Origin of the sequence: Nocardia sp. NBC_01503, assembly GCF_036327755.1 — a bacterium.
Taxonomy (GTDB): domain Bacteria; phylum Actinomycetota; class Actinomycetes; order Mycobacteriales; family Mycobacteriaceae; genus Nocardia.
Genome location: NZ_CP109596.1, coordinates 2,171,731 through 2,633,103, shown reverse-complemented (window position 1 = coordinate 2,633,103; position 461,373 = coordinate 2,171,731). Strand labels below are relative to the sequence as shown.

The window sequence follows — 461,373 nt, the reverse complement described above, 5'->3', positions numbered from 1 at the left end:
GATGACCGGCGGCAGCTCCCGGGTGAGGAAGGTGGCCCATTTGTTCCGGCCGTTGTTGCCGAGGAATTTGCCGAGGCCGGGGTCGTCCTGCTGCCAGTCGGTGTAGTAGCTGAACGCGCCCTCCATCGGGACGACGATATTCACGTGTTTGTCCGCGAAGAAACCGTTCAGATCGGTCTGCGCGACCCAACTCGCGGCGTCCTCACCACCACCCGCGCCATTGAGCAGGTACAGCGTTGGCGCCGGAGTCGAGGTGTCCTCGGGCCGCAGCACCTGTAGTGGGATCTCACGATCCATGGCCGGGGAGTAGACGTTGATCTGGATCAGCCGCCCCGCACCGGGCGCCTGCGAGATCAACCGGGCCGGAGTGGCCTGCGCCGGCGCCGCGGCGGGCGCGCACAGGGGCCACAGCAGGGCCGCGGTCAACAGCAGAGTCAACTGGAAGGTTCTCATGAAATCGCCTGTGCCCCTGCACCATCACCAAGGGGGCGCACCGCTGCGGCACGCCCCCGTAATCGATTGTCGAACTACTCGTCTACTGTTTACTTGCCCGCGGCGGGGGTGCCGCCGCTCAGCGTGATCAGCGCGTTCACGATGGTGGTGCCGACACTGCCGAGGCTGCCGCTGCCCTTACCGAGGACATCCCAGAGAGATCCCATGGTCTTGCTCCTTGCGTGCTTGTGGTGCTCGAGATGCAGGTGAATTGTCGAAATGGCTTGTTACTGGCCGCGGAATTTGGCCAGCGAGCCGAGGAAGGTGTCCAGCAGGCCGTCGCCCGCGACCGCGGAACCGAGAGCCGGGATAATGGAGCCGAGCAGATCACTCAACGAACCCATGGTGAATCTCCTTGTGCGCGTTAATCGTTGCCCCGTGCGAACGGCGCCTGCCCGCAAAGAGAAACGGCCACATTCACCAATGAACGTGACGCAGGCAACATAGCAAGCGACCACTTTATGATCAAGGCATATCGCCCAAATTTCTTCGACAAGCTCACGATCGATGAAGCAAACCTTCAGCAATTTCAATGGGTTCGGCTGAGCAGGACATGGGGGAATGACACCCCCGAAACCATTGGCTTCCGCTACCGTGCCCACCGTGCTAGCGGGGGCCGCGAATCACTTCCGTTCAGCAGCAATAATCGGCGTGTTGAACGGCGTGTCGCATGCGCTACCCGGCGCGATGCCGCCCGAACCGCCGGGGTGGACGAGCCCCATGGAAACGCGCGCCGCGCGGGGTCGGAGCGACCTGTTCGATATAGGCCGATTCGAAGACCGCGGCGAGCGCCTCGGATGGACCGGTGGGAATCGCGGCCACGCCGTAACCGCCTTCGCGGCGGGACAATTCGTGCAGCAGGGTGGTGACCATGCGCAGGCCCGCCGCACCGCCCGGATCGCCGAGAGCAATGGCAGCGCCGTGCACATTCAACCGCTCGGCGGCGTCGAATTCCCAGCCCTCGCGCTCCCAGAGCCGCGTCAGCGCGAGCACCTCCACGGCACTGGATTCGTCGATCTCCAGCAGATCCACCTCGTCCAGTCCGAAACCGCTGCGCGCCAGGGATTTACCGACCGCGATTCCGGTCGCGGGTACGGCGCTCTCCAATTCGCCGGTGGCCGCGGCCCAGCCGACCAGATAGCCCATCGGCTCCAAGCCCAGATCGACCAGGCGGTCCTGCGCCACCACCAGGCAGCCCGAGGCCGCCAGGGTTCGGGTGCTGCTGTTGCCGACGGTGGTCACACCGCCGGGCAGAAACGGTTCCAGCACCGCGAAGGCGCGCGGCGAGACATCATCACGCAGGCCCTCGTCCCGGTCGACCAGCTGCACCACACCGGAATTCGCGTCCTCGGGCACCGCGTTCACCACCACCGGCGCGGTCTCGGCGCCGAAGATGCCCTGCCGCCGCGCCCGCGCCGCCCGGCGGTGACTGGCGGCGGCGTAGTGGTCGGCCTCCGTCCGGGAGATGCCGTAGTGCTGGGCGAGCAGGTCGGCGTACTTGGATTCCCGTGGAGTGCGCAGGGATTCGGCCGCGGCCCAGACCGCGAGCTGTTCACCGGTGTCGACACCCATGAGATCACCGCGCGGCGGCAGGACACGCTGTGCGCCGTTGGGTCCGCCCGCCGGAGCGAACCCGCGCGGACCGGCGGGCAGCGGACCCGCGCCGAGCGGGCCCCGGCCGCGCGCCGGAGTCGAGGGTGCGGGACTTCCCAGCGCACCGGAGTGCGCTGGGGCGCTGGGGAATTCGGCGCCGAGCGCGAGCACGACGTCGGCGGAGCCGGTCTGCACCATCATGGCGGCGGTGATCAGGGCGCGCAGTCCCCCACCGGGTCCGGCGCCGATGGGGAATTCCCCTATGGTGGGCGGCAGCCCGGAGAGGGGGACCGCGGCCCGCACGGCGCGCTGATCCGGGACGGCGCTGACGAGTTGTTCGATGCGATACGGGTCGATTCCCGACCTGCCCACCACCGCGCTCAGCACCGTCGAGATCAACCGTTGCGGCGCAACTGCTGCCAGGGCTCCCCCCGGCAGGCCGACAGGTGTGCGCATCGGCATCACAATCGCGGCTCTCCTCATCAACCGGCTCCCTTCAAGCTCTGCACCGGCTCCCCTACTGGGGTCTAGCTCAGGGCAAGGTCACCACAGTGTTGTTGCTGCCGTGTGACGCTGCGCGAACGGAAAATGGAGGGTCGCGCGCCGCTTGTTCGGGAATGTCCGAATCACCCTGTGATCGAACGTTCTTGGTGAGATAGCCGTTTGTTCACCAATCAAACGACCGGCCGTGAAACCACGCGATTGTGGCGCAAATCACGCGATCACGAATTCGCTGTACCGAGCGCGGGTGATAGCTGCCCTGTCGTAGGGTGCTCACCATCACATTCGATGCCGGAGGTAACGATGACGTTCCACGGGGTAGAGCAGCGAGGCATCCAGCAGTGAGCGCCGCACCAGTCAAGGGTCCTGAATCGAGCACGACCGGGGTATTCAGCAAGGGTCGCGCGGCCATCTCCGCGCGCACCCTCCGGACCGACAGCTGGTGGGTTCCACCGCTGGTCACGGTGCTGGGCCTGGGCACCTTCGTCATCTACGCCACCGTGAGATCGTTTGCGCGCGCGGCCTATTGGGTGAACGACTACCACTACCTGACGCCGTTCTACTCACCGTGCCTGAGCGCGTCGTGCGTCGAGGGCTCCAGTCACCTCGGCACGCCGATCGGCCACCTGCCCATGTGGATCCCACTGGGCTTTCTGGTGTTGCCGTTCCTGTTGCTGTTCCGGCTCACCTGCTACTACTACCGCAAGGCCTATTACCGCGCGGTGTGGTTCTCCCCGCCGGCCTGCGCGGTCGCCGAACCGCATCAGAAGTACACCGGCGAGACCAAGCTGCCGCTGATCATCCAGAACGCGCACCGCTACTTCTTCTTCGTGGCGGCGATCATCGCGGTGATCAACACCTATGACGCGGCAATCTCGTTCCACGGCAAGGACGGCGGCTTCGGCATCGGCCTGGGCACCATCATCATCACCGGCAATGCGCTGCTGCTGTGGGCGTACACGCTCTCCTGCCACTCCTGCCGGCATATCGCGGGTGGACGGCTCAAGCACTTCTCCGCGCATCCGGTGCGCTACTGGTTCTGGACCAAGGTCTCCGCGCTGAACACCCGGCACATGCTGCTGGCCTGGACCACCCTCGGCACGCTCATCCTCACCGACTTCTACGTCATGTTGGTCGCGAGCGGCACCATCAGCGATCCGCGCCTCATCGGCTGATCACGCTGATCCCAATTCCCAAGTCTGTCAGGAGTATTCGGTTCCATGCCTGAAGTCGAACGGCACAAGTACGACGTCGTGGTGATCGGTGCGGGCGGCGCCGGACTGCGTGCGGTCATCGAAGCCCGCGAACACGGCCTGTCGGTGGCGGTGGTGTGCAAATCGCTGTTCGGCAAGGCGCACACCGTCATGGCCGAGGGCGGCTGCGCGGCCGCCATGGGAAATGCCAATGAGAAGGACAATTGGCAGACCCATTTCAAGGACACCATGCGCGGTGGCAAATTCCTCAACAACTGGCGGATGGCCGAACTGCACGCGCAGGAGGCCCCCGACCGGGTGTGGGAACTGGAAACCTATGGGGCGCTGTTCGATCGGACCAAGGACGGCCGAATCAGCCAGCGCAACTTCGGCGGACACACCTATCCGCGGCTCGCGCACGTCGGCGACCGCACCGGGCTCGAGCTCATCCGCACCATGCAGCAGAAGATCGTCTCGCTGCAGCAGGAGGACTTCGCGGCCACCGGTGATTACGAGGCGCGCATCAAGGTCTTCGCCGAGTTGACCATCACCGAACTGCTCAAGGACGGCGACAAGATCTCCGGCGCGTTCGGCTACTGGCGGGAGTCGGGCCGGTTCGTCCTGTTCGAGACGCCCGCGGTGGTGCTGGCCACCGGCGGAATCGGCAAATCCTACAAGGTGACCTCCAATTCCTGGGAGTACACCGGCGACGGGCACGCGCTCGCACTGCGCGCGGGCGCGACGCTCATCAATATGGAGTTCCTGCAGTTCCATCCGACCGGCATGGTCTGGCCGCCCAGCGTGAAGGGCATTCTCGTCACCGAGGGTGTGCGCGGCGACGGTGGCGTACTGAAGAACTCCGACGGCAAGCGCTTCATGTTCGACTACATCCCCGGAGTCTTCAAGGGGCAGTACGCCGAATCCGAGGAGGAGGCCGATCAGTGGTTGAAGGACAACGACTCCGCGCGCCGCACCCCTGATCTACTCCCCCGCGATGAGGTCGCCCGCGCCATCAACGAAGAGGTCAAGGCGGGGCGCGGAACCGAGCACGGCGGTGTGTACCTGGACATTTCGTCCCGGCTGCCCGCCGCGGAGATCAAGAAGCGGCTGCCCTCGATGCATCACCAGTTCCTGGAGCTGGCGGATGTGGATATCACCAAAGAGGCCATGGAGGTCGGGCCGACCTGCCACTACGTCATGGGTGGTATCGAGGTCGATCCCGATACCGGTGCGGCCACCGTGCCCGGATTGTTCGCCGCCGGTGAGTGTTCCGGCGGTATGCACGGCTCCAACCGGCTCGGCGGCAACTCGCTCTCGGATCTGCTCGTCTTCGGCCGGCGTGCCGGACTGGGCGCGGCCACCTATGTGGAGCAGCTGCCCGGACGCCCCAAGATCTCCGACACCGATATCGCCGCCGCCGCGAAAGCCGCTGTGGCACCGTTCGATCCGCCCAGCGACGGGCCGGGCGAGAACCCGTACAGCATGCACCTGGATCTGCAGCAGACCATGAACGATCTGGTCGGCATCATCCGCAAGGAGGGTGAGCTGCAGCAGGCCATCGAGAAGCTGTCCGAACTGCGCGACCGCTACGACGGCGTCACCGTCGAGGGGCATCGGCAGTTCAATCCGGGCTGGCATCTGGCCCTGGATCTGCGGAACATGCTGCTCATCAGCGAATGCGTGGCGCAGGCCGCGTTGCAGCGCACCGAATCTCGCGGCGGGCACACCCGCGACGACCATCCGGGGATGGATCCGGCGTGGCGCAACAAACTGCTGGTCTGCCGAATCGATTCGGACGAAATCGGTTTCACGGTGCCGTCGGTACTCGTCACACCGGAGGATCAGGTGCCCATGCGCACCGATCTGCTCCAGTTGTTCGACCTCCACGAACTCGAAAAGTATTACAGCACTGCCGACCTCGCCCCCGTGCGGGACGGCGCCGGAGAGGCGGAATAGCCATGGGTTACGACGCGAAGTTCAAGGTCTGGCGCGGCGATATCGAGGGCGGCGAACTGCAGGACTTCACCGTCCAGGTGAACGAGGGCGAGGTGGTGCTCGATGTCATCCATCGCCTGCAGCAGACCCAGACCCCCGATCTGGCGGTGCGCTGGAACTGCAAGGCGGGCAAGTGCGGATCGTGTTCGGCGGAGGTGAACGGGCGGCCGCGACTGCTGTGCATGACCCGCATGTCCACCTTCACGCCCGAGGACGTCATCACGGTGACGCCGCTGCGCACCTTCCCGGTGATCCGGGACCTGGTCACCGATGTGTCGTTCAATTATCAGAAGGCGCGCGAAATTCCGTCCTTCACCCCGCCGGTGGATCTGAAGCCGGGTGAGTACCGCATGCAGCAGCAGGATGTGGAGCGCTCACAGGAATTCCGCAAGTGCATCGAATGCTTTCTGTGTCAGAACACCTGCCACGTCGTTCGTGATCATGAGGAGAACAAGGAGTCCTTCGCCGGACCGCGCTATCTCATGCGTATCGCGGAGCTCGAAATGCATCCGCTCGATGTCGCGGATCGGCGTGAGCTCGCACAGGAAGAAGCGGGGCTCGGCTTCTGCAATATCACCAAATGCTGTACCGAGGTCTGCCCCGAGCACATCAAGATCACCGACAATGCGCTGATCCCACTCAAGGAGCGGGTGGCGGACCGGAAGTACGATCCGCTGGTCTGGTTGGGCAATAAGCTCTTCCGCCGCTGAAACCCGTCATCCCGGCGTGTCCTTGGCCGGGATCCACCGTTGCAGTGTGGATCCCGGCCAAAAGCGCGCCGGGATGACGAAGGGTTACAGCATGGCGACGACCGCCAGCGCCACGGCGCCTACCAGCAGTCCCACGGCCACCGCCGAAATCAATGCTCCGGTGAGTACGTAAATGCCCATCGCCGATACCGCGAAGAGCATCCCTACGATCAACCGTTCCATCCAGTCATCGGGACCTAATCTGCGGTACCGGGGTCGCGAATTCTTCAGCCCTCGGTCCACGCATTATTGGTTACCCATGCTTAGCCCTGGCAAACATGTTTTCGATGCCGAACGGCCGCTGTTTCGTGATCTTCCTCCGGGGCGGTCGATGAACAGTAGGTTCACCGACCGCTCCGGTGACGAATCAATCGCGCACGATCAATTCCCGGAACGAATCCCATTCCCGCGCCCCGAACACCAGGGCCGGCCCCTCCGGATTCTTACTGTCCCGCACCCCCACCCGCCCATCGGTCAGGAACGCCACCTCGACGCACTCCTTACCGGCGCCGCTGCGACTGCTCTTGAACCAGTGCGCTCCGGCCAACCCGGCCGGCTCCGCCATCCTCATGCTCTGTCCCTTCTTCGCCTGCGCGGAGCCCTCCGTGGTTACGCTCCGCTGCCTCCTACGGGCCTGACCGCCCAGGCGGCGTACTCCTTCGCCACCTGCCGCAGCAGGTCTCTGCTGTCCTGGACCTCCAGCGCGCAGCGTTCCAGGCATTCCTGCGCCCGGCGATAGCGCTGAACATCGCCCTGTCTTTCGAGATACAGATCGCCGGTGAACCCCTCCACATAGACCACCGGGGGTTCGACCGGTTGCCCCTTGCTATCGGTCCCGAACTCGAGAATCACGAACGGACCGGTCGAAAGTCCCAGCGGGACACCGGCTTCAAAGGGCAGGATGCGCAGTGCGACATTGGGTCTGGTGCTCAAATCCGCCAGGTGCCGCACCTGCGCCGCCATCACCTTTGCACCTCCCACGGACCGGCGCAATACCGATTCGTGCAACACCATGGCGACCGTCGCCGGGTGCATACGACGGCTGATCAGCGCTTGCCGCTGCAGGCGCAGCTGAACCCGCCGATTCACCTCCGCCGCAGTGTCTTCCGGATAGCCGAGAGTGTTCAGGGCCCTTGCGTAATCGGCGGTCTGCAGCAGCCCCGGCACCAATTCCGATTGGTAGCAGGACAACCGCTGTGCGGATGCTTCCAGGCCGACATAGACGTCGAAGTTCTCCGGAATGAGATCGCCGTAGGAGTGCCACCAGCTCTTGACCGCGGCCTGCTGCGCCAAACCCTTGAGCCCGTCGGTGATTTCGGCCGGAATGCCGTAGATACGGCACAGCTCATGGATGTCGATGGTGCGAATGCGGTCGGCATTGCCCTTCTCCAGCCGCTGTAGCGTGCTGGCGCCCCACTCCATGAGTTTGGCGGCCTCGGCGATGGTCAATCCCGCCTGTATGCGCCAGTCCCGCAGATAGCGGCCGAGCTGACGGCGGGGCAGGGTCGATGACGCAGGGCTCTCTGACACAGCGCGCTCCGTTCTCGGTCGCGGGCACGAGCGGGCGGTGGCACGACAATGCCGGGCCCCGGCGACGCTCGGTGACCGGGTGATGCCGTGCGATAGTCTTGCGGTACACCGGCTCCCGCCCGGACACACATCTCATCGGCTGGGGGCTTCGTCCACTATGGAGAATCCTCCTCCCCCAAGTGGATTCACTGCTGGGAATTCGCGCAATTTTGCGTTCTCATCTTCGAAAAACGCCCGCCGGACGGCTGCCCATGGTGTGCTGGATATGTGCCCGGGGCGGTGTTGTGAGTCCCCTTTCGTTTCCTGAATGCTCCGGGCACTTCAGGAATTCCATGCGGAACGAGGAGTCATGGCCGAAGTCGTCACCCCCTACCACCGATCTCTTCCGGAGGTCGGATCATGCAACTGACCACCCTCAATATGCCCATTGCCGGATTGCTGGTATGTCGCAGGGATCCAGGCGTCATGAGCGTCGAACAAGCCCATGCCGCAATGCAATTGCACCTGGACTGCACCGTGCAGAGCTGTAAGGTCCGGCGCCGCGCCCGCGCGACGCTGGTGGAGGAGGGACGGTGCGTGCTCGACGAGCGCGCCCTGCCATGACAACAGGCGCCGACCGGTACGAACGCGCGGTGCATCGCGCACTGTGGTGGATGCTCGATCTCCGCCGCACGTTCAGACCCCGACGCAAAAGCAGCTGCCGCACCGCCTTTCGATAGCCGTCGCACCCTCCTACCTCCGGGTGCGACGGCGAACCCCCCGCCGCGTTGCGTCAGCGCGGTTCGGCCCGCCCGTCCGGCAGACGGCGAGCGGGCCGAACCGCATCCCAAACTCCATACCGGACGCCTACCCTGGAATTCATCGCACTGCTGCGGTGAAGGGGGAGGGCGTTTGTTGGCCTTCGGACAGCAGGCACCGGTCTTCCGGGCGGCTCGCCTGGCAGATCTCGATGCCGTTCAGGCTCTGGAAGCGGCCGAGTTCGCACACCTGGCCTATCCGTATTTCATTCTGCGCCAACTGTTCGAGCTGCACGGCCCACACTGGTTGGTCGCCGAGCACGAAGGGCGAGTCTGCGGCTACGTACTCACCGCGCTCGGGCGGGAGAGTGCCGCCTGGTTCATGGGATTCGCGGTCGCCGGATACTGCCGGGGCCGCGGCTACGGGCGCAGCCTGCTGGAAACCGCGCTCGATCAATGCCGGGCACAGCGGGTCGATCAGGTCTTCGTGACGGTGCGGCCGGGTAATCAAGCCGCCTATCACCTGTACAAAGAGGTCGGATTCGTCTGGGCCGAGCACGAGATCGAATATTTCGGTCCGGATGAGCCCCGAGATGTCCTGGTGCACAGGCTTTACCATTGATCATGCTCGAAAAGAGCTCGCCCTCGTCACCGTTCGTCGCCGCCATGAGTACGCGCATCGAACGACATGCCGCCACCTATGCCGAGGATCTCGCGACGTTTCTGGAGCAACCACACTCGTTGCGCCGGCGCGCTACCGAGCAACCGCTGCTGGACAGCTTCACCCGGCATGTGGAGGCGGTGGTCGCGACCTATGATCCGCCCGGTATCCGGCGGGTCGGCGACAGCCTGGTCTTCGCGCACATCTACACCGACGCCCTGCACCAATCCCCCGACGGCACAGTGACATCCGTCCCGGTCACCGTGCTGCTCACCGCCCTGCTCGCGGCCGAGGTCGAGTACCGCGGGCCGCTGCGCCTGAGCCGGACCCAGAAGCGGCAACTCGGCGAGAATTACGAGCGGATCGGACAGCGACTGCTACCCGCCGGACTGCCCGCACACGCCGCACACGCCTTCCGGCGCGCGAGCAGTCTGTTCCATCAGGACGAGGACACCGATGCCGAGGACCGCTGCGGTTTGGCGCTGGCCCGGGCGCGGCGACTGGCGCAGCCGGTGATGTGGCGGCGCATCGGCGGACTGTTCCCGGATCTGGTGTGCGGCTACGGATATCGCCCGTTCCGCATGCTCGGGTGGATCGCGGTGCAACTGGTGGTATTCGTCGCGGCCATTTCGCTGGTATCGGACAACCCGCTGACGGTCACCGTCTACAAGGTGCTCGTCAACTATCTGAATCCCTTGGGCCCGGGCGATTCCGACGGCCTGCGCGCGGGCGGGCGCGCGCTTCTGGTGATCGAGTGCTATCTGGGGACGGTCACCACATCGGTGTTCTTCGCACTGCTGGTGCGGCGCTGGTTCCGGCTCTGAATCCTGTTGCCGCAGCGCCACATACCCACCTCGGGAGTACGGGTCACCACTCCGCGGTGCTGATCTTGGCAGCGCGTAGCGCCTCCAGGGTCGCCACCGCCAGTCGATCGCGCAACTGCCCGATCTGCGCGGTCCACTGCCTGGTGAAACCCGGATCCGATTCCAGTCGAGTCCACAACTCGCGCAACCGCTGCGGGGTATGCGCACCCGGCATCCACAGGTGCACAAGCTGTTCCAGCAGCGGGGTCAGCAGCTCCACCGCATCCTGGTGCGGGCCGAAGCGGCCGGCATCGCCCAGCGCCGCGTCGAGGGTGGTGAGCAGCCAGTCGTGCACGGCCACGTCCTCGCAAAAGCGTTGCACCCCGGCCAGATCCCGGACGGTCGGGACCATGATCCGTACCGAACGGGTCGACTCGTCCTCCAGCCGGAAGGCGAACAGGGTCCGGCCCCGCACCGCGCCGTCCAACCGCGGCGCGACCCGGGCGGCCCAGCGCAATCGAGTCGCGGTGGTGCGCAGGCGCGGTCGTCGATCCAGGCGGGCGTCGGTGCGCACCTGGGTGAGCAGGCGCTCGCTGATGGAGCCCAGATCCAGGGTCGTCGCGCTGGATGCCTCCAGGAAGCCCTCGGTGAGATCCACCGCGGCGGCGGTATCGTCACCGAGCCGGTGGATCAGCTCCACGGTGCCGACCTGGGTGAGATAGTGCGACCACGGCCGCCGATTCGAATCGGCGGCGCGCACCACCCGCACACTCGACGAACTCTGCGCGACCCGGCCACCGACGAGCGTGGCATGCGAGGCGACGGTACCGACCGCCCTGCTGTCCGATCGCGAGACGGTCGCCAACTGACAGTCGACGCCGACCGCCGCACTCGGCGAAATCGCGAGGGCGAGTGGACGTTCGCGCATCAGCACGCGCTGGCCGGGTAGCAGCGCCAGCAGTTCGGCGGCCTCCTGCGGCGGTAGCGCGACCGAAGCGGGCAGCAGGCCGGTGCGCACCTCGCCCAGCAGCACCAGGGGATCGCTCATGGCATATCCGTCGCGAACATCAGGCGTCACCGATGAAGACATGATTGACCCGGTGTGTCACCCGTGCCGGTACGGATACCGGAATCCGTTCCGCCGCACCACGTTCGGCGAGCTTGTCGTAGACCTCCGAGTCGAGTTGCAGATGATCAAGGATCACCCGCACCGCATGCTCGATACCGAGATAGCTGTGCGGCAGCACCGACAGCGTGCGATAGGCCGCGAACGGCGCTGCGGCCGGATTCAGCTGCACCACCGCGGGCATCTTCCACCAGTCCGTGGGCCACTCCATGGTCGGCGACTCCGCGCCCGGCCGCGGATCCTCACTCGGCCGCCGCACATCGATCTCCGGCACTGGTGCGGCTACCACCGCGCCCTCGTGCCGAATCATGCCCAGGCGCAACAACTGCCAGATCGACGCGAGGAACGGGCAGGACCAGCGGGTGCGCTCGATCTGCTCACCACCGACCGACTCGGTCCAACGGTTCCACAACTGCACGTCCAGGAAGATCGAATGATTACGCGCCGCGAACTCCACCGGCGGACGATACGGGGCCACCCGCATGGCCTGTGCCGCATCGTATTCCGAGGAGCGACGGCCATTGCACAGCCAACCGGATTCCGCGGTCGCCGGGCGGCGGCCGGTGGACTGCTGATCCTCTGGCTCGGGAACGATACGCGCGGCCATCATCTCGGCGAGGCGAATCGGATCGCCGATCGACTCGCCGTCTATGAACACCGGCACCTCAGCGCACCCCGCCTCGCGCGCCAGATAGTCGATGCGCACACCGCATTCGTCGGCGGCGTCGAGCAGCTTCCTCAGAATCTCCGCCGGGCTGGTGTCGTGCCGGAAATAGTCGTCGATCAGAAAGCAGGTGCTGACTCGCGCGCCGGGCCCGAACTCGGCCCGGGCCGCCTGCCGGTGCGCCTCCACCAGCGGTGCGACCCGGTGGAACTGCGCCTTGATCCGGTCGATGCCATTGACCAGATCATCCATGTAGAAGTGACCGGCCTCGATCGAGACATGCGAAATCGGCTGTCCGGCAACACGATTGCGTTCGGCGGCTTCACTGTAGTCGATAGAGCTCATTGGCCCTCGAGCCTTTCCCAGACGGCCTGGTTACTGAGCCGGGCGGCGAGATCACGGAAGGCGGAGACGGTCTTCTCATTCGCGATCCGGTCGGCCACATCGACATCCAGGATCACCTGTTCACGCCATTGCAGCATAGGTTCCACCGGCGTGGCGCCCAGCATCCGGGTGGTGCCCAACTCGTAGCGGATCGCGGCGCGGCTCAGCGTAGCGTTCTGCTCCTGCAACCACGCGGCCTGCGCGGGCCGCAAACCGATAGCCTCGTTCAACTCCGGAACCGCGGTGCGCACATAGCGCACCGAATCGATCAGCCGCTCTTCCGAATGTCCGCACGCCACGCCGGTCTTCAACAGTCCGTGCGGACCGTGCACCAGTCCATAGGCCGCCACCAGATGCTGACGGGTCCAGCGATGGAAGACCAACCAGCGCACCGTGGATCGGTCCAGCTGGGGCATGGCGGTGGCATACAACACCAGGGTCAGCGCGATGGAGCGGCCCGCGCTCAAATCGACCAGGGTGACATCGAATTCCTGTTCACAGGTGGCCAGCAGTTCGGTGCAGCGCCGCACCATGGCCGCGTCCACGGAGGCGAATTCCGCGCCACCGGCGTCACCGGGGAACAGCACCAGGCGGCCCGACGGGTGCCGGGAATGCCGCAGCTCCGGGCGGTCGGTCTCCGAGCGCACACTCAAGCGCGCGGCGGAGCCATTGTTGCCGAGCAGATACGAGTGCATGCCGGTGTCGCCCGGAATACCGCGATCGATCCGGCTGATCTCGAAGATCGCGCCGACCGTCGGAGAACCGAAATCGAAATCCAGGTAGGCGACCTTCAAACCGTCCATGCTCAACTGGTACGCCATATTGCAGCTGGTCACCGAGCGGCCGGTGCCGCCCTTATCGGATGCCGAGAATACGAGCACGTCACTGGCTCCTGGTGGCGTCGTGGCGGGCGTAGGCGAGCTCATCCAGTTCCAGCAACGCCTGTGAGGCCAAACTCAGTGCGGTGCCCGGCTGTTCGTCGATGAGCCTGCGGGCGCGTTCCACGCGACGCTGGGCCAAGGCCAGTGCGGTGCGTTTGGCGGAGGTGTCCTGACCGCCCAGGGTCAGCAATTGGCCGTTGAGCAGATGCTCCGCCTCGGTGAGCAGTTCCATCGCGCGCACCACCAGGGCGGGGGAGCGCAGTGGCGGATCGGCGAACATGAGAGCGGCGGCGACCATACATTCGACTACCCGCTCGGTGAGATACCAAGAGGGCTCATGTATTTCGGGACCACCGAAGATGCGGGCCGGATCATCCCATAGGCCGGTGACCCGGCCCTCGCGGAAGGCGCGGCGGTCCAGATGCTCCATGGCCTCCTGCGCCAGTTCGAGCAGTTTATCCCGGGTCTCCATGGTGGCCGAGAGTCGAGCAGCCTGCAGAATGCGCTTCAAAAGCACTGTGGCGTAATCGGATACCGTCCAAAGCAGTAGGGGACCGCCGTCGATATCCTCGCTACCGGTCAGGCGCAGGCGCACGCCCGGGGTATGCATGGCGCGCGCCGGATCATTCTCGGTGAGGCGGCTGACGATCCGACCGCGGCGGGCCAGCTCATCGAAGATCGGTGCGGCCCTGGTGAGGTCGTCGTCATCGGCCTCCCGGTTCAGCAGATCCTGCATGAGTACCGCGGAGACGGTGAGGCTGAAGTAATCCGACTCCTCACCGTCGGAGGTGCGCCACGGAATGTCTTCCAGAGGCCAGCGCCCCGAGCCGAAGCGTGCCACCGCCGACCAGTAGCGCTGCGCCAGATCCCAGCGCAGTTGCAGCGCCTCGGCCAGGCGGCGCTGTTCACCGTCCAGCAGGTCCAATTCGCGGGTGCGGGCCGAGGTGAGGTCATTGATACCGTCCAGGGCCACCACCGTGAAGTGCAGATAGGGGCGGGCAATGGCGTACCCGGATTCGGCGGCGATCGGCAGGTCGACGAATTCGATCGGCGCGGCGTCGCGCACCAGACTCCAGCTCCAGCCGCATTCGAAGAGCAATTCCTCGTCGTACAGGTCGACACCCGGGGTCTGACTCAGCGTGAGGTCGTTGCGCAGTCGGATGCGCACCCGCTCCAGGCGGCGGGCGACCGCTTTGACCACCGTCTCATCCGATGCTCCGGTCTGATTCAGCATGGAAAGCATGGCCTGGCCCTCGCTGGACTCCTTGGTCACCGTATTGACCACGAAGCTGCGCACCAAGCCGACCATGCAGGCGGTCAGGCGGGTATTGACGCGGGCATCCAGAACATCGATGCTGGCGGCGAGTTCCCTTGCGTCCCTACGTGTCTGGGTGAGCAGGAAGCCCTGGAAGCCGCGTAGGAATTTGAGTGCGGCCAGACACAGGGTCAGGGACATGGAGTACGAGTCGACGACATCGAGTCGGCTCTGCTCGGCGGTCGGCTGACCGACATCGGCAGCCAGGTAGCTGCCCGCGTCGAAGACCGGCAGATCCTTCTTCGTGCCGGACTCCTCGACGACGGTGGTGTAACGATCGATGTAGTCCTCGAGCACCCGCACCAGGGTCGTGCCGATGCGCGCGCTATTGCCCATGGGGGAGAGCACGGCTCGGACGTCATCGGCAATATCGTCCGGTTTGTCCAGGCCGAAGCCGTCGATCTCCGTCGCCGGATACAACAGGCACAGCAGCTGTTCGGCATCGCTGATCGAGTTGGAGCCGTCCCGGCCACCCCACTCCCAGACGCCGTCGCGGTAGCAGGCGGTCAACAGCGACCGCCACACACCGAGAATCTGCTGTCGTGGCTGAATTCTCATCGACGCCGTCCCCTGCCGTATCGTGGCCGCCTCGCCGGTCGCAAAAACTATCATGCGCCAGGCCGGGGCACCGGGTGAAACGTCGGCCGAAAAAGCGGTAGCGTCGGCGATCATGGACCGGACGGTTCGGCGTATTGCCACCAGTTATGCCCTGCTGTTGCCGAGTCTGATCGGGGTCGGCTGTTTCCTGCTACTGCCGATCGCGGTGGTGTTGTGGTTGAGCCTGCACAGTTGGAATCTGCTGGGGCCCATGAAGTTCACGGGGCTCGATAATTGGCGGGCTGTGTTGGGGGACCGGCAATTCGGGCATTCGCTGGTGGTCACGGTGGTGTTGACCGCGATGGTGGTGCCGGTGCAGACGGCGCTCGGGTTCGGGGTGGCGGCGCTGTTGGCGGGGCGGGGGCGCGGGGGAACAGTGCTGCGGGTGGTTTACGCGCTGCCGTGGATGTGTGCGCCGGTGGCGGTGGGGGTGGTGTGGCAGTGGATCTTCGCGCCTACCGGAGGGGCTCTGAGTGCGCTCTTGGGGCGGCGGATCGAATGGTTGAGTTCGCCGGTATTGGCGCTGCCCGGTGTCGCGGCGGTGCTCATCTGGATGAATGTCGGCTATGTGGCTTTGTTCTTTGTTGCCGGGATACGGGCTATTCCAGGGGAAGTACTCGATGCCGGGGCCTTGGACGGGGCCACGGGATGGCGGCGTACCCGCTGGCTGCTGCTGCCGCTGCTGCGGCCGACGATGTTCTTCGTACTCGCCACCGGGGTGTTGACCGCGTTCCAGACCTTCGACACGGTGTACGCGCTCACCCGCGGCGGACCCGACCATCACACGGATGTGGTTGCCATGCGGCTGTATTCGGAGGCGTTCGATGCCGCGCGGCCGGGGCGGGCGGCGGTCATGGCGGTGGTGGTGTTCGCGGTGATGTTCGTGATCACGTTCGCGCAGCATCGGTACTTCCGGGATCGGACCAGCTATGAGTACTGAACTGCGCGGGGGCGCGGTGCGTTCGGGGATCGCGTATCTGGTGTTGATCGCGGGGGCGCTGCTCACCGTCGCACCGCTGGTATCGAGTGCGGCGACGGCGGTCAAGACCCCGGGGCAGTTCGCGAACGAATCCGCGCTGACACCACCGCATCCGGTGACGCTCGGCAATTTCCGGACCGTGCTCGATCAGGGGCTCGGGCGGGCCGTCGCCGTCACCGCGCTGATGACGGTGTGTATTACCTGTGGACAACTGCTGATCTCGATACTCGCGGCATATGCGTTCGCGCGCACCAGCTTTCCCGGGCGCGAGACGCTGTTCTGGGTGTATCTGGGGACCATGATGGTGCCCAGCGCCGTCACCCTCATTCCGCTGTATCTGATGTTCGCGAAGCTCGGCTGGCTGAATACCTTCTGGGCGCTGGCGCTGCCCTTCCTCTTCGGGTCGCCATACGCCATATTCCTGCTGCGACAGTACTTTCGAGCCATACCGGGTGAGCTCATCGACGCGGCACGGATGGACGGGGCGAATACGCTCGACATCCTGGTGCATGTGGTGGTGCCGATGAGCCGCCCGATCCTGGCCACGCTGACCGTCATCACCGTCGTATCGCAATGGAACAGCTTCATGTGGCCACTCGTCGCGGCCAGCGGAGCCAAGTGGCAGGTGCTCACCGTGGCCACCGCGAATATGCAGACGCGATACAACTCGCAGTGGCCGCTCATCATGGCCACGACCACGCTCGCCATCGCACCGCTGGTGGTGTTGTTCGTGGTGTCACAGCGGCAGGTGCTGCGGTCCATCGCCTGGACAGGGCTCAAATGAGGGTGAAGGATTCGACCCGGGTGGTGCTCGGGATCGCACTCGCGGTTGTGCTGCTCATCGGCGCGGCGCTGTGGCTGGGGCGGGACGGGGTCGGGTCCGGGCGCACGATGGTGCGATTGCGGATCTGGGATCAGAGTTTCGTATCGGCCTATCGGGCTTCGCTCGACGAGTTCGAGCGGGCCAATCCGGATATCGAGGTGCGAATAACGCTGGTGCCGTGGGCCTCCTACGCGCGCAAGCTACGGCTGGACGTGGCGGGCGGGATTGCCGACGATCTGTTCTGGACCAGCCTGTACGAGGATTACGCCGATAGCGGGAAGCTGGTCGATATCGGGCAGGCGCTGGGGCCGGAGGCGGCCGCCGGATGGGATCCGTTCGCGGTCGCGCAGTTCACTCGCGGGGGAACGCTTTGGGCGGTACCGCAATTCGTGGATGGCGGCAGTGCGATCTTCTACAACCGGGACCTGCTCGAACGCGCCGGAGTCGACCCGGGCGAGCTGACGGGCGCGCGCTGGAGCGCTGACCCCGCCGCCGATACCTTCCGGCCGATCCTGCGCCGACTGCATGCCACAGCGCCTTGGCCGTACAACGCGGCCAAGGACTTCCAGTCCATCCAACTGCCCTATCTGGGATCGGCGGGAGCCGTCCTCCAGCGCGATGAGCGCTTCGCGTTCGCGAATCCGCAGGGGGACATCGCCTTCGAATACCTGGTGCGATTGATCGCCGACGGATTGTCGCCATCGGCGGCGGATACCAACAACAGCGGCGACTTCGCCGAAAATGCCTTCCTGCAGGGGAAAATGGCGCTGTTCCAGTCCGGGAGCTTCAATCTCGCGACCGTCGCGCAGAACGCCGGATTCCGGTGGGGCCTCGCGCTCATACCGCAGGGGCCGAAAGGCCGTATCAGCGCGAATAATTCGATCGCGGTGGCGGGCAATGCGGCATCCCCGCATCCGGAGGCGACCCGACGGGTACTGGCCTGGCTGGGCAGTGCGGCGGGCAATCGCTACCTCGGTGTCGACGGAGCCACCATTCCCGCCGTCGTCGCGGAACAGCAGGTGTACCGGGACTATTGGGCCCGGCACGGCGTGGATGTGACGCCATTCTTCGAGGTGCTGCGGGACGGCTGGATCTCCGGCGGCGGCGGACCCGGATTCCCGGCGGCGCTCGAGGCGATGGATCCGATACTCGCCGAAATGTTCCTGGGCCGACTGCCCGTCGCCAGTGCGCTGCAGCGAGCACAGGACGCGGGTGATCGCGCTCTCGACCGGTAGATCAGATACGGCTGTGATCGGTGTACGGCGTGCGCGGTCCGAACTTCGGCTTATACGCGAACCCGGCCAGGCCGAGCAGCCGCACCGCCCGATATCGGTGCGGGCGAAGGGGTTCCAGATACTCGACCATCTCGGCATCGTCGATGGGCCTGCCCAGCAGCGTCCAGCCGACCGTGGCGGCGAGGTGAAAATCACCGACCGACAGGGCATCCGGATCACCGAAGGCGCGCTGGGCGATCTCCGCCGCCGTCCACACCCCGATTCCGGGCACGGTGCGCAGTCGATGCGCGGCCTCGGCATGGGACAGCGTCGCCGCCTCCTCCAGCTTCGAAGCGATACGCGCGGCCAGCACAATGGTTTTCGACCGCTGCGGACCCACATTCGCGCGGTGATACACCCACGATGGAATATGCCGCCACGTCTCCGCGTCCGGCATCACCCGCAAACCCTCCGGCGCGGGACCCGGTGCGGGAGTTCCGTACCGCCACACCAGCTTCCGCCACGAATCTTGCGCGGTCCTGGTGTGCACCTGCTGCTCCAGCACCACCGGCACCAGCGCCTCGAATACCAACCCGGTGCGCAACATCCGCAATCCGGGATTGAGCCGATGCGCCTCGACCACCTTCGGGTGCTCCGGAGCGAAGTCGCTCAGATCCTCATCCAGGCACAGCATCGCCGGAAGCTCCTCGAGGAATTCCTCCGAGCCCGGCCCCCAAGCCTGAGCGTCGACCGCACACCGGTCGGCCTGCCGCAGCCGGAAGGTCACCACGCCCGAACTCATCCGCGAGGCGTGCCAATGCGCACCGTCCGGCGTGGTCCGATGACAGGGATCGCCGCCGCCGTGCCGCAGCGGCGATACGGTCGCGGCGAGATCAATGGGACGCTCCGACCGCACCGTACGCGCGAGCGCACTGACGGTCGGAGAAGAGGTCACCGGAACATTCTGCGCGACACCCGGGAAACACCGCGGCCAACCCCCGCCGACAGTGACCGGTGGCACCCTGCGAACGATAGCCACGACCCGATCCGCGCCTCAACATCGCCACACTGCCCACCCTGTCATCCCGGCGCCCGCTCACCCCGTCATCCCGGCAGGATCTCGGCCGGGATCCACCCCCGTACCGAAGCCCGCGGTTCGAGCAGGAATTGCGACAAATGCATTGCCGACCGGCCAGCCAGCTGGTCGGCCTGCGTGCGGCAGGAGAAGCCGTCCGCGAGCAGGACCGCGTCCGGCGGAGCAGCTCGTAGCGCGGGCAAGAGACCGTTCTCGGCCACTGCCACCGAGACGTCGTAGTGCCCGCGTTGCATTCCGAAGTTTCCGGCGAGACCGCAGCACCCGGCGATCTCGCGGACGGTCGCGCCGGTGCGCTCCAGAATTCGACGATCCGCCGCGAAGCCCGATACCGCGTGCTCGTGGCAGTGCGGCTGGACCACGACCACTTGCCCGGCGCGATCCGGTGGCATCCAGTCCGGCAATGACTCGAGGAACTCCGCCAGGGTGCGCACGGCCGCCGCGACCGCGTGCGCACGCGGGTCATCCGGCAGCAGGCGGGGTAGGTCCTCGCGCAGTGCGGCGGAGCAGGATGGCTCCAGGCCGACCACCACACCGCCCGCGCGAACGTGCGCATCCAGCACATCCACCGTGGCGCGCAGCCGCTTTCGCGCCCCATCCAGCTGGCCCGTGCTGATCCAGGTCAATCCACAGCACACGCGCCGCTCGGGCACTGTCACGTCGTATCCGAGCGATTCGAGTAATCTCACTGTGGCCCAGGCGATCTCCGGGTCGAAGGCATCGGTGAAAGTGTCGATCCACAGCAGTACACTCGGGTTCGCATCACGGCCGGTACCCGCTCGATTCACTTCGCCCCCCGCAGTGGGAGCTCCTGCGACCACCCCGGTATCGCCCGGCACAGCGGCCGCATCGCGTGTCCGAGCGGCCGAATCGCCTACCTCGGCGGGTGCATCACGTGCCTCGACGAGAGCATCGCGCGTGGTGGCTATCGACTCTCCGTGGGCAATGCGAGTATCCCACCGGGTGCGGCGAAAACTCGCCGTCGCCAGTGCCGGAATCGGGCGGCGAGGGTCGATTCCCGCCGCGCGCAGCGCGATTCGACGCAGCGGCGCGATATTCGCCAGGGCATTCGCCGTGCGGGGGAACTTGGTTGCGACGGCCAGCCAGCGGGGGAGACGGCCGAGTGCGTAGTGGTCCAGAGGACGGAGGCGGCCTCGGTAGCGACGGTGCAGGGTTTCGGATTTGTAGGTGGCCATATCCACTCCGGCAGGGCAGTCGGAGTGACATGCCTTGCAGGACAGGCAGAGATCGAGGGATTCGGCCACCGCGTCGGAGCGCCAGTCGAGGGCGCCGCAGACCACCTCCTGCAGGACCCGGGCGCGGGCGCGAGTGCTGTCCTTCTCATCGGAGGTGGCCAGGTAGGACGGGCACATGAAACCACCCGCGGCGCGGGTGTCGGCCCGGCATTTGCCCACGCCTACACAGCGGTGGACGGCCGTCGCCAAATCGCCGTCAGCGGGGAAGGCGAAACCGCCCGCAGCGGGGGTCGGACTCAGGCCGACCAGGCGCAGGTCCGTGTCAATGGCGTTGGGGCGCACCAGGACACCGGGGTTGAGGATGTCATCCGGATCGAAGAGGGATTTGAATCCGGCGAAGGCCGCCAGGGCGGCGGGGGAGTACATGTGGCGCAGCAGCTCCGAGCGCGCACGGCCGTCGCCGTGCTCACCGGAGAGGGAACCGCCGAAGGTCACCACCTGGCGGGCGGCGTCCTCCAGGAAGGCCCGGAAGCGCTGTGGTGCATCGGCTATCGGTAGATCGAGGCGGACGTGGATACAGCCGTCGCCGATATGGCCGTAGAGCAGGCCGTCGACGCGATGCTCGCGCATGAGCGCTTCGAATTCGCGCAGGTAGTCGCCGAGGCGCTCGGGTGGGACCGCCGCGTCCTCCCACCCCGGCCACGCCGGATTGCCGTCCGGTGTGCGGCCCGATAGGCCCGCACCGTCGGCGCGAATTGCCCATAGCGCCTTGGCTTCCCGCGAATCCAGCACCAGCCGCGAATCCACCGCGTGCGCGGTGCGGCACAGCAGTTCGGCGGTCTCGCGCGCCTGCTCGACCGTCTCGCCCTCGATCTCGACGAACAGCCAGGCACCGCCGCGCGGCAGGGTCGGCACCGCGCCGCCGCGATGCCTGCGCACCACATCGACCAGCCGGGCATCCATACCTTCGACGGCGACCGGGCGCACCGTCATGACAGCCGCGACATCGTCCGCGGCTGTCGGCATATCGGGGTATCCGAGCACCACCAGTACCGTCGCCGCTGGAATGGACACCAGATCGACCGTCGCCTCGAGCAGTAGTCCACAGGTGCCCTCGGTACCGACGAACGCCTTGGCCACCGATGAACCGCGTTCCGGCAGTAGGTGTTCCAGCGCGTATCCCGATGCCTGCCGCTCGAATCGACCCGATTCGGTACGGAGTACAGCCAGATTCGCACGGGTGAATTCGGTCAACCCCGGCACCGCCGACAGTTCGGTGCCGAGCCGCCGCTCCACCCCTGACCCATCCAAAATTCGCAGTTCACGAACGGTATCCGAGGTACGACCCCATGCCACCGCATGCGGCCCGCACGCGTTGTTCCCGATCATCCCGCCGAGCGTGCACCGATTCTGTGTCGAAGGGTCCGGCCCGAATCGCAGCCCGTGCGCCGCGACCGCCCCCTGCAAGGTCCCCAGCACCACTCCGGGCTGCAGCCGCGCCCGGCGCTGCTCGGTATCCACCTCGAGAATCGCGTTCATATGGCGGCTGAAGTCCAATACGATGCCCGTGCCGATGGCATTGCCCGCCACCGAAGTCCCAGCGCCCCGGGCGGTCACCCCGATCCCCTCCGCCCGCGCGAAGCCGAGCACCTCGCGCACATCCCCGTCGGTGCGCGGAAACACCACGGCCGTCGGCAGCACCCGATAGTTGGAGGCATCGGAGGAGTATTCGGCCCGCCGCCGCTCGGACGCATCGATCTCCCCGTCGATCCGCCCGCGCAACCCTCGCACCACCATCTCGCTCACCCCGCCAGCCTAGGAGGCGCCCACCCGACACAACGCGAACGTGGGGAGTCGCGGTTCGCCAGGAGCGAACTCGGGGCGGGTATGGCTTGTCCTGAACCTTTGTTGAGGTCTTAGTGTCGGTGGTCTGGGGTTCGATGTACTCCAGAGCGGTGAGGAGCCCGGGATGAGTATGGAATCGGTGGCGTGGAATCAGCTGTATCGACAGATGAACGCGCCCACGGAGCAGCGTCCGCTGCGGCTGGCGACGGCGCGGCGGATTCTGGCGTTCGCGCATGCGCATCATCGGCGGCTGATCGCCTTCCTGGTGTTCAGCATCGTGTCGGCGCTGCTGGCGGTGGCGACACCGGTGCTCGCCGGGCGGGTCGTGGACGCGATCGTCAGTGGGTCCGCGCCGCGCACGGTGGTGGTACTGGCGGCGATCATCGCGGTGGTAGCCATTCTGGACGCGGGGCTGGGGCTGGTGATCCGCCTGCTCTCCGCGCGCATCGGCGAGGGTTTGATCTTCGATCTGCGCACCGCGGTCTTCGATCATGTGCAGAAGATGCCGATCGCCTTCTTCACGCGCACCCGGACCGGCGCACTGGTGAGCCGGTTGAACAATGACGTCATCGGGGCGCAGCGGGCCTTCAGTTCGACGCTGTCGGGAGTCGTCACCAATGTGGTGACCCTGGCCCTCACCCTCGCGGTCATGATGCGGCTGTCCTGGCAGATCACCCTGCTCGCGCTGGTGCTGCTCCCGGTCTTCGTCCTGCCCGCACGGCGGATGGGGGAGAAGCTGGCCAAGATTCAGCGCGAGGCCGCCGGGCTGAACGCCTCCATGAGTACGCAGATGACCGAGCGGTTCTCCGCACCGGGCGCGACGCTGGTGAAGCTGTTCGGGCGACCGCAGCAGGAGTCCTCGGAGTTCGGCGTGCGGGCCGGGCGGGTGCGCGATATCGGCGTGCGCACCGCCATGCTGCAGACCGTCTTCGTCACCGCGCTCACCCTGGTCTCGGCGCTCGCGCTGGCGCTGGTCTACGGGCTCGGCGGGTACTTCGCACTGCAGGGCAAGCTGGAACCCGGTGCGGTGGTGGCGCTTTCGCTGCTGCTCACCCGGCTCTACGCACCGCTCACCGCACTGGCCAGTGCCCGCGTGGACATCATGTCCGCACTGGTCAGCTTCGAGCGGGTCTTCGAGATCCTGGATCTGAAGCCGCTCATCGAGGACGCGCCCGATGCCCGCGCGGTGCCGGAGGGCCCCATCGCCGTCGAGTTGGAGAGCGTCAACTTCGGCTACCCGTCCGCCGACAAGGTCTCGCTCGCCTCGCTCGAGGATGTGGCGACCCTGGACACCCGCGGCGGCGAGGAGGTACTGCACGAGGTGAGCCTGCGCGCCGAACCCGGGCAGATGGTGGCCCTGGTCGGCTCCTCCGGCGCGGGCAAATCCACTATCGCGCAATTGGTTTCGCGACTGTACGACGTGGACTCCGGATCGGTGCGGCTCGGCGGCGCCGATGTGCGCGAGCTGACCAGCCGATCCATTCAGGACACCGTCGGCCTGGTCACCCAGGACGGGCATCTGTTCCACGACACCATTCGCGGGAATCTGCTGCTGGCCCGGCCCGAGGCCACCGAGGAGGAGCTGTGGAATGCCCTGGAACGGGCGCGACTGGGTGAGCTCATCACCGCACTACCCGATGGTCTGGATACCGTGGTCGGTGAACGCGGCTACCGGCTCTCCGGTGGTGAGCGCCAGCGCCTCACCATTGCCCGACTGCTGCTCAAGCAGCCGCGCGTGGTGATCCTGGACGAGGCCACCGCCGCACTGGACTCCACCTCCGAGGCGGCGGTGCAGGAGGCCCTGGCCGAGGCGCTCGACGGGCGTACCGCGCTCGTCATCGCGCATCGACTCTCCACCATTCGCAATGCCGATCAGATCCTGGTGCTCGAACACGGGCGCATTGTCGAGCGCGGCAGCCATAACGAACTGCTGGCGCAGGGCGGTCGCTACACCGAGCTCTATCGCACCCAATTCGCCGACTCCAGCGAGCCCGCCGCCGCCTGAGATCCCGGCCCAACTCTTTGCCGAACCGGCAAATAAAGTTGGCAATCGGGGAAATCTCGATAGGTTCATAGGAATGGGAGCACACACGCACGGGCACTCGCATTCGCACGGAACCACCGCACACCAGGGTGATCACGCACCGGGAAATGGGCACGGACGCGGCCACTCCCACGGACATGATCACACCCATGACGGGATCGACTGGGCGACCCAGATCGACCACCTGCGCCGGGAAGACGCCCTGGCCACAGCGGCCCAGACCCAGATCGCCCGGCGACTGATCGGACTGCTCGCCAACTCCGGCGAGCGGCCGGTGGTCGTGGATATCGGCGCGGGAGCCGGCGGGCAGAGCGCGGCCTTCGCGGTCGAGCTCGCGGCGCGCGGCGGCGGCCGGTTGATCATCGCCGACGCGGTGACCGAACTGCTGGACGCGGCCCGTGCCACCACCGAGGCCGCACTCGCCGGTGACGATCGGGTGAGTATCGAGACCGTGCTGGTGGATGCCGCCGCGGACAGTGTGCTCGACACCGTCGCACAGGCCGATCTGGTGTGGGCCTCGCGCATGGTGCATCACCTGCCCGATCAGCAGGCCGGTACCGATCGACTCGCCAAACTGGTGCGCACCGGCGGCTGGCTGGCATTGGCCGAAGGCGGGCTGCCACTGCGTTGTCTGCCTTGGGATCTCGGTGTCGGCACCCCCGGACTGCAGGATCGACTGCTCGCGGTGCGCGACGAATTCTTCGGCCGGATGCGCGCCGAGATCACCGGCACCGTGCCCATGCCGTACGGCTGGAATATCGCGCTCACCCGGGCCGGGCTGGCCGAGGTCGCCTCGTTCAGCGTCCTCACCGATCAGCCCACCGCCACACCCGAGGTGCGCGAGAGCGTCACCAGCTGGCTCGACGGATTGCGAAACCGTATGAGCGACAATGTCACCGACGATGACCGTAAGGCCCTGGACCTGCTGCTGGATCCCAGCGCCGACACCTACATCGGCGCGCGTGAGGATATTTTCCTGTTGGGCGCCACCACCATTCATCTCGGCCGCCGCTGATCCATAGCGAATCGGTGCTACGACATTTGCAAGATCAAGTGAGAATGCAGTGTCGATGGTATCTGCGCGACATCCTCCTGTGACCGTTCCGTTAGAGTACGGCCGGTCTCAAATGCCCTGCTATACGGAATAATTCGGATTCCCTGGCACAGCAGTCGGACGCTTGTTTCACATGCCGGGGGAGGAGTTTCGGTGAGCCGTACCACGGAGCAGCGGCGGGTGCCCGCCTTCGGTTTCGACGATTTGCAGCGCTTCGCTGCCGCGCGCAAAAATGCCGCGCGGCAGCGAACGCCCAGCCCCGCGGCACCGCCGCTGGAGCTGCGCGTAACCAGTGAATCCAGACGCACCGACGAACAGTGGACGGTGCCGGAAAAGCTGGTGGCCGAATGCACTTCGGGCAAGGTGGTCATCGACTTCACCCAGGCCTACTGCTCCCGGCGCGCCATCGATATGCGGATCAACGCGGGCTCCGGCACGATTGTGGTGATCGTGCCGCGCGGCTGGCGCGTCGATCTCGATGCCGTCGAATTCGGGCCCGGCGGACATATCTCCAATCGTGTCACCCTGCCGCGTTTTCCGGGCGCACCGCTGATCCATATCGAGGGTCGGGTGGAGTCCGGGGCGCTCAAAGCCCGCTACGCATTCCGTTCCCCGGTGGCCTGGCTGCGCCGTTCCCGCTGAAAACAGTGCGCATGGGGTAAGAACTACAGGGGTGACGCGCTGGCTGCTGCACGTCGACCTCGACCAATTCCAGGCCGCGGTCGAATTCCGGCGGCATCCCGAACTGCGGGGGCTGCCGGTCATCGTGGGCGGGAATGGGGATCCCACGGAGCCGCGAAAGGTGGTCTCCTGCGCCTCCTATCCCGCGCGAGCATATGGCGTGCGGGCCGGAATGCCACTGCGGTCGGCATTGAAAGCCTGTCCGGACGGGGTGTTCCTGGCACAGGATCCGCACACCTACGCGCAGGCGTCCGAGGAGATCATGGCGCTGCTGCGCACCTTTTCGGGACGGGTGGAGGTGCTCGGGTTCGATGAGGCGTTTCTTGCCGTCGATACCGATGATCCGGAGCACATCGCGCGCGATATCCGTTCTGCCATAGTGGAATTGGACCTCACCTGCGCGGTAGGTATCGGAGACAACAAACTTCGCGCCAAACTCGCCACCGGATTCGCCAAAGCCATTGGTAAGAGCGGTGATTCGGAGGTCATACCGGAGGGCGGAGCCGGCGTATTCCGGCTCACCGCGGCGAATTGGACCGAGCTCATGGCGCATCGGCCCACGACGGCGCTGTGGGGAATCGGGGCGCGTATCGCGAAACGTATGAGCGCCATGGGAATCGAGACCGTGGCTGATCTCGCCGCCGCGGATCGCGAACTGCTCGCCGCGGAGTTCGGCCCGAATACCGGGCCGTATCTCTGGGTGCTCGGGCACGGCGCCGGGGATACCGATATCGCCGAACCGCGCGAACCGGTCGGGCACTCCCGCTCGGAGACCTTCCCTGCCGACCTCACCGAACTCGCGGAGTTCGACGCCGCGATAACCAGACTCGCCACCCAGGTCGCCGAGGAGACCTTCGCCGATGGGCGCAGCATCGGCCGCGTCGGGGTCACCGTACGCACCAAAACCTTCTTCACCCGCACCAAACAGCGCAAACTGCCCCGATCCAGCACCGATGTGGACGAGGTCGTCGAGACCGCGCTGCGGGTACTGCACGCGTTCGAATTGGACCGCCCCATTCGCCTGCTCGGCGTACGCGTCGAATTCGGAGCGTGACCGCACGCCGACCGGGCACACAGCGTTTGTCATGCTGGGAACAGGCATACCGACGGAAGGCAGCACCGGACAATGACCAACTACCAGAACATCAGCTTCGTCACGGACGGACCCATCGCCCGCATCACGCTGAACCGGCCCGGCGCCGCCAACGGTCTCGATCAGGCGCTCGCCGAGGAACTGGTAGCGGCCGCCACGTACTGCTCCGAGGATCCGGCCATCAAGGTGGTGGTGCTCACCGGAGCCGGGAAATTCTTCTCCGCCGGCGGCGATCTGCGCGCCATGGCCGAGAGCGCGGACACCGGCGAATTCATCGCCAAGCTGGCCGACACGCTGCACCAGGCGGTTTCGACGCTGGCGCGGATGGACGCGCTGCTGATCACCGCGGTCAACGGGACCGCCGCCGGGGCGGGTATGAGCCTGGCGGTCGCCGGTGATCTGGTTATCGCGGGCGAATCCGCCTCCTTCACCATGGCGTACACCAAGGTCGGGCTCAGCCCCGATGGTGGCGCGTCCTACTACCTGCCGCGGCTGATCGGCGTGCGCCGCGCCCAGGATCTGATGCTCACGAATCGGGTGCTGAAGGCCGCCGAAGCCCTCGACTGGGGGCTGCTGCACCGGGTGGTGCCGGATGCCGAACTCGCCGAGACCGTCGAACAGCTGGCGCAGCAGTTCGCGCAGGGGCCCAAGGGCTCCAACGCGAATGTGAAGAAGCTGCTGCTGGTCTCGTCCCAGCACACCCTCGAGGAGCAGCTGGCCACCGAGGCCGCGTTCATCACGCACTGCGCGGAATCCGCGGACGGGGCCGAGGGGATCACCGCGTTCCTCGGCAAGCGCGCACCCAAGTTCGCCTGAGGCGCGCCGCCGGGGAACGCGGGAGCCGGTCAGCTCTTCAGGAACTCCAGGATTTCCGTGTTCACCTCGGCGGCATGGGTGATGTACAGCCCGTGCCCGGCATCCCAGTACTCCTTCAATACCGCGTGCGGCGCGAGCCGCACGGCCTGACGGCTGCTGATCTCGATCGGAATCGACTGATCGACCAGGCCGTGCAGCAGCAGGAACGGGACGGTTACCGCGGCCACGTCCGGACGGTGGTCGGAGTGGAACAGGTCCCGCTGCACCGCGATCGTCGCGTACGGCGACGCCGACAGGCAGCGCTGAATCTCCGTATCGATGACCGCCTGCGAGATGCCCCGGCGCAGATGTGTCGCGAAGTAGCCCTGGGCGCGCTCGGCGAACCACTGCGGACGATCCGACTTCAACTGCGCCGCAGAGGCTTCGAAGGCTTCCTTGGGCGCGCCGATCGGATTGTCCTCGGTCCGCAACATGAACGGAATGGCCGGGGCCAGCAGTGCGATCCGATTCACTCGCTCCTGACCGTGCCGGGCCAGATAGCGCACCACCTCCGCACCGCCCGCCGAATGCGCCACCATGGTGAAGTCGTTCAGATCCAGGTGCTCGATCAGGGCGGCGATATCGTCGGCGCGGGTGTTCACGTCGTACCCGATGGCCGGGCGATCCGAACGACCGTGGCCGCGCCGATCCAGCAGAATGCAGCGGTAGCCACGCTCCACGAAGTAGTGCAGCTGGTATTCCCACATATCCGCGTGCAGCGACCAGCCCGCGATGAACACCAGCGGGGCGCCGGTTCCGTACTCTTCGTAGGCGAGGGTGGTGCCGTCGGCGGTCTGGAAGTAAGGCATATCGGCTGCGCTCCTTTGTCTTTCGCTGTGCTGAGGACAACGATGCCGTGCCGCGGGAACGAAAGCGATTACGCGCGAGGTAAAGTCACCGATTCCATCGGGAACCTGCCCTGACCAGCGTCGGAGTCCTATGCTCAGGGCATGGAGTTCCAGGCGATGGTGGCACGCAAGACGGACAGCGGGATCGCACTCCGGCGCGAGACGGTCGGTGACGACTTCCTCGGCGCGGGCGATGTGACGATCAAGGTGCACTTCACGAGCGCCAACTACAAGGACGGACTCGCCATCACTCCGGGTGGCGGTGTGGTGCGCGACTATCCGATCATCCCGGGTATCGATATCACCGGCGAGGTATTCGCCTCGGAGAGTGCGGATTTCGCGCCCGGCGAGCTCGTCGTCGCGCACGGCTACGATATCGGCGTCGCCCACAATGGCGGCTTCGCCGAGTACGCCCGGGTCCCCGCCGACTGGGTCGTGAAACTCGACGGCCTCACCCCGCGCGAGGCGGCCGCCCTGGGCACCGCCGGATTCACCGCCGCCATGAGCGTGCAGGCCCTGCTGGACAATCGCATCACCCCCGACTCCGGTCCGGTGTTGGTCTCCGGCGCTACCGGCGGCGTCGGCAGTGTCGCCGTCGATATCCTGGCCGGCTTGGGTTTCGAGGTGATCGCCTCCACCGGAAAGCTCGGCGCCACCGAACTTCTCACCGCGCTCGGCGCGTCGAGCGTCATCGGCCGACTGCCCGGCGAGGGCGAGAAACTCCGCCCTCTCGGCAAGGCGCAATGGGCCGCGGCGGTCGACAGTGTCGGCGGCGCCTCCCTGGCCCACATCCTGTCCACCATCAAATACGGTGGCGCCGTGGCGGTTTCCGGCCTCACCGGCGGCACCGACCTACCCACCACCGTCATGCCGTTCATCCTGCGCGGCGTCTCCCTGCTCGGCATCGACTCCGCGCACTTCCCCATCGAGGCCCGCCGCGAACTGTGGGCACGCCTCGCCAAAGACCTGAAACCCCGGCACCTGTCCCTGCTGGAGAACTACGCCCCGATCACCGAGGCCGAAGCGGTACTGCACTCCATCCTGGAGGGCACCCACTCCGGCCGCACCGTGCTCGCCGTGGCCGGGGAGTTCTAGCCGATCGTCGCGCGCACGAGGTTGTGGTCGGACACCCCGGCCACATCCTCGACCGCTGTGTCTCGTGCGGTGATTCCGCGCGTCACAACATGGTCGATGAACTGGGACTTCTCCGCGTCGGAGCCGCGCGGGCGAGTCGCGATGGCATCCACCGGCAATTCGGCGACGGTGTAGTGCGTGCCCAGTGCCGCGACGACTTCGGCGGCGGGCGCGTTGAAGTCGCCGAGCAGCACCACCGGTCCGCCCGCAGTGAGTTCCGCCAGCCGGGCGAACTGCCCGCCGCGCCGATCGTCGCCGGTCACGTGCGTGGCGACTATGAGCACACCGTCCACCAGCACGGCGAGATAGCCCTTCCCGGGATCGCTCGCGAACGCCCCGGCGGCGAAATTCCGCCCGGCCCCAGCCACGATCAGAACGAGATGTTCGGTCCGGTCCTGGAGCATCGAGGCGACCCGTCGCGGCCGTGGCACCCGCGGATACCGCAGCACATGAAACTCCCTACCGGGCAACGCTTCCCGTAGGCTCGCCAATTGATCACCGCTGACCTCCTGCAATGCGATGACCTGCTCGGATCTCCCTGCCACCACCGAGGTGACCCCTTCGATCCGCACCTTGTCCTCCGGCCAGCGCCCAGCGAACGAGCTGTCCCAGTTGTCGGCATGCACCCGATGCAGGACATTCCAAGTGGCAACAGTGATCACGCGGCACACGTTACGAGACAGGAACGAACCGCGCGGGTTTCAGAGGTTTCATGTGAAACACGCGCATCTGGGTAGTTGACACGAAGGAGCCGTGCGTGTGGGACGCACGCACGGCTCCTCATGGGGAGCGCCTGCTGGCTAGGCGGTGGCGCTCAGGGGGCGGCCGTCGAGGGCCGGTTCGATGACCGGTTCGATGGCGTAGGCGAGGATCTCCGCCACGTCGGCGACGGGGCGGACATCCAGGGCGGCGAGGACTTCGGCGGGGACTTCGTCGAGGTCCGGTTCATTGCGGGCGGGGATGAAGACGGTCTTCAGGCCCGCGCGCTGGGCGGCCAGCAGCTTCTGCTTGACGCCGCCGATGGGCAGGACTCGGCCGTTGAGGGTGACCTCGCCGGTCATACCGACATCCGCTCGGACCTGACGGTCCAGGGCCAGGGACACCAGGGCGGTGACCATGGTGACGCCCGCCGACGGGCCGTCCTTGGGGACCGCGCCTGCCGGGAAGTGGATGTGGATATTGCGGTCGAGGACCTTCGGTTCGATACCGATCTCCTCCAGGTGTGAGCGCACGTAGGTGAGGGCGATCTGCGCCGACTCCTTCATGACGTCACCCAGCTGACCGGTGAGGGTCAGGGAGCGGTCGCCCTCGGCGGCGTTGGCCTCGATGTAGAGGACATCGCCACCGGCGCCGGTCACCGCCAAACCCGTTGCCACACCGGGGACCGCGGTGCGTTCCACCCCGTCGGGGGTGAAGCGCGGACGGCCCAGGTAGTCCTTCAGATCACCCAGTCCGATTACCAGACGCTCCGGGCCGGACGCCTTTTCGTAGCCCAACTCGGGCTCGTAGCCCAGCTCCGCCGGGCTGTCCGGCACGAACTCGCCCGAGGTGATGATGCTTTCGGCGTCGCTCACGTCCGTCGACTCCGAGAGTTTGGTCGCCGCCTTGCGCAGCGCCTTGGCGATCAGGCGCTCCATCTGGCGGACACCGGCCTCCCGGGTGTAGTTGGCGGCGATCTCGCGCAGCGCCTCGGCACTGACCTGCACCTCGTCGGCGGTGAGCGCGTTGCGCTCGAGCTGACGCGGGATCAGGAAGTCACGGGCGATGGCGACCTTGTCATCCTCGGTGTAACCGTCCACGGTGATCAGTTCCATGCGGTCCAGCAGCGGGCCGGGAATGGTGTCCATGACATTCGCGGTCGCGATGAACAGCACATCGGACAGGTCCAGATCCAGATCCAGGTAGTGATCGCGGAAGGTGTGGTTCTGCGCGGGGTCCAGGACCTCGAGCAGCGCCGCCGCCGGATCACCGCGGAAGTCGGAGCCGACCTTGTCGATCTCGTCCAGCAGGACAACGGGATTCATCGACCCCGCCTCCTTCATGGCGCGCACGATGCGACCGGGCAGTGCGCCCACATAGGTGCGCCGGTGACCACGGATCTCGGCCTCGTCACGCACGCCGCCCAGGGCGACGCGAACGAACTTGCGGCCCAGCGCCCGTGCCACGGACTCGCCCAGGGAGGTCTTACCCACGCCGGGCGGACCCACCAGCACCAGCACCGCGCCCGAACCACGACCGCCGACGACCTCCAGACCGCGCGCGGCCCGGCGGGCACGCACCGCCAGGTACTCGACCATGCGGTCCTTCACCTCGTCCAGCCCGTGGTGATCGGCGTCCAGTACCGCGCGGGCGGCCGAGACATCGGTGCTGTCAGCGGTTTTCACGCTGAACGGCAGCTCCAGGACGGTGTCCAGCCAGGTGCGGATCCAACCGGATTCCGGACTCTGATCGCTGGAACGCTCCAGGCGATCGACCTCGCGCAGCGCGGCCTCACGAATGTTCTCCGGCAGATCGGCGGTCTCGACCCGGGTGCGGTAGTCGTCCGCACCGTCGGGCTCGCCCTCGCCGAGCTCCTTGCGAATCGCGTTGAGCTGCTGGCGCAGCAGGAATTCGCGCTGCGACTTCTCGACGCCCTCGCGCACCTCCTCGCTGATCTTCTCGTTGACCTCGGTCTCGGCGATGTGCTGCTTGGTCCACTCGATCAACTTGGTCAATCGGGTGGTGGCGTCCAGGGTTTCGAGCAGTTCGCGCTTCTGGTCGTGGCTCAGGTAGGGAGCCCAACCGGCGACGTCCGCGATGGCGGAGGGATCGTTCAGCTGATTGACGGCGTCGATGACCTGCCACGCCTCACGGCGCTGCAGTACGGCCACGACGAGCTTCTTGTATTCGGCGGCAAGGTCTTTGGTGCGGCCGTCGGATTCGGGGACCTCGACCGGCTCGGCTTCGACCCAGAGCGCCGCGCCGGGACCGGTCACACCGTGTCCGATCTTGGCGCGGCCCTCGGCCTTGAGCACCGCAGCCGGGGCGCCACCGCGCATCCGGCCGACCTGTTCGATGGTGGCGACCACGCCGTAGCTGGCGTAGCCCTCATCCAGGCGAGGCGCGACCAACACCTGGTTGACCTTGCCCGCCCGGGCGGCATCGATTGCGGCCTGTGCGGACTCGTCCAGCTCGATCGGCACGATCATGCCGGGGAGCACGATCGGATCGGTCAGGAATAGGACCGGCAGGTTCTGTGGGTTGGTCACGACATCTACCTCATCTTTCAGATAAGCACTGTCAAGATTGAGCGTCTCCTACTCAACTCAGGTTGAGCGCTACCCAGTCAACTATCGACCCCGGCGACTAATTCCGCATGTGTTGTTCGCCCCCGGCGAACGGGCCTACTCGGCGGTATCCGTCCAGGTCACGGGCAGCGCGTGGACGCCGTAGATATTCATGTCGGTCCGCAGCGGAACCTCCGAAGCGGGGACCGCGAGCGCGAGCGTCGGGAAGCGGCGCAGCAGTCCGGCGAACCCGGCCCGCATCTCCAGGCGACCCAGTTGCTGCCCCAGGCACAGGTGCACGGCGTGACCGAAGGCCAGGTGACCGCGGGCCTGCCGCATGACATCGAGGGTGTCCGGATTCTCGAAACGCTCCGGATCGCGATTGGCGGCCAGCAGCGAGACCACGACCGTCGCGCCCTTGGGGATGATCTCCCCGCCGAGCTCGATGTCCTCGGTGGCGAAGCGATAGAAGATATCGGCGACCGACAGATACCGCAGCAGCTCATCGACGGCATCGTGGTACAGCTCCGGATCGGCGCGCAGCGCGGCCGCCTGGTCCGGATGCTCCAGCAGCGCGAAGGTGCCCAGCGACAACATGTTCGCGGTGGTCTCATGCCCCGCGAGCAGCAGCAGGAAGGCGATTCCGGTGAGCTCCTCGATGCTCAGATCCTCATCGCGGGCCAGATCGGAGAGGATGTCCTCATCGGGGGCGGCGCGCTTGTTCGTGACCAGCTCGCCCAGGTAGGTGTTGAGCGCGATGTACGCGCCCATCTTCTCCTCCAGCGACTGCTCCTTGACCATGAACTTGGCCGAGTTCGCCTGGAAGCTGTCGCGATCGGAGTACGGGACGCCGAGCAGTTCACAGATCACCAGCGACGGCACCGGCAGCGCGAACTCCTTGACCAGATCGACCGGCGGGGTCAGCGCCGCCATCGCGTCCAGCTGGCGCTCGACCACATCGGTGATGTGATCCTGCAGCTCCTTCATGCGCCGCAGGGTGAAGGCGCCGGTCAGCTTGCGCCGCAGCCGGGTATGGTCCGGCGGATCCATGGCGATGAACATGCCCGGAATCTGCGGGGAGGGTTCGGTGGCGATCGGCATACCCGGAATCTCGAAGGGCACATGAATGACCTCGACATCCAGGCGCGAGCTGAATCGGGTGTCGGCCAGCAGCTTTCGGGCCGCGTCATAACCGGTGACGAGCCAGCCCTGGTGACCGTCGGGGAAGAGCATCGGACTGACCGGACGGGCCGCGCGCAGCGCGGTGATCTCGCGCGGCGGATCGAAGGGACCCGCATTGCGCTCCATCGGCAGGCCGTTCGGAATGGGAGCCGTTTCAGTGTTCATGTAGAGCACTGTCGCCGTCTCGGCTGATATCGACCTGACACCGACCTGACACGCCGATCGGCCCACGGCACAATGGGCCGGGTGCAGATCGGGATGCTTGGACCACTCGAAATCCGTGACGGCAACGGCGGATCGATCGAGATACCCGGCGCCCGGCTGCGGGCGCTGCTGGTCGCCCTCGCCCTCGAACCCGGCCGCGTGGTCCCGAAAACGACACTGGTCGACTGGATCTGGGGGGAACAACTCCCCGCCGACGCGGCGAACTCGCTGCAGGCACTGGTATCGCGACTGCGCAGACTGCTGCCGGACGGCTCGCTGGAGGCCCAGGCGGGTGGCTACCGGCTGGCGGTGGAGCCGCGCGCCGTTGATGCGGTTCGCTTCGAACAACTCCTGGACCAGGCCCGGGGCGGGGACGACGCCGAGCAGGCCCCGCTGCTGCGCGAAGCCCTCGAGCTGTGGCGCGGTACGCCCATGCAGGACATCGGAGTTCAGGACAGCGAGAGCTTCGACGCCGTGATCACCCGGCTCGACGGCTTGCGCCTGGCCGCGATGGAGGATCGCTACGAGGCGGAGATCCGGCTCGGCCACGGCACCGAACTGATCACCGAACTGACCGAGTCGGTCACCCGTAATCCGCTGCGGGAGCGGCTCGTCGCGGCGCTGATGCGGGCGCTCGGCGGCGCGGGCCGCAGCAATGAGGCCCTGACCGTATACCAGCAGGCTCGCGAGGCGCTCGCCGACGAACTGGGCGCGGACCCCTCACCCGAGCTGTCCGCCGTGCACGTGGCCCTGCTGCGCGGCGAATTCGGGGTACAGGTGCAGGACCGCAAGACCAATCTGCGCGCCGAATTGACCAGCTACGTGGGCAAATACGGTGATATCGCGGTGGTGCGCGAACTCATCGCCGAGCATCGGCTCACCACCCTGACCGGTCCGGGCGGCTCCGGTAAGACCCGGCTCGCGGTGGAGACCGCGCGGACCCTCCTCGAGGATCTGCCCGAGGGCGCCTGGCTGGTCGAGCTGGCCTCGATCGGCGCGGGCGGCGATATCGCCCAATCGGCGCTCGCAGCACTCGGACTGCGCGATGCGCTGCACGGTGGCGCGCCGGACGCGGAGCCCATGGACCGGCTCATCGCGGCGGTCCGCGAACGCGAAACCCTGCTGATCCTGGACAATTGCGAACACATCATCGAGGCGGCCGCGACCTTCGCGCACCGCCTGCTCGGCGAATGCCGCAGGGTGCGCATCCTGGCCACCAGTCGCGAACCGCTCGGCATCACCGGTGAGGCGCTCTGGCAGGTCGTCCCGCTGACCCTGCCCGCCGCGGACGCGGCCCCCGACCGGATCGAATCCTCCCCGGCCGTACAACTGTTGCGCGATCGGGCCGGTGCGGTGCGCAAGGAGCTCGCGACCGACGCGAGTCTGCTGCCGACCATGGCGCGCGTCTGCCGGGCGCTGGACGGAATTCCGCTCGCCATCGAATTGGCCGCGGCCAGATTGCGCACCATGTCCCTGGAGCAGCTCGCCGATCGCCTCGACGATCGCTTCCGACTGCTGACCGGGGGCAGCCGCACCGCGATACCGCAGCATCGCACCCTGCGCGCGGTGGTCGACTGGAGCTGGGAGCTGCTCACCGACGCCGAGCGAACGGTGCTGCGCCGCCTGGCGGTCTTCTCCGGTGGCGCGAGTCTCGAAGCGGCCGAACAGGTTTGCGTCGGCGATACGGTCGAACAGTGGGAGGTGCTGGAACTGCTGACCGCGCTCACCGAGAAGTCGCTGTTGCTCACCACCGGTGACAGCGGGCCGCGCTATCGCATGCTCACCACCATCGAGCAGTACGCCCGGGAGCGGCTCGACGAAGCGGGAGAAGCGGATTCGGCCCGGCGCGCGCACCTGGCGTACTTCACCGAACTCGCCGATACCGCCGAACCGCAGCTGCGCCGCGCCGACCAATTGAAGTGGCTCACGCTGCTCGAGGCCGAACATGACAATATCGCCGCCGCCATGCGGAGCGCGCTCGCCGCCGGCGATACGGCCGGAGCCATGCGGCTCGCCGCCCCCGCGGGCTGGTACTGGTGGCTCGGCGGGCATAAGGCCGAGGGCACGGAGTTCGTCCTCGCGGCCGCCGACTCTGCGGCGGAGGTGGACGACGAGACCCGCGCCATGGTGTACGCGATGGTCGTACATTTCCTCTCCTCCGGGCGCAATGACGCTGTCCAACTGCAGGATTGGATCCACAAGGCGGCCCAATTCAGCCGGACCAGCGGCGCCCGCTACCCGCTGCTGCGATTCATCGGCGCGCTCGAACGCCTACTGGAGGGTCCGGACGCGATACTGACCGCGTTCGAACCGCTGCTCACCGATGACGATCCCTGGGTGCGGGCGCTGTCCCGGCTACAGCTGGGCAAGATGCGAATCACCATCGGCCAGCCGGGCACCGAAGCCGACGGGTACCTCGAGACGGCGCTGGACGAGTTCCGGGCGATCGGCGAACGCTGGGGAGTGTCGTTCGCGCTGACCGAATTGGCGGACAGAATCGCCATGCGCGGCGAATTCGCCCGTGCGGTCACGTATTTCGACGAGGCGATCGCGGTGGTCACCGAGGTCGGCGCGATCGAGGATCTGGTTCGCCTGCGCGCACGGCAGGCCCAATTGTATTGGCTGCTGGATGATTCGGCGGCGAGCACGACCGCCATGGCCGAAGCGCAGCGGTATGCGGAGCAGGCGGCCTGGCCGAGCGCGCTGACCGAACTGGCCCTCGCGAAGGCCACCCTGGCGCGCTGGAACGGCGATGCCGAACAGGCGCACAGCCAGATCGCGTCCGCGACAAAGGCTTTGGGCAGCGAAACGGATCAGTCGCAGATCGATGCCATCGTGCACGATCTGCTCGGCTATCTCGCGGACGATCTCGACACGGCCCGCACCGAACACGCGGCGGCCTTCGAGGCGGCGGCCACAGCGGGGTACGCACCACTCATCGCCCAAATCCTGGTCGGCATAGCGGATCTGGCACTGCGCGCAGATCAGTATGAGCAGGCCGCGCGACTGCTGGCGGCGAGCACCGGAGTGCGCGGGCTGCGCGATCTCTCCCAACCGGATGTGCGCAGGATCGAGCAGGCGGCACGAGATCGCCTCGGTGAAGCGGGCTTCACCGAGGCGATAGGAGATGGGGCACAGGCGGACTGGCATGAACTGGTCGCGGTCACGCTCGCGCGCTGACCGCCTCGGCATTGTGCACATTGATATTGCCGAGCGCGCTGTGCGCGTAGACCCGCACGATGTTCTCCTGCGCACCGGCGACCGCCGGTAGCCGGTTCCGCACGGAGCCCTGCTTGGTGTTGGTCTCCAGTTGCACCGCGCTGCCCGGGTGGATACCGACCTCGAGCTCACCGACGGAGGTCTCGAGGCTCAGCACCCCGCGCACGGCTTCGGCGATACGGATATCGCCCTTCGAGGTCTTGGCGGTCACCGAGTCGGCGGCGAGGTCGACCAGGATGTCGCCGAGCGCGATCTCCAGATCGCTCTGGCCGAGTGCGCCGAAGGTGCGCAGTCGGCCCACCCCGGAGGTGGCCTTCAGTTGGGAGCCGGCGGGCGCCTCGATGGTCACCTGGATCGAGGGGTTGCCGCCGAAGGCGGCGTAGGTGCGCCAGTTCTTCGGCGTCCACACGGTCAAGACACCGGCCGCGAACTCGACCTTGGTGTGTTCGGCGGCGCGGACGTCACCCTTCTTGGCCGCATCGGCGGGCTGGACGGTGACGACGGTGTCGGAGCGGTCCGAGGCGATGACGGTGACCTCGGCGCTGAGCACGTCGACGGTGATGGCGATGGGGGCGGGGGTCTGGAATGCGTTGTTCATGAGCAGTACTTTCACCGCCGCCGCTGATACCGGCCTGATGCCGACCTGACATGCCACTGATTGGGGGTTGACGGGATTGGCTAAAGCGATTAGCTTTATGGCTATCGCAGTTAGCTTTCAAGGGAGTGAATGACATGACCGAATACATGGACATCGACGGTGGCCGGATCGCCTACGACTCGATCGGCGAAGGGCCGCTCGTGGTGCTCTCGCACGGCATCGGCGACCGCCGCCAGTCCTACCGCTTCCTGGCCCCGATGATCGCCGCCGCCGGATACCGGGTGGTCAGCACCGATCTGCGCGGGCACGGCGACTCCAGCATGAACTGGGTCTCCGAGACCGGTAAGGAGGCCATCAGCCGCACCGATGTGGCCGATGATCTGCTCGCCGTCATCACGAAGCTGAATGCCGGACCGGCGATCATCGTGGGGCACTCCATCTCCGGTGGCGCGGCCACCATCGCCGCCGCGAAATCACCCGACCTGGTGCGCGGCATTGTGGAGATCAACCCCTTCACACTGACCCAAAAAGCTTCGGTGAGTGCGCTGTTCACCGTATCCCGCTACCGCCGTGGCATGTTCCCGCTGATGGGAACCATGATGTTCAAGAGCCTCAGCCTGTGGGAGAAGTACCTGAACGTGGCCTACCCGACCAAGCCCGCCGACTACGCCGAGTACATGGCCGCCGGTATCGCCAAGCTGAGCGAACCCGGCCGCATGGGCGAATTCATGAAGACCGGCAAGTCGACCCCGGCCGACGCGCAGGCGCAACTGCCGAACGTCACCCAGCCCGCGCTGATCATCATGGGCACCGCCGATCCGGATTTCCCGAACCCGGAAGCCGAGGGCAAGGCCGTCATCGCCGCGCTCCCCGCCGGTCTGGGCAGCCTGGGCCTGGTCGACAACGGCGGCCACTACCCTCATGCACAGTCACCCGAGCAGACCGCCGCCCTGATTCTGCCGTTCTTGAAGGAGCACGCACATGCCTAGAGCCGGGCTCAGTAGGACCGAGGTTGTCGCGGCGGGCGCACAGCTCGCCGACGACCTCGGTTACACGAACCTGGCGCTCAGCCCCCTGGCCGCGCGGCTCGGTGTGCGAACACCCTCGCTGTACAAGCACATCGACAGCTTGGCCGACCTACAGCACGGCATCGCCACCCTCGCTATGAGCGAACTGGACCAGACCCTGCGCGATGCCATGCACGGACGTTCCGGCAGCGCGGCCCTGGCCGCGTTCGCGAAAGCCTTCCGCCACTATGTGACCGAGTATCCGGGCAGATACGCCGCCACCGTCGGCGCGAGCACCACCGGGCCCGAAGACCCACTACTGCACTCGAGTACACGAGTATTGGAATCCCTGCAGGTGGTGTTGCGCGGGTACGGCATCCCCGAACGCGACATGGTGCACGCCATCCGCACGCTGCGCTGCACCTTCCACGGCTTCGCCGCCCTGCAGGCGTCGGACGGCTTCCAGATGCGCGAAGACGTCGAGGACAGCTTCGACTGGATGATCGGGTTCCTGGACCGCGGACTCAGCGAGATCGCGCACGCCTGAACACGCACCGGCGAATCCGGAAAACAGCTTCAGCCCCCGGCCTTTCCGGAGGACCATGGGAAGACCACCGGCAACGAAGCCACCTGGAGCGCAATGGAAAACTTCGCGTACGACGGCACCCGCCTGAGCTATCTACAGCGGGGAGACAGCGGTCCGCCGGTGGTGATGCTGCACAATGCGGGCTCATCGCATGTGATCTGGACGCCCCAGATCACCGCGCTCGCAAGGAAATACCGGGTATACGCGCTGGACCTGCCCGGTTACGGGTCCGCCGATCAGCCCGAAAGTGGTTACACCCTCGATCGATACGCCGAACTGGTGCGGCAGTTCCTGCTCGACCGGCAGTTGTCCAGGGTCGCCATGGTCGGCAATTGCCTCGGCTCGGCCATCAGCCTGACCCTCGCGCGCCGGTATCCCGAACTCTTTCGCGCGGTGGTGGCGATCAATCCGCTCACCGAATCCACCGCCATGCACGGTGATCTGCGCGTACCCGCCCGCATCACCCGCGGTCTGCCCGATCCCGCCGCCCGCGCCCTCTTCGACTGGCATACGCCGAAGTGGTTCGCGCGCGGCACCATTCGATCCTGGTTCTCCAGTGGGCGCGCCTACCGCGAATGCCCGTATGTGCAGCCGCTTTCGGCGGGGTTCCCGGCGCGCGCCCTGGTCGGCCTGGTCCGCGACCTGTCTTGCTTTGCCGCCCTGGATGATTGGCCGGACCGCGAACAACTGCCGCCGGTCTGCACCATCTGGGGCACTGAGAATCGCGTGCTGTCCGCCGCCGCGGGCCGCACCCTGAACGCACAACTGCGCCCGGAACGCGCCGAATGGCTCGACCGGTGCGGGCATGTGCCCATGCTGGAGCGCGCGCCCGAGGTCACCGCCATCATCACCGAGTTCCTGGCAACGACGGATGCGACGGATAGTCACCGACACAGTGAGATCCCGGCCGAAAGCACGCCGGGATGACGAGAAGGCGCACGCGGGGATGACGGAGCCGATCGTCCGCATCGCAGGCGAAGTGGCTCGCCCGCAACGCATGTCGAGCCTCATCGCCAGCAGAGCCACACGGCTATTGGGGACCTCATCGCCAGCGGGGCCACACCGCGATGGGGACCTAATCGCAGTTGGGACCTCATCGCGAATGGGCCTTCACGTAGGTGGAGGTGCCCGCACCCCACCTTGACCCGCTGGTAGCGGGCGAATCGGGCATGGGGTGTGCGTGGGCGACCTAGCATGGCGGGCGGAGACGATGCCGGACCAATGCCATAGGAGTCGATGAACATGCTGGCCGCACGACTACACCTGGGACCGAATCGCAGGCTGGAACTCGACGAGGTGCCGGTGCCCGAGCCCGGACCGGATCATGTGCTGGTGAAGGTGGAGGCGGCGGGGGTGTGCCTGTCGGATGTGCATCTCATCGACGGGACGCTGACGCCGCTGTTCCTGAAGGGCGATGTCGTCACGCTCGGGCACGAGGTGGCCGGAACCGTGCACCAGCTCGGCCCGGGGGTCACCGCCGCCGAGGTCGGGGATCGGGTGTTGTTGCAGGCCGGGGAAGTTCGCGGTGCGGCCACCTTCACCCGCGGTGTGGATTACGACGGCGGCTGGGCCGAGTACACGCTCGCCCGCGTCGACACCCTGGTGCCGATTCCGGATGAACTGCCGTTCGAGCAGGCGTGCTTCATTCCGGACGCGGTCTCCACCCCGTGGGCCGCCGTCACCGCCACCGGTGAGGTGAAAGCCGGTGAGGCGGTGGGTGTCTGGGGTGTGGGCGGACTCGGCGCACACGGTGTGCAATTGCTGCGCCTGGTCGGCGCGGCACCGATCATCGCCGTCGATCCGCTGCCCGCCGCCCGCGAGCGCGCCCTGGAATTCGGCGCGGACTTCGCCTTCGATCCGGCCGATCCGGACCTGCGGCAGAAGATCTTCCAGGCCACCGGCACCGGACTCGCGGCCGCCTTCGACTTCGCGGGCGTGGCGGCGGTGCGCGAGCAGGCCGCCGTCTGCCTGGCTCCGAAGGGCCGTCTGGTGCTGGTCGGTCTGACCAACAAACCCATAACCATTACCGGCGGAACGGCTTTCAGCTTCTTCCAGCAGCAGCTGCGCGGACATTACGGCTCCGAGCCGGATCATGTCACCCAGCTGGTGAAGTTGCAGGGTTTGAACCGGGTCGACTTCTCGCGGTCGGTCAGCGCGGTGGTGCCGCTGGCCGATGCCGCCAAGGCGGTGCACGCCCTGGATGCCAAGGAAGGCAACCCGATTCGGATCGTGCTGAAGCCTTGAGTGTGGATCCCGGCCGAAAACATGCCGGGATGACGGTAGCGCCCTAGACCAGGCGGCGCTGGAAAGCGTTGGTGGACTGACCGTTCGAGGGATCGACGGTGTGAACGGTCAGGTCCGCCGAGGACGCGGTCAACTCCAGCACCATGAACCCGAGGTCGGTGAAGTTCTCGAACAGCGCCGGGGTGACCTTGCGGCTGTCCGTGGCATGCGCACCGGAGTTGGTCTTGGCGGCCGCCCCCGAGACGAGCTGCCGGGTGCCCTTGCACGCCGCGGTCGGTTCCAGCACCTGCAGGCAGTGATCATGCCCGGAGAGCAGGAACTGGGCGCGGCCCAGCACATGGGCCTCGAAGAACTCCTTCACATGAATGCCGTTGATGGGCGCGATATTCAAACCCTCGTATGCACCGGCATTTCCGTGACTGCCATTGCTCAGATACGGGTGATGCGTGCAGACGATCTTCCACTTGGCGGTCGACGCCGCGAGCGCGCCATCCAGCCAGGCCGCCTGTTCGGTCATGAATTGACCGTCGGCCGCCCAGTACGGTTCGAACAGCGGCGGCAGATAGGCCGCGATGGGATTCAGATCCAATACGAAGAATTCGACCAGCGAGCCGATCGGCACCGAGTAGTAGCGCGACGGCATCCACCAGCGTTCGGAGCGCGAATGATAGGCGACCTCATGGTCACCGCGCAGCAGCCAGCCGCCGTCGCCGGGCAGGATCGAACTGTTGTCGTGATTGCCCTGCACCATGATCCAGGGGAAGTCGAGGCCGCGATTGGGGTCCTCGAATTTGGCGTTGAACTGGGCGTCGTCATCGGCCCACGGACCCTGTTCGTACACATTGTCGCCTAGGCCGAGGGCGAGGGAGAACGGCTCGCGCGCGTGCAGGGCACGGGCGGCGTCGGCGACGGCCCATTGCGGGCGGGCGCCGGTTCCGGCATCGCCGGTCACCAGGATGCGCAGCGAATCACCTTCCGGGAAAGGCAGTTTCGCGACCGTGGTGGCGGGCGCGGGCTGGGCTCCGGCGGTACCGGCGCTCGTCAGGCTCGCGGCGGTGGCCAGTCCGGCGGCGGTGGCCGCGCCGGTCAGAAAGCCACGGCGGTCCACATTCATCGATCGCTCCCTTTTCGCGTTGTCATCCCACCCATTGTTCTGGTCGACTGACCAGTATTCCCTGTCTCCGGAAAGCACGCACAATATGACACGTTCTCCGAGGCCATCGACCTTTTGACAGCACCCTTCACCGGTGAGAGTGTTGTGTGTCCGTTTTCTCACCATCGGCTCGGCCAACAGGGGGACGCAGCAATGACGACATTGGCCTCGGGTGCTTTCATCGACTGGGAGCAGCTGACCGGCCAGCCCAAACTCGTCGTCGATCTGATCAGTTTCCCGATCTTCAGCGCCATCGCCGGTTGGCTGACCAACTGGACCGGCGTACTGATGTTGTTCTGGCCGCTCTACTTTCGCGGTATTCGCATTCCGGGGCTGGACATCCTCTACCCGTATCTGCCGCGTCGCGTCCAGGTGCTGCCCACCTTCTCCGGTGACGGGAAACAGCTCGGTTTCCAGGGCTTCATTCCCGCGCGCGCCGAGAAGATGGCGAGTATCTGCGTGGATGTCGCGATCATGCGCATCGGCAGTCCGCGCGATTTCATCCACGAACTCGACCTGGACGGTATCGCCGACTACATCGCCGATGTCGGCCGCAAACAGGTGCCGTCCATGGTGAACGAGATCATGAAGCGGGAGAACCCGGACCTGTGGGGCGCGGTACCGCGCGCCGCCCGCAATGTGCTCTACCAGCGGGTGGAGCGCGAACTGCCGACGCTGGCCCGGCGCGCCTTCGAACAGCTCGGCGACAATGTCGACCAGCTCATCGATATCAAGACCTTCGTCATCCGGTACCTGCAGGAGAATCCGCACATCCTGAAGGACCTCACCACCACCATCGCCGCGCCCGAACTGAAATTCATGGTGCGCATCGGTCTGCTAGGCGCACCGTTCGGCGTGCTGCTGGCGCTGTATATGCATGTGCACCAGAGCATTCCGATTATCGGCTGGATACCGAACTGGGCCGTCATCCTGACCGCGGCGGCCGCCATCGGCGTACTGGTCAATGTGATCGCGGTGAAGATGGTGTTCGAACCGGGCGATCCGCAGCCGCGCTACAAATACCTGTGGAAGCAGGCGCTGCTGGCCAAACGCCAGCCCGAGGCCGCCGCCGACCTCGCGCATATCCTCGCCTACCAGGTGCTGACCCTGCCCAATCTGGCCAAGGAACTGCTGGACGGCACCAACGGCGACAAGACTCGGCAGCTACTGGAGCGCCTCATCGCCGCGGAGATCCACCGGCAGCTCGGCCCGACGCACACCTTCGTGCGCACCGTCTTCGGCGCGCGGCAATTCGACAATCTGAAGGTGGGCGCGGCGGTCGCGGCGGCCGGACTCACCCCGAGTCTGGTGGAAGACGAGGAGTTCGCGGCGGCGCAGGCCAAGAAGATCGACGAATTCGCCGCACGGAAACTGCAGCAGCTCACCCCCGGCGAGTTCATGGAGATGTTCTACGCCTCGGTGGAGCAGGACGCCTGGCTGCTCTACCTGCACGGCGCGGCGCTCGGCCTGGTTGTCGGCCTGGTTCACCTGATCCTTTTCGGCTGGTAGAGGACTTTTTCGGGACAAATACAAGCACGCGTGCTTGCATTTTTCGCCCCGCGCTGCGATGCTGGCCGACGGAAGGCACGCACAACGAGGTGCGTGCCGACCCTGTGACCATCTCGGCACAGCAGGGTTGAGCGACAAGGACTTTCGATGGCCGATCTCGAGGCGCTGCTCGCCGACTTCACCGCCGAGTGCGACGATCTGGACCGGCTCATCGCCGATCTCGACCCTGCCGAATGGCAGCGCGACACACCCGCGGCCGGCTGGACCATTGCCCATCAGATCGGGCATCTGACCTGGACCGATCGCGTCGCCGTACTGGCCGCGACCGATGCGCCGGCCTTCGATGCCGTGGTCCAGGCCGCCCTGCCCAAGGCGCTCACCTTCGTGGACGAGGCCGCCGAGGAAGAAGCCAAGACTCCCGCGCCCGAACTGCTCGCCGCCTGGCGGCGCGATCGGCTCGCCCTGGTCGAGGCGCTGCGCACGGTGCCCGCCGGAACCAAACTGCCGTGGTTCGGACCGCCCATGAGCGCGGCGTCCATGGTGACCGCGCGACTCATGGAGACCTGGGCGCACGGACAGGATGTGGCGGACGCGCTCGGCGTCACCCGCGAACCGACCGACCGGTTGAAGAATGTCGCGCACTTGGGCGTGCGAACTCGCAACTTCGCGTATATGACGCATGGGCGCGCCGCGCCCGCCGAAGAGTTCCGAATCGAACTGACCGCGCCCGGCGGCGACATCTGGAGCTGGGGACCGATCGACGCGCCGCAGCGAATCACCGGCCCCGCCATGGACTTCTGCCTCGCCGTCACCCAGCGCCGCCACCTCGACGACCTCGCCCTGCGAGTGACGGGTGCGGATGCGATCGAATGGCTGGGTCTGGCACAGGCTTTCGCCGGTCCGCCCGGAGCGGGCCGGACGGCGGGTCAGTTCGACTGACCCGCCTCCGATCCCGGCCTCCGGCCAGATTCCCCAATTCCCAGGGAGTAGAGCGAGCGAGCGCCACCGATGGGTGCGCCGTGCCTGGTGCCGACCGGACGACATTGGCCGGAGGTCCTCGATGGCAGTCGAGTTGGCGCTCGCCGCTCTCAGGTATTTACCCACCCTTCCGACAGCGGAAACCTGCGGATGCGCAAACCATGCGAAGTTCGCATTCTGGACGTTGCAGTCTCATCTGCCGGTACAGTCGCTGTGATCCTGGTCTCGTAGGACGGGGGTGCCACCGTGCGCCGCCGTAACCTGGACGGGCGTACGACTTTCAATGGTGCGGGTCGTGGGCGTCGAAAGACGCAGGGGGACCAGGGGAGAGGGAAAGGACCGCACCAGTCATGTCGCATCAACTCGCGACGCAGGCCGCAGGATCATCGCGGCGTGCGGCACAGGTGCTCCGCTACAGCGCCATCGTCACCGCCGGAATGGCGAGCATCGGACTCACCGTCGCCGCCGGCTCCTATATCGCCAATCAGATGGCCGGAACCGAGAAATCCGGGGCCGTCATCGCGGCGCCCACCGCACCGCACACACCCGCGGCACTGTCCGGGGATACCGATCCGCAGACCGGCAGCATCACCCCGCTCGCCGACACCATCGGGCTGGCAGCGTATTTCACACCGCACCCGATGGAAACCACCATGCCGCAAGATATTCCGGGCACGCTCTCACAATCCCGGACCGAAGCGTCCCCCGCGACCGAACGAAATCCGATTGCCGGACAGTTGCGACTGGGCACCGCCTACCTCGACGCGGCGGTGGTTCCGGTCCAACGCAATTCGATCTCCGTCACGGTGGACACCAATGTCTTCGCCACCATGGCGGATCTGGTGCTGCACACCCCGCTCGGGGAGACCCTCGGCATCGGCTCGGATCCGTCCGCCAATACCCAACTGCGCACCGATGTGGACACCCGCAGCGGTGCGGTCACACTGACACTCTCCGATCCGACACTCGGCCGCTATGACGTGCGGCTGGATCGGCACAACACACCGGGCTCCACCGCTGTGTGAAACTTCCTGGTGTGTACGACTACTGCGTGATCGGCGGCGGCATCGTCGGGGTGGCCACCGCGCACCGCATTCTCGACCGGCATCCGGGTGCGAGCCTGCTGCTGGTCGAGAAGGCGCAGGCGCTGGCGGTGCATCAGACCGGGCACAACAGCGGAGTCATCCACTCCGGCATCTACTACGAACCCGGCAGTCTCAAAGCCCGGCTGTGCCGCGCCGGGGCGGAACAGACCAAGGACTTCGCCGCCGCACACGACATTCCGTTCCGGGTGTGCGGAAAGCTGCTGGTGGCCACCGACTCCGCCGAACACGCGCGCATGCTGGCGCTGTACGAGCGGTCGGTGACCAACGGCGTCGAGGTGGAGCTGCTCGACGCCGCCGAGCTCACCCGACGCGAACCACGGGTCACCGGAGTCGGCGCGCTGTTCGTGCCGAGCACCGGGATCATCGACTACACGCGGGTCACCACCGCGCTCGCCGACGCGGTGCGCGCGGCCGGGGGTGAGATCGTGCTCGGCGCGGAGATCACCGCCATCGACGAGAACTCGGACGGGGTAACGGTTTCCGGCCCCGCCGGGAGTTGGCGGGCGGCACGGCTGGTGGTGTGCGGTGGCCTACAGGCCGATCGGCTGGCCCGGCTCGCCGGCGTAGGGTCCGACCTGCGCATCGTCCCGTTCCGCGGCGAGTACTACCAATTACCGCCGGAGCGCGGGGATCTGGTGCGGACGCTCATATACCCCATTCCGGATCCCGAATTGCCGTTCCTGGGTGTGCATTTGAGCCCCACCATCGACGGCGAACTGACCGTCGGCCCCAATGCGGTGCTCGGGCTGGCGCGCGAGGGGTATCGCAAGGGGAGCGTGAATCTGCGGGACGCGCGGGAGATCCTGGGGTTCCGGGGATTTCACCGGGTGGCGGCCGCCAATGTGCGGACCGGGCTGCGCGAGATGCGCAATTCGATTTTCCGGCGCGGATATCTGGCGGAGTGCCGTCGGTACTGCCCGGAGCTGACGGTAGCGGATCTGTTGCCACGCGAGGCCGGGATTCGCGCGCAGGCGGTGCGAGCCGATGGGACGCTGGTGCACGATTTCCTGATCGAGCGGACGCCGCGCTCGGTGCATGTGCTGAATGCGCCGTCACCGGCGGCGACCTCGGCGCTGCCGATCGCGGCGCATATCGCCGCACAATTGGACGATTGACCGAATTAGCGTCCGGACGGCAAATCCGGGTATCCATTCAATAAATAGGATTTCTGTAGTACTTTTGTGGCAGCCGTGGGACAGGGAGCAGCCTATGGGCCACATGAAATACGCGAGTGACGTCGGGGCACCGGTGGAGGTCGCGTTCACGTACACGGACAACCATCAGTTCGTACCCGACTGGGCCTTCGCGGTCGCCGCCTTCGAACCGCTCGGAGACAGCGATCATGGCTCCGGAGCCATCTTCGGAGCAACCCTGCGGATCGGTTTCTGGCATCCGGTCATCGAATGCGAGATCACCGACTACCGCCGCAACGCGGTCATCGAGTACACCCTGCGCAGGCGCGGGACGGGGAAGTCAGCGCCCGCGCAGGGTCACGACGGCAACTCGCCGTGCAGCGCGCCACTGTGCGTCATCACCCTGCGCTTCGATCCGCTCGGCTACGGTCGAGCGGTGCTGACCTCGGAAACCGAGTACTGGGCCCCGCAAGGGCTCACCGGCCGCCTGCTCTCCCGAATGCTGGCTGCCGCCGTACAATCGGCCGTGCGACGCACCGAATCGCAATTGCGAAGGGAGATAGAGGAATTCCACGGAACGGATCTTGTCGGCCGGATTGCGTAGGGTTGCGAGCATGATCATCGTGAGCACCGACGGATCTTGCCTGCGTAACCCGGGCGGAGCCATCGGCTGGGCGTGGGTCAATCACGCGGGTGGATCGGCCAGCGGCGGTGCGCCATCGGGCACCAATCAGATCGCGGAGCTACGCGCGCTATTGGAGGCCATACGCGCGCATCCCGACTCGGAGCCGCTGCTCATCGAATCCGATTCGCTCTACGCCATCAAATGCGCCTCCGAATGGATCAACGGGTGGCGGCGGAACGGGTGGAAGACCTCCACCGGGGGACCGGTGAAGAACCTCGAACTCATCCAGCAGATCGACCAGGCCATCAGCACCCGGCCCGGGCCGGTGCGCTTCCGATGGGTCCGCGGACACGTCGGCAACTACTTCAACGAGCAGGCCGACACGCTCTGCGGGCAGGCGGCGCGCGCCATCGCCGCCGGGGCATTGGAGCCTTCGCCCGAGCCCACACCCGATGAGCCTGTCACCGAGCCCATCCCGCTCGAACCCGCCACCGAGGAGATCCCGGTGATCAGCCCGGTGGAGAGTGTCGCCGCTGCCACCGAAAAGGTGGTGGCGCAGGCGCATACCGTGCCCGCGACTCCGCGTCGGCGGGCAGCGGCGAAAGCGCCTGCGCCGGACGCGCTCACACTGTTCTGAGAACAAAGTGTTGGGGAGAAACTGACGTTAGGTCTTGGGGGCTTCGCCCCCAAACCCCCGTAAAACGGGCGTGCTGACCTAGGTCGTGCGGCTTCGCACCACCCCGCGCAACACTGACCTGGGTCGTGGGGCTTCGCACCACCTCGCGCAACCACTGACCTGGGTCTCGGCGCTTCGCACCACCCCACGCAACCACTGACCTGGGTCTCGGCGCTTCGCACCACCCCACGCAACCACTGACCTGGGTCTCGGCGCTTCGCACCACCCCACGCAACCACTGACCTGGGTCTCGGCGCTTCGCACCACCCCACGCAACCACTGACCTGGGTCTCGGCGCTTCGCACCACCCCGGCAAACAGGGCGCTGACGCCGGTGTTGGGTCGTTACCTCAACCCCGGATAGCAGAAAAGCCCGCCCACTAAGGGCGGGCTTTTGTGTTGGTCCGGTTAGTTGCCCGGGGCCGGGGCGGGAGCGGGGGCTCCCGGGGTGGTGGGGGCGGGCTGGGTGGAGGGGTTGGGGGTGCCGCCGCCGGGGAAGAGACCGTTATTGCCGTTGTCGGCGATGGGCTCGAACTTGGAGACCAGCCACTTGCCGTCCTTCTTCTCGAGTTCGGCGAAGGTGGGCAGGGTCAGCACCAGGGGCTGGGCGCGCATGGTGTTGCTGGAGGTCTGGGTGAGACTGACCAGGACGGTGGCCTTGGAGTCGTCACCGGATTCCCAGCCGCAGCGCACCGTATTCAGCTTGGACGAGGCGTGCACGCTGGTGAGCACGTCCTTGAGATCGCCGGACATGGTGTCGAACATCTGACGGAACTCACCGGTGGTGGACGCCTGCACGCGCTGGACATAGTCGCCCAGGCTCTTCTCGTCGTAGACCGAGACGGTCTTGACGAAATCGCAGGCGGCCTTGGTGGCGTCGTCGCGGTCGGCGAGCTCGTTCTCGCGCTTATCGGACTGCAGCCAGAAGAACACCACCGCGCCGATGGCGGCGACCAGCAGGACGCCCGCCGCGAAGGCGGCGATCAGCGGTAGCGACGCGGACTTCAGCGTGGACGACTTGCCCTCGGCGGCACCTGACGCGGCGGCCGCGGGCTTCGCCTCGGCGGCAGCGGGAGCGGGCGCGTCGGTTCCCTTTGTCAGGTCCGGCTTCTCGACGGCGGCGGCCGGTTCGGCAGCCGCCGCGTCGACCGGCTCCGCCTCCGGGGTGGCCGGTGGCGTTATGTCGGCGCTGCCCTGTACATCGGCCTCGGCGATCGAGTCGTCTTCGGTTTTCTTGTCCTGGGCAGCGTCATCCGACATGTATCGATCACTTTCCCGGTGCGCTGCGGGCGCACCGTGCTGGGGTCTTCGTCAGCGAGTATGCCTGGCTCACTTCACCGGCGGCAGAGTCCGCTCGTTCATATCGGCGTCCGCGGGCGGGTACGCGCCGTTGTTCGGAACATCCGGCCGGGGTGCGTTGGCCGAACCGCGAATCTGCTGATCCGCCTGTCCGTTGGTGCAGTAGCTGCCCCACTTGGAGAGTGTGCCCTCGGTGGCGGCTTCGGGACGGATCTTCTTCGTCACGTAGTCGCAGAAGGGCCGCGGCCAGATATCGACGATGGTGTAGAACTCGTTGTCGTGCGCGGGCACACCCATGGCGGAGGTACCGACCACCAGTGCCGGGAACAGGGCGCGCAGTGCCGGTGCGCGCAGCTGCGCGGCCTTGGTGATGGCCGCGAAGTTGCTGGCCAGGCTGGTCATCGGATCGGCGGTCTTGTCGAGCACCGCGCCGAGTGCCTGCAATTGTGCGGGCGCCTGCTCCAGGATCTTCTGGAGTTCGGCATTGGCATCGTTGAACTGCTGGAACAACACACTCGAATTACGCGTCAGGGTAGCCAGATCCGGCTGCGCCAACGAGGTGGTGGCATTGATCGTCTGCAGGTTCTTGATCAGATTCGTGGTCTGCGGCAGCAGATTGTCCAGGCCGGTGGTTGCCAGGCTGATGCCGTTGATGAGCGATCGTAGCTGATCCGGTCCACCGGACAACGCGGTGTCGAGTTCGGTGAGGATGGCGGAGAACTTGTCCGGATCGATCTGCGAGATCAATTCACTGGAGTTGTCCAGCACCGACCACACGGGGGTCGGCGTCTTCACCCGGTCCTTGTCGAACTGCACGATCGAACCGTTGCCGAGGAACGGGGCCTGGTCGGTATTGGGCCGGAAGTCCAGGAACTGTTCACCCGCGCCGGAGAGCGCGCCCACCGAAACCACTGTGTCGCTGGGGATGTGGTACTTCTTGTCGATCTCGACGGTGGCCGCGATGGCGGTACCGCCGCTGGCGAGCGCGATATCGGTGACCTTGCCGATGCGGTAGCCGCGCAGGGTCACGTCATTACCGGCCTGCAAACCGCCGGATCGATCCAGATCGACTGTCACCTTGTAGGTTTCGCGCAGCGGATTGACCCGCATGACGCTGATCGCCAGATACGCCGCGCCGACGACCAGAATCAGCACCAGCGCCGAATTCGATACCAGGTTCTTGTGGTTCTTCACCCAACTCATCGCTGGCCCCCCGTGACCCGGCCGTAGATGATCTGCAGCACCTGGATGATGCTGCCGCCGAAGTCGTTGAGGTCACGCAGATCCGGGAACTTGCTGTTGGCCGGATCGGTGAGCAGTCCGATATCGAGCATGCTGAGGGTGGCGGCGACGGCGAGGGTATTGCCCTTGAACGAGGCGTCCACCGACGGCCGGATGTCGTGCATGGCATCGAGCATGGGACCGAAGTCCGGCTCGGTACGAGCCAGCGCGTCCATCAACTGATGCACATTGTCGAGCAGGCTGGCCAGATCCGCCGAGGTGGTGTTGGCGTAATCACCCAGGGCGGCACTGGTTGTGGAGATCTTGGTGAGCAGATCGCCCAGCGCCTGGTTGTTCTCGGCGATGGCGCCGATCATGCCGGGCAGACTGTCCGCGACCTGGCCGAGCTGATCGTGATTGTTCTGGATGGTGTCGGCCAGCGCGCTGAATCCGGCGAGCACGCCGTCCACCCGCTGGCTGTTGTTGTTGAGACTGCCTACGACACCGGTCATCTCGGTGATCAGGTGCGAGAGGGTCTGGCCCTTGCCGCCGACGATGGAGTCCATCTCGGAGGTGAGCTTGGAGAGCGCGGCGATGCCGCCGCCGTTGAACAGCATGGAGATCGACAGCAGCAGCTCCTCGACGGTGGCGCCCGCCGAGGTGTTCTTCAGCGTGTCACCGTTCTTCAGCAGCTGCGCGCCCTGATCGGTCTTGGGCTTGGAGACCGCGACGAAGACGTCACCGAGCGGGGTGGCCTGCCGCAGTTCGGCCGTACTGTCCGCGGGCAGTTCGATATCGGTGCGGATGGCCAGGTCGACATTGGCCTTGAAATTCTTGGTCGAGATCTTGGTGACGACGCCGACGTCGGAGCCGCCGATCTTGACCTTGGCCTGGTCTGGCAGGTTCAGCGCATTGTCGAAGACGGCGTGGATCGTATAGGTCTTGTCGCCCGCACCGGGTTTGGGCAGCGGCAGGCTCTCGACGGTCAGGCCGCAGCCGGAGACCGCGAGGGTGGCTGCCGCCACCGCCACCGCGACGGCGCTGCGCCGGGTTCGCTTGGTCATTTCGTCATTCCCAACATTGCCGCCATCAGTCCGAGGTCGGGGCCGAGGTCCTCCACCTTGCCGGTGCGACAACCGTCCGCCTTCATCTGGATGCGTTCGCAGAACAGGCTGATGATCTCGCCGGACAGTACGGTGCCGAGCACGGCGTGCAGGCGGATGAACTGACCCTGGCGGTTGACCGAGCGGTCCAGGTTCTGCATGAGCAGCGGTGCGGTGTCGACGATTTCGACGACGCCGGCGGAGTTGGCGCGCAGCTGGTTGGTCACATTGGTGAGACCGGTGAGCGTGCCGTTGAGCTGATCGGAGTACTGCGAGAACGCGCCACTGGTGTTGGCCAGGAAGGAGTTCAGCTGATCGAGGGTGGCCTGCAGGCCCGGAGCCTGCTCGGCGAGCAGCCCGGACATCTGGGTCATCCGATTGCTGAAGTCCCGTACCGACTGGTCGTTGTCGGCCAGCATGGTGGTCAATTCGTTCAGCTTGATGATGATGGTGGAGACGGCGTCCTTATTGTCCACACCGACCTTCAGCGCACCCGAGAGCGAGTTGAGCACATCGCGCATCTTCTCGCCGTTGCCGTTCATCATCGGATACAGCACTCGGCCCGAGAGCGGTCCGAGACCGTCCGCCCCGTCCTGCGGTTTGAGCGCCGCGGCGAAGGTGTCGATGGTCTTGATCATGGTGTCCAGCTCGACCGGGGTCTTGGTCTGCTGGGTGGTCAGGTGCGCACCGTCCTTCAGCTTGTCCCCGCCGGTGTAGCGCGGGGTCAGCTCGATATGCCGGTCGGTCACGATGGACGGCGAGATCAGCGCCGCCTGCACGTTCTTCGGAATGTCCACGCCGGCGTCCACCGTCATGTGCACCTCGACGTACTGCCCCTTGGGCACGATCTTGTCGACCTTGCCGACATCGAGCCCGAGCACGGTGATCGGGTTGCCCTCGAACATGCCCGCGATATTGAGGAAGTCGGCGGTGAAGTGCTGGGTCTGCCCGACCGCGTCCTTCACCCCGAGCGGCACCAGCGAACAACTGCCGACCGCGAGCGCGACCGCACCGATCAACGCCGCCTTGGCGATTCGCGTGTACTTGGCCGGGTTCATTGGTGGCACCCCTCGATCACTTGGGCGAAGCACAACCAGTTGTCCGGGAACAGCCACGGCAGTCCGACCTCGCCGTAGTTGCCATTGCCGAAGGCGTTGTTGAACGTACGCACCGATACCGGCATGATCGACAGCAGCCGATCCAGGTTGTCCTTGTTCTTCTGCAGGCCGTCGGCCATGGTGTTGAGCTGGATCAGCGTGGGCCCGAACTGGTTGTCGTTCTGCGCGCCGATCTGCTGCAACTGGCTGCTCAGGGTGGCGATATTGTCCAGCAGCGAACGCAGCAGGGTCTGGCGTTCCATCACTCGATTGGCGATGGCCTCGCCCTGGGTGATGACCAGCAGCACGCTGTTGCGGTTGTCGCCGAGGATGCGGGTGACCCGGTCCAGATCCTTGAGCAGCTGGTCGACCTCGTCCTTGCGGTCGTTCATGGTCTTGGCCAGCGCGCCGACCGAATCCAGTGCCTGCACGGTGAGCTGCGGGGTGTCACCCATCTGTTGATTGATCAGATTGAGTGAATCCGCGAGCTTCTTGGTGTCGAGTTCCTCGAACTTCGGCGTGCCCTCCTGCACCACATCGGCCAGGTTGTAGGGAACCGAGGTGTTGGACTTGGGAATTCGATTGTTCTTCAGGCCCGAACCGTCACCCGGAATCAGGTCGACGAAGCGAGCGCCGAGCAGGGTCGCCATCTTGATCGACGCCTTGGCGTCCGGGCCGAGCTTCACATCGTCGCTCACCGAGAGCGAGACCATCACATGGTCGCCCTCGAGTTCGGCGCCGGAGACCCGGCCGACCGAGACACCGGAGACCGCGACCTTGTCACCGGTCTTGATGCCCGCGGTCTGCACGAATTCGGCCTTGATGGTCTTCTCGCCGATACCGATCTGCCGGTACAGCGTGGACCCGGCCAGCAGGCCGACGATGAGCAGCACGCCGAGCAGACCGAGCCACAGATTGCGGTTGGAATCGAAGCGGGACTTGAGTTTCGCCATCATGGTCGGCACACCGCCGAGTGGGAGTTGCCGCCGATCTGCGAGAACAGACCGCGCGGGAAGAGGATTCCGTACAGCGAGACATCCAGGCTGCAGACGTACGCGTTGGCGTAGGTGCCGTTCTGGGTGAACTTGCCGATATCGGTGAGGATGCTGGGCAGATCCACCGCCGCCTGGTCGAGCTTGTCGCCGTTGGCCAGCAGCAGCGCGAGCGCGTCATGGGTGGAGTTCTGTGCCATGACCAGCTTCGGCTGAATCTGGCCGATCATATTCACCAGCGCCGAGGTGGCGTCGGCGATCTGTACGGTCGAGGACTGCAGCGACTGGCCCTGCGCGTACAGGCCGCCGATCAGCGAACGGGTCTGGGTCACCAGGGTTTCCAGTTCGTCACCGCGCTTGGCCAGCCCGGACATGACACCGGAGAGATTGGTGATCACATCCGAGAGGATGGCGTCGCGGCGCTGGAAGTCCGATGCCAGCTGCGCGGCCTGAGTGATGAAGGCGCTCAACGAGACTCCGTCACCCTGCAATGCCTGGATGAAGGTATTGGAGAGGTTGTTGACCTGCTCCGGCTGCAGCACCTGGAACAGCGGCTGGAAGCCGTTGAGCAGCGCGGAGACGTCGAAGGACGGCTCGGTGCGCTCGACCGGGATACCCCCGTTGTTCTTCAGCACGGTGTGAACACCCGAGACCGGTTTGCCCGGAACCGGTTCCGCCAGTGCGATATAGCGCTGGCCGATCAGGTTCTGATAGCGCACCAGCGCCTTGGTGTCGCCGTACAGCGTTTGATCGCGCTGCACGATGAAGGTCACCAGGGCCTTGTTGCCCTTGTCCAGTTCGATGTCCTCGACCTTGCCGACGCGCACACCGGCCATCCGGACGTCATCGCCCTTGCGCAGGCCGAGTACATCGGTGAAGGTCGCGGTGTAGCGGTTGGTGGAACCGTCCACGGTGCGCGCCAGCGTGTTCCAGATGACCGCGGTCACCAGGACGGACACGATCGCGAATATGCCGAAGCCGATCAGCGGTTTGCGAATGCTCATCGACCGGCCTCGCTGTCGGTCACTTGCAAGGTTCCATCCCTCAGAATCGGGCTCAGCAGCAGGTATTCGGCTGCGGACGGGCGGCGGCCCAGGAGCGCGGTAATGGCGGAGTCACCGGGGTAGGAGATCGTCCCACCCGAGGGAATCGTCTGCTGTGCGGCCGGAGCGGCGGGCGGATTACCCTGCGGTGCGGGCTGATCGCCCGGGACCGTCGGCGCGAGATTCGGGAACAGCCCCTGCAGTGGGGTGCCCGCGAAGGGATTGGCGGGGGTGGTGCTGTCCGAAGGGGTCGGCTCCACGACGGTCAAACCCGGAATCATCGGGAAGCCCGCCGGCGGCGGCAGTTTCGGCAGTCCGGCGGCGGCGTCGAGGGCCTTGGGCCGCATGGACTCCGGCAGTGCGCCGGGATCGGAGACGAGCGGGGCGGTACCGCAGCTCGGGGCGGCCAGTTCGCCGTAGCGCGGGCAGTCGTCCCGGGTGTACGGCTTATAGGGCGTGAAGGTCAGCCCCATATTCCAGATCATCTGCTTCTGCGGGCCCCAGTGGAAGGTGGTCGCGAGCCTGCGCACCGAGGTGTTCAGATTGGCGATGGCCTGCGGAATGGCATCTGGATTGTCCGACAGTGCGCCGAAGAGCGAACTGGTGCCGGTGGTGACGTCCTTGCCCACGTTGGGGTTTCGCGCGAACAGGGCATTGACCTTGTCCACGGTGACCGCGGTTCCGGAGATCAGCGAGGTGAGCTCGGTCCGGCGATCGGCGATGGTCTGCGCCGTCTTCACCGATTCGCTGAGCACACCCATCAACTCCGGTGCGGACTGGTTGAGCGCGCGGAAGGAGTTGGAGAAGTCGGTCAGCATGACCCCGAGATCCGGAATCGAATCATCTACGGATTGCAGCCAGCGGTCCACCCGCTCGATGCTGGATCCGGGCATCCGGCCGGAGCCGTCGAGCGCGTAGGACAGCGTGCCCAGCACCCGGCCGAACTGGATCGGATCGATCTTGCCGAGGATATTGCGAACCGTGGTGAGCGTGTCCTGCAGTGCGATGGTGCCTTTGGAGCGGTCCTCGGAGATCTGCGAGCCCTCTTTGAGGTGCTGGCTGTCGGTCCCGTTGTAGACCAGCTCCACCGAGGTGACGGCGAACAGGTTCGAGGGCACCACGCGGGCGGTCACATTCGCGGGGATGCCGTCGGTGTACTCCGGCTTCATCTCGATGTGTACCTGCTGCAGTTCACCCTTGGCGGCGACCGAGACATTCTTGACCGCGCCGACCAGCACACCGCGGAATTTCACATCCGCGTTATCGGGCAGGCCGTCACCGGTGGTGGTGAGATTCGCGGTGACATTGACCTTTTCGATGAAGAAGCCCTTGTACCGCGCCATCAGGAAGCCCAGGATGAGCGCGAAGACGATGAGCCCGGCGACACCCGCGATGAGCAGTTGGCGCATGGTCGGGCCACGCCCGCTCGGATCGATGATCATGCTGTGCGCCCCCTATCCCGAGATCCGGATGCCGGGGTTGACGCCCCAGATGGCCAAGGTGATGAACAGGTCCGCGAAGACCACCGCGATGATGCAGTACTTGATCGCCCGGCCCGCCGCGACACCCACGCCCTCCGGGCCGCCGGAGGCGAAAAACCCGTAGTAGCACTGGATGAACGTGGTGATCGCGACGAAGATGATCGCCTTCAGCAGCGAGTACAGCACATCGTGCGGTATCAGAAACTGATAGAAGTAGTGCTGGAATGTCCCGGACGCGGTACCGCCGATCAACTGCACGGTGAGCGAGCAGGAGATGTACGCGAACGGCAGTGCCAGGCAGTACAGCGGCACGATGGCGACCATGGCGGCGATCATCCGGGTGCTCACCAGATAGGGAAGTGGCCGGATGGCAACCGATTCCAGCGCGTCGATCTCCTCGGAGATGCGCATGGCGCCGAGTTGCGCGGTGAATCGACAGCCCGCCTGCGCGGCGAATGCGAGCGTGGCGAGCATCGGTCCGAGCTCACGTGTGGTGGCGAAGGCGGAGATCGCACCCGTCAACGGGCTCAGCCCGAGCAGGTTCAGCGAGGTGTAGCCCTGAATGGCGACGGTCATACCGCCGAACGCCGACAGAATGAGCACCACGCCGATGGTCCCGCCGCCGACGATGAGATTGCCGTTGCCCCAGGTGACATCGGACAGCAGCCGCCACACCTCTTTGGGGTACTGCTTGAACGCCAAAGGCATCGAGCTGATCGAGCGCAGGAAGAAGAAGACCTGGTGGCCGATGCGCGCGATGAAGTCACGCGGTGAGGAGGCCACACCCTTGATCCGTTGGAGCGGCCGCAGCAGCGGCGGAACATACGTTGCTGACACGACTCAGACCATCTGTGGTGGGAACAGGGAGTTGTAGACCTGAGTGAGAATCAGGTTCACACCGAAGAGCATCACCGCGGACATGACGACCGCGGTGTTGACCGAGTTGGCCACACCGCCCGGACCGCCGCGGGTGTTCAGCCCGGCATCGCAGGCGATGATCGCCGCGAGCAGGCCGAAGATGAGTGACTTCAGCAGCGCCACAAACAGATCAGTGGTGATGGCGAACGAAGCGAAGGTGCCGACGTAGGAACCGGGGGTACCGCCCTGCGCGAAGATATTGAAGACATAGCCGGTCAGGAAGCCGACGAAAACCACGAAACCGCAGAGCAATACCGAGACCAGCATGGCCGCGCCGAGTCGCGGGGCGACCAGGCGGCGCATGGGGTCCACGCCCATCACCTTCATGGCGTCGATCTCCTCGCGGATGGTGCGCGAGCCGAGATCGGCGGTGATGGCGGAGCCGACCGCACCCGCGATCATGAGCGAGGTGACCAGTGGCGCGCCCTGCTGAATGATGCCGAGGCCGTTGGCCGCGCCGATGAACGAGGTCGCGCCGACCTGTCCGGCGACCGAGCCGACCTGGATGGAGACGATGACGCCGATGGGGATGGCGACCAGAAGTGTCGGCGCGGCAGCCACATTCGCCATGAAGGCGCACTGCCGGACGAACTCGGCGAAGGGGAATCGTTTGCGGAAGATGGCGATGAACAACTCGGCGACCGCGGACACGCCCATGGCCATCATTCGGCCGCCGGTCTCGAGCGACCGTTTGGGATGGTCCTGCCAGTAACCCTTGGCCCGGTCGACGGCCGCATTCATCCGTGACTCCGTGGGACTCCCCGGCCCACTCAGACTCTTGGTCAACTGCACTGACTACCCCTCTCGACGCCGGGATACCCAACCTCCGGCGACTGTTTGCTTGACGCACCTTACTACGGAGTTAGGAAAAACACACCAGTCGTTGTGGTTCCGGTCATAGAGGCAGATCACTTTCTCTGAATCGACGTGAACAGGCAGATCACAGCCGGTTTACGACCCAAAGAACCAGGCAGACATCTAGAACTTGTTCTAATTTCCGACTTCGGTCCGAGCGATTTCAAGAGAAGTGAAGCTCTAACAGGTAAGAATTAATGGGAGAGAATTTATCGGAAATCGCGACGAGTTATGCATTAAATCCATAACTCGTATCCAACTCGGTATAGCGCCGGAAGACGAGCAGGACACGGCTCGGCAACATGTGGCAGTACAAGCAGCCTCCGGGCGCGAATACTGACAGGATGAGTTCCGCAGCTTGACTCGAGCGGCTTCCGACGTCTGGAGGGACATGTTCAGGAAACTCGCCGGTGTGGCCGGCGCCTTCGCTGTAGCCCTGAGTACCGCGCTGCTCGGCGCCGGGGCAGCGAATGCCGACCCCGCACCGGCAGTCATCGGTGGTGGCTCCGGCATCATCATCGACGACATGTTCGAGTGCACCGTCACCACGATCGGCCACGACAGCGCCGGGCGGTTGGTCGGCCTCACCGCGGGACACTGCGGTGACCCGGGTGCGAAGGTCTGGGCCGAAAAGGACCGGGGCGCAGGACAGATCGGCAAATTCGTCTACTCGAACCATGACCTGGACTACGCGGTCATCGAGTTCTTCGGGGACCGTGTCATTCCGGTCAACCACATCGGCAATGTCACCATCACCGGACTCGGCGGGCCGCCGAACTTCCCGATGATCGTCTGCAAGGAAGGCCGCACCACCGGCAATACCTGCGGACTCTCCTGGGGTGACGTCTTCGCCAGCAATGTCGAGACCTGGAGCCAGATGTGCGTGGTGGAGGGCGATTCCGGTGCGCCGGTCGTCGTCGGCACCACCCTCGTCGGCATGGTCAACGCGTATCTGGCCCTGGCCTGCTTCGGGCCCGAGGTCGGGACCAATATGTCCTCGATCATGGCGGACCTGAACGCGCACGGCGGCGCCGGTGCGGGGTACTACCCGATCTGAGTACCGAAACTATCGAACGGGGCGGTGATCCGATGGATCACCGCCCCGTTCTGTATTACCGGGTGCTACCGCGTCACCGCGGGCTACAACGTATTGACGCAGATGACGATCTTGCGCTCGTCATAGACGAAACCCGAGTCACCATCGGAGCATTCGTCGACGCTGGTGCTGTTCTTCATGATCGCCAGCACCTTCACCCCATTGGCCGCGCCCGGGGTGGAGCAGTCGATGCGCTTGGGATCGCTGCCGCTGCCCTTGACCCCCAGATCCAGGCAGTCGTTGATCACCCAGTCGATATCGAGGCAGATGGCGCCGGTCTCGATACCCGCCATGGTCTCGTAGTAGGCCTGATCCACATCGGTCGGGCACTGGGAGTTGGTGGGCGCCTTGGCCACCACCTTGTAGTTGGAGTCCTTGCTCCCGCAGGTGGCCTTGTGGATGGTGGCGTTCTCGGTGGTGCCGCCGAGCTTCACGCAGTCGCCGATGCTGGCCTGGAAGTCGGTATCGCCACCCTTGTCGGCGGGGGTGGTGGTCGTGGTCGGCCGACCCGGACTCGGCTTCCCCGAGGGCTTGGCGCTCGTGGTGGTGACCGCCGAATCGAGTCCGGGCGGGGCCGCGACGGGTGTACCGGTGATGGTGGAGCCGCAGCCCGCGAGCAGCAGGGCGGCGGCGGAGACGGCCGGGGCGGCAATCCGGGCGGAGATCTGCTGACGCAACACGAATCTGTCCTAAATTTAGAAACATCAAGCTTTGACTTCAATGCCCATGCATACACGACGTATACGACAGTCGTCGACTCAAAGGCCACTCGTCAACCCGCCTCGAACCGGAGCCGGTAGTGAAAACGTATAGAACAGTATGAGTACCGCCGCGGGATCGGCCACTCCGCGAACGCGGCTGCGCGAGCCGCGGCCGATGCTGCTGCACGCGCTCGCCGCCGGAGTCGATCTGGAGCGCTACTTCGGCTGGCGGCGCGGACGGGACGGCGACCCCTTCCTCATGCGCTTCCCCGATTTCGGCTCCGCGGTCTTCACCGGCACCCCGGCCGGCGCCCGCGAAATCTTCCGGGCCCCGGTGCGATTGCTGGAACCTCCGCTGCCCAATCCCATCGAGCCCATGGTCGGGCCGGCCTCGCTCATCCTGGCGCGCGGGGAGCGGCATAGGAAGGAGCGGGCGGTGCTGGCGCCGGCATTCCACCGGAATCGGATCAGCGCCTACGGCAATATCATTCGCGATGCCACGCGCGCCGAGTTGAACGGCGACCGCATCGGGCTGCCCTGGCGGCCGGGAACCACGATCGACGCGCGGGCGGCCGCGCGGGCCATGACACTACGGGTGATCCTGGCAGCGGTATTCGGTATCGAGGAACCGCACCGGCTGGCCGAGTACACCGCGGCCACCACCGAATTCCTCACCTCCTTCGGCGGGCCGCTGTTTCTGGTTCCGGCCTTGCGGCGCAATATGTTCGGACTATCGGGCTGGGAACGATTCACCGCGGCGCGCGCTCGACTGGACGCGCTCATCGATGCCGAGATCGACCGGCGACGAACACCCGGGCACGCCGGAACGGACATGCTCGGGCTGCTGATGGAGACCAGATATACGGACGGCAGCGCCATGAGCGCTGTCGATCTGCGCGAACAACTGCGGACGCTGCTGGTCGCGGGGCATGAGACCACCGCGACGGTACTGGTCTGGGCGCTGTACCGGCTACATAGGGAACCGGGCGCATTGGCCCGGCTGCGCGCCGAACTCGACTCCGCCGGAGGCGATCTCGATCCGGTCGAACTTGCCGAACTGCCCTATCTGGACGCGGTCTGCCAGGAGACGCTGCGGCTGCATACACCGGTGCCGATCGTATTGCGCAGGCTCACCGGTGATTTCGAGCTGCGCGGGGTGCCCTTGGTGGCGGGGGACACCATGGGGCTCTCGGTCCAGCTGTTGCACTCCGACCCCGAAGTGTGGACCGAGCCACAGTCGTTCCGGCCCGAACGGTTTCTCGAACGGCGCTACAGCCCATTCGAATTCGCGCCCTTCGGCGGGGGGCATCGGCGCTGCGTGGGCGCGGCGCTGGCCGATTACGAATTGCGAATCGTGCTCGCCACACTGCTCACCGCGGTGCGCCTGCGGTTGTCGCCGCGCTTCGCACGCGGGCGGGCTCCGTGGACGGTGCCGCACAATATCGCGATCGGTCCACATGCCGCCATCACCTTCGATGTGCTCGAAGCGTGATGTGACGCCAGTGATTTCGATCACAACCAGGTTTGGGAACACCCTCCGCGTGGTTAAGACGGAGCACCCGGTCTGTTTCGAGAATCGCCGACGCGAACGGCGATAACACCCCGGCGATTCGGCCTCGCATTCCGCTGTGATACGAGCCACATTCACCTCGGTCTATGCATAACTCCCACAAGCCAATTGGCATGCCCGCGATCGCAAGGTAGGAATGAATCGGGGTTGGGACCTAACGCGGGTGAGCTCTGCCCGCGATCTGCGTATGAACAAGGATCGGAAGGACACCTAGCTGTGCGCATCACCCGGTATGGACTGATTTCCCTCGCCGCCATCGCGGCGACCGGAGCCGTGGTGGCCGCGCCCGCCTCAGCCGCCCCGCTATGGCCGGGCGGCCCGGAAGTTCCGGGTGTGCCCTCCGCCGTCATGCCGCAGCCCGTCCCAGGCGATCTGCCGACCGCGCCCGGCGCGAGCTCGCCGCTGCCGCCCTCGAACTTCACCGCCCCGAACATCACGCCCGGCGACGGTGACGTGGTCGGTGTGGCCCAGCCGGTCATCATCAACTTCAAGGAGCCGGTGAGCGATCACGCCGCCGCCGAGAAATCCATTCGCATCACCTCCACCAACAAGGTGGACGGCCACTTCTACTGGCGCGGTGACAGCCAGGTGCGCTGGCGGCCCGAGGAGTTCTGGCCGTCCGGCTCCAAGGTCACCGTCGAGGCGGGTGGCACCAAGGTCGCCTACGAGATCGGCGACGAGTTCATCGCCACCGCCGACGACACCACCCACGAAATCGTGGTCACCCGCAATGGCGAGGTGGTCCGGACCATGCCCACCTCCATGGGCAAGACCGGGCACGAGACCCCGAACGGCACCTATATCGTCAGCGAGCGCAATCGCAAGATGATCATGGATTCCTCCACCTACGGGGTGCCCACCACCGCACCCGAGGGCTACAAGCTCGAGGTCGAGTACGCCACCCGCATGTCCAACAGCGGTATCTTCGTGCACGCCGCGCCGTGGAGCGTTGCGCAGCAGGGTAAGTCGAACTCCTCGCACGGCTGCCTGAACGTCTCGACCGAGGACGCCAAGTGGTTCATGGACAATGTGAAGAAGGGTGACCCGGTGGTTGTGAAGAACACCGCGGGCGGCACCCTGAGCACCAGCGACGGCTGGGGTGACTGGAACTGATAGTTCCGGCCCAGGCCGACAAGAGCTTTCGAACGCCTCGCCCGTATCGGGCGGGGCGTTCGTGCGTCAGGTGTACAGAATTGGAAATTGGAAATTCTGTTTTCGGTCTTGAAAGAGACTGGGCAGCCTTACGATTCGCCTCATGTCCGCGCCACCCGCGGGTGCGCCCGGTGAACAGTCGGTGGCATCCGCGCGCCGACTATTCAACCGGGCGGCATCCAGTCGTTACCGGCTAGTCGCAAGCAACCGCCACGCTGCGCGGGTGAGATCGAGGCCCGAACGAGTACTACCGCAACCCCCGGGGCGCGGCTGGCGAAGCAGACCGTGGCAGGACTACGCGCTCTTCTTTGTGCTCGTCGCGCCAAACCTGGTGTTGCTTTCGGTATTCGTATACCGGCCGCTGATCGACAATATCCGGCTGTCGTTCTTCGACTGGAATATCTCCGACACCACGTCGACCTTTGTCGGCCTCTCCAACTACCAGGAGTGGTGGGGCCGCGACGACTCATGGCAAATTGTAAGCAACACAGTCGTATTCACGCTCGCGGCAGTTGTGGGCAGTATGGTGCTGGGTTTGGCACTGGCCCTGCTGCTCGACCGGAAGCTGTTCGGGCGCAATGTGGTCCGCTCCGCGGTCTTCGCCCCGTTCGTCATCTCCGGCGCGGCCATCGGTGTGGCCTTCCAATTCATCTTCGATCCCGGCTTCGGCCTGGTGCAGGATGTACTGCACAAACTCGGCGTGGAGAAGGCCCCGGACTTCTACCAGGATCCGCACTGGGCGCTGTTCATGGTGACCGTCACCTACCTGTGGAAGAACATCGGCTACACCTTCGTCATCTATCTGGCCGCGCTGCAGGGCATTCGGACCGATCTGATGGAGGCCGCCGAGATCGACGGCGCGAGCCGCTGGACCACCTTCACCCGGGTGCTACTGCCACAGCTGCGGCCCACCACCTTCTTCCTCTCCATCACGGTGCTGCTGAATTCGCTGCAGGTCTTCGACATCATCTACTCGATGACCCGCGGCGGGCCGCTCGGCACCGGCACCACCACCATGGTGGTCCAGGTCTATCGCGAATCCTTCGTCAACTTCCGGGCCGGTTACGGCGCGACCGTCGCCACCATCATGTTCGTGGTGCTGCTGATCGTCACGCTGCTCCAGGTCCGGATCATGGATCGGGGCGAACAGTGACCGACCGGCTCAATCGGCTCGACAATGCCTTCTGGGCAAAGTTTTTCGGCTACGCGGCCATGGTGTGCGTGCTGATCGTCATCGGGGTGCCGCTGTTCTGGCTGCTCATCACCTCGTTCAAGACCCGCGGCGATATCTACGTGCAGCCGGCGGTGTACTGGCCGCGCACCTGGCATGCGGAGAACTACAGCGAGGCCACCACCACCCTGCCGTTCTGGACGTTCCTGCGGAATTCGGTGATCGTCACCCTGACGGTGGCATCGGTGAAATTCGTTCTCGGCGTGCTCAGCGCGTACGGTCTGGTCTTCCTGCGGTTCCCCGGCAAGAACGTGGTGTTCCTGGTGATCATCGCGGCGCTCATGGTGCCCAATCAGATCACCGTCATCTCCAACTACGCACTGGTCGCGCAGCTCGGCTGGCGAAATACTCTGCAGGGCATCATCATCCCGCTGTGCGGGGTCGCCTTCGGCACCTTCCTGATGCGCAACCATTTCCTGTCCCTGCCCGCCGAAGTCATCGAAGCGGCACGCATGGACGGCGCGCGCTGGTGGCGGCTGCTGACCCGCGTGGTGCTGCCCATGTCCGGGCCGACCATGGTGGCCTTCGCGGTGATCACACTGGTCAACGAGTGGAACGAATACCTGTGGCCGTTCCTCATGGCAGACGGCCCGAATGTCGCCACGCTGCCCGTCGGCCTCACCCTGCTGCAGAACACCGAGAACCCGAGCGTCACCAACTGGGGTCCGGTCATGGCCGGAACCCTGCTCACCATGCTCCCCATCCTCATCGTCTTCCTCGCACTACAGCGTCACATGATCAAGGGCCTCACCTCCGGTGCGGTCAAGGGTTAAGTCCCAGAAGGAGATTCCAGTGTCCGACTCCCGATTTCCCGCGCTGTCTCGACGCGGGTTCCTCGGCCTCGCCGGTGCCACCGCGGCCGGGCTGACGCTGACCGCCTGCGCCGGATCCGGCGGCGGCAGCAAGCAGGGTGGTGACTCGAACACCATCACCTTCTGGTCCAACCACCCGGGCACCTCCAAGGAGCTGGAGACCGAGCTCATCAACCGGTTCCAGGCCAAGTACCCGGATCTGAAGGTCAACCTGGTCGACGCGGGCAAGAACTACGAGGAGGTGTCGCAGAAGTTCAACGCGGCGCTCTCCGGCGGTGAACTCCCCGATGTCGTTGTGCTGTCCGATGTCTGGTGGTTCAACTACGCGCTGAACGGAACCATCGAACCGCTGGACTCGCACTTCGGTTCCGCCGGTGTGAAACTCGACGACTACGTCGACTCGCTGGCCAATGACTACAAGTTCAACAACAAGCACTACGCATTGCCGTACGCGCGCTCGACCCAGGTCTTCTACTACAACAAGGATGTCTGGTCCAAGGCCGGACTGCCGGACCGCGGCCCGAACACCTGGCAGGAATTCGACGAGTGGGGCCCGAAGATCCAGGGCGTCATGGGCGGCGACAAGTGGGCGCACGGCTGGGGTGACGCCAAGAACTACCTGGCCTGGACCTTCCAGGGCCCGATGTGGACCTTCGGCGGCGGCTACTCCGACGACTGGAAGCTGAAGTTCGGCGACCCCAAGTCGATCGAGGCCGGCAAGTTCTTCAGCGACATGATCAATGTGAAGAAGTACGCGAGCATCCGCCCGCAGATCGCCACCGAATTCGGCACCGGCATTCTCGGCTCCACCATCGCCTCCACCGGTGATCTCAAGGGCATCATGAAGAACGCCGAGGGCAAGCTGACCGTCGGCACCGCCTTCCTGCCGCATCCGAACGGCGCGGGGGCCACCACCGGTGGTGCGGGCCTGGCGATTCCGTCGCGAATCTCGGACTCGCGCAAGGAGAACGCGCTCAAGTTCATCGAGTTCATCACCAATGCGGCCAATACCGCGTACTTCTCGCAGGGCACCGGATACATGCCGGTCCGCAAGTCGGCGCTGCAGGATCCGAGCGAGCTGGACTTCCTGGCCAAGAACCCGAACTCCAAGACGGCCATCGATCAGCTCGCGGTGACCAAGTCCCAGGACTTCGCGCGCGTCTTCGTGCCCGGCGGTGACCAGATCATCGGCACCGGTATGGAGCAGATCGGCCTGCAGAACCGCGATGTCACTTCGGCTTTCGCGGATATCAGCAGCCAGCTGCAGACCATTATCGACCGGCAGATCACCCCCAAGCTGCCCAAGTAGTACCTAGTTAGGAGACCCGCCGCATGGCGACTGTGCAGTTCGAGGGTGTTTCCCTCAGTTATCCGGGTGCGCCGCGTCCCGCGGTCGAAGACCTGAGCTTGGAGATCGCCGACGGCGAATTCCTGGTGCTGGTCGGACCGTCGGGCTGCGGTAAATCCACCAGTCTGCGCATGCTGGCGGGTCTGGAGGCGGTGTCCGCCGGGCGGATTCGCATCGGCGGCCTCGATGTCACGGGGCTGCCGCCGCGGTCCCGCGATGTGGCCATGGTCTTCCAGAGCTACGCGCTCTACCCGAATATGACGGTGGCCGAGAATATGGGATTCGCGCTCCGCAATGCGGGAATGAGCAAGGCGGACACCCTGATTCAGGTCAAGGAAGCCGCCGCCATGCTCGAGCTGGAAGACCTCCTCGACCGCAAACCCGCCAAACTCTCCGGCGGCCAGCGCCAACGCGTGGCCATGGGTCGCGCCATCGTGCGCCGCCCGCAGGTCTTCTGCATGGACGAGCCGCTCTCGAATCTCGATGCGAAACTGCGGGTTTCGACCCGCTCGCAGATCGCGGCCCTGCAGAAGCGCCTGGGCACCACCACCGTCTACGTTACCCACGACCAGGTCGAAGCCATGACCATGGGCCATCGGGTGGCGGTCATGAAAGACGGCCAACTCCAGCAGATCGCCGCGCCGCGCGAGCTCTACGACAACCCGGTGAACACCTTCGTCGCCGGTTTCATCGGTTCCCCCGGCATGAACCTGCTCACCGCCCCCATCCGCGAGGGTGCCGCCGTGCTCAACGACCTGCATATCCCGTTGCCGCACAAGGTCTCCGGAGACAAAGTGGTCGTCGGCATTCGGCCCGAGTCGTGGGAGGTCACCACCGATCCGGAGAACTCCCTGGCGGTAGAGGTGGAGCTGCTCGAAGAGCTGGGCGCCGAATCCTTCCTCTACTCCCACGGCATCACCGACGAATGGTCCAGCCGCTCCGGCCGAGTGGTCGCCCGCGTGGACCGCCGCTTCCAGGTGGCGCTGGGAGACAAGCTCCACCTCACCCCGAAGCAGGACGAACTCTTTCTCTTCGACGCTGAAACCGAACTGCGGATTTCGTAGCGGGGCACACCGGGATGTACCCGGGGCCTTCGTAGCCGAATACCGTACGGGACATTACGTTCCAGCCGGGTTCGGAAGAATGCCACGATTCTTCAGCGTGGGAACCTCGCCTGCCGTACCCGACTTTCGCTCCCCCCTCAGGCGCGAATACTCACGACCCAGCCTGGCCGGGTAGCCGTGGTCCCGATCTCGAGCAAAGACACAAACCCCAAAGACCAAAACCCCCAAAAACCCCACCCCCCAAGCCATCACACCCCCTGTCTAACCCGCACACCCCTTGTACGGGGTGTGATCCCAGTACACGGGGTGTGATGGCCCTGTGTCAGTGGTGCGGTCACCTCGGAAGCGGGGTACGGGCACCCCGAGACGCCTCACCTTGCCCGGATTGTCTACTTCGAGTGGGTGATTCTTCTCGTCCTGGCGTCTTGTGTCTTGTTGTTCTTGTCTTTCGTCGTTGTGGTTCTGAAGGTTCCCACAGCCAGCCGGCCAGGCTGGGAGGTGAGAGTGCGGCTCCCCATGGGGGAGCCGAAGCGGGGTACGGCAGACGAGGTAACCACTCCGAAAATTCGTGGCCTTCTGCCGAACCCCGCTGGAACCGAAGGTGATCCACCTGACCGTGCTACGAAGGCCCCGGGGCCATCACCAGATCTTCACGCGCTCCGCCGGATCCAGGTAGAGCTCATCACCCGGCTTCACGTCGAACGCTTCGTGGAAGCTGTCCAGGTTGCGGACCACCCCGTTGCAGCGGAACTCCGGCGGGGAGTGCGGGTCCACGGCGAGGCGGCGGATGGCCTCCTCCTGGCGGGCTTTGGTGCGCCAGACCTGCGCCCAGCCGAAGAAGACGCGCTGCAGACCGGTCAATCCGTCCAGGACCGGAATCTCCTTGCCTTCCATGGCGATTTCGTACGCGGCCAGCGCGATGGTGAGGCCGCCCAGATCGCCGATATTCTCACCGATGGTGAATTCGCCATTGACCGTATGGTCATCGGAGAGGTCCTTGGGGGAGAAGGCGTTGTACTGGTCGATCAAAGCCTTGGTGCGCTTACCGAATTCGGTGCGATCGGACTCGGTCCACCAGTCGATCATATTGCCGTCACCGTCGTACTTCGAACCCTGATCGTCGAAGCCGTGGCCGATCTCATGACCGATGACCGCGCCGATACCACCGTAATTGGCGGCGTCGTCGGCGTTCATATCGAAGAACGGCGGCTGCAGAATCGCGGCCGGGAAGACGATCTCGTTCATGCCCGGGTTGTAGTACGCGTTCACGGTCTGCGGGGTCATGAACCATTCGCCGCGATCCACCGCGCCGCCCAGCTTCGCCAGATCCCGATCGTGTTCTGCCGCATAGCCACTGCGGTAGTTGCCGACCACATCGGCGGGATCGACGGTGATCGCCGAGTAGTCCCGCCACTCGTCCGGGTAACCGATCTTCGGGGTGAACTTCTCCAACTTGGCCAGGGCCGCCTGCCGGGTGTCCGGACCCATCCACTCCAGATCGGCGATATTGCGGCGGTACGCCTCCTGCAGATTCTCCACCAGCTCGACCATGCGGGCCTTGGCGGCGGGCGGGAAGTGCCGGGCCACATACAGTTTGCCGACGGCCTCGCCCAGCAGATCCTGCACCAGCGAGACACCGCGCTTCCAGCGCTCGCGATTCTCCGGTGCACCGGTCAGCGTGCGACCGTAGAAGTCGAAGCTCTCCTGCACCAGGTCATCGGTGAGGTAGGCGGCGCGGGCCTTCACCACACGCCAGGCCGCCCACGCCTGCCAATCCGCCTGCGCCTCCGAGGCCCACAGCCGTGCGAAGGTGCGCACATAATCCGGCTGCCGCACCACGACCTCGGCGAAAAGGTCCGGACCGGAGCGGTCCAGGCCCTCGGCGAGCGCGGAAGTCCAGGCATTCCAGTCGAATTCGGGGTTATCGGCGGCCAGGGCGTCGAAAGTGGTGAGGTTGTAGCTCTTCTCGGCGTCGCGGCGGCGGACCACATCCCAATGACCCTGCGCCAGCTTCTTTTCCAGCTCGAATACCCGGCGCGCGTCGTAATCCAGACCGGCCAATGCGAACATGCGGCCGATATGCGCGACGTACTTCTCGCGGATCTCGGCGTACTCGTCCTTGTGGTAGTACGACTCGTCGGGCAGGCCGATACCGGACTGCGAGGTGTGCACCAGATAGCGCTCGGAGTTCTTGTCGTCGGTATCGACGTAGAACGCCATCGCACCACCCACACCGGTGCGCTGGTGCCGTCCGATGAGCGCGGCGAATTCGCTCGGATCGCTCACCCGGGCAATGGCGGCGAGTTCACCGGCGATGGGGGTGAGCCCCGCGGCCGTAATGGCGGCGGTGTCCATGAAGCTGTTGTACAGGTCGCCGATCTTGCGCTCTTCGCTGCCGGCGGCGGCATCGGAGGCGGCAGCCTCCTGGATTATCTGCTGCACATCGCGCTCGGCCTGGTCGTAGAGCGTGCGGAAGGCGCCGTCCACCGCCCGATCCGACGGTATGTCGTATTTATCCAGCCATTCGCCGTTGACGTGCGCGAACAGGTCGTCCTGCACCCGCACGCCCTCGTTGCGGAAGGACAGATCGATACCGGAGGGAGGCGTCAGCTGCGAAGTCACGCCCTCCAGTATGCCGATCGCGGCGCGGCTGCGGCGGGATCACGCGGAGAGCGAAAACAAGATCAGGCGGCGAGTGGAATTCGATCGAACTCGCCATCGCGGACCCCGGCCAGGAAGGCCTCCCATTCGCCAGGGGTGTAGACGAGACCGATCTCCCCGGACCGGAGTGTGGTGAATCCGTCCGCGGCGGTGTGCGCGGTGAGGGTGGTTACGCCGCCGGGGTTATCCCGCAGGATTGTCAGGAAGGACATCCATTCGACTGCGCTGACGGTGATGACGGGCTCGTCGAGTGCGCTGTTGGCCGGATTTCGCCGGTACTTGCTGTCACGGACGAACACCGCCGCACCATCGAATCGGACCTCTACACACTGATTTCCGTTATTCGTGCGGGTCGACGTGAACCAGCCGGTGGATTCCGGTTGATACTTCGCGGTTTCTAGCATGGGCAGCATATTACCGTCTCGCATGTGTCTCCTACCCTTGCGAATAACTCATGATCAATTCCAAAGATTCTGCACGACTGAGAGATTGGTCGAGTGCACGCACAAATGCGAAATCAAGATCGCGAATCAACTCCGGATCATCCACTGCCCCACCGAAAACCGCGCTCTCCACCCAGCCGAAGGTATGCAGCGCCGTCGAAGAGAAATCCAGTAGATGGAAACTGGAGCCGCCGAGAATCGCACCGCGGGTGGCGGCGAACGGAATCACCCGCACCGTCACCGAATCCAGTTCGTCCAAGAGTGTTGCCAGGTGTTCCAGTTGTCCCCGAAGGACTTTCGGGCCGCCGATCTGCTGCATGAGCGTGGCCTCGCCGATGACGGCGGTCAGCTCCGGCCGATCGGCGTCGCGTAATCGTTGCTGTCTGCGCATCCGAATCGCCACCAACTGCTCCACCTGCACCGGGCGGATCATGACATCGGCACTGATGAGCGCCCGGCTGTACTCCTCGGTCTGCAGCAACCCGGGAATGACCAGCGAGTCGTAGCTGCGGATGCTCTCCGCACCGAACTCCATACCGTAGTAGCGCTGTAGCTCCGAACCGATCAGCGCCGAGGATTTGGCCCACCAGCCGCGTTCCTTACTGGCGGTGAGCAATTCGAGGAGTTCGTCCCGCTCCTCACCATCGACCTCCAACAGCTCCAGTACCGGGCCGATGGTGGTGGCGGTCAGAACTCTGCGGCCCTTCTCCACATGGGACCAGTTGGCCGGGGTGAAGCCGACCCGCTTGGCGAAGGTCGCCGAATCGAAGCCGCGCTGCTCGCGCAGCTCCCGTAATCGCAGTACCAGTTCCCACCGGGCCACGGTGGGTGATACGGGTGCCATGACTGCTGATGCTACGCCCCCAACTCACCGGCGTGTGACTATTGTCATACCGATTGCGGGAGAATAGGGTCGGTAGCAGGAGGTTCGCCAATGAGCGCGCTGGACCCGTCCTCGTACACCGCCACCCAGGAGGCGCTGGCCCGCTGCCGGCGCTACCGCAAGGAGCATGGCCTATACGGGATAGTCGACTTCGCGCTGGGCCGAATCATGTTGGAGGTCGGCTCCGTCGGAGCCGTCACCATGCCCGCCGACCTGGGCCGCCGGGTCCGCGACCACCTGCTGGCGCGCCAGCGCTGCGGACCGGTCATCAGTCATCCGCGGTCCGGGCGCTGGACCTTCCTGACCGGCCCCACCGACGACTCCTACCTCGACAGCGCGCTCTTCTCGGACCTGTTCCGGGATTGCGCGGCGGTGGCGCTGCCCGGTAGCCACATCGTGCTGCCCTCCCCGGCCGATGAGCACAGCGGCTACCGCGCGTGGATCTGCCCGCCCGCCAGCGACTTTCGGCCCGAGCTCGCAGAAGTCGTCAGCGCCACCCGGGAATGCCGTCCGGTACAGCACTGACCGGGCGCGTCAGGGGGTCGGCGCGGGCGTCAGCGTAATGCTCAACTTGTTCTCCAGGTTGTCCCTGAACTGGTCCTGGCACTGCTGCACCTTGGTCTGATCACCACCGGCCTTGCTGATGCAGTCCACCAGATCGTCACCGCCGTTGTCCTTGAACACGATCCACACGAAAATGCCGATCACGATGCCGCCGATCAGGCTCAATACGCCCAGGATCAGACCGGCCACCGCCATACCGAAGCCACCCGCCGTACCGCGACGCGCCTTCAGCATCGCGATCAGGCCGAAGATCGCCGCGAGCAGACCGAAGAAGACACCGACGATGGTGAGAATGATGGTGAAATCCAGCAGCACCGCGAGGATGCCGAGCACCAGCGCGGTCACCGCCAGGCCCTTGCCCTTGGGCGACTCCTGCCAATACTGCTGCGGCGGCTGACCACCGGGCGGCGGATAACCGCCAGGCGGGGGCGCGGGGTACTCGCCGTAATTACCGGGGGGCGGGTACTGCGACATGGGCGTCGTCCTTCCGTCGGGTGCTGCTCCCGGTATCGCCAACGCTGTGAGCAGGCGTTAACGCATGCTATTGCCCGCCGAGGCGCGCATGCATCTCCCACACCAGGATCTCCGACGGCAGGTTCGCGGTCACCCGTTGACCGCCACTGCGCGCCATCCGCACGGCATCACCCTCGTAGAGCGTGCCGACCCCCTCCAACTCCACCTCACCGCGCGCGACGAACAGGTGCAGATAGGGCGACTCCGGTAGTCGAACCTCCGGCGACTCCGCCGCACCCGGCATCCGGGCCACGTGCAGGGCCGAATGACTGCTGCCGATGGCGATGGCCGTGCGATCGCGGTATCTGGGCAGGCCCGACGCGACCGTCACCAGTGCGCCGCGCGCCAACTCGTCGTCGACCTCGAGCTGCTGATAACCCGGATTCAGACCGGGTTCATCCGGCACCACCCACATCTGGACGAAATGCACCGGTTCCTCGTGTGCGGGCGCGGTACTGATCCGCCACGAATCGTTCTTCTCCGAATGCAGAATCCCCGAACCCGCGCTCATCCGCTGCGCCAGGCCCGGATAGATCACGCCGTTATGACCCAGCGAATCCTGATGTACCAGGCTGCCGCTGAGCACCCAGGTGACGATTTCCATATCGCGGTGGGGATGAGTCTCGAACCCCTCACCCGGCAACACGATGTCCTCGTTGTTCACCAGCAAAAGCCCATGATGGGTGTTCTCGGGATCGTAATGTTCCCCGAACGAGAACGAATGCTTCGAATCCAGCCACGCCACACGAGTTTTCATGCGGTCGCCGCCACGATGGACATCGATGTGTGGTGTCGTGAGCGTGGACACCGCCCTACTCCTCTCACCGGCGTGCACCGATCAGAATCCAGGGTAGGGGCACATTCGGCGCCCCGGGCTGAACTCCGGGTTAAATGTTAACTTGCGTGCCGCGCCATCCGTACGCCGCCTACCAGGCAGGACAGCAGGGCGCTATTGTTCACACCCTGCCGACGGGGTGCGGTCGGCGACCGTATCATGATGTGCCGCAAGTGAAACCGGAGGGAGAGCAAGGGATGCGACCCGACGTACTCGCGGGCATCGAACGCGAACTCCGGCAGCAGGCCAACAGCGAGGGGATCACCCACTTCGTCGTGGGTGTGGCCGTTTTCCGTGGGGGAAAACTCCTGGTCGTACGGCGTGTTGCCGATGATTGTCACGGGGGGATGTATGAACTTCCGGGCGGCGGAGTGGAATCGGGGGAGAGCTTCGCGCAATGCGTGGAGCGCGAACTCTTCGAGGAGACCGGACTGCGCGTACTGCGCATCACCGATGTACTCGGCGGATTCGACTACGCCACCCGCACCAAATCACGAGTACGCAAATACAGCTTCGTAGTCGAAGCCGAAGCGGGAGAGGTCATGCTGGCGCCCGGCGAACACGATCAATTCCAGTGGATCGACGCCGATAGTCTGGACAACCTACCCATGGCGGACGATATGCGAGCGGCCGTATTCGCACTCGTCACCACCCACCCCGCCAGGTGAGCGAACCCGGGATCGAACCGATTGCCACAGCGGGGAACACACCGGAGCGCGGACGGCACAAGCTGGATGGCATGCGGTATGGGCTGAACGGGTTGCGCACCGCGGTACGCGAGAGTCCGGGCGCGCTGCGACTCGCCACCGTGCGATTGGCCGGACAGTTCGGCGACGGCATGTTCCAGGCCGCGCTCTCCGGGGCGATCCTGTTCAATCCGGAGCGCGAAACCGATCCGCTGGCCATCGCCGGCGGCTTCGCCGCACTGCTGCTGCCGTACTCGATCATCGGACCGTACGCGGGCGCGCTGCTGGACCGCTGGGACCGGCGCACGGTCCTGCTCATCGCGAACATGCTGCGCGGTTTGCTGATCGGCGTGACAGCGGCGAGCCTGCTCGCCGGGGTGCGCGAGACGACACTCCTGTTGCTCGCGCTCTCCGTGGTGGGCGTGTCGCGGTTCGTCGGCGCTGGTGTGTCGGCGTCATTGCCACGGGTGCTCGCCCAGCAGCGGCTGGTAGCCACCAATTCGATCCTGGCGACCGTGGCCTCGGGCTGCGCGATCCTCGGCGCGGGCATTTCCTTCGGCATCATCGCCGTCCTCGGCGCGGGCGACACCGCCTCGGCGGTGGCGGTCGCGCTCAGCGCCGCCGGATCGGTCGTGGGCGCGCTGTCAGCGGCCGGATTCCGCAGGCACACACTCGGACCCGATCCGGACGAGCCCGCACCCGACCCCGGCGGACCCGCGGCGCGCAGCGTCGGGACACAGCCCCAAAGCTCGCTGCGGGCCATAGCGGCGGGATTGCGATCCGGTGCCACGGCCGCATGGCATTCGCGCGAGGTCACCACCGCCATGATCGGCATCGCCGCGCATCGGGCCGTCTTCGGCGCCGACACACTGCTCATGGTGCTGGTGCTGCGGCGCGGCTCCGCGACGAGCGGGACCGGCGGGGGCGGGCATCACATCGCAAAATTCAGCGCCGCCATCACCGCCACCGGGGCAGGGATGCTCGCGGCCGCGGTGATCGCGCCCATTCTCATTCCGCGCCTGGGCCGCTCACGCACCGTCGTGGCCGGACTGCTCACCGCCATCGTGGTGCAGTTGACGCTCGTCACGCCCATCACCATCGCGAACGGCACCGGGGAGCGACGCGCCGAACTCTGCCTGCTGGCGGCGGCATTCCTGCTCGGACTGGCCGGGCAGATCATCAAGCTCACCGGCGACGCGGCCATGCAGATCGATATCGACGATCTGCACCGCGGCCAGGTATTCGCCCTGCAGGACACCGTCTTCAACATCACCTACGTGGGCGCGCTGGCCGGGACCGCACTGTGGATTCCGGCCGACGGACGCTCACCGGCGGTGGTGATCGCGGCCGCCGGTGTGTACTGCGCTGGCATTGCCGCCATCGCGCTAATATCGGCTCGATCGAAACCGGGAGACATATGGGATTCCGCACCACCGACGGCCTGATCCTGTCCGGCGTCCTCGCCATCGGCGCGATCATGTTGCCCGCCGCGCCCGCCTCCGCTGTCCCGGCCTGGCAACCGCCGCCGGTGAACAGCTGCGGCGAAACAGGTTTCGATCCGTTGCAGCGGCAGTCCAATCCCGATGGTGGTGCACCGCAACCCGATCCGACGATTCGCATCCAGGTGCCGGTACCGCGGATCACCACCGTCGAGGTACCCGGCCCGAAGCCGGACACCACCCGGATCGATCCCGTCACGCTGCCCGAGGATCCGTGCGCGGCGCCCTGCCCGGACGTGCGGGACAATCCCAAGCCCACGCTGGAAGCCCCGCCGCCGGAGGGCAACCCGACCGGCGCGCCCGCCACCACCACCGCCGCACCGAGCAGCACCAGCTCCGGGGACGGCGCACTGTCGCTGCCCAAGATCGAATTGCTGCCCGAGACCGAACCCATTCCGATCCCGGTCCCCGGCGGTGAACCGCCCGAACCGCAACCGCTGCCCGCCGCCGATGTGCAGCCACCCGCCGCCGCGCCCACCGTGCCGCCGATCGCGCTGCCCAAGGTGGAATCGGTCGATTTGGTCAACCAGGTCACCGGGCACGGCTCGGTCAATCGCACCGATATGCGCTGGGGCGTCGACGGCACCGACCTCGGCCTGATGTGGGAGAACCAGCCCGGCCAGGTCGCCGTCGTCTTCGGCGACACCTTCGGCAAGGGCTGGGAACCCATCGGCGCGGGCACCGGCGAACAGGACTGGCGCAGCAACACCATCGCCTACAGCAGCAATCGCGACCTGTCGCAGGGCCTGCTGCTGGACAACTTCGTCCAGGACACCCGCTGCCACGCCACCGAGATCCTGAACAGCCGCAAGATCCGGAACTACGAGGTCACCACCATCCCCACCTCCGGCTTCGCGGTCGGCGACCGGCAGTACCTGAGCTATATGTCGGTCAACCGGTGGAGCAAGATTCCGGGCATGTGGTGGACCAACCACGGCGGTATCGCCTGGTCCGACGATAACGGGCGCACCTGGACCAAATCCCAATGGGCGCGCTGGGACAACCTGTTCGGGCTCGGCCGCTTCCAGGTCGCGACCATGGTGCCGCAGGGCGATTACGTCTACATGTTCGGCACACCCAATGGGCGCGTGGGCGTCATCGGACTCGGCCGGGTGCCCAAAGACCAGGTATTGAACAAGACCGCCTACCAGTACTGGATCAACGGCACCTGGACCGCCGCCGACGGAGCCAACGAATTACTCGCCACCCCACTGGTTTCCGGCACCGCCAGCGAACTCTCCATCCATTACGACCAGGACAGCCGGCGGTGGCAGATGGTGTACCTGGATCTGCAACGCCACGCGATCGTGCTGCGCACCGCCGCCGAACCGCAGGGCAGCTGGACCGAACCGGTCGCACTGGTGGACACCGACGACTACCCGACGGCGTACGGCGGGTTCATTCATCCGTGGTCGACCGCGAAGGACCTGTACTTCACCGTCTCGGCGTGGAACAGCTACAACGTGTACCTCATGCACGCGAAGATCGATCAGGAGAACTGACAACGGGTTTCGGTTCAGCGGGGGCGGAAGCGGATCGCCTGGCCCGGTCGTGCCTGCGCCACCAGATCCACCTCCGCATCGACCACGACTCCGATCACCGGATAGCCGCCGGTAATCGGATGATCGGCCAGGAACACCACCGGCCGGCCGCTCGGCGGGACCTGAATCGAGCCGAGAACCATTCCCTCCGTGGGCAATTCATCGGATACGCGGCGGTCCAGGCTCGGTCCATGCCGACGATCCAAGCGCGCACCGATCCGATCGGTCTCCGAGGACACCGTCCACTCACCCTCGAAAAGCGCTGTGGCACGGTGGAACCAGTCGTCGCGCGGACCGGGTACCACGTGCACGGTGAGCCGACCGGCATACGGCGGTGGCACCGGAGCCACATCGACGATCGGATATTCGCGCGGCGGCGGGCCGACCGGCAGTAGATCGCCGGCGCGCACCGGGTCCGGGCCGATCCCCGACAGCGTGTCGCGACTACGGGAGCCGAGCACCGCGGGCACCGCGATACCACCGCGCACCGCGACATAACTCCGCAAACCGGTCGAAGCGATGCCCAGCCGAAGCCGTTGTCCCTCTTCGACCTCCAGCACGCTCGCCGAACCCATCGAACGACCGTCGACCGAGATGGGAACGGCGGCACCGGTCACGGCGACGGTGAGATGCCGCTCGGCCAGCAGTTCCAGCCCGCCCAGCAGCACCTCGATCGCGGCCGCCCGCTCGGAATTCCCGACCAGGCGATTGGCCAGACGCAACGAAGCGCGATCGGCCGCGCCCGCGATGCCGACGCCGGAATCGAACCAACCGGGCCGACCCAGATCCTGAATCGTCGCCAGCGGACCCACTCGCTCGACGCGGATCATCGGCGACCAGCCCTTCGACCGTCGACTACGCGGTGGATACCGATGGGCTTCATGCGTGACCCGCCTCCACATCGATGAATTGGACCCGGGTCGCGGCACGGATAAGGGCGGGCGGATCGCGATCCACATCCCAGAGCGGTGCGTCGGTGGTGCCGATCAACCGCCAGCCACCCGGGCTGCGGCGCGGATAGACGGCGGAGTAGCCACCCGCCAGCGCCACCGCTCCGGGTGGAATCGCGGCACGGGATTCCCGGCGGCGCGGGACGGTGAGGCGGCCGTCCGAAGATTCCAGATAACCGAAGCCGGGCGCGAAACCCACGAAGGCGCAACGCCATACAGCGGCGGTGTGCTGCGCGATCACCTCGGCCGGCGTCAGGCCGAGCAGCCGCGCCACCTCGGCGAGGTCCGCGCCGTCGTAGCGGACCGGGATGCGCACCGGCTCATCGTGAAAACCATTGCCGCCCAGCGACTGTTCCGAACGATCGGTCCTGTTCGGCTGCCACCCCGGCAGCGCGCGGCCGCCAACCGCCACCCGGGCCTCCGATTCCAGTTGCGCCAGCAGCATATTCAGCTGCTTCCGCACGGATTCGACGGCGCCCGGTGCGGACAGGGTGACCAGTACCGTCTCCGCGGCGGGCAGCACATCCACCACCCCTTCGGGACGCGATCGCAGCGCCGCCACCAGTTCGACCACCATGGTGCGCACGGGCGGAATCACCAGCAGCGCACGGTCTCCCGCCGCGCGGATTTCACCACCCATGGCAAATCACCCGTCCATGGCGCGGCAGCGTTCGGTGCCACACCAAATCGTTCGCACCACTCACATCGCACCCGCCCGCGCGCCGGGCCGCAGTTCGCGGGGTATGCGACCGTCGCTCGGCGAAGCTCGCACCCCCTCGGGCATACCCGATCCACGACGGGGATGTAGGCGGGACCGCGTTATCTCGGAGGAAGCGGGCTGCGAAGCTCATGACACAGCCATCAGACGAAGGGGCGCACGGGAATCGCGGCCTCGTCGAGCGCCGCACGGATACGACGCGCCATCTCCACAGCGGCGGGAGAGTCGCCGTGCACACAGATGCTGGCGGCCGAGACAGTCACCGTGCCGTCCGCCACGGTGACCGCCTTCCCATCGCGGGCGATCGAAAGCGCCTGGGCCACCGCCTCATCCGGGGCCAGCACCGCGCCGGGCAGACCGCGCGGGGCGAGCAGGCCCTCCGGCGTGTAGGCGCGATCGGCGAAACCCTCACCCAGGAAGGGGGTTCCGGCCGCGTGGGCGGCCATCTCCATTTCGGTGCCCGCCGGACCGAGGAGGGCAAGGGCCGAATCGAATTCGCGCATGGCGGCGACAATGGCGTTCGCGAGCTCCGGATCCGCCGCGGCGGCGTGGTACAGCGCACCGTGCGGCTTCACATAGCGAATGCGATCACCGGCCGCGCGGGCGAAGGCTTCCAGACTGCCGAGTTGGTAGAGCGTCTCATCCCGGAGTTCCTCCGGGGCGACCGCCATGGCGCGACGGCCGAAACCGGGCAGATCGCGGTAGCTGATGTGCGCGCCGATGCGTACCCCCTTCTCGACGGCCAGTGCGCAGGTGCGGCGCATGATCGACGGGTCCCCGGCGTGGAACCCGCAGGCGATGTTCGCGCTGGTGACCACGTCCAGCATGGCGGCGTCATCACCCATGTCATAGGCGCCGAAGCCCTCACCCAGGTCGCTGTTCAGGTCGACGGTCATGCCCCGATTGTGGTCGCGCTCGCGCTCGCTCACAACAATCCGACCGGATTGCTCGTGACCCGGGTCACCTCCGACACGCTGGTCATGTCGGCACCGGCCAGTAGGCTCGAAACAATCATGGCCACGTATTTCGATCCGAAGTCCTGGTCACCGCTGCGCGCCGTGGACTTGGGGATGGATCTCGGGAAACGCCTGTTCGACCAGGGCTGGGTCGACCAGTGGACCAGCTTCACCACCGCATGGCTGGATCCCGTAGCCGATTTCGGGGCCGGGGCGGTCACCGCGCTCATGCCCGATGTGCTCATGACACTGCTCTCGGAGGGGATACTCAGCCGGTTCGGCGGGCAGGAGATCCATGCCGCCCTGCTCGGACATGATGTGACCGCCACGCTGCACACCCTCAAAGTGCGCCGCCGGGGGGCGCATTTTCAGACCAAAACCGTTGTCACCGGCGTGCATTGGGATAGGCATCGGGTCGAGGAGCTGACCGTGATCGCGCACGGGGTGCGGCTGGTGCCCGGGGTGCCGACCCGGGTGCGGGCGGCACAACTCGATGTCACCGGGGTGATATCGCGGGCCGCGCTACTGGGGTGGGTCAATACCTGGCAGCCGGACTGGGAGCTCGAACCCGCCGCGGACGGACTGGTTCTGGCGCGGCACAAACGAAGACGGGTGCGGGCGCTCGTCGATGCCGAGATCACCGACAATCTGCTCACCATCACCGTGCACAGTGCGCACTGGAGAGGGGTCCGGGCGCCGCGGCGATTGACCACGTTGCAGCCGATTCCCCTGTCCGGCTTACCGAATCACGCGCGGATCAGCAGTACCCACCGCGTGGGGGACTATGTCTGCTTCGCCGCCGACCTGCCCGGGCTGACCGGGTCCTTCGATCTGGCGCAGATCCGTTCGGCGATCGTAGCGGGCACGACGCTGATCGTCTTCTGAGAGACGACATTCCATGGGAGCGCCGCCCCGAACCCCCCGAGCGCGAAAAGGGCGGTGACGCCAGGTCTCGGGGGCTCCGCCCACCCCCCAGGGGGAGGCGGCCACCCGCCGTCGACCACGAACGGCCACCCGCCTCCAACTACTTTGCGCCCTGCCACCATTCGAGCAACGCCGCCTCTGCTTCCGCACGGGGGAGGGGGCCGCGGTCGAGGCGAAGTTCCTTCAGGAACTTCCAGGCTTTACCCACGTCCGGGCCGGGCTTGATGTCGAGCAGTTCCATGATGGCGTTGCCGTCCAGGTCCGGGCGCACCCGCGCGAGATCCTCCTGCTCCGCGAGCTTTTCGATGCGGACCTCGAGATCGTCGTAGGTGGAGCGCAGGAGCGCGGCGCGGCGCTTGTTGCGGGTGGTGCAGTCCGCGCGGACCAGTTTGTGCAGGCGGGGCAGAAGCTCCGCGCCGTCGGTGACGTACCGGCGCACCGCGGAGTCGGTCCACTGGCCCTTGCCGTAGCCGTGGAAGCGCAGGTGCAGGTAGACCAGGCGCGCCACATCCTCGGTGAACTGCTTGGGATACTTCAAGGCGCGCATACGCTTTCGCACCATCTTCGCGCCCACCACCTCGTGATGATGGAAGCTGACCCCGCCGCCCGGTTCGTTCTTCTTGGTGGGCGGTTTGCCGATATCGTGCAGCAGCGCCGCCCAGCGCAGCACCAGATCCGGATCGCCTTCTTCCTGGTCGATGGCCTGGCGCAGCACGGTCAGCGAATGCTCGTAGACATCCTTGTGCTGGTGATGCTCGTCGATCTCCAGCTTCATGGCGGGCACCTCGGGCAGCACCCGCTCGGCCAGTCCGGTCTCCACCATCACATCGATGCCCTCGGTGGGGTGTTCACCGCCGATGAGCTTGTCGAGTTCGGCGTGCACCCGCTCCGCGGTGATGCGGTCGATCTCCGGGGCCATCGCCACAATCGCCTCGCGCACCCGCGGCGCGAGCCGGAAACCCAGCTGCGAGACGAAACGCGCACCGCGCAGCATTCGCAGCGGATCGTCATGGAACGAATCCTGCGGCAGCGCAGGGGTATCCAGCACACCCTCGAGCAGATCCGCCATACCGTCCAGGGGATCCACGAACTCGAGTTCGCCGAGTGCGCCGATCCGCACCGCCATGGCGTTCACCCGGAAATCGCGGCGCACCAGATCGGCCTCCAGGGTGTCGCCGAAGGTGACCTCGGGATTGCGCGACACGCGGTCGTAGGAGTCGGCGCGGAAGGTGGTGATCTCCAACTGCTGTCCGGCCTTGGCCGCGCTCACCGTGCCGAAGGCCAGGCCGCCGGTATCCCACAGATGGTCGGCCCAGCCGCGCAGCAACTCCTGCACCGCCTCGGGCCGGGCATCGGTGGTGAAATCCAGATCGGTGCCCAGCCGGCCGAGCACGGCATCGCGCACCGTGCCACCCACCAGATAGAGCTCATGACCGTGCCCGGCGAACAATTCGCCCAGCGGGGTCAGAACATCGGAGAGCCGTCCCACCGTGATCGCCGCCGAGGCCAGCAATCGGGTACGGCGATCCACGCTTGCTTCCTCGGACTGCTGCGAAACCACGAATACGCAGCTTAATGGAGTGGGTAAATCGCCTGCCACAGCATTACCCGTCGCCTCGGTTCCGCGCGATTCCCGCGGCACCCCTGCGGTGCGCCGGTCTGAGCCACGCACCCCTATACACTGGCGCAGTGTCTCCGGCCGATCGCGCGAACAGTCGACGCCGCCAGCCCCGGCGCCGTGGTTCGGCCGGTAATGCGGCGAAACCTCGCATGCGCACGGTCCGGGAAACCTCCGCGGGCGGACTCGTCGTGGACGGCCTGGACGGCCCGCGCGAGAAGCGCTGCGCCGCACTGATCGGTCGCACCGACCGCCGCGGCAGACTGCTGTGGTCACTGCCCAAAGGTCATATCGAAGAGGGCGAGACCGCCGAGCAGACCGCCATCCGCGAGGTCGCCGAGGAGACCGGTATCAATGGCAGTGTGGTCGCCGAACTCGGCAGCATCGACTACTGGTTCGTCACCGAGGGGCGGCGGGTACACAAGACCGTGCACCACTATCTGATGCGCTTCCTCGACGGTGAACTCTCCGATGCCGACGTCGAAGTCACCAAGGTGGCCTGGGTTCCCTTGAGCGAACTCGATTCCCGGCTCGCCTACGCTGACGAACGCAGGCTGGCCGAGGTCGCGAACCGGCTGATCGACCGGATGGAGAACGGCAGACAATGACGCGTGCGGGGTCTGGGCGTCCTGGGCAAGACACCGCGGGGGCGCTGCACCGCTGGATCCTGTCGCTCGTCGCGGTGATGCTGGCTGTGCTCACCGCGGGGGCGCCATTGGCGACCGCCGAGCCGACCGGCAGCGGCAGCGGCGAATCCACCGGGCCGAAATTCCTGAAACTGTCGCTGGATTCGGTGACGCCCACCGCCATCACCAGCACCAGTGACCCGTACTTCGTGGTCTCGGGGACGGTCACCAATATCGGCGACCGGCAGGTGGACGACGTCAGCGTGCGCATTCAGCGCGCGGGCGCGGTCACCTCGCCCAGCGGGCTGCGCTCGGCGCTGCGACTGGATCAGATCAACTACGACGTCACCGGCGAATTCCAGGATGTCGCAGATCGATTGACGCCCGGTCAGCGAAAGCAGTTCAGCCTCACCGTCGCCCTGCACTCGGCGACCGAACTGCCCAGTGGCATATCGGCTCTCGACATCACCGCGCCCGGTATCTATCCGCTGCTGCTGAATGTGAACGGCGAACCCGCCTACGGCGGCCAGGCCCGGCTCGACGACGCCCGCTTCCTGCTGCCGGTACTCGGCATCCCGCTGACCACCGCCGATCCACGGAAACATGAGGCGCCACCACCGGTTCCGGCGGTCCCCGACGCGCCACCGGTCGCCACCACCATGCTGTGGCCGCTCGCCGACCGGCCCCGCCTGGTCGCGGGCAAACCCGGCACCGTCGAGGGCGAGGCCCTGCTCACCGACGACGATCTGGCCGCCTCGCTCACCCAGGGCGGGCGACTCGACCAGCTGCTGTCCGCACTCGAGACCGCGCTCAAGCCCGACGGCGGCGGCGACGAGAACCTGAACGCCTCGCTGTGCCTGGCCGTCGACCCGGACCTGCTGCTCACCGTCTCCGATATGACGGACGGCTACCGGGTGCTGGCCAGCCCGTCGGATCCGGACGGCAGCACCCGCGCGGGCACAGGCGAACACGCCGCCAAGGCCTGGCTGGACCGGTTGAAATCTCTCGCGCCCACCATGTGCGTGGTCGCCCTGCCGTTCGCGCAGGTCGATCCGGAGGCGCTGGCCGCCACCGGCGACCTCACCCTGTCGGATCGGGCGCTCAACGCACCGGCCGATCTGATCGATCAGCTGCTGTCGGTGAAATCCGTCCGCGGCGTGGCCCTGCCCGATGCGGGCAGTATCGACAACGAGGGCGCCGAGCTGCTCGCCCACCACGGGTACAGCGCCGCGGTACTGGCCGACAATGCCGTCACCCCCTCCGACGGCCGCACCAATATCTCCAGCGCCAAGAATCCGGGCACCCCGATCGATTCGGTCAGCCCGGACCTGGTGCGACTGGGCGGACTCACCCTGCCCGTACCCGGCGGTGGCGAACCCGCGCCCGGCGCACCCGAATTGCACGCCGCCACCTTCGACATCTGGTCCGCGACCGCGCTCGCCGCCGTCGGCTCACACCCGCCGACCCCGCCGTTCACCCCGGACAAGGTGCGCTACGACCTCACCAACGACTCCCGCGCCGCCCGGTTGCAGGACGCGCTCGGGGCCGTCGCCTGGACCGCGCTCAATCCACAGCCCGACCGCCCGCGTTCGGCGCTGCTCATGCCGCCGCAGCAGTGGGGCCCCAATCGCGATGAGGCCACCGCGCTGCTCGGCCAACTCGACCAGATGTACCGCGCCAACCTCGCCGCGCCCCGCTCGCTCACCGAACTGCTTGCGCAGCAGGCGGATCCACAGCCCTACGACCTCGACTACCTGCCCACCGCGGCCGCCGAGGCCGTCCCGGACCACTTCGTCGAACCGGTCCGGGAGCAGGCGCACGACATCACCGAACTGATGAGCGCCCTGGTCGAACAGCCCCAGCAGGAGCTCGGTCCGCGCACCTTCCTGACCCCGCTGCGCGACGATCTGATTCGCGCGCTCACCATGTCCGACCGGCGCGCCGGATCCGCACTGGCCGACACCAACGCGCAGCGCCGCGTCGAACAGACCACCCGCACGGTCGACGACCTGTTCCATTCGGTGACCGTGCTGCCACCCGGCGGCGTCTACACCCTCGCCTCGGAGCAGAGTCCGCTGCTGCTGGTCGCCCGCAACGACCTGCCCGTCGCCGTCCGCATCAAATTCCGGATCGACGCGCCCGCCGAGACCAATATCACCGATATCGGCGAACAGGTGCTGCCCGCCAAGGGAACCCGCTCCTTCCAGATTCCGACCGAGGTCTCCGATAGTCGAAACCTGGTGATACCCATCGCCCTTACCACACCCGATGGGGTGCCTCTCGGCAATGCCGTATCGGTTTCGGTGCGCTCCAACGCCTACGGTCGAGTGTTGGCGATAATTACCGCGAGTGTCGGTGCGCTGTTGCTCCTGCTCGTCGCCCGCCGACTCTGGCACCGCTTCCGCGGTCAGTCCGATCCGGCGGATGAGGAATTCGACTCCGAGACCCGGCGCCGAGTGAACAGGTTCCGGCGGGCGCGCAAGCGTGAACTGCGAGACAAGGAGGCACGGTGAGCGAGTACGGCGGACCACGCTCGACCGGCCGAGGCGAAGGACAGGACGGGCCGCCACCGCGCACGCCCGGCCGCGGTGACGGTCCGGACGCTCCCGCACCCCGGCGCGCACCCTCCGCACCCTGGGAACGGGGCGTACCGCAGCAGCGCGGCTCCCGTCCGGGACCGCCGAGCCCCGGACCACGGGTGGGAAATCCTTCCTCACAGGGCATTCCGACCGTCATGCCCGGTCGGCCACAAGGTCAACCGTCCGGTCCACCACCCGTGCGCGGACCACGCACCGGCGAATCCGGGCCCATCATGGCCCGCCCACCGGGCCAGCCCCCGCGTCCACCGGCCCAACCGCCCCGCCGGCCGCAATCCAACCCGCAGCCGCCCCGCCCCGCCGGACCACCACCCGGCGGCGCGCACATCGCACCGGAGGACCGCTACCACTGGGGACACCGCCAGGGCGATCCGAACCAACCGCTCGGACCGGTCATGCGCAATACGCCCCCAGGCGGCCAGCGCTACCCGACCCCGCAATCCAATCCGCTACCGCGCCAAGCACCGCCGCGCCCCGGCGGACCCAGCACCCGCGAACAACGCGTCGCCACCGCCCCGAAGGCCGAGAGCTCCAACGCCAAACTGGTCCGGGACTCCGGCTCCATCGCCATCGCGACCCTGGCCAGCCGCATCACCGGCTTCGGAAAACAGCTGCTGCTGCTGACCGTGCTCGGCCCGGCCATCGCCTCGGCCTTCACCGTCGCCAGCACCATCCCGACCATGATCTCCGAGCTGCTGCTCGGCGCGGTGCTCACCGCCATCGTGGTGCCGACCCTGGTCCGCGCCGAGAAAGAGGATCCGGACGGCGGCAGCGCCTTCGTCCGGCGCCTCTTCACCGCCGCGTTGACCGTGCTCGGCACCGGCACCGTCATAGTCCTGGTCCTGGCGCCGGTACTGACCACGCACGTCTTCCTCTCCAATGACGGCAAGGTCAGCACCGCACTGACCACCGCACTCGCCTTCCTGCTGCTACCCGCGGTGATGTTCTACGGCACCTCGGCGCTGCTGATGGCCATCCTCAATACCCACGGGGTGTTCAAACCCGGCGCCTGGGCGCCGGTGCTGAACAATCTCGTGGTCCTCACCGTGCTCATCGCCTACCGGATGACACCGGGTGAGATCAGCCTCGACCCGGTCCGCATGGGCGAACCGAAACTGCTCATCCTCGGCGTCGGCGTCACACTCGGCGTGGTGGTGCAGATGGTCAGCCTGCTGCCCGCCATCCGCCGCGAGGGCATCGATCTGCGCCCGCTCTGGGGAGTGGACGAGCGGCTCAAGCAGTTCGCGGGCATGGGCGCGGCCATCATCCTGTACGTCGGCATCAGCCAGATCGGCTGGACCTTCGCCACCCGGATCTCCTCACACTGGGACAAGGCCGGCCCCGCCATCTACCAAAACGCCTGGCTGCTACTGCAATTGCCATACGGCGTACTCGGCGTGACCCTGCTGACCGCGATCATGCCGCGACTGAGCCGCAATGCCGCCGCCGACGACACACCGGCCGTGGTGGACGATCTCGGCACCGCCACCCGCCTCACCATGATCGCGCTCGTCCCCGTCGTCACCTTCATGACCTTCGCCGGACCGCAGATCGGTGAAGCCCTCTTCGGCTACGGCCATTTCGGCACCGGCCAGGCCATGCGACTCGGCGAGGCCGTCTCCTGGTCCGCGTTCACCCTGATCCCTTACGCGCTGGTGCTGATCCACCTGCGGGTGTTCTACGCGCGCGAACAGGCTTGGACGCCAACCTGGATCATCCTCGGCATCACCGGCGTGAAGGTCGTGCTCTCCGCACTGGCCCCGGTCTTCTTCGCGGAGGATCACGTCGTCATCGCGCTGAGCGTCGCCAACGGCCTCGGCTTCGTCGCGGGCGCGATCATCGGCGGCTGGCTGCTGCACCGCAGCCTCGGCGATCTGCGCATGACCAATGTCGGGCGCACCGTCACCCGGGTGGTGCTGGCCTCGCTGGCCGGTGGCGCGGTCATGCTGATCGCCGACAAAGTCATCGGCCTGCACCGGCTTTCGGACTCCTTCGGCGGACTCGGTTCGCTGGTGCGCGTCGGCCTGACCGCGATCATCATGTTCGGTGTCGCCTTCGGCCTGATGCGCCTGGCCGGCATTCCCGAGATCGTCGCCATCACCGTGGCCATCTCGCGGCGGCTCGGTATCACCGCGCCCGCACCGGATCTCGAACTCGACGGCGGCACGCTCGGCGATATGGGCGACACCACGCTGCTGCCCAAGCCGGATCTGCGCGCCGCGCCGTACTACTACCGGTTCGACCCGTACCTCGACGCGCAGACCATGGTGCTGCCCGTCATCCGACCCGATGCGGTTGACAACACCGGCAAGGGCGAGTTCCCGTACCCTGTTCGGCAGGCAAGCGCAAGCGCCGAAGGCGCTCGCGCGGCCTTGGACGATGGTGCCCGCAGGACACCGGGTCCGGCCCAACAGCATCGGTCTCCGACATACCAGGGCGAAGGAGGAACGAGGGTGAGCGACGACGCGGCGAGCGGCGTCCCGGCCGCCGAATCCGCAGCGGCCGCGGGCGGTGGGCTCTCCACGGATGCGCCCCCGACTCCGGATCGCACGGACGGAAAAAAGGGCGGCAAGGACGACACCGCGCACCGGGACACCGGGCGCGACCGGCACGACTCCGGGGAGCTACCGGAGCAGGAGGATCACGCGGGCCCCGAAACCGGTGTCTACGAGGCGATTTCGCCGCAGATGCCGCCCATGCGGGTGGAGGCCGCCAAGCGCGTCCAGCGCGGGCCCAAACTGCTGCCCGGCGCCTCCGTCGCGGGCGGGCGCTACCGGCTGCTGGCCGGTCACGGCGGCGCGCGCGGACTCAAGTTCTGGCAGGCCCTGGATGTGAAGCTGGACCGCGAGGTCGCGCTCACCTTCGTCGACGCCGACCAGCAGGCCGCCGATAACTCCGGACACGATGGGCCACAGGCGATCCTGTCCCGCACGCTGCGCCTGGGCCGGATCAACTCGCCCGGCCTGGCCCGCGTACTCGACGTGGTGCGCGGCTCCTCCGGCGGCATCGTGGTCGCCGAATGGACACCGGGCCGCTCGCTCAAGGAGATGGCCGATACCGTGCCGTCCCCGATCGGCGCGGCCCGCGCGATCCGGGCACTGGCGGCCGCGGCCGAACTCGCGCACCGCGGCGGCGGCTCACTCTCCATCGACCATCCGGACCGGGTGCGCATCAGCGCCTCCGGTGATGCCGTACTGGCCTTCCCGGGCACGCTCGGCGATTCGGACGCGCAGTCCGATGTCCGCGGCCTCGGGGCCATGCTCTACGCGCTCATCACCGCGCACTGGCCGATTCGCGTCGGCGGGGTCACCGGTTCGGCCGCGACCGTCGGCGGACTGCCGCTGGCCGATTTCGGTCCGGACGGAACCCCGGTGGAGCCCAGGACGATTCGGCCCGAGGTGCCCTTCGAGATCTCCGCGGTCGCGGTGCGCTCGCTGGAGTCCAACAAGGGTGTGCGCACCGCCGCCACCGTCCAGCATGTGCTGGAACAGGCGTCGGTGGTGGATCAGAAGACCGATCTGATTCCGGTGCTGCGACTGGGCCAGCGCCCGCCGTCCGCACCGGACGAGACCCTCGCCGATCCGGAACTGCTCGCCGCCGAGAAGGAACGCTCGCAGCGGATGATGTGGATCCTGGTCGGGCTCGGCGTACTCGCCGCGCTGGTGGTCGGCGTCATCATCTGGTGGCTGCTGAGCGTCTTCGCACCCGGCAGCTCCGAGGCGCCGTTGAACGAACAGCGCAATATCGGGCTCACCACCTCCAGTGTCGCGCCACCGGCCCCGGGCGCGCCCGAGTCCACTCCGGCGGGTGCCGCGGTGGCGGGGGTGCCGGTGCCGGTCACCGGGGCCATGGTGTTCTCGCCCGAGGGCACCCCGGACGGTGTCGGCAGCATCGGCGCGGTACTGGACAACAATCCGACCACGGTGTGGCGCACCGACGCGTACTTCCAGCAGTTCCCCGCCCTCAAGAAGGGGGTGGGGGTGCTGGCCACGCTGGGCAGCCCCAGCAAGCTCACCAAGGTGATCATCGATTCGCCGACCGCGGGCGCGCAGGTGGAGATCCGTACCTCGCCGACCGCCTCGCCGACCCTGGATCAGACCCAGCTGATCGGGGCGGCGACGCTCGGCAACGGGACCACCGAGATCGCGGTGCAGGCCGATCAGCCGGCCCGCTATGTCCTGGTGTGGATTACCGCGCTGTCCCAGAACGGTGGGCAGTACCAGACCTCCATCGCCGAGGTCCGGTTCGAGGCCGCGCCATAGTTTCGTGATATTCGGGATGGTCCGGTTATCGACGATGCTGTCCGGTTCGCCCGAAAACGCCCGCTAGCTGCGCTTTTATCGCGCAATCCGTTGCTACCGAATCGTTATCTTCGATATGATCTTGCGTACTCTCTGCTGGTTTCAGGAGTTGCATTGTCGTCTGCGAAGAATTTCGGAGTAGCGACCGAGCCACGAACTCGGCCCACAGCGACGGCTGTCCGGACCCGCCCCAGGGTCGGCGAGGCCACCGATCGCGATCTACTCGCCGCACACGCCCAGGGCGAGCGGCACGCCTTCGCCGAGCTATTGCGCCGCCACCGCGACCATCTCTGGCAGACCGCGCTACGCGCCTCCTATACGCCCGAGGACGCCGCCGACTCACTCCAGGACGCCCTGCTCTCAGCCCATCGCGCAGCGGGCGGATTCCGCGGTGATTCCGAGGTACGCAGTTGGCTGCACCGCATCGTGGTGAACGCCTGCCTGGATCGGATCCGTCGCAACAAACTGCGCCGCACGGTACCTTTGTCCGACGAGTCCGTACTCGAACCCCTTTATCCCCGCGACGATTTCGCGCGTCTGGACGCCGCCCTCGTGGTCGATGCCGCACTGTTCACGCTGCCAGCCGAACAGCGCACCGCCCTGGTCGCCGTGGAGCTGGAAGGGTATTCGATCGCGGAAGCCGCTGTGCTGCTGGGCGTTCCGGCCGGGACCATCAAAAGCCGGTGCGCCCGCGGGCGACGGCGACTCGAAGAACACCTGCACACGATGAACACCTGAATCCGGCGCGCCCGGCGCAGGATATTCGGGAACCGAAGTTACCTTCGGTGCGTCAAAAACTAAGACAGGTCTGCGAATTCCCATGAGGGTCCGATCTGGAGGGGCGATGAACGAGGACGACGCAGTAACAGGAGGCGCCATGGTGGCCGGGACCATCCCGCGACCACCGTGGACCACCGAACTGCTCGCCGATCTGCACGCCGGGAATGTCCCGGCGGACCTGTCCGCACAACTGTGGACACAGGTGCGCCGCGATCCCGGGGCCATGCGCTATCTGCGCTCCCTCGACCAGGTGAACCTGCGCCTGCGCGACCTCGGCCGCGACGAGAACATCGCACACCCCATGCCCGTCGAGGTCACCTCCCGGCTGGAGCGGATGATCGACGATCTCGCCACCGCCGAACTCACCGATCCGGGACTGCTCGCCACCGTGCACCGGCTGCCCGTACATCGCCAATCCACCCATCCCGCACCACCTTCCACCGCACCCATGCCGGTCTTGAACGGCTCGGCCATCTTCGACACCGGCCAACTCGACCCGCGCGAACTCGGCGACCTGACACCCGAGGAGTTGGAACAGGACGAGTACGAACAGATCGGCGATCCGGTCCACGGTGCGGAACGCTTCTCCCGTCGCCAGCGCTGGCTCACCGCCGCCGCGGCCGCCGCCGCCGTTCTCGCCGGGGGAGTGGTCGCCGTCGACGCCGTGCACAATCGCAACGCCGCCCCCGCGACGACCCAACCCGCCGACAACACCCTGGCCACCACATTCGCCCCCACCGATGTGCTGACGGCCATGGGCCGTCATGACATCAGCGGTCCACTCGCCAAGGGCAACGCGCTATCGGCCTGCCTGACCGCCGCACAGCTGAACCGCCAGGTACTCGGCTCGCGCACCGTCACCTACACCGGTCGGCCCGCCGTGCTGGTGCTGCTCGCCGGACCGCACGCCCCGCAGATCACCGCCGCGGTCCTGGGCAACGGCTGCACCGCGGACAACCCGCAGGTGCTCACGAGCGTCGATATCGGCTGAAGGCCAACACCACTGGTAGGAAGGGGTTCGGGGCGCGGTTCCCGAACCTTTTTTCCGGGAGTGTGCGGGCTCACCCCCGCGCCCAGCCCCCGGAACTTCGGGAACAACACCGTTTACCCTGTTGTTGACCGACCTGCCTGTTAAACATCTGCCTTCGGAGGCCCTCTTGACTACCGCTGTTCGCGACCTGATCATCGTCGGTTCCGGACCGGCCGGATACACGGCAGCCGTGTACGCCGCGCGAGCGGAGTTGCAGCCCTTGCTCTTCGAGGGCGCCCAGTTCGGCGGCGCCCTCATGACAACCACCGAGGTGGAGAACTTCCCGGGCTTCCGCGAGGGCATCATGGGCCCCGATCTCATGGAGGAGATGCGCGAGCAGGCCAAGCGCTTCGGCGCGGATATCCGCACCGAGGACGTGGACGCCCTCGACCTGTCCGGGACCATCAAGAAGGTCACCGTCGGCGGCGAGACCTTCGAGGCGTACGCCGTCATCCTGGCCATGGGCTCGGCCGCGCGCTACCTGAACATCCCGGGTGAGCAGGATCTCCTGGGCCGCGGCGTCAGCGCCTGCGCCACCTGCGACGGCTTCTTCTTCAAGGGCCAGGACATCGTGGTGGTCGGCGGCGGCGACTCCGCCATGGAGGAGGCCACCTTCCTCACCAAGTTCGCCTCCAGCGTGACCATCGTCCACCGCCGCGAGGAGTTCCGCGCCTCGCGCATCATGCTCGAGCGCGCCAAGTCGAACGAGAAGATCCGCTTCCTGCTGAACACCGAAGTCACTGCGGTACACGGTGATTCGGCCGTCACCAGCCTCACCGTGCGCGACACCCGCACCGGCGAGACCAGCGAACTGCCCGCCACCGGCCTGTTCGTCGCCATCGGCCACGATCCGCGCAGCGAACTCGTCAACGGTCAGGTCGAATTGGACGACGAGGGTTACGTCAAGGTGCGGGGCCAGTCCACCTACACCTCGCTCCCCGGCGTCTTCGCCGCGGGCGATCTGGTCGACCACACCTACCGGCAGGCCATCACGGCCGCCGGAACCGGCTGCCGCTCGGCCATCGACGCCGAACGCTGGCTCGCCGAGCAGGGTGACATCACCAGCAATACCCTCGATCACGCCGGTCGCCCGGTGGAAGTTAACAACTAAGGAGATCGACCCATGTCCGACGCCAAGACCACCGCCACCATCACGGTGAGCGATAAGACGTTCGCACAGGATGTGCTGGCCAGCGAGAAGCCGGTCCTGGTCGACTTCTGGGCGGCCTGGTGCGGCCCCTGCAAGATGGTCGCCCCGGTGCTCGAGGAGATCGCCGCCAGCCATACCGATACCCTGACCATCGCAAAGGTCGACGCGGACGCCAATCCGGAGACCTCGAAGGACTACGGCATCCTGTCGTTGCCTACCATGGTGCTGTTCCAAGGGGGCCAGGAAGTCAAGCGGATCGTCGGCGCAAAGGGCAAAGCGGCCCTTCTGCGCGAACTCGAGGGTGTTATCTGACGACGCGCCGTACGATGCCTGCACTCGACAGTTGCCGAAATCTGGTCCGGGTCTGAGACAATCGACCGACGCTCCGGTCGTGCACGGGTGTGTAGACCTGTGCACGAGTGGGTACCCGGGTTGGCGGAAGGAAAGGGCTCTTACGCATGCACCGACTTCGTCACGGCGATACTGGACCAGCCGTAGCTGAGGTTCGGGGCACCCTCGCAAGTCTCGGATTCCTGAACTCACACCCCACCGCCGAAACCAACGGCAATGGCAGTGGCGAGTACTGGAAGGACATCGAAGCCACCTTCGACCACGACCTCGACTCCGCGGTGCGCGCGTTCCAGCAGCACCGCGGCCTGCTCGTCGACGGGGTGGTGGGCCCGGCCACCTACCGAGCCCTCAAGGAAGCCTCCTACCGCCTCGGCGCACGCACCCTGATCTATCAGCTCTCCGCACCGCTGTACGGCGACGATGTCGCCACCCTGCAGCGCCGGTTGCAGGATCTGGGCTTCTACGTGGGCCGGGTGGACGGCTACTTCGGACCGCACACCCACGAGGGCCTCACCTCCTTCCAGCGTGAGATCGGCCTCGCCGGGGACGGCATCTGCGGGCCGGACACGCTCCGCTCACTGGAGCTGCTGGGCGCACGCGTCACCGGCGGCAATCCGCATCGCATCGCCGAGGAAGAGGTCGTGCACCGCGCCGGCCCACAGCTGACCGGGAAGCGCATCGTCATCGATCCGGGCCTGGGCGGACCGGACAAGGGCTCGGCCGTACCCAGCGAATTCGGCGACGTCTACGAATCGGAGATCCTCTGGGATCTGGCCAGCCGCCTCGAAGGACGTATGGCCGCAACGGGTATGGAGACCTTCCTGTCCCGGCCCTGGGGAGCCAATCCCTCCGATGCCGAACGCGCCGAAACCTCCAATACCTTCGACGCCGATCTGATGATCTCGCTGCGCTGCGCCGGTAACCCCAGCACCTCCGCCAGCGGGGTGGCGAGCTTCCACTTCGGCAATTCACACGGCTCCACCTCGATGATCGGCCAGGTGCTGGCCGGATTCATCCAGCGCGAGATCGTGGCGCGCACCTCCCTGCAGGACTGCCGCACGCACGCACGCACCTGGGATCTGCTGCGACTCACCAAGATGCCGACCGTCCAGGTCGATATCGGCTATCTGACAAGCGATTACGACTCGTCGGTACTCACCAATCCGCGTATGCGGGATGTGATCGCGGAGGCGATCCTGATCTCGGTGAAGCGGCTGTACCTGCTCGGGCAGGACGATCAGCCCACCGGTACCTACACCTTCGCCGAACTGCTCGCCGAGGAATTGGCCGCCGCCGAGCGTATCTGAGTAGTCTCCGACAGACGAAGAACCCCGCCCACCCAGATTTCCTCGGGGGAGCGGGGTTTTACTCTGCCTCGAACGATCTAGAGGGTGATCAGGCGGTTCGGCATACTCAGCGCCGCTGTCGCCAGCAGCTGATCGAGCGCACGCTCCACGTCTTCCTTCCACAGGTGGTCGCTGTCCAGCTCCAACCGCAGCCGCGGGAAACGGTGGTGTGCGGCAACCACTTTGAATCCGACCTCCTCCAGGAAGTCGGCGTCGATCATGCAGGTCTCCGGCGCGCACCCGGCCGAGGCGGACGGGGTCTTGGCCGCCCGTGTGGGGGTGGGGGCGATGCGCTCCATGAACATCATCGAACCCAGATCCGCCATTTGGGTGGTCGGCGGATCCCACCGAATACCGAACGCCTCGATGGCCCGCACACCGCGACGCACCAGATCGCTCACCACGGCCTGAATCAGCTGCTGGGCTACATCGCCACTGTGATACGGGAATTCGGCCCGCAGCGTGGTCAGCAGGACGGCATCCGGGCTCACCGGGGACGTGGGGAACAGTCCGGCGCGCGGCACCACGCTCGGTGGCGAGTACAACGCGACCCCGGCCGGTTGACCATCGATCAAGGCGACCTGCCCGCACGACCCCCACTCCAGGAGTACGGTCGAGAGCCAGGCCTCCTTCTCGAAGACCGGGTCGCTGAATTCTCGGGAGTCCGCTGCCACCGCCGGATCCATCTCCCAGAACACACACCGTCGGGCATGTGCCGGAAGTTTGTCGAGTCCGCCGAGGGTCAATGCGGTAACGCTGGTCGACACCGCTCTGCTCAGCCTCCAGCTGTCCGATTCATCCACACTCACGCCGCATCGATATCTACTCGCCAGCAAGAATAAGCGATCAAAGCAACACGCCTCTCGGGGGATAAAAACATCTGCGTCACAGTGACGTTTCCGTCTCGACCCCAGAGTAGGGCCGATTTCAGAGTTTCGATTGCTCCATCAGGCTGACAATTCGCTCGAGATCATCGATCGAACCGAACTCGACCGTGATCTTGCCCTTACGCTTACCCAGTGCCACCGTCACGCGCGTGTCGAAGGATTCCGACAGGCGCTCGGCGACATCCTGCAAACCCGGCATCTGAATCGGCTTGCGCTTCGGCGCCGGGGGAGTGACCGCCGCATCCGGATTCCGATTCGCCAACTTCACGGCTTCCTCGGTGGAACGGACCGACATACCCTCGGCGACAATCCGAATCGCGAGCGCCTCCTGCGCGGCGGCTCCCGCCTCCAAAGCCAGCACCGCGCGGGCATGCCCGGCGGAGAGCACACCGGCCGCTACCCGGCGCTGCACCGGAATCGGAAGTTTCAGCAGGCGAATCATATTCGTCACGACGGGTCGGGAACGGCCGATTCGCGAAGCCAATTCCTCATGGGTGACACCGAATTCCTCGAGCAGCTGTTCATAGGCCGCCGCTTCTTCGAGCGGATTCAACTGCACGCGATGGATGTTCTCCAGCAACGCATCCCGCAGCAGCGCATCATCCGCGGTCTCACGCACGATCGCCGGGATGGCCTCCAGGCCCGCGGCCTGGCTGGCCCGCCAGCGCCGCTCACCCATGATGAGCTGATACTGCGGTGTCGGCAGGCTCTCCACCTGACGCACCACGATCGGCTGCATGAGACCGAACTCCTTGATGGAGTGCACGAGTTCGGCGAGCGCCTCGTCATCGAAGACCTGGCGCGGCTGCTTGGGATTCGGGACGATCTGCTCGGGTGGGATCTCCCGATAGGTCGCGCCCGCGTCGATCTCCTCCGCCACCGACTCATCGGTCGGATCCGGAACCCGGTGCAGGAAGGCCGAAGCCGGCTGCGGTCCGGTCGGATCGAGACCGATGACGACATTGGCGGCAGCGCTACCCAACCCGCCCGGTGTGGCCGCGGGGCCGGTTGGGATCAGCGCGGCGAGACCACGTCCAAGTCCACCCTTCTTCGCCTGACTCATCGGTCTACTGACCCCTTTCGTTGTTCGCTGTCGCCGCCTTGGACGCCATCTCGCGACCCGCGTCGAGGTAGCTCATCGCACCCCGGGAGCCCGGATCGTAATCGAGCACCGTCATGCCGTAGCCCGGTGCCTCGGAGACCTTCACACTGCGCGGGATGACCGAGCGCAGCACCGCGTCACCGAAGTGGCCACGCACCTCCTCGGCCACCTGATCGGCGAGCTTGGTGCGACCGTCGTACATGGTGAGAACGACGGTGGAGACATGTAGTTCGGGGTTCAGATGCGCCTGCACCAGACCGATATTGCGAAGCAACTGACCCACACCTTCCAGCGCGTAGTACTCGCACTGGATCGGAATCAGCACCTCCTTGGCGGCGACGAGCGCGTTCACGGTGAGCAGTCCGAGCGAGGGCGGGCAGTCGATCATGACGTAGTCGATGTCGTATCCGGCGAGGTTCGCCTCCTGGATGGCGGCCTTCAACCGGCCCTCGCGGGCGACCATGGAGACGAGTTCGATCTCCGCGCCCGCCAGATCGATGGTGGCCGGAATGCAGAGCAGTCGCTCATTGTGCGGGCTCTGCTGGATGGCGTCGCGAACGGTGCACTCGCCGATGAGCAGTTCATAGCTGGACGGGATGCCGGAGTGATGCGGAATGCCGAGCGCGGTGCTGGCATTGCCCTGCGGATCGAGATCGACCACGAGCACCCGCATCCCCTGTACCGCGAGGGCGGCGGCCAGATTCACCGCGGTGGTCGTCTTACCCACGCCGCCCTTCTGATTGGCAATGGTGATGACCCGTTGTTCGCGGGGACGCGGGACCGCATTGTTGCCGCCGGGGTGCAGCACCTGACTGGCGCGCTGCGCCTCCGCGGCAATCGGAGTCTCGCTGGGGGAGATGTTCCCGAACGGAGTGCGGCTGAACTCTTCTGCGTCGAAGGTTCCGGTATCGAGCATGCCGTGCACCCGGGACGTTGTTTCCCGTGAAACATTCGCCGGACCGTTGGACATACAGGCTCCTAACCCCGAGAAACTCAAAGACACGTGGCCGAGTGGATGCGCGTAGGGAGAGCCGCCGGGCACCGCCACTGTGGGGCACTCACGCTCGACGTTCATAGCTTGCCAGTACGGGACACAATACGGAAGTTGAACGACAATCCCGCACCCGCGACACGCATAATCGCTCACCCCGAACGGAATTGGGACGATGTTTCACGGGAAACCAAGCCGGACAGACACTCTGCCGCCCGACCGGGAACACAGAACGGGCGCGACGGCGGGGCTTGCCGTCGCGCCCGTTCGGGTCGCGGTGGGGGAGTGGACTACTCGCCCACGGGAACCATCGGACTACTTGGCGGAGAGCGAGCTCAACAGTCCGGCGAGCGGGTTGCTGCCGGAGGAGCCGGTGCCCCCGCCCGGAGTAGTCGGCTGAGTCGTCACAGTGACGGTGGTGGACTTACTGCTGATGATCTCCTGGGTCGCCTTCAGCTCATGCGAACCGGTGGTGCTGGGCGTCCACTGGACGGACGCCTTGCTATTGCTCGGGTATGCCTTGCCGATCTCCGTGCCGTTATCGGTGAAGGTCACCTGGAACAGTCCGGAGGTGAAGGTGACGTCCGCCGTGACCGTGTAGGTCTGCCCGGCATAGAGGGTGGTGTCCGAAACGCTGATCCCATTGACGAGGGCATTGGCCTGGGGCGCGGCCACCAGCGCGGTCGTGGCCAATGCGCCCAGCAGTGCGACGCCGAATCCGGCACGCCGTGTGGTCTTCATGAAAACTCCTGTGCTCCTACCCACCTCTGCGTGGGGGTGACCCGGACAGTACCCAGGCGGGGCGGGGCGCACAGCGATTTTGAAAGAACTGCGTTTCAGCTACTTCTTCGGACGCGCTTTACGACGATCGGCCCGCGGCAGCTTCTCCGCACTGATCACCATGGTGGGCGTCTCCAGCACGCCCACACCGCATTCGAGCACCTCGGTATGGCCCGCACCCGCCTTGGCGAGTTCGTCCCGATCGCGCTCCAACTCCTCGATCGCACTGATTCCCTTGAGCGCCAACATGCGACCGTGATCGCGCACCAGCGGCATGGACCAACCCGCCAGCTTCGCCAGGGGAGCGACCGCACGGGAGGTGACGACATCCGCACCGCCCGCCTCCTTCTTCACACCCGGCTGCTCCGCGCGCCCGCGCACCACGGTCACCTCGAGTCCGGCCGCCTCGATGAACTCGGCAAGGAAGACGGTCCGGCGCAACAGCGGCTCCACCAAGGTGATTCGCAGATCCGGTCGCGCGATGGCGAGCGGGATGCCCGGGAGTCCCGCGCCGGAGCCGATATCGACAACGGTCGCGCCCTGGGGGATGAGCTCACCGATCACCGCGCAGTTGAGGATGTGGCGATCCCAGAGCCGTGGTACCTCGCGGGGTCCGATCAATCCGCGCTCCACACCCGCGCCCGCGAGCACCGTGTAGTACCGCTGGGCCAACTCCAGTCGATCGCCGAAAACCACAGCGGCGGCGGCAGGCGGTTCGAGACCCAGATCGGTCATCTCCGTGCCAGGTTCCACGTGAAACATCCTTCCGATTAACCCAACTCTCGGGACTCTCAGGGGCGTCGCCCCCGAACCCTCGGGGCGCACGAGACTTCCCGGAGGGCTTCGAACTCTGGACAAGCGTAGGGCCCCCGGTCTGTCCGACGCGGGGGCCCTGACTTCAGTGCGGTGCGCGTGTCACGCGGGGAGGACGACGACCCGTCGGCTCGGCTCCACGCCTTCACTCTCACTCACGACACCATCGACGGCGGCGACCGCGTCGTGCACGATCTTGCGCTCGAACGGAGTCATGGGGGTGAGCGCCTCACGCTCGCCCGACTCCAGCACCCGCTTGGCGGTCTCGGTGCCGAGCGCGCTCAGCTCACTGCGACGGTTCGCGCGCCACCCCGCGACATCGAGCATGAGCCGACTGCGGACACCGGTCGCCTGCTGCACGGCCAACCGGGTGAGCTCCTGCAGCGCGTCCAGGACCTCACCGCGACGACCGACCAGCTTCGCCAGATCCTTACCGCCGTCGATGCTCACCACGGCCCGGTCGCCCTCGACATCGAGGTCGATATCGCCGTCGAAGTCGAGCACGTCCAGTAGCTGCTCCAGGTAGTCACCGGCGATCTCACCCTCTTCGATGAGTGCTTCCTCGGCATCGACCACGGGCGCGGCCGCGGCCGCGCTCTCGGTCTCCGGTGCCGCCGTCGCAGCCGTCACTGTGGGGTCCCCTCCGTCGGTTTCAACAGTCATGGTTGTTTCCTTCATCTGGAGTTGTCGGCGCCCCTGCCGGTTGTCGCAGGGAACGCCTCGAGAAGATCAGCGGCGCCGCTTCTGGTTGGCACGCCCACGATTGCCGGACCGCTTCTTGGCCTGATTCTGCTTGGCCTGACCCGACTTGGCGGAGCCGTTCTGATTCGACTGCGGCGCATCGTGCTTGGCCATATCCACACCATTGGTGTCGGCCTGCGACGGCGCATCGACAACGGGCTTCTTCCGCGTATCGACCGGCTTCGCGCCCGGCTTCGGAGCATTCTGGGCGCGACGCTCCAGCGCGGCGTCCTTCTTCTCGTTCTCTTCCTTCTCCATGCGGCCGAAGACGAGATGCTGCTGCGCGTAGGTCCAGATGTTGTTGGAGACCCAGTAGATGAGGATGGCGATCGGCAGGAACGGACCACCGACGAGCACGCCGAGCGGGAAGACGTACAGCGCCAGCTTGTTCATCATGGCGGCCTGCGGGTTGGCGGCGGCCGCCTCGCTCTGCCGCTCCACCGAGGCGCGCGCGTTGAAGTGCGTCGCCAGGCCCGCGATGATCATCAGCGGTACCGACACCGCGATGATGGCGACCTTGCTCGGCATACCGCCGTACTCGGCGAAGGACTCCAGCACCGCGGTCTTCTCGGTGATGAAACCGGACAGCGGGGCGCCGAAGAGGCGGGCGGTCAGGAAGGACTGGACATCGCCCGCGCTGAAGAAGTAGTTGGCGGTATGCGCGTTGTCATACGGCGTCATACCGAGCTGACCGATACCGGTACCGGTCCGGTTGAACGAGCGCAGCACGTGGAACAGACCCAGGAACACCGGAACCTGAAGCAGCACAGGCAGACAGCCCATGAGCGGATTGAAGCCGTGTTCCTTCTGCAGCTTCTGCATCTCGACCGTCATCTGCTGACGATCGTTCTTGTACTTCTTCTGCAGTTCCTTGATCTGCGGCTGCAGCTCTTGCATCTGCTTGGTGGTACGGACCTGCTTCACGAACGGCTTGTACAGCACCAACCGCAATGTGAACACCAGGAACACCACGGCCAGCGCCCAGGCGAAACCACTGTCGTCGCCCAGCGCCCACCCGAAGACGCGATGCCAGAACCAGAGGATCCCGGACACCGGGTAGTAGATGAAATCGAGCACGGCGTTATGTACTCCCGTCGTTCGTATCGCCGGTCACCGCGGACGGTGACCCTTCATTGGCTGCTGCCGCGTGCCGGTGACGCGAACGTTCCGGTACGGGGTCCCACCCACCAGGGTGCCAGGGCGCGCATTTCGCTATGCGCACGGCTGCCAGTCCGAGTCCGACGAACAGACCGCGCGTACGGAGCGCCGTCACCGCGTACTCACTACAGGTGGGAGTGAAGCGGCAGACGGGCATGCGGGTGGGGGAGACATAGGTCCGATACAGCTCGATGAGGAATATCAGAGCTTTGGCCGGTAGACGGGCAGCGGCGCGCAGGACGTTCATGAGTCGCTGCCAGCTGTTCCCGATTCGCCACCGGCCGTGCCGGATTCGCTGAGGGTGCCGAGTTTGCGCAGCCCGCTCCGGATCTGTTTCTCGAGATCGACGGAGGGGGCTGTCGCCGCGCCCGGCAGAGCGCGCAGAACCACATCCGTGCCGTCGGGCAGATCCGCCGCGACGCTCGCACAGATATGACGCAGGCGGCGGGCCACCCGGTGGCGTACCACCGCGTTACCCACCGCCTTGCTGACAATCAAGCCGAAACGCGGACCGCCCACCCTGATGGATGGTTCCGGTCCGCTCGACTGATCGTCGTGTAGCAGTACGTGCACAACGAGATCCCGTCTCCCGATCCGCCGGCCTTGGCGCACCGTCCGGGAAAAGTCGGTACGTCGATGCAGCCGATACGGCTCAGGCAGCACCGACGATCTCGAATCAGGCCGTCAGAGACTTGCGGCCCTTGCCACGGCGCGCCGAAACGATGGCGCGACCCGCACGGGTACGCATCCGGAGACGGAAGCCGTGGACGCGCGCCCGACGACGGTTGTTCGGCTGGAACGTCCGCTTGCCCTTGGCCACGGTCAACACTCCTCTAGGTGGTGGGCGTCGGTTGACGCCCGAAGCTTTGTCGGTGAAACGGTCTGCGATCCGGCGAATCTGGGATCCATCGGCGCAAATACCCTTATCGGCACGGGCAGCACACAGCCGCCACCGCACCATAGGGTGACTGTAGAAGGGTACTGATCTGCTGGACGAGGGTCAAACTCGGGGTAAAGCCCGGGCTTTCGGCGGTGTCCAGGCGGTTCGCGTCGATGGTCCGGTTCCTGTACGGTCCATCGAGGCGTTGGAGCGACCTAGCGTGTAGTTGCCAGCTGATAGCTGAAGAACCGCAGGTCGACGCCCGAATAGGGGGATTCGACGGGATGCGACGCGCATCCCCAGGTTGTCCACATCTGTGGATAATTGTGTGGAAACACCCTTGGAGTGGCATATTCGTAGGGCTGACGGAGCTCGTCGACGCCCGGTTACCTGGGGGAATCGAGCAGTCGCCGCCCGTCTGCTCCAATCGACCTTGCTCCGGGGAGGACTACGTTCGTGGACGACGAGCAGAATGTGCTGACAGCTGTCTGGCCCGAGGTGATCGCCGAACTCGCGAGCGGCTCCGCGGACGGGGAGATCCAGCCGGTCAGCAAGGCGCACAAAGCCTGGCTCGGCATCATCGAACCGATCACCTTCGCGCAGGGATTCGCCCTGCTCTCGGTGCCCGGAACCATGGCCCAGGAGGTCGTGGAACGCGATCTGCGCGAACCCATCCTGCGCTCGCTGGCCCGGCGCGGACTTCAGGTCGAGGGCCTCGGTGTGCGGATAAGGGCACAGCAGAACTCACCTGTGGATCGCTCGCCCAACGCGCCCCGGCACGCCCGGATGACCTCGCGCCCGGAGCGCCCGCGTGAGCCCGATCACGCCCAGATGAGCTACCAGCCGGCACCCCCGCCACCTGCCCCCGTGGAGCGTCAACAGCCCCACTACCAGGCACAGCCGGAGTATCCACAGCCCCGCTACGCCCCTGCACAGGACTATCCCGCCGAATACGGCGAGCGCGAATCTTATCCACCGGTGGAATTCGGTCAGCCGCAGATGGCCGAAGAGTTGCCGGTCCCCGCACCGGAGCCGCAGCAACAACCCCGTCGCCGGGAGAACCACCGGCCACCGGCCATGCCGCCGGGGCAGGAGTCGCTGTTCTCGCCCGAACCGCCCGCGCAGTTCCCCGAACCCGAACCCGCGCCCGTACCGGTACAGCAGACCCGCCGGCCGGTGGACGAGGACCATCACCAGGACGAGCCGGTGGTGAACGCGCGCAATTCGTGGCCGACCTACTTCAACAAGTCGCCCGAGCGCGAGACCCCGCAACCGTCCTCGGCGAACAGCCTGAACGCCAAGTACACCTTCGAAACCTTCGTCATCGGCGCCTCCAACCGCTTCGCGCACGCCGCGGCGGTGGCCATCGCGGAGGCGCCCGCGCGCGCCTACAATCCGCTATTCGTTTGGGGCGCTTCGGGTTTGGGCAAGACGCACCTGCTGCACGCGGCCGGGCACTACGCCCAGCGGCTCTTCCCGGGCATGCGGGTGAAGTACGTCTCCACCGAGGAGTTCACCAACGACTTCATCAACTCGCTGCGCGACGACCGCAAGGTGGCCTTCAAGCGCCGCTACCGCGAGACCGACATCCTGCTGGTGGACGACATCCAGTTCATCGAGGGTAAGGAAGGCATCCAGGAGGAGTTCTTCCACACCTTCAACACCTTGCACAACGCCAATAAGCAGATCGTGGTCTCCTCGGACCGGCCGCCCAAGCAGCTGGCCACGCTGGAGGAGCGGTTGCGCACCCGCTTCGAATGGGGCCTCATCACCGATGTGCAGCCGCCGGAGCTGGAGACGCGCATCGCCATCCTGCGCAAGAAGGCTCGGATGGATCGCCTCGATGTACCGCACGACGTGCTGGAACTGATCGCCAGCCGGGTGGAGCGCAATATCCGCGAACTGGAGGGCGCGCTCATCCGGGTGACCGCGTTCGCCTCGCTCAACGGGCAGCCGCTGGACCTGTCGCTGGCCGAGGTGGTGTTGCGTGACCTCATGCCCGATGCCGCGACCATGGAGATCACCGCGTCCACGATCATGGCCGTGACCGCGGAGTACTTCAACACCACCCTGGAGGAGCTGACCGGTCCCGGTAAGGCCCGCCCGCTGGCGCAGGCCCGGCAGATCGCCATGTACCTGTGCCGCGAGCTGACCGACCTGTCCCTGCCCAAGATCGGTCAGGCGTTCGGCCGCGACCACACCACGGTCATGTACGCGGACAAGAAGGTGCGCAAGGAGATGACCGAGCGGCGCCGGGTCTACGACCAGGTTCAAGAACTCACAGCCCGTATCAAACAGCGTTCCCGCTGATCCACAGCTAACAGGCCCCCACGTCGATTGACGTGGGGGTCTTGTGTTTTCGGGGTTGTGGATTCCTCGAGGAATCCTCGAGGAAACTGTGTGGAATCCTCGAGTTGTGCACCGGTTTGCGCACAGGGCTCTACCAACAGGTGTGCACAGGAGGTAGTGCACAGTTCCCACAGGTGGAACAATCCTCGAGGTCTGACCTGGGGTGATGGGAGTTATGCCCTGTGGATTCCTCGAGGAGTCCCATGGGAGTCCTCGAGGAAACTCGGAGTTGTCCACCGATTCGCCCCCATGTGGGCAGGTGGGCCGGAAACCGGGGAGCAACTCGAGGATGACTCGAGGATGAATGTGGAAACTGGCGGTGGTTCCACAGCCACGCGCCGTTCATCCTCGAGACACCCTCGAGACATCCACACGCCGCCGCACCCTCGGACCTGCGGAAAGACCGGAAGTCCACAGATTCCACACCGCCTACTACTACTTCATTTCTCTCTAATTGAAATCTTCTTTTAAAACAGGTGTGTGGAAAGTGGGCCTGGGAGCAAACGGTTCGCTGGCAGCGGTTCCCGGCTCGTGCACAAGGACGCCTGGACAAGAACGGACACCCCGGACTCCGATGGACCCTCCGACCCGGCGCGCGCGGATCGCGGGTACGGTTTGATGTCGGCCCCCTGTGCGAGACTGCATGGGTTCCAGGGGGAAGTAGCCCCTGACGAATTCACTGATCACAACTGATCGAGACTTGGGAGAGGAACAGACCGGGCGATGGAGCTTGCAAGCATGAAGTTTCGGGTCGCTCGCGAGGACTTCGCCGAATCCGTAGCCTGGGTGGCCCGCAGCCTGCCGTCGCGGCCCCCGGTGCCTGTGCTCGGCGGTGTGCTCCTCGTGGCCGATGAAGATGGTCTCACCGTGTCCGGCTTCGACTACGAGGTCTCCGCGCAGATGCGCGTGGCCGCCGAGGTCGCCGGTCCCGGGCAGGTGCTGGTCTCCGGCCGCCTGCTGGCCGATATCACCAAGGCGCTCTCCAACAAGCCGATCGACGTATCGGTGGACGGCACCCGCGTACTGATCGCGTGCGGCAGCGCCAAGTTCTCGCTGCCGACCATGCCGGTCGAGGATTATCCCCAGCTTCCCGAACTTCCTCCCCAGACCGGCGAACTCGCGGTGGATCTGTTCTCCGAGGCGGTCGGCCAGGTCGCCGTCGCCGCGGGCCGCGATGACACGCTTCCCATGCTCACCGGCATCCGGGTGGAGATCGAGGGCCCCAAGGTCGTGCTCGCCGCCACCGACCGCTTCCGCCTCGCCGTGCGCGAGCTGGAGTGGAATCCGGGTCGCGCGGATGTGGAGACCGCGGTGCTGGTCCCCGCTCGCACGCTCTCCGAGGCCGGTAAGACGCTCGGCTCCTCCGACAAGCCGGTGCAGCTGGCCTTCGGTACGGGGTCGGACGGCCTGCTCGGCATTGTGAACGGCGGTCGCCGCACCACCACGCGCCTGCTCGACGCCGAATTCCCCAAGTTCCGCCAGTTGCTCCCCAAGGAGCACACCTCCATCGCCACGCTCTCGGTGAGCGCGCTGGTCGAGGCCATCAAGCGTGTGGCCCTGGTGGCCGAGCGCGGCGCTCAGGTGCGGATGGAGTTCTCCGAGGAGGGCCTGCTGCTCTCCGCCGGTGGTGACGACGCCGGTCGCGCCGAGGAGTGGCTGGAGGCCGACTTCCGCGGTGAGCCGCTGACCATCGCCTTCAATCCGGGCTACCTGGTCGACGGCCTGGGTGCGCTGCGCACCGATAAGGTGACCTTCGGCTTCACCACCCCCAGCCGCCCGGCCGTCTTCGTGCCCGCACCGGAAGAGGATCCGGCACAGCTGGATTCGGGTGCGTTCGCGGCGCTGGCCAGCAGCTACATCTACCTGCTGATGCCGGTGCGGCTGCCGGGCTGAGTCACCGGAAGCCGGCAGAACACTGTGCACAGTGTTGACAAACCTGTGAAAAACTCGGCGTGTGTAGGGGTTTCGGCTCCTCCCGCCGGGTTTTTCCATTTCACCAGCGCGAAGGGTCGGGTGGGTTAGCCGGATGTACGTGCGCACTCTGTCGCTGCGCGATTTCCGGTCCTGGGAGGCCGCCGAGCTCGAATTGACGCCCGGCCGAACGGTTTTCCTGGGTTCCAATGGCAACGGCAAGACCAATCTCATCGAGGCCGTCGGATATCTGTCCACCCTCGGCTCACATCGGGTCTCCGCCGATGCCCCACTGATCCGGATGGGCGCGCAGAAGGCGCGGATCGGGGCGACGGTGGTGAACACCGGACGCGAGCTGCGGGTGGATATGGAGCTCAATCAGGGCGTGGCCAATCGCGCCCAGATCAACCGTTCGCCGGTGCGGCGGCCGCGCGAGATCCTGGGCATCCTGCAGACGGTGTTGTTCGCACCGGAGGATCTGTCGCTGGTGCGCGGGGATCCGGGGGAGCGCAGGCGCTTCCTCGACGAGCTCGCCACCGCGCGCCTGCCGCGCCTGGCGGGGGTGCGCGCGGATTACGACAAGGTGCTGCGGCAGCGCTCGGCCCTGTTGAAAACCGCTGGGCGACTTGCCCGTTCCGGCGGTCACGGTGCGGAGCTGAGCACCCTCGACGTGTGGGACGGACATCTCGCCGCGCACGGTGCGGTGCTTTTGGCGCAGCGGCTGCGACTGGTCCACGAACTTTATCCACATCTCGCACAGGCCTATGGATCGATCGCGCCGGAGTCGCGCCCGGCTTCCATCGCGTACCGAAGTGGTTATCTCCCACCGGAACTGCTCGATCCGGCGCGTACGCCACAGCTCGACGACGACTCCGATCTGGAGGCGATCCTGTTGCGCGAGTTGGCCAATGCCCGGCAGAAGGAACTCGAGCGTGGCGTCTGCCTGGTGGGCCCGCATCGCGACGATCTGGAGTTGATGCTCGGCTCCGCCCCCGCGAAGAGTTTCGCCAGTCACGGTGAATCCTGGTCCTTCGCACTGGCTTTGCGCCTGGGCGCGTTCGAACTGCTGCGTACGGCGGGCACCGATCCGGTGTTGATTCTCGATGACGTCTTCGCCGAACTGGATCGCCGCCGCCGCACCGCACTGGCGTCGGTGGCGGCCGAGGCCGAGCAGGTGTTCATCACCGCCGCGGTGCCCGAGGATGTCCCGGCCGAACTGGAGGCGGCTCCGCTACGGGTCGAGACCACCGGCGAAGCCGACAGCCGAACCTCCCGGATCGCGGAGTAGCCCCCGCACCTTCGAATCGCGCAGTGCACTCCCGCGTCATCCCGGCATGCTTTTGGCCGGGATCTACTCCGGTCTGTGGATCCCGGCCAAAAACGCGCCGGGATGACGGGACCGGGTTGAGCCGGGATGACGAGGGACGGCGCGGGGTGGCGGCCGTCGCGGGGTGACTGACGAGGAGTTATCCCCAATTCCCCAGGTTTCTCCCCAAGCGCGCTTCACCCCCTGCCGATGGCGCGAGTGCGACATCGCCGCTGGCCATGGCGTGGTTGTCGGCGGCATGCGGCAGAATCCTCGGGAATGATCACACGTGGATGAAGGGACTTGTGAATGGCTGAGCAGCCGGAAGCACGCGATCCCGAACGTCCCGCCGCGGCGGGGGAGTCCGGTGGTGGGGGGCCCGAATCCGAGCTTCGCGGTGTGGATCTGGCCCGGCGCGCGCTCGAGGAGGCACGGGCGGCTGCGCGCGCTGCCGGTAAATCCGTCGGTCAGGGCCGGGCGTCACCGCGCACGGGTGGGGTGCGCGCACTGCGCGGGCGTCGCCGCGGCTGGTCCGGTTCCGGCCCCGATGACCGTGATCCCCAATTGCTCGGCGCGCTGACCGGCAAGCTGGCCAAGGGCCGCGGCTGGTCCGGCAAGGTGGCCGAGGGCATGGTGTTCGGTCAGTGGGCCAAGGTGGTGGGGGAGGACATCGCCTCGCACGCGCAGCCGGTTTCACTGGAGAACGGTGTGCTCAGCGTGCAGGCGGAGTCGACCGCGTGGGCGACGCAGCTGCGCATGTTCCAGTCGCAGATGCTGGCCAAGATCGCGGCCGCGGTGGGCCACGGGGTGGTCAAACAGTTGCGCATCAATGGCCCGACGGCCCCCAGTTGGCGTAAGGGCGAGCGGCATATCAAGGGTCGCGGTCCGCGCGACACCTACGGATAGACACTCGAAAACGCCTGTGTGCGAGGCTGCTCCGCTGGTCAGGTGACCGTTTCACGTGGAACGTGCGCTTGGATCGGTGTGGCGAACAGGGCCACTGATTTCGTGAGTTGGGGGTAACTCCCCAGCCACCTCGAAATGGTTGATCCTCCCCGACCGCACTACGCGTTCCCAGCGGTTAACGGCTCTCAGCCGGGCGCTGAAGTTTCGGAGAGGCGGAACTGCCGCTGAAGGTCTCTGAACCGCCGTCACCCATGACCGGACATATTGCTGGTCGATTTCACGCACGTATGAGGCACTCAGGGGTGTCATAGGTGCATTCTGTGTCGGTCGTACCAGTAGGATGGTGGAGTAACTAGCGGCGATACCTCCCGGCGCGTTCGGCGACAGCTCGCGCGTGGACCCGTAACCCTCGAGCAGACATGCCCTGGGGCCCCACGTGTGCTCCCCGTCCTGCGCCCGGAGGATCAGCAAGTAAGGAGAGCTACCGACCAGTGGCTGCCATGGACTCCAACGCAGACGGCTCGACCCAGCCCAAGTCAGGCAACCCCAGCTACGGTGCCGACTCCATCACCGTCCTCGAGGGCCTCGAAGCGGTTCGTAAACGTCCCGGTATGTACATCGGCTCCACCGGCGAGCGCGGTCTGCATCACCTCATCTGGGAGGTTGTGGACAACTCGGTCGACGAGGCGATGGCCGGCTACGCCAGTCGCGTCGATGTGACCCTGCTGGCCGACGGCGGCGTCGAGGTCGTCGACGACGGCCGCGGTATCCCCGTCGGAATGCACGCGCAGGGTGTGCCCACCATCGAGGTGGTCATGACCCAGCTGCACGCGGGCGGCAAGTTCGACTCCGACGCGTACGCCGTCTCGGGCGGTCTGCACGGTGTCGGTATCTCGGTGGTGAACGCGCTGTCCACCCGCCTCGAGGCCGAGGTGGACACCGACGGTTACCACTGGACCCAGGAGTACAAGGATTCCAAGCCGGGCAAGCTGGTACAGGGTGAGGCGACCAAGCGCACCGGTACCACCATCCGGTTCTGGTCGGATCCCAATATCTTCGAGACCACCGTCTACAACTTCGAGACGGTCGCGCGCCGCCTGCAGGAGATGGCGTTCCTGAACAAGGGCCTCACCATCACCCTGACCGATCAGCGGGTCTCCGACAGCGATGTCATCGACGAGGTGGTCGGCGATACCGCCGAGGCGCCCAAGCATCTCGACGAGAACGCCCCGGCCGCCACGCCGAAGGTGAAGACCAGGACCTATCACTACCCCGGTGGTCTCGAGGACTTCGTCAAGCACATCAACCGCACCAAGCAGCCGATCCACAATTCGGTGGTGGGCTTCACCGGTAAGGGCACCGGCCACGAGCTCGAGGTCGCGATGCAGTGGAACTCGGGTTACTCCGAGTCCGTGCACACCTTCGCCAACACCATCAACACCCATGAGGGCGGCACGCACGAAGAGGGCTTCCGCGCGGCGCTCACCACGGTGGTGAACAAGTACGCGAAGGATAAGAAGCTCCTCAAGGAGAAGGAAGGCAACCTGACGGGTGACGACATCCGTGAGGGCCTGGCCGCGATCGTCTCGGTGAAGATCTCGGACCCGCAGTTCGAGGGGCAGACCAAGACCAAGCTGGGCAATACCGAGGTGAAGTCGTTCGTGCAGCGCACCTGCAACGAGCACCTCGCGCACTGGTTCGAGGCGAATCCGGCCGATGCGAAGACCATTGTCACCAAGGCGGTTTCGTCGGCGCAGGCGCGGGTGGCCGCGCGTAAGGCGCGCGAGCTGGTGCGCCGCAAGTCCGCCACCGATCTCGGCGGTCTGCCGGGCAAGCTGGCGGACTGCCGCTCCAAGGATCCGGTGAAGTCCGAGATCTACATCGTGGAGGGCGACTCCGCCGGTGGTTCGGCCAAGTCCGGCCGCGACTCGATGTACCAGGCGATCCTGCCGCTGCGCGGCAAGATCATCAATGTCGAGAAGTCGCGTATCGACAAGGTGCTCAAGAACAACGAGGTGCAGGCGATCATCACCGCCTTCGGTACCGGTATCCACGACGAGTTCGATATCGCCAAGCTGCGCTATCACAAGATCGTGCTGATGGCCGACGCCGACGTGGACGGCCAGCACATCTCGACCCTGCTGCTCACCCTGCTGTTCCGCTTCATGCGGCCGCTGGTCGAGCAGGGGCACGTGTATCTCGCGCAGCCGCCGCTGTACAAGCTCAAGTGGCAGCGCACCGAGCCGGAGTTCGCCTACTCCGACCGCGAGCGCGACGGTCTGCTGGAGCGCGGCCTGGCCTCGGGCAAGAAGATCAACAAGGACGACGGCATCCAGCGCTACAAGGGTCTCGGCGAGATGAACCCGAAGGAGCTGTGGGAGACGACGATGGACCCGTCGGTCCGGGTCCTGCGCCTGGTCACCCTCGACGACGCCGCCGCTGCCGATGAGCTGTTCTCGATCCTCATGGGTGAGGACGTCGAGGCTCGGCGCAGCTTCATCACTCGCAATGCCAAGGACGTTCGGTTCCTCGACGTGTAAGGGAATTCTCGGGCGGTCGAGGGCTGGTGCTCTCGACCCCGAGGTGAGTTCTTGTGGGGGTTAGGCCCCCACACCCCCTTGCCAAAAGACTTCCTACGGAGACCAATTCATGACTGAGACCTCGCTTCCGCCGTCGGGCGGCGACCGTATCGAACCGGTCGACATCCAGCAGGAGATGCAGAACTCCTACATCGACTACGCCATGAGCGTCATCGTCGGGCGCGCGCTGCCCGAGGTGCGCGACGGTATGAAGCCGGTGCACCGCCGGATCCTGTACGCGATGTACGACAACGGGTATCGCCCCGACCGCAGCTATGTGAAGTCCGCGCGCCCGGTCGCCGACACCATGGGTAACTACCACCCGCACGGTGACACCGCCATCTACGACACCCTCGTACGTATGGCGCAGCCGTGGTCGCTGCGGTATCCGCTGGTCGACGGCCAGGGCAACTTCGGTTCGCGCGGTAATGACGGCGCGGCCGCCATGCGCTACACCGAATGCCGCCTGACCCCGCTCGCCATGGAGATGCTGCGCGAGATCGACCATGAGACGGTCGATTTCACGCCGAACTACGACGGTAAGACGCAGGAGCCGACGGTGCTCCCGGCACGCGTCCCGGCGCTGTTGATGAACGGCTCCAACGGTATCGCCGTCGGTATGGCCACCAATATCCCGCCGCATAACCTGACCGAGCTGGCCGAGGCCATCTTCTGGGCGCTGGACAATCACCTCGCCGATGAGGAAGCCACCCTCGAGGCGTGCATCGAGCGGGTGAAGGGTCCGGACTTCCCGACCTCGGGTCTGATCGTCGGCACCCAGGGCATCAATGACGCGTACCGGACCGGTCGCGGTTCCATCCGCATGCGCGGTGTGGTGGAGATCGAGGAGGACGCCCGCGGGCGCACCACCATCGTCATCACCGAACTGCCGTTCCAGGTCAATACCGACAATTTCGTGAATGCCATTGCCGAGCAGGTGAAGGACGGCAAGATCGCGGGTGTCGCCGATATCCACGACGAGTCCTCGGACCGTGTCGGTATGCGCATCGTGGTCACGGTCAAGCGTGACGCGATCGCCAAGGTGGTGCTGAACAACCTCTACAAGCACACCCAGCTGCAGACCTCGTTCGGCGCGAACATGCTCTCGATCGTCGACGGGGTGCCGCGCACGCTGCGCCTGGATCAGATGATCCGGCTGTATGTGAACCACCAGTTGGACGTGATCGTCCGGCGCACCAAGTACCTGTTGCGCAAGGCCGAGGAGCGGGCCCACATCCTGCGCGGTTTGGTGAAGGCGCTCGATCAGCTGGACGCGGTGATCGCCCTGATCCGTCGTTCGGCCGATACCGACACCGCCCGCACCGGCCTGATGCAGCTGCTCGAGATCGACGAGGTCCAGGCGACCGCGATCCTCGATATGCAGCTGCGCCGGCTGTCGGCTCTCGAGCGGCAGAAGCTGATCGACGAATTGGCGAAGATCGAACTCGAGATCGCCGATCTGAAGGACATTCTGGAGAAGCCGGAGCGCCAGCGCGCCATTGTGCGCGATGAGCTCACCGAGATCGTCGACAAGTACGGCGACGACCGCCGCACCAAGATCATCGCGGCCGACGGTGACGTGCAGGACGAGGACCTGATCGCCCGCGAGGACGTGGTCGTCACCATCACCGAGACCGGTTACGCCAAGCGCACCAAGACCGACCTCTACCGCTCGCAGAAGCGCGGCGGTAAGGGCGTGCAGGGCGCGGGTCTCAAGCAGGACGATATCGTCCGGCACTTCTTCATCAGCTCCACGCACGACTGGCTGCTGTTCTTCACCAACAAGGGCCGGGTGTACCGGGCCAAGGCGTACGAGCTGCCCGAGGCCATGCGCACCGCGCGCGGTCAGCATGTGGCGAACCTGCTGGCCTTCCAGCCGGACGAGAAGATCGCCCAGGTCATCCAGCTCAAGACCTACGAGGATGCCCCGTACCTGGTGCTGGCCACCCGCAACGGTCTGGTGAAGAAGTCCCGTCTGACCGATTTCGACTCCAACCGCACCGGCGGCATCGTCGCGGTCAACCTGCGCGATACGGATGAATTGGTCGGTGCCGCACTGTGTTCCGCCGAGGACGACCTGTTGCTGGTCTCCGCGCACGGGCAGTCCATCCGCTTCGCCGCCAATGACGAGGTGCTGCGCCCGATGGGCCGCGCCACCTCCGGTGTGCAGGGCATGCGCTTCAACACCACCGATGAGCTGTTGTCGCTCAACGTGGTTCGCGAAGGCGATGTCGGCTACCTGCTTGTCGCGACCGCCGGCGGGTACTCCAAGCGCACGGCGCTGGAGGAGTACACCGCGCAGGGCCGTGGCGGAAAGGGCGTATTGACGATTCAATACGACGTGAAACGTGGCAGTCTGGTGGGTGCGCTCATTGTCAATGACGATGACGAGCTGTACGCCATCACTTCGGGCGGCGGCGTTATCCGCACTGCTTCCAATCAGGTTCGCAAAGCCGGACGCCAGACCAAGGGTGTGCGATTGATGAACCTCGGCGAAGGCGATACGTTGCTCGCGATCGCGCGTAACGCGGACGAGCCCGACCAGGTTGCCGAAGATGACACCAGCGGTTCGGCGAAGCAGTAGTTTCACCCCCAGCAGCGGCGGCACAACGGATCGAAGGATTCACCATTGACCAATCAGCCGAATGACCAGCGCGGTCATGCCAATGGCGTGACCGAGAGAATCGCACCGTCTCCGATTCCGCCGCGGCCCATTCCGCGACCGGGCTCGGGAAACGAAGGTGGTGCCCCGCAGGTGTCCCCAAATGAAACTCCTGACAATTCAGGCGATTTCGCTTCGGACGTCACCGGGCGAATGAGCGATCCGACGGAGGTGACCGCCCCCGAAGCCGTGGAGGGTCAGTCCGCCGGTTCTCCCTACCAGGACGGCGGGTGGTCGCAGCTGCCGCAGCGGGAACCGCAGTCCAACCTGTACCGGCCGGGTCAGGCCCCCACCACCGGTCGCCCCGGTGGCGTGGGCCTGAACGCCGGTGTCTCCAACGCGCGCACCACCGCCGACCTGGCGGCCAAGGCGGCGCGCAAGGAGGCCGCCATGGTCAAGTCCGTCGGTATCGACGGGCCGACCCGCAGCATCGCGCGTCCGGAGTTGGTGAAGGATCTGCCGGATCTTTCGGAGATGCGGCATCCGCTGCCGCCGCCGGAGCCGATTCCGCCGGCCGGTCCGGTCTCACCGTCCGCCCCCGCGGCGGTGGCCGCCGCCGCTGCCACCGGTGAGCCGCTGCGCGCCACCGTGCAGGTGCGCCATATCGATCCGTGGTCGACGCTGAAGGTGTCGCTGGTCATCAGCGTCGCCCTGTTCTTCGTCTGGATGCTGGCGGTCGGTCTGCTCTACCTGGTGCTCGAGGGTATGGGCGTGTGGGAGCGGTTGAACTCCACCTTCACCGATATGGTCTCGGACTCCTCGTCCGCCGGGCTGATCGACGCGGGCACGGTCTTCGGGTACGCCGGTGTCATCGGGTTGATCAATGTGGTGTTGCTGACGGCACTCTCGACCGTCGGCGTCTTCGTCTACAACCAGTGCACCGACCTGGTCGGCGGCATCCAGTTGACGCTCGCCGATCCGGACTAGAAACAGCTCTCGCGAACGGTCGGTCAAGCCTCTCGAACAGGGCTTTGACCGGCCGTTTTGCTTATTCGCACAACCTTCGGGTAATCTTCAGCCTCGGTTCGAGTGACACACTCGGAACCGGATGAGGGCCTATAGCTCAGGCGGTTAGAGCGCTTCGCTGATAACGAAGAGGTCGGAGGTTCAAGTCCTCCTAGGCCCACTCTCGAACATCACAGTAGGGTGGGATTCATGAAATTTCTCCTCACGATCGGCGTCATCGCCGCGGTGGTCTTCGGAATCAGCAAGCTGCGTCAGCGAAATGACGCGGACCTCTGGCATGAGGTCACCACTCGCTGATCCGGCTCGGGGCCTTAGCTCAATTGGCAGAGCACTGCCTTTGCAAGGCAGGGGTTAGGGGTTCGATTCCCCTAGGCTCCACAACTTTTTCCGCTGTGCGTCGTGACACATGACAGCGCCACAATTCCGAATGCCTTCGCCCCGTAAGGTGACGGCATGGCTTCCCCGGAGATCTCCAAACTGGTCCAATCGGTGGTGGAGCCGTACCTGCTGAACGGGCCGCGTAAATACAATCGCCGCGAGGTCGCCAAGCGCACGGGAGTGCCGTCGTCGCTGACCCGCCGACTGTGGGTTTCCCTCGGTTTTCCGGCCGATCCCGATGACGATGCCGTCGAATACACCGATGCCGATGTCGAGGCCGCCAAGGCGTTCAGTCGTTTGAATGTGCTGGCGTCGGCCGATACTCACCGGCAGACCACCGCGGCGCGGACGCTGGGCCGTTCCATGGCGCGATTGGCCGAGTGGCAGGTGGATCTGGTCACCGAGGAGATTCTGGCCCGGATCGCCGCGCGCACCGACGAGGATCCCGCCGCCGATCGCGAGCAGGTGGCGCGGGCCGTCACCGCCGAGGTGGTCGAGGAGTTCGAAGCCTTGCAGCGCTACGCATTCCGCAGGCACCTCGATGCCGCGATCTCACGCTCGCTCGACAATGGCGCGGTCGCCGGGGACACCATGCGGGTGCTGTCGGTCGGCTTCGCCGATATGGTCGGCTACACCCGCCTGACCCGCCACCTCGATCCCGAGGAGCTCTCCGCACTGCTGGAGGCCTTCGAAACCGCCACCAGCAACGCGATTACCGCGCACGGCGGCTGGGTGATCAAGAATGTCGGCGACGAAGTCATGTTCGCCGCCGATACCGCCGACCAAGGCGCACGCATCGCCCTGGCCATCCAGGAGGCCGCCACGGCCTCGCACGGCGTCACCCAGGAGCTCCGGGTGGGTCTGGCCTACGGCGACGTCCTACAGCGCTTCGGCGACCTCTACGGCTCGGTGGTGAACGTGGCCGCCCGCCTCACCGGCGTCGCCCGCCCGGGCACCGTCCTGATCGACGACGGCGCGGCCCAAGCCATAAGGGGCAACCCGCAATTCGATCTTCGCGACCTGCGCACGGTCCGCGTCCGAGGCATCAACCGCCTGCACGGACACGTCCTGCGCCGCAATGAAATCCGCCCCTTGGTCTGAATCTTCACCCGTCGACCCAACGCGACAACCGATCTGGTTCCGTTCGGGGTAATCCCGGGGTGCGGGCTGACTGAGCCACTTCGAAACCGCAGGCGGCCAACGCAACTGCTCGAGCACCCCGGTTTTGCTGAAGGTCGCGGGGAGGCGGGACCGGGTGCGGACATAGGGGCGGGCCTCGGCGAAGGGGGGGAGTTAGCCGAGGCCCGCGTAGGTCGGCCCGGGGGGGAGGGGCCGACGGGAACGATCCTACGCGACACCGGCTGTTTGCGTGTAAATCGGGGCACCGCGTTCAAAGATTTTTTCACGCGGAACCTGTCGTACCCCCGTGCGAACATACGTTCGTGCCCGGGATCACCGTGTCGGCGAATTGGATTCGAGTAGCGCACTACTCGCGTTCCGCACCCGCGTGCGGGCGGATTATCGAGGTGGCCGCATCCCGTCCCGGCAATCCGAGCACCGCCGGACCCCCACGGGATGCGGCCTTCGCCGTTCCCGGCCCGACCGGGCCACCGTGGAAATGCGTGGATACAAATGCCCCGCCGGGGCATACTCAGACCCGTATGTCCGATTTGTTCAGCAGCATCTGTGCAGTTCAGAGCCCCTGCGGCTGCCGCATCGCGAGACATCAGGAGAATCATGCCCGACGCAATAGTCGCCGAGGGTCTGGTCAAGAAGTACGGCAAACTGGTCGCTCTTGACGGACTCGATCTCTCGGTGCCCGAGGGCACCGTCACCGCCCTGCTCGGCCCGAACGGCGCGGGCAAGACCACCACCGTCCGAGTCTTCACCACCCTGCTCATCCCGGATTCGGGTCGCGCCACCGTCGCGGGGGTGGATGTACTGAAGGATCCGCAGCTGCTGCGCGCCCGCATCGGCGCCTCCGGTCAGTACGCCGCCGTCGACGAATACCTCACGGGTTTCGAGAATCTCGAGATGGTGGGCCGCCTCTATCACATGGGCACCCAGCGCAGTAAGGACCGCGCGCGCGAGCTACTGGAGCGTTTCCGCCTCGCCGATGCCGCCGATCGTCCGGTCAAGGGCTACTCCGGCGGTATGCGCCGCCGACTCGATCTGGCGGGCGCGCTGGTCGCGAATCCGCCGGTGCTGTTCCTGGACGAACCCACCACCGGCCTGGATCCCCGTGCGCGCCAGGATCTCTGGGATGTCATCGAGGAGTTGGTCGCGGGCGGCACCACGCTGCTGCTGACCACCCAGTACATGGAGGAGGCGGACCGGCTGGCCGACTCCATCGCCGTCATCGATCACGGCAATGTGATCGCCGAGGGCACCGCGGATCAGCTGAAAGCCCTTGTGGGCGGCGACCGTATCGAATTGGTCGTGGACCATGTGGACAGTCTGGCGGTGGCGCAGCGCGCACTGGAAGGCTTGGCGCGGGGGGAGATTCGGCTCGAACCGAGTCTGCGCCGCATCATCGTGCCGGTGAGCGACGGTTCGCAGGCGCTGGTGGATGCCATCGGGCAGCTCGCCAAACATGAAGTGGTGATTCACGATGTCGGTCTGCGGCGGCCCTCGCTCGACGATGTCTTCCTGTCGCTGACCGGTCACGAGGCCGACGAATTGATCAACGGCGCGAAGTCCGCCGAGCCGTCCACGGGAGGCAACCGATGACCGCCGCACTACTCACCGCCGAAAAGCCTTCGCTCACAGCGCGTCTGGCCATGGTGTTCACCGACAGCGTCACCATTACCAAGCGCAATGTCATCAAGATTCGGCGCGTGCCCGATGTGCTGATCTTCTCGACGCTGTCGCCGATCATGTTCGTCCTGCTGTTCGCCTATGTCTTCGGTTCGGCGATTCAGTTGCAGGGCACCTCATATCGCGAATTCCTGATCGCGGGCATCTTCGCGCAGACCGTGGTGTTCGGTGCGACCTTCACCGGTTTGAGCCTGGCCGAGGATATGCAGAAGGGGATCATCGACCGGTTCCGGTCACTACCCATGGCGCCGTCGGCGGTGCTCATCGGCCGCACGCTCGCCGATGTGTGCATCAATGTGGTGAGCCTGGTGGTGATGTCGCTGACCGGTCTGGCGGTGGGCTGGCGGATTCGCGGATCATTCCTGGACGCGGTCTTCGCCTATGTGCTGTTGCTGCTCTTCGCATACGCCGTCTCGTGGATCATGGCGGTGGTCGGGCTGCTGGTGCGGGCGCCGGAGGTCTACAACAACGCCAGCTTCATGGTGATCTTCCCGCTCACCTTCATCGCCAATACCTTCGTGCCGACTGCGACGCTGCCCACGGTGCTGCGGGTGATCGCGGAGTGGAATCCGGTATCGGCGGTGACGCAGGCCAGTCGCAATCTGTTCGGCAATACCAGTCCGATGGGGCCGAGCGCCGATGTATGGCCGATGCGGCATCCCGAGGTGACCACATTGCTGTGGGTCGTGGTGATTCTGGCGATTTTCGTGCCGTTGGCGCTGGCGCAGTACAAGCGGTCGGTGAGCCGCTAGCCCTAGCCCGAAATGCGCGAATTACCCACTCAGTGGGTGGATTCCGCGATCGCGGTGGGGGTGGAGCCGTTGCGCGAATAACCCAGGCGCGGCGGCTCCGCGGCCGGGGCCGGGGGTTGGGGTCGTCGGCTCACGAAGAATGCGACGGCACCGCCCGCGATCGCGAGCACTGCCGCAACGATGATCCGATTCCGAAAACGCCCCATGCCCATCCGACCACTTTGGCACAGCAAAGCGTTTCGCGCACCAAAAGGTGCGCGGGGTAGCGGTCGGATGGACGGCGAAAGCTACTCGACGGTAACGCTCTTTGCGAGGTTTCTCGGCTTATCCACATCCCGATCCAGGGCAATGGCCATGTGGTAGGCCAGCAGTTGCAGCGGAATGGTGAGGATGATCGGGTCGAGTTCGGTCGCGACGGCCGGGACCCGGATCACCGCATCGGCCAGGCCGTCCGGCAGATCGGTATTGGTGATGGCGATGACCGGACCGCCACGGGCCTTGATCTGCTCGATGGTGCTGATGTTCTTGGCGAGCAGTTCATCGCCCGGGATCAGGACCACACTGGGCATCTCGGGGTCGATCAGGGCCAGCGGGCCATGCTTGAGTTCGGAGCCCTGGTACGCCTCGGCGTGGATGTAGGAGATCTCCTTGAGCTTCTGCGCGCCCTCGCGCGCCACCGGCCAGCCCCGTACCCGGCCGACGAAGAACATGCTGCGCGCCTTGGCGAAGCGTTCGGCGATCTCGGCGATCTCCTTGTCCTGTTCCAGCACCGCCTCGATGGCATCGGGGAGTGCGCGCAGACCGGAGACGATGCGTTCGCCGCCCGCCGCGGAGAGGTCGCGGACCCGGCCGAGCAGCAGGGCCAGCATGGCGAAGGAGACGGTCATATTGGTGAGCGCCTTGGTGGAGGCGACCGATACCTCGGGTCCGGCGTGCAGGAATATGCCCGCACCGCATTCGCGGGCGATGGCGCTGCCGACCGCGTTCACCGCGCCGATGACCCGGCCGCCCTTGCGCTGCAATTCCTGAACGGCCGCAAGAGTATCCAGGGTTTCGCCGGATTGGCTGATGGCGATGTACAGCGCGTCCGGATCGACCACGGGATTGCGGTAGCGGAACTCCGAGGCGGGTTCGGCGGTGGCGGGGATGCGGGCGAGCTCCTCCACCAGTTGGGCACCGAGCTGGCCCGCGTAATAGGCGGAGCCGCAACCCAGGAACACCACCTTGCGAATACCGCGCAGTTCGCGCGCGTCCATATTCAGACCGCCGAGAATGGCGGTGGCGAAGCGTTCGTCGAGCCGGCCACGCAGTGCGCGACGGACCGCGTCGGGCTGCTCGGCCATCTCCTTGCGCATGAAGTCCGGGTAGCCGCCGAGTGCGTAGTCCTCGGCCGCCATATCGATGGTGGTGGGCGTCTTATCGGTGCGGCTGGCATCCAATCCGAGTGTGCTGGTGCGGAATTCGTCCGCGCGCACGGTGGCCAGTTCGCCGTCGTCGAGGAAGACCACGCGCTGGGTGTGGTGCACCAGCGCGGCCACATCGGAGGCGACGAACATCTCACCGTCGCCGACACCGAGCACGATGGGGCTGCCATTGCGGGCGACCACCAGTTCGTCGGGGCGGCGCGCGTCCAGGACCAGCAGACCGAAAGTGCCTTCGACGTGGCGCAGGGCCGAGCGCACGGCGTCTTCCAGGGTTTCGGCGCCGTCCAGGGCGGCGGCGATGAGGTGCGCGATGGCCTCGGTATCGGTGTCGGAGAGGAATTCGACGCCGTCGGCGGTGAGCGCGGCGCGCAGTTGTTCGGCGTTCTCGACGATTCCGTTGTGCACCACGGCGATTCGCCCGGATCCATCGGTGTGCGGATGCGCGTTGGCATCACTGGGTTCACCGTGGGTGGCCCAGCGGGTGTGCGCGATGCCGACGGTGCCGCGCAGTCGGGTGCCCTCGGCGTCCACGCGATTGCGCAGATCCTGTACGCGCCCCTGGGTTTTGGTGATGCGCAGTCGACCGCGATGCGGTACGGCGAGTCCGGCGGAGTCGTAGCCCCGGTATTCGAGCCGGTGCAGCCCCTCCAGCAGGACCGGTACCGATTCGCGGTGCCCGATGTATCCGACGATTCCACACATTGCGCGAAGGTCTCCTCTACGTAAGGCGGTGCCTCTAGCCGTACACGATGCGGCGCAGTTGCCGTTCGGTGAATGCGGGGGCGGCCACGCGGCGCTCGGCCAGTTCGGTCGCGATGCGCTGCCAGATCTCGGCATTGCGCACCTGCCGCCGCTGTAGTTCGGCGTGCCTGCGGCGCACGAACTCCTCGGCGGACTCGTCGAAGTAGCCGACCACATCGGCGACCACCCGGGCCGCGATGGCGGTGGGCAGACCGGTGGAAGCCGCCACATGGCGCACCAGATCGGCCGGAACCCCGTCAGTCACGGACCGAGCCTGCCCTATCGAGACGCTTTCGCCAACATTTGTGCCCGAATTCGGGCAGGCTGTCCGCCTCTCTGAGACTTTAAGCCTGACTTGGGTGCCACGACCGTCGCGTCGGCCGCCGGATCCGAAGTGGCCGAGTTGGCCCGTACCCGGCGAGTTACCCCTGGCGGTACGAGATCAGTTGTCGCCTCCGCGACGACTATCTCCTGCCGCTGCGGAGTCGCTGCGGCGGTACCACTTAGGCTGAAGCCCGTGACCTCACCGAATCAGACTGCTGTTGCGACGCTGCACACCAATCATGGCGACATCAAGGTCGCGCTCTTCGGTAACCACGCCCCCGCGACGGTGCGGAACTTCCTCGGCCTGGCCGACGGCACCGCGCCGTACAAGACCAAGAACGCCTCCGGCACCAGCGAAGGCCCGTTCTACGACGGCTCGGTCTTCCACCGGATCATCGACGGTTTCATGATCCAGGGCGGCGATCCGACCGGGACCGGCCGCGGCGGGCCGGGCTACGAGTTCAAGGACGAGTTCCATCCGGAGCTGCGCTTCGACCGCGGCTACCTGCTGGCCATGGCGAATGCCGGTCCGGCGACCAATGGTTCGCAGTTCTTCATCACCGTTGGCCCGCAGTCGCATCTGAACCGCAAGCACACCATCTTCGGTGAAGTGGTGGACCCGGAGTCGCGCAAGGTGGTCGACCTGATCGCCGATGTCGCGACCGACCGCAATGACCGTCCCAAGGACGATGTCGTGATCGAGAAGATCACCATCGCCTGACTCAGGCCGACCCCGAAGAGAATTCGCCATGAACCCGCAGCAACCCGCTCAGAGTTGTTACCGCCACCCCGATCGGCCCACCGGTCTCGGGTGCAGTCGCTGCGGGCGCCCGGCCTGCCCGGAGTGCCTGACCCCGGCCGCGGTCGGCCAGCACTGTGTGGAGTGTGTGCAACAGGGCCGCGCCGATGTGCGGCCGGTGCGCAATCAGGCGGGCGCGGTGGCGGGCAAGCGCCCGGAGCCGTATGTCACCTGGACGCTCATCGCCGCGAATGTGATCGTCTTCGCGATCACCGCCATCCAGGCGCACAGCCTGATGGACAACAAGTTCTCCCGGTTGTTCCTGGACTGGATGCTGGTGCCCGCACTGGTCGGGCACGGCGAGTGGATCCGGGTGCTGGGCTCCGGGTTCCTGCATATCGGCCCGATTCACCTGCTGGCCAATATGTTCGCGCTGTATGTGCTCGGCCCCTACTGTGAGCTGGCGCTGGGGCGGGCGCGGTTCATCAGCGTGTACCTGGTGTCGCTGCTGGGCGGTTCGGCCGCGGTGACCGTGTTCTCCGATCCGGGGACTGCCTCGGCGGGCGCGTCCGGCGCGATCTTCGGCATCTTCGGCGCGGTGGCGGTGGTGATGCTGCGGACGCGGCAGAACCTGACACAGATTCTGGTGCTGCTGGTGATCAACCTGATCATCACCTTCGCGGTGCCGGGTATCTCGATCTGGGCGCATCTGGGCGGCCTGCTGACCGGTACGGCGGCCACCGCCGGAATCCTGTACCTGCCGCGCTGGCTGCGGGCCAGCACACCCGCGATGGCCATGCGGATCGGCTGGATCGCGGTGGCGGCGGTCGGCGTGATCGCGATCCTGGTGACCGCGCTGGGTGCGCCGAGCCTGACTTGAGTCGCTCGAGCCTACTGATTGACGAGGTAGGCGCGCAGCGTGTCCAGGACGTTCTCCGGGCGGGTGCCCAGATCCCAGCGTCCGAAGATGATGAGCCGTTCCTCACCGTCGTGCCGCACATCCATCTCCAGCATGGGCATGCGCCGGCCGAGGCGGCGGTAGTTCACGATGCGGGCGCGCAGCACCTGCTCCGGCGTGTAGTAGTGCGGTCCGGCGATACCGCGCACCACGATCTTGGGCTCCGGTCCGGGCTCCACGGCCAGGCGCGGGCGCTGCCGCACTCCCATGAAGGCCAGGAACAGCAGGCCGGCCGCGGCCAGGCCGATCAGCAGGCGGCCCGGGGCATCATCGGTGACGAAGGCGGCGACGGTCATGACGACCCCGCCGATACCGCAGACGGCCAGTGCGGCCGGGGGTGTGGACCAGGAGAGTTGGGGCTCAGCGGTCACTTTCCCCACTCTCTCCTCGAGTTGTCCACAAGCTCATCCACAGGTGTGTATGAATAACAATCGTGTAAGGCGGTCATCGCCAGCGCATGGTCATGATCAGGCCGACGACCATGAGGCCGAACCCGATCAGGAAGTTCCATGCGCCCAGATCGCTCATCCACGTGATGTGATCGGCTGCCAGGTAATACACGAGCAGCCACACCAGACCGGCGAGCATGAAGCCCAGCATGATGGAGACGTACCAGACCGGTGACGGACCGGCCGACTTCACCTTCACAGGCGTGCGGCTGGCCGGGTTGATCGTGTAGTCGGTCTTCTTCCGGACCTTCGACTTGGGCATGACGTCCTCAGTTTCGGCGTGCAGTCTTGATGTAGGTTATCCCAGCTCAATTGTGGCGCTGGAACGTGACGACTGATTTCGCGACTTGGGGGTAACTCGCCGGGTACGTCCAAATCGGTTCGGCACCTTGCCGCCAGTACGCGTGCGCGAGTGTCAACGGCACTTTGCCGTGCGCCAAAGGTTCGGGGAGGCGGAACGGCGGTATTGCATGCGACGTGAGCGGGCGCGCCCACTACGCTCAGATCATGCGTGTTCTGGTGGTCGACAACTACGACAGCTTCGTGTTCAACCTGGTCCAGTATCTCGGACAGCTCGGTGTGGACGCGACCGTCTGGCGTAACGACGACCCGCAACTGGCGGATGTGGACGCCGTCGTACAGGACTTCGACGGAATTCTGATCAGCCCCGGCCCGGGCACGCCGGAGCGCGCGGGCGTCAGCATCGAGTTGGTGAAGGCCGCCGCCCGGCACGAGAAGCCGCTCCTGGGAGTGTGCCTGGGGCATCAGGCCATCGGCGTCGCCTTCGGCGCCACCGTGACCCGTGCCCCCGAGCTACTGCACGGCAAGACCAGCGAGGTCTTCCATATCGGCGCGGGCGTACTGGCCGGACTCCCGGATCCGTTCACCGCCACCCGCTATCACTCGCTGACCGTGCTCGAGGAGACCATGCCGCCCGAGCTGGAGGTGCTGGGCCGCACCGAATCCGGCATCGTCATGGCGCTGCGGCATCGCACCCTGCCGATCCACGGTGTGCAGTTCCACCCCGAATCCGTCCTCACTCAGGGCGGACATCGGATGCTCGCGAATTGGCTGGGCGTGGTCGGGCAGCGCCCGCCGGAGGGCCTGGTCGAGACGCTCGAGGCGGAGGTCGCGGCCCTGGTATGACAGTTGGTCGGGGTCGGCCGCATGTGCTGCTGTCGGTGGCGGTGAGCATCGACGGCTATATCGACGATGCGGGACCCGATCGGCTGCTGCTGTCCAATGCCGCCGATTTCGATCGGGTGGACGCGTTGCGCGCGGAGTCCGATGCGATTCTGATCGGCGCGGGAACACTGCGCACGGACAATCCGCGACTGCTGGTCAACAGCGCCGACCGGCGGGTGCGGCGGGTGGCGGACGGGAAACCGGAGTATCCGCTGCGGGTAATCGTCACGGCCACCGGCGATCTCGATCCCGAACAGCGGCTGTGGCACTGCGGTGGCGAAAGAGTCGTCTACACAACCGATTCCGGAGCCGAACGGATCGGACGCCGATTGGACTGCCGCGCCGAGGTGGTATCCCTCGGTGTCACAGTCGATTTCGCCGCGCTGCTGGACGATCTCGGGCGGCGCGGCGTCGAACGGCTCATGGTGGAGGGCGGTGGCGCCGTCCACACCGCGTTCCTGGCCGCCGATCTGGCCGACGAGATCAGCATGGCCGTCGCACCCCTGATGGTCGGTGATCCGGCCGCCCCGCGTTTTCTGGGCCCCGCCGATTTCCCGGGCGGCCCGAATCACCGCATGCGGCTGGCCGAGGTCGGCCGTATCGGTGATATCGCGCTACTGCGCTATCTGCCGAAGGAGGATTCGAGTGTCGGATGAAGCACGGTCGGATCGCGGCTGGATGCGGCACGCCATCGGACTGGCCCGGCTGTGCCCGCCCAGCGAGACCGCCTTCTCGGTGGGCGCGGTCATCGTCGGCGCGGACGGTGTGGAGATCATCCACGGCTGGTCCCGCGAGACCGATGCGAAGGTGCACGCGGAGGAGTCCGCGCTGAACAAACTCGAGCCCGATGACGATCGACTCGCCGCGGCCACCATCTACAGCACCCTGGAGCCGTGCGCCCAGCGCGCCAGCCAGGATCGCGCGCCCTGTACCGATCGCATTCTGGCGGCGGGCATTCGGCGCGTGGTCATCGCCTGGCGCGAGCCGGGGACGTTTGTGGATAACTGCCAGGGTGTGGAGAAACTCCGTGAACACGGCGTCGAGGTGGTCGAACTCGCCGATCTGGCGGAAGAGGCCATGTCCATGAACCGGCATCTACACCTGTAGCCCGGCCCAGCCCCCGCCCTGAAGCCGTGGCCCGCTTCCGGACTGAGCGGAGCGGGGGCACAAGTGGGTTACGAGGGCGCGACCCGCCGACGTGAAGCGGAGGCAGATCGTACGTCGTCTCGCGGACCCCTTCCCCACCTCGGCCCTGAAGTCGCGGCCCGCCCCGCTTCTGGACTGAGTGGAGCGGAGGGAGCGAAGCGGAGGAGCGGAGGGAGGGAAGAAGCGGGGTCACCAGGGCCGCGACCCGCCGGAGCGAAGCGGAGGCCAAAAATACAGCAGATATTACGGCGGGCCGAGTGAGAGCACTCCGGTCGTGATGGTCACCGTCTGATTCTTGGCGATCGAGGATCCGGCGGTCGGCTGCTGGGCGATGACCCGTCCGACGCTGCTGGCATCCAGGGTGCTCTGCTGGTTCTGGGTGATCTGCCCGTTCCAGCCGCGCTGGCGCAGGATATCCACGGCCTGTGCGGGGGTGAGCCCGATCAGGCTCGGCATCTGGATATTGTCGCCGGTGGAGACCTGCACGATGACCGTGGAGCCCTTGTCCGCCATGGTGCCCGCGGCCGGATTGGTGCCGATCACGGTGCCCTTGGGCAGGTTGTTGGGCACCTCCTGGACGCTCACCTTGAAGCCGGCGCTGTCGGCCAGATTGGGTTGCGCCACCTCGATTTGCTGACCGATCACATCGGGCACGCGGACCTTCTCCGGTCCGGAGCCGAGGGTGACGGTGACCTGTCCGCCGGCGTCGATCTTCTGAGCCTCGCCGGGGCTCTGGCTGGTGACCTTGTCCTTCTCGTCAATGCTCGACGCTTCCCGGCGTACATCCGGATTCATTTGCAGCCCTACGGAATTCAGCTGCTGTTCGGCCTGCGACTGGGTCAGCCCGGCCAGGCGCGGCACCGAGACCTGTGAGGGTCCGGTGGAGACCTGCAGGGTGACGGTGCTGCCCTTGTCGATACGGGAGCCGCCGAGCGGCTGGGTGGCGATCACATTGCCCTGGGCGATCTTGCTGTCCGGTTTCTCCTGGACGGCGACGCTGAAGCCGAGCCTCTCCAGATCCCGCTGCGCGAGTTGGGAATTGTGATTCGACAGCTCGGGTACGGCGATCTGATCGGCATGGCTGCCCGGGCCGAGCAGCAGCCAGAACATGATGCCGCCGACCGCGATGATCGCCGCCACGACGGCGGCGACGAGTGCGCCCCGGCGGCCACCGCCGCCTGCGGGTTCGACGAGCTCCTGTTCGGTGGTGTCGTCGCGGCGCTCCACCGTGCGGTATGAGCGCGGCGGCGGCAGCTCGTCGTCGAGGAAGCTGTTGCGGTCCTCGTCGTTCATGACCATGGGGGCGGTGGGCTTCTGCCCGCCCAGCACCCGGATCAGGTCGGCGCGCATCTCGGCGGCGGTCTGATACCGGTTGGCCGGGTTCTTGCTCATGGCCTTGAGGACGACGGAGTCGAGTTCGCGCGGTACGCCCGGATGCACATGCGAGGGCAGCCGGGGATCCTCGCGCACATGCTGATAGGCGACCGCGACCGGCGAGTCACCGGTGAAAGGTGGTTCGCCGGTGAGGATCTCGTAGAGCACACAGCCGACCGAGTACACATCCGAGCGCGCGTCGACCTGTTCGCCGCGGGCCTGCTCGGGGGAGAGGTACTGGGCGGTGCCGATGACCGCCGCGGTCTGCGTCATGGGGTTGGAGCTGTCGGCCAGCGCGCGTGCGATGCCGAAGTCCATCACCTTCACCGCGCCCGCGCGGTTGATCATGATGTTGGCGGGCTTCATATCCCGGTGCACGATGCCGTTGCGGTGCGAGAAGTCCAGCGCCGCACAGACATCCGCGATGATCTCCATGGCGCGGCGCGGGGCCATCGGGCCCTTGCCGCGCACGATATCGCGCAGGGTGTCGCCGTCGACGTACTCCATCACGATGTACGGCAGTGGGCCGCCGTCGATCTCGGCCTCACCGGTGTCGTAGACCGCGACGATGGCGGGATGGTTCAGTGCCGCCGCGTTCTGCGCCTCGCGCTTGAAGCGCAGATAGAACGTGGGGTCGCGGGCGAGATCCGCACGCAGCACCTTGATCGCCACATCGCGCCCGAGTCGAAGATCGCGTGCCTTGTGCACCTCCGACATACCGCCGAAGCCGATGATCTCACCCAGCTCATAGCGGGAGGAGAGATTCTTCGGGGTCGTCATGAGGGTCCTTGGGGGAGGGCTGGATCACTGCTGTTCGGCGAGCCGTAGTAGCCCCGGGCGCCACCGGGAACCGCTGGCCATGATGGTAGGTCCCAGGGCGGCCGGGCGTCGCGACTGGTGGTGGTCGGCGCGGCCGTGGTCTTGGGGACCGTGGTCTTGGACGGTGTGGTGGTCGCGGGCGGTGTGGTGGTGGGCGGCACGGTGGTGGTGACCGGCGGGGTGGTGGTGACCGGCGCCTCGGTGGTCGGATCGTAGGTCGGCGGCGGCGGAACCGGCTTCTCCCGAGTGGTGGTCGGCGGCACCGTGGTGGTGGTGGTCTGCGGCGGTGGCGGCGCGATCACGGCACTGGTTCTGGTGGTCGGCGTCGACTCCGGTGAGGAGCTGTTGAGCAGGATGAAAGCGGCGGCGGCACCGAGGATCAGCGCGCCGACACCGAGTCCGGCCATGGCCTTCTGGCTGTTGGTGAAGCGGCCGCCGCCGTCTTCACCGTGCACGCCGACCTGGGTGGGTCCGACGGTGTGCGGTCCGGCCTGGGTGTGCGAACCCGACATCATGACCGTGGCGCCGGTCATCGGAGGTTGCTGGGGCTGCCGCATCGATTGCGGCGGAGTCGGATAGCGGGTGGTCGCCTGATCGCCGCGCGCGCCCGGAATCATCATGGTCGGGCCGGGCGGCAGCACTCTGGTCGCGCCGCCGGGGATGGCGGGATTACCGCCGCCGGGGGTGTGGGCTCTGCGCCCGGAGCGCACCGCGGCCACCGCATCGGCGAATTCGCCGCCGGTGGCGAAGCGCTGGGTCGGATCCTTGGCCATGGTGATCTCGATGAGTTCACGCACATTCGGCGGCAGGTCCGCGGGCAGTGGCGGCGGCGCCTCGCGCACATGCTTCATGGCGACGGTCAACGCGCCGTCACCGGTGAAGGGGCGTTCGCCCGCGAGCGCCTCGTAGCCGACCACGCCGAGCGCGTAGACGTCCGAGGCGGAGGTGGCGTCCTCACCGGTGGCCTGTTCGGGCGCGATGTACTGGGCGGTGCCCATCACCATGCCGGTCTTGGTGACCGGGGAGGCGTCCACCGCCTTGGCGATTCCGAAGTCGGTGATCTTCACCTGACCGGTCGGGGTGACGAGGATATTGCCGGGCTTCACATCCCGGTGCACCACGCCCGCCGCGTGCGCCACCTGAAGCGCTCGACCGGTCTGCTCCAGCATGTCCAGACCCTGGTGCACCGAGAGCCGTCCGAGCCGGTTCAGCACCGCGTTCAACGGTTCGCCCTGCACGAGTTCCATGACCAGATAGGCGGTTTCGCCGCCGGAGGGGTCCATGGTCTCGCCGTAGTCGTAGATTCCGGCGATGCCCGGATGATTGAGCTGCGCGGTGGTGCGGGCCTCGGTGCGGAAGCGGTGCCGGAAGGTGGGGTCGGCGGAGAACTCCGCCTTGAGCACCTTCACCGCGACCCGGCGATCGAGCCGGGTGTCGAGAGCTTCCCAGACCTGGCCCATGCCACCGGTGGCGATCAGCCGATGCAGCCGGTAGCGGTCCGCGATCATCGCACCGTTGTTCAGCATTTCCGACCCTGTCTACCTTGCCCTGTCATGTCGTTCAGCCCCCCAGCCCGGCATCGAGCACCGCGCGCGCGACCGGCGCTGCCACCGAACCGCCGGTGGCGGCCAGGGCGCGATCGCCACCGTTCTCGACGATCACCGCGATGGCGATCTTCGGATTCTGCGCGGGCGCGAAGGCGATGTACCAGGCATGCGGAGGCGTGTTCCGCGGATCGTTGCCGTGTTCGGCGGTGCCCGTCTTGGACGCGATCTGGTAGCCCCGCTGCTGAGTGCCTCCCTGGGTGTTCTTCTCCGACTCGATCATCAGATTGGTCAGCTGGGTGGCCACCGGTGCGCTGATCGCCTGCCCGACCGACATCGGTTTGACGGTCTCCAGGGTGCTCAGATCCGGCGCCTGCAACTGATCCACCAGATGCGGTTGCATGCGGACGCCGCCATTGGCGACGGTGGCCGCGATGACCGCGTTGTCGAGCGGAGTCAGCGCCACATCGCGCTGTCCGATGCTGCTCTGGCCGAGTGCGGGAGCGTCGGGGATGGTGCCGACGGTGCTGTCCGCCCACGGAATCGGAATATTGGGATGGGTGCCGATACCGAACGCGGCCGCCTCGTCCTTGAGCTTCGCGGCCCCCACCTTGATACCGAGGTCAACGAAAGCGGTGTTACAGGAGAACCGGAACGCGTCGGTCAGCGATGCGGTGGGCGCGTCACCCGGACCGCAGTGGCTGCCGTTGTAGTTCTCCAAGGTGGTGCTGGTGTCCGGCAAGGTGATTCGCGGCTGCGCGGTCAGTTGATCCTCCGGCTTGGCGATGCCGTTGGAGAGCGCCGCGGCGGTCACGATCACCTTGAAGGTGGAGCCCGGCGGATACGTCTGCGACACAGCGCGATTCAGCATGGGCTGACGCGGATCGCCCTGAAGTGTCTGCCACGCCTGCGAGGCGGCCGCACCGTCATGTCCGGAGAGCAGATTCGGATCGTAGGACGGTGTGGACACCATGGTGAGGATGCGCCCGGTGCTCGGCTCGATCGCCACCACCGAACCGGTGTACCCCTTGGCGGTCAGCTGCTCATACGCGACCTTCTGCATAGCCGGGTTGATCGTGGTGATCACATTGCCGCCGCGCGGATCCCGGCCCGAAACCATATCGATGAAGCGCCGCCCGAACAGCTGATTGTCCGAACCGTTCAGCACCGAGTCCTCGGCGTGCTCGAGCCCGGTGCTGCCGTACTGCATGGAGTAGAAACCGGTCGTCGGCGCGTACGCCAGCGGATCGGTCGGATAGGTGCGCAGGTATTTGTAGCGGTCGTCGGTGGAGACCGAACTCGCGAGCACGGTGCCCTGTGCGGAGATCTGGCCGCGCTGGCGGGCGTACTCGTCCAGCAGCACCCGGCCGTTGCGCGGATCGTTGCGCAGACTGTCCGCCTTGCCGATGGGACCGAACTGCACCTGGATGTAGGTGGCGTTGATCAGCAGCGCGACGATCATCAGCATGACCGCCATCGCCACCCGGCGCAGGGGTGTGTTCACGCGGTACCACCCTTCGGTCGCCGTACCAGTTCGGTGGGCGCGTCCGCGATCGGCTCCGGGGCCCGCTTGCGGACCGGGGCCGGGGCGCGCGCCGCATCGGACACCTTGATCAAGAGTGCCAGCAGTGCGTAGTTGGCGAGCAGGGAGGAGCCGCCGTAGGAGACGAACGGCGTGGTCAGACCGGTCAGCGGAATCAGTTTGGTGACACCGCCGACCACCACGAACAGCTGGATGGCGATGGTGAACGCCAGACCGGCGGCCAGCAGCTTGCCGAAGCTGTCCCGCACCGCGATGGCGGTGCGCAGTCCGCGGATCACGAAGACGCAGAACAGCATCAGTACCGCGGCCAGGCCGATCAGGCCCAGTTCCTCGCCGATGGCGGAGATGATGAAGTCGGTCTTGGCGAACGGCACCTGCGACGGGCGTCCGCTGCCCAGTCCGGTCCCGGCCAGGCCGCCGGTGGCGAGCCCGAACAGCGACTGCGAGATCTGATAGCCGGTGTTGTTGTAATCCGCGAACGGGTGCAGCCAGGTCTCCACGCGCACCCGCACATGCCCGAAGGCGTTGTAGGCGAAGACGAATCCGATGGCCAGCAGCACCGTGCCGACCGCCACCCAGCCGACCCGCTCGGTGGCGATGTAGAGCATGCACAGCACCGTGCAGAAGATGAGCAGCGAGGTGCCGAGATCCTTCTCGAGCACCAGCACGCCGACGCAGACGATCCAGACCACGAGCATCGGACCCATATCGCGGGCACGCGGCAGCTCCATGCCGAAGACATGCTTTCCGGCGGCGGTGAACAGGTCACGCTTGGCGACCAGTACACCCGCGAAGAAGATGATCAGCAGGATCTTGGCGAACTCACCGGGCTGAACGCTGAAGCCCGGCAGCCGAATCCAGATCTTGGCGCCGTTCACCTGTGAGAACCGGTCCGGCAGGATCGCCGGAATGGCGAGCAGCACCAGGCCGATCAGTCCGAGCGTGTAGGCGTAGCGGGCCAGCGTGCGGTAGTCGCGCAGCAGGATCAGAAGCCCCGTGAAAACCACCATCCCCAACCCCGTCCACAGCACCTGCTGGTTCGCGTCGGGGGAGGGGATGGGCTGTGAGGCGAAGAGTGCGTCCTGCTTCTCGGCCAGGTCGAGTCGATGGATCAGCACCAGCCCGAGCCCGTTCAGCAGGGCCACGATCGGTAGTAGGAGGGGGTCCGCGAAGGCCGCGAACCGGCGTACCGCCAGGTGCGCGACACCGAACAGTGCCAGATACGCGGCACCGAGCTTGGCGATCTCCCAGGTGATCGCCTGTTCCTGACTGGCCTCCACCAGCACCAGCGACACCGTTGTGACCACCGCCGCGAGCCCGAGCAGCAGCAGTTCCACATTCCGCCGGGTGGATGGCGGAGGCGCGGGAGCGAATCCGCCCGGTGGACTGGGAAAGGCCCCAGCGGACGGTGGTGCCGGTGCGGACATCAGTCCGCCACCCTGCAGTTCTGCCCCGGCGTCTGCGGCGCGGTCGTGGTGGTGGGCGCCGCGGGCGTGCTCGGCGCGGTGGTGACGGGTGCGGCGGGCGTGGTGGTGGTGCCCGGTGCGTTCGGATCGACCGGCGGAGCGCTCGACGGCGGGGTGGCCGGCGGCGTCGACGGCGGCTGCGGCTTCTCGCACGGCGGCAGCAGATCATTGCGGGTCAGGCTCTGCAGCTGCTTGACCGCGTCATCGCTGGAGCCCGGCGGCAGGCCCTTGTCGACCGAATCGCGCCCGGTCGGCTTGAGGTCCACCAGTCGCAGCTCGCGGCATCCGGACGGGAAATCCGAACCGGGGGCGGCCAATTGCAGATCACCGCCGCGGGTGACGCAGGCGATCTGATCGACATCGCGAATCGAGTAACCCAGCACCGAACCCGGCAGACCACGCAGTACGACCACCCGGTCGTGCTCCGCGCCCACGTAGTAGTTGCTGCGAATCATGTTGTAGCCCACGGTGAGCCCCGCGCCGATGGCGACCAGCAGCGCGAGCGACAGTGCGATCCAGCGCAACTTGTGACTCTTGCGCGGCGGCTCCGGCTCGGGCTGCTGGACGGCTCTGCGCGGTGCGGCGCGCGGGGGACGCATGGCGGCGGCCCGTCCGGCGGCGGTATTCGGCGGGGGCGTGTCCTCGTCCTCGCCGGAGGCCGCACCGGCCACGATGGGATGGCTCTGTCCGTAGTCGAGGTCGATGACATCGGCGACCACGACGGTCACATTGTCGGGACCGCCACTGCGCAGCGCCAATTCGATGAGCCGGTCCGCGGCTTCGTCCGTCGAACCCTCACGCATGGTGTTGGCGATGGTCTCATCGCTCACCACATCGGAGAGGCCGTCGGAGCAGAGCAGGTACCGATCCCCGGCCCGAGCCTCACGCACCACCAGGGTGGGATCGATCTCGTTACCGGTCAGCGCCCGCATGATGAGCGAGCGCTGCGGATGGGTGTGTGCCTGCTCCGGCGTGATCCGGCCCTCGTCCACCAGCGACTGCACGAAGGTGTCGTCGCGGGTGATCTGGGTGAGCTCGCCATTGCGGAGCATGTAGGCGCGGGAGTCGCCGATATGGGCGAGGCCGAGTTTGCGGCCCGCGAACAGGATGGCGGTGAGCGTGGTGCCCATGCCGTCGAGTTCGGGTTCCTCCTCGACCTGATCGGCGATGGCGGCATTGCCCTCGTGCACCGCGCGATCGAGTTTGCCGAGCAGATCATCGCCCGGTTCGTCGTCGTCGAGATGCGCGAGTGCGGCGATCATCAATTGGGAGGCGACTTCACCGGCGGCGTGGCCGCCCATGCCGTCCGCGAGCGCGAGTAGACGCGCGCCCGCGTAGACGGAGTCCTCGTTGTTGGCTCGTACGAGACCGCGGTCGCTACGGGCGGCGTAGCGGAGAACAAGAGTCACGATCGCAGCTCGATCACTGTCTTACCGACACGGACGGGGGTGCCGAGTGGAACTCGCACCGGGGTGGTGACCTTCGACCGGTCGAGGTAGGTCCCATTGGTGGAACCGAGATCCTCGACGTACCAGTCCTCCCCGCGCGGCGACAGGCGCGCATGCCGGGTGGAGGCGTAGTCGTCGGTGAGGACCAGCGTGGAGTCGTCCGCGCGCCCGATCAGCACCGGCTGTGAGCCGAGTGAGATGCGGGTGCCGGCGAGTGAACCCTGAGTCACCACGAGATATTTGGCGCCCTTCTGGCCTCGGCGCAAGGAGGGGAGCACCGCGGAGCCGCCTTGGGCCCGCGGCGGCACCCGGATGCCGGAGGCCGCGTAGATATCGCTGCGCAGGGTCCGGAGCACCGCCCACACGAACAGCCACAACAGCAGCAGGAACCCCGCACGGGTCAGTTGCAGGATCAATCCCTGCACGGTGCTCCACCTCCTGTTCGACCGTGTCGTAGGTACGGGCTGTCAGTACGGAGAAAGCTCCGCGACCCCCAACCGGTGCGCCTGGTCGGCGCGGCCCGTCGAGCCGCGAGTATTGGCAGCATCATAGGGCCGTTGACCGGTTGCGATCACGATACGACCGAGGAAAATTCAGCCATATCGTGATCTGCACCGCGAGCTTACGGGATCAGACGATCCGGATCAGGATCTCGGAATGCCCGGCGCGGATGACATCACCGTCGGCGAGCTGCCAGTCCTGTACGGGCGAGCCGTTGACCAGCGTGCCATTGGTGGAACCGAGGTCCGAGAGCATGGCCGTCTGACCATCCCAGCGAACTTCGATGTGCCGCCGGGAAACCCCGGTGTCGGGAAGCCGGAAGTGCGCGTCCTGGCCGCGGCCGATGATGTTGGAACCCTCGCGCAACTGGTAGGTGCGACCGGAGCCGTCGTCCAGCTGCAGCGTGGCCGAGTAGCCGGAGCCGCTGCGCGCGGGCGCGGCATAACCGGCCCCGGCGGGCTGCTGGCCGTACCCGGCCTGCTGGCCGTACTGGTCGTCGCCGTACCCGGCGGCGGGCTCGGCATAACCCGGCTCGGCGTATCCGGCCTGGCCGTACCCGGCCTGCTGGCCGTAGCCCTGGTCCGCGTAGCCCGGATCGGCGTAACCCGGCTGCTGGCCGTACGCCTGATCGGCATAGCCCGGCTGCTGGCCGTAGCCGCCCTGCTCGTACCCCTGCTGGCCGTAGCCCTGCTGGCCGCCCTGATCGGCATAGCCGCCACCCTGCTGGCCGTAACCGGGATCGGCGTAACCTCCGCCGCCCTGCTGGCCGTAGCCGGGATCGGCGTAACCGGGCTGCTGGCCGTACGCCTGATCGGCATAGCCCGGCTGCTGGCCGTAGCCCTGCTCGCCGTAACCCGGCTGCTGGCCGTAGCCCTGGCCACCGGGCTGGTTGTAGTCGTAGCCGTTCTGGTACTCGCCGTACCCCTGCTGATCGGGGGCAGCGCCGTAGCCCTGCTGCTGATCGGGGTACTGCGGGGCACCGCCGCGGCCGTATTCGCCGTAGCCCTGCGGAGCGGGTCGGCTCGCGGGCGGGGGCGCGTACCCGCGGTTACGTGGATCGGACTCCGCGGGCTCACGGCTTGGGTCGTAGCCTGAGTTCTGCGTCATGGGGCCAGCTCCTGGTTGCGGGTTGGGTCGTGGTGTGCGTTCAGGTCCCACCGCCGGACCCGCCCGGCGGTCGACGCTACCGCCGACGGCGTCCGGGTCCACTCGACCGCGTGTCCTGAACTGTCCGGTGTGCAGCGTAGGGGATGCCTCGAATTCCACGTGCACTTCGCCGTACGTCTGCCAGCCTTGCTCACGGATGTAGTCCTGTAAGTGTTTGGCGAAAGCCCGCACTGCGAGGTCGTGGTCGGCCTGTCCCTCGCCCTGGACGAGCTGCCCCAGGTCCGACTCGTTGATGGTGATGACGTAGCTGTTCGGCGCCAGTAGATGGCCCCCACCGAGGTCCTGGACATGGTCCGCGGCCTCGCGCTGCAGGGCCGTCTCGACCTCCTGCGGGACCACGCTGCCGCCGAAGACACGGGCGAAGACATCGCCGACCGCACCCTGGAGGCGACGTTCGAATCGCGAAACAATCCCCATCGCCCCTCCTCTCGGGTCAGGACGCTCCCTCGAGTGAAGCGCGCTTCGTGTCTGGTCTCCTGTGGTGTCAAGCGACACGCGGACATGGCGTGTCGCCGCGGGGACACGGTCTTTGCATGATATCCACGATCGTCCACACCTGTAACTCCTGGAAACGGGTCCGGGTTCCCGTCCCGCCATCGGCCGCCCCCAGCGCCGATAACCAGGCGATTTCTTTTTGGCGCATACCCCGTGATACGTTCTTCCAGTCGCTCGGGCGAGTGGCGGAATGGCAGACGCGCTGGCTTCAGGTGCCAGTGTCCGTAAGGACGTGGGGGTTCAAGTCCCCCTTCGCCCACAGAACGAAGAGCCCCATCCGAATCCGGATGGGGCTCTTCGCTTTTCGCTCGGTGTCGGTGTCGGCGTTTTCGTGTCCGCGGGTAGGCGACCGTCACCTCGGTTCGAATCGGGTGTGACGAAGATCGCAGACACGCTGGTGAACTCCTCGGCCGGGGCGTTGCCGGATGACCTCCGACGCTATGCGGAGGGGTGAAAATCGATTGCCGGAAGGTGTCGGTTCGAGTATGCGCCCGATTTTCTCCAGCCATTGCCTGATGTGCGTTTAGCCAAAACTGAGTTAAACAAACTTGGGGTTTGTTTACTCTCCGGCGACTGCTGGGCAATGGTGCCGAGCTGGCCTGAAACACCAGCTTAACGCGGGTTGAACCGCCGATGTTGGGTAATGGCGGTAGTAATCGGCAAACCGGACGTCCGGGGTGTTCGCGAAGTCCGTGCGAAGGGTCGAAACTCGGTCGCCGAACGGTACCGTGCGGGTGGTTTCATAACCCTCCGCAGACCGCTCGCAAAGTGTGAGCCAGCAATTAGCGAACACGGCGGGTTGCCTTCGCGCCAAGGGCATTTCGCCTGGTCGCCGCGTACGTCCACCCAGCAGGTCGGAGGTTGCGTACCCATAACGATTGTGTAGAGTCATCGGCAACGCTGGCCGCAGCTGAGCCGGACTCGCTGCGGCCAGTGGAAATCAATTCCGGGCCGTTGCCGCCAGTGTCGAATCGAACACTCCCGCAACCGCTTCGGGTTCACCGCCCGGCAAGTTGCCCGACATGTGCTCCCGCGTGACGGCGGTCTCCTCCTCCAGCACCGCGCGGCGGCCGAAACCGAACACATATGCCAGGAAACCGAGTTCGGCGAGCGCGCCGATACCGATCCGAACGGCCGTCGGCAGTCCGCTGGGGGTGACGAATCCCTCCAGGAATCCGGAGACCAACAGGACTCCGACCAGCCCCAATGCGATAACGGCGGTGGCGCGGCCCTGTCGCGCCAGCGCCTGCGGACGGCTCTCGCCACCCGGGTCCACCAGTGTCCAGCCCAGTTTCAATCCCGCGCCGCCGGCCACGAAAATGGCGGTCAGCTCCAGCATTCCGTGCGGCAGGATGTACCCGAAGAAGGCGTCCAGTCGGCCCGCGTCGGCCATCAGACCGGCGCTCACCCCCACATTGAGCGCGTTCATGGCCAGCGCGTAGACCGCGGGCAGGATGAGTACCCCCATGAACAGGGCGACGGCCGCGACCGCGGCGTTGTTGGTCCACACCTTGGCGGCGAAGGCATCGTGCGGGTGCTCGTAGTAGTAGGTCTCGAACTCACCGCCCTTGCGGGTCAACCGGTCGGTATCGGTATCCAGGCCCAGATGTCGCCGGGCCGACTCCGAACGCGCCACCCAGGTGCCCAGGACGGTCGAGGCGAGCAGGAACAGCGTCGCCACCGAAACCCACCAGGGCCAGGCGCGGTACACCGCCGCGGGGAAGCGATGGGTGAAGAAGCGGCCGATCTCGCGCGCGGTATCGGTGCGTGCGCCCAGTACCCGCCCGCGCGCCCGGGTCAGCACGGCGGAGAGTCCGGCCACCAATTCGGCGTCGGCGGAGCGGGATTGCAGACGGGCCAGCTGCTGTGAGGTGAGCCGGTACAGCCGGACCAGTTCGTCGGTCTCCGCGCCGGTGAGTCGCTTACGGCGGGTCGCCAGATGATCCAGCCGGTCCCAGGAAGGTCTGTGCAGGAACGTATACGCGTCCAGGTCCATCGGTTGCCTTCCTGTGCCTCGGCTCGGAAGAATGCTAGTCGCCCCCCAGCAGGAGTGACATGGCCCTTTTCACCACCGGCGAGGCAGTCGCCGTAGAACTGCCCATCGCGCGCATCCCCACGCGGGCCGCGGCGTTCCTGCTCGACCTGATGATCCAACTGGTCTTCGGGGCGATGCTGTTCTTCCTCGGCCTGTACCTGCTGCTCCGCTGGGACGCGGATTCGGCGTGGATCGAGACCATGCTGGTGGTGGTCATCGCGTTCACCTTGATCGGCTATCCGGTGCTGAGCGAAACCCTCACGCGCGGAAGGTCGCTCGGCAAGATGGCGCTGGGTCTGCGGGTGGTGTGCGCGGACGGCGGGCCGACCGACTTCCGGCACGCGGTCACCCGCGGACTGGCGGGGATCGTGGATTTCTGGATTCTGGGCACCGGGTTGATCGCGGTGGTGGTGTCGCTGTGTTCGCCGAATGCCCGCCGCATCGGTGACGCGCTCGCGGGCACGGTGGTGGTGCACGATCGCAGTCGGCTGCCCTTCGCGGCGCTGGTGATTCCGGTGCCGCGGTTACAGGGCTGGGCGCGCCAACTCGATATGACCGGCCTGCCGGACGAACTCGCGATTGCCATGCGCCAGTACCTGACTCGCGTCCGCACCCTCACCCCCGAGGCACAGGACCGGCTGGGCCGCACCCTGGTGATCACGGTCTGCGACCGCCTGCGCACCCCGCCGTTGAACGGCTATCCGCCCGTCCAGATCCTGGGAGCGGTGCTGGCCGAACGGCAGCGGCGCGCCTTCCCACCCCCGCCGAAGCCGGACAACGCGGTGTACCAGCGCGCCGTCGCCTGATACGGAATCACCAGCCGTCGCCTGATACGGATTCACCGCCGCGGCATGGATCGTCCCCGTCATCCCGGCATGCTTTTGGCAGGGATCCACCAAACCGGTTGCAGCCCTGCGAGTGCGGACCCCGGCCAAAAAGCGCCGGGATGACGCGTTGCGTCGCGCCGGGATGACGAGTTGCGTCGCGCCGGGGTGACGCGTTGCTTTCGAATGGCGAATTCTCCTGCGCCGCTTTGTTACATCGCGCCCGTTTGCTTGAGCTCCAGGTATTCGTCGGCGAGTGCGCCGGGGAGGCGGTCGGGGGCTCCGGTGATGACGCGGACTCCCATGCGGCGCAGGGTTTCCCGGGCGACGGCGTGTTCGGCCAGGACGTTCTCGGCGGCGGCCGCGGCGTAGAGGTCGTCGCGGGCCGAGCGCCGGGTGGCGGCGGCCGCGACATCCGGATCGGTGACCGCGACGATCAGGACGCGATGGCGTTCGGCCAGGACCGGGAGCACCGGGAGCAGACCCTCCTGGACGGTGGCGGCATCGAGGTGGGTGAACCAGACGACCAGGCTGCGGCGGCGCGCACGTCGCAGGGTGGAGCGCAGCAGACCCTGATAGTCGGTGTCCACCAGTTGCGGTGTCACGCTCGCGAGCGCGTGCATCAGCTTGTACTGCAGGCGTTTTCCGCCGAGACCGCGGACCTCCGCGCGCAGCGCGTTGTCATAGGCGAGCAGGTCCACCGAATCCCCGCCGGCGGCCGCGAGCCCGCCGAGCAGCAGCGCCGCCTCGATGGTGGCGTCCAGGCGGGTGCCGTCGCCGACGCGCCCGGCGCTGACCCGTCCGGTGTCCAGCAGCATGACCACGTGTCGATTGCGTTCGGGCCGCCAGGTGCGGACCAGTACGTCGGTGGCGCGTGCGGTGGCCCGCCAGTCGATGGTGCGCACATCGTCGCCCGCGACGTATTCGCGGAAGGAGTCGAATTCGGTGCCCTGGCCGCGCCGGTTGACGGTGTTGCGGCCCTCGAGCTGTTGCAGCTGTTTGACTTTGGAGGCGAGCAGCTTCTCACTGCGGAACGGCGGCAGCGCGCGCAGCCGGGCCGGAACCTGTCGGCGCACCTGTCGCCCGGCCATGCCGAGCGGTCCGAGCAGGCGCACGGTGACCGGTCCCGCGATCCGTTCGCCCCGATACGCCGGGGTGAGTTCGGTATGCAGTCGAATCCTGGTGTTGGGCGGCAGTTTCAGCGTGTGCGCGTGTTCGCGGGCGCCGGCGCTGGCGGGCCAGTCGTCCCACAGCCGCCCGCGCAGGGTGCGGTCACCGGTGTTCAGCGCGGTGAGCTCGACCTCGATACTTCGCCCGGTGCGCACCGTGGTCAGCGGATCCCGCGAAAGCTCCAGCGCGGCAGGCGAACCCAGTAGCAGTGCATCGACCAGTATGAGTGCCACGAGCACCGCCGTCGCGGCGAGCAGCCCGATCCACGACGGCATGACGAAGGTGACGAAGAGTGCGGCCAGGCCCGCCGCGATGGCCGTCCGGCCGGTGACGACCACGGTCTACACCGGTACGGGGACGGACATCAGCAGCGATGCCATCACCCCTTCGGCGGTGACGCCCTCCACCTCGTGTTCGGGCCGCAGCTGCAGGCGGTGCCGAAGTACCGTGGTGGCAACGGCTTTCACATCGTCGGGGGTGACGAAGCCGCGACCGTTCAGCCAGGCGAAGGCGCGGGCCGCCGCCATCAGCGCGGTCGCGCCGCGGGTGGAGGCGCCGTGCGCGACGGCGGGGGAGGTGCGTGTGGCGCGGCACAGGTCGACCGTGTACGCCAGCACCTCCGGGCTCAGCGTCACCTGGGCGACGGCGTCGCGGGCGGCGGCGATATGCGCGGCCCCGGCCACCGGCCGCAGTCCGGCGGCGTTCAGGTCGCGCGGATCGAATCCGGCGGCGTGCCGTTGCAGAATCCGGAATTCGTCTTCGCGCCCGGGCAATTGGACCTCGACCTTGAACAGGAACCGGTCCAGCTGCGCCTCCGGCAGCGGATAGGTGCCCTCCTGTTCGATGGGGTTCTGGGTGGCGATCACCACGAACGGATCGGGCAGCGGTTGCGGGACGCCGTCCACCGAAACCTGGCGCTCCTCCATGGATTCCAGCAGCGCGGACTGGGTTTTCGGTGGGGTGCGGTTGATTTCGTCGGCGAGCAGCAGATTGGTGAAGACGGGTCCGCGCCGGAAGGTGAACTCGGCCGAGTGCGGATCGTAGATCTGTGAACCGGTGACATCGCCGGGCATGAGGTCCGGGGTGAACTGGATGCGGGTGTGCTCCAGGTCGAGTGCGGTGGCCAGGGCGCGCACCAGCAGCGTCTTGGCCACGCCCGGAACGCCTTCCAGCAGCACGTGACCCCGGCACAGCAGGGCCAGCACCAGGTACATGACCGCCTGGTCGTTGCCGACCACCGCCTTCCCGATCTCGGCGCGCAGGGCCAACAGTGCCTGCTGGGCCTGTTCGGGTGTCGGCGTGTGGTTGGTATCCACGACGACGGTGTGCTCTGATCGGGTCACAAGACCTCCGCTTCGATCCATTCGAGTTGTGCGGCCACGAGTTCGAGGGTGCCCCGGTCCGGGACCGGGTCGTACAGTGCGGCCCGCAGGGCGGCCGGGTCGGCGCGCAGGCGGGCGGCCAGGCCCGCGATCACCAGTTCGGGTGCGGTTTCGGCGGTGACGCCGAGCGCGGGTCGCAGTCGTCGCAGGGTGGCCGCTCGCAGTTTCGCCGCCACATGGTCGTGATCGCGGGATTTGCGGTACAGCCCGGCCTGTCCGGCGAGCACCTCATTGGCGGGGGCCTCCACCGGGAGGGGTTCGCGTACCACGGCGCCGCGGCGGCGACCGCGCCACCACAGCACCGTGCCCCAGGCGATGAGCAGCTGCGCGCCGCCGAAAGCCGCCCAGGCGGGCATGGTTTCGAAGATGGAGTCGTCACCCTCGCCGAAATTGGGTGCGTGCCGGGTGGTGGGCGGCGGCTTGGTGGTCGGCGTTGTGTAGGGGTGGTCGTGCGGTTTCGGCGGCGACGGTGGCGGTGCGCCGATATGGCTCACCAGGTAGACCAGCAGCACGATGGCCAGGAGTGCCCCGACCCCGGCCCAGAACCGCCAATCCCGCAGTAGCGCGGGCAGTTCCAGGGGTTCGCGCACCTTCTTGGCGCGCGGGCCGCGCTTCTTCCCGCCTTTGCGGCGTTCCTCGGTGATCTCGGCCGGTGCGTGCTTGGGCGGCGGGGCGATCGAGAATTGATCGGCCTGCTCCAGCCTGCGGTATTCGGCCTCCGCGCCGGGGCGTCCGCCGTACACGATCTCGTCGAAACTGTGTGCGGCCGAGGGCAGTTCGTTCGCCTCGGGCAGTACCGTGGTGGCCGCGTGCGCGGTTTCGCGGGCGGTGCGGGCGCGCTGTTCCTCGAGAATGCCGCGCTGTTCCAGGCCGCGGGTGACGGCGCGGTAGCGCTCGCGCAGCGCGGTGCCGAAGTCGGCGCGGCGGGCGGCGTCCTCGGCGGCGGCCAGGTGGGCGGCGGCCGGACCGAGAGCGGGTTCGGGTGGTACACCCGGGTCTTCGCGTGCCGGACCGTACGGTGGCGGGGGAGTGCTCATGCCCGCCCCTGCGTGGGGATCTCGATATCCCAGCCTTCGCGGCGGCAGCGGCGGTCCACGTACGCGACGACCTGGGCCGCGGACTCCACCAGTTCGGCGAGGGCGATGAAGAGCAGTCCGGCGGTGATGAGCAGTACGGTGACCGCCCAGCGCCGGGTGCCGGTGATCCCCGCGGCGAACTGCGGCAGCGTCAGCAGCGGAACGATCAATACGATGAGCAGTCCGCGCAGATAGAGCAGCAGTCCGACGAGTTGCCACTGGGTGCCGAAGGTCAGCAGTTTCGAGCGCAGCGTACCGATCCGATAGGTCACCGATTCATCGAAAATGGCCGGGACCGTGGCGAATCGGCGCGCTCGCAGCCACAGCAGCCAGATCACCGCGAATGGCACGGTGAACATGAGCGGTGCGCCGATGGCGAGGACGCCGATGCCGATGAGCGTGTACATGGCCTGGTAGCCGAGCAGTGGTCCGGCCTGGGCGGTCATCCGGGTCAGCGCCTGCCGCCAGGTCATCGACCGCCGATGCACCACGGCAAGACCGATCGGCACGGTCACCCCGCGCACGAACAATCGCAGCACCCAGGCGGCGATCAAGGTGGTGAGCAGTGCGCCCCAGAAGGTTCCGCTGTCCGAGTCGCCGGTGGCGATCGAGACGAAGACGGTCACCCCGACCGAGATGGTGGCGGCCACCGCTACCGCGATACCCAGCATGGCGGCGAGAGTCGTGATCCGCGCCTGGATCAGCGCGAACGGCAGATCCAGCAGTTCACGGAACTGCATGGGGCGGACAGGCACCGGCGCCGGATCGGTGTGCGGTTCCCCCACCGAGCCGGCCGACGGACCGACTGGATCGGCGGCAGGCAACACGCGCCGAACACTACCGCCTCTCCGCGCCTTTAGCGCGCGACCTGGGAGCCGTTGCTCATTGGGAACGCGTGGTGCGGACGGGTGCCGTTACCCATTTGGGGGTGCCCCGGGAGTTACCCCGATCGTGCGAAATCAGTTGTCGCGTTCCCGAGGCAGTTGGGCGTCGCCGAGGAGCCGTACGACGATCCTGCGGTACAACTCCGGCTCGACGGGTGGGAGGCCGAGCAGGGCGCGCAGGTAGACGCCGTCGCCGACCAGGCGCACGATCTCGGCTTCGACCGGATCGTGGATCTCGTTGTCCAGGGCGGCTTTCCAGCCGTTCATCATTTCGTCGAGGGCGCGGTCGGTCTCGTCGACGGTGGCGTCCTGTGGCCCGTCGACGGTGCGCATGGCGGCCAGCATGGAGCGGTACATGGCGAGTTCGATGGCATCGGAATCGTTGTCCGGATGCGGGGTTTGCAGATACCACTCGGCGACGGATTCGCCTTGGGCGAGGGCTTTTTCCAGTTGCTGGTCGGCGCGTTCGCCGACGCGGCGGACCAATCCGGCGAGCAGGGCGTCCTTGCTCTTGAAGTGGTAGAGCAGGCCGCCTTTGGAGACCCCTGCCGCCGCGGCGACGCTTTCCAGCGTCACCTGGGACATGCCCTTGTCGAGCAGCAGGGTTTCGAGCGCGTCGAGGATCCGATTGCGGGTGCCCGCCGGATCACGAGGGGTTGTCACGAGCACTCACTGTACGGCTCGCGGGTCATGGTCACAGCGCATAACTGTACCGTCTGGACGGTAAGTCTGTTACTGTACCGTCCAGACGGTTCAACTCTGGAAAAGAAAGAATCATGGCCACCCACACCCCCGCCCGGTCCGGACCCGGATCCGAGGCGGACCACACCCCGGCGACCTCCCCGCGCGGAGCATCGGCGAGCCCCCTCGGCCCGCCGGGCAACCGCGCGACCGTGCGCGACTGGGCCGGGCTCGGCGTGCTCGCCCTCGCACTGCTACTGGTCTCGGTCGACGCGACCGTGCTCGACCTCGCGGTGCCCGCCATCTCCGGCGATCTCACCCCCACCACCCCGCAGCTGCTGTGGATCATCGACGTCTACTCGTTCGTGCTGGCCGGTCTGCTCATCACCATGGGCACGCTCGGCGACCGCATCGGCCGCCGCCGCCTGCTGTTGATCGGCGCGGCCGGATTCGGTCTCGCCTCGGCCATCGCGGCCTGGTCGGTGAGCCCCGAAATGCTCATTGCCGCACGCGTACTGCAGGGTGTCGCCGGCGCCACGCTCATGCCCGCCACCCTCGGCCTGATCCGCTCCATGTTCACCGACGCGCGCCAGCGCACCCTCGCCATCTCGGTGTGGGGTGCGATGGCGGGCTCCGGTGCGGCCATGGGGCCGCTGCTCGGCGGCTGGCTGCTGGAGCACTTCTGGTGGGGTTCGGTGTTCCTGGTGAACCTGCCGGTGATGGTGCTGCTCATCGCGCTCGGCCCGCTGCTGGTGCCGGAGTCCAAGGATCCGAATCCGGGCCGCTTCGACCTGCTCAGTGCCGCACTGTCGATGCTGGCGCTGATCCCGATCGTGTACGCGGTCAAGGAATTCGCCGCGCACGGCCCGTGCCTGAATCAGCTCGTCGCCGGTCTCGTCGGCGTGGTCGCGGGCGTGGTGTTCATTCGCCGCCAGCGCCTACTGGCCGCACCCCTGATCGACCTGGAGCTGTTCAAGTCGCCGCCGTTCCGGGCGGCCGTGCTCACCAATCTGCTGTCGATCTTCGCGCTGGCCGGTGTGCTGTTCTTCGGTTCGCAGTATCTCCAGCTGGTGCTGGGGCGCGCGCCGTTGCAGGCCGGATTGCTGCTCATCCCGGGCACCGTCGGCAGTATGGCCGGTTCGCTGCTCGCGGCCTGGCTGGTCGGGCGCTGGCGTCCGGTGAGCGTGCTGTGCGGTGCGCTGATCACCGCCGCGGCCGGTGCCGCCCTGTTCTGGCTGCTCGAGGCCGATCCGTCGGCGTCGGTGCTGCCGTTCATCATCGGCTTCCTGCTGATCGGCCTGGGTGTGGGTGTGGCGCTGACGGTTTCGGCCGACATGATCATCACCACCGCTCCGGCCGAGCGCGCGGGTAATGCCGCCGCCATCTCCGAGACCGCACTCGAGGCCGGTGTGGCGCTGGGTGTGGCGGTGCTGGGCAGCGGTGTGATGGCGGCCTTCCGGCACGGCCTGGATCTGTCGGCGGTTCCGGCCGCGCACACCGGGGCGGCGCGGGAATCCCTCGGCGGCGCGGTGGAGACCGCGCGCACCCTGGATGAACCGGCGGCCACGGCACTGCTGAGTGCCGCGCATAACGCGTTCGTGGACGGTATCCATCTCGCGGCGACCGGTACGACGCTGATCCTGCTGGTCACGGCCGTTCTCACCTATCGTGCCGCGACCGCCGAGCGCAGGGCGAAGTAGGAGAAGTAGGAATTGAAAAAGGCTGTGGCCCGGCGGTTTCCGTGTTCTACGTGAAACATGCCGGGCCACAGCCCTATTGAGGGTCCTTCGCTACCGATCCTTACCCGGCGGGAGTTCGCGCGGACCGCGGTACTCCAGTTCGGGATTGTGGCGGCCCGCGATCTCACCCTGCCGGGATCCGGCGGGCAGCGGGTAACCCGGCTCGACGACCTGACCGTGCGGCAGCGCACCGTAATTCGGGTACTGCTGATGCGGCTGATCCACCACGTTCGAGGCCACCTGCTGGGCGTACGGCTGCTGCTGCGCGCCCGGCGGCAGCTGATATCCGTGCTGCGGCTGATACATCTGTTGCGGCTGCGCCGAATCCGAGGAATCCACCGTCACCTTGCGGGTGCGCTTGAGCGTGAAGGTGATCTCCTCCGCCTCCTCGAACGCCTGCCGTACGGTGCGCAGCGGATGGGTCGCGGTATCGATGGCATTGGCGACGAAGCTCGGCACCAGCGGTCGAATCCACCGTGCGGCGGTATCGGTGAACGGCACCGTCCCGATGATCGGAAGCTCCAGTCCGCCACCCTTGTTCGCGGGTGCGGGCTGCGGCGCGGGTGCGGGCACGAGTGCGCCGCCATGGCCCATCGGCGCGACCGTTCCCGGACTGAGCTGGGCGGGCAGGTTCGGTGTCACTATCCCCTCCTGGGACAAAGAGCTGTCCTTTCGATTCCCGGCCGGTAGTTCATGCTGTGCGGCCCGGTCGAATTCGTCGATGGCGCGCTGTTGCGCCGGTTCGGTGATGCCGATCTGGAGATTGCCGATGGCCGCGATGACGCGGGTGCGCTGGCGTTCCCGGTCGATGGCGGTATCGGCGTGCAGCGCCAGTTTCGCCGCGGTGAGCTGCTGTTCGGCGCGCAGCGTCTCGGCCTGCACGCGTACTTCGGCTTGCTTCTCCGCGATGGCGGTGGCGGCGGCCTGTTCGGCGCGGTCGGTGGCGGCGCGGGTGGCGAGCTCGCGATCGAAAGCCGTTTCGCCGCGCCAGAATCGGAGCAGCAGCGGCAGTAGTGCGAGCACGATGAGCAGCAGTGCCACGGCCAGGCGCAGCGCCATGGGTCCGGCGTGATCGGTGGTGTAGTCGTTCATGGCGACCCAGCGCGCGCCGAGTCCGCGATCACCGTCGGTATAGGCGGCGGCGCGGGCGGCGCCGACGGCCTTGTCCTTATCGGTGATCTTGCCGTCCAGGCCGTCGATCTTGGCTCGCGCGGCGGTGAGCTGGGCTCGCGCGTCGTCGAGCATCTGATTGGCGGTGCGTGCCTCCGGTCCGTACCCGGGTACCCGGGTGATGCGGGTGGCGGGGCACTGCGGGTCCGGATTGGTTTCGCAACGGGCGATCACCAGTGCGGTGTCGACATCGTTCTGCGCCTTGGTGATCTGCTGGTCCAGGTCCTTGCGATCGGTGCGGGCCTGGTCGAGTTCGGTGCGCGCGGTGACCACGGCGGGCGCGGATTCGACTCCGCGCCGGGCGGTTTCGTCGAGCACCCGGTCGACGCTGCCGCCGAACAGTACGGTGCAGGCCATTTCGGCGAGGACGATGCCGACTACGGCGGCGACGCCGATGCGCGCGCCGAATTCGGCTCGTACGCGGCGGGTTTCACTGTGTGCCGGGGTCGCGGCGGTCGCCAGGGTGCGCGATACCGCCCCCACCAGCAGGGTTGCGATCAATGCCACCGTGATGACTGCGGCCGATGGCCATTTCGCCGCGCCGGTGGCCAGCGCGGTGATTACCCCTGCGGTCAGCGCGAACAACGCCACCACGGCTCCGGTCACCGAATATCCGGTGCGTTCATGCCGATCGGTGACCCCCGCGTGCGCGCCGCCGAGCCAGGTGAGCAGAACGGTCATGGGAGCTCACATCCTCTAAGTCCCAGGCTGATTCGGCTTCTCGAAACCGTCGCTTAATCGTTGTAAGGACACGATCCGGTCTCAGCGTGACAGGCGGGAGGCGGTTCCACCGAGCGTGGCGGCTGGGATGTGGCCAGGCTCACATCGGGCGTGTTTCCAGCGTGTGACGTGGTGTTGATCACGTCGGGACCGGCCCGTATCCGGCCGGAAATTGTGACTCAAAGGCTGCTCACTGTTTGCTGGGCATGTGCGGAACCCCACAATTCGTAAAGATTCCGTACGGTCGGAACGTTGCAATGGCTTGTCGCCCGGACCGCCGACTCGCCCGCCGGATCGCGCCGGAAAGTTAGCCGCCGATCGCCCGGTTTGCCGGAAGCCCCCGTGGGGAAATCAGTTTCATTGCAGGTGAGGGGCCGTTCGGAAGCTGCGCTGACATGAATCGCCCGCGCATACGTGCGCGCGAAATCAAGTGGGCAAGTCAACTGAAACAGCTCTGCGTACCTGCTTTACACTGGACAACGCGCAGGTAGTGGAGGATCAATGAAAATGCCCAGCTAGGCACTGTTATTAGTGCGACCTAAGTTGGTTGGGCAAGAGTCCTGACTTATCGTTTGCTCTTACGCCGAACGCGACAAGTTCGGCATATCGCCTCATATCGCCAGAGACCCGATCGGTGCTCAGCGTAATGGGCGAGAACGGCGCGGTTGGTAGCGAACACGTAAGCGTTCGGTTACCGCCGAGCACCCGAACGAGTACTCGAAGCGGGTGAACAACTGGAGAGTTGACTGCACGGGATGACCATCAGCGCCGCTGGTCTCTGACACGTCCGGGCGCAGTCCGACGGAGGCGTTCGACGAAGGCCGCAATTCTTCGAAGGCCTGTTTTTTGTGAAGGCAGAGGCATGACGCAACTTCCTGGCCACAGGTCCCCTACCGGCGGTGCCGGCTATGGACACGGACCCCGCGGGCTCTATGACCCGGCGAATGAACACGACGCCTGCGGCGTCGCATTCGTCGTCGACATGCACGGCCGTCGTAGCCGCGACATCGTCGACAAGGCTATTACCGCCCTGCTGAACCTGGAGCACCGTGGAGCGGCCGGCGCCGAACCCAACTCGGGTGACGGCGCGGGCATTCTGATCCAGCTCCCGGACAAGTTCTTCCGCGCGATCGTCGACTTCGACCTTCCCGCCGAGGGCTCGTACGCCACGGGTATCGCCTTCCTCCCGCAGGCTCGCCGTGAGGCCGCCCGCGCCGGATACGGCGTGGAGAAGATCGTCCGCGAAGAGGGTCTCGAGGTCCTCGGGTGGCGCGAGGTTCCCATCGACGAATCGTCGCTGGGCGCACTCTCACGCGACGCGATGCCGACCTTCCGGCAGATCTTCATCGCCTCCCCGAAGGACTCGGCCGAGCAGCTCACGGGCATGGACCTGGAGCGTCGCGCCTACGTCATCCGCAAGCGCATCGAGCACGAGCTCGGCAAGGCGGGCGCGGGCGAGGGCAGCGTCGGCAAGGAATCGGTCTACTTCCCGAGCCTTTCCGGTCAGACCTTCGTCTACAAGGGCATGTTCACCACGCCGCAGCTGCGCGCGTTCTACATCGACCTGCAGGACGATCGCGTCGAATCCGCGCTCGGCATCGTGCACTCGCGCTTCTCCACCAACACCTTCCCGTCGTGGCCGCTGGCGCACCCGTTCCGGCGCGTCGCCCACAACGGCGAGATCAACACCGTCTCCGGTAACGAGAACTGGATGCGGGCGCGTGAGGCGCTGCTGAAGTCCGATGCCTTCGGCATCGACACCGAGGGCAACAACCGCCTGGAGAAGATCTTCCCGGTCTGCACCCCCGGCGCCTCGGACACCGCTCGCTTCGACGAGGTGCTCGAACTGCTGCACCTGGGCGGCCGCAGCCTCCCGCACGCCGTGCTCATGATGATTCCCGAGGCCTGGGAACGCCACGAGTCCATGGACCCGGCCCAGCGCGCCTTCTACCGCTACCACTCGTTCCTGATGGAGCCGTGGGACGGTCCGGCTTCGGTGTGCTTCACCGACGGCACGGTCGTCGGCGCGGTGCTGGACCGAAACGGTCTGCGCCCCGGCCGCATCTGGGTCACCGAGGACGGCCTGGTCGTCATGGCCTCCGAGGTCGGCGTGCTGGATATCGATCCGGCCACCGTGGTCCAGAAGACCCGTCTCAAGCCCGGTCGCATGTTCCTGGTCGACACCGCACAGGGCCGCATCATCAGCGATGACGAGGTCAAGTCGGAGCTGGCGAGCGAGTACCCGTACCAGGAGTGGCTGGAGAACGGCCACACCAAGCTCTCGGATCTGCCGGACCGCCCGCACGTGCACATGTCGCACGATCGCGTGCTCATCCGTCAGCAGATCTTCGGATACTCCACCGAAGAGCTGAACATCCTGATGTCGCCGATGGCGCAGACCGGTGGTGAGGCGCTCGGCTCCATGGGCACCGACACCCCGATCGCGGTGCTGTCTTCGCGTCCGCGACTGCTGTTCGACTACTTCTCGCAGCTGTTCGCGCAGGTCACCAACCCGCCGTTGGACGCCATCCGCGAAGAGGTCGTCACCTCGCTGCGCAGCATGGTCGGCCCCGAGGGCGATCTGCTGAATCCGGGACCGGACTCCGCGGGTCAGATCACCCTGACCCAGCCGATTCTGGACAATGACGAGCTCGCCAAGCTGGTGCACATCAACGACGACGGCTCGCATCCCGAGCTGCGTTCGGTGGTCGTACACGGCCTGTACCCGGTACAGCAGGGCGGCGCCGGTCTGCGCAAGGCCATCGCGGCTGTGCAGCAGCAGGTTTCGACCGCCATCGACGGTGGCGCGCGGATCATCATCCTGTCCGATCGCGAATCCAACGAGAAGCTGGCGCCGATTCCGTCGCTGCTGCTCACCGCGGCCGTTCATCACCACCTGGTCCGCGAGCGCACTCGCACCAAGGTCGGCCTGGTCGTGGAGGCCGGTGACGCCCGCGAGGTGCATCACATGGCGCTGCTGATCGGTTTCGGCGCGGCGGCGATCAACCCGTACATGGCCTTCGAATCGCTCGAGGACATGCTCGAGCGCGGTCAGCTGAAGATGCCGGGCAGCACCGGCGATCACGCGGCCGATTTCAAGAAGGCCGTCGCCAACTACAACAAGGCCGCCGGCAAGGGCGTGCTCAAGGTGATGTCCAAGATGGGCATCTCCACCGTCGCCTCCTACCGGGGCGCGCAGCTGTTCCAGGTCGTCGGCCTGTCGCAGGAGTTGGTGGACGAGTACTTCACCGGCCTGAACTCGCCGCTGGACGGTATCGGCCTCGATGACATCGCGGGCGAGGTCGCCACCCGGCACAAGGTCGCGTTCCTGGAGAACCGCAATGAGCGCGCGCACCGCGAGCTCGAGGTCGGCGGCGAATACCAGTGGCGTCGTGAGGGCGAATACCACCTGTTCAACCCGGACACGGTGTTCAAGCTGCAGCATGCGACCCGCTCGGGCCAGTACAAGGTCTTCAAGGAGTACACCAAGCTCGTCGACGATCAGTCGGAGCGCTTGGCCTCGCTGCGCGGCCTGTTCAAGTTCAAGTCCGGTCGCAACCCGATCTCCATCGACGAGGTCGAGCCCGCGAGCGCGATCGTCAAGCGTTTCTCGACCGGTGCGATGAGCTACGGCTCCATCTCGGCCGAGGCGCACGAGACCCTCGCGGTCGCCATGAACCGCCTCGGCGGTCGCTCCAACTCCGGTGAGGGCGGCGAGCATCCGGCCCGCTTCGAGCCGGAGGAGAACGGCGACTGGCGTCGGTCCGCGATCAAGCAGGTGGCCTCGGGTCGCTTCGGTGTGACCGCGCACTACCTGACCAACTGCACCGATATCCAGATCAAGATGGCGCAGGGCGCGAAGCCCGGCGAGGGCGGTCAGCTGCCCGCGCACAAGGTGTACCCGTGGGTCGCCGAGGTCCGGCACTCCACGCCCGGCGTGGGTCTGATCTCGCCGCCGCCGCACCACGACATCTACTCGATCGAGGATCTCGCCCAGCTGATCCACGACCTGAAGAACGCGAACCCGCAGGCGCGGATTCACGTGAAACTTGTCGCGGAGCCCGGCGTCGGCACCGTCGCCGCGGGTGTGTCCAAGGCGCACGCGGATGTCGTGCTGATCTCCGGCCATGACGGTGGCACCGGCGCTTCGCCGCTGACCTCGCTCAAGCACGCGGGCGGTCCCTGGGAGCTCGGCCTGGCCGAGACCCAGCAGACGCTGCTGCTCAACGGTCTGCGCGACCGCATCGTGGTGCAGGTCGACGGTCAGATGAAGACCGGCCGCGATGTCATGATCGCCGCGCTGCTTGGCGCCGAGGAGTACGGTTTCGCGACCGCTCCGCTGGTGGTCTCGGGCTGCATCATGATGCGGGTGTGTCACCTCGACACCTGTCCGGTCGGCGTCGCGACCCAGAACCCTGTTCTCCGTGAGCGTTTCACCGGTAAGCCGGAGTTCGTCGAGAACTTCATGCTGTACATCGCCGAGGAAGTGCGCGAACTGCTCGCGTCGCTGGGCCTGCGGACCCTGGACGAGGCCATCGGCCGGGTCGACCTGCTCGACACCGCCGCGGCCAAGAAGCACTGGAAGGCCGCCAAGCTGGATCTGTCGCCCATCCTCGACGATGTCGAGACGGCGTTCATGATGCAGGATCGGCGCGCCACCAAGACCCAGGACCACGGCCTGGACAGGGCGCTGGACAACCAGCTCATCGCCGATGCCGCGGACGCGCTCGAGCGCGGTAAGCCGGTCAAGCTGGACGTCAAGATCACCAACGTGAACCGGACCGTGGGCACCATGCTCGGCCACGAGGTGACCAAGCTGTACGGCGGCGTCGGCCTGCCGGACAACACCATCGACATCACGTTCACCGGCTCGGCCGGTAACTCGTTCGGTGCGTTCGTCCCGGCCGGTATCACCCTGCGGGTGAACGGCGACACCAACGACTATGTGGGCAAGGGTCTTTCGGGTGGTCGCATCATCGTGCGCCCGTCCCTGGACGTTCCCGCGGAGTTCGTCGCGGAGCAGAACATCATCGCGGGCAACGTGATCCTGTTCGGCGCCACCAGCGGTCAGGCGTTCATTCGCGGTGTGGCCGGTGAGCGCTTCAGCGTGCGCAACTCGGGTGCCACCGCGGTGGTCGAGGGTGTGGGCGACCATGCCTGCGAGTACATGACCGGTGGCCGCGTGGTGATCCTCGGTGAGACCGGCCGTAACTTCGGCGCCGGCATGTCGGGCGGTATCGCGTTCGTCTACAACCCGAACGGCACCTTCGAGAAGAACCTCAACACCGAGCTGGTGGATCTCGAGCAGCTCTCCGCCGAGGAGACCGCATGGCTGCGCGAGACCGTCGCCCAGCATCGCGACGAGACCGGTTCGGCTGTGGCCGAACGCATCCTGAGCGACTGGTCGCAGCAGGTGAACCACTTCGTGAAGGTGATGCCGCGGGACTACAAGAAGGTCCTGCTGGCCATCTCGGAGGCCGAGAAGGCCGGCCGCGATGTCGACGCCGCGATCATGGAGGCCGCACGTGGCTGACATGACCCGCACCGCTGTTGTTGAGTGCGCCGAGCTCGGCGCGAAGTACGGAGTCGTAAATGGGTGACGCACAGGGCTTCCTGAAGCACACGAGTCGGGAACTGCCGAAGCGCCGTCCGGTCGAGCTGCGCCTGATGGACTGGAAAGAGGTCTACGAGGAGAAGTTCTCCCACGAGACCCTCCAGAAGCAGGCCAGCCGCTGTATGGACTGCGGTATCCCCTTCTGCCACAACGGTTGTCCGCTCGGGAATCTGATTCCCGAATGGAATGACCTGGTCTACAAGGGTTCCTGGAAGGAATCGTTCGATCGGCTGCACGCCACGAACAACTTCCCGGAGTTCACCGGCCGCCTCTGCCCCGCGCCCTGTGAGGCGTCCTGTGTCCTGGGCATCAACCAGGATCCGGTGACGATCAAGCAGGTCGAGGTCGAGATCATCGAGAACGGTTTCGACGAGGGCTGGGTCACCCCGGTGTACCCCACCCGTCTGACCGGTAAGAAGGTCGCGGTCGTCGGTTCGGGCCCGGCCGGTCTGGCCGCCGCCCAGCAGCTGACCCGCGCCGGCCACACCGTGACCGTGTACGAGCGCGACGACCGCATCGGCGGCCTGATGCGCTACGGCATCCCGGAATTCAAGATGGAGAAGCGCTTCATCGATCGCCGGATCGCGCAGATGGAGGCCGAGGGCACCATCTTCAAGACCGGTGTGAACGTGGGCGTCGACATCACCGCCGATCAGCTGCGCGAGCGTTTCGACGCCGTGGTGCTCTCCGGTGGTGCGACCATCGCGCGTGATCTGCCCATCCCGGGTCGCGATCTGGACGGCATCCACCAGGCCATGGAGTTCCTGCCGCTGGCCAACCGGGTGCAGCTGGGCGATGCCATCACCGATGAGGACGGCCTGCCGCGTATCAACGCGAAGGGTAAGAAGGTCATCATCATCGGCGGCGGCGACACCGGCGCGGACTGCCTGGGCACCTCGCACCGTCAGGGTGCGGAGTCGGTGCACCAGTTCGAGATCATGCCGCGCCCGCCGGAGGAGCGTGCCTCCTCCACCCCGTGGCCGACCTACCCGCTCATGTACCGGGTCGCCTCGGCGCACGAGGAGGGCGGCGAGCGCCTGTTCTCCGTCAATACCGAGCGTTTCATCGGTACCGACGGCAAGGTCACCGGCCTGCAGGCGCATGAGGTCAGCATGGTGAACGGTCGCTTCGAGAAGGTCGAGGGCACCGACTTCACCCTGGAGGCCGATCTGGTGCTGCTGTCCATGGGCTTCGTCGGACCGCAGAAGCACGGTCTGCTCGAGGGTCTGGGCGTGGGCTACGACCAGCGCGGCAACGTCAAGCGCGATAGCGACTGGGCCACCACGGTTCCGGGCGTCTTCGTCGCGGGCGATATGGGCCGCGGTCAGTCGCTCATCGTGTGGGCCATTGCCGAGGGTCGCGCCTGCGCGTCGGCCGTCGACAAGTTCCTCGAGGGTGAGACGGCGCTGCCGTCCCCGATCCGCCCGACCGATGTCGCACAGCGGTGATGAACCAGCTCTGAGCTGAACAACGAAGCGCCCGTGGATTTTCGATCCACGGGCGCTTTTGGCTATCCGGACCGTCTGTTCTCAGGCGGAGGTGCCCGTAGCTGGATCGGGCGGGGCGATATACCGTGCCGCCTTTCGGTCGCCTTCACGGACGACCGTTCCCTCCTTGGTCATTCGGCGAAGCAACGTGCTGGCTTGCTGCGGCGTGATCATGCAGAGTTCGGCGGCCGCACCACGGGTGATGGCTCCGAACGACTCGATGTACTGAAGGACCATCTGCTCCTGCTGAATCGGGTCGGTCCCACGCACTCTGACATAGGCGGGTGGCTGATTCAGTGCTCGATACACCGCAGCCGACAGATGGTAGGCCCGGCCGCGCCCGGTTCCCCGCTGTTCGACCAAACCTTCTTCGACCATTCGGCTCAATGCGGTACGGGTCTCGCCCGGTGTTCGGTACAGATCGTTCGCGATCTCCGCGGCAGTGAGCTTCGTGTGTTGCCGAAGCTCGTGCAGCACTTGCATATCGAACAATCGCATGGGTCGCTGAGACTTGTTCTCATGCTCGAGGATGAAGCGCGCGAAGGCGATATCGGCATGGCCGAGCGGGATGACGGCGCGGACCATTCGCTCGGTGGATCCGCTGTAGTCGGGAGCATCACGTCCGAGTCGCAGGAGTGAATCGAACATCAGGCTGATGCCGCGACCACTGCGCTCGACAATTCCGGCGCGACGGAAGGCGTCCGCGAGAACGGGGCTGCGCGGCTGGGTCACCGACAGCAGATTTTCGAGCCTTACACCAGGCGGGAAACCGCCTGGGCTGGTCACCTCGAAGGTGTCCTCGTTGATGGCGATCCGGACCGGACCCATTGCCGTGTAGTCGCGGTGTACCAGCGCATTGGCAATGGCTTCGCGCACCGCGACCGGCGGCACGTTCGGGATCGACACCCGCAGCAGGCCGAACTGCAGTTCCTCCTCCCGATTCCATGCCGTCACCCGCTCGAACAGTTCTTCCGCGAGTTTGAACAGCGGCGCTCGATAGAAGGCATTCACCTCCAATCGAAGCCCGCTGAAGAGCTGAAAAGCGGCTTCGTGATTCGGGACATGCCGGTGGAGCGCCTGCTCGGTGCCGAACAGCAGCACCGCCCCCAGCGTCAGCCGTCCGACGTCGCCGGGTCCGAGAACCCCCAGCGCACGGCAGATTTCGATATCTGCCAGGTCCGCGATGACCGGGTCCGCGCCGGAAATTCGCGCGAGCCTTCGGAACCGGTCGAATTCAGCTGGATCCAGATCCGCCATCGATGTGTCACGAGCCGGCAAGGTGGCGAAATCAACCGCGCCCCTGTCGATTTCATGGGCGAGCATCTCGTAGGCAGGGAAAGGCACGCACTCCGGAGTGCCATCGACCTTGAGGGCTCGGCGCACGTAGAGGCCGGTCGTCGTGCCGACGATGCGCGCGGCCCGTGGTACCTCCACGACGATGACATCATGGCCGTCGATGGGGATCACCGACGTACGGGTCTGCACGATGGGTACCGTGCGATTGGCGATGAGTGCGTCGATGCGGCGGCCGTCGGTGTGGTCACCGTGGCGCGGTGCGGCACCGGTGATGTGGCCATTGTCCTCGACTCCGATCAGCAACACGCCACCCTCGCCGTTGGCGAGGCACACCACGGTCTCGATCAGGTCCGAGTCGTTGAATTTGCCGGAGGCGCCACGTTTGAACTCAGTGGTGAGCTGCTCGCCCTCGGCGATATGGGTGCGGACGGTAGCTTCATCCATGGCCATATCTTATGCATAATTTATAAATGAAAGCTCGTGGTTTGGTAGTAAGAGGGCTATTTATGTATAAAATCGACATCTTGAACCTGGCCTGGCGAGTCTGAGGGCTTACGGTCGGTGTCTGCATTGCGGTGCCCGACCGATGTCGCCCAGCGGTGATGAACCAGCTCTGAGCTGAACAACGAAGCGCCCGTGGATTTTCGATCCACGGGCGCTTTCGTTTGCCGGTAATCCGGTCAGCCGCAGGTGATCACGATGCGGTAGTCGCCGGATGCGGTGGTGGCGGCGGTGATTCGCCAGCCGCCGGGCACCTGCTGCCGTCCGGTCTGGGTGATATTGCTTCCGGTGACCGCCGGGTTCGCACAGCGCTGTGACACCCACAGGTCCGCCGTGCTACCGCTCTTGTCCGCGGTTCCGGTGAGAGTCATTGCGCCGGAGCCGATATCGGAGGTCAGGGCGGTGAGTTGGCCCGGTGCGGCGCGCGGGTACGAGCGGGCGATGACGGCGGCGGTGGCGGGATCATGATCCAGGCCGCTGTCCGGTGCGGTGCAGGTCGGCCGGGTGCCACGGGTCTGGATATTGTGCGGATCACCGCACGCCTGCCGCCACTGCCAGTAGGCGCCGCCGACCAGGTACTTGTCCTCGAGTGCGGCGTAGCGCCGGGTCTTGTCGGCGATGACGGCGGGATCGCTGTCCCAGAATCCCCATTCGCCGTTGAAGAAGGTGGTGCCGTAACCGGCCGCGGCGGTCGCCGTATCCGCGAAACCCGATGCGAGAGAACCGGGTAGCGGGCTGATGGATTCGTTGTACTGGTGCGGGGCGTACACCAGGTTCTCATCGCCCGCCGATCCCGAGGCCGATCCGGACGCGGATCCGGTGGCGGACCCCAGGCCCGATCCGGTGCCGGAACCCGAGGCCGAGCCCGACGCACTGGTGAACAGCGGCAGCGGCCCGGGGAAGGCCAATCCGCCTGTGATCACCGAGGGTTCGAAGAACATGATGTGCCGGAATCCGCCCGCCGCCTGCTCGGCCGAGCGGATGGCGGCCATGGCGCGGCGGTAGTAATTGCCGAGCAGGACGTAGTCGTCGAAGCCGACCAGCAGTCCCGGATTGGGTTCATTGAGCAGGTCGTAGCCGACGACGGCCGGATCGTGCGCGAAGCGGGCCGCGACCGCGGCCCAGGTGTTCACCAGTTCGGTCTGGACGCCGTTGACGTCGAGATAGAAGTTCTGGAAAGAGGTTTGGACCGCTACCGAGAGTTCGCGTTCGCTCACCCGGCAGGTCGCGGAGCTGCCGACCAGGGCGGTGGCCCAGGCCGGTGCGCCGTCCCAGCCGACGCCGGGCTGGGTGAGCGGCGGGCACCAGACGCCGTCGGGGGTGTTCACGGCGGTGCCCCAGGCGTCCTGGTGCATATCGAGTTGGACGTAGATGTCGTGTGCGCGAGCCCAGTCGATCGCCTGGGCGATGCGGTCGAGGTATCCGTGGTCGATGACGCCGCGCGCGGGTTCGAGCGCGGACCAGGAAATGATGAGACGCACCACATTCGAGCCCAGTGCGGCGATGCGTTCGAAGTCGTCTTCGGTCAGTGTCGTGGTGGCCGGGAGGTCGGGCCACTCCTGGTAGTACTGCCCGAGTCCGTTCACATTGACCCCGCGCAGCAGGACCGTGCGACCGGTGTCGTCGACTATCCGGGCGCCCTGTCCCATGGTGGCGTGCAGGGGGTGTCCGACCTGGTGGGTCGGGGTTTCGAGGGTGGGGGAGGAGTGTGCCGCGGCGGGGCTCGCGGTGAGCGGAAGGGTAAGGGCGGCAAGGAGTGTGAGGGCTTTACGGCGGAATGTGAAATGCGTTCTGGTCATTTGACCAGCAGACGTTAGCAAAGGCTGACCGGCCGTGCCAGAAGTCGGTCGGAATCGGACAACTTGTGAAGGTCACGTGGCGCGCGGCCAAGGTCACCTTTATTGTTATCGGCGTTGTGTCGCTGATCTCTGTCATGCGGTCCGGTTCGCGCATCTCATACAGGCTGGTTACTTCGGTTAACCCCTGGTGCACCTGATCGTCATCCGGCGACGCCACCATGATCGGGAATCGGGATGGAGAAGTTGTCCCGGGCAGGCGTGAACTGGAGCAGTAGTGCGGTTGAAAAGAATTGTCGCGGCTGCGGGGGCAGCGGCGAGCGTGCTCATCACTGGAGTCGCACTGGGCAGCGGCACCGTTACAGCGGATCCCGGATGCCCGGTCATGTACACCGTGGCCATCCCCGGCACCTGGGAAACCGGCCACGACAAGGCGCCCGGCCCGGGCATGCTGTCGCAGGTTACCAACGGGCTACCCGGCGAGGTGGACTACGTGACCTACGCGGCCACCGCCTTCCCCTGGGAGGGTGACGTCTACGGCGCCTCCAAGAAGGAAGCCACCGACAATGCGCGCGGCCTGGTACAGGCCATGGGGGCGCGCTGCCCGGGAACCAAGATCAATATCACCGGCTACAGCCAGGGTGCCGACGCGGCAGGCGATCTCGCCTCCGAGATCGGCTCCGGACTCGGTGTGGTGCCGCCGGATCGCATCGCGGCCGTGGCACTCATCTCCGATCCGCGCCGCTCGGTGACGGACGTCCAGGTCGGCCCGATCGCGCCCGGTGCGGGTGCGGGCGGGGCGCGCGTGGGCGGCTTCGGCTGGATCGCGGACAAGGTGCGCACCGTCTGCGCCGTCGGCGATCTGTACTGCTCCACCGAGGACACCGATTTCGTCAGCCGTTTCGCCGGATTCCTGGCGCAGACGTCCGATCCGAACCCGGCGAACCTGTGGCGCTACCAGCTCGAGGTCGGCGCGATCATCAATGATCTGATGGCGCAGGGTGGTATCCCCACCCTGCAGTCGCAGCTCAGCGAGGGTGCGAACGAACAGCGCGCCAAGCAGTTCGAGCAGTTCTTCCGCACCGGACGGCACACCAGCTACGGCAGCTACTCGGTCGGCGGCGGTCAGACCGCGCTGTCCTGGATGCACAACTGGCTCGCCAACGCCGCTTAACTCTTGATCCCGAGAATCGCTCCCTGACGGGAGCGATTCTCGGCGGGGAGAGGGAAGGTGACGCGGCGTCCGAGATGAGTGGCGACGCGTAGAGCGTCGCAAACCCACGTCATCCCGGCGCGCTTCTTGGCCGGGATCCACAGCAGCAGTGTGGATCCCGGCCAAAAGCATGCCGGGATGACGGAAGTGGCTATCCCGCACCGGGATTGACGCCGGGATTATCCGAAGGAGCCGGTGCTCGGCGGCGTCCAGACGGGCTGCTGCTGGTTGTTCCGATCCCGGTCGTGATCGCCGCGGTCGCCGCGATGATCGCCGTCGTGGTGATCGCGGTCCTGCCCGTCCCAGCCGGGCTGGTCGACCTGCTGGGCGACGGCGATGGTGTTGTCGGGGGTGGCGGCCGAAGCGGTTGCGGGCAGGGTGATCAGGGCCAGCGGGACGGCGGCCAGGATGCCCGCGGCGGCGATGCGCAGGCCCATGCGGCGACGGGATTTGGCGGGAGTCGAGTTCGTGGTGGCGGGCATGTGGAGATCCTTTCGCGGAATCGAGCCGCGGTGGCGGGCTCGTGTTCCCCATCGAAGGTTCCGGCGCTGGGAGCCCGATGCGACGACTCTGGGAATCGACTGCGAGGCCCGATTCGACCCGCAGCCGACTCTCAGCCGCGGTGCGCGCTATTGCGTGGCAACAGATCCCAGACGTGCCCGTTCTCGTTCACGGTGGCGACGGTGCGGCGGCCGGTGCGGGAGTACAGGATTCGGGTGATCGAGCAGTAGTCGATCGGGAAGGTGAGCGGTCGCTCCAGCCCGAGGACGTCCTGCAGCAGCACATTGATCACCCCGCCGTGCGCGAAGGCGACCACGGTATCGGTGGGTGCGCTGTCGGCGGCGATGCGGGCCGCGCTGTCGAGCACCCGGCTCACGAAGGCTTCGCCGTCGATCTGTTCGGGCAGGTATCCGGCTTTGATGCGGTCGTAGACGGCGCGGAACTCCTGCTGCGCGTCCTCGATCGGGATGTACGCGGGCAGGTCGCGATCGTATTCGGCCAGGCCGTCGAGGATATCGAGGTCCAGGCCGAGCTTTTCGGCGGTGGGCCGGGCGGTTTCGCGGGCGCGCAGTTGCGGGCTGCTCACCACGCGGGCGATGCGATGGTTGGCGAGGGCGGCGGGGACCCGGGCCGCCTGCTCGACCCCGATCTCGGTGAGATCGGGGTCCGCCGGACCGGAGTGCCCCTGGACGCGTCGCGGTTGGGCATGGCGGACCAGGATCAACTGCATATCCCCACTCTGCCGCACGCGGTCCGAGCGTCGCGCCAGGGGTGGAGCCCTACTGTCCCTGATTCTTCTTGCGGTTGGTCATCAGGTAGACGATGCCCAGCACCAGCGCGATGATGCCGATGCAGCAGACGGCGGCGAAGATCCAGAAGCTGCCGCCCTTCTTGGAGGACTTCTTCTTGGCGGCGTACTCCATGGTGGAGGTCCAGGTGTCCGGATTGGTCCACACGTGGTGGTCCAGCAGGTTGGCCTGGGTCATCAGGTCTAGGTAGTGCATTGAAACCCCATCTCGTCTGTCGGTCTGCCCCCTCCCCGGGGCCGTACTCGAGGTTAACTGGCCGCCCCGGTTCTGGGAGTCCACTGTGAATCGGCTGGGAACGCCGAAACGTTCACAAGATCGACAGATTTCTCGGATCCGGTTATCCGGTACGGGGTTTCACGAGCGGGAAGGGCAGGGTTTCGCGAATGCTGCGGCCGGTGATCAGCATGATCACGCGGTCCACGCCCACGCCGAGACCACCGGTGGGCGGCATGGCGTGTTCGAGGGCCTGCAGGAAGTCCTCGTCGAGCTCCATGGCCTCGGGATCGCCGCCCGCGGCCAGCATGGACTGTTCGGTGAGGCGTTTGCGCTGCTCCACCGGATCGGTCAATTCGCTGTAGGCGGTACCCAATTCGACGCCCCACGCCACCAGGTCCCAGCGTTCGGTGACCCCGGCGATATGCCGGTGCGCCCGCGTGAGCGGGGAGACCGAGGTGGGGAAGTCGATGTAGAAGGTGGGCTCCTCGGTGCTGGACTCCACCAGGTGCTCGTACATCTCGAGGACGAGTTGTCCGGCGTCCCAGCCCAATTGCCACGGCACCCCGGCCTTATCGCAGAGCAGGCGCAGGCGTTCGATATCGGTCTCGGGGCTGATGGTCTCGCCGAGTTTGTCCGAGACCGCACCGTGCACGGTCTTCACCGGCCATTCGCCGGAGATGTCGACCTCGGTGAGGGTGCCGTCCGGTCCGGGCCGCATGGCCACCATTTTCCCGTTGGCCGCGAGCGCGGCCTCCTGGATGAGCTGGCGGCAGGCGTGCATCATGCGCTCGTAATCACTGTGCGCCTCATAGGCTTCCAGGATGGTGAACTCGGGATTGTGACTGTAGTCCACGCCTTCGTTGCGGAAGACGCGACCGAGTTCGAAGACCTTCTCCATCCCGCCGACGCAGAGTCGCTTGAGGTACAGCTCGGGTGCGATGCGCAGGTACAGGTCGAGGTCGTAGGCGTTGATATGCGTGGTGAACGGGGTGGCGTTCGCGCCGCCGTGCACCTGCTGCAGCACCGGTGTCTCGACTTCGAGGAATCCCCAGCCGTGCAAGGTGTCTCGCAGTGAGCGCACCACGGCGCTGCGCTTGGCCATCACCTCGCGGATATCGGTGTTGATGGCCATGTCGACGTAGCGTTGCCGCACCCGCGCCTCTGGATCGGCCAAGCCCTTCCACTTGTCGGGTAGGGGGTGCAGGCATTTTCCGATCATGCGCCAGTCGGCGGCGAGCAGGGATAGCTCACCGCTGCGGCTGCGCCCGATCTGTCCGCTGACCTCGATGAGGTCGCCGAGATCGAAGAATTCGTCGAAGTCGGCGCTGCGTTCCGCGCCGACCCGGCCGCGGTCGATGACCAGCTGGATCTCCCCGGACCAGTCGCGCAGCAGGGCGAAGCTGACACCGCCGTAATCGCGAATCCGCAACAGCCGTCCGCAGACTCGCACCGTGGTGCCCTGTGGTGATCGGCGTGCGGCGGCGACGGTATGGGTCGGCGGGTACGCGACCGGATAGGCGTCCACGCCGGATTCGGTGAGTTTGCGCAGTTTGTCCATGCGCACCCGCACCTGTTCGGGGCGGCGCGGTCCGGTTTCGTCGAGCTCCTCCGGTGGCAGGTCGGGCATACTGCCGTCGGCGTGCAGTCCGGTCATGGTGTCCGGCACCGAGGAGCGCAGACCGGTGTGCGCGGTCGCGTTCTGCTCCTTGCCGATTCGCGGCAGGAAGCCCTCGGCGAGCGCGCTCGCGATGGCCACGCGCGGCAGCTGCCGGCGCTCCTCGAAGAGCGAGAAGCGCGGCACCCAATCCGGCTGGTACTTCACATTCGAGCGGTACAGCGCCTCGAGCTGATACCAGCGCGAGAAGAACATGAGCACCGAACGCCACAGGCGCAGTACGGGTCCCGCGCCGATCCGGCTGCCCTCCTCGAAGACCGCGCGGAAGACCGCGAAGTTCAACGAGATTCGGGTGATGCCGTACTGGTCGGAGGTGAGCGCCAGTTTGGAGATCATCAACTCCATGACGCCGTTGGGGCTGCGGCGATCGCGGCGCATCAGATCCAGGGAGACGCCGGTGCGGCCCCACGGCACCAGCGACAGCATGCCCAGGACGCGCTCGTTCGAGTCGATGGCCTCGACCAGCAGGCAGTCGCCGTCGAGTGGATCGCCGAGCCGGTCCAGGGCCATGGAGAAGCCGCGTTCGGTCTCGGTATCGCGCCAGGCTTCGGCGCGCTCGGTGACCTCGGCCATCTCCTCGGCGGCGATCTCCTTATGCCGTCGCACGCGAACGGTGATGCCCTGCTTGGCAAGTCGGTTGACGGCCTGGCGGACCTGTTTCATCTCCGCGCCCGCGAGGGAGAAGGTGCGGGTCTCCAGAATGGCCTCGTCGCCCAGGCGCAGCGCGGAGAGTCCGGCACGGCGATAGGCGGTCGCGCCGAGCTCGCTCGCACCCATGACCGCGGGCGCCCAACCGTATTGGTCGGCCAGCCGCAGCCAGGCGTCGATGGCGTGCGGCCAGGCTTCCTTCTTGCCGATGGGATCACCGGAGGCCAGGCAGACGCCGAGCTCCACGCGATAGGTGACCGCGGCCTTACCGCTGGGCGCGAAGACCACGGCCTTGTCGCGGCGGGTCGCGAAGTAGCCGAGCGAATCCTCCACATCGGAGCGTTCGATGAGCCCGCGGATGGCGGATTCGTCCAGTCCGGTGAGTGCGTTGGAGGCCCGTTGCGACCGGAACAGCACCATCACCGCGGCGAGCAGCGCGATCGCGCCGAACAGGCCGAGCAGCAGGTTCACCAGATGCGGCGGATGCCCGTCGAAGTCCTCATTGCTGACCAGGATGGCGGCGGTCACCCGGTAGACGGCCCACAGCGGCCGCTGCTCGTCCGGGGGCAGGCTGCCGGGGAACAACTCCACCAGACCCCAGCCGACCACACAGCCGAGCGCCAGACCGCCGAACAGCACACCGAGCGAGCGCAGAATGGTGCCGCTGCGAACCCGGGTGTAGAACTCGGACCAGGAGGCGATCAGCACGGTCATGACGCCGAGGTGGATGACCAGGGCGACGAGCGCGTTGAGATCGCTCTCGGCGGCGAAGTCCAGGGCATTGGCCAGCGCGTACGCCGCCATATAGCCGAACAGTAGCCACCAGGCGATGCGCTTGCGGCTGGCGGTCGCGCCCGCGAGCAGGCCGACCACCAGCGCCCACACCAGCGAGGTGTCGGGCGCGTCGAAGTAATAGGTGTCGACGTAGTGCCGCAGGCCCGAGGTCAGATACCGCAGGCCGGGCGAAATACTCCACATGGCGCACAGGACCGCGAAGACACCCAGGACCAGCCCCGCGACGTGCGGGACTTCCCGGAGTCGCCCGTGGCCGCGGTGCGGCACCTCGGGCGTTGGCGCGTCGGGTCTGTGTTCGAGTTCCCGGTGCTGCCGGTCCTGCGTCGAAGTCACCGCACCAGTGTGTATGTTGCGCTCGCCCATGTGCACTCGGAACCCGGTTCGTGTCTCGTTGCGGGCCCCTTACCGGTTGGTTGCGGGGGCGGTATTTGGTCTCGGAGAACCGGCGGGTGAGGATGTATCCATGTCGGATCCAGTCGATGTGCCGATCGAAGACGATGTCATTCGGCTCGGCCAATTCCTGAAGCTGGCGAACCTCATCGATTCCGGTTCGGAAGCCAAACAAGTCATCGCCGAGGGCCTCGTGCGGGTGAATGACGAGGTGGAGCTACGCCGCGGGCGGCAGCTCAGCGCCGGGGACGTCATTACGCTCGCCGGTCACAAGGTCCGCGTCGCCAACGGCTGAGTAGGGTCAGCGGCCGCCCGAACCATGGTGCGGCGACCAGGGGCACCGATCCGGAAAACCCTCGCTGAGAGTCTTCGCGGAATGTCTCGCGAGGCGCGCGATGCCCCGTCATGCCGGCGCGTTTTCGGCCGGGATCCACCGAACTCGGCTGGAGCACAATCGGGGTGGATCCCGGCCAAAAGCATGCCGGGATGACGGGAGCGGTACCTCGGTACTAATCCTCGGCGCGGACGACGACCCCGTCGTGGTCGCTGTAGACCATGTCGCCGGGGACGAACTTCACGCCACCGAACTCGACCGGCACATCCTTCTCACCGGATCCGGTCTGGGTGCTCTTGCGCGGGTTGGTGCCCAGCGCCTTGACGCCGATATCGAGGGTGCGCAGGATCGCCGAATCCCGCACCGCCCCATTGACGATCACGCCGGACCAGCCGTTGTCCACACCGCGGCCCGCGATGATGTCGCCGACCAGCGCGGTGTGAATGCTCGCCCCGCCGTCCACGACCAGGACCCGGCCCTCGCCGGGTTCGCCGAGGGTCTGCTTCACCAGCAGGTTGTCCTGGAAGCAGCGAATGGTCACGATGCGGCCCGCGAAGGCTTCCCGGCCGCCGAATTGAATGAACTGGGTATCGCAGCTGCGGATCTCGGGGCCGATCTCATCGGCCAGGTCGGCAGTCGCGACGAAGTTTGCTGATTCGGTCACTCGCCTATCTTGTCAGGGCGAAAATACGCAAATCGCGCGCGGTGCGATTGCGGTAGGCGGTGTACGCCTCGGTGGTCTCCTCGAATCGAGCGAAGATCTCCGCCTTGCGCGCCTCGTCCCGGACCAGGTCGGCCCGCACCGGAATCCGCTGCCCGGCGATGGTGACCTCACCGGTCGGGTCGGCCAGCAGGTTCCCGGTCCAGGCCGGATGCTTGTCCTGCCCGAAGTTACTGCCGATGACATACAGCGTGTCGCCGTCGTGCACGTACAGCAGTGGCGTGGTGCGCGGCTGCCCGGATTTGCGGCCGGTGGTGGTGAGCAGGATGACCGGCGCGCCGATCGGGCCGAGCACGGTGTATTTGCCGCCGGTGCGCTCGAGCACCCGCCGATCCAGCGGTGTGAGTTTGCGGATCACCAGTGACCCGAGTTTAGTCGCGGCGAACGGACTGGCAACGCGGGAAAGGAGATTGGTGCGCGAACCCCAGATACGGTCCGGAAACTGCTCGGTCATGTCCCGGAACTGTAGTGCCCGTGACCGCGCGCTGTCCGCCCCCGCGGGACTCCGATCACCTCGGCGGCGGTGTCTGCACACCTCGAATTCGGTACGCCCGTGCCGACTTGCGAGCGCATACTGAATTCAAGTGGCATCCACCTGGGAGGACCGGTTGTCATGGTTCGTGCGGAGGGCATGAGGTTGGAGTCTGCGATCGAGTCTGACGCTGTCGGCGAGACCCGCTCGCTGCTGACAGCGGTCGCGGCGCGCTTCGCGGCCGCGTGGGAGGCGGCGGGCAGTCCACCGGAACTCCCGGATTTCCTGCCGGCCGACGCGCAATTCCGGCGCCTATGCCTGATCGAGCTGATCAAGGTGGATCTGGAGTACCGCTGGATCCGCTACGACTTCCCCAAACGACTGGCCGAATACCGCCTGGAATTCGACGAACTACGCTCCGGCCCGCTCCCGCCCGACCTGGCCTATGAGGAGTTCCACGCGCTGCGCCGCTCCGGCCGCGGTATCGACGAGAGCGGTTTTCCGACCGAGGCCGCGCCCACCGAGGCCGTCTGGGGTGAACGCGACTATCGCAGCACGCTGATAGCCCGCCCGCGCGCCCGCGAAGCCCTGGACGGTATCGAGGTCGGGGACCGGGTGGACGATTTCGATCTGCTCGTCGAATTGGGCGCGGGCGCCTTCGCCCGGGTCTTCCTGGCCCGGCAGCGTTCCATGCAGCGCCTGGTCGCGGTGAAGGTGTCGCAGAATCACGGCACCGAATCCGAGACGCTCGCGCAGTTGGATCACGAGAACATCGTGCGCGTCTTCGATCAGCGGTTGATGGATGAGCGCGAACTCAAGCTCATGTACATGCAGTACCTGCCCGGCGGCACCCTCTCCAAAGTGCTGAGCCTGGTGCGGCAGCGCCCCGTGCCGGAGCGTGACGGCGGTCTGCTGCTCGAAGCCGTCGACTCCGCCATGCGGGACAAGGGCGGTCTGGTGCCGAGCGAATCCGCCACTCGCACCGCCATTGCCGCGCAGACCTGGCCGGAGACGGTCGCCTGGCTGGGCAGCCGCCTGGCCCGCGCCCTCGACTATTCGGCGGAGAACGGTGTGCTGCACCGCGATATCAAGCCCGCCAATGTGCTGCTCACCGCGGACGGCATCCCCAAGCTGGCCGATTTCAATATCAGTTTCAGCCTGCATGTGGCGGGTACCAGTCCGCTGGCGTACTTCGGCGGTTCGCTGGCGTACATGTCACCGGAGCAGTTGGCCGCGTGCCATCCGCGATTACCGGATACCGCTGAGGAATTGGACGGGCGCAGCGATATCTTCGCGCTCGGTGTCGTGCTGTGGGAGCTGCTCACCGGCCAGCGGCCCTTCGACGACGAGACCCGCGCGGGCGATTCGGAATCCTCCCTCGAACGCATGCTGCGTATCCGCCAGCGCGAGATCGACCCGCGCTATCTGGAGCAACTGCCACCGGACTGTCCACCCACGCTGCGCCGCGTCCTGCTGAAATGTCTTGCCCCGCAACGCGACGACCGCTGGGCCGATGGTGCCGCGCTGGCACAGCAGTTGGATCTGTGCCTGGATCATCGCGCCCGCGATCTGGTGGATCCGCCGCGAAACAGCCTGCGCGCCAGGGTCGGACCGTGGTCGCTGCTGCTGTTGGTGACGGCAGCGAGTTTCCTGGGCGACTTTCTCGGCATGCTGTACGCGAATCTGCACAATGGCCCGCTCTGGGATATCTGGTTCACCGAGACCGAGCGCCGGCATCTGCAGTCGGTGGGCGCCGGACTGGCGCTGTTCACCACGCCCGCGGCGATCATCGTCACGAATTATCTGTGCCGCCGGGCCTTCATCGTGTGGCGCGGGTTGCGCAGGGGGCGCGGCTACGACTCCGAGACGCTGGGGCGGGCGCGCCGCGATACGCTCATCGCCGGTGATCGGGTGGCCCTGCTGGCCTTCCTGTGGTGGGTGGTGTCGGCGATCGTTGCGGCGATATCCCTGCTCGTCTACACCGACCTGTCGATGGGCCGACTGGTGAATCTGACCGCGACACTGCTGGTTTCGGGTGCGGTGGCGGTCGCGTACCCCTTCTTCCTGGTGACCTTCTTCGTGGTGCGCGGCTTCTATCCACGGCTGCTCACGCACGGTGAGACCGCCGGTGACGAGGCGGCGCTGCGCGCGCTGGGCCGCCGCTGCACCCGCTATCTGGCGGTGGCCGTGGCGATTCCGCTGATCGGCGTGGTCACCAGTCTGCTGTTCCTGACCCCGCACGAGGTGTCCCTGGCCATCGGTCCGATCAAATGGTTGTGCCTGGCCGGTGTGCTCGGATTCCTCGGCGACTATTGGCTTTTCCGGCAATTGGAGGCGGATCTGCGCGCGTTCGAACGCGCCATCTCCATTCGCTCCGATTTCAGGTGAGCCACAACGACGCGAACAGCAGCAGCCATACTCCGCCCGCCGCGACCCCGGCGATGGCGAAGGCCTTGTCCTCGCGTTTGGGATCGATGGCGATGGCGGCCGCACCGAGCGCGACGGCCGGAATCGCGGTGATCCCGCAGATGAATCCGAAGACGCCGAGTATGAATGCGGTGAGCCCCATGCCATTCCACTGTTGCTGCCGATGCTGTCGGTAGAACATCGGCGTATTCGCGGGCAGCACCGGCATTCCGGGCACCGGCGGCATGGGCCGCACCACGGGCAGCCCCCGCAGGACGACGTCGAGGTCGGCGAAGGTGCGGGCGTTGAAGGTCAGCCCTATTCGCTCGGAGAGTTCGTCGGCATTGATGCGGCCGTCGCGGAAACACTGATTGAGGCCCTCGATCACGCGTTCCCGGTCGGCATCGCTCGCTCGCAGATGTGCGGGATTCCATTGCGGTTGCATGCGGTTCTCCATCGAACCCGAAGCGGTATAGGTCTTCTCGTCGAGCGTATGCCGATGTCAGCCGAGCGGACCGCAATCGAGACCGGAACCACAGCGAATGCTCAGGCTCTGCCGTGCCGCTGTTCGTAGGCGTGCCGATCGGCGGCTTCGCGTGCGCGCTTATCGGTTTCGGCGAGCGCCGGATCGAATCCGTGCTTGATGAGTTTGTTGCGCCGGAACACATAGGTGAGCGCGACGGTGAAGTAGATGAGCGGCAGATACAGCAGCGCCATCATGGCCAATCCCATCCAGAGCGGACCGGGAATGAGCAGGAACAGACAGAGCACCGGAATGATCGGTAGGAGAATGCGGAGCAGATAGCGGCGGGTGGCTCCGGGACCGATGAGGTCATTGCGCACCCACTCCGACATGGCGGGCGGCAGGGTGCGGCCGCAGATATAGCCGATGCGCTGCGCGAGGGTCGGTGTGGTGCGTTCGGGCATGTGCCCAGCATCCCCCGTGCGGATCCGTCGGGACAAAGTCGGGGGGGGTCGGCGGCTCTGACGACCCCGGCGGTCTCAGGCGCTGGTGCGTTCGGTGTGGAATGCGGCGACCTGGGTCACCAGGTTGTGCGTGGAGCTCTTCACGGCGAGCTTCACGAACGGTTCGATGGTCTTGCCGAGCAGTTTTCCGGCGATGCCGCCGGGCACCCGGTAGTCGACAATGGCGTCGATGGTGCAGGATTCCTCGCCCTTGTCGTGGAAGAGGAAGGTGGATTCGATCTCGAAGCCCTTGATGGACTGCACCGCGATGGCATAGCCGGGTTCATGCCGCACGATCTTGATGGTGGAGTGCAGTTTCACCGGGCCGAGTCCGATGGTGCCGTCGAAGGTGGCGTCGACGCCCTCGGTCTGCTCGGTGAGCGGTTCGAAATCGGTGATCTCATTGATGAATTTCGGCAGATGCCGGTAATCGTTGACGTAGGCGAAGGCCGATTCGGCCGAGGCGGCGCAATCCGCGACGATCTTGACTTCGGTCATGCGCACGACAGTAACGGGTTCCAATTCCACGCGCAGATCATGAGGTGAGCGCCACAATCGGGTGCTCTGGGCCGATTCCTACGCGGTGACCGCGAGCGTGCCCGCCACGCCGAATACCACCGACATCAGCAGGACTTCGAAAATCGCACGGCGCAAAGAGGATTCCGCGTCCATTCGATGATCGGTGGCCAGCGGCACCCAACTGCGCCGCCACCACCAGCCCAATGCCAGCAGAGCGATGAGGATCACGGTCTTCGCGAGCAGAATTCGGCCGTATCCGGTGGTGGCGAATTCGGTCAGACCACCGACCCGGACCAGACCGTTCACCACACCGGTGACCGTCACGATCGCGGCCAGCGGCAGCGCCCAGCCCGAGTAGCGGGGGAGCAACACCGCCCATTCGCCCCGGGTGCGGACGGTCAGCGCCAATGCCAGCAGCACTCCGAACCAGGCCGAGGCGGCCAGGGCGTGCACCGCGCCCAGCACCGACCCGAACATCTGCTGTGACATATGCCCGGTGATCGGGCGCAGTGCGAGGGTGACCGCGGTGAACACCAGCACCAGATCCGCCGTCACCCGATCCGGATTGCGAAATCCGAAGGCGCTGTAGATCGCGACCGCGCCACTGCCGATGAGCAGTGCGATACCGATCTGACCACCGCTCACCGTGGTGAGGTAGTCGCCGAATTGTCCGGCTCCCAGCTTCGCGAGCGAAATCCCCTGTACTTCGGAGGCTTCCAGGGCGAGCATGGCGAACTCCATGACCGCCCAGATCCCGGCGACAATGGTGAGCAGCTGCCACGGTGGGGCCAGGCGTTCGGAAAGCCTTGGCAGCGCGGCGGATCCGAGTACGGTCGCGCCCGCCAGGTCCGCGAGCACCCGGACCCACGCCTCGGCCTGGACGGGATCGCTCGCGGCGAGTGCCCAGGCCAGTCCCGCACCGGTCAAGCCGAGCGGAACGACCAGCAGCAGCAGCCATCTGAGTGCGCCGCTGCCGCCGGCCGGGCCACGCTCACGGCGACGATCGGTGCGGTCGGACCGGTTCACTGACGCTGCTTGCCCCGCCCGCCCAGCAGTGCGAAGGCGAGCCCGCCGCCGAACAGCACCACCGCGCCCGCGATGAACACCCAGAGCGGGACGCCGCCGTCGCCGGAGCCGCCCGACTTGGCGGAGGAGTCGGCCTTCGGGCCGGGGGTTCCGGTGCCCGCCTTGGTGAGGGTGAAGGTGCGGGTGCCGCTGACCGGATGGCCGTCCGCGGAGGTGACCCGGTACGCGATCTTGTAATCGCCGACCGGGCCCAGCTCGCCGACCTCGATGCTGACGGTCGGACCCTCCACCTTGGGCTGACCCTTGGACCAGAGGTTGCCGTCCGGGCCGGTGACCGTCATGGACGGGTAGCTCGCCTGCAGATCCTCGTTGAAGGTGACGCTCGCCCGCGCGGGGGAGAGCTCGATCTGCGCGCCGTTCTCCGGGCTGGAGCCGATGGCCGCCGAATGCGCATTGGCCACACCGCCGCCCAGCAGGGCGAAACCGGTGATCAGCAGGCCGGTCAGGACACCGGCGAAGAGCTTGCGGCTCATGACTTCCGGCTCCGGAGGACGCTGCCCAGACCCAGGGCCGCACCGAGTGCGCCGAGGATCAGGCCGATACCGCCGAGCCAGCGGGCGGTGTTGTCGGTGTCCTTGCTTGCCTCGGCCTCGGTGGTGGTCGCGGCGTGATCGTCATCGCCGCCACCGGCCGCCAGGGTCAGGGCCGGGGCCGGATGCTCCGGCTCGCTGCCGTCCGCGTTGTCCTGCTGATCCCAGACCACGACCTTGCCGTCGCTGTAGGTCTGGGTGGCGGGGAAGGTGACCTTCTCCTGCTTGGGCAGGGCGACCGAGAGGACGAAGCGCTGGAACTGGCCCGGTGCGACACCCGCATTGCCCGGATCGGCGGTCCAGGTGACGGTGACGGCCTCACCCTTGTCGTTCTTGTCGACCTTGGACGACCAGCCCGGCAGGGGTTCGGTGCGGGCGCTCTTCAAATTCGGCAGCGCGACACTGACTTTGGTGGTGGAGGCGGTATCGGATTCGGTGGGCACCTTGAAGGTGGCGACCGCGTATCCGCCCTGGGACGCGCCCGGCGCGTCGACGCTGACATGCGCGGACGCGACGCCCGCGCCGAGCAGCGTCAGGGTGGTGGCCGCAGCGGCCGTGCCGAACGCGCGGGAGACAGATTTGTGCATGGGTGAATGGCCTCTTCTGGCAAAGGGTTACGGATGAATGCGATTCAGGCCGCAACCGGTGGTGCCCGAGACCCATTGCCGCCCGCTGCCATTCGACCCGGCGCGCCGACCATGCCGGTCGCCCAGCGGCTGGTTCCACGTGGAACCAGCAGTGCCGCGGGCCGGGTGAGCGCCGCCCGAACCGCCTGCGACACCAGCCGATACAGCCGTTCGGCTACCAGAATCAGTACCGCGAACAAGATGGCCGCCACGGCGTGTGCCGCCGCCATCAGCCCGTCGCCCACGAAATCCCTTGCCCCCGACGCATGCCCGGCGTGCGCCAGCCCGCTCAACGCCACATGGCATACGGGCTGGCCCAGCGCCATGAGGGCGGGCAGGGCGAAACGGGAGTGCGACACCGCGGCGATCGCTCCGATCGCCGCCGTCGCGACCAGCAGCAGGGTCAGCCCCGCGGAGTCCGGATATGCGCCACTCGCGATCCCGTGTGCGGCGACCGCGAGCGCGGCCATGGCGACGGCTGCGAGCGTGCCGCGCAACGGTTTCGAATCCGCTCGTCGGGCGTTGCAACCAGCATTCATTGCACGACCGTGCACATCCGCGTGCGGCCGCCCGCGTCATCCCGGCATGCTTCCGGCCGGGATCCACACCCGCTGTACTCCAGCGAGTTTCGATGGATCCCGGCCGAAGGCGCGCCGGGATGACGGGGCGGCCTCGTCATTTCGAGCTCGGCATGAGATGTCGCTCAGTTCACGCCGAGGCGTGCGAGCACATCGGCTTCGATACCGGAGAGCTCATTGGAGATGGAGGCGTGCACGGCGCGCCGACGCTGCACCGGCATCTGCGAGGCGGTGCGAATGGCGGTCGACAGCGATTCGAGCCGGTCGCGGGTCGCGGCGGCGAACTTGGCGGTGTCGCCGTCCTTGGGATCCCGGCGCTCCAGATCGGCGAGGGTGGTCTCCACATTCGCCAGCCGCGCCTGCAATTTCGCACCCGGCCCGGCGAATTCACCGAGCTGGTTCACCCCGACACCCAACTGCTGGGCCCGTCGGGTATCCAGCTGCGCCCGCACCATGGTCGCGCCCCGGTAGGCGAGCGGCGCGAGCACCGGCACCAGAATCCGCGCCACACCCAGGTATTTGCGCACCGACGCCACACTGAACGGGTCCCGCTCCGCCTTGGCTGCCAACTTCAGCGCGGCCTTCTCCTCGGCCTGCAACTTGGAGATCTCGGCCTGCGCCACCTTCTTCTGGGTACGCGCCTCACCGCGATGCTTCTTACGCTCATTCTTGGCGCCCAGCTTGGCCTCCATAGCGGCCTTATGCTTCAACGCCTTGGCCTCGGCCCGCCGACTGACCTTCTTCTTGCGTTTGGTGAACAACCCCATAGATGGCCTCCGTCATGCTGGTTCGCCATGGCAGCACAGGGCCGGGGGAATTGCCTGTCCGCCCCATGAAACACAGTTTGCGCTCACCATATCGGTTGCCGATCCAACCTCGCACCCGCCGTGCCACTTCCCCCGAAATTCGCGATCCGGACAGCGCTCCTCGCGCACAACCTTCCCCGCCCCGGAGGATCGGCATCGAGCCCCGGGCAATTCGGCACGGTCCTCGCGGTGTGGGCCGCGCCACGATGCGAAGGCTCCGCCGTGCGACGACGCGCGGCTGAGTCACGGTGCGGGTGGGGTGTGCGGCGATGCACGGCTGCGGCGATTGAGGGAGCGCGCCATGGTCCGAAGGAGCTGGCTGTGTCACGGTTCCAATGGCCGTCGGCTTCGCCGGGTCTGGGGTGTCCGCTTCGCGGTCCGGGCGAAGCCCGACCGCCCGCGCGGCGGAGCCTTCCGCCGCCTCGGGGCTTTGGGGGCGCAGGTTTCCTCGGGCGACGCGCCCAACTGATTTCGTGAGGTGGGGGTAACTCCCCAACCACCTCGGACCTGGCCAACTTCGTCATCGCCGGTCCGGAACGGCGGTCTCCCCGTGCCGGGCGACCGGCAGAAGTCCCGGGGCGGCGGAGCCTTCCGCCGCCTCGGGGCTTTGGGGGCGCAGGTTTCCTCGGGCGACGCGCCCAACTGATTTCGTGAGGTGGGGGTAACTCCCCAACCACCTCGGACCTGGCCAACTTCGTCACCGCCGGTCCGGAACGGCGGTCTCCCCGTGCCGGGCGACCGGCAGAAGTCCCGGGGAGGCGGAACAGCGTGTCGGGGGATAGCGCCATACTGCTAGGCGTGTATTCGGGCATCGGTGACCATGGCGAGCGGGCCGCGTTCCTAGACGCGCGGGCTTTGATCGGCTGCCGACACCGGCTGCTTTTGGACTCCACGCACCCCCAGGTGCTGACCGGAGTCGCCGAGGACGCCGGTGTGCAGCAGCGACGCGAGGCAGCCGCCGCGCATCGAATCAATGTGCGGGACACCCTGGTAGGAGGTGATCCGGCCCGGTGGACCGTGATCGACCCCGACCAGTCGGCGGGCCGCCGCGCCGAGGCGACCATGGCCGCCATGGAGGCGGCCGCGGACCGTATCTGGGGCGGCCTGCTGCCGCAGGAATCCGATACCGGCCGCCGCGGCGGCTGCGAAATCCTATGGCGCGACGCCGATCGCGGCGGATACATCCCGATCGTGGTGGTCAATCACAAGGTGACCGATCCGCGTCAACCGGATCCGGCGGACTTCCATCCGATGACCAGCGGCCTGTACGCCTGGACCCCGAAGCCGGACCGCTACGTCCGCACCCGGCCGCAGCCGCGCGATCAGCAGCGCCTCGCGCACCTGTACCGCATGCTGCAGCGGCACGGTTACGCCAGCCCCGCGCTCGTGGGTGGTGCGATCGGATATGCCTTCGACCGCATCCTGATTCACGATCTGGGCCCGATCCTGGACGATTACGACCGGCGCTACGCCGACCGCATCGCGGTGGTCCGCGGTGAGCTGCCCACGGTCCCGTCGAAGGTTCCCGAATGCCGTCAGTGCCCGTGGTGGTCGCGCGCCCCCGAGGAGGGCGGCCTCAGTTGTGAGAAGTGGCTGTCCGAGCATCGCGATGTGAGCCTGGTGGCCCCCGGCGCCCGCGCCGAGGTACTGCGCCGCCACGGTGTGGACACCATCGACGATCTGGCCGCCTGGACCGGTGACGAACCGGACGACTGGCATTTCGAGCTGTTCACCGAAACCGTTGTGACAGCGCGCGCTTGGGCCACCGGTGCCCCCCTGGTCCGCCGTGTCGAGCAGGTGCGGGTGACCCGCGCCGATGTCGAGGTGGATGTGGACCTGGAGAGCTATCAGGAGCACGGCGCGTACCTGTGGGGCACCCTGCTGGACGGCGTCTACCGCCCCTTCGTCACCTGGGATCCACTGCCGACCGAGGACGAGGGCCGCTCCTTCGCCGAATTCTGGGCCTGGCTCATGCGAGTCCGCGCGGATGCCGCGGACGAGGGCAAAACCTTTGCCGCCTACTGCTATTCGCGCACCGCCGAGGACAAGTGGCTGTACGAGTCGGCGCGCCGTTTCGCGGGTATGCCCGGCATCCCCACCGAGCGGGACATCCAGCGTTTCGTGGACAGCCCGCAGTGGGTGGATATGTTCCAGGCCGTCTCGGAGCAGTTCATCTGCCCGAATGGCAAGGGCCTCAAGAAGATCGCCCCGGTGGCCGGTTTCTCCTGGCGGGATCCCGAAGCCGGTGGTGAGGCGTCCATGAGCTGGTATCGCCTGGCCGTCGCCTATGAGGGTGGCGAGCCCGATATGTCGCAGCGCACTCGCATCCTGGAGTACAACGAGGACGACGTGCAGGCGACGAAGGTGCTGCGCGACTGGATGACCGATCGCGCCGATACCGAGGTTCCGGGCATCGCCGAATTCGCGGGACGTAATATCGCTTCGTGACCGATCACGTCGAACACCTGGAGTTTCAGGCCGAAACCCATCAGCTGCTCGAGCTGATGATCCATTCGGTCTATTCGAACAAAGACACGTTCCTGCGGGAGCTGATCTCGAATGCCTCGGACGCGCTGGACAAGCTGCGCCTGGAGTCGTTCCGCGACAAGGATTTGCAGGCCGACACCTCGGACCTGCATATCGAGCTGGCGGTGGACCGCGATCAACGCGTGCTCACCGTCACCGACAATGGCATCGGGATGTCCCGGGCCGAGGTCGTGGATCTGATCGGCACGCTCGCCAAGTCCGGTACCGCCACCCTGCGCAAACAGTTGCTGGAGACGAAAAGCGGAGCCGCCGCTGCGCCGATCAACACAGAGGAGCTGATCGGCCAGTTCGGTATCGGCTTCTACTCGACCTTCATGGTCGCGGACAAGGTCACCCTGACCACCCGCAAGGCGGGCGAAAGCACCAGCACCCGTTGGGAATCCGCCGCGGGCAGCTCTACGTACACCATCGAGGAGCTGGACGACGCCCCGCAGGGCACCGCGGTATCGCTGCATCTGAAGCCCGCGGATGACGAGGACCACCTCTTCGACTACACGATGGAGTGGAAGCTCCGCGAAATCGTGAAGAAGTACTCGGATTTCATCGCCTGGCCCATCCGGATGGATGTCGAGCGCACCGTCACCGAGGGTGAGGGCGAGGACAAGACCGAGAAGACCCTCACCGAAACCCAGACCCTGAACTCCCAGAAGGCGCTGTGGACCCGCCCGCGCGGCGAGGTCTCCGACGAGGAGTACAAGGAGTTCTACAAGCACGTCTCGCACGCCTGGGACGATCCGCTGGAGATCATTCCGATGAAGGCGGAGGGCACCTTCGAGTATCAGGCGCTGCTGTTCCTGCCCTCGACCGCGCCGTTCGACCTGTTCACCCGTGAGCACAAGCGCGGCGTACAGCTGTATGTGCGCCGAGTGTTCATCATGGACAACTGCGAAGAGCTGATGCCGGAGTATCTGCGCTTCGTCAAGGGCGTGGTGGACGCGCAGGACCTGTCGCTCAATGTCTCGCGCGAGATCCTGCAGCAGGACCGGCAGATCCGGATGATTCAGAAGCGCCTGGTCAAGAAGGTGCTGTCCACGGTCAAGGATCTGCAGAAGGCCGAGGATCAGACCAAGTACCAGACTTTCTGGCGCGAGTTCGGCCGAGTTCTCAAGGAGGGCATGCTCTCCGATTCGGATAACCGCGAAACCATCCTGGGTGTCTCGTCTTTCGCGTCCACGCACTCGAACGAAGAGCTCACCACCCTCGCCCAGTATGTGGAGCGCATGCCGGAGACCCAGCAGGCGATCTACTACATGACGGGCGAGTCCCGTGAACAGATCGAGAACTCCCCGCATATCGAGGCGTTCAAGGCCAAGGGTCTCGAGGTGCTGATCCTGACCGATCCGGTCGATGAGATGTGGGTCGGTTCGGTCCCCGAATTCGCCGGGCAGCCACTGCAATCCATCGCCAAGGGTGAGGTGGATCTGGAGTCCGAGGATGAGAAGAAGGAGTCCGAGGCCCTGCGCGAACAGCAGGACAAGGACTTCGCCGGTCTGCTCACCTGGTTGCAGAGCACCCTGGACGAGAATGTGAAGGAGGTCCGCCTGACCTCCCGTCTGACCACCTCGCCCGCCTGCATCGTGGGTGATGTGTTCGATTTCACACCGCTGCTGGAGCGCATGTACCGCGCCTCGGGTCAGCTGCTCCCGGACAGCAAGCGCATTCTCGAACTGAACCCGACGCACCCGTTGGTGATCGGTATGCGGGACGCGTTCGCGAAGGTCGAGGGCGACGCGGACAAGCCCGCCGATCTCACCGAGACCGCCGAACTGCTCTACGGCACAGCGGTTCTCGCCGAGGGCGGCGAACTCAAGGATCCGGCCCGGTTCGCCCGGGTGCTCGCGGATCGCCTCACCAAATCACTCTGACCTGCTGACCTTTCGTGCCCCCTGTGGATGCCACAGGGGGCACGATTGTCCCTGTAGCGGCATTCGGTCATATCTGAAATGCGTTGAATGTGATGCTGGCAATGATCCGACGACTTCGGGAACTCCCTCCCGGCGCGTACGTTGTACGTCTTGGTCGTAAGTTTTTCGTGTTCGTGTCTTACATGCTCGCGCTGAACATCGTGCGGGCGCTTCTCTTGCCAGCCAAGTTGCAAGCCGCCTTCTGATTCGACCCGGTCGCCGTGACCGCGGCGGCCGATGCAACATCCAGCAGGAGAAAGTTATGGTTCAGGGCACCGTCAAGTGGTTCAACGCGGAGAAGGGCTACGGCTTCATCGCCCGCGAGGACGGCCCCGATGTGTTCGTTCACTACTCTGAAATCGAAGGCAACGGCTACCGCCAGCTCGAAGAGGGCCAGGCCGTGAGCTTCGAAATCACCGAGGGCAAGAAGGGTCCGCAAGCAGCGGCCGTCCGCCCGCAGTAGCCGCCTCCCCGGAACTTTGGCGCACGGCTGGGTGCCGTAGCCAGTTGCGTACGCGTAGAAGCGGTTAGGCGCGCACCCGATTTTGGGGGTACCCCGGGAGTTACCCCGATCCTCGCGAAATCAGTTGTCGCGACTTACAGCAAATAGCAAGGCCCGCACCGGAATCCGGTGCGGGCCTTGTGTCGTTTCCGCGGCTAGCGCGGAGCCATGCGCAGGGCGCCGTCCATGCGGATGGTCTCGCCGTTTAGGTAGTCGTGCTCGGTGATGTACTGCGCCAGCTGCGCGTACTCGTCCGGGCGACCCAGGCGGGACGGGAACGGGACGCCCGCCTCGAGGCCCTTGCGGTATTCCTCGGTGACACCGGCGAGCATCGGGGTGTCGATGATGCCGGGGGCGATGGTGTTGACGCGAATGCCGAACTGCGCCAGGTCACGCGCGGCCGGAATGGTCATACCGGCGACGCCGCCCTTGGAGGCGGAGTAGGCGATCTGCCCGATCTGGCCCTCGAACGCCGCCACCGAGGCGGTGTTGATGATGACGCCGCGCTGGCCGTACTCGTCGACCGGTTCGGTCTTGGCGATGGCGTCTGCGGCCAGGCGCATCACATTGAACGAGCCGAGCAGGTTCACGGTGATGACGGTGCGGAACAGCTCCAGATCGTGCGGGCCGTTCTTGGACAGGATGCGTCCCGCCCAGCCCACACCGGCGCAGTTGACGACGATGCGCAGCGGCACACCGGATTCCACGACCTTGGCGACCGCGGCGGCCACCTCGTCACCGCTGGTGACGTCGGTCGGGATCAGGGTGACGCCGGCCGGGACGCTGTCGCCCGCGCGCTCGATCGACTGGGCCAGATCCAGGCCGAACACGGTGGCGCCGGCATCGGCGAGGCGCTTGGCGGTGGCCGCACCGAGGCCGGAGGCGCCTCCGGTGACAATGGCGGCGGAACCGGAAATCTCCACGGTAAGTCCCTTCGAACGTGGGAGCGCCCTCTCACTGGCCCTCCGTCAACAAGCACTGTATATATCTGCCCTCCGCTTCGCTCCGGGCGGGTTCGCGGCCCTGAAGTCCCGGTTCTTCCCTCCCTCCGGCTCCTCCGCTTCGCTCCCCCGCCTCCACTCAGTCCAGAACCGGGACGGCCGCGAACCATCTGGCCGGTCCGCTCTATGGACCTGCCGTTTAGGTATGGACCCAGTGGTTTGCGAACAGGGGTGTTCGTTGAGTGCTAGGGTCGCTGTCATGAACGCCCACGCGGCCCGACGTTCGCGCCGTGGTCTTTTCCACTCCGCCCGGCAAGTGAGCGGGCAACGCATTCTGGTCACCGGTGCCGCGCGCGGTATCGGGGCGGCTCTCGCCCGGCAGTTGCATGCCCGGGGCGCCCGGGTGGCGCTGCTCGGTATCGAAGAGGGACTGCTGGCCGAGGTGGCCGCCGACTGCGGGGAGGCCCCGTGGCGGTACTGCGATGTGGGTGATCCGGCGCAGGTGCAGCGGGTGGTCAATTCACTCACCATGGAGTTGGGCGGTTTGGACGCGGTGGTGGTGAATGCCGGTATCGCACGCCAGCTTCCGCTGCTGGACGGCGATCCGACGGTGCTGGAGGAGACGCTCACCGTCAATGTGCTGGGTGCGTACTACACGATCCGCGCGGCGGGCCCGCATATCGCGCATCCGGGCGGATACGTGCTGATGGTGTCCTCCCTGGCCGCCGCCATCCATCTACCCCTGGCCGGTGCGTACAGCGCGTCGAAGGCGGCGCTGGAGGCACTCGGCGACACTCTGCGCATCGAGCTACGCCATACCGGCGCGAAGGTCGGCATGGCCTACTTCGCCGAACTCGATACCGAAATGACCAGTCGCGGTTTCGGAACCGATGCCGCGCGCAGCATTCTGGGCCGCAGCACCGTCTCCGGCATCGCACCGTTGGGCCCGGCCATCGATGCCATGGAACGTGCGCTGGCCCGGCGCTCGCGCCGGGTCTTCTCCCCGTACTGGGTGGGTGTGGTGCTGAGCTTCCGAGGGGTGGGGCAGCGGGTTGTCGACTACGCTCTGCGGCACGGTGTCGCACCGGGATTGGCCGTGGCGACGACCGAGCCGGTGGCTTTCACCACCGAGCAGCCTGCCCGCCCGCCCAGAATGAGGAAGCTCGCCTGATGGCCGATTCGGCAGTCACCGCCCGCCAGCTGCCCCGCGGCCGTCACGGTCTGCCGCGTGAGACGGTGGTCGCCGCACAGCGCGATCGCATCCTGCTGGCCATGGCCGAGGCGATGGCCGAAAACGGTTATGTCGGAACGCCGGTCGCCGCGGTCATCAAACGCGCCGGTGTTTCACGCGAAACCTTCTATGAGCAATTCCGTTCCAAGGAAGACTGTTTCGAGGCCGCCTACGAACGCGCGGTGGAGTTGATGCTCACCGGTATCTTCGCGGTCACGGGTGCGGAGTTCGACGGTGAGACCCAGTCCGAACGCATCGAACGCGTCCTGGGCGCGTACCTCGATGCCCTGGCCGCCGAACCCGCCTACGCCAGACTGTTTCTCGTCGAGGTGTACGCGGTCAGCCCGGAGGCCATCATCCGCCGCACCCATCTGCAGGAAACCTTCGTCGCCATGGTCGCCGATATTCTTCGCGCCGATACCGACGATCAACTCTTCGCCTGCCAGACCCTGGTGGCCGCGTTGTCCGCGATGGTCACCAATCGCATTGCCGTGGGCGATATCGACGGTCTGCGCGCGCTCCGCGATCCCCTGGTCGCCCTGGTGCGCCGCAGTGGTGCGCTCTTCGGCGAGACCTCCGATACCGAGGCGCTCAGGGAAGTTTGAGCTCGGGCTGTTCCGCCGCGGCCGATCGCTCCGGCGCCCGCTCGAATGCCCTGCGGCGCAACACGAGTAGCACCGCACCGGCGACGGCGGGCAGTATCGCGCCGATGGCGATCGCGCCGATCGTCCCCGCACCGGGCGCGAGGGTGCCGAGCAGGGTGATCGCGCCGAAGTACAGGAACAGCAGACCCGACGCGGCCGCGATGGTGCGCTCGGGAATGTGTTTGCCCACGGTCACACCGATGAGAATGGCCAGCGCGCCCGCCGCGACCATGCCCGCGACCGAGCCGATCCACACCGCGATCCACCCGTTCTTGGTGGCGAGGGCCATGGTGGCGAACATGGTGCGGTCGCCGAGTTCGGCGAGCAGGAAGGCCGAGAGCACGACCAGGAAGGCCGAACGGGATTTGGTCTGCGGCGGCGCGGCTTCGGTATCGTCCACGATCGCCGGTCCGGGCAGTACCTCGCGCAAGGTCCACAGGCCGACCGCGATCAGGGTGGCGGCGGCGAAGAGTGAGATGAGGTCGGTGGGCAGGGCCGCACCGATGAAGTGGCCGACGCCGACGGCGATGAGGTTCACCAGAACGCTGGCGACGGTGATGGCGGAGAGCACGATCCACCAGCGGTAGCGCAGTGCGAAGGTCAAGGCCATCAGCTGCGATTTATCGCCCAGTTCGGCGAGGAAGAGCGCGCCGAAGCTCAGCAATATCGTGGTGATCATGTTTTTCGGCTCCCAGGTTTCTCCGGCCTGCCGACTGAATTCGCGGGGGCTTCAGCCGACATCCGCACCGTGATCGGTTTGGTTGTCATGGCCGAAGGTCTCGCCCACCGGGTGATTCCGGTTCACGCAGCCGGATCCGGGAGGGATCAGTATGTCGACTACATGATTGGGGGCTACTCCCCTTCGCTCCCGGCGATACTACTCCGGCAAACCCGACATCCGCAAACGCGCATGGCCGAAATCGCAATGCGCACAATAAGTTTGGGCGCGCTGCCGAGAAGTTTCGGGAACCCTTACGCGGCCAGCAGCATAGCCAGAACCGCGGTATCGGGATCGCTGATCGGATCGACCCCGACCCGGGAGACCATCGAGGTCACGGCCCCGTCGACATCGGTTTCGACCCAGGCGGCGCGATGCTCCAACCCCAGATGCGGTAGTCCCGGCAGTAGCAGGGTGCCGGAGGCCGCGCCCGCGCATTCGGGCAGCGAAGGGCGCGTCTCACGCGGCGGATGGAGCATGATCAAGGCCGGTGGCACATGTTCGGCAAACTTCCCCGGCAGCAGTGCGGCATCGCCGAGTACGGTGCCCTCCGCGATGACCAGGCCAACCATTCCGGGTTGCGGATCATCGGGTAGCTCTTCGCGGGCCCCGAATACGGTGGTGGTCGGCAGGATTCCGGGCAGGCTGGCCACTCGCACGGCGAGTACCAGGACTTGCGCCCATTCCTTGGTGGAGTCGGGCCAGCGCCCGGAGATCACGAACCCGCGCAGGGAACCGCGCGCCTGTTCCGCTGATGAGAGAAACGGCAACACACCGATCTGCTCGCTCATCGTGTGCCTCCCGAAGTGATGAATCGGGGCGGCTATGCCCGTTTTAGTAGTACCCGAGTTTGTACCTGGTTATGTCTGGCACACAAGTACCAAAGAGTGCCAGCACTCGGACACCCCGTCCGACACCGGTTTCCGGATATGCAGAAGGCCCGCGAACCAACCGGCTCGCGGGCCTCGAAGTGCGAATGGGCGCGGGGGCTGCGTCCCCGGTGCCCGCTCGGGGGCGTGGGGGTGATCAGCCCCCACGGCATCCCGGCTTGTCAGCCGAAGATCAGGCCCTTGCCCTGCGCGGTGGCGCGGGTGAAGCGGTCCTGCACCTCGGCCCAGTTGACCACGTTCCAGAACGCCTTGACGTAGTCCGCCTTGACGTTCTTGTACTGCAGGTAGAAGGCGTGCTCCCACATGTCCAGGCCCAGCAGCGGGATGATGCCCAGCGGCACATTGCCCTGCTGATCGGTGAGCTGGAAGGTGAGCAGCTTGTTGCCCAGGGTGTCGTAGCCCAGCCACGCCCAGCCCGAGCCCTGCAGGCCGTTGGCGGCCGCGGAAAACTGCGCGACGAACTTGTCGAACGACCCGAACTGGTCGGAAATGGCCGCGGCCAGGTCGCCGACCGGCTTGTCGCCGCCGTCCTTGGACAGGCTCTTCCACCAGATGGAGTGGTTGACGTGGCCGCCCAGGTGGAAGGCCAGGTTCTTCTCGTTCAGGAAGATGGCGGCGTGGTCGCCGGCCTCGCGGGCGGCTTCCAGCTTCTCGATCGCGGCATTGGCGCCCGCGACGTAAGCGGCGTGGTGCTTGGTGTGGTGGATCTCGTTGATCTGCCCGGAGATGAACGGCTCCAGAGCGCTGTAGTCGTAGTCCAGATCTGGCAGCGTGTATTCAGCCACGATGTCCCTTCCTCAGTGTCGGGGCTGTGCGCCCTCGGCAATTGTGCCCAGGGGCACCCAACCATCATTCGTACACCCGCTTCGATGCAACCGGGGTGTGTGCCCCCTCATTCCGATGCGGGGGCGGTGTCCCACCCTGTGGACTGCCCGGCCGCGGGCATCCCACACATGGACAGGGCCGCCCCGCGGTCTGCGGTGCGGCCCTTCGGCTCGATTCGGGGGCTGGCCGGAAAGTTACAGCGGCGGGACGATATTCGGCTTCATGGTGCGCGGATCTGCCGCGTCGTGCGCCTGCCACCAGCGCACACCACCGGCGACGAACTCGTTCAGCGCGATGTTGCAGCCCTGTTTGTCGGCGACGGTGACGCCGTCGAACCACACTCGAATATCGAGTTCGCGCGGGTCGATGCCCTCCTCCTGGGAGATCTCCAACATGTGCGCGGCGGGGCGGTCGGCCAGGACCGTGTCGAAGCTGAGCAGTTTGCGCCACTGCGTCCAGGCTTTGTCGCTGAGGTCGAAGAATTCCCAGCCGTGCAGTGCGCCGCCGCCGAAGCTGCTGACCGCATCGTGCAGGCCCTCGAGTTCGAGGGGGAGTACGACCGGGTCGAGATCGTCCCAGCGCTGCCGGCGCAGGGAGGCGGCGACGCGGCTGACCCCGGTCAGGGTCAGGCAGATGTCACAGTCTTCCGGCGGTGGTCCGCCGACGGGCAGTGTGAGTACGTCGAGTTCCAGCCGTAGCGTTCCGGCCGCCGCGTCGACGTCGATCCCCAGGCATGTCGCCTCGGAGAGTGCGGTGTTGAGTCCGGTGATATCCAGTCCGTCGAGTAGCCCCCTGCTCATGGTCATAGCGCCAGGCTACCGATCTTGCCTGCGTGGGCTGAGGATTTCGGATTTTCTGTAGTGTTGTCGTTTTTTTTCGAACGCGAACGGAACCGATTCGGAACCGCCGCCGTCCAACCAGATATCGGGTCGGTCGCTCCGAGACGTGGAGGGGACATTTCGGAGCGGTCGACCGGATGTTTCAGACCGATCGACCAGACATTCCGGACAGTTCTCAACCTGTGGATCAGGTTGTGGATTCTGTGGATAACTCCGACTCCGATACCAGCCGCGGGACGCTTCGCCGGGACAGAACTCCACGGCCCCCGCACGCCCGTGGCAGGATCGATGCCGTGACCAGTCCCCATATCCCCTCGATCCCGATCGAGGAGGTGCCTGCGGAGTTCGACACCGCCGCGCCCCGGGCGGCCACCGACTGCGCGGCCGCCCTACTGCTCGACGTGCGCGAGGAGGATGAGTGGCGGCTCGGGCACGCGCCCGGAGCCCTGCACATCCCCTTGGTCGACGTGCCCGCGCGCCTCGACGAATTGAACTACGACGCCGAGATCTACGTGATTTGCAGGCAGGGCGGTCGCTCGGTGACCGCAGTGCAATTCCTGGAGTCGGTCGGTATCGAGGCCGTCATGGTCGACGGCGGCATGGTGGCCTGGCAGCGCGCCGGGCGACCGCTCACCGGTGACAATCCGGACGAGGCGAAGGTCTACTGATGAACGGGGGGAACGTGGCAGATCAGCGATCCACGGTCGTACAGCCGTGCGCCCGCTGCGGGGCCCGCTGGGCCGTGCAGGGCAAACCGCTGCACTGGTGCCCGCGCTGCCACGGCGTACTGCTCTCACCCGCCCCGGTGGACGCACCGCCGGCCCGGCGTAACTACCGCTGGGTGGCGCGCCCGCCCGGCCGCAAATCGCATCCCGCGCAGGCGGTTCGGCCGCAGTCGTCGCTCGAGACGCCGCGCTACAACCAGATTCCGCGCTGGGGGTTGCGGGATCGCGTCCCGGATACCGTCGCCACCCCGGTCGGCCGGCTCGAGGCGCTCACCGCGCGCCTGCCCCGGCTGCTGATCGCCACGGCCGTCATCTTCGGCGTCTCGGCCCTGGCCGAGCTCGGCCGCTACGGCATTCTGCTGCGCAACCGCACCCGTTTGATCCAGCCGTGGTTGCTGTGGATCTCCGATGGGGCGGTGACGGTCTCGTCGATTCTGGCCGCGCTGCTGGCGCTGCTCACCGCGGTCGCCCTGGTCGGCTGGCTGGTACAGGCCCGCCGTACCGCGTATGCCGGTGTGCGCCGGGTGGATCCGCGACCGCGCGTCGAACTCTTCCTCGGCTGCCTGATTCCGGGTGCGAATCTGGTGTGGCCGGGTGTCTTCCTCACCGAGGCCGTCAAGACCGGCGAACTCGATTCGCGGCTGCTGCGCGCGGTCCGGATCTGGTGGGCGGCTTGGATTCTCAATGGTGTGCTGGTGGTGGCGGTGCTGCTGTACCGGTTCGCCGGAACGCTGCAGGTGCGCGCGGATGGTGTCCTGGTGACCATGTGGACCGATCTGGTGGCGGCCGGGGTCGCGGTGCTGACGCTGTGGCTGGTACGTGCCTTCGCCGGAGTCGATCTGCGCGGTAAACCGCTCACCCCGCGGCGCTGGCTGCCCGCGACCGCGCCCGCCGTACCGGTGATCGCGCCGGTGCGGCCCGCCGCCGAGCGGAAATCGGATTCCGCCGGGCGCGCGCCCGCGGAGCCCGTCGGCAATGATGAAGCGACCGCATCGAATCCGGCGGAAGCAGAGCACGAGGAGGTATTGGCGAAGTGAGCCGGGCCAGTCGCGCACCATTCGTGGTGGCGCACCGGGGGGCGTCGGCGGCGCGACCCGAACACACCCTCGCCGCATACGATCTCGCGCTGCAGGAGGGCGCGGACGGTGTCGAATGCGATATCCGGCTGACCAAGGACGGACACCTGGTCTGCGTGCACGACCGCACCGTGGAGCGCACCTCCAATGGCATCGGCGCGGTATCGGAGCTGACCCTCGAGGAGTTGCGCGCCTTGAACTTCGGCACCGAGGCGGAGCCGTCGCCGGTGCTGACCCTGGCCGAGCTCATCGAGTTGGTGCTGGATTGGAAGAGCCGCCCCACCAAACTCTTCATCGAGACCAAACATCCGGTGCGCTTCGGCGCCCTCGTCGAGACCACCCTGCTGAACGAATTGCAGCGCTACGGAATTGCCGCCCCGGCCTCGGCCGACCACTCCCGCGCCGTGGTGATCTCCTTCGCCGCCACCGCGGTCTGGCGCATCCGCCGCGCCGCGCCGCTGCTCCCGACCGTCCTGCTCGGCGAGTCCTCCCTCTACCTCTCCGGCGGCGCGGCCACCACCGTGGGCGCCACCGCCATCGGCCCCTCGGTCCGCACCCTGCGCGAACACCCGGACCTGGTCGACAAGGCCGCCGCCGCGGGCCGCGCCACCTACGTCTGGACCGTCGACGATCCCGAGGATGTCCGCCTCTGCTCGGACCTGGGCGTCAGCTGGATCGCGACCAACCTCCCGGGCCGTACCAAGGGCCTGCTCCCGGTCACGTAAACCCTTCTGCGCCAGCACCTCCAACTACATGGCTCAAAGTTCGTGGCCCGGCCCGTTTCTGGACTGTGGCGGGTCGAGTCGCGGCGAATCACCCCGGCCGTACCAAGGCCCTGCTCCCGGTGGCGTAACTCTGCGGTGCTGGCACGGCGGACCGCAAGAGTTCAAAGTTCGTGGCCCGGCCCGTTTCTGGACTGTGGCGGGTCGAGTCGCGGCGAATCACCCCGGCCGTACCAAGGCCCTGCTCCCGGTGGCGTAACTCTGCGGTGCTGGCACGCCGGACCGCAAGAGTTCAAAGTTCGTGGCCCGGCCCGTTTCTGGACTGTGGCGGGTCGAGTCGCGGCGAATCACCCCGGCCGTACCAAGGCCCTGCTCCCGGTGGCGTAACTCTGCGGTGCTGGCACGCCGGACCGCAAGAGTTCAAAGTTCGTGGCCCGGCCCGTTTCTGGACTGAGTGGAGCGGAGGAGCGCAGCGGGGGAGCGGAGGGAGGGAAGAAACGGGCTCACAGGGCCACGAACCCGCCGGAGCGAAGCGGAGGCAAAAGGCACTGCACCCGCCGGAGCGAAGCGGAGGCAAAAGGCACTCCACCCGCCGGAGCGAAGCGGAGGCAAATGGATACAGTAACTTTGCCAACCATGGGTAAGAGCAAGCGCAACAGTCCGAAGCCGGACAGCAACCGCGCCGAGAAGCTGGCCGCGCGCCGCGCCGAGCAGGAGCAGGCCGCGCAGACGATTACGCGCCCGTTCGAGGGTTTGGCCGCCGAGTGTGATCTGGTCGCGCTCCGCGAGTTCGTGCCGTCCGCCACCGCGACGCTGAAGCTGGCGCCGAGTGTGGCCGCCGAGCGCGCGGTGACCCTGGCGACGGTGCTGCCGGGTGCGGTGGCCGCGCTGGTGCGGGCCGGTGATGAGCCGGTCGGTTTCGTCGGCACCCAGGTGCAGTTCCAGTCGGGTAATCCGGCCGCCGATCTCGCCACCGCCATTCTGTGGACCCAGTCCGCCGAACCGGGCGATTCGCTGGCCGCGGCCAGTGTCGAAGGCGCGCCGAGCCTTTCGGATGTGCTGGACAATGCCGGCCTGGATGTGACCGTGCATCAGGATTTCAATTGGTGGGTGCCCGCGGGCGTCACCCCGGACCCGCAGGTGGCCGCCACCATCGAGCAGGCGAATCAGGCGATCATGCCCTCGGCCCGCCTGAACCTGGGCGCGGATGCCATCGGCGCGGCCTGGTGGGTGGACGCCGGGGAGAAGGCGCATCTGCGCTGGGTGCGCCCGGAGGATGAGGACGCGCTCATGCTGGCGCTCGCGCGGTTGCACGCGGCGGGTGAGCTGCACTTGGGTGAGGGTTCGCGTTTCGCGGGTTCGTTCCGTACGCACGGTCTGCTGGTGCCGGTGTTCGATCTGGATCCGGAGCGGCACGCCACCGAATGGGAGCCCGCCGCAAAGGAATTCGGCGCCCGTCTGGCGGCCGCGCTGAAGAACGAGGAACCGCTGAGCACCGAGGAGCGGCGTTCGCGCGACGGTCTGCGCTCGCGTCAGGTCACGCTGCGCTGATGCGGTGAGGTAGCTCGAACAGCGAAAGGCCCGGCCCCCCAGGGGAGGACCGGGCCTTTCGCAGCTGAAACCCGAGAGCGCCGAATTACAGCGCGCCGCCCGCGGTGTGCGGGGAGCCGGAAGCATCCTTCGGAGAACTCATTTCGCGCGAAACGAAATTCTCCAGGTCGAACATATTCGCGCTGGCCCGCTCGGCGACGGTGAGCAGGGTCTTCATGGTCGCGACCTCCTCGACCTGCTCCTTCAGGAACCACTGCATGAACTGCTCGCCCTGGTAGTCGCCCTCTTCGCGGGCGGTCTTGGCGAGGGCGACGATCTGTTCGGTGACCGTCTGCTCCTGCGCCAGGGCCAGGGCGATGGGCTCCTTGGCATTCTCGAATTGCGATTTGGCGGCGGAGCTGTCGGCCACCTCGACGATGAAATCCTGATCGAGCAGATACTGCGCGATCATGAGCGCGTGATTGCGCTCCTCGACGGCCTGCTTGTAGAAGTACTTCGCCAGGACCGGCAGATCGGCGTGATCGAACCACAATGCGATGGCGACGTACTGACGCTCTGCATTGAATTCATTACGGATCTGATCCTGCAGCAGGGCGTGGAACTTGCTGCTCTTGGTTTGGGTTCGGCTGGACATGGGACAAGACATTAGCCCTGGTCAGAACGCGTGTCATCCAAGTACAGCCTTATTGAGTACAGCCTTATTGAGGCAAGTATTGCCTAATTTCTTTAATTTCCGACGGTGGTGATCAGGTCTGTTGGGATGGGTTTGTCCGCGGCCAGTGCGTCGAAGAACTGACTGGCGCGTGTCTTGTCCCACAGCAGCACATTGCCACTGCCGTCCACATCCTCGAACCCACCGACCGGCACGGTTGTCGCTATCGGATTGCCCGCCAGCGCCTTGCCGAGTGAGGCCAGATTCCACACATGCGTGCCTTCGTCCACCTTGAGTGCTTTCGTCAAGCCCTGCAGCAGTGGCCAGGCCCGGAAGGGATTGATCAGCGTGCTCACGCTGGTCGCCTTCTTCAGCAGCGCGCTCAGGAATTTGCGCTGGTTGAGCATGCGATCCAGATCGGCGAGTCCGGTCGCGCGGGAGCGAACGAAACCGAGCGCCTCCGCACCGTTGAGTTTCTGACAACCGGCCTGCAGATTGATTCCGGCGAGTGGATCGTCGATCGGTTTGTCCAGGCACATATCGATGCCGCCGACCGAATCGACGATATCGGCGAAGCCGCCGAATCCGATCTGCGCGTAATGGTCGATCCGCAGTCCGGTCGCGAGCTCCACCGTCTGCGCCAGCAGCGGTGCGCCACCGAAGGCGAATGAAGCGTTGAGCTTGTCTTTTCCGTGTCCGGGAATGCTCACGTAGGAGTCGCGGGGAAGGCTGACCAGGGTCGGCTGCCCGGATTTGGGCTGGTGCACCAGGATGATGGTGTCGGTCCGCTCGGATCCGACCTCACCACCGGTGGCGAGCTCCTGCTCCTGCTCCGAGGTGAGCCCGGTCCGGCTGTCGGAGCCGACCAGAAGCCAATTCGTCCCGGGCGTGTCGCCGATCCGGCCGGAGTAGCCGGGCAGCGCGTCGATCCGGGTCAGATTCCGGTCCACGTAGACCGCGGCGGCGATCGGCAACAGCAGCAGGATCAGCAGCAGCGACAGCATCCAGCGGAACCAGTGCCGTTTGCGTTTGCGCTTGGGCCCCTTGGGTGGTCGATCCTCGCCGCGGCCGCGTTTGGTGGGCAGGGCGGGCGGCGGTGGCGGGGGACTCTCGCGGAACGGCTCCGGAGTCTGTGTCGGCGCGTGTGTCGCCGGTGCGCCGTCGCGGTAGCGATCCCGCTGCGGTGCGCCCGGTCCGCGCGGGTCGCGCTGCGGGGGAAGCTGATTGCGTTGCGGGGGTACCTGATTGCGCTGCGGTGGCTGATTGCGCGGTGGCGGCGGCGGACCCTGGTGTGGATTCCGCATGGTGGGCGGCGCTTCCGACCAGGCCAGGGCGGGTGCGGGCGGATCGCGACGCAGTTTGTGGGTGGGCCCGTGCGGGTCCTCCGGATCCGGTTGCCGGGGGCTCGGATTCGGGCGCGGTCGGGGAGCCGGGGGCTGACCCGCACGGTTCGGCGGTGGCTCCCGGCGCATCGGTGCAAACTGCTGGGGGTCGTCGCCGTTCATCATCGGAACTCTACTGATCGGACCCGCTCCGGGGTTCATTCCAATCGCATTACGGCAGCCAGGACACGTGTCCGCGCAGTATGGAGTAGCCGAGGTAGGCGATGGTGTCGATGAGCGCGTGCGCCAGCAAAAGTGGCCACAACCGGTTGGTCCGCTGCCAGTAGCGCCCGAAGACCAGGCCCATCACCAGGTTTCCGAGCCCGCCACCGAGCCCCTGATAAAGGTGATAACTGCCACGCAGCAGCGCCGACGCCAGCAGTGCACGATTCTCGGTCCAGCCCAGTTGGCGTAGCCGGGTGATCAGCCAGGCGACCACGAGTACCTCCTCGGCCGCCGAATTCGCCCATGCGGACAGCACCAGCATGGGCAGCCGCCACCAGTGATCCAGTGAGCCGGGCACAATGGTGACGCTCACCCCCAAAGCGTGTGCGACCAGGTACAACCCGAGTCCGGGAATACCGATCAGCGCGGCCAGCGCGAGCCCGGGCAGCACATCCGAGCGCCATCGCGGCCGGGCCAATCCGATCATCCGTGGCCCGATCCCGCTGCGCCACAACAGATAGATCCCCAGCGCCGCCCATCCCAGCAGTCGCGCGACGCTCAACAGCTGGAACAGCAGATCGATGGCCGACTGCGCCGCCCGCGACGGATTCAGCGCGACGGTCTGCCCACCCACCCCGCCGGGTGAGAGCGCACTCTCCAGCAGCGACAGTGCCGCATTGGCCCCACTCAGCCCGAACGTGACAACCAGCACGACCGCGATCTCGAGCCGAATACCCCGTCGCTCCCGCTCTTTCGCAGCGGGCACGGGCCAAATAGCTGAAGTCTCGGCTGCCGAATCCATGTCGCCAATGTATGCGCGGCCCCGCCCCACCTCGGTAATGAGTTGCCGAGGGAGTCCTTGATCAGACGTTCAGATTCGGTGCAATCCATGTTCGAAGGGATTGGCCGCCAACGCTTGTACGGCCCGGGACAGCGATTCGACATCGTGCGCCGGGCTCGCGAACGGAATGCGGATGTCGTGATCGGCTTCGACCGCCTCGACACGCAGGGTGACCCCGTAGCGGTCGATGGCGAGCGGGTGCACCAGCGCGCCCCGCCGGAGGGCGGGTGGTAGATGCCGGGCGAGTCGGTCGATGACATCGGCGTGGTCGGCGTGCAGATGCTGCAGCCACGCGCCCTCCATGGCGCAGAACGGATCCGGTTGCGCCTGTCGAAGTTGTTCGCGGGAGACCGAATCCGCCCCGGAGGTGTCGGCGACCACGGCGGAGTCCACGACCAGGCGTAGCAGGGTGGCGGTGTGGCCGACGTCGAGCAGGTTCGGATGCGGGTGGTCCTCGGCCATGGCGGCGGCGAGCGCGCGCTGGGTATTGCCGGGTACGGCGTGCGCCCAGCCGCGCAGCCAGACCAGGGCGCGCACGGGTTCGCGCAGCGGCAGCGGGGCCTGATCGGTGAGTTCGAGTACGGCGGGTGTCCCGGTGTTGCCGCAGGTCATAACCAGTACGGCCGCAACCGAATTGGCGGGTACGGCGAGGACGATGTCGCCGCACCGGCGCAGCAGATGCACCGAGGTGGGCACCGGGTCCAGGCCGGGCACGGCCAGCATCGCGCTCTCGGCGTGGGCGCAGGCGCTGTGCACGCGCTCGGCGGTGTGCGGCGCGACGACCGGGGCCGTGTGGGTCATTGCCTACCTCCAGGGTGAATTAGGTAAACCTAAGCTAAGTCAGAGTGTGATCTCGCGCAACCCATCCACTCGCTACGGTTGACCGGTGCCGCATGATTCCCACCCCGCCCCCGAACCGGTCATCCTGCAACTGAGCGTCCCGAGCAAGCCGGGCGTACAGGGCATCACCGATGGCCTGGTCCACCGCGTCCGCGCGGACCCAGGTACGGCCGAGATCCTGGACCTGACCCTCGATGACACGGCCGTCGCCGAATTCTTGGTCCGAATCGCACACGGCGACACCGGATTCGTAGCGCGGACCGACTCCGGCGAACGCGCGGTCGCCGTGATCGCCGCGACTGTCGCGGCCCTCATGGGCGAGGACATCCACACCGCACTCGCCACACCGGACATCCCCTTTCTGACGGGCCTGAAACCGCCCGCCGTCGAGGCCCTCCGCACCGTCCTGCTCGCCATCGAGACCGACGACCCGGACGCTGTCACCGCCGCACTCCGGGCGCTCGCGCCTTAGGGCCCGGTAAGGGAGTCATCCAAAATAGGGGGCTGCTCGGCGTGCGCAAGTAAGGTCGTAGCCGTGCCGCGCATTGCCTATTTCGGGCCGTCGGGAACCTTCACGGAGATGGCCCTCGCGAAACTCGAGTCCACCGGAGCCTTCGGTGGGCCGGTCGAGCGTGTCCCCGCCCCGAGCCAGGGCGCGACCATCGAACTGCTGCGGGCCGGGCAGGTCGAGGGCGCGGTGGTGCCGATCGAGAGCTCGGTGGACGGTTCGATCGCGCCGACCCTGGACGCGCTGGCGCTGGGGCCCCGGTTGCAGATCATCGCCGAGACCGAATTGGATGTGGCCTTCACGATCCTGGGCCGCCCGGGTATCGAGCTATCCGAGGTGCGCCATATCGCCGCGTATCCGATCGCGGCGGCGCAGGTGCGGATCTGGCTGTCGCGCACGCTGCCCGAGGCGCAGATGTACACCTCGGCCTCCAATGCCGCCGCCGCCGAGGACGTGGTGGCCGGACATGCCGATGCCGCGGTCTCGACCGCACTGGCGGGTGAGCGCCTCGGCCTGAGTGTGCTCGCCGCCGATGTCGCCGATGTCGATTCGGCGGTAACCAGATTCGTACTGGTCGCGCCCCCGCAGCCCGCGCCGCCGCGCACGGGCACGGATCGCACCTCGATCGTGCTGGAGTTGGCCAACGAGCCCGGTTCGCTCATGCGCGCGTTCGCCGAATTCGCCACCCGCGGTATCGATCTCACTCGAATCGAATCCCGGCCCACCCGCACCGGTATGGGCACCTACCGCTTCTACCTGGACTGCGTCGGGCATATCGACGACGCCGCGGTCGCCGAGGCGCTCAAGGCGCTGCACCGCACCGCCGCCCGGATCCGCTTCCTCGGCTCCTGGCCCGCGACTTCCGCGACCGGAACCCCGCCGCCCGCCGACGAACCCGCGGCGGCCTGGCTGGCCGATTTGAAGAAAGGGGTGGCCGACCTGTGACCGGCAAGCTGATCCTGGTGCGACACGGTGAGACCGAAGGCAATGTCGCCAAGATCCTGGACACCCGGCTCCCGGGCCTGCCGCTCACCGAACGCGGTGTGGCGCAGGCGAAGACCTTCGGTGCGAACCTGAGTGTGCCGCCGCGCCAGCTCTTCTCCTCGGAGGCATTGCGTGCCCGGCAGACCGGCGGATACATCGCCGATGCCACCGGCGTGAAGCTCGAACCACTGGAGGGTTTGCAGGAGGTGCAGCTCGGTGACCTGGAGGGTCTGAACACCCAGGACGCGCACGAGACCTTCCAGGATGTCTACCACGCCTGGCACTTCGGTGACCTGAGTGTTCGAGTGCCCGGCGGCGAGACCGGTATGGAAGTCCTGGACCGCTACGTCCCGACCTTGGAGCGTTTGCGCGATACATACCTGACCGATGCCGAATCCGGTGATGTGATCCTGGTCAGCCACGGTGCCGCCATGCGCCTGGTCGCCCGGGAATTGGCCGGTATCCCAAGGCTTTTCGCCGCCAATAACCATCTCGACAACACCGAGACGATCGAACTCCTACCCGGAGCCAACGGCGAATGGGAGTGCACCCGCTGGGGGCGCTACCTCCCACCTTTTGCCGAGGCGGCCTGGCCCACCGGCGACGACCCGATGGGCTGACTCGCCCGTCATCCCGGCGCGTTTCTGGCCGGGATCCACACCCCGAAGGCCATACCTGCCGCAGTGGATCCCGGCCGAAAGCCCGCCGGGATGACAGGGGTATGCCGATCAGACCTGCCGGTGCGTTGGAAACTCTTGCCGCAGTGGGAGAGTGCCGATCAAATCCTGGAGCGCGGTGCGCAGCCGCGCGGGCGTACCCGTGGCGAGTGAGGTCCATTTGGTGCCGTCGTCGGCGGTGCTCGCGGTGGCGAGGAACCGGCCGTGCCGAGTGTTGAACACCGCGATGTGATTATCCGCGGTATCGCGGGTGCCGTCGCCGTAGATCACTCCCGCGATCTCGGCGTGCGAGTCGACCTGAACCAGTGCCGAGGCAAGGGTTTTCGCGTCGCGCGACGGTTTGCCTACCTTCGCGAGCCGGTTCGCGGTGGTCGTCACATCGCCCGCATCGTCGAAGATTGGGGCCAATTCCGCTGTGGGAGCGTTCATTCCGTCGAGATCCAGCGGTTCGGCCGGACCGAGTGCGGCCATAACGGTTCCGGCCAGGTCATGCCCCGCCGCATCGATCACATAGGAGTGCGGCCCGCGCAGCGCGACCACCTCGAAATCGTCGCCCTTGGCCAGGCAGAATCGATTGACCTGTCCGTTCACATACCAGCGCAGTGCGAGCACCCAGTGCGGTCGATAGAGCACCCGCAATCGTTCGGCCAGCTCCGGATGCACCTCGTCGCCGTCGAGTAGTTCGCGTTCGGCGAGGGTCGTCGCGGCGGCGTTCATGGCCGCGTCATGATCGGTGGCATTGTCGTAGCGCCCCATGGCATCGAGCACAACGGGCAGCTCGTCGAACTCCAAAGCCTCTTGTAGATACTGCATTTCGTCGAGGGACAGCGTGACCGATCGCAGTACCGACGGTCCGCGTCCCGCGCCGAGGACGGTCACCGATGCTCCGCCGGATCGCCGCCGATGACAGCGGGCGCGATGGCCCGGCCGTCGGCGAAGTGCTCCACCGAGCGCCCGTAGTCGTGACCGCCGCGTGTCTCGTCCTCATCGTCGCGCACCTGATTGCCCAGCAGCGGACTGGAATTGCCGGGTCGCACGGGTGCGGCGGCCTGCGCGGCGGGCGCGACGCTCACCGGTTCGGTGACCGGAACCGCCGCCGGGGCGCCGCCGGGCATCGCGCTGCCCGCGCCCCAGCCGTCGGGGAGTTTCAGTGTGCCGCCGCCATTTCCGATGCTCACGCTCGATCCGCCGCCGAACGACACCGCACTGGTGCTCAATCCCGCTCCGCCCGCACCGGCGGCGGCGACACTCGCCTCGCCGATACCGGGCATCACGGTGCCGAGGTGTCCGGGCGTGAGCCCATTGGCCACGGCCGAAATCGCGGTGCTCGCGACATTGCCCACCGTGCTCACCCCGGAGGTGGCCACGGTCCCGGCCACCTGCGCGGCTTGACCCATGGCGCTCAGCACCGCCGGGTTATTGGCGAGTCCGGCCGCCGCGGCGAGCGCGGTCTGCACCGGATCACCGGCTCCGTCGCCGAAACCGCTTGCGCCATTGGCTGATCCGGCCCCCATGGCAATGGCGGGCGGCAGGAAGAATTCGCCGGGTGTGGTGACCAGCGCGGTGGTGGCGGCCTCATAGGTCTCCATGACCAGCGCGGCCCGGATATCGAGTGCGAGTTTGGCGGCCTCGGCGGCCTCGGCGGTGCCATTGAGCGCACCGCCGGTGGAGTGCGCGGCCACCCGCGCGGCCTCGACCGCGGCGATCTCGGGCAGGCTCGGCATGACGATGGAGGCCACGGTGTAGGCGGTCACGTTGGCGGCGGCTTTGGCGGCCATGGCGGCGGCCAGCACGCTCTGCTGTTCGGACCAGAGGGTGAATCCGGTGAGGCGGCCCAGCACGTTCAGGCCGTTGATGCCCTGTAGACCGACCCCGACCTCGGCCATGACGCGCGCGACCGTGGTGGTGGCATCCACCCAGGCGGCGGTGAGGCCGCCCCAGGCGGTGCCGGCCGCGGCGATCGGAATGGCGTGCGCACCCGCGTTCAGGGTGACGGAGTTGAGTTCGGCCATGCGGGGGAGCCAGAAGACTCCGGTGATGCCCAATGTCATTCGAGTGTTCCCCTCTACACCTGGATGGCGGCGATACCGGCGGCGCGCACCGCGTCCTGCACCAGATACTGGGCGAGCTGACTGCGCAGGGTGGCGGCGGCGTGATGCAGTTCGAGTACCGCCTGGGCGGTTGCCCGATCGTGGCTGAAGGCCGCCTGATTGAAGTGCGCCGCGGCCAGGAACGAGACTTCCTCGGTGCCGGAGGGTAGTACGTGGGTGGCGGGCGCGGTGACCGCTGACGCCGCCGCGAGTCGTTCGGCGAGCAGGTCGAGCTCGAGAGCAGCGGCGAGAATGACCTCGGGCTGCACGGAGACGAGACCAACCATGAAGCGACTCCCTTTCAGGCGTGTGGAACAGGCAGCTGTACCGGCTATGAATCCTTGGACGCACCGGTTAGCTGAATGGTTCCCCGTAGCCCCGGTTCAGCCCCATCCCAGCTGATGGAGGCGGTCGTCGTCAATCCCGAAGTAGTGCGCGATCTCGTGAATCACTGTGATTGCCACCTCCTGCACCACCTCTTCCTCGCTGTGGCACATGCCCAGAATGGCCTCGCGATAGATGGTGATGGTGTCGGGTAATGCGCCCCCGTAGTGGCTGAAGTCCCGTTCGGTGAGTGCGATCCCGTGGTACAGCCCGAGCAGGTGCGGATCCTCGTCACTGCGCGGTTCGATGAGAACCACCACATTGTCGATGGCCTTGGCCAACTCGCCCGGAATCAGATCCAGTGCATCGCCGACCAACTCCTCGAAGCGGTCGTCGGACATGGAGACCGCCATACCTATCGGGTCCCCCGCACGCCGGTGCCGATCACCGCGGCTGCGGAATGACCGGCGGGGCGGCGCCCGGTAGCGGCGGCGGGGTGTAGCGGCCGTTGTTCGGCGGCGGTACCGGGGCCTGACCGTCGATCTGCAGATCGCCACGTGCGGAACCGGTGATGGTGGCGAAGCCTTCCTGGTCCGCGCCCTTGCCGATCAGGCAGTTCAGGCTCTGACTACCCGCGAGCCAGCTGCGGGTGTCCAGGAAATCCCAGAACAGGGTGAGCGTCTTGTTGCGCAGGGCGTCGGGGGAGCCGAGATAGTCGGTGGAATCCTTGGCGCACTGGTCCTCCATGACCTTGTCCTGATCCTCCTTGGTGGGCGGGCCACCCGGGAAGCGGGCGGCGAGGTCCACCGTGGAGACGATCTCGAAGGCGTGCGGCTGGGCGCAGTCGACCGGATCGGTGGGCAGGTTGCGGGCGATGCCGACGCAGGTGCCCACCTCGAAGACCTTGGACTGGTTGGTGCTGCGCACACTGCCCGTGATGGGGTGGGTGGCGGTGCCCGCGCTACCGGTGACCTGCAGCCCGCAGCGCAGCGTGCGCTCGCCCGCCTTCCAGCCCGCCTCGCCCGGATTGATCAGACCGACCACGAACTTGCCGCGCGGATCGAATTTGCCGCCGAGGTAGGTCTGCGCGGCGCTCACACAGTGCTCGTCCCGCAGTTCGGAGAAGCGCAGCGAATCGGGAAAGCGTGAGCCGGGCCCGAATTCGCGGCCCGGGTATTTGCTCAGGTCGATATCGGCGGTGACCTCGAACAGGTGCTTGCTGCCGCAGTCCACCTTCACCAGATCGCTGGCATTGCCCTTGGACCAGCTCAGGCAGTCGCCCTGTTTGGCGGTGCCGAAGGCCGCGCCGGCGACCGCGCCGGTGGGCTGCGCGCCGCCCGGATTGTGCGCCTCCACCCGACCGGAATCGAAGCCGGACAGGAACATGGTGATGAGTGCGGCGACGATCGCGCCGACCGCGACCGCGAGCAGTCCCCAGCGCAGGGTCGGCGCGGAGAGCGGTCCATCGGTATCCAGCTTGGACCGCAGCGCGGTGAACGGACCCGACCGGCCGGACGCTCGCCGGGAGCCCCCCTTGCGGGGACCGGCGGTCGGCCACTCGGGCTGTTCTGGCGGAGGGAACTGTTCGCTGGACATCGCGCTCCATCATGTCAGCGCGTCAACGCGCTCGCCATGTCCTGTTCGACTTCGCACCCCGGCGCGCCGATTCCCGAGGGTGGGAATCGGCGCGGCACAGCGATTCACCCCGCAATGATGTCCGCGGCCTTCTCACCGATCAGCACCGCGGGCGCGTGGGTATGCCCGCGGGTGATGATCGGCATGACCGAGGTGTCGGCGATGCGCAGCCCCTCGACGCCGCGCACGCGCAGCTCCGGATCGACCACGCCGGTGCTGTCCGAGCTCATTCGGCAGGTGCCGACGGGGTGGTACAGCGTGTGCGAATGGTCGTCGAGGCAGCGCTTGAGCACCTCGTCCATGGGGGTGCTGGCGGGCAGCGCGGGTTGCATGAGTTCCCCGATGTGCTCCTTGAGCGCGGGCTGCGAGGCGATTTCGACACAGGTGCGCAGTCCGGCCATCAGGGCGATGCGATCGTTGATCTCGGCGACGTAGTTCGGTGCGATGCGTGGTGCGGCGAACGGGTCGGCGGAGGTCAGGGTGATCTCGCCGATCGATTCGGGTTTGAGCAGCACCGCGGCGAAAGTGAGCGCGTGCCCGTCCGGTTCGCCGAGGCCCTCGCCGATGTACGGCGCCGGGGCGAAGATCAATTCGAGGTCGGGCAGTTCCAGATCCGGGCGGGAGCGCACGAATCCGTACGCCTCACCGACATTGGAGGTGAGCTGTCCGCGCCGCCGCACCAGATAGTTGGCGAGTTCGAGCAGGTTCTTGTCCGCCCCGTACAGACTGCCCGCCTTGGTCCGGTAGACGATGGGCGCGGCCAGGTGATCGCGCAGATTGCGCCCGACCTCCGGATTGTGGTGGCGCACCGGGATTCCCAATCCCTGCAGCTGTTCGATGGGTCCGATCCCGGAGAGCATGAGCAGCTGCGGGGTGTTGATCGCCCCGCCGGAAAGGATGACCTCGCGCTTGGCGTGCAGCTGTTTGGTCTCGCCGCCGACCCGGTATTCGACGCCGACCGCGCGATTGCCCTCGAACAGCACCTGGGTGACATGCGCGTCGGTGATGAGGGTCAGATCCCGATGCCGCTGCAGCGCGGGCCGCAGGTAGGCGTCGGCGGTGCTCCAGCGCGCGCCGCGCTTCTGACTCACCATGGTCTGGGTGAAGCCTTGCGGCGCATCGCCGTTCGCGGTTTCGAGGGTGAATCCGGCCTGGGTGGCGGCCTGCAGGTACTCCGCGGTGATCGGTCGCGGGCTGCGCTGCGGTGCGATGTGCAACGGGCCCTCTCCGGTATTGCCCTCGGGCCCTTCGACGGTCTCCATGCGCTGGAAATAGGGCAGCACCTGTTCGAACGACCACGCGGGTCCGGCGTGTTGAGCCCATTCGTCGTAGTCGGCGGCGAAGCCGCGCACCCACATCATGGCGTTCATGGAGGAGGAGCCGCCGAGCATTTTGCCGCGCGGCCAGTACACCTGGCGGTCGTGCAGTTCGGTCTGCGGTTCGGTGCGATAGTTCCAGTCGTTCTCCCCTTGGAACAGCTTGGAGAATCCGGCCGGAATATGAACGAATTTGTCGCGGTCGGCGCTGCCCGCCTCTACGACGGCGACGCTGACGCCGGGCCGGTCACTCAGCCGCGCGGCCACGGCCGCCCCGGCGGATCCGGCGCCGACGACGATGAAATCGACTGTGCTCGGCGTGTATTGGGGCATGGAGACTCCTCGGGAGGGCTGGCGAGGGGTACGGACGCGGGCCTAGCCGCGCTTCCTGCCGTACCCATGGCCCAACTCTGGTCGATGCGCCGACCCTCGGCCACCCAAACGACCCAATCCGCTGAAAGATGATTCGCTCTGAGGTTCGCGGCCGTCCCGGTTCTGGACTGAGCTGAAAGATGATTCGCTCTGAGGTTCGCGGCCGTCCCGGTTCTGGACTGAGCTGAAAGATGATTCGCTCTGAGGTTCGCGGCCGTCCCGGTTCTGGACTGAGCTGAAAGATGATTTGCTCTGAGGTTCGCGGCCGTCCCGGTTCTGGACTGAGTGGAGGCGGGGGAGCGCAGCGGAGGAGCCGGAGGGAGGGAAGAACCGGGACTTCAGGGCCGCGAACCCGCCCGCAGCGAAGCGGAGGGCAGAAGATACAGCACCCGCCCGCAGCGAAGCGGAGGGCAGAAAATACAGTCCGATAGGCTGGAGGCCATGATCGACCTTCGATTCCTGCGGGAGAACCCCGACGTCGTTCGCGCGTCGCAGCGCGCTCGCGGCGAGGATCCGGCCCTGGTGGACGCCCTGCTCGAGGCGGATACCGCTCGGCGTGCGGCGGTGGCCAATGCCGATGGTCTGCGTGCCGAGCACAAGGCCCTGGGTAAGAAGGTCGGCAAGGCTTCCCCGGAGGAGCGACCGGCGCTGCTGGCGCGGGGGACCGAGCTCTCGGCGCTGGTGAAGGAGGCCGAGGTGGCCGAGAATGCCGCCGACGCTGTTCTCGATGCCGCGCAGCGCGCGCTCTCGAATGTGGTGCAGGAGGGTGCGCCCGCCGGCGGCGAGGACGATTACATCGTGCTCGAGCACATCGGCACCCCGCGTGAATTCGATTTCGAGCCCAAGGATCACCTGGAACTGGGTGAATCGCTGGGCATCATCGATATGGAACGCGGCGCGAAGGTTTCGGGTGCGCGCTTCTATTTCCTCACCGGTTACGGCGCTCTCCTGCAGTTGGGTCTGTTGCAGTTGGCCGCGCAGCGGGCCACCGCGAATGGTTTCACCATGATGATTCCGCCGGTGCTGGTGCGCCCGGAGATCATGGCGGGTACCGGTTTCCTGGGTCAGCACGCCGCGGAGATCTATCACCTGGAGGAGGACGATCTGTACCTGGTCGGCACCTCGGAGGTGCCGCTGGCCGGTTATCACTCGGGCGAGATCCTGGATCTGAACGACGGCGCGAAGCGCTATGCGGGCTGGTCGTCGTGTTTCCGCCGGGAGGCGGGCAGCTACGGCAAGGACACTCGCGGCATCATCCGCGTGCATCAGTTCGACAAGGTGGAGATGTTCGTCTACACCCGGCCGGAGGACGCCGATGCCGAGCATCAGCGGCTGCTGGCCTGGGAGCAGGAGATGCTCGCCGCCATCGAGGTGCCGTACCGGGTGATCGATGTGGCCGCCGGTGATCTGGGCAGCTCGGCCGCGCGCAAATTCGATTGTGAGGCTTGGGTTCCCACCCAGCGGACCTATCGCGAGCTCACCTCGACCTCGAATTGCACCACCTTCCAGGCGCGTCGCCTGAATGTGCGCTACCGGGACGAGAACAACAAGCCGCAGACCGCCGCCACTCTGAACGGCACCCTGGCCACCACCCGCTGGATCGTCGCACTGCTGGAGAATCACCAGCAGGCGGATGGTTCGGTGCGGGTCCCGGCGGCGTTGGTGCCCTTCGTCGGCAAGGAAATCCTGACGCCGATTCGCTGAATTCATCCGCATCAGGGTTCGTGGCTCGTCCCGCTTCTGGACTGTGCGCAGCGGAGGAGCGGAGGGAGGGAAGAAGCGGGACTCCCAGAGCCGCGAACCAGCCGGAGCGAAGCGGAGGCAAAAATCAACAGAGCGTTTAGGCTAGGCGCTGTGCGAGGAATCGGGCATCGCGGCGATACCCGAACGCGGGTGCGTGCGGCATCGGCGCTGGCGACGGCAATGGTTATGGCTCGGACCACCGGGGCGTTCTACGTCATGGGTGGTGTGCTGGGTCTGGTGATCACGGCGGTCGCCCCGGGTGATGAGGGCAATAGGCCGCTGGTAGGTGGCGCGGCCGGTGTCGCGCTGCTGCTCGGCCTCAGCCTGCTCATCTGGGGTCCGCGTATGCATCATTCGGTGCATCACGCCTATGTCGCCATGGCCACGGTGCTGGTAACCGTTGCGGTGCACTGGTTTCCCAATACCGTCGGTGCGATCAGCCTGGCCGCGTTCTATGTTTTCGTAGCCTGCGACGCGGCGATCTTCTTCGCCTGGAAATGGCTCGGCGCGCATCTGGCGTTCGCGATCGTGTGCTGTCTGTGGGTGGTGCCCTCGCGTGGGCTGCCGTGGTGGTCGGGTTTGATTCCGGCGGGTATCACCTTCGGAATCGGCATTGTGGTCGGCATTCTCACGCGTATGGCGTCGGACGCCGATATCGATATGTTGACCGGTCTGTTGAATCGGCGCGGTTTCGATCGGGCGCTGGCGAATGCGATCGGGCATGCCACCCGCACCGGGCAGGCGCTGTCGCTGGTGCTGGTGGACCTGGACCGTTTCCAGAAGATCAATGATCATCTCGGGCATCGCGCGGGTGACGCGGTGCTGCAGCGGGTCGGTGACACCTGGTCGAAGCTGTTGACGCCGGAGCAGCGGCTGGCGCGCTACGGCGGTGACGCCTTCGCACTGCTGCTGCCGAATTCGACGGAGCAGGCGGCGATTCTGCTGACCGAGCAGTTGCGGGCGGCGGTGACCACCGGTTGTTCGGCGGGTGTCACCTCATGGCAGCCGGGTGAGTCGGGTTCGCTGCTGGTGAGCCGCGCGGATGTGGGTCTGTACCGGGCCAAGCAGGCGGGGCGCAATCGCACGGTGCTGGAGTCGTCGCGGCAGTTGCCGCTGGCGGTGGAGCTGCGCGAGGCGATCGATCGCGGCACTCTGGATGTGCAGTATCAGCCGATCGTGAGCCTGTCGGACGGTGCGACCCGCGCGGTCGGCGTGGAGGCGCTGCTGCGCTGGTCCTCGCACGCGCAGCCGGATGTGACCACCGAGGGGCTGATTCGGGTCGCCGAGGAGTACGACCTCATCTCCGATCTGGACGAGCTGGTCTTGCGCCGGGCCTGTGCCGACGCGACCCGTCTGCAGGAGACCTTCGCTCAGCTGGATCTGACGCTGAATGTGAATGTGAGCGGCCTGGAGCTGGCCGAAGCCGCCTATGCCGATCGGGTCTCCGGAATTCTCGCCGATACCGGCTGGCCCGCCGATCAGCTGGTGCTGGAGGTCACCGAGAGCGAGATCGCGGCCGAATCCGAGACCGCCATCGCCAATCTGCACAAGCTGCGCGAGACCGGCGTCCGTATCGCCATCGATGATTTCGGTACCGGCTATTCGTCTTTGAGTCGCCTGGCCACCCTGCCCAGCGACATTCTGAAGGTCGATCAGTCCTTCGTGGCCGCCATCCGCTCCGATTCCCCGGCCCCGCCGCTGCTGGGAGTCATTGCGGCGCTGAGCAAAACCCTGGATCTGCAGGTGATCGCGGAGGGTGTGGAGACCGAATACCAGGCCGCGGTGCTCACCGAGTTGGGTTTCGCGCTGGCGCAGGGCTATCACTACAGCGATTCGCATCCGGTCTCCGAGCTCATCAATGATCTGAATGATCGGCACGGTCTGGTGGGTGCCGGGTTGAAGGATCACGAGGTGAATACCAACGGCTGGATTCCGGTCGAGAATCCGTTTGACGGCGGTGGGCTCGAAGCGCAGAGTTGAGCGCATGCGCATGCTCGTCTACGCCTGTTGATTCCGGCTCGCACTTCCAGGTAATCGCCGCGCCGATCCGGTGCGCGCACTCACGCTGCGCGCGGTGCTGTTCGCGCTCACGGCGGATCTGATTCCGTATTACGCGCTGTACGCGCTGCTCTTCGCCGATCACGGCCTGAGTACCGCGCAGATCTCCGCATTGCTGGCGATCTGGTCGGTGACCTCCTTCCTGTTGGAGGTGCCCTCGGGTGCCTGGGCGGATACGGTCTCGCGCCGAGGGCTGCTGATGCTCTCCGGTGTGCTGCTCACGGCGGGTTTCCTGGTCTGGACGCTGCTGCCGTCCTATGCCGGTTTCGCGGCGGGTTTCATCCTGTGGGGTGCCGCCGGTGCGCTGCGTTCGGGCACCTTCGAGGCGTTGATCTACGACGATCTCGCCGCGCGCGCGTCGACCGCCGCCTATCCGCGCCTGCTGGGCTACACCCGTGCCGCGGCTGAATCCGCTGCTCTCACAGGTATTCTCGCCGCCGCTCCGCTGTACGCGTGGGGTGGTTATGCCCTGGTCGGCTGGTCGAGTGTGCTGTTGGCGGGTGTGCATGTGCTGTCCGCGATCGCGCTGCCGGGTGCCCCGAAGGTCGTATCCGCTTCGGCGGTGGAGGATCTGGAGGATGAACCCGATACCGCGTCGCCACCGGTCGGGCTCACCTCCACACCGGCGGGTGTGTCCCGCTATGTGCATATGCTGCGCTCGGGTCTGCGAGAGTCCCTGCACGTCAGGGTTGTTCGCCGCGGTGTCATCCTGGTGGCGCTGTTGAACGGTATTACCGCTTTCGACGAGTACTTCTCCCTGCTCGCCGATCACACCGGCGTCTCGCCGTCGATCTCCGCGGTGCTGGTCGGTGTGACGGTCGCGGGTGCGCTGACCGGTGCGGCGCTCGCCGGTCATACCGAAAACGTCTCCGCGCGAGCGTTTTCCATCGCCCTGGGTATCGCCGGTGTGCTGTTCATCGGTGGTGCGCTGCTGTGCGGTGCGGCGACCTCGCACCCCACCCTCGTGTATTCCCTTACGGCAGCGGGCTTCACGGGCATCGCCATCGCCTACGGCATCGACTACAACGCGGATGTGCTGGCCTCGGCCCGCCTCCAGGACGCCATCGCAGGTCCGGCCCGTGCGACGGTTACCTCGGTGTCCGGCTTGGTCACCGAGGTGATCGCATTGATCGTCTTCATTTTCGTAGGTGTGGCCGCCGCCTGGCTCCCCATCCCCGCTCTGGTCGCCGCCCTGGGTACCCCGCTGCTGTTGATCGCGGTCCTACTCCCGACCTGGCTCCCGAAGGCGGCGGAGGAGGAATCGCTCAAACAACCGACGGCCGAGTGAGGCCGGACCAGAGTATCCCGCCCTGTGCGGCGAACCGCCGCGCCAATTCGTGCCGAGCCTCGCCGTCTCCCATCGAATTGTTCACGCAGAACCGCCCTTCCGCGACGGTCAGCAGCTTCACATTCACCAGTCGAATGGGCGCCAGCGGCCCCGGTACCGTCGCGGGCAGCTCATCGTCCACGAGTCCGAGCATGACCACCAGTGACCCGTTCTCGTCGAGGTATGTCGCCGTGGCCTCGTCGGGCAGGCGGGCGTCGTCGAGCTGAATGGTGAAGATCTCGTACCGGTCCAGCATCTCGGAAACCCCGAACCCGTAGTGCGCCACCAGATTCGACACGGTCATAACGGTCTGCCCCAACCAGGAGGTGGCCACCGAAATGGTGTCGCTGTCGACGGCCAGGTCGCCCGAGATTCCGAACACCTCGAGCTCGTACCCGTTGGTGGGTTCGGCATCATCCCACTCGGTCGGGTCCGCCAGCCCGCTACTGGCCACCAGCAGTCCGTCATCCCGCCGCGCGATGGCGTGCGCCTGCCGCAGTGCGGGCCACTGCGGTCCACCCATGAACGCCGGATTGATCAGGTGCGCAATAACATCGGTATCAAGCCGCCCCCAGGAATTCCAAGCGGCATCGAGCACCCGATAGGTTTCGGCGTCATACGTATCGCCGATGGTCGATTCGGTCACGCACCGACCGTAACCGACACTCGGGCGCCCGACCATTCTCAGGTTTTGTTCCAGCACAACGACTCTCGTCGCCTCGAGCGAGCGGAGGGCGACGCCGTCGATGCCCTGCGAATGATCATGAGGGCGAGATGCGCGGATCGGGGCGCGTGGTGCGCGAGGATCGGGTGGTGATGATGCGACGGCAGGTCGGCCTCTTGTCGGGCGGTTGTATCGGCGCGGGGGTGGCCGTGCAGGCGCGGATCAACGGTGCGCTGGGGGAGCGACTGCACGACGGGGTCGCCGCGGCGGTGGTGAGTTTCGGGACGGGCTTGGTGCTGGTCGGACTGGTGTGCGTGGGGAGTGCGCGGGGTCGGGCGGGAATCGGGCGGGTGTGGACGGCGCTGCGGGCGGGCGAGTTGCGCCGGTGGCAGCTGCTGGGTGGCTTGTGCGGGGCGTTCTTCGTCGCGACGCAGGGGCTTACGGTGGCGGTCATCGGGGTTACGGCGTTCACGGTGGCGGTGGTCGCGGGGCAGATGGTGAGCAGTCTGGCGGTGGATCGGCTGGGGATGGGGCCGCGGGGCCGAACGGCAGTGACGTGGCTGCGGGCCGGGGGCGCGGCGCTGGCGCTGGCGGCGGTGGCCCTGTCGGTGCTGGGCCGCACCGGAACCGGTGGTGCGGGATTGGCGGTGCCGGCGGCCCTGCGGGGTGGGCCGCAGGCGCTGTTGATCGTATTGCCGCTGCTGGCCGGGGTGGGGGTGGCTTGGCAGCAGGCGGTGAACGGGCGGGTGGGCGCGGTCGGTGGTCCGTCCTCGGCGACGCTGGCGAATTTCGCGACCGGGACGATCGGGCTGGTGTCGGTCGAAGCGCTGATGGTGCTGCGATCGGGTTGGCCCACCGGGTTTCCGGCCGCACCGTGGCTGTATCTGGGCGGCGTGATCGGGGTGGTTTTCATCGCGCTGGCGGTGCTGGTGGTGCGCTGGATCGGGGTGCTGCTGCTCGGGTTGACCTCCGTGGCGGGGCAGTTGTCGATGTCGCTGCTGCTGGATGTGTTCGCGCCGACCGGTGCGCGGGTCTCGGCTCTGGCGGTGGTGGGTTGCGCGTTGACCTTCGTGGCGGTTGCGATAGCGGCGCGCGACTGACCGGAGTTCCGGTGCCGAACGGTCGGTCCTTTACGCCCTTCTCGAACTGAAAACTGTTCGTGCCATTACCATTTGGCGGCCCGCCGCGCTGTGTCATGGTGCGAATATGACTATCGAATACGGCGTGTGGGGACTGCGGTTGGCGCTCGTAGTGGTGTTCGGGCTGTCGGCGGCGGGGAAATCGACCGATGCGGCGGGGACCCGGAAGGCGGTGGGGGAGTTCGGGGTTCCGATACGTCTCGTCCCGGCGGTGGCGATCGGTCTGCCGGTGCTGGAGGGGGTGGTGGCCCTGGGTCTGCTGTGGTGGTGGACCGCGGCCGCGGCGGCCGTGCTCGCGGTGGCGCTGCTGGTGGTGTTCTCGGTCGCGGTGGCGTGGTTGCTGCGGCAGGGCAGGCATCCGGCGTGTTCGTGTTTCGGCGCCGCGAGTACCGCGCCGATCGGCGTGCCGACGCTGCTGCGCAATGGCGCGCTGTTGATGCTGTCGCTGCTCGCGGTGGTCGGCGCGGTGCGCTATCCACGAGTGCCCGGTGCGCTGCCCGTCGATCACGCCATCGGAATGGCGGTATCGGCGCTGTTCGCGGGGTCGCTGCTGTGGCTGTGGGGTGAATTGCGTTCACTGCGCGGCAGATTGGATGAGCAGGCGCTGTCGACCCTGGGGGCGGAGGGGCTGCCGCCGGGCGCGGTGGCGCCGGAGTTCGAATTGCTCGATGCCTCGGGTGCGGGCCGCGTGAATCTGGAGTCGCTGCTGGAGCAGGGTCATGCGGTGCTGTTGGTGTTCGTACATCCGGGTTGTGAGATGTGTGCCGCACTGGCGCGGGAGTTGCCGCGCTGGCAGCGGCGGGCGGCCGCAGCGCTGGCTATCGCGGTGGTGGGCAATGGTGAGCTGGAACAGCATGCCGACTGGGCGCGCGAGCAAGGTTTGGGTGAGATTCCGATGCTGGTGCAGCAGGGTAATGAGGCGGCGCTGCGGTATCGGGTGCGGGGTACGCCCTCGGGGGTGCTGATCGGCGCGGACGGCCGGGTGCTCGCGCCGGTGGCGCGGGGTGCGATGGCGATACGTGACTTGATTGTGCTCGCGAAAAAGTCTGGTGCACAGCAGGTTTCCGGTCGAAACGGTCAGTCGGTCCAGAATGTCGGCTAGCTGATCTTTGGGTGTCCGTTTCACCGGTGAAAAACGGCCCGGTATGGTAATTCCTTTGTCTCACAATCGAATTCGATCTATTCGAGACCGCGCCCAACCTACCATCGAAGGGCAGGGTTGTTTCCATCCGATCGCTCAGTCGAGAGGGAATGTCATGGCCTACTTCGCATTCACCGATTACTCCGGCAAGGAATTCGTCTTCAAGCTGACCAATGATCAGCGCATTGCCGAGGCTCGCCGCATCCTGTCCGGCGAGGAGACGATGTCGACCCATGTGATGGGCAAGATCCGCAAGCGGCCCGAGCCCTACAATCCGGGCTGGTCCTTCGCCCTCGACCCGGACACCATCAGTTTCTTCACCATGGCAATCGAGGTGTGCGACTCCAGCATTCAGTACACCGAGGATTATCTCGACGAGGCGTGCGGTGCGTTCCTGCCGGGCTGTTTCTGGTGTCCGTGGTCGTCGCGACTCACCCGGGAACTCCAGGATTCCGAGGTACAGGGCTGATCAGCCGACTCCGAAGCGTCCGGCCGGTGCCGTGACGACACCGGCCGGCTGCGGCGGCTAATTGCCGGGTGCGTCCAGCTTTCGCGAGCGCAGCTCATGCCCCTTGGAGGTCTTGCAGCGCCCCGATTCCAGATCCCACTGCCACCCGTGCAGATTGCAGGTGAGGGTATTGCCCTCCACCACACCGAATTTCGACAGATCCGCCTTCAAATGCGGGCAGCGCCGCTGCACTTCCCAGCCGTCGAGTTCGGTAGAGGCCGAATCGTCGTGCGCCTCGGAGAACCAGCCGTCGGCATAGGCGATGCGCTCATCGGTGAGGCATTTGAAGAAGGTGTAGAGGAATTCGTTGTATCCGCCGATGCGCCAGGTGGTGAAGCGCGTGGACAGGAAGATGGTGTTCACCCAGTCGGGTTCGTTATCGCGCAGCACGGTGCGGACCAGGATGGGGTCGATGCGGAATCCGTAGCGCTGCTTGCCTTCTCCCTCGACCGGTTCGCGCACGATCCGCTTGGGGAAGTCGAGCACCACGGTCTCCTCGCCCATGACGAGGGCGACGGAGTAGCCGATGCCGTCGCAGATGAGATCGCTCTGCGCCATGATCGGTTCGAAGAGTTCCTTCAACCGGGGCAGTAGCGGCCCGTCGTCTTCGTTTGCCCAGGAAGCCTTTTCGGCGGCGATGACCGGCGCGAACCGCTGTGCCATGGCCTCGATGTAGGCGGCCTTGTCACCGTAGATGCTGTCGGGCGCGACCGGATGCGAGAGTTCGGCGAGATCCTTGCCGTGCAGTTCCACGGTGGAGCCCGGAATCATCAGGATGCCACCGTTATTGCCGTGGGCCTCCATCTGATCCAGGAAGACGACCTGGTCGGGGAAGATATTGCCCTCATCGCCGCGGTCGTCGTTGAGGTAGCGCAGCTCGTCGTCCAGGAAGACCGGCGGTCCGGCGGACGGCACCACCCAGGTGGCCCCGACCTGTTCGATATAGGAGCGGGCCCGGTCCATACCGCGCTGGCGCTTCTGCTTGCCGAAGTTGGCCTTGGTCTTGGCGGGGATGTCGTAGACCATCGGGTACCAGATCGCCCCGGAGTACTGCAGCAGGTGGATGTCGACGTGCCCGAAGGCGTCGTGCAGCACATCCATATCGACGGGTCGCGCGTCATTCATGTTGAAGCACACGGTTTCACCGTCGGAGACGACGATGCCGGAGTCGCCGATGGGTCCGTCGGCGGGTGCGCGCAGCGCGATGATCATGATGTCGAGCTGGTTGCCGCCGGCGCCGGTGATGGTGTGCTTGACCGAGTCCTCGGTTTCGAAGAACTTGGTGAAGCCCAGCTGCTCGAGTTCGCGGCGCAGGTCCGGCACCGGATAGTCGGGGAGCAGCACCGTCGCGTCTTTATTGATCTTGTCGGCGAGGTGTTTCGCGTCGAAGTGATCACGGTGCAGATGCGAGACGTAGAGGAAATCGCAGTTGCCGAGTGTGTCCCAATCCAGCTGGGTGTTATCGGGGAAGGGAACCCATGATGCGAAATATGCCGGGTTCACCCACGGATCGCACAGGATCGTCCCCGCTGCGGTGGAGATGTGGAACCCGGCGTGTCCGACGCTGGTGATCTGCACGAGCTTCTTCCTCCTCGACCGTTACCAGCCACCCAGACTACTGGCTACCCGGAAACGTCGCCTATGCAGTAACCCTCGTCGCCGGACTTCAGGGTGTATGTCTGTTTTTTCGAGATTCCGGCGGTGGTGACCACCGGCACGGTGACGGTGATGTAGGACTCGCGCGGCCATTCGGAATTGATCGATTCATCCACAAAGGACTTCACCGCACCGGATTTGCCGGGATTCACCGCGAGCGGCGGCGTGCCCGGCGCGCCGGTCCCATCCGGATCCCAACCCGGCTGCAGCGTGCAGACCAGCGGATACGCACTCTCGCGATCGGCCGGATCGACGGGATCGCCGATGGCCCGGGACAGATATCGCCGCACGGTATGCCGGGCATCGGCATCGTTGAACGCCTCGCCGCCGGTGGGCACCACTCGCGGACAGGCATATCCGCTCGCCGCGTCCCGATCCGTCACGACGACGGTGATCGCACCGCTCTTCCACACCGTATTCGTCCCGCTGTGCACACCGGGCCGCGCGAGCGCGTCCAGAATCGGCTGCGGTTCGGCGTACCTGGCCCGCATATTGCGCGGAGCCATGCTCCAGCACCGGGTTTCGAGTGCGGCTTCACCGTGTTCGCGCAGGTCGGCGGCCCAGGCGTCGACTGCGATCTGGGCCGGCGTGCCGCTTCTCGGCGCGGGCGCACTGCTGGTGACGCTGCTGGAGGAGACCACGCGGTCGCCCGCATCATCCTCGTCACCGGGTATGCCGACCACCGAATCGCATCCCGTGAGCGTGAGACAGGCGGCGGCGACGCCGACCGTGAGTGCGCGCAGTCCGCGGGGAGTCACGAGCTCAGGCGATGCGTTCTCCACTGGTGCGAACCTCTTTCGTCACTGCACGCGGCCCTCGCGCTCTCGGCCGCCGAATACTGTTGCCTGGATCACTGGTCGCCGCGCGGGCAGCGACTACGCTAGCGCAACTGTGGAACCCGTCTACTTCCCGATCATCGGGCTGGCTCGTACCGTCTTCGCGGCACAGGGCCTGAAGTTCACTGTCACTGGCGACGAAAACATCCCGGCGAAGGGTGGCGCTGTCATCGCCATCAATCACACGGGTTACATGGACTTCACGTATGCGGGCCTGCCTGCGCGTACGACGAAGCGCTATGTGCGTTTTATGGCGAAGAAGGAGGTTTTCGACAATTCGATCAGCGGGCCGATCATGCGGGCGCTCAAGCATATTCCGGTAGATCGCGCCGCGGGGGCGGACTCGTATCACGAGGCTGTGAATCGACTGCGTGGCGGCGAACTGGTCGGTGTGTATCCCGAGGCGACCATCAGCCGCAGTTTCGAATTGAAGGAATTCAAGTCCGGTGCGGCGCGCATGGCCATCGAGGCGAACGTGCCGATCATCCCCATGGTGATCTGGGGCGCGCAGCGCGTCTGGACCAAGGGCTATCCCAAGCGCCTGGGCCGCACCAACACCCCCATCTCCATCGAGGTGGGCGCGCCGATTCAGCCGTACGAACCGGCCGCCGAGCTGACCGAGCAACTGCACAAGACCATGGAAGCCATGCTCCTGAACGTGCAGCAGGATTACGTACATGAGCCGGGCGCGTACTGGGTGCCCGCCCGGCTGGGCGGCGGCGCACCGACTTTGGAAGAAGCGAACGAACTCGATCGCGCCGAGGCAGAGGAAAAGGCCGCCAAACGCGCGCGGAACCGCCCTTCCCAGACTGATTGACCTCCGTCGCCTCGGCGCGCCTCTGGCGGGTATCCACATAGAACTGTTGGCGCACAATGTGTGTGGATCCCGGCCGAGATGCGCGCCGGTGCTGGCCTCCGTCGCAACGTCAGCTGGGATCGGACCCCCGGATCGCCGAAAGCCACACCGCGGTAGCCGCCCCCACCAGGGTCGCCGCGGTGAAAGCCATCGGCCCACCTCCTGCCACATACACCCATAGCAAGCCCACGAATGGCCCGACCACCGCCGACTGCGCATCCAACAGCAATCGCCGCCCATACCGCGCGACCCGCACCGCGGTCAGTGCCGCCCCGTCATCCGGCCGAGCCGGATTGTCGATCAACCGCCCCACCGGCTCCGCACTCCGCAATCGCCCCGACGGATAAGCCCGCACCCCATCCACTGTGATTGTGCGCCCGGCCAATTCGGCATTCCCCTGCGTAAGCGTCACCAGCGTCGGATCGAAATACACCGGCAGCCACCGCGTCCGCCCACCCGTGGTGAACTCCAACCACGACCGACTCACCAGCCGATGCTGCTGCCGCACCCGCCGCACGCCCACATCCCGGCAGCCCGCCCGCCGCGGCAGCCCCACCGGCAAATACCCGAACGCGCTCGCGAACTGAAAAGCGCTGTACCCCAAAATAATCAACGCCACCGTACCGAGCATGGCAACCTGCTCCGAACCGCCGAACGGCGCCCAAGCGAGGCAAATCGCGAGAGCGCCGATCGTCACAACGGCCGGATAGGTCAATGGATGACCTGTCCGGAAAGTCACTTGAGGAAGCCGATTTTCGTGTAGTCGGGGGAGGCCATACCGAACGCGCCCCAGTTGGCCAGGTTGACGCGGGTCGCATGGGTGCCCGCAGCCTGGTTGAGCGGGAGGGAATGCACCTCGGCCCAGATCATCTGATCGGCCTTGTTGGCCATCTCCCGCGCCTTCGCCGGATCCAATTCCTGGAGGATCTGGTCGATGAGGGTATTGAGTTCGGGCGAGCCGATACGGGACTTGTTGCCCTGCCAGTTGGCCGGATCGTAGTAGTAGATCTGACGCAGCGCGCCCAGTGGGAGCGTGCCACCCACCAGGCTGTACTGGGCGAGATCGAAGTTACCCGGATCGATCACATTCGTGAACAGGCCGTTGCCCGGCACGGTCTGGATGGTGAGCTTCACGCCGATCTTGGCCAGGTTGTTCTGGATGATCTTGGCGGTGTCCACCCAGGCGTCCTGCTGGTACATGACATCGCGGATCTCCAGCTTGCGGCCGTCCTTCTCCCGGGTATCACCCTTCAGCACCCAGCCGAGGGCGTCGAGATCCTTGGCGGCAGCGTCCAGATTGAAGGCCACGACCTCCGAATTATCCTGGTAGCCAGTCTGTCCCGCCATGTAGATGTGATTGTCGAGCTTCTTCGGGTCGTCGACGTAGCCATGCTGGAAGTTCTCCACAATGGTCTGCCGGTCGACCGCCTTGGCGATGGCCTGGCGCAGCTTCACATCCTCGAGGATGGAGCCGGGCGCCCCATTGAAGGCGACCAGCGAGAAGGTGGCTTCGGGTGCTCGCCGGACCTCCACGTTCGGTGTATTACGCGCGCCTACAACCATTTCCAGACCGGATACCGTGGCCTCGTCGAGCTCATTGTTCTGAATGGCGGGTAGCACCGCGGTGTGGTCGAGCACACTGAAGGTGATGTTGTCCAAAACCGGTTTGTCGCCCCACCAACTGGGGTTGCGGCTGAGGGTGATTCGGTTCTGGGTGCGATCCAGATTGCTGATCATGAAGGGTCCCGCGCTGACGGGCAGGCTGTTACGCGCCCAGTCGTTGAAGGCTTGCGGGGATTCGGTATCGGCCTTGGGGTACAGCACGCCGAAGAGTCCCTGCCACTCGCCGTAAGGTTTGCTGAATGTGACGACGGCCTGCCGGTCGTCGGCGCCCCGTTCAACCTTGCCGACCTGGTCGTAGCCTTGAGTACCGGCGACCTGATAGTTGTTGTCGGTGGCGTTCAGCGCCTTCCACTGCGACTGCATGTCCTCCCAGGTGATGGGAGTGCCATCGGTCCAGACCGCTTTGGGGTTGATCGTGTAGGTGATCGTCTGCGGGTTGGTGGAGGTCATCTGGATGTCGGTGAAGTAATTGTGATCGACGGTCAAGACACCGGCGGCGTCGCTGACGAACGCCTGCGGCAGTGTCGGAGCGATGACATCGGTGGTGTCGGTGGTATTGCCGTCGACGTGCAGCCCGTTGAACGACTCCGGGAAGGCGGACAGTGCCAGTCGTAGATTGCCGCCCTCCGCCAGGTCCGCTACCGGATGCGGGTTGACGGCATTGGTGCTGCCGATCTCGGCTTTGCCGCTGCCGCCGCTGTCATTGGCGCTGCAACCGGTCACCACCAGACCCAATGCGACCATGGGAATCGCGAATCGTATGACTGTCGAACGTATCCGCATGGATCGCTCCTTCCGCCGGGGGACGGCTCGTCGGTACTTGTAGGGCTGCCGAAAGTTACTTCAAGAACCCGATCGTGGTGTAGTCGTAGGAAGCCAATCCGGGGGCACCATAATTGGCCAGGTCGGATCGGACGCCGAAGTTACCTTCGTTCTGAACGAGCGGCAGCGAATGACCTTCCTCGAAGACCTTGCGATCCACTTGGTTGGCGAGTTCGATGGCCTTCTCCGGATCCAGTTCCGATAGCGTCTTGTCGATCAGCTCATTGAGTTCGGGTGAGCCGATGCGTCCGAAATTGGCCTGGAGATTGTCCGGGTGATACCCGTAGATCTGCGGTATTCCGTTGAACGGGAACGCATCACCCTGAAATACGAATTGACATACATCGAAATCACCGGGCTGGATGACATCGGTGAAATAGCGGCTGCCGGGTCGGGTGTCGATGGTGAGTTCGACCCCGACCTTACCCAGATCCTGCTGAATGAGCTTGGCGATCTGGACCCAGGTGTCGTCGTTGTACATGACGTCCCGAATCACCAGGCGCTTACCGTCTTTGACTCGACCGTCGCCGTCGCGTACCCAGCCGAGCGCGTCGAGTTCCGCTGCGGCGGCCCCGGGATCGAAGCCGAGGCTGTTGTCCTGATACCCGTGCTGGCCGCGCAGGAAGATGTGGTTGTTCAGCGGGGCGGGTTTGGTGGTCAGGCCGTTCTGCATGGTGTCGGCGATCCGTTGCCGATCGATGGCCTTCGAAATGGCCACGCGCAGTTGCTGATCGGCGAGGATGGAGCCGGGGGCGCCGTTGAATGTGAAGTGGCGCCAGCGGTTCAGCGGTGCCTGTCGAATAGTGAGGCCGGGGACGGCGCGCACATTCTGCAGATCGTTGATGGTGCGCAGCAGGGCCGCGTCGATCTCCTTGTTCTGCAAGGCCTGTGTCCAGGCATTGCTGTCCAGCACCCGGTAGACGATGGTGTCGAGTTTGGGGGCGCTACCCCACCATTTCGGGTTGTGGGCCAATGTGATCAGGCCGGAGGTGCGGTCGGCGGAGCGCACCACGAACGGCCCGCCGGTGAGTCCGATCGCGTCGATCTCGGACCTGTTGAATGACTCCGGGTCGGCCGTCACCTGTTTGGGATACAGCATGGAGTTGCCCGCGAACTGGCCGCGCCAGTCGGCATAGGGCTTCTCGAAGGTGATGATCGCCTGCCGGTCGTCCGTCCCGCGCTCTACCTTGGCGACCCGGTCGAAGCCATTGGATATGGCTATCAGATAGCGAGTGTCCTTGCCACTCAGCGCGTGTGCCTGCGCTGCGATGTCCTGCCAGGTGATCGGAGAGCCGTCCGACCACACCGCCTCAGGGTTGATGGTGTAGCTGACGACCTGCGGATTCGTGCTGGTCATCCGCACGTCGGTGAAGTAGTCGTGGTCGACCGTGAGGTTGCCGGAGGGGTCGGTCAGGAATGAGCGGGGCATGAGTGGTTTGACCAACTCCGCGATTTCGCCCTCATTGCCATCGATCTGGAGGGTGTTCCAGTTGGCGGGGAACGAGGTCATGGCGAGCCGGAGATCGCCGCCGTCCCGGATGTCCTCGCGCACATGTGGATTGATATCGGCCGTGATACCGAGTTCGCCAGTGCCCGTGGCGGTGGTATCACCGCCACCGCAGGCCACCAGCGCCAATCCGGCAGCCAAAACGACTGCGGCGCAACCTCGTCCGCTACGCATCCGACACCCTCCTACCGGGTCGCTACCGGAACGGGCACCGCGTCGATCAGGGCGCGGGTGTATTCATGCTCCGGAGCAGAGAAAACGCGTTCCGCCGGACCGTATTCGACTATCTGTCCTCGATACATGACCGCGATGTCGTGCGCTAGATTTCGCACCACGGACAGGTCATGTGAGACGAACAGATATGACAGACCACGCTCTGTTTGCAGGTCACGCAGCAGATTGAGCACACCCGCTTGGATCGAGACATCCAGTGACGAGACGGGTTCGTCGAGAACGAGCAGCTCGGGATCCAGCGCCAACGCCCGAGCCACATTGATGCGCTGCTTCTGGCCGCCGGAGAAGTCCGCCGGATACCGATCGGCATGTTCGGGGCGCAGTCCGACCTGCTCCAGCAGCTCCGGCACCCGCCTGTTGATCTCATCGCGCGAGCGACCGTTGATGCGCAGCGGTTCGGCGATGGCGTCGGAGATGGGTAGGCGCGGATCGAGTGAGGACGACGGATCCTGGAAGACGATCTGCATCTTGCGGCGGATCTCGCGACGCTGCGGCTTGGTCAGCGTGGTGACATCGTGGCCGAGGATCTCGATACTGCCGCCCTCCGGCTTCAGCAGATCCATGATCTGCGTGAGTGTGGTCGACTTGCCGGACCCCGATTCGCCCACCAGCGCAAGGGTTCTGCCCGCACGCACCTCGAAACTGATGCCGTCCACAGCCTTCACCTCACCGGTGGTGCGGCGGAACACCACACCCTTGGTGATCGGGAAGGTCTTGCGCAGCTCGGTCACCTTCAGCACCACCTGGGCGGTATCGATCTCGGCGACCTCCTCCGGTGTCTCGATCTCCTTGCGGTAGGCCGTGAACAGCTCCTGGGTGCCGATCTCCGCGGTGCGAATGCAGGCCGCGCGGTGCCCCGGACTCGTGTCTTCCAGCGGTGGTTCGGCGGCCATACAGTCATCGATGGCGATTGGGCAGCGTGGCGCGAAGGAGCAGCCGGGCGGCAGATTGTGCATGGCGGGTGGTGAGCCGACGATCGGGATGAGTGCGGCGCGCGCCGGACCGTCCATGCGTGGGATGGAGCCGAGCAAGCCCACCGTATACGGCATCCGCGGGGTCCTGAAAAGCTCTGCTGCCGGTGCGGTTTCGACGATTCGCCCCGCGTACATGACGGCCACGCGATCGGCGAGGGTGGCGGCGATACCCATATCGTGGGTGATGAAGATGACCCCCGCGCCGGTGATATCGCGCGCCTTGCGCAGCAGGTTCAGAATCTGCGCCTGCACGGTCACATCGAGGGCCGTGGTCGGCTCATCGCAGATGATGAGTTCGGGATCGTTCGCAATGGCCATCGCGATTACCACGCGCTGACGCATGCCACCGGAGAACTCGTGCGGAAAAGCCTTGGCACGCACCTCGGGATCGGGGATGCCCACCAAATCAAGCAAGTCGATCGCCTTTGTGGCGGCTTCGTGCTTGCTCATTTTGCGGTGTGCCAGCAGCGCTTCCGCGATCTGATCGCCGATCCGATAGACCGGGGTGAGCGCGGACAGCGGGTCCTGGAAGACCATGGACACGCTACTGCCGCGCAGTGTGGACATCTGCTTGTCATCCAAGCCCAGCAGCTCCCGGCCGCGCAGTCGAATCGACCCCTGCACGCGCGCCTGTTCCGGGAGCAGACCCATGATTGCCATCGAAGACACCGATTTGCCGGAGCCGGACTCGCCCACGATCGCCAGCACTTCACCGTCGTTGACAGCGAAGTTGACTCCGCGCACCGCATCAACGCGGCCTTCCTCACCAGGGAAGGACACCCGCAGGTCGCCGATCTCCAGCAGCGGCGCGGTGGTGCGCCGCTTCTCGGCCGCTGTGTCTTCGCTCATTTCTCAGCCTTCTTCCGCGACTGCTTGGCCCGCGCTTTCTTCGCGCTCGGGTCGAAGGCGTCGCGCAGTCCGTCGCCCATGAGGTTGGCGCACAACACGATGGTGATCAGAAAGCCGCCGGCGAACATGAACGTCCACGGGTACGTCAGCGCGGACTTGCTGTAGGTGCCGATAAGCGAGCCCAGTGACACATCAGGCGGCTGCACGCCGAATCCCAAGAAGCTCAAACCGGTTTCGGCCATGACCGCGCCGCCGACCGCGAGGGTGGTGTCGATGATCAGGATGGACGCGATATTCGGTACCACGTGCGTGGTGATGACCGTCCAGGTCGATGCGCCCATATACCTTGCGGCGCGCACGAATTCACGTTCACGCAGGCTCATGGAGAGGCCGCGGATGATGCGGGCGCTGATCATCCAGCCGAATCCGGCGATCAGGAAGGTCAGCAGGAAGACCGAGCCATTGCCCTTGGTCTTTGGAGCGAACAGCGCGATCATGATGAAGCTCGGGACCACCAGCAGCAGGTCGACCAGCCACATGATGGCCCTATCGGTCCAGCCGCCGAGTAGACCCGCCACCGATCCGGCGACGGTGGCGATGACGGCCCCGATGATCGCCGCGCCGAAGCCGATGACCAGTGATTTCTGCAAACCTCGCAGCGTCTGCGCGAGAACGTCCTCACCGAGCGAGGTGGTGCCGAACCAGTGTTTCGGGCCGGGTGGCTGCAACTTCGAGGTCGGGTCGATATCGGTGTAGCTGTACTGGATGAAATGTGGCAGCGCGAAGGCCACCACGAACAGGAGTATCAGCACGATTGCGGCGGTGACCGCGATCTTGTTGCGCAGGAAGCGCCGCCACACCAGTTTGCGTCGCCCCGTCGCCTGCGGCGCACCCTGGACGATGATCTCCACATCTGTCATCCGACACGCACCCGGGGGTCGAGGAACGCGTACACGACGTCCGAGAGCAGGCCTGAGAGCAGCACCACCAGACCCGCGAACACGGTCACCGTCAGCACGATATTTATGTCCTGCGCGTTGATCGCGTCCACCAGCCACTCACCCACGCCATGCCAGCCGAAGATCTTCTCGGTGAAGGTCGCGCCGGTGATGAGACCGCCGAAGCTGTAGGCGAACAGCGTCGCCATGGGTATCAGCGCGGTGCGCAGTCCGTGTTTGTAGAGGGCGCGGCTACGGGTGAGGCCCTTGGCGCGCGCGGTGCGAATGAAATCGCTGCCCAGCACATCGAGCATCGCATTGCGTTGGTAGCGGCTGTATCCGGCCATGGCTCCGAGTGCGAGGCCCAGGGTGGGGATCACCAGGTGCTGTGCGCGGTCCACGATCTGATTCCACAGGCCGTGCACCTGCGTCGCCGAGGTTTCACCTGTGTAGAGGAAGATTTGCTTCCCGGTGGACAGGTTGATCTCCAGCGCACCGTATTTCAACAGGGTCGCGAGCAGGAATACCGGTGTGGACAGCAGTAGCAGCGAGATGACGGTGCTCAGATAGTCACTGAATTTGTACTGGCGGATGGCATTCGCCGCACCGATGAGCACACCCAGCACCGTGCCGACCAGCGAACCGATGATCAACAGTCGCAGGCTCACCCCGATCCGGCGCGGCAGCTCCTGACTGACCGGCTGTCCAGCGAGCGTCTTGCCGAAGTCGCCGTGTACGACGTCCCCCGCCCACGCCAGATACCGCTGCGGGATCGGATCATCCAGGTGCAGCTCGGCACGTTTGGCATCGATGACCGATTGCGGCGGTCTCGGATTGCGCTGTTCCAGGTAGTCCAGTGGCGTGAACGTGAGGGACGCCACGGTGAATACCAGGAACGACGCCAGCACGAGCAGCACGACATAGTTCAGCGCGCGTCGCAGGAGAAAGCCGGCCATCAGTCCCTCTCGGGTCGAGTTCTAAGCCCAGATCATAGGGACACCTGTGGATAACCGTGCGTTACGGACAGCAGTGGCGGGTAACGAGCCTGCAGCCAATGGCGGGCAATTCGCGCAGCGTTCGCATTTCGGGCCCGGATTTCAGGCAGGATGGACTAGGTGACTCTCTTCCACCTGCCCAAACCCAAGATGGTCGCGACCGATGTCGACGGAACCCTCATCGACAACGGTGAGCAGGTGAGCGCGCGCACGAAAGCCGCGATCGACGCCCTCATCGCGGACGGTGTGCCGTTCGTGCTCGCCACCGGTCGGCCCCCGCGTTGGATCGATCCGGTCGTCGACGGACTCGGGTACGCACCGCTGTGCGTATGCGGGAACGGCGCGGTCATCTACGACAGTGCCTCGGATCGGATTCTGTCCACGCGCACGCTCGATGTGGAGACTCTCGCCTGGGCCGCGGATCTGGCCGAAACCCTGCTGCCCGGTTGTGGACTCGCGGCCGAGCGGGTCGGGGCGACCGCGCACGATGCGGCGACCCCGCAATTCGTGAGCTCCCCCGAGTACGAGCACGCCTGGCTGAATCCGGATGACACCGAGGTCTCACGCGCCGAGGTGATCGCCGCGCCCGCCATCAAGATGCTGATCCGGTTGCCCAGCGCCACCAGTGGTGCGATGCGCGCGATTCTGGAACCGCATCTGACGGGCCGCGCCGATCTCACCTATTCGACGGACAACGGGCTGATCGAGCTATCCGCCCCCGGCGTGACCAAAGCGACCGGTCTGGCCAGCGTTGCCCAGCGCCTCGGCGTCCAGCACACCGCCCTGATTGCCTTCGGCGACATGCCGAATGACGTCCCCATGCTCAAAATGGCGGGCCACGGCGTAGCCATGGGCAACGCCCACCCCGAGGCGATTGCCGCCGCCGACGAGGTCGCCGCCGCCAACCACGAGGACGGCGTGGCGCAAGTCCTCGAGCGCTGGTGGGTCTAACCGCCGCGGTCGAACACGGGTGCCCCCATGGCCTCGATGAGCATGCGCCCCGCGTCGCCCCGGCATGCGCCCCTGTCGTCGCGGCTTGCGCCCCTCGTCATCCCGGCATGTTTTTGGCCGGGATCCACATCCATCAGTGGATTCCCGGCCAATTCGTCGAGCGCTGAAACCTAGGGCCCCGCAGCGGGTTCCGGAACCGCCGCCGGAATCGGCTGCGCCTGCTGGGCATCGCCGAGCACGGCCGGAATCGGCGCGGGCCCCTGATTCTGCCCTCCGCCGAGGTTCTGCAATACCGTCGTCACGATCCCGGTCAGCTGGCTGAAGATCAGTGACCCGTTCTGAAAATCGGTCCGCACCCCGTCCTGGACCGGGTACTCCCCACTGGTCGGCAGTCCGAGCATCCCGGTGCCCGCCCCCAATTGCAGGAAGCGCTCGAGAATCTTCCCGACCACCGGGAACACCTGCCCGTCCGGCCCGGAGTACAGGTACCCGTTCACGAACTGCGCGTACTGCCCGCCGTTCCCGGTCGGCTGCGGCTCCGAAGTCGCCTGTCCCATCGGACCATTCGGCCCGCCGGAGGCCTGGTAGTACTTGGCCACCGGGCTGGTGTCGAGCATGCCGAGCAGCTTGGTGGTCAGATCCGCGAGCGTCGCCAGATCCGCCTCGCTGTTCGGATTGCTTTGCGGCTGTTGATTATTCGCATTGCGCTGCGGACGAGTCTGCGTCGGCCGCTGCGGTTGCACCGTGCTCGGTGTAATCGGTTTACCCGCCACACTTTCGGCGATGGAACGGATCCGGTCCATCAGGTCGTACGCCAGATCGCCTGGGCACGTGGTGTTTCCGACATCCCGGTGCGCGAAGATGTTCGGCAGCTGCACGGCCTGTCCCAGGGCGTAGCGCGTGTAGTCGCTGCCCTCGGAGTACATGGTGGTCTTGCCCTCGGGATCGATTCCGGCCACCTTGGAACGCCAGCCGATGAAGTTGCCCATCGCCTGAATGGCTTCCTCGGTCGGCGGCTCCTCCTCGTGATTGCCCATGAAGGCGACGCCGGCGGTGTTGATATTGAATCCGCCCGCGTGCGCGCCCTCGACGGGGCGATCCAAGCCGCCGAAGCGGCCTTCGAAGATCTGCCCGTACTTGTCGACGAGCGCGTTGTAGCCGATATCGCACCAGCCCAAAGTCTTCGCGTGATAGGTGTAGATGGCGCGCACGATGCCCGCGGATTCGGCCGGGGTGTAGTCATTGCGCCCCGCGGTGTGGTGCACGGTAATGCCATTCACGCCGTCGTCGTAGGTGGGTTCCTCGCAGCGCAGGGATTCGTCCGCGCCCCACTGCGCGCGGCTGATCACCTTGGGGCCACCACCGGGCAGCGGCGCGGCGACGCGATTGAGGTTCTCGTCGAGCGCGCCGCGGCCCGGATCGATGAGGATCGCGGCGAGTTTCTCCAGGTTGATCTGCGCCGGGTCACCGGAGTGATCGGTGAACGGGGCCGCTTCGGGACGCCCGGGAACGGCCTGGGTATCCGGATTCGCGGGCGCGAGCGGCGCGGCGGCATCGGGATTCGCGGCGGGGGCGGGTGCGGGCGCATCGGAGTTCACGGGTGCGACCGGTGCCTGCGCGTCCGGATTCCCGGGTGCGTCGGGCGCGGGCGGCACGGCCTGGGCGTCCGCGGGCGCGTTCACCGGCCGCACGGCGTTCTTGCGCGTCACCAGGATCTGCACGGCTTTGGTTACGCCGACATAGATCGGTTCGGTGCCGCTGCGTCCGGGCTTCTTGCTGGGCGTATCAACCGCTTCGGTGGGATACCAGGGCCCCCAACCGCCGTCGGCGCGTTTGGCGCGAATGAGTGCGGTGGTGCCGATCAGCTCCGGCGCGGTGAGCGCGACCATGCTGAAGGGGGTGTCTCGACTGAGCTCTTTGACCTGCGCGCCGACCTTGTCGACCAGCTCGTCCGGGACGGCATTGGGGGTCAGGGCGGGAGTGGTGGGATCACCGATGATCTTCGGGACGTTCTCGTATTGCGTTGCAGCGGAGGGATTTCCGGCCCCGGGTTGATTCGGCCCGGGTGCGGCGATGAAGCCCGGCGAGCCGCCGGGCTTACCTAGTCGCGGTAACGGAATCTCGCTTGGCAGCCCGAACCCCGGCACCAACCCGGGCGGGACCTTGATCGAGGCGGGCAGTGGCAACATGCGCAGATCCGACAGGTGTAGATCGGGCAGATTCAGCCCGGTGAGTTCGTGCAGCGGCAGCACCAGATCGGGGGCGGTGGCGAGCGCCACCTCGGCCATTTCCGCTGGTATTGCTGCCAATTTGCTTTCGTCGGTGGGCCGGATGTCGGGGGAGTCACTCAGCGCCAGGATGCCGAGGGGCGCGGTGATCGCCAGGGCGGTGACAACCGGGAGAACATATGAGTGTTTCGTTCTGCGGTACGGCACGAGCAGCTCCCATTCGACGTAAAACCGTTGCGGATCGCCGGGATGCCGAGGTTGCGTCTCGACGAACCAACGATCACACTAGTCCCAACTGTCACAATCCCTGAACGTGTGGTTGAGGATTAGCTTCGGTAACTCGAATGTAGCTTCGGCTATGAACAGAATGGGTATGACATGCCGAACGGGTACTTACGCCAACGCCGGAGACGGCTACGACTACTGGCCATATCGCTGGCCGCGGGCACCGTTGGCGGCACCACCGCCGGTGTGCTCTGGGCCTGGCCGGACAGCGAATACGACTTCGTCAGCAGCCCCGGTCACGGCCGCGGCCTCAGCCAGAACGGCGCGTTCGACCGCGCGGTCGGCGGCAATACCGCCGAGACGATCCTGGCCCACTACTACCCGGGCGCGGCGCTGGATACCGTCGCCGCCACACCGGTCCGTGTCCGGCTGATGGGCTTGGACGGCAAAACCCTCGACGTGGAGTCCGAGACCGGGCTCTATGTCGCCGGCCGCCGTGTGGTCCCGGGCCAGGCCGCCCACCTCACCCCGACCGCTACCGGCGCGGATGTCACCATCACCAGCGGCTGCGACGGCGAGGTGCTCTGGGAGGGTTCGACGGACGACCCGTACGCCTATCCGCTGGAGAACGGCGCGAATCGGCCTCTCGCCGAACAGCTCGAGCTCTGCGAGGGCTCGAATTATCGCGGTGTACTGGGCGTGGCATTGGACGGCAACGAATCCCGTGTCATCAATGAGGTGGATATCGAGGACTATCTCCGCGGTGTTGTCCCCGCTGAAATGGTCCCCAACTGGGCCGATGAAGGCGGCGCGGAAGCCCTTCGCGCGCAAGCGATCGCGGCCCGCTCCTACGTCCTGGCCGAACAGCGCTACCCCTATGCGCAGACCTGCGACACCACCGACTGCCAGGCGTATCCGGGCACCGATCGTGAGGATGCCCGCACCACCGCCGCCGTCGAGTCCACCGCCGGGCAGGTCCTGGTGTATGACAACCACATTCTGCGCGCGGAGTACTCCGCGGCCCCAGATGCCGGAACCCCCAGCATCGACAATCTCGAGGTCGGGCCCGCGCTGAGCGAATTCCAATCCGCCCCAACCCTTGTCGATCCGACGGCCCCGACCTACACCGACCCGTCTGCGACCGATCCGTCGTACACCGATCCGTCTGCGACCGATCCGACCTACACGGACCCGTCTGCGACCGATCCGTCGTACACGGATCCGACCTCGGCCGATCCGGCAGCCCCGAGGGGTTCGACCGCGCCCACGCCCCGGGATCTCGCCGAGGCGGTCACCCCGCCGCTGCTCAAGGCCCTCGAAATGCTCTCCAACGCACAGTATTCGGTCAATCCGAGGCCAGTACTGAACCCTGGAATCCCCGGCAATACGGCCGCCCCGAGTACCGCCTCCACCCCGACGCCGCCCACCACCACCGTTCCGCTGTTCTCCGGCCCGGCCTGAGGTCCGAGCCCGATCCGCAGGTGGAGTTCGAACCGCCCGCGCTACTCGCCGTCCGCCGTTGCGGCAGCGGCCAATTCCGCCGCGACGGGATCCGCCCCCAGCGGCACCAGCCAGCCCAATCCGGCACCCGGCTCGAATTCCGCCATACGCGCGGCCAATTCGCCCTTCTGCTCCTCGGTGAGCGAATCCGCCTGCCCGCGCAGCCGCTCCACCGCCTCGCGGTACATCACCAGATACTTCCGCTGTGCGGCAAGCAATCCGGCATCCCCGGCGGGCCCATGCCCCGGGTACAGCGTCAACCCGGCGAGCTCCGTGCCGAGCCGCTCCAGCGCCGCCAGCCATTCGGTCGAATGCCCGTCCGTCATATAGGAGTGCACCCCGCCGAAGGCGAGATCCCCGATGAACGCGACCCGCTGCTCCCCACCACGTACGAGAATCCAACTGTCAGCATGACTCTCACCTGGACCGACCTCGTGTACGGTCACCCGCACGCCACCGATCTCCACGGCCGAACCGCTCTCGACGAGGGTCTCCGGTACGCGGTACCGATCCGGCCACTCCGCGCCGTAGGTCGGACCCCACTGCGCCCGCTTGGCATCGGCGCTGTCCGCGATCACCTTGGCCACGGCGGCGGTCGAGTACACCGGCGTCTCCTCGGAGACCACGTACGGCAGCCCGTTGAAGTGATCCGGATGCGGATGCGTCACGAACGCTCCCACCACCGGCTTGCCGAGTTGCGCGATCTTCTCCTTCAGGGCCCGCGCGTCCGAGACCAGCAGCGTGGAGTCGATCAGTACGACCGCCTCCGCCGTCTCCACCAGGTATCCGTTCACGAAAATCCCGTTCTCCCCGGCCGTGAATGTGTGCACCTGAAACTCCTGCGACATGGTCTTCTTCCCTTCTCCGTTGCGGTGAAGACGAAGTTAGAACCGCCATCTCCCCACCGCCAGAAGGCACTTCGAAGTACCCATACCCGCGGCCGCCCCGAGCTCTCGCGCCATAGACACCGCGGCCTTCCCCAACCCTTTTCGGCGTTTTCAGGTCAGGGAGATATCGCCGAGGGATACCGACAGGGTGCTCAGGAGGGCTCGGAGCTGGGTGCGGTCGGTGGGGGAGAGGGCTGCCAGGAGGCGCTGTTCGTTGGCCATGTGGAGGGGGAGGAGTTTGTCGACGAGGTCGAGGCCCTCCGGGGTGAGGGCTACTCGGATGGCTCGGCGGTCGACGGGGTCGGGGACGCGGGTGACCAAACCCTTTGCGGTGAGGCGGTCTATGCGGTTGGTGATGGCTCCGGAGGTGCGCATGGCCGCCTTGTTGAGGGCGCCGGCGGTGAGGCCGGTATCGCCGCCGGAGCGGCGGAGGGTGGCCAGGACGTCGAACTCCCAGAACTCGACGCCGTAGCCGCGGAAGAAGTCGGCCAGGTCGCGCTCCAGGAGCTGGGCGAGGCGGTTGATTCGGGCGACGATCTCCATGGGGGAAACGTCGACGTCAGGGCGTACTTCTCGCCAGGCTGCGGTGATCTGGTCGACTGCGTCGGGCACCGGGATCCTCTCAACGGAAATAATCTCAGCGTTAAGATACTTGACGCTGAGGTATCTCGATGGTTTTATTTCAACGTTGAGATTATCAATGAGGAGCTGACGATGACCATCACGACCCGCACCAGCGTCACCGGCTACGCCGGGACCCTCGCGCTCACCGGGCTCGCACCGCTGGTGTGGGGATCCACCTACGCGATCACCACCGAATTCCTGCCGCCGGACCGCCCGATGTTCACCGCGCTCATGCGCGCCCTGCCCGCCGGACTGCTGCTGCTCGCCATCACCCGCAAGCTCCCGCACGGCGAATGGGTATGGAAGGCAGGGGTTCTCGGCGCACTGAACATCGGCGCGTTCATGCCGCTGCTGTTCCTGGCGGCCTACCGGCTGCCCGGCGGCGTCGCCGCGGTCCTCGGCGCGGCCGCACCGCTGATCGCCCTCGGCTTCGCGGCCCTGGCCCTCAACGAGCGGCTCACCACTCGGAAAATCCTTGCGGCCGTTATCGGAATCGCCGGAGTCGGACTGGTGGTACTGCGCGCTTCGGCCGCCCTCGACACTCTCGGCGTGATCGCCGGACTCGGCGGCGCGGCATCGATGGCCGCGGGCACCGTCATGACCAAGCGCTGGGGACGCCCCGAAGGCGTCAAGCCACTCGCCATGACCGGCTGGCAGCTCACCGCGGGCGGGCTCATGCTGATTCCGATCGCCTTCTTCGTCGAAGGTATGCCGCCCGCCCTGGATGCCCGCAATATCGCCGGCTACCTGTACCTCGGACTCATCGGAACCGCGCTGGCATATGCCATTTGGTTCCGCGGCCTGGCTCGCGCCAATGCCACCTCGGTCGCCTTCCTCGGCCTGCTGAGCCCGCTCTCGGCCGCCGTCATCGGCTGGATCGCCCTCGGCCAGTCACTCGCGCCGCTGCAGGTGCTGGGTATGGCCATCGCCCTCGGCGGCACCCTGCTCGGCCAGACCGCCACCGCGCCCAAGCCCGCGATCGAGCCGGTGGCCAAGGACACCGCCCGCGTCGCCGCCTGATCCAGACACTCAACCAACTCATCGAAGGAGTTCAGAAGCCATGCGTATCACCGTTTTCGGAGCCACCGGCGGAGTCGGCAGCCGGGTCGTCACCGAGGCCCTGAGCCGGGGACATCAGGTCCGGGCGGTCTCCCGCGATCCCGGTAAGGTGCGCGGCCTGCCCGCGGAGGTCATGGTGCTGGCGGGTGATGCCACCGATGCCGAGCAGATTCGCTACGCTGTCGCGGGCAGTGATCTGGTGATCAGCGCCACCCGCCCCGGCAGCGGCAATGAGCACGAACTGTCCAAGGTCGCCGCCGCACTGCTGGAAGCCTTGGCGGACAGTGATATTCGCCTCCTGGTGGTTGGCGGGGCGGGCAGCCTCACCGTCCCCGGCACCGGCGCGATCCTCACCGATCAGCCCGGCTTCCCCGCCGAACTCATGCCGATCGCCAGCGCCTGCAACGACCAGCTCGCGGTCTTCGAGAACTCCGGTACCGCCGTCGACTGGGCCTACCTCAGCCCCTCGGCCGTGCTCGAGCCCGGCGAGCGCACCGGCTCATATCGACTCGGCGCACATGAACTCATCTCCGATGACCAAGGCGATTCGGCGATTTCGATGGAGGACCTCGCGGTGGTCCTCCTCGACGAGGCCGAACGACCCAAGCATCACCGCACGCGATTCACCGCCGGATACTGAACAACGAAAAGGCGCGGGCCCCGAAACATTCGGGGCCCGCGCCATTTTCGTATCGGAGGTGGATCAGAAGGGGCGGAACCCCGCACCCGCGCCGCCGTGCCGATCGATATCGGCCAGCACCATCGAGATGGTGGTGGACAGCTCCGGCTCGTGGATCAGATCGCCCGCACCCTTGCACGCCGGTAGTTCGATCGAGACCGGCCCGGCATCGAAATCGGTTCCGGCGACGACCATTCCGACCAGGCGATCACCCAGCAGCACCGGTGCGCCGGAGTCGCCGTGATTGGCGCAGACCTGACTGCGGAACCAGTTCGGCGTGGTCTCCCAGACCGGACCGCAGGTGTAGCCGGTGGTGCGACCGTTCTTGCAGGCGATGTCCCCGATCGCCGGCGGGGCGCCGACGCTGTTGATCACCGACTGCGCGACCTGCTTGGTCGGATTCACCCGGGCGGGATCGAAAACGATGACGGCCCAGTCATTTCCGGCACTCTTCTCGGAGATCACGCCGATGCCGCCGCTGCGGGTGTACTCGGCGGCGATGCGCGCGCCGACCTCACCGCAGTGTCCGGCGGTAATCCCGACCAGCTTGCCGTCCCGGTCGTAACCGATCGAGGTGAGGGTGCAGTCGGCGGTGCTGTTCGGATCGTCGAGCTGCTCGACATAGATGCCCGAGCCCCCGCCGAGCGTCACCGGCGGCGCGGCGTCGGCCGTCCCGGAGAACAGCACGGTGGTGCTCAGCGCGGTGACGGCAATGGCCGCCCAGGACAGCATGCGGGCGCGGCCCGTTACGAACATTGGTTCCTCATCCCCCGGAAAAGAATCGAGCGGCGCGACGAATACCGGTCTCCGCCAACGCGCGGGGCGATCGTGTCACGCGCCGGATCACTGAAGCAAGTCTGTTCCTGAACTAACCTTGACTTTGACGCTACGTCAACTTGCATGCTGAATTCATCGAGGTGAACAAGGGAGTGGACGTGCAGGGAACCGAATGGTCGATCCAGGATTTGGCCAAGGCCGCCGGGACCACCAGCCGCACCCTGCGGCACTACGGTGACCTCGGATTGCTGACGCCCAGCCGGATCGGATCCAACGGATATCGCTATTACGGCCAGCAATCCCTCATCCGGCTGCAACGGATCCTGCTGCTGCGTGAACTCGGGCTCGGCCTACCGGCCATTGCCGAGGTACTCGCGGGAGAAAAGGACACCGCCGCGGCCCTGCGCACCCATCTGGAATTGCTGAGACAGGAGCAGAGCCGGATCGAACGCCAAATCGCCTCGGTACACACCACATTGCGGAAAACGGAAGCGGGTGAGCCACTCATGGCCGACGAAGTGTTCGACGGATTCGACAACAGCGAATACAAGGACGAGGTGATCGAAAGGTGGGGCAGGGACGCCTGGGAGAGCGGAGATCGCTGGTGGCGGTCCATGACCGAGGACGAGCAGAAAGCCCATGTCCAGGCACATCTGGATATCGCCGCCGACTACGGGCGGGCGCATGCCGCCGGACTCGCGGTCGACAGCGATGAGGTGCGGGCCATCGTCCAGCGCCACTACGACTGGGTGACCATCGGCTGGCAGGGTAAGCGCCCGAATGCCGAGTACTTCACCAATCTCGGTGAAATGTACGTGGCGGACCCGCGATTCGCGGCCAACTACGACAGGTACGGTGCGGGCACCACCGAGTTCGTGCGCGACGCCATGCTGGCCTATGCCAGCGCGCGGCTCTGATTCGGATAAGCGGCAACCCCTTTCGGCCATAGCATCGGAAGGGGTTGCCGCCGTGCTGGTCACAGGAGCCGAATATGGCATCGCCGGTGTCGGTGCCGCGCGGTAAAGTTCGCGCCAATCACAGCCGGGGGAGGGCGCCATGAGGTATCCGTACGGTCAGCCGGAGTATCCGGGGCAGGGGCAGCCCGGGTATTCCCAACAGGGTTATCCCCAACCGGGTTTCGGATATCCACAGCCGAGCTATCCCGGTTACTCAGGTAGTTATCCGACCCCGCCCGTCAGCGGATCAACCGCTATCGGCGCGGCCGTTATCGCGCTCGTCGTCGGTGCGCTCGCCGGATTCGGCGGCCTGTTGAAGACCGCCTTCGGCAGCATCCTCGTATCGAGTAACTCGACGGATGGCTACTACAGCTCATCGCTCGCGGAATCGTCCAAAACCGCGATCATCGTGGGCGTCTTCCTCATGGTGCTGGGCGTGCTGTGGCTCGTCAGCGCGCTACTGCTGATCGCCCGCAAGACGGCCGGGCGTGTGCTGCTGATCTTTTCCACCACGATGGGCATGGTGGGCACCGCGGTTGGAATGGTCACCGATCCGGACCTTTCCGATCTGGTCGGATTCGCGATCGAAGGGCTGATCCTCGTTCTCGCCGCGGTGCCGCCAACGGGTCGATGGCTCGCGGCGGATAAGAACCCGCCGCCCGCCGTGCCCGGATATATGCCCTACCCCTACGCCTGAATCAGGCTGCGCACATGGACTGCATGACGCCGCGCAGGATCGGCATGCCGTAGGTGGTGGGTGCGAAGGCCAGGGTCTGCGCGATCCCCAGCGGGGTGGTGATGGTGGAGGCCACACCGGTGAAACCGGCGATGGTGCTGCCCACGGTGATGAGCAGGCTGGTGGTGTCCAGGGTGAGCGTGATCAGGTCGAAAGCGTTCTCCACCTTCACATCCGCGAGCGGGACCGTATTGAGCGCCTTGCCCTCGTAGATATCGAAGCCGAGGTTGGCCAGGAAGGTCAGCGGCCCGTAGTCCATGGCGTTCACCAGCGGACCGAGCTGTTCGATCCGGCGCATGGTGACCACGTCCGCGACCCGGTTGTCCCGCAGGAACCCTTGCAGCGCATCGGCATTGGCCTGCACCGCGGCGGGATCCACCGGAAGACCGGCGGTTTGGGTGAGGAAGGCACGCGACCGCTCGACCAGATCGGAGGTCGTGAGTTCGGCCAGCGGCGTGCACGTTCCATCGGCCTTGACCAGCTGATCGGCCAGATCGATCAGCGGCTGCGGTACCGCCACATGCTCGTCCGGCAGCTCCAGCCGCAACTTCTCGTAGGCATTGGGCGCGTTGCAGTTCCGGGTCAGCTCCGCCTGCACCGCACGGGCCAGGGACTTCACGCCATTGAACAGCGCGCCGACGATCGGCTTGAGAATGAAGCCCGCGGTCGGCACCAGGCTCGCGGCCAGCTGCGCCGGAATCTTCACGATGCGGGTGCCGAGGATGAACACCTCGACCACATCGGCGACGGTGATCTGGGACAGCGACACGGTCTTGTCGATACCGCCCGTACGAATCGCGTCCAGGCTGTTCACCAGGTACGACACGATCGGATCGTCCAGGAATTCGAGGCGGTCGCCCGTCCCGACCGGGCTGGTGGGCAGGCCGCGGCGGTGTACGTGCACCGCGGCGACGCTCTGCCGGAAGTCGTTCACCTGCTGATCGAAGGCGGCCAGCTGACCTGCCGGAACAGCGGTCCGAATGGCGCTGGCCGAATTGGTGACAATATCGTCGAAGCTTGCCGCGCCGTTGCCACAGAGACCGACCGATTCGGCCACCGGCATCGAGGCCAGCGTCTCGCTATCGGCTCGGGCCGGGGCAGCAGCCGGAATCAGGGCGGCCGTACTCAGTAGCGCCGAGAGGGTGAGTGCGCCCACGAGTGGGGCGAGACGGGGGAACCGCATGGTCATCAAGGTCTTCCGGTCGAGCGAGGGGGCACGGCCGCGTACTGGTGGCACGGCTACAAACTGGACGGACGTTCAGTCCGGTGCGTATGTAATACAGCTCTCATGAATCGCCTGTCACCGCTTTGGTGAATATTCGGCAAATACCTCGACAAGACATCCCACTCAGCGGGATGACGACCGGGCATACCCGTCGTATCCTCGCGCCCCGCGAACCCCGCATACCGGAGCCCACGCGCGGCAATACCTTCTTCCACTACGCTGGGCTCCCGTGACCGTCGCATCCCCCTTCGATCTCATCGTCGTCGGCTCCGGCTTCTTCGGGCTGACCATCGCCGAACGCACCGCCAACCTGCTGGGTAAGCGGGTGCTGGTGGTCGACCGCCGCTACCACCTGGGTGGTAACGCATATTCGGAGGCGGAGCCTGAGACCGGCATCGAAATCCACAAGTACGGTGCCCACCTTTTCCACACCTCGAACAAGCGGGTGTGGGACTACGTGAATCAGTTCACCGAGTTCACCAACTACCAGCACCGGGTCTTCGCGCTGCACAAGGGCCAGGCTTACCAATTCCCCATGGGTCTGGGCCTGATCTCCCAGTTCTACGGTCGCTACTTCAGCCCACAGGAAGCCCGCGCGCTGATCGCCGAGCAGGCCGCCGAAATCGACACCAAAGACGCCGCCAACCTCGAGGAGAAGGCGATCTCCCTGATCGGCCGCCCCCTCTACGAGGCGTTCATTCGCGATTACACCGCCAAGCAGTGGCAGACCGACCCCAAGAATCTGCCCGCCGGCAATATCACCCGACTGCCCGTCCGCTACACCTTCGACAACCGATACTTCAACGACGCGTACGAGGGTTTGCCCAAGGATGGTTACACCGCCTGGCTGACCAAGATGGCCGAGAGCGACCTCATCGAGGTCCGCGTGGACACCGACTGGTTCGACGTCCGCGACGATATCCGCGCGCAGAACCCGGACGCCCCGGTCGTCTACACCGGACCGCTGGACGCCTACTTCGACTATGCCGAAGGTGAACTCGGCTGGCGCACCATCGATTTCGAGACCGAGGTCTTGGAAACCGGTGACTTCCAAGGCACTTCGGTCATGAACTACAACGATGGCGACGTGTCCTACACCCGCATCATCGAGCCGCGCCACTTCCACCCCGAGCGGGACTACCCCACGGACAAGACGGTCATCATGCGCGAATACTCGCGCTTCGCCCAGACCGGCGATGAACCGTACTACCCCATCAACACCCCCGAGGACCGCGCCAAGGTGCTTGCCTACCGCGAGCGCGCCAAGGCCGAAACCGCCTCGGCCAAGGTGCTTTTCGGTGGCCGCCTGGGCACCTACCAGTACCTGGACATGCATATGGCCATCGGCGCCGCGCTCAGCATGTTCGACAATGTGCTGCGCCCGCACCTGGAGTCCGGTGCGCCGCTGGTAGATACCGCCGAATGACCGCACAAGCGACGCTGGAAGAGATGACCACCGAGACCCGCGCCAAGTCGCTGCTGCAGCGCATCATCCTGCCGCGGCCGGGTGAACCCCTCGATGTGCGCAAGCTGTACCTCGAGGAGTCCGACACCAATGCCAAGCGGGCGCACGCGCCCACGCGCACCTCGCTGTCCATCGGCGCGGAGTCCGAGGTGTCGTTCTGCACCTACTTCAATGCCGTCCCGGCCAGCTACTGGCGGCGCTGGAGCATCCTGCGGTCCGTGGTGTTGCGGTTGGAACTCTCCGGCCACGGTCGCGTGGACGTGTACCGCTCCAAGGCGGACGGTTCGCGAATCCATGTGCAGGGCAGTGAGTTCAGCACACCCGGCGGCGCGCACGACACCCTCGTCGAGTTCGAGGTGGATCTGGGCCCGTTCGAGGACGGTGGCTGGATCTGGTTCGACATCACCACCGACAGCGCGGTCGAGGTGCGCAGCGGTGGCTGGTACGCGCCGATCGAAGCGCCGGGTGAGGGCAGCATCGCCGTCGGCATGCCCACCTTCAACCGGCCCACCGATGCGGTGAAAACCATTGCAGCCCTTGGCAATGATCCGCTGGTGCTGGAGAAGATCAAGGCCGTCATCATTCCGGATCAGGGCAATCGCAAGGTTGTCGACGAGCCGGGATTCGCCGAAGCCGCACTGCCCCTTGGTGATCGGCTCGCCATCCATAACCAGCCGAACCTCGGCGGGTCCGGTGGCTACAGCCGCGTCATGTACGAGGCGCTCAAGACCACCGATGCCGAGTACATCGTCTATATGGACGATGACATCGAGATCGAGCCCGACAGCATTCTGCGCGCGCTGGCTTTCTCGCGATTCGCCAAGTCGCCCATCCTGACCGGCGGCCAGATGCTCAACCTGCAGGAGCGTTCACACCTGCACGTCATGGGCGAGATCGTGGACCGCTCCATCTTCATGTGGACCGCGCCCGCGAATGTGGACTACGACCACGACTTCTCGAAGAATCCGCTCAGCGACCGCGACAACTCGAAGCTGTTGCACCGTCGCATCGATGTGGACTTCAACGGCTGGTGGACCTGCGTCATCCCGCGCCAGGTGGCCGAGGAGATCGGGCAGCCGCTGCCGTTGTTCCTCAAGTGGGATGATGTCGAATACGGTTTGCGCGCAAGGGATCACGGCTATCCGACCGTCACCCTGCCGGGTGCCGCGGTATGGCACATGGCCTGGAGCGACAAGGACGACGCCATCGATTGGCAGGCGTACTTCCACCTGCGCAACCGTCTCGTGGTCGCCTCGCTGCATCTGCCGAACGACGGTCGTCCGATGGTGGTCAACACCATCAAGGCGACGCTGAAACACCTGCTGTGCCTTGAATATTCGACTGTCGCCATTCAGAACGAGGCCATCCGCGATTACCTCGCGGGCCCGGACAAGCTGTTCGAATTGCTGCCCTCCGCGCTCGGCAAGGTGCACGCCATGCGCAAGGAGTTCCCGGACGCGGTGGTCGTACCGTCCTCGACCGAACTGCCGATGGCCAGCCGCGCCGAGGTCGGCGCGGTCGGCGAACCGGGCAACCCGCTCGCCAAGGTCGTGCGGCTCGGCAGGGGCGTCGTGCACAACTTCCGCAAGGCCAACCCCGCGCATCACGAGACGCCGCAGTTGAACGTCCCGACCCTCGATGCCCGCTGGTTCCTGCTGTCGCAGGTGGACGGTGTCACCGTCACCACCGCCGACGGCCGCGGTGTGGTCTACCGCAAGCGCGATCCGCGTCAGGCCGCCGCGCTCTTCAAGGAGGCCATGCGCCTGCGCAAGGAACTGGCCGAGCGCTTCCCCGAAGTGCGCGAGCAGTATCGTGCGGCGCATTCGCATCTCACCAGTAAGTCCGCGTGGGAGAACACCTTCGGTATCGACTCAGGGAACGAGACCAAATGACAGCGAGCCAGGCCGCCGAGCCGGACCGCGGGTTGCACGTGGTTCCGGAGGCCCCGGCCCCGGCCGCGCCGCCCGAGGTCAAGGTCCTGAACCTGGTGCAGGGCACCATCGGACAGCGCCCGGCGGTCGTCAAGGCCGCGCGCGGAATGTCGCACTTCGGTGAGCATTCGCTCGGTTGGATCGGTATCGCGGCGGTCGGCGCGCTCGCCGACAAACCGCGCCGCCGCCAGTGGGCCGGGGTCGCGGTCGGCGCGTTCGGTGCGCACGCCGCCTCGGTGGTGATCAAGCGGATCGTTCGCCGTCCGCGCCCGAACGATCCATCGGTGCAGGTCAACGTGTCGACGCCGAGCAAGCTGAGCTTCCCGTCCTCGCACGCGACCTCGACCACGGCAGCGGCTGTGTTGCTCGGCAGGCTCACCGGGTTACCCTTGCCCGCGGTGCTCGTCCCGCCGATGCTGCTGTCCCGGGTCGTCCTCGGGGTGCATTACCCATCCGACGTGCTCGCCGGTTCCGCGCTGGGCGCCGCATCAGCCGCTGTTGTGCTTGCCGCCGAAAAGAGACTCGCGAAGTGACCGCGCAGGAAGAAAGAGCCCTTGTTGACATGAGCGAAGAGCCGACCAGCACCGAGCTGGACGAGGCAGTTGTCAAGGGCCCGCCCAAGACCCTGGCCGGGGGTCTGGTCAAGGCCATGCGCCCGCGGCAGTGGGTCAAGAACGTGCTGGTGCTCGCCGCGCCACTGGCCGCGGGTAAGACCGACGCCGGTGACCTGGTGCTCACCGACGCGGCCGTGCTCGGCCATGTCGCCATCGCGTTCGTGGTCTTCTGCATGGCGGCCTCGGGCATCTACCTGGTCAACGACGCACTGGACGTGGAGGCCGACCGGGCCCACCCGACCAAGCGCTACCGGCCCATCGCCGCCGGTGTGGTGCCGGTGAACCTGGCCTACGGGCTCTCGGCCGTGCTGCTGGTCGGCGCCATCGCGGGATCGTTCCTCGCGTCCTGGCATCTGGCGGTCGTGATGGCCGTGTACATCGGCATCCAGCTCGCCTACTGCTTCGGCCTCAAGCACCAGGCCGTCCTCGATATCTGCATCGTCTCCTCCGGCTTCCTGCTGCGCGCGATCGCCGGTGGTGCCGCCGCGGATATCAAGCTCTCCCAGTGGTTCCTGCTCATCATGGCCTTCGGTTCGCTGTTCATGGCGGCCGGAAAGCGCTACGCGGAGTTGAAGATCGCGCTCGACACCGGCGCCAAGATTCGCAAGTCGTTGCAGTACTACACCGCCACCTACCTGCGCTTCGTCTGGACCGTCTCGGCCACCGCGGTGGTCGTGTTCTACGGGCTGTGGGCGTTCGAACAGGGCCGGGTCAAGGACACCGATTGGTTCGCGATCTCCATGATCCCGTTCGTCATCGCGGTCCTGCGCTACGCGGTGGATGTCGACGGCGGCGAAGCCGGTGAACCTGAAGAGATCGCCCTGGGGGACCGGGTCCTCCAGTTCCTCGCAATCGCCTGGATCGGAGCGGTAGGTGTCGCTGTCTATCTCACCTGACGTGGTAGAGGGAGAAGAGCGAGAGGGAGGCGCGCCGACGGCACAATTGCCGCTCGGGCGCGGCCATCGGCGTGCGGATTCGTCCGGACGCCGTTTCTCGCGACTATCCCGCACTGTCTTCGTCGGTGGGATCGTGCTGACCGCGACCCTCTTCGCGGCCGGTGGCTGGCAGCGGCGCTGGATCGCCGACGACGGTCTGATCGTGCTGCGCACGGTGCGAAACCTGATGGCGGGCAACGGCCCGGTCTTCAATGCGGGTGAACGCGTCGAAACCAATACCAGTACCGCCTGGACCTACCTGGTCTGGTTCTTCAGCTGGCTGACCGAGCTGCGGCTGGAGTACGTGGTGCTCGGCATCGCGCTCACGCTGTCGGTGCTCGCGATCGTCTTCGCCATGCTCGGCTCGGCCCGGCTGTGGGGCGGCACCAAGGCCGCCTTCCTGGTTCCGGCGGGCGCGCTGGTCTATATCGCGGTGCCCCCGGCCCGCGACTACGCCACCTCCGGCCTGGAGTCCAGCCTGGTGATCGCCTGGCTGGCGGTGCTGTGGTGGTTGCTGATTCGCTGGAGCCAGGCCGAACGGGTCCGGCTGACAAGCTTTTTCGGCCTGGTGTTCTTCGCCGGGCTGGCGCCGCTCATCCGACCCGAGATGACCCTGGTCGGCGCGCTGGCACTGCTCATGATCTTCTGCGCGCCGCTGCCCGAGACCCGGCTGCGGCCGATCGTCTTCCGCGCGGTCATCGTCGCGGTGGCGGGTCTGGTGCCGGTCGCGTACCAGGTCTGGCGGATGGGCTATTACGGTCTGCCCTATCCGAATACGGCCGTGTCCAAGGATGCGGGCGGTGCGAAGTGGAAGCAGGGCTTCGTTTACCTGTGGAATTTCGTGGGCCCGTACTGGCTGCTGATCCCGCTGGTGCTGCTGGCCGTCGCCGCGGTCATCGCGTGGTGGACGACCCCCTCGTCATCCGGGCGTGTTTTCGGCCGGTATCTCACCTCCGCGAATCAGTCCGCCGAGGGCGATGAGCCCGCCGCGGCACCGGACAAGAGCTGGCGCAATCGGATTCACCGCGTCAGCGTGTGGCTGCACACGCCCGCCGCGGTGGTCGCGCTCATGGTCGGCAGTGGTCTGCTGCTGACCGTCTACGAGATCCGCGTCGGCGGCGACTTCATGCACGGCCGCATGCTGCTGCCGCAGCTGTTCTGCCTCATCCTGCCGGTGGCGGTGCTGCCGATCCGGGTGCCGCAGACGCTGTTCGGCGGTGCGGACGGGGTGCGCAAACGCGGTATGCGCGCCTCGGATTGGGCCTTCGCGGTGGTGCTGGCCGGTTTCCTCGGTACGGCGGGCTGGGCGCTGTTCGCGGCGAACACCACCGCCATCACCACCGGAACCAAGATCAGCTCCACCGGCATCGTGGACGAGCGGATCTACTACGTCCTCAATACCGGTCACGATCATCCGATCCGCGCCGAGGATTATCTGGACTATCCGCGCATGCGCGCCATGGTCCGAGATATCCGCGACACCCCCAATGGTGGACTGCTGTTGAATTCGCCGTCCTTCATGTTCTGGTACGTCGCACCGCCGCCGCAGCCCATCCCGGCCGAGGGCGCCGGACATACCGTGTTCTTCCTGAATCTCGGTATGACCAGCATGAACGTACCGCTGGATGTGCGCGTCATCGATCAGATGGGGCTGGCGTATCCGCTTGCGGCGCATACCGAACGGCTCACCGATGGTCGCATCGGACATGACAAGAACCTCTACCCGGACTGGGTCGTGGTGGACGCGGGCATGGTGGATCAGAAGCCGTGGCTGCCCTGGTTCATGGATGACAAGTGGGTGGCGCAGGCGCGAGTCGCGCTGAGCTGTCCGGCCACCCAGGACTTGCTGGCCTCCTCGCGGTCGCCGCTGACCTTCGACCGGTGGCGGCACAATTTGGTGCAGGCGCTGGGCTTCTCGAAGTACCGCATCGATCGGGTGCCGAAGTACGAGATCGAGCGGTGCGGATTGGTCGATCCGTTCCCGTCGTACCCGAAGTAGTCCGAGGCCCGGGTGGTACCCGGGCAAAATTCACACTGCGTATATTCACTGAGCCCCACGGCGGCGGCCCTTTAGCACAGGGCCGCCGCCGTTGTGTCCGTTTCGAGACGTCAAACCGATATCGCATCTCGGTTTGGTAACACCCGGTGGGTCTTTCCGCGATAGCATCCACGGGTACGCCCGTAGCGAACCATCTTCGTATGTGTCGCAACGGTTGTCGCAATACTGATGGAGGCCGCACAAGATGCGAGGCTTGACTGTGAGTGGGGCACAGGAGAATCCGGCAGGGGACGGAGAATCCGCAGGGCGCGTATGGACCAGGCGGTCCGCTCTGGGTCTGGCCGCGGCCGCTCTGCTACCGCTCGGGATATCGGTAGCGGGACCGGGGAGCACGCCCATCGCGCGCGCCGCGTTCGATCCGACCGGTATGGATTTCTGGGTCGATTCGAGTATGGGGCCCATCAAGTCCCGGGTGTTCCGGGCCGCCGATGGAAATACCAACCGGGTCGTCTATGCCCTGGACGGTATGCGCGCCCGCGACGATCTGAACGGCTGGGAGATCGAGACCAATGCCGCGCACACGCTGACCGCGGCCAATATCAATGTGGTCATGCCGGTCGGCGGTATGTCCTCCTTCTACGCCGACTGGACCTCGCCGAGCACCTTCCTCGGTATTCCGGCGGGCACCCTGTCCGGTACGGGATCCGGTGCGGCACAGGCGCTCGCGGGCGGGCCGGGTAAGACCTCCACCTACAAGTGGGAGACCTTCCTGTCCCAGAACCTGCCCGCCGCACTGCGAGATCGCCTGGGCTTCAGCTCGACTCGCAACGGTGTGGTCGGCCTCTCCATGAGCGGCAGCTCCGCGCTGGTGCTGGCCGCCTACTATCCGAGCCAATTCTGCTATGCCGCTTCGCTGTCCGGCGCGCTTAACCTGTCCATGTCCGGTATGCGCGATGCCGTGCGCGTCGCCATGCTCGACGCGGGCGGCTACAACGTCGACGCGCTGGCCAAGGCCAAGGACGCCAAATGGCAGCACCTCGATCCGTACACCTTCGCGCCGAAGTTGAAGGCCAACAACACCAGGCTCTTCATCTCCGCGGGCAGCGGCCTGCCCTCCTCGGCCGATGCCATCAACGCCTCGACCATTCAGGGCATGGGTATCGAGGCCATCGCGCTGGTGGGCACCAAGTCTTTTCAGGCTCGCTTCAACAGCCTGGGCGGTAAGAACGTGGTGTACGACTTCCCGGCGGTCGGCGTACACAACTGGAAGAACTGGGAGAGTGAGATGAACCGTCTCGTACCGGATTTGTCCGCGAACATCGGCTGATTCGGTTGCCGGATCCACATTCACAGCAACCCCGCAGTCTTCGCACAGCGGGGGATTTGTGCCCCAGGTTGTAGCAACATGCTGGTACAGACCATAAAAAGCCGCTTTAGTGGCCCGGGTCACATATGTCTCATTCCGATAACGCCCAGTTAGCCATAGGACGATAGGCTCCCCGAGACGCCCGCCGTGCCCCGCGATCGCACGGTGGAGACGAACGACATGAAAGGCCTGATGATGCGAGGCGCGCAGGAGAGACGTCGGAGAACGAGCGGCGGTTGGATCAAGAGGTCGGCGGTTGGCGTGGCCTTGGCGCTACTGGTGCCGTTCGGGGTGTCGGCGGCAGGCGCGGCAGGAACAGCCAACGCGGCCTTCGATCCCTCCGCCTTCGACTTCTGGGTCGACTCGTCCACCGGAATGGGTCCGATCAAGACCCGTATCTTCCGCGCGGCCGACGGCAATACCGATCGCGTCGTCTACGCGCTCGACGGTATGCGCGCCACCGAGATTCTGAACGGCTGGGAGAACGACACCGATGTCGCCCGCGCGCTGACCGCCGCGAACATCAATGTCGTCATGCCCGTCGGCGGCCAGTCCAGCTTCTACGCGGACTGGGCCTCGCCCAGCACCTTCCTCGGTGTCCCCGGTGGCACCGGCTCCGGTTCGCTCTCCTCCTCCGGTTCGGCCTCGGGCTCCTCGTCGGGCTCCGGCGCCTTCCAGCTCATGTCCGGTGGTCCGGGCAAGAGCTACCGCTACACCTGGGAGACGTTCCTGACCCAGGACCTGCGCAACGCACTGCGCGATCGACTCGGCTTCCGTTCCACCCGCAATGGCGTGTTCGGTCTGTCCATGGGCGGTTCGGCCGCGCTGACCCTCGCGGCCTACCACCCGGATCAGTTCAGCTACGCGGGCTCGTTCTCGGGTTACCTGAACATCTCCGCCCCCGGCATGCGTGAGGCCATGCGCCTGGCCATGGTCGACGCCGGGGGCTACAACGTCGACTCCATGGCGCTGCCGTGGAGCCCGGCCTGGCTGCGCATGGATCCGTTCGTGTTCGCGCCGATGTTGAAGAACAACAACACCCGCCTGTGGATCTCCGCCGCGAGCGCCATCCCGGCTGCGGGTGATGTCACCTCGGTCATGTCGGTCATTCAGGGGATGCCCCTGGAAGCGCTCGCACTGGTCAACACCCGTGCCTTCCAGGCGCGCATGATGGCCATCGGCGCGGGCAATGTCACATACGACTTCCCGGGTACCGGTGTGCACAACTGGAACAACTGGGCCGCCGAGGTCTACCGCATGATCCCGGACCTGTCGAACAACATCGGTTGATCCGCTCGTGCGCTCAGGGGCTCTGCCCCTGAAACCCAACCGCATAGGAAAGGCACCCGTCCGAACAGGGCGGGGGCCTTCTCTTGCGTAACACGCCGAGTTGATGAGCCGCTCGAGCCGCTGTATCGCAGATGATCAGTTCGCAAGCTCGGTTCTGCTCCAACGAGAGGGCTAGGTCGATGCGCGGTTCGGGTTTGAAACGATTGATTCTCGGCGTCACCGCGACGCTGCTGGTTCCACTGGGCATTACGGTGCTCGGATCTCCACCCGCTTCGGCGGCGTTCAATCCGGCCGCCTTCGACTTCTGGGTCGACTCTCCGGTGATGGGTCCGATCAAGACGCGCATTCTGCGTGCGGCCGATGGCAATACCGACCGCGTCGTCTACGCGCTCGACGGTATGCGCGCCACCGAACTCCTGAACGGCTGGGAGAACGACACCAACGTCGCCGAGGTGCTGGCCGGCTGGAATATCAATGTGGTCATGCCGGTGGGCGGTGAGTCCAGTTTCTACGCCGACTGGAACTCGCCGAGTTCCTTCTTCGGCGTCCCGGCCGGTGCGGGTTCCTCCGCGGCCAATACCGGTTCGGGTGCCACCGAGGCGATGGGCGCGGGGCCGGGTAAGAGCTACCGGTACGACTGGGAGACCTTCCTGACCAATCAGCTGCGCTGGGCGCTGCGAGATCGGCTGGGGTTCAACCCGAATCGCAACGGTGTGTTCGGCCTGTCCATGGGTGGTTCGGCCGCGCTGACACTGGCCGCCTACCACCCGGATCAGTTCAGCTACGCCGGTTCGTATTCGGGCTATCTGAATATCTCCGCGCCGTCGATGCGCGAGTTGATCCGCGCCGCCATGATCGACGCGGGCGGCTACAACGTCGACTCGATGGCTCCGCCGTGGGGTGATCAGTGGCTGCGGATGGATCCGTTCGTCTTCGCACCGACGCTGATCGCCAACAACACTCGGCTCTGGATCGCGGCGGGCAGTGGTTCGCCGATGCCGCAGGATCTGGATATCCCGCTGGGGGCCGCGGCCGATCGGCTGGTGCGTGGTTCGCCGCTGGAGGCATTGGCGCTGGCGAACACCCGCGCTTTCCAGGTTCGGATGGATACGCTCGGTGCGCGAAATGTCGTGTATTCCTTCCCGCCGACCGGTCTGCACGCCTGGACCAACTGGCAGGAAGAGGCATATCGGATGATTCCGGACATGTCGGCGAATATCGGGTAACCACAGAGCAATCCGCGCCGAACGAGCTCCCCGCCCAATTGTGGGCGGGGAGCTTTTCGCTTCAGGTGATTCTTCGGATCTCGTCACAATTTGGTCTCCGGGGCGTTTTTCGGTCGATCGGCTCCGAATATCGGCCTATAGAGAAGCGAGCGCTTCTCCATTCGGTGTGATCAACGACGATCGCGGTGAAAGGCGAATCGATGACGAAGCTGCGCCGCTCGGTCGTGGGCTTGGCAATGGCACTGGCCATGCCCTGGGCGGTCGCGGTGGGTCCGGGTGCGGCTCCGGCCGCCGCGGCATTCGATCCGGCCGGATCCGACTTCTGGGTCGACTCGAGTATGGGTCCGATCAAGTCGCGGATCTTCCGCGCCGCGGATGGCAATACCCAGCGCGTGGTCTATGCCCTGGACGGTCTGCGCGCGCGAAATGACCTGTCCGGTTGGGAGATCGACACCGACGTGGAGCGCGTACTGACCGCGTGGAACATCAATGTGGTGATGCCCATCGGCGGTCAGTCCAGCTTCTACTCGGACTGGATGGCCCCGAGCAATACCAACGGCCAAACCACCGCATACGCCTGGGAAACATTTCTGACCCGCGATCTGCGTAATGCGCTGGCGGCTCGGCTGGGCTTCAATCCGAACGGCAACGGCGTCTTCGGATTGTCCATGGGCGGTAGTGCGGCGCTGGTCATGGCCGCCTATCATCCGGATCAGTTCCGTTATGCCGCATCATATTCCGGTTATTTGAATATCTCCGCGCCGGGAATGCGGGAGGCGCTGCGGCTGGCGCTGCTGGACGCGGGCGGCTTCAACATCGACTCCATGTGGGGGCCGCCGTGGAGCGAATTATGGCTGCGCAACGATCCTTTCGTGTTCGCACCGCTGCTGCGGGCCAACAACACCCGACTGTGGATAGCCACCGGTAACGGTCAACCCGGTGACCGGGATACGGTGAACTCGCCACTGGACGCGTTCAACCTGACGAATGCGGCTGGACTCGAGACGGTCGCACTGGCGAATACCCGTGCGTTCCAGGCCCGTATGGACTCACTCGGTCCGAGCAATGTCGTCTTCGACTACACCCCGAACGGTGTGCACTCCTGGAAGTACTGGCAGGATCAGGTCTTCAAGATGTTGCCCGATCTCAGCGCGAACATCGGCTGACCGTAGGGATTTTCCTGTTGCCGCGACATCACTGATGATTCGCGATAAGGTCACCGCACGATTACGGTCCGGATTTAGCATCACCTTGCCAACCGCCCGGAAGGTCGAATACCCTCCAGCGAGCGCATGTGACCAGACCGTGGTAGCGCATCACTCACTTCGAAGGTCGGGATTCGTCGTGAGTGTCGATCGCTTACGCCTGCAACGGCATTGCCGTGTGCGCGAACGCGAATACAACTGAACTACAGCAGTAGAGAAGGAGCAGTATCCATGCGTTTCGGCAGGTCCGCCATGCCGGGTGGAGTCCAGTCCAGACGTGGTGCTCAGCGTGGGTGGGGCACACGACTTCTGGCTGCGAGCGCCGCGGCACTGGCCATCCCGACCGCCGCGGCAGTCGCGGCCCCGACGATCGCCATGGCCGCTCCGATCGCCAGCCCGGTGCACCGCACCCCCGCGGGCGGCTACGAAGAGTTGATGGTCCCGTCCAGTATGGGCCCGGTCAAGGTGCAGGTGCAGTGGGCCAAGAACGGTGGCAGCAAAGCGCTGTACCTGCTCGACGGTCTGCGCGCCCGCGATGACAAGAACGCCTGGTCGTTCGAGACGAACGCCATGCAGCAGTTCGAGAACGACGATGTCACCCTGGTGATGCCGGTGGGTGGTCAGTCCAGCTGGTATGCGGACTGGACCTCGGCGAGCAATACCAATGGTCAGAAGTACACCTACAAGTGGGAGACGTTCCTCACCAAGGAGCTCCCCGATTTCCTTGCCGGATACGGTGTTTCGCGTACGCAGAACGCCATTGTGGGTCTGTCGATGAGTGGTCCGGCCGCGCTGCGCATGGCCGCCTACCACCGCGATATGTTCAAGCACGCCTCTTCTTTCTCGGGTCCGCTGAACTGGAACGCGCCGGGTATGCGTGAGGCCATTCGCGTCATGATGCTCGACGCCGGTCGCTTCAATGTGGACTCGATGGCCGCGCCGTGGAGCCCGGCCTGGCTGCGTATGGACCCCTCGGTGTTCGCCCCGCAGCTCAAGGGTCTGCCGATGTACATCTCGGCCGCGAGTGGTCTGCCCAGTGGTGCGGACGCGGCGTCCGGTGCCTTCAATACCGCGAATGCCATGGGTATCGAAGCGATTTCGATGGTCACCACCCGTTTGTTCCAGGGCCGGATGAATCAGTTGGGTATCGGTCAGAATGTGACCTACGACTACCCGGCGATCGGCGTGCACAACTGGAAGAACTGGGAAGCGGAGCTGTGGAAGGCTCGCCCGCAGATTCTGCAGGCGCTGAACTCCTGATTCCCGCGTAGCAGCGATTCAGACGAAAAGGACCGGCCATCCCGAATGGGGTGGCCGGTCCTTTGCGTATGCCGAGGTTCGGAAGCCGCAGTGGCGGAGGCGAACTACTGTGGCAACTGTGGCAAGAGGTAGACGACGGAGGCCCAGATGGGGTGGGCTCGTGGCGCTTACGGCGGCTACGACCGTTCTGATAGGGGGAGGAACCGCGATCGCGGATCCCGGTGCGGCGCAGGTCTCATCGGCACCGGCTATTCGAAATGTGGTGTGGCTGAGCGATAGACGGGTCGCCCTGTGGATCGATTCACCGGCCATGGGCACCCGGATTCAAGTGCAGCTGCTGCTGGCTCGCGAATGGAACAGTAAGCCGGACACCAAGTTTCCGGCCCTGTTCATGCTCGACGGGCTGCGCGCCACCGATCAGGAGAACGGCTGGACCAAGGAGACCGGGGCGCAGGCTTTCTACGCCGACAAGAACGTCACCGTGGTACTCCCGGTCGGCGGCGAGTCCAGCTTCTACACCGACTGGCGCAAGCCGAACAATGGCAAGACCTACAGGTGGGAAACGTTCCTCACCAAGGAATTACCGCCGCTACTGGAGAAGGATTGGCGCACCACCAATGTGCGCGGCCTGGCGGGCCTGTCCATGGGCGGTACCGCGGCCATGACCCTCGCCGGTCGCAATCCTGGCTTCGCGCGTTACGCCGCCTCCTACTCCGGATGGCTGACCACCACCACTCTAGGTATGCCGCAGGCGATTCAGTACTCCATGCGCGATGCCGGCGGCTTCGAATCCGATGCCATGTGGGGGCCGCTGAACGATGCCGAATGGGGGACGCACGATCCCTACGCGCTGGCCGAGCACCTCAAGGGCGTGAGCCTGTATGTCTCCAGCGGTAGCGGCCTGGCGGGACCCAATGACATTCCCTCCGGTATCCCCGGGGTGAGCACGAACTGGGCGGGTATGGCGCTCGAGGTGCTGTCCCGGGTCTCCTCGCTCCAGTTCGTCGCCAAGTTGAACAAGCTGAGCATTCCGGTGCAGGTGAATTACCGTCCCTCCGGCACGCATTCGTGGCCCTACTGGGATTTCGAGATGCGTCAGTCCTGGCCGCAGGCCGCCGCCGCGCTGGGGGTGGAGGCCGCCAAGCCGGAGTGCGCCTCGGCGGGTGCGATTCTGCCTGTGGCACTGGCGAAATCATGGCTGGGGGAGTGCCTGACCCCGGAGTTCGCGGTGGCCGGTGGTGCGGCGCAGGATTTCAAGGGCGGCCGGGTGTTCTGGTCGCAGGCGGGTGGGGCGCATCCGGTGGGTGGAATGATCGGCGGCGCATATGAAGGAGCGGGGGGACCGACCAGTGCGCTCGGATTTCCGATTAGCGACGAAAGTCCTATTTCCGGTGGCGCACAGCAGAATTTCCAGCGCGGCTCCATTGTCTTTCACGACGGAAAAGCCGAAATACACGCCAGCTGACCGAGATACCCGCCAGTTAACCGGTTCGCACCGGTAATGTGCTCCGAGTCCGTGACGCCGGTCATCGTTGGTGTCGTTCCCCCTTTGCGGTTCAGGAGCACATTCAGATGGCAGTACAGGGTGAGTCATGCCCAGATTCGGTTCGCAATTCCATTTCGGCACAGCGTGGTTCGCTGATACAGCAGGGTTCGACGACCCGGGTCGGTTCGACGGCCCGGCGCGGGCACGGCTGGCGGCGCCGGGTGCTGGCGGCCGCCGTCGCGGCGACGGCGTTGCCGGGTGTGGCCGTATTGCCCGGGGTGTCGGGTCTGCCGGGAATGGCGGGTACCGCGCAGGCCCTGCCGCTGCGTCAATCCCCGGACGGCACAGTCGAACCCGTCGGTGAGACCGATGCCACCCCCGGCCCCGTCGCCGAGCCCGCACCGCCGCCCGCGCCCGCCGCCGAGCCCGCACCCGAACCCCCGCCGCGCCCGCGCTTCGAGGAGTTCATGGTGCCCTCCAGTATGGGGCCGGTGAAGGTGCAGGTGCAGTGGGCCAAGAATGGCGGCGATGCCGCGCTCTACCTGCTCGACGGTCTGCGCGCGCGAGATGACTTCAACGCCTGGACATTCGAGACCAATGCCCTGCAGCTCTTCGCCGATGACAATGTCACCCTGGTGATGCCGGTCGGCGGCCAATCCAGCTTCTACACCGACTGGCGCGCGCCCTCCAGCACCAACGGCCAGAAGTTCACCTATCGCTGGGAGACCTTCCTGACCCAGGAGCTGCCCGCCTTCCTGGAGCCGATGGGGGTGTCCCGCACCCGGAACGCCATCGCCGGACTCTCCATGGGCGGCTCCGCGGCGCTGGCGCTGGCCGCCTATCACCGCGATATGTTCATGCACGCCTCCTCGTTCTCCGGCTACCTGAACATCTCCGCGCCCGGTATGCGCGAGGCCATTCGCGTCGCCATGCTCGATGCCGGTCGCTTCAATGTGGATTCGATGGCGTGGCCGTGGAGCCCGCAGTGGCTGCGCATGGATCCGTTCGTCTTCGCGCCGCAGCTGCGCGGTCTGCCCATGTACATCTCGGCGTCCTGGGGTGTGCTCGGCGCGCACGATGATCCGGCCTCGGCGCGGGGTGCGTTCAACACCATGAACGCGGTGGCCCTGGAGGCGCTGTCGATGCTCAATACCGTCTCGTTCATGTCCCGGATGAATGAGCTCGGGATCGGCGCGCACTACAGCCTGCCGACCAAGGGCACGCACTCGTGGGGTTACTGGCAAGACCAGTTGACCGCGGCGCGGCCGGACATTCTGTCGGCCCTGGGCGTGTAGCCGTGAAGTCGTGCCGGACGACTCGAAAAAGAAACCGGTCGTTTGCTGATGTGCCTCCGATTCCCGCGCGTCCTACCGGCCCGCGCACCCGATCGGGGGTACAACACTTGTGTGGTTGGAGTTGTTGGTGGGACTGAGCGGGCGCGCCGCCGTTGGGCGGCATGCGCCGCTGCTGCCATGTTTCCGCTGGCAGTAGGCATTTTCGGTGGTACGGGTGCGATAGCGGGACCCGGCATGGCCTTCGCTGAACCCGAGGTGCCCGCCGGGACGCCCGCGACCGTGCAGAAATCGGTGTGGCTGGGTGATCGCCGGGTGGCCCTGTGGGTCAACTCGCCCGCGACCGGTGCGCCCGTCGAGGTGCAGTTGCTGATGCCGCGGGATTGGCGCGCCAAACCCGATGCCAAATTCCCGGTCATGTTCATGCTCGACGGTCTGCGCGCGACCGATGACGAGAACGGCTGGACCAAGGACGCCGGCGCCGCCGGATTCTTCGCCGACAAGAACGTCATGGTGGTGCTCCCGGTCGGCGGCCAATCCAGCTTCTACACCGATTGGCTCCAACCCGATCAGGGCCGCAACTACAAGTGGGAAACCTTCCTCACCAAGGAGCTCCCGCCGCTGCTGGAAAGCCAGTTCCGCGCCACCAATGTGCGTGCGGTATCCGGACTCTCGATGGGCGGCTCGGCCGCCATGATGCTCGCGGCCCGCAATCCCGGCTGGGTGCGGCACGCCGCCTCCTACTCCGGCTTCCTCACCCTGACCACGCTCGGCATGCCGCAGATGGTCAATTTCGCCATGAAGGACGCGGGCGGATTCGACTCCAACGCCATGTTCGGGCCGCCGTCCAGCCCGGAGTGGAAGTCGCACGATCCGTTCGAACTCGCCGACAAGCTCAAGGGCATCGCCCTCTACGTCTCCAGCGGTAGCGGCACCGCGGGCGCGACCGATCCGCCCGGTGAGGTCCCCGGCCTGACCACCAACTACGCGGGTATGGGCCTCGAGGTGCTGTCCCGGCTGAGCACACAGAACTTCGTCGCCAAGCTGAACAAGCTGAATATCCCGGTGCAGGTGAGCTATCGCCCGTCCGGGACGCACACCTGGCCCTACTGGGATTTCGAGATGCGCCAGTCCTGGCCGCAGATCGCCGCCTCGCTCGGCGTGGACGGCACCCCCAGCGATTGCAAGCCCGGTGGTGCGATCGGCGGGCTGCTACAGCTGAACAATTGGCTCGGCGACTGCCTCACCGGTGAGTACCCCGTCGCCAATGGCGGTGTGGCACAGGACTTCCGCAACGGTGTGGTGTTCTACTCGCCCGCCACCGGCGCACAGCCGATCACCGGCGCCATCGCGGGCAGCTACTCGGGTCTCAATGGCGCGGCCAGTGGACTGGGCTTCCCGACCGGCGGGGAGCAGCCGCTGCCCGATGGTCGCGGGCGTTTCCAATCCTTCCAGAGCGGCTCCATGTACTGGACCCCGCAGACCGGTGCGCAGATGGTGCGCGGCGCGATTCTGGACCAGTGGGGCAAACAGGGTTTCGAGCGCGGTCCGGCGGGCTATCCGAACGGTCCGGAGGCGGCGACGCCGAACCGGGACGGTGTGGTGCAGGGCTTCGAGAACGGGCCCATCTACTTCAGTCCCAAGTCCGGTGCGCATCTGGTGCAGGGTCTGATCCTGGGCCGGTACGCCCAGATCGGTTTCGAGAACAGTCCTTTCGGCTTCCCGACCGGGGAGGAGCAGCCGCTGAAGGATCTGGGCCGCTTCCTGAGTTTCGAGGGCGGCAATATCTACTGGAGTCCGCTCTCGGGCGCCTGGGGTGTGCGCAAGGGTCCGATCATGGATGCCTGGGGCGCACAGGGTTTCGAGAACGGTGGCCTGGGCTTCCCGATCGGTGATGAGGGCACGAACCCGAACGGTTCTGTGCAGCAGGCCTTCCAGGGCGGTTCGGTCGTACAGCAGGACGGACGCGCCCAAGCGTTCGGACTCGATGGCAAGCCGATCGGCGCTCCCGTGGGCGGCCCGCCGCCGGCCGAGCCCAAGCCCGCGCCGCAACCCGCGGCCGCGGCGGCGGCACCGGTCGCGCCACCCGCGGAACCCGTACTGCCTGCGGAGAACTTCCCGCTGCCCATTCCGGCCCTCGGTCCGGAAGTACGTCCAAACTGACCGGTAGGGGTTTTCCGAGGCTGCCACCGGGTAACTGCCGGGGGAGTATCGGACGCTGAGAAGTGTATGAGGTTCACAGTCGAGGCAGGCGCGGCGAGTGAGGTTGCCGCTAGCCTGGGTGCGACCTTCGAGCCCCGCAGACAGATCAAGGAAACGAACACATGCATCGGACCCGTGGAAAGGTTCTCGGCGTGGTGATGGTCTTCGCCGCGACCGGACTGCTTGCCGCCTGCGGCAACAATGATTCGACCGCGACGAGTACGCCCACGTTGGCTCCGACCACGACCAAGACCACCACCGCGGCTCCCGCCACCACCGCGCCCGGCGGCGACGCACCGTCCGATCAGCCCGGGACCTCGGAAGCCGCCCCGACCACGGTGCCGGAAGCCGAACGCCCGCAGCCCGTTCCGAGCCAGTTCCTCACCACGCCCAGCGGTACGCCGCCGTTGACCGATCGCGACAAGACCTTCATCGAGGAACTCAAGAAGCAGGGCATCAATCCGGCCGCGCCGGATATCGCGCTCACCGCGGGCAGCCTGGTCTGCCAGGGCACAGCCGAGGGCGCCACCAAGGATCAGATCATCACCTACGTGACCGCGATCGCGGGCTCCGATCCGTCCTTCGACGAGGCGAAGATGTCGGTGGATCAGGCGGGCAAGATCTACTACGACGTCGCGATCAAGAGTTACTGCAACAAGTGACGACCTCGCGACGCCGCCCCGGACGCCGGTCCAAGCCGGCGGGTTGTCTGCTGCTCATCGCCGCGATCGTGATCGTCATCATCGTGGTGCTGTTGCTGTGGTACCTGCTGGCGGGCCGGCTGCGGGTGCCGGGTCCGAAACCGCCCGGGACGAAGGAGCCGACCTCGCAGTCGGCCGACTGCCCGGATGTGCTGTTCCTGTCGCTGCCCGGCACCTGGGAGTCGAGCAGCGGTGACGATCCGTACAACCCGTCCGCGAATCCGGCGTCGCTCATGCTCAATATCTCGAACCCGGTGCGGGAGAAGTTCCCCAACGACCGGCTCGAGGTCTACACCGTCCCGTACGTGGCGCAGTTCTCCAATCCGATCGCGCTGCCGCCGGATGGTCAGCAGTCCTACAACAACAGTCGCTCGGAGGGCACCAAGCGCGCCACCGACAAGCTCGCCGCGACCTACCAGGCGTGCCCGCTCACCAATTACGTGATCGTCGGCTTCTCACAGGGCGCGGTGATCGCCGGTGACGTGGCCGCGCAGATCGGTGCGGGCAAGGGTCCGGTCCCGGCGAACAAGGTGCTGGGCGTGATGGTCATCGCGGACGGGCGGCGCGATCCGGGGCCGGGACAGGCCACCGAGATCGGGCAGGCGCCGGCCGGCGTGGGCGCGGAGGTGGCGCTGCGCGGATTGAACGTTCCCGGCATCACCATGACCGGTCCGCGAGAAGGCTTCGGCGACTTGGCCGATCGTGCCTTCACCATCTGCGCCCCGGGTGATCTGATCTGCGATTCGCCCAAGCAGGCGTTGAACCCGGCGAATCTGCTCGGCAGCGTGGGCACGCTGGTGAAGGCCGCGGGCAATCCGGTGCACAGTCTCTACAACGGATTCGTGGTGGACGACAGCGGCACCACGGCCACCCAGTGGACCGTCAACTGGGCCGATGGGCTGATCGAGAACGCCCCGCACCCCGCGCACTCCTGAAGTTCCGACCGACCCCCCAGTTTCAGGGTCACGCTGTAAAGTGCTGCGAGTTGCGGCACCGGCTGGCCCGGTGGCGCGGGTACATCCGGACAGCCAGGAGCAGGTGTTGATGACAGCAGTGGGGTTCGGCACACCCGCGCCGTCCCTCGCCCGGGTGACCCGGGTGCGGCAACTCACATCCTCGTCCCGATGCGGGCGGGTTGCGCACCCAAACAGCCACATTCGCGCCGGTGATCCCGTGTGCGCGAGTCGAGTGAGCTGGGATATGTTTAGCCGCTCCGGAGCATGGCAGGGTGGCTCCTCTGTAACATGACCCTGGTTTGAGTACATCTAGCCAATAGACGGTCACCGCGCAGACCGCAACAGAATTCTGCAGGTCGGCTCTCGAGAGAGCTCCCCGCGGGCGAAAAGTCGGGGCCCCACAAGGCAACAGCGGCATCGTCGCCGTCATTGTCGCGTGTGCCTCGGAGGAGAAGAAGGAATGGACGAGACTTTCGACGATTACCTCGACGAAACGGGGAACATCACGATTCCCGAGGGGCGCACCCTCGTCGACTACGTCGAGAAGCACACACACGGGAATGACGCCGATGATCTGGCCTACCGGTACATCGACTACTCACGTGAGCGCGACGGTGTTTATCAGGACCTGACATGGAGTCAGTTCGGCGTTCGGCTGCGCGCGGTGGCTGCACGTCTTCAGCAGGTGACCAAGCGTGGTGACCGAGTCGCGATCCTGGCCCCCCAGGGCCTGGATTACGTCATCTCCTTCTTCGCTGCCATCTACGCGGGCACCATCTCGGTACCCCTGTTCGATCCGGACGAGCCGGGCCACACCGATCGCCTGCACGCGGTGCTCGGTGACTGCACGCCCTCGGCGATTCTGACGGCCAGCTCCTCCGCCGCCGGGGTCCGCCAGTTCTTCCGCGGACTGCCCGCGGCCCAGCGGCCCCGCATCATCGCCGTCGACGCCATCCCCGACAGCGTCGGCGAGTCGTGGATCCGGCCCGATATCGCGGTTGACGATATCGCGTACCTGCAGTACACCTCGGGTTCGACACGCGTGCCCGCCGGTGTCGAGATCACCCATCGCGGTGTCGGCACCAATGTGCTGCAGATGGTGAACGCGCTGGACCTGAACTGGAATTCGCGCGGCGTCACCTGGCTCCCGCTGTACCATGACATGGGTCTGCTGACGGTGATCCTGCCCGCCGTGGGCGGTAAGTACATCACCATCATGTCGCCGTCCGCCTTCGTGCGCCGGCCCTCGCGCTGGATCCAGGAGCTGGCCGCGGTCTCCGACGGCGCCGGAACCTTCGCCGCCGCACCGAACTTCGCGTTCGAGCACGCCGCCGCGCGTGCCGTGCCGAAGGCCGGTGAATCGCTGGACCTTTCGAATGTGATCGGCCTGATCAACGGCTCCGAGCCGGTGACCACCGCCTCGATGAAGAAGTTCAACGAGGCGTTCGCGCCGTACGGCCTGCCCAAGACCGCCATCAAGCCCTGCTACGGCATGGCCGAGGCGACGCTGTTCGTCTCCGCCACCCGGCACGAGGACGAGGCCAAGGTCATCTACGTCGATCGCACCGAGCTCAATGCGGGGCAGATCGTCAAGGTCGAACAGGGCACGCCGAACTCCATCGCCCAGGTCTCCTGCGGTTATGTGGCGCTCTCGCAGTGGGGTGCCATCGTGGACCCCGAATCGGTCGATGCCCCCGAGGGCGCGACCGAACTGCCCGAGGGCCGGGTCGGCGAGATCTGGTTGCACGGCAACAATGTCGGCATCGGCTACTGGGGACGTGCCGAGGAGACCCAGAAGACCTTCCGGAATCGGATCGTCAACCGGGTCGCCGAGGGTTCGCACGCCGAGGGTGTTCCGGCCGACGGCAATTGGCTGCGCACCGGTGACTACGGCGTCTACGTGGACGGCGAGCTGTACATCACCGGCCGCGTCAAGGATCTGGTCATCGTGGACGGCCGCAATCACTACCCGCAGGATCTGGAGTTCTCCGCACAGGAGGCCTCCAAGGCGCTGCGGGCCGGCTTCATCGCCGCGTTCTCGGTGCCGGCCAATCAGCTGCCGCCGGAAGTCTTTGCCCAGGACAGCCATTCGGGCCTGAGTTTTGACGCGGACGACGGCTCCGAACAGCTGGTCATCGTGGCCGAGCGTGGTCCCGGTGCGGGCAAGGCCGATCCGGGCCCGATCGCGGATGTGGTGCGCGGGGCGATCTCCACCCGCCACGGCGTCACCGCCCGCGATGTGCTGCTGGTGCCCGCGGGTTCGATCCCGCGTACCTCCAGTGGCAAGATCGCCCGCGCCGCCTGCCGGGCCGCGTATATCGAAGGCACGCTGCGTGGTGGTTACACGCAGCAGGCTTTCCCCGATGCTCCTGACGAGGAGTGAGGCGGAGCATCTAACGTGGAGTGGCGCGGGCCTGACGGTCCGCGCCATTCATGCATGAAGCTGTGCCGCTTCGAACGTCCGAATCACTGCCGCGCATCGAACGCAGACAGGTAGCTTGAGGAACTGATGGCTGAGAACGAGGGCACGTCCCCCACCCAGACGACCGACAATGCTCCGACGGTGTCCGACGGCGCCGCGAAACCGGAAGCCACCGGCGCGAATATGACCGTGACGGAGCTGCGCGAATGGCTGCGGCGCTGGGTCGCCGACGCCACCGGGCAGCCGTACGAGCAGATCACCGTAGACCGGCCGTTGGAGGAGTTCGGTCTGTCCTCGCGAGATGGGCTCGCGCTCGGCGGTGATATCGAGGATCTGACGGGGGTCATCCTCAACCCGACCATCGTGTTCCAGCACCCGACGATCGCGTCGCTCTCGGAGCGAATCATCAACGGGGAACCCGATCTTCCGGCCGAATCGGCTGACGACTCGTTCTACACCGCGAGTTATACTCCGGACGAGGCGCACGATATCGCGATCGTCGGGCTGTCCACGCGTTTGCCGGGCGCGGGTGAGACACCCGAATCCACTTGGGAATTCCTGATCAACCGCGGTGACGGCATCCGCGATCTGCCCGAGGGCCGCTGGTCCGAGTTCATGAGCGATCCGCGCGCGGCCGAGGCCATCGCGAACGCGAACACCAAGGGCGGCTATCTCGATCAGGAGGTAGTCAAGGGCTTCGATGCGGAATTCTTCGCGACCTCGCCGGTCGAGGTCGAGCGGATGGATCCGCAGCAGCGGCTCGTCATGGAGCTCACCTGGGAAGCGTTGGAGCACGCCAGGATTCCGGCGAACACGCTCAAGGGTGAACAGGTCGGCGTTTTCGTCGGCTCGGCGGGCAATGAATTCATGCTGATCGCGGCGATGGCTGTTGGTAGCAGCCAAGAGGATACGACGACTCCGGTGTCGGCTGAGGCCTACGGCATCATGGGCAGCGTTTCGTCCATCATCGCGAATCGCACCTCCTACTTCTTCGACTTCCGTGGTCCGTCGGTGGCGATCGATTCCGCGTGCTCGTCTTCGCTGGTAGCGGTGCACGATGCGGTGCGCGCGCTGCGCAGCGGCGATGCCGATCTGGCGCTCGCCGGTGGCGTGAGCATGATGGTGGCGCCGATGCCCACCGTGGGCTTCGATACCAATGGCACTATCGCCAAAGACGGTCATCTCAAAGCGTTCTCGTCGGATGCGGACGGTTTCGTTCGTGGTGAGGGCGGCGCGCTCGTGCTGCTGAAGCGCCTGGCCGACGCCGAACGTGACGGTGACAAGATCTACGCCGTCATCAAAGGTTCTGCCGTTAATAACGACGGCCGCTCCAACGGCATGCTCGCACCGAACCCGGATGCGCAGGCCGAGGTGCTACGCCGCGCGTATCGGGACGCCGGAATCGCGCCGTCGACTGTTGATTACGTCGAGGCGCACGGCACCGGCACCCTGCTGGGCGACCCGATCGAGGCGGATGCCCTGGGGCGTGTGATCGGTCGCGGTCGTGAGGCTGATAAGCCTGCCCTGCTGGGTTCGGCCAAGACGAACTTCGGTCACCTCGAGGGCGGCGCCGGTGCGGCCAGCCTGGCCAAGGTGATTATGGCGTTGCAGCACAATGTCATTCCGCCGAGCATCAACTACGCGGGTCCCAACCCGTATATCCCGTGGGATACGGCGCACCTGCAGGTCGTCGCCGAGCCGACCGAATTCCCGCGCTACAGCGGTACCGCCACCATCGGTGTTTCCGGTTTCGGTTTCGGTGGCACCAATGCGCACGTGGTCATTCAGGAGTACGTGCCAACGGTAGCGACTCCTGCCGCTGACACCGTCGACGGCGATCTCGATGACGAGTCGACCGATGTGCTCGCCGAGGCTGAAAGCATCGTCGAAGCCGCTGCGCCGGAACAGGAGTGGATCCGCGAGGAGCCGCTCCCGCTGATCCTCCCGGTCTCCGCGTACCTGCCCTCGCGCCGCAAGCGCGCCGCCAAGGATCTGGCCGACTGGCTGGAATCCGAAGCGGGGCAGGCGACTCCGCTCGCCGATGTGGCACGCTCGCTGGCCAAGCGCAATCACGGCCGCTCACGCGGTGTGGTCATCGCCAAGAATCACGAAGAGGCGATCGCGGGCCTGCGCGCCATTGCCGAGGGCAAGCCGGGCACCGGCGTCTTCACCGCCGATTCCCCGGCCGCACGCGGCGCGCTGTGGGTGATGGCCGGATTCGGTGCGCAACACCGCAAGATGGGCAAACAGCTCTACAACGAGAACACGATCTTCCGCAAGACCGTCGACGAGGTCGACGAGTACGTGCGGGACGAGGCCGGTTACTCGGTCGTCGAGATGATCCTCGATGACGAGCAGGATTGGGATATCGGTACCGGCCAGGTCGGCACCTTCACCATCCAGCTCGGCCTGGCCGCTGTGCTGCGCGCGCACGGCGCACAGCCGGAGGGCGTGGTCGGCCACTCACAGGGTGAGGTTGCGGGAGCGTACATTTCGGGCGGTCTGCCGCTCGAGGACGCGGTTCGCGTCATCTGCGCGCGTTCGCGGCTGATGGCCGAGGGCGAGGCCATGCTCACCGATGATCAGGTGCGCAATATGGCGCTGGTCGAGTATTCGGCCGAGGCCATCGAAGAGGTGCTGGTCGACTACCCGGATCTCGAGGTCGCGGTGTACGCCGCGCCCACCAATACCGTCATCGGCGGCCCGCCGGATCAGGTGCACGCGATCGTGGCGCGCGCCGAGGCCGAGGGCAAGTTCGCGCGCGTGCTGCAGACCCGCGGCGCGGGCCACACCTCGCAGATGGACATGCTGCTCGGTGAATTGGCCGCGGAGCTGGCCGGTTTGGAGCCGACCTCGGTCAAGCACGATCTGTACTCGACCGTGCACAAGGACACCGTGTACCGCGCGGGCAACGCCCCCGTGCACGACGTGGACTACTGGGTCACGAATATGCGCGGCTCGGTGTACTTCACCAATGCCATCAGCCAGGCCGTGAACACCGGTATCACCACCTATCTGGAGCTCGCGCCGAATTCGGTCGCGCTCATGCAGGTGCTGGGCACCACCTTCGCGGCGGGCGTGCACAATGCCGCGCTGATTCCGACGCTCAAGCGCAAGGAAGACGAATCCGCCGCTGTCATCTCGGCTTTGGCGCAGCTGTACGTACAGGGCCACGCGGTGGACCTGTCCTCACTGCTGACCGCCGGTGACTACGCCGATGTGCCGCGCACCGCGTTCGTGCGAAAGCAGTACTGGCCCAAGGTTTCGCTGGCCGCGGACTCCGGCAGTGGCCGGATTCCGGGCTCGCATGTGGCGCTGCCGGACGGCCGGCACGTGTGGGAGGTGCAGGCCGCGGCCGTCATCGATCTCGCCGCGCTGGTGAAGTCGGCTGCGGCACAGGTGCTTTCGGATGTCACCGTGGGCGCTTCGGTGGCGCACGGCACGATTCCGGCCGCCGGATCCCTGACCACCACGCTCACCCCGCATCCGGGTGGCGCGTCGGTCTCGGTGCACGCCAAGGAGGGCAACGCCTTCCGCTCGCTCTTCGATGCCGTCGTCACCTCCGGCGCACCGCTGCCGGAATCGGTTGTGGCACAGCCGGTGGCGGCCGTCGCCGCCCCGGCCGCCGAGGTCGCCGTGGTCGAGGAGACCGGTGAGCGCTGGAACCCGAATGGTTCGCAGACCATCGAGCAGCGCCTGGCGATCATCGTCGCCGAATCCATGGGTTATGCCGTCGAGGATCTGCCCATGGAGATCCCGCTCATGGAGCTGGGCCTGGACTCGCTGATGGCCATGCGCATCAAGAACCGCGTCGAGTACGAATTCGACATCCCGCAGCTGCAGTTGCAGGCGGTGCGCGATGCCAGCCTGCTCGAGGTCGGCAAGGTGCTGCGCTACGCCATCGAGCACCGCGAGGAGCTGGCCGATATCGCCGCACGCCAGGCCGCCGGTGAGGAGATCACCGTCGACGGTGACCTGGTCGCCGCCGCCCGCGCGGCGCTCGCGGCGGGGACCGACCCGGCTGCCGTGCTGCCGGGTGTGGCCGATCGGCTGGACAACGAGACCACCGATGTGGTCGCCGAGGCCGAGGCGATCACATCGGAAGCCCCCGCGGTGGAGTCGAATTCGCTGACTTCCGCCGATGTCGAGGGTGCTCCGGCGAGCGCCGCGACAGCCGCCGGTATGACCGCGGACGCGCCCGAGGTCGATTCGAATTCGCTGACCTCGGCCGATATCGAGGCCGCTCCGCCGGTCGCGGAGACCGATAAGGACAATGTCCCGCCGCGCAACGCGCCGGAGCGCTTGGCCTTCGGCACCTGGGCGCTGGCCACCGGCAAGTCCGCGGGCGGCATCTTCAACCAGCTGCCCGAACTCGACGACGCCACCATGGACAAGCTCATCGCGCGTCTGTCGGAGCGCGTGAAGACTCAGGTCGACGCCGATCAGGTGCGGTCAGCGCGGACCATCGAGAAGTTGGCCGAGTTGGTGGCCACCTATCAGGAGCACGGCGACGATGTCGAGGGGTTCGTGCGCACCCTGCGCGCGCCGGCTCCCGGTTCGAATGCGGTGCCGGTCTTCGTCTTCCACGCCTCGGGCGGTAATACCCTGGTCTACGAGCCGCTGCTCAAGCGTCTCCCGGCGGGTACCCCGATGTACGGTTTCGAGCGCGTCGAGGGTTCCATCGAAGAGCGTGCGCGCCAGTACATTCCGGAGATCCGCAAGCGGCAGCCGGAGGGCCCGTACTTCCTGTACGGCTGGTCGCTCGGCGGTGTGTTCGCACTCAAGGTCGCCGAGCTCATGCGGGCCGAGGGCGCGGATGTGCGCGAGGTCGGTCTGATCGATGTGGCGTTGCCGTCGCAGCCGCACCTCGATACTCCCGAGGAGCGGGTGAACCGGGTTCGGCGCTTCCAGGCGTTCGCCAAGAAGACCTATGGCTTCGAGGGTGAACTCGACGATGAGCAGCTGGAGGAGTTGGCCGCCGCATCCGATGCGGAGCAGATCGATATCGTCCTGGAGCTGGTGAAGTTCGCGGGCGTCGATATCCCCGGTGGTGTGCTCGAGCATCAGCGGAGTTCGTACATCGACGGTGGTGAGCTCTACCGCTTGTCGCCGCAGCGTTACGACGGTCACGTGGTTCTCTACCTGGCGGACCGGTACCACGATGGAATCATCGAGCTGGAACCGCGTTTCGGGGAGCGGCTGCCGAACGGTGGCTGGGAAGAGCACATTCCGGATCTGGAGATCATCCACATCCCGGGTGACCACATCGATATCGTTGACGAACCGCGTATCGGCGTGATCGGTGCCGACCTGACCAAGAAACTTGGGGCAGTCGACACGACCGCGAAATAGCTTCACCGCGAAAGAGGTTCTGCGAAAGTAGGTTTCTGCCGAAGGGAGCCCCCGTTGACCACGACCGCCGAGAAACTCGCCGACCTGCGACACAAGTTGGCAGTCGCGAGAGAACCGGCGGGGGAGGCGGGGATAGCGAAGCGGGCGCGCAAGGGTATCCCTTCCGCCCGCGACCGGATCAATATGCTGCTGGATCCGGGCACCTTCGTGGAAATCGGTGCGCTGGTTAAGAATCCGGGCGATAAGTCCGCTTTGTACAGCGATGGAGTGGTCACCGGACACGGTCTGGTGGAGGGCCGTCCGGTGGCGGTCTTCTCCCACGACCAGACCGTGTACGGCGGTTCGGTCGGGGAGATGTTCGGCCGCAAGGTCGCCGGGATCATGGAGTTCGCGGCCAAGGTCGGCTGCCCGGTGGTGGGTATCAACGACTCCGGTGGCGCGCGCGTCCAGGAGGCTGTCACCTCACTGGCCTGGTACGCCGAACTGGGTCGCCGCCAGGAACCGCTTTCCGGTCTGGTGCCGCAGATTTCGATGATCCTGGGCAGCTGCGCGGGGGGTGCGGTGTACGCGCCCATCAATACCGATGTCGTGGTCGCCACCGAAGCGGCGTACATGTTCGTCACCGGCCCCAAGGTGATTCGTGAGGTCACCGGTGAGGACGTCAGCCTCGAGGAGCTCGGCGGCGCGCGCAATCAGGCCGAGTACGGCAATATCCATCATGTCGCGAAAGATGAAGCGGCGGCGTTCGAATGGGTCCGCCACTACCTCGGCTTCCTGCCGTCGAGCTGCCAGGAGCTGGCGCCGATCGTGAATCCGGGTTTGGAGCCGGAGATCACCGATTCGGATCTGGAACTGCGCGCTATCGTCCCCGATGCCGATAACGCCGGATACGACATGCACGAGGTGCTGCTGCGCATCTTCGACGACGGCGACTTCCACGAGTTCGGAGAATCGGCCGGGCGCAATGTGATCTGCGGTTTCGCTCGCGTGGACGGCCGCCCCGTGGGTGTGGTCGCCAATCAGCCGATGGTCTACGCCGGAGCCCTGGACGCCCGCGCCTCGGATAAGGCCGCGCATTTCGTCCGGCTCTGCGATGCCTTCGAACTGCCGCTGATCTTCGTGGTGGATACCCCGGGCTTCCTACCCGGTGTGGAGCAGGAGAAGATCGGCGTCATCAAGCGCGGTGGCCGCTTCATCTTCTCCTTCGTGGAGGCCACCGTCCCCAAAGTGACCGTGGTGATCCGCAAGTCCTACGGTGGCGGGTACGCGGTGATGGGCTCCAAACAGCTCGGCGCGGATGTGAATCTGGCCTGGCCGACCGCCCGGATCGCGGTGATGGGTGCGGAGTCCGCGGTAACCCTCATCGGCGCAAGATCTTTGGAGGCCGCGCCGGAGGAGCAGCGGGCCGCCATGCGCCAGCAGATGATCGATTTCTACAACGCCACCATGGCCACGCCCTGGGTGGCGGCCGAGCGCGGCTATATCGACGGTGTCATCGACCCGGCCACCACGCGCCTGGAGATCCGCCGCGCCCTGCACCTGCTCCGGGACAAGACACTGCCGCGCAACCCCCGCAAACACCACCTGCTGCCGCTATAGCCTCGCGGCTCGCCGATTGTGCTGAATCGGTCGGCCGGGTGGGGTGGATGTGAGAGCCTTCAGCTATGAGTAGCTCACCTAAGGCATTGCTCGAAGGCGGACCTGACGGGCTGGAACAGCGGATTGTGCCGATCACTCCGCCGGGGATCGAGTTGAGGGTGGCGCACGGGGGCGGGTACGAGCGGTTCAAGGTGACGCCGCGCTGGGAGGACACCCCGGAGGGCAGTTTGCCGGTGTACGAATGGGTCGCGCACACCGAGCACTGACGGGGTCGGCGGAGCACCGAAAACTAGGACTGGGCGGCGCGGCGGCGAATGGGTTGCCGCGTCGGGATCGGGTCCTTGCCGAGGAAGTCGGCGATGAGGGCATAGACCTCGTTCGGCTTCTCCATGACCAGCAGGTGTGAGGCGCCGGGGATGACGGCCAACTGCGAGTCGGGGATGGCTCGATAGAGGGCAATGGTGTGCTCCAGCGTGACGGCGTCATCGTCACCGGAGACCACCAGGGTGGGGGTGGTGAGTGCCCGCAGGTCCGCGGGGGTGAGATCGGGCTGGGATTCCCACATTTCGGCGAGTTTGCGGGCCACGATCGGGAAGTGGTCCTCACCGTCGGGGGAGACCTCGCCATAGTTGCCCGCCAGGTATCGCTGTACCGATTCCTCCTCGAAATCGTCCAGGATGCCGGGGACTATTCCCTCGTAATTGAAATTGCCGCTGATCATGACCAATTTGCGCACCAGGTCCGGGCGGCGCAGCGCGACCAGCAGCCCCACATTCGCGCCATCGCTGTGGCCGACCAGGTGGGCGGGTTCGCCGACGACCTTCTCCAGGAACGCGATCAGGTCCGTGGCCATGGCGTCGTAGGAGATCGGGCCGTCCACATCGGGGGTGTGGCCGTGGCCGCGGCGGTCGGTCTTGTAGACGCGGAAGCGGCCGACCAGCGAAGGCATGGCGGGGGCGAACATTCGCGAATCGACGAAGCCGCCGTGCAGTAGGACCACGGATTCACCGTCGCCGTGCACGTCGTACCAGGCCGCCACATCGCCGAGTTGAATGTTCACCATGGGTCCATCCTCCCGGGTGGTCCGCACCGGTCTCACAACGGGTGCCCGCTCACGGTGAGCGTCGAGTGGGGTAGGCGGGAAAACGGAAGCGGCCGCCCGCGATTCGCGGGCGGCCGCTGCAGCCGTTCATTCGGGTATCAGGCCCGGAGTTTGCCCGGTGACCAGAGCCCGGACCGGGTTGCGGTGCCGGTCTGGATCTCGGCCGCGGTGGCCGGGTAGTACGGGGTGTACTTCTCCAGCGAACCCCAGTCCCGCGCCCAGTTGTCCTTCAGATAGGTGGGCACGGTCTGCGAGGACCCGAGCATCTCCGCCCAGCCCAGCGGTCCGCCGAACTCCTCGGCCTGCCAGGTATTGGTGGAGCTGATGGCGAGCGGCCGATCCGGCAAGATGCGGAAGTTCGGCACCTCGGCCACACCGTAGCGGTGGTCGAACGGTCGCTGGCACGGGAATTGCAGGCCGACGGCCCAGTCCTCCAGGATCGGCTGCTGCGAGCCCAGGTAGCTGTTGAGCGTCTGCAGCTTGGGCATCCGCGGCGGGGTGAACGCCAGCCACTGATCGCCGATGAGGATGGGATCGATGGCGTGAATGCGGATGACGTTGGCGTCACCGGGCAGCGCGTCGACCGGTACCCGCAGGTTGCGCCAGGAGGGCGCCGGGCCGATGTCCTGCGGCCGGTAGTTGCCGGGCAGTTCGGTGACGGACCCGTCCGGGTTCTGATGTCCGTACTCGACCAGCAGCTGCTGTCCGTAGGTCATATTGCCGGTGTCGTCGAAGGACAGGATGCGTCCGGCCGCCGAGATGACGATGAGCGGTGAGACGGCCGACCGCGCCGGCAACTGGTACCAGCTGGAGGTCAGGTTGGCGGGCTGCTGCACGCCGTCCTGCCAGCTGCCCATGACCGGTGTGGTGGCCGGATCCAGGCCGAACGGCAGCGCCACGGTGGACCCGTTGACACCCTCCGCGCCCTTACCGCCGCCGGTACCGGCGTTCTGCCCCTTCTCGAAGGCGGGGCCGACGGTCTGGTTGGAGGTATTGCCGGTGCCCGGCTTCACCTCGACGCTGTCGGCGTCGAGCTTGTCGGGAACTCCGTTGGGGGAGAACCCGACCGGGGCGGCGCCCGCGAGCGGATCGCCGTTGAGCGGCGGGTGCTCCGGATCGATGACCGGAGTCAGGTTGCCGCCGTTGACATTCGGCTCGACCAGCACGTCATTGGCGAGCCCGCAGCTCTTACCGGAGAGCGCGTCGAGGTTGGAGCGGGCCAGCGAGTACGCCGGGTACTGCGTGGCCGCGCCCTTGACCAGGGACAACACCTCGAATGCCACCATGAGCGCCGCGACGACGGTCAGCGGGATGGCGGCGAATTTGCGAACCCGCCTGCCGCGCTGGGTCTTTCCATTCGCCATCGGCTTGGCGTACCCCTCGCGCAGCGACTGCCAGGCGACGACCGCCAGCGCGAGCCCGAACAGCATGAGCATCAGGGTGTTGGACTGGAAGCCGTGCAGGGAGACGCGCTTGTCGAACCACGGCACGCCGTAGCTGGAGACGTACCAGTAGCCGTTGATGCCGGAGAAGGCGAGCGCGAGCGTGAACAGCAGTCCGGCCAGGAAGACCGACCGATTCTTGCGCGACCGCAGCGCCGTGGCCGAGACCGCGACCGCGGTGACCGCGGCCAGTGCGCCCGCGATGCCCGCGTACGAACCGAAGTGGTGGGTCCACTTGGTCGGGTTGAACATCATGAAGAAGATGGTTCCGAAGACCACGCCGAGCAGTCGCCAGGTGGGCCCGGAGGCGATGCCCGGCACCTGGCGGCGGCGCAGCAGCACCAGCAGGGTGGTGATCAGGCACAGGATCATCACCAGGAAGGCGAAGCGTCGCGCCAGCGAGCCGTCGACGGTCTCGACGAACAGGTAGTAGTAGCGCAGATAATCCTCGTACCAGGCGAGATTCGGCCCGGTGGCCTGTCGCACCCGGTTCGCCTCCATGATTCCGGCGAAGGTCTGATCGCCGAAGACGACCACCAGCACCAGGAATCCGGCCGCCGCGATGGGCGCGAGCAGTGCCACATCACCGAACTGCTTGCGGCGCCGCACCACGATGCGCACCAGTGGCCGGATGCCGGCGAGCAGCGCTGCCACACACATCAATCCGGTCGGTGCCGCCGCGAGGGTGAAGGCCGCGACCAGGACCGCGACCGCGGCGGGCAGCAATCGTGAAGTGGCGATGGCTCGTTCGATCGAGACCCAGGTCAGCAGTGCGCCCAGTGCGACGATCGGCTCGGAGCGCAGGCCGTTGTCGTAGGGCAGCCAGAAGGCCAGGAAGACCAGACCGCCGGTCCACAGCGCCACCTTCGAGGAGGCGACCCCGCGCCCGAGCCGCGGTACCACCTCGCGGCTGATGACCAGCCAGCAGAGAATGCCGCAGAGCAGCGCCGGAATTCGCACCCACGGGCTGGCGGTGGAGATCTCCGAGAACGCCTGGATGACGTAGTAGTACCAGCCGAACGGGGCCTCGGGGACGCCGAACCAGCGGAAGTAGTTGGCCATATAGCCCGCATGCGGTGCGACGCGAACCATGGTGAGGATGTAGCCGTCGTCGGAGGTGTTCGCGCCCACGAAGTGCCACAGCACCAGGGTGCCGATAATGCCGCCGTCCGCCCAGGTGGGCTGCAACCAGTGCCGGGGGAAGATGCGCCGATGCCCGCGGCCGTCACTGGTGTCGAGTACCGCGAGCGCGCCCATGGCCAGCAGTGTCAGCAGTACGGCCGCGATGATCGCGATCAGCTTGAGGATCGTCGGCGAGGTGGAGAACCGCGAATCCACATTCATGTGGAAGGACAGGCCCTGCGGCACATCACCTTTCAGATCGGTGAAGACGCCGACCACCTGCGGTCGCAGATCACCGAGCAGCGAGCTCTCGACCGGCACGGTGACGAGTTCGCGTCCGCCGTCCGCGGTCGGCTTCTCGACGGTGCGGGTCAGGCCCTCGAACTTCGCGGTGGTCTTCTTTTCATCGGAGTTGATGACGATGGCGGTGCACTCGCTCATCTCGGACCGCTGCGCCGACGCCACGACGGCATTGCGGTCCAGGACGTCGACGCTGTCCCCGGAGACCCGGACGAACAGGCCCTCCAGGTCCGCGCCCTTGCCCTGCGGCGGCGCGGTTGCCAGCAGAATGCCGCCGCGCGGATCCAATTGCGCGATGGCCGAACAGGGAATGGTGGCGGTCAGATCGGTCGGCACCTGCGAGACCAGGGGTGCGTCGATACTGCCGAGCGTGCCGTGCTGCGGCCAGTTCACCACGGCGGTGGTCTGCTTGACCGGAAGGAACGGCGTCGCCAGCGCGAACAGCGCCCCGAGGACACCGGCGATGATCGCGATGGTCTTCGCGATCCGATAGTCGCGCGGTGTCGCCGTGGGTGTCGGCGTCGATGGCGGTTTGCTCAATACAGCGGAGGCGTCGGGCACGGTTGCTGATCGTACTGTCCGCGACCCCGAGTGGCGCTGTTCACTCCGGCGGTGCGACACGTATGCCGCATCGCACCTGTTCGGGCGTGTTGACGGGGGCACGAAGCGCGCTTCGTGCCCCCGCTGGAAACCGCTGTCTACCTGGCCCTTATGGGTGCGTCCTTACTGATGCCCGAACGGGTTTCGACGGTTACGTTCGGGTCGGCGGGGACGGCATCGGGGACATATGGGGTGAACTGCTCGAGGGAACCCCAGTCCCGGCCCCAGTCGTGGTCGAGATAGGAGGGGCGGGTCTGGGACTTCAGCAGTAGTCCGGTCCAGCCGAGCGGGCCGCCGCCGATATCGTCCTGCCAGGCGTTGGAGGCGTCCGAGCCGGTGCGGTCGGGCAGGATGCGCCACTGCGGGACCTCGGCGATGCCGTCGTGGTGGTCGAAGGGGCGCTGGCACGGGAAGGCGAGGCCGACGTGCCAGTCCTCCAGAACCGGGGCGGTATGGCCGACAAGGGTATTCAGGGTTTGCAGTTTGGGCAGGCGCGGCGGAGTGACGGCCAGCCACTGCTTGGGGGTGATATCCCGATCGTCGGCGACCAGGCGAATGCTGTTGGCTCCCACCGGGATATCGGAAATCGGTACGCGCAGATTGCGCCAGGACGGGGCGGGGCCGATATCGAGGGGGCGGATCTTGCCGGTATCGGTCACGGTGCCGTCGGCGGCGCGGGTGCCGTATTCGACGAACAGATCGCCGCCGTAGGTCTCCACACCGTCCTTGTTGACCGATCGAATGCGTCCGGCCGCGGTGACGATCAGGACCTGGTAGGCCGGATCGTCACGCACGCTGTCGGACAGGTCGGCCCGGTACCACTCGGTGGTGAGCTTGGCCGGGGCCTGATCGCCGTCGGTGTAGCTGCCCATGACGGGTGTGCGCGCCGGATCGAGTCCGAACGGCAGGGCGACGGTGGAGCCGTTGATTCCGGCCTGCGCGGTCTTACCGCCGCCGGTCCCGGCCCCGGTGGTGTTGGTGGTCTTGTTGTCGGAGTCCTTGCTGACCGAGTTGGCTCCGCCGCTGACGGTCTCCTCGGCATCGGCGGTGAGGTCGGTGGCCACGCCGTTCGGGCTGAATCCGGTGTTCTCCGAGGCCAATCCGTCGGCGGGCGCACCGGTCCACGGTTGCAGCAGCGAGTCGGCGGTATTCGTCTCCACCAGTACGTCATTGGCGAGGGCGCACGAATCACCCGTCAGCGCAGCGATATTCGACTTTGCGATGCTGTACGCCGGGTACTGGGTGACGGCCGCCTTGGCCAGCGACGCCACCTCGAACAGCACCAGCAGCGCGGCCGCGATGGTGAGCGGCATACTCGCGAATTTGTCGAAGGCGCGCACCGGTTTCGGCTGCCGGTACGGCTCCCGGTAGTGCTGGAAGGCGGCGATGAGCAGGCACAGGATCGCCAATCCGAGGAAGAGTGTGGAGAAGCCCTTGCCCGCGATCAGCGGTGCCTTGTCGAACCACGGCACACCGTAGCTGGAGACATACCACCAGCCATTGGGTCCGGTGAAGGTGATGGCCAGCAGGAACAGCACCGCCGCCGCGAAGAGAGTGCGATTGCGCGGGGATCGAATTCCGTTGACGCCCACCGCGACCGCCGCCAGCGCCGCCACCGATCCGGCGAGCCCGGCGTAGACGCCGAAGTGATGCGTCCACTTGGTGGGCGTGAACATCATCAGGAACAGCGCCATGAAGATGATGCCGAGAATCCGCGCGGACGGCCCGCGCGAGGTGCCGGGAATCCGGCCGTTCTTGCGCAGCATCACCATGACGCAGACGCCCAGGCACAGCAGCATGGCCAGGATGCCGAACCGGCGTGCGAGGGATCCGTCGGGCGAGAGCATGAGCAGTGAATCCCAGCGGGTGCGCTCGTCGAACCAGGCCACATTCGGCCCGATGAGGGTGCGCACCCGGGTCGCCTCCATGACCGAGGCGAGGGTCTGGTCACCGAAAACGACCACCAGCACCAGGGTTCCGGCGGCCATGCCCGGTGCGAGCAGTGCGGCATAGCGCAGCAGCGCCGATCCGGTCCCCTTGGCCTGTTTGATGATCACCTGCAATACCGGTCGTGAGCCGGCGATGAGCGCGGCGATACAGATGAGCCCGGTCGGTCCGGCGGCGAGGGAGAAGGCTGCGATCAGCACGCCGATCGCGGCGGGCAGCAGGCGCCCGGTGGCGATGGCGCGTTCGATGGAGCACCAGGTCAGCAGCGCACCGGCCGCGATGATCGGCTCCGGGCGCAATCCGTTGTCGTAGGGCATCCACGCGGCCAGGAACACCAGCCCCGCCGTCCATACCGCGACATTGTCCCGTCGCACCCGGGAGCCCAAGCGCGGCAGTACTTCCCGGCTGATCACCAGCCAGCAGACCAGCCCCGCGAGCAGGGACGGCAGCCGCATCCAGGGGCTGGAGTCGCTGATCCGGGTCATCCAGACCAGCACCTCGTACGGCCAGCCGAAGGGGGCCTCGGCCACGCCGAACCACCGGTAGTAGTTGGCCATGTACCCCGAAACCTTCGAGGCCCGAGCCATATTCAGGATGTAGCCGTCATCGGAGGTATTGGCCCCGATGAAATGCCACAGCACCAGTGTTCCGAGCACCACGCCGTCGGCGAGCCGGAAGCGCCACCAGTGCGCGGGCAGGAAACGGCGCGGCCGTCGCCCGTCCCGGGTGTCGAGCAGATGCAGTGCGTACAGCGCGATGAGCGTGAACAGCGTCGCGCCGATAATGGCGGCGCGCTTGAGCCAACTCGGGCTGGAGGTGAAGCGGGCGTCGATATCCGCGTGTGCGGCACCGTCTCCCAGCTGTGCCCGGGTCAGATCGGTGAACATGCCGACCACCTGCGGCCGGGTATCCCCGCCCACCCGGCCGATGAACGGCGTGCCGTCCTTGCGGGTGACTCCGGTGAGCTCGACGCGCGCCTCGGTGGCATCGGAGCGCAGCAGCACCGCCGCGCAGTTCTGAATCTCCGCGACCGGGGCCGACAACAGCGGAATGTTCCGCAGCAGGACCGAGAGCGTGCGCGTGCCCTCGGTGCCCTCGGCGCCCTCGGCCGTCGCGGTGCCCTCGGGAGCGGCGGTCTTGGGCGCGCTCTCCTCGATCTTGACGACCAGGCCCTTGTCCACCGCCTTCCCGGAGGCGACCGGCACGGTCGAGTACAGCGTCCCGGCGGGCAGCTCCCGCAGTGCCTGGCACGGCAGGTTCACGTCCAGGCTCAGCGGTACATAGGACACCAGTGGTGCGTCGATATTCACCGAGTCGCCCTGTGGCCAGTGCACGGTGGGCCGGTCCTGCCGTACGGGCAGGATCGGTGTCAGCACCGCCAGCAGGATTCCGAGAACTCCGGAAACCACGGCGAGCAGTCGGACTCGATGAAACGCTCGGGTGTCTTCGCGCACGATCCCCGATGCTAGCCACCCCGGCGGGTTTCACCCGTGACCGCACCCGCGCCGGACTGAAATACTCTGTCGCCCTTTACGATGGTTGTTATCCGAACTGGGCGAGGGGCCGGGCCGGAAGAATATCGAGGGAGCATGACCGAGCTGCGACCGGGCGAAGTGATCGCCGGGTATGTCATCGCGCGGCGAATCGGTGCTGGTGGATCGGGCGTCGTGTACGCGGCGCGACATCCACGGCTGCCCAGGCTGACGGCGTTGAAGATTTTGAAACGCGACGATGTCACCCGGGCCGACGAGGTGTGGAAGCGGTTCGAGCGCGAAGCCGATATCACCGCCCACTTCGATCATCCGAATATCGTGCAGGTGTACGACCGGGGCATCGAGGATGAGCGCCGCTGGATCTCCATGCAGTACATCGAGGGCACCGATGCCGCTGAACTGCACGGGATTTCACCGGATCGGGCACTGCGGATCGCGGAGGAGATCGGCGGTGCGCTGGACTACGCGCACGGCAAGGGCGTGCTGCATCGCGATGTGAAGCCGTCGAACATTCTGATCGCGGCACCGGACAGCGGCAGGCCGGAGCGGGCACTGCTCACCGATTTCGGAATCGCCCGCCTGCGGGACGAGACCACCAATCTCACGCATCCGGGAAATATCTCGGCGACCTTCGCTTTCGCCTCACCCGAACAGGTTTCGGGCAAACCGGTCGGTCCCGGATCGGATCAGTACTCGCTGGCCTGCACCCTGTTCGTCCTGCTCACCGATCAGCGCCCCTTCACCGCCGACAATCTGCTCGGCTGGGTGCACGCCCATACCCAGGGAAAACCACTGCGCGTCAGCGCCGTTCGGCCAGATCTGCCCGCCGCCCTGGACGCCGTCTTCGCCCGCGCCCTGGCCAAGGATCCGGACGACCGCTACCCCGGCTGCACCGAATTCGCCGAGGCCGCCACCGCCGCCTACTACTCGGATCCGGCGCTGGCGGTCACCGCGCCCGCGCGCATTACCGGCCGCGGTACCGCGGCTCCGGCGGCGAAGGCGGGAAAGCCACTGGCACAGTGGCTGTTCCGCAAGAAGGTCGTCCTTCCGGTGCTCGCCGCGGTCGTGGTCGCGGCCGGTGCCGGATTCATGCTGTCGCACACCGGTTCCGAACCGGCAGTGACCGGAATCGGCGCCGTACCAGACAAATTCGTCGGGACCTGGCTCGCGACCGAAGGCCAGACCAACTATCGACTGATCGTGCAGCAGGGCCGCACCGGTGATTCGATTCTGCAGAACCGCGTGGACGGTGTACTGCCCAATGGCGCACCCTTCCACTGTGAATTCGCCGCCCCGCTCGGTCAGGTCCCGTCCGGTGGCGACCGCCTGCTGATCGGGACCTCCGAGATCGTGACCGGTGAGCCCGCCAATGCCTGCCGTGCCAATGGACCCACCACGCTGACCCTGCTCTCGGATGGCCGGGTGAGCCGCAAAACCGATGTGAGCGGCCTGATCACGTACACCAATGCCGATCAGGTGGCGAGCTCCTGGGGAACCGAATACGCCGCCATCGCACGAGCTTTCCCGAGTCTGGTCGGGCAATTGGCGACCAATGGCAGTGCGGTGGGATGGCAGGGCGCGAACTGTCTCGAGCGTGATCCCGGCCCGGAGGACGCCGGGCCCACACGGGGCGCGCACCGGGTGATGTGCAATGCGCGGGACTCCACCGGACAGGTCCGCTTCGACTTCTTCGACTTCGGAACCCGCCCGGCGCAATCTGTGGGTGCGCTGTTCTTCAACGGCAATGCCCGGTCCATCCCGTTCAGCCATCGGGATGTGGCCGGGGAATTGACCGTGACCACCGATAAATCCGTGGATCCGGCCACGGCGACCGATACCGATGCCCGGCACATCTCGGCCGCGGTCACCTTCCCGGACGGCGATCCGCGATCGCGTTTCGTTTTACTGCTCCGCTGGCCGGGTCACACCGTCGATAATGAACTGAGCGACTGGCTTTCCCGAGCGCCGTTGAAGTAGGTGCGTCATGGCTGAACTGCGACCCGGCGAGGTGATCGCCGGATACGTCATTCAGCGCAAGATCGGATCTGGCGGCTCCGGCACCGTCTACGTGGCCCGCCATCCCCGTTTGCCCCGGCTCGCCGCCATCAAGGTGATGGGCAATGACGAGATGAACGCCGATGCGGAGGCATGGCGTCGATTCGAACGCGAGGCCGATATCACCGCCCGCTTCGACCATCCCAATATCGTGGCCGTCTACGACACCGGCGAAGACGGCGGGCGACTGTGGATCTCCATGCAGTACATCGACGGCAATGACGCCGACGCGCTGCACGGTGTGCGACCGGAACGGGCGCTGCGGATCGGCAGTGGGGTGGCATCCGCCCTGGATTACGCGCACGGCAAGGGCGTGCTGCATCGCGATGTGAAGCCGTCGAACATTCTGCTCTCCCCGGCCGAGGACGGGCGGGCGAAGCGAGCGCTGTTGACCGACTTCGGGATTGCCCGGCTGCGCGATGAATCCACCCATCTCACCCGGACCGGGGATGTGGCGGCGACCTTCGCGTACGCCTCGCCGGAGCAGGTCTCCGGTGCGCCGCTGGATCCGCGCACCGATCAATACTCGCTGGCCTGCACGCTTTTCGTACTGCTCACCGGGCATCGGCCGTATATGGCCAAGGATCTCGCCGGCTGGGTGCTCGCGCACACCCAGATTCCGCCGCTGCGGATCACCCAGGTCCGGCCGGACCTGCCGCGCGCGCTGGACTTCGTCTTCGATCGGGCCCTGGCCAAGAATCCGGAGTATCGCTTCGCCGGCTGCGCCGATTTCGTGGATGCCGCGTGGACCGCCCTGTCCGGACCGGCGACCGGTGACCCGCTGCCGTATGTGAGTGCGCCCCGGCCGATTCCGGCGGTCGACCCCTCACGCATGAAGACCACCATGCGGGCCTCGGGATTCACACCGAACTACGAGCCCGACCCGACCCCGCCACCCGCACCGGTTGCCGCTCCGGCCCGCGGTAGTTCACGCCTGCTGGCCGGAGTCCTCGGCGGTGCGATCGCGATCCTGCTCGCCGGTGGCGGTTTCCTGCTGGCGTACAAGCTGGAGAGCAGTGGAAACACCTCCGGCGCACCGCTTTCGGCGATTGTGCAACCCGCGGCGACCGGCCCGTCCGGGGTCTCCAGTGCGCCCGCGCAGCAGGCCACACCCTCGGCCACCACGGTGGCGGCCGCGCCCGCCGGGCAGATCCCGGCGGCCTTCCTCGGTGAATGGACCGGCAGCAGCGATCAGAACAATGACGACTACCGCCTCACCATCCGCCAGGGCGAGGTGAACCAGGTCGTGGAGACCTCCACGGTCTTCCGCAATGGAACCCTGGTGTGCGCCTTCGACTATCGACTGATGGCGGTCTCCGCGGGTGAGGTCACCGTCGGCGGTGGCGTCACCACCAGCGGCGGCTCCAACTGCCACCCGCAGGCCACCCAGGTGCTACGCCTGACCGGTGGGCAGATAGTCCGCGACCTCGATATCAGCGGCCACGTCACCTACGACCGCGTCAGCTGACCAGCCCGCGCACATCCCAAAGCCACACGCCGTCAACGCGTTGCGCCGGGAATCCGACCAGCTGATCCACCGTCAGCCGCAGCGCGTCGGCATTGTCGGTCGGCGGCAGCACCATCACATCGGCCTGCCAGTACCGCAGATCCGCCAGGGCCCGCGCCCGTGCGGCATCATCGATGACCGGAACCTTGTTGTCGTGCTGTGCCTTGATGAGCAGGCTCGCGGTGGGCCGATCGTCCGGACCGTAGCGGCCCTTCTTATCGGTTCCGGTGGGTCCGACGAAATACCCTCCGGCGAGCGGGAATTCGAAGTCTGCGGCGGTCTGCCACTGCAGGGCGCGGGCGTCCGGCGCGGTGGGCGGCGGTGTGATCACCACGGAGCCGTGCGAAACGTATTGCCGCACGGTGCCATCGGCGAAGAAGGCGGGGGTCGCCGGGCGTTGCACCACCGGCAGGATGGTCGGGGTGAGCGGCAGCAGGGCCAGGGCCATGGCCGCGAACCAGGCCAGCGGTCGCCAGTCGGTGGCGGAGACGCGCCAATACTCCAGTGCGCGTTGGGTTCCCATGGCCAGCACAATGGCGATGGCCGGAATGGCGGCCATGGTGAATCGCGATTCCAGCACCGAATTGAGCAGCGGAACCTTTTCGAACCAGTGCCACGGCATGGTGATTCCGGTGTCGCGCTTACCGATCAGCAGGGTGGAACCCAGTGACAGCACCGAACCCGCGACGATCACGGAGACCGCGGCCCGCACCACGCGCTCGCGCCACATGAATACGGCGGTCATGAGCACCAGCAGCAGGAGTGGCCAGCCGAAGTAGGAGTTCTCCTCGGTCGGATTGATGGCCACGTTCTGCCCGTGCTGGACCACCCCGCCGAGCGATTCGGAGGGGAATTGGAACAGCGCCTTGAGATCGTTCTGCATCGGCCCGTGGTCGATGGAGCGATAGGACTGCGGTCCGAAGAACTGCCACCACAGCGGAATCTCGGTGAGGGCCAGGGTGATGCCCGCGGCCAGCAGCACCGTCGGCAGCATGGTGCGCAGCGCGCGCAGCCCGGCGCGCGGGGTGTGCAGGTAGTACACGAACGCGAAGACGGCGAAGGCGAGCGCGAAGATCAGCAGCGGCTCCTCGCCCAGCGCGATCTGCAGGGCGACGAGCAGGCCGAGGATGAAGGCATCGCGCAGCCGCCGCGCCTTACGCGCCTCGATCGGCGCGTGCGCGTGCCGCGCGACCCGGATGAGCTGCAGCGCGATGAGCGGAAGCAGGGCCAGCACAACGAAGTTCGGGTGTGCGTTGGCATGCGAGATCATGGCGGGCGCGAAGCCGCAGAACAGACCACCCACGGCGGCAGCGAGCTTGGAGTCGACCAGCTCCCGGGAGAACAGCCAGTACCAGGCGAAGGCGGTGCCGAACAGGCCGAGGGTGAGCACCAGCACGAAGGTGACGGTCGGTCCGAACAGCAGGGTGACGGGTGTGAGCGGTACGCCGACACCGAACATGGCGGTATTGGCCATCATGTTCACGCCGTCGGGATAGTTCTGCAATCCGGTGCCGAGCGGATTCTCCAGGTGCGCGATCTTGTGCGCGGTGACCGCGAAGAACCACTCCCACATGGTCTGGTCCTGACCGCTCTTGATCAGGTAGCCGCGATCGGTGTGCAGCCATTGTCCGGACAGCACCAGGGCGGCGAGTGCGAGGTATCCGGTGGCGACGATCAGGTCGGCGCGCGCCGAGTGCAGCCGGTGCGCGACACGCTGTCCGCGAGTGCGCTCCGGGGCAACAGTTTTCGGTACTGTTCGGTCTATAACCGCTACCGTTGCTCGGTCCGCGGTAGTCCGGTCGGTATCCCGCCCCTGTGCCACGCGATAACTCCTCTTGCCCTTCACAACCAGCGGCCCACGCTACCGGGTACCGCTGAGATTGTGCTGGCAAGTAGGTGAGTTATCCACAGAAAAGGCCCTTCATCCACAGGATTCGGGGCGCTTCTGTGTATAAGTGATGCTTGTCTCGAGTCCGAATCGAGACATAGCCGTGGGCTGCATCACAATTCACGGCCCACGGCTATAACACTCAGGGGTGCACCACAACCAGGGTGAACGGCCCGATATCGGTGGCCCGGAAGTGACCGTCGTCCTCGAACAGCGACTTCGGGAACGTCACCGTATAGCGCTTCACATTCGGATCATTCGGATACACGTCCTCGGAGAGGCGCAGCGTGTACTCGTCACCGGAGCGCCGGAACAGGAACGCGTCCGGTGCCCGCCAGGGGGAGTGCGCCAACGCGTCCATGAGCTCCCGCGGTGTCTTCAATTGACTCCACCGCTTGATCTCCGCCGACCGCGCCGCGAAATCGGCGAGAGGGTTCGCGTAATGCGAAGTGAGCGCCTGGAATCCGTAGTACGGGTAGATCGCCAGGAAGGTGGTGTCCGCGGTCAGCACCACGCTCTGATCGCGCGGCCGCCCGGTCTGCTCCAGCAGCGCGGCATCGATCGCGCCGTAATGCGAGACCGCCGAGGGCTGCCGCTTATCCGCGCGCTCCCCATTGCCGTCGGTATCGGTGTACGCCGTGGTGATCTCGTTCGCCAGCACGTGCGGAATCTGCTGACTGAACGCGATCGCCCCGATCACCGCGATCACCCCCGCCGCCAATCGCATTCGCGACGGCTCGTTCAATACCTGGTAGACCGCCCGCGCCCCCTCCACGAACCCGAACGCACCGGCCGCCGCGAGCAGCGCGTACAGAATCGGCTCGAGGCGGAAGGACAGCAGCGTGGTTCCGGCGGCGGTCGCCGTCATCGAGAGCAGGCACCAGAGGTAGATGGCGACCACGCCGATGGCCAAAGCCTGTGCGCGCCGCGAACTTCCGACCCGCAGGACCAGCCACACCGTGCCGAGCAGGCAGAACACGCCCAACAGGCTGAAATCGAACATGGGCAGCGGCAACTGCGACCCGCCCTCGGGCAGATAGTGGAAGGCCGTGCCGGACTTGGGGATGGTGCCACCGAGCAGCTTCAGCAGGAACGGGAACCAGACGGTGAGTGCCAGCAGCCCCGCGACAACGCCCGCGACAATGAGTCGGAGCAGAATCGGCCACACCGTGCGCCAGCGTCCGGGCACCGCGATGTCGGTATTCGCCCGATGCCGTTGCGCCCGTTCCGCTTTACCGCGCTCACGCAGTGCCAGTCCGGCAGCGACCACGGCCATGAGGCACACCGCGAAGACCGCCACGCCGAAGTACAACGTGTAGAGCATCGCCGCCACACCGAGGAACAGTCCGGTCCCCAGCACCGCACCCCAGCCACCGGCGGTAGCCGCAGCAGGTTCTTCGGGCCGATACAGCGCACCCCAGGCCAGCAGCATCGTGGGTGCGAACAGCAGGACCAGCGGTGCGCTGTAGGCCTCGGGCGATCCGTAAGCCAGCGTGACAGCGGTGGTGGCGGCTGCCACGGCGACAGCCCAATCGGCGCGAATCAGCTTGGACCACAGCACAACCGCGATAACCGCCGTGACCGCGAGCCCGATGATGGCGAACGGCTTGAACGCTTCCCATCCGGCCATTCCGGTCAGATTCGCGAATCGTCCACCGACCCAGAACCATCCGCCGGGATAAAACGGTGGCAGGTCGACATAGTTCATATCGTGCAGCGCCGCGCTGTCGGTCAACCGCGTCAGATATTGCGTCCGGAACTCCTGGTCAACGGAGATCCCGAACAGATACAGCTTGGTAGCCGCCAGCGGCATCCCGAGGGTCACCGTCACGAACCCTGAAATCCCCGCCCAGGAAAGCAGTTTCGCCAGCCACGGCCACTTGTCCATCCGCATCAGCAGAATCGCCGCCACCAGCAAGGCCAGCGCGACCACCTGCCCCACGGTCGTCAATGCCCGAGTCACATTGGAGGAGTTGAACGCGGGCCACTGCACGGTCCCGAAGGCCACCAGCCCGACCCCGGCGACCGCCGCCGCGACCACCGCCGCCAGTGCGCCCTCGCTGAGCGCACCTCCGGCCCGCCGCATCAGCACTGCCCCCCGGCCGCCCGCTTCCTCGCTCATTCCCACTCCGCCTCCGGGTTCCGTGTCCTGACCGCTCGCCGCGCGACAGCCTAGTCGGGTCTCGGTTTGCCGCATTCGGAGCGCGCCGTCGGCATTGCGATATGACTTTCCTCAGGTAGTGCGCTTGGTAACCTGATACGTATGACCCAGCAGCTGTCAGTGAAGATTCCGGATGAGCTGGATGCCCAGTTGCGGTCTGCTGCGGGCGGAAACGTTTCGCAGTGGGTCATCGAGGCGATTCAGGATCGCCTCGAGCGCGAGATGTGGGAACGCTCCAAGGTGGTGGACGAAATGCTCGGCATCACGGAGGAGTGGATGTACGAGGAGATGCGGTTACGCGATGAGATCCGGTCCGAGGCGCTGCGGCCCGGAGGTGAGGTTTGAAGCAGGGGGAGATACGGCAACTGCTCGCATCGCGCGCGCCGGCACCGGCCTACGTGGTTGTGCTGTCCGGTCCACGGTTTCTGGCGGCCGGTAAGGGGCGGATTGTCGCGTGCAAAGTAGTTCCGGGAGTTGTTCCGGATGACTTCACTTCCGCTGTCCGCGTGTCATATCGGAACTCTGACGGGGTGGACACCGTCGGTATGGCGATACCTGATCTGATCGACTGGTACCCGAAATCCGCACTGGGCGAACGGGTGGGTGCGGTCGGCGACACCTCGGCCTTGATTCGCTTGGTGGAGTCGCTGTTTCACTGAGTGGAACGCAACGAGCGGTGACCGAATCGATCACCGCTCGTTGGTTGTCGCTGCCGCCTAGACGGGCAGTTTGCGGAAGATGGGGCGCGGGATGTGCCGCAGCACCATCATGATGTAGCGGAAAGTGCCTGGTGCCCAGACGATTTCCTTACCCTTTTCGGAGGCCGCTACCGCGAGCGCGGCCACGTCTTCCTTGTCGACGGTCAGGGGTGCTTCCTTGACATGAGCCGACATGCGGGTGCGGACCTGGCCGGGGCGGATGACCGTGACGCGCGGGCCGTGCGGGCGCAGCGCCTCGCCGAGGCCCAGGTAGAAGCCGTCCAGGCCGGCCTTGGTGGAGCCGTAGACGAAGTTGGAGCGGCGCACGCGCTCACCGGCGACCGAGCTCATGGCGATGATGCGGCCGTAACCCTGCGCCTTCATCTTCTCGCCGAGCAGGACGCCGACCGAGACGGCGGCGGTGTAGTTCAGCTCGCAGGCGATGACGGCCTTGCGCTGGTCCTGCCACAGCTCCTCGGCGTCGCCGAGCATGCCGAAGGCGACAATGGCGATATCCACATCACCGTGCGCCCAGGCGGCCTCGATGACCTTGGGGTGCGAGTCCATCTCCAGGGCGTCGAAGTCGATGACCTCGACCTCGGAGGCGCCGGCCGACTTCATCTGCGCCACAGCCTCTTCGCGCAGTGGATCGCCGGGCAGCGCCGCCAGAATGATCCGCGCGGGACCCTTCTTCAGGTACTCCGAGCAGATCGCGAGACCGATCTCGGAGGTGCCGCCAAGCAGCAGAATGGACTGCGGATTCCCTACCGCATTGATCACTGAAGCTCCAGCCTTCGCGCCATATCGGACATGAAAACGCCTGTGGGATCGACACTTCGGCGGATCTTGATCCACTCGTCGATCCGGGGGTACATCTTGTGGAAGGTCTCCGCGGTGGTTCGGGAGTCCTTCGCGGTGTAGAGCCGCCCGCCGAACTCGGTGACCCGGCGGTCCAGATCGGTGACGAGCTCATTGAGCCCGGCCCGAATCGGGAAGTCCACGCAGATGTTCCAGCCCGGCATGGGGAAGCTCAACGGCGCGGGGTTACCCGGGCCGAACAGCTTGAAAACATTGAGCGCCGAATAGTGCCCGGACGCCTGGATATCGATGATGATCTTCTTGAATTCATCGACGGCCTCGGTCGGCACCACGAACTGGTACTGAAGAAAACCGGCCGGACCGTATGCCCGATTCCACTCCGCGATCATGTCGAGCGGATGGTAGAACTGCGTCAGGTTCTGGATCTTGCCGGTGTAATTACCGCCCATGGCGTAGTACGCCTCGCCGACCGACCCGAGGGTCAGCTTGTTGGCGGTGAAGCTGGGGAAGATATTCGGCACCGTGAGTAGTTGCGGCGCATCGAACTTCAGCGGATTGCGCTGCTTCTTGGCGGGCAGCTCATCCAGTTTGGCCAGCCGGCCGCGAGTAATGGTGGCGCGCCCCAACTTCGGCAGCGGGTTCATCACATCGAACCAGGCGCTGGAGTAGGTGTAGTTCGCCTCGCTGCCATCGCTGTGCGCGGCGATGGTCTCGTCGAGGGTGCTGGTCTTGACGCCGTCATTGATGAAGTAGGCGGTCTCCGTCGGCACCATCTCGATGGTGGCGCGCAGGATGATGCCGGTCAGTCCGTTGCCGCCGACCGTGGCCCAGAACAGCTTCGCGTTCTTCTTCGGCCCGATGGTGGTGACCTTGCCATCGGCGGTGAGCAGGTCCAGAGACCGCACATGATTGCCGAAGGAACCCTCGGAGTGATGGTTCTTGCCATGAATATCGGAGGCGATGGCGCCGCCGATGGTCACCTGCCGGGTGCCCGGGAGCACCGGAACCCACAGGCCGAACGGCAATGCCGCCTTCATCAGCTGATCCAGGCTGACACCGCCGTCCACATCGACCAGGCGGGAGTCGCGGTCGATCCGGTGGATGCGGTTCAGCGCCGGCATATTGATGACGAGGCCGCCGGAGTTCTGCGCGTGATCGCCGTACGAGCGACCCAGGCCGCGCGCGATGACGCCGCGGCGTAGGTGCGCCGGCTTGGAGTCATTGTCCTCGGCGACCATGGCGACCGCCTTGACGATCAACTCCGGGTCGGACGTCGACAGAACTTCCGATGTGGTGGCTGCGGTGCGACCCCAACCGGTCAGGCGGCGGGTCTGCGTCGGCAGTTCATAGGAACCGTTCGATGCTGCGTCCGCACCTTCGCTCGCCGATTTCGTCTCGGCGGCGGCCGTGGTGGTGGTCTGAGCTTTCGTGGACATCGGGATAGAGGCTACAGGCATAACCGTCTCGAGGCTTGTGTCCTACATCCCGGGCGATACCCTCATGCCTTGTGACCGCGGAACCCCATCTGCCCCTGCCGCCCGAGCTGCCCCTCGTCGACGAGCCGGGCGGTACGGACGTCGATCTGAAGACCCAGATCATCCGCTTCGGGCTGACCGGCGGGCTGTCGGCGATCGTCGACTACGGCCTCTACACCCTGTTCTTCCAGGTCTTCGGCTTGCCGCTGCCGGTGTCCAAGTCATTGAGCTTCATCGCGGGCACCACCACCGCGTACCTGATCAATCGCCGCTGGACCTTCAAGGCCGAGCCGAGCCGCGCCCGCTTCATCGCGGTCGTGATCCTCTACGCGGTGACCTTCGCCATCCAGGTCGGCATCAACCAGATCTGCTACTACGCCCTCGCCGATGAGTGGTGGCGCATGCCGCTGGCCTTCTGCGTGGCCCAGGGCACCGCCACCGTGATCAACTTCATCGTGCAGCGAGCCGTGATCTTCAAGATCAAGTAGGTCAGTAGTCGACCAGGGCGCCGTCTTCGGCCTCGGCCTTGGTGCGGAAGTAGTCGCCGCCCTTGGCTCGGACATTGTCGGTGCCCCACTGGACGGTTTCGCGCTGGGCGGGGACCAGGTGCGGGATGTGCTTGCGGCAGTGGATGTATGCCTCCTCCACATCGACCACCACCCAGCGTTCGGGTTGACGGCCGCGCACATCGGGCGGGAGATCGGCGACGCAGCGGCGCATGAGGGTGTCGTCGACTATGCGGGCGGTGCCGTTGATGTGCAGGCCGATGAGGTCCTGGACGAAGTCGATGAGCAGGATGCCGATATGCGGATTCTCCAGCATATTCCCCAGGCTGGCGAGGACGCCGTTGCCGCGGTATTCGGGATAGGCCAGCGTGCGATCGTCGATCACATGCAGGAATCCGGGTTTGCCGGCGCGGAAGCTGTTGTCGCATTCGCCGTGTTTGTCGGCGGTGGCGATGAACGCCATATCCATTCGACCGATGAATTCGATCATCTGGCGGTTCAGTCGATTTCGGACTTGATCGGAGTAGAAGCGCTCTGCCCGGTCCTGAGTCCCGTAGCGTTCCTGCAATTCCCGCTCGCCGTCGCTGCCGTTTCTGATACCGGGCATCGTGCACCCCCAGTGGTAGCTGAATACCGGATGAAAGAGGCTTGGCCACGAAGCTCGGCCATCCGAAATCCTATACGGTTTAACTAGTTTGGTGTGGCGAATGCGTGAACCGGCATATCCGCGCTGGTGGGAGCGGATCGACTGATGCCGGGACAAACCTTCCTGTGCGAGGATCCTCCCGATCGGAAGTGATCGCAAGAGTCCCGTCCCTTTTAGCCACCCGGATGCTGTCAGCCCGCCTTGGCGCGGAGCGCCGAATCGGCTAAGCGCGTCGCCGCGGCAATCGCGCGCGATCCAGCACCAGTACCGAGCCCCGCCCCAGCCGCACCACGCCCCGATCCTCCAGCTCGCGCAGCACCTTATTGGCGGTGGCGCGGGTGGTTCCGGCCATGGACGCCAGGTCCTCCTGGGTCAGCTGGATGACCGCGGGCTTACCGTCCCCGTCCCCGTACACATCGGCCAGATGCGCGAGCCGCCGCAGCACCCGCGTCTCCACCGGCAGGTACAGCGCCTCCAGCACCGCCGCGGAGAGCCGGCGCACCTGTGCCGCAAGGGAAGTGGTGAGAAACCGCTCCACCTGTGGATGCTCCCGGCGCAGCCGCTCCAGCTGCGTCCGGTTCAGGGTGAGCGTCTCGCCGTCGGTGACCGCGACAATGGTCGCCGTGCGCCGCGCCTCCGGACTCAGAAGCGCTTGCTCGCCGAACATTTCGCCCGGACCGAGAATGGTGAGGGTGGCCGAATTTCCCAGCGGTGTGGTGATCCGCACGACGTAGCGCCCGGACAGGATCAGGTGCACGCAGTCACCGGGATCGCCCTCATGGCAGACGATATCGCGGCGCCGGAACCGTCTGGGCGTGCACGCCGCGATGAACTCCCGCTTCTCCACGGGTGAAAGCTCTTCCAGCAGTTCGAATTCCGCCATCACTACCTCACCGCAGTCCGATCAGCCGATATACGGTCACCGGCAGGCTTTTGCCCTTGATATCGAAGTCGCCGAGATTGCGCACCTGCGCCCGATCGCCCAGCCGCTCCCGGGTCAGCGGCCCGACCGCCACCGTGCCCGGTTCGGCCAAACCCTCCAGGCGCGCAGCGAGATTCGTGGTGTCACCGATGGCGGTGAAGTTCCGCATCTCCCGTGCACCCACATTGCCGACGATCGCCGGGCCGGTGTTCACCCCGACCCGGAACAACGGCCACTCCAGCGCACCTGGGCCCGCGACGCGCGGAATCCCGATGGTGTCGCCGCTACCGACCCGCCCGCGCAGCTCCGCCGGGAGCGGTCCCGGGATGCTCGCGCCGCCGATGCGCTCGCGCACCGCGGCCGTCGCCCGCTGGATGGCCAGGCCCGCCCGCGCCGCCCGCAGCGCGTGATCGGGTTGCCGCACCGGCGCATTGAAGATCGCCATCACCGCATCGCCGACGAACTGCACCACGGTGCCGCCCTCGGCCAGGATCTCCGGCACGATGACCCCGTAGTAGGTATTGAGCATGCGCATGACCTGTACCGGCCCGGCCTGTTCGGAGAACGGGGTGAACCCGCGCAGGTCCGCCATCAGCACGCTCACCTCGTGCACCTCACCACCCAGCCCGGCCTGCGACGGATCGGCCAGCAGGGTGGTCGCCACCTGCGGTGACATATAGGACCGGAACAATCCGTCCAATTGCTGGTAGAGCCGGGCGTTCTCGAGGGTCACCGAGGTCTGGCTGGCGAACGATCGCGCGATGGCGTGCTCGGCGGGTCCGAGCGGTCCGGCCGCGCCCGGTCGCAGCAGCTCCAGCACGCCGGATCGAATCCCCCTGACCGTCAACGGATATACGAAGGCCGCCGGATTCGGCGGGAGTCCGTCACCGAAGTGCAGCCGCCCGTTCCGCAGCACACCGATCCGCACCAGATCGCGATCGAAGGCGGAGCTGGCCAGCCGCTGAATCTCCGCGAGCAGCTCGGTCTCCCCGCGCATCACGTTGGCGCGCTCGCCGACCGCCGCCAGCGCGCCGAGTCGCCGCACCTGTTCGCGTTCGTCACCGAGCGCCCGCGCGCTCTGCCGCAGCACCGCCACCTGCCTTTCGGTGAGCCCGAAACGCCGCGAAAGCTGTTGTGCCACCGCGCCGAGCGGTTCATCCGACGGCACGCCGCCACTGGCCCGCTGATCCAGCGCCAGCACCATCTCCTCCAGTGCCCGCGCGTAATCGCGTTGAATGGCGGCGACGGTACTGCGCTGGGTGACGCTGTCGAAGAGTCCGCGCACCGAACCCTCGCGCCGGAAACTGCGGTGCGCGCTCACCGCGATCAGCGCGAATGCCGCGCCCAGCAGTACATGCCACTCCCACCAGGTGATCCGCCAGCTGCGCCCGAACCCGACCGCGAACATCGCCTCGGCCAGCAGTACGAATGCGGTGAGCACACTCAGCAGCACCGTCGCGCGATTACGCCGATACAGCCAGGCGTAGGCGACCGCCGCCACCAGATAGCAACCGCCGCCGAGGAAGGCCGCCGCCACCAGTGGCCCCTGCACCTCATCGGGATCGGGAATGGTGTCGAACGGCGGTATCCGGGTGAGCGAGGCCAGCGCCCACACCGCCATCGAAGTCAGAGGCAGGGCGGCGAGGAGATCGGTGCAGCGGTGCGCCCGCGCGGTGGGCCCGTACTCCACGATCGAGGCCAGCGCCGCCAGCCCGCCCAGCACCATACCGACCGGAACCGCTCCGGTGAAGCCCACATTCGGTGTGGAGAGGATGACACCGGGAGTGGCCAGCGCGTGCAGGCCCAGAAATCCCGAATTCAATTGGAACACCAGCGAAACCAGGATCAGTCGCATATCCCGGTGCGCGCGGGCGGCGCGCAGCAGCAGGATGGCCAGCGCCAGCGAGAGCACCGCCGCGCCGAGGATCAGCCAGAAGTGGATACCGCCGTGCATATACATGTGGTCCAGGCCGGGATGGGTGACCAGTAGCCACAATCCGGCCGCGGGCAGTGCGACGTGCACCGCCCACAGCGCGATCCGCACCGGCGGGATACCGCGTGCCGCGACAGCCGTCACCGGGTTCCCCGCCCCGTGCGCATCACCGATATGCCATGTCCGTCATCAGGTTTCACAATGTGCCCGCCTCATATCGGCGCTACCGCCCGCGCTCGGTCCTCAGGCGGGCGTGAGCGTCACCGGTACACCGTTGAACACGGCATTCCCGGAGGGTGCGTCCACCAGCGAATCATCGGTCAGCGCATTGGCATTCACGCCCGCGTGCGCCCGCGCCACCGTCTGCTCGGAGTCGCCGTGTCCCCAGCCGTGCGGCAGGCTCACCACGCCCGGCATGATGTCCTCGGTCGGCTCCAACTCCACGGTGAGCGCACCGGCGGCGGATTTCACCACCGCGTGCCCGTCCAGCCCCAGCCGGTTCACATCGTCCGGATGGATATGCAGCGTGCACCGGTTCGACCCGCCCACCAGCGGCGGAACATTGTGCAGCCAACTGTTGTTGGAGCGCAGCTGCCGCCGTCCGACCAGCACCATCGCGGGTGCGTCGTCACCCAGCCGCTCATGCATCCGGGCCACATCCGTCAGCAATGCCTCCGGCGCCAACTCCACCTGCTCGGACGCGGTCAGCAACAGTCCGGGTAGCCGCGGCCGCAATGGCCCGAGGTCGATGCCGTGCGGATTGTCCAGCAGCACTTGCAGATTCAGCCCGACGCGTGGCTCCTTGTCCGCAGCGCCGACCTCGGCGACAGCGTCCGCCCCGTCATCCCGGCGTGCTTGTGGCCGGGATCCACCCGCCGCGGCCCATTCCCCATAGGGGCCGAGTCGCAGCATCAGGTCGATGCGCTGCTCGGTGCTGTTCTCGCCCAGCAACTCTCCGCGCCGATCGGTCATCCCGGCCTTGTGCAGCGTTCCGGCGATGACGAATTCGTCCACGGCCGCGAGCGGATCCACCTCCGGCTGTGCCTGCTGCCCAGTGATGGCCAGGGCCAGGCGCGCCATGATCTCGGCCTCGGACAGCTCATCGGTGCCCAGCGGCAGCAGCGGCCGCGAGTAGCGGGCATAGTTGCGCACGGCGAAGTTCAACAGCGCGAAGTCGTAGTGCGGGGACTGCAGAATGCGCGGCGGCGGCAGGATCACATCGGCGTAGCGCGTGGTCTCGTTGAGGTAGCGGTCCACGCTCACCATGAACTCCAGGCTCGCGAAGGCATCGGCCAGGCGCGGCCCACTCGGCGCGGAGAGCACCGGATTGCCCGCGACCGTCACCATGGCGCGAATCCGCCCGTCACCGGGGGTGAGAATCTCATCCGCGAGCGTCGCCACCGGCAGCTCGCCCATGGCCTCGGGCAGTCCGCGCACCCGGCTGTTCCAGCGTCCCAGCCGGAAGGCCCGGGTCCGCACGATGCCGAGCGCGGCACCGTTGGCGAACATGGCGCCGCCGGGTGAGTCCAGATTTCCGGTGAGCACATTGATCACATCGACCAGCCACTGTGTCACCGTGCCGAATTCGGCCGTGCAGGTGCCGATGCGTGCGTAGACGGCGGCCGTGGGCGCACCCGCGAGCTCACGGGCCAGCCGCACCACCGTTCCGGCGGGCACCCCGGTGCGCTCGGCCACCACCTCGGGGGTGAAAGGCGCTGCGGCGGTGCGCACTTCGTCCAGTCCGCGCACCGGCACCCGAACCGTGTCCAATCCTTCGGCGAAGAGGGTGTGCACAATCCCGAACAGCAGATACGCGTCACTGCCCGGCCGGACGAACAGATGCTCATCCGCGAGCTTGGCGGTGCGGGTGCGCCGCGGATCCACCACCACGAATTTCCCGCTGCGCTGCTGCAGCGCCTTCAACCGGCCCGGAAAATCCGGTGCGGTGCACAGTGATCCATTGGACTCCAGCGGATTCGCGCCCAGCATGAGCAGATAGTCGGTGCGATCCAGATCCGGCACCGCCACGGTGAGCGGATCGCCGAACATGAGCCCCGAGGACACCTGCTTGGGCATCTGATCGGCGGTGCTGGCGGAGAACAGGTTTCGCGTGGCCAGCGCCCGAATCAATACCGGCGCATAGAGCGCCCCCGCCAGGGTGTGCGCATTGGGATTGCCCAGATACAACCCCGCGGCCTGATTTCCGTACGCGCCGGTGACCTGCGGCATCCGCTCCCGAATGACCCCGAACGCCTCCTGCCAGCTCGCGGCCCGCCAGGTATCGGTGGCGCGATCGCGAATCATGGGCGCGGTCAGCCGGTCCGGATCCTCGTCGAGATGCCCGAGCGTCGCACCCTTGGGGCAGAGGAAACCGCGACTGAACGGATCGGCCTTGTCACCGCGTACAGCCGTGACATGGTCCTGGGCGTCCAGGGTGATCTCCAGTCCGCAGACCGCTTCGCAGAGCGGGCAGGTGCGCGGCAGTGTCCGCGGGGCATTCGTGGCGGGGGTCATACCTCATCATCGCCCCGGGGCCGCACAACGGAAACAGCAAAGCATCAACTCGGCGTCAATGGCGAGTGTCGGATAAGCGACACACTGTCCGTATGGGCGCGGACAGACAACCGCCCACCACCGCGACCAGGCTTGCCACATGCGGTTTTTGGAGCGAACACAAGCACTCGAGGCCCTGCGCGCCGCCTGGGAGGAGCTGGCCGCGGGCGCCGGAGACGTGGTCGTGCTCAGCGTCGGCGGTGAATCCGGCCTCTTCATCCGCCTGCCCGACGCGCCCCCGCCCACCCCCGCGGCCACCCGCGTGGTCCCCGGCCTCACCGATCGCCAGCAGGACGTCCTCGATCTGCTCTGCGCGGGCCTGACCAATACGGAGATCGCCGAATACCTAGTCCTGTCCGTCCGCACCGTGGACCACCACGTCTCGGCCATCCTGCGCCGCCTCGGCGTCCACAACCGCCGCGCCGCCCGCGCCAAGGTCCTCGATGAGGGGGAGCCACTGCAATCGGGCCATCGCAGTCATCCCAGAGCGATACTCCCGCACCTCAACACACACCACCCCCACCCCGAACCCCACCCCGAACCCCACCCCCCAAGTTCGTGGCCCGCCCCCGGTTCTGGACTGACCGGAGCGGGGGAGCGAAGCGGAGGAGCGGAGGGAGGGAAGAACCGGGGTCACAGGGCCGCGAACCGCCGGAGCGCAGCGGAGGCAAATTAACACAGCGGAGGAGCGGAGGGAGGGAAGAACCGGGGTCACAGGGCCACGAACCGCCGGAGCGAAGCGAAGGCAATGAGCGACACCGTCGGTTACGCCCCCAAGTTCGTGGCCCGCCCCCGGTTCTGGACTGAGTGGAGCGGGGGAGCGAAGCGGAGGAGCGGAGGGAGGGAAGAAACGGGGGTCACAGGGCCACGAACCGCCGGAGCGAAGCGGAGGCAAATTAAACACAGCGGAGGCAAATTAAACACAGCGGAGGCAAATTAGACACAGCAAAACCGCGGATGCCGGGGTGCATCCGCGGTTTCTGGGGTTATAGCTATGTGCTACTGGAGGAGGTGCTTATTCGCCTGGGGCGCAGCACATTCTCCTCAGGAGGCGATACGGGCCACCTGCGGCTTCTTGGCGCCTTTGGCCGCGGCGCGGACCGCCGCGGCGATCGCGACGACCGGCGGGATCCAGCGAGCCTCATGCGGTGCCACACCCCAGCAGGCCGAGCCGTCGAACAGCTGGGTCGGCGGCAGCGGGATGCCCGCGCCGTCGGTGTGCACGATGACGCCCGCCGCGCGCAGCGCCTCGATGGCGTTGGCGGCCTTGCGCACGCCGGTCACCAGGTGGATCTCGCGGCGCTCGGCGCCCGGGATCTCGATGACCGGGCCGGTCAGGTCGTTGGCCCGCAGGAAGCGGCGGACGAAGGCGGCGGTCTCACCCGTCACCTCGATGCCCGACAGATTTTCATCGGTGACCAGGCTGATGCCGTTGGCCGTTTCGGCGACCGTCCATCCACGCTCGGTGTACTCCTGCGCAGAGGCGGCCAGTGCTGCCGCCATAACGGAAGACGAAAACGTCGTACGCACTGGTTTCTCCATTCCCCGGTAGATCTATGTCCTGCTCTGTGCGAGGTATCGGAACGAGTCGCCCGCTCCGTTACAGCTTCTTTTTCCTCCGTCATGGTTTTTCCCTCCAAAAGAGACGCCTTGTCGTTGTAACTGGCACACCAGTGCCTGTGTCACATCGGCGACAGAGTCGGGGGAGGGGCCTACTGCCTGCGAAGACAGCGTCAAGGGAGCTATCGGCGGCGCGACCCCGATTCGTACCGTCCGCGCACCGAAGTGTTCTAGAACACATTGTTTCGATCTGTCCCGGCGCGGGGATTGCGATGAGACTTCGCAGGGTCGAAAAGATCTGCGGGAGAGGAGATCGACGGCATGGCCGACCAATCGAACGGGAAGACGGCCGAACTCGACGAGCTGGAGGTCGAGGAGTTCGAGATCGGACGGTGGGCCGCCTTCAAGGACTCCGCGACCCGGCGGATGACCCGCAGGCTGGAGCAGGAGGCCGCCGCCGAGGAGGAGTCGGTCGAACCCTTCGCCAGCCCAAGCGCTTTCGGCTCCTGGAGTGTGGACGCGGCCAAGGCGCTGCTGGATGTGCAGTTCCACCGCGCCGCCACCCGCACCCTGCTGCCACTGGCGTATCTACTGGGCCTGGCAGGCGCTTTCGCGATTCCGATCGTGGGAACCGTAGGGCTGTGGCGGGTTTCGGCCTGGCTGGGTGTGGTGTTCGCGGTCGTCTTCGCCATCCCGCTGGCGCTCACCATCGCGGCGGTGGTGCGCCTGCTGCTCGAGTTCGTGCTCAATGCCTCGCGACTGGCAAGCCGGGTGGAGCACATCGCCGAGATGGGTGACGATTTGTTCCAGGCGCTCTCGGATGTGGCCGAACCGGTCAATCAATTGTCGGAAGACGTTCGCGCCGTGCAGTTCTGGCGCTTCGGGAGGCGGTCACAGCGCAGGTAATTGTGCAACAATGCGAGCGCAAGACTCGTAAGGGGGAGGGATGGCACTACCGCAGGGGATCACCGGATCCACCATGCCGCGGCGGCAACTCGGCCGTCACCTGCGCGACCTGCGCAATCGCGCCCGGATGACGACCCGGGTGGCAGCGCAGCGGCTGGAATGGTCCGAAGCCAAGATCTGGCGCATCGAAACCGGGCAGACCTCACTGCGCAGCCTCGATGTCGAGGCCATGTGCCGCATCTACGGGGCGCCCGAGGAGGCCATCGAACCGCTCACCGCCCTGGCCCGGGAGACCAAGGCGCGTGGCTGGTGGACCGAGTACGGCGATGTGATCGACGAGGGGTACGAGGTCTATATCGGGTTGGAGGAGGCCGCGGCGCGGCTCACCACCTACGAAAACGAGTTGGTGCCAGGGCTTTTGCAGACCGAGGCGTATATGCGCGCGGTGCTGGCGGGGGCGAACCCGGGTATCTCCGCCGAGCAGATGGACCGCCGCGTGCGGGTCCGCACCGCTCGGCAATCACTGCTGACCCGCGAGGAATCGCCGGTACGGCTCGATGTGATCATCTCCGAAGCGGTGCTCTGGCATCGCATCGGCGGCGATGAGGTGACCATCGGGCAGTTGGACAAGCTGCGCAAATTCGGTGAACTGTCGAATGTGCGCCTGCGCCTGCTGCCCGCGGACTGCGGATATCACCACGGTATGGATGCCGGGCGCTTCGTGCTGCTCGAATTCCCTTCCGCCGCAAACGAACAGACCGAACCGCCGGTTGTCTACGTGGAGGCGCTCACCGGCGCGTCCTATCTGGACAAGGAACACGATGTGGAGCGCTACCGCGAGGCCTTCGCGGCGGCGGCCGCCATCGCGGTGGATGCGCTCCCGATGATCGAGACCATTCGCGCCACGGTCTGACAACCTTCGACGCATAGGGCGGCGCGGCGGGAAAACCGCCGCGCCGCAATGCTATTGGCGTCGTGCGGCTATTGGCTGAGTGACTGCTCCAGCACCTCGCGGTGGGTGGGGGCGGCCTCGCGATGCAGTTCGCGCCCCTTGTCGGTGAGGCAGACGAAGATCGCGCGGCGATCCTGTTCGCAGAGGCTGCGGCTGACCAGTCCATCGCGTTCGAGTCGCGCGACCGCGCGCGAGAGCGCGCTCTGACTCAAATGGATGTCATGGGCCAGATCGGCCATTTTGTAGCTCTCGACACCGGCGTCCATGAGTCGGTCGAGGGTTTCGAATTCACTGAGCCCGAGGTGGTGGCGGCCTTGCAGTTCCTTCTCGAGGGCGCAGGAGGTCGTCGCGTGCCGGGCAAGCAGATCGCGCCACTGTGCCACCAGGGCATCAGGAACGACCTGTTCGACAGTCGTTGTCGGCTTCGGCATGGCCGCCATCTTAGTGCGCCCGCGCAACCCATGCAACCGCATTTAATGTGTAGACAACTTATGCGTGCGCATGTACTGTCCTCTCTCGTGACTTCCACAGACCTACGCCCCGCAGTGAGCACCGCGGCAGACTCCACGCAGTGGACGCTCCGGCTCTGGGGCATGCTCATCACCCTGTGCATCGTGCTGTTCCTCGACGGCCTGGACGTTTCGATGATCGGCGTCGCCCTCCCGTCCATCGGCACCGAACTCGACCTGGGCACCTCCACCCTGCAATGGCTGGTCAGCGGATACGTCCTCGGCTACGGCGGCCTGCTGCTGCTGGGCGGGCGCACCGCCGATCTGCTCGGCCGCCGCAAGGTCTTCCTGATCGCACTGGCCGTCTTCGCCCTGGCCTCCCTGGCGGGCGCACTGGTCAGCTCCGGGCCACTGCTGATCCTCACCCGATTCGTCAAGGGCCTGGCCGCCGCCTTCACCGCGCCGACCGGACTCTCCATCATCACAACGAATTTCGCCGAGGGCCCGGCCCGTAACAAGGCGCTATCCATCTACACCGTGTTCGGCGCGGGCGGCTACTCCATGGGCCTGCTCTTCGGCGGCCTCATGACCGGCCTGGGCTGGCGCTGGACCTTCCTGCTGCCCTTCCCGGTCGCCATCGCGGCCCTGATCGCGGCCTTCTACCTGGTGCCCAAGGACGGGCCCGCCGAAGAGGGCGGTCACGATCTGCTCGGCGCGCTGCTGTCCACCTCGGGCATGCTGCTGCTGGTCTACACCGTGGTCTCGGCCCCGGAGGCCGGTTGGGCCTCGGCCCGCACCATCATCTCGTTCGTCGTGGTCGCCGCGCTGTTCGCCGGTTTCGTCGCGGTCGAGAAGCGGGTGCGCTACCCCCTGGTGCGCCTCGGCATTCTGAAGAAGCCCACGCTGTGGCGGGCCAGCCTGGCCATCATCGCGGTCGCCGGTTCCTTCTTCAGCTGGCAGTTCATCACCACGCTGTACCTGCAGGACACCCTCGGCTGGTCGCCGTTGAAGCTGTCGCTGGCGCTGCTGCCGGTCGGTCTGCTGGTGGTCGCCTCCGCGTTCGTCTCGGACAAGCTGGTCGATCGCTTCGGCACCGGCCCGATCATCGCGGTCACCATGGTGGTCATGGCCATCGGCTACCTGATGTACCTGCGCATCGACACCGCCCCCGCCTACCTGACGGTGCTGCTGCCCGCCGTACTGCTGGTGGGTATCGGCTGGGTCGGCTTCCCCGCCATCAATATTCAGGCCACCAGCGGTATCGACGATGACGAACAGGGTCTCGCGGCCGGTGTGCTGCAGACCGCCATGCAGGTCGGTGCGGCCATCGTGCTCGCGGTGACCACCGCGATCATCTCCTCCGGATCGCACACCGACACCAGCCCCGCCGCCGTACTCGACAACTACCGTCCCGGACTGCAATTCGCCGCCGGTGTCGCCATTGTCGGTGCGCTGGTCGCCCTTACGGTCTACCTGCCCAAGCGCAAGGCCCGTAAGAACGCCGAACAGGAGCTGGAGGTCGCGCTGGTCGGCTGACAATCACGCCGGGCCGCGCCCGCCGCTCACACGGGCGACGGCCGAACTGAAGAAGAACGTTGGGGTGCACCGCGATTACGCAGTGCACCCCTTCGTCATCCCAAAAGCATGCCGGGATGACGAGGGAAGTCAGTGCGGCAGTTTGAGATCCGCCAGCCGCGGTGCCGCGGCGTCCTTCGGTGACCGCGTGAAGCTCAACGGCTTCCCGTAACGGTCCACCGCCGGCCATTCGATCCCCAGATCCGGATCGAAAGCGTCCAGGTCCCGGTCGAATTCGGGCGAGTACTCCAGCGAGCAGAGGTAGATGACCGTGGAATCGTCCTCGAGCGCGAGCAGCGCGTGACCAAGCCCCTCGGCGAGGAATACCGACTTGCGCTCCACATCGTCGATGACGACGCTGTCCCACTGTCCGAAGGTCGGCGATCCGGCGCGCAGATCCACCACCACATCCAGGAACGCCCCGCGCACACAGGTCACATACTTGGCCTGGCCCGGCGGATCCTCGGTGTAGTGGATGCCGCGCAGCACCCCGGCCGCCGAGGTCGAGGTATTGACCTGCAGCAGTTCGAAGGACCGCCCCACGATCTTCTCGAACTCCGAGGACTTGAAGGTCTCGGCGAAGACCCCGCGCTCATCACCGTGCAGAGCCGGGGTGAATTCCCAGGCGCCCGGAATGGCCATTTCCCGAATCCGCATGCTCAGTCCACTCGTCCCTGTTCCAGCAGGCGCAGCAGGTAGGCCCCGTATCCGGAGCGCACCAGCGGCCGGGCGGCCGCTGCCAATTGATCGTCGTCGATGAAACCCATACGCCAGGCCACCTCCTCGGGTACCCCGATTTTCAGGCCCTGCCGCTCCTCGATGGTACGGACGTAGTTGGCGGCATCGAGCAGTGAATCGAAGGTACCGGTGTCCAGCCAGGCGGTGCCGCGGCGCAGCACCTCCACATTCAATCGGCCCTGTTCGAGGTAGGCGCGATTGATATCGGTGATCTCGTACTCACCGCGATCGGACGGCTTCAGCTCGCGCGCGATCTCGATGACGTCGTTGTCGTAGAAGTACAGTCCCGGGATCGCGTAGTTGGAGCGCGGCGCCTTGGGCTTCTCCTCGATGGAAATGGCCTTGCCGTCGGCGAATTCGACCACGCCGTACGCGGTCGGATCCGAGACCCGGTAGGCGAAGACCGCACCGCCGTCCACCTGCGCGTACTGCCGCAGATTGGTGCCGAGGCCGGGGCCGTGGAAGATGTTGTCGCCCAGTACGAGTGCGGCGGGATCGTTCCCGATGTGGTTCGCGCCGAGGATGAAGGCGCGGGCCAGTCCGTCCGGCTCGGGCTGCACCACATAGCTGAGGTTGATCCCGAACTGGCTGCCGTCACCGAGCAGCCGGGTGAACGCCGCCACGTCCTCGGGGGTGGTGATGACCAGGATGTCCCGGATTCCCGCCAGCATGAGCGTCGAGAGCGGGTAGTACACCATCGGTTTGTCGTAGACGGGGACAAGCTGTTTGCTCACCCCGCGCGTGATCGGGTGCAAACGCGACCCGGTGCCGCCCGCCAGGATGATTCCACGCATGTCACGAGAGTCTGCCAGTTCCATCGCGAACGAGAGCGGGGAGGTTCCGACTGCACGGCGAATCGATCACAACCGTTTGCGGCCATACCGATACGGCGATATCTGTTGCGTAGGTCACGTTCCCATGGTGTTCTGAAACGACGCTATGTGAGATGTCAGCGCCGACTCTCCCGCGCCGGGTAACCGAGCCCTTCTTCGGTCACCGGACGAACGGCTCGGCGCGCCAACAACGAGGTAGGTGCGCAATGGCGAGTACCCGCAATGACCATGCCGATGCTCCGGTGATCAACCCCGACAGTGTGAGCGTCTACGCGCGCACCCTCGAAGTGGCCTGCCGCAGCACGATTCGGCCCGCCGGTGAGTACATGACCCTCAGCGAAGGGGCCATGCCGATCGTCAGCGGTGTCATCAACGCGCTCGCCAGACTGCGCCCCGCACCCCGCGGTGTGGAACGGGAGCAGGTGCGGCTCAACGGCTTCCGCATGGAAATCGTGCGACCCGCCGGGGCTCGCAGCTCGATGAGCGACGGCGTCGTCATGTACATGCACGGCGGCGGCTTCTTCCTCTGCGGACTCGACACCCACCGGCCCGTGGTGGCCGCCATCGCCCGCCGCACCGGAATGCCGGTGGTGAGTGTGGAGTACCGGCAACTGCCGCAGACCGATATCGCCGGTTCGGTCTCCGACTGCCTGACCGCGTACCGCTGGCTGCTCTCGCACGGCGTACCCGCCTCGCGCATCGTCTTCGCCGGCGACTCCGCGGGCGGCTATATGACCTTCGCGACCGCGCTGCGCGCCCGCGATATGGGACTCCCGGTGCCCGCCGGACTCGTCGGCCTGTGTCCCGCACTGGATCTGGACTGCGCGGAGAAGCGCGCGCACCCGAACTACCACCGCGATCCGCTCATCCCGCTGTCGGCGTTGGAGGCGGTGGTCAAGCTCGGCGCCGAGGTGAACGGTCACCTGGATCCGCAGCTGTCCCCGGTCAACAATCCGCTCGCCGGTATGCCGCCCGCACTGCTCATCGTCGCCGAGGACGAGGTGCTGCGCCGGGACAGTGAGATCATGGCGCACCGGCTCGCCCAGGCGGGCGTACCGGCCACCCTGGAGATCTGGCGGGGGCAGGTGCACGCCTTCATGGCCATCTTCCCGAGCATGCCCGAGAGCCGGGCCGCCCTCGCGCATGTGGCCCAATTCGTCCGTGCCCGAATCGAATCCGCGCGGATCGCGCAGACCGCATGAGGTGCTGCGGCCACCATGCGGGCATGAGCGCAGCCGGGGCCGTCTGATCACGGTCGGCGGTGGCGGCTGTACAAAAAGAAATCCCCGCCCGGGTGGTCCGGGCGGGGATTCTCTGGTGGGACCGGTCGATTACTTGGCCGGGGCCACGAACGGCTCGTTGTTGGTCATCGTGTACTGGATGACCGCGGCGATCGCGACCGGCACGGTGATCAGGATGGTGCCGGCGATGCCGATCAGGCTCGCGCCCGCCGCGGCGCCGAGGAGGCAGCCGACGATCGGACCGGAGCCGCCGCCCAGGGCGACCGGAAGGGTGATGGCCGCACCGGCCACGGAACCGATGGCGCAGCCCACGATGCCGCCGAGGACGGTGGTGATCAGACCCGACGCGGTGGCGGCCAGACCGATGGTGTCCTTCATCCGGTTGAAGGCGTCCTTCTCACGGTCGTAAGGGCTCTTCCAGTTGGCCTGATCCTGGTACGGCAGCGCGATCGGCTGGTAGACGGCGTGCTCGACGTCGATTTCCGGCTTCAGGGTCGCGACATCGCCGTTGATCTCCGCGGCGATCGGGAAGGCGAAGTCCTCGATCTGAGCGGAGAGCGGCACGCCACCCATCACGGTGCCGTCGGCGGCCTTGATCTCCAGCTTGCCGTCATTGATGTCCAGCGAGCCACCACCGGCGGCCGACAGCAGCAGGGTGCCGGCTTCCTGGTTGACGTAGTAGGAGACCGGGGTGCCCTGCTGGGCGGCCGGGGCGGGATCGGCGTGAACGGTGCCGGCGGCGATACCCATGGCAGCGATCACCAGCGCCGACGTGGCGGCGAATTTCCTCATCAGCATTTTTTTCAGAACCTCATCAGGGAAGAACTCGGGGGGACACGAGAATCGAAATCCAGGTCAGCTAACGCGCGGTGAATCGACTGTGACCGTCCGTTCAAGTTCCGTTCACTGATGTGATCGCGCGATCGGTCAGGTTCCGGAAATGCGCTGCGTACGTCGGGTTTTCGAGTGGGTCAGATATTGGTCAGTTGATAACTAACCAGCCCTGTTGTGGCGAAGGTCACACCCAATGCTGGGAAGGTTGGAATGGATGAGGTATGAAAAGCCCGGAGCCGTCTCGGAATTGCGACTTTCACCATCCGAACCGCGGCTCCGCGCCGATATTTCGTTTCCTTCTCGTGTCCAATTCCGCGCACCCGAAGCGAGCAATCGGTGTAAGGACCGCAACACTCCGGACCGATCGTCGGCGGACACCGAAGGCGACGTAGGGTTTTCGTTGTGCGATTGCTCGTAACCGGAGGCGCCGGATTCATCGGCGCGAACTTCGTTCATCAGACCGTGACCACCCGTCCCGGCGTTCAGGTGACCGTGCTCGACAAACTCACCTATGCCGGAAACCGGGCCTCCCTGGACCCGGTCGCCGACCGTATCGAGTTCGTGCACGGTGACATCGCCGATGCCGCACTGGTGGATCGCCTGGTCGGTGGCGTGGACGCGGTGGTGCATTTCGCCGCCGAATCACACAACGACAATTCCCTGGCCGATCCGTGGCCGTTCGTGCAGACCAATATCGTCGGCACCTATTCGCTGCTGCAGGCGGTGCGCAAGCATCAGGTGCGGTACCACCACATCTCCACCGACGAGGTCTACGGTGATCTCGAGCTCGACGATCCGAGCGCGTTCACCGAGGCCACGCCCTACAACCCGTCCAGTCCGTACTCCGCCAGCAAGGCGTCGAGCGATATGCTGGTGCGGGCCTGGGTGCGTTCCTTCGGCGTACAAGCCACAATCTCCAACTGCAGCAACAACTATGGCCCGTATCAGCATGTGGAGAAATTCATCCCACGCCAGATCACCAATCTCATCGACGGGGTGCGACCGCGCCTGTACGGCAGTGGACATCAGGTGCGCGACTGGATCCACGTGGACGACCACAACACCGCCGTCTGGGAAATTCTGGAACACGGTCGAATCGGGCAGACGTACCTGATCGGCGCGGACGGCGAACGCGACAACAAATCCGTCGTACAGCTGATTCTCGAGGCATTCGGCCGCGATGCGAACGACTTCGATCACGTCACTGATCGCCCCGGCCACGACCTGCGCTACGCCATCGATTCCACCCTGCTGCGCACCGAACTCGGCTGGACGCCCCAATACTCCGACTTCCGAACCGGATTGGCCGCCACCGTCCGCTGGTACCGCGACAACGAGAACTGGTGGCGCCCCCAGAAGACCGTCACCGAGAACGCCTACGCCGCCGCGGGCGAAAAGGTCCTCTGACCCATACCGGACTCCCCCCGCGGTGAGTCCGGACCAATCACGACGATATCTCGGCCGATCCTTCGGAAAGGGTCAGCCCCAGACGAGCGTGGAGTACTTGACCACGGCTGCCGTCAGGGCGACGGCGGCGGCAACGACAATGACGATCGCCGGGGCGCGGGTGGGCGTGCGGCCGTCGGTTCCGGTGAGGCGCAAGGGCATCCAGCGGAGGAAGACCGCGAGGGTCAGCAGTGCCAGGGGGACGAAGTAGCGGCCCTGGACGCCGTCGATGATGAAGTAGCCGACGGGGGTGAAGGACATGTACAGGGTCACGTAGATCATGGCGACGCTGGCCAGCATGGTGAGCAGGACCAGCCAGGTGCGCAGGCGGTCGCCGACCATGCGGTCCGCGATGCCGACGCTCACCGCGAAGGCCAGCAGGCTGGCGCAGATGGTCAGGGCCGGGACATCGATGTAGGCGAAGCCGAGTTCACCGAAGAACTGGGTGAACCAGCGCTCGTCGCGGCGCGCGATGCTGTCGCCGAAGACGCTCACGAAATGCCCGGGGTCACTGAGGATTTCCTTCAGCTGATCGCCGGGACGCACCGAACCCCACTGGTCCTTGCCGCGCATCAGGCTCATACCGTCGCCGGTCGGCGCGGCGATCTTCATCCACACCGCGAACGACACCCCGCCGAGGGCCGCCGCGGCCCACGGCAGCGCGCGCTGCCAGAGCGCCGGGCGTTCGGTGCCGCCGAAGCCCAGGCGCTGCGCCGGAATCAGCACGGTGAGCATGGCCAGCAGCACATAGGTGGGCTTGCAGATCGGCAGCAGGATCGTCGCGGCAAGCGCCACAACGGTTTCCGGCCGGGACAGCCGCTGTCCCAGGAACAGGCTCTTCACGATGAGCGCCGAAACCGCCAGTGCCAGTGCGTTGGTCACCGTATCGGCGGTGACGGTCCCGGCCTGGAAGACCGCGATCGGCAGCACCGCTACGGTCAGCGCCAGCCACTGCACCCGACGGCCGCGCAGCGCGCGCATGGCGAATCCGACGATCAGCAGATAGGCCAGCAGCCCGGCCCAGCGGGTCGCCAGCACCATCCCGCCGACATTCAGATCCAGGGCCTCGGCCAGCCGAATGCCCGCCGCGGCAGGCAGATACGGGACGGGGGAGTACGCGGCGGTATTGGTGAACCACACCTGCGAGGTCTGCTTCGACACCGGCAGCCCGCCCAGCACGTCATAGGCGTGCGGGTCCTCGATCATGGGGTCCGGCTCATCGCGCTTGCTGTTGTAGTCGTCGAAGGCGTACCCGGAGAGCGCGTTGATGGTGACCGGCACCTGCCCGCCCCAGGCGGGTCCGCGATCGTCATGGATCTTCTCCGGCGTGAATCCGCCGTGCGCCACCTGATAGGCCCGCCCGAACTGGGTGATCTCGTCATGACCCCAGAACGGGGGCGTCACCACCGACCACACCGCGCCGAACACACCGGCCAGCAACAGGAAGGCCAGAGTGGCCGCGCCGATGCGCTGTTCGATCCGCGCCGCAGCCCGCCGCCAGCCCTGCTGAGCGGCGGGCGGGGCCGGAACCGGCTGTGCGGCTCCGGTCTCCGGCATGGCCTCGAGGGCTGCCGATTCGTCGTGCGGGGTGTCGCTCGTTGCGGTTGCCACGATGTCCGATTCTGCTGGACGGTCGAGGGCAGTCATCGACGGGTACCGCCGGTGTGTTCCTCGGCCTCGTTGTTCGCGCTCACGGCGGAGTAGCGCAGGTACATCAGGCGTGCCGCCTCGTGCCGGGAACGGCGGATACCGTCCAGCACCAGACCCGCGGTCCAGGCCAGACTGCCCAGCAGCAGCAGCGTGAAGCCCAGGAACAGCGTCGGGAAGCGCGGGACCTCGTGGATCTCGTAGAACTGGATCACTATCGGCGTGATCAGAATGATCGAGATCAGCCAGGCCAGCGTGCCGAACAGCCCGTAGAACGCGACGGGCCGCTCATGCCGGGCCAGGCCGACGATGAGCCGCAGGATCTTGAAACCGTCGGTGTAGGTGCGCAGTTTGGATTCACTGCCCTCCGGCCGATCCTTGAATCCGACCGGCACCGCGGTCTGCGGAACCCGCAGATGCAGTGAGTGCACGGTCAATTCGGTCTCGATCTCGAATTCGCGCGACACCGCCGGGAAGCTCTTCACGAAACGCCGGGAGAACACCCGGTATCCGCTCAGCATGTCCTCGACATTCTCGCCGAACACCTGCGCGACAACGCCATTGAGCACCTTATTACCGGTCTCATGACCGGGCCGGTACGCGGATTCGCCCGCGATCTCGCGGCGCACGCCCAGCACATGGTCGTACGGTCCCGATAGCAGCGCCTCGATCATGCGCGGCGCGGCGGAGGCGTCATAGGTGTCATCGCCGTCGATCATCAAATAGACGTCGGCCTCGATATCGGCGAAGGCACGGCGCACCACATTGCCCTTGCCCTTGCGATATTCGTGACGCACGATCGCGCCCGCCTCGCGCGCCCGCTCCGCGGTCGCGTCGGTACTCCGGTTGTCGTAGACATATACGACGATTCCGGGCACGGCGGCCTTGAGGTCGGTGACGACCTGTGCGACCGAGGCCTCTTCGTTGTGGCACGGAACCACGGCGGCAATTCGGAGCTCGGTGGGGTCCACCCGGTCAATCCTCGATGTGATCGGAAGGCGAATACGAACACGGGGAGGGTACCCGAGAATGCTGCGGTACCGTCGCCGAGTGCCCAGCAGTGAGTCGGCGGCCCCCGGCGTCAGCCCCGCGGAATCCTCCGAGATCGTCCCGCAGTCCCTGATCGACAAGGTGCGCGCGGCGCTACGGCAGGGCGGTGCGTTCCTGGTCGTGGGCCTGCTCGGCTTCGCCGTCGACGCGGGCACCTACAACCTGCTGGTGTTCGCCGGCGGTGCGGGGCCGCTGTTCCATCAGCCGTTGCTCGCCAAGATCATCGCAATCGGTGTCGCCACGGTGGTCACCTATTTCGGCAACAAATGGTGGACCTTCGCGCACAAGAAGGGCGGTAGCCAGACGCGCGAATACTTGCTATATGCACTATTCAATGTCGTGGCCATCGGTCTGCAACTGGGTTGTCTCGGCTTCTCCCGCTATGTGCTGGATCTGTCGAGTCCGTTGGCGGACAACGTCTCCGGAACGCTGGTTGGCCAGATCGTTGCCGTAATGTTCCGATACTGGGCGTATGACAAATTCGTCTTCACCGGCGCACGCGAGGAATCGCGTTAACGCGGGTTCACGCTGACGCTATGCCCGTCGATTGATATTCTTCTGCCCGCCGAGCGGTGACAGTGGGTTGTGCGTCCACGTCGGGTGTTGCCGGTGTCTGTTGTTTTCGAGGGATGTCGAGGGAATTCATGGATACGTCGGCTGGACCAGCCGTGACCGAAACCAATGACCGGCTGACCGCCGCAGCCCCCGCGACGCTACGCGCGGACCATGCGGCTCCCGATCGGCTGGTGTTGGCGCGCGGCCTGTTCACCGGCCCGGCGCCGCGCATCAGCGATGACCTGTACGCGGTGGTGAAGGGCGGTAAGGCGCACCGCGAACGGTTCAGCCTGCGGCTGGACAAGGGCGCGACCGCGCACACCAATACTTACTTCGGGCGTTTCGCCGCCAGCTACTGGCAGCGCTGGACCTCCGTCACGGCCGTAGAGGTCGCCATGACCCTCGAGGTCGGCGGTAAGACCAAGGTGCGACTGGCCGCCTCCGATATCGCCGGGCATCGGCGTGTCGCCGCCACCGCGCAGACCAGCGAGAGCGGGCGGGTGGCGCTGAGCGCCGACCTCGACATGTTCATCGACGGCGGTGCGCTGTGGATCGAGGTCGACGCCATCGGCGGCGAGGTCACCATCTCCGATCTGGAGTGGACCGCGCCCGCGCCCGAATCCGTGCGCCCGGTGGCCATTGCCATCTGCACCTTCAATCGCGCACCCGACTGCGCCGCCACCATGGCCGCACTGGCCTCCGATCCGACCGTATTGAGCGCCATCGACGCGGTGTACGTGGTCGATCAGGGCACCGATCTGGTGCGGGATCAGCCGGTCTTCGCCCAGACCGCGCCCAAGCTCGGTGACAAGCTGCGCTACATCCGGCAGCCGAATCTCGGTGGCGCGGGCGGTTTCACGCGCGGTCTGTACGAGGTGTCCGGCGCGAACGAGCACGCCGACGTCATCCTGATGGACGACGACATCCTGTGCGAGCCGGAAACGGTGTTGCGGCTCAACGCCTTCGCGAATATGACCGTCGAACCCACCCTGGTGGGCGCGCAGATGCTGTTCCTGTTCAATCCGGACTACCTCAATGTCGGTGCGGAGGAGACGGATCTGGCCCGGCTGCGGCACGGGCAGAAGGTCTCCAAGGCGCTGCGCAACACCAGCATGCTCAAGAAGCATCAGGAGCGGCGCGTGGACGCGGGCTACCAGGCGTGGTGGACCTGTCTGATCCCGGCCGAGGTGGTCAAGAAGATCGGGCTGCCGGTGCCGATCTTCTTCCAGTGGGACGATGTCGAATACGGTTTGCGCGCACGGGAGAACGGTTTCGTCACCGTCACCCTGCCGAACGCCGCGGTCTGGCACGCCGACTTCTACTGGAAGGATTTCGACGACTGGGCGCGCTACTTCTCCTCGCGCAATTCGCTCATCGTCTCCTCGCTGCACACCGATCTGGATCCGAAAGCCGTTACCCGGCAGCTCTTCCGGGAGATCGGTGAGTACCTGGTCGGCATGCAGTACGGTCTGGCGCACACCACGCTCTCGGGTGTCGAGGATTATCTGCGCGGCCCGAAGGCCCTGCGGGACGGCGGGATCGAGGCGCTGAAGACCGCGCGCGGTTCCCGCTCGGACTATCCCGAGACCATCAAGCATCCGGCGGCGACCGCACCGGTCGTCAACGCCCACGTGCACGTGCGCCGCGCCGGCGGTGAACCCAGCCGTCCGCTGCTCATCCTGTTCAAGCGCGCCCTCACCCAGTGGACCGGCCGCACCATTCCGGGCGTCGTCGGCATCACCCGCGAGGACGCGCACTGGTGGCATATCGGTCTCTACGACCACGTGGTCGTGACCGACGCCTCGCAGTCCGGTGTGCGAATTCGCCGCCGCGACAAGGAGACCGCGCGCCGCCTGCTGCTGCGCGCCTACCGCGTGCTCAAGCAGCTGCGCAAGGAGCTGCCGAGCCTGCAGCAGCAGTGGCGCGCCGCCATGCCGGAGCTCACCAGCCGCGAGAACTGGGAACGCCTCTACGGCATCGACCCGAAGTAATCGAATAGCGAAGCGGCCGTGCCCGATCGGGTGCGGCCGCTTTCCTATGTCGCCAGCAGTGCGCGGGTCGCCGCCACCAGGTCGGCGTCGAGCCAGTCCGGGAACCCGTCGGTGTAGGCGTAACGGCGCAGCGCGCCGTAGGGCAGATCCACGACCGCGCGGCGGACGGCGTCCAGTTCGCGTTCCCCGTCGGAGCCGTAGACGCCCCGGGCGATTCGGCTCAGCGTCGCGAAGAGCGGTTCGTTCATGGCGGCCAGCCGGTCGTTGAATTCGGAGTCCGGCGCACCGTCCAGGAGGTCGCGCGGCCGCAGGTTCAGCAGGAGTTTCGCGTCCTCCAGGCGTTCGCGGCCGAAGGTGAGCGCGGCGGCGGTCATGGCCACCGCGGCCTCGATCGGATCGTCCTGTGCGGCGGCCGCGCCGAGTACGCCGGTCTGGAACCGGTCCAGCGCCCGTAGCCAGGCGGCCGTCAGTACGCCATTGCGATTGCCGAACCGGTGATACAGCGTGCCGACCGGTGCGCCGCTCGCCTCGGCGATGGCGGCCACGCTGGCCGCGCGCGGCCCCTCGCGCAGTACCAGGGTGCGTGCCGCGTCGAGGATCACATCGGTGTCGTGCTTCCGGGGAGGTGCCATGAACTAGTACAGTCCTTCTATATGGAGCGTTTGCCCTACATCGACCAGCATTCCACACTCGTTCCCGCCGATCGCGCCCGAACCTGGTCCGCCCTGCTGCGCACGACCTGCGAAGACCCGGACGATCTCAGCACACTTCCGCGCGGATTCACCCTCGACGAGGCCGATCCGCCCCATCGATTGGCCCTGACCGGCCGCCACCCCTTCTCCCGCTACGCCCTGGTCTTCCGCCTGGACGAGGAGACCCCCACCGGCACCCGCCTCACCGCCGAGAGCTGGGGCGAGTTCCCCGGCCCGCACGGCCGCCTCTACCGGGCCCTGGTCATCGGTACCGGCGGCCACCGCCTCGTGGTCCGCGCCATGCTCCGACGCATAGCCGGGGCGGTGCGGGCATGAGAACGGCGGGCCGCGTCACCGCGACCCGCCGTCCGAAGGTCCGCGTCAGAGGAACAGGTCGGTGGTGAGGGGGCCGTCGCCCGGGATCACCCGGTACTTGTCCAGATCTGTGATCCCGTGTGCGGCAAGGACTTCGTCATCGATGAAGAAATTGCCGGTGGTGTCCTTGGCCGGGGAGGTCAGGACCAGGTAGGCGGCGTCGGCGTAGATATCGGGGGTGCGGGAGGTGGAGACCATCTCCTCACCGCCGAGCAGATTGCGAACCGCCGCCGTGGCGATGGTGGTACGCGGCCACAGCGAGTTCACGCCGATACCGTATTTGCGCAGTTCCTCGGCCAAACCCAGTGTGGTGAGGGACATTCCGTACTTGGCAATGGTGTAACCGAGCGAGGAGCCCGCCCACTTCGGATCCAGGTTCAACGGCGGGGACAGCGTCAGGATGTGTGGGTTGCGACCCGCCTGCGCCGAATCCTTCAGTGCCGGAATGCAGGTCTTGGAGAGCAGGAAACTGCCGCGGCAATTGATGTCCTGCATGAGGTCGTACTTCTTCATGGGCAGAATCTCGGTGGGGGACAGGTCGATTGCCGACGCGTTGTTCACCACCATGTCGATACCGCCGAAGCGCTGCACGGTCTGCTGTACCGCCTCGGCGACCGCCCCGTCATCGCGCACATCGCCGACGTACTTGAGCACCGTGCCGCCCGCCTGCTCCAGCTCCGCCGCCGCGGTGTGAATGGTGCCCGGCAGTTTCGGATGCGGTGTATCGGTCTTGGCGATCAGGGTGATATTCGCCCCGTCCGCCGCCGCCCGCTTGGCGATCTCCAGCCCGATACCGCGGCTACCGCCCGACATGATCATGGTCCGGCCCGCCAGCGGTTTCCGTGCTTGCGTCATGGTCAGCTCCCTCTCCCTTGCCATCGCCCCGGTTCGATAATCCGCGCGTCCATGCGCGGCCGGGGGCGAAACCCTGCAATTCGGACAGTAGGCCACACCGGCTCTCTATGCAACGAGTTGCATATAGAGGGGTAGCGCCAGCGCTACCGTGAATCCGGGTGTCCACCGGATCGGCAGGTCAGGGCGCTTTTCCTAATCTCGTTCCCATGAGGAAACTTCGACGGCGGCACGGTGCGACTGCGCTGGCCGGACTCGGACTGGTGGTCGCGCTGACCGCGGCGGGCTGCGGCAGTCAGGACGCCGCACCCGAGCCGGATGGCGGCGACCGTGCCATCACCGACGCCATGAACGCGGCCGTACGGGCTGGAATCCCGGGCATCCAGGTGGTCATCAACGGTCCCGACGGGCAGCGCACCCGCACCGCGGGCGTCGGCGATACCGGTACCGGCGCACCAATCCCGGACCAGGCCCGGATCCGAATCGGCAGCAATACCAAGACATTCGTCGCCACGGTGCTGATGCAATTGGCCGCCGAGGGCGCAGTCGAGTTGGACGCCCCCATCGAGCGCTATCTGCCGGGCGTAGTGCGGGGCAATGGCAATGACGGCAACAGGATCAGCGTGCGCCAGCTGCTCCAGCACACCAGCGGTCTGCCCGACTATCTCGCCAGCGCCGACCCGGCGATGCGCGATGCCGTGAACGCCGCACAGGTCCAGGTGCTCCAGCCCGAAACCCGTTGGCGGCAATACCATTCGGCGGATCTGGTCCGGCTGGCCATGACCATGCCCCCGCAATTCGAGCCCGGCGCGCGCTCGGTCTACACCAACACCAACTACCTGCTGCTCGGCATGCTCATCGAGAAGGTCACCGGGCGAACGGCCGCCGCCGAAATCGGTACGCGCATCATCGACAAGCTCGGCCTGAAGGACACCTACTTCCCGGCCGAGGGCGAAACCGTCATTCGCGGAACGCATCCCAAGGGCTACCAGATGATCGACGGCAAGCAGGTGGACTACACCGACCTCAATCCCTCCTGGGGCGATACCGCCGGCGCCATGGTCTCCACCGGAGCGGACCTCAATCGCTTCTTCACCGCCGTGGCGAATGGCGATCTCGTGCCCGCCGCCCAGTTGGCGCAGATGAAGCAGACCGTCCCCTTCGACCGAATGCCCGGTGCCGGTTACGGATTGGGCCTGATCCTCGAACACACCCCCTGCGGTAAGGACGTTTGGGGCCACGGCGGCAGCATCCCGGGTTTCAGCACCCGCGGCGGCGTCACCGCCGACGGCCGCGCCGTGAACGTCACCGTGAATCAACTCCCCGCCGACGACGCGTCCGCGGAATTGGTCGGCAAGGTCGTGGACACCGCCTTCTGTGCGGAATGAACCCCGTTCAGCCGCAACTCGACTCGCCACCACAGCACGTTTGGAAGGAATGACTGTGCGCCACTCGAAGAGCGACCGCCCCGACGATTCCGGAGCGTCCCCGCATGATCTCCCCGACGGAGCGGCACCGGGCGATCTCCCCGGCGCGGAAACCCCGCGCGGCGACCGCCGGACCCGACGCCGACTGACCATCGGCGCGGGCATCCTGACCGGGATCGCCGCGGTGGTCGGCGCCGTGCTCGTCACCCCCATCGTCCCGTCCGCGGAGGCAGAACCCGCGCTGGACGGGTTCTACAATCAACAGCCGCAATGGAAGTCGTGCGACGAACCCCGCCTGGACAAGGCGGGCGCGCAGTGCGCCGATATCACCGTTCCATTGAATTACGCCGCACCGCGAGGCGAGACGATCACCGTCGCGATCTCCCGTATCGCCGCCACCGATACCGCGAACCGGCGCGGCATCATCCTGTCCAATCCGGGCGGCCCCGGCGGACCGGGTCTGGACTTCGGCGTCGACTTCGGCGCGGCCATGACCCCCGAGGTGAAGGCCCGTTACGACCTCATCGGCATGGATCCGCGCGGCATCGGCCGCTCCTCGGCCGTGCATTGCGGCTGGCCGCGCGGGTTCGGACTGCAATCGGCCGGTGTGGACGCCGTGGGTTATGCCGAATCCGTCGCCACGCAGACCGAACTCGCGGCGCGCTGTGCCACCACCAACGGAGAACGACTGCGGTACTTCACCACTCGCAATACCGCCCGCGATATGGATGTCATTCGCGGCGTCCTCGGCGAGCAGAAGACCAGCTACTACGGCACGTCCTACGGCACCTACCTGGGCGCGGTCTACACCGAGATGTTCCCCGAGCGCGCGGACCGCATCGTGCTGGACAGCGCGGTCGATCCGGCGCGCTACGGCGCGGTCGAGATGATGCGGGATATGGGCGTGCCGAATGAGGCCGCGCTGGACGACTGGGCGGACTCGGCCGCCGCGAAGAACGCCGAATACCACCTCGGCGGCACCCGCGAACAGGTGCGCGCGACCGTCATGGATCTCATTCGCCGTTCCGCCGAAAAACCCATCCGGGTGGGCGAATTCGATGTGGATGAGCACGCGCTGCCGATGATGCTGTTCACCGTGCTCGACGATCCGCGCCAGTACGACGTCGTCTCCGATATGGTCCGGCTCTTCGCCGACGCGGCCGACGGCAAACCGGTCAACCCGGATCCGGGGATCATCAAATCACTCGCCTACATGCTGAAGGCGGACCCGGCCGATGGTGGCGCGCAGATGGCCATCATGTGCGGCGATGTCGAGGTGCCTCGCGATCCGGCCTGGTACTGGCGCAATATCGAGGCGGCACGCGCCACCGAACCGGTGTTCGGCGCCTTCGCCAACAACATCACCCCGTGCGCCTTCTGGGCTCCACCCGTGGAAGCGCCCACGGTGGTGAACAATTCGGTGCCGGCCCTGATCGTGCAGTCGACCGGTGACACCCGCACCAGTTACGGCAATGCCCAGGGCATGCACCGGGCGCTGTCCGCCTCGCGCATGGTGACGCTGGAGAACGTGGCCATCCACTGGATCTTCGGCCGCTACCCGAACAGCTGTGTCTACGCGGCGGTCAACGACTACTTCCGGGACGGCACCCTGCCCGCGAATGACATGACCTGCCAGCGGGATTGAGCGTGATCAGGCATTGAGATAGGCGAGCACCGCCAATACCCGGCGGTGCCCGACCTCGTCCGCGAACAGCCCGAGCTTGGCGAAGATGCTCCGAATATGTTTGAGCACAGCACCTTCGGAGACCACGAGGCGCTCGGCGATGGTGCCGTTGTCGAGCCCCTCCGCCATGAGCGCCAGCACCTCCCGCTCGCGCGGGGTCAGCGCCGAGAGCGGATCATCCGCCTTGCGCCGCACCAGCAATTGCGAGATCACCTCCGGATCCATGGCGGTGCCGCCATCGGCCACCCGCCGCAGTGACTCCAGGAATCGATCCACCTTGCCGACCCGCTCCTTGAGCAGATATCCCACCCCGCCCGCACCGTCCCCGAGCAGTTCGGCCGCATAGCTGTCCTCCACCCAGGCCGACAGCACCAGCACCGGCAATCCGGGGTGGATCTGCCTGGCCCGCACCGCCGCCCGCAATCCGTCATCGGTGAAGGTGGGCGGCATTCGCACATCCACCACCAGCGCGTCCGGCCGATCCGCGGTCACCACGGTGAGCAGATCATCGGCATTGTCGACGGCCGCGACCACCTCGATCCCGGCGGATTTCAACAGCAATGCGAGCCCTTCGCGCAGCAGCGCGTCATCCTCCGCGATCACCACGCGCACGATGACTCCCCGCGTGGCTCGACGTTCCCGCTGATCATGATCCGCACGGTAGCTCCACGCGCACCACGGTAGGTCCACCGGCCGGGCTGCTCAGCAGCATGCGCCCGTCCAGCGCCTCCGCGCGCCGCCGAATCCCGGCCAGCCCGCCGCCCTCGATATCCCGGGCCTCGCCGACCCCGTCATCGCGTATCTCCACCGTCAGCAACTCGGTCGTCCCACCGAGGGAGACCGAAACATGCTGGGCACGAGAGTGTTTGGTGGCATTGGTGAGCGCCTCCGCGATCACGAAATAGGCGGCCGCTTCGACCGCCGCGGGTCGGCGCGGGAAGGCGTCGGCCGCATGCGGACCGGGCGCGGTGTCCTCGGAGCTCGGGGGCTGCGCGCCCCGGCCGAGATCCACGGTGCAGGGGATGGGACTGCGGGCCGCGAGCGCCGAAATCGCACTGGCCAGACCGCGATCCGACAGCACCGGCGGGTACACACTGCGCACCACCTCGCGGAGCTCCGACAGCGCCGCGGTGGCGGTGTCCTGCGCCTTGCGCACCAGCTCATCGGCGGCGGCCGGATCCCGTTGCCGGAGTTGATCGGCCACGCCGAGCTGCATGATCACCGCCGCGATCCGGGCCTGCGCCCCATCGTGCAGATCCCGCTCGATCCGCCGCAGCTCCGCTCCGTGCGCATCCAATGCCGCCGCCCGGGTGGCGGTCAGCGCCGCCACCCGATGCGCCAGCTCCAGCCCCTTGGCCGGGCCGAGCAACGCCGCCACGATCCTGGCCTGCCAGCGCGCGACCACCGGCGCCTGCAGCGCCAACCACAGCACGAACAGCCCGGTAGTCGAACTCACCGCGGCCATTCCCCAGGAGTCGACCACAATCTCCAGGTCGTCCACGCTCCCGCCCGGCAGCAGCCGCCACGACCAGGGCCCGACAATCTTCACCACTGCCGAGATCGGCAGCGCCACCGCCAGGACACCCAGTACCAGCCCGACCGCCGCGTTCCACGCCAGCCATCCCAGATCCCGCCGATTGGCCGGATCCCGGACCAGCGTCGCCCACTGCTCCCGCCATCCGCCTTCCAGCGGCTGATACGGGACCGGAATCTCCCGCCCGAGGTACTTCCCGGCCCGCCACCGATCCAGCCGAACCAGCGGCCGCACCACCTTCACCGCCTCCGGCATTACCGGAATCCCCACCCCGACCAGGCATGCGGCCCCGATGATCAGCAGCCCGACGACCGCGAATATCGATACCAGCGAGGTGATGGCACCCATGCCGAGATACCAGAGCGCCCCCGGCATCGCCCGCACCCGGGTCGCCACCCACCGCACGACGGTCATCGCCCCGTCACCAGCACCGTCGCAGCTCTTCGCACCCCTCCAACCTATCCGCCCGCCAATGCCCCGGCCCCGCCGGTGGAGCTGGGAAGTGCGCGGCGCTCCCGCCACAGGGGTGGCAGCAGCCGGGGCTCGGAGGCAGGGGATGGGGTGGGTGCGTAGCCCCAGCGCGCGCAGGTCTTCAGGATCTGGGCGGCCATGGGGTGCGGGGCGGCGCCCGGGGCTGAGTGTTCCGGGCGCGCGGTCGCGGTGTTCATCGGCCGAATTGGGAGCGTTGGCGGTACATGCGGCGCTGGTCCTTGTTGATCTGCCGCCAGGCGCGTTCGCGCTCGGCGCGCAGGCGGTTGTCGGAGCGGGCCGCCATCCACTCGTTCTCGCGGGAGAGTTTGCGGTAGCTGGTCAGGCGGCGCTCGGGCAGGGCACCCGATTCGATGGCCGCTCGGACGGCGCAGCCGGGTTCACGATCGTGCGAACAGTCGGTGAAACGGCATGCGGCGGCCAGGGATTCGATATCGCTGAAGGTGCGGCCGATACCCGCACCGGCATCCCAGAGTCCGACGGAGCGCAGGCCCGGGGTGTCGATGAGGGTGCCACCGCCGGGCAGGGGGCGGAGTTCGCGGTGCACGGTGGTGTGCCGGCCGCGCTTATCGCCCTCGCGAACCTCGTTGGTGGCGAACACTTCCGAGCCCAGCAGGGCATTGGCGAGGGTGGATTTACCCGCGCCGGAGGGGCCGAGCAGGGCTACCGTGCCGTCCAGGACAGCGGACAGCACCTCCATGCCGAGGCCGGTGGCCGCGCTCACCGCCAGCACCGTGGCGCCGGGTGCGGCGGCCCGTACCTGGTCCAGTGAAAGATCCACCGCCAGATCGGCTTTGGTGAGCACCACCACCGGTTGCGCACCGGATTCCCAGGCCAGGGCGAGCATGCGCTCGATGCGCCCGAGATCGACATCCCCATCGCCGGGCGAACAGATCAGCACGGTATCCACATTCGCGGCCAGTACCTGATCGGTGGCGCGAGCGCGGGAATCGGAGTGCCCGGAGACCGCGGCGCGCACGATCGCGGTCCTGCGCGGCAACAGCTTTCGCACCACCGCGGAATTCAGCATGCGGCGGGTGGTCGGCCGTTCACCGTATTCATTGCTCAATCCGACCCAGTCGCCGGTGCACAGGCCACTGACCTCGGAGTCCGAGCGGGGGCAGCGGGCCCGCACGATGACGGCCTCGGCCTGATCGGGCAGGCGGGTGCTGGCGATCGGCACCGCCACATCGCATTCGCTGCGATCCATGCGCAGCAGTCGCGCCGGGATCAGTGAATCACCCAGCAGCGGAAGGTATTCGGCGGCCACATCGGGGGTCCAGCCGTAGGGCGCGAGCAGGTCGAAATCGACCACAGACATGATAGGGGGTCCTTTGACGGGCTGAGCCCGTCCCAGGACTCAGCGCGGAGAATTCGAGGTGGATACGCACTGCGCGGTAAATGCACGCGCGCGCACGACAATCCGTGCTGCTGTAGTCACGTAATCCACCTCCTCTGCTTTCCCCGGGCGGTCACCGAGGTGACCGCGACGCCGATTTGAGAACGGCACAACCATGTCAGGTCGCCCGCATCGGCGCAATCGAATTTCTGACCAGGCTCTTTAGGTCTTGGCCTCGGGCTTGCGGAACTGTTCGCGCCGGCCGAGCCGCTGCAACCGCAGCCACTCCATGAAGCCCTGCGGATCCTTCTGCTGCATCAGGAAGAACCAGCCGAAGCGAGCCAGCTCCTGCGGCAACAGCTTTCGCATACCGGGCTGCGCCATCAGATATCCGCGATTGCGATAGGTGAAGTACCGCTTCACCGGATCATCCGGATACTGCGTGTGCATACGCCCGCCCAGAATCGGCTTGAACTCCTCCGACCCATTGGGGTGCAGGTACGCGGTCTGCAGACAGGTGCCGAACGGCAGTCCCGAGCGCACCAGTCGCCGATGCACCTCGACCTCGTCACCGCGCACGAACAGCCGCAGATCCGGTACGCCGATAATGTCGACGGCCTGCGCGGAGACCAGCGCGCCATTGAACAGCGAGGCGATCCCGGGTAGGAAATCCTCGTCGCCCAGTTCGGAGCGCAACCGCCGCCACACCACGCCGCGGCGCAGCGGGAAGGCGAGTCGATCCGGATCGTCGATATCGGCGACCACCGGCGACACCTCGACCAGCTGATGCCGCTTGGCGCAATCGAACAGGGTGGCAAGCACTTCCGGCCCGTCCGGCCGGCCGTCGTCATCGGCCAGCCACACCCAGTCCGCGCCCATGGTGAGCGCGTGCAGCATGCCGAGCGCGAAACCGCCCGCGCCGCCGAGATTGTGCGCCGAACCCAGATAGGTGGATTCGATGGGCTGATTGCGCACCAGTTCACCGACCTCGGCCTCATTGCCGTTGTCCACGACGATGAGGTGGTCGATCGCCCGCGTCTGGGTGGAGAGCACCTTCAGCGATTCGGCGAGCAGGTCCTTGCGTTTATGGGTCACCACGATGGCGACGATGCGGGCATCGTCGCCGAAATGCGGTGTGGTCTGGTCTACGGCGCCTACTGGTCGCTCGCTGCGCTCGCTCATGCGGGATTCCGTTCGGGTTCACGTGCCAAATCCCGCAGCACCTGCGCCACGTGATCGCCCGCCTCCGGGCCTTCGTACGCGCGCACGACCTCTTCGATGCCGCCGTGCATGCGTACCTGTCCATGATCTATCCACATCGCGGAATCGCACAGCTGGGCCAGGAATTCATTGGAGTGGCTGGCGAAGACCAGAATGCCGGAGCGGGAAACCAATTCCTGCAATCGGATTCGCGCCTTCTTCATGAATTCCGCGTCGACCGCGCCGATACCCTCGTCGAGTAGCAGGATCTCCGGATCGATGGAGGTGACTACGCCCATGGCCAGGCGCACGCGCATTCCGGTGGAGTAGGTGCGCAGCGGCATCGCCAAATATTCGCCCAATTCGGTGAAGTCGGCGATCTCATCGATCAGCGACAGCATCTTCTTACGGGTCTGCCCGAGGAACAGACCGCGAATAATGATGTTGTCGTAGCCCGACACCTCCGGATCCATACCGACGCCGAGATCGAAGACCGGTGCGACCCGGCCGCGAATCCGGGCGGTACCGCGGGTGGGCTCGTAGATGCCCGAAAGCAGCCGCAGCAGTGTCGATTTGCCCGCGCCATTGTGCCCGACCAGGCCGACGCGATCGCCTTCCTTCAGCGACATGGTGATATCGCGCAGCGCCTCGACCACCACCACATCGGACTGGTTGCGCCCGATGGCGCCACCGGCGGACCCCAGCACGGCCTTCTTCAGCGAGCGGGATTTGGCGTCGAAGATCGGAAACTCCACCCACGCGTTCTGGGCTTCGATACTCACATGGTCGGTCATTCGGCCTTCACACCCAGTAGGGGACGCGGGAACGGAACTTCTTCATAGCCAGTATCGCGACAATCCAGCCCACGACGGTGATGGCCAGTACCACGATCCAGCTGCGCAGGTGAATCGGATCTCCGAGCAGCGGGGCGCGCACGATTTCCAGGTAGTGGAAGGTCGGCACCAGTTCGGCCAGCTTGGCACGGTCGCTCGCGGTGCCCGAGAGCGCGGTCGGCTTCCACATGACCGGGGTGAGCACGAACAGCATCAGCGTGGTGCTGCCCAGGATCGGTGCGAGATCGCGGTACCGGGTGCTGAAGATGCCGAAGACGATGGTCACCCAGAGCGCGTTGAGGAAGATCAGCAGCAGTCCGGGCATCGCCAGCAGCGCGGACCAGTGCAGATGCCGCCAGATGCTGAACGCGGCCAGCATGATCACGTAGATGATCAGGTTGTGCGCGAAGAACAGGAACTGCCGCCACACCAGCCGATAGACGTGCACGCTCAATGCGGACGGAAGTTGTTTGATCAGGCCCTCATTGGCGATGAACACATCGGAGCCTTCGAGAATGCTGGCATTGATGACATTCCAGACAATCAGCCCGACCGTCACATATGGCAGATAAGAACTCAGTGACTGCCCGAACAGGGTGGCATACAACACACCCATGGCCGCCGCCTGCAAACCGGTGGCGATGGTGATCCAGAACGGCCCCAGCACCGAGCGCCGATAACGCTGCTTGATGTCCTGCCAGCCGAGCGCCAACCACAATTCACGCTGGGAGAATCCGTCGCGAAAGTCCTTGAAGGCGCGCGCGAAGGACTGGGAATCCGACACTAGAGGCACCGGGTTTTCGTCCGCGCGCACGTCGGTCGTCGCCGAGTCGGGGGGAGCAGCAGCAGGCACAAGACCCGACCCTATCTAATAGCTCGGGCTTTGCGACGAGAACCTGCCGCCGATCCGGCCGCTCAACGGCTAGAGGTATTGCCCGCCGCCGCTGGAGGCGCCGTGCCCACCGCGCGGATCGGCCCCGCTCACCCCCGGCGGCAGTGCGTGGCGCATCTGCTCGAGCTGGGCGCGGGCCGCCATCTGCTGGGCGAACAGGGCGGTCTGGATGCCGTGGAACAGGCCCTCGAGCCAGCCGACCAGCTGGGCCTGGGCGATGCGGAGTTCGGCGTCCGAGGGGATCACGTCATCGCTGAAGGGCAGGGCGAGGCGTTCGAGCTCCTCACGGAGTTCGGGGGCCAGGCCCTGTTCGAGTTCGCGAATGGAGGTGCGGTGGATATCGCGCAGGCGGGAACGGCTGGCATCGTCGAGCGGTGCGTGCCGAACCTCCTCGAGCAGTTGTTTGATCATGGTGCCGATGCGCATGACCTTCGCGGGCTGCTCCACCATGTCGGCGAGCTGCTCATCCTGATCGCCTGATTCGTCGGAATTGCCCTCGCCGACAACCCGTCCGGTCACCTCCACGGGTTCACCGCCGATCTGCGCGGCAGCCGGAATCATCAGCGGCTTACCCTCGGGGCCGATCACGACAATGGATTCCGGCACCCCATCCGATTGCGTCATGCCCCCCATCATGTCGCGTGAGCGCCGACAGCGCTAAGGGGCATCACCCAAACCGCACACACCGTTACGCCGACTTGCCCTCTGCCTTTAGAGTGACGAGCATGACTTACGACGTCGCAAGGGTGCGGGGCCTCATACCGTCCCTGGGCGACGGCTGGATCCACCTCGACCCGCAAGCGGGCATGTTGGTCCCCGATTCGGTATCCCGAGCCGTATCAACAGGTTTCCGGACCTCGGCCTTCTCGCACACCAATCGGCACGGCGCGGCCAAGCGCAGCGCCGCCATTCTGGAGGCCGCCCGCGAGGCGGTCGCGGATTTGGTCGGCGGCGACCCGGCGGGCGTGGTGCTCGGCCCGGATCGCGCGGTATTGCTGGCCTGGCTCGCCGAATCGCTGAGCTCCCGGCTGGGTCTGGGCACCGGGATCGTGCTGTCGCGCCTGGATGACGAGGCCAATGTCGCGCCGTGGCTGCGCATCGCGAATCGCTATGGCGCACATGTGCGCTGGGCCGAGGTGGAGATCGAGACCTGCGAGATGCCCGCGTGGCAGTTCGAGGAGCTCATCGGACCCACCGCCCGATTGGTCGCATTGACCGCCGCCTCACCGATCGTCGGCTCCGCACCCGCGGTGCGGGTGGCCGCGGATCGCGTGCACGAGGTCGGCGGTCTGCTCGTCGCCGACTGCTTCGGCGCGGCGCCCTACGCGCTCATCGATATCGACGAACTCAACGCCGATGTGATCGCCCTGAGCGCACCGGCATGGGGCGGCCCGCAGATCGGCGCGCTGGTCTTCCGCGATCCCGCGTTCCTGGACCGCATTCCGTCCATGTCGCTCAACCCCTATGCCAAGGGCGCGGAGCGGCTCGAGGTCGGCGGCCACCAGTACGCGCTACTGGCCGGACTCGCCACCTCCATCGACTATCTGGCCGGACTCGACGAGCGCGCCACCGGTACCCGCCGCGAACGCCTGGAGATGTCCATCACGTCGCTGCAGGACTACCACGATCAACTCTTCGACCATCTGATGTCGGTGCTCGACACGATTCCGAACCTGACCGTGATCGGCCGCGCCTCCACCCGCATTCCGACGGTGAGCTTCACCATCTCGGGTATGCAGGCCGAGAAGGTCTCCGCCAAACTCGCCGATGCCCGCATCGGCACACTGAGCGGATCACACGGTGGCAGCCGCCTGCTCGACGCGCTCGGGGTCAATGACGAGGGCGGGGCCGTCACCATCGGTCTGGCCCCGTATACGACCAAGTTCGAGATCGATCAGCTCGGCCGCGCCCTCATCGCGCTGGACACCTAGTCGATCCGCAGGAGCACCTTTCCGACGGTGTCCGGTCCGTCCAACAGTCGATGTGCCTGTGCCACATCGGTTATCGGCAGCTCGGCCGAGACCACCGGCACGATGGTCCCGTCGGAGATCAGCGGCCACACATGGCGGCGCAGTTCGGTGATGATCTCCGCCTTGGATCCCTTACCGTGCTCGGGGCGCCGCCGCAGATTGGTGGCGTGAATGGATCCGCGCTTGCCCAGCAGCGCGGCGATATTCAACTCGGCCCGCACACCGCCCTGCATACCGATGATCACCAGGTGCCCGTCCTCGGCGAGCGCCTGCACATTCCGCTCCAGGTAGGCGGCGCCCATATTGTCGAGAATGATGTCCGCACCGGGATATTCGCTGTGCAGAACGGTCACGAAATCGTGCTCGCGGTAATTGATCAGCACCGTCGCACCGAGTTCCCGGCAGCGCTCCAATTTCTCGGCCGAACCCGCTGTGACCGCCACCCGCGCACCCAGCGCCCGCGCCACCTGAATGGCATGCGTGCCGATACCGCTGCCACCGCCGTGAATCAAGAGCAAATGGCCGCTGTGCAGGCCCGCCGTCATCACCAGATTCGACCAGACGGTGGCGGCCACCTCCGGAAGCGCCGCTGCCGCAGCCACATCCAGATGTTGGGGAACGGGCAGCACCTGCGTTTCGGGAACCAGTACCCGCTCGGCATAACCGCCGCCGGAGAGCAGCGCGCACACCTTGTCACCGATATGCCAATCGCGCACGCCCGGCCCGATCGCCGCGATCACCCCGGAGCACTCCAGGCCCAGCGTCTCGCTCGCTCCGGGCGGCGGGGGATAGAACCCTTGGCGTTGCAGCAGATCCGCGCGGTTCACCCCCGCGGCCGCCACCTCGATCACCACTTCACCGGGTCCGGGCGCGGGCAGATCGGGTACCTGCGCCCATTTCATGACCTCTGGCTCACCGAAACCGTCGAGTGTCACCGCATACATGAAAGCGAGCCTACGGCGGGGGATCACCGATTACTGTCAGGCCAGGCTCGGGGTGGACACAGCATCCTGTCAGCTTCGGCGGTCATTGTTGTGTGACCACATCCGAAAGGGAGAATCCATGCTCGGCTTCGTAACCGCTCTCGGCGCACTCACGATCCTGACCGCAATGGCCATTTCCGGCTTCGTCGCCGCCGAATCCCCGCGTGCCCTGGTGCGCGTGCGTAGCCGCCGCTGATTCCAGCCGGAACGTTTCCGGAAGTTACGCTCCAGGAAAGAATTTCCGACACCCCCCGGACCACCGATGTTGGTACTAGCGTTTGGCGAATGAGCAGTTTCGTCGATTTCCAGAACGAGATCTATCTCTCCGGACTCGCCGGTATCGTCCCCGCCCTGCCCATGACGGCGGCCGGACTGGAGGAGCGAGCTCGGGAAGTACTGGAACCGGCGGCCTTCGCGTACGTGGCGGGCAGCGCCTCCGCCGAACGCACCGCGGCGAACAATCTGCACGCCTTCGAGAAGTACCGGCTCATGCCGCGCGTGCTGCGCGGCACCAGCGGCCCGGGCGCGCGCGATCTCTCGGTCGAGGTACTCGGAACCCATTTGGCCGCACCGATTCTCACCGCACCCATCGGGGTGCTCGGCCTGCTGCACGAGCGCGGCGAGACCGTGGTCGCGGAGGTCACCCGCGAACTCGGCATCGGCATGGTGCTCTCCACCGCCGCCTCCTCCACCATCGAGGAGGCGGGCGAGCTCGCCGGTGACTGGTGGTATCAGCTGTACTGGCCCAACGATCCCGAACTGGCCCGCTCCTTCGTCGAACGCGCCGAAAAGGCCGGAGCCCGAGCCATTGTCGTCACCGTGGACACCCCGGCCCTGGGCTGGCGGCCCCGCGATCTGACGCTCGGGCACCTGCCGTTCCTGGCGGGCCAGGGTATTGCCAACTACCTCTCCGATCCGGTCTTCCGCGCCAAACTCGCGGCGCCGCCGGAGGAGAGCGAGGAGGCCATGCGCGCGGCCATCCTCACCTGGCTCGGCCTGTTCGGCAATCACGGCCTGCGCCCTGCCGATATCGCCAAACTCCGGGACTGGACCACCCTGCCCATCGCGGTGAAGGGTGTGGTGCACCCCGACGATGCCCGCCAATGCGTGGACGCGGGCGCGGACGCGGTGATCGTCAGCAATCACGGCGGCCGCCAGGTGGACGGCTCCATCGCCGCCCTGGACGCCCTGCCCACGATCGTCGCCACCGTCGGCGATCGCGCCGATGTCCTGTTCGACTCCGGTATCCGCTCCGGTGCCGATGTGATGATCGCGCTCTCGCTCGGTGCGAAGGCCGTCCTCTACGGCCGCCCGTGGGCCTACGGTCTCGGTATCGCGGGCCGCGACGGCGTCCGCCACGCCCTGCGCACGCTGCTGGCGGATTTCGATGCGGCCATGGGCCTTTCGGGCTGCACCAGCCTGGAAGACCTGAGCCGCACCATGATCAGCTCGTTCCGCTGACTCCGGGAGCGGAGCGGCCCGCGGGCGGATAAACTCAGCGCGTGGCTCCCGAACCCGGCGGTCGCGGTATCGCGGCCGAACCGAGATGGCTCACTCCGGAACAGCAGCGCGCTTGGCGGGCCTATATGGATGGCGGCCAGCGGCTCGTAGCCGACCTCAATCGGCAATTGCAGCGCGACAGCCAACTCTCCTTCGCCGACTACCGCATTCTGGTCCTGCTCTCCGAGGCTCCCGGTCACGCACTACGCATGAGTGATCTGGCCGACGGCGTACTCTCCTCGCGCAGCCGCCTCACCCATCAGATCCGCCGCCTGGAGACCCAGCGCATGGTCCGCCGCATGCCCTCCGAGGACGACGGCCGCGGCGTCATCGCCAAGCTCACCGATGAGGGCCTGCGCCGCCTGCGCCTGGCCGCCCCCGGCCACGTCGCCGCCGTCCGCCGCTACTTCATCGACCTGCTCACCCCACAGCAACTCACCGCCCTGGCCGCCGCCATGGAGCTGATCAACCTGGCCGGGGATCACCGCGCCGACTGATTGCCAGCCCAGCATCACCGCAAAGGTTCGCGGCCGTCCCGGTTCTGGACTGAGTGGAGGCGGGGGAGCGCAGCGGAGGAGCGGAGGGAGGGAAGAACCGGGACTTCGGGGCCGCGGGCCCCGCCCGCAGCGAAGCGGAGGGCAGAAAATACAGCACCCGCCCGCAGCGGAGCGGAGGGCAGTCAAACGCCGAACACCCTCGCGCATCACCGCAAAGGTTCGCGGCCGTCCCGGTTCTGGACTGAGTGGAGCGGAGGAGCGAAGCGGGGGAGCGGAGGGAGGGAAGAATCGGGACTTCGGGGCCGCGGGCCCCGCCCGCAGCGAAGCGGAGGGCAGAAAATACAGCACCCGCCCGCAGCGGAGCGGAGGGCAGTCAAACGCCGAACACCCTCGCGCATCACCGCAAAGGTTCGCGGCCGTCCCGGTTCTGGACTGAGTGGAGCGGAGGAGCGAAGCGGGGGAGCGGAGGGAGGGAAGAACCGGGACTTCGGGGCCGCGAACCCGCCCGGAGCGAAGCGGAGGGCAATTAAACACCGACTGCTAACATCACGGGGCTGGAAGCGTGGCAGAGCGGCCGAATGCATCCGCCTTGAAAGCGGACGTCGTGAGAGCGACCGGGGGTTCAAATCCCTCCGCTTCCGCTGCAATCACGTGGGTGGGCATGGGCTTTCGAGCCCATGCCCACCTCGTGTCGACACGGCGTTCGATCGCGCTGTAGCGGTGAGGGTGTGGTTCGTGCGCGGTTGGATCGGAATGGCACTCACGGTCCTGGCGCTGCATGTGCTGGGCTGGGGCATCCTGCTGCTGTTCGTGGTACCCGGTCATCACATGGTGCAGGGCGCGGTCTTCGGCGTCGGACTCGGCGTCACCGCCTACACCCTCGGCATGCGGCACGCCTTCGACGCCGACCATATCGCCGCCATCGACAACACCACCCGCAAACTCGTCGCCGAGAACGGCCGCGCCAAGACGCACACCGTCGGATTCTGGTTCGCCCTCGGACATTCCAGCATCGTCTTCCTCATGGTGACCCTGCTGGCGCTGGGTGTGCGCGCGCTGGCCGGCCCGCTCGAGGACGAGGGCTCATCGCTGCACAGGTGGACGAGCCTGTGGGGCACCGGCATCTCCGGCACCTTCCTCATCGCCATCGGCCTGCTGAATCTGGCGTCGCTGTTCGGGATTTGGAGGGTGTACCGGCGCATGCGCGGCGGCGACCTCGACGAGGCCCGGCTCGAATATGAGCTCGAGCACCGCGGCGCACTCAACCGGGTACTCGGTCCGATGGTGCGGATGGTGCGCAAACCGTGGCAGATGTACCCGGTCGGCCTGCTGTTCGGACTCGGTTTCGATACTGTCACCGAGGTCGGGCTGCTGGTCATCGCGGGCGGCGCGGCCGCCACCGGACTGCCCTGGTACACGATTCTCGTTCTGCCCCTGCTGTTCTCGGCCGGGATGACGCTATTCGACTCGCTCGACGGGTCTTTCATGAGCTACGCCTACGACTGGGCGTTCGCGCGACCGGTGCGCAAGATCTACTACAACCTGGTGATCACCGGCCTGTCGGTGGCGGTCGCACTGCTGATCGGCGTTCAGGAGATCATCGCCATCTTCGTCGAACGACTGGACATCACAACGGGTTTCGTGGCCTGGATCGGCAATCTCGACCTCGGTGATCTCGGCTTCGTCATCGTCGGACTCTTCATACTCACCTGGGCGGTGGCCCTCGGTGTGTGGCGGCTCACCGATATGGAGACTCGCTGGGAGCGTGATCTCGCCGCGGAGTGATCTCTGGCAGGATTGTGTTGTGGATCGCCGCCGTTCACTGCGGTGTCGCCTCTTCGGCACCTTCGCCAGCGTCGCACTGCTCGCGGGTGCGGCGCTCCTGACTCCGCCGCCAGCACTCGCGGAGCCACCCGTCGATTCCGGCTCCAACGAGGAGTCCCCACCCGCCGTCGATCCGGTGCACCCCACCCATGCCGCCATCGCGCACATCGAGAATGTGAGCGACCGGCTGCTGCGGGTCTCGATCGCCTCACCCGCCATGGGGCGAACCGTCGACGTGCAGGTACTGCTGCCCGCCGTACACGACACACCCCGCCCCACGCTCTACATGCTCGACGGCCGCAGTGCCGCGGCCGATGCCAACAACTGGGCCGTCAAAGGCGGCGCGCTGCGCTTCTTCGCCGATAAGAACGTGAATGTGGTCTTCACCCTCGGCGGGCCCGCCAGCTACTACACCGACTGGCAGCACGCCGATCCGAAGCTCGGCACCAACCGCTGGGAAACCTTCCTCACCCGCGAACTGCCGCCACTGCTGGATGCCCGCTTCGGCGGAAACGGCGTCAACGGCCTCACCGGCGTATCAATGGGCGCCGAGGGTGCCATGATGCTGGCCGTCCGTCATCCGGAGCTCTATCGCGCCGTGGGAGCCCACAGCGGCTGTTACGCAATGAGTTCGGACTTCGGACAGGCGCAGGCGCGCGCGGTGGTCGGCACCTTCGGCGGCGATCCGGACAATATGTTCGGTCCGTCGGACGATCCGCAGTGGGCCGAACACGATGTGGTCAATCACGCGGAGGCCCTGCGCGGCAAGACCATCTACCTCTCCTCGGGCAGCGGTATCCCGGGCGAACACGACGGCCCGGGCAATCCCGATGCCCGCCAGTCGATCATGTTCGGCGGACCGCTCGAGGCGGGCGCGAATATGTGCACCACCCAGCTCTCGGACCGCCTCGCCCAGTTGGGCATCCCGGCCGTGGTCGACCTGCGCCTCACCGGCACCCACTCCTGGCCCTACTGGGCCGATGAGTTGCCGCGCTCGTGGCCCACGATCTCCGCGGGCCTCGGAATCGGCTGAGCCCCTTCGTCATCCCGGCTTTCTTTCGGCCGGGATCCACCCCTATCCGAGGAATCGCGCGACGGTGTTCGGATCGGTGGCGAAGCTCAGGAACAGATCGTTCTCGTGCGGATCGCCCGCGGTGATGCGCACACCGTCATCTCCGTAGGGCCGCACCAGAACTCCGGCCTCGGCACTGGCCACACCGTATTCGGCGCTGCGGTCCCCGAGCGGCAGCCACAGGAAGTTCGCCTGGCTGTCCGCGACCCGGTAGCCCGCCGCCACCAACGCGTCCCGCATCCGATCACGTTCCGCGATAACGGCATCGGTGCGCTCGAGCAGCTCGTGCCGAGCGTCCAGCGAGGCGATGGCCGCCGCCTGCGCCACCCGGTTCACGCTGAACGGGATATGCACCTTCATGAGTGCGGTGATGACGTCGGGATCGCCGACGGCGTAGCCGACGCGCAATCCGGCCAGCCCGTACGCCTTCGAGAAGGTGCGCAGCACAAGCACATTGGGCCGGGTGCGGCCGATCTCCACGCCATTGGGCTGATCTTCGAGCCGCATGTATTCGTAGTACGCCTCGTCGAGCACCACGAGCACATCCGCGGGCACCGAATCCACGAAGCGGATCAGCTCCGCCGCCCCATGTGCCGTACCGGTCGGATTGTTGGGGTTGCAGACGAACACCACCCGCGTATTCGGCGTGATGGCCGCCGCGAGGGCATCCAGATCGTGCGCGAAGTCATGATCGAGCGGCACCCGCACCGCTCGCGCCCCGGCCACCTGGGTGACGATCGGGTACGCCTCGAACGAGCGCCACGCGAACACCACCTCATCGGTGGGGGCGAGGCAGGTGATCTGCACCAGCTCCTGGCAGAGGGCGACACTGCCGCATCCGGCCGCCACATTCTCGACCGCGACCCCGTGGAATTCCGCGATGGCCGTACGCAATTCGACCGCCGCATTGTCCGGATACCGGTTCACCAGCTCCGCGGCCTCGGCGATCGCCTTGGCCACCGAGGGCAGGGGCGGAAAGGTGGTCTCATTGCTGGCCAGCTTCACCAGGTCGGGGTGGCTGCGGCCGGCGATGTAGGCCGGAATGGCATCGAGATCCGGACGAATGTGCGCGCTCACCCATCCAGCCTATGTCCCGGACTCGGCGGTGCCGCGCGCCGGTGTCATCCCGGATGCTCGAAGGTGGCGAATCCGGTACCGCGGCAGCTGTAAGGGCATTTGTACCGGAAAATGTACGGGCCGCTGGCCTCGGGAAAACATTAATCGCGAAGTTACCTTGCACAACTACTCTGGCTGCATGGCGGGCATTTTCCGAGATCTAGCGCCTGTGCATGAGACGACGAGGGTTCCTCTCACTGTGATCGAACCGGACGGTCATGCACGTGGCGGCATCGTGGTGTTGCACGAATCGCGCGAATTCACCGATCCATTGCTGGATCTCATGCGATCACTGGCCGATGACGGCTGGACGGTGGTCGCACCCGATCTCTTCCATCGGGCCAATGGTGTGGTCCCGGACCAGGTTTTCGGCGCGGACCTGGTGGAAGACTTCGACGCCTGCTTCGACTGGCTCACCGGTCACGGCGTCTTCCAGGACTGCATCGGCGTACTCGGCTTCGACTCGGCGGGCACCGCCGCGGCCCTGGTGGCCACCAACCGGCGTATCGGTGCGGCGGTCAGCGTCGCCGCCCCCGGTATCGACACCCCGCTCACCCCGGAGGCGATCGCGCTCGCCATCGCCGCCCCCGAACTGCTCTCGCCCTGGCTGGGTCTGTTCGGCGCCGACGATCCGCGCACCCCACCCGAGCAGGTCGACCGCCTGCGCGACGCCGCCGCCCGTGCCGATGTCGCCACCCTGGTGGTCAGCTATCCGGGCCTGCGCCACCGCCCCGATCACCCCGGCTTCGATCCGGGCGCATCCGATGATGCCGCCACCCTCGACGCCCAGACCCGCATCTTCGAATGGTTCGACAGTCACCTGCGCTGAACCACCACCGCCGATGGTCGTTGTCACGCCTCTGACCAGCCGTTTTGCCTATTGGTCACCCGCTGTGTAATCTTTCGTCCCGGCGGTTCGAAAGGACCGGCGCCCTCGTAAGAGAAGGCTCCAGGAGGCGTGCCAGAGCGGCCGAATGGGACTCACTGCTAATGAGTTGTCCCTTCACGGGGACCGGAGGTTCAAATCCTCTCGCCTCCGCCAAGCCCGGTTCGCCGGGCCTGTTATAACTGAATGCAAGACCATGCGCCCGTAGCTCAACGGATAGAGCATCTGACTACGGATCAGAAGGTTAGGGGTTCGAATCCCTTCGGGCGCACAACATGTCAGAGACCCTTTCGCTCATGCGAGAGGATCTCTTTCGTTCTAGCTGACGACATCGTTCGACGACAACCCAGGTCCACGGAACAGCTTGTCCATGCTGGCCACCGCCTCGCGCTGCACCGGGTCGATCACCTTCAGGTAGGTCCCCGTGGTCACCGAGATCGAGGAATGCCGCAGAATCCGTTGCACCGTCGCGGCTTCCACATGCTGAGCGAACAGCAGTGTGGCACAACTGTGTCGAAGATCATGCAGTCGAATCGGACGTACTCCAGCCCGGCGCACCAGAGCCTCGCTGCGCTCGCTCACGGGAGCGTTGGCGCGTCGCCACCCCCACACCGCCACGAATCCCATTGGGCGACTTCATGCAACGAACAGGATGAAGAGGTGGCGGACCTGGGAGCCGGACCCGACTGGTAGTCCTGAGCGCCGTCAGTGAATCGGCCAGTATCTCCTTCACCGCGGAGTCCGAAGCCTCCCGACTCATCCACCGGACTCCAGCCCATCGAGGTTGGGCCTGCTCACGTTAGGAGCTCCCCGCCTCCTCATCGGCCCGATTGTCTCGCTCCACTCAGCCGTGTCAAGGGAAAGAGCGCCCTTGACACGGCTGAGCTCCGCTGAGGATGGCCTGTATGAGGAAGCAGGGAGAAGAACAGTCGTTGGTGCGAGATGTGCATGACCTGGGCTTCTGAGATGTGGTCCGACAACTCCACGATAGTGCCTCAAGCATTTTGGTCGAAGGTGTTGCACAATGGGTGTGCTGGCAGTTGGGTTACATATGTAACCCATCAGGGGGCTAGGCGACCGCAGCCACGGTCACCCGCCCCCGTCAGGGTTCAACTCAGCTGAGCTGAGTCAACAACCACACAACGATTACGAAGACCTCGGGAGCTACGGTCAAGCAGACCCCCGGGGTCTTTGTGTCGCTGCGGCGATGCTTCTTTCGCTCTTTCGACATCGCGATCACCTCCTCTCCCAGGACGCGGCCTCAGGTCACCAGCGGTGCACTGAGCGGCCCCGTCCCCGAGGAGGGGATGAGTCCCCGACCCCATCTCTGAGCGGGGGATCGGTTCACAGATAAGACTAGCCGCGAAATCTCGGATACCGACTTCTGTGCGCGTCGCGAACCTGCATATATCGCACAGTTCCGGCAGAGCGCGGAAAACTCGGGATTTTCTTTGGTTAGCAAGGCCTTACATCGAAGGTTCGGTGGGCATCCGCGCTGCGTTTGGTACGGAAATTTGACGGTCCCTTCGGGGAGGCCTCGTCCACATGTGGCAATTGTTCAGACTTGGCCACTGAGATCCTGACGACACGGGTGACGACAACCCTGCCAACGTCAGCCACGAACACGACCTGATGTGGAGCTTCACCGGATGCGGATCTCCACCAACCTCAGCTTTGCGCCTCACTAGGGATCAGAAGGTTAGGGGTTCGAATCCTTTCGGGCGCACAACAAAATGTCCCGCACCGGTTGGTGCGGGACATTTTCGGTAGGGAGAGTCGAACTACTTCCAAGCGGCCAGATCCGGCAGCTCACCCGTGAGGCCGTCACCGGGGGAGCGGCCGATCAACCACGCGGCCAATGCCGCCGCCGGTCCGGTGATCTCCGTCTCAGGATCGCCGACCGCGCCGGTGTATCCGATGTCGGTGGCAGTCACCGTGAACCCGATCCCCTCCTTGGCGGAGAGGTCGGCCACGGCCTGCGGCAGCAGGCGCGCCACGAACGCCGCGGGCCAATCCCGGTACGTATAACCGACATTCAGGTCCACGTGGTGAATCTCGACCTCCAGCAGCCGCATCCACAGCACCCGGCTGGCGGGCAATTCACCGCCCTGACGGTTACGCACAATGGCCTGCCAGCTTTCGGCGGGCATCACCCGCGCCAAAGCCAGCCAGCGCTCGGAGGCGGCCGTGAGGTCCTCGAATTGTTCGCGCAGCGGCCGCGGCGCACCCGCCTCGATATCGGCATCGCGCAGGAAAGCGCTTGCGTACTGTGGGGTTTCGATGCCGGTGCGCGCCCACAGCAGCAGATTCACCAGACTGTCGGCATTGCGCGCGGTATGCGCCAGCACATGCCCGCGGGTCCAGCCGGGTAGCAGTGAGGGCTCCACCAGATCGGCGTCGGTGAGGGCGGACACGGTGTCGAGCAGACGGGTGGTCGCGGCGGCGACAGTATCGAGCTGGGTGGCTATCTCGGTGAGTTCCGGTGCGTCGCTGGTCACAATCCGACCCTACCCAGCGTTGCGGTCGGAATCCCGTTCAGCGACAACGATTTGCACCGCGAGCGCGATCAGCCACAGTGACATCGCGCCCACCTGGATGCGCTGTGCGATACCCAGACCGTAATTGCCGGGCAGATTGTCGGCGATCAGCATCCACGCCGTCACCGCCGAACCGACGATCAGAATCCACAGGCCGGTATGGCGCAGAATCGGCCAGCGCCGGTACTTGAACGCCGCCACGCTGAACGCGATCATCGCGATATAGATGGAGAACACCGCCAGCGAGCTCGTCAGCGCGTGAATCTGATGCAGCTGCGGGAAGAGTCCGGTCTCCGAGTACGTATGCGTCACAGCCGGATCGATGGGCCACTGGGCATCGGCGATGGTGGACAGGCCGAAGCAGGTCAGCGCGATCCAGCCGATGGTGGAGTAGCGGCGGCGCGAGTACAGCAGCAGTCCGCCGATACCGGCGACGGCGAGCATGGCGCCCGAGACGGTGTCACCGGTGGTGAAGACCCAGCGGAACGGCGCACCCTTCTCGGCCAGTTGGCTCAGGAAGGTATTGGTCGGATCGCTGGGGATGGGTAGCAGGAACTCGAGCACCCAGGAGGAGTAGCCGATTCCGGCGACCGCGATGAGTATCGCGATGCACCAGCGCAGTATCCGTTTCCAGCGTGGCGTCGCCGGGGCGATCGGTGCTGCCTCGGCCTGCTTCTGCTCGGTGGGCATCATCGCGGTACTCGCTTTCGCTGGCCTCGCTCGCTCTCACAGCCGTACTGGTCGGACGGTCGGGTGGTAGGTCCATTGTCGCCCATCGCCCGCGCCAACCCCTCACACCCCGCTGGTCAACGCCGACAACACCAGGTCGGCCGCCGATTCCGCGGCTTCGTGTTCCCACACCCGCACCACCGTCCAGCCCGCCGCCGCGAGCCGTGCATCGGTATCGCGATCCCGCGCCACATTCCTGGCCAGCTTCACGGTCCAGAATTCGGCGTTGTTCTTCGGCGAAGTCGCGTGCACCGGGCAGGAGTGCCAGAAACACCCGTCCACGAAGACCGCCACCTTCCGCCGCGGGAACACGATGTCGGCCCGCCGCCGCAGCTTCGGCAGCGGTGCCCTGTCCACGAAGAACCGCGCACCCCGCCTGTGCAATTCCCGCCGCAGCGCCATTTCCGGTGCGGTATCGGCTCGCCGCTGCTTGGCCATGCGCGCACTGGTGGCCGCATCGGTGGTCGGGCGCGGCACGCTCACCGGAGGTTCCGGCGGTGGCGGTGCGACATGCGTGGACTCCTGGCGTACGGGTCGGGGTCGCCCCGCTGCGCTCAGGCGGCCTCGCGCGGAAATCCTCCCATTCGGTCGAGGTGGTTCTCCACATCCTCGATGAATCCAGGGGGAAATCTCAGGGTGCCCATGGCGGTGCGGCGCAGGAATCCGGCCGTCGCGCGCGCGGAGAGCAGATTCACCTCGTCCAGGAACCAGCGCAGATCCTCGTACGGCGCGTGTACGGGCCAGGTGGAGACCGGAACCCGGTACACCTCGCCATCGCGGCCCCACGCGGCCTGCGGCCAGGCGCGGCGGGCGTGCGCCTCACCCTCGGGGAATTCGTCATCGGCGGGATCGGCGAGACGACCCGCGATCCAGGAGGCCATGCGCACGCTCACCGCATTGCCGACCAGCTTCCAGCGATGTCCGCGCCGCACCCCGGCGATATCGAGAGCCGGTGCGGTCCAATCCCGTTCGAACCCTTGAAGCCGTTCACAGTCGGTGATGCCCGGCGTGACCAGCTCACCCGAGGGCAGCCGCACCGCCGGCGGACTCGCGATCCCCAATCCGGAACCGCCCTTCAAGGTCGGTACCGCGTTCACCGCCCAGCCCAGCCCGCGGGTGCCCTCGGTCCAGTAGAACCCGCACGGATCGTGCGCCGGATCGCCGACCGTATGCGCCCCCGCGTCCGTGCCGAAGAGCACCGGCCGCGGATCCTCGGTGCGCGAGGCCAGCATCAGCACCCGCTGTCTGCGCTGCGGCAGTCCGAACGCGCGGGCGTCCACCACCCGGTAGGCCCAGGTGTAGCCGAGCTCGTCCAGCGCGCTCGTAATATGCCGCATGGCCGCCCCACCGCCGAGCTGCAGCATGAACGGCACATTCTCGATGAGCAGCCAGCGCGGCCCGCGTTTGCGCTTCACCAGGCGGAACACCTCGTCCACCAATCCCGAACGCGCACCGGTGATTCCCGCCGTCCGCCCGGCCTGCGACAGGTCCTGGCAGGGGAATCCGGCCGCCACCAGATCGACCCCGGCGGGCAGCGATCTGAGCCTGGTCACATCCGAATGCAGCTCCACCCCGGGAAATCGCGCCGCCAGCACGGCCTGCGCACCGATATCGATCTCACAGAGCAGTTCACTCTCCCAGCCGTGCGTCGCAAGACCGAGCTCCAGCCCGCCGATCCCGGCGAACAGCCCGACCATCCGCGCGCCAGCCACAGAATTCCCTTCCAGCCCCAAGTGCCCCAATGCCCGCGACTACGTTACTCGAGTCCCGACGACCCGCCATCAACCAACACAGGGCATACCGGGCGGTCTGCATCGCCGCCATCCCAGCCCCCCTCCGACACGCCGCAACACGCTCATAGGGGTAAACCCCAAGTTCGCGGCCGCCCCCGTTGTGCCCAGAGCCCCAAGTTCGTGGCCCGCCCCCGTTGTGCCCAGAGCCCCAAGTTCGTGGCCCGCCCCCGGTTCTGGACTGACCGGAGCGGGGGAGCGAAGCGGAGGAGCGGAGGGAGGGAAGAACCGGGGTCACAGGGCCACGAACCGCCGGAGCGCAGCGGAGGCAATTAGACCCAGCACCGCCGGAGCGCAGCGGAGGCAGATAGACCCAGCACGTACGGTTATAGGCGTGACGGAGAGCGGGAGCGAGGACTCGAAACCGGCGGTGGCGAAATGGCCGTCGATATTGACCTGGCGTGCGCACAACGCGTCGCGAATGGAATCGGTGCGGGTTGTGCTCAGCGGCAACCGGATTCGCGCCGCCGGCCGGATCATCGCGGGGGAGTGCGAGGACCATCCGGCCTTCAGCGCCTCCTATGACCTGGTCACCGATGAGAACGGGGTCACCCGGCGCCTCTCCCTGCGCAGCACCCTCGCCAGCGGCGAACGGCATGCCTCCATCGCCCGCGATGAGGAGAACTACTGGCTCATCGATGCCGGTGGCACCCATGTGCGCTCCACCTTCGGCGGTGCGCTCGATGTCGACGTGGTGCTGAGCCCGTTCTTCAACACCCTGCCGATCCGCCGCTACGGTCTGGCGCATGCGAGCGAGGACGTCCAGGTACCGGTCGTCTACGTCCGCCTCCCCGACCTGCTCGTCCAGGAAGCCAGCCTCACCTACAGCAGCGGAGCCGACGGTATCCACGTTCTGTCACCCGTCTCCAGCGCGACGGTCACAGTCGACGAAGACGGTTTCCTTCTGGACTACCCCGGCCTCGCCGAACGCATCTGACGGGTCATCCCGAACGCAGCCGACGCCCGTCGTCCCGGCAGTGCCTTCCCCGTCATCCCGGCATGCTTTCGGCCGGGATCCACACCCCAGCTCAGAGCGACTCGATAACCCCGCCACGCCTTCCCGCGTCGGCCAGCCGCGCAGCCCAATCCTGGTCTCCCGGCCGCACATCGGTGATCGCCCACCGCTCGTTGTCCTCGAAGTCCACCCGCCCGTCATGCCCAGCATCGGCGAGCAGTCCGATGGTCCCGCTGTCCCGCAGACTGTCCCGCGCCCCTTCCAGCACGCGCAGCGCATCCTCGAGCACCTCGAGCAGTGCCGTCGCATTGGGATCGCAGATGGCCCGCACCAGATCCGGTGCGGTCGCCGCGACCCGCGTGCCATCCCGGAAGGACCCGGCGGCCAGCCCCAAAGCCAGCGGCCCGCCATTGGTCCCCTGGATCGCGAGCGCCTCGGCGAGCATATGCGGCAGATGCGAAATCCGCGCCACCGCCCGATCGTGCTCCTCGCTGAGTACCGGCACCACCACGGATCCGCAGTCCAGTGCCAGCCGCGCCACCCGGTCGAAGGCCACCTCGTGCACCCCCGGATCCACGCTCACCGCCCAGGCGGCGCGCTGGAACAGATCGGGCGAGGATGCGGCCCAACCGGATTCACTGGTCCCGGCCATCGGATGCCCGCCCACATACCGCCCGGCCAGCTCATGCCTGCGCATGGCCGCGGCGACCGGGGCCTTCACACTGACCACATCGGTGAGCGCGCAGTCGGGCGCGAACGACTTCACATCCGAGAGAATCGTGTCGAGCGCGGGCATGGGCACACCGACAACGATCAGGGCGTCCTCGCGAGCGGCCCGCCGCAACACGGCCTCGATATCGCTGATCACATCGAAATCGTCTTCGCGGGCGGCCTTGGCCCCGGCCTCGGATCGGTTGAAACCCCACACGTCGTATCCGGCCGCGGCGGCCGCGCGCAGCACCGATCCGCCGATCAATCCGGTACCGAGGACACAGACTGCTGCTTTCGGATGGCCCGTCATACCACCAGATTCGCATACGACTTCAACATTTACCCCGAAGCGGACTACCGTTGCGCCCATGGCAGCACAGCGCTCGAGCACGAACAGGGCGGCGTCGGATGAGTACGACGACGTGGAAGGGTTCGCAGTGGCGGTTGTCCGCGAAGAAGCCGATTGGAAAGTTACGCCGCTGAGTGCGGCTGCGCTCTCCAGTCTGTCCGCGGCCGAGGCCGAATTGCGTGAGCTGCGAGCTTCCGGCGCGGTATTCGGCCTGCTCGATATCGACGATGAGTTCTTCATCATCCTCCGTCCCGGCCCGACCGGGAGCAGAATCCTGCTCTCGGACGCGACCGCGGCCATCGACTACGACATCGCCGCCGATGTGCTGGAGGAGTTGAATATCGAGATCCCGGATATCGATCCGGACGAACTCGACGATATCGAGCCCTGGGAGGAGGGTGACCTCGGTGTGCTCTCCGATCTCGGCCTGCCCGAACCGGTGCTGAGCGTCATCCTCGCCGAAACCGACCTCTACCCGGACGAACAGCTCGGTATGGTCGCCCAGCGCCTCGGCTTCGCCAATGAATTCTCGGCGGTCCTGGACAAGCTCCCGCGCTGACCGGTATGCCCTCCGACGAGGAAATGATCCGCGCGGCCATCGAAGCGGCGGCCGCCGCGGATCCTCGTGACGTACCCGTCGGCGCTGTCGTCTTCGACAGCGCGGGCCGGGAACTGGCGCGCGCGGCGAATGCCCGCGAGGCCCTCGGCGACCCGACCGCGCACGCGGAGGTCTTGGCGCTGCGCGCCGCCGCCAAGGTGAACGGCGACGGCTGGCGTCTCGAGGACGCGACCCTCGCGGTAACCCTCGAGCCCTGCACCATGTGCGCGGGCGCCCTGGTCCTGTCCCGCGTGGGCAAAGTGATCTTCGGCGCCTGGGAACCGAAAACCGGTGCCGTCGGCTCACTCTGGGACGTGGTCCGTGACCGACGTCTCAACCACCGTCCCCAAGTCCGAGGCGGCATCCTCGAATCCGAATGCGTCGCCCTCCTCGACGATTTCTTCAAAACCCAGCGCCACTGATCCCCTCCGCAGGCGATTTCAGTATTGGGCGCCCGGTCCGGTAAAGTCACCGGCGGTGGCGTGTCCGAGCGGCCTAAGGAGCACGCCTCGAAAGCGTGTGAGGGGTAACCCCCCTCCGAGGGTTCAAATCCCTCCGCCACCGCTGAGAAAGCCCCTCACCTGAAATTCCAGGTGAGGGGCTTTTCGTATCCGCAACAGTTCAGGTGTGTTCTGGCCTAGCTCTCGATCCGCAGGGCTTCGGCGATCTTCTCGACGTCCATCTCCGAATCGGTCGCCACCAGGTGCACCAGGTCGAACGCCTCATCCTCGGACAGCGCGGAAAAGTAGCGGCCGTTGATCCACAGCATGATTTCCATAGCGGACCACGCGGTGCGTCTGTTGCCGTCCACGAACCCGTGATTGCAGATCAAAGAGTGAAGCAGCGCAGCGGCTTTCAGCTGCAGTGTGGGGTAAGCATCGGTTCCGAACATCCCAGAGGAGGGACGACCCGCGGAGGAAGCCACCAGCCCCGCGTCGCGTACGGCCGCAGTGCCACCCAGGTGGCGGGCATTGAGGTTCACAATGTCCTCCGGGGTCAGGTAGATCATGCGTCGGCCAACCGCTTGAACAGGCCGGCGCGACGTGCGAACACCTCGTCAGCGGCCTCGGCGACCAAAGCTGCGCGAGTCTGCTGCGCGGCCCACTGCTCCACGGCCTGCACCACGGCAGCGTTGGCGGAGATATGCGAAGCCTCGGCGGCCTGCTCAAGGCGAGCCTTGGTCTCGTCGGGGAATCGAACACTCATCGTCTTAGTCATACCGAAATGATACCACGTGGGTGAACCATTTTGGTATCACTGGGACGGGTTGGAGCGCCTCGGCATTCTTGCTCAGGCTCCGGTGGTCTCCCAATCGAAGCCGTCCAGGTCGGTGCAGGGGGCGGCGTTGGTGTTGATGGCGAAGCGATGTGCGCCGGTGCCCTCGGGGTCGACGCCCGCGTCCTTGGCGGCGAACTTGCGGCTGTAGAGAGCCAGCTTGATCGAACCGGCCGGGGCCTCGAACTCGACGTACTTGCTGCCGAAGCTCTTGGCGACGGGCAGACCCTGATCGATGTAGAACTGCTTGGTGGCCTTCACATTCTCGACGCCGAGCAGGATGACGATGTCGTCGACCTCGCGGGTGAGCGGGCCGCTGTCCTTCTTGTTGGAGGTGGCGATCTTCCAGAGCACGCCGTCCGGCGCCTGGATGACACCGCCGTAGCCCCAGAAGCTCTTCTTGGCGGGCTTGATCACGGTCGCGCCCGCATCGAGGGCGGTGCCGATGAGGCTGTCGACCGTGCTCGGCTGGGAAACCACCAGCGAGAGGACGAAGCCGCGGAAGCCGGAGGTCGGGGCCTGCGAGGCGCGCACCCGGATCTTGTCACCGAGGCCGAACGCCGCGGCGTAGAACGCCTCGGTCGCGGCGGCGTCGGGGGCCTCCAGGGTGACGGCGGGGATGGCGGTCTGAGCTGCGGTGATGTTCATGAGAACTACGTTATGGGGCGGGGGTACCCCGGCGCTTCTCGATTCCTGATCGCTTCGCGGACTGGTTCTACCCGGCCTTGCCGGCGGTGAGTTCCAGGGCGGTCGGAATGGCCGCGAAGGCATTGTGCAGGCGGTCGATGAGCGCGGCGCGGCCGCCGTCGCCATCGGTGCCGACCCAGGCGCGCCCGGCGATACTCCAGGCCGTGGTGGTCAGCTCGGCCAGGATATGCGGGCGCAGATCATCCGGTGTGAGGCCGAGTTTGGTTGTGAGACAGTCGATTACCTGCTTCTCAACGCCCGAGCGGTAATAGTCGACATGGCCCATCAGGGTGGGTGCGGTCAGGACCAGGCGGCGGGTGGCGATATAGCGCTGATCCCAATCCGGTGGCAACGCTTCGGTCGCGGTGGTGAGTGTGTCCCGCAGTTCGCCGAGGATCGGCCCGGCGATCTCTCGATCCTCCAGTGCCGCAATGTAATTCGACCACAGTTCGGTCTCCGCTTCGGTGGCGGCGGCCTCTTTGGTGGGGAAGGTGCGGAAGAAGGTGCTGCGCGAGACCTCGGCCTCTTCGACCAACTGCTCCACCCGGGTGGCGTCGAAGCCCTGTTCGGTGAAGAGCCGCAATGCGACATCGGCCAGGGCGCGGCGGGTGCGCAGCCGTTTGCGTTCGCGCAGCGGCAGTGTGCGGTCGTCGACGGTCATGGCGCAAGCATAACCGAGAACGGAACTGAGTAGCTCTAGGGACTCAGTTCAAATTGGTACTTGCACACTTTTGGAACTGGGTGTCATGATTGCTGTACGCCGAACGGAACCCTTGAACGAGGAGCTCGAAATGACCACCACCGCCCCGACCCTGAACCCCGCGATCATCGGCCAGGCCGAGAAGCACCACACCGCGATCCTGGCCCGTGCCCTGACCGGGACCACCCTGGACGAGCGGCAGTGGATCACCCTGAATCAGGCCCTGGCCGCGGGCGTCGCGGTGCCGCGCGTCGCACATATCGCACGGGTCGCCGGAATGACCCGGTGGGAGCCAAACGAGGTCGAGCGGGCGGCCGCGGCCCTGATCGAAAAGGGCCTACTGGCAATGCTTCCCGGCGATGAAGTGCAAATCAACGCGGCCGGCCGCGAAATGGTCGCACGGGTGCGCGCCGCGTCGGGCAAGATCCTGGACCCGGCCTACGGCGTGGTCTCCCAAGAGGAACTGGAGATCGCGGCCCGCGTGCTGACGGCCATCACCGCGCGCATGTCCGAGGAGCTGGCCCGCGCGTGACCCGCTCGAAAAACGCTGCCGGACAGGTAAAGCACGGCCCCACACCTGAATCCAGATGCGGGGCAGGGCTTTTCGGCAAGTGGGACTAGACGCCCGCCGGTTCCTTGTCGAGTGCGACCGGAGCCGAGGACTCCTTGAGCGCCGCGAGCTTGGCGCCCTCCACGTCGATATCGGGCAGGACGCGATCGAGCCACTTCGGAATCCACCACGCCCACTTGCCCATCAGGACCAGCAGGGACGGGATGAGCACCATGCGGACCACGAAGGCATCGAGCAGGACGCCCGCCGCCATGGCGAAGCCCATGGACTTGGCCACCACATTCGGCTCCAGCATGAAGGCGCTGAAGACCGAGATCATGATGATGGCCGCGGAGGTCACCACCCGCGCACCGTGGTGGTAGCCGCTGATCATGGCGTCCTTGGCGGACTTGCCGTGCACGTACTCCTCACGCATACGGGTCACCAGGAACACCTGATAGTCCATGGCGAGGCCGAATACCAAGCCGATCAACATGATCGGCAGGAATGACACCAGCGGATGCGCCTCGACCAGGTTGAACTTGCCCTCCTGGAAGATGAGCACGGTCGCGCCGAAGGTGGCCGCCATGGACAGCAGGAAGCCGAGCGCCGCGGTGAGCGGTACCAGGATCGAGCGGAACACCAGGATCAGCAGCAGGAATGCCGCGCCCGCCACGATCGCCAGATAGGGCACGATCTTGCTCAGCAGACCCGCCGACACATCCGCGTAAATGGCTGTGGTGCCGGTGATTCCGTACTCCATGCCGTACCGGTCGTTGAACTCCGATTCGGCATCGCGGGCGTGTTTGACCAGGTCCTTGGTGACCTTGTCGTTCGGCCCGGCCTTGGGCACCGCCATGAAGAGCGCGCCTTCGCCGTCCTTGCTGGTCTGCGCGAAGGTCAGGTAGTCCAGCCCGCCTTCACCCTGGTAGGAGTCCAGCTTCGAGCGCAGTGCGTTGAGCGCCTCGGTGCGCTGATCCGACGGTGTCTTGCTCAGGTCGACGGCGACCATGAGGGTGCCGTTGGAGCCTTCACCGAATCCGGCGGTCTGCAGGTCGTACGCCTTGCGCAGCGTCGAATCCTTGGGCATGGAGTCGCCGCCGGGCAGACCGAGCTGCATATTGAGCGCGGGCGCGGCCAGCAGGCCGAGCAGCACCACCGAGATGGCGAGCGTCAGCGCCGGCGCCTTGCCGATGAGCCGGGCGAAGCGCTGACCGTTGGTGGTCGAGTTCTCGTCCTCGGGATCGTGCTTGGCGACCAGCGGCAGCTTCGGCTTGAACAGGAAGCGGCCGAACGCACCCATCAGCGCGGGCATCAGGGTGACCGCGACCAGTACCGCCATGAAGGCGGAGACCGCGCCGAAGATACCCATGTAGGTCAGGAAGCTGACGCCGACGAAGGCCAGGCCCGCCAGCGCGATGATGACCGTCAGACCGGCGAAGATGACCGCGGATCCGGCGGTGCCGACAGCGGTGCCCGCCGCCTCTTCCGGCGAATTCGATACGGCCAGTTCATGTTTGTACCTGGAGACGATGAACATGGCGTAGTCGATGGAGAGCGCCAGGCCGATCATGGACGCCAGAATCGGCGTGAAGGTCGGCACGGTCAGCCAGTGTGTGCCGAACATGATGATGGAGATGGCGGTGCCGACACCGACGAGCGCGGTGAGGATGGGCACGAAGGCCGCGACGACCGCGCCGAAGCCGACCATCATGACCACTAGTGCGACGGCGATGCCGATCATCTCGGAGGTGCCCTGTGATCCGCCCTGCTCCTGTGCGATGGAGCCGGTCAGTTCGACGGTGAGCCCGCTGGCGCGTGCGTCGTCGCCGATGTCGTACGCCTTGGTCTGGTCATCTTTGGTGATGTCCGAGAACTTGGCGATGGCGTACTTCGCCTTGACGGTGGCGACCGAGTCGGGGGTCTGTTTGTTGAGCACATTGAGCGGTGCGCTGGAGCAGATGCCCGAGAAGTCCGAGGAACCGCGATCGCCACTGCTGAGGCAGTCGATCTTGGCGGGTTCGCCGATCTTCTTGGTGACGTTGATGGGATTCACCGCCGGCACGGACTTGTCGACGATGTCGAGTCCGTTCAGCTTGTCCACGAAGGCCTGCAGCGCGGCGGCGTTCTTCGGGTCGGTGAGCTTCTCGCCCGCGGGTGCGCCGATCACGTAGGTGCCGGTGACCGCGTCGGGGTCGAAGTCGGCGGAGGCGCCGGGGAAGTGTTTGTCGAGGATCTCGGTTGCCCGCTCCGAGGGGAGGCCGGGCATATTGAAACTGTCCTGGAAGGGTTTGGCGAGGGAGCCGCCGACGCCGCCGATGACGATCAGCGCTAGCAGCCACACTCCGATGACGAGCCATTTTCGGCGGAAGGCGAACTTTCCCCACCGATAGAGGTAAACGGACACAGAGGTTCTCCTGGCAATGTGTTCGGGGCGATGATTTTCTGCCTACCGTGCGGTAGGTAGACTACCTATGAATTAACCGGAGGAACAACCTCAACTTTTCCGGCGGCACTCGCGCCACGGCGCCTGGTGAGAGGATGGGGCATATGGTGGGTCGAAGTATCGCGGGAACTGTTGTCGCAGGTAGAAGTACGAAAGACGCGATCCGCGACGCTGCGATCGAGTTATTTACCAGCAAAGGGTTCGAGCAGAGCAGTCTGCGCGAGGTGGCCGATGCGGTGGGAATCACAAAGGCATCGCTCTACTATCACTACGCCTCCAAAGTGGATTTGCTCATAGCGATAATCCAGCCGATGGTCGACGACCTACGTGAGTTGGTGGAGAGCCTCGACGAAATTCCGCATTCGCCGCAGACCGTGCGCGAGGTACTGGAATCACACCTGCGATCCATTCTCGGGCATCGTACCGCCGGCACTCTCTGCATGCGCGATACGGTCGCCATCCTCAATGCCCTCGGCGACCGCTATCCGGACATGATCGAACTCAGCCGCCGCATGTGCCGATGGCTCGCCGGACCCGGTGCGGATGACGAGACCACGCTGCGCGCCGCCGCGGCCATGCAGGTGCTCAGCGCCGCGCTCATGTCGCAGGAGAGCGTCCCCAATGCCTCCGAGGAGTTGATCGGCGGCGTGCTACTGGAAGCCGCGCTCGGTGTATTGAATTCGCCGCGATAAGGTTTCGTTCGCCGCCGACGAGATCAGGAGAGCGAAGTGCACATCACCGCGAAGGTCGATTACGCGGTGCGCACCCTCGTGGAAATCGCGAAGGCGCAATCGGATTCGGTGAAGGCCGATGCCATCTCCGCGGCACAGGACATTCCACCGAAGGTGCTGGAATCGGTTGTCGCGGATCTGCGGCGCGGCAAATTGGTGACCAGTCGGCGCGGCCCGGACGGCGGATATCGGCTCGCCCGATCCGCCGGTGAAATCAGCATCGCCGATGTCATTCGCGCGGTCGAGGGACCACTCGCCTCGGTGCGCGGACAGCGCCCGGAGGATGTCAGCTACGCCGGAGCGGCCGAACCGCTGCAGCGGGTGTGGATCGGCCTGCGGGTGAATATCCGCGCCGTACTCGAACGGGTGACCATCGCCGATATCGCGCACGACCTGCTCCCGTCCTTCCTGGACGAACTGCTGCACGATCCGGACGCGTGGACCCGCCGTAATCGCGCGGCCGAGGGATCGACCGCGACGCAGTGGCAGGATCTGGACCGGCCGAATATCTGAATCAGACGGTTGTGCCGGAAAACGTCGCGCCGGACGGCGCATTATGGCGGTAGCCTGCCACCATCATGTTGATTCGACTACTCCGCACCTTCTTGGCGCCCTACCGCAAGCAGTTGGCGGGGGTCGTGGTGCTTCAGCTGATCTCGGTCATCGCAATGCTCTATCTACCGAGCCTGAACGCCGACATCATCGACAACGGCGTCACCAAGGGCGATATCGGTTATATCTGGAGCACCGGCCTGATGATGCTCGCCGTCACCGGCGTGCAGATCATCGCGCAGGGCGTCTCTGTCTATCTGGGTGCACAGGCCGCCATGGGCGCGGGCCGCGATATGCGCGCGGCCCTGCTGCACCGGGTCGGCACCTTCTCCGCGCGGGAGGTCGGCGTCTTCGGGGCGCCCTCGCTCATCACCCGCAATACCAATGATGTGCAGCAGGTCCAGCTGCTCGTGCTGATGAGCGCGACCATCCTGGTGATGGCCCCGATCATGTGCGTGGGCGGTGTCTTCATGGCGCTGCGCGAAAGCCTCGGGCTGTCCTGGCTGCTGCTCATCGCGGTGCCCGCGCTCGGCTTGGCGATGTCCCTCATCATCGCCCGTATGGTGCCCGGCTTCCGGCGGATGCAGGATCGCATCGACAGCGTGAACCGCGTGCTGCGCGAACAGATCACGGGTATCCGCGTGGTGCGCGCCTTCGTGCGCGAGCGGCAGGAGACCTGGCGTTTCGGTGTCGCCAACAAGGAGCTGACCGAGCAGTCGCTGTATGTCGGCCGCTATATGGCGCTGATGTTCCCGTTGGTCATGCTGATCTCGAATGTGACCGCCGTGGGCGTGATCTGGTTCGGCGGCCACAATATCGACGACGGCACCATGCAGATCGGCTCGCTCACCGCGATGCTGTCGTACATCATGCAGATCCTGACCGCGGTCATGATGGCCTCGTTCCTGGCCATGATGGCACCGCGCGCGGCGGTCTCGGCCGAGCGGATCGGCGGGGTGCTGGACACCGACTCCTCGGTGCTGGAGCCGCCGCTGCCGCAGGCGTTCAAGGAGGATCCCGCGATCGTGGATCTGGCCTTCGCCGAATTCAAGTTCCCGGGCGCGGAAAAGCCTGTGCTGCGGGCGATTCGGTTCCGGGTGGCGCCCGGCACCACCACCGCCATCGTGGGCGCGACCGGTTCGGGTAAGACCACGCTGGTCAATCTGATTCCGCGGCTCATCGATGTCACCGACGGCGCGGTCTACGTGGGCGGCACCGATGTCCGGCATATCGAGCTGGAGACGCTGCGCAATCAGATCGGCCTGGTGCCGCAGAAGGCGTACCTGTTCTCCGGCACCGTCGCCTCGAATCTGCGCTACGGCAAGCCCGACGCCACCGAGGAAGAGCTGTGGCACGCGCTGGAGATCGCGCAGGCCGCCGACTTCGTGCGGGATATGCCGCAGGGGCTGGAAACCCCTGTCGCACAGGGCGGTACGACCGTCTCGGGTGGTCAGCGCCAGCGTTTGGCGATTGCCCGTGCGCTGGTGCGCAAACCCCGCATCTACCTGTTCGACGACTGCTTCTCCGCGCTCGATGTCGCCACCGATGTGCGAGTGCGGGACGCGTTGCAGCCGGAGACCTCCGAGTCTTCGGTGATCATTGTGGCGCAGCGTATTTCGACCATTCGTGAGGCCGATCAGATCGTGGTGCTGGAGGACGGCGCCATGGCGGGTATCGGTACGCATGACCAACTGCTGCGCGATTGCAAGGAGTACCGGGAGATCGTGGAGTCCCAGTTCAGCGTCGAGGAGGTGCGATGAAATATTATGGCGAAGCCTTTCATCGCACCGATCGGGTGCGGGTGTCCCGCATGACACAGGCGGAGGTCCGATGAGGCCCGGACAGCCGAATCCCGGCGCGCCCGATACCAAGGCCAAGTCCTTCGGTCCGTCGCTGAAGCGGTTGATGCGCCGTCTCGCGCCCGAACGTTTCTATCTCTCAATCGTTTTGGCGCTGGCCGTCGGTTCGGTGGTGCTCAATACGCTGGGCCCGCAGATTCTCGGTAAGGCCACCAACCTCATCTTCGACGGTGTGGTCGGCAAACAGCTCGGGCAGGGTCTGCCGCCGGGCACCAGCAAGGATCAGGCCGTCGAGGCGCTGCGGCAGGGCGGGGACAACACCTTCGCCGACATGCTCGCCAGCATGGACGTGATTCCCGGCGTCGGCGTCGACTTCACGGCCGTCGGGCATGTGCTGGCCCTGGTGCTGGCGCTGTATGTCGGCTCCTCGGTCTTCGGCTGGTTGCAGGCGTTCCTGCTCAATGTGGTGATCAACCGGACGGTGAAGCGACTACGCGGGGAGATCGAGGAGAAGATCCACCGCCTGCCGCTGAGCTACTTCGACTCCATGCCGCGCGGCGATGTGCTCTCCCGCGTCACCAATGACGTCGACAATGTGGCGCAGACGCTGAATCAGACCATGAGCCAGCTGCTCATCTCGGTGCTTTCGGTGATCGGCATTCTGGGCATGATGTTCTGGATCTCCTGGCTGCTCGCCTTGATCGCGCTGTTGACCGTGCCGCTCGCGGTGATCGTCACCGCGCAGATCGCCAAGCGTTCCAAGCCGCACTTCGTCGATCAGTGGAAACTGACCGGCGCGGCCAATGCCCAGGTCGAGGAGGCCTTCACCGGGCACGAGGTGGTGAGCGCCTTCGGTCGCGTGCGTGAGGTCGGCGAACGCTTCGACGAGACCAACGGCAAGCTCTACGACGCCTCGTTCCAATCGCAGTTCATCTCCGGGCTGATCATGCCCGCCATCATGTTCCTCGGGAACCTGAACTACGTGCTCATCGCGGTCGTCGGTGGCCTGCGGGTGGCATCGGGTCAGCTGTCCCTGGGTGAGGTGCAGGCGTTCATCCAGTACTCGCGTGGCTTCACCCAGCCGCTCACCCAGATCGGCTCGATGATCAACATGTTGCAGTCGGGCGTGGCCTCGGCGGAGCGCATCTTCGAGATCCTGGACTCGCAGGAGCAGGTGCCCGATCCCGAGGTCGAGGATTCGCGCCCGGTGGATCGCGGCCGCGTCGCGTTCGAGAAGGTGTCCTTCCGGTACGAGCCGGAGACGCCGATCATCGAGGAGCTGTCGCTGGTCGCCGAGCCCGGACATGTGGTGGCCATCGTCGGGCCGACCGGTGCGGGCAAGACCACGCTGGTGAATCTGCTCATGCGGTTCTACGAGGTGGATTCGGGCGCCATCACCATCGACGATGTGGATATCACCCGAATCACCCGTGATCATCTGCGTTCTCGCATCGGCATGGTGTTGCAGGACACCTGGCTGTTCGGCGGCACCATTCACGAGAACATCGCGTACGGCAATCCGAACGCCTCCGAGGAGGAGATCCTCGCCGCCGCCCGGGCCGCGTATGTGGATCGTTTCGTGCACGCGCTGCCGCACGGCTACGACACCATGATCGATGAGGAGGGCTCCGGCGTCAGCGCCGGTGAGAAGCAGCTCATCACCATCGCGCGCGCGTTCCTGGCCAAGCCGTCCATTCTGATTCTGGACGAGGCCACCAGTTCGGTGGATACCCGCACCGAACTGCTGGTGCAGCACGCCATGGCGGCGCTGCGCCGGGATCGCACCAGTTTCGTTATCGCACACCGCCTTTCGACCATCCGCGATGCCGACCTGATCGTCGTCATGGAGAAGGGCAAGATCGTCGAGACCGGAACGCACGACGCCCTGCTCGCCGCCCGCGGCGCGTACTTCCGCCTGTACAAGGCCCAGTTCGCCGCCCCGATCGACGAGGACGAGGAGCCGGACGCCGCCGTCGAGTTCAGCAAGGCGAGCAGCTAGAACCGAAGGAAACGGTCCGCCCGCGCCATACGGTGCGGGCGGACCTTTCTTTTATGGGTGTGTGCCGGGTGACAGGGTCGGTGCTGCGAGAATGCCCGGGTGTCCGCTCCCGAATTCTCTTTCAAGGTTGGTACCCGGCTGGAAGGCCGTCATGGTCGATCGGGGCTGATCAGCACCCCGCACGGGGAGATCGCCACCCCGGCGTTCATCCCGGTGGGCACCAAAGCGACCGTCAAAGCGGTGCTGCCGGAGACCATGAAGGAGATCGGCGCGCAGGCGCTGCTGTCCAACGCCTATCACCTGTATCTACAGCCCGGTTCGGACATTGTGGATGAGGCCGGTGGACTGTCGAAGTTCATGAACTGGCCCGGTCCGACCTTCACCGACAGCGGCGGCTTCCAGGTCATGTCGCTGGGCGTCGGCTTCAAGAAGGTGCTGGCCATGGAGTCCGTCGGCGTGCAGAACGACGATGTGATCGCCAAGGGTAAGGAGCGCCTCGCCCATGTGGATGACGACGGCGTCACCTTCCGTTCGCATCTGGATGGTTCCAGGCATCGGTTCACCCCCGAGGTGTCCATGGGTATCCAGCATCAGCTGGGCGCGGATGTCATGTTCGCCTTCGATGAGCTCACCACATTGATGAATACCCGTGGCTATCAAGAGGATTCGCTGGAGCGCACCAGGTTGTGGGCGCAGCGCTGCCTGGACGAGCACGAGCGGCTCACGCGGGCGCGATCGCATCGCCCGTATCAGGCGCTGTTCGGTGTCATCCAGGGCGCGCAGTATGAAGACCTGCGCCGCAAGGCTTGTCGCGATCTCGAGGCGCTGCGCGGTGCCGCCGGAACGGGATTCGACGGTTACGGGATCGGTGGTGCGCTGGAGAAGCACAATCTCGGCACCATTGTCGGTTGGTGCTGTGCCGAGCTTCCCGAGAGCAAGCCCCGGCATATGCTCGGCATCAGCGAACCCGAGGATGTCTTCGTCGCGGTCGAGAACGGTGCGGACACTTTCGATTGCGTGAATCCGTCGCGGGTGGCCCGCAATGCCGCCATCTATGTGGACAGGGGCCGGTTCAATATCGATACCGCCCGCTTCCGCCGCGACTTCACCCCCATCGACGAGACCTGCGACTGCTACACCTGCGCCAACTACACCCGCGCCTACCTGCATCATCTGTTCAAGGCCAAGGAGATCCTGGCCTCGACGCTCTGCACGATCCATAACGAGCGCTTCACGATTCGCCTGGTGGACCGCATTCGCGAAAGTATCGAGGGCGGTTATTTCGACGCCTACAAGACCGAGTTCATGGGTCAGTGGCAGGGCCGCGTCAAGGCTCCGGAGGCGTAGCTTCGCGGGATCGGTGAGCCTGGCTAATCGATCCGGGGGTAACTCGTCATTGTTCGGGATGGTCCACCCGGCAACGATCGAGGGAACGCAGTTACCCAGTACGAGGAGGACCGCAGATGCCGGGATTGATCGAGGCCGATGGGTCGACCGCGGCGCGTGCTGTCCTGCGGGTGAGCGCGGTGTTCGGTTTCACGGCGGCATTGGCGCGGACCGGGGGAGCGGTCACCGACGGGCATCTCGAATTCGCCCGTGCCTGCGGACTATCCGATGACGAGATCATCGGTATGGCCAGGGATTACGCGCGCACGCGCGGTCGCCGCCCGCTGGGCGGCGACCGCGCCGTGACCGCCTACTCGTAGAGCGCCGAGCGCTCACGCGGGCGGTAGCTGGTCTCACGCTTCTTGAGGAAGGCGATGCAGCGATAGCTGATGGGCAGGATGAAGACCTCCACCAGGGTCTTCCAGATAAAGCCGACCAGTACGTAGTTGATGAAGTCGGGCCAGGTGTGGATACCGATGGCGGTGGCGGCGATGGAGCAGAACACCAGGGTGTCGCCGAACTCACCGGCGACGGTGGAGCCGATCAGCCGGGCCCATAGGTGCTTCTCCTTGGTGCGCTCCTTGATCAGCACCAGGGTGACCGAGTTCAGGAACTGGCCGACGAAGTATCCGGCGAGTCCGGCGAGCACCAATTGCGGTGTGGTGCCGAGAACATTGCGGAACGAGTCCTGGTTCTCGTAGAAGTCGGCGGCGGGCAGCCCGATGGCGATCCAGAAGGTGCCGACCATGAGCAACAGCATGCCGAAGCCGTAGTAGACGGCGCGGCGGGTGGCCTTGAAGCCGTAGACCTCGCTGAGGATATCGCCGATCACATAGGCGATCGGGAAGAGGAAGAACGCGCCGTCGGTATTGATCGGCAGCAGTTGGATCGGGCCGAGCGCGGCATGCTTGTCGGCGAAGAATTGCACGCCCTTGGTGGCGCAGATATTGGAGATCAGCAGGACCGCGGTGAAGACCACGACCACCTGCGTGTAGTAGCCCCCCGCGGCCGAGGCGAATGCTGCGTGCTCGGGCGCGGGGTGTCCAGATCGGTCTGATTCGACCGTTTTCGTATCGCTCACCCGAGCAGTATCCCCGGTGCGATCCATGGTTATGGGCTGGTGGGGTGCCTTAGGCTTGCACAATGACGCAACCCGGCGATTCCGACGAGTGGTGGAAGCAGTACGGGGGTGACAGCGCACCCAGCGAGGCCGCGCCGCCGACTCCACCACCGGCCGGATACTCTTCCGCGCCGAATCTCCAGAAGCCGCCGGGGACGCCCGGGCAGCAGCCGCTGCAATATCCTCCGGTGGATCCGGCCTCGCAGCCGCAGTATCCGACTTATCCTCCGCCGCAACAGCATTCGTCCGGTGGTTACGCGCAGCCCAACTCCGGTGGGTTCGCACAGCCGAATTCGGGTGGGTTCGCGCAGCCCAACTCCGGTGGGTTCCAGCAGCCCGGCGCGTACGGCCAGCCGCTACCCGCCTATCGGCCACCCGGGTATCAGCCCTACGGCTATCAGGCACAGGGGCTGGGTACCAACGGCCTGGCCATCGCCTCGCTGATCGTCTCGGTGCTGGGTCTGTCCACCCTGTTCTTCTGCTTCTTACCGATTGGTTCGCTGGTGGGCCTGGTGCTCGGTGTGGTGGCGCTGAATCAGGTGAAGCAGTCCGGACAGGACGGTCGCGGTCTCGCGCAGGGCGGTATCTGGGTGGGCGCGGCGGGGTTGGCGCTGGGCATTCTGTTGTGGCTGATCATCGGTGCCGCGTTCATCGGCGCGGGCGGCTCCTAGCTCGGGTACCGAAAACGAAAGCGGGGCGCATCCATTCGAATGGATGCGCCCCGCTTCGGGTTACTGTCGTCAGCCCTTGACGACCTGGGTGCCGCCGGCGAACTTGTCATGCCAGCCCTGCTTGTTCGGGTCCTGCTCGATGGTGACCGCGATGTAGATCTGCGCACCGATGCTGACCAGCCAGCCCAGGCACGGGATCAGCTGGACCAGCACGAACAGGTTGCGCTTGGCCGAGGTGGCCGGGTCCACATTGCCGCCGCCGGGGGCGAGCACCTTCAGGCCCAGAATCTTCTTGCCGAAGGTCGCGCCCTGCGAGCTCTCCAGCAGTACGAAGTAACCGAAGAGCAGAACCGGGACCAGCACCTCCCAGGCCCAGCCGAGCTTGCCCGGAAGAATGGCGTAGATGATTCCGGCCGGGATACCGACGATCAGGCTGTCGATAATGCGCGCGGCGAGGCGCAGCCACAGGTCACCCGGCTGGGCGCCGCCACCGAAACCCGGTGCGTTGTAACCCGGCTGGCCGCCGTACGGCTGGTACGGCTGCTGTCCGTAGCCCGGCTGCTGACCGAACTGCGGCTGCTGGTTGTAGGGGTCGGACGGCGGCTGCTGGCCGAAGCCGGGCTGCTGGCCGTAGGCCGGCGGCTGCTGCTGACCGTACGGATCCGACGGCGGCTGCTGCCCGTAGGGCTGCTGCGGCTGCTGACCGTAGGGATCGGACTGACCATAAGGCTGCTGGGGCTGCTGTCCGTAGGGCTGCTGCTGTCCGCCGTAAGGCTGGTCCTGCGGGTACGGCTGCTGCCCGTACGGCTGGCCGCCCTGCGGATACTGGTTGGGGTCGTACCCACCGCTCGTCATTGTGTTCGCCGTCCTCGTCGAATTCGTTCGGATCTGGGTCGAGTGCGTACGTTACGGACCTGACCAGGGTTGCAACAAGCCGTCGGGGTCGAGTCTCCATGGTTCTTTCGGCAAGGTGTCCGGCCGGAATCTGGTCAGTAACTGGGAGGTTGTGGTTGCGTCGGGGTAGCCCAGTGAGGCTGCGAGAGCGTGGAAAACCTGCGTCGGGGTCTCGCCGCGGGCGATCCGATCGTGCAGGGTGACCGCGCCGTCGCGTTTGGCCAGGCGGGCTCCGGAGGTGTTGAGCACCAGGGGGACATGCGCGTAATGGGGTACGGGCAGCCCGAGCAGGGTGGCCAGGTACACCTGACGTGGGGTGGAGGGCAGCAGGTCGTCACCGCGCACCACCTGGTCGATGCCCTGGGCCGCGTCGTCGACCACCACCGCGAGGTTGTAGGCCGGGCTGCCGTCGCCGCGGCGCAGCACCAGATCGTCGACCGCGCCGCGATAGCTGCCGAGCAGCTCATCGGTGATCTCCAGCTCGGTGATATCGGCGCGCAGGCGTAAGGCCGCTGGTCTGCCCTGCGCACGCCGTTGTGCGCGTTCGTTTTCGGTGAGATCGCGACAGGTGCCCGGATACGCGCCCATGGGTTCGTGCGGCGCGGTGACGGCCTGCTGGATTTCCTTTCGCGTGCAGAAGCATTCATAGGTGCGCCCGGCGGCGGTGAGGCGCGCGATGGCGTCCTCGTAGCGCGGCAGGCGTTCGGATTGCCGGACGACGGGTTCTTGCCAGTCGAGGCCGATGGCGGCGAGGTCGGCCAGTTGGCGTTCGGCCGCACCGGCTTTCACCCGATCCAGGTCTTCCAGCCGAATCAGGAATCCGCGCCCGGTCGAGCGGGCGAAGAGCCAGGCGAGCAGTGCGGTGCGCAGATTCCCCAGGTGCAGATCACCTGAGGGACTGGGGGCGAATCGTCCGAATCCGGGCACGATCGCCAATGCTAGGCGGGTTGCCCGGGAGTGGACGCGAGGGCCCGGCTTCGCAGTCTTCGCCGACGGGCCGGTCCTTCGCAGCCTTGCGGGCGCATACGCGGAATGCGAAGTGGCAGTGCGATTGCGGTCTCAGTGAATCCGCAGCTGCGGGCTGAGATCGGTCTCCGACAGCGGTTTCTGCTGGTCGAGCGCGGCGAGCAGGGTCTGGGCGCGGGTGATGAGTCCGGCGCTGTCGATACCGTACGGAGGAGGTCCGAAGGCTGTGAGGCGCTGCGCCGCGCGTTCGAGCAGCGTGCGAGCGCCCTTCGAATTTCCGCGTTGAATGTGGGTCAGGCCAACGGCGTACTGTGCGAGTCCCTGCCACAGCATCCGTTCGGCGAACGGACCGTTCTTCCAGGCGGCCTCGAGTACCTCGTGCGCGTTGAATGCCAGGCCCTCGTCGAGTAGGCGCTGTGCGTAGTCGAGGGTCTCCTCGGAGGTGAGCTGGAGATCATCGGGTATGCGCGGGACACCGGTGCTGCCGAAGGGCAGCGGTCGGCCGAATCTGTCACGCGGCCGGGCATTTCGAGCCCGCCCGTCGTCGTCGCGGTCGCGTCCGGTCTCATCCTGCGGCTGTTCGCCCATGCGCTCCATGATCCAGCACGCCGGTGTCGGCCGCCGGTGCGGGCGAGGATAGCCAGGAGATCCGCTAATCCATCGACAACCTAATTGCGGACTTCATTATTTATGCGCTCAATTTGTGGGCTATTTCCGGGCTAATAATTAGCTGGCTAACCTTGCCGCAAATTTGCTGATTGAAAACGAAAGAATGCGATCTCCTTATGACGAACCCTGCTAGTGTTTAGCGCGGGAAGAGCCATCGGGGGTGCATTCCCATCGTGAAGTGCAGAGAGCAGGTTGTACGGAGAGGTTGCGTGCAACTCGCGGCGTACGCAGGATCCACGAATCTCGTTGGATGCCAGCGTCACCAAGATCGATGCCAGCAAGATCTCGTGCATGACGCAGCAAAGGAGCTAGTACAGTGAATGTGGATTTCACAGGCGCCGTATGGCGCAAGAGCAAACATAGCGGCCCCAACGGCAACTGTGTAGAGGTCGCTTTTCTCGTAGACGGCAATGTCGGGGTGCGTGACAGTAAGCAGCACGGCGCAGGCCCTGTCTTGGCTTTCACCCCGGGCGAGTGGGATGCGTTCCTCTCGGGCGTATTCGACGGGGAGTTCAAGCGAGCCTGATCAGGCCGGCTGAACCGAGAAAACAGGGCCCCGAGTCGATTCGGACTCGGGGCTTTTCACTGCTTCGGTGCCGGAACCAGCTGCGCTACAGCGGGTTCAATGCCCATTCCCGTCGCTTTGCGCGCGTCGCAGCACCGCCAGCTGTTTATGCTCGGCCTCCCGCTCGACCTCGGCGTTCTGCTCGCGTTCGGCGGGTGAATCGGCGCGGAAGAAGCTGCCGGTTCCGGGTCTTCCGGCAATGCCCAGTTCGTTCATCTTGCGCGGCACCTTCGCGCCCTGATACTCGAGCGGTATCGGATGCCCGTGTTCATCCACGGGTCCGAGCGGTTGATGCAGTTCGATGTACTCGCCGTGTGGAAGTCGGCGCACCACACCGGTTTCGATGCCGTGCTCGAGCACCGCGCGGTCACCGCGCTGCAGGCCGAGGCAGAGTCGGTAGGCGGCGAGATAGGCCAGTGGCGGCAGGAACAGCAGTGCGATGCGGAAACCCCAGGTCGTCGCGTTCAGCGAGATATGGAATTGCAGCGCGATGATGTCGTTGACGCAGGCCAGGGTGAGCACCAGGTAGAACGTCAGCGACATGGCCCCGATTGCCGTGCGCACCGGCACATCTCGTGGTCGTTGCAGCAGATTGTGTCTGGCGGTGTCCCCGGTCAGCCGTTTCTCGATCCACGGATAGGTGATGAGCGCGGCGAAGATCAGCGGCATCGCCAGTGCGACCGAGAACGCGCCGGGCACCATATGGCCGAAGATATGCAGTTCCCAGGCGGGGAACAGGCGTAGGAAGCCGTCCGTCCACATCATGTAGAAGTCCGGTTGGGTGCCCGCGGAGACCTGGGATGGGTTGTAGGGCCCCAGGTTCCAGATCGGATTGATCTGGAGCACACCACCCATAATGGCCAGGACGCCGAGGGTGAAGGCGAAGAACGCGCCCTGGTCCAGTGAGAAGACGGGCACGATGCGGGTGCCGATCACATTGCGCTCGGTGCGGCCGGGGCCCGGGTATTGGGTGTGCTTCTGATACCAGACCAGGGCGATATGAGCGGCTATGAGCGCCAGCATGATTCCGGGAATGAGCAGTACATGTGCGATGTAGAGCCGCGGAATGATGATGTCGCCGGGGAAGTCGCCGCCGAACATGAGCCATTGCAGCCAGGTGCCGATAACGGGCGCGCTCATGCTGATGCCCGCGAAGGCGGCGCGCAATCCGGTGCCGGACAGCAGGTCGTCCGGGAGGGAGTAACCGAAGAAACCCTCGAACATGGCCAGGATCAGCAGGATCGCGCCGATCACCCAGTTGGCCTCGCGGGGCTTGCGGAACGCGCCGGTGAAGAAGACACGGCACAGGTGCACGATCATGGAGGCGGAGAACAGTAGTGCGGACCAGTGGTGTACCTGGCGCACGAAGAGTCCGCCGCGCACATCGAAGGAGATATCGAGTGCGGATTCGTAGGCGCGGGACATGGTTACACCGCGTAATGGTTGAAATGCCCCGTCGTAGACCACCTCCTGCATGGAGGGGTCGAAGAACAAGGTCAAATAGACGCCGGAGAGCAACAGAATTATGAAGCTGTAGAGCGCTATTTCACCGAGCAGGAACGACCAATGGGTCGGAAACACCTTGTTGATCGATCTTTTGACGAATGCCGCGGCCTGATACCGCTCATCCGCCGCATCGGCTTGTTCGGCCAGACGATTACGAGTTGCCATTGCGGTCACCCGCCCCCGAAGAGAATGGTAAGGCTTCTACTACACACGGTAGCACCCAGACCGGCTGGGCCGTATGGCCTTTCGATAGGCTCCTCCGGTGAATCGCGTGCCCGGTCCCGCTCCATCCCCGCGGCACGGCACCGCGCTGACGCCGCGGGACGCCACCATGTACTGGCTCTCCGCCCGCACCCCCAATGATCTGTTCCTGCTCTACGCCTTCGCCGATACCGGCCGGTCCACGGCGGAGCTCCGCGCCGCCCTCGCGAATCGGGTCGCCGATATTCCAGATTTGCTGGTGCGCGTGCTGGATACCCCTGCAAACATTGCGTATCCGATTTGGGCGACTTGCGAATTCATTGATGAGCAGTTCGCCGAACATGAACTACCCGTGGCCGACTGGTCCCACCTGACCGCCGCCCTGGGTACCCTGCTCGCCACCGGGCTGGACGCGGCCCACCGCCCCTGGCGCCTGCACGTCTTCCGCGACATCCAGGGCGCGCCCACCTTCGCCCCCGAAGAACCGGCCCTGATAGCGGTCCTGCAAATCTCCCACGCCTTGGCCGACGGTCGCCGCGCCGCCGCTCTCGCTCGGGCGCTCTTCACCCCTTCGCCCAGCCAACCGGTAACGGCCGAGAACAGCCGGTCCCTTCCGAATCTGCTCGACCGCATAGGCCCCACCGGCTGGCCGCACACTGCTCGCGCCATCACGGAATTCCCAATCGCGATGGCGCGCACCATAATCCGAGGCTTCTCCGCGTACCGTGCCGAACAACGCCTCGCCGAGCTGACGGCAGCCGGTGTGATCCCACCCCCACCTACGGGTGCATCGCCAAATCTTCTGAACGGCAACGGTTCCGCCCCGGAGACGCATACCGCCCGCATGATCGTCCGCCCCGCCCAGGAGCTGAGAATCCCCGGCCACACCGTCACCGTCGTAGCCGCCACCGCCATCTCCCTGGCCCTGCAGCGCTACCTCGCCACCCACGGTGATCCCGCCGAAACCCTCCTGGCCCAAATCCCCATGTCGGTTGCCGCCGACTCCGGTCCCCGCAACAGCTACCGAGACCTCTCGACAGACCTGTCCATCCGGGAGCCGAATCTCGTCCGCCGAGCCACCCTGATAGCCGCGGACCTGGCCGCCCGTCGCCAACGCGCCCTGCACCCGCTCCAGGAGGCCCGCTCCGGAGCAACCGAGGCCCTCCCCGCCCCCATCCTGCACCGAGACGTATCCACCTACCCGATAGACGTTCTCCCCGAACGGGTTTCGGGCCACACCGTAATCTCCAGCGTCCACCGCGGCCCCACCGACCTGACCTTCGCCGATGGCCGATCCCACTTCACCGCGGGCTTCCCCGCCACCGGCTCGGTAATGCGCCTGACCCACGGCCTGCACACCCTGGGCCCCAACCTCACCCTCTCCCTGCATGCCGACCCCGCAGCCATCCCCGACCTCGAAACCTATGCGGACCTGTTGGACGCGGCCCTGACCGAAGTGATCGAAGCCCTCGCCGAGTAGCGCGCGAGCGGGATTCGGGTCAGCATCGGTGCATGGAGCCGGTGGAGATCCTGCGGCGTTGGGAAGACTGCGGTGCGATCTGGCGTGTGCTCTCCCTCGGCCCTCCCGTCACCGTGGGGCTGTACCAATGCACCGGTGGCGAAGAAGTCGACCGCCTGATCTCCGCGGATCCCGACCTGTTGCGCTTCCTCGCCGGCCGAGGCGGTAACGAGGTGTGAAATGCGTTACTTCCCGACTCGTGGGAATGACGAAGGCCCCCACCGAAACTGGTTCGGTGGGGGCCTCGTGAGCGGAGGATAGGGGATTTGAACCCCTGAGGGCGTTAACCCAACCCGCGTTCCAGGCGAGCGCCATAGGCCACTAGGCGAATCCTCCGTGGAGCAATATACCGGGGGACCCCCTGCGGAAAGCAAATCGCGAGGATCGCGGGCGGCCCCGCTACTTCTTGCGGAGGCCGTCCAAAGCCTTCTGGACCTGGTCTTTGGCGATCTGAGCGATGTCATCCTTGGTAATGGTCTCGCCGCTGCCGCGGTCGACGCTGATCTTCACCTTGACCGACACATTGCTGTCCTGCGCGGCGACCGTGTAGTCGAGCACGGTGAAGGAGGAGTAGTCGCGGGTTTCGGCATGCCAGTACGCCTGTGAGCCCAGTCCGGTGACGTCACCGGAGGAGCGACCGCTGCCGGTGGTGCCGGTGTCGTAGGACTTCCAGGAGTCGTAGTCGGGCTTGCCGTACGCACTGTTGAAGTTCACGTCGAGGCTGATATCAGCCTCATTGGTGTGGTATTTGCTGGTGCTGGACTGGCTGGAGTACCCGGCGGTGCAGGACAGGCGGCCGCCGCTGTAATCGGTGGGCTTGGTCTCGGAGTGTTCGGGACTGCCCTTGGAGGTGGTGGACCACTTGGTCAGCACGGTCGGATCGATCAGGCTGCACGCGTTGCCGACCTTGTCCATGCCGTAGTTGCCGTCCATGGCCTTCTTCTTGTCATCACCGAGCGGGCTGATCGGCTTGTCCTTGCTGGTGAGCGCGATCACGCCGATCCCGATGCCGACGATCACCACCAGACCCACCACGAGGCCGATGATCCAGCCCGCCTTGCCCCCGCCACCCGACGGCGGCGGTGCGTAGTTGTAGCCACCGTTCATGGGTGGCTGCGGCGGAGCGAACTGCGGCTGCTGTTGCTGCGGCTGCGAATACCCGACCGGCGGCACGGGCTGCTGATACGCCGGCGCGGACTGATATCCCTGCGCGGGCGGAAACGCCTGTGCCGGTGGGGTGTACTGCGCCCCGGCGGTGCCGTAGTTGAGCATGGTGGGATCCGCGCCGACCACCGGCTGCCCCGCATCGGTACCCGTGGGCGGGGTGGCCCACCACTGCGCGGTCTCCTGGTGATTGGCGGGATCCTGCGGTCCGCCGGGTCCTGAGCTCGTCACTACTGGTTTCCCCTCCGGTACTGAGCGGGGCGACCCCGCGATGTCGAAAGGATCGTAACGACCATTCCTAGTTGGTGAGTGATAGTGGTGATCGCTCACCTGCGGCCCGAACGGTCTTGGCCGCCGGCGGATATTGCTTGCTGCCAGACCATTCCGGCCTCCCGTGGGGCTGGGGGTGAGGCAGGGCTGGTCATCCTCCACGCGTGCTCGGTGCGAAATTGCCGCCAGGGGCGAGGGCTGGCCCGGCACGCTCCGCTGTGCGTGACGGGGACCGCTCGAGTGACGCGACAATTTCATCCCGAGTCCGCGTCGACCGATCGCCACAGCCGCCCCGTGATGGGTGGTGACCGCAGGACCGGACTGTCCGCGTCCCATCGTTCCGCGGCCTGTGCTGCGGGCGTCACCGAAATTGAGGTCCTCGATCACGATCGTCGTGCACCCGCCGTATTCAGCCTGGTCCAGCAGGGCGCCGATCGCGGCTCGGAGGTGCCCGTCCCGCCGTGGTGCCGAAAATCCCTGACCTGCCATGGTGATTGTGGCGGGCTCGCCGACCGGGTTGCCCGTTATCGCCCCGGCCCATCGCGATGAGGTGTCGATGGTCAGGGCGCGTTTACGTTCGGCCCGATAGTCGGCCTGTTGCTTGCGGTCCAGCGCGCCCTGCTCGATACGTGCGGCGAGTTCGCGGCGATAGAGCCGGCCGTTGAAATCCCCTATCTCGCGCAGTGTTTCGGCTTCACCGGGGGTGAAATGCAGACGGGTACGAATTCGTACCCCCGCAGGTGTGGCAACGACGAACGGGGACCGGCGCCGGAACTTACCCACGTCGCTCATCATCGCAGTCCTGCGACCTGGGATAGGGGGTGGGATCCATCGCCTCAGTGCACTAACTCGAACGTACGTTCGTTAGAGATTCGGGAAAGAGCTGACCCCCGGCGGCGAAGGCAGCGGAGAGCCGCTACACTGGCCGACGGATCCAGCGCGGCGCGCATCCTGTGAACTCCCCCAGGGCCGGAAGGCAGCAAGGGTCAATGGGCTCTGCCGGGTGCGCTGGGTCCCCTTTAATTTCCGGGCCGAATTCTCCGAGTGTGCGAGGGCGATATATAGCTCCCCCTCGGCCCCGCCCACCAAGTAACGTGACCGGTTGGGTCGTCATGCGGCCCACGTACATTGCCCCTAGCCCCTGGAAAGGCTGCACTGATGCCTCGGCAGACGCAGATCGGTTTGATGAGCCATGCGGAACTCGTATCCGAACACGAGACGCAGACCGCGAACTACGCGAAGCTCAAGACCGAAAAGCTGACGCTGGACATTACCCGCGGTAAGCCCGCGCCCGAGCAGCTCGACCTGTCGCTGGACCTGCTGTCGCTGCCGGGCAATGCCGACTACCGCGACGGCAATGGCACCGATGTGCGCAATTACGGTGGCCTGCACGGTCTTCCGGAGCTGCGCGCCATCTTCGGCGAACTGCTCGGCATCCCGGTGTCGAACCTGCTGGCCGGGAACAATGCCAGCCTGGAGCTCATGCACGACGTGATCGTGTTCTCCATGCTGCACGGCAATGCCGACTCCACTCGCCGCTGGGCGGATGAGCCAGCGCTCAAGTTCCTGTGTCCCGCACCGGGTTACGACCGGCACTTCGCCATCACCGAATCGCTCGGCTTCGAGATGATCCCGATTCCGATGGATCATGACGGCCCGGATGTGCACGCCATCGCCGAGCTGGTCGCCACGGATTCGAGTATCAAGGGTCTGTGGGCGGTGCCGAACTACTCCAACCCGACCGGTGTCACCTTCTCCGAAGCCGTTACGCGGGAACTGGTTTCGATGCCGACCGCCGCCCCGGACTTCCGCCTGTTCTGGGACAACGCGTATGCGGTGCACCCGCTCACCGATACCGCCGATCCGGTGCTGGATGTGTTGGGTATGGCCGCCGCGGCCGGAAACCCGAACCGTCCCTACGTCTTCGCCTCCACCTCGAAGATCACCTTCGCCGGTTCCGGTGTGAGCTTCTTCGGCTCCTCGACCGCGAACCTGGACTGGTATCTCGGGCACGCCGGTAGGAAGAGCATCGGCCCGGACAAGGTGAATCAGCTGCGTCACCTGCGCTTCTTCGGCGATGCCGAGGGTGTGCGCACGCATATGCAGAAGCATCGCGCCATTCTGGAGCCGAAGTTCAAACTGGTGCTGCGCATCCTGGAAGACCGTCTCGGCGCCTCGAAGGTGGCGTCCTGGACCGAACCCAAGGGCGGCTATTTCATCAGCCTGGATGTGCTGGAGGGCACCGCGACCCGGGTGGTGGCGCTGGCCAAGGAGGCGGGTATCGCGCTGACTCCGGCGGGCTCGTCCTACCCGTACGGAAAAGACGTGGATGACAAGAACATTCGCATCGCCCCCAGCTTCCCGTCGCTGGGTGAGCTGGAGCAGGCCATGGACGGCCTGGCGACCTGCGTAGTGCTCGCCGCCACCGAGAAGCTGCTGGGTATCGCCGGCTGAACGCCGAACACGGCGAGCGGTTACGGGTCGTGACAACTGATTTCGTGAGTTGGGGGTAACTCGTCGGGGGCGGCGGAAGGTGCCCACGCGCCAACCGCCGGCACGCGTGCCGGCGGTTGGCGCACCTGAGTGCTGCGCTAAAGGTTCGGGGAGGCGGACTGCTTGTGGGCCAGCACCGCGAAGATGGTCACCGAGAGGTGAATGTCACCGCTGGCGGCGCCCGCCTCCAGATCGGCGATGAGCTGATCGCGCTGCGGCTCGGTGATCGATCCGCGCGCCACCGCCATATCCGCGATCCGCGCGACCAGCGCACCCGCGCCGATCCCGCTCTCCTGTACGAGCGCGTGCGAGCCGATATCGTCCACGACCAGTCCGGCCGCGGTGAGCTGTCCGGCGAGCCGCCGTCCGGCGTAGGGGTTGGTGGTTCCGGCGACCATGGTCTCGATGACCTGCCGCACCACATCGCGGTCGCCGGGGTGCACGATCGCGGTGCCCCAGTCGCTGTCCATGACCACCACGCGCCCGCCCGGCTTGAGTACCCGGGCGATCTCACCGGCCGCGCGGGCGGGCGAGGTCAGATGCTGGAAGACGCGCTCACACAGCGCCGCGTCGAAGGTCTCACTGCCGAACGGCAGGCCGTAGGCGTCCCCGGAGACGAATTTGGCGGTGGATTCGTGCTGCTTGGCGCGGCGTTCGGCGGCGTTGAGCAATTGCGGGTCGGGCTCGACGCCGAGCGCGGTCCCGGTGGGACCCACCCGGTCGGCGAAGGCGAAGACCTCGGAGCCGGTTCCGGAGCCGATATCGACGGCACTCTCACCGGGTTGCAGGGCCAGGGCGTCCTGCGCCCAGTTCCGCAGTCGCCGAATTCCGGGTAGGGCGGCCTGCAAATCCTGGACATCGACCAGTTGATCCTGGCCGTCGCGGTCGAAACGGTCCGGTCGTGAGCCGAACCCAGCGCCATCGTGCGGCATGGTTCCCACTCTAGAAATAGCCATGGTGTCGGGCATGCCGACGAGCGTAGTCGTGACCCGGGTCACCGCAACGTGGGATGGGTGGGAGAATCGCCGCATGGTGAGCCGCGCTGTGTGTATCGCTCAGGACCCCGCCGCCGACGCCTTGCTCTCGGCGGACGATTTCGCGCTTTTGGTGGGTATGACGCTGGATCAGCAGTTCCCCATGGAACACGCGTTCCGTGGCCCGCAGAAGGTCGCCGATCGGATGGGCGGGTTCGATATCGGCAAAATCGCCGCCGCCGATCCCGCCGAATTCGAGGAGTTGGCCGCGACCCCGCCCGCCATCCACCGCTACGGTCGCTCGATGGCCCGCCGCGTGCAGGAGCTGGCGCATTTCATCGTCGAGAATTACGACGGGGAAACCTCGGGCCTGTGGACGGTCGGCGATCCGGATGGCAAGGAAGTTCTGAAGCGGCTCAAGGCGCTTCCCGGTTTCGGTGATCAGAAGGCCCGAATCTTCCTGGCGCTCTTGGGCAAACAGAAAGGATTCACGGGCAAGGGCTGGCGCGAGGCCGCCGGTGCGTACGGCGAGGACAACTCCCGCCGTTCGGTCGCCGATGTCGTCGATGCCGAATCCCTTTCCCAGGTCCGGGAATTCAAGAAACAGGCCAAGGCCGCCGCCAAGGCGAAGTAGTACCTCGTGCGCGATCGATCGAATCAAGCTGTGTTTTCAGCTCCGGTAGTCGCGCGGTCTGCTCGATGCTCGCGGCCGAGATTTGACGGTGTGACCTCGGAGTCGTTGAACTAACGCGCGGTGCGAATGGCCCGGCGCATGGCCGACACCGGGTCGGCGTAGAACACGCTGAGCGAGGTGACCGCCGCCGCGAACTCCTGCACCCGCCCACCGAATCGGCTGATCCGCAGATCCGCCGTCGGCAGTGTGCTGCTCTCGGCGAAAGCCTGTGCCACCCGCTCCATTCCGGGCCGATACCCGGTGAAACCCTGACCGCCCAGCACCACCCGATCGGGATTGAACATATCCCGCACCAGAGCCGCTGTGCGCCCGAGGATTTCGGCCCGCTCCAGCAGTGCGTCGCGCGCGGCGGCCGTACCCGCGTCGGCTGCCCGGTACAGATCGGCGATCACCGGACGGCGCTGCGCCTCCGGCTTGGGCAGCAGACCGCGGCGCACCGCCCGCTCCAGGAAGAAGCGCTCACCGATGGTGGCCTCCAAGCAACCGCGCCGGCCGCAGGTGCAATCGGCATCCGAGCCGGTCGGCAGGTGCGCGATGGAGCCCGGACCATTCGCGGGCGTATGCACCCGATCATGCAGGGTCACAGCGATACCGGCGGTTTCCCGCGCGTAGATGTACAGACTCGAACCCGGTCGCGGCCCCGCACCGGGTTCGCGACCGGCCAGCAGCAGTTCCGAGGCGGCCATGGCCTCCACATGCGCGGAGACCGAGACCGGCAGATCCAGCACACCGCTGAAGACCGCCGCCACCGGCGCGGCCTGCCAGCCCAGGCGCGGATGATCCACCACACCGGCGGCCGGATCGACCCGGCCCGCCAGCGCCACACCCGTCCACAGCGGACGACGGCGCGGCAGTCGATCCAGGAAGGCCTTGGCGCTGCGCGCCACTATGGTCAGTGCCGCGTCCTGATCCGTTTGGGGCGTGGCGATTTCGAGTCCGCCCAGAATCCGGCCGGAGAGATCGGCGGCCACGATCCGGGTGAGCGTGGAGCCGATATGCACGCCCAGGGTCACGAACGAATCGGTATCGACCTCGAACGGAATTCGCGGACGGCCGACCGCGCCGGAGGCGGTCAGATCGGCGCGCTCACGCAGTAGACCGGCCGAAAGCAGCGCCGAGACTTGGCGATTCACCGTGGCGATGCTCAAACCTGTGCTCTGTGCGGCGATATCGCGGAAGATCGGGCCGCGCGTCGCCGCCCGCAGCACTGCCGCGGCCGGATTGTCGGTCATGCGAAGCTCCGGCGGCACCGCGGGGCGGGCCGGGGCCGGACGAGCGGTGGTGACAGCGCCGCGGGTGCGTTTTTCCAGGGTCGGACTGGTCATTATGTGAAGTCCTTGCTGCGGTCCCGACCTGGGCACAGGGGGACGAATGCCTACACGAAGAGATTTCAGCGGTGCAGCGAGGAGGCCCGGAACGGGTGCCGAATCAACGAGGATTCGAGGCGGAACGAGGTCAGAACTCGGCTGCGGGCAGGCAGGGGCAACACAGTTCCCGCTGGCGAGGCAGCCGCACACCCAGCGCCACGGTCACATAAGTGACCCGTGCGACATAAGTGTGGTTGGCAGACATGTGCACAAAGTTAACACTCCGCGCGAGGACGGCGGAACCGGTTCTCTCATATCTCGAGAAATGAGTGGCACCTCACGCCGAGTCAGATCGCGTCGGCGAACAGCTTCTCCAGCTCGGTGATGAAGTACGGGAAGTGCGCGGCGAACTGGTACAGGTCATGATCGGCCTCGAAACCGCCGAACCAGTACAGGCCGGGGGTGCCGTCATCGGTGGGATTCAGATTCCGGAAGGTCCGCACCCACTGGTCGGTGCGGCGTCCGGCCACCATGAACGGCAGCGCGCGGGAGAAGATCATCTCCTGATCGGGCGGCGGAAGTTGCTGTGGCACAACGGTATCGAGGCTGCGCAGCATAGCTTGCACCCGCTCGGCCAACTCTCGCCCGAGCGCGGTGCGGGACGGCAGGTAGCGGGGGAGCAGCAGTGCCGCCACCCCACCCAGGATCAATGCCACCCCGATCAGAGCGTGACCTGGACCGAGCGCCAGCGCGAGCGTGGTGATCGCACCGGCGACGACAAGCGTTGCCCCGAGCCAGAATTCGAAACCCTTGCGCGTGCGGTCGATGAAACTGCCCTGCGCGGTCGCCTCGTCGATCAGGGTGCGGCGCACCGTCCGCACATTCACCTTGTCCCGCAGATTCGACAGCAGTACCGCATCGGTGCCCTCGGGCAGGAACGCCTCGTACACGGCGCGTTCGGACGCGGTGAGCCGATCATCGATCGGATTCATCCGGCTGATCCGCCAATCGGATTCACCGATGACCGCGACCCAGAGATAACTGCGCACCGCCAGATCCACCACGGTGGCCGCCATATCCGGGGCATCCACATAACCGTCCACCAGCAGTCCGGCCGTACCGGGCAGAATGCCGTCGGGGGAGGTGAACTGCACCCGATTACCGTTGCGCTGCAGCGGATCCAGCACCTGCGTCCCCGCCGGCTGCTGCCTGCGCGCCCACACCACATATCCGCCCGCCGCCGCCAGCGCGGCCAACAGCACCCCGAACGCCGCGAACACCGGACCGGTCAGTGAGAACGGACCGGGCGCATCGTCATCCTGGATATCGGCATTGGCCTTGACCGTGCCCGGCGGCACCTGCAGGGTCACATCGATCAGATCGCCCTTGCGCAGATCGGTCTTCTCCAAATGCGCCACCCCATCGGGCTCGACGCGAATATCCGCGCAGTCCTCCGCCTTTCCGGGCGGGCCGATCGTGCACTTGGTGACACCCATCCGGAAATCCGGACTGGTCATGGTGACACTGATCGACGCCACATCGGTATTGAGCACCCCGCTCCACCGGAACGTCTGCGCACCACCGGAATCGGCGACCGTATTGTGCACCGTGTATTTGAACGTCACCTGCCCCGAACGCGCGGCAATGGTGAACCGGTCATCCGCGACGGTGGCCTCACCATCACCGGTGGCCTCGATATCGGACACCTGAAAGGTGCGCTGCACGGCCTCGGTGACCTGCACCCGCAACGGCAGCACCTGCCGGAACTCGCTGCCCTGCGGCACTTCCACGGTTTCCACCACCCGCAGCAGACCATCGTCGCCGAGATCCACGTCGGCGGTGATCTTGACCCCGTCGGGCTGCTGCGACTGGGCGGCCGGGGCTGCTACTCCCGCCAGCGCGAGCAGCAGCGCCACGAGGACGCCGCCCCGAAAAATCTGCATGGATGGTCACTCTAGCCAGCTTGCTATTCTTCCTCAGCGGCTGTCGGCTATCGGTTCAGAACGAGGGGGTGCGGGGGTATGACTCGCCCACCGTCCGGCTATGGGCCGAACACACCGGGTGGCTGGCCCGCGGAGCCGGATCCGCGCCGCGCCCAACAGCCGCCCGGACAACCGCCGCATGGCAATCCGTCCGGTTATCCACCGCAGCCCGGCGGGCGTCCGCATCAGCCGGGGCGTCCACAGCAGCCATCCCAACCCGGCGGTTATCCACCGGGGCCCGGGGGTTATCCCTCACAACCCGGTGGCTATCCGGTGCAGCCGTCCGGACCGTACGCCCCGCCCGGCGGTTTCCCGATGCAACCGCGCACCGGTTATCCACAGCGTTCGGGTTATCCACAGCGACAAGGGTTTCCGCCGCAGCAGGGGCACGGCCCGCCGCCCACCTTCGCCCAACCGCGGCAGCCCGCCTACCGCCCACCCATGCCGCCGCCCGCCGCGCACACCCAGACCGGTATGCCCGCGCAGCAGCGGCCCGCGCCGCCGCGCCGTCGCCGCTGGGGCACCCTGGTCGTCATTCTCATCCTGCTGGCCTCCACCGTCGTGTTGCGCACCGCCATCCGAACCGGCTTGAGCGCCTTGGGAACCGGCGACAAGGTACAGACCGGCTACAGCAACGATCCGGGCAGTGAGAACGCCGGTGTCGCCAAGACCTCGGACAATCCGCTGGTCACCGATGACAGCCTCACACTGATTCCGGAGAAGTGCGACTATTCGCCCTGGGGCACCGACGTCGAGGTCGCACGCACGTTCTTCGAAACGGCCGCAAGCTGTCTCGCGCAAGCCTGGAAACCGCTCTTCGACGACATCAACCTGCCGTTCCAGCCGCCCAAGCTGAATGTCTCGGCCACCACCAGCGGTATCACCACCCTGTGCACCGGCAACAGCAGCAACTTCGCCGCCTTCTACTGCTCGGCCGATATGACCATCTATCTGCCGATCAGCCAGTTGCAGACCGAGATCTACAAGAACAACTGGGTGGTCTACCTGTCGGTGTTCGCACACGAATACGGCCATCACGTCCAAGCCGAATCCGGCATCCTCGGCAAAGTGCACACCCAGCGCCGAGAGGCGGGCGCGCGCAGCGACACCGGCCTGGAACTGTCCCGCCGCACCGAACTTCAGGCCAACTGCTTCGACGGCATGTTCCTGTCGTCCTCGAACAGCGGCGGCTCCCTGAGCAACGCCCAGGTCGGCGTCGCCCGCAATGACATGTACCACCGCGGGGACGCCGCCGGGGATATGCGCGACCACGGCACCTCCCAGAACGGCGGCGCGTGGTTCGAGCTCGGCTACGACAAGAACCGCACGGTGCGGTGCAACACCTTCGCGGCCCCGACCAACAAGGTGAACTGACGAAAACGGCCGGGGCGGCGAGTAATTCGCCACCCCGGCCGTTCCGGTTCCTTCGACTCAGTGCCCGAACGGCCCCTCGCCGATCCGCTTGACCTGATGCCCGTGCCCGTTCACGCCCTCGGCGTACGCGGTCTCGGCATGCAGCGCGAAGTCGATACCGCCGATCTCCTCCTCGCGGCTCACCCGGAATCCGATGGTCTTGTCGATCACCTTGCCCAGTGCGAACGACACGGCGAAGGCGAAGGCCGCCACCGTGACAACGCCAACCAGCTGCTTACCCAGCTGACCGAGCCCGCCGCCGTACAGCAGCCCCTCCGCACCGCCCTGGCCCGTCATGGCGCGATTGGCCAGGAAACCGATGAGCAGCGTGCCCACAATGCCGCCGACGAAGTGCACGCCGACCACATCGAGCGAATCGTCGAAGCCGCCCTTGAACTTCCAGCCCACCGCGAACGAACACACCGTGCCCGCCACGACACCGACGATCAGCGCGCCCATGGTGTTCACCGAACCGCAGGACGGGGTGATGGCGACCAGACCGGCCACCGCACCCGATGCCGCACCGAAGGTGGTCGGGCGACCGTCACGCACCTGCTCGACAATGAGCCAGCCCAGCATGCCCAGACACCCCGCCACCAGCGTATTGAGGAAGACCGCCGCGGCGGTCGCATTGGCGGCCAGGGCCGAACCGGCATTGAAACCGAACCAGCCGAACCACAGCAGACCCGCACCCAGCAGCACGAACGGCAGATTGTGCGGGCGCATGGCGTCGACCTTGAAGCCGATACGCGGGCCGAGCACGATCGCCATCGCCAGTGCCGAAGCGCCCGAGGCGATCTCGACGACCAGGCCACCCGCGTAATCCAGGGTGCCGAGCGAGGCCAGCCAGCCGTCGGGCGTCCACACCCAGTGCGCGATGGGTGCGTACACGATGAGCGCCCACACCGGAACGAAGATCATCCACGCGGAGAATTTGGCGCGATCGGCAATCGCGCCGCTGACCAGTGCCACGGTGAGAATCGCGAAAGTCAGCTGGAAGGTCACGAAGAGCAGTTCCGGAATTCCGCTGCCCGCGTGCACAGTCGTGGGATCAATTCCGGAAAGTCCGAAATGACCGAGATTTCCGATGAGCCCGCCACCCGCGTCATCCCCGAACGCCAGGCTGTACCCCGCCACCAGCCACACCACGGTGACCAGCGGAATCGAGATGAAACTCATCATGAGCATGTTCAGCACGCCACTGGAGCGCACCATGCCGCCGTAGAAGATAGCCAGGCCGGGCGTCATGAGTAGCACCATGGCGGTGGCCGCGAGCAGCCAGGCCGTGGCGGCCGGATCGATGTTCATGGGTAACTCCTTCCGCGCGTTATCGCGTTGCAGGGAAGTTACCGAAAACTCACGTTTCCGCGCTGTTACGAAAATGAGAAGTTGGATACCTGTACGTAACAGGTTTCAGCCGCGCCGTTCTTTGTTTTTGCGCGACAATGCCCGCATTCCACGCGGTCCGGGGACGGGCAGATCCTCTTCCAGCGCCATCCACTCCGCCGTGGTCAGCCACTGCTGCTGAGCGCGCGCATCCGCTGTGTCGTTGAACACGCGGCGACCGCGATCATCACGCAGCTCATACGCCAGCACCGACCAGCGCGGCGGACGGCCGTGCTCGGCCACCTGATCGCGCAGATACGCCGCCACCAGCGTGCCGATCGCGTTCACCGGACGCAGTGACACCCGATTGCCGAACCGCGCGGCGTGGAAACGCCTTCCGGCACAAAGGGATCGGGGCGTCGCGTGATAGGCGATCCAGCCCGCGCGCTGCGCCCGCTCGATCAACCAGAGATGTTTGACCGCCGTCGGCGGGATATCGCCCACCCGATCCCGGATCAACTCCACGATCGGCTCCGACAGCAGAATGTCCCGGCGGGTGGGGCCGGTGCCGTGCGCGGTCCAGTACTCGTCGGTGAGTTTGGCCAGCACCCGGCCGAAATCGTCGACACTGCGCTGGGCGCGGCGGCCCAGGCGTTCGATGCGCTCGGCCTCGGCGCGCATATCGTTCTGCACGAGGTGGGTTTCGATCGCCGCCAGCGTCGGTACCTGACCGCGCTGTAGCAGCTCGAGAATGGCGCCCGCGGTGGCCGGATCGGCGGCGGCCGACACCGGTAGCGAATCCCGCTTGATGTCGTAGTTCTGCGGGCTGATGGCTCGACTGAGCAGTCCGACCGCGGCGAGATCACCGGCGAATTCGGTGCTGGAGAGCCAGGCTTCTGCGATGTCGTCGTGCGACGGCACTTGGGAGTTCCTCCAAAGAAATTTGGTTGTGCCCCGGTCGGGATGAGGGACCGGCCGGGGCCACCAACCTGATGAAGGTTTGGCTACCGAAGTTGCCGATGTCCACGGTAGCCAAACGATTGCGATCTTGCCGCATCGGTTAACTGGATCGTTATGTCCGGTCTGTGGAGTTGAAACCGAACACGCATCCGTAAATGGCGATCTTGGGCGGATGCAGTGTCCGGCTATCTCCCCTGGACACCCACGCCAAGAATTTGCTCATGGGCATCAGCAATATCGAGTTCAGCCCGGTCGGTATCGAACGGGCATCCAGAATGGATGTGACATACCCCACAGTTTGACGCCCCGGCGTGGTGGAGTCGGACGCACCGGGAGCCGCGCGGGCGGTGAATCGTTCGATGTCGGAGGTACTCGGTACCCTCGTGGCCGTGGCTCTGTACCGGAAGTACCGACCGGCAACGTTCGCTGAAGTGGTGGGGCAGGAGCACGTCACCGATCCCCTGAGCATCGCGCTCGACACCGGGCGGATCAGTCATGCCTACCTGTTCTCCGGCCCGCGCGGATGCGGCAAGACCTCCTCCGCGCGCATTCTCGCGCGCTCACTCAACTGTGCGCAGGGGCCGACCTCCACCCCGTGCGGGGTGTGCTCGTCCTGTGTGGCGCTGGGTCCCGGCGGCTCCGGCAATCTCGATGTCATCGAACTCGACGCCGCGAGCCACGGTGGCGTCGACGACACCCGCGAACTCCGCGACCGCGCCTTCTACGCGCCCGCCGAATCCCGCTACCGCGTCTTCATCGTCGACGAGGCGCATATGGTCACCACCGCGGGCTTCAACGCGCTGCTCAAGATCGTGGAAGAGCCGCCCGCCCACCTGATCTTCGTCTTCGCCACCACCGAGCCGGACAAGGTGCTCCCCACCATCCGCTCGCGCACCCACCACTACCCCTTCCGCCTGCTCCCGCCCGCCACCATGCGCGGCCTGCTCGGCAAGATCTGTGAGCAGGAGCATGTCGAGGTCGAAGAGTCGGTGTACCCGTTGGTGATTCGCGCGGGCGGCGGCTCCCCGCGTGACAGTCTCAGCGTGCTGGACCAGCTGCTCGCCGGTGCCGGCCCCGAGGGCGTCACCTATCCCCGCGCCGTCTCCCTGCTCGGCGTCACCGACGTGGCGCTCATCGACGACGCCGTCGACGCCCTCGCCAACTCCGACGGCGCGGCCCTGTTCGGCACCATCGACCGCGTCGTCGAGGCGGGCCACGACCCCCGCCGTTTCGCCACCGACCTGCTCGAACGCCTCCGCGACCTGATCCTGCTGCGCGCCGTCCCCGACGCCACCGAACGCAACCTGGTCACCGGCCCCGGCGATGTGATCGCCCGCATGCAGGACCAGGCCGCCCGCCTCGGGCCGGCCACCCTCGCCCGCCACGCCGAACTCCTGCACGATGGCCTCGGCGATATGCGCGGCGCGACGGCCCCCCGCCTCCTCCTCGAAGTCGTAGCGGCCCGCATGCTCCTGCCCGCCGCCTCCGACGCCGAAACCGCCACCCTGCAACGCCTCGAAACCCTCGAGCGCCGCATGTCCGGCGGAGCCATGCCCCCGGCCACCCACTCGACGGCCCCGGCCGCGCCCGCGTCGGCCCCCACGTCGTCGGCCCCCGCCGCACCCACGTCAGCGCCCCCCGCAGGTGGCGCTCCCCGCCGCCGCGGCGCGGAGGCCCTGGCAGCCCTGCGCGAAAATCGCGGCGGCGCAACCACTCCCACCACCCCGCAACAGCAGCAGGCCGCCACCCCGCCCGCACCAGCTCCCCCGCTGACACGCACGCCTCCGCCCGTTCAGCCCACCCCGCCCGCCTCCGCTCCCGTGGCCGCCACTCCGCCTGCGTCCGTCCCCGAAACGCCGGTGGCTCCGCAAGCGCCGGTGGCTCCGCCCATGCGGCAGCCACGATCCGCCCCGACCCCGACCACTCCGCAGCAGGCCCAGGCCCCGGTTCAGCCGGAACCCGATTCCGCTCGGCCGCCCGCACCCACCGTGCGGGCACAGGCTCCTGTTGCGGCCGCGCAAAATCAGAACTCGGCCGCCACGTCGCAGCCGGTCGCGTCGCCGATCGCAGTGGATACCACTGCGCCGCAGGGTGATTCGCCGGCTCGAACGCCCGTTGCCGCAGTTCGCCCGCCGGAGATGAATGCCGTCCGTGTTCCCGTTGTGGACCCCTCGGCCGGAGATTCGGTGTCGTCGGATGCGGAAGCGGCCACACCGACCGCGGAAACCGCTGTGCCGCAGGGTGATTCGTCCGATGCTGTTGTGTACGCCTCGAACGAAGAGTCTGAACCGACGCTGGATATACCTGTGCCGCAGATGGTTTCGAGTAGTCAACAGCCGCCTGCTCCCGCGCCCGCGGCGGCGGAGCCCGTCGCGGATCCCGATGTCGTCGAGATCGATCCCAATCAAATGGCGCTCGGTGTGGACGTCGACGAATCCGATGCCGCGGTGGCGGATGATCCGCTGCCCGCATTCGCGTTCGCGAGTGAATCCGGTGGTGCGGCAGCCGTTTCCGAGGTTGTCGCCCAGTTCGCGGCGGAGAGTGCGGCCGACGCGACCGTGGCCGACGGCACCACATCGGCGGGAGTTCCCACAGGTGGAGAACCCGCGTCGGTGGTCGATGCGCAGGTCGGCCCGGGCGCCGCGGACGCTCCGCTCGCCGAAATGGCCAGTGCTGCCGAACCCGCGCCGGAACCCCATGCGGTCGCGCCGGATCTTGCTGTCGTGCCCGAAGCTGTCGCGCCCGAATACGTCGCGGTATCCGAGCCTGCTGCCGTGCCCGAGCCCGCTGTCACCGCCGAAGTCCTTGCGCCGGAACATGTCGCCGAATCCGCGTCTGTCGTCGCGCCCGAACCCGCTGCCGCGCCCGAGCCTCTCGTTGCGGCGGAACCCGCTGTGGCGGAGTCGGCCGGTGATTCCGATGACGTGCTGCGGGAGATCGAGGCCGCGTGGGCCGATATTCGGGCCAAGGTGCGGGAGTTCGGTGCGGCGGTGCAGGCGTTGCTGTCCGGGGCTTCGGTGTCGCGACTCGAGGGGGCGACGATTGTCTTCGCCCATCAGCACGCACCGCTGGCCCAGCGGTTGTCGCAGCCGCAGAACCTGGACGCGGTCCGGTCGGCGGTCAAGGCCGTGCTCGGGCGTGATCATGACGTGAAGTGGGAAGTGGGGAGTGGGAGCGCGCCCGCGGCGCCGCAGGGGAATGCGGGCGGGGCGGGCAAGGGGCCCGCCGGAGGCGGCGCGGCTCCGAAGAAGGCCGCTGCCAAGTTCTCCCGGCCGAGCCAGGCCAAGGGCGCGACGAGTGCGGCCGCCACCACCGTGGCGGCACCGGTGGCCTGGGGGAGCCCCGCGCCGAGCGGTGGCGCTGCCGAGGCGGCGGGCGTCGCCTCGAACGGCGCGACGGCGCAGAGCGCGGGTATCGCATCGGCCAGTGGCTCGGGTACTGCGGTCGCGGAGCCCGCTCCGGCGGCGGTCGAATCGTATGTGCGGCCGAGCGCCGCGGCGGCGCGGAACGCACCCCCGGAAGACGATATTCCGCTGCCTGACGGGCCGGACTATCCGGACGACCCGGGGCCCTCGGACTACTCGCCAGTAGGTTATGACGGCGTCCCACCTGCTACTACGGACGAGGAGGAGCGGGAGATGCTGGCCGCCGCGGCCGTCCCGATCCCCGCCGAGGAGCGTCGCGACCCCGATGATGTGGCCTTGGAACTGTTGCGGTCCGAATTGGGGGCTACTCCGCTGGAGGGTTGACAGTTGCCCTGTGAGACGCATTAAGTTAACCGGAGTTCGCATCGGGCGGTACTATGATCGGGTGGCCGTGAGTATCGGTTCGGCGAAGTTCTAAGGTATGCCCAGGCGTACGGGTTGCCAAAGAGCGCGTCGGTCCGCCACTGGGGCTGTTTGTACAGCGTCAGATCGATCGGTCGAAGGACTGATCGGCGAGGTTATGGCTACGTGCTGACCGCACAACGCGGTGTCGGCGCACATTACGGAAGGAAAACTCCGATATGACCACAGAGGCCTACATTTACGAGGCCATCCGCACCCCGCGCGGCCGTAACAAGAAGGGGTCGCTGCATTCGGTCAAGCCGATCGATCTGACCACCGGTCTGGTCGCGGAGCTGCGGAACCGTTTCCCGAACCTCGATGAGGATCGGATCTCGGACATCATCCTGGGTGTTGTTTCCCCCGTCGGTGACCAGGGTGCGGATATCGCCCGCACCACCGTGCTGACCGCGGGCCTGCCCGACACCGTCGGCGGTATCCAGATCAACCGCTTCTGCGCCTCCGGCCTCGAGGCCGTCAACCTGGCCGCCCAGAAGGTCCGCTCCGGCTTCGATGACCTGGTCATCGCCGGTGGCGTCGAGTCCATGTCCCGCGTGCCGATGGGTTCCGACGGCGGCGCCATGTTCATGGACCCGAAGACCTCCTACGAGGCTTACATTGTCCCGCAGGGCATTTCGGCCGACCTGATCGCCACCATCGAGGGCTTCACCCGCGATGATGTCGACGCCTACGCCGTCCGCTCGCAGGACCGCGCCGCCGAAGCCTGGAAGAACGGCTACTTCAACGGCTCCGTCGTTCCGGTCAAGGACATCAACGGCCTGACCGTGCTGGACAACGACGAGCACATGCGTCCCGGCACCACCGCCGCCGACCTCGGCAAGCTGAACCCCGCCTTCGCCGGCATCGGCGAGATGGGCGGCTTCGACGCCGTGGCCATGCAGCGCTACACCTACGTCGAGGCCATCAACCACGTGCACCACGGTGGTAACTCCTCGGGCATCGTCGACGGCGCCGCGCTGGTGCTGGTCGGCAACGAGGATGCCGGTAAGGCCTCGGGCCTGACCCCGCGCGCCCGCGTCGTCGCGACCGCCACCTCGGGTGCGGACGCCACCATCATGCTGACCGGCCCGACCCCGGCCGCGTTCAAGGCTCTCGCCAAGGCGGGCCTGAGCGTCGATGACATCGACCTGTTCGAGATCAACGAGGCGTTCGCCTCCGTCGTGCTGAAGTTCCAGAAGGATCTGGCGATCCCGGACGAGAAGCTGAACGTCAACGGCGGCGCGATCGCGATGGGCCACCCGCTGGGCGCCACCGGCGCGATGATCACCGGCACCATGGTCGACGAGCTGCACCGTCGCAATGCCCGCTACGCGCTGGTCACCCTGTGCATCGGCGGCGGCATGGGCGTTGCCACCATCATCGAGCGCGTCTAACGCCCAGTCGGCGCGAGCGTGAGGGTCCGGAGGCGGCAGCCTGCGTAACCACGTAGGACCCCGCTCGCGCCGAAAATCGATTCAGACTTTTCTCGAGGAGAACCAAACACTATGACTGAGAACATGATCGGCTGGGAAAAGGACGCCGACGGCATCGTCGTGCTGACCATGGACGACCCCAACCAGGGCGCCAACACCATGAACCAGCTCTACAAGGATTCGATGAAGGCGACCGTCGATCGCCTGTACGCCGAGAAGGACGACATCACCGGTGTCGTCATCACCTCCGGCAAGAAGACCTTCTTCGCCGGCGGCGACCTCAAGAACATGATGAAGACCACCCCGGAGAACGCGGCGGACATCATGGAGGAGCTCGGCAATATCAAGGGTGACCTGCGTCGCCTGGAGCAGCTGGGCAAGCCGGTCGTCTCGGCGATCAACGGCGCCGCCCTCGGTGGCGGCCTCGAGATCACCCTCGCGACCCACTACCGCATCGCGGCCGACGTCAAGGGTGTGCAGCTGGGTCTGCCCGAGGTTTCCCTCGGCCTGCTCCCCGCCGGTGGCGGCGTCACCCGCATCACCCGCATGCTGGGCATCGCCAACGGTCTGATGGGTGTGCTGTTGCAGGGCAACAAGTTCAACCCGGCCAAGGCCAAGGCCACCGGTCTGATCAACGAGGTCGTCGGCTCGATCGAGGAGCTCGTCCCCGCCGCGAAGGCGTGGATCAAGGCCAACCCGGACAAGGGCGTGCAGCCCTGGGACGTCAAGGGCTACAAGATCCCCGGCGGCACCCCGTCCACCCCGGCGCTCGCCGCCAACCTCCCGGCGTTCCCGGCCAACCTGCGCAAGCAGCTCAAGGGCCAGAACATGCCGGCGCCGCAGGCCATCATGGCCGCCGCGGTCGAGGGCGCGCAGGTCGATTTCGACAACGCGTCGCTGATCGAGTCGCGTTACTTCGTCTCGTTGCTGACCGGTCCGGTCGCGAAGAACATGATCCAGGCGTTCTTCTTCGATCTGCAGTCGATCAACAACGGCGGTTCGCGTCCCAAGGACGTCCCCAAGCGTGAGATCAAGAAGATCGGCGTCGTCGGCGCGGGCATGATGGGCGCGGGCATCGCGTACGTCTCCGCCAAGGCCGGGTTCGAGGTCGTGCTGAAGGACGTCACCATCGAGGCGGCCGAGCGCGGCAAGAACTACTCGGAGAAGCTCGAGGAGAAGGCGCTCTCGCGTGGCAAGACCACCGAGGAGAAGTCCAAGGCGCTGCTCGCCAAGATCACCCCGACCGCCGATGCGGCCGATTTCGCGGGCGTCGACTTCGTGATCGAGGCCGTCTTCGAGAAGCCGGAGCTCAAGAACGCGGTCTTCCAGGAGATCGAGGACATCGTCGACGCCGACGCGCTGCTCGGCTCGAACACCTCGACCCTGCCGATCACCCTGCTGGCCAACGGTGTGAAGCGGGCCGAGGACTTCATCGGCATCCACTTCTTCTCCCCCGTGGACAAGATGCCGCTGGTCGAGATCATCCGCGGCGAGAAGACCTCCGACGAGGCCCTCGCCCGGGTGTACGACTACACCCTCGCGATCCGCAAGACCCCGATCGTGGTCAACGACAGCCGCGGCTTCTTCACCTCGCGCGTGATCGGCACCTTCATCAATGAAGCGATCATGATGCTCCAGGAGAACATCGATCCCGCGACCATCGAGCAGGCCGGTCTGCAGGCGGGCTACCCGGCCGCGCCGCTGAAGCTGAGCGATGAGCTCAACTTCGAGACCATGAACAAGATCTTCAAGGAGACCAAGGCCGCCGCCGAGGCCGAGGGCAAGGCCATCTCGGCCGCCTCGCTCGCGTCGGGCAACGTCATCGACACGATGATCGACAAGTTCGACCGCAAGGGCAAGCTGGGCGGCGCGGGCTTCTACAACTACGTCGACGGCAAGACCGCCGGCATCTGGGAGGGCCTGCGCGAGGCCTTCGGTTCCAAGCGTGAGCTGCCCGAGGGCGTCACCCTGCAGGACCTCAAGGACCGCATGCTGTTCATCGAGGCCATCGAGACCCAGAAGTGCTTCGACGAGGGTGTGCTGACCACCACCGCCGACGCCAATATCGGCTCGATCTTCGGCATCGGCTACCCGGCCTGGACCGGTGGCGTGCACCAGTTCATCGTCGGCTACCCCGGTGGCACCGCGGGCTTCGTCGCCCGTGCGGACGAGCTGGCCGCCAAGTTCGGCGAGCGTTTCGAGGTTCCGGCCTCGCTGCGTAAGTAGCAGGTAATACCGGAAGCGATTGCCGCACAGCGGATTCGCTGACAGATACGGCCCGGGTCGCGCACCGCGACCCGGGCCGTTTCGTATTCGGGTGGGTGTCACGATTGGCCGCGGCGCGAGGTGTTTCGGCGCGGAAGTACCGGATTTCCGGGAGTGGGTGACCGGTCGCGGGCTGGGAGCTGGGGCGAATCCCACCCACGTATCCTCGGGGCGCGCTACGTTTGGAATATGCGCGGGTAGAACATCGGAATCGCCCGTGGTTTCGGTGCGCGCTCGTCCAGTGCGAGGTGGGGTAGAGATGGAACCACAGCCGCGGCCGGGGGAATCCGGGAGCGACTCTACTCGGCCCGAAACCGCCACGCAGGCATACGTTCCCATGAGCCTTACCGATGAGCTCGAGGCCATGGGACTCTTCGATGCCGAGGAGGTCGGTCGTGGCGGCTTCGGGGTGGTGTACCGCTGTACGCAGCGGGTATTGGATCGAATCGTCGCGGTCAAGGTGCTTTCCACCGAGATAGACGAGGAGAGCCGGGAGCGCTTTCTGCGCGAGGAGCACGCCATGGGGCGGCTCTCCGGACATCCGAATATCGTCGATATCCTGCAGGTGGATGTGACGGCCAGCGGGCGGCCGTACATTGTGATGCCCTATGCCACGCACGGTTCGCTGGAGCAGTTGGTCCGCGATAGCGGCCCGCTGACCTGGTCGGATTCCCTGCGCGTCGGGGTGAAGCTGGCGGGCGCGATCGAGACCGCGCATCGCGCCGAGGTGCTGCACCGGGATGTGAAGCCGGCGAATGTGCTGCTCAGCCGTTATGGCGAACCGCAGCTGACAGATTTCGGTATCGCACGGATACCGGGTGGTTTCCGCACCTCGACCAGTTTGATCACCGGTTCGCCCGCGTTCACCGCGCCCGAGGTGCTCAAGGGTGACGAGCCGACCGTGCGCTCGGATGTCTACGGTCTCGGATCCACCCTGTTCGCCCTGCTGACCGGGCACGCCGCTTACGAACGGCAGGCGGGGGAGAAGATCGTCGCGCAATTCCTGCGTATCACCTCCCAGCCGTTGCCGGATTTACGCGAACAGGAGATCCCACCGGATGTCGCGGCGGCGATCGAGGCGGCCATGTCACCGGATCCGCGGGATCGGCCGGAGTCGGCGGTGGAGTTCGGCGAGCTGCTGCGCGCGGTGCAGACCGGGCATGGGCAGGTACCGGACGAAATGGCGCTGCTGGACGGGAGTGTCGCGGGCGAGAGCGCCGCATCCGATGCCACCCAGCAGTATTCGGGCCGCACAATGATGAACTCGCCGCGCAACAGATCGCTGACCTTGCGCCCCTCCACCTCGCCGAGCGGCACCTATTCGCCGATGGGCGGGTCCTTCACGCCGAGTGGCAACACGCTACCGCCCACTGCCGCAACGAAATTCCGGCCACCGACGCCCGCGCGCGAACCCGTGCCGCGGCGGCGACTTCTCGAGACACTGCGTGCGGGTGGCCGTCGGCGACTCGCGGTCATTCATGGGCCCGCTGGATTCGGTAAGAGCACGCTGGCCGCGCAGTGGTGCGCCGAGCTCACCGATCGCGGGGTGGCGGTGGCTTGGATCGGCATCGACCGGTATGACGACAATGAGGTGTGGCTGCTCGCGCACATCATCGCCGCCATTCGCCGCGTGCGGCCCGAGCTCGGGGCCGGGCTGGAGCAGGTATTGGAGGAGCGGCCCGCCGAGGCGGTGCCGTACGCCATCTCCGCGCTCATCGACGAGGTGCACGCGGGCGGCAACACCATTGTCGTGGTGGTGGACGATTGGCATCGGGTGACCGATACCGGTGCGCATCGGGTGATGGACGCCCTGCTCGACAATGGCTGTCACCATCTGCGTTTCGTGATCACCAGCCGAGAGCGCTCCGGACTGCCGTTGAGCCGTATGCAGGTCGCCGACGAACTGGTCGAGATCGAGGGTGAGCGACTGAGTTTCACCGCTGAGGAGACCCGGCAGATCCTGGTGGATCGGACCGGGCTGCCGTTGACCGATCGGCAGGTCGAGCAGATCTACACCGCGACCGACGGCTGGCCCGCCGCCATTCAGCTGGCAAGTCTTTCACTGCGCGCGGCCGAGGCCGACGCGGATCAACTGATAGCCCGAATCTCGGGGGACAGCAAGGCGATTCGCGAGTACCTCGCCGAGAATGTGCTGGACTCGCTGGAACCGGCGATGCTCGACTTCCTGGCCGCCATCTCGGTGCCCGAGCGGGTCAACGCCTCGCTCGCCGCGGCGATGAGCGGCAGCGCCGAGGCCGGTGAGCTGCTGGAGCAGGCCGAACAGCGGGAGCTGTTCGTACACCGCCTCTCCGATGATCCTTCCTGGTATCGCATGCAGCCCATGGTGGCCGAACATCTGCGCGCCCGGTTGGAGCGTGCCCAGCCCGGTCAGGTGAAAGCCCTGCACCGCAAGGCTTCCCGTTGGTACGCCGAGCATCAGCTGCTGCGGCAGTCGGTGGATCACGCATTGGCGGCGACCGATTTCAAGTTCGCGCTGGATCTGGTCGAGAACGGCGGGATGGATCTCATCGACCGCTCCAGGCTGGCGACCCTCTTCGGGACGGTGTCGAAATTGCCTGTGCAGCAGGTGACTTCGCGCAGCAAGCTATTGATGGCGTTGGCGCGCGCGAATGTGAACCTGCAGCAGTCGGGCGCGGCGCGGACCGCGCTGGGCCGCCTGTCCAGCATGCTGGCGCGCAGTTCGCCCACCGATGCCGAGGCGGTGAATCAGCGTTGTCAGGCCGCGGTTCTGGACGCCGCCGATCAGGTGGCGCGGGATCGCACCGACGGTGTGCTGGACAAGCTCGCCGATACGCTGCGCCTGGCCGATGAATTGCCACCGTGGACGGTGTCCACAGCGGCGAATCTGGCCTCCTTCGTGCGACTGTGCGAGTTCGACTTCGACGGCGCACGCCGTATGCAGGAGTGGGCGGCCCCGTATCACGCGCTCTCCGCCGATCCGCTCGGCGAGGTGTTCGGGTTGTGCGGTCAGGGCGATGCCGCCTATGAACAACTCGATATTGACTCTGCCACAACATATTTCGAACAGGCATGGCAGGTCGCGAGGGATCGCTCCGGTCCGCACTCGCAGCCTGTGCGGGTGGCGGCGGCGCTGCTCGGCGACCTCGCCTACCGCCGAAATGATCTGGAGGGGGCCGAACGCCTGCTGGATCAGAGTTATCAGCTCGCCACCCATGTCGGCCCGGTCGATTTCCTGATCAGCACGTTCGTCATCGGCGCACGGGTGAAGGCGGTGCACGGCGATCTCGACACCGCCGCCGCCCGCCTTGAGGAGGGTGGGCGAATAGCGTTGGATCGCAAGCTGATCCGGCTCGCGGCGCATATCCGCGCCGAGCGTTTCCGGCTGGGCCTGCCGCCGGATCAGCTCACCGCGGGGCTGGTCACCGATCCCATGGTCCGACCGTTGCGGCGATTGGCCGGTGCCTCCGTGCTGGCCGTGGAGGCGGAGGAGTTCGCTGCCGTCCGTGCCCTGCTGTCCCGGCACTATCGCGGCGATCATCGCGGCGACTCCGATGATCTCGCGCCGCTGGGTACCGATGACACAGCGGTGAAGCGGGCGCGCGCCCTGCACGCTCGGATTCGCGAGAAGAACCGTCCGCGGGCGGAAATGGATGCGGCGCTGCTGCTCGCGGAGTGCCTATCGGCCTCCGGGTGGGTGGGCGAATCCATCGCGGTCCTCACCCCCGTGGTAATCCGCTTCGCCGATCTCGGCTGGTCTCGCCCCCTGATCGACGCGGGTCCCGGGGTGCAGAACATCCTGCGCACCATGCGCACCCAGCTCCCGCTGATCGATATCGGCAACCCCGAAAACCCTGAACTGCCAAGGGCGTTTCTCGACAGCCTGTTATAGGCAATCCGCAGATTTTCGGCGAACCGCTGTCATAGCATGCCGGTACCTCCCTCCACGGGGCGATGGACATGGTCCAAACATCGCGCCCAGGAAGGAGGTGTGGGGTATGGGAAAACACCATAAGGAAGAGACCCCGGTCAACCGGGCTGCTGTCGTAACCAGCATTGCCGCGATTGCCGGGGTCATCTACTGCTTGGTCCGCCGACTGCGAGCCAGGTAAACCCACAGGATGGGGCGTCGTTCGCGCGGCGCTCCATCCGCCAGCATCACTTTCGTGACAGATCGAATGTACACCGAGCCGCGAGGCTCCTCCAGCGTTTCGCGCTGCGCCGGTCGCCAGCGATCCCGGAAGGTGTTCACAGCCAACCTCGAGGAATGTCATCGACAATCGCCGTCGTGCCGTTCACCGTTGCGCTGTCGCAGAGTCCGCCGCTGGCCCCTCCTCCCGCGCCACACGCACCGGCGGGTTCGGGGCATCGGGGTGGTTTCCAGCACGGGCTTTCGCTCTTGCACGGTTGGGTGCCGCAGGTCGCCATGTTCTTGGCGGTGTTCTTCCTGGTGGTGGCGATCGCGCGGTTCACGCGCCGCTGGTGGCTGCTGTGGGTACCGGTCTGCGTGGCGATCTCGGCCGGGGTGACCTGGGTGGCCTGGGCGTATATGAACGACGAAGGGCTGGCGTCGGATCCGGCCCCCGTACTGCTGTGGGTCTGCATCGGGATGATCGCGGCGGCGGTCGGCCTGGTGGTGGTGGGCTGGCAGGACGGAGCGTGGTGGCAGCGGATCGCGGCGGTACTGGCCATACCGCTGGCCCTGGTGAACGCCTTGATCGTGCTGGACCAGTGGGTGGGGTACTACCCGACGGTGCAGTCGGCGTGGGCCGCGGCGACCGCCGAGGCGCTGCCGCATCAGACCGGCCTGGCGTCGCTGTCGGGTCTGCGGAATACCAATGTTGGCTCGGGTCGTATTGTGCCGGTGGATATTCCGGAATCGGGCAGTCATTTCAAGCATCGCCGCGAGTACGTGTACCTGCCGCCCGCGTGGTTCGCGGGGCCCACGCCGCCCGCGCTGCCGGTGGTCATGATGATCGGCGGCGAGTTCAACACCCCGGCGGATTGGGTGCGCAGCGGTCAGATCATGCCCGCCGTCGACGATTTCGTAAATGGGAACAACGGCCAGGCCCCGGTGCTGGTGTTCGTCGACTCCGGCGGCAGTTTCAACAATGACACCGAGTGCGTGAACGGCACTCGCGGTGATGCCGCCGACCATCTCACCAATGATGTTCCGGACTATATGAAGTCGACCTTCGGGGTATCGGCCGATCCGGCGCGGTGGGCGGCGGTGGGCTGGTCCATGGGCGGCACCTGCGCGGCGGATCTGGCCGTCATGCACCCCGAATTACTGCACACCTTCCTCGATATCGCGGGTGATCTCGGGCCGACGGCGGGTAACAAGGAGCAGACGGTGCGCCGTCTCTACGGCGGAAATGCCGATGCCTGGGCACAATTCGATCCGCAGACGGTGATGGCGAAGCATGGACCGTACTCGGATATGGTCGGCGTCTTCGACGATCTGACTCCGCCGCAGCGGCAGGGCGGTCAGGGTGGTAATCGCGGCGGTAACTTCCGGCCGAAACAGCCTGCGGCAGAGGATGATTCGGTCGGCCTCGGCGGGCACGACGGCGTCTTCGACACCGGTGAACTCGGCGCGGCGAACACCCTGTGCGAGGACGGCCGCCACGTCGGCATCGACTGCACGGTGAATACCACCGAGGGCGGCCACACCTGGCAGTTCGCATCCTCGGCGTTCACCTCGACGCTGCCCTGGTTGACCGCCCGGCTGGGGTTACCGGTTCCGAACCTGTCCTAGGCCCTCCACCACGGTCGTAGCGGTACCGTCCAGGTCTGGTCCGAGCCGAGCTTGACGCCGAGTACCTGGTGCAGCTGCACCACATTGCGTTCGAAGCCGAGTTGGCAGCCCGCCATATACAGGCCCCAGACCTTGGCGGTGCCCTCGCCGACCTCGTCGACGGCCGCCTCCCAGTTCTTCACCAGGTTGTCGCACCATTCGGCGAGGGTGAGGGCGTAGTGCTGGCGCAGGTTCTCCTCGTGCAGCACCTCGAGACCCACATTCTGGATATCGGAGATGATGCGGCCGGAGCCGGAGAGTTCGCCGTCCGGGAAGACGTACCGGTCGATGAAGTCGCCCGCCTTGGTGGTGCGGGTGTTGTCCGGACGGGTGATGGAGTGGTTCAGGAAGGTGCCGCCGACCCGCAGCTTGGATTTGATGAATTCGAAGTAGGCCGGGTAGTTGTGCACCCCGATGTGCTCGGTGAGCCCGATGGAGGAGACGGCGTCGAAGTCACCCTCGCGCACATCACGGTAATCCGAGTGCCGCACCTCGGCCAGTTCGGATAGGCCCTCCTCGGCGATCTTCTGCTGCGCCCACTCGGCCTGCTCCGCGGAAAGCGTTGCGCCGATGACCTTTACGCCCTTCTTGGCGGCATAGCGCACCATGCCGCCCCAGCCACAGCCGATATCGAGCAGCCGGTCGCCGGGCTTCAGGTTGAGCTTGTCGAAGACGAGTCGGTACTTGTTCTCCTGTGCCTGCTCCAGGGTCCACTTCTCGTCCTCGTAGACCGCACAGGTGTAGGTCATGGAGGGGCCGAGCACGTACTCGTAGAAGGTGTTCGAGACGTCGTAGTGGTGGTGGATGGCCTCGGCGTCACGAGTCTTGCTGTGCCGCAAGCCTTCCAGGGCGATGCGCCGCCAGCGCGGCAGGGTCTCCTGCGGCGGCGGGGCGACCGGCTTGAGCAGTTCCCAGCCGAGCGAGCGTGCGATGACGACCAGCTGCATGGCGGTGGGGCGCCGGAACTTCAAGCCCGCCATGGCCTTCAGCAGTTCGTACGGGTCGCCCGCGTGCACGCCGTGCGCGATCATGTCACCGGAGATGTAGGCGCGGGCCATGCCCAGATCACCGGGTGCGTTGGCGACGTAGTTGACCCCGCGCGGGTTGATGATCTCCAGGCCGAATTCGGAGTCCTGCGGGCCGGTGCTGCTGCCGTCGTACGCGGTGAAGCGGATCGGGACCGGGCCGTCGATGAGGGTCTCGAAGATCTCGGCAATGGTGAGTTTTGTTCCGAGCTCGGCGAATACGTCGGAACGATCCTTGAACGTGGTCACTTGCGTTGCACCGCCTTCGAATACAGATCCAGTAGACGAGAATCCGGGTCGTAGGTTCGCTTGAGTTGGGCGTAGGTGTCGCCGCCGTAGTACAGCTCGGCGAACTCGTCCTGCGCGTAGTAGGAGTCCGAGTAGAGCGACTTGTGGCCGTCCAGCTCGGACACCTCGTGTTCGATGGCGCGGTTGGCCGCGCCCTCCTGCTGTCCCGGCGTGGTCGGCACGGCCGACCAGAAGCCGACGTTCACATAGTTGCGATCGGGCTCGAGCGGGTAGAGCGGCCAAGGGCGCTCCGGGCCGTCTGCCCCGGCGAGCCGGGAATCGGACGGAGCTCGCAATCGCAAGGGGCACAGCCAGATCGGCTCGATCGGGATTTCGCGCAGGAACCAATCCAGGAAGTCCGCGGTGCGCTCGATGGGCACCTCGATGTCCTGCACCACGCGTTCGCGCGGCAGATTGCCCTGGCGGGCCTCCATCCGGTCACCGATGTGGTACTTGTGATCGAGCGCGATGAGCTTCCAGTAGAAACTGCTGCGCCGGTACTTCTTCGGCCAGAACCGGCGGATCTTCGGGTTCTGTGCGCCGAAGGCGCGCGAGCACCAGAACCAGTCGGTGTCCCAGCGCCACAGGTAATCCGCGATGGTGAGGCGATCACGCTTGGGCTCGGCCGAATCGTGCTGGATGGACCGGTAGAAGATGTCCATATCGGTGTAATCGCTGACCGGACCGGGTTCATCGGTCCCGCGGCCGAGCACCAGGTAGCTCTCGTCGGCGGTGAAGACCACGCCGTCGAGGTAGTCGACCCGCTCTCCGGCGTACGAGTGGTCCGCGATTATCTGCGCCATGGTTGTTTCCAACTCCCGCAGTTCATGAAACCTTATGTGCCGCAGGGCCACATAGGGTTCGACCGCTTCGAGCTGAATCTTCAACCGAGTGGAGTAGCCGAGGGTGCCGTAGGAGTTGGGGAAACCGTGGAAGAGATCGGCGTACTCGCCGTCCGGTGTCGCGGTGATGATCTCCCCGGCGCCGGTGAGGACATCGATCTCGAGGACGGATTCGTGCGGTAGACCGTTGCGGAACGAGGTCGATTCGATACCGAGTCCGGTGACCGCGCCGCCGAGGGTGATGGTCTTGAGCTGCGGTACCACCAGCGGCGCGAGTCCGTACCGCAGGGTGACGGCGACCAGATCCTCATAGGTGGTCATGCCCGCTACGTCGGCGGTCTTGGCCTGCGGGTCCACCGCGATGACCTGCGTCAATCCGGAGACGTCCAGGCCGGGTGCGGTGTTCTCGGCCCGGGCGCGAAACAGATTGGAGGTCTTCTTGGCCAGTCGGACGTTCGCATCGCGCGGTATCGCGCGATAGGAGGCCAGGAGTCGATCGACTCCGGCCTGATGCGCGGCGAACCCTGATTCTTGCGCGGCTGGTGCGCGGCCAGCCTTCCCCAACAGACTCAATGCCACCCCCGGAACGCTAGCCTGCACGAACCGGTACGGCCAGCAGAACCACACCGGCGGGCCGGTTTTTCACGCATAGTTTCCATCCGCCTCAACACCCGCTACCAGCCGCATATCGAGTCTATTCCCGCAAACGCCGTGATTATAGTTACGCGCGCTAACTATCGGGGTACTCGCATCCGGCCGAGCACGGCCGGCGGACGTCCGTCGGCGTAGCATTTTCCGCGGCACAGGGCACCTAGCCGGGAAAAGTTAAGGAGCACATGGTGGGACAGGTCAGCGCCTCCAGTTCGATCGTCGTAGCAGCGGATCCGAAGCACGCACTCGACGCGATCGCGGATTACGAGTCGGTGCGGCCGCGCATCAACTCCTCGCATTACGAGAACTACAAGGTGATCGAGGGCGGCAAGGGTGCGGGCACCGTTGTGGATTGGACGCTGAAGGCCACCGAGAAGCGGTCACGCAATGTGCACGCCACCGTCTCGGTCTCGGATTCCATGGTGACGGAACGGGATTCGAACTCCTCCATGGTCACCACCTGGACGGTCACCCCGCAGGGCGGCGGGTCGCTGGTCACCACGCGCACCAGCTGGAAGGGCGCGGGCGGCATCGGCGGCATCTTCGAAGGCATCTTCGCACCCCTCGGCCTGAAGAAGATCCAGGCCGAGGTGCTGGAGAACCTGAAGCGGGAACTGGCCTAGTCGGACGTCTGCTCGGCCGCGATATCGAACAGGTTGCCCTCGGGGTCGGCGAAGGTCGACCAGATCACCCCGTACTCGTCGAAATCGGCGATGTGCTTGGCGCCGAGGGCAACCGCGCGTTCGTGCTGCGCGGGCAGATCATCCGCGGTCAGATCCAGGTGGATCACATTCTTGCCCGGCGTCTTGTCCGGGACCTGGATGAACATCAGCGCGGGGGAGTGGCCGGTGCTCTCGCCGACGGTCGCGAATTGCGCGTTGCCGCCCGGATCGACGGTGCGCTCCAGCAGCTGCGCCCAGAAGTCCGCGAGTTCGGCGGCGTCGGCGCAGTCGACGGTGATGTGGGCGATCTTCAATCCCATGATGTTTCTCCTTGTCAGAGCCGGCCGATGGGCCAGCAGATTTCGGTGATGTAGTCGGCCTCGGCGACATCGCCGGGGCCGGCCAGGTAGAGCTCGCGTACGGGTTCCGCCAGGGCGGTGTCGTGTTCGGCGACATGACTGCCGAGCGCGCCGTAGCTGAGGTCGAAGTCGGTGAACGGGCCGTGATGCACGGCCACGGCGAAGTGCCGGGCGGGTAGCTCGACCACGGTGCCGACGGCTCGCGCGCGGTCCCGATCGGCCGGAGCGACGGGCACGAAGGCCACCACCTCGCCGCGGTCGTGTTCGAAGAACTCCAGCGCGTACGTCGCGCCGCCCGGACCGGCGGGCTGTACCCCAGCGGCCTCCAGCGACTCATACAGCGTGGCGAAGCTGGTCCCGCACCATTCGTCGATCCCGTCGCGAGCCACCGTCGCGGTCACCGACAGCACGGGATGACTTGCGACGGAACGGTATTCGACGTGCAGCGGCTTGTCGCTCGGTGGTAGCAGCAGGGCTCGCAGTGAGGCCACCACATCGCGGGTGCGGGTGAGTTCGGCTTCCATGCGCTCCAGATGTGCCCGCAGTGCGGTATCGCGCGCCGTGCGATCCGGTGCGGAGAGCACCGCTTTGATCTCCGGCACCGGCATATTCAGCTCGCGCAACCGCCGAATGAGATGCGCCTGCTCCACCTGATCGGTCGAGTAGAACCGGTACCCGGTGCTCGGATCCACCGTGGCCGGGGCCAGCAATTCGATCTCGTGGTAGTAGCGCAGTGCTTTCACACTGAGGTAGCTGAGCCGGGAGAACTCCCCGATCGGAACCGTCGCTGTCATGCCTTCAGCGAACACTCTCCTACCGGGGGAGAGTCAAGGGCGGCGCGCGGATCTGCGACTAGGCTGGGTGCGGTTACTTCCCCCGCAGAGAGGACACGCCGTGCAACCCGGTGGAGAGTTCGATATCCAGCAGTTGATGGCCCAGGCCCAGCAGATGCAGGCAGCCGTGATGGCCGCACAGCAGGAGATCGCCCAGTCCGAGGTCGATGGCGAGGCGGGCGGTGGCCTGGTGCGCGCCAAGATCCGCGCCACCGGTGAGGTGCTGTCGCTGACCATCGACCCCAAGGTGGTCGATCCCGAGGATGTCGACACCCTGCAGGATCTGATCATCGGCGCGCTCAATGACGCCATGGAGAATGCCCAGCAGTTGGCGGCCGATCGGCTCGGCCCGCTCGCCGGTGGTCTCGGCGGCGGCGCGCTCCCGGGCTTCTGATGTACGAAGGTCCGGTTCAGGATCTCATCGACGAGCTGGGCAAACTGCCCGGCGTCGGCCCGAAGAGCGCGCAGCGCATCGCTTTTCACCTACTGGGCGTGGAGCCGCCGGAGATCGACCGCCTGCAGGCGGCGCTGCAGAAGGTGCGCGACGGCGTACGGTTCTGTGCCGTCTGCGGCACGGTCTCCGATGGCGAGCTCTGCCGTATCTGCTCCGACCCGCGTCGCGATCGCACCATGATCTGTGTGGTCGAGGAGCCCAAGGACGTACAGGCCATCGAGCGCACCCGGGAATTCCGCGGCCGCTATCACGTGCTCGGCGGCGCCTTGGATCCATTGTCCGGTGTCGGCCCGGATCAACTCCGTATTCGGGAGCTTTTGCAGCGCATCGGAAACCAGGATGACGGTGTCGATGTCAGCGAGGTGATCATCGCGACCGACCCCAATACCGAGGGTGAGGCGACGGCCACCTATCTGGTCCGCATGCTCCGGGATTTCCCCGGACTCAGTGTCACCCGCCTGGCGTCGGGCCTCCCGATGGGCGGAGACCTGGAATTCGCCGACGAATTGACCCTGGGCCGGGCACTTTCCGGCCGCCGGGCGTTGTAAATCGGGCTTTCATGTCCATACCGGCGGCGCCAATGCCGCCGGGTGTGGGCATGGAATGTGCTGGCTGTTCCGAGGTATATCCGCTCCCGCGCCCGCGGCGTGTAATGCCACCACGGCGGCGAGAGCTGCGGCGATCCCGGCCAATACGGCCAGGCTCTTACGCAGCCTCGGAGTCGCGGCTTTCTTGGGGCGTAGCCTCACAGTTCTCTCCTTATTCCGGGTGGAACGTGGGAACAGCGGAGCACGAAATTAGTGAAAGGCTAGCGTTCCTGCCGCCGTGCATGGTTACTCGGGAGGGTATGGAATCCCGAATCGAGACATTGTTGTTATTGGAAGGTGAGGCGCTGCCAATCGAGCACGTCGAAATGCGACCGGTCACCGATAGTCCATGACCAGATCAGATCGGCGACGGTCGAGGGATCATCGACTCGTACGGTGTAATGCCGCTCGGATGAGCCATCCCGGTATTCGACGTCGTAGCGCCCGTCTTCATGGCGATAAGTCTGGATATACATCTGATCGCCGCTTTCCACGATCAGATAGGGGCCCGGCGCTCCGAGCTCGGGAACCCAGAGATGCGCGAGTTCGCGTGTCAGATAAGGAAAGTCACCGGCCCCGCCGTGCGATACCGCGACCGGCACCGATCCGGCGGGATCCATGAGCCAGGCCAGCTGCGGATCGTAGACCGCGTACCCGCGCGGGGTGGCCAGCTCGAACAGCAGGGCGCGCACATGCCCGATGGCGTCATAGGGGCTGGAGACGAACAGCGCCTCGCCCATGGCACCGTCGGGTGCGGGCGCGCCGAGGAATTCGTCCGCTTCGGCGAGTTCACCATTGCGCCGGTCGAGCTCGGCGGCCATCTCGGCCACCGGCTCGGCGGCGGGTTTGCCGTTCTGCGCGGTCAGGAACGCATCGAGCGCGGCGGGTGTGGTGGCGACACCGGAGGGCAGCAGAACGTGGTCGTAGCTCACCTGACCAGGCTAGTAGTCACCCCGCCAGGGTTTGCCGACCGGTACCCGTGGTGAACTCGGGCTGCACGCATTCGCAGCCGCCCGCGATATCGGAGCAGTCGGCCAGATAGGGATGGCGTAGCCGGTCGGTATCGGTGCACGCCCAGTCCGTGCACTCGGCCGAACCGTCGGCGTGTGCGATCAGTGTCCCGAGACAGTGGTTCATGAAACCTCCTTCGACCGTCTGCCCGAAATCCAAGCACTCGGGTACGACAACGGTGGGAGGTCACCGCGTGTCGTCCGATCTGTCGGGAATAAAGCCGCGTGTCCCGGGCTGGCGTGGTGAACTTACCTATGGGGATTCGGGTTTCCCTCGAACATCGCACCACCTACACCTTCGATCGCCCCGTGCGTATCCATCCGCACGTGGTCCGATTGCGACCCGCGCCGCATACGCGCACCGCGATCCAGTCCTACTCCATGCATGTCGCCCCGGCGGATCACTGGGTGAACTGGCAGCAGGACGCCTTCGGTAATTTCCTGGCGCGCCTGGTGTTTCCGGAACCGGCGCGGGAGTTGTCCATCACCATCGGGCTGATCGCCGATATGGACGCGATCAATCCCTTCGACTTCTTCGTCGAGGATGCCGCCGAGCACGTCCCCTTCACCTACGCGCCCGCGCTGGCCGCCGATCTGGAGGTGTACCTGCGCCCCGTGGACGAGAGCGAATCCGGTTTCGGGCCAGGACAATCGGTGCGCGACTGGGTGGCACGACATCGGCCGCAGGGCAGTCCGCGCACCATCGAATTCCTGATCGGGCTCAATCAGGCGCTGCGCGAGGATGTCGGTTACACCATTCGGCTCGAACCCGGTGTGCAGACACCCGATCACACGCTGAACACCGGTATCGGCTCCTGTCGCGATTCGGCCTGGCTGCTCGTCTCCATCCTGCGCGAATTCGGGCTGGCCGCCCGCTTCGTCTCCGGGTATCTCATCCAATTGGCCCAGGACGTACCGTCTTTGGACGGCCCGTCGGGTCCGCCCGCCGACTTCACCGATCTGCACGCCTGGACCGAGGTGTACCTGCCCGGTGCGGGCTGGGTGGGTCTGGACCCCACCTCCGGGCTCTTCGCCGGTGAGGGCCATATCCCGCTCGCGGCGACCCCGCATCCGGTCTCGTCCGCACCGATCACGGGGGCGACCGATCCGGTGCGGGCCACCCTGGCCTTCTCCAATACCGTGCATCGCATCCACGAGGATCCGCGAGTCACGCTGCCCTACAGCGATATTCAATGGCAGCGGATATCCGCGACCGGGGCGACGGTCGACGATCGCATGCGGGCCGCGGGTATCGACCTCACCATCGGCGGTGAACCCACCTTCGTCTCGCTCGACGATCAAACCGGCCCGGAGTGGACCACCGACGCCGACGGCCCCCGAAAGCGTGAGCGCGCGGCGGATCTCGCACAGCGTCTGCGCCGCATCTACGCGCCGGACGGTCTGGTGCAGTACCGACAGGGCAAGTGGTATCCCGGAGAACCCCTGCCGCGCTGGGAGATTGCCATGCTGTGGCGCACCGACGGCGAGGCGCTCTGGCAGCATCCGAGCCTGCTTCGCAATCCCTGGCTGCCGCCGGCCCCGTCACCACCGGTCACACCGCCCGAAAGACCGCGGGCCGCAGGGGGTTCCGCGCCGAATCGAGGTATCGGAGTCCCCGCCCGCACGCAGACGGCGGCGGTGCTCGATCCGCAGTCGAGCACCACCGCACTGGAGAACGGATCGCCCCCGGAGTCCCGGGACGCACTCGAATCATCGGCGGATACAGCCGAATCCGGCTCATCGCCGCAGGCCGACGCCGGAACCGCCTGGGCCGTCATAGCGCATATCGCGCAGGGTTTGGGTCTGCCGGACTCCCAGGTACGGCCCGCCTACGAGGATCCACTGCTGCGGGTGGCGGCACGGGCCGCGCTTCCGGCGGGCGAACCCGTTGCCGCCTGGGATGATATTGCCCCGGAACAGGATTCGGTGCAGGCTCGCAAAGAACTGCTGGCCCGCCTGGATACCTCCGTGGGGGAGCCGGTCGCCTATGTGTTGCCGCTGTACCGCCGTTCGGACGAAGCGGGCTGGGCCAGCGCCGACTGGCGACTGCGCCGCGGCCGAATCATGTTGACCGAGGGCGATTCTCCGGCCGGACTACGCCTGCCACTGGGCTCGATCTCCTGGCGCGCACCCGCGCGCCGCCCGGAATCGGACCCCTTCGCACCGCGGCTACCGCTGGAACCTTATGAACCGGACGCCATTGTGGAGTCCGCCGATCGTGCCCCGATCACCGCACTCGTGGCCGAGATTCGCGATGGGCAGCTCTTCGTCTTCCTGCCCCCGGTCGAAGAGTTCGGGGCCTTCTGCGATCTGGTGCACCGGGTCGAGGAGGCGGTGCTGGCGGTCGGCCAGCCGGTGGTGCTGGAGGGCTACGGTCCGCCCGTCGATGCGCGGCTGCAATCGCTGTCCATCGCCCCGGACCCGGGCGTGATCGAGGTGAATGTGCAGCCCGCCGCCAGCTTCGCCGAACAGTCCGATCTCCTGGAAACCCTGTACGAGCAGGCCAGATTGGCGCGCCTGAGCACCGAATCCTTCGATGTGGACGGTACCGATCGCGGCACCGGCGGCGGTAATCACATCACCCTGGGCGGCCCCACCCCGGCGCGGTCACCGCTGCTGCGCCGCCCGGATCTGCTGGTCTCCATGCTCCGCTACTGGCAGCGTCATCCGGCCCTGTCCTATCTGTTCTCCGGTCGTTTCATCGGTCCCACCTCACAGGCTCCGCGCGCCGACGAGGGTCGCGTCGAGGCGCTCTATGAAATGGAGATCGCCTTCGCCGAAATCGCGCGACTGAGTGGTGGTTCCGGTGATGTTCCCGCGGAGAACTCCACCGCGCCCTGGGTGGTCGACCGCGCCCTGCGGCATCTGCTCACCGATCTCACCGGCAATACCCATCGCGCCGAATTCTGTATCGACAAGCTCTACAGCCCGGACTCCGCGCGCGGACGCCTCGGTCTGGTGGAGTTGCGCGGCTTCGAGATGCCACCGCATTTCCGCATGGCCATGGTGCAGTCACTGCTGGTGCGCGCCCTGGTGCTGCGGTTCTGGGAGCACCCGTACACCGCGCCGCTGCTGCGGCACGGCGCGAATCTGCACGGCCGCTATCTGCTCCCGCATTTTCTGACCGCCGATATCGCCGATGTCGCGGCCGATCTGCGCTCGCACGGTATCGAATTCGATATCAGCTGGTTGGATCCGTTCGCCGAATTCCGTTTTCCGAGGTTCGGCACGGTGGTACTCGGGGATATGGAGATGGAGTTGCGCGGGGCCATCGAACCCTGGAACACCCTGGGGGAGCAGACCACCGCCGCGGGCACCGCCCGCTATGTGGATTCCTCGGTGGAGCGTATGCAGGTGCGGGTGACCGGGGCCGATCGCGGCCGCTACGCGGTGACCTGCAATGGCTTCCCGATTCCGCTGATGGCCACCGGTAAGGCCGATGTCCAGGTCGGCGGGGTTCGGTATCGCGCCTGGCAGCCGCCGGAGTCACTGCATCCGACGATCACCGTGGACGCGCCGCTGATCTTCGATGTGGTGGATCTGGAGACCGGTCTGTCGCGCGGCGGCTGCACGTATCACGTCTCACATCCGGGCGGGATGTTCTACGCCGGTCCACCGGTGAACGCCGTGGTGGCGCAATCGCGGCGCAATCGGCGCTTCGAACCGGCCGGGCATACCTCCGGCCCGGTCGACATCGCCGATCTGCGTGCCAAAATGGCTATACAGGCCACCGATATCGGCGCTCCTGGGATCCTCGATCTACGCCGGGCGCGCACGGTGTGGGGCGCCGGCGACCGGTAGGCATACGCCCGAAAGTGGTGACGGTGACAGTGTTCGACACGACGGCACCCGGCGAGTACGCGAAATACCGTGCGGCAGCGGCCGATACGGGCTCCTTCGACGCGGTCGGGCTGCCCACCGACGGCTACTACGACGAACTGGTGAACGGTGGCGGCGGCTTGCGCCCCAGCTGGGCCGAGCTCTCCACCGAATTCCTGGAGTTGGGCCGCGACGGTCTGCACGCCCTGGATTCGCGGGTGCGCCGTCTCATCGAGGACGATGCCATCACCTACACCGAACTCGGCAGCGTCGCGAATGAACCCGCACCGCCGCGACTTTGGCGTCTCGATCCGATTCCGCTGCTGCTGGACGCCGCCCACTGGAAGGACCTGGAGGCGGGCCTCGTCCAGCGGTCTCGCCTGTTGGACGCCATCCTCACCGATGTGTACGGCCCGCGCCGCACCCTCACCGCGGGGCTGCTGCCACCGCAGATCGTCTTCGGCCACCGGGGCTACGTGCGTGCCGCACACGGTATTTCGCTGCCCGGACGGCATCAGCTGTTCCTGCACGCCTGCGATATCAGCCGCTGGAGCGATGGCGGATTCCGGGTGCTCGCGGATTGGGCGCAGGCACCGTCGGGCGCCGGCTACGCGCTCGCCGACCGGCGCGTGGTCTCGGCCGCGATTCCCGAGGCCTTCGAACTGGCCAGCCCGCTGCCGCTGAATCCCTTCGTGCGCGCCATGCGGCTCATGCTGGTCGAGGCGGCCCCGCATGCCGCCGATGAGGAGCCGATGGTCGTCGTACTCAGCCCGGGACCGCAATCCGAAACCGCCTTCGATCAGGCGTATCTCGCATCGGTGCTGGGCTTCCCGCTGGTGGAGAACGCCGATCTGGTGGTGCGGGACGGACGGCTGTGGATGCGTTCGCTCGGCACGCTCAAACAGGTGGATGTGGTGCTGCGCCGCGTCGACGCCGAATTCTCCGATCCCCTGGATCTGCGCCCGGATTCGCGCTTGGGGGTGGTCGGACTGGTCGAGGTGCTGCGCCGGGGCGCGGTGACGGTGGTCAATACGCTGGGCAGCGGACTATTGGAGAGCCCAGCGCTGGGGGCGTTCCTGCCGGAGCTGTCGCGCGCCCTGCTGGATCAGGACCTGAAGCTCCCGAGTGTCGAAACATATTGGGGCGGAGATGATTCCCAGCGCTCACACCTGGTCGGCAATCTGCACCGGCTGATGCTGCGCTCCACCCTCGACGATACGGTCACCGTCTTCGGACCACTGCTGACCCGCGCGCAGTGCGCCGAATGGCGTGCACGCATTACCGCCGAGGGCTGGAAATGGGTGGGCCAGGAACCGGCCCGATTCTCGGTGGCCCCCGCGGTCGCCGCCAACGGTGATCTCGACGCCGCGCCCGTCGCCGTCCGCCTGTTCTCCCTCGCGGGCCGGGTCGGATACCGCGTCATGGCAGGCGGACTCGGCCAATTACATCAGCGCACCGGACCCGACGGCATGATCGGCGAGGCCGCCGCCAAGGACATCTGGGTCCGCGCCGCCCCCGCCGCCGCCCCGGCGGTCGAGATTCCGGAGGAGCGCGAACGTCGCGCCCCCGCCCTGGCCGCCGTGGATGTCATCAGCTCCCCGCGTGTCCTCAACGACCTGTTCTGGATGGGCCGCTACGGCGAGCGCGCCGAGGCCACCGTCCGCCTGCTCGATGCCACCCACGACCGGTACCAGGACTACCGCTACCGGCCCTGGATGGAGGGAGCGGAGGCCATGCCGATCCTGATCGCCGCTCTGGGGCATATGACGGGCACCACGCCGCCACCCGCACGAAGAGCGCCCGTGCAGACCGAAGAAACCGTGGTGCCGCAACAGGATTCGGCCGGTCGAAGTCAGGGCTCGGGTGGTCGGCGTCAATCGCAAGGTCCGGGCGGCCAGTCCCAGAGCCAGGGCGGCTGGTCGGCGAGTTCGGCCGAGGAGCGGCAGCGGGAGATAGCCGCCGCCCAACGCCGCCGCGAGTACTCCGACCAGCCGACCATGCCCATCGCACTGCCCGGCGCGTCCCGTCGCGAACACGATTACCTGGTCTCCCTGACCATGGACCGCGAACTGTCGGGCTCCCTCGCCTTCGCCGTCGAGCGCTACGGTACGGCGGCGCGCGCTGTGCGAGACCAGCTTTCACCCGATACCTGGATGATCATGGGTGCGGTGGACCGCGCCCTCTCGGAGTACCGCGCCGCCCGCGGCGATCGGGGCGCGGCGCTGTCGGCGGTGCATTCCCGGGCTTTGGCGGCGCTGCTCTCCCTCACCGGTATCGACGCGGAATCCACCGTGCGCGATTCGGGTTGGCATGTCATGGATATCGGCCGCCGCCTGGAGCGCGGTCTCGCGCTCACCTCGCTGCTCGCGGCCGCGCTCACCGACACCTATCCGGCCCCGATCGGCCGGGTTGTCACCGAAGCGGTGCTGCAGGCCACCGTCTCGGCGGTGAGTTATCGCCGCCGCCAAGGTGATTCGGTACGCGTCTCGGCCGTGGCGAGCCTACTGCTGTTCGATCGCAGCAATCCGCGTTCGCTGGCCTACCAGCTCGAGCGCCTGGAGGAGGACTTGCTCGCCCTGCCCGCCGCCTCCGGATCCTCACGCCCACAACGACTCTTGACCGATGCCCAGCGCATGCTGCGTCGCGTCGATCCAGCCGATCTCGAGGTCACCGACGCGACCGGTTGCCGTACCGAACTCGCCGAACTGCTCGACGGCGTACACCTGCGGCTGCGCAAGATCTCCGAATCCTTCGAGACCACACGGCTTTCGGTGCCGCGTGAGACCCAGCCGCTGTGGGGCTCCACCCGGGTGGTGGGTTGAGGGTGCGCCGCTATCGGGTATTGCACAGCACGATCTACGTGTACTCGGACGAAGTCACCAGCTCCTACGGCCGCGCCTATCTGACCCCGCGTGAATTCCCCGGCCAGCGGCTGCTCGCGCACGATATTCGGGTGGATCCGGTGCCGTCGGATCGCTCGGTCGGCACCGATGTGTACGGCAATACCACCCTGTATTTCCATGTCACGGCCGAACATCGCCGCCTGGAGGTGACCGGTGAATCGACGGTGGAGGTGACGAACCCGCCGGAGATTCCGGAGCCGGGCCCCTGGGAGAAGGCCCGCCCCGCCATCGAAAACGGACCGCTCGCAGTGGAATTCACCCTCGACCTGAATCCGCCCGAGATCATCGCGGAGGTCGCCGCCTATGCCGCCGAATCCTTCCCGCCCGGCCGCCCGCTGCTGGAGGCGGTGCGGGAGTTGACCGCTCGCATCTACACCGACTTCACCTACAAATCCGGCTCCACCACCGTCAGCACCCGGGTCGCCGATGTCTTCGCCGCCCGCCGCGGCGTCTGCCAGGACTTCGCCCGCCTGGCCATCGCCTGCCTGCGCTCGCTCGGGCTGGCCGCCCGCTATGTCTCGGGCTATCTCGCCACCGATCCACCGCCCGGCCGCGAGCGCATGGTCGGCGCGGACGCCACGCACGCCTGGGCGGCGGTGTGGTTGCCGGACGGCACGGCCGACGGGCACTGGGTCGACTTCGATCCCACCAACAATCAGTTCGCCGACGAACGCTATGTGACCGCGGCCTGGGGCCGCGACTACGCCGACGTACCCCCCATGCGCGGCATCATCTACACCGACGCCAAGGAGAGCAGCATTCGCGTCTCCGTCGACGTCGCTCCGATCGAGGTGTGAGGCAATGCGCGATTTCGCCTGTCCCCAATGCGGTCAGCGATTGGCCTTCGAGAATTCGCTCTGCCTGAACTGCGGCAGCGCACTGGGTTTCAGCCTCGCCGACCGGGCACTGCTGGTGCTGGCCCGGGACGGCGACGATGACACCTCGGACGGTGTGCTGGACGCCAATCACTTCCGGCTCTGCGACAACAGCCATGTCGCGCAATGTAATTGGCTGGTCAAGGGATCGGGCCTGTGTGAATCCTGCCGCCTCACCCGCACCCGCCCGTCCGATCAGGACGGGAAATGGCTGCCCGCCTTCGCCGAGGCCGAAGCCGCCAAACGCCGCCTGATCATGGAGCTCACCGAACTCGGCCTGCCGATTGTCGACCGGCGCACCGACACCGAACAGGGCCTGGCCTTCGACCTGCTCGCCAGCGCCGAACACCAGGTCATGACCGGCCACGAGAACGGCCTCATCACCCTGGACCTGGCCGAGGGCGATGACGTGCACCGCGAACAGCTCCGCGTCGAAATGGCCGAGCCCTACCGCACCCTGCTCGGCCACTTCCGGCACGAGATCGGCCACTACTACTACCCGGTCCTGGTCGGCGAATCCGAATCAGACCGTGCCCGAACACTTTTCGGCGATCCGGTGGCCGACTATCAGCAGGCCCTGGACAAGCACTACCGCCAGGGCCCACCGCCGGGCTGGGAGTCCGACCACGTCTCCTCCTACGCCACCATGCATCCGGCCGAGGATTGGGCCGAAACCTTCGCCCACTACCTGCATATTCGCGACACCCTCGACACCGCCGCCGCCTTCGGCCTCGCCCCCGCGGGCGCGACCCTGGACCGCCCACAACTCGGCCGCTCCGGCTTCGACCGCATAATCGAACTCTGGCTACCGCTGACCTGGTCCCTGAACATGGTCAATCGCTCGATGGGGCACTCGGATCTCTATCCATTCGTCCTGGCCGACCCGGTCTTGGAGAAGATGCGCTTCATCCACGAACTGTGCGCCGCTTCGCCCGCTACCGAACGGTAGTGGCGCACCTGGGTTCCGGCACCGCATTGCCACGCTGTAAACTCGTGATCATCATGCAGCGGGCAAGCCTTCTCCTCGGCCGCCGCGGCGGGGTCTGATACGGACCGGCTCCCGTCGCGGGTGTTCGTCGTGCCGGTCTACCCCATACCTGGGATCCAGCCACACTCTCGGAGATAAATCGCCATGTCACCCGCTGATGCCTTTGTATCCGGATCGCGCACCATCAACGTGCCGTCCAAGCCTGCTCCCGCGGATCAGCCCGCCTGGAACACGCAGAAGAACTCCTCCATGCCGACCTTCCGGTACCGGCCGTTCGCCGAGGAGGTCGAGCCCATCACGCTGGCCGACCGCACCTGGCCGGACAAGATCATCGACCGTGCCCCGCAGTGGTGCGCCGTGGATCTGCGGGACGGCAATCAGGCCCTGATCGATCCGATGAGCCCGGCCCGCAAGCGCCGCATGTTCGACCTGCTGGTGCGGATGGGCTACAAGGAGATCGAGGTCGGCTTCCCGGCCGCCAGCCAGACCGATTTCGACTTCGTTCGCGAGATCATCGAGGACGGCGCGATTCCGGACGATGTCACCATCCAGGTGCTGACCCAGTCCCGGCCCGAGCTGATCGAGCGCACCTTCGAGGCGTGCGCGGGCGCACCCCATGCCATCGTGCACTTCTACAACTCGACCTCGATCCTGCAGCGCCGCGTGGTGTTCCGCGCGGACCGCGAGGCCGTCAAGAAGATCGCCACCGACGCCGCCACGCTGTGCCTGGAGATCGAGAAGAAGTACCCGGACACCAACTGGCGCTACGAGTACAGCCCGGAGTCGTACACCGGCACCGAGTTGGACTACGCGCTGGACGTCTGCGACGCCGTCTCCGCGATCATCGCGCCGACGCCGGACAAGCCGCTGATCATCAACCTGCCCGCGACCGTGGAGATGGCGACCCCGAATGTCTACGCCGACTCCATCGAGTGGATGAGCCGCAATCTGGCCCGCCGCGATTCCATCGTGCTGTCGCTGCATCCGCACAATGACCGCGGCACCGCGGTGGCCGCCGCGGAACTGGGCTACCAGGCCGGTGCGGATCGCATCGAGGGCTGCCTGTTCGGCAATGGTGAGCGCACCGGCAATGTCTGCCTGGTGACCCTGGGCATGAATCTGTTCTCGCGCGGTGTGGATCCGCAGATCGACTTCTCCAATATCGACGAGATCCGCCGCACGGTCGAGTACTGCAACCAGCTGCCCGTCGCCGAGCGTCATCCGTACGGCGGCGATCTGGTCTACACCGCTTTCTCGGGTTCGCATCAGGACGCCATCAACAAGGGCCTGGACGCCATGAAGGCCGCGGCCGACGCCGCGGATTCCGATGTGGCCGATATGACCTGGGCGGTCCCGTACCTGCCCATCGATCCGAAGGATGTCGGCCGCACCTACGAGGCGGTCATCCGGGTGAATTCGCAGTCCGGTAAGGGCGGCGTCGCCTACATCATGAAGACCGATCACGGGCTGGTGCTGCCGCGCCGGCTGCAGATCGAGTTCTCGCAGGCGGTGCAGAAGATCACCGACGGTGAGGGCGGCGAGGTCACTCCGAAGGAGATGTGGGATGTCTTCTCCGAGGAGTACCTGACCCCGATCGTGCCGCTGGAGCGCATCCGGCAGAAGGTCACCGCCTCCGAACTGGACGGCGGCGTCGACCATATCGAGGCCGTGGTCAAGGTGGACGGCGTCGAACAGGCTGTCTCCGGCGAGGGCAATGGTCCGCTCGCCTCCTTCGTGGACGCGCTGGCCACCATCGGCTACGACGTGCGGGTGCTGGACTACAGCGAGCACGCCATGTCCTCCGGTGACGACGCGCAGGCCGCCGCCTACGTGGAGTGCGCCATCGGCGACAAGGTGACCTGGGGCGTGGGCATCGCCACCTCGATCACCACGGCCTCGCTGCGGGCGGTTGTCTCCGCGGTCAACCGAGCGGCGCGCGCCAACTGACAGATCCCTCGATGAGCCCGCTCCGGTTGTCCGGGGCGGGTTCTCGTCTTCGGGGGTGGTGAACATCCGGTAGCGGTGCAGTTGCCGCAAGGTGCGGGGGTTTACCAGGCCAGGGTAGGAGAGCGTCGGGAATGCTAGCGTTGGGGCTGCATTAGCGCCGAGCTCTCTGTTCGAGCTGTCGAGCAGATGGGGGACACGTGACTACGAACGATCAGAATTCGACCTCGCAGGCCGCGGCCGGGCTGCCGGTGGACGCCGACGACATCAAGGACGAGCGACCCTCGTCCGGCGAGGGCGCACCGGAGTCGGACCAGGCCGCCGAGGCCAATGGCGAGGGTGAGCAGGGGGCCGGGTTCTTCCCGCCGGTACCGGACTCGATCGAGCAGACCACCGTCTTCCAGCCCGAAGGCGCGGGGCCGTACGGTCAGGGGCCGGATCCCTTCGCACCGGGTGGTTTCCCGCCCGCGGGCCCGTATGGTGCTCCGCCCCAGGGCGGTCCGAACGGACCGTTCGACGGGCAGGGCCCGTTCCCGGGTGCGCCGTTCCAGAACGGTCAGCAGGGTTTTCCGCCGCCCGGCAACTATCCCGCGCCGGACTCCGGCCAGTTCGCGCCGCCGCCGAATCCCGGTGCGCCGGGCGCGTTTCCGGGCCAGGACGGCCCCTACGGCGAGGTGCGCGACGAGACCCCGTACGGCGAGATCCGGCAGGAAATCGGCAGCGACGGCATGGTTCGCCGAGTGTTTCCCGATCAGCCCGGCCAGCCCGGTCCGCAGGAGCCGGGTGGTGCGCCCGGTCAGTTCGGGCAGCCCGGTCAGTTCGCCCCCGCCAATGATCAGCCCGGCGGGCCGATCTACAGCTGGTCTCCGCCGCCAGCCCAGCCTCCGCAGCAGCCGATGCAGCAGCCAGGCTTCGCGCCGCAGGGCTGGAACGGCCAGCCGCCGCAGGGTTTTCCACAGCAGCAGGGCGGTTTCCAGCAGCAGCCCCCGCCCGGACATTCGGTCAATGATCTGAACCTGTTGCGCCGGGCCCGCCGCGCGCCCCGCAGCGGTTGGCGGCGCGCCGTGCACAAGGCGTCCGGCGGTGTGATCAACCCGGGTGAGTCGCCCGCGGATCTGATGCACGCGCAGCTGGTGGATCGGGTGAATCAGCCGGTGCGCGGTGACTACCGAATCGCCATCCTCTCGCTCAAGGGCGGTGTCGGAAAGACCACCACCACTGTCGGTTTGGGCTCCACCTTCGCCTCCGAGCGCGGTGACCGGGTCATTGCCATCGACGCCAATCCCGACCTGGGCACCCTCGCCCATCGGGTGCCGCGGCAGACCCGCTCCACGGTGCGAAACCTGTTGGAGGACAGCCACATCACCCGCTACTCCGATGTGCGCGCGCATACCTCCCAGGCGCCGAGCCGCCTGGAAGTGCTTGCGAGCGAACAGGATCCGGCGGTGTCGGAGGCGTTCAGCGAGGCCGATTACCGTAAGGCGATCGGAATCCTGCAGCAGTTCTACAACATCATCCTCACCGACTGCGGTACCGGTCTGATGCACTCGGCCATGTCCGGTGTGCTGGATATGGCGAGCTCACTGGTGCTGGTCACCTCACCCGCCATCGACGGTGCGCGCAGTGCCTCGGCCACGCTGGACTGGCTCGATCATCACGGCTATCACAAGCTGGTGGAGCGAACCGTGGTGGTGGTCAACGCTTCTCGCAAGGGTTCCTCCACCGTGGACCTGGATCAGCTGCGCAAGCTCTTCCTGGACCGCACCCGCGCGGTGCAGGTGGTGCCGTTCGACGATCATCTGGCCGAGGGCGCGGAGATCGACCTCGAACTGGTCTCCAAGCCGACCCGGCGCGCTCTGCTGGAGTTGGCCGCCATGGTCGCCGACGATTTCGGCTATCACGCGGCCCAGCAGGGCTTCCAACCGCGCCAGCATTAGCCGAAAACGCCTGATGGCCAACGAATGCCCCGCGGAGACCACCGCAGGGCATTCGCGTTCAACGCCTCAGTCGCGCACGAGCGGAGCCAGCGCCCGCCCGGCCAACTCCACGGTGCCCGGCTCATGCCCATTGGTGACGAGATTGACGATGAGTCCGTCGATACCGTGATCGAGGACGCGGGACCGCAACTGCTCGGCCACCTCATCGGGTGTGCCCACGAACTGCCGGTCCGCCGGAGTCTGCCGCAGCGCCTCCACCGGCAGCGCCGAAAGATCCGTAATCCCTTGCCGTGCAAGTAGATCCGCCTGCACCTTGCGTGCTCGGTCGCCATCCTCGTCGACAATGACGAAGGCCAGGAAGCTGGTCTCCAGTGTCGCGCGATCGCGGCCCGCCTCGTCCAGGCGCGCATGCAGCGCGTCCAGCTTGCGCGGCAGTTCGGAGGCGTTGCAGATGATATTGAGATGGTCGGCGAACCGCGCGGCCAGCGCGAACGTCTTCTTCTCACCGCCGCCGCCGAGCATGATCGGCAGATCATCGCGCACGCGCGGCTCGTTCATGGCGTCCTTCGTGTGGTACCAGCGTCCATCGAAGGTGGAGTGCTGTCCGCGCAGCATCGGCGTGATGATCTGAAGGGCCTCCTCGAGGCGCTCGAAACGCTCTGTGAAGGTACCGAATTCGAAGCCATACGCCTGGTGTTCGAGCTCGAACCAGCCCGCTCCGATACCGAGGACGGCGCGCCCGGCGCTCACCACATCCAGGGTGGTGACGGTCTTGGCGGTGAGCGCCGGATTGCGGTAGGTGTTACCGGTTACCAAGGCGGACAACTGAATTCGTGAGGTCGCCGCGGCCAACCCGGAGAGCGCGGTATACGCCTCCAGCATGGGCTGGTCCGGGGTGCCGAGCAGCGGCAGCTGGTAGAAGTGGTCCATGACGAAGGCGGCGTCGAAGCCCGCCGCCTCGGCCTCGCGCACCTGCGCGGTGACGGCCGCGAACAGCTCGCGCGGCGGTACCCCGTAGCTGAAGTTGGGCATCTGATATCCGAGACGAATGCTCATGCGCTCACGCTATGACCTGGAGTGCGCTCCAAGTCAAGAGAGCTTTGCTAGCGCGTGGCGCGGCGTGCGGCTCGTTCGAACGCGGCCAGGACGGTGGCTACGGCGGGGCGCTTCTCGGCATGCGGGCGCGTGGCCAGGTCGTAGAGCCGCGCGGCGCGCACCCCCGCCAGTCGCAGCATCACCACCTCGGCGTGCCGGACCGCGTACCGGGGCATCAGCGCGATGCCGTAGCCGGAGGCGACCAGCGCCTCGATCACGGTGAAGTCGTTGAGCCGCTGGGCGATTCGCGGCTGCACTCCGGTAACGGTGGCGATCGAGCGCAGTACGTCATCCACCGGGAATCCGCCGCGCACGCTCAGCCAGGTCTCATCGGACAGTTCGGCGGGTACCACCGCGCCGTGCTCGGCCAGCCGATGCTCGGGTCCCACCACCACGTCGATGGGCTCCCGCATGAGGACCCGCGAGGCCACCCGCGCCCCGCCGATGGAGGCGGACCGCTCATCCCGATGCGTCAGCACCACGTCGTAATCGGCGAGCAGCCGTGGCACCTCCACCGGTGGCACATCCTCGTCGGCCGCGATCATCTCCACCCCGGTCCCGGCCAACTCGGCGAGGACGTGGGGCAGTAGCAGTGCCGCCCCGGAAGGGAACAACGCCACCCGTACCTGTCCGCGCGGTGATCCCCGGTACGAGGCCATCTCGGCGGCCGCCTTCTCCATGGCCGCCAGCACCTCATCGGCCCGCACCACCAGTGCTCGCCCCGCATCGGTCAACCGCACCCGGCGCCCGTCCGGTTCCAGCAGTGCCACCCCGGCTTCGCGGGCGAGCACCTTCAGTTGCTGGGATACCGCGGAGGGTGTCATCGACAGCGCTTCGGCCACGGCGGCGACGGTCCCTCGATCCGCGAGTTCGCGCAGCACGCGCAATCGCTCGACCGACATGAGTGGGCCACCGTCCCGCTCTGTCCTCGAATCCTGGCTCGGTGGAAGATGCCGGGGACCCATCGGGCTCGGTGCGATGCGTCGGGGTCGCGGGACGGTGCGGGGTGGGGTGGTGTCCGGGTCTTCCGGGTGGGGCATAGGTAAGTTCTACTACATCGTTGGTGCAGATTTATTCGATTGTTCTTATCTATCGACACCCGCATATTTGCCTCATGACCAATCGTGATCGGCTGCTCGGCCTGGCTGTTGTGGTGCTGTGGGGGCTGAACTTCCTCGCCATTCGGGTCGGGCTCGACCACTTCCAACCCTTCTTCTTCGCCGCACTGCGCTTCGCGGTGATCGCGGTGCCGGTGCTGATCTTCGTGCCGCGACCGCGGGTGCCGTGGCGGTGGCTGCTGCTGTACGGCGTCGGCTTCGGGATTCTGCAGTTCGCCTTCCTGTTCAGTGCCATGCGAGCCGGGATGCCGACCGGGCTCTCCTCGCTGGTGCTGCAGTCCTCCGCGCCGTTCACGGTGCTGTTGGGTGCGGTGTTCCTGCGCGAGCGATTGCGCGGAATCCAGCTGCTCGGCATCGCCGTCGCCATGGCCGGTATGGCGGTGATCGGCTGGGATCGCTCACATCAGGCGGCACTGCTGCCCCTGATCCTGACGCTGCTGGCCGGACTGGGCTGGGCCTTCGGCAATCTCGGATCCCGCATGGCCGCGGCGCCCGCCGAAGGGGTCAACCCCCTGCACCTGACCCTGTGGATGACGGTGGTTCCGCCGCTGCCCATGTTCGCGCTCTCCGCGCTCACCGAGGGCCCGGCCACCGGTCTGCGGGATCTGGCCGACTCGTTCTCGGCGAGCGGCTGGCCCGCCTATGCCGCGCTCGCCTACATCGTGCTGCTGGGCACCATCGCCGGTTCGGGTCTGTGGACATATCTGATGAGTCGCTATCCGGCGGGCACGGTCGCACCGCTGTCGCTCATGGTGCCGGTGGTCGGTATCGCGGCCTCCTGGGCGTTCCTGCATGAGCGGCCGTCGGCCATCTCCCTGCTCGGTGCGGCCATTGTGATCGCCGGTGCGTTCACCGCCACGTCGGCGCGGGCTGCGAAGTCTGCGAATGCCGCGCCGGAGCCGGTGGCGGGCCCGTCACCTCGTCTGACTCCGGCGAAATCGGCTCCGCGCCTCGCCGAGGTATAGCGAACGGTCGGCATACACACATCAAAGATCGACGCGAGGTCCGGAAAATGGCACCCTACGGACCCACGGCTGGTTCCCGCTGCCTAGGATTCCCCCAGGCGTGGGAGGTAGGGAATGACGGGACAGCGTTTGTCCGTCACGCGGCGAACGGTGCTGCGTGGAGCGGTCGCGGCGGGTGCTCTGGCGGGCACGGCCGCGACCCTGCGACCCACGCCCGCATCGGCCGATCCGGGCCGCAGCGTGGTGGTGCTCGGCGGCGGTGTCGCCGGACTCACCGCCGCGCACGAACTGGCCGAGCGCGGCTTCGATGTGACCGTTTACGAGCGCCGGGCACTGGGCGGCAAAGCCCGCAGTATTCCGGTACCGGGCACCGGTCGCGACGGCCGCCCGGAATTGATGGGCGAGCACGGTTTCCGCTTCTTCCCCGGTTTCTACCGCCACATTCCCGATACCATGCGTCGAATCCCGTTCGCGGGCAATGCCAATGGGGTCTGGGACAATCTGGTCGCCGCACCCGAGGCCCGCTTCTCCCGGCGCAATGCCGATGATGTGATCCTGCCGCTGGGGCGCGCGGGCCGTATCTGGGCCACCCCCGACGACTTTCGTGAAACGGTCGGTTCGGCGATTGCCACCAGCACCAAGATGTCTCAATTGGACGCGCTTTACTTCGCCAATCGCCTGCTGGTCTTCAACACCAGCTGCGATGCCCGCCGTTACGGCCAGTGGGACAAGGTGTCCTGGCGTGACTATGTCGGCGCGGGCCGTCGCTCCACCGAATTCCGGATGCTGCTCTCGCGCACGCTGACCACGCTGTTGGTGGCGGCCAAGGATGATCTGGCCAGCACCCTGACCATCGGCAATATGGGGGAGCAGTTCCTCGGCAATCCGCTCGAGGTCGCGAATGACGGTGCGCTGGACCGGCTTTTGAACGGCGCGACCAATGAGGCGTGGATCGATCCGTGGGTCGCGCGACTGCGTGACCTGGGCGTGAAATTCGCGACCGGCGCGGTGCGCGGACTCGATATCGCCGACGGCCGTATCACCGCCGCGCGCATTGTGGACGGCTCCGGCGCGGCCCGGCAGGTCGAGGCCGACTACTTCGTCTCCGCCGTGCCCACCGAGGTGGCGCGCACCCTGTGGTCACCCGAAATCCTCGACCGCCGACCGGATTTGGCGGGAATGAGCCAGCTCATGGTGGACTGGATGACGGGTATCCAGTTCTTCCTGAAGCGCGAGACGAATATCGCGCGCGGTCATGTCGCCTACGTGGATTCGCCGTGGTCGCTGACCTCCATCGCACAGAACCAGTTCTGGGCACGCACCCCGATCACCGGCTTCGGTGACGGGACCGTGCAGGACTGCCTGTCGGTGGATATCTCCGACTGGAACACCCCCGGCACGCTCTACGGCAAACCCGCCAAGGAATGCACGCACGATGAGATCGCCCGCGAGGTCTGGGCGCAACTCAAAGCGCACCTGAACGATCAGCGCGAACTGCTCACCGACGCGGATCTGCACTCCTGGTTCCTGGACACCGGCATCACCTGGGACGCCGGGAGCAAGCGCAATGCCAATGCCGATCCGCTGCTGATCAATACCGCGGGCTCCTGGGCGCTGCGGCCGGAATCCCATCAAGCCGAGATCGAAAACCTGTTCCTGGCAGGTGATTACGTGCGCACCAATGTGGATCTGGCCACCATGGAGGGCGCCTCCGAGGCCGCGCGCACGGCGGTGAACGCACTGTTGGAGGTCTCCGGTTCGAATGCGCCGCGCTGTCAGCTCTTCAAGCTCTACCGCGCCACCGAACTGGAACCGTTCCGGCAGTTGGACATCGCGCGCTTCAAGGCCGGTCAGCCCAATCTGTTCGACGCCCCGCGATAGGGAGATACCGCACAATTCACTGGCGGAGCCGCATGGTTCGCGCGTTGAATCGAATCATGAGCGAGATCGTGGATCAGGCCGAACTGCGTGCCCTGCTGGGTGATCCGACACCCCGGGCCGTCGCCAAGGAGCGCGTCGCACTCCATGCTCGCGACAAGGAGTGGATCTCGCTCTCTCCCTTCGTGGTCCTGGCCACCAGTGACGCCGACGGTAATTGCGATGCCTCGCCCAAGGGTGATCCGGCCGGTTTCGTACATGTACTGGACGACCACACCATCGCCATCCCCGAGCGTCCGGGTAATCGCCGGGCGGACGGCTATCTCAATATTCTGAGCAATCCGCATGTGGGCGTGATCTTCCTGATTCCCGGCCGCGGTGAAACCCTGCGTATCAACGGTAAAGCCCGGCTGGTGCGGGAGGCGCCGTACTTCGACGACATGGTGGTGAAGGGGCATCGCCCGATCTTGGCCGTCGAGGTTCGGGTCGAGCAGATCTTCCTGCACTGCGCCAAGGCCTTCCTGCGCAGCGGCCTGTGGAAGCCCGACCAGTGGCCGGTCGATACGCTGCCGAATCAGGCTCGGCTGGTGAAGGAATTGCAGCCGGACAGCACCGAAACCCTCGAACAATTGGAGAAGCACTACTCGCACACCTACGAGGAGCTGCTCTACAAGTCCTGACTGTCGATGCCGCCTGCGCATCAACGCGCTCGCACCAATAAACTCGCGGCGTGGCAGACATCTCGGTACGCGGACAGTTGGCGCTGCGGGCGGCGACGGCGGCGTCATGGGCGTCGCGGCGCGCGGGGCGCGGCAATGGTTCGATGATCGGCGGCCTGATCGCGCTGAAGATCGATCCGACGATCATGACTCAGCTGGGGCGGGGCCGGCGCACGGTGCTGGTCACCGGCACCAATGGCAAATCGACCACCACCCGGATGACCACGGCCGCGCTGCAGACCATCGGCGCGGTCGCCACCCAGGCTGACGGCGCGAATATGGATGCCGGAATCGTGGCCGCGCTCACCGCGAATCGCACCGCGCGCCTGGCCGCCATCGAGGTGGACGAACTGCATCTGCCGCATGTGGCGGACGCGCTCGATCCCGCCGTGGTGGTGCTGCTCAACCTCTCCCGCGATCAGCTGGACCGGGTCGGCGAGATCAATATGATCGAGCGCCGCCTGCGCGCCGGTATGGCCCGGCATCCGAATGCGGTGCTGATCGCCAACTGTGACGATGTGCTGGTCACCTCCATCGCCTACGACCATCCGAATGTGGTGTGGGTGTCCGCCGGCAGCGGCTGGTCGGTGGATGCCACCAGCTGCCCGCGCAGCGGTGAGCCCATCCTGTGGGAGGGCGAGCACTGGTACAGCACCGGAACCGATTTCAAGCGCCCGGAACCGCAGTGGCGGGTCGACGAGCATGCCATCCACGGCCCCGACGGCCTGGAATTGCCGCTCTCCCTTGCCCTTCCGGGTCGCGCCAATCGCGGTAACGCCGCGCAGGCGGTGGCCGCCGCCGTCGCCATGGGCGCCGATGCGGCCGCCGCGGCCGAGGCCACCGGCACCGTGAACGAGATCGCGGGCCGCTACCGCACCGTCGAGGTGAACGGCCACAACGCCCGCCTGCTGCTGGCCAAGAATCCGGCGGGCTGGCAGGAGGCGCTGTCCATGATCGATTCCGCCGCAACGGGTTTGGTCATCGCCGTGAACGGTCAGGTGCCGGACGGCGAGGACCTGTCCTGGCTGTGGGATGTGCGTTTCGAACACTTCGAGGGCACCCAGGTGGTCGCCGCCGGTGAGCGCGCCACCGATCTCGCGGTGCGCCTGACCTACGCCGGTGTCGAGCACATCACGGTCGCGGATCCCTTGCGCGCCATAGCATCCTGCCCGCCCGGCCGGGTCGAGGTGCTCGCCAACTACACGGCGTTCCGTGATCTGAACCGAGACCTCGAAGAGAAGGCGCGGGCATGACCGACTCGACCGTACGCATCGGCCTCATCCTCCCCGATGTGATGGGCACCTACGGTGACGGCGGCAATGCCGTGGTCGTCCGCCAGCGCCTGCGCATGCGCGGCCACGCCGCCGAGATCGTGGAGATCAACCTGTCGGACCCGGTGCCGGATTCGCTGGACATCTATCTACTCGGCGGTGCGGAGGATTCGGCGCAGCGGCTGGCCACCCGGCACCTGCAGCGCTATCCCGGTCTGCAGCAGGCCGCCGGGCGCGGCACGCCGGTCCTGGCCATCTGCGCCGCCATCCAGGTGCTCGGGCACTGGTACGAAACCTCCTCCGGTGAACGGGTCGACGGTGTCGGCCTGTTCGACGTCACCACCTCACCGCAGGACAAGCGAGCCATCGGCGAGGTGGCCACCCAGCCGCTGCTGCCCGGACTCACCCAGGCGCTCACCGGTTTCGAAAACCACCGTGGCGGAACGAAACTCGGTGGCGACGCCACCGGCCTGGCCCGCGTGACCAAAGGCGTCGGCAATGGTGTCGGCGACGGTCTCGAGGGTGTGGTTCAGGGTTCGGTTCTGGGCACCTATATGCACGGCCCCGCGCTGGCCCGTAATCCCGAACTCGCCGACTATCTCATCAAGAAGATCCTCGGCGTGGATTCGCTGTCCCCCCTTGATCTTCCGGAGGTCGACCAGCTCCGCCGCGAGCGTCTGCGCGCCTGACGGCCTCTGCTCGTCGCGGCTTTTACCACGCCTCGGCCGCGACACATAGCCGACACGCATGACCAATCTTGTGGCGCACGAAGAATGTGTTGTTGCGGGACCGACCGACCGGTAATCTCGCGCGCGGCCTACTTGATGAGGGAGGTGGCCGGTTGCGCAGGCGCGCCATTTTCAAGGCCGCGGGGGCCGCGGCTCTGCTCGCGGGCATGGGGTCGGGTGTCGCCGCGCGCGGCACCGGGGCCGCATCGGCGAATCCGGTGTGGAACACGCTGTTCCAGGCCTGGGTGCCGGAGATCTTCGCGCCGCTGCCGGATCCGCCGGAGCACACCGAGGCGATCGTCATCGGATCCGGCTTCGGCGCGGCCGTGACCGCGCTGCGACTGGCCCAGGCGGGCATTGCCAATACCGTGCTGGAGCGCGGATCGCGCTGGCCCAATGATCCCAATCGGGAGATCTTCACCGGCGATGACCTGCCCGACGGCCGCGGTTTCTGGCATCGCTCCAGCTTCACCGGCGTCACCAAGGTGCCGATGACCTTCGCCGACTTCGGCGGGGTCCTGGACGTCACCGAATTCGGCGGTATCGATGTGTGGCGCGGCGCCGCGGTCGGCGGTGGGTCGATCGTCTTCACCGGGGCCATGATCGCGCCGCCGCGCGATATCTTCGATTCGCTCTTCGGCGGTATCGCCGACTACGACGAACTCGATCGCGTCTACTACCCGCGGGTGCGGGAGATGCTGCGGCTGAGCCCCATGCCCGCCGATATCTACAACTCCGCGCCGTTCAACCATTCGCGGGTGTGGGATCGACAGGTGCGCGCGGCGGGTTATGAACCGCTGCCCAATGATTCGATCTTCAACTGGGATGTGCTGCGCGCCGAACTCGCGGGGACCTCGCGCGCCTCGGCGACGGCCGCGCGCAGTAATCTCGGCAACTCCAACGGTGCGAAGTTCGATCTGAATCAGAACTATCTGCGCTACGCCGAGGGCACCGGCCGCACCGGAATCTTCCCCGGGCATCGGGTGGACTCCATCGGCCAGGACGGCAGCGGCAAATTCGTGGTGTCGGTGACCAAACTGGCCCCGACCGGCGAGGTGCTGGCCACCCGCACCCTCACCTGTGATCGTCTGTTCCTCGGTGCGGGCTCGGTCGGCACCTCCGAACTGCTGGTGCGCGCCCAGGCCACCGGCACCCTGCCCAATCTCAATGAGCATATCGGCGACGGCTGGGGCACCAATGGTGATGTGGTGCTGGCCCGCAGCGTCACCGAACCGGCGCTGACCGGTGGCGGGGTGCCCAGCGCCAGTCGCATCCATGATTCGTCCGGAATGCCGCTGACCCTCGAAAATTGGTTCGTCCCGGGCATTCCCGTGGATACGCTGGCCATCGCCTCGCTCGGTATCGTGCTCGATCCGACCCGCGCGCGCTTGCGCTACGACCGTGCCCGCAATACCGTCGGCCTGAATTGGCCGCGTGCCGCCCAGGATCAGGTGATCGCGGCCTGCCGTACGGTCGATCGTCGTATCGCGGGCAGTTCGAACTCCTCGGTCGACTACTCGCCGATCGGTTATGACGCCAATGCCGCCTTCACCGCGCATCCGCTCGGTGGCGCGGTCTACGGCCGGGCAACCGATTCCAATGGTCGCGTGCACGGTCATCCCGGTCTGTATGTGATGGATGGCGCGGGTATTCCGGGCAGTACCGCCACGGTGAATCCTTCGCTCACCATTACCGCGCTCGCCGAACGGAATATCGAGGCGATTATTCGCGCGGGCCGATAGCTGGATCGCCCGGACTCGGAATCAGGGCTTATTCAGCATCGGCAATTACGCTGGCGCGAGACCGTTCGATGAGGAAGGGGTCGGCGTGAGCGACAGCGCACCGAAGGCGGGGGAGCCCCCGCGGCGGCCACCCGCCCTGTGGACCGATCTGTTCATGCTGGCGCTGGCCGTGGTGTCGGTGGCGCTGGTGGTCTGGGTGACGTTCTTCCACGTCTCGGACCACACCTTCCAGGTGATCCGCGTTCTCGACTTCAGCATCTGCGCGATCTTCCTGATCGAATTCCTGTGGCGCTGGCGGCGATCGGACTGGAGTTGGACGTTCCCGTTCATCTACTGGTACGAGGTACTGGGCATGATCCCGGTGACCAGCCCGTTCTTCCGCGGTTTCCGGCTGCTGCGCATTGTGGTGATCGCGGTCCGGGTGGGCCGGGTGGCCGATCGCGCGCTCGGCGAACGGGTGACGGCGGCGATCGTGAATCGTTCGGTCGGAGCCATTGTCGAGGCGGTCAAGCGCCCGGTCACCATGGCCGTACTGGACGAGGTCGGCGAGGTGTTGCGCACCGGTCACTACACCCGCAATATCGCCAACGCGCTGGAGGAGAACCGGGGTGAGCTCGATCAGATGATGCTCGAGCTCATTCGCCAGGATCCGGCGCTGGGCCGGGTGCGCTATCTCCCGTTCCACGAGGACATCATCCGCGGTATCGCCGATGCCAGCTTCCGCCTGGTCTTCCAGGTGCTGGCCGATCCGCGCACCGATGAGCTGGTGGCGGACGTATTGCGGGAGAACATCGATCAGATGCGCGATTCGGTGCGGGCCGGGGTGCGGGTCCCGGAGTCGGTGAATCACCGGGACCCGCGATGACCTCAGACAGGTGCGGTCCCGCCGTGCCGGATCTGATCGCGTTTCTGCGCGTACCGCAGCGTTTCCCAGCCGATCATGGCCGTCAGTACCGCGCACAGCAGGCCCAGCGCGGCCAGTGCGGGCAGTGCCGTTGCGAGCGGAATCAGCGCCAGCAGCGCCACGGAGGCCACCACACGCGGAATCAGCCATTTGTGTGTCGCGTAGTACCGGAAACCCACCAGCGCCAGCAGATAGGCCACCACGCCCCCGTAAAGGGCATACAGCGGAATGCCGTAGAGCTTGTCCTGCAGTGAATGTCCTTGTGCCCCGCCCACGTAGCTGAGCACCTTCTTCAAACCCAGTGACAGGGCCACGATTCCGGCGATCATCGGGAAGTGCCAGTAGGTGTAGCAGCCGCGCGCGATCTGAATGCGCCGCTCGCCCTTGGCGTGCTCGAGCTCGTGTTCGACCATCAGCGCCGCCACATCGAAGTACGCCCACCAGAGCAGACCCGAAATGGCAAGTCCGAGTATCGATCCCAATGCGATCGGCCAGGAAATCGGCAGTCCGGCGACGCCGACGCCGATCGAGACGATGGATTCGCCGAGCGCGATGATGATGATCAGCCCATACCGTTCGGCAAAGTGCTTGGCGGAGTTGAGCACCCAGTCGTTACCGGAGAAGCCGGTCCACAGCATCTCCGCGGCCAGCGCCGCGAACCACAGTGCGACCTGCGCACCGCCGGAGCTGAGCGCGCCGAAGATGAGCAGCGCGCCGCCGATGGTGAGCGAGCCGGACGCCCATCGCACGACCTGCCCGCGCAGTTTCGCATCCCCGGCGCTGGCCAGCCAGAACACCCACAGGTGTACGGCCCGCGCGACCAGATAGGCGATGACGAAGACCAGGGGCCCGTACCAGCCGCCGGGCAGATCGTGGAAGGCCTCGGGAATGGTGAGCGCGATGAGGAAGACCGCGCCCATGGCGATGAACATGGCTATGCGGGTGATGCCCTCATCGGCCTTGACCACATTGCCGAGCCAGGAGTAGCCGATCCAGTTCCACCACAGCAGCATGAGAATGACCAACGCGCGCAACAGGTTCACGGCGGTGGTCTCGTGGGCGGCCAGATCGGTGACCATGGTGAACGCGAAGACGATCACCAGGTCGAAGAATAGTTCCAGCTGAGTGACGGAGGCGTCCTCGCCCACCGTGATTATTCGGGTTCGCTGCGCACCGGGCATGCAGGACATAGTGCCGGGTTCGCACCCCGAACGGCAGTGTCAGCGACGCGTGTTCACCCTCGGCGTCACGCGGTGCCGAAGCCCGGTTCCAATCCGCGGCCATAGTTCAGCGGCTGTGAATAGCTGGTGGGCTCGTACGCGGCGGGTTCGGCGTACGGGGCCTCCTCGACCTCGGCGAAGCCGTCGCCACCGAGTCCTTCGACACCGGTGACCGATTCGACGAAGGCGATGAAGTTCTCGATGGTGGCCTCGCCCTCACGGCGCGCGGTGCGCTTGAGCAGCATGCCGGGCGCGGGAATCGGCAGGTAGAGCTCGGTGTGGTACCAGATCTCGGTACCGCCGTCCTCGGTTTCGGCGAGGTCGAACCAGCCCTGGCCGCCGGCCCCGGCACTGGATTCGGCGACCTTCCAGGCGACCCGGTTCTCGCTGCAGGTGTATTCGACGACCTGCCGGTCGGGGCGACCCATGAGGGTCGCGGAGACGTAGGCCCGTTTGGGGCGGCCCATCTTGTCTCGGGTGGCGACCCGGACGTCCTGATGCGAGGGGGACCAGTCAGGCAGTTGCTCGACCATGAGCAACGCCTCCATCACCTGATCTGGATCGATGTCGATGATGAAGCGGTGATCAGTTTTCGTGCGCATTACCTACCCTCCAGCTTGGGCACCGATTGTGACCAGCGTCGCTCTCCGAGTCAACTGCCTCGCAGACCGCCCGGTCCTTTCTGTGTCGCCGGAATTGTGAATGTCACTGGCGTGCAATGGAATCGGAACGTACCCGCCGGTAAGTTCCGTTTACCGGTTTAGTGACCCACGACACAGAAATTCCCCGCCCTGGGAACTGATCACCCGGCGCGCTCGCGCAGCAGTCCGGTCACGCGCACCGAGGTCTCGTGCAGTCGCTGGAATACATCGAGCAACACCGTCATCTGCTCGTCGGTGTAGTCGTCCATGACCTTGCCGAACTCGCGCGCCAAAACCTCGTAGTGCGGCGCGATTTCGTCGATGCGCTCCGGGATGGCGGTGACGATCACCCGCCTTCGGTCCTGCTCGTCGTGCTCGCGGCGCACATATCCGGCCTTCAGGAGCCGGTCGATCATGCGGGTGATCGCCCCCGTGGTGAGGCCGGTGCGCTGTGCGAGTTCACCGGCGGTGGCGGGTCCGTCCAGGCGCAGCAGATTGAGGCAGCGCAGATCCGTCACGTGCAGGCCGAGTCGATCGGCGATGGCCCCGTGCACCATGACGGCGTCGGTGGCGGTGCGCTGGGCGGCGAGGGTGAGCGCGGCGGCCAGTTCCCGGTGCTTTTTCGTCATCGCTTGACAGCATAGTCTGATCCGAGCAATATCTTACTCAATCAACTATTGATTGATTCAGGGGATATTCATGACTACCGGTCAGCTCACCGACGAAACCGCCATCCGAGACCTGTTCGACCGCTCCAACCAGGCATGGGAGGCCGGTGACGCGCACGCCTACGCGGCGGTGTTCACCGCGGATGCCGACTATGTGACCTGGTTCGGCCAGCATGTGAAGGGCCGCGAGGCCATCGAGGCGTCGCACGTTCCGGTATTCGCCAAGTACCTGAAGGGAACTCACCTCGACGGTGAGATCACCCGGTTGCGTTTTCTCACTCCCGATGTGGCGGTGGTGCACGGCCGCGGCGCGGTGGTGAAGGGTAAGCGCCGCCGCGGCCGCTTCAATACAAAAGTCAATATCTATGTGGCCGTGCGGCGTGAAGGGGAGTGGTCCTTCGCCGCTTTCCACAACACCAAGTACAGCTGGCTGTTCAATACCCTCGCAGGGTCGCCGGAGGCTGCCCGGTAGTCTTGGGGGCCGGTAGCAGCAGTTTGTCGATCTTGGAGGATTCCCGCAGTGGCTCTCGTCGTCCAGAAGTACGGAGGATCCTCGGTCGCCACCGCCGAGCGCATCCGCAGGGTCGCCGAGCGAATCGTCGAGACGAAGAAGCAGGGCCACGATGTGGTGGTCGTCTGCTCCGCGATGGGTGACACCACCGACGAACTACTCGATCTGGCCCAGCAGGTGGCCCCCGCGCCGCCCGCCCGCGAAATGGACATGCTGCTCACCTCGGGTGAGCGCATTTCGAATGCGCTGGTGGCCATGGCCATTCACTCGCTCGGCGCGGAGGCTCGGTCCTTCACCGGTTCCCAGGCCGGTGTCATCACCACCGGTACGCACGGCAACGCCAAGATCATCGATGTGGCTCCCGGGCGGGTGCAGAACGCGCTCGCCGAGGGCACCATCGTGCTGGTCGCGGGCTTCCAGGGCGTGAGCCAGGACAGCAAGGATGTGACCACGCTGGGCCGCGGCGGCTCCGATACCACCGCCGTCGCGCTGGCCGCCGCCCTCAATGCCGATGTGTGCGAGATCTACACCGATGTGGACGGCGTCTTCTCCGCCGACCCGCGCATCGTCGCCGATGCCCAGAAGCTGGACACCGTCTCCTACGAGGAGATGTTGGAGATGGCCGCCTGTGGCTCGAAAGTTCTGATGCTGCGCTGCGTCGAGTACGCGCGCCGCTACAACGTGCCGGTTCATGTGCGTTCGTCGTACACCGACAAGACCGGCACCCTGATTTCCGGATCGATGGAGGACATCCCGTTGGAGCAGGCAATTCTCACGGGCGTCGCGCACGACCGCAGCGAGGCCAAGGTGACCGTGGTGGGCATTCCGGATAAGCCGGGCTACGCCGCCAAGGTGTTCCGGGCCGTCGCCGATGCCGAGATCAATATCGACATGGTGCTGCAGAACATCTCGAAGGTGGAGACGGGTAAGACCGACATCACCTTCACCCTGCCCAAGCTGGACGGTCCGCGCGCGGTCGAACTGCTCACCAAGGCGCAGGGCGAGATCGGCTTCTCGCAGGTGGTCTACGACGATTTCGTCGGCAAGGTCTCCCTCGTCGGCGCGGGTATGAAGTCGCATCCGGGCGTCACCGCCACCTTCTGCGAATCGCTCGCCGAGGCGGGTATCAATATCGATCTCATCTCCACCTCCGAGATCCGAATCTCGGTGCTGGTCAAGGACACTGATCTCGACGAGGCCGTCAAGGTGCTGCACCAGGCGTTCGACCTGGGCGGCGACGAAGTGGCGGTCGTACACGGCGGAACGGGGCGCTGAGTCATGGGCGTACGCGTAGGAGTTGTCGGCGCGACCGGTCAGGTCGGCGCTGTCATGCGAAAGCTGCTGGAGGAGCGCGACTTCCCCGCCGATGAGGTGCGGTTCTTCGCGTCCGCGCGCTCGGCCGGTAAGACGCTGCCGTTCCGCGGTAAGGACATTGTCGTCGAGGACACCGAGACCGCCGATCCGTCGGGCCTCGATATCGCGCTGTTCTCGGCCGGTGCCACCATGTCCCGCGTCCAGGCCCCGCGCTTCGCGGCGGCCGGTGTCACGGTCATCGACAATTCCTCGGCCTGGCGCAAGGATCCCGAGGTGCCGCTGGTCGTCTCCGAGGTGAATCCGGAGGCCACCCGCAATCTGGTGAAGGGCATTATCGCCAACCCGAACTGCACCACCATGGCCGCCATGCCGGTGCTGAAGGTGCTGCACGATCAGGCCGGTCTGCGGCGGCTGATCGTCTCCAGCTACCAGGCGGTTTCGGGTAGCGGCCTGGCGGGCGTCGAGGAGCTGGTCTCCCAGGTGCGCGCGGTCATCGACGATGCCGAGAAGCTGGTGCACGACGGTTCGGCCGTGGACTTCCCGGCGCCGAACAAGTACGTCGCCCCCATCGCCTTCGATGTGATCCCGCTGGCGGGTGCGCTGGTGGACGACGGCTCCGAGGAGACCGACGAGGATCAGAAGCTGCGCAACGAGTCTCGCAAGATTCTCGGCCTGCCCGAGCTGCTGGTCAGCGGTACCTGCGTGCGCGTGCCGGTCTTCACCGGCCACTCGCTCTCGATCAATGCCGAGTTCGCCGAAGCGATTTCGGTGGAGACCGCCAAGAAGCTGCTCGCCAACGCTCCCGGCGTGAAGCTGGTCGACGTCCCGACCCCGCTCGCGGCCGCCGGTATCGACGAGTCCCTCGTCGGCCGTATCCGCCAGGATCCGGGCGTGCCGGACGGTCGCGGTCTGGCACTGTTCATCTCCGGTGACAACCTGCGTAAGGGCGCCGCTCTGAATACCATTCAGATCGCGGAAGTTCTGCTCGCGGACCGCTGACTCCGAAAATCGGAACGAGCCGTTCGATCCTCTTCGGATTGAACGGCTCGTTTTTCATATTCGGTACCACTTCAGTCCGTCCAGAGTTCCGCGCACGGCAGTGGTGGAAGTCGATCTACCGCGGCACCCTCGGGGGTGGTAGCCGATGGCCCGATGGTGACTTCGATACTGTGCGGACGCAAGTGCGCCGCGAGCCGTTCGGCAATTGCCCGGCCGGCGCGGTAGTCGAGCACCATGCCGCCCGGAAAGCGCAGGCGCACATGGACTTCGCGCGTTTCTGGTGCGGCGGTCATGTGCCACCCCTTGTCGTCGGATTGGTGCGACGGGTCCGTAGTAAACGTTAAACACAGAAAAATTGCGGTGCAATAAGAAAAATACATGTTCCATACTGTGCGCCGTAAGCTCCCCCGGTCTGGAATCCTTGTCCGCAGATCCCACTGGGAAGGAGAAGGGCATGGTAGGAATCGGCGAAACAAGCGGGCGGTGACGGCCGGGAAAGCCGATCAGGCAGAAGGAGTTTGACCCGGTGGCCGAAAGTACCCTAGGGGCACGGGTAGCTGAGTTGCGGCGGCGGCGGGGACTATCGCAGAAGGAGTTGGGCGCAGCCATCAGGCGCTCGGAAAGCTGGGTGTCGCAGGTCGAACGCGATGTACTGCCGGTCGAGAGACTGTCCGTACTCCAACGACTGGCCGACGTCCTCGGAGTCGCGGTGCGAGACCTGAGACCCGAGGCGGCCGAACCGATGGCCGCCGATCGCGGTGACGGTCATCGACCCGGATCCGCCGTTTTCGAACAACTGCGACTGTTACTCACCGGACATCCCGCATTGGAGCAACTCCTCGGTGACGAGGCCGATCGCGAGTCGGCCGACAAGTTGCCGGGGCTACAGGAACGAGTCGATCTGGCATGGCAGTTGGCGCACGAGTCTCGGCTCGTGGAGGTCGGCAGCGCCCTGCTGGAGTTGATTCCGGATCTCGAACACGCGGCGCGGACCACCTCCGCGAAACGGCCGGAGGTGCTGACACTGCTGTCACGCGCCTATCAGGTGGCCGCCACCGCATTCACCCGTCAGGAGGAAGTGGACGCGGCCTGGGTAGCCGCGGATCGGGCGCTCACCGCGGCCGAGGAATCCGGTGACGCGCTCGGCGTCGTCGCCGGAACCTACCGGATGGCACAGGCTTTCCTGCGACTACAACGGCTGGAACAGGCCGAGCAGGCGGCTCGGGTCTCGGTGACGGCGCTCGCGCCGCAGATCGCCGACACCGAGCTGGTGCGTCCGGAAGTTCTGTCGCTCTATGGATCTCTGCAGCTCATGCTGGCGGTGATCGCGGCGACCGATGGCAATCGGACGGCCGCGCGCACCGGTCTGGCCGCCGCGCGCACCGTCGCGCAGCGACTCGGTGAGGGCCGCAATGATTTCGACACCGAATTCGGCCCGACCAGTGTGGCCGTGCACGCGGTCGCGGTGGCCGTCGAATTGGGTGATGCGGGTGAGGCGCTCGATACCGCGGCCTCGGTGGACGCCACGGTGCTCTCACCCGAACGACAGGCGCGTTTCCTGGTCGACGTGGCTCGCGCGCACGCGCAGCGGCGGCAGGCCGCCGATGCGCTGGGGGCCTTGCTCAATGCCGAGCGCCTGGCACCGGAGCTGGTACACCATGATCCACGCGCTCGGGAGGTGGTGCGGGATCTACTCCAGTTCGCGGGCCGCCGACCAGCCGATGATCTGCGTGAACTGGCAGGCCGCGCCGCCGTCACGCCCTAGTGCATTCCGTGGGTTCGGGGACCCACGGGATGCCGGAACGGGCACTTCAATGAATGCCCGGGGTGCGCGGATCCGGGCCGACGCACGCCAGTAACGCGCAGCCGGGCGGTGCGTCGCTGAACGGTGGCGCGAGCGGAGTATTCAAGCAGGACAGCGCATTACAACCCGGGTAGGCATCCGGGCCGAGCCCGAATACGGCGAGCGCGATATCGGCGTCGAAGTACTTGGAGGCATCGAACCGCAGCGGCGGTTGGACGAACTGCCCCGGATCGGGGACCGGGGGATCGTAGAAGGCGGCGAAGAGTTCGCGGAAGAACTCGTGCGAAACCTCCATGCCGTACTGCAGGATTCCGCTCGGGCCCTGATCGGTGTGCACGCCGAAGACACCGGTCCACACCACCAGCAGATCCAGGCTGGGGATGACGAACACATGCTGTAGACCCAGTCCGGACATGGAAAACGTGTCCGCGGGCAGGAATTCGGCGTTCTCGGCGCAGTCCGGGCCGAGCCAGAACAGATAGCCGTAGCAGTGGTTGGTCGCCGAGGCGGTGGTGGCGCGGTCGAGGTAGGCGCGCGAGACGATCTCCCGGCCCTGCCACTGCCCGCCGTTCGCCGCCAGCATGCCGAGCCGGGCCAGGTCATCGGGCGGGATCATCAGGTGCGCGTAACCGTAGGTGTGCCCGGAGCGGTCCCGGGCCCAGTAGTAGTCGCCGCGCGCGATGCCGATGGGGCCGAACAGTTCCCGCTGCGCGAACTCCTGCAGCGGCTCCCCGATGGCCAGTTCGAGCACATAGGAGAGCAGGTCGACATTGCGCTGGCTGTAGGAGAAAGTGCTCCCGGGCGGATTGTCGAATGGCACGCCGAGGGCCTGCACCCCGCTGAACGGGTCCACCGGAATGACGCCGGTGAGTCCCTCGGTGACCAATCCGATCCGCAATCCGGAGGTTTCGGTGAGCAGATTCCGCACGGTGATCGCCCGATGTTCCGGATCACCCACGCCCGGCGGAAGGTACCGATCGATGGGCGCGTCGATATCCAGTTTTCCTTGATCCCAGGCGATTCCGGCGAGCAGCGAAACAATACTCTTGGTGACACTCCAGACATTCCACGGAATATGTCTGCTTTGTGCGTTTTCTGACCCTTCGCCAATCAGGCAATTGTGTCGGAAAACCTGCACATTCAACCGATTCCGGCTCGCAGCGAAGTTCAACGCGTCCCGCAATCGCTGGCCATCCAGCCCGACCTGCTCCGGCGCGGCCCGTTCGAATTCCCGCCCGTCCGGTTGCGCACACCGAATTTCCCCCTGCGATACCGCCTCCGGCTGCGCATGCGCGATCACACTGCCGAAGATCAAGATCGCCACCGCCACCGCGCCGGCCAACCCCCCGCGCATGCGCACCATGCGTTTCAGGCTAGCGGCCGATTTCCCGCACCAGCGGATGAATCGGTAATCACCGCGTGGCGACTTGCCGAACGCCGCACACCCCCGGACAGCGGAACGCCGCCAGGAGGGGGGAGTCCTGGCGGCGTCGCTCGCAGCGGTGCTGCGAAGAGGCGTCGACGCCCAACAAGCGCCTCTCGGCGAGTGGTCGCTCGTAGCGACAAAGGGTGCGGCCCGGGGCTGTTACCGACGCCGACAGTGGGGATCAACCGCGCCTGTCGGGGATCTATTCCGCGGTTCGCGCTGTGACGTGCGCTACCTACCCGGCCCCACCTCGTTTGGTGAGCGAACTATTCACTGCGCGCTGTCACCGGAACCGTTTAGCATTCGGCTCAATAGCCTGAACTTCTCTGGGGGAGCCTTGACCGACGATCCGGTGATCACCGAACTGCTGACCGTGCTCGAGCAGAACCCGGAGCTGCTGTCCCTGCGTCTGCGCGTGGTCGAGCTGCTCGCCGATCGCGAACGCTACGCCGACGCACTCACCCACTGTGCCACCGCGCTCGGCCAGGATCCCGGTAACGCGGTCGCCATGACGCTGCTGCAGCGCTGTTCCGCCGCACTGGCGGGTGGTGCGAGCCCGGCGCCGGTCGCGGTGCCGGAGGCCCCGGAATCCATGCGTGGCAACGGTTTCGACTGGGCCGCCGCCGAGGCCGAGGTCGGCGACATAATCAAACCCGCCTTCGTGGACGACGACGGCGAACCCTTGGCGGCCGCCGAGGGCGATGTGGATCTGTTCCAGCCGCCCAAGATCTCCCTCTCCGAGGTCGGCGGTATGGAGAATGTGAAGCGGCAGCTGGAACTCTCACTGCTCGGCCCGCTCCGAAATCCCGAGCTGGCCAAGGCATTCGGTACCAGCGCGCGAGGCGGCCTGCTGCTGTACGGCCCGCCCGGCTGCGGTAAGACCTTCATCGCCTCGGCGGTGGCGGGGGAGCTCGGCGCGAACTTCTACCCCATCGAGATCGCCGAGATCCTCGATATCCACCTGGGCGCGAGCGAACGCAACCTGCACCAGATCTTCGAGGTGGCGCGCCGCAATGCGCCCTGCGTGCTGTTCATCGACGAGGTCGACGCGCTCGGCTACAAGCGCAGCCAGCTGTCCGGCTCCGCGGGTCTGCGCACGGTGGTGAATCAGCTGCTCACCGAGATGGATTCGGCCACCGGCGATAACGAGGGCGTCTACATCCTCGGCGCGACCAACCACCCCTGGGATATCGACGTGGCCCTGCGCCGCCCCGGCCGCTTCGACCGCATGATCCTGGTGACCCTGCCCGATCCGGACGCCCGCGTCTCGATCCTGCGCCACCACCTGAAGGACCGCCCCGTCGAGGGCATCGACCTCAAGGCGATAGCCCTGCGCACCGACGGGTTCTCCGGCGCGGATCTGGCCCACATCGCCACCTCCGCAACCCAATTGGCGATGGCGGACTCCCTGCGCGCCGGAGCCGTCCGCCCCATCCGCATGTCCGACATCGACCAGGCCCTGACCCAGATCCGCCCCAGCACCAACGCCTGGTTCGAATCCGCCCGCAACGTAGTCGAATTCGCCAACAACGACGGCGCCTACGACGAACTCGCCACCTATATGAAGCGCATGAAGCTGCGCTGACCGGACACGCGGTAGGGGCGGGAAGAACAAATGGATAGTCGTATCGAACGGGCCGGTGTGCTCGTTCAACTGGGGCGGTCGGAAGCCGCCCGGGAGTTGCTTGCGGAGGTGCTCGCCGGCGAGCCGGAGAATCTGCCGGCGCTGGCCTTGATGGCCGATATCGAATACCGGCTCGGTGACTACCAGCGATCGCTTCGATACAGCGGCGACGCGCTGCGGTCAGTACCCGAGAACGCGTCGCTGTGGCGCTCGCGAGCCGCGGCCTTCTGGATGCTTGGCCGCCGGGCCGCCGCCGAGCCGGAAACCGCGCGCCGGTACTACGCCGATGCCCTGGCGAATGCGTCGCGCGCCGTGCAGATCGATGCCGAGGACGTCGCCAGCCTGCGCATTCTCGCCGTGACGCAGGCCCAAGCCGATCCGGACACCGCCCTTGTGACGGTGGGGCGGGCCCTGGAAATCGATGCCGAGGACGCCGCCCTGCACTCTTTGCATGCCGCGGTGCTGTACAGCCTGAAATCGCGCGGCGCGGAATTCATCGAGCGAGCGCGGGCCGCCTACCACGAATCGCTCCGCCTGGAACCGAACAGCGCCGAAGCCCTCTACCACCTCGGCGTCATCGACTTCGAGCATGGGAATCGCCGACAAGCGGCCGAGCGGCTGCATAAGGCCGCACGGATCGATCCGTACTACGCGGACTCGGCGCGGCACTACATCTACCGGATCAGGCATGAGTACCGGGCCGCCGGAGTCACCCTGGTCTATTCCGATACCGGTGCGGATTCCGGCCACGAGCCCGAGCCCGAGCCCGAGTCCGAGCCGGTGCCTGAGTCCGAGCCGGTGCCCGCACCGACTCCGTCGGGACCCACTGGCGAATGGAATGCCGAGGTGCTGGCCGAACTGCGCCGGTTCGACCCAGAACGCTGGCGTGAGACCACCCCGGAGGGTTTCGACGCGGGGGTGGCGGTGTTGCGTGACCTACTCGCCATCGACCCCCGGAATGCCGCCGCCGCACACGAATTGGCGTTGACCGACTGGTTGTGCGGGCGGCGGCGGGCGGCGATCATTCGGTTGCGCAAGGTCGCGCGGTGGGATCCCGCGCGGGCGGATGAGGTGGCTCGGCATATCGCGTTGATCGAGTCCGAAGCCGGTCGGGCCGAAGCCGATCGGGCCGAGGCCGATCGGGTCGAGCGGGGGATCGAATCCGAGGCCGCCCGGGTGCGGGCGCAGGAGCGGGCACGGTTGCGCCGCACGCGATCCACGGGGGTGAGTACTCGTGACCTGGCCGCCGCGACCCGCCTGCACCGGCCGCGCCGCTCTCGGGCCGGATGGCTGGCGCTCCTCCCGGTGCTGCTCATCCTGCGGCTGATGCTGAGTAGTGGTTCGGAGGATTCGAGCGGCCACCAGCCGTCGACGGTGACCCCGACCAGGCAGGTGCCGCCCTACAACCCGGCGACCGACCCGGCATTCGTATCGCTGTTGAAGTCCCCGCCACCGGCCGTGCCGCATGGATAGCCGGATCGAGAAGGCGCGGGTGCTGGCGAGTCTGGGACGCCTCGTCGCCGCCCAAGAGATGCTGGGTGAGGTCCTCGCGGGGGAGCCGGAAGATGTTGTGGCACTGGCGGATATGGCCAATGTGGTGCTGCGGCTGCGGGATTATCCACGGGCTGTGGAGTACAGCGCGGCGGCGCTGCGGGGCGAGCCGGAGAACACCTTCGCGTGGCGGGTGCGGGCACTGGCCGAGTTGGGGATGGCCCGGGATGTCGAGTTGGGTCCCGAGGCGGTGCTGGAGCATCGGGGGCGGGCGACAGCGGCCGCCGAGCGGGCGGTGAAGATCGATCCGGAGAACACCGACAATCTGCGAATCCTGGCCTCCACCAAGCGAGATAAGGATCCACGGGGCGCTCTGAAGACCCTGGAGACGGCGCTCGAACTCGATCCGGACGATGTCGGCGTGCACCTGCTCCGCGGTTTCATCCTGCGGCGAAACCTGAAGGGGGCGAACAACACCGAGCAGGCCGAGCTGGCCTTCCGGGAGGCGCTGCGGCTGGACCCGGAGAACGCCGAGGCCCTGTACGAACTGGCCCTGATCGATCTCGAGCGCGGCAATCGCACCGCGGGACAGGAACAATTGCGCCGTGTAGCCCTGCTCGACCCGGAGTACGGCCCCGCGGTCCGCGATCACCTGGACTGGCTCGCTGCCGAGCAGGACCGCCTGGCCCAGGCCGCGCAGGCCGCCGAGACCAGGCGACTGGCGAACCGCTACACCGCCGAACCGCAGCCGAAGTTCATCCTCGAAGCCTCGGGGAAATCCGGCAGCGGTCGGGCCTATCGGTGGGGGATCGGGGTCCTGGTGTTGATCATGATCCGCATGATCGCGGCGGGTCTCTCGGACGACTCCAGCACGCCCTCGTACACCCCGCCGCCGGTCCCGACCTGGGTGCGCACTCCACCGGCCACCTACTACAACCCGCTTCCGTTCCCGAGCCTCCCGCCGGAGTTTCGGCGCGACTGGCCCACGAATCTCCCCAGGGTGACGGTCCGCACCGAGCCCCCGGTTGCCCCGCCGCAACCGCAGCTCACGGTCCCGCCGGGGGTCAATCCATTCCCATAACCTTTTCTTGACTAACTCAAGAAAAGAGGGCAGGGTGGGGTTCGATGCAGTGCCCGGCACGTGCACTTCCTACATCAGAAGGAGGCGTCGAATGACCAAGCCGACAACCACCAATACCGGCACTCCGGTGGTCAGCGACAACGAATCGCTCACCGCCGGAACCCAGGGTCCGATCCTGCTGCACGACCACTATCTGATCGAGAAGCTGGCTCAGTTCAATCGCGAGCGGGTACCCGAGCGCATCGTGCACGCCAAGGGCGCGGGCGCGTTCGGCGAATTGGTGGTGACCGGCGATGTCAGCCGCTTCACCAAGGCCAAGCTGTTCCAGCCCGGTGCCCGCACCGAATCGCTGGTCCGCTTCTCCACCGTCGCGGGTGAGCAGGGCTCCCCGGACACCTGGCGTGATCCGCGCGGTTTCGCGGTGAAGTTCTACACCCCGGACGGCAACTACGATCTGGTGGGCAATAACACCCCGGTCTTCTTCATCAAGGATCCGATCAAGTTCCCGGACTTCATCCGATCGCAGAAACGCCTGCCCGGCAACGGACTTCGCGATCACAATATGCAGTGGGACTTCTGGACCCTGCGCCCGGAGACCGCACACCAGGTGACCTGGCTGATGGGCGATCGCGGTATCCCCAAGTCCTACCGGCATATGAACGGTTACGGCTCGCACACCTACCAGTGGATCAATGCCGCCGGTGCGCGTTTCTGGGTGAAGTACCACTTCAAGACCGATCAGGGCGTGCAGTCGCTGACCCAGGCCGAGGCCGACACCCTCGCGGGCACCGATCCCGATTTCCACCGCCAGGATCTGTGGGAGTCCATCGAGCGCGGCGAATTCCCCAGCTGGACACTGCATGTGCAGGTCATGCCGGTCGCCGACGCCGACGGCTACCGCTTCAACCCGTTCGATCTGACCAAGGTGTGGTCGCATAAGGACTACCCGCTGATCGAGGTCGGCAAGTGGACGCTGAACCGCAATCCGGGCAACTACTTCGTCGAGATCGAACAGGCCGCCTTCGAGCCTTCGAATGTCGTTCCGGGCATTGGCTTCTCGCCGGACAAGATGCTGCTCGGCCGTGTCTTCGCCTATGCGGACGCGCACCGCTACCGCATCGGCACCAACTACGCGCAGCTGCCGCCGAATCAGGCCAAGGCCGCCGAGGTGAACTCCTACTCCAAGGAGGGCGCCATGCGATACGGCTACAACGAGCCGAATGTGCCGGTGTACGCGCCGAATTCGTACGGGGGCCCGCATGCCGATCCGGAGCGGGCACCGGACGGTGGCATCTGGGACTTCGAGCCGACCATGGTGCACGCCGGATATGTCGAGCACGCCGAGGACGGCGACTTCACCCAGCCGGGCACCCTGGTGCGTGAGGTGCTCGACGACGGCGAGCGCGATCGCCTGGTGAGCAATGTCGTCGGCCATGTGCTCGGCGGTGTGCGGGAGCCGGTGCTGAGCCGGGTATTCGAATACTGGAAGAGCGTCGACTCGGAGCTCGGCAAGCGCATCGAGGAAGGCGTGCGCGCCGGGCTCAACGGCTAGCTGGAATCTCCAGAACTCAACGCCCGCACCATGATTCGTGGTGTGGGCGTTACTGTGCCAGTAGCGCGTCGGTCAATTCCTCGGCGGTCTCGCGATCCAGAGGCGCGTGCCCGATCAGGAATCGATACCAGAACAGCCCGTAGAACTGATCGAGCATGAGATCCAGGTTCGCGTCCGCGCGCAGTTCTCCGCGTTCCTGCCCGCGCGCGAGAATCTCTCGCGCTACCGCCCGCCGGTCCAGGGTGAATTTCCGCATGAGCTCGGCGAGGTGATCGTCCCATGCTGCTTCCCGTACCACCGTCCGCAGCGCGGGCGCGGTCGGTTTGCGTTGCGCCCCAGCGAATGTGGACTCGATCAGGAGCAATAGATCCGCGCGCAGCGACCCGGTGTCCACGGTGGGCACGTCCTGTTCGGACCGATTGGTAAGCGCGTCCAGCAACAGCGCCCCCTTCGATGGCCACCACCGATAGACGGTCTGCTTACCGACCCCGGCCGTCCGCGCGATGGCGTCGATATTCACCGTCGCCCCTTCGGATTTCGCGAGTAGCTCCAGGGTGGCGTCCAGAATCGCCTGGTGCGCCGCCTCATTGCGCCGCCGCCCGGTATGTGGGCGTTCCATATCGACCTCCTGTGACTCAACTCACCACTTTGTCGAGACTAATAGTCTCGGCTACGGCGTTATCGAGACTGTGAGTCTCGTAAGCGTAGAGCGGGACACCAACCGAAAGGCATTCGACATGACCACAGCGGATTCAGCCACCGTCCAGCGCGTCGTCGTCATGGGCGGCAGCTCCGGCATCGGCGAGGCCACCGCCACCCTGTTCGCCGCGGAGCGGGCCGAAGTGGTGATCACCGGCCGCACCCAGGACAAGATCGACGCGGCCCTGGCCCGCATCGGCGGCAAGAGCACCGGCTACCGCATGGACGGCACCGATCAAGCCGATATCACCGCCTTCTTCGCACAGTCCGGTCCGATCGACCACCTGGTTATCGCGGTCAGCGGAGCGGCGGGCAGCGGCGCCTTCGCCGACCTGGACCTCGATGACCTGGAGGCCGGTTTCACGCAGAAATTCTGGCCCCAGGTCCGCATCCTGAAAGCCGCTCTCCCGCAACTGACTTCGACCGGATCGGTCACCCTCGTCACCGCGGCCTCGGCTCGGTCGGCCTTCGCCGGAACCTCGGGCCTGGCCGCCGTCAACGGCGCGCTGGAGGCAATGGTGCGCCCGCTCGCCATCGAACTGGCCCCCGCCCGCGTCAACGCGGTTTCGCCGGGCGTCATCGACACCCCGTGGTGGGATCGGGTTCCGGAGGCGCAGCGCCGCGACCTCTTCGACGGGCTCGCCGCCACCACCCCGGTCGGCCGGGTCGGTCATCCGGACGAAATCGCCAGGGCCATCCACTCTTTGGCGACCAACGGTTTCGTCACCGGCGTGGTTCTCGAGGTCACCGGCGGCGCGAACCTGCCCACCGGTCGCTGAACTCAGCGTCCGGCGCGAAACTCCGGATCGAGCCCGTCGAGCACGCGGCCGATCTGAAGATCGAAGTTTTCGGTCCGTATCCGAGACATATCCGCATCGGGTACGGCGGTCTTCTCGGAGAAGTTGAGGTAGCGCCGGTGCAGGGTGGGATAGGGGCGGGCGGCGATTTCGGCCGCGGGCATGAGCTTTCGATACCAGTCGACCTCATCGAGGCCGCTGCGCCGGATGGTGATCTGGGCGGCGGCCTCGCTCAGCGCCAACCCGATGACGAAGGAGAAGATCACGGTTACGGCGAGATCGGCGTCCGCGGGCGCGAATCCCGCGTCCTCCAGCAGGCTGAGTACGGATTCGTTGAGCCGCAACATATTCGGTGCGAGATAGAGCAATCCCATTTCGCCCAGCACCGAGGACAGCCACGGATGCCGCAGCATCAGCTCGCGCAGATCGTGACTGAAGGCCAGCATGGCGGGCCGCCAGCCGTCGGGTCCGGCCACCGGTGGGGTGAGTTCGCCGAAGACCGCATCGGTGATGAGCTCCATGAGCTCTTCCTTATTGGCCACATGCGTATAGAGCGAGGTCGCGCCCGCGCCGAGCCGGGTGCCGAGCTTGCGCATGCTCAGCGCTTCCATGCCCTCGGCATCGAGTAGGGCGAGCGCTTCGGAGACGATCTGCTCGCGGCTGAGCGCGGGTTGATCGCGGCGACGGCTGCGCGCGGGCTCCCGGGTCCACACCGACTGAATCTGCTGTTCTGCCTCGGCCATGGTGGCTTCTCCTTTGTCCGCGGTCAGCATAACCCCTGCTAGAACGCTGTTCGAAACGCGGTACGCCGTTCGGTCTTGCGAACAGTGTACGGAGACCGTACAGTGTTCGACAACACCGCACACTGTGCGGAAAGCGTTTCCGAAGGGGATAGAAATGACTGCGAAAGATATCGCCGCGGCGGTGACTTCACCTGTGGCGCAGCGCAATCCGAAGCGCTGGCTGATTCTGATCGTGCTCTGCCTGAGCTCGCTCGTGCTGGTGATCGACAATATGGTGCTCAATGTCGCGATCCCGCAGCTCTCCACCGATCTGGGCGCCACCACCCAGGACATCCAGTGGGTCCTCGATTCCTACATCCTGGTCTTCGCGGGCCTGCTACTCACCTCGGGCAGTCTCTCGGACCGCTTCGGCCGCAGGCTGGTCATGGTGATCGGCCTGGCCCTGTTCGGCGCCGCCTCACTGCTGGCCGCCTACGCCTCCACCCCCGAGATGCTGATCGCGGCCCGGGTGGTCATGGGTATCGGTGGCGCGCTCATCATGCCGAGCACGCTCTCCATCCTGATCACCGTCTTCGACGAGCAGGAACGCCCCAAGGCGATCGCCGCCTGGAGTGCGGTGGCCATGATCGGCATGGTCGGCGGCCCGGTCATGGGTGGCGTTCTGCTCAACCACTTCTGGTGGGGTTCGGTCTTCCTGCTGAATGTCCCGATCGCGATCGTCGCCATCCTGGCCGCGCTGGCGCTCATGCCGGAGTCGAAGGGCCCGTGGACCAAGCCGGATCTGGCGGGCATGGTGCTGTCCATCGTGGGCACCACCGCACTGGTGTGGACCATTATCGAATTCCCGACCAAGGGCTTCGAGGGTGTGTGGCCGTCGCTGATCTTGGCGGTAATCGGCTTCTCCGCCTTCATCATTCGTGAGCTGAAGGCCGAACACCCGATGGTCCCGATGCACCTGTTCCGCAATCGCGTCTTCACCGGTTCCAGCTTCTCCCTGGTGCTGGTCGTGTTCGCCAATGCCGGTCTGCTGCTGGTCCTGACCCAGTACCTGCAGTTCGTCCTGGGCTACTCGCCGATCAAGACCGCGGTGGCCTTCACTCCGATGGCCCTGGCCGCACTGGTCTGCCAGGGTGTCGGTGCCGCGCTGGTCAGCAAGTGGGGTGTGCGCACCATGACCATCGGCGGCCTGCTGGTGCTGGCGGCGGGCACCGGGGTGCTCACCACGCTCACGGTCGACTCCGGGTTCTGGATGCCCGCCGTGGCCATGGCCCTGGTCGGCGGCGGCGCCGGTCTGGCCATGCCCGCCGCGATCGGCGCTCTCATGGGTGCGGTGCCGCCGGAGCAGGCCGGTGTCGGCTCGGCGCTGAACGATACGATTCAGCAGACCGGTGGCGCCTTGGGCGTGGCGGTTCTCGGTGCGATCCTGGCGAATTCGTACACCGATGGCATGCCCGAGTCGGCTCCGGACGTGGTCCGCGAGAATCTCGCCCCGGCCATCGCCAGCGGTGACGCCGCGATCGTCTCGGCGGCGCGGGATGCGTTCACCAGCGCCATGTCCACCGCCTTCACCGCGGGTGCGATCAGCGTCCTGGCCGCGTGTGTGGTCGCCTTCTTCCTGATGCGAGGCGCGAAAGCGGCTGGCGCGGTGGAGAGTCCGGTCGAGGAACTGGTCGAGGCGAGCTAACGGCGACCGCATGAAGAACTCCGCCCCCGGTGCCAGTCCCGGGGGCGGAGTTCTTTTCAGCAGCGACCGGTTATCTCTCCAGCAACTGCTCGATTCGGGTGGTGCAGAAACCCGTGATGTTCATCTCCGGCGGGAGTTGGATTCGATTCGCCATGCGCAGCAACGGAACCGACAACAGAACCGCGGCCAGGATCTCGTTGAACACCAGATTGCGCACCCGCATCCCGGTGCGCTTCTCGTAGTAGGCGATGGTCTCCTCGCGGGTCGGCGTGCCCGGCAGCGGGTCGTGCCCTTCGTAGGTGGAGCTGGCCCAGTCCAGGAACAGCATCCAGGCCAGGTCCGCCTCATGGTCGCCGAGGTACGCGATCTCCCAGTCGAGGACGCCACTGACCCGCAAGTCCTTGTCGTACAAAATGTTCGACATGCGAGCGTCGCCCCAGCACAGCACGAGATGTTCGGGTTCGTAGCGGTTGTCCCGCAAATATCCGATGGCCTTGGCGTAAGTCTCCGGAAGCGCCCCTTCGGTCGCCCAGCGCAGCGCCGCGTCCAGGTAGTTCACGATCTGTTCGATCGGCTGACCGCCATGCTTGGGCAGGGCCAGAAAGTCCAGCCCCAGTGCCCGCCAATCCAACCGGTGGATATCGGCGATGGCATCGATGCAGCCCCACCACATCCGCGACCGCTCCTCGGGCGTGGCCTCGAAGTAGTTGCCCGTCACGTGATACGACGGATAGTCGCCGGGCGCCTCGCCCGCCAGCTTGTTCATCACGAAGTACGGGCTGCCCAGGTCTTGGCCCGCCCGGTCCAGCCAGATCGGTGTCGCCACCGGAATATCGGTGGCGGCCAGCCGCTGCATGACCAGCACCTGCCGCAGCAGATCGTAGTCGGGGAACAGTGACATCTCCGGTGGCCGCCGGAAAACCAGTGGTAGCGTGCCGCTTTCGTCCTCGACCTCGAAAAGATATGTCTCAGTGGCGAAGCCGCGATCGGTGCGCTTGAAATTGCGGATCCGGGCGTCGCCGGACACCGGGAAGTTCCGGTGCACATGCGGTTCCAGTGCCGTCGCCAGCCGCTCTGCCGGCAATCGCTCGATGCTCAAACTCAGTACCCCTCGTACCCGTACTTCTCATTGCGGCCCATGAAGACCATTTCGACCAGGCCGTAGCCGACCTTGCCCTCTGTTTCGATCCGGCAGAAGGTCTCCGACAGCATGCTGACCTGCCTGAGGTCGGCGGTATCGGTGAGATCGGCGACGAAACTGTCGCTCCAGGATTCGCCCTTCCACACGCCGGAGGCATAGCCGCGGTAGGTGTCATATCCGGCCAGGCCGGGCCAGAAGTCGCCGACCGGGGTGATGCTGAATTCGCGCGACTTTCCGGCGGCGTCGATGATGGTGAAGGTGCCACCGCTGACGATTCGGAAATCGTCCCGGAAGGTCAGCTCATGGCTCGCATCGCGCACCGGTTGCGGCTCCGCGTCCGATCCGAGCGGCGCGAGGATATTGCCCTCGAAGTGCCAGCGATGCCCTTCCGGAGTCTCGCGCTGCGCGAAATGCACCAGCTCGTCCTCGAATTGGAAGATGCCCATGTAGTAGAGCACGCCGTCCGGAATCTCATTGGGCTGCAGGATGCCGCCGCCCTCGTTGATCGCGCCGCCACCACCGCCGTGCCGGGTGCCCCAGGAGTGGTCGCGCCCGAACCACCAGCTCGACGGGTCGATCTCGATCCGCTCGCCCTCGACCTCCAGGAATCCGGCGACCTGCCCGTTCTGGTAGTACCGCCGCGCGTCCTCGCGCACCCGTCCGCGGGTCCGGAAGAACGCCGGCTCCTGCTCGTAAGCCGCGAATTGCGCGTCGAATTCGAGCTCGAGCTTGATGTTGTGCTCGTTCTCGACCAGCGTCGCGCGCACCTTGCGCAGCGGCTCGACGATCTCGTAGGTGAACGGCCCGACCTGCCACGACCCGAGTCCGTCGTACCGGTCGTCGATCTGCCGGGACAGGCGCACGGTATGGGCCTTGTCGCCGATGGTGATCATGGCGTAGGCGTCGATGAGGTTGCGGTTGGGATACCGCGCCATCCCGGTCATGACGCTGACCCGCTTGGTCTTGTCGAAGCCGTACATCACCACGCGCTCGGTCCAGCGCAGATCACTCTGCTGAACGTGGTCGAAGGTGGTGGGCAGCTGATGGCAGAGCAGTTCGTCCTGGGGCGTCAACATCGACGGTGCCTCTCGGTGAGCATGTGGCCGCGGCCACATAATTCGAATACGAGGCACAGCGTATTTGAAACACGTTCTGGATGTAACCTCAAACCCAGAATTTTCCGAAGATTTTTGGAGGACCCGGTGAGCGCACCCCAGCCGATCCGCTCCGGCCCGGGGCGGCCCCGTGATCCGCAATTGGACGAACAGCTGTTGACCGCCACGCAGGAATTGCTGGTCAGCGATGGTTACCAGGCGACCACCATCGCCGCGGTCGCGCGGCGCGCGGGGGTGGTCACCACCTCGATCTACCGACGCTGGCCCAGTAAGCGGGCGCTGGTGGAGGATGCGATCTTCGCGCTCGACGAGTTCGCGCACCCCGAACCCAGTGGTGATCTGCGAGCGGATCTACTGGCCTGGACCCGACTGTTCCTGTCCGCATCGGCGCATCCGGCGGCCCGCTCGGCCATTCCCGGTCTGCTCTCGGAGTACCACGACGACCACGACAGCTACCGGCGTCTACTGGACCGCGGCGAACTCCCGACCCGGGAGGTTCTGCGCGAACTGCTGACCGGTGCGGCGGAATTGGGCCAGGCCGCGCCCGACTGCGATACCGACGCCGTCTTCGAACTATTGCGCGGTGCGACGCTGTTCCGCGCACTCACCCACGGCACCGAGGACGCCGATGCCTTCTGCGCACAGATCGCCGACGCTCTGGTCGCGGTGGCGTCGACTCCGGCCGGTCAGCGTATGAGCCCGAACCAGTAGATCGCGCAGGCCAACAGAAAGACGACCACTGTTTCCATCGTCGGATCCAATCTCCTTGGCGCACTTGCTTCAACGATACTCGTGAACAAGATCGCCGGGCGGCGACCCGGCATTACCGGAACGCACCGAACCGGCCGCCCTGGAGCACGACCCGACACCCCTCGTGGACGGGTCGTGCCCCAGCGTTCCCCCGGCCGGGCTCGACGCCGGGCGGACCCGGCGTCGAGGACAACGATGCGGCCCGGCCCTTGGCACGGCCTTAACAAGATCTTGCAATTCGAGGAAACGCCGTAGACCAGCAGACACGCCGGTCAAAAGGACTAAATTCGGCCAATCCGGCGCGCCTGGTCGGCGCTGCGCGTGTCGCCCGCACTATGGCTGCTGTCAAGACGCGGAACTCTCAGGAGGCGCATGTGAAATTGTGGCGATCCCGCTGGTGCCGGGCGGCGCTACTGCCCACGCTGGTGGGTGCTACCGCGGTGGCCGGGCCGTTGGCCAGGGCCGATATCGGCACCGAATTACCCCTGATAATCGATGTCAGCACCCCTGCCGCCGGACAGTGCGACGGCGCGCTACACGGCACCACGGCCGTGTACTTCCCGCCGGGCGTGCCCGCACACGCCGATGTGGAGTGGCGCATTCTCGGTGGCGGACAACCGATTCGCACCGGCATCACCCCGGTGAACAGTGATGTGGTGACGGTCGGATTCGATATCCGCCAGGACGAGCTACCCGCGGACGGCCGACTACGCGTGGACGCCCGCGCGAGAGTGCCCGGCGGCGCGGTCGGCGGCTACGGCAAGCCGTGGAATCTACGGGTGAGCCGCGAATGCCGTCCGCTGCACGTGGTTTCGGCGGGCGACTCGGTGACCTGGGGGCAGGGGCTGGGCTTGGATCGCACCTTCGCCGACCTCACCGCCGAGACGCTCGGCACGCAGACCGGCCGCACCGCCCGATTACACGACTATTCGGTCTCCGGCGCCGCGCTGGACGCGCCCGCCCTGCACGCCGATACCGAGGACGCCGACTGTCCGGTCGATGCCAAGACCACCGACGAATCCGGCACCGACCGATTACCCGATGTGTTCTGCCAATTGGAACAGGCCGGAACCGAGGCCCGAGCGGGCGGTTATCCGGTGGATCTGGTGCTACTCGACGGCTGTATCAACGATCTGGATCCGCTCTTCGGCATTCCGGTCGGCCTCACCCCCGGCACCAAGGATGTGACCGCAGCGGTGCGGCGCGAATGCGGGGGAGCGGGGGCCGAGGCGGACAATCCGGCCGCGCATGTCCCGTATTTCAGCGGTGCGAAGCTCGGCTACGGCGGGCGCGGTATGCGCGCCGCCATCGAGAAGGCACACGCCCTGCCCGGTAGTCCGAAGGTGTTGGTATCCAACTACTTCCACGGTGAGGACGCGCCCGATGCCCCGGAGGCGCTGCGCGCCCGCTGGTCCGAGTTCATCCGGGTATCGGCCGAAACCTTCCGGCAGGCGGCGGAGCAGGCCAATACCGCCGCGGGCGAGGTGTACGCGGTCGCCGCCGACGGGTTGGTCAGCCAGGGCAACGGTGATCACGGCCCGTGGATGAATCCGCTGGGCGATGAGGAGGTTTCGCTCCGCCTGCTGGCCTGTCCGCATATCGAAGCGCCGCCGCAGTGCCGTACCGCCGCGGTCAGTCATGCGGATGTGGACGGCGCGCGGGAGTTCGCCAAAACCTTCCTGCTCAATCCGGCGGTGCGCGAATGGTTCGGTGGCGGTGGACCTTCGGGCAGCGGGTTCACCGTGTCGAAGACGACCGGACCGGCCGGGACGACGGTGGAATTCGACGGTGCGCCCGCGGGCGGCGCGATTCGCCAGTACGACTGGTACTTCGGCGATGGCGCGCACGCCACCACGGACGGTCCGGAGGTCGCGCACGCCTACCGGGATCCGGGGCCGAATCTGCCGCGCCTGGTGGTCACCGATATGACCGGGCGGCGGGCCATGTACGAACTCCAGGAGCCGATCGTCATCGGCTGAGGGTCGAACCGCCCTGTACGGAGTCAGTTGTGCAGGGCGGCGGCCAATTCCGCGATGGCGCTGTCGGTCACCGGATATCCGGGGAAGTAGCAGCACACTCGGGAAATCCTGTCCCCGTAGCGATTCCGGATCCGCGCCGCGCATTCGGCGGGTGTTCCGCTCACCGTCAGCGCGTCCACCATCGGATCATCGATCAAACCGGCCATCTCCCGCCAGCGGCCCTGTTTGGAGAGCAGATTGAGCTCCGGCTGTAGCTCCGCCCAGCCTTCCACCTCGAGCACCGGGCGATAGGACGGCGTGGACCCGTAGAACGCGAGCAGATTGCGCACCGACCGCCGTGCCTCGTCCAGCTCCTGTTCGGTATTCCCCATGGCCACAATGGCTTCGACGATGATCTCGAACGGCCGATCGGATCCGGCCAGCCCCCGGTCCACCGCGGGCAGGGTGCGTTCCCGGAAGTGCCGCTCGGTATTGAACGGCATGACCAGCAGTCCGTCCGCCACCCGCGCCGCCATCTCGGTCATGCGCGGTCCGAGCGCACCCACCAGCACCGGCGGCACGCCGTGCGGATTGGGTCCCGGATCGAAGTTCGGCGGCATCAGCGTGTGCTGCCAGAACTCCCCGCGGTAGTCGAGTCGCTCGCCGGTCTGCCAGGCGCGCAGGATCTCCCGAACCGCCGCGACGGTATCGCCGAGTCGATCCACCGGCCGCGACCAGGTGCTGCCGTACCGCCGCTCGATGTGCGGCCGGATCTGCGAGCCCAGTCCGAGCCGAAAACGCCCGCCGGACAACGTCTGTAGGTCATATGCCGCATGTGCGAGATGAACAGGACTGCGCGGGAACGCGATTGCCACATTGGTCATGAGGCCGAGCCCGGACCCGGCGGCCAGGGTGAGCGGGAAGAACACATCGTGCGCACCCTCGAAGGTGAACACCCCGTCCACCCCCAGCTCGCGCAATCGCGCTGCCCGGGTGGCGGATTCGGCGAGCGGGCTGTTCAGCCACACATCCAGCGGCAGCGCTGCCATGATTTCCTCTCGAAAGCAGAACTCCGCCCCGGGGCGCTGATGGTGCAGGCCCGGGGCGGAGCATGGTCACCGCAGGTCGTGGTTGGGTGACCGGCGGTTCCGCGGCTACAAGGGAAGTAACAGCGCCGCGGAATCGCCGTCCGGTGCGGCGAACTACGCGCCGATGAACTCCGCGGCCTTCTCGCCGATCATGTAGCTCGGGGCATTGGTATTGCCGCCGGTGATGCTGGGCATGATCGAGGCATCGGCCACGCGCAGGCCCTCGATGCCGTTCACCTTCAGGGTCGGGTCGACCACGGCGCGCTCGTCCACACCCATGCGGCAGGTGCCGACCGGGTGGTAGATGGAGTGCACGCGGTTGGGGAGTTCGGCGCGCAGCGCGGACTCGTCCTGCAGGGCGGGTCCGGGGGCGAGCTCCTCGGTCCAGTCCTTGGCGATGCTGTTGTGCGCCATGATCTCCCGGATCATCCGAATGCCCTCGACGAGAAATTCGGTATCCCGCGGATCGCTCAGGTAGCCCGGGTCGATGAGCGGCGAGGCGAACGGATCGTTCGAGGCCAGTCGCAGATCGCCGCGGCTCTTGGGGTAGATGAGGCTCGGGAAGATGGTGAAGCCGGGGCGGCGATCGACCAGGTGCAGCTTGTCCTCATCCTGGTTGGGGATGGGGTAGCTCCACGGCAGGGTGTGGATCTGCATATCCGGGTAGTCGCCGTCGGCGAACTTGGTCTTGACGAAGCCGCACGCCTCGAAGACCGTGCGCCCCATCCAGGAGCTGCCCGGGCGGGCCAGTTCCTGCATGATGCCGCTGGCGAAGTGGGTCGGAATACCGCGGTGGATGGCCTTCTTGGAGATGAAGGTCATCGGGACGAACAGGTGGTCGTGCAGGTTCTGGCCGACCGGCAGGTCCGCCACCACGTCGATACCGAGCTCGCGCAGGTGTCCGGCCGGGCCGATGCCCGAGAGCATGAGCAGCTGCGGCGAGCCGACGACGCCACCGGAGACGATGACCTCCTTGGCGGCGCGCACGATCCGGCGGCTGCCGTTCTTCTCGGCGAGCTCGACGCCGGTGGCGCGGCCGTTCTCGATCACGATCCGGGTGACGTGCACATGGGTGAGCACGGTCAGGTTCGAGTTCGGCATATCGGTGATGAAGCCGCGCGAGGAGCTGTAGCGCAGACCGTTCTTGACGCTCTGCTGGAAGATCGAGATGCCCTCCTGCGATGCGCCGTTGTAGTCCTCGATGATCGGCGCGCCGAGGGTCTCGGAGGCGGCGACCATGAACTGCTGGGCGATCGGGGTCAGGTCCTGCTGGCGGGTGACCTCGATGGGGCCGCCCGCGCCGCGCAGTTCGCTCGCGCCGTCCTGCCAGTTCTCCAGGCTCTTGTAGGCCGGGAGCACATCCTCGTAGCTCCAGCCGGTATTGCCTTCGGCGGCCCAGGAGTCGAAGTTGGCGCGGTTACCGCGCACGTAGAGCATGCCGTTGACGGAGCTGGAGCCGCCGAGCACCTTGCCGCGGGTCATCGGGATCAGGCGGTCGTTGGCGTGCTTCTGCGGGGTGGAGAACTGCTTCCACGTCACGCGCTTCTTCAGCTGCGGGACGGTGTGCACCATGCTGATCGCGCCCGGCATGGTGACCATGCGGGTGTTGTCCTTGCGGCCGGCCTCCAACAGGATCACGCTGGCGCCGCGTTGGGCGAGTCGGCCCGCCACCACGGCGCCGGCGCTGCCCGAACCAACAACGACGTAATCGGCTTCGGTCGCGGAATCCCCGGAGCGCGGAGAAGCGGTCATTCTTCGTTACCTCATCCTCGAGTGTGCCTGCGGTCACTGTAGAACAAGTTCTAGTCTGCGCACAGATTGGGCAGGGTGTCCACTTGTTCTTCAGATTCTGCCGGTTTGCTGGCTCAAGCCGGTTGCCGGGGTAGGCGAAACCCGGTCCGCCGCACCCGTCCACGTGGTTCAATCGATGTGAAACACGTTTCAGTTTCGCGATCATAGCGGCAATATGCGCGAGGAGGAACAGTGTCTGTTCCGTCGCTACCGGCAGGCTTCGATTTCACCGATCCGGCCCTGTGGGCCGATCACAGTCCAGCCGCGGAGTTTGCCGCGCTCAGGCGCACCACACCGGTCTGGTGGAATGCCCAGACACCCGAACAGGCAGCGCCATTCACCGACGCGGGTTTCTGGGCGATCACCCGATACGAGGATGTCAAGGAGGTGTCCCGCAGACCGGACATCTGGTCCTCGCACGAAAAGGGTTCCATCATCCGGATGCCTGCGGATTCGCTACCCGAACAGTTGGAACTGTCACGAAGTGCGTTGCTGATCAATATGGATCCGCCGAAACACACCAAGATCCGGCGGATCATCTCCCAGGGCTTCACACCGCGCGCGGTGGAGGGGCTGCGCAAAGCGCTCACCGAACGCGCCGCGGCTATTGTCGCCGAGGCGAAGAAGACCGGCGGCGGAGATTTCGTGGAGCAGGTGGCCTGCGAACTTCCGCTACAGGCCATCGCCGAACTGCTCGGGGTGCCGCAACACGATCGGCACAAGCTCTTCGCCTGGTCGAATCAGCTGTTGAACTTCGACGACCCGGAGTTCGCCGGGGCGAATATGACCGCCAATGCCGAACTGCTCGGCTACGCCTACAACCTGGCTGAACAGCGCCGTGCCTGTCCTGCCGACGATATCGTCACCAAGCTGGTGACCGTCGATATCGACGGGGAGGCACTGGGTTCGGACGAATTCGGATTCTTCGTCATCCTGCTGTCGGTGGCGGGCAACGAAACCACCCGCAATGCCATCACGCACGGAATGAAGGCATTCGTCGACTATCCGGAGCAGTGGGAACTGTATCGAGAACGGCGCCCGCGCACCGCACCCGACGAAATCGTGCGCTGGGCAACACCGGTCACCTCATTCCAGCGCACCGCTCTGTGCGATACCGAACTCGGCGGGCAGAAGATCCGGCAGGGTGATCGGGTCGGATTGTTCTACAGCTCAGCCAATTTCGACGAGGACGTGTTCGAGCGGCCATTCGAATTCGATGTGCTGCGCGATCCGAATCCGCACGTCGGGTTCGGTGGGACCGGTGCGCACTTCTGCGTCGGCGCGAATCTGGCGCGGCTGGAGATAGACCTGATGTTCAATGCCATCGCCGATGCCATGCCCCGGATCAGCGAGGACGAACCGCCGCAGCGATTGCGGGCGGGCTGGATCAACGGCATCAAACACTGGCAGGTCCGGTACGAGTGAGGCGCTCGAATATGGGTGGTCCGGCGACCTCGCCGAACCCGTTCTATATTCGAGGACGTGACCTCACTTCGCGATATTCCGCTGCAGACCCTGGCCGATAAGCCCACCACGCTCGCCGAACTGGCCGCCGACCAGGTGGTCCTGCTGGTCAATGTCGCCTCCAAATGCGGCCTGACCCCGCAGTACACCGGTCTGGTGGAACTCCAGCAGACGTACGGCCCGCGCGGATTCACCGTGATCGGCGCACCCTGCAATCAGTTCATGGGCCAGGAGCCCGGCAGCTCCGAGGAGATCGCCGAATTCTGCTCCACCACCTACGGTGTGGACTTCCCGCTGCTGGAGAAGCTGGAGGTGAACGGTGACGGCGCGCACCCGCTCTACCGTGAGCTGACCCAGGTCGCCGACGCTGACGGCACCGCCGGTGACGTGCAGTGGAACTTCGAGAAGTTCCTGCTCGGCCGCGACGGCACCGTGCTCGCCCGCATCCGTCCCCGCACCGAGCCGACCGACCCGTCGGTGATCGCGGCCATCGAAGGCGCGCTCTAGCCAGATTACGCGGTGCGCCTGCGATAGCGCACCGCACACGGCTGTTCCAGCTGCACGACCATCTTCGAATGGTCGTTGCGGTAGGTGTCGGACGGCTGGGCGAGCTCGAACTCCCAGTCGCGCAACAGAATCGAGAAGATCGCCTTCAGCTGCATGAGCGCGAAGGCGGCTCCGACACAGCGATGCCGTCCGGCGCCGAACGGGATCCAGGTCCAGCGATTGAGCAGATCCTCCTGATTCGGGTCGATATAGCGGCCCGGATCGAAGGTGTCGGGATTCGGGAAGTCCTCCGGAATCCGGTTGGAGACAGCGGGTGTCGCCGCCACCAGGTCGCCGGGTGCGATGCGATTGCCGCAGACCTCGAACTCGTCCTGGGCCACGCGCATCAGAATGATCAGCGGCGGATGCATGCGCAGTACCTCTTTGAGGACCGCCTCCAACCGTGGAATCTGCCGCAGCGCATGGAAACTCACATCCGCGCCGTCCGCGAAGAGCTCATCGAGTTCAGCCACGACCGCTGCCAGCACATCCGGATTCCGCAGCAGTTCGATAATCGTCCAGGCCGCCGTCCCCGAGGTCGTATGGTGCCCCGCGAACATCATCGAAATGAAGATCCCGGTGATCTCGCTGGCCGAGAACCGCGGCTGCCCGCTCTCGTCCGGCACCGATACCAGGACATCGAGCATATCCCGATCCTCTTTGCCCACAGGCGGATTCGCGAGCCGTCCCGCCATGATGTGGCGCACCAACTTCACCAGTTGATGCCGGGCCTCGTCACGGCGCCGGAAGCTTTCGATCGGCGCGTTCGGATCCACATAGCAGTAGGCGTCGGTGCCCTGCTCCAGCTCGTGATAGAGATGCGCGAACCGCTCGTCCAGCTCCTCTCGGAACTTGGTGCCGATCAGGCAGGCCGAGGACGTGTAAATGGTCAGTTCGGCGAAGAATTCGAGCAGATCGATCTCGCCGGAGTCGCCCCAGGACGCCAGCATCCGATCCACCTCACGGGCGATGGTGGTGGCGTGCCCGCGCATCTGATCACCGCGCAGTGCCGTGTTGTGCAGCATCTCCTTGCGGCGCTCCGGTGGCGCGTCGAAGACCACGCCCTCCCCGAAGATCGGCTTCATGAACGGGTAGGCGGCCGCCTGATCCAAGTCCTCGTCACCGGCGCGGAAGAAGAACTCGTTGGCCTGCGCACCGGACAGCAGGATGACATCCCGTGAGGCCAGTCGAAATGATCCGATATCCCCGCATTCGGCGCGCACCCGGGCCATGAGGGCGATGGGATCGGTCCGGAACTCCTCGAGGTGGCCGTGCTCGTGCTCGCCGCCCGAGACCTGCCGTGGCTTGACAAAGGTCATCGGAAATACCTCCCGCACTGGAGCAGACACCTGTCTGGACGGTACTACGGGAGTGATTGCACGGCAAGGGATCTCAGTCGCGGAATATCAGTCACGCAATGCGCGCAGCGCGGATTTCTCCAGCAGATCCGCGATTTCGGCATACGAGGCGTACCCCATGCCCGCGCGCAGCAGTGCGCCCGCGTACAGCATTTCCAGGGTGTCCACGACCTCCGGATCGGCGTCCGCGCCGAGCGCGTCGACCAGCCGCTGCCGAATCTCGGCCCCGATCCGCAACCGCAGATGCGCCACATCGGGATCGGTCCCCAGCAGCGCGCTCGTCACCGCACCCGCCAGCGCCGGTTCATCCGCCATCAGCATGGCGATCTGCCGCAGCGCCGCGACCACCCGCACCGTACTGTCCGCATCCTCCAGCGCGGGCGCCGGGGTGGAGGCCAGTCGGCGCCAGAACATCTCCGCGACCAGGTGTTCCTTGGACGAGAAGTAGGTGTAGGCGGTAGCTGTGCCCACCCCCGCGGAGGCGGCGACCATCCGCACGGTGAGCCCGGCGAACCCCTCCCGCGAGAGCACCTCCATCGCCGCCCGGGTGAGCCGGTCGACGGTATCGGCCTGCTTCTCGGTGAGGCGGCGGCGGGTCGCCTCGAGGCTTACCACCGGGCGGTCGGAGAGGGAATCAGACACGTGTCCGGATGCTACTATGGGTCCGCTCTCCGGGCAACTCGCCGATGCGTATTCCGTATCAATGCGCGCGCCCCAGAAAGGTTTTCGTATGACACGGGCTGACATTTCCGCCGACGCCGCTGAACTGTTCGCATTGGCCGAAGAAATCACCGGATTCATGCCGCCGGGAGAAGGCCGCGCACTGTACGAAGCCGCTCGCACCTATGCGGGGGACGGGACCATTCTGGAGATCGGGACCTACTGCGGTAAGTCCGCCATCTATCTGGGCGCCGCGGCTCGGGAGACCGGTGCGACCGTGTTCACCGTCGATCATCACGGTGGCTCGGAGGAGCATCAGCCGGGCTGGGAGTATCACGACACCAGCCTGGTGGATCCGGAGACCGGGGTGTTCGATACGGTAACGACGTTCCGGCGCAATATGATTCGCGCGGGACTGACCGAGACGGTGATCGGGATCATCGGTTCTTCTACTGCGGCGGCACGCATTTGGCGTACACCGTTGCGGCTGCTGTTCGTCGACGGTGGGCATACCGAAGAGGCGGCGCAGCGGGATTACGACAACTGGGCGCATTGGGTAGCCGGGGGTGGACTGCTGGCCATTCATGACGTTTTTCCCGATCCGGCCGATGGCGGGCAGGCTCCGTACAACATTTATCGGCGGGCGTTGGACTCCGGGAAGTTCCGTGAGCTTTCGGTTACCGGGTCGCTGCGGATTTTGCAGCGTAATGCCGCCTGTAACTGACGAATCTTGTTGATTGCCAGGAGTTTACGCGGCGTGTTCGGTTGGTTATGATCGCGTGTCGCTTGTGCGGCGACTAAAATCGAATGCATGAGCGAAACTGCTGTTGAGGGGCTTACCGGCTATCAGCTGGTGGAGCGGCTCGCGGCGGTGCACTCGGTGATTGCTGCCAAACAGGCCGAGGAAGCTGCGTTGATGACTCGGCTTTATCGGTTGCGGCGGGAGCAGCAGCTCGAGGTTGGCGTGCGCGCCGTGTATGCGGGGGAAGATGCCGCTACGGAAATCGGTGTGGTGCTCAAGGTTTCGCAGCGGCATGCGGATGGGGTGATCGCGCTCGGGTTGTCGCTGGAGGCGCGGTTGCCGAATACCCGGGATGCGTTCGCCGCGGGTCGCATCGACCTCATGCGGGCTCGTGCCATTCATGAAGTGCTCAACAATGCTTCGGATGAGCTTGTGGCGCTGGTGGAACCGCGTATCGCGGTCTACGCGGAGAATGCCGAACCTTCCCGGGTGAAGCGCACTTTGCGTCGCTGGCTGCTCGAGCTCGACCCCGCTGGACAGACCACGCGCCGCAAGGCCGCCGAGGCGGATCGCTACGTGAACGTGAAGGCCGCCGATGACGGCACCGCGATTCTCGACGGCGTGCTGCCCGCCCACGGCGCGCAGACCCTTTACGAGCGTCTGCGTGAAATGGCGAATACCCAGTGCTGTACCAAGGATCCACGCACCACCAACCAGCGCCGCGCCGACGCCCTTGTCGCGCTCGCCGACGGCAGTGGTCGTCTGGCCTGCCAGTGCGGTATGGACACCTGCCCGCGCGCGGGTGACGAGAAGCCCGCGCCCGCGCGGAAAGCCCTTGTACAGGTGGGTGTCTCGGCGGAGACGCTCGCCGGGCTCCAGGACAACCCGGCGCTGCTGGCTGCCTTCGGTGCCATCGATCCCGAGCTGGCTCGCAAGATCGCCCAGTACGCCAACTTCGACATCATTCCCGCGGCCGCACCCGTGGCTGTCGACGATGCCGCTTCCGGTAGTGCCGCAGATGCCGCTCCCGGAACTGCTGCCAGCGCCGCTCCAGCCGAGCCGGAGGTTGCGGCGGAGCAGCGGTATCGCCCCGGCGTTCGGCTGGCTGGTCGGGTGCGGGCGCTCGATGGTGCGTGTCGTGCGCCGGGCTGTGGAGTGCCCGCGATGGCCACCGATCTCGACCACCAGGACCGGTTTGATCACCGGGATCCGGAAAACGGGGGTCGCACAACGGAATCCAATCTCGGATGTCGTTGTCGCCGACACCATCGGCTCAAGACTCTCGCCGACAACGGAGCGAATGGTTGGCAGGTCGTGCACCACTCGGATCGCCGCGTGGAATGGCGCTCGCCCACCGGGGGAACCATCACCACCTCACCCGAGGGCGCGAAGTTCCTTTTCCCTCGCATCCCGATACCCGTCGTCACCGCAGGCGGGGTTCCGGAACCGGAACCTATCGAGCCACTGATAAATCCCGGTCGTGCGGTCAATGAACTCACTGAGCTGGTTCATGTCTACTGCACGCCATCGCAGCGGAGGCGGAAGCCCCAGCGGGTGAATGCCCCAGCCGTTCCCGGCTATGGGGATATCGCACCGTTCTAGGTGGTATTGCTCTGCCCTGCACCCGGGATGTACCCGGGGCCTTCGTAGCCGAATACCGTACGGGACATCACGTTCCAGCCGAGTTCGGAAGAATGCCACGATTCTTCAGCGTGGGAACCTCGCCTGCCGTACCCGACTTTCGCTCCCCCCTCAGGCGCGAACACTCACGACCCAGCCTGGCCGGGTAGCCGTGGTCCCGATCTCGAGCAAAGACACAAACCCCAAAGACCAAAACCCCCAAAACCCCCACCCCCGAAGCCATCACACCCCCTGTCTAACCCGCACACCCCTTGTACGGGGTGTGATACCAGTACACGGGGTGTGATAGCCCTGTGTCAGTGGTGCGGTCACCTCGGAAGTGGGGTACGGGCACCCCGAGACGCCTCACCTTGCTCGGATTGTCTACTTCGAGTGGGTGGTTCTTCTCGTCCTGGCGTCTTGTGTCTTGTTGTTCTTGTCTTTCGTCGTTGTGGTTCTGAAGGTTCCCACAGCCAGCCGGCCAGGCTGGGAGGTGAGAGTGCGGCTCCCAATGGGGGAGCCGAAGCGGGGTACGGCAGACGAGGTAACCACTCCGAAGAATCGTGGCATTCTTCCGAACCCCGCTGGGGCTGAGGATGATTCGTCCAAGTCTGCTACGAAGGCCCCGGGTACATACCTGCGGCACACTCACAATGACCACCGGTAATCCGGAGACTGGGAAGCAGATCTCGAAAGATCCCGTTACCAGGCGTAGCCCGGCTGAGCGCATCGGCGGCAAGGAGCATGGCAGCAGCCGTCCAGGTGGTGCGCTCTTCAGGCCACCGTTTGCCATCGGTGAAGACGAGCCCAGTCCAGTAGGACCCGTCCGGATCGCGTAGATGCTGCATGTTGATGAATAGCTGGCGAGCGCGGCGTTGGTCGCCCAGCGCATCGAGGGCGAGCACCAGTTCGCAGGTCTCCGCGCCGGTGACCCAGGGCTGGTCGGAGACGCAGCGGATGCCGAGGGTGGGGATCACGAAATCCGGCCAGCGCGCGGTGATCTGGTCGTACCCGCGCCGCCCCCGGATCGCGCCGCCGAGGATCGGGTAGTACCAGTCCATCGAGTAGCGGCTCTTGTCGAGGAACGCCTCCGGATGATCGCGCAGCGCGTGGCCGAGCCGGAGTGCGGCGACCTCCCAGGACGGTTGCGGGTCACCCAACTGCTCCGCCAGCTCCAGTGCGCAGCGCAGGCTGTGGAAAATGCTGGAGCAGCCGGTGAGCAGCGCTTCGCCGGAGGATCCGCCGGGGCCGAGGGACCAGTGGATCTCCCCGAATCGGCCCTGTTGCAGGGAGAGCACGAAGTCGATGGCGGCGCGGACGGTCGGCCACATCTCCTGTGCGAAAGCGGAATCCCCCGTGCTGGTGAGGTAGTGCAGGACGCCCGTCGCGATGTACGCGCAGAAGTTGGTGTCACTGTCCGCGTTCTCGACTACACCGTCCCGGAACTGCATGGCCCAGGACCCGTCATCCCGCTGGGTCTTCGCGGACCACCGATAAGCATCGCGCGCCTGATCCCACAGCCCGCCGACGGTCAAGGCCATGGCGTTCTCGATGTGATCCCACGGGTCGGTATGCCCGCCGGTGAACCAGGGTAGCGCCCCATCGGATTCCTGTGCCGCCGCGATGGTTTCGGCCGTGCGCAGGCAGTCCCGTGCGGACAGCACACCCGGCACGGCGGGTAGCTCAGCGGCGGGCACTGCGGACCGCCGGTTTGGCGAAGTACAGCGCCACGCTCTTGCCGATGAGCGGGTCCAGCCAGCGCTCGGTGGTGCGGGTCAACTGCGGTGCGGACATCATGTCCCACACCAGCATTCGGTGGTACGCGGTTACCGCCGGATGCTTGTCATTGCCGACCCCGACCGCGCACTTCAACCACCAGTACGGTGAGTGCAGCGCGTGTGCGTGCGCCCTGTGGATAAATCTCAAACCCCGTGCGGTGACCTTGTCGCGCAGTTCGTCGGCCCGATAGATCCGCACATGCCCGCCCTCATTGGCGTGGTACTCGTCCGACAGTGCCCAGCAGATCCGCTCGGGCAGCCAGCGCGGCACCGTAATCGCCAGCGCTCCACCGGGTTTGACCACCCGTACCAGCTCCCCGATGGCAGCCTCGTCCTGTGGAATGTGTTCGAGGATCTCCGAGGCGATCACCACATCGAATTCGCCGTCCCCATAAGGCAAGTCGAGGGCGTCACCGCGCACCGTCTCGGCCTTGGCGTATTCGGGTGCCTCGCCCGCATCGGCCATGGCCTTGAACATGACATCCACATCGGCCAGATCGCTGCCGTTCTGGTCGAAGGCGACGATATCGGCCCCGCGCCGGTACGCCTCGAAGGAATGCCGTCCGGCCCCGCACCCCACATCGATGACGCGGGTGCCCGGGCCGATGCCCAGGCGGTCGAAGTCGACGGTCAGCATGTGTGCGCCTCCTGGCGGATGGGGGTGATCACCGGACGGGACCCGTGCCGGGCCATAGCTCGTTCGTACACCGAAACCGTCTGTGCGGCAACGGCTTCCCAACTGAAGACGGTGAGCGCGCGGGTCCGGCCCGCCGTACCCAGCTCGTGTAGGCGGGCGGGTGAGTCCAGCAGTGCGCCCAGTACCCGGGTCAATTCATCCACATTGCCCGGCTCGACCAGTTCGGCACAGTCGCCGACGACTTCGGGCAATGCCCCGGCGCGACTGGCGACCAGCGGCGTACCACTGGCCATCGCCTCCACCGCGGGTAGTGAAAACCCTTCGTACAGTGAGGGAATGCAGGCGATCTCGGCGGAGGCCAGCAACCGCGCGAGTGCTTCGTCATCGAGCCCGCTGACGGGTGTCACGATATCCGCGAGCCCGAGTTCGGCGATCAGCTTCTCGGTCGGGCCCTCCGACTCCAACTTGGCGACCAGCCGCAATTCCAGCTCATGGGTAACCCGCAGCCGGGCGACGGCATTGAGTAGATGTGAAATGCCTTTCAATGGCTTGTCGGCACTGGCCACCGCGACGATCCGCCCCCGCACCCGCGGCTCTTCGCGCGGCCGGAACAGTTCGGTGTCCACCCCCAGCGGTACCGTGCGCACCTGCTCGGCCGACACCCCGAAGTCGCTGACGATATCCGCGGCCGAGGAGGACGACACCGTGATCAGATCGGGAAGCTGCCGCGCCACCTTCTCCTGCATTCCCAGAAACCCATACCACCTGCGCAGGAACGGTTTCCGCCGCCACGGCGCGGCCGCCAGATCCACTTCCCGATCCCGGGTGATCGGGTGGTGGATGGTCGCCACCAGTGGCAGATGCCGGGCGATATCCAACAGCCCGTAGCCGAGGCATTGATTGTCGTGCACCACATCGAACTCCGCCGCGCGCTCGCGCAGGACCCGTGCCGCCCGCAGGCTGAAGGTGCGTGGCTCCGGGAATCCGGCGGTCCACATGGTGGCGACCTCGAGCAGGTCTATCCCGTCCCGGATCTCACGCAATCCCGGTGTCCGGAAGGGATCTTCGTCCCGGTACAGGTCCAGGCTCGGCACCTCGGTCAACCGCACCCGGGGATCGAGGTGCTCCGGGTACGGCTGTCCGGAGAACACCTCGACCTCATGTCCCAGCTCCGCCAGCCCACGACTGAGGTAGCGGACATACACCCCTTGGCCTCCGCAGTGGGTTTTGCTGCGATAGGACAGCAGGGCAATACGCACGTCTCGGCCTTTCGTCGGGGCGCAGCGAAATCTACTGGGGGAGTGTTAATTTCAGAAGTCGGACGGATCCGCGATCAACGGACCAGGCCGAGCGGCTCCAACTTGCCCGCCAACCGCTCCAGGTAGGCGAGCACATCGGCCTCCGGTTTGTCCGGCATACCGTAGAGGACATCGGTGACACCGGCCTCGGCCCAGCGCGCCAACTTGTCCGCATCGGGTTTGAAGTCGAGTGCCACCACGCGCGGTGCGCCCTCGCGCCCGGCCTCTGCCCAGCACTTCATCAGCAGCGCGGTGGAGGCGGACACATCGGTTTCGGTGGGTGTGGTGATCCAGCCGTCACCGGACCGGGCGATCCACTTGAACGTCTTCTCCGTGCCGCCCGCGCCGATCAGCAGCGGCACATGTGCCTGCACCGGCTTGGGCCACGCCCAGCTCGGGCCGAAGGAGACGAAGTCACCGGAGTAGCTGGCCTCCTCCTGTGTCCACAGGGCCCGCATGGCCTCGACATACTCGCGCAGCACCGTGCGCCGCTTGTTGCCCGGCACCCCGTGATCGGTGAGTTCATCGGTATTCCAGCCGAATCCAGCGCCCAGCGTGACCCGTCCACCGGAGAGATGGTCCAGCGTCGCGATCGTCTTGGCCAGGGTGATCGGATCACTCTCGGTCGGCAGTGCCACGGCGGTGGAGAGTTCGATCTTCGTGGTGACCGCCGCGATGGTCCCGAGCGTCACCCACGGATCCAATGTCCGGGTGTACCGGTCATCGGGGAGTTCAGCGGTGCCGGTACCCGGATGCGCCGCCTCCCGCTTGATCGGGATATGGGTGTGCTCCGGTACGAAGAACGACTGAAAGCCCTGTTCCTCAGCGGCTTTCGCGGCGACGGCGGGCCGAATGCCGCGGTCGCTGGTGAATTGAACGATTCCGAATCGCATGTGCCGCAAGCCCTCTCAGTTGCCCTTGGCGGCGGCCACGCCCGCGCGCCGACCGTAGAAGCTGCCGTCACCCAGCGAGCAGCCGCTGGCGTATCCGCCCGCGCAGATGCCGGAGGTGACGCGGCCCGCCGCGAACAGTCCCGGGATCGGCTCGCCGGAGACGTGCAGCACCCGGGAGTCGAGATCGGTGCGCAGCCCGCCGAGGGTGAATCCGCCGGTGTATCCGCGCAGGTCGTACGCGCCGAGCGGCTCGCCGATGGGTTTGACCCACTCCGGCTTCTTGTGCAGGAACGGATCCTCGCCGTTCTCGGCATGCTTGTTGTACAGGTCGATGGTCGCGCGCAGGGTGCCCGCGGGCAGGCTCATCTCACCCTCGAGCTCCTCGACGGTCTCGGCCACCCAGGTCGGTGCGATCCGCAGGAACGACATGGACGACTTGGTCTCGAATGCCGCCTCCAGTGCCTGCTCGTCGATGATGAGGTACGCCTGATTGTCCTGATCCTGCAGTACCGCCTGTCCCATCCGGCCGGGGTAGGTGTCCTCGGTGATGAACCGCTGCCCACGCCCGTTCACCAGAATTCCGCGCACCACCACCTGCGGATCGGCGATCAGCGCGACCTCGGTGGCATCCATATGCGCCAGATCCGCGCCGAGCGCCTGTGCCACCCGGATGCCGATACCGTCATGCTCCTCGACCGTGGCGGCGGGCCGCCCGCTGATCTTGGGCGCGAAGCGCTCCACCATTTCGTGCTGGTACGCGAAGCTGCCGGTGGCCAGCACCACGCCGCGTTCGGCGCGCACGAAGAGTTCCTTGCCGTACCGCTTGGCGGCCACACCCACCACCCGGCCGTCGTCATCGACGACCAGCCGCTGCAACCGCACGTCGAATTCCTGTCGTACGCCGAGCTTTTCGGCGGTCTGGGCGAGCGGCTCCATCAGCATGTAGCCGCCGCCCTTCTCGCCCAGCTTCTTATCCTTGGTCCAGGCGAGATGACCACGGGGCGCGGGGGTGGCGATGGTGTTGAACGGTGCGGCATTCTCGCCGCCGGAGAACATCAGCCCCTCATCGGCGGGCGGCTCGTAACCCGGTTCGCCCCAGAACACTTCGTTGAACGGAACACCATTGGCGACGAGCCAGTCGAAATGCTCGACACTGCCCCGGCAGTAATCGTGGATCTTGGCCTTGTCCACACCCGGACCGAGCGCGGCCGTCAGGAACGCCTCCATATTCTCCGGGGTGTCCTCGAAACCGAGCTTGCGCTGCAGCGCCGTACCGCCCCCGAGGTAGATGAAGCCGCCGGAGAGCGCGGCCGCGCCACCCCAGCCGCCGGTGCGTTCCAGTACGAGCACATCGGCCCCGGTCCGGGCCGCCTCGATGGACGCGCACACCCCGGCAATGCCGTAGCCGACGACGACCACATCGGCCTCGAGATCCCAGGAGCTCACCTCGCCGGCCCGGAGCGGTCGGACGGTTGCGGTATCGGCCATGGTTTTCGAATTCCTAACTGGTGGAGGGAATTACTTCTTCTTGTGCTGCTTGACGGCTTTACCCACTGTGCTTCTTGACGGCTTTACCCACTGTGCTTCTTGACGGCTTTACCCACAATGCCGTCCAGCGTGGTCCCCGCGGGCCAGCCCACGTAGTGACACAGGAACAGCGCGATCTCGTGCAACTGCTCCTCGTCCAGCTCTTCATTGCGCAGCGCCGCGCCGACCTGGATCTCGGCGATATCGAACAGGCCCTGCGCGGTCACCGCGCCCAGCAACAACATTCGGCGATCGCGAATGGAGAGCCCGGGCCGCGACCAGATATCGGCGAACAGATGATCGGCGGTGACGGCGAAGTGCGTGCCCGGGCCGTCCTGGAACTCCCAGCCGTACACCTCGCTCATCTTCTTCAGCCCGCGCTGCCGGCGTTCGTCGGTCATATCACCACTGCTCCTTTGCGATAGGTCCGCGTCCGACCCCGAGCCCGTCCCCGAGACCACCGAGCGCCTGATCGGCCAGCGGCAGATCGACGCCGAGTCGGCGGCCCAGGTCCAGGGCGAGCGAGAGATCCTTCTCGCCGAGATCACGGACATGAGTGAGAATCGGCAGCCAGAAGTCACCCTCGGCCACCGGAGAGGTGGTGTCCCGCAACATGATCGCTCCGGGACCGCCGGTATGCGAGTCGGAGTGCCGGACCACCTTGCCGAGTTCGGTGATATCCAACCCGGCCGCCTCCGCCAGCCGCTGCGACTCCGCGGCGGCGGTGAAGGCGACGAAATGCAGCAGATTGCGCGCCAACTTCATTCGAGTACCCGCACCGACCTCGCCCGCGTGCACGATGAGCGAGGCGAAACTGGAGAACGGCGCGCGCACCGTTTCGAAGGCGGCCGCACTACCGCCGACCATGACGGCCAGCCCGCCCTTGTGCGCCGCCGGAGCGCCCCCGCTGATCGGCGCGTCCACGAATTCCACCCCGTGCTCGGCACATTCGGCCGCCAACTCGACCGCCGTGGAGTCGGCGATGGTCGAGTGCACCGCGATCACGGTGCCCGGCTTCGCGGTCTGCAGAATGCCGTCCGGCCCGCTGACCACCGCGCGCACCTGCGCGTCGTCGAGCACGACCACCGACACCACACCGGTGCGCTCGGCTACCTCGGCCGCCGTGGCCGCCGCCTGCGCACCGCCGGAGGTGAAGGGCGTCAACGCATCCGGTCGCATATCGCAGACCACCAGCCCGCCCGGCCACTCGAGTAGGCGTTTGGCCATGGGCGCACCCATATTGCCCAGGCCGATGAATCCGATCGCCAGCTCGCTCATGCTCGGAACACCTGCCCGCCATCGACATTCAGGATCTGCCCGGTAACCCACTTCGCATCGTCCGAGAGCAGGTACAGGCAGGCGCCCACCAGATCCTCCGGTGTGCCCAGCCGTTTGATGGCCGCGGTCTTCACCAGTTCGTCGACGTACTTGCCCGGCACGATGCTGCGGGTGGCCTCGGTATCGATCGGCCCGGGCGCGATGGCGTTGATCCGAATATTGGACCCGCCCAGTTCATGCGCCAATTGCTGGGTGAGGCTGTTGATCCCGGCCTTGGCGAGTCCGTAGAAGCCGGAGTACTGCCAGGCGGCGGTGGAGGATTGATTCACAATCGACCCGCCGCCCTGCTTGCTCATCTGCTTCCAGACCGCGCGGGTCATATTCAGCGCGCCGTCCAGATTCACGCTCATGAACTTCTTGTAGTAGTCCCACGGCACCGTCAGCAGCAGGTCCAGCTTCATACCCCCGTAGATGGCGGCGTTATTGACCAGGTGGTCGATCCGCCCGAACTCACCGACCGTGAATTCCGCTACGGCGGCGGTGGATTCGGGATCGGAGACGTCGACCTCGCGGAAGACCGCGGTACCGCCGTCCGCGGTGATCTGTTTGGCGACGGCCTCCCCGCGCTCGCTATTGAGATCGGCGACAACGACTTTGGCCTGCTCGGCCGCGAGGGCCTTGGCGTACCCCTCGCCGATACCCTGGGCGGCTCCGGTGACAATGACGGTTCTATCCGTGAATCGGGCCATGACGTGCTCCTTCAGCAACCGGTCGCGATGAGTTTGGTCTCGAGGTACTCCTCGAATCCGGCAACGCCCATTTCCCGTCCGATGCCGGATTGTTTGTATCCGCCGAAGGGCGCGTCGGCGGAGTACCAGACGCCGCCGTTCACGCTCAGGGTGCCGGTGCGCACGCCATTGACGACCGTGCGCAGGCGTTCGGGATCGGTGCCCCAGACCGAGCCGGAGAGGCCGTAGGGGGAGTCGTTGGCCAGCCGGACCGCATCGTCATCACCGTCGTGCGCGATGAGGGTCAGCACCGGGCCGAAGATCTCCTCCTGCGCGACCGTCGCCGAATTCGGCAGGCCCGCAATGAGAGTCGGTTCGATGAAGTAGCCGGGCAGGTCCGGGCGGTTACCGCCGGTGACGGTGCCGCCCTCGGCGCGCGCGCTGTCGAGATAACGTTCGACTCGCGCGCGCTGTTGTTCGGAAATCAGTGGGCCGCAGATGGTTCCGGGCTTGTTCGGATCACCGGGCTTGATCCCGGCCAGGGTCCGCTGCGCGATCTCGGCGGCTTCGTCGTAATGCGCACGAGGTACCAGCAGCCGCGTGCTGATCGCACAGCCCTGACCCGCGTGCACGGTGACCCCGAAGGCCGCATAGCTCACCGCCGCCTTCAGATCCGCGTCATCGAGCACGATGAAGGCCGATTTCCCGCCGAGCTCCAGGAACACCTTCTTCAGTGACTGCGCGGCAGCGGCCATAACGGCGCGACCGGTCCGCGTGGACCCGGTGAACGAGATCATGTCCACGCGCGGATCGGCGACCAGCTGCGCGCCCAGCCCGTGATCGTCGGAGGTGACGATATTGACCACACCGGCCGGAATATCGGTCTCCTCGGCGATGATCCGGCCGACCGCCGCCGCACACCACGGGGTGTCGGGGGCGGGCTTGAGAACCACCGTCGTACCGGCGGCCAGGGCCGGGCCGATCTTGGCGAAGTTGATCTGATGCGGGAAGTTCCACGGTGTGATCGCGCCGACCACACCGATGGGTTCGCGCCGGAGTCGTCGGCCGCTCTTGATGCCCATCGGGGACGCGATGCCGAGATCCGTTTCCCAGTCATAGTTTTCGGCCAGGTCGGCGAACCAGCCGAGATCGCCTATCGGGCCTTCGAGTTGGGGGCCGGCGGTGAGCATGCGGGGTGCGCCCACCTCGGCGATGGTGATCTCGCGCAGGTCCTCGAGATGATCGCGCAGGGCGTCGCGGAGTTGGCGCAGGCAGGTGGCGCGAAAGGCCGGGTCCTGCGCCCAGTCGGTGGTGTCGAAGGCGGTGCGGGCGGCGGTGATGGCGGCGTCCATATCGGCCGCGTCGGCATTGGCCGCATAGCCGATTTGCTCGCCGGTCGCGGGGTTGACGTTGGCGAACAGGTTGCCCCGGCCGGGGACGAGTTTGCCGCCGATCAGCAGTTGGGAACCGCCGTCCGGTACGAGATTGCTCAGGCTCAACGGTAGCTCCGATGCTGTCTGGACACGTGTACGGACTATAGGTTCGTCGCTCGGAAACGCGCAAGAACATGTTTCAGTTTGAGAGACTCTTTCTCATGGCGAATTTCCGAATTCGTTGTCAGTTCGCCGTTGCGCCAGTAACATGCAGACACATGTCCAGTCAGTTGTCCGCCGCGTCACTCGAACCGCTGCTGTTCGACCCGTACGACTACGCCATCCATGAGGATCCGTACCCGGTCTACCAGCGGCTGCGCGCCGAAGCTCCCCTCTATCACCACCCCGGACTGGATTTCTGGGCCCTGTCCCGGCACACCGACGTCTCCGCCGGATTCCGCGACAATGTGAATCTCTCCAGCGCCAACGGGGTTTCACTGGACCCGGCCGCCTGGGGACCGCACGCGCACCACACCATGTCCTTCCTGGCCATGGACGATCCGCGCCACCTGCGGCTGCGCAAACTCGTGTACCAGGGCTTCACCCCGCGCCGGGTCACCGAGATGAGCGACCGGATTCGCGAGATCACGCTGCAGCATCTCGAACCCGCGCTGGCCGCAGGCAGTTTCGACTGGATCGACGATGTCGCGGGCAAACTCCCGATGGACGTCATCTCCGAACTGCTCGGCGTACCCGACAGTGATCGCGCCGAACTGCGCAGGCTGGCGGATCTGCTGCTGCATCGCGAAGAGGGCGTACTCGATGTCCCGGTACCCGCCATGGAGGCGGCGGTACAGCTGTTCGGCTACTACAACGAGATGGTCGCCGCCCGGCACAAACGGCGCACGGATGATCTGACCTCCGCACTGCTGGATGCCGAGGCCGACGGTGATCGGCTCACCGACGCCGAGATCCTCGGCTTCATGTTCCTGATGGTGGTCGCCGGTAATGAGACCACCACCAAACTGCTCGGCAATGCCCTGCACTGGGCCGGGGTGAATCCGGAGCAGTACGCCAAGGTCGCCGAGCATCCGGATCTGGTCGGCGACTGGGTGGAGGAGACGCTGCGCTACGACGCCTCCAGCCAGATTCTGGCGCGCACCGCCGCGGTCGATCTGGAGTATTACGGGCAGACGATTCCGCAGGGCTCGAAGGTATTGCTGCTCATCGGATCCGCCAATCGCGATGACGGCGTCTTCCATGATCCGGACCGCTATGACATCGAGCGCGGTGACAAGGGCGGGCTGATCAGCTTCGGAAAAGGCGTGCACTTCTGCCTCGGCGCACATCTGGCCCGCCTGGAGGCCGGAATCGTGTTGCGCGAGTTCACCGATCGCGTGCGGTCGTACAACCTGGCGGCGGGTAGCGAACGCGTGCATTCGGTGAATGTCCGCGGATTCGCGAAACTGCCTGTGACAGTGGAGGTTCGGTAATGCCACGCTTCGCACCACATCCGGAACGACGGCCGGTACTGATCGCCGGGGCGTCCTCGGGCATCGGCGCCGCCACCGCCGTCGCGCTCGCGGAGCTGGGCTATCCGGTCGCGCTGGGCGCGCGGCGGCTGGAGATCTGCGAAACCCTCGCCGAGAAGATCCGCGCCGACGGCGGTGAGGCGTTCGCCCATCGGCTCGATGTCTCCGCTACCGACTCGGTCGACGAATTCGTGCTCGCCGCCGAAAAAGCGCTCGGGCCAATGGAAATCGTGGTTTCCGGGGCCGGGGATCTGGAGTTCGCCAAGGGCTGGGAGATGGATCCGGAGCTGTTCGAATCGCAGACCCGGGTGCACCTGGTCGGGGCGCAGCGGCTCGCCCACCGGGTCATTCCCGGCATGATCGAGCGGCAACGCGGCGACTTCGTGGTCATCGGATCGGACTGCGCCGATCGGGCCCGGCCCGGGGTCGGTGCGTACAACGCCGCCAAAATGGGCGTGGAAGCCTTTGCGCGCCAACTCCGAATGGAATTGGAGGGCACCGGCGTCCGGTCCTCGATCGTGCGACCGGGGCAGACCCTCACCGGTATGGGAATGACCGCCGAACCCGAGGTCGTCGGGCCCATGCTCGAGGAGTGGGTGAAGTGGGGCTTCGCCCGGCACCCGTACTTCCTGAAGGCCTCCGATATCGCCGCGGCCATTGTCGCCGTGGTCGGCACTCCACGCGGTGCGCATCTCGTGCTGGTCGAAGTCCAGCCCGAAGCACCTCTGACCAAATCGGGAGAGTAATCATGCGGCTCGTCGTCGACCTCGACCTGTGCCAGGGGCACGCCGTCTGCCAGGACGAAGCCCCCGCACTGTTCCGTGTACCCAAACAGGGACAGGTCGAGATACTCCGCGCCGACCCCGGCGACGAGCTGGCGGCGGCCCGTGAGGCCGTCCGCTACTGCCCCACCCAGGCGCTTTCGCTACGTGAAGATTGAAGGAACCATCATGGCCTGGTCCCGCGACGAACTCGACGACATGATCACCCGGTGGGTGCAGGAGAACCAGCGCTGCGAAGCGCTCGGCGACTGGAAACCCCTGGCCGACTTCTACACCCCCGACGCCACCTACGGCTGGAACTACGGCCCCACCCAGGAATTCATGGCCGTCGGCCGCGATGAGATCCGCGATATCGCACTCGGGCAGGAGATGTTCGGGCTGGAGGGCTGGACCTACCCGTACCAGGAATTCGTGGTCGACGAACGCAGCGGCAGCGTCATCGGATTCTGGAGACAGATCAATGAGAAGAGCCGGGCCGACGGGCGGCCGTACAGTCCAGAGGGCATCGGCGGCAGCTGGTTCCGGTACGCGGGCGACGGGCAGTGGTCGTGGCAGCGCGACTTCTTCGACTTCGGTAATGTCACAGCGCTTTTCGTGGAGATGATCTCCAATGGCGTGCTGTCCGACGGGATGCAGAAGCGCATCGAGCGATCCGTCTCGGGAGAGCCGCTGAAGGGCTGGTACCCGGTCGGGCAGGGACCGGCTTCGCTGTGGTGAACAGTCGATACGATTCGCTGTCCCGATCCGAGCTCGCGATTCTGGTACCCGAGCTGCTGCTGTGCGGGCATCTGATCGACCGCTCCGGGATGGCGCACGCCATCGCCGCTTTCGGCCGCGAGGGTATGACCGGCGTCGCCATCGACGAATGGCGTTGGGCCAGTCCGCTTTACACCCGGCGCATGCGCGCGGCGCTGGGTATCGCAGGGGACGGGGTGGACGCCATCTTCAAGGGCTTCCAGCTCGATATCGGTGCGCCACCGCAGTTCATGGACTTCCGGTACCGGGTCCGCGATCACGACAATGGTGAATTCCACCTCGACCACTGCGGCGCGCTCGCCGATGTGGAGCCGATGGGGGAGGAGTACGTGGTCGGCATGTGCCACCACATCGAAGACCCCACCTTCGATGCGACCGCGCTGGCCACCAATCCCTATGCGCGAGTGCGGCCGATACATCGGCCACCCCGCGTGCCCGCCGATCGGACACCGGTGTGCGCGTGGACGGTGACCATCGATCGGTCGCTGGAGCCGACACCGCCGGAGCCCGATGCGCTGGCACTGGCCGGAACCCGCGCGGCCACCGTGGAACTGGCGGCCGTCGATGCCGAAGACGATGGGCAGTCGGACTATTCGGGACCGCTGCTGAACGATCTGCGGTTCGGGGACTTCTCGCGCTCGGCGCTGATTCGGATCGCCGACGAGGTGTGCCTCCAGCAGCACCTGCTGACGCTGGCGTTTCGGCGGGCCGTTACCGAACGCTCGGATTCCGCTGTGGCACTGGATATCACGCGCAAGCAGTTCACCGGCATCGCGGGACTGACCTCCGAACGGCTGCGCACCGCGCTCGGGCTCGGAGATGACGCCGCCGCACTGGCGAAGGTGCTGCGCCTGCATCCGGCCTTGAATCCCCTGGCCTATGTGGATGCCGAGATCGGATCTTCGGTCTCCGGCGGCGAGCAGATCGTGGAGCTGCGGCTCGGACGCGACTGCGGTGCGGTAGCCGACGGAGCCTGGGCCGCGCTGGTGGATTCCGAACACCTCGAGGCACTGAATTCCCTTGCCCGCGGTGTCAATCCCCGGTTCGAGGTCAGTGTGCGGTCTTCGACCGCCGACGAGATGATCCTCGAATTCGGCCTGGCCGCGGCACCTTTCCGTGAATTCGGGGAAGTCGCCATCACCCGATTCAGCACGGGGGCCGCGTTCGCCTTCGCCGACCGGGGCATTCCCCTTCCCCTCACCGTCTTGTAGAAAGCGAAAGTCATGGCCTGCAACTTCGCCGACCTCTACGAACACTCGGCGGACGCGGTACCCGACCGTCTCGCCGTCATCGAGGGTGCGCGGCGGCGCACCTTCGCCGAACTCGACGAGCGGGCCAATCGGCTCGCGCACCACCTCGCCCATGCCGGGGCCGGACCCGGCACCCATATCGGTTTCCATATGCACAACAGCATCGAAACCCTGGAAACCCTGCTGGGCTGCTTCAAGATTCGCGCGGTACCGGTCAATATCAACTTCCGTTACCAGGCCGAGGAACTACGGTACGTCTACGACAATGCCGACCTGGAGATGGTCGTGCATCACCGGTGCTACTCGCCATTGCTGGAGGCGGTGCGGGGGCAATTGCCCAAGCTGCGGCACAGCCTGGTGGTCGAGGACGATCAGGACGGAGCGGATCTTCCCACCCGGTCCATGCCCTACGAGTGGGCGCTCGAGAACTGCTCTCCCGAACGGGATTTCGGTGAGCGCAGCGCCGACGACCTCTTCATCATGTACACCGGCGGCACCACCGGACTACCCAAGGGCGTCATGTGGCGGCAGGAGGATATGTGGCGGGTACTCGGCGGCGGTATCGACTTCTACACCGGGGAACCGATAGCCGACGAGTACCAGCAATCCCGGGCGGGCGCGGCCCAGGAACACCCCATGCGCTGGTTCGTACTACCGCCGCTGATCCACGCCGCCGCCATGATGCCGACCTTCACCGCGCTGTGGTCCGGCAATACCGTGCTGTTCGAACCCCGCTTCGATCCGGCGCGCATCTGGCAGACCGTGGCCCGGGAACAAGCGAATATCCTGGTCATCACCGGTGATGCGATTGCCCGGCCGCTCGTCGACGCCTATCGGGCCGCACCCGTGGACGCCTCCTCGGTCTTCTCCATCGGCTCCGGTGCGGCGCAGCTCACCCAACCGGTGAAGAACGAACTGCTGGAACTCTTTCCGAGCACGCTGGTCAGCGAATCCATCGGATCCTCCGAAACCGGGTTCGGCGGAATCGGTTTCGCGCAGAAGGATGACGATCCGGGGCGCGGGCCGCGGGTCAATACCGGGCGCGGCGCGACGGTGGTGGACGACGATGGGCATCCGGTCGAACCGGGTTCGGAGGGCTGGCTGGCCAAGACCGGCAATGTGCCGATCGGCTACTACAAGGATCCGGTCAAGACCGAGAAGCTGTTCCGTACCGTGGACGGGCGCCGCATGGTCATTACCGATGATCGCGCGCGGGTCGAGGCGGACGGCGCCATCACGCTCATCGGGCGCGGCAATATGGTGATCAATACCGGGGGCGAGAAGGTCTTTCCCGAAGAGGTCGAGGCCGTGGTCAAGGCGCATGAGAGCGTGTACGACGCGGTGGTGATCGGGATCGCGCACGAGCGCTGGGGGCAGTTGGTCGGCGCGGTGGTGTCGAGCGCCGACGCGGTGGACTTCGCCGACCTCGAACGCCATGTCCGGGCACATCTCGCGGGATACAAACTGCCGCGCCGGATCTGGGTCACGGAGACCGTCGCGCGGACTCCCAGCGGTAAGCCCGACTATCGCTGGGCCAAGTCCTTCGCGGAATCCGCCGCACCGGATCACGAGGTGCAATAACCAGTTATGGAAAGTAGTGCCATATCAGGGTCCATTCTTCGGGATACCTTGCCCGAATCAATGGCGGACGTCACAGGAACCTGTTCTAATTCTGGGATGGCAGAGGTGCACACCGTACTGGGTGAACAGGTCCGTATGCCGGTCGAGATCAGGCATGCCGACGCCAGCTCCGCGCTCTTCTTCGCGGATACCGCGGCCGCGCGCGAACTGCTCGCACCGGCCGGACTGGAACCGGTCACCGTTCTCGGCCGGGCGATTCTCTCGCTCGCCTTCGTGCGTTACGTCGACGGTGATCTCGGGCCGTACCACGAATTCGCCTTCTCGCTCATGGCGAAACAGCCCGGCCGCAAGGACAGCGCGGGGGCCTACATCCACTGGCTGCCGGTGAATCAGAGCTTCACTCTCGAAGCCGGACAATCGATTTGGGGATTCCCCAAGCTGATGGCCGATATCGACATCACGCCGGTGCGCGGCGGGCAACGGTGTGAAGTACGGGTGGATGGGCAACTCGTCATCGCGTTGCGGGTGCTGGATGGTGTGCCCATGCCGGGCGGTGCGGGTGGGGCGTCCATCGACGCGTACACCGCCAAGAACGGTGTGCTGCGGCGTACTCCGTGGGTGATGAATCCGAGCCGGGTGCGAGGTATGCCCGGCGGGGTTCGCGTCGAACTCGGCGACCATCCCGTCTCGCAGCAGCTGCGTGCCCTCGGCCTGCCCCGGCGCGCCCTGTTCGCCAGCCGGATCGGTTCGCTGGCAATGACTTTCGAAGACGCCACCACCGTCTTGCAGACCAGGGAGGTCCGATGACCCAGACCGCACTCGTCACCGGAGCCGCCAGTGGCATGGGCCGAATCGTCGCGCTGCGCCTGGCCGCCGCCGGGTGGAGGGTCGCCGCGGTCGACCTGAATCCGGTCGGGCTCGCCGAGACCGCACAGCGCTCACCGAATATGACCACCTACACCTGCGATGTCTCCGATGCCGAGCAGGTGCGCGCGGTGGTGGAGAAGGTGCGCGGCGAACTCGGCACCATCGACCGGCTGGTGCACGCCGCCGGCATGTGCCATGTGCACGCCTCCGCGCTGAATCATGATGTGGCGCAGATAAAGAAGATGATGGATGTCAATTATTTCGGCACCGTCAATCTGTGTCAGGCCGTCATACCGGCCATGAAACAGGCGGGCACCGGCACCGTCGTACTCTTCGCCTCCGTCGCGGGCTGGCTCCCCTCACCCGGAATGGCCGGATACTCCGCGTCCAAATTCGCGGTCATCGGATTCATCGACAGCCTCGCGTATGAACTCGCGGGCAGCGGTGTGCGACTGCTCGGACTCTGCCCGCCCATGGTCGAGACGGCGTTCCTGGACAAGGTCCGCGAAGAGAACGAATCCGTGCTCGGCGGCACCGGCGGTATGAGCCCCGAAGGCGTCATCGACGCCCTCGAGAAGGCGCTGTCCAAGCCGAAGAATCCACTGTTCGTCTTCCCCGGCCAGGCGTACCCCACCTACCTCATGCGGCGTCTCCTGCCCGGCCTCTCGCGCCGGATCGTGAGCCGCATGGTCAAGCCGACGGGTTAACCGTCGCGCGGAAACCGGCTCGTGCTCCGACCGGTGACCGCATCGGGCGCTGGGCAATCGGGGCTCTGCGATTGCCCAGCGTCGCCCCTCTTTCGGCAATCGGCCAGCGAATAATCGCTGGCCCGGAAGCCGCGTGCGCGAGAAAATGAACCCTTCTGCTCGGACACCATTCGAGAGAGGGGACGGATGAGTTCACGCGCACCCGCGTTGAAGCTCGTACTTCGTTACTACGGACGGGAATTGGCTCGGCGCAAGCTATTGACGCTGGGCGGCATGCTGGGGCCCGCCCTCGGCACCATCTGCCAGAACTACATCGCGCCACTGCTGGTCGCGGTGCTCATCGGGCGGGTCGCCGCCAGCGGTGATTCCGGGCTGTCCACGCTCGGACCGTTGGTCGCGGCCTTCGCGGGCGTCATCCTGCTGTCGGAAGTGCTGTGGCGCATCGGAATCCACTGCCTCAACCGGCTGGACGCCTACGGTATCGAGAGCCTGTACGTCATCGCCATGGATGAACTGCTGGCCAAGGACGCGGCGTTCTTCCACAACAACTTCGCCGGATCGCTCACCAAACGGTCGCTGAGCTTCGCCAGCCGCTTCGAACAGTTCGTCGACACCTTCGCCTTCGAAATCTTCGCCGCCGTGGTGCCGCTCGGCTTCGCGGCGGTGGTGCTGTGGCGCTACGACCCCATGCTGGTGGTCGTGCTGATCGGGTTGATCCTGTTCACCGCGTTGATCATCACCCCGCTGATCCAGCGGCGGCAGGCGCTGGTGGACGAGCGGGAGGCGTCCATCGCGCTGGTGTCCGGGCATGTGGCCGACAGCCTGGCCAATATGCAGGTGGTGCGGGCCTTCGCCGCCGAACGTCAGGAGGCGGCCGAACATCGGCGCCGCGTCATCGATCAGCGCCGAAAGTCCTTGCGCTCCTGGGACTACGCCAATCTACGCATCGACACCGTGGTGACGCCGCTGGTCGCCGTCACCAATGTGGCCGGATTGCTCATCGCGCTCGGGCTCAGCGGCGGGCACGCCTCGGTCACCGTGATCATGGTGGCGTTCACCTACTACTGGAACGCCACCGGGATCATGTTCCGGTTCAACCAGATCTACCGGCGGTTGGAGAGCACGCTCACCGAGGCGGCGCAATTCACCGAACTGCTGTTGACGCCATCCACCGTGGTGGATATCGCGGAGCCGGAAGCCTTGCGGCCCAAGGGATCCGATGTGCGATTCGATCGGGTGCACTTCACCCACGCGGGTGCCGCACCACTGTTCACCGGATTGGATCTCGATGTGCCCAGCGGGTCCAAACTGGGGCTCGTCGGGCGTTCCGGCGGCGGCAAGACCACCCTCACCCAACTGCTGCTACGCCTGATGGATATCGACGACGGCGTTATTCGCATTGGTGGACAGGATATTTCGAAGCTCAGGCAGAGTGATCTGCGGAGCCTGCTCGCCTATGTGCCACAGGATCCGGCCATGTTCCACCGCACCCTGCGAGAGAACATTCGCTTCGCCCGGCCCGAGGCGAGTGATGCGGATATTCTGCGCGCCGCCAAGGCCGCGCATGTCACGGAGTTCGCGGACGCGCTGCCACAGGGGATGGAAACCCTGCTCGGCGAGCGCGGGGTGAAACTGTCCGGCGGACAACGGCAGCGCGTCGCATTGGCTCGCGCGATTCTGCGGGACGCGCCGATTCTGCTCCTGGACGAAGCCACCAGCGCCCTCGACTCCGAGAGCGAAAAGCTTGTGCAGCAAGCGCTCTGGGAGCTGATGGAGGGGCGTACGGCGCTGGTGGTCGCGCACCGGTTGAGCACCGTCGCCGGGATGGACCGGCTGGTGGTACTCGATCACGGGCGGATCGTCGAGGAGGGTACCCATGAGCACCTGCTGCGCGCGGAAGGAACGTACGCGCAGCTGTGGCGGCATCAATCGGGCGGATTCCTCGGCGAAGAAATGGTCGTCCGGTAAGTCAACCCCGTCATCCCAGGGGCTGGCCCAACCTCGTCATCCCGGCGCTTCTTGGCCGGGATCCACTGCACCGGTGTGGATCCCGGCCAAAAACATGCCGGGATGACGAGGGGCTACTTGCCTTGGAAGTTGGGCTTGCGCTTCTCCGCGAAGGCGCGAGGCCCCTCTTTGGCATCCTCGCTCCGGAAGACCGGCAGACCGACCTTCGCGTCGATCTTCCAGGCCTCGTCCTCGTGCATACCCTCGGTATCGCGCATGACCTTCAGGATCGCCTGAACCGCGAGCGGCCCATTGTTGTTGATCAGCTCGGCGATCTCGAGAGCCTTGTCCAGCGCGGTGCCATCCGGCACCACATGCCCGATCAGGCCGAACTTCAGCGCCTCGGCGGCGGTGATGTGCCGACCGGTGAGCAGCAGTTCCGCGGCGACGGTGTACGGAATCTGGCGCGGCAGTCGCACCGCCGAGCCGCCCATCGGGAACAGGCTCCACTTCGCCTCGGAGACACCGAATTTGGCGCTCTCACCGGCGATCCGGATATCGGTGCCCTGCAGGATCTCGGTGCCACCGGCGATGGCCGGACCCTCGACCGCGGCGATGAGCGGCTTGGTCAGCCGGAAACCCTTGAGCAGACCCGGCATCCGGGTCGGATCGAAGGCGCTGCCCTCGGACATGCCGTCGCTGGGGTTACGCTTGGACATGGCCTTGAGGTCCGCGCCCGCGCAGAACGCGCCGCCCGCGCCGGTCAGAATGCAGGTGCGAATCTCCGGATCGGAGTTCACCCGCTCCCATGCCTCGGTCATGATGGCCAGCATCTCGCCCGTGAGCGCGTTCTTCTTGTCGGGGCGGTTCATGGTGACGATCAGCGTGCCGCCACGCTTCTCCACGAGGGCATGAGGCTCGGTATTGCTACTTGTTTCAGCAGTGGCTGTCGTCATCGCCGACCTTTCTTTCCGCAGATTCGGGGACGAAACTACCCCGCGCCGTTGTCTTGAACAATAACGTGTTCTAGTTTGGATCGTGGTGACCGCCGTCACGGGCGGCAAGGTATGGGAGAGACGACGCCATGAGTGCAACGAGTACGCAGAGCAAGCTGCCGCCCCGGGTTACGGAATCCTTGATCAACCGGCTCACCGGCATGGTGACCGCGGGCAAGGCGGGCGAGGCCCGCGAACCCTTCGAAATGATCGAGGTCTACACCGGCAACGTGGTCGGCCTGCTGCCGCAGTCCTCGCCCGAAGACGTCGTCAAGGCCGTCGAGATCGCCCGCGCCGCCCAGGTCGAGTGGGCCGCCCGCCCGCTCAAGCAGCGCCTCGAGGTCTTCGAACGCGCCCACGAACTCATCCTCTCCGAGATCGAGACCATTGCCGACCTGATCCAGATCGGCTGCGGTAAGGCTCGTCGCATGGCCATCGAAGAGGCCTGCGACACCCCGATGGTCATCGCGCACTACCTCAAGACCGCCGAGAAGACGCTGCGCTCCAAGAAGCGCAGCGGCCCCATGCCGGTCATCACCACCTCCACCGAGGAGCACCGGCCCAAGGGCGTCGTCGCGGTCATCGCACCCTGGAACTTCCCCTTCGCCATCTCCATGTCCGACTCCACCCCGGCGCTCATGGCGGGCAACGGCCTGGTGCTGAAGCCGGACAACAAGACCGCGCTCTGCACCCTGTTCGGCATCGAACTGCTGCACAAGGCGGGCCTGCCGCGCGGACTCGTCCAGGTGGTCTGCGGCGGCGGTCCCGATGTCGGCCCGACGCTGATCGACAATGTCGACTTCGTCATGTTCACCGGCTCCACCAATACCGGCCGCACCATCGGTGAACAGGCCGGACGCAACCTCATCGGCTGCTCGCTCGAGCTCGGCGGCAAGAACCCGATGATCGTGCTCGACGATGTGAACCTCGACGAGTGCATCCCCAGCGCCAGCTTCGCCGTCTTCGGCAATACCGGCCAGGCGTGCATGCATATCGAGCGTATCTACGTACAGGAACGCGTCTATGACGAGTTCCTGCGCCGATTCGTCGCCGCCGC

At 66.2% G+C, this 461,373-nt stretch carries 389 protein-coding genes, 8 tRNA genes, 1 other RNA gene and 3 pseudogenes (2 of these 401 cut by a window edge); 207 read left to right on the top strand and 194 right to left on the bottom strand.

Annotation, left to right across the window (positions count from 1 at the left end; all coding sequences use genetic code 11):
* Together OHB26_RS11820 and OHB26_RS11815 are read right to left on the bottom strand one after the other, a co-directional pair.
* Positions 1-453, bottom strand: partial view of an alpha/beta hydrolase gene (locus OHB26_RS11820; RefSeq protein ID WP_330184223.1) — the beginning only. The gene continues 561 nt to the left of window position 1, outside the view; the window shows 453 of its 1,014 coding nt (coding positions 1-453); its start codon is at positions 451-453; its stop codon lies beyond the left edge, outside the window.
* Positions 454-1,167: 714 nt separating this feature from the next.
* Positions 1,168-2,547 (bottom strand): acetyl-CoA acetyltransferase, encoded by a 1,380-nt coding sequence (locus OHB26_RS11815; RefSeq protein WP_330185596.1) that lies wholly within the window; start codon positions 2,545-2,547, stop codon positions 1,168-1,170.
* Between the two features lie 380 nt (positions 2,548-2,927).
* On the opposite strand from OHB26_RS11815, the gene OHB26_RS11810 reads away from it, so the two are divergent.
* From OHB26_RS11810 to OHB26_RS11800, 3 genes are read left to right on the top strand one after another with little or no spacing between them, the layout of a single operon-like run.
* Complete coding sequence (locus OHB26_RS11810) at positions 2,928-3,761, top strand: hypothetical protein (RefSeq protein ID WP_330184222.1); 834 nt, start codon at positions 2,928-2,930, stop codon at positions 3,759-3,761.
* Positions 3,762-3,806: 45 nt separating this feature from the next.
* A complete protein-coding gene (locus tag OHB26_RS11805) occupies positions 3,807-5,735 on the top strand; it encodes a fumarate reductase/succinate dehydrogenase flavoprotein subunit (protein WP_330184221.1) in 1,929 nt (642 codons plus the stop codon).
* A gap of 2 nt (positions 5,736-5,737) precedes the next feature.
* Positions 5,738-6,484 carry a succinate dehydrogenase/fumarate reductase iron-sulfur subunit gene (locus OHB26_RS11800; protein WP_330184220.1) on the top strand — a complete coding sequence of 249 codons (747 nt, stop codon included), beginning with the start codon at positions 5,738-5,740 and terminating at the stop codon, positions 6,482-6,484.
* Between the two features lie 84 nt (positions 6,485-6,568).
* Here the strand turns inward: OHB26_RS11800 and OHB26_RS11795 are convergent, their stop codons facing one another.
* The 3 genes from OHB26_RS11795 to OHB26_RS11785 all read right to left on the bottom strand — a co-directional run bounded on the left by OHB26_RS11795 (position 6,569) and on the right by OHB26_RS11785 (position 8,053).
* Positions 6,569-6,706: a hypothetical protein gene (locus tag OHB26_RS11795; RefSeq protein ID WP_330184219.1), complete on the bottom strand. Its 138-nt coding sequence runs from the start codon at positions 6,704-6,706 to the stop codon at positions 6,569-6,571.
* A 184-nt stretch (positions 6,707-6,890) separates the two neighbouring features.
* Positions 6,891-7,094 carry a DUF397 domain-containing protein gene (locus OHB26_RS11790; protein WP_330184218.1) on the bottom strand — a complete coding sequence of 68 codons (204 nt, stop codon included), beginning with the start codon at positions 7,092-7,094 and terminating at the stop codon, positions 6,891-6,893.
* Between the two features lie 38 nt (positions 7,095-7,132).
* Positions 7,133-8,053: a helix-turn-helix domain-containing protein gene (locus tag OHB26_RS11785; RefSeq protein ID WP_330184217.1), complete on the bottom strand. Its 921-nt coding sequence runs from the start codon at positions 8,051-8,053 to the stop codon at positions 7,133-7,135.
* Between the two features lie 399 nt (positions 8,054-8,452).
* Between OHB26_RS11785 and OHB26_RS11780 the strand changes: the two genes are divergently transcribed.
* From OHB26_RS11780 to OHB26_RS11770, 3 genes are all read left to right on the top strand, one after another.
* The gene (locus OHB26_RS11780) at positions 8,453-8,656 is read left to right on the top strand and encodes a hypothetical protein (RefSeq protein WP_330184216.1); all 204 of its coding nucleotides are present in this window, start codon (positions 8,453-8,455) and stop codon (positions 8,654-8,656) included.
* Between the two features lie 288 nt (positions 8,657-8,944).
* On the top strand, positions 8,945-9,412 hold the full coding sequence (locus tag OHB26_RS11775) for a GNAT family N-acetyltransferase (RefSeq protein ID WP_330184215.1): 468 nt from the start codon (positions 8,945-8,947) through the stop codon (positions 9,410-9,412).
* Between the two features lie 2 nt (positions 9,413-9,414).
* Positions 9,415-10,275 carry a hypothetical protein gene (locus OHB26_RS11770; protein WP_330184214.1) on the top strand — a complete coding sequence of 287 codons (861 nt, stop codon included), beginning with the start codon at positions 9,415-9,417 and terminating at the stop codon, positions 10,273-10,275.
* 43 nt (positions 10,276-10,318) lie between these two features.
* Here OHB26_RS11770 and OHB26_RS11765 read toward each other — a convergent pair whose 3' ends face one another.
* From OHB26_RS11765 to OHB26_RS11750, 4 genes are read right to left on the bottom strand one after another with little or no spacing between them, the layout of a single operon-like run.
* Complete coding sequence (locus OHB26_RS11765) at positions 10,319-11,302, bottom strand: SCO2521 family protein (protein WP_330184213.1); 984 nt, start codon at positions 11,300-11,302, stop codon at positions 10,319-10,321.
* A 19-nt stretch (positions 11,303-11,321) separates the two neighbouring features.
* Positions 11,322-12,389, bottom strand: coding sequence for an SCO2522 family protein (locus tag OHB26_RS11760; RefSeq protein ID WP_330184212.1), 1,068 nt, complete (start codon positions 12,387-12,389; stop codon positions 11,322-11,324).
* Positions 12,386-13,309 carry an SCO2523 family variant P-loop protein gene (locus OHB26_RS11755; protein WP_330184211.1) on the bottom strand — a complete coding sequence of 308 codons (924 nt, stop codon included), beginning with the start codon at positions 13,307-13,309 and terminating at the stop codon, positions 12,386-12,388. The genes OHB26_RS11760 and OHB26_RS11755 overlap by 4 nt, the downstream gene beginning before the upstream one ends.
* A gap of 1 nt (position 13,310) precedes the next feature.
* Positions 13,311-15,182, bottom strand: coding sequence for an SCO2524 family protein (locus tag OHB26_RS11750; RefSeq protein WP_330184210.1), 1,872 nt, complete (start codon positions 15,180-15,182; stop codon positions 13,311-13,313).
* Between the two features lie 112 nt (positions 15,183-15,294).
* On the opposite strand from OHB26_RS11750, the gene OHB26_RS11745 reads away from it, so the two are divergent.
* The 3 genes from OHB26_RS11745 to OHB26_RS11735 are packed head-to-tail and all read left to right on the top strand — an operon-like array spanning position 15,295 to position 18,258.
* The gene (locus OHB26_RS11745; RefSeq protein WP_330184209.1) at positions 15,295-16,161 is read left to right on the top strand and encodes a carbohydrate ABC transporter permease; all 867 of its coding nucleotides are present in this window, start codon (positions 15,295-15,297) and stop codon (positions 16,159-16,161) included.
* Positions 16,151-16,984 carry a carbohydrate ABC transporter permease gene (locus tag OHB26_RS11740; protein ID WP_330184208.1) on the top strand — a complete coding sequence of 278 codons (834 nt, stop codon included), beginning with the start codon at positions 16,151-16,153 and terminating at the stop codon, positions 16,982-16,984. Before OHB26_RS11745 ends, OHB26_RS11740 begins: the two co-directional genes overlap by 11 nt.
* A 2-nt stretch (positions 16,985-16,986) precedes the next feature.
* Positions 16,987-18,258, top strand: a complete 1,272-nt coding sequence (locus OHB26_RS11735) for an extracellular solute-binding protein (RefSeq protein ID WP_330185595.1) — start codon at positions 16,987-16,989, stop codon at positions 18,256-18,258.
* Between the two features lies 1 nt (position 18,259).
* Here OHB26_RS11735 and OHB26_RS11730 read toward each other — a convergent pair whose 3' ends face one another.
* Together OHB26_RS11730 and OHB26_RS11725 are read right to left on the bottom strand one after the other, a co-directional pair.
* A complete protein-coding gene (locus OHB26_RS11730; protein ID WP_330184207.1) occupies positions 18,260-19,192 on the bottom strand; it encodes a DNA-3-methyladenine glycosylase family protein in 933 nt (310 codons plus the stop codon).
* 149 nt (positions 19,193-19,341) lie between these two features.
* Positions 19,342-22,323 (bottom strand): FAD-binding and (Fe-S)-binding domain-containing protein, encoded by a 2,982-nt coding sequence (locus OHB26_RS11725; RefSeq protein WP_330185594.1) that lies wholly within the window; start codon positions 22,321-22,323, stop codon positions 19,342-19,344.
* A 172-nt stretch (positions 22,324-22,495) separates the two neighbouring features.
* Between OHB26_RS11725 and OHB26_RS11720 the strand changes: the two genes are divergently transcribed.
* From OHB26_RS11720 to OHB26_RS11700, 5 genes are all read left to right on the top strand, one after another.
* Complete coding sequence (locus OHB26_RS11720; RefSeq protein ID WP_330184206.1) at positions 22,496-24,376, top strand: ABC transporter ATP-binding protein; 1,881 nt, start codon at positions 22,496-22,498, stop codon at positions 24,374-24,376.
* A 73-nt stretch (positions 24,377-24,449) separates the two neighbouring features.
* Positions 24,450-25,430, top strand: a complete 981-nt coding sequence (locus tag OHB26_RS11715; protein ID WP_330184205.1) for a methyltransferase domain-containing protein — start codon at positions 24,450-24,452, stop codon at positions 25,428-25,430.
* A 192-nt stretch (positions 25,431-25,622) separates the two neighbouring features.
* Positions 25,623-26,111: a hypothetical protein gene (locus tag OHB26_RS11710; RefSeq protein ID WP_330184204.1), complete on the top strand. Its 489-nt coding sequence runs from the start codon at positions 25,623-25,625 to the stop codon at positions 26,109-26,111.
* Between the two features lie 31 nt (positions 26,112-26,142).
* Positions 26,143-27,204: a DNA polymerase IV gene (locus tag OHB26_RS11705; RefSeq protein WP_330184203.1), complete on the top strand. Its 1,062-nt coding sequence runs from the start codon at positions 26,143-26,145 to the stop codon at positions 27,202-27,204.
* 72 nt (positions 27,205-27,276) lie between these two features.
* Positions 27,277-28,059 (top strand): enoyl-CoA hydratase/isomerase family protein, encoded by a 783-nt coding sequence (locus tag OHB26_RS11700; protein WP_330184202.1) that lies wholly within the window; start codon positions 27,277-27,279, stop codon positions 28,057-28,059.
* Positions 28,060-28,088: 29 nt separating this feature from the next.
* On the opposite strand, the gene OHB26_RS11695 is transcribed toward OHB26_RS11700, so the two are convergent.
* Entirely contained in the window at positions 28,089-28,907 is an 819-nt protein-coding gene (locus OHB26_RS11695) for an alpha/beta fold hydrolase (protein ID WP_330184201.1), read from the bottom strand.
* Positions 28,908-29,048: 141 nt separating this feature from the next.
* Between OHB26_RS11695 and OHB26_RS11690 the strand changes: the two genes are divergently transcribed.
* Positions 29,049-30,041: an acrylyl-CoA reductase family protein gene (locus OHB26_RS11690; RefSeq protein WP_330184200.1), complete on the top strand. Its 993-nt coding sequence runs from the start codon at positions 29,049-29,051 to the stop codon at positions 30,039-30,041.
* Here the strand turns inward: OHB26_RS11690 and OHB26_RS11685 are convergent.
* The 3 genes from OHB26_RS11685 to OHB26_RS11675 all read right to left on the bottom strand — a co-directional run bounded on the left by OHB26_RS11685 (position 30,038) and on the right by OHB26_RS11675 (position 34,693).
* Positions 30,038-30,742, bottom strand: a complete 705-nt coding sequence (locus tag OHB26_RS11685) for an endonuclease/exonuclease/phosphatase family protein (RefSeq protein WP_330184199.1) — start codon at positions 30,740-30,742, stop codon at positions 30,038-30,040. The two genes, OHB26_RS11690 and OHB26_RS11685, sit on opposite strands and share 4 nt — an antisense overlap.
* A gap of 138 nt (positions 30,743-30,880) precedes the next feature.
* Positions 30,881-33,328: an endopeptidase La gene (gene lon, locus OHB26_RS11680; protein WP_330184198.1), complete on the bottom strand. Its 2,448-nt coding sequence runs from the start codon at positions 33,326-33,328 to the stop codon at positions 30,881-30,883.
* 135 nt (positions 33,329-33,463) lie between these two features.
* On the bottom strand, positions 33,464-34,693 hold the full coding sequence (locus OHB26_RS11675; RefSeq protein WP_330184197.1) for a cytochrome P450: 1,230 nt from the start codon (positions 34,691-34,693) through the stop codon (positions 33,464-33,466).
* A 72-nt stretch (positions 34,694-34,765) separates the two neighbouring features.
* Between OHB26_RS11675 and OHB26_RS11670 the strand changes: the two genes are divergently transcribed.
* Positions 34,766-37,912, top strand: coding sequence for a BTAD domain-containing putative transcriptional regulator (locus OHB26_RS11670; protein ID WP_330184196.1), 3,147 nt, complete (start codon positions 34,766-34,768; stop codon positions 37,910-37,912).
* Here OHB26_RS11670 and OHB26_RS11665 read toward each other — a convergent pair.
* Positions 37,896-38,549, bottom strand: coding sequence for a DUF4097 family beta strand repeat-containing protein (locus OHB26_RS11665; protein ID WP_330184195.1), 654 nt, complete (start codon positions 38,547-38,549; stop codon positions 37,896-37,898). The two genes, OHB26_RS11670 and OHB26_RS11665, sit on opposite strands and share 17 nt — an antisense overlap.
* A 134-nt stretch (positions 38,550-38,683) precedes the next feature.
* Here OHB26_RS11665 and OHB26_RS11660 point away from each other — a divergent pair, with 134 nt between their 5' ends.
* The 4 genes from OHB26_RS11660 (at position 38,684) to OHB26_RS11645 (ending at position 42,386) form a co-directional block, all read left to right on the top strand.
* A complete protein-coding gene (locus OHB26_RS11660; protein ID WP_330184194.1) occupies positions 38,684-39,538 on the top strand; it encodes an alpha/beta fold hydrolase in 855 nt (284 codons plus the stop codon).
* A complete protein-coding gene (locus OHB26_RS11655; RefSeq protein WP_330184193.1) occupies positions 39,531-40,103 on the top strand; it encodes a TetR/AcrR family transcriptional regulator in 573 nt (190 codons plus the stop codon). Before OHB26_RS11660 ends, OHB26_RS11655 begins: the two co-directional genes overlap by 8 nt.
* A gap of 93 nt (positions 40,104-40,196) precedes the next feature.
* Positions 40,197-41,069: an alpha/beta fold hydrolase gene (locus OHB26_RS11650; RefSeq protein WP_330184192.1), complete on the top strand. Its 873-nt coding sequence runs from the start codon at positions 40,197-40,199 to the stop codon at positions 41,067-41,069.
* Between the two features lie 309 nt (positions 41,070-41,378).
* Positions 41,379-42,386, top strand: a complete 1,008-nt coding sequence (locus tag OHB26_RS11645) for a zinc-binding dehydrogenase (protein ID WP_330184191.1) — start codon at positions 41,379-41,381, stop codon at positions 42,384-42,386.
* Between the two features lie 43 nt (positions 42,387-42,429).
* Here OHB26_RS11645 and OHB26_RS11640 read toward each other — a convergent pair whose 3' ends face one another.
* The gene (locus tag OHB26_RS11640; protein ID WP_330184190.1) at positions 42,430-43,500 is read right to left on the bottom strand and encodes a metallophosphoesterase; all 1,071 of its coding nucleotides are present in this window, start codon (positions 43,498-43,500) and stop codon (positions 42,430-42,432) included.
* A gap of 192 nt (positions 43,501-43,692) precedes the next feature.
* Between OHB26_RS11640 and OHB26_RS11635 the strand changes: the two genes are divergently transcribed.
* The 6 genes and pseudogenes from OHB26_RS11635 to OHB26_RS11610 all read left to right on the top strand — a co-directional run.
* A complete protein-coding gene (locus OHB26_RS11635; RefSeq protein WP_330184189.1) occupies positions 43,693-45,048 on the top strand; it encodes a hypothetical protein in 1,356 nt (451 codons plus the stop codon).
* A 147-nt stretch (positions 45,049-45,195) separates the two neighbouring features.
* Positions 45,196-45,987, top strand: a complete 792-nt coding sequence (locus tag OHB26_RS11630) for a TIGR03084 family metal-binding protein (RefSeq protein ID WP_330184188.1) — start codon at positions 45,196-45,198, stop codon at positions 45,985-45,987.
* A gap of 389 nt (positions 45,988-46,376) precedes the next feature.
* On the top strand, positions 46,377-47,051 hold the full coding sequence (locus OHB26_RS11625) for a hypothetical protein (protein ID WP_330184187.1): 675 nt from the start codon (positions 46,377-46,379) through the stop codon (positions 47,049-47,051).
* An 11-nt stretch (positions 47,052-47,062) separates the two neighbouring features.
* Positions 47,063-48,247, top strand: a complete 1,185-nt coding sequence (gene lhgO / locus OHB26_RS11620) for an L-2-hydroxyglutarate oxidase (protein WP_330184186.1) — start codon at positions 47,063-47,065, stop codon at positions 48,245-48,247.
* A 94-nt stretch (positions 48,248-48,341) separates the two neighbouring features.
* Entirely contained in the window at positions 48,342-48,869 is a 528-nt protein-coding gene (locus OHB26_RS11615) for an SRPBCC family protein (protein ID WP_330184185.1), read from the top strand.
* 10 nt (positions 48,870-48,879) lie between these two features.
* Positions 48,880-49,386, top strand: a pseudogene (locus tag OHB26_RS11610) (ribonuclease H family protein); the annotation flags it as partial.
* Positions 49,387-49,973: 587 nt separating this feature from the next.
* On the opposite strand, the gene OHB26_RS11605 reads toward OHB26_RS11610, so the two are convergent.
* From OHB26_RS11605 to OHB26_RS11565, 9 genes are all read right to left on the bottom strand, one after another.
* Positions 49,974-50,825 carry a hypothetical protein gene (locus tag OHB26_RS11605; protein WP_330184183.1) on the bottom strand — a complete coding sequence of 284 codons (852 nt, stop codon included), beginning with the start codon at positions 50,823-50,825 and terminating at the stop codon, positions 49,974-49,976.
* A 69-nt stretch (positions 50,826-50,894) separates the two neighbouring features.
* A complete protein-coding gene (locus OHB26_RS11600; protein WP_330184182.1) occupies positions 50,895-52,067 on the bottom strand; it encodes an MlaD family protein in 1,173 nt (390 codons plus the stop codon).
* Complete coding sequence (locus OHB26_RS11595) at positions 52,064-53,149, bottom strand: MlaD family protein (RefSeq protein WP_330184181.1); 1,086 nt, start codon at positions 53,147-53,149, stop codon at positions 52,064-52,066. The genes OHB26_RS11600 and OHB26_RS11595 overlap by 4 nt, the downstream gene beginning before the upstream one ends.
* The gene (locus tag OHB26_RS11590) at positions 53,146-54,246 is read right to left on the bottom strand and encodes an MlaD family protein (protein ID WP_330184180.1); all 1,101 of its coding nucleotides are present in this window, start codon (positions 54,244-54,246) and stop codon (positions 53,146-53,148) included. Before OHB26_RS11590 ends, OHB26_RS11595 begins: the two co-directional genes overlap by 4 nt.
* A complete protein-coding gene (locus OHB26_RS11585) occupies positions 54,243-55,238 on the bottom strand; it encodes an MCE family protein (protein WP_330185593.1) in 996 nt (331 codons plus the stop codon). Before OHB26_RS11585 ends, OHB26_RS11590 begins: the two co-directional genes overlap by 4 nt.
* Entirely contained in the window at positions 55,238-56,281 is a 1,044-nt protein-coding gene (locus tag OHB26_RS11580; RefSeq protein ID WP_330184179.1) for an MCE family protein, read from the bottom strand. Before OHB26_RS11580 ends, OHB26_RS11585 begins: the two co-directional genes overlap by 1 nt.
* Positions 56,278-57,762: an MlaD family protein gene (locus OHB26_RS11575; RefSeq protein ID WP_330184178.1), complete on the bottom strand. Its 1,485-nt coding sequence runs from the start codon at positions 57,760-57,762 to the stop codon at positions 56,278-56,280. Before OHB26_RS11575 ends, OHB26_RS11580 begins: the two co-directional genes overlap by 4 nt.
* A gap of 12 nt (positions 57,763-57,774) precedes the next feature.
* Entirely contained in the window at positions 57,775-58,638 is an 864-nt protein-coding gene (locus OHB26_RS11570) for an ABC transporter permease (RefSeq protein WP_330184177.1), read from the bottom strand.
* Positions 58,639-58,641: 3 nt separating this feature from the next.
* Positions 58,642-59,460 (bottom strand): MlaE family ABC transporter permease, encoded by an 819-nt coding sequence (locus OHB26_RS11565; RefSeq protein WP_330184176.1) that lies wholly within the window; start codon positions 59,458-59,460, stop codon positions 58,642-58,644.
* A 505-nt stretch (positions 59,461-59,965) separates the two neighbouring features.
* Between OHB26_RS11565 and OHB26_RS11560 the strand changes: the two genes are divergently transcribed.
* A complete protein-coding gene (locus OHB26_RS11560; protein ID WP_330184175.1) occupies positions 59,966-60,631 on the top strand; it encodes a serine protease in 666 nt (221 codons plus the stop codon).
* 83 nt (positions 60,632-60,714) lie between these two features.
* On the opposite strand, the gene lppU is transcribed toward OHB26_RS11560, so the two are convergent.
* On the bottom strand, positions 60,715-61,350 hold the full coding sequence (lppU, locus tag OHB26_RS11555) for an LppU family putative lipoprotein (RefSeq protein WP_330184174.1): 636 nt from the start codon (positions 61,348-61,350) through the stop codon (positions 60,715-60,717).
* Positions 61,351-61,489: 139 nt separating this feature from the next.
* Between lppU and OHB26_RS11550 the strand changes: the two genes are divergently transcribed.
* From OHB26_RS11550 to OHB26_RS11525, 6 genes are all read left to right on the top strand, one after another.
* Positions 61,490-62,863, top strand: a complete 1,374-nt coding sequence (locus OHB26_RS11550; protein ID WP_330184173.1) for a cytochrome P450 — start codon at positions 61,490-61,492, stop codon at positions 62,861-62,863.
* A gap of 294 nt (positions 62,864-63,157) precedes the next feature.
* Positions 63,158-64,054, top strand: coding sequence for a L,D-transpeptidase (locus tag OHB26_RS11545; RefSeq protein ID WP_442942915.1), 897 nt, complete (start codon positions 63,158-63,160; stop codon positions 64,052-64,054).
* Between the two features lie 262 nt (positions 64,055-64,316).
* Positions 64,317-65,246 carry a carbohydrate ABC transporter permease gene (locus tag OHB26_RS11540; protein WP_330184172.1) on the top strand — a complete coding sequence of 310 codons (930 nt, stop codon included), beginning with the start codon at positions 64,317-64,319 and terminating at the stop codon, positions 65,244-65,246.
* Positions 65,247-65,305: 59 nt separating this feature from the next.
* Positions 65,306-66,097: a carbohydrate ABC transporter permease gene (locus tag OHB26_RS11535; protein WP_330185591.1), complete on the top strand. Its 792-nt coding sequence runs from the start codon at positions 65,306-65,308 to the stop codon at positions 66,095-66,097.
* Between the two features lie 19 nt (positions 66,098-66,116).
* Complete coding sequence (locus tag OHB26_RS11530; RefSeq protein WP_330184171.1) at positions 66,117-67,445, top strand: ABC transporter substrate-binding protein; 1,329 nt, start codon at positions 66,117-66,119, stop codon at positions 67,443-67,445.
* A 23-nt stretch (positions 67,446-67,468) separates the two neighbouring features.
* Entirely contained in the window at positions 67,469-68,548 is a 1,080-nt protein-coding gene (locus OHB26_RS11525) for an ABC transporter ATP-binding protein (protein WP_330184170.1), read from the top strand.
* A gap of 639 nt (positions 68,549-69,187) precedes the next feature.
* Here OHB26_RS11525 and OHB26_RS11520 read toward each other — a convergent pair.
* The 3 genes from OHB26_RS11520 to OHB26_RS11510 form a co-directional block, all read right to left on the bottom strand.
* Positions 69,188-71,170: a M13 family metallopeptidase gene (locus OHB26_RS11520; RefSeq protein WP_330184169.1), complete on the bottom strand. Its 1,983-nt coding sequence runs from the start codon at positions 71,168-71,170 to the stop codon at positions 69,188-69,190.
* A gap of 62 nt (positions 71,171-71,232) precedes the next feature.
* The gene (locus OHB26_RS11515) at positions 71,233-71,613 is read right to left on the bottom strand and encodes a DUF397 domain-containing protein (RefSeq protein WP_330184168.1); all 381 of its coding nucleotides are present in this window, start codon (positions 71,611-71,613) and stop codon (positions 71,233-71,235) included.
* A gap of 31 nt (positions 71,614-71,644) precedes the next feature.
* A complete protein-coding gene (locus tag OHB26_RS11510) occupies positions 71,645-72,496 on the bottom strand; it encodes a Scr1 family TA system antitoxin-like transcriptional regulator (RefSeq protein WP_330184167.1) in 852 nt (283 codons plus the stop codon).
* 90 nt (positions 72,497-72,586) lie between these two features.
* On the opposite strand from OHB26_RS11510, the gene OHB26_RS11505 reads away from it, so the two are divergent.
* On the top strand, positions 72,587-73,060 hold the full coding sequence (locus OHB26_RS11505) for a hypothetical protein (protein ID WP_330184166.1): 474 nt from the start codon (positions 72,587-72,589) through the stop codon (positions 73,058-73,060).
* Positions 73,061-73,069: 9 nt separating this feature from the next.
* Here OHB26_RS11505 and OHB26_RS11500 read toward each other — a convergent pair whose 3' ends face one another.
* Positions 73,070-73,573, bottom strand: coding sequence for a DUF4190 domain-containing protein (locus OHB26_RS11500; RefSeq protein WP_330184165.1), 504 nt, complete (start codon positions 73,571-73,573; stop codon positions 73,070-73,072).
* Between the two features lie 67 nt (positions 73,574-73,640).
* On the bottom strand, positions 73,641-74,420 hold the full coding sequence (locus OHB26_RS11495; protein ID WP_330184164.1) for a pirin family protein: 780 nt from the start codon (positions 74,418-74,420) through the stop codon (positions 73,641-73,643).
* Positions 74,421-74,644: 224 nt separating this feature from the next.
* Between OHB26_RS11495 and OHB26_RS11490 the strand changes: the two genes are divergently transcribed.
* The 3 genes from OHB26_RS11490 to OHB26_RS11480 all read left to right on the top strand — a co-directional run bounded on the left by OHB26_RS11490 (position 74,645) and on the right by OHB26_RS11480 (position 78,134).
* Positions 74,645-75,115 carry an NUDIX hydrolase gene (locus tag OHB26_RS11490; RefSeq protein WP_330184163.1) on the top strand — a complete coding sequence of 157 codons (471 nt, stop codon included), beginning with the start codon at positions 74,645-74,647 and terminating at the stop codon, positions 75,113-75,115.
* Between the two features lie 71 nt (positions 75,116-75,186).
* Entirely contained in the window at positions 75,187-76,578 is a 1,392-nt protein-coding gene (locus tag OHB26_RS11485; protein WP_330184162.1) for an MFS transporter, read from the top strand.
* Positions 76,551-78,134, top strand: a complete 1,584-nt coding sequence (locus OHB26_RS11480) for a DUF4185 domain-containing protein (RefSeq protein WP_330184161.1) — start codon at positions 76,551-76,553, stop codon at positions 78,132-78,134. The genes OHB26_RS11485 and OHB26_RS11480 overlap by 28 nt, the downstream gene beginning before the upstream one ends.
* A gap of 14 nt (positions 78,135-78,148) precedes the next feature.
* Here OHB26_RS11480 and OHB26_RS11475 read toward each other — a convergent pair whose 3' ends face one another.
* From OHB26_RS11475 to OHB26_RS11465, 3 genes are all read right to left on the bottom strand, one after another.
* Positions 78,149-79,003 carry a biotin-dependent carboxyltransferase family protein gene (locus OHB26_RS11475; RefSeq protein WP_330184160.1) on the bottom strand — a complete coding sequence of 285 codons (855 nt, stop codon included), beginning with the start codon at positions 79,001-79,003 and terminating at the stop codon, positions 78,149-78,151.
* 49 nt (positions 79,004-79,052) lie between these two features.
* Positions 79,053-79,763: a 5-oxoprolinase subunit B family protein gene (locus tag OHB26_RS11470; protein ID WP_330184159.1), complete on the bottom strand. Its 711-nt coding sequence runs from the start codon at positions 79,761-79,763 to the stop codon at positions 79,053-79,055.
* Between the two features lie 221 nt (positions 79,764-79,984).
* Entirely contained in the window at positions 79,985-80,737 is a 753-nt protein-coding gene (locus tag OHB26_RS11465) for a LamB/YcsF family protein (protein WP_330184158.1), read from the bottom strand.
* Between the two features lie 117 nt (positions 80,738-80,854).
* Between OHB26_RS11465 and OHB26_RS11460 the strand changes: the two genes are divergently transcribed.
* Positions 80,855-81,682 (top strand): hypothetical protein, encoded by an 828-nt coding sequence (locus OHB26_RS11460; protein ID WP_330184157.1) that lies wholly within the window; start codon positions 80,855-80,857, stop codon positions 81,680-81,682.
* A gap of 139 nt (positions 81,683-81,821) precedes the next feature.
* On the opposite strand, the gene OHB26_RS11455 is transcribed toward OHB26_RS11460, so the two are convergent.
* On the bottom strand, positions 81,822-83,282 hold the full coding sequence (locus OHB26_RS11455; RefSeq protein ID WP_330184156.1) for a CCA tRNA nucleotidyltransferase: 1,461 nt from the start codon (positions 83,280-83,282) through the stop codon (positions 81,822-81,824).
* Between the two features lie 128 nt (positions 83,283-83,410).
* Here OHB26_RS11455 and OHB26_RS11450 point away from each other — a divergent pair, with 128 nt between their 5' ends.
* The 8 genes from OHB26_RS11450 (at position 83,411) to OHB26_RS11415 (ending at position 95,481) form a co-directional block, all read left to right on the top strand.
* Complete coding sequence (locus OHB26_RS11450) at positions 83,411-83,947, top strand: NUDIX hydrolase (protein WP_067567868.1); 537 nt, start codon at positions 83,411-83,413, stop codon at positions 83,945-83,947.
* Positions 83,944-86,478, top strand: a complete 2,535-nt coding sequence (locus OHB26_RS11445) for a DUF6049 family protein (protein WP_330184155.1) — start codon at positions 83,944-83,946, stop codon at positions 86,476-86,478. Before OHB26_RS11450 ends, OHB26_RS11445 begins: the two co-directional genes overlap by 4 nt.
* A 479-nt stretch (positions 86,479-86,957) precedes the next feature.
* Positions 86,958-90,824 (top strand): murein biosynthesis integral membrane protein MurJ, encoded by a 3,867-nt coding sequence (gene murJ, locus OHB26_RS11440; RefSeq protein ID WP_442943006.1) that lies wholly within the window; start codon positions 86,958-86,960, stop codon positions 90,822-90,824.
* A gap of 153 nt (positions 90,825-90,977) precedes the next feature.
* On the top strand, positions 90,978-91,601 hold the full coding sequence (gene sigM / locus OHB26_RS11435; protein WP_330184154.1) for an RNA polymerase sigma factor SigM: 624 nt from the start codon (positions 90,978-90,980) through the stop codon (positions 91,599-91,601).
* 106 nt (positions 91,602-91,707) lie between these two features.
* Positions 91,708-92,634 carry a hypothetical protein gene (locus tag OHB26_RS11430; RefSeq protein ID WP_330184153.1) on the top strand — a complete coding sequence of 309 codons (927 nt, stop codon included), beginning with the start codon at positions 91,708-91,710 and terminating at the stop codon, positions 92,632-92,634.
* 166 nt (positions 92,635-92,800) lie between these two features.
* Positions 92,801-93,784, top strand: coding sequence for a thioredoxin-disulfide reductase (trxB, locus tag OHB26_RS11425; protein ID WP_330184152.1), 984 nt, complete (start codon positions 92,801-92,803; stop codon positions 93,782-93,784).
* Between the two features lie 12 nt (positions 93,785-93,796).
* The gene (gene trxA, locus OHB26_RS11420; RefSeq protein WP_330184151.1) at positions 93,797-94,135 is read left to right on the top strand and encodes a thioredoxin; all 339 of its coding nucleotides are present in this window, start codon (positions 93,797-93,799) and stop codon (positions 94,133-94,135) included.
* A gap of 146 nt (positions 94,136-94,281) precedes the next feature.
* The gene (locus OHB26_RS11415) at positions 94,282-95,481 is read left to right on the top strand and encodes an N-acetylmuramoyl-L-alanine amidase (RefSeq protein ID WP_330184150.1); all 1,200 of its coding nucleotides are present in this window, start codon (positions 94,282-94,284) and stop codon (positions 95,479-95,481) included.
* A gap of 77 nt (positions 95,482-95,558) precedes the next feature.
* Here the strand turns inward: OHB26_RS11415 and OHB26_RS11410 are convergent, their stop codons facing one another.
* From OHB26_RS11410 to rpmH, 10 genes are all read right to left on the bottom strand, one after another.
* Positions 95,559-96,287 (bottom strand): GNAT family N-acetyltransferase, encoded by a 729-nt coding sequence (locus tag OHB26_RS11410; protein WP_330185589.1) that lies wholly within the window; start codon positions 96,285-96,287, stop codon positions 95,559-95,561.
* Positions 96,288-96,447: 160 nt separating this feature from the next.
* Positions 96,448-97,470, bottom strand: coding sequence for a ParB/RepB/Spo0J family partition protein (locus OHB26_RS11405; protein WP_330184149.1), 1,023 nt, complete (start codon positions 97,468-97,470; stop codon positions 96,448-96,450).
* A 4-nt stretch (positions 97,471-97,474) separates the two neighbouring features.
* On the bottom strand, positions 97,475-98,425 hold the full coding sequence (locus tag OHB26_RS11400; protein WP_442943005.1) for a ParA family protein: 951 nt from the start codon (positions 98,423-98,425) through the stop codon (positions 97,475-97,477).
* A 390-nt stretch (positions 98,426-98,815) separates the two neighbouring features.
* Positions 98,816-99,241, bottom strand: a complete 426-nt coding sequence (locus OHB26_RS11395) for a hypothetical protein (RefSeq protein WP_330184147.1) — start codon at positions 99,239-99,241, stop codon at positions 98,816-98,818.
* Positions 99,242-99,340: 99 nt separating this feature from the next.
* Positions 99,341-100,042 (bottom strand): 16S rRNA (guanine(527)-N(7))-methyltransferase RsmG, encoded by a 702-nt coding sequence (rsmG, locus tag OHB26_RS11390; RefSeq protein ID WP_330184146.1) that lies wholly within the window; start codon positions 100,040-100,042, stop codon positions 99,341-99,343.
* A 153-nt stretch (positions 100,043-100,195) separates the two neighbouring features.
* Entirely contained in the window at positions 100,196-100,756 is a 561-nt protein-coding gene (locus tag OHB26_RS11385; protein WP_330184145.1) for a Jag family protein, read from the bottom strand.
* Between the two features lie 66 nt (positions 100,757-100,822).
* Complete coding sequence (yidC, locus tag OHB26_RS11380) at positions 100,823-101,911, bottom strand: membrane protein insertase YidC (RefSeq protein ID WP_330184144.1); 1,089 nt, start codon at positions 101,909-101,911, stop codon at positions 100,823-100,825.
* Positions 101,912-101,915: 4 nt separating this feature from the next.
* Entirely contained in the window at positions 101,916-102,239 is a 324-nt protein-coding gene (gene yidD, locus OHB26_RS11375) for a membrane protein insertion efficiency factor YidD (protein WP_330184143.1), read from the bottom strand.
* Entirely contained in the window at positions 102,236-102,655 is a 420-nt protein-coding gene (gene rnpA / locus OHB26_RS11370) for a ribonuclease P protein component (RefSeq protein ID WP_330184142.1), read from the bottom strand. The genes yidD and rnpA overlap by 4 nt, the downstream gene beginning before the upstream one ends.
* A 13-nt stretch (positions 102,656-102,668) precedes the next feature.
* On the bottom strand, positions 102,669-102,812 hold the full coding sequence (gene rpmH, locus OHB26_RS11365; RefSeq protein WP_083898281.1) for a 50S ribosomal protein L34: 144 nt from the start codon (positions 102,810-102,812) through the stop codon (positions 102,669-102,671).
* A 516-nt stretch (positions 102,813-103,328) separates the two neighbouring features.
* On the opposite strand from rpmH, the gene dnaA reads away from it, so the two are divergent.
* The 13 genes from dnaA (at position 103,329) to OHB26_RS11300 (ending at position 119,498) form a co-directional block, all read left to right on the top strand.
* Positions 103,329-105,182: a chromosomal replication initiator protein DnaA gene (dnaA, locus tag OHB26_RS11360; RefSeq protein WP_330184141.1), complete on the top strand. Its 1,854-nt coding sequence runs from the start codon at positions 103,329-103,331 to the stop codon at positions 105,180-105,182.
* A gap of 762 nt (positions 105,183-105,944) precedes the next feature.
* Positions 105,945-107,114, top strand: coding sequence for a DNA polymerase III subunit beta (dnaN, locus tag OHB26_RS11355; RefSeq protein WP_067573199.1), 1,170 nt, complete (start codon positions 105,945-105,947; stop codon positions 107,112-107,114).
* 133 nt (positions 107,115-107,247) lie between these two features.
* The gene (gene recF / locus OHB26_RS11350) at positions 107,248-108,420 is read left to right on the top strand and encodes a DNA replication/repair protein RecF (protein WP_330184140.1); all 1,173 of its coding nucleotides are present in this window, start codon (positions 107,248-107,250) and stop codon (positions 108,418-108,420) included.
* A 327-nt stretch (positions 108,421-108,747) separates the two neighbouring features.
* Entirely contained in the window at positions 108,748-109,344 is a 597-nt protein-coding gene (locus OHB26_RS11345; protein WP_330184139.1) for a DUF721 family protein, read from the top strand.
* A gap of 500 nt (positions 109,345-109,844) precedes the next feature.
* Positions 109,845-111,884 carry a DNA topoisomerase (ATP-hydrolyzing) subunit B gene (gyrB, locus tag OHB26_RS11340; RefSeq protein ID WP_330184138.1) on the top strand — a complete coding sequence of 680 codons (2,040 nt, stop codon included), beginning with the start codon at positions 109,845-109,847 and terminating at the stop codon, positions 111,882-111,884.
* A gap of 109 nt (positions 111,885-111,993) precedes the next feature.
* Positions 111,994-114,507 (top strand): DNA gyrase subunit A, encoded by a 2,514-nt coding sequence (gyrA, locus tag OHB26_RS11335; protein ID WP_330184137.1) that lies wholly within the window; start codon positions 111,994-111,996, stop codon positions 114,505-114,507.
* 231 nt (positions 114,508-114,738) lie between these two features.
* The gene (locus OHB26_RS11330) at positions 114,739-115,512 is read left to right on the top strand and encodes a DUF3566 domain-containing protein (protein WP_442942913.1); all 774 of its coding nucleotides are present in this window, start codon (positions 114,739-114,741) and stop codon (positions 115,510-115,512) included.
* 125 nt (positions 115,513-115,637) lie between these two features.
* Positions 115,638-115,711 (top strand) — tRNA-Ile (locus OHB26_RS11325).
* Between the two features lie 29 nt (positions 115,712-115,740).
* Complete coding sequence (locus OHB26_RS11320) at positions 115,741-115,848, top strand: DLW-39 family protein (protein WP_218021599.1); 108 nt, start codon at positions 115,741-115,743, stop codon at positions 115,846-115,848.
* 8 nt (positions 115,849-115,856) lie between these two features.
* A tRNA-Ala gene (locus OHB26_RS11315) sits at positions 115,857-115,929 on the top strand.
* Between the two features lie 75 nt (positions 115,930-116,004).
* On the top strand, positions 116,005-117,030 hold the full coding sequence (locus tag OHB26_RS11310) for an adenylate/guanylate cyclase domain-containing protein (RefSeq protein ID WP_330184135.1): 1,026 nt from the start codon (positions 116,005-116,007) through the stop codon (positions 117,028-117,030).
* Positions 117,031-117,666: 636 nt separating this feature from the next.
* Positions 117,667-118,659, top strand: a complete 993-nt coding sequence (locus OHB26_RS11305) for an ATP-binding cassette domain-containing protein (protein ID WP_330184134.1) — start codon at positions 117,667-117,669, stop codon at positions 118,657-118,659.
* Positions 118,656-119,498 (top strand): ABC transporter permease, encoded by an 843-nt coding sequence (locus tag OHB26_RS11300; RefSeq protein WP_442942912.1) that lies wholly within the window; start codon positions 118,656-118,658, stop codon positions 119,496-119,498. The genes OHB26_RS11305 and OHB26_RS11300 overlap by 4 nt, the downstream gene beginning before the upstream one ends.
* Positions 119,499-119,527: 29 nt before the next feature.
* Here the strand turns inward: OHB26_RS11300 and OHB26_RS11295 are convergent, their stop codons facing one another.
* The 3 genes from OHB26_RS11295 to OHB26_RS11285 form a co-directional block, all read right to left on the bottom strand.
* Complete coding sequence (locus OHB26_RS11295; RefSeq protein ID WP_330184133.1) at positions 119,528-119,668, bottom strand: hypothetical protein; 141 nt, start codon at positions 119,666-119,668, stop codon at positions 119,528-119,530.
* Positions 119,669-119,785: 117 nt separating this feature from the next.
* On the bottom strand, positions 119,786-121,624 hold the full coding sequence (glmS, locus tag OHB26_RS11290; protein ID WP_330184132.1) for a glutamine--fructose-6-phosphate transaminase (isomerizing): 1,839 nt from the start codon (positions 121,622-121,624) through the stop codon (positions 119,786-119,788).
* Between the two features lie 34 nt (positions 121,625-121,658).
* The gene (locus OHB26_RS11285; protein ID WP_330184131.1) at positions 121,659-121,928 is read right to left on the bottom strand and encodes a hypothetical protein; all 270 of its coding nucleotides are present in this window, start codon (positions 121,926-121,928) and stop codon (positions 121,659-121,661) included.
* Positions 121,929-122,180: 252 nt separating this feature from the next.
* On the opposite strand from OHB26_RS11285, the gene OHB26_RS11280 reads away from it, so the two are divergent.
* On the top strand, positions 122,181-122,708 hold the full coding sequence (locus OHB26_RS11280) for a peptidylprolyl isomerase (protein ID WP_330184130.1): 528 nt from the start codon (positions 122,181-122,183) through the stop codon (positions 122,706-122,708).
* A gap of 28 nt (positions 122,709-122,736) precedes the next feature.
* Positions 122,737-123,606, top strand: coding sequence for a rhomboid family intramembrane serine protease (locus OHB26_RS11275; RefSeq protein WP_330184129.1), 870 nt, complete (start codon positions 122,737-122,739; stop codon positions 123,604-123,606).
* Between the two features lie 11 nt (positions 123,607-123,617).
* Here OHB26_RS11275 and OHB26_RS11270 read toward each other — a convergent pair whose 3' ends face one another.
* Both OHB26_RS11270 and crgA read right to left on the bottom strand, forming a co-directional pair.
* Complete coding sequence (locus OHB26_RS11270) at positions 123,618-124,055, bottom strand: PH domain-containing protein (protein WP_330184128.1); 438 nt, start codon at positions 124,053-124,055, stop codon at positions 123,618-123,620.
* A 73-nt stretch (positions 124,056-124,128) separates the two neighbouring features.
* Positions 124,129-124,395 (bottom strand): cell division protein CrgA, encoded by a 267-nt coding sequence (gene crgA, locus OHB26_RS11265; protein WP_330184127.1) that lies wholly within the window; start codon positions 124,393-124,395, stop codon positions 124,129-124,131.
* A 245-nt stretch (positions 124,396-124,640) separates the two neighbouring features.
* Here crgA and OHB26_RS11260 point away from each other — a divergent pair, with 245 nt between their 5' ends.
* Genes OHB26_RS11260 through OHB26_RS11250 form a run of 3 tightly spaced genes read left to right on the top strand, consistent with a single transcriptional unit; the run spans position 124,641 to position 126,425 of the window.
* Complete coding sequence (locus OHB26_RS11260; protein ID WP_330184126.1) at positions 124,641-125,279, top strand: aminodeoxychorismate/anthranilate synthase component II; 639 nt, start codon at positions 124,641-124,643, stop codon at positions 125,277-125,279.
* On the top strand, positions 125,276-125,974 hold the full coding sequence (locus OHB26_RS11255) for a RibD family protein (RefSeq protein WP_330184125.1): 699 nt from the start codon (positions 125,276-125,278) through the stop codon (positions 125,972-125,974). The genes OHB26_RS11260 and OHB26_RS11255 overlap by 4 nt, the downstream gene beginning before the upstream one ends.
* Positions 125,964-126,425 (top strand): dCMP deaminase, encoded by a 462-nt coding sequence (locus tag OHB26_RS11250; protein ID WP_330184124.1) that lies wholly within the window; start codon positions 125,964-125,966, stop codon positions 126,423-126,425. The genes OHB26_RS11255 and OHB26_RS11250 overlap by 11 nt, the downstream gene beginning before the upstream one ends.
* 282 nt (positions 126,426-126,707) lie before the next feature.
* Here OHB26_RS11250 and pknB read toward each other — a convergent pair whose 3' ends face one another.
* From pknB to OHB26_RS11215, 7 genes are all read right to left on the bottom strand, one after another.
* Positions 126,708-128,618, bottom strand: coding sequence for a Stk1 family PASTA domain-containing Ser/Thr kinase (gene pknB / locus OHB26_RS11245; RefSeq protein ID WP_330184123.1), 1,911 nt, complete (start codon positions 128,616-128,618; stop codon positions 126,708-126,710).
* Complete coding sequence (locus tag OHB26_RS11240) at positions 128,615-130,183, bottom strand: protein kinase domain-containing protein (RefSeq protein WP_330184122.1); 1,569 nt, start codon at positions 130,181-130,183, stop codon at positions 128,615-128,617. Before OHB26_RS11240 ends, pknB begins: the two co-directional genes overlap by 4 nt.
* A 34-nt stretch (positions 130,184-130,217) precedes the next feature.
* Entirely contained in the window at positions 130,218-131,705 is a 1,488-nt protein-coding gene (locus tag OHB26_RS11235) for a peptidoglycan D,D-transpeptidase FtsI family protein (protein WP_330184121.1), read from the bottom strand.
* On the bottom strand, positions 131,702-133,171 hold the full coding sequence (locus OHB26_RS11230; RefSeq protein WP_330184120.1) for an FtsW/RodA/SpoVE family cell cycle protein: 1,470 nt from the start codon (positions 133,169-133,171) through the stop codon (positions 131,702-131,704). The genes OHB26_RS11235 and OHB26_RS11230 overlap by 4 nt, the downstream gene beginning before the upstream one ends.
* Entirely contained in the window at positions 133,171-134,619 is a 1,449-nt protein-coding gene (locus tag OHB26_RS11225; protein ID WP_330184119.1) for a PP2C family protein-serine/threonine phosphatase, read from the bottom strand. Before OHB26_RS11225 ends, OHB26_RS11230 begins: the two co-directional genes overlap by 1 nt.
* Entirely contained in the window at positions 134,616-135,083 is a 468-nt protein-coding gene (locus OHB26_RS11220; protein WP_309230329.1) for an FHA domain-containing protein FhaB/FipA, read from the bottom strand. Before OHB26_RS11220 ends, OHB26_RS11225 begins: the two co-directional genes overlap by 4 nt.
* Before the next feature lie 205 nt (positions 135,084-135,288).
* Positions 135,289-136,743, bottom strand: coding sequence for a DUF3662 and FHA domain-containing protein (locus OHB26_RS11215; RefSeq protein ID WP_330184118.1), 1,455 nt, complete (start codon positions 136,741-136,743; stop codon positions 135,289-135,291).
* A gap of 254 nt (positions 136,744-136,997) precedes the next feature.
* Between OHB26_RS11215 and OHB26_RS11210 the strand changes: the two genes are divergently transcribed.
* Positions 136,998-137,080: transfer RNA gene (locus tag OHB26_RS11210), tRNA-Leu, on the top strand.
* A gap of 681 nt (positions 137,081-137,761) precedes the next feature.
* Here OHB26_RS11210 and OHB26_RS11205 read toward each other — a convergent pair.
* Positions 137,762-138,817 carry a stage II sporulation protein M gene (locus OHB26_RS11205; RefSeq protein ID WP_330184117.1) on the bottom strand — a complete coding sequence of 352 codons (1,056 nt, stop codon included), beginning with the start codon at positions 138,815-138,817 and terminating at the stop codon, positions 137,762-137,764.
* Positions 138,818-138,876: 59 nt separating this feature from the next.
* On the opposite strand from OHB26_RS11205, the gene OHB26_RS11200 reads away from it, so the two are divergent.
* A complete protein-coding gene (locus OHB26_RS11200; RefSeq protein ID WP_330184116.1) occupies positions 138,877-139,662 on the top strand; it encodes an RDD family protein in 786 nt (261 codons plus the stop codon).
* A gap of 230 nt (positions 139,663-139,892) precedes the next feature.
* Here OHB26_RS11200 and OHB26_RS11195 read toward each other — a convergent pair whose 3' ends face one another.
* The 5 genes from OHB26_RS11195 to OHB26_RS11175 form a co-directional block, all read right to left on the bottom strand.
* Complete coding sequence (locus OHB26_RS11195) at positions 139,893-141,188, bottom strand: DUF58 domain-containing protein (protein ID WP_330184115.1); 1,296 nt, start codon at positions 141,186-141,188, stop codon at positions 139,893-139,895.
* Positions 141,189-141,191: 3 nt separating this feature from the next.
* Positions 141,192-142,193, bottom strand: a complete 1,002-nt coding sequence (locus OHB26_RS11190; RefSeq protein WP_442942910.1) for an AAA family ATPase — start codon at positions 142,191-142,193, stop codon at positions 141,192-141,194.
* Positions 142,190-143,269, bottom strand: coding sequence for a DUF4129 domain-containing protein (locus tag OHB26_RS11185; RefSeq protein WP_330184114.1), 1,080 nt, complete (start codon positions 143,267-143,269; stop codon positions 142,190-142,192). Before OHB26_RS11185 ends, OHB26_RS11190 begins: the two co-directional genes overlap by 4 nt.
* On the bottom strand, positions 143,266-144,048 hold the full coding sequence (locus OHB26_RS11180) for a hypothetical protein (RefSeq protein ID WP_330184113.1): 783 nt from the start codon (positions 144,046-144,048) through the stop codon (positions 143,266-143,268). Before OHB26_RS11180 ends, OHB26_RS11185 begins: the two co-directional genes overlap by 4 nt.
* A 219-nt stretch (positions 144,049-144,267) precedes the next feature.
* Complete coding sequence (locus tag OHB26_RS11175; protein ID WP_442942909.1) at positions 144,268-144,861, bottom strand: TetR/AcrR family transcriptional regulator; 594 nt, start codon at positions 144,859-144,861, stop codon at positions 144,268-144,270.
* Positions 144,862-144,968: 107 nt separating this feature from the next.
* Between OHB26_RS11175 and OHB26_RS11170 the strand changes: the two genes are divergently transcribed.
* Complete coding sequence (locus OHB26_RS11170; protein WP_330184111.1) at positions 144,969-146,573, top strand: MFS transporter; 1,605 nt, start codon at positions 144,969-144,971, stop codon at positions 146,571-146,573.
* A gap of 90 nt (positions 146,574-146,663) precedes the next feature.
* On the opposite strand, the gene OHB26_RS11165 is transcribed toward OHB26_RS11170, so the two are convergent.
* Positions 146,664-148,463: a DUF4407 domain-containing protein gene (locus tag OHB26_RS11165; RefSeq protein WP_330184110.1), complete on the bottom strand. Its 1,800-nt coding sequence runs from the start codon at positions 148,461-148,463 to the stop codon at positions 146,664-146,666.
* Between the two features lie 901 nt (positions 148,464-149,364).
* On the opposite strand from OHB26_RS11165, the gene gltB reads away from it, so the two are divergent.
* Positions 149,365-154,035, top strand: coding sequence for a glutamate synthase large subunit (gene gltB / locus OHB26_RS11160; RefSeq protein WP_330184109.1), 4,671 nt, complete (start codon positions 149,365-149,367; stop codon positions 154,033-154,035).
* Positions 154,036-154,094: 59 nt separating this feature from the next.
* Positions 154,095-155,564 (top strand): glutamate synthase subunit beta, encoded by a 1,470-nt coding sequence (locus OHB26_RS11155; RefSeq protein ID WP_330184108.1) that lies wholly within the window; start codon positions 154,095-154,097, stop codon positions 155,562-155,564.
* A gap of 81 nt (positions 155,565-155,645) precedes the next feature.
* Here OHB26_RS11155 and OHB26_RS11150 read toward each other — a convergent pair whose 3' ends face one another.
* The gene (locus OHB26_RS11150) at positions 155,646-157,343 is read right to left on the bottom strand and encodes a DNA glycosylase AlkZ-like family protein (RefSeq protein WP_330184107.1); all 1,698 of its coding nucleotides are present in this window, start codon (positions 157,341-157,343) and stop codon (positions 155,646-155,648) included.
* Between the two features lie 236 nt (positions 157,344-157,579).
* Positions 157,580-159,199, bottom strand: a complete 1,620-nt coding sequence (locus OHB26_RS11145) for a glycoside hydrolase family 5 protein (RefSeq protein ID WP_330184106.1) — start codon at positions 159,197-159,199, stop codon at positions 157,580-157,582.
* Between the two features lie 325 nt (positions 159,200-159,524).
* On the opposite strand from OHB26_RS11145, the gene OHB26_RS11140 reads away from it, so the two are divergent.
* Complete coding sequence (locus tag OHB26_RS11140) at positions 159,525-160,370, top strand: cutinase family protein (RefSeq protein WP_330185586.1); 846 nt, start codon at positions 159,525-159,527, stop codon at positions 160,368-160,370.
* A 218-nt stretch (positions 160,371-160,588) separates the two neighbouring features.
* On the opposite strand, the gene OHB26_RS11135 is transcribed toward OHB26_RS11140, so the two are convergent.
* From OHB26_RS11135 to lysX, 4 genes are all read right to left on the bottom strand, one after another.
* Positions 160,589-160,891, bottom strand: a complete 303-nt coding sequence (locus OHB26_RS11135; RefSeq protein ID WP_330184105.1) for a hypothetical protein — start codon at positions 160,889-160,891, stop codon at positions 160,589-160,591.
* Between the two features lie 131 nt (positions 160,892-161,022).
* Complete coding sequence (locus OHB26_RS11130) at positions 161,023-161,640, bottom strand: histidine phosphatase family protein (RefSeq protein ID WP_330185585.1); 618 nt, start codon at positions 161,638-161,640, stop codon at positions 161,023-161,025.
* Positions 161,641-161,689: 49 nt separating this feature from the next.
* Complete coding sequence (locus OHB26_RS11125; RefSeq protein WP_330184104.1) at positions 161,690-161,896, bottom strand: hypothetical protein; 207 nt, start codon at positions 161,894-161,896, stop codon at positions 161,690-161,692.
* A 160-nt stretch (positions 161,897-162,056) separates the two neighbouring features.
* Positions 162,057-165,416 carry a bifunctional lysylphosphatidylglycerol synthetase/lysine--tRNA ligase LysX gene (gene lysX, locus OHB26_RS11120; protein ID WP_442942908.1) on the bottom strand — a complete coding sequence of 1,120 codons (3,360 nt, stop codon included), beginning with the start codon at positions 165,414-165,416 and terminating at the stop codon, positions 162,057-162,059.
* Between the two features lie 100 nt (positions 165,417-165,516).
* Here lysX and OHB26_RS11115 point away from each other — a divergent pair, with 100 nt between their 5' ends.
* Positions 165,517-165,738, top strand: a complete 222-nt coding sequence (locus OHB26_RS11115; RefSeq protein WP_067571539.1) for an RNA-binding S4 domain-containing protein — start codon at positions 165,517-165,519, stop codon at positions 165,736-165,738.
* Positions 165,739-165,952: 214 nt separating this feature from the next.
* On the opposite strand, the gene rraA is transcribed toward OHB26_RS11115, so the two are convergent.
* On the bottom strand, positions 165,953-166,441 hold the full coding sequence (gene rraA / locus OHB26_RS11110; protein ID WP_330184103.1) for a ribonuclease E activity regulator RraA: 489 nt from the start codon (positions 166,439-166,441) through the stop codon (positions 165,953-165,955).
* Positions 166,442-166,445: 4 nt separating this feature from the next.
* Positions 166,446-166,952: a nitroreductase/quinone reductase family protein gene (locus OHB26_RS11105; RefSeq protein ID WP_330184102.1), complete on the bottom strand. Its 507-nt coding sequence runs from the start codon at positions 166,950-166,952 to the stop codon at positions 166,446-166,448.
* A gap of 177 nt (positions 166,953-167,129) precedes the next feature.
* On the opposite strand from OHB26_RS11105, the gene OHB26_RS11100 reads away from it, so the two are divergent.
* Entirely contained in the window at positions 167,130-169,358 is a 2,229-nt protein-coding gene (locus OHB26_RS11100) for a serine/threonine-protein kinase (RefSeq protein ID WP_330184101.1), read from the top strand.
* Here the strand turns inward: OHB26_RS11100 and OHB26_RS11095 are convergent.
* From OHB26_RS11095 to OHB26_RS11060, 8 genes are all read right to left on the bottom strand, one after another.
* A complete protein-coding gene (locus OHB26_RS11095) occupies positions 169,351-169,821 on the bottom strand; it encodes a DUF1707 SHOCT-like domain-containing protein (protein ID WP_330184100.1) in 471 nt (156 codons plus the stop codon). The genes OHB26_RS11100 and OHB26_RS11095 overlap by 8 nt on opposite strands.
* 101 nt (positions 169,822-169,922) lie before the next feature.
* Positions 169,923-170,303, bottom strand: coding sequence for a DUF5313 family protein (locus OHB26_RS11090; protein WP_330184099.1), 381 nt, complete (start codon positions 170,301-170,303; stop codon positions 169,923-169,925).
* Positions 170,304-170,378: 75 nt separating this feature from the next.
* Positions 170,379-170,840, bottom strand: coding sequence for an SRPBCC family protein (locus tag OHB26_RS11085; RefSeq protein WP_330184098.1), 462 nt, complete (start codon positions 170,838-170,840; stop codon positions 170,379-170,381).
* A gap of 78 nt (positions 170,841-170,918) precedes the next feature.
* Positions 170,919-171,887 (bottom strand): copper resistance D family protein, encoded by a 969-nt coding sequence (locus OHB26_RS11080; RefSeq protein ID WP_330184097.1) that lies wholly within the window; start codon positions 171,885-171,887, stop codon positions 170,919-170,921.
* Positions 171,884-172,420: a copper resistance CopC family protein gene (locus OHB26_RS11075; protein WP_330184096.1), complete on the bottom strand. Its 537-nt coding sequence runs from the start codon at positions 172,418-172,420 to the stop codon at positions 171,884-171,886. The genes OHB26_RS11080 and OHB26_RS11075 overlap by 4 nt, the downstream gene beginning before the upstream one ends.
* Positions 172,417-173,064: a YcnI family copper-binding membrane protein gene (locus OHB26_RS11070; RefSeq protein WP_330184095.1), complete on the bottom strand. Its 648-nt coding sequence runs from the start codon at positions 173,062-173,064 to the stop codon at positions 172,417-172,419. The genes OHB26_RS11075 and OHB26_RS11070 overlap by 4 nt, the downstream gene beginning before the upstream one ends.
* Before the next feature lie 44 nt (positions 173,065-173,108).
* A complete protein-coding gene (locus OHB26_RS11065; RefSeq protein ID WP_330184094.1) occupies positions 173,109-173,642 on the bottom strand; it encodes a hypothetical protein in 534 nt (177 codons plus the stop codon).
* A 164-nt stretch (positions 173,643-173,806) separates the two neighbouring features.
* Entirely contained in the window at positions 173,807-174,448 is a 642-nt protein-coding gene (locus OHB26_RS11060; protein ID WP_330184093.1) for a DUF6474 family protein, read from the bottom strand.
* A gap of 837 nt (positions 174,449-175,285) precedes the next feature.
* On the opposite strand from OHB26_RS11060, the gene OHB26_RS11055 reads away from it, so the two are divergent.
* The 3 genes from OHB26_RS11055 to OHB26_RS11045 all read left to right on the top strand — a co-directional run bounded on the left by OHB26_RS11055 (position 175,286) and on the right by OHB26_RS11045 (position 179,401).
* Positions 175,286-176,935, top strand: coding sequence for a TM0106 family RecB-like putative nuclease (locus OHB26_RS11055; protein ID WP_330184092.1), 1,650 nt, complete (start codon positions 175,286-175,288; stop codon positions 176,933-176,935).
* Positions 176,932-178,899 carry a molecular chaperone HtpG gene (gene htpG / locus OHB26_RS11050; protein WP_330184091.1) on the top strand — a complete coding sequence of 656 codons (1,968 nt, stop codon included), beginning with the start codon at positions 176,932-176,934 and terminating at the stop codon, positions 178,897-178,899. The genes OHB26_RS11055 and htpG overlap by 4 nt, the downstream gene beginning before the upstream one ends.
* A gap of 301 nt (positions 178,900-179,200) precedes the next feature.
* Complete coding sequence (locus OHB26_RS11045) at positions 179,201-179,401, top strand: cold-shock protein (RefSeq protein WP_153803188.1); 201 nt, start codon at positions 179,201-179,203, stop codon at positions 179,399-179,401.
* Between the two features lie 194 nt (positions 179,402-179,595).
* On the opposite strand, the gene OHB26_RS11040 is transcribed toward OHB26_RS11045, so the two are convergent.
* Complete coding sequence (locus tag OHB26_RS11040; RefSeq protein WP_067571517.1) at positions 179,596-180,363, bottom strand: SDR family NAD(P)-dependent oxidoreductase; 768 nt, start codon at positions 180,361-180,363, stop codon at positions 179,596-179,598.
* Positions 180,364-180,640: 277 nt separating this feature from the next.
* Here OHB26_RS11040 and OHB26_RS11035 point away from each other — a divergent pair, with 277 nt between their 5' ends.
* Together OHB26_RS11035 and OHB26_RS11030 are read left to right on the top strand one after the other, a co-directional pair.
* Positions 180,641-181,552 carry an SDR family NAD(P)-dependent oxidoreductase gene (locus OHB26_RS11035; protein ID WP_330184090.1) on the top strand — a complete coding sequence of 304 codons (912 nt, stop codon included), beginning with the start codon at positions 180,641-180,643 and terminating at the stop codon, positions 181,550-181,552.
* Positions 181,552-182,217, top strand: a complete 666-nt coding sequence (locus tag OHB26_RS11030) for a TetR/AcrR family transcriptional regulator (protein WP_330184089.1) — start codon at positions 181,552-181,554, stop codon at positions 182,215-182,217. Before OHB26_RS11035 ends, OHB26_RS11030 begins: the two co-directional genes overlap by 1 nt.
* Here OHB26_RS11030 and OHB26_RS11025 read toward each other — a convergent pair.
* The 4 genes from OHB26_RS11025 to OHB26_RS11010 all read right to left on the bottom strand — a co-directional run bounded on the left by OHB26_RS11025 (position 182,204) and on the right by OHB26_RS11010 (position 185,495).
* Positions 182,204-182,935, bottom strand: coding sequence for a TMEM165/GDT1 family protein (locus OHB26_RS11025; protein WP_330184088.1), 732 nt, complete (start codon positions 182,933-182,935; stop codon positions 182,204-182,206). The genes OHB26_RS11030 and OHB26_RS11025 overlap by 14 nt on opposite strands.
* Before the next feature lie 293 nt (positions 182,936-183,228).
* Positions 183,229-183,765 (bottom strand): peptidase, encoded by a 537-nt coding sequence (locus tag OHB26_RS11020; RefSeq protein WP_330184087.1) that lies wholly within the window; start codon positions 183,763-183,765, stop codon positions 183,229-183,231.
* A 260-nt stretch (positions 183,766-184,025) separates the two neighbouring features.
* A complete protein-coding gene (locus tag OHB26_RS11015; protein WP_330184086.1) occupies positions 184,026-184,649 on the bottom strand; it encodes a superoxide dismutase in 624 nt (207 codons plus the stop codon).
* 234 nt (positions 184,650-184,883) lie between these two features.
* Positions 184,884-185,495, bottom strand: a complete 612-nt coding sequence (locus OHB26_RS11010) for a hypothetical protein (protein ID WP_330184085.1) — start codon at positions 185,493-185,495, stop codon at positions 184,884-184,886.
* A 326-nt stretch (positions 185,496-185,821) separates the two neighbouring features.
* On the opposite strand from OHB26_RS11010, the gene OHB26_RS11005 reads away from it, so the two are divergent.
* The 4 genes from OHB26_RS11005 (at position 185,822) to OHB26_RS10990 (ending at position 189,602) form a co-directional block, all read left to right on the top strand.
* Positions 185,822-186,196 carry a rhodanese-like domain-containing protein gene (locus OHB26_RS11005; protein ID WP_442942907.1) on the top strand — a complete coding sequence of 125 codons (375 nt, stop codon included), beginning with the start codon at positions 185,822-185,824 and terminating at the stop codon, positions 186,194-186,196.
* Positions 186,196-187,290 (top strand): DUF4328 domain-containing protein, encoded by a 1,095-nt coding sequence (locus OHB26_RS11000; RefSeq protein ID WP_330184084.1) that lies wholly within the window; start codon positions 186,196-186,198, stop codon positions 187,288-187,290. Before OHB26_RS11005 ends, OHB26_RS11000 begins: the two co-directional genes overlap by 1 nt.
* Entirely contained in the window at positions 187,287-188,054 is a 768-nt protein-coding gene (locus OHB26_RS10995) for a glycerophosphodiester phosphodiesterase (RefSeq protein WP_330184083.1), read from the top strand. Before OHB26_RS11000 ends, OHB26_RS10995 begins: the two co-directional genes overlap by 4 nt.
* 633 nt (positions 188,055-188,687) lie before the next feature.
* A complete protein-coding gene (locus OHB26_RS10990) occupies positions 188,688-189,602 on the top strand; it encodes a DUF5926 family protein (RefSeq protein ID WP_330184082.1) in 915 nt (304 codons plus the stop codon).
* Positions 189,603-189,687: 85 nt separating this feature from the next.
* Here OHB26_RS10990 and OHB26_RS10985 read toward each other — a convergent pair whose 3' ends face one another.
* From OHB26_RS10985 to OHB26_RS10970, 4 genes are all read right to left on the bottom strand, one after another.
* Entirely contained in the window at positions 189,688-190,236 is a 549-nt protein-coding gene (locus OHB26_RS10985; protein WP_330184081.1) for a ferritin, read from the bottom strand.
* A 92-nt stretch (positions 190,237-190,328) separates the two neighbouring features.
* Positions 190,329-191,558 carry an LCP family protein gene (locus OHB26_RS10980; protein WP_442943004.1) on the bottom strand — a complete coding sequence of 410 codons (1,230 nt, stop codon included), beginning with the start codon at positions 191,556-191,558 and terminating at the stop codon, positions 190,329-190,331.
* 250 nt (positions 191,559-191,808) lie between these two features.
* On the bottom strand, positions 191,809-192,603 hold the full coding sequence (locus tag OHB26_RS10975) for a CPBP family intramembrane glutamic endopeptidase (RefSeq protein ID WP_330184079.1): 795 nt from the start codon (positions 192,601-192,603) through the stop codon (positions 191,809-191,811).
* Positions 192,604-192,672: 69 nt separating this feature from the next.
* Positions 192,673-193,443, bottom strand: coding sequence for a DUF2470 domain-containing protein (locus OHB26_RS10970; protein ID WP_330184078.1), 771 nt, complete (start codon positions 193,441-193,443; stop codon positions 192,673-192,675).
* An 85-nt stretch (positions 193,444-193,528) separates the two neighbouring features.
* Between OHB26_RS10970 and OHB26_RS10965 the strand changes: the two genes are divergently transcribed.
* From OHB26_RS10965 to OHB26_RS10955, 3 genes are all read left to right on the top strand, one after another.
* On the top strand, positions 193,529-193,954 hold the full coding sequence (locus OHB26_RS10965) for a hypothetical protein (RefSeq protein ID WP_330184077.1): 426 nt from the start codon (positions 193,529-193,531) through the stop codon (positions 193,952-193,954).
* Positions 193,955-194,017: 63 nt separating this feature from the next.
* Positions 194,018-194,935 carry a prephenate dehydratase gene (gene pheA, locus OHB26_RS10960; RefSeq protein ID WP_330184076.1) on the top strand — a complete coding sequence of 306 codons (918 nt, stop codon included), beginning with the start codon at positions 194,018-194,020 and terminating at the stop codon, positions 194,933-194,935.
* The gene (locus tag OHB26_RS10955; RefSeq protein WP_330184075.1) at positions 194,932-195,594 is read left to right on the top strand and encodes a histidine phosphatase family protein; all 663 of its coding nucleotides are present in this window, start codon (positions 194,932-194,934) and stop codon (positions 195,592-195,594) included. Before pheA ends, OHB26_RS10955 begins: the two co-directional genes overlap by 4 nt.
* A gap of 108 nt (positions 195,595-195,702) precedes the next feature.
* Here the strand turns inward: OHB26_RS10955 and OHB26_RS10950 are convergent, their stop codons facing one another.
* The 6 genes from OHB26_RS10950 to OHB26_RS10925 all read right to left on the bottom strand — a co-directional run bounded on the left by OHB26_RS10950 (position 195,703) and on the right by OHB26_RS10925 (position 201,349).
* Entirely contained in the window at positions 195,703-196,530 is an 828-nt protein-coding gene (locus OHB26_RS10950) for an ESX secretion-associated protein EspG (protein ID WP_330184074.1), read from the bottom strand.
* The gene (locus tag OHB26_RS10945; protein ID WP_330184073.1) at positions 196,527-197,702 is read right to left on the bottom strand and encodes a PPE domain-containing protein; all 1,176 of its coding nucleotides are present in this window, start codon (positions 197,700-197,702) and stop codon (positions 196,527-196,529) included. The genes OHB26_RS10950 and OHB26_RS10945 overlap by 4 nt, the downstream gene beginning before the upstream one ends.
* Before the next feature lie 14 nt (positions 197,703-197,716).
* Entirely contained in the window at positions 197,717-198,028 is a 312-nt protein-coding gene (locus OHB26_RS10940) for a PE domain-containing protein (RefSeq protein WP_330184072.1), read from the bottom strand.
* A 96-nt stretch (positions 198,029-198,124) separates the two neighbouring features.
* Positions 198,125-198,478, bottom strand: coding sequence for a metallopeptidase family protein (locus OHB26_RS10935; protein WP_330184071.1), 354 nt, complete (start codon positions 198,476-198,478; stop codon positions 198,125-198,127).
* A 31-nt stretch (positions 198,479-198,509) separates the two neighbouring features.
* Entirely contained in the window at positions 198,510-199,661 is a 1,152-nt protein-coding gene (locus tag OHB26_RS10930) for a septum formation family protein (RefSeq protein ID WP_330184070.1), read from the bottom strand.
* A gap of 104 nt (positions 199,662-199,765) precedes the next feature.
* Positions 199,766-201,349: a GMC family oxidoreductase gene (locus OHB26_RS10925; RefSeq protein ID WP_330184069.1), complete on the bottom strand. Its 1,584-nt coding sequence runs from the start codon at positions 201,347-201,349 to the stop codon at positions 199,766-199,768.
* A gap of 480 nt (positions 201,350-201,829) precedes the next feature.
* Between OHB26_RS10925 and serS the strand changes: the two genes are divergently transcribed.
* The 3 genes from serS to OHB26_RS10910 all read left to right on the top strand — a co-directional run bounded on the left by serS (position 201,830) and on the right by OHB26_RS10910 (position 206,477).
* The gene (gene serS / locus OHB26_RS10920; protein WP_330184068.1) at positions 201,830-203,092 is read left to right on the top strand and encodes a serine--tRNA ligase; all 1,263 of its coding nucleotides are present in this window, start codon (positions 201,830-201,832) and stop codon (positions 203,090-203,092) included.
* A 150-nt stretch (positions 203,093-203,242) separates the two neighbouring features.
* The gene (locus OHB26_RS10915) at positions 203,243-205,111 is read left to right on the top strand and encodes a putative bifunctional diguanylate cyclase/phosphodiesterase (RefSeq protein ID WP_330184067.1); all 1,869 of its coding nucleotides are present in this window, start codon (positions 203,243-203,245) and stop codon (positions 205,109-205,111) included.
* 70 nt (positions 205,112-205,181) lie between these two features.
* Positions 205,182-206,477: an MFS transporter gene (locus tag OHB26_RS10910; RefSeq protein ID WP_330184066.1), complete on the top strand. Its 1,296-nt coding sequence runs from the start codon at positions 205,182-205,184 to the stop codon at positions 206,475-206,477.
* On the opposite strand, the gene OHB26_RS10905 is transcribed toward OHB26_RS10910, so the two are convergent.
* Positions 206,455-207,162, bottom strand: coding sequence for a hypothetical protein (locus OHB26_RS10905; RefSeq protein WP_330184065.1), 708 nt, complete (start codon positions 207,160-207,162; stop codon positions 206,455-206,457). The genes OHB26_RS10910 and OHB26_RS10905 overlap by 23 nt on opposite strands.
* A gap of 128 nt (positions 207,163-207,290) precedes the next feature.
* Between OHB26_RS10905 and OHB26_RS10900 the strand changes: the two genes are divergently transcribed.
* From OHB26_RS10900 to OHB26_RS10890, 3 genes are all read left to right on the top strand, one after another.
* On the top strand, positions 207,291-208,280 hold the full coding sequence (locus OHB26_RS10900) for a DMT family transporter (protein ID WP_330184064.1): 990 nt from the start codon (positions 207,291-207,293) through the stop codon (positions 208,278-208,280).
* A 106-nt stretch (positions 208,281-208,386) separates the two neighbouring features.
* The gene (locus OHB26_RS10895; protein ID WP_330184063.1) at positions 208,387-209,421 is read left to right on the top strand and encodes a peroxiredoxin family protein; all 1,035 of its coding nucleotides are present in this window, start codon (positions 208,387-208,389) and stop codon (positions 209,419-209,421) included.
* Between the two features lie 154 nt (positions 209,422-209,575).
* On the top strand, positions 209,576-209,929 hold the full coding sequence (locus OHB26_RS10890; RefSeq protein WP_330184062.1) for a BP74-related protein: 354 nt from the start codon (positions 209,576-209,578) through the stop codon (positions 209,927-209,929).
* Positions 209,930-209,986: 57 nt separating this feature from the next.
* Here the strand turns inward: OHB26_RS10890 and OHB26_RS10885 are convergent, their stop codons facing one another.
* Both OHB26_RS10885 and OHB26_RS10880 read right to left on the bottom strand, forming a co-directional pair.
* Entirely contained in the window at positions 209,987-211,546 is a 1,560-nt protein-coding gene (locus OHB26_RS10885; RefSeq protein ID WP_330184061.1) for a Rieske 2Fe-2S domain-containing protein, read from the bottom strand.
* A gap of 44 nt (positions 211,547-211,590) precedes the next feature.
* Positions 211,591-212,382: a hypothetical protein gene (locus OHB26_RS10880; protein WP_330184060.1), complete on the bottom strand. Its 792-nt coding sequence runs from the start codon at positions 212,380-212,382 to the stop codon at positions 211,591-211,593.
* A gap of 133 nt (positions 212,383-212,515) precedes the next feature.
* On the opposite strand from OHB26_RS10880, the gene OHB26_RS10875 reads away from it, so the two are divergent.
* On the top strand, positions 212,516-213,277 hold the full coding sequence (locus OHB26_RS10875) for a lysophospholipid acyltransferase family protein (RefSeq protein WP_330184059.1): 762 nt from the start codon (positions 212,516-212,518) through the stop codon (positions 213,275-213,277).
* A gap of 109 nt (positions 213,278-213,386) precedes the next feature.
* Here OHB26_RS10875 and OHB26_RS10870 read toward each other — a convergent pair whose 3' ends face one another.
* From OHB26_RS10870 to OHB26_RS10845, 6 genes are read right to left on the bottom strand one after another with little or no spacing between them, the layout of a single operon-like run.
* Positions 213,387-214,055, bottom strand: a complete 669-nt coding sequence (locus OHB26_RS10870) for a hypothetical protein (RefSeq protein WP_330184058.1) — start codon at positions 214,053-214,055, stop codon at positions 213,387-213,389.
* The gene (locus OHB26_RS10865) at positions 214,052-215,722 is read right to left on the bottom strand and encodes an ABC transporter family substrate-binding protein (RefSeq protein ID WP_330184057.1); all 1,671 of its coding nucleotides are present in this window, start codon (positions 215,720-215,722) and stop codon (positions 214,052-214,054) included. The genes OHB26_RS10870 and OHB26_RS10865 overlap by 4 nt, the downstream gene beginning before the upstream one ends.
* 55 nt (positions 215,723-215,777) lie before the next feature.
* On the bottom strand, positions 215,778-217,442 hold the full coding sequence (locus OHB26_RS10860) for an ABC transporter family substrate-binding protein (RefSeq protein WP_330184056.1): 1,665 nt from the start codon (positions 217,440-217,442) through the stop codon (positions 215,778-215,780).
* 11 nt (positions 217,443-217,453) lie between these two features.
* Positions 217,454-219,325: an ABC transporter ATP-binding protein gene (locus OHB26_RS10855; protein WP_330184055.1), complete on the bottom strand. Its 1,872-nt coding sequence runs from the start codon at positions 219,323-219,325 to the stop codon at positions 217,454-217,456.
* Positions 219,322-220,245: an ABC transporter permease gene (locus tag OHB26_RS10850; protein ID WP_330184054.1), complete on the bottom strand. Its 924-nt coding sequence runs from the start codon at positions 220,243-220,245 to the stop codon at positions 219,322-219,324. Before OHB26_RS10850 ends, OHB26_RS10855 begins: the two co-directional genes overlap by 4 nt.
* Positions 220,242-221,219 (bottom strand): ABC transporter permease, encoded by a 978-nt coding sequence (locus OHB26_RS10845; RefSeq protein ID WP_330184053.1) that lies wholly within the window; start codon positions 221,217-221,219, stop codon positions 220,242-220,244. The genes OHB26_RS10850 and OHB26_RS10845 overlap by 4 nt, the downstream gene beginning before the upstream one ends.
* Positions 221,220-221,408: 189 nt before the next feature.
* Here OHB26_RS10845 and OHB26_RS10840 point away from each other — a divergent pair, with 189 nt between their 5' ends.
* A complete protein-coding gene (locus OHB26_RS10840) occupies positions 221,409-222,209 on the top strand; it encodes an HAD family hydrolase (protein WP_330185582.1) in 801 nt (266 codons plus the stop codon).
* Positions 222,210-222,379: 170 nt separating this feature from the next.
* Here the strand turns inward: OHB26_RS10840 and OHB26_RS10835 are convergent, their stop codons facing one another.
* Complete coding sequence (locus tag OHB26_RS10835) at positions 222,380-224,644, bottom strand: N-acetylmuramoyl-L-alanine amidase (protein WP_330184052.1); 2,265 nt, start codon at positions 224,642-224,644, stop codon at positions 222,380-222,382.
* Positions 224,645-224,815: 171 nt separating this feature from the next.
* On the opposite strand from OHB26_RS10835, the gene OHB26_RS10830 reads away from it, so the two are divergent.
* Positions 224,816-226,123 carry a SpoIID/LytB domain-containing protein gene (locus tag OHB26_RS10830; RefSeq protein WP_330184051.1) on the top strand — a complete coding sequence of 436 codons (1,308 nt, stop codon included), beginning with the start codon at positions 224,816-224,818 and terminating at the stop codon, positions 226,121-226,123.
* 41 nt (positions 226,124-226,164) lie between these two features.
* On the opposite strand, the gene OHB26_RS10825 is transcribed toward OHB26_RS10830, so the two are convergent.
* Together OHB26_RS10825 and OHB26_RS10820 are read right to left on the bottom strand one after the other, a co-directional pair.
* Positions 226,165-226,992: an MBL fold metallo-hydrolase gene (locus OHB26_RS10825; protein ID WP_330184050.1), complete on the bottom strand. Its 828-nt coding sequence runs from the start codon at positions 226,990-226,992 to the stop codon at positions 226,165-226,167.
* A 168-nt stretch (positions 226,993-227,160) separates the two neighbouring features.
* Positions 227,161-227,661 carry a MarR family winged helix-turn-helix transcriptional regulator gene (locus tag OHB26_RS10820; RefSeq protein ID WP_330184049.1) on the bottom strand — a complete coding sequence of 167 codons (501 nt, stop codon included), beginning with the start codon at positions 227,659-227,661 and terminating at the stop codon, positions 227,161-227,163.
* Positions 227,662-227,763: 102 nt separating this feature from the next.
* Between OHB26_RS10820 and OHB26_RS10815 the strand changes: the two genes are divergently transcribed.
* Positions 227,764-228,693 carry an EamA family transporter gene (locus OHB26_RS10815; RefSeq protein WP_330184048.1) on the top strand — a complete coding sequence of 310 codons (930 nt, stop codon included), beginning with the start codon at positions 227,764-227,766 and terminating at the stop codon, positions 228,691-228,693.
* A 40-nt stretch (positions 228,694-228,733) separates the two neighbouring features.
* Positions 228,734-229,372, top strand: coding sequence for an NAD(P)-dependent oxidoreductase (locus tag OHB26_RS10810; RefSeq protein WP_330184047.1), 639 nt, complete (start codon positions 228,734-228,736; stop codon positions 229,370-229,372).
* Positions 229,373-229,435: 63 nt separating this feature from the next.
* On the opposite strand, the gene OHB26_RS10805 is transcribed toward OHB26_RS10810, so the two are convergent.
* The gene (locus OHB26_RS10805) at positions 229,436-230,167 is read right to left on the bottom strand and encodes a S1 family peptidase (protein ID WP_330184046.1); all 732 of its coding nucleotides are present in this window, start codon (positions 230,165-230,167) and stop codon (positions 229,436-229,438) included.
* Positions 230,168-230,307: 140 nt separating this feature from the next.
* Between OHB26_RS10805 and OHB26_RS10800 the strand changes: the two genes are divergently transcribed.
* On the top strand, positions 230,308-231,105 hold the full coding sequence (locus OHB26_RS10800; protein ID WP_442942905.1) for a MerR family transcriptional regulator: 798 nt from the start codon (positions 230,308-230,310) through the stop codon (positions 231,103-231,105).
* A gap of 139 nt (positions 231,106-231,244) precedes the next feature.
* A complete protein-coding gene (locus tag OHB26_RS10795; RefSeq protein ID WP_330184045.1) occupies positions 231,245-231,841 on the top strand; it encodes a hypothetical protein in 597 nt (198 codons plus the stop codon).
* A 1-nt stretch (position 231,842) separates the two neighbouring features.
* Here OHB26_RS10795 and OHB26_RS10790 read toward each other — a convergent pair whose 3' ends face one another.
* Positions 231,843-233,063: a hypothetical protein gene (locus OHB26_RS10790; RefSeq protein WP_330184044.1), complete on the bottom strand. Its 1,221-nt coding sequence runs from the start codon at positions 233,061-233,063 to the stop codon at positions 231,843-231,845.
* Positions 233,064-233,334: 271 nt separating this feature from the next.
* Here OHB26_RS10790 and glf point away from each other — a divergent pair, with 271 nt between their 5' ends.
* The 19 genes and pseudogenes from glf to OHB26_RS10695 all read left to right on the top strand — a co-directional run bounded on the left by glf (position 233,335) and on the right by OHB26_RS10695 (position 262,672).
* The gene (glf, locus tag OHB26_RS10785) at positions 233,335-234,531 is read left to right on the top strand and encodes a UDP-galactopyranose mutase (protein WP_330184043.1); all 1,197 of its coding nucleotides are present in this window, start codon (positions 233,335-233,337) and stop codon (positions 234,529-234,531) included.
* Entirely contained in the window at positions 234,528-236,462 is a 1,935-nt protein-coding gene (locus OHB26_RS10780) for a glycosyltransferase (protein WP_330184042.1), read from the top strand. Before glf ends, OHB26_RS10780 begins: the two co-directional genes overlap by 4 nt.
* Positions 236,459-237,034 (top strand): phosphatase PAP2 family protein, encoded by a 576-nt coding sequence (locus OHB26_RS10775; RefSeq protein WP_330184041.1) that lies wholly within the window; start codon positions 236,459-236,461, stop codon positions 237,032-237,034. Before OHB26_RS10780 ends, OHB26_RS10775 begins: the two co-directional genes overlap by 4 nt.
* Before the next feature lie 29 nt (positions 237,035-237,063).
* Positions 237,064-238,011, top strand: coding sequence for a decaprenyl-phosphate phosphoribosyltransferase (locus tag OHB26_RS10770; RefSeq protein ID WP_330184040.1), 948 nt, complete (start codon positions 237,064-237,066; stop codon positions 238,009-238,011).
* A 46-nt stretch (positions 238,012-238,057) separates the two neighbouring features.
* Complete coding sequence (gene zomB, locus OHB26_RS10765) at positions 238,058-240,049, top strand: flagellar motor control protein ZomB (protein WP_330185580.1); 1,992 nt, start codon at positions 238,058-238,060, stop codon at positions 240,047-240,049.
* Positions 240,050-240,302: 253 nt separating this feature from the next.
* Entirely contained in the window at positions 240,303-241,376 is a 1,074-nt protein-coding gene (locus OHB26_RS10760) for an alpha/beta hydrolase (protein WP_442942904.1), read from the top strand.
* Positions 241,377-241,607: 231 nt separating this feature from the next.
* Positions 241,608-242,705 (top strand): alpha/beta hydrolase, encoded by a 1,098-nt coding sequence (locus OHB26_RS10755; protein ID WP_442943003.1) that lies wholly within the window; start codon positions 241,608-241,610, stop codon positions 242,703-242,705.
* Between the two features lie 179 nt (positions 242,706-242,884).
* On the top strand, positions 242,885-243,931 hold the full coding sequence (locus tag OHB26_RS10750) for an alpha/beta hydrolase (RefSeq protein WP_330184038.1): 1,047 nt from the start codon (positions 242,885-242,887) through the stop codon (positions 243,929-243,931).
* Between the two features lie 200 nt (positions 243,932-244,131).
* On the top strand, positions 244,132-245,097 hold the full coding sequence (locus tag OHB26_RS10745; RefSeq protein ID WP_330184037.1) for an alpha/beta hydrolase: 966 nt from the start codon (positions 244,132-244,134) through the stop codon (positions 245,095-245,097).
* A 270-nt stretch (positions 245,098-245,367) separates the two neighbouring features.
* The gene (locus OHB26_RS10740) at positions 245,368-246,396 is read left to right on the top strand and encodes an alpha/beta hydrolase (protein ID WP_442942903.1); all 1,029 of its coding nucleotides are present in this window, start codon (positions 245,368-245,370) and stop codon (positions 246,394-246,396) included.
* 109 nt (positions 246,397-246,505) lie between these two features.
* Positions 246,506-247,822: pseudogene (locus tag OHB26_RS10735) on the top strand (alpha/beta hydrolase-fold protein); the annotation flags it as partial.
* A 356-nt stretch (positions 247,823-248,178) separates the two neighbouring features.
* Positions 248,179-249,177, top strand: coding sequence for an alpha/beta hydrolase (locus OHB26_RS10730; protein WP_442943002.1), 999 nt, complete (start codon positions 248,179-248,181; stop codon positions 249,175-249,177).
* A gap of 177 nt (positions 249,178-249,354) precedes the next feature.
* Positions 249,355-251,337, top strand: a complete 1,983-nt coding sequence (locus OHB26_RS10725; protein WP_442942902.1) for an alpha/beta hydrolase-fold protein — start codon at positions 249,355-249,357, stop codon at positions 251,335-251,337.
* Positions 251,338-251,498: 161 nt separating this feature from the next.
* Positions 251,499-252,038 (top strand): DUF732 domain-containing protein, encoded by a 540-nt coding sequence (locus OHB26_RS10720; protein ID WP_330184034.1) that lies wholly within the window; start codon positions 251,499-251,501, stop codon positions 252,036-252,038.
* Complete coding sequence (locus OHB26_RS10715) at positions 252,035-253,012, top strand: cutinase family protein (protein WP_330184033.1); 978 nt, start codon at positions 252,035-252,037, stop codon at positions 253,010-253,012. Before OHB26_RS10720 ends, OHB26_RS10715 begins: the two co-directional genes overlap by 4 nt.
* Positions 253,013-253,493: 481 nt before the next feature.
* Positions 253,494-255,416: a long-chain-fatty-acid--AMP ligase FadD32 gene (gene fadD32 / locus OHB26_RS10710; protein WP_330184032.1), complete on the top strand. Its 1,923-nt coding sequence runs from the start codon at positions 253,494-253,496 to the stop codon at positions 255,414-255,416.
* A 126-nt stretch (positions 255,417-255,542) separates the two neighbouring features.
* Entirely contained in the window at positions 255,543-260,807 is a 5,265-nt protein-coding gene (gene pks13 / locus OHB26_RS10705) for a polyketide synthase Pks13 (RefSeq protein WP_330184031.1), read from the top strand.
* Between the two features lie 54 nt (positions 260,808-260,861).
* Positions 260,862-262,406 (top strand): acyl-CoA carboxylase subunit beta, encoded by a 1,545-nt coding sequence (locus tag OHB26_RS10700; protein ID WP_330184030.1) that lies wholly within the window; start codon positions 260,862-260,864, stop codon positions 262,404-262,406.
* Positions 262,407-262,471: 65 nt separating this feature from the next.
* Complete coding sequence (locus OHB26_RS10695) at positions 262,472-262,672, top strand: DUF5988 family protein (protein WP_330184029.1); 201 nt, start codon at positions 262,472-262,474, stop codon at positions 262,670-262,672.
* A gap of 23 nt (positions 262,673-262,695) precedes the next feature.
* Here OHB26_RS10695 and OHB26_RS10690 read toward each other — a convergent pair whose 3' ends face one another.
* The 3 genes from OHB26_RS10690 to OHB26_RS10680 form a co-directional block, all read right to left on the bottom strand.
* Entirely contained in the window at positions 262,696-263,469 is a 774-nt protein-coding gene (locus tag OHB26_RS10690; protein WP_330184028.1) for an alpha/beta fold hydrolase, read from the bottom strand.
* 137 nt (positions 263,470-263,606) lie between these two features.
* The gene (locus OHB26_RS10685) at positions 263,607-266,933 is read right to left on the bottom strand and encodes an arabinosyltransferase domain-containing protein (RefSeq protein ID WP_442942901.1); all 3,327 of its coding nucleotides are present in this window, start codon (positions 266,931-266,933) and stop codon (positions 263,607-263,609) included.
* A 137-nt stretch (positions 266,934-267,070) separates the two neighbouring features.
* Positions 267,071-270,328: an arabinosyltransferase domain-containing protein gene (locus tag OHB26_RS10680; RefSeq protein ID WP_442943001.1), complete on the bottom strand. Its 3,258-nt coding sequence runs from the start codon at positions 270,326-270,328 to the stop codon at positions 267,071-267,073.
* A gap of 180 nt (positions 270,329-270,508) precedes the next feature.
* Between OHB26_RS10680 and OHB26_RS10675 the strand changes: the two genes are divergently transcribed.
* Together OHB26_RS10675 and OHB26_RS10670 are read left to right on the top strand one after the other, a co-directional pair.
* Positions 270,509-272,389, top strand: a complete 1,881-nt coding sequence (locus OHB26_RS10675; RefSeq protein WP_330184026.1) for a serine/threonine-protein kinase — start codon at positions 270,509-270,511, stop codon at positions 272,387-272,389.
* Positions 272,390-272,396: 7 nt separating this feature from the next.
* On the top strand, positions 272,397-273,935 hold the full coding sequence (locus OHB26_RS10670) for a serine/threonine-protein kinase (protein WP_330184025.1): 1,539 nt from the start codon (positions 272,397-272,399) through the stop codon (positions 273,933-273,935).
* Here OHB26_RS10670 and OHB26_RS10665 read toward each other — a convergent pair.
* Both OHB26_RS10665 and OHB26_RS10660 read right to left on the bottom strand, forming a co-directional pair.
* Entirely contained in the window at positions 273,928-275,739 is a 1,812-nt protein-coding gene (locus tag OHB26_RS10665) for a glycosyl transferase (RefSeq protein ID WP_442943000.1), read from the bottom strand. The genes OHB26_RS10670 and OHB26_RS10665 overlap by 8 nt on opposite strands.
* A 265-nt stretch (positions 275,740-276,004) precedes the next feature.
* Positions 276,005-277,984: a galactan 5-O-arabinofuranosyltransferase gene (locus tag OHB26_RS10660; protein ID WP_442942900.1), complete on the bottom strand. Its 1,980-nt coding sequence runs from the start codon at positions 277,982-277,984 to the stop codon at positions 276,005-276,007.
* A 141-nt stretch (positions 277,985-278,125) separates the two neighbouring features.
* Here OHB26_RS10660 and OHB26_RS10655 point away from each other — a divergent pair, with 141 nt between their 5' ends.
* Positions 278,126-278,368 (top strand): hypothetical protein, encoded by a 243-nt coding sequence (locus OHB26_RS10655; RefSeq protein ID WP_330184023.1) that lies wholly within the window; start codon positions 278,126-278,128, stop codon positions 278,366-278,368.
* Between the two features lie 185 nt (positions 278,369-278,553).
* Positions 278,554-278,682 carry a hypothetical protein gene (locus OHB26_RS10650; RefSeq protein WP_330184022.1) on the top strand — a complete coding sequence of 43 codons (129 nt, stop codon included), beginning with the start codon at positions 278,554-278,556 and terminating at the stop codon, positions 278,680-278,682.
* Positions 278,683-278,739: 57 nt separating this feature from the next.
* On the opposite strand, the gene OHB26_RS10645 is transcribed toward OHB26_RS10650, so the two are convergent.
* Together OHB26_RS10645 and OHB26_RS10640 are read right to left on the bottom strand one after the other, a co-directional pair.
* The gene (locus OHB26_RS10645) at positions 278,740-279,501 is read right to left on the bottom strand and encodes a decaprenylphospho-beta-D-erythro-pentofuranosid-2-ulose 2-reductase (protein WP_067570666.1); all 762 of its coding nucleotides are present in this window, start codon (positions 279,499-279,501) and stop codon (positions 278,740-278,742) included.
* On the bottom strand, positions 279,498-280,976 hold the full coding sequence (locus OHB26_RS10640; RefSeq protein WP_330184021.1) for an FAD-binding oxidoreductase: 1,479 nt from the start codon (positions 280,974-280,976) through the stop codon (positions 279,498-279,500). The genes OHB26_RS10645 and OHB26_RS10640 overlap by 4 nt, the downstream gene beginning before the upstream one ends.
* Before the next feature lie 71 nt (positions 280,977-281,047).
* On the opposite strand from OHB26_RS10640, the gene OHB26_RS10635 reads away from it, so the two are divergent.
* Positions 281,048-281,503, top strand: a complete 456-nt coding sequence (locus OHB26_RS10635; protein WP_330184020.1) for a GtrA family protein — start codon at positions 281,048-281,050, stop codon at positions 281,501-281,503.
* A gap of 1 nt (position 281,504) precedes the next feature.
* Here OHB26_RS10635 and OHB26_RS10630 read toward each other — a convergent pair whose 3' ends face one another.
* The 4 genes from OHB26_RS10630 to OHB26_RS10615 form a co-directional block, all read right to left on the bottom strand.
* Positions 281,505-282,128, bottom strand: coding sequence for a pyridoxamine 5'-phosphate oxidase family protein (locus OHB26_RS10630; protein WP_330184019.1), 624 nt, complete (start codon positions 282,126-282,128; stop codon positions 281,505-281,507).
* A gap of 262 nt (positions 282,129-282,390) precedes the next feature.
* Positions 282,391-283,050 (bottom strand): Crp/Fnr family transcriptional regulator, encoded by a 660-nt coding sequence (locus OHB26_RS10625; RefSeq protein WP_330184018.1) that lies wholly within the window; start codon positions 283,048-283,050, stop codon positions 282,391-282,393.
* Positions 283,051-283,057: 7 nt separating this feature from the next.
* Positions 283,058-285,166, bottom strand: a complete 2,109-nt coding sequence (locus tag OHB26_RS10620) for an adenylate/guanylate cyclase domain-containing protein (protein WP_330184017.1) — start codon at positions 285,164-285,166, stop codon at positions 283,058-283,060.
* 99 nt (positions 285,167-285,265) lie between these two features.
* Positions 285,266-287,536: a molybdopterin-dependent oxidoreductase gene (locus OHB26_RS10615; protein WP_330184016.1), complete on the bottom strand. Its 2,271-nt coding sequence runs from the start codon at positions 287,534-287,536 to the stop codon at positions 285,266-285,268.
* A gap of 139 nt (positions 287,537-287,675) precedes the next feature.
* On the opposite strand from OHB26_RS10615, the gene OHB26_RS10610 reads away from it, so the two are divergent.
* Positions 287,676-288,251, top strand: coding sequence for a response regulator transcription factor (locus OHB26_RS10610; protein WP_330184015.1), 576 nt, complete (start codon positions 287,676-287,678; stop codon positions 288,249-288,251).
* A gap of 368 nt (positions 288,252-288,619) precedes the next feature.
* Here the strand turns inward: OHB26_RS10610 and OHB26_RS10605 are convergent, their stop codons facing one another.
* Positions 288,620-289,117: a hypothetical protein gene (locus OHB26_RS10605; RefSeq protein WP_330184014.1), complete on the bottom strand. Its 498-nt coding sequence runs from the start codon at positions 289,115-289,117 to the stop codon at positions 288,620-288,622.
* Positions 289,118-289,456: 339 nt separating this feature from the next.
* Here OHB26_RS10605 and OHB26_RS10600 point away from each other — a divergent pair, with 339 nt between their 5' ends.
* A complete protein-coding gene (locus OHB26_RS10600) occupies positions 289,457-290,041 on the top strand; it encodes a DUF4282 domain-containing protein (protein WP_330184013.1) in 585 nt (194 codons plus the stop codon).
* A 40-nt stretch (positions 290,042-290,081) separates the two neighbouring features.
* On the top strand, positions 290,082-290,954 hold the full coding sequence (locus tag OHB26_RS10595; RefSeq protein ID WP_330184012.1) for a helix-turn-helix domain-containing protein: 873 nt from the start codon (positions 290,082-290,084) through the stop codon (positions 290,952-290,954).
* 68 nt (positions 290,955-291,022) lie between these two features.
* Here the strand turns inward: OHB26_RS10595 and OHB26_RS10590 are convergent, their stop codons facing one another.
* Positions 291,023-291,424, bottom strand: a complete 402-nt coding sequence (locus OHB26_RS10590) for a MarR family winged helix-turn-helix transcriptional regulator (RefSeq protein ID WP_330184011.1) — start codon at positions 291,422-291,424, stop codon at positions 291,023-291,025.
* A gap of 87 nt (positions 291,425-291,511) precedes the next feature.
* Here OHB26_RS10590 and OHB26_RS10585 point away from each other — a divergent pair, with 87 nt between their 5' ends.
* The gene (locus tag OHB26_RS10585; RefSeq protein ID WP_330184010.1) at positions 291,512-292,978 is read left to right on the top strand and encodes an MFS transporter; all 1,467 of its coding nucleotides are present in this window, start codon (positions 291,512-291,514) and stop codon (positions 292,976-292,978) included.
* 129 nt (positions 292,979-293,107) lie between these two features.
* Here OHB26_RS10585 and OHB26_RS10580 read toward each other — a convergent pair whose 3' ends face one another.
* Both OHB26_RS10580 and rfbA read right to left on the bottom strand, forming a co-directional pair.
* On the bottom strand, positions 293,108-293,674 hold the full coding sequence (locus OHB26_RS10580) for a dTDP-4-dehydrorhamnose 3,5-epimerase family protein (protein WP_330184009.1): 567 nt from the start codon (positions 293,672-293,674) through the stop codon (positions 293,108-293,110).
* A gap of 2 nt (positions 293,675-293,676) precedes the next feature.
* Positions 293,677-294,549: a glucose-1-phosphate thymidylyltransferase RfbA gene (gene rfbA / locus OHB26_RS10575; RefSeq protein ID WP_330184008.1), complete on the bottom strand. Its 873-nt coding sequence runs from the start codon at positions 294,547-294,549 to the stop codon at positions 293,677-293,679.
* Between the two features lie 245 nt (positions 294,550-294,794).
* Between rfbA and OHB26_RS10570 the strand changes: the two genes are divergently transcribed.
* Entirely contained in the window at positions 294,795-295,790 is a 996-nt protein-coding gene (locus tag OHB26_RS10570; RefSeq protein ID WP_330184007.1) for an alpha/beta hydrolase, read from the top strand.
* Between the two features lie 129 nt (positions 295,791-295,919).
* Here OHB26_RS10570 and OHB26_RS10565 read toward each other — a convergent pair whose 3' ends face one another.
* Complete coding sequence (locus tag OHB26_RS10565; protein WP_330184006.1) at positions 295,920-296,621, bottom strand: hypothetical protein; 702 nt, start codon at positions 296,619-296,621, stop codon at positions 295,920-295,922.
* 444 nt (positions 296,622-297,065) lie between these two features.
* Between OHB26_RS10565 and rfbB the strand changes: the two genes are divergently transcribed.
* Positions 297,066-298,070 (top strand): dTDP-glucose 4,6-dehydratase, encoded by a 1,005-nt coding sequence (rfbB, locus tag OHB26_RS10560; RefSeq protein WP_330184005.1) that lies wholly within the window; start codon positions 297,066-297,068, stop codon positions 298,068-298,070.
* A 72-nt stretch (positions 298,071-298,142) separates the two neighbouring features.
* Here the strand turns inward: rfbB and OHB26_RS10555 are convergent, their stop codons facing one another.
* Together OHB26_RS10555 and OHB26_RS10550 are read right to left on the bottom strand one after the other, a co-directional pair.
* Positions 298,143-299,720, bottom strand: a complete 1,578-nt coding sequence (locus tag OHB26_RS10555; RefSeq protein ID WP_330184004.1) for a DUF2142 domain-containing protein — start codon at positions 299,718-299,720, stop codon at positions 298,143-298,145.
* 32 nt (positions 299,721-299,752) lie between these two features.
* Complete coding sequence (locus OHB26_RS10550) at positions 299,753-300,727, bottom strand: glycosyltransferase (protein WP_330184003.1); 975 nt, start codon at positions 300,725-300,727, stop codon at positions 299,753-299,755.
* Between the two features lie 79 nt (positions 300,728-300,806).
* Here OHB26_RS10550 and OHB26_RS10545 point away from each other — a divergent pair, with 79 nt between their 5' ends.
* Together OHB26_RS10545 and OHB26_RS10540 are read left to right on the top strand one after the other, a co-directional pair.
* On the top strand, positions 300,807-301,322 hold the full coding sequence (locus tag OHB26_RS10545) for a GtrA family protein (protein ID WP_330184002.1): 516 nt from the start codon (positions 300,807-300,809) through the stop codon (positions 301,320-301,322).
* A 128-nt stretch (positions 301,323-301,450) separates the two neighbouring features.
* Positions 301,451-303,352 carry a glycosyltransferase gene (locus OHB26_RS10540; protein WP_330184001.1) on the top strand — a complete coding sequence of 634 codons (1,902 nt, stop codon included), beginning with the start codon at positions 301,451-301,453 and terminating at the stop codon, positions 303,350-303,352.
* A 44-nt stretch (positions 303,353-303,396) separates the two neighbouring features.
* Here OHB26_RS10540 and OHB26_RS10535 read toward each other — a convergent pair whose 3' ends face one another.
* Positions 303,397-303,984 (bottom strand): TetR/AcrR family transcriptional regulator, encoded by a 588-nt coding sequence (locus OHB26_RS10535; RefSeq protein WP_330184000.1) that lies wholly within the window; start codon positions 303,982-303,984, stop codon positions 303,397-303,399.
* Between the two features lie 21 nt (positions 303,985-304,005).
* Between OHB26_RS10535 and OHB26_RS10530 the strand changes: the two genes are divergently transcribed.
* Positions 304,006-304,380: a hypothetical protein gene (locus OHB26_RS10530; protein ID WP_330183999.1), complete on the top strand. Its 375-nt coding sequence runs from the start codon at positions 304,006-304,008 to the stop codon at positions 304,378-304,380.
* 45 nt (positions 304,381-304,425) lie between these two features.
* Here OHB26_RS10530 and OHB26_RS10525 read toward each other — a convergent pair whose 3' ends face one another.
* Entirely contained in the window at positions 304,426-305,274 is an 849-nt protein-coding gene (locus OHB26_RS10525; RefSeq protein ID WP_330183998.1) for an SDR family oxidoreductase, read from the bottom strand.
* Positions 305,275-305,480: 206 nt separating this feature from the next.
* On the opposite strand from OHB26_RS10525, the gene OHB26_RS10520 reads away from it, so the two are divergent.
* Complete coding sequence (locus OHB26_RS10520) at positions 305,481-306,659, top strand: serine hydrolase domain-containing protein (RefSeq protein ID WP_330183997.1); 1,179 nt, start codon at positions 305,481-305,483, stop codon at positions 306,657-306,659.
* A gap of 55 nt (positions 306,660-306,714) precedes the next feature.
* Positions 306,715-308,343, top strand: a complete 1,629-nt coding sequence (locus OHB26_RS10515; protein WP_330183996.1) for an alpha/beta fold hydrolase — start codon at positions 306,715-306,717, stop codon at positions 308,341-308,343.
* Positions 308,344-308,349: 6 nt separating this feature from the next.
* Here OHB26_RS10515 and OHB26_RS10510 read toward each other — a convergent pair whose 3' ends face one another.
* The 8 genes from OHB26_RS10510 to OHB26_RS10475 all read right to left on the bottom strand — a co-directional run bounded on the left by OHB26_RS10510 (position 308,350) and on the right by OHB26_RS10475 (position 315,293).
* Positions 308,350-308,994, bottom strand: coding sequence for a response regulator transcription factor (locus OHB26_RS10510; RefSeq protein ID WP_330183995.1), 645 nt, complete (start codon positions 308,992-308,994; stop codon positions 308,350-308,352).
* Between the two features lie 34 nt (positions 308,995-309,028).
* Complete coding sequence (locus OHB26_RS10505; protein ID WP_330183994.1) at positions 309,029-310,330, bottom strand: sensor histidine kinase; 1,302 nt, start codon at positions 310,328-310,330, stop codon at positions 309,029-309,031.
* A 44-nt stretch (positions 310,331-310,374) separates the two neighbouring features.
* Positions 310,375-310,584: a hypothetical protein gene (locus OHB26_RS10500; protein WP_330183993.1), complete on the bottom strand. Its 210-nt coding sequence runs from the start codon at positions 310,582-310,584 to the stop codon at positions 310,375-310,377.
* Positions 310,581-311,726, bottom strand: coding sequence for a ribosome small subunit-dependent GTPase A (gene rsgA / locus OHB26_RS10495; protein ID WP_442942896.1), 1,146 nt, complete (start codon positions 311,724-311,726; stop codon positions 310,581-310,583). Before rsgA ends, OHB26_RS10500 begins: the two co-directional genes overlap by 4 nt.
* A gap of 240 nt (positions 311,727-311,966) precedes the next feature.
* On the bottom strand, positions 311,967-312,926 hold the full coding sequence (glfT1, locus tag OHB26_RS10490) for a galactofuranosyltransferase GlfT1 (RefSeq protein WP_330183992.1): 960 nt from the start codon (positions 312,924-312,926) through the stop codon (positions 311,967-311,969).
* Entirely contained in the window at positions 312,923-313,738 is an 816-nt protein-coding gene (gene wzt, locus OHB26_RS10485) for a galactan export ABC transporter ATP-binding subunit Wzt/RfbE (protein ID WP_330183991.1), read from the bottom strand. Before wzt ends, glfT1 begins: the two co-directional genes overlap by 4 nt.
* A 7-nt stretch (positions 313,739-313,745) precedes the next feature.
* Positions 313,746-314,591: a galactan export ABC transporter permease subunit Wzm/RfbD gene (wzm, locus tag OHB26_RS10480; RefSeq protein ID WP_442942999.1), complete on the bottom strand. Its 846-nt coding sequence runs from the start codon at positions 314,589-314,591 to the stop codon at positions 313,746-313,748.
* 108 nt (positions 314,592-314,699) lie between these two features.
* Entirely contained in the window at positions 314,700-315,293 is a 594-nt protein-coding gene (locus OHB26_RS10475; protein WP_330183989.1) for a bacterial proteasome activator family protein, read from the bottom strand.
* 101 nt (positions 315,294-315,394) lie between these two features.
* On the opposite strand from OHB26_RS10475, the gene OHB26_RS10470 reads away from it, so the two are divergent.
* A complete protein-coding gene (locus tag OHB26_RS10470; protein WP_330183988.1) occupies positions 315,395-316,600 on the top strand; it encodes a cysteine desulfurase-like protein in 1,206 nt (401 codons plus the stop codon).
* Here OHB26_RS10470 and OHB26_RS10465 read toward each other — a convergent pair.
* Positions 316,597-317,583 carry an NAD(P)H-quinone oxidoreductase gene (locus OHB26_RS10465; protein ID WP_330183987.1) on the bottom strand — a complete coding sequence of 329 codons (987 nt, stop codon included), beginning with the start codon at positions 317,581-317,583 and terminating at the stop codon, positions 316,597-316,599. The two genes, OHB26_RS10470 and OHB26_RS10465, sit on opposite strands and share 4 nt — an antisense overlap.
* 324 nt (positions 317,584-317,907) lie before the next feature.
* Between OHB26_RS10465 and OHB26_RS10460 the strand changes: the two genes are divergently transcribed.
* The 5 genes from OHB26_RS10460 (at position 317,908) to OHB26_RS10440 (ending at position 322,476) form a co-directional block, all read left to right on the top strand.
* Positions 317,908-319,083: a lactate 2-monooxygenase gene (locus OHB26_RS10460; protein ID WP_330183986.1), complete on the top strand. Its 1,176-nt coding sequence runs from the start codon at positions 317,908-317,910 to the stop codon at positions 319,081-319,083.
* A 125-nt stretch (positions 319,084-319,208) separates the two neighbouring features.
* Entirely contained in the window at positions 319,209-319,619 is a 411-nt protein-coding gene (locus OHB26_RS10455) for a MarR family winged helix-turn-helix transcriptional regulator (protein ID WP_330185573.1), read from the top strand.
* Between the two features lie 556 nt (positions 319,620-320,175).
* Positions 320,176-320,260: transfer RNA gene (locus tag OHB26_RS10450), tRNA-Ser, on the top strand.
* Between the two features lie 112 nt (positions 320,261-320,372).
* Complete coding sequence (locus OHB26_RS10445) at positions 320,373-321,404, top strand: HoxN/HupN/NixA family nickel/cobalt transporter (RefSeq protein ID WP_330183985.1); 1,032 nt, start codon at positions 320,373-320,375, stop codon at positions 321,402-321,404.
* A gap of 19 nt (positions 321,405-321,423) precedes the next feature.
* Positions 321,424-322,476 carry an alpha/beta hydrolase gene (locus tag OHB26_RS10440; RefSeq protein WP_330183984.1) on the top strand — a complete coding sequence of 351 codons (1,053 nt, stop codon included), beginning with the start codon at positions 321,424-321,426 and terminating at the stop codon, positions 322,474-322,476.
* A gap of 42 nt (positions 322,477-322,518) precedes the next feature.
* Here the strand turns inward: OHB26_RS10440 and hisC are convergent, their stop codons facing one another.
* Positions 322,519-323,592 carry a histidinol-phosphate transaminase gene (gene hisC / locus OHB26_RS10435; protein WP_330183983.1) on the bottom strand — a complete coding sequence of 358 codons (1,074 nt, stop codon included), beginning with the start codon at positions 323,590-323,592 and terminating at the stop codon, positions 322,519-322,521.
* 178 nt (positions 323,593-323,770) lie between these two features.
* Here hisC and OHB26_RS10430 point away from each other — a divergent pair, with 178 nt between their 5' ends.
* The 3 genes from OHB26_RS10430 to OHB26_RS10420 all read left to right on the top strand — a co-directional run bounded on the left by OHB26_RS10430 (position 323,771) and on the right by OHB26_RS10420 (position 324,788).
* On the top strand, positions 323,771-324,460 hold the full coding sequence (locus OHB26_RS10430) for a dienelactone hydrolase family protein (RefSeq protein ID WP_330183982.1): 690 nt from the start codon (positions 323,771-323,773) through the stop codon (positions 324,458-324,460).
* Between the two features lie 123 nt (positions 324,461-324,583).
* Positions 324,584-324,673: transfer RNA gene (locus tag OHB26_RS10425), tRNA-Ser, on the top strand.
* A 42-nt stretch (positions 324,674-324,715) separates the two neighbouring features.
* Positions 324,716-324,788: transfer RNA gene (locus OHB26_RS10420), tRNA-Arg, on the top strand.
* Between the two features lie 47 nt (positions 324,789-324,835).
* Here the strand turns inward: OHB26_RS10420 and OHB26_RS10415 are convergent.
* The 5 genes from OHB26_RS10415 to OHB26_RS10395 form a co-directional block, all read right to left on the bottom strand.
* Positions 324,836-325,099 (bottom strand): tyrosine-type recombinase/integrase, encoded by a 264-nt coding sequence (locus OHB26_RS10415; RefSeq protein WP_330183981.1) that lies wholly within the window; start codon positions 325,097-325,099, stop codon positions 324,836-324,838.
* 1,199 nt (positions 325,100-326,298) lie between these two features.
* On the bottom strand, positions 326,299-327,015 hold the full coding sequence (locus OHB26_RS10410; RefSeq protein ID WP_330183980.1) for a maleylpyruvate isomerase family mycothiol-dependent enzyme: 717 nt from the start codon (positions 327,013-327,015) through the stop codon (positions 326,299-326,301).
* Positions 327,016-327,024: 9 nt separating this feature from the next.
* A complete protein-coding gene (locus OHB26_RS10405) occupies positions 327,025-327,747 on the bottom strand; it encodes a DUF998 domain-containing protein (protein ID WP_330183979.1) in 723 nt (240 codons plus the stop codon).
* Positions 327,748-327,846: 99 nt separating this feature from the next.
* Positions 327,847-328,260, bottom strand: a complete 414-nt coding sequence (locus tag OHB26_RS10400) for a very short patch repair endonuclease (protein ID WP_330185572.1) — start codon at positions 328,258-328,260, stop codon at positions 327,847-327,849.
* Positions 328,261-328,337: 77 nt separating this feature from the next.
* Positions 328,338-329,480, bottom strand: coding sequence for a DNA cytosine methyltransferase (locus OHB26_RS10395; RefSeq protein WP_330185571.1), 1,143 nt, complete (start codon positions 329,478-329,480; stop codon positions 328,338-328,340).
* Positions 329,481-329,907: 427 nt separating this feature from the next.
* Between OHB26_RS10395 and OHB26_RS10390 the strand changes: the two genes are divergently transcribed.
* Positions 329,908-330,510, top strand: coding sequence for a putative glycolipid-binding domain-containing protein (locus OHB26_RS10390; RefSeq protein WP_330183978.1), 603 nt, complete (start codon positions 329,908-329,910; stop codon positions 330,508-330,510).
* 91 nt (positions 330,511-330,601) lie between these two features.
* On the opposite strand, the gene OHB26_RS10385 is transcribed toward OHB26_RS10390, so the two are convergent.
* Complete coding sequence (locus OHB26_RS10385) at positions 330,602-331,549, bottom strand: prephenate dehydrogenase (protein WP_330183977.1); 948 nt, start codon at positions 331,547-331,549, stop codon at positions 330,602-330,604.
* A 58-nt stretch (positions 331,550-331,607) separates the two neighbouring features.
* On the opposite strand from OHB26_RS10385, the gene OHB26_RS10380 reads away from it, so the two are divergent.
* The 3 genes from OHB26_RS10380 (at position 331,608) to OHB26_RS10370 (ending at position 332,750) form a co-directional block, all read left to right on the top strand.
* On the top strand, positions 331,608-332,147 hold the full coding sequence (locus tag OHB26_RS10380; protein ID WP_067570755.1) for a tRNA adenosine deaminase-associated protein: 540 nt from the start codon (positions 331,608-331,610) through the stop codon (positions 332,145-332,147).
* A gap of 5 nt (positions 332,148-332,152) precedes the next feature.
* Positions 332,153-332,608 (top strand): nucleoside deaminase, encoded by a 456-nt coding sequence (locus tag OHB26_RS10375; protein ID WP_330183976.1) that lies wholly within the window; start codon positions 332,153-332,155, stop codon positions 332,606-332,608.
* Between the two features lie 54 nt (positions 332,609-332,662).
* Positions 332,663-332,750: transfer RNA gene (locus tag OHB26_RS10370), tRNA-Ser, on the top strand.
* Between the two features lie 73 nt (positions 332,751-332,823).
* Here the strand turns inward: OHB26_RS10370 and OHB26_RS10365 are convergent.
* From OHB26_RS10365 to OHB26_RS10350, 4 genes are all read right to left on the bottom strand, one after another.
* Positions 332,824-333,195, bottom strand: a complete 372-nt coding sequence (locus OHB26_RS10365; protein ID WP_330183975.1) for a type II toxin-antitoxin system death-on-curing family toxin — start codon at positions 333,193-333,195, stop codon at positions 332,824-332,826.
* Positions 333,192-333,404: a hypothetical protein gene (locus tag OHB26_RS10360; protein WP_330183974.1), complete on the bottom strand. Its 213-nt coding sequence runs from the start codon at positions 333,402-333,404 to the stop codon at positions 333,192-333,194. The genes OHB26_RS10365 and OHB26_RS10360 overlap by 4 nt, the downstream gene beginning before the upstream one ends.
* A gap of 72 nt (positions 333,405-333,476) precedes the next feature.
* A complete protein-coding gene (locus tag OHB26_RS10355) occupies positions 333,477-334,109 on the bottom strand; it encodes a glyoxalase (protein ID WP_330183973.1) in 633 nt (210 codons plus the stop codon).
* 67 nt (positions 334,110-334,176) lie between these two features.
* Positions 334,177-334,809 carry a TetR family transcriptional regulator gene (locus OHB26_RS10350; RefSeq protein WP_330183972.1) on the bottom strand — a complete coding sequence of 211 codons (633 nt, stop codon included), beginning with the start codon at positions 334,807-334,809 and terminating at the stop codon, positions 334,177-334,179.
* A 130-nt stretch (positions 334,810-334,939) separates the two neighbouring features.
* Between OHB26_RS10350 and OHB26_RS10345 the strand changes: the two genes are divergently transcribed.
* On the top strand, positions 334,940-335,380 hold the full coding sequence (locus OHB26_RS10345; RefSeq protein WP_330183971.1) for a hypothetical protein: 441 nt from the start codon (positions 334,940-334,942) through the stop codon (positions 335,378-335,380).
* Between the two features lie 85 nt (positions 335,381-335,465).
* Here the strand turns inward: OHB26_RS10345 and OHB26_RS10340 are convergent, their stop codons facing one another.
* Complete coding sequence (locus tag OHB26_RS10340) at positions 335,466-337,805, bottom strand: MMPL family transporter (protein ID WP_330183970.1); 2,340 nt, start codon at positions 337,803-337,805, stop codon at positions 335,466-335,468.
* Positions 337,806-337,939: 134 nt separating this feature from the next.
* Between OHB26_RS10340 and OHB26_RS10335 the strand changes: the two genes are divergently transcribed.
* The 6 genes from OHB26_RS10335 (at position 337,940) to OHB26_RS10310 (ending at position 344,631) form a co-directional block, all read left to right on the top strand.
* The gene (locus OHB26_RS10335) at positions 337,940-338,536 is read left to right on the top strand and encodes a TetR/AcrR family transcriptional regulator (RefSeq protein ID WP_330183969.1); all 597 of its coding nucleotides are present in this window, start codon (positions 337,940-337,942) and stop codon (positions 338,534-338,536) included.
* A gap of 36 nt (positions 338,537-338,572) precedes the next feature.
* Positions 338,573-339,088 (top strand): RrF2 family transcriptional regulator, encoded by a 516-nt coding sequence (locus OHB26_RS10330; RefSeq protein ID WP_330183968.1) that lies wholly within the window; start codon positions 338,573-338,575, stop codon positions 339,086-339,088.
* Between the two features lie 65 nt (positions 339,089-339,153).
* Positions 339,154-340,887: an ABC transporter ATP-binding protein gene (locus OHB26_RS10325; RefSeq protein WP_330183967.1), complete on the top strand. Its 1,734-nt coding sequence runs from the start codon at positions 339,154-339,156 to the stop codon at positions 340,885-340,887.
* A 70-nt stretch (positions 340,888-340,957) separates the two neighbouring features.
* A complete protein-coding gene (locus tag OHB26_RS10320) occupies positions 340,958-342,925 on the top strand; it encodes an ABC transporter ATP-binding protein (RefSeq protein WP_330183966.1) in 1,968 nt (655 codons plus the stop codon).
* Between the two features lie 99 nt (positions 342,926-343,024).
* A complete protein-coding gene (gene tgt, locus OHB26_RS10315; protein ID WP_330183965.1) occupies positions 343,025-344,272 on the top strand; it encodes a tRNA guanosine(34) transglycosylase Tgt in 1,248 nt (415 codons plus the stop codon).
* A 116-nt stretch (positions 344,273-344,388) separates the two neighbouring features.
* Positions 344,389-344,631 (top strand): hypothetical protein, encoded by a 243-nt coding sequence (locus OHB26_RS10310; protein ID WP_330183964.1) that lies wholly within the window; start codon positions 344,389-344,391, stop codon positions 344,629-344,631.
* Here the strand turns inward: OHB26_RS10310 and OHB26_RS10305 are convergent.
* On the bottom strand, positions 344,622-345,419 hold the full coding sequence (locus OHB26_RS10305; RefSeq protein WP_442942895.1) for a queuosine precursor transporter: 798 nt from the start codon (positions 345,417-345,419) through the stop codon (positions 344,622-344,624). The genes OHB26_RS10310 and OHB26_RS10305 overlap by 10 nt on opposite strands.
* 35 nt (positions 345,420-345,454) lie before the next feature.
* On the opposite strand from OHB26_RS10305, the gene OHB26_RS10300 reads away from it, so the two are divergent.
* Positions 345,455-346,102 carry a DUF4190 domain-containing protein gene (locus OHB26_RS10300; RefSeq protein ID WP_330183962.1) on the top strand — a complete coding sequence of 216 codons (648 nt, stop codon included), beginning with the start codon at positions 345,455-345,457 and terminating at the stop codon, positions 346,100-346,102.
* A gap of 69 nt (positions 346,103-346,171) precedes the next feature.
* On the opposite strand, the gene OHB26_RS10295 is transcribed toward OHB26_RS10300, so the two are convergent.
* The 3 genes from OHB26_RS10295 to OHB26_RS10285 all read right to left on the bottom strand — a co-directional run bounded on the left by OHB26_RS10295 (position 346,172) and on the right by OHB26_RS10285 (position 348,550).
* Positions 346,172-346,957 carry an RDD family protein gene (locus tag OHB26_RS10295; RefSeq protein ID WP_330183961.1) on the bottom strand — a complete coding sequence of 262 codons (786 nt, stop codon included), beginning with the start codon at positions 346,955-346,957 and terminating at the stop codon, positions 346,172-346,174.
* 51 nt (positions 346,958-347,008) lie between these two features.
* Positions 347,009-347,923 carry a tRNA glutamyl-Q(34) synthetase GluQRS gene (gluQRS, locus tag OHB26_RS10290; RefSeq protein WP_442942894.1) on the bottom strand — a complete coding sequence of 305 codons (915 nt, stop codon included), beginning with the start codon at positions 347,921-347,923 and terminating at the stop codon, positions 347,009-347,011.
* 132 nt (positions 347,924-348,055) lie between these two features.
* On the bottom strand, positions 348,056-348,550 hold the full coding sequence (locus OHB26_RS10285; RefSeq protein ID WP_330183960.1) for a DUF309 domain-containing protein: 495 nt from the start codon (positions 348,548-348,550) through the stop codon (positions 348,056-348,058).
* A gap of 397 nt (positions 348,551-348,947) precedes the next feature.
* On the opposite strand from OHB26_RS10285, the gene OHB26_RS10280 reads away from it, so the two are divergent.
* The gene (locus tag OHB26_RS10280; RefSeq protein WP_330183959.1) at positions 348,948-349,157 is read left to right on the top strand and encodes a DUF397 domain-containing protein; all 210 of its coding nucleotides are present in this window, start codon (positions 348,948-348,950) and stop codon (positions 349,155-349,157) included.
* A 96-nt stretch (positions 349,158-349,253) separates the two neighbouring features.
* Here the strand turns inward: OHB26_RS10280 and qcrB are convergent, their stop codons facing one another.
* Entirely contained in the window at positions 349,254-350,867 is a 1,614-nt protein-coding gene (gene qcrB / locus OHB26_RS10275) for a cytochrome bc1 complex cytochrome b subunit (protein ID WP_330183958.1), read from the bottom strand.
* Between the two features lie 97 nt (positions 350,868-350,964).
* Between qcrB and OHB26_RS10270 the strand changes: the two genes are divergently transcribed.
* On the top strand, positions 350,965-352,383 hold the full coding sequence (locus OHB26_RS10270; protein ID WP_330183957.1) for a wax ester/triacylglycerol synthase domain-containing protein: 1,419 nt from the start codon (positions 350,965-350,967) through the stop codon (positions 352,381-352,383).
* A 32-nt stretch (positions 352,384-352,415) separates the two neighbouring features.
* Positions 352,416-352,601, top strand: a complete 186-nt coding sequence (locus OHB26_RS10265; RefSeq protein WP_330183956.1) for a hypothetical protein — start codon at positions 352,416-352,418, stop codon at positions 352,599-352,601.
* Between the two features lie 72 nt (positions 352,602-352,673).
* Here the strand turns inward: OHB26_RS10265 and OHB26_RS10260 are convergent.
* Together OHB26_RS10260 and OHB26_RS10255 are read right to left on the bottom strand one after the other, a co-directional pair.
* Positions 352,674-352,758, bottom strand: a tRNA-Ser gene (locus OHB26_RS10260).
* Between the two features lie 63 nt (positions 352,759-352,821).
* Positions 352,822-353,817: a hypothetical protein gene (locus OHB26_RS10255; RefSeq protein ID WP_330183955.1), complete on the bottom strand. Its 996-nt coding sequence runs from the start codon at positions 353,815-353,817 to the stop codon at positions 352,822-352,824.
* Between the two features lie 966 nt (positions 353,818-354,783).
* Between OHB26_RS10255 and ffs the strand changes: the two genes are divergently transcribed.
* Positions 354,784-354,878: signal recognition particle sRNA small type (ffs, locus tag OHB26_RS10250), an RNA gene on the top strand.
* A gap of 136 nt (positions 354,879-355,014) precedes the next feature.
* Complete coding sequence (locus tag OHB26_RS10245) at positions 355,015-356,310, top strand: aminotransferase class I/II-fold pyridoxal phosphate-dependent enzyme (RefSeq protein ID WP_330183954.1); 1,296 nt, start codon at positions 355,015-355,017, stop codon at positions 356,308-356,310.
* 137 nt (positions 356,311-356,447) lie between these two features.
* Here OHB26_RS10245 and OHB26_RS10240 read toward each other — a convergent pair whose 3' ends face one another.
* Complete coding sequence (locus tag OHB26_RS10240) at positions 356,448-357,281, bottom strand: methyltransferase domain-containing protein (RefSeq protein WP_330183953.1); 834 nt, start codon at positions 357,279-357,281, stop codon at positions 356,448-356,450.
* A gap of 97 nt (positions 357,282-357,378) precedes the next feature.
* On the opposite strand from OHB26_RS10240, the gene OHB26_RS10235 reads away from it, so the two are divergent.
* Positions 357,379-357,957 carry an HhH-GPD-type base excision DNA repair protein gene (locus OHB26_RS10235; protein WP_330185569.1) on the top strand — a complete coding sequence of 193 codons (579 nt, stop codon included), beginning with the start codon at positions 357,379-357,381 and terminating at the stop codon, positions 357,955-357,957.
* 110 nt (positions 357,958-358,067) lie between these two features.
* On the opposite strand, the gene OHB26_RS10230 is transcribed toward OHB26_RS10235, so the two are convergent.
* Together OHB26_RS10230 and OHB26_RS10225 are read right to left on the bottom strand one after the other, a co-directional pair.
* Entirely contained in the window at positions 358,068-359,342 is a 1,275-nt protein-coding gene (locus tag OHB26_RS10230) for an ROK family protein (RefSeq protein ID WP_330183952.1), read from the bottom strand.
* Between the two features lie 329 nt (positions 359,343-359,671).
* On the bottom strand, positions 359,672-361,267 hold the full coding sequence (locus OHB26_RS10225) for a DUF2207 family protein (protein WP_330183951.1): 1,596 nt from the start codon (positions 361,265-361,267) through the stop codon (positions 359,672-359,674).
* Positions 361,268-361,345: 78 nt separating this feature from the next.
* Here OHB26_RS10225 and OHB26_RS10220 point away from each other — a divergent pair, with 78 nt between their 5' ends.
* The gene (locus OHB26_RS10220; RefSeq protein ID WP_330183950.1) at positions 361,346-362,680 is read left to right on the top strand and encodes a neutral zinc metallopeptidase; all 1,335 of its coding nucleotides are present in this window, start codon (positions 361,346-361,348) and stop codon (positions 362,678-362,680) included.
* 57 nt (positions 362,681-362,737) lie between these two features.
* Here the strand turns inward: OHB26_RS10220 and OHB26_RS10215 are convergent, their stop codons facing one another.
* Positions 362,738-364,027 (bottom strand): ammonium transporter, encoded by a 1,290-nt coding sequence (locus OHB26_RS10215; protein WP_330183949.1) that lies wholly within the window; start codon positions 364,025-364,027, stop codon positions 362,738-362,740.
* 105 nt (positions 364,028-364,132) lie between these two features.
* Positions 364,133-364,966: a hypothetical protein gene (locus tag OHB26_RS10210; protein ID WP_330183948.1), complete on the bottom strand. Its 834-nt coding sequence runs from the start codon at positions 364,964-364,966 to the stop codon at positions 364,133-364,135.
* A gap of 428 nt (positions 364,967-365,394) precedes the next feature.
* On the opposite strand from OHB26_RS10210, the pseudogene OHB26_RS10205 reads away from it, so the two are divergent.
* The 5 genes and pseudogenes from OHB26_RS10205 to OHB26_RS10185 all read left to right on the top strand — a co-directional run.
* Positions 365,395-367,023 (top strand): annotated as a pseudogene (locus OHB26_RS10205) (DNA polymerase III subunit gamma and tau); the annotation flags it as partial.
* Between the two features lie 1,988 nt (positions 367,024-369,011).
* Positions 369,012-370,223: an acetyl-CoA C-acetyltransferase gene (locus tag OHB26_RS10200; RefSeq protein ID WP_330183947.1), complete on the top strand. Its 1,212-nt coding sequence runs from the start codon at positions 369,012-369,014 to the stop codon at positions 370,221-370,223.
* Positions 370,224-370,334: 111 nt separating this feature from the next.
* On the top strand, positions 370,335-372,488 hold the full coding sequence (locus tag OHB26_RS10195; protein ID WP_330183946.1) for a 3-hydroxyacyl-CoA dehydrogenase NAD-binding domain-containing protein: 2,154 nt from the start codon (positions 370,335-370,337) through the stop codon (positions 372,486-372,488).
* Between the two features lie 298 nt (positions 372,489-372,786).
* A complete protein-coding gene (locus OHB26_RS10190; RefSeq protein ID WP_442942893.1) occupies positions 372,787-376,398 on the top strand; it encodes a protein kinase domain-containing protein in 3,612 nt (1,203 codons plus the stop codon).
* A 375-nt stretch (positions 376,399-376,773) separates the two neighbouring features.
* On the top strand, positions 376,774-378,264 hold the full coding sequence (locus OHB26_RS10185) for an alpha/beta hydrolase (RefSeq protein ID WP_330183944.1): 1,491 nt from the start codon (positions 376,774-376,776) through the stop codon (positions 378,262-378,264).
* On the opposite strand, the gene OHB26_RS10180 is transcribed toward OHB26_RS10185, so the two are convergent.
* Together OHB26_RS10180 and OHB26_RS10175 are read right to left on the bottom strand one after the other, a co-directional pair.
* Positions 378,261-379,577, bottom strand: coding sequence for a class I SAM-dependent methyltransferase (locus OHB26_RS10180; RefSeq protein WP_330183943.1), 1,317 nt, complete (start codon positions 379,575-379,577; stop codon positions 378,261-378,263). The genes OHB26_RS10185 and OHB26_RS10180 overlap by 4 nt on opposite strands.
* Complete coding sequence (locus tag OHB26_RS10175) at positions 379,574-381,031, bottom strand: FAD-binding oxidoreductase (RefSeq protein ID WP_330185568.1); 1,458 nt, start codon at positions 381,029-381,031, stop codon at positions 379,574-379,576. The genes OHB26_RS10180 and OHB26_RS10175 overlap by 4 nt, the downstream gene beginning before the upstream one ends.
* A gap of 266 nt (positions 381,032-381,297) precedes the next feature.
* On the opposite strand from OHB26_RS10175, the gene OHB26_RS10170 reads away from it, so the two are divergent.
* Complete coding sequence (locus tag OHB26_RS10170) at positions 381,298-381,732, top strand: SRPBCC family protein (protein WP_330185567.1); 435 nt, start codon at positions 381,298-381,300, stop codon at positions 381,730-381,732.
* Here OHB26_RS10170 and OHB26_RS10165 read toward each other — a convergent pair.
* The gene (locus OHB26_RS10165) at positions 381,729-382,091 is read right to left on the bottom strand and encodes a VOC family protein (protein ID WP_330183942.1); all 363 of its coding nucleotides are present in this window, start codon (positions 382,089-382,091) and stop codon (positions 381,729-381,731) included. The genes OHB26_RS10170 and OHB26_RS10165 overlap by 4 nt on opposite strands.
* 14 nt (positions 382,092-382,105) lie before the next feature.
* The gene (locus OHB26_RS10160; RefSeq protein WP_330183941.1) at positions 382,106-382,924 is read right to left on the bottom strand and encodes a MerR family transcriptional regulator; all 819 of its coding nucleotides are present in this window, start codon (positions 382,922-382,924) and stop codon (positions 382,106-382,108) included.
* A 100-nt stretch (positions 382,925-383,024) separates the two neighbouring features.
* Between OHB26_RS10160 and OHB26_RS10155 the strand changes: the two genes are divergently transcribed.
* Together OHB26_RS10155 and recR are read left to right on the top strand one after the other, a co-directional pair.
* Complete coding sequence (locus tag OHB26_RS10155; protein WP_330183940.1) at positions 383,025-383,357, top strand: YbaB/EbfC family nucleoid-associated protein; 333 nt, start codon at positions 383,025-383,027, stop codon at positions 383,355-383,357.
* Entirely contained in the window at positions 383,357-383,965 is a 609-nt protein-coding gene (gene recR, locus OHB26_RS10150; protein ID WP_067569305.1) for a recombination mediator RecR, read from the top strand. Before OHB26_RS10155 ends, recR begins: the two co-directional genes overlap by 1 nt.
* Before the next feature lie 326 nt (positions 383,966-384,291).
* Here recR and OHB26_RS10145 read toward each other — a convergent pair whose 3' ends face one another.
* Together OHB26_RS10145 and OHB26_RS10140 are read right to left on the bottom strand one after the other, a co-directional pair.
* Positions 384,292-384,936: a hypothetical protein gene (locus OHB26_RS10145; protein WP_330183939.1), complete on the bottom strand. Its 645-nt coding sequence runs from the start codon at positions 384,934-384,936 to the stop codon at positions 384,292-384,294.
* Between the two features lie 16 nt (positions 384,937-384,952).
* Positions 384,953-385,141: a hypothetical protein gene (locus OHB26_RS10140; RefSeq protein ID WP_330183938.1), complete on the bottom strand. Its 189-nt coding sequence runs from the start codon at positions 385,139-385,141 to the stop codon at positions 384,953-384,955.
* 128 nt (positions 385,142-385,269) lie between these two features.
* Between OHB26_RS10140 and OHB26_RS10135 the strand changes: the two genes are divergently transcribed.
* The 6 genes from OHB26_RS10135 to OHB26_RS10110 all read left to right on the top strand — a co-directional run bounded on the left by OHB26_RS10135 (position 385,270) and on the right by OHB26_RS10110 (position 397,480).
* Entirely contained in the window at positions 385,270-388,815 is a 3,546-nt protein-coding gene (locus OHB26_RS10135) for a transglutaminase family protein (protein WP_330183937.1), read from the top strand.
* Positions 388,816-388,838: 23 nt separating this feature from the next.
* Positions 388,839-391,655 carry a circularly permuted type 2 ATP-grasp protein gene (locus OHB26_RS10130; protein ID WP_330183936.1) on the top strand — a complete coding sequence of 939 codons (2,817 nt, stop codon included), beginning with the start codon at positions 388,839-388,841 and terminating at the stop codon, positions 391,653-391,655.
* Positions 391,652-392,533: a transglutaminase family protein gene (locus tag OHB26_RS10125; protein ID WP_330183935.1), complete on the top strand. Its 882-nt coding sequence runs from the start codon at positions 391,652-391,654 to the stop codon at positions 392,531-392,533. Before OHB26_RS10130 ends, OHB26_RS10125 begins: the two co-directional genes overlap by 4 nt.
* A gap of 4 nt (positions 392,534-392,537) precedes the next feature.
* Positions 392,538-393,560 carry a zinc-binding metallopeptidase family protein gene (locus OHB26_RS10120; protein ID WP_330183934.1) on the top strand — a complete coding sequence of 341 codons (1,023 nt, stop codon included), beginning with the start codon at positions 392,538-392,540 and terminating at the stop codon, positions 393,558-393,560.
* Positions 393,561-393,743: 183 nt separating this feature from the next.
* Entirely contained in the window at positions 393,744-395,546 is a 1,803-nt protein-coding gene (gene leuA / locus OHB26_RS10115; RefSeq protein WP_330183933.1) for a 2-isopropylmalate synthase, read from the top strand.
* A gap of 197 nt (positions 395,547-395,743) precedes the next feature.
* Entirely contained in the window at positions 395,744-397,480 is a 1,737-nt protein-coding gene (locus OHB26_RS10110) for a nucleotide-binding protein (protein WP_330183932.1), read from the top strand.
* Positions 397,481-397,546: 66 nt separating this feature from the next.
* Here OHB26_RS10110 and OHB26_RS10105 read toward each other — a convergent pair whose 3' ends face one another.
* Positions 397,547-398,536, bottom strand: coding sequence for an LLM class F420-dependent oxidoreductase (locus tag OHB26_RS10105; protein WP_330183931.1), 990 nt, complete (start codon positions 398,534-398,536; stop codon positions 397,547-397,549).
* Between the two features lie 47 nt (positions 398,537-398,583).
* Positions 398,584-399,477 carry a LysR family transcriptional regulator gene (locus OHB26_RS10100; protein ID WP_330183930.1) on the bottom strand — a complete coding sequence of 298 codons (894 nt, stop codon included), beginning with the start codon at positions 399,475-399,477 and terminating at the stop codon, positions 398,584-398,586.
* A 212-nt stretch (positions 399,478-399,689) separates the two neighbouring features.
* Between OHB26_RS10100 and OHB26_RS10095 the strand changes: the two genes are divergently transcribed.
* From OHB26_RS10095 to OHB26_RS10065, 7 genes are all read left to right on the top strand, one after another.
* Entirely contained in the window at positions 399,690-400,658 is a 969-nt protein-coding gene (locus OHB26_RS10095; RefSeq protein WP_330183929.1) for an EamA family transporter, read from the top strand.
* A gap of 114 nt (positions 400,659-400,772) precedes the next feature.
* Positions 400,773-402,539 (top strand): hydroxysqualene dehydroxylase, encoded by a 1,767-nt coding sequence (locus OHB26_RS10090; protein ID WP_330183928.1) that lies wholly within the window; start codon positions 400,773-400,775, stop codon positions 402,537-402,539.
* Positions 402,540-402,595: 56 nt separating this feature from the next.
* Positions 402,596-403,216 (top strand): pyridoxamine 5'-phosphate oxidase family protein, encoded by a 621-nt coding sequence (locus OHB26_RS10085; RefSeq protein ID WP_330183927.1) that lies wholly within the window; start codon positions 402,596-402,598, stop codon positions 403,214-403,216.
* Between the two features lie 50 nt (positions 403,217-403,266).
* Positions 403,267-404,508 (top strand): Mur ligase family protein, encoded by a 1,242-nt coding sequence (locus OHB26_RS10080; RefSeq protein WP_330183926.1) that lies wholly within the window; start codon positions 403,267-403,269, stop codon positions 404,506-404,508.
* Positions 404,505-405,215 (top strand): type 1 glutamine amidotransferase, encoded by a 711-nt coding sequence (locus OHB26_RS10075; RefSeq protein WP_330183925.1) that lies wholly within the window; start codon positions 404,505-404,507, stop codon positions 405,213-405,215. The genes OHB26_RS10080 and OHB26_RS10075 overlap by 4 nt, the downstream gene beginning before the upstream one ends.
* A gap of 152 nt (positions 405,216-405,367) precedes the next feature.
* Entirely contained in the window at positions 405,368-406,996 is a 1,629-nt protein-coding gene (locus tag OHB26_RS10070) for a GMC oxidoreductase (protein WP_330183924.1), read from the top strand.
* 85 nt (positions 406,997-407,081) lie between these two features.
* Positions 407,082-407,861, top strand: a complete 780-nt coding sequence (locus tag OHB26_RS10065) for an ion transporter (protein ID WP_330183923.1) — start codon at positions 407,082-407,084, stop codon at positions 407,859-407,861.
* A 2-nt stretch (positions 407,862-407,863) separates the two neighbouring features.
* Here OHB26_RS10065 and OHB26_RS10060 read toward each other — a convergent pair whose 3' ends face one another.
* The 3 genes from OHB26_RS10060 to OHB26_RS10050 form a co-directional block, all read right to left on the bottom strand.
* On the bottom strand, positions 407,864-409,081 hold the full coding sequence (locus OHB26_RS10060) for a low temperature requirement protein A (protein ID WP_330183922.1): 1,218 nt from the start codon (positions 409,079-409,081) through the stop codon (positions 407,864-407,866).
* A gap of 65 nt (positions 409,082-409,146) precedes the next feature.
* A complete protein-coding gene (locus tag OHB26_RS10055; RefSeq protein WP_330183921.1) occupies positions 409,147-409,722 on the bottom strand; it encodes an SRPBCC family protein in 576 nt (191 codons plus the stop codon).
* Positions 409,723-409,922: 200 nt separating this feature from the next.
* Positions 409,923-410,390, bottom strand: coding sequence for a MarR family winged helix-turn-helix transcriptional regulator (locus tag OHB26_RS10050; protein WP_330183920.1), 468 nt, complete (start codon positions 410,388-410,390; stop codon positions 409,923-409,925).
* Positions 410,391-410,460: 70 nt separating this feature from the next.
* Here OHB26_RS10050 and OHB26_RS10045 point away from each other — a divergent pair, with 70 nt between their 5' ends.
* Genes OHB26_RS10045 through OHB26_RS10035 form a run of 3 tightly spaced genes read left to right on the top strand, consistent with a single transcriptional unit; the run spans position 410,461 to position 413,253 of the window.
* Complete coding sequence (locus OHB26_RS10045) at positions 410,461-410,901, top strand: SgcJ/EcaC family oxidoreductase (protein ID WP_330183919.1); 441 nt, start codon at positions 410,461-410,463, stop codon at positions 410,899-410,901.
* 48 nt (positions 410,902-410,949) lie between these two features.
* Positions 410,950-412,215: an aspartate kinase gene (locus OHB26_RS10040; RefSeq protein WP_067569349.1), complete on the top strand. Its 1,266-nt coding sequence runs from the start codon at positions 410,950-410,952 to the stop codon at positions 412,213-412,215.
* Between the two features lie 3 nt (positions 412,216-412,218).
* Complete coding sequence (locus tag OHB26_RS10035; RefSeq protein WP_330183918.1) at positions 412,219-413,253, top strand: aspartate-semialdehyde dehydrogenase; 1,035 nt, start codon at positions 412,219-412,221, stop codon at positions 413,251-413,253.
* 71 nt (positions 413,254-413,324) lie between these two features.
* Here the strand turns inward: OHB26_RS10035 and OHB26_RS10030 are convergent, their stop codons facing one another.
* Entirely contained in the window at positions 413,325-413,546 is a 222-nt protein-coding gene (locus OHB26_RS10030) for a hypothetical protein (RefSeq protein WP_330183917.1), read from the bottom strand.
* A 233-nt stretch (positions 413,547-413,779) separates the two neighbouring features.
* Here OHB26_RS10030 and OHB26_RS10025 point away from each other — a divergent pair, with 233 nt between their 5' ends.
* Positions 413,780-415,018 carry a helix-turn-helix domain-containing protein gene (locus tag OHB26_RS10025; protein WP_330183916.1) on the top strand — a complete coding sequence of 413 codons (1,239 nt, stop codon included), beginning with the start codon at positions 413,780-413,782 and terminating at the stop codon, positions 415,016-415,018.
* Between the two features lie 46 nt (positions 415,019-415,064).
* On the opposite strand, the gene OHB26_RS10020 is transcribed toward OHB26_RS10025, so the two are convergent.
* Positions 415,065-416,420, bottom strand: coding sequence for a serine hydrolase domain-containing protein (locus tag OHB26_RS10020; protein ID WP_330183915.1), 1,356 nt, complete (start codon positions 416,418-416,420; stop codon positions 415,065-415,067).
* 400 nt (positions 416,421-416,820) lie between these two features.
* Here OHB26_RS10020 and OHB26_RS10015 point away from each other — a divergent pair, with 400 nt between their 5' ends.
* The 4 genes from OHB26_RS10015 (at position 416,821) to OHB26_RS10000 (ending at position 422,231) form a co-directional block, all read left to right on the top strand.
* Complete coding sequence (locus OHB26_RS10015; RefSeq protein ID WP_330183914.1) at positions 416,821-418,068, top strand: ATP-binding protein; 1,248 nt, start codon at positions 416,821-416,823, stop codon at positions 418,066-418,068.
* A 30-nt stretch (positions 418,069-418,098) separates the two neighbouring features.
* Positions 418,099-419,580 (top strand): tetratricopeptide repeat protein, encoded by a 1,482-nt coding sequence (locus tag OHB26_RS10010; protein WP_330183913.1) that lies wholly within the window; start codon positions 418,099-418,101, stop codon positions 419,578-419,580.
* Positions 419,573-420,679 (top strand): tetratricopeptide repeat protein, encoded by a 1,107-nt coding sequence (locus OHB26_RS10005; protein WP_330183912.1) that lies wholly within the window; start codon positions 419,573-419,575, stop codon positions 420,677-420,679. The genes OHB26_RS10010 and OHB26_RS10005 overlap by 8 nt, the downstream gene beginning before the upstream one ends.
* A gap of 91 nt (positions 420,680-420,770) precedes the next feature.
* On the top strand, positions 420,771-422,231 hold the full coding sequence (locus tag OHB26_RS10000) for a catalase (protein ID WP_330183911.1): 1,461 nt from the start codon (positions 420,771-420,773) through the stop codon (positions 422,229-422,231).
* Between the two features lie 49 nt (positions 422,232-422,280).
* Here OHB26_RS10000 and OHB26_RS09995 read toward each other — a convergent pair whose 3' ends face one another.
* Positions 422,281-422,850: a TetR/AcrR family transcriptional regulator gene (locus OHB26_RS09995; protein WP_330183910.1), complete on the bottom strand. Its 570-nt coding sequence runs from the start codon at positions 422,848-422,850 to the stop codon at positions 422,281-422,283.
* A 118-nt stretch (positions 422,851-422,968) separates the two neighbouring features.
* On the opposite strand from OHB26_RS09995, the gene OHB26_RS09990 reads away from it, so the two are divergent.
* Positions 422,969-423,709, top strand: coding sequence for an SDR family oxidoreductase (locus OHB26_RS09990; protein WP_330183909.1), 741 nt, complete (start codon positions 422,969-422,971; stop codon positions 423,707-423,709).
* 2 nt (positions 423,710-423,711) lie between these two features.
* Here OHB26_RS09990 and OHB26_RS09985 read toward each other — a convergent pair whose 3' ends face one another.
* Complete coding sequence (locus OHB26_RS09985; protein ID WP_330183908.1) at positions 423,712-424,470, bottom strand: TetR/AcrR family transcriptional regulator; 759 nt, start codon at positions 424,468-424,470, stop codon at positions 423,712-423,714.
* A gap of 154 nt (positions 424,471-424,624) precedes the next feature.
* Between OHB26_RS09985 and OHB26_RS09980 the strand changes: the two genes are divergently transcribed.
* Positions 424,625-426,154 (top strand): MFS transporter, encoded by a 1,530-nt coding sequence (locus tag OHB26_RS09980; RefSeq protein WP_330183907.1) that lies wholly within the window; start codon positions 424,625-424,627, stop codon positions 426,152-426,154.
* Between the two features lie 70 nt (positions 426,155-426,224).
* Here OHB26_RS09980 and OHB26_RS09975 read toward each other — a convergent pair whose 3' ends face one another.
* Together OHB26_RS09975 and OHB26_RS09970 are read right to left on the bottom strand one after the other, a co-directional pair.
* Positions 426,225-427,253, bottom strand: a complete 1,029-nt coding sequence (locus OHB26_RS09975) for a phosphotransferase family protein (protein ID WP_330183906.1) — start codon at positions 427,251-427,253, stop codon at positions 426,225-426,227.
* A gap of 2 nt (positions 427,254-427,255) precedes the next feature.
* Positions 427,256-428,371 carry a hypothetical protein gene (locus OHB26_RS09970; RefSeq protein ID WP_330183905.1) on the bottom strand — a complete coding sequence of 372 codons (1,116 nt, stop codon included), beginning with the start codon at positions 428,369-428,371 and terminating at the stop codon, positions 427,256-427,258.
* 126 nt (positions 428,372-428,497) lie between these two features.
* On the opposite strand from OHB26_RS09970, the gene OHB26_RS09965 reads away from it, so the two are divergent.
* Together OHB26_RS09965 and OHB26_RS09960 are read left to right on the top strand one after the other, a co-directional pair.
* On the top strand, positions 428,498-429,121 hold the full coding sequence (locus OHB26_RS09965; RefSeq protein WP_330183904.1) for a TetR/AcrR family transcriptional regulator: 624 nt from the start codon (positions 428,498-428,500) through the stop codon (positions 429,119-429,121).
* Between the two features lie 413 nt (positions 429,122-429,534).
* Positions 429,535-431,139 (top strand): PKD domain-containing protein, encoded by a 1,605-nt coding sequence (locus tag OHB26_RS09960; RefSeq protein ID WP_330183903.1) that lies wholly within the window; start codon positions 429,535-429,537, stop codon positions 431,137-431,139.
* Positions 431,140-431,162: 23 nt separating this feature from the next.
* On the opposite strand, the gene OHB26_RS09955 is transcribed toward OHB26_RS09960, so the two are convergent.
* Positions 431,163-432,158 (bottom strand): TIGR03617 family F420-dependent LLM class oxidoreductase, encoded by a 996-nt coding sequence (locus OHB26_RS09955; RefSeq protein WP_330185566.1) that lies wholly within the window; start codon positions 432,156-432,158, stop codon positions 431,163-431,165.
* A 162-nt stretch (positions 432,159-432,320) separates the two neighbouring features.
* Complete coding sequence (locus tag OHB26_RS09950) at positions 432,321-433,958, bottom strand: GMC family oxidoreductase (protein ID WP_330183902.1); 1,638 nt, start codon at positions 433,956-433,958, stop codon at positions 432,321-432,323.
* A 231-nt stretch (positions 433,959-434,189) separates the two neighbouring features.
* On the opposite strand from OHB26_RS09950, the gene OHB26_RS09945 reads away from it, so the two are divergent.
* On the top strand, positions 434,190-435,422 hold the full coding sequence (locus OHB26_RS09945) for a cytochrome P450 (protein WP_330183901.1): 1,233 nt from the start codon (positions 434,190-434,192) through the stop codon (positions 435,420-435,422).
* Positions 435,423-435,479: 57 nt separating this feature from the next.
* Complete coding sequence (locus tag OHB26_RS09940) at positions 435,480-435,968, top strand: glutathione peroxidase (RefSeq protein ID WP_330183900.1); 489 nt, start codon at positions 435,480-435,482, stop codon at positions 435,966-435,968.
* 5 nt (positions 435,969-435,973) lie between these two features.
* Here OHB26_RS09940 and OHB26_RS09935 read toward each other — a convergent pair whose 3' ends face one another.
* Positions 435,974-437,326: a cytochrome P450 gene (locus OHB26_RS09935; RefSeq protein ID WP_330183899.1), complete on the bottom strand. Its 1,353-nt coding sequence runs from the start codon at positions 437,324-437,326 to the stop codon at positions 435,974-435,976.
* An 87-nt stretch (positions 437,327-437,413) separates the two neighbouring features.
* Positions 437,414-438,007, bottom strand: coding sequence for a TetR/AcrR family transcriptional regulator (locus OHB26_RS09930; RefSeq protein WP_330183898.1), 594 nt, complete (start codon positions 438,005-438,007; stop codon positions 437,414-437,416).
* Between the two features lie 88 nt (positions 438,008-438,095).
* On the opposite strand from OHB26_RS09930, the gene OHB26_RS09925 reads away from it, so the two are divergent.
* On the top strand, positions 438,096-438,749 hold the full coding sequence (locus OHB26_RS09925; RefSeq protein ID WP_330183897.1) for a class I SAM-dependent methyltransferase: 654 nt from the start codon (positions 438,096-438,098) through the stop codon (positions 438,747-438,749).
* Between the two features lie 87 nt (positions 438,750-438,836).
* On the top strand, positions 438,837-440,369 hold the full coding sequence (locus OHB26_RS09920; protein ID WP_330183896.1) for an HNH endonuclease signature motif containing protein: 1,533 nt from the start codon (positions 438,837-438,839) through the stop codon (positions 440,367-440,369).
* Between the two features lie 632 nt (positions 440,370-441,001).
* On the opposite strand, the gene OHB26_RS09915 is transcribed toward OHB26_RS09920, so the two are convergent.
* The 9 genes from OHB26_RS09915 to OHB26_RS09875 form a co-directional block, all read right to left on the bottom strand.
* Positions 441,002-442,084: a prenyltransferase gene (locus OHB26_RS09915; RefSeq protein WP_330183895.1), complete on the bottom strand. Its 1,083-nt coding sequence runs from the start codon at positions 442,082-442,084 to the stop codon at positions 441,002-441,004.
* A complete protein-coding gene (locus OHB26_RS09910) occupies positions 442,071-442,802 on the bottom strand; it encodes a class I SAM-dependent methyltransferase (RefSeq protein WP_330183894.1) in 732 nt (243 codons plus the stop codon). The genes OHB26_RS09915 and OHB26_RS09910 overlap by 14 nt, the downstream gene beginning before the upstream one ends.
* Positions 442,796-444,061, bottom strand: coding sequence for a glycosyltransferase family 4 protein (locus OHB26_RS09905; protein ID WP_330183893.1), 1,266 nt, complete (start codon positions 444,059-444,061; stop codon positions 442,796-442,798). The genes OHB26_RS09910 and OHB26_RS09905 overlap by 7 nt, the downstream gene beginning before the upstream one ends.
* Before the next feature lie 74 nt (positions 444,062-444,135).
* A complete protein-coding gene (locus OHB26_RS09900; protein ID WP_330183892.1) occupies positions 444,136-444,993 on the bottom strand; it encodes an LLM class F420-dependent oxidoreductase in 858 nt (285 codons plus the stop codon).
* Between the two features lie 15 nt (positions 444,994-445,008).
* Entirely contained in the window at positions 445,009-446,481 is a 1,473-nt protein-coding gene (locus tag OHB26_RS09895; protein WP_330183891.1) for an FAD-dependent oxidoreductase, read from the bottom strand.
* An 83-nt stretch (positions 446,482-446,564) separates the two neighbouring features.
* Positions 446,565-446,921, bottom strand: coding sequence for a carboxymuconolactone decarboxylase family protein (locus OHB26_RS09890; protein WP_330183890.1), 357 nt, complete (start codon positions 446,919-446,921; stop codon positions 446,565-446,567).
* A gap of 1 nt (position 446,922) precedes the next feature.
* Positions 446,923-447,798 (bottom strand): NAD(P)-dependent oxidoreductase, encoded by an 876-nt coding sequence (locus OHB26_RS09885; RefSeq protein ID WP_330183889.1) that lies wholly within the window; start codon positions 447,796-447,798, stop codon positions 446,923-446,925.
* Positions 447,795-448,547 carry an SDR family oxidoreductase gene (locus OHB26_RS09880; protein ID WP_330183888.1) on the bottom strand — a complete coding sequence of 251 codons (753 nt, stop codon included), beginning with the start codon at positions 448,545-448,547 and terminating at the stop codon, positions 447,795-447,797. Before OHB26_RS09880 ends, OHB26_RS09885 begins: the two co-directional genes overlap by 4 nt.
* Before the next feature lie 11 nt (positions 448,548-448,558).
* Positions 448,559-450,019: an aldehyde dehydrogenase gene (locus tag OHB26_RS09875; RefSeq protein WP_330185565.1), complete on the bottom strand. Its 1,461-nt coding sequence runs from the start codon at positions 450,017-450,019 to the stop codon at positions 448,559-448,561.
* Positions 450,020-450,177: 158 nt separating this feature from the next.
* Between OHB26_RS09875 and OHB26_RS09870 the strand changes: the two genes are divergently transcribed.
* From OHB26_RS09870 to OHB26_RS09830, 9 genes are all read left to right on the top strand, one after another.
* Positions 450,178-451,392 carry a cytochrome P450 gene (locus OHB26_RS09870; protein ID WP_442942890.1) on the top strand — a complete coding sequence of 405 codons (1,215 nt, stop codon included), beginning with the start codon at positions 450,178-450,180 and terminating at the stop codon, positions 451,390-451,392.
* Positions 451,392-452,177, top strand: coding sequence for an SDR family oxidoreductase (locus OHB26_RS09865; protein WP_330183887.1), 786 nt, complete (start codon positions 451,392-451,394; stop codon positions 452,175-452,177). The genes OHB26_RS09870 and OHB26_RS09865 overlap by 1 nt, the downstream gene beginning before the upstream one ends.
* A 2-nt stretch (positions 452,178-452,179) precedes the next feature.
* The gene (locus tag OHB26_RS09860; RefSeq protein ID WP_330183886.1) at positions 452,180-452,371 is read left to right on the top strand and encodes a ferredoxin; all 192 of its coding nucleotides are present in this window, start codon (positions 452,180-452,182) and stop codon (positions 452,369-452,371) included.
* Between the two features lie 10 nt (positions 452,372-452,381).
* Positions 452,382-452,930, top strand: coding sequence for a nuclear transport factor 2 family protein (locus tag OHB26_RS09855; RefSeq protein WP_442942889.1), 549 nt, complete (start codon positions 452,382-452,384; stop codon positions 452,928-452,930).
* The gene (locus OHB26_RS09850) at positions 452,924-454,180 is read left to right on the top strand and encodes a hypothetical protein (RefSeq protein ID WP_330183885.1); all 1,257 of its coding nucleotides are present in this window, start codon (positions 452,924-452,926) and stop codon (positions 454,178-454,180) included. The genes OHB26_RS09855 and OHB26_RS09850 overlap by 7 nt, the downstream gene beginning before the upstream one ends.
* 12 nt (positions 454,181-454,192) lie before the next feature.
* Positions 454,193-455,800, top strand: a complete 1,608-nt coding sequence (locus OHB26_RS09845) for an acyl-CoA synthetase (RefSeq protein WP_330183884.1) — start codon at positions 454,193-454,195, stop codon at positions 455,798-455,800.
* A gap of 96 nt (positions 455,801-455,896) precedes the next feature.
* The gene (locus OHB26_RS09840) at positions 455,897-456,607 is read left to right on the top strand and encodes an acetoacetate decarboxylase family protein (RefSeq protein WP_330183883.1); all 711 of its coding nucleotides are present in this window, start codon (positions 455,897-455,899) and stop codon (positions 456,605-456,607) included.
* Positions 456,604-457,374, top strand: a complete 771-nt coding sequence (locus tag OHB26_RS09835) for an SDR family NAD(P)-dependent oxidoreductase (RefSeq protein ID WP_330183882.1) — start codon at positions 456,604-456,606, stop codon at positions 457,372-457,374. Before OHB26_RS09840 ends, OHB26_RS09835 begins: the two co-directional genes overlap by 4 nt.
* 186 nt (positions 457,375-457,560) lie before the next feature.
* Positions 457,561-459,342, top strand: a complete 1,782-nt coding sequence (locus OHB26_RS09830) for an ABC transporter ATP-binding protein (protein ID WP_330183881.1) — start codon at positions 457,561-457,563, stop codon at positions 459,340-459,342.
* Between the two features lie 113 nt (positions 459,343-459,455).
* Here the strand turns inward: OHB26_RS09830 and OHB26_RS09825 are convergent, their stop codons facing one another.
* The gene (locus OHB26_RS09825) at positions 459,456-460,277 is read right to left on the bottom strand and encodes a crotonase/enoyl-CoA hydratase family protein (RefSeq protein WP_330183880.1); all 822 of its coding nucleotides are present in this window, start codon (positions 460,275-460,277) and stop codon (positions 459,456-459,458) included.
* A gap of 128 nt (positions 460,278-460,405) precedes the next feature.
* Here OHB26_RS09825 and OHB26_RS09820 point away from each other — a divergent pair, with 128 nt between their 5' ends.
* Positions 460,406-461,373 carry the 5' portion of a succinic semialdehyde dehydrogenase gene (locus OHB26_RS09820; RefSeq protein WP_330183879.1) on the top strand. It continues 625 nt past the right edge of the window, so the window shows 968 of its 1,593 coding nt (coding positions 1-968); its start codon is at positions 460,406-460,408; its stop codon lies beyond the right edge, outside the window.

Coding starts and splice junctions, on each gene's coding strand:
- OHB26_RS11815 (WP_330185596.1), bottom strand. CDS start 2,547: ATGCCGATGCGCACACCTGTCGGCCTGCCGGGGGGAGCCCTGGCAGCA.
- OHB26_RS11805 (WP_330184221.1), top strand. CDS start 3,807: ATGCCTGAAGTCGAACGGCACAAGTACGACGTCGTGGTGATCGGTGCG.
- OHB26_RS11800 (WP_330184220.1), top strand. CDS start 5,738: ATGGGTTACGACGCGAAGTTCAAGGTCTGGCGCGGCGATATCGAGGGC.
- OHB26_RS11795 (WP_330184219.1), bottom strand. CDS start 6,706: ATGGAACGGTTGATCGTAGGGATGCTCTTCGCGGTATCGGCGATGGGC.
- OHB26_RS11790 (WP_330184218.1), bottom strand. CDS start 7,094: ATGAGGATGGCGGAGCCGGCCGGGTTGGCCGGAGCGCACTGGTTCAAG.
- OHB26_RS11780 (WP_330184216.1), top strand. CDS start 8,453: ATGCAACTGACCACCCTCAATATGCCCATTGCCGGATTGCTGGTATGT.
- OHB26_RS11770 (WP_330184214.1), top strand. CDS start 9,415: ATGCTCGAAAAGAGCTCGCCCTCGTCACCGTTCGTCGCCGCCATGAGT.
- OHB26_RS11765 (WP_330184213.1), bottom strand. CDS start 11,302: ATGAGCGATCCCCTGGTGCTGCTGGGCGAGGTGCGCACCGGCCTGCTG.
- OHB26_RS11760 (WP_330184212.1), bottom strand. CDS start 12,389: ATGAGCTCTATCGACTACAGTGAAGCCGCCGAACGCAATCGTGTTGCC.
- OHB26_RS11750 (WP_330184210.1), bottom strand. CDS start 15,182: ATGAGAATTCAGCCACGACAGCAGATTCTCGGTGTGTGGCGGTCGCTG.
- OHB26_RS11745 (WP_330184209.1), top strand. CDS start 15,295: ATGGACCGGACGGTTCGGCGTATTGCCACCAGTTATGCCCTGCTGTTG.
- OHB26_RS11740 (WP_330184208.1), top strand. CDS start 16,151: ATGAGTACTGAACTGCGCGGGGGCGCGGTGCGTTCGGGGATCGCGTAT.
- OHB26_RS11725 (WP_330185594.1), bottom strand. CDS start 22,323: ATGGTGGTGCGAGGGTTGCGCGGGCGGATCGACGGGGAGATCGATGCG.
- OHB26_RS11720 (WP_330184206.1), top strand. CDS start 22,496: ATGAGTATGGAATCGGTGGCGTGGAATCAGCTGTATCGACAGATGAAC.
- OHB26_RS11715 (WP_330184205.1), top strand. CDS start 24,450: ATGGGAGCACACACGCACGGGCACTCGCATTCGCACGGAACCACCGCA.
- OHB26_RS11700 (WP_330184202.1), top strand. CDS start 27,277: ATGACCAACTACCAGAACATCAGCTTCGTCACGGACGGACCCATCGCC.
- OHB26_RS11695 (WP_330184201.1), bottom strand. CDS start 28,907: ATGCCTTACTTCCAGACCGCCGACGGCACCACCCTCGCCTACGAAGAG.
- OHB26_RS11690 (WP_330184200.1), top strand. CDS start 29,049: ATGGAGTTCCAGGCGATGGTGGCACGCAAGACGGACAGCGGGATCGCA.
- OHB26_RS11675 (WP_330184197.1), bottom strand. CDS start 34,693: ATGAACACTGAAACGGCTCCCATTCCGAACGGCCTGCCGATGGAGCGC.
- OHB26_RS11670 (WP_330184196.1), top strand. CDS start 34,766: ATGGGCCGGGTGCAGATCGGGATGCTTGGACCACTCGAAATCCGTGAC.
- OHB26_RS11665 (WP_330184195.1), bottom strand. CDS start 38,549: ATGAACAACGCATTCCAGACCCCCGCCCCCATCGCCATCACCGTCGAC.
- OHB26_RS11660 (WP_330184194.1), top strand. CDS start 38,684: ATGACCGAATACATGGACATCGACGGTGGCCGGATCGCCTACGACTCG.
- OHB26_RS11655 (WP_330184193.1), top strand. CDS start 39,531: ATGCCTAGAGCCGGGCTCAGTAGGACCGAGGTTGTCGCGGCGGGCGCA.
- OHB26_RS11650 (WP_330184192.1), top strand. CDS start 40,197: ATGGAAAACTTCGCGTACGACGGCACCCGCCTGAGCTATCTACAGCGG.
- OHB26_RS11645 (WP_330184191.1), top strand. CDS start 41,379: ATGAACATGCTGGCCGCACGACTACACCTGGGACCGAATCGCAGGCTG.
- OHB26_RS11640 (WP_330184190.1), bottom strand. CDS start 43,500: ATGAATGTGGACCGCCGTGGCTTTCTGACCGGCGCGGCCACCGCCGCC.
- OHB26_RS11635 (WP_330184189.1), top strand. CDS start 43,693: ATGACGACATTGGCCTCGGGTGCTTTCATCGACTGGGAGCAGCTGACC.
- OHB26_RS11630 (WP_330184188.1), top strand. CDS start 45,196: ATGGCCGATCTCGAGGCGCTGCTCGCCGACTTCACCGCCGAGTGCGAC.
- OHB26_RS11625 (WP_330184187.1), top strand. CDS start 46,377: ATGTCGCATCAACTCGCGACGCAGGCCGCAGGATCATCGCGGCGTGCG.
- OHB26_RS11615 (WP_330184185.1), top strand. CDS start 48,342: ATGGGCCACATGAAATACGCGAGTGACGTCGGGGCACCGGTGGAGGTC.
- OHB26_RS11605 (WP_330184183.1), bottom strand. CDS start 50,825: ATGTCGGATGACGCTGCCCAGGACAAGAAAACCGAAGACGACTCGATC.
- OHB26_RS11600 (WP_330184182.1), bottom strand. CDS start 52,067: ATGAGTTGGGTGAAGAACCACAAGAACCTGGTATCGAATTCGGCGCTG.
- OHB26_RS11595 (WP_330184181.1), bottom strand. CDS start 53,149: ATGACCAAGCGAACCCGGCGCAGCGCCGTCGCGGTGGCGGTGGCGGCA.
- OHB26_RS11590 (WP_330184180.1), bottom strand. CDS start 54,246: ATGAACCCGGCCAAGTACACGCGAATCGCCAAGGCGGCGTTGATCGGT.
- OHB26_RS11585 (WP_330185593.1), bottom strand. CDS start 55,238: ATGGCGAAACTCAAGTCCCGCTTCGATTCCAACCGCAATCTGTGGCTC.
- OHB26_RS11580 (WP_330184179.1), bottom strand. CDS start 56,281: ATGAGCATTCGCAAACCGCTGATCGGCTTCGGCATATTCGCGATCGTG.
- OHB26_RS11575 (WP_330184178.1), bottom strand. CDS start 57,762: ATGATCATCGATCCGAGCGGGCGTGGCCCGACCATGCGCCAACTGCTC.
- OHB26_RS11565 (WP_330184176.1), bottom strand. CDS start 59,460: ATGAATGCGGCCGTCGACCGGGCCAAGGGTTACTGGCAGGACCATCCC.
- OHB26_RS11560 (WP_330184175.1), top strand. CDS start 59,966: ATGTTCAGGAAACTCGCCGGTGTGGCCGGCGCCTTCGCTGTAGCCCTG.
- OHB26_RS11550 (WP_330184173.1), top strand. CDS start 61,490: ATGAGTACCGCCGCGGGATCGGCCACTCCGCGAACGCGGCTGCGCGAG.
- OHB26_RS11535 (WP_330185591.1), top strand. CDS start 65,306: ATGGTGTGCGTGCTGATCGTCATCGGGGTGCCGCTGTTCTGGCTGCTC.
- OHB26_RS11525 (WP_330184170.1), top strand. CDS start 67,469: ATGGCGACTGTGCAGTTCGAGGGTGTTTCCCTCAGTTATCCGGGTGCG.
- OHB26_RS11515 (WP_330184168.1), bottom strand. CDS start 71,613: ATGCTAGAAACCGCGAAGTATCAACCGGAATCCACCGGCTGGTTCACG.
- OHB26_RS11510 (WP_330184167.1), bottom strand. CDS start 72,496: ATGGCACCCGTATCACCCACCGTGGCCCGGTGGGAACTGGTACTGCGA.
- OHB26_RS11505 (WP_330184166.1), top strand. CDS start 72,587: ATGAGCGCGCTGGACCCGTCCTCGTACACCGCCACCCAGGAGGCGCTG.
- OHB26_RS11500 (WP_330184165.1), bottom strand. CDS start 73,573: ATGTCGCAGTACCCGCCCCCCGGTAATTACGGCGAGTACCCCGCGCCC.
- OHB26_RS11490 (WP_330184163.1), top strand. CDS start 74,645: ATGCGACCCGACGTACTCGCGGGCATCGAACGCGAACTCCGGCAGCAG.
- OHB26_RS11485 (WP_330184162.1), top strand. CDS start 75,187: ATGCGGTATGGGCTGAACGGGTTGCGCACCGCGGTACGCGAGAGTCCG.
- OHB26_RS11480 (WP_330184161.1), top strand. CDS start 76,551: ATGGGATTCCGCACCACCGACGGCCTGATCCTGTCCGGCGTCCTCGCC.
- OHB26_RS11475 (WP_330184160.1), bottom strand. CDS start 79,003: ATGATCCGCGTCGAGCGAGTGGGTCCGCTGGCGACGATTCAGGATCTG.
- OHB26_RS11470 (WP_330184159.1), bottom strand. CDS start 79,763: ATGGGTGGTGAAATCCGCGCGGCGGGAGACCGTGCGCTGCTGGTGATT.
- OHB26_RS11465 (WP_330184158.1), bottom strand. CDS start 80,737: ATGACCGTCGACCTGAACAGCGACCTGGGTGAGGGCTTCGGCGCCTAT.
- OHB26_RS11460 (WP_330184157.1), top strand. CDS start 80,855: ATGGCCACGTATTTCGATCCGAAGTCCTGGTCACCGCTGCGCGCCGTG.
- OHB26_RS11445 (WP_330184155.1), top strand. CDS start 83,944: ATGACGCGTGCGGGGTCTGGGCGTCCTGGGCAAGACACCGCGGGGGCG.
- murJ (WP_442943006.1), top strand. CDS start 86,958: ATGCGCAATACGCCCCCAGGCGGCCAGCGCTACCCGACCCCGCAATCC.
- OHB26_RS11430 (WP_330184153.1), top strand. CDS start 91,708: ATGAACGAGGACGACGCAGTAACAGGAGGCGCCATGGTGGCCGGGACC.
- trxA (WP_330184151.1), top strand. CDS start 93,797: ATGTCCGACGCCAAGACCACCGCCACCATCACGGTGAGCGATAAGACG.
- OHB26_RS11415 (WP_330184150.1), top strand. CDS start 94,282: ATGCACCGACTTCGTCACGGCGATACTGGACCAGCCGTAGCTGAGGTT.
- OHB26_RS11405 (WP_330184149.1), bottom strand. CDS start 97,470: ATGAGTCAGGCGAAGAAGGGTGGACTTGGACGTGGTCTCGCCGCGCTG.
- OHB26_RS11400 (WP_442943005.1), bottom strand. CDS start 98,425: ATGCTCGATACCGGAACCTTCGACGCAGAAGAGTTCAGCCGCACTCCG.
- OHB26_RS11395 (WP_330184147.1), bottom strand. CDS start 99,241: ATGAAGACCACACGGCGTGCCGGATTCGGCGTCGCACTGCTGGGCGCA.
- rsmG (WP_330184146.1), bottom strand. CDS start 100,042: ATGTTTCACGTGGAACCTGGCACGGAGATGACCGATCTGGGTCTCGAA.
- OHB26_RS11385 (WP_330184145.1), bottom strand. CDS start 100,756: ATGACTGTTGAAACCGACGGAGGGGACCCCACAGTGACGGCTGCGACG.
- yidD (WP_330184143.1), bottom strand. CDS start 102,239: ATGAACGTCCTGCGCGCCGCTGCCCGTCTACCGGCCAAAGCTCTGATA.
- dnaN (WP_067573199.1), top strand. CDS start 105,945: ATGGAGCTTGCAAGCATGAAGTTTCGGGTCGCTCGCGAGGACTTCGCC.
- recF (WP_330184140.1), top strand. CDS start 107,248: ATGTACGTGCGCACTCTGTCGCTGCGCGATTTCCGGTCCTGGGAGGCC.
- OHB26_RS11345 (WP_330184139.1), top strand. CDS start 108,748: ATGGCTGAGCAGCCGGAAGCACGCGATCCCGAACGTCCCGCCGCGGCG.
- gyrB (WP_330184138.1), top strand. CDS start 109,845: ATGGACTCCAACGCAGACGGCTCGACCCAGCCCAAGTCAGGCAACCCC.
- gyrA (WP_330184137.1), top strand. CDS start 111,994: ATGACTGAGACCTCGCTTCCGCCGTCGGGCGGCGACCGTATCGAACCG.
- OHB26_RS11330 (WP_442942913.1), top strand. CDS start 114,739: ATGAGCGATCCGACGGAGGTGACCGCCCCCGAAGCCGTGGAGGGTCAG.
- OHB26_RS11320 (WP_218021599.1), top strand. CDS start 115,741: ATGAAATTTCTCCTCACGATCGGCGTCATCGCCGCGGTGGTCTTCGGA.
- OHB26_RS11310 (WP_330184135.1), top strand. CDS start 116,005: ATGGCTTCCCCGGAGATCTCCAAACTGGTCCAATCGGTGGTGGAGCCG.
- OHB26_RS11305 (WP_330184134.1), top strand. CDS start 117,667: ATGCCCGACGCAATAGTCGCCGAGGGTCTGGTCAAGAAGTACGGCAAA.
- OHB26_RS11300 (WP_442942912.1), top strand. CDS start 118,656: ATGACCGCCGCACTACTCACCGCCGAAAAGCCTTCGCTCACAGCGCGT.
- glmS (WP_330184132.1), bottom strand. CDS start 121,624: ATGTGTGGAATCGTCGGATACATCGGGCACCGCGAATCGGTACCGGTC.
- OHB26_RS11275 (WP_330184129.1), top strand. CDS start 122,737: ATGAACCCGCAGCAACCCGCTCAGAGTTGTTACCGCCACCCCGATCGG.
- crgA (WP_330184127.1), bottom strand. CDS start 124,395: ATGCCCAAGTCGAAGGTCCGGAAGAAGACCGACTACACGATCAACCCG.
- OHB26_RS11260 (WP_330184126.1), top strand. CDS start 124,641: ATGCGTGTTCTGGTGGTCGACAACTACGACAGCTTCGTGTTCAACCTG.
- OHB26_RS11255 (WP_330184125.1), top strand. CDS start 125,276: ATGACAGTTGGTCGGGGTCGGCCGCATGTGCTGCTGTCGGTGGCGGTG.
- pknB (WP_330184123.1), bottom strand. CDS start 128,618: ATGACGACCCCGAAGAATCTCTCCTCCCGCTATGAGCTGGGTGAGATC.
- OHB26_RS11240 (WP_330184122.1), bottom strand. CDS start 130,183: ATGCTGAACAACGGTGCGATGATCGCGGACCGCTACCGGCTGCATCGG.
- OHB26_RS11230 (WP_330184120.1), bottom strand. CDS start 133,171: ATGTCCGCACCGGCACCACCGTCCGCTGGGGCCTTTCCCAGTCCACCG.
- OHB26_RS11215 (WP_330184118.1), bottom strand. CDS start 136,743: ATGGGGATTGTTTCGCGATTCGAACGTCGCCTCCAGGGTGCGGTCGGC.
- OHB26_RS11205 (WP_330184117.1), bottom strand. CDS start 138,817: ATGGACCTGGACGCGTATACGTTCCTGCACAGACCTTCCTGGGACCGG.
- OHB26_RS11200 (WP_330184116.1), top strand. CDS start 138,877: ATGGCCCTTTTCACCACCGGCGAGGCAGTCGCCGTAGAACTGCCCATC.
- OHB26_RS11185 (WP_330184114.1), bottom strand. CDS start 143,269: ATGAGCACTCCCCCGCCACCGTACGGTCCGGCACGCGAAGACCCGGGT.
- OHB26_RS11180 (WP_330184113.1), bottom strand. CDS start 144,048: ATGCAGTTCCGTGAACTGCTGGATCTGCCGTTCGCGCTGATCCAGGCG.
- OHB26_RS11170 (WP_330184111.1), top strand. CDS start 144,969: ATGGCCACCCACACCCCCGCCCGGTCCGGACCCGGATCCGAGGCGGAC.
- OHB26_RS11165 (WP_330184110.1), bottom strand. CDS start 148,463: ATGACCGTTCTGCTCACCTGGCTCGGCGGCGCGCACGCGGGGGTCACC.
- gltB (WP_330184109.1), top strand. CDS start 149,365: ATGACGCAACTTCCTGGCCACAGGTCCCCTACCGGCGGTGCCGGCTAT.
- OHB26_RS11155 (WP_330184108.1), top strand. CDS start 154,095: ATGGGTGACGCACAGGGCTTCCTGAAGCACACGAGTCGGGAACTGCCG.
- OHB26_RS11150 (WP_330184107.1), bottom strand. CDS start 157,343: ATGGATGAAGCTACCGTCCGCACCCATATCGCCGAGGGCGAGCAGCTC.
- OHB26_RS11145 (WP_330184106.1), bottom strand. CDS start 159,199: ATGACCAGAACGCATTTCACATTCCGCCGTAAAGCCCTCACACTCCTT.
- OHB26_RS11135 (WP_330184105.1), bottom strand. CDS start 160,891: ATGCCCGCCACCACGAACTCGACTCCCGCCAAATCCCGTCGCCGCATG.
- OHB26_RS11130 (WP_330185585.1), bottom strand. CDS start 161,640: ATGCAGTTGATCCTGGTCCGCCATGCCCAACCGCGACGCGTCCAGGGG.
- OHB26_RS11125 (WP_330184104.1), bottom strand. CDS start 161,896: ATGACCCAGGCCAACCTGCTGGACCACCACGTGTGGACCAATCCGGAC.
- lysX (WP_442942908.1), bottom strand. CDS start 165,416: ATGGGCGAGCGCAACATACACACTGGTGCGGTGACTTCGACGCAGGAC.
- OHB26_RS11115 (WP_067571539.1), top strand. CDS start 165,517: ATGTCGGATCCAGTCGATGTGCCGATCGAAGACGATGTCATTCGGCTC.
- OHB26_RS11105 (WP_330184102.1), bottom strand. CDS start 166,952: ATGACCGAGCAGTTTCCGGACCGTATCTGGGGTTCGCGCACCAATCTC.
- OHB26_RS11100 (WP_330184101.1), top strand. CDS start 167,130: ATGAGGTTGGAGTCTGCGATCGAGTCTGACGCTGTCGGCGAGACCCGC.
- OHB26_RS11095 (WP_330184100.1), bottom strand. CDS start 169,821: ATGCAACCGCAATGGAATCCCGCACATCTGCGAGCGAGCGATGCCGAC.
- OHB26_RS11090 (WP_330184099.1), bottom strand. CDS start 170,303: ATGCCCGAACGCACCACACCGACCCTCGCGCAGCGCATCGGCTATATC.
- OHB26_RS11085 (WP_330184098.1), bottom strand. CDS start 170,840: ATGACCGAAGTCAAGATCGTCGCGGATTGCGCCGCCTCGGCCGAATCG.
- OHB26_RS11075 (WP_330184096.1), bottom strand. CDS start 172,420: ATGAGCCGCAAGCTCTTCGCCGGTGTCCTGACCGGCCTGCTGATCACC.
- OHB26_RS11070 (WP_330184095.1), bottom strand. CDS start 173,064: ATGCACAAATCTGTCTCCCGCGCGTTCGGCACGGCCGCTGCGGCCACC.
- OHB26_RS11065 (WP_330184094.1), bottom strand. CDS start 173,642: ATGAATGCTGGTTGCAACGCCCGACGAGCGGATTCGAAACCGTTGCGC.
- OHB26_RS11060 (WP_330184093.1), bottom strand. CDS start 174,448: ATGGGGTTGTTCACCAAACGCAAGAAGAAGGTCAGTCGGCGGGCCGAG.
- OHB26_RS11045 (WP_153803188.1), top strand. CDS start 179,201: ATGGTTCAGGGCACCGTCAAGTGGTTCAACGCGGAGAAGGGCTACGGC.
- OHB26_RS11035 (WP_330184090.1), top strand. CDS start 180,641: ATGAACGCCCACGCGGCCCGACGTTCGCGCCGTGGTCTTTTCCACTCC.
- OHB26_RS11030 (WP_330184089.1), top strand. CDS start 181,552: ATGGCCGATTCGGCAGTCACCGCCCGCCAGCTGCCCCGCGGCCGTCAC.
- OHB26_RS11025 (WP_330184088.1), bottom strand. CDS start 182,935: ATGATCACCACGATATTGCTGAGCTTCGGCGCGCTCTTCCTCGCCGAA.
- OHB26_RS11020 (WP_330184087.1), bottom strand. CDS start 183,765: ATGAGCGAGCAGATCGGTGTGTTGCCGTTTCTCTCATCAGCGGAACAG.
- OHB26_RS11010 (WP_330184085.1), bottom strand. CDS start 185,495: ATGACCATGAGCAGGGGGCTACTCGACGGACTGGATATCACCGGACTC.
- OHB26_RS11000 (WP_330184084.1), top strand. CDS start 186,196: ATGAACGGGGGGAACGTGGCAGATCAGCGATCCACGGTCGTACAGCCG.
- OHB26_RS10990 (WP_330184082.1), top strand. CDS start 188,688: ATGGGTAAGAGCAAGCGCAACAGTCCGAAGCCGGACAGCAACCGCGCC.
- OHB26_RS10985 (WP_330184081.1), bottom strand. CDS start 190,236: ATGTCCAGCCGAACCCAAACCAAGAGCAGCAAGTTCCACGCCCTGCTG.
- OHB26_RS10980 (WP_442943004.1), bottom strand. CDS start 191,558: ATGCGGAATCCACACCAGGGTCCGCCGCCGCCACCGCGCAATCAGCCA.
- OHB26_RS10975 (WP_330184079.1), bottom strand. CDS start 192,603: ATGGATTCGGCAGCCGAGACTTCAGCTATTTGGCCCGTGCCCGCTGCG.
- OHB26_RS10970 (WP_330184078.1), bottom strand. CDS start 193,443: ATGACCCACACGGCCCCGGTCGTCGCGCCGCACACCGCCGAGCGCGTG.
- OHB26_RS10945 (WP_330184073.1), bottom strand. CDS start 197,702: ATGACATTGGGCATCACCGGAGTCTTCTGGCTCCCCCGCATGGCCGAA.
- OHB26_RS10940 (WP_330184072.1), bottom strand. CDS start 198,028: ATGGTTGGTCTCGTCTCCGTGCAGCCCGAGGTCATTCTCGCCGCTGCT.
- OHB26_RS10935 (WP_330184071.1), bottom strand. CDS start 198,478: ATGGCGGTCTCCATGTCCGACGACCGCTTCGAGGAGTTGGTCGGCGAT.
- OHB26_RS10930 (WP_330184070.1), bottom strand. CDS start 199,661: ATGTCCAGCGAACAGTTCCCTCCGCCAGAACAGCCCGAGTGGCCGACC.
- OHB26_RS10925 (WP_330184069.1), bottom strand. CDS start 201,349: ATGCCCCAATACACGCCGAGCACAGTCGATTTCATCGTCGTCGGCGCC.
- serS (WP_330184068.1), top strand. CDS start 201,830: ATGATCGACCTTCGATTCCTGCGGGAGAACCCCGACGTCGTTCGCGCG.
- OHB26_RS10900 (WP_330184064.1), top strand. CDS start 207,291: ATGCGCGGATCGGGGCGCGTGGTGCGCGAGGATCGGGTGGTGATGATG.
- OHB26_RS10895 (WP_330184063.1), top strand. CDS start 208,387: ATGACTATCGAATACGGCGTGTGGGGACTGCGGTTGGCGCTCGTAGTG.
- OHB26_RS10890 (WP_330184062.1), top strand. CDS start 209,576: ATGGCCTACTTCGCATTCACCGATTACTCCGGCAAGGAATTCGTCTTC.
- OHB26_RS10865 (WP_330184057.1), bottom strand. CDS start 215,722: ATGCGGATACGTTCGACAGTCATACGATTCGCGATTCCCATGGTCGCA.
- OHB26_RS10860 (WP_330184056.1), bottom strand. CDS start 217,442: ATGCGTAGCGGACGAGGTTGCGCCGCAGTCGTTTTGGCTGCCGGATTG.
- OHB26_RS10855 (WP_330184055.1), bottom strand. CDS start 219,325: ATGAGCGAAGACACAGCGGCCGAGAAGCGGCGCACCACCGCGCCGCTG.
- OHB26_RS10850 (WP_330184054.1), bottom strand. CDS start 220,245: ATGACAGATGTGGAGATCATCGTCCAGGGTGCGCCGCAGGCGACGGGG.
- OHB26_RS10845 (WP_330184053.1), bottom strand. CDS start 221,219: ATGGCCGGCTTTCTCCTGCGACGCGCGCTGAACTATGTCGTGCTGCTC.
- OHB26_RS10840 (WP_330185582.1), top strand. CDS start 221,409: ATGGTCGCGACCGATGTCGACGGAACCCTCATCGACAACGGTGAGCAG.
- OHB26_RS10830 (WP_330184051.1), top strand. CDS start 224,816: ATGCCGAACGGGTACTTACGCCAACGCCGGAGACGGCTACGACTACTG.
- OHB26_RS10815 (WP_330184048.1), top strand. CDS start 227,764: ATGACCATCACGACCCGCACCAGCGTCACCGGCTACGCCGGGACCCTC.
- OHB26_RS10810 (WP_330184047.1), top strand. CDS start 228,734: ATGCGTATCACCGTTTTCGGAGCCACCGGCGGAGTCGGCAGCCGGGTC.
- OHB26_RS10805 (WP_330184046.1), bottom strand. CDS start 230,167: ATGTTCGTAACGGGCCGCGCCCGCATGCTGTCCTGGGCGGCCATTGCC.
- OHB26_RS10795 (WP_330184045.1), top strand. CDS start 231,245: ATGAGGTATCCGTACGGTCAGCCGGAGTATCCGGGGCAGGGGCAGCCC.
- OHB26_RS10790 (WP_330184044.1), bottom strand. CDS start 233,063: ATGCGGTTCCCCCGTCTCGCCCCACTCGTGGGCGCACTCACCCTCTCG.
- OHB26_RS10780 (WP_330184042.1), top strand. CDS start 234,528: ATGACCGCACAAGCGACGCTGGAAGAGATGACCACCGAGACCCGCGCC.
- OHB26_RS10775 (WP_330184041.1), top strand. CDS start 236,459: ATGACAGCGAGCCAGGCCGCCGAGCCGGACCGCGGGTTGCACGTGGTT.
- OHB26_RS10770 (WP_330184040.1), top strand. CDS start 237,064: ATGAGCGAAGAGCCGACCAGCACCGAGCTGGACGAGGCAGTTGTCAAG.
- OHB26_RS10755 (WP_442943003.1), top strand. CDS start 241,608: ATGATGCGAGGCGCGCAGGAGAGACGTCGGAGAACGAGCGGCGGTTGG.
- OHB26_RS10750 (WP_330184038.1), top strand. CDS start 242,885: ATGCGCGGTTCGGGTTTGAAACGATTGATTCTCGGCGTCACCGCGACG.
- OHB26_RS10745 (WP_330184037.1), top strand. CDS start 244,132: ATGACGAAGCTGCGCCGCTCGGTCGTGGGCTTGGCAATGGCACTGGCC.
- OHB26_RS10740 (WP_442942903.1), top strand. CDS start 245,368: ATGCGTTTCGGCAGGTCCGCCATGCCGGGTGGAGTCCAGTCCAGACGT.
- OHB26_RS10730 (WP_442943002.1), top strand. CDS start 248,179: ATGGCGGGTACCGCGCAGGCCCTGCCGCTGCGTCAATCCCCGGACGGC.
- OHB26_RS10725 (WP_442942902.1), top strand. CDS start 249,355: ATGTTTCCGCTGGCAGTAGGCATTTTCGGTGGTACGGGTGCGATAGCG.
- OHB26_RS10720 (WP_330184034.1), top strand. CDS start 251,499: ATGCATCGGACCCGTGGAAAGGTTCTCGGCGTGGTGATGGTCTTCGCC.
- fadD32 (WP_330184032.1), top strand. CDS start 253,494: ATGGACGAGACTTTCGACGATTACCTCGACGAAACGGGGAACATCACG.
- pks13 (WP_330184031.1), top strand. CDS start 255,543: ATGGCTGAGAACGAGGGCACGTCCCCCACCCAGACGACCGACAATGCT.
- OHB26_RS10695 (WP_330184029.1), top strand. CDS start 262,472: ATGAGTAGCTCACCTAAGGCATTGCTCGAAGGCGGACCTGACGGGCTG.
- OHB26_RS10690 (WP_330184028.1), bottom strand. CDS start 263,469: ATGGTGAACATTCAACTCGGCGATGTGGCGGCCTGGTACGACGTGCAC.
- OHB26_RS10675 (WP_330184026.1), top strand. CDS start 270,509: ATGACCGAGCTGCGACCGGGCGAAGTGATCGCCGGGTATGTCATCGCG.
- OHB26_RS10670 (WP_330184025.1), top strand. CDS start 272,397: ATGGCTGAACTGCGACCCGGCGAGGTGATCGCCGGATACGTCATTCAG.
- OHB26_RS10660 (WP_442942900.1), bottom strand. CDS start 277,984: ATGAGCGAGGAAGCGGGCGGCCGGGGGGCAGTGCTGATGCGGCGGGCC.
- OHB26_RS10655 (WP_330184023.1), top strand. CDS start 278,126: ATGACCCAGCAGCTGTCAGTGAAGATTCCGGATGAGCTGGATGCCCAG.
- OHB26_RS10640 (WP_330184021.1), bottom strand. CDS start 280,976: ATGTCCACGAAAGCTCAGACCACCACCACGGCCGCCGCCGAGACGAAA.
- OHB26_RS10630 (WP_330184019.1), bottom strand. CDS start 282,128: ATGCCCGGTATCAGAAACGGCAGCGACGGCGAGCGGGAATTGCAGGAA.
- OHB26_RS10625 (WP_330184018.1), bottom strand. CDS start 283,050: ATGGCGGAATTCGAACTGCTGGAAGAGCTTTCACCCGTGGAGAAGCGG.
- OHB26_RS10615 (WP_330184016.1), bottom strand. CDS start 287,536: ATGACCCCCGCCACGAATGCCCCGCGGACACTGCCGCGCACCTGCCCG.
- OHB26_RS10610 (WP_330184015.1), top strand. CDS start 287,676: ATGCGGTTTTTGGAGCGAACACAAGCACTCGAGGCCCTGCGCGCCGCC.
- OHB26_RS10605 (WP_330184014.1), bottom strand. CDS start 289,117: ATGGAGAAACCAGTGCGTACGACGTTTTCGTCTTCCGTTATGGCGGCA.
- OHB26_RS10600 (WP_330184013.1), top strand. CDS start 289,457: ATGGCCGACCAATCGAACGGGAAGACGGCCGAACTCGACGAGCTGGAG.
- OHB26_RS10595 (WP_330184012.1), top strand. CDS start 290,082: ATGGCACTACCGCAGGGGATCACCGGATCCACCATGCCGCGGCGGCAA.
- OHB26_RS10590 (WP_330184011.1), bottom strand. CDS start 291,424: ATGCCGAAGCCGACAACGACTGTCGAACAGGTCGTTCCTGATGCCCTG.
- OHB26_RS10580 (WP_330184009.1), bottom strand. CDS start 293,674: ATGCGGATTCGGGAAATGGCCATTCCGGGCGCCTGGGAATTCACCCCG.
- rfbA (WP_330184008.1), bottom strand. CDS start 294,549: ATGCGTGGAATCATCCTGGCGGGCGGCACCGGGTCGCGTTTGCACCCG.
- OHB26_RS10570 (WP_330184007.1), top strand. CDS start 294,795: ATGGCGAGTACCCGCAATGACCATGCCGATGCTCCGGTGATCAACCCC.
- OHB26_RS10565 (WP_330184006.1), bottom strand. CDS start 296,621: ATGAGGAAATTCGCCGCCACGTCGGCGCTGGTGATCGCTGCCATGGGT.
- OHB26_RS10540 (WP_330184001.1), top strand. CDS start 301,451: ATGGATACGTCGGCTGGACCAGCCGTGACCGAAACCAATGACCGGCTG.
- OHB26_RS10535 (WP_330184000.1), bottom strand. CDS start 303,984: ATGGCACCTCCCCGGAAGCACGACACCGATGTGATCCTCGACGCGGCA.
- OHB26_RS10530 (WP_330183999.1), top strand. CDS start 304,006: ATGGAGCGTTTGCCCTACATCGACCAGCATTCCACACTCGTTCCCGCC.
- OHB26_RS10525 (WP_330183998.1), bottom strand. CDS start 305,274: ATGACGCAAGCACGGAAACCGCTGGCGGGCCGGACCATGATCATGTCG.
- OHB26_RS10520 (WP_330183997.1), top strand. CDS start 305,481: ATGAGGAAACTTCGACGGCGGCACGGTGCGACTGCGCTGGCCGGACTC.
- OHB26_RS10505 (WP_330183994.1), bottom strand. CDS start 310,330: ATGACCGTCGTGCGGTGGGTGGCGACCCGGGTGCGGGCGATGCCGGGG.
- OHB26_RS10500 (WP_330183993.1), bottom strand. CDS start 310,584: ATGAACACCGCGACCGCGCGCCCGGAACACTCAGCCCCGGGCGCCGCC.
- rsgA (WP_442942896.1), bottom strand. CDS start 311,726: ATGTCTGTGGTCGATTTCGACCTGCTCGCGCCCTACGGCTGGACCCCC.
- glfT1 (WP_330183992.1), bottom strand. CDS start 312,926: ATGAGCGAGCGCAGCGAGCGACCAGTAGGCGCCGTAGACCAGACCACA.
- wzt (WP_330183991.1), bottom strand. CDS start 313,738: ATGACCGACCATGTGAGTATCGAAGCCCAGAACGCGTGGGTGGAGTTT.
- OHB26_RS10475 (WP_330183989.1), bottom strand. CDS start 315,293: ATGACGCAATCGGATGGGGTGCCGGAATCCATTGTCGTGATCGGCCCC.
- OHB26_RS10470 (WP_330183988.1), top strand. CDS start 315,395: ATGACTTACGACGTCGCAAGGGTGCGGGGCCTCATACCGTCCCTGGGC.
- OHB26_RS10465 (WP_330183987.1), bottom strand. CDS start 317,583: ATGTATGCGGTGACACTCGACGGTTTCGGTGAGCCAGAGGTCATGAAA.
- OHB26_RS10460 (WP_330183986.1), top strand. CDS start 317,908: ATGAGCAGTTTCGTCGATTTCCAGAACGAGATCTATCTCTCCGGACTC.
- OHB26_RS10455 (WP_330185573.1), top strand. CDS start 319,209: ATGGATGGCGGCCAGCGGCTCGTAGCCGACCTCAATCGGCAATTGCAG.
- OHB26_RS10445 (WP_330183985.1), top strand. CDS start 320,373: ATGGCACTCACGGTCCTGGCGCTGCATGTGCTGGGCTGGGGCATCCTG.
- OHB26_RS10430 (WP_330183982.1), top strand. CDS start 323,771: ATGGCGGGCATTTTCCGAGATCTAGCGCCTGTGCATGAGACGACGAGG.
- OHB26_RS10405 (WP_330183979.1), bottom strand. CDS start 327,747: ATGATGCCCACCGAGCAGAAGCAGGCCGAGGCAGCACCGATCGCCCCG.
- OHB26_RS10395 (WP_330185571.1), bottom strand. CDS start 329,480: ATGGTCGGGCTGTTCGCCGGGATCGGCGGGCTGGAGCTCGGTCTTGCG.
- OHB26_RS10385 (WP_330183977.1), bottom strand. CDS start 331,549: ATGACGGGCCATCCGAAAGCAGCAGTCTGTGTCCTCGGTACCGGATTG.
- OHB26_RS10380 (WP_067570755.1), top strand. CDS start 331,608: ATGGCAGCACAGCGCTCGAGCACGAACAGGGCGGCGTCGGATGAGTAC.
- OHB26_RS10375 (WP_330183976.1), top strand. CDS start 332,153: ATGCCCTCCGACGAGGAAATGATCCGCGCGGCCATCGAAGCGGCGGCC.
- OHB26_RS10365 (WP_330183975.1), bottom strand. CDS start 333,195: ATGATCTACCTGACCCCGGAGGACATTGTGAACCTCAATGCCCGCCAC.
- OHB26_RS10360 (WP_330183974.1), bottom strand. CDS start 333,404: ATGACTAAGACGATGAGTGTTCGATTCCCCGACGAGACCAAGGCTCGC.
- OHB26_RS10355 (WP_330183973.1), bottom strand. CDS start 334,109: ATGAACATCACCGCAGCTCAGACCGCCATCCCCGCCGTCACCCTGGAG.
- OHB26_RS10350 (WP_330183972.1), bottom strand. CDS start 334,809: ATGACCGTCGACGACCGCACACTGCCGCTGCGCGAACGCAAACGGCTG.
- OHB26_RS10345 (WP_330183971.1), top strand. CDS start 334,940: ATGACCACCACCGCCCCGACCCTGAACCCCGCGATCATCGGCCAGGCC.
- OHB26_RS10335 (WP_330183969.1), top strand. CDS start 337,940: ATGGGGCATATGGTGGGTCGAAGTATCGCGGGAACTGTTGTCGCAGGT.
- OHB26_RS10325 (WP_330183967.1), top strand. CDS start 339,154: ATGTTGATTCGACTACTCCGCACCTTCTTGGCGCCCTACCGCAAGCAG.
- OHB26_RS10320 (WP_330183966.1), top strand. CDS start 340,958: ATGAGGCCCGGACAGCCGAATCCCGGCGCGCCCGATACCAAGGCCAAG.
- OHB26_RS10310 (WP_330183964.1), top strand. CDS start 344,389: ATGCCGGGATTGATCGAGGCCGATGGGTCGACCGCGGCGCGTGCTGTC.
- OHB26_RS10305 (WP_442942895.1), bottom strand. CDS start 345,419: ATGGATCGCACCGGGGATACTGCTCGGGTGAGCGATACGAAAACGGTC.
- OHB26_RS10300 (WP_330183962.1), top strand. CDS start 345,455: ATGACGCAACCCGGCGATTCCGACGAGTGGTGGAAGCAGTACGGGGGT.
- OHB26_RS10295 (WP_330183961.1), bottom strand. CDS start 346,957: ATGACGAGCGGTGGGTACGACCCCAACCAGTATCCGCAGGGCGGCCAG.
- OHB26_RS10285 (WP_330183960.1), bottom strand. CDS start 348,550: ATGGGCGAACAGCCGCAGGATGAGACCGGACGCGACCGCGACGACGAC.
- qcrB (WP_330183958.1), bottom strand. CDS start 350,867: ATGGCAACTCGTAATCGTCTGGCCGAACAAGCCGATGCGGCGGATGAG.
- OHB26_RS10265 (WP_330183956.1), top strand. CDS start 352,416: ATGGAGCCGGTGGAGATCCTGCGGCGTTGGGAAGACTGCGGTGCGATC.
- OHB26_RS10245 (WP_330183954.1), top strand. CDS start 355,015: ATGCCTCGGCAGACGCAGATCGGTTTGATGAGCCATGCGGAACTCGTA.
- OHB26_RS10240 (WP_330183953.1), bottom strand. CDS start 357,281: ATGCCGCACGATGGCGCTGGGTTCGGCTCACGACCGGACCGTTTCGAC.
- OHB26_RS10235 (WP_330185569.1), top strand. CDS start 357,379: ATGGTGAGCCGCGCTGTGTGTATCGCTCAGGACCCCGCCGCCGACGCC.
- OHB26_RS10230 (WP_330183952.1), bottom strand. CDS start 359,342: ATGACCAGTCCGACCCTGGAAAAACGCACCCGCGGCGCTGTCACCACC.
- OHB26_RS10225 (WP_330183951.1), bottom strand. CDS start 361,267: ATGCAGATTTTTCGGGGCGGCGTCCTCGTGGCGCTGCTGCTCGCGCTG.
- OHB26_RS10220 (WP_330183950.1), top strand. CDS start 361,346: ATGACTCGCCCACCGTCCGGCTATGGGCCGAACACACCGGGTGGCTGG.
- OHB26_RS10215 (WP_330183949.1), bottom strand. CDS start 364,027: ATGAACATCGATCCGGCCGCCACGGCCTGGCTGCTCGCGGCCACCGCC.
- OHB26_RS10200 (WP_330183947.1), top strand. CDS start 369,012: ATGACCACAGAGGCCTACATTTACGAGGCCATCCGCACCCCGCGCGGC.
- OHB26_RS10195 (WP_330183946.1), top strand. CDS start 370,335: ATGACTGAGAACATGATCGGCTGGGAAAAGGACGCCGACGGCATCGTC.
- OHB26_RS10190 (WP_442942893.1), top strand. CDS start 372,787: ATGGAACCACAGCCGCGGCCGGGGGAATCCGGGAGCGACTCTACTCGG.
- OHB26_RS10185 (WP_330183944.1), top strand. CDS start 376,774: ATGTCATCGACAATCGCCGTCGTGCCGTTCACCGTTGCGCTGTCGCAG.
- OHB26_RS10165 (WP_330183942.1), bottom strand. CDS start 382,091: ATGGGATTGAAGATCGCCCACATCACCGTCGACTGCGCCGACGCCGCC.
- OHB26_RS10160 (WP_330183941.1), bottom strand. CDS start 382,924: ATGACAGCGACGGTTCCGATCGGGGAGTTCTCCCGGCTCAGCTACCTC.
- recR (WP_067569305.1), top strand. CDS start 383,357: ATGTACGAAGGTCCGGTTCAGGATCTCATCGACGAGCTGGGCAAACTG.
- OHB26_RS10140 (WP_330183938.1), bottom strand. CDS start 385,141: ATGAACCACTGTCTCGGGACACTGATCGCACACGCCGACGGTTCGGCC.
- OHB26_RS10135 (WP_330183937.1), top strand. CDS start 385,270: ATGGGGATTCGGGTTTCCCTCGAACATCGCACCACCTACACCTTCGAT.
- OHB26_RS10120 (WP_330183934.1), top strand. CDS start 392,538: ATGCGCGATTTCGCCTGTCCCCAATGCGGTCAGCGATTGGCCTTCGAG.
- leuA (WP_330183933.1), top strand. CDS start 393,744: ATGTCACCCGCTGATGCCTTTGTATCCGGATCGCGCACCATCAACGTG.
- OHB26_RS10105 (WP_330183931.1), bottom strand. CDS start 398,536: ATGAGCATTCGTCTCGGATATCAGATGCCCAACTTCAGCTACGGGGTA.
- OHB26_RS10100 (WP_330183930.1), bottom strand. CDS start 399,477: ATGTCGGTCGAGCGATTGCGCGTGCTGCGCGAACTCGCGGATCGAGGG.
- OHB26_RS10095 (WP_330183929.1), top strand. CDS start 399,690: ATGACCAATCGTGATCGGCTGCTCGGCCTGGCTGTTGTGGTGCTGTGG.
- OHB26_RS10090 (WP_330183928.1), top strand. CDS start 400,773: ATGACGGGACAGCGTTTGTCCGTCACGCGGCGAACGGTGCTGCGTGGA.
- OHB26_RS10085 (WP_330183927.1), top strand. CDS start 402,596: ATGAGCGAGATCGTGGATCAGGCCGAACTGCGTGCCCTGCTGGGTGAT.
- OHB26_RS10075 (WP_330183925.1), top strand. CDS start 404,505: ATGACCGACTCGACCGTACGCATCGGCCTCATCCTCCCCGATGTGATG.
- OHB26_RS10060 (WP_330183922.1), bottom strand. CDS start 409,081: ATGCCCGGTGCGCAGCGAACCCGAATAATCACGGTGGGCGAGGACGCC.
- OHB26_RS10055 (WP_330183921.1), bottom strand. CDS start 409,722: ATGCGCACGAAAACTGATCACCGCTTCATCATCGACATCGATCCAGAT.
- OHB26_RS10050 (WP_330183920.1), bottom strand. CDS start 410,390: ATGACGAAAAAGCACCGGGAACTGGCCGCCGCGCTCACCCTCGCCGCC.
- OHB26_RS10045 (WP_330183919.1), top strand. CDS start 410,461: ATGACTACCGGTCAGCTCACCGACGAAACCGCCATCCGAGACCTGTTC.
- OHB26_RS10035 (WP_330183918.1), top strand. CDS start 412,219: ATGGGCGTACGCGTAGGAGTTGTCGGCGCGACCGGTCAGGTCGGCGCT.
- OHB26_RS10030 (WP_330183917.1), bottom strand. CDS start 413,546: ATGACCGCCGCACCAGAAACGCGCGAAGTCCATGTGCGCCTGCGCTTT.
- OHB26_RS10020 (WP_330183915.1), bottom strand. CDS start 416,420: ATGGTGCGCATGCGCGGGGGGTTGGCCGGCGCGGTGGCGGTGGCGATC.
- OHB26_RS10010 (WP_330183913.1), top strand. CDS start 418,099: ATGGATAGTCGTATCGAACGGGCCGGTGTGCTCGTTCAACTGGGGCGG.
- OHB26_RS10005 (WP_330183912.1), top strand. CDS start 419,573: ATGGATAGCCGGATCGAGAAGGCGCGGGTGCTGGCGAGTCTGGGACGC.
- OHB26_RS10000 (WP_330183911.1), top strand. CDS start 420,771: ATGACCAAGCCGACAACCACCAATACCGGCACTCCGGTGGTCAGCGAC.
- OHB26_RS09995 (WP_330183910.1), bottom strand. CDS start 422,850: ATGGAACGCCCACATACCGGGCGGCGGCGCAATGAGGCGGCGCACCAG.
- OHB26_RS09990 (WP_330183909.1), top strand. CDS start 422,969: ATGACCACAGCGGATTCAGCCACCGTCCAGCGCGTCGTCGTCATGGGC.
- OHB26_RS09985 (WP_330183908.1), bottom strand. CDS start 424,470: ATGGCCGAGGCAGAACAGCAGATTCAGTCGGTGTGGACCCGGGAGCCC.
- OHB26_RS09980 (WP_330183907.1), top strand. CDS start 424,625: ATGACTGCGAAAGATATCGCCGCGGCGGTGACTTCACCTGTGGCGCAG.
- OHB26_RS09970 (WP_330183905.1), bottom strand. CDS start 428,371: ATGTTGACGCCCCAGGACGAACTGCTCTGCCATCAGCTGCCCACCACC.
- OHB26_RS09950 (WP_330183902.1), bottom strand. CDS start 433,958: ATGACCGCTTCTCCGCGCTCCGGGGATTCCGCGACCGAAGCCGATTAC.
- OHB26_RS09935 (WP_330183899.1), bottom strand. CDS start 437,326: ATGACCTTTGTCAAGCCACGGCAGGTCTCGGGCGGCGAGCACGAGCAC.
- OHB26_RS09925 (WP_330183897.1), top strand. CDS start 438,096: ATGACACGGGCTGACATTTCCGCCGACGCCGCTGAACTGTTCGCATTG.
- OHB26_RS09920 (WP_330183896.1), top strand. CDS start 438,837: ATGAGCGAAACTGCTGTTGAGGGGCTTACCGGCTATCAGCTGGTGGAG.
- OHB26_RS09910 (WP_330183894.1), bottom strand. CDS start 442,802: ATGCTGACCGTCGACTTCGACCGCCTGGGCATCGGCCCGGGCACCCGC.
- OHB26_RS09900 (WP_330183892.1), bottom strand. CDS start 444,993: ATGCGATTCGGAATCGTTCAATTCACCAGCGACCGCGGCATTCGGCCC.
- OHB26_RS09895 (WP_330183891.1), bottom strand. CDS start 446,481: ATGGCCGATACCGCAACCGTCCGACCGCTCCGGGCCGGCGAGGTGAGC.
- OHB26_RS09890 (WP_330183890.1), bottom strand. CDS start 446,921: ATGACCGACGAACGCCGGCAGCGCGGGCTGAAGAAGATGAGCGAGGTG.
- OHB26_RS09885 (WP_330183889.1), bottom strand. CDS start 447,798: ATGAGCGAGCTGGCGATCGGATTCATCGGCCTGGGCAATATGGGTGCG.
- OHB26_RS09880 (WP_330183888.1), bottom strand. CDS start 448,547: ATGGCCCGATTCACGGATAGAACCGTCATTGTCACCGGAGCCGCCCAG.
- OHB26_RS09870 (WP_442942890.1), top strand. CDS start 450,178: ATGTCCAGTCAGTTGTCCGCCGCGTCACTCGAACCGCTGCTGTTCGAC.
- OHB26_RS09865 (WP_330183887.1), top strand. CDS start 451,392: ATGCCACGCTTCGCACCACATCCGGAACGACGGCCGGTACTGATCGCC.
- OHB26_RS09860 (WP_330183886.1), top strand. CDS start 452,180: ATGCGGCTCGTCGTCGACCTCGACCTGTGCCAGGGGCACGCCGTCTGC.
- OHB26_RS09855 (WP_442942889.1), top strand. CDS start 452,382: ATGGCCTGGTCCCGCGACGAACTCGACGACATGATCACCCGGTGGGTG.
- OHB26_RS09845 (WP_330183884.1), top strand. CDS start 454,193: ATGGCCTGCAACTTCGCCGACCTCTACGAACACTCGGCGGACGCGGTA.
- OHB26_RS09840 (WP_330183883.1), top strand. CDS start 455,897: ATGGCAGAGGTGCACACCGTACTGGGTGAACAGGTCCGTATGCCGGTC.
- OHB26_RS09835 (WP_330183882.1), top strand. CDS start 456,604: ATGACCCAGACCGCACTCGTCACCGGAGCCGCCAGTGGCATGGGCCGA.
- OHB26_RS09830 (WP_330183881.1), top strand. CDS start 457,561: ATGAGTTCACGCGCACCCGCGTTGAAGCTCGTACTTCGTTACTACGGA.
- OHB26_RS09825 (WP_330183880.1), bottom strand. CDS start 460,277: ATGACGACAGCCACTGCTGAAACAAGTAGCAATACCGAGCCTCATGCC.